318 protein-coding genes, 6 tRNA genes, 6 pseudogenes and 2 riboswitches are annotated in these 350,455 nt (G+C 73.5%); of the genes and pseudogenes, 104 read left to right on the forward strand and 226 right to left on the reverse strand.

The window, feature by feature from the left end; all coding sequences use genetic code 11:
* Window positions 1-150: 150 nt before the first annotated feature.
* The 3 genes from ACFVSN_RS19280 to ACFVSN_RS19290 form a co-directional block, all read right to left on the reverse strand.
* Entirely contained in the window at window positions 151-579 is a 429-nt protein-coding gene (locus ACFVSN_RS19280) for an ML domain-containing protein (RefSeq protein WP_387956268.1), read from the reverse strand.
* 111 nt (window positions 580-690) lie between these two features.
* Window positions 691-2,037 (reverse strand): diaminopimelate decarboxylase, encoded by a 1,347-nt coding sequence (gene lysA, locus ACFVSN_RS19285; RefSeq protein ID WP_387956269.1) that lies wholly within the window; start codon window positions 2,035-2,037, stop codon window positions 691-693.
* A gap of 33 nt (window positions 2,038-2,070) precedes the next feature.
* Window positions 2,071-2,244: a hypothetical protein gene (locus ACFVSN_RS19290; protein WP_380436530.1), complete on the reverse strand. Its 174-nt coding sequence runs from the start codon at window positions 2,242-2,244 to the stop codon at window positions 2,071-2,073.
* 354 nt (window positions 2,245-2,598) lie between these two features.
* On the opposite strand from ACFVSN_RS19290, the gene kdpB reads away from it, so the two are divergent.
* On the forward strand, window positions 2,599-4,761 hold the full coding sequence (gene kdpB, locus ACFVSN_RS19295) for a potassium-transporting ATPase subunit KdpB (RefSeq protein WP_387956270.1): 2,163 nt from the start codon (window positions 2,599-2,601) through the stop codon (window positions 4,759-4,761).
* 201 nt (window positions 4,762-4,962) lie between these two features.
* Complete coding sequence (locus ACFVSN_RS19300) at window positions 4,963-5,448, forward strand: universal stress protein (RefSeq protein WP_380436534.1); 486 nt, start codon at window positions 4,963-4,965, stop codon at window positions 5,446-5,448.
* A gap of 162 nt (window positions 5,449-5,610) precedes the next feature.
* Here ACFVSN_RS19300 and ACFVSN_RS19305 read toward each other — a convergent pair whose 3' ends face one another.
* On the reverse strand, window positions 5,611-6,822 hold the full coding sequence (locus tag ACFVSN_RS19305) for an alpha/beta hydrolase (RefSeq protein WP_387956271.1): 1,212 nt from the start codon (window positions 6,820-6,822) through the stop codon (window positions 5,611-5,613).
* 198 nt (window positions 6,823-7,020) lie between these two features.
* Window positions 7,021-7,207: riboswitch (M-box (ykoK) riboswitch) on the forward strand.
* A gap of 393 nt (window positions 7,208-7,600) precedes the next feature.
* Between ACFVSN_RS19305 and ACFVSN_RS19310 the strand changes: the two genes are divergently transcribed.
* Genes ACFVSN_RS19310 through ACFVSN_RS19325 form a run of 4 tightly spaced genes read left to right on the forward strand, consistent with a single transcriptional unit; the run spans window position 7,601 to window position 9,456 of the window.
* A complete protein-coding gene (locus tag ACFVSN_RS19310) occupies window positions 7,601-7,873 on the forward strand; it encodes a hypothetical protein (RefSeq protein ID WP_380500050.1) in 273 nt (90 codons plus the stop codon).
* A 60-nt stretch (window positions 7,874-7,933) separates the two neighbouring features.
* Window positions 7,934-8,437 carry a winged helix-turn-helix domain-containing protein gene (locus ACFVSN_RS19315; protein WP_380436540.1) on the forward strand — a complete coding sequence of 168 codons (504 nt, stop codon included), beginning with the start codon at window positions 7,934-7,936 and terminating at the stop codon, window positions 8,435-8,437.
* 46 nt (window positions 8,438-8,483) lie between these two features.
* A complete protein-coding gene (locus ACFVSN_RS19320) occupies window positions 8,484-8,981 on the forward strand; it encodes a hypothetical protein (RefSeq protein WP_387599143.1) in 498 nt (165 codons plus the stop codon).
* Window positions 8,982-9,036: 55 nt separating this feature from the next.
* The gene (locus ACFVSN_RS19325) at window positions 9,037-9,456 is read left to right on the forward strand and encodes a glyoxalase (protein ID WP_380500052.1); all 420 of its coding nucleotides are present in this window, start codon (window positions 9,037-9,039) and stop codon (window positions 9,454-9,456) included.
* Between the two features lie 55 nt (window positions 9,457-9,511).
* On the opposite strand, the gene ACFVSN_RS19330 is transcribed toward ACFVSN_RS19325, so the two are convergent.
* The 8 genes from ACFVSN_RS19330 to ACFVSN_RS19365 form a co-directional block, all read right to left on the reverse strand.
* Window positions 9,512-10,156 (reverse strand): hypothetical protein, encoded by a 645-nt coding sequence (locus ACFVSN_RS19330; protein WP_380498488.1) that lies wholly within the window; start codon window positions 10,154-10,156, stop codon window positions 9,512-9,514.
* Between the two features lie 215 nt (window positions 10,157-10,371).
* Entirely contained in the window at window positions 10,372-10,800 is a 429-nt protein-coding gene (locus ACFVSN_RS19335) for a cupredoxin domain-containing protein (RefSeq protein ID WP_380436548.1), read from the reverse strand.
* A complete protein-coding gene (locus ACFVSN_RS19340) occupies window positions 10,800-11,267 on the reverse strand; it encodes a hypothetical protein (protein ID WP_380436550.1) in 468 nt (155 codons plus the stop codon). Before ACFVSN_RS19340 ends, ACFVSN_RS19335 begins: the two co-directional genes overlap by 1 nt.
* Before the next feature lie 127 nt (window positions 11,268-11,394).
* Entirely contained in the window at window positions 11,395-12,768 is a 1,374-nt protein-coding gene (locus tag ACFVSN_RS19345; RefSeq protein WP_387599150.1) for a nitrate/nitrite transporter, read from the reverse strand.
* Window positions 12,765-13,133: a nitrite reductase small subunit NirD gene (gene nirD, locus ACFVSN_RS19350; protein ID WP_380436554.1), complete on the reverse strand. Its 369-nt coding sequence runs from the start codon at window positions 13,131-13,133 to the stop codon at window positions 12,765-12,767. Before nirD ends, ACFVSN_RS19345 begins: the two co-directional genes overlap by 4 nt.
* Window positions 13,130-15,715 (reverse strand): nitrite reductase large subunit NirB, encoded by a 2,586-nt coding sequence (gene nirB / locus ACFVSN_RS19355; protein WP_387599172.1) that lies wholly within the window; start codon window positions 15,713-15,715, stop codon window positions 13,130-13,132. Before nirB ends, nirD begins: the two co-directional genes overlap by 4 nt.
* 14 nt (window positions 15,716-15,729) lie before the next feature.
* Window positions 15,730-16,959, reverse strand: coding sequence for an NAD(P)/FAD-dependent oxidoreductase (locus ACFVSN_RS19360; protein ID WP_387956272.1), 1,230 nt, complete (start codon window positions 16,957-16,959; stop codon window positions 15,730-15,732).
* Window positions 16,956-19,250, reverse strand: a complete 2,295-nt coding sequence (locus ACFVSN_RS19365; RefSeq protein ID WP_387956273.1) for a molybdopterin oxidoreductase family protein — start codon at window positions 19,248-19,250, stop codon at window positions 16,956-16,958. The genes ACFVSN_RS19360 and ACFVSN_RS19365 overlap by 4 nt, the downstream gene beginning before the upstream one ends.
* 193 nt (window positions 19,251-19,443) lie before the next feature.
* Between ACFVSN_RS19365 and ACFVSN_RS19370 the strand changes: the two genes are divergently transcribed.
* On the forward strand, window positions 19,444-20,568 hold the full coding sequence (locus ACFVSN_RS19370; RefSeq protein WP_380436559.1) for a uroporphyrinogen-III synthase: 1,125 nt from the start codon (window positions 19,444-19,446) through the stop codon (window positions 20,566-20,568).
* Window positions 20,568-21,128: pseudogene (locus tag ACFVSN_RS19375) on the forward strand (sirohydrochlorin chelatase); the annotation flags it as partial. The gene ACFVSN_RS19370 and the pseudogene ACFVSN_RS19375, both read left to right, overlap by 1 nt.
* An 89-nt stretch (window positions 21,129-21,217) precedes the next feature.
* Here ACFVSN_RS19375 and ACFVSN_RS19380 read toward each other — a convergent pair.
* Window positions 21,218-21,340 (reverse strand): annotated as a pseudogene (locus ACFVSN_RS19380) (DUF397 domain-containing protein); the annotation flags it as partial.
* A gap of 111 nt (window positions 21,341-21,451) precedes the next feature.
* The gene (locus ACFVSN_RS19385; protein ID WP_387956365.1) at window positions 21,452-22,720 is read right to left on the reverse strand and encodes an MFS transporter; all 1,269 of its coding nucleotides are present in this window, start codon (window positions 22,718-22,720) and stop codon (window positions 21,452-21,454) included.
* An 87-nt stretch (window positions 22,721-22,807) separates the two neighbouring features.
* Between ACFVSN_RS19385 and ACFVSN_RS19390 the strand changes: the two genes are divergently transcribed.
* The 3 genes from ACFVSN_RS19390 (at window position 22,808) to ACFVSN_RS19400 (ending at window position 24,949) form a co-directional block, all read left to right on the forward strand.
* Window positions 22,808-23,785 (forward strand): DUF5937 family protein, encoded by a 978-nt coding sequence (locus tag ACFVSN_RS19390; RefSeq protein WP_387956274.1) that lies wholly within the window; start codon window positions 22,808-22,810, stop codon window positions 23,783-23,785.
* Between the two features lie 128 nt (window positions 23,786-23,913).
* Window positions 23,914-24,378 carry a helix-turn-helix domain-containing protein gene (locus tag ACFVSN_RS19395; protein WP_380436568.1) on the forward strand — a complete coding sequence of 155 codons (465 nt, stop codon included), beginning with the start codon at window positions 23,914-23,916 and terminating at the stop codon, window positions 24,376-24,378.
* Between the two features lies 1 nt (window position 24,379).
* Window positions 24,380-24,949, forward strand: coding sequence for a PIN domain-containing protein (locus ACFVSN_RS19400; protein ID WP_387956275.1), 570 nt, complete (start codon window positions 24,380-24,382; stop codon window positions 24,947-24,949).
* Between the two features lie 45 nt (window positions 24,950-24,994).
* Here ACFVSN_RS19400 and ACFVSN_RS19405 read toward each other — a convergent pair whose 3' ends face one another.
* Window positions 24,995-26,578 carry a purple acid phosphatase family protein gene (locus tag ACFVSN_RS19405; protein WP_387956276.1) on the reverse strand — a complete coding sequence of 528 codons (1,584 nt, stop codon included), beginning with the start codon at window positions 26,576-26,578 and terminating at the stop codon, window positions 24,995-24,997.
* A 157-nt stretch (window positions 26,579-26,735) separates the two neighbouring features.
* Here ACFVSN_RS19405 and ACFVSN_RS19410 point away from each other — a divergent pair, with 157 nt between their 5' ends.
* Window positions 26,736-27,074, forward strand: coding sequence for a hypothetical protein (locus ACFVSN_RS19410; protein ID WP_387956277.1), 339 nt, complete (start codon window positions 26,736-26,738; stop codon window positions 27,072-27,074).
* Between the two features lie 12 nt (window positions 27,075-27,086).
* Here the strand turns inward: ACFVSN_RS19410 and ACFVSN_RS19415 are convergent, their stop codons facing one another.
* Together ACFVSN_RS19415 and ACFVSN_RS19420 are read right to left on the reverse strand one after the other, a co-directional pair.
* Window positions 27,087-27,872: a DUF1963 domain-containing protein gene (locus ACFVSN_RS19415; RefSeq protein ID WP_380436574.1), complete on the reverse strand. Its 786-nt coding sequence runs from the start codon at window positions 27,870-27,872 to the stop codon at window positions 27,087-27,089.
* A 135-nt stretch (window positions 27,873-28,007) separates the two neighbouring features.
* Window positions 28,008-29,483 carry a PQQ-binding-like beta-propeller repeat protein gene (locus tag ACFVSN_RS19420; protein ID WP_387956278.1) on the reverse strand — a complete coding sequence of 492 codons (1,476 nt, stop codon included), beginning with the start codon at window positions 29,481-29,483 and terminating at the stop codon, window positions 28,008-28,010.
* Window positions 29,484-29,601: 118 nt separating this feature from the next.
* Here ACFVSN_RS19420 and ACFVSN_RS19425 point away from each other — a divergent pair, with 118 nt between their 5' ends.
* From ACFVSN_RS19425 to ACFVSN_RS19435, 3 genes are all read left to right on the forward strand, one after another.
* The gene (locus tag ACFVSN_RS19425; protein ID WP_387956279.1) at window positions 29,602-30,210 is read left to right on the forward strand and encodes an SMI1/KNR4 family protein; all 609 of its coding nucleotides are present in this window, start codon (window positions 29,602-29,604) and stop codon (window positions 30,208-30,210) included.
* Window positions 30,211-30,386: 176 nt separating this feature from the next.
* On the forward strand, window positions 30,387-31,418 hold the full coding sequence (locus ACFVSN_RS19430) for a hypothetical protein (protein WP_380436579.1): 1,032 nt from the start codon (window positions 30,387-30,389) through the stop codon (window positions 31,416-31,418).
* Window positions 31,419-31,520: 102 nt separating this feature from the next.
* The gene (locus ACFVSN_RS19435; RefSeq protein WP_380498477.1) at window positions 31,521-32,576 is read left to right on the forward strand and encodes an NAD-dependent epimerase/dehydratase family protein; all 1,056 of its coding nucleotides are present in this window, start codon (window positions 31,521-31,523) and stop codon (window positions 32,574-32,576) included.
* A gap of 27 nt (window positions 32,577-32,603) precedes the next feature.
* Here the strand turns inward: ACFVSN_RS19435 and ACFVSN_RS19440 are convergent, their stop codons facing one another.
* The 3 genes from ACFVSN_RS19440 to ACFVSN_RS19450 all read right to left on the reverse strand — a co-directional run bounded on the left by ACFVSN_RS19440 (window position 32,604) and on the right by ACFVSN_RS19450 (window position 34,775).
* Window positions 32,604-32,819, reverse strand: a complete 216-nt coding sequence (locus ACFVSN_RS19440) for a hypothetical protein (protein WP_387956280.1) — start codon at window positions 32,817-32,819, stop codon at window positions 32,604-32,606.
* A gap of 70 nt (window positions 32,820-32,889) precedes the next feature.
* Window positions 32,890-34,047 carry a sensor histidine kinase gene (locus tag ACFVSN_RS19445; RefSeq protein WP_380436584.1) on the reverse strand — a complete coding sequence of 386 codons (1,158 nt, stop codon included), beginning with the start codon at window positions 34,045-34,047 and terminating at the stop codon, window positions 32,890-32,892.
* The gene (locus tag ACFVSN_RS19450) at window positions 34,044-34,775 is read right to left on the reverse strand and encodes a response regulator transcription factor (protein ID WP_380436586.1); all 732 of its coding nucleotides are present in this window, start codon (window positions 34,773-34,775) and stop codon (window positions 34,044-34,046) included. Before ACFVSN_RS19450 ends, ACFVSN_RS19445 begins: the two co-directional genes overlap by 4 nt.
* A gap of 173 nt (window positions 34,776-34,948) precedes the next feature.
* Here ACFVSN_RS19450 and ACFVSN_RS19455 point away from each other — a divergent pair.
* From ACFVSN_RS19455 to ACFVSN_RS19465, 3 genes and pseudogenes are all read left to right on the forward strand, one after another.
* Window positions 34,949-35,668: pseudogene (locus tag ACFVSN_RS19455) on the forward strand (glycosyltransferase family 2 protein); the annotation flags it as partial.
* A 174-nt stretch (window positions 35,669-35,842) separates the two neighbouring features.
* Window positions 35,843-36,349 (forward strand): DUF2064 domain-containing protein, encoded by a 507-nt coding sequence (locus ACFVSN_RS19460; RefSeq protein ID WP_387956366.1) that lies wholly within the window; start codon window positions 35,843-35,845, stop codon window positions 36,347-36,349.
* Entirely contained in the window at window positions 36,346-37,005 is a 660-nt protein-coding gene (locus ACFVSN_RS19465) for an SAM-dependent methyltransferase (protein ID WP_387956281.1), read from the forward strand. Before ACFVSN_RS19460 ends, ACFVSN_RS19465 begins: the two co-directional genes overlap by 4 nt.
* A gap of 315 nt (window positions 37,006-37,320) precedes the next feature.
* Here ACFVSN_RS19465 and ACFVSN_RS19470 read toward each other — a convergent pair whose 3' ends face one another.
* On the reverse strand, window positions 37,321-38,649 hold the full coding sequence (locus tag ACFVSN_RS19470) for a glycosyltransferase 87 family protein (RefSeq protein ID WP_387956282.1): 1,329 nt from the start codon (window positions 38,647-38,649) through the stop codon (window positions 37,321-37,323).
* A 234-nt stretch (window positions 38,650-38,883) separates the two neighbouring features.
* Between ACFVSN_RS19470 and ACFVSN_RS19475 the strand changes: the two genes are divergently transcribed.
* Both ACFVSN_RS19475 and ACFVSN_RS19480 read left to right on the forward strand, forming a co-directional pair.
* On the forward strand, window positions 38,884-39,993 hold the full coding sequence (locus ACFVSN_RS19475; protein ID WP_387600026.1) for a molybdopterin-dependent oxidoreductase: 1,110 nt from the start codon (window positions 38,884-38,886) through the stop codon (window positions 39,991-39,993).
* Entirely contained in the window at window positions 39,993-40,424 is a 432-nt protein-coding gene (locus ACFVSN_RS19480; RefSeq protein ID WP_387600006.1) for a hypothetical protein, read from the forward strand. The genes ACFVSN_RS19475 and ACFVSN_RS19480 overlap by 1 nt, the downstream gene beginning before the upstream one ends.
* Here the strand turns inward: ACFVSN_RS19480 and ACFVSN_RS19485 are convergent.
* On the reverse strand, window positions 40,387-41,244 hold the full coding sequence (locus ACFVSN_RS19485; RefSeq protein ID WP_380500070.1) for an S-methyl-5'-thioadenosine phosphorylase: 858 nt from the start codon (window positions 41,242-41,244) through the stop codon (window positions 40,387-40,389). The genes ACFVSN_RS19480 and ACFVSN_RS19485 overlap by 38 nt on opposite strands.
* A gap of 267 nt (window positions 41,245-41,511) precedes the next feature.
* Between ACFVSN_RS19485 and ACFVSN_RS19490 the strand changes: the two genes are divergently transcribed.
* Window positions 41,512-42,150: a transglycosylase family protein gene (locus ACFVSN_RS19490; protein ID WP_387600002.1), complete on the forward strand. Its 639-nt coding sequence runs from the start codon at window positions 41,512-41,514 to the stop codon at window positions 42,148-42,150.
* Between the two features lie 58 nt (window positions 42,151-42,208).
* Here ACFVSN_RS19490 and ACFVSN_RS19495 read toward each other — a convergent pair whose 3' ends face one another.
* The 4 genes from ACFVSN_RS19495 to ACFVSN_RS19510 all read right to left on the reverse strand — a co-directional run bounded on the left by ACFVSN_RS19495 (window position 42,209) and on the right by ACFVSN_RS19510 (window position 47,329).
* A complete protein-coding gene (locus tag ACFVSN_RS19495; protein ID WP_387956283.1) occupies window positions 42,209-42,970 on the reverse strand; it encodes a class I SAM-dependent methyltransferase in 762 nt (253 codons plus the stop codon).
* A gap of 138 nt (window positions 42,971-43,108) precedes the next feature.
* A complete protein-coding gene (locus ACFVSN_RS19500) occupies window positions 43,109-45,007 on the reverse strand; it encodes an amino acid transporter (RefSeq protein ID WP_380500153.1) in 1,899 nt (632 codons plus the stop codon).
* 299 nt (window positions 45,008-45,306) lie between these two features.
* On the reverse strand, window positions 45,307-46,863 hold the full coding sequence (locus ACFVSN_RS19505) for a multicopper oxidase family protein (RefSeq protein ID WP_387956284.1): 1,557 nt from the start codon (window positions 46,861-46,863) through the stop codon (window positions 45,307-45,309).
* Between the two features lie 61 nt (window positions 46,864-46,924).
* Window positions 46,925-47,329 (reverse strand): DUF6153 family protein, encoded by a 405-nt coding sequence (locus ACFVSN_RS19510; RefSeq protein ID WP_380436603.1) that lies wholly within the window; start codon window positions 47,327-47,329, stop codon window positions 46,925-46,927.
* A gap of 183 nt (window positions 47,330-47,512) precedes the next feature.
* On the opposite strand from ACFVSN_RS19510, the gene ACFVSN_RS19515 reads away from it, so the two are divergent.
* Together ACFVSN_RS19515 and ACFVSN_RS19520 are read left to right on the forward strand one after the other, a co-directional pair.
* Entirely contained in the window at window positions 47,513-50,554 is a 3,042-nt protein-coding gene (locus ACFVSN_RS19515; protein WP_387956285.1) for a hypothetical protein, read from the forward strand.
* Between the two features lie 112 nt (window positions 50,555-50,666).
* Entirely contained in the window at window positions 50,667-51,068 is a 402-nt protein-coding gene (locus ACFVSN_RS19520) for a YccF domain-containing protein (RefSeq protein WP_380436608.1), read from the forward strand.
* A gap of 57 nt (window positions 51,069-51,125) precedes the next feature.
* Here the strand turns inward: ACFVSN_RS19520 and ACFVSN_RS19525 are convergent, their stop codons facing one another.
* The 8 genes from ACFVSN_RS19525 to ACFVSN_RS19560 form a co-directional block, all read right to left on the reverse strand.
* Window positions 51,126-52,757, reverse strand: coding sequence for an AMP-binding protein (locus tag ACFVSN_RS19525; protein WP_387956286.1), 1,632 nt, complete (start codon window positions 52,755-52,757; stop codon window positions 51,126-51,128).
* Between the two features lie 148 nt (window positions 52,758-52,905).
* Complete coding sequence (locus ACFVSN_RS19530) at window positions 52,906-53,145, reverse strand: chaplin (RefSeq protein ID WP_380436612.1); 240 nt, start codon at window positions 53,143-53,145, stop codon at window positions 52,906-52,908.
* 96 nt (window positions 53,146-53,241) lie between these two features.
* Window positions 53,242-53,859: a 2'-5' RNA ligase family protein gene (locus tag ACFVSN_RS19535; protein ID WP_387956287.1), complete on the reverse strand. Its 618-nt coding sequence runs from the start codon at window positions 53,857-53,859 to the stop codon at window positions 53,242-53,244.
* Window positions 53,860-53,868: 9 nt separating this feature from the next.
* Window positions 53,869-54,153: a hypothetical protein gene (locus ACFVSN_RS19540; protein ID WP_380498893.1), complete on the reverse strand. Its 285-nt coding sequence runs from the start codon at window positions 54,151-54,153 to the stop codon at window positions 53,869-53,871.
* Window positions 54,150-56,708 carry an Hsp70 family protein gene (locus ACFVSN_RS19545; RefSeq protein WP_380436618.1) on the reverse strand — a complete coding sequence of 853 codons (2,559 nt, stop codon included), beginning with the start codon at window positions 56,706-56,708 and terminating at the stop codon, window positions 54,150-54,152. Before ACFVSN_RS19545 ends, ACFVSN_RS19540 begins: the two co-directional genes overlap by 4 nt.
* Window positions 56,709-56,719: 11 nt before the next feature.
* Window positions 56,720-57,583 (reverse strand): nucleotide exchange factor GrpE, encoded by an 864-nt coding sequence (gene grpE, locus ACFVSN_RS19550; protein WP_387956288.1) that lies wholly within the window; start codon window positions 57,581-57,583, stop codon window positions 56,720-56,722.
* Entirely contained in the window at window positions 57,580-58,005 is a 426-nt protein-coding gene (locus ACFVSN_RS19555) for a hypothetical protein (RefSeq protein ID WP_387956289.1), read from the reverse strand. Before ACFVSN_RS19555 ends, grpE begins: the two co-directional genes overlap by 4 nt.
* Before the next feature lie 58 nt (window positions 58,006-58,063).
* The gene (locus ACFVSN_RS19560; protein ID WP_387956290.1) at window positions 58,064-62,782 is read right to left on the reverse strand and encodes a hypothetical protein; all 4,719 of its coding nucleotides are present in this window, start codon (window positions 62,780-62,782) and stop codon (window positions 58,064-58,066) included.
* Window positions 62,783-62,990: 208 nt separating this feature from the next.
* Between ACFVSN_RS19560 and ACFVSN_RS19565 the strand changes: the two genes are divergently transcribed.
* Window positions 62,991-64,763: a hypothetical protein gene (locus ACFVSN_RS19565; protein ID WP_387956291.1), complete on the forward strand. Its 1,773-nt coding sequence runs from the start codon at window positions 62,991-62,993 to the stop codon at window positions 64,761-64,763.
* On the opposite strand, the gene ACFVSN_RS19570 is transcribed toward ACFVSN_RS19565, so the two are convergent.
* The 5 genes from ACFVSN_RS19570 to ACFVSN_RS19590 all read right to left on the reverse strand — a co-directional run bounded on the left by ACFVSN_RS19570 (window position 64,727) and on the right by ACFVSN_RS19590 (window position 71,762).
* On the reverse strand, window positions 64,727-65,359 hold the full coding sequence (locus tag ACFVSN_RS19570; RefSeq protein WP_387956292.1) for a hypothetical protein: 633 nt from the start codon (window positions 65,357-65,359) through the stop codon (window positions 64,727-64,729). The two genes, ACFVSN_RS19565 and ACFVSN_RS19570, sit on opposite strands and share 37 nt — an antisense overlap.
* Window positions 65,360-65,460: 101 nt before the next feature.
* Window positions 65,461-66,477, reverse strand: a complete 1,017-nt coding sequence (locus ACFVSN_RS19575; RefSeq protein ID WP_380500084.1) for an ABC transporter ATP-binding protein — start codon at window positions 66,475-66,477, stop codon at window positions 65,461-65,463.
* Window positions 66,474-68,072 (reverse strand): ABC transporter permease, encoded by a 1,599-nt coding sequence (locus ACFVSN_RS19580; RefSeq protein ID WP_387956293.1) that lies wholly within the window; start codon window positions 68,070-68,072, stop codon window positions 66,474-66,476. Before ACFVSN_RS19580 ends, ACFVSN_RS19575 begins: the two co-directional genes overlap by 4 nt.
* Window positions 68,069-69,133, reverse strand: coding sequence for an extracellular solute-binding protein (locus ACFVSN_RS19585; protein ID WP_380500086.1), 1,065 nt, complete (start codon window positions 69,131-69,133; stop codon window positions 68,069-68,071). Before ACFVSN_RS19585 ends, ACFVSN_RS19580 begins: the two co-directional genes overlap by 4 nt.
* Window positions 69,134-69,515: 382 nt before the next feature.
* Entirely contained in the window at window positions 69,516-71,762 is a 2,247-nt protein-coding gene (locus ACFVSN_RS19590) for a heavy metal translocating P-type ATPase (RefSeq protein WP_387956294.1), read from the reverse strand.
* Window positions 71,763-72,012: 250 nt separating this feature from the next.
* Between ACFVSN_RS19590 and ACFVSN_RS19595 the strand changes: the two genes are divergently transcribed.
* A complete protein-coding gene (locus tag ACFVSN_RS19595; protein ID WP_380444127.1) occupies window positions 72,013-72,363 on the forward strand; it encodes a heavy-metal-associated domain-containing protein in 351 nt (116 codons plus the stop codon).
* A gap of 102 nt (window positions 72,364-72,465) precedes the next feature.
* Here the strand turns inward: ACFVSN_RS19595 and ACFVSN_RS19600 are convergent, their stop codons facing one another.
* A complete protein-coding gene (locus ACFVSN_RS19600) occupies window positions 72,466-73,137 on the reverse strand; it encodes a hypothetical protein (protein WP_380500089.1) in 672 nt (223 codons plus the stop codon).
* Between the two features lie 228 nt (window positions 73,138-73,365).
* On the opposite strand from ACFVSN_RS19600, the gene ACFVSN_RS19605 reads away from it, so the two are divergent.
* A complete protein-coding gene (locus tag ACFVSN_RS19605; protein WP_387956295.1) occupies window positions 73,366-73,815 on the forward strand; it encodes a hypothetical protein in 450 nt (149 codons plus the stop codon).
* Window positions 73,816-73,842: 27 nt separating this feature from the next.
* Here ACFVSN_RS19605 and ACFVSN_RS19610 read toward each other — a convergent pair whose 3' ends face one another.
* Window positions 73,843-74,454 carry a TetR/AcrR family transcriptional regulator gene (locus tag ACFVSN_RS19610; RefSeq protein ID WP_387956296.1) on the reverse strand — a complete coding sequence of 204 codons (612 nt, stop codon included), beginning with the start codon at window positions 74,452-74,454 and terminating at the stop codon, window positions 73,843-73,845.
* A 103-nt stretch (window positions 74,455-74,557) separates the two neighbouring features.
* Here ACFVSN_RS19610 and ACFVSN_RS19615 point away from each other — a divergent pair, with 103 nt between their 5' ends.
* Complete coding sequence (locus tag ACFVSN_RS19615) at window positions 74,558-76,102, forward strand: FAD-dependent monooxygenase (protein ID WP_387956297.1); 1,545 nt, start codon at window positions 74,558-74,560, stop codon at window positions 76,100-76,102.
* 77 nt (window positions 76,103-76,179) lie between these two features.
* On the opposite strand, the gene ACFVSN_RS19620 is transcribed toward ACFVSN_RS19615, so the two are convergent.
* The 7 genes from ACFVSN_RS19620 to ACFVSN_RS19650 all read right to left on the reverse strand — a co-directional run bounded on the left by ACFVSN_RS19620 (window position 76,180) and on the right by ACFVSN_RS19650 (window position 86,338).
* Window positions 76,180-77,130 (reverse strand): Gfo/Idh/MocA family protein, encoded by a 951-nt coding sequence (locus ACFVSN_RS19620; protein ID WP_387956298.1) that lies wholly within the window; start codon window positions 77,128-77,130, stop codon window positions 76,180-76,182.
* A gap of 52 nt (window positions 77,131-77,182) precedes the next feature.
* Window positions 77,183-79,819, reverse strand: a complete 2,637-nt coding sequence (locus ACFVSN_RS19625; protein WP_387956299.1) for a tetratricopeptide repeat protein — start codon at window positions 79,817-79,819, stop codon at window positions 77,183-77,185.
* A gap of 215 nt (window positions 79,820-80,034) precedes the next feature.
* Entirely contained in the window at window positions 80,035-81,219 is a 1,185-nt protein-coding gene (gene aroC, locus ACFVSN_RS19630; RefSeq protein ID WP_387956300.1) for a chorismate synthase, read from the reverse strand.
* Window positions 81,216-82,490 carry a 3-phosphoshikimate 1-carboxyvinyltransferase gene (aroA, locus tag ACFVSN_RS19635; protein WP_387956301.1) on the reverse strand — a complete coding sequence of 425 codons (1,275 nt, stop codon included), beginning with the start codon at window positions 82,488-82,490 and terminating at the stop codon, window positions 81,216-81,218. Before aroA ends, aroC (ACFVSN_RS19630) begins: the two co-directional genes overlap by 4 nt.
* Window positions 82,491-82,515: 25 nt before the next feature.
* Complete coding sequence (locus ACFVSN_RS19640; RefSeq protein WP_387956302.1) at window positions 82,516-84,408, reverse strand: anthranilate synthase family protein; 1,893 nt, start codon at window positions 84,406-84,408, stop codon at window positions 82,516-82,518.
* Window positions 84,409-84,437: 29 nt separating this feature from the next.
* Window positions 84,438-85,097: an isochorismatase family protein gene (locus ACFVSN_RS19645; protein ID WP_387956303.1), complete on the reverse strand. Its 660-nt coding sequence runs from the start codon at window positions 85,095-85,097 to the stop codon at window positions 84,438-84,440.
* 68 nt (window positions 85,098-85,165) lie between these two features.
* Entirely contained in the window at window positions 85,166-86,338 is a 1,173-nt protein-coding gene (locus tag ACFVSN_RS19650) for a 3-deoxy-7-phosphoheptulonate synthase (RefSeq protein ID WP_380444596.1), read from the reverse strand.
* A 247-nt stretch (window positions 86,339-86,585) separates the two neighbouring features.
* On the opposite strand from ACFVSN_RS19650, the gene ACFVSN_RS19655 reads away from it, so the two are divergent.
* From ACFVSN_RS19655 to ACFVSN_RS19685, 7 genes are all read left to right on the forward strand, one after another.
* Window positions 86,586-87,074, forward strand: coding sequence for a PhzA/PhzB family protein (locus tag ACFVSN_RS19655; RefSeq protein WP_380444597.1), 489 nt, complete (start codon window positions 86,586-86,588; stop codon window positions 87,072-87,074).
* A 33-nt stretch (window positions 87,075-87,107) separates the two neighbouring features.
* On the forward strand, window positions 87,108-87,443 hold the full coding sequence (locus ACFVSN_RS19660; RefSeq protein ID WP_387956304.1) for a hypothetical protein: 336 nt from the start codon (window positions 87,108-87,110) through the stop codon (window positions 87,441-87,443).
* A gap of 67 nt (window positions 87,444-87,510) precedes the next feature.
* Window positions 87,511-88,344, forward strand: a complete 834-nt coding sequence (locus tag ACFVSN_RS19665) for a PhzF family phenazine biosynthesis protein (protein ID WP_380444601.1) — start codon at window positions 87,511-87,513, stop codon at window positions 88,342-88,344.
* Between the two features lie 9 nt (window positions 88,345-88,353).
* On the forward strand, window positions 88,354-89,025 hold the full coding sequence (phzG, locus tag ACFVSN_RS19670; protein ID WP_380444603.1) for a phenazine biosynthesis FMN-dependent oxidase PhzG: 672 nt from the start codon (window positions 88,354-88,356) through the stop codon (window positions 89,023-89,025).
* Between the two features lie 35 nt (window positions 89,026-89,060).
* Entirely contained in the window at window positions 89,061-90,353 is a 1,293-nt protein-coding gene (locus ACFVSN_RS19675) for a flavin-dependent oxidoreductase (RefSeq protein WP_387956305.1), read from the forward strand.
* Entirely contained in the window at window positions 90,350-90,706 is a 357-nt protein-coding gene (locus ACFVSN_RS19680) for a nuclear transport factor 2 family protein (RefSeq protein ID WP_380444606.1), read from the forward strand. The genes ACFVSN_RS19675 and ACFVSN_RS19680 overlap by 4 nt, the downstream gene beginning before the upstream one ends.
* Before the next feature lie 278 nt (window positions 90,707-90,984).
* Window positions 90,985-92,166: an IS701 family transposase gene (locus tag ACFVSN_RS19685; protein ID WP_387603306.1), complete on the forward strand. Its 1,182-nt coding sequence runs from the start codon at window positions 90,985-90,987 to the stop codon at window positions 92,164-92,166.
* Between the two features lie 63 nt (window positions 92,167-92,229).
* On the opposite strand, the gene ACFVSN_RS19690 is transcribed toward ACFVSN_RS19685, so the two are convergent.
* Complete coding sequence (locus ACFVSN_RS19690) at window positions 92,230-94,170, reverse strand: helix-turn-helix domain-containing protein (RefSeq protein WP_380500100.1); 1,941 nt, start codon at window positions 94,168-94,170, stop codon at window positions 92,230-92,232.
* A gap of 344 nt (window positions 94,171-94,514) precedes the next feature.
* Between ACFVSN_RS19690 and ACFVSN_RS19695 the strand changes: the two genes are divergently transcribed.
* Together ACFVSN_RS19695 and pabB are read left to right on the forward strand one after the other, a co-directional pair.
* Window positions 94,515-95,132: a methyltransferase domain-containing protein gene (locus tag ACFVSN_RS19695; protein WP_387956367.1), complete on the forward strand. Its 618-nt coding sequence runs from the start codon at window positions 94,515-94,517 to the stop codon at window positions 95,130-95,132.
* Entirely contained in the window at window positions 95,129-97,243 is a 2,115-nt protein-coding gene (gene pabB, locus ACFVSN_RS19700; protein ID WP_387956306.1) for an aminodeoxychorismate synthase component I, read from the forward strand. The genes ACFVSN_RS19695 and pabB overlap by 4 nt, the downstream gene beginning before the upstream one ends.
* Before the next feature lie 104 nt (window positions 97,244-97,347).
* Here pabB and ACFVSN_RS19705 read toward each other — a convergent pair.
* Window positions 97,348-98,265 (reverse strand): annotated as a pseudogene (locus ACFVSN_RS19705) (helix-turn-helix transcriptional regulator); the annotation flags it as partial.
* Between the two features lie 24 nt (window positions 98,266-98,289).
* On the opposite strand from ACFVSN_RS19705, the gene ACFVSN_RS19710 reads away from it, so the two are divergent.
* Window positions 98,290-99,774: an MFS transporter gene (locus tag ACFVSN_RS19710; RefSeq protein ID WP_380444610.1), complete on the forward strand. Its 1,485-nt coding sequence runs from the start codon at window positions 98,290-98,292 to the stop codon at window positions 99,772-99,774.
* A 144-nt stretch (window positions 99,775-99,918) separates the two neighbouring features.
* Here the strand turns inward: ACFVSN_RS19710 and ACFVSN_RS19715 are convergent, their stop codons facing one another.
* On the reverse strand, window positions 99,919-100,878 hold the full coding sequence (locus tag ACFVSN_RS19715; protein ID WP_380444612.1) for a pirin family protein: 960 nt from the start codon (window positions 100,876-100,878) through the stop codon (window positions 99,919-99,921).
* 94 nt (window positions 100,879-100,972) lie between these two features.
* The gene (gene rpe, locus ACFVSN_RS19720; protein ID WP_380444613.1) at window positions 100,973-101,656 is read right to left on the reverse strand and encodes a ribulose-phosphate 3-epimerase; all 684 of its coding nucleotides are present in this window, start codon (window positions 101,654-101,656) and stop codon (window positions 100,973-100,975) included.
* A gap of 208 nt (window positions 101,657-101,864) precedes the next feature.
* Here rpe and ACFVSN_RS19725 point away from each other — a divergent pair, with 208 nt between their 5' ends.
* Window positions 101,865-102,719, forward strand: a complete 855-nt coding sequence (locus ACFVSN_RS19725; protein WP_387597834.1) for a hypothetical protein — start codon at window positions 101,865-101,867, stop codon at window positions 102,717-102,719.
* Here ACFVSN_RS19725 and ACFVSN_RS19730 read toward each other — a convergent pair.
* The 4 genes from ACFVSN_RS19730 to ACFVSN_RS19745 form a co-directional block, all read right to left on the reverse strand.
* Window positions 102,709-103,392 (reverse strand): C39 family peptidase, encoded by a 684-nt coding sequence (locus ACFVSN_RS19730; protein ID WP_387597831.1) that lies wholly within the window; start codon window positions 103,390-103,392, stop codon window positions 102,709-102,711. The two genes, ACFVSN_RS19725 and ACFVSN_RS19730, sit on opposite strands and share 11 nt — an antisense overlap.
* Before the next feature lie 102 nt (window positions 103,393-103,494).
* Window positions 103,495-104,481, reverse strand: coding sequence for an aldo/keto reductase (locus tag ACFVSN_RS19735; RefSeq protein WP_387597829.1), 987 nt, complete (start codon window positions 104,479-104,481; stop codon window positions 103,495-103,497).
* 100 nt (window positions 104,482-104,581) lie between these two features.
* On the reverse strand, window positions 104,582-105,400 hold the full coding sequence (locus ACFVSN_RS19740; protein ID WP_387956307.1) for an ABC transporter permease: 819 nt from the start codon (window positions 105,398-105,400) through the stop codon (window positions 104,582-104,584).
* Entirely contained in the window at window positions 105,400-106,380 is a 981-nt protein-coding gene (locus ACFVSN_RS19745; protein ID WP_380500108.1) for an ATP-binding cassette domain-containing protein, read from the reverse strand. The genes ACFVSN_RS19740 and ACFVSN_RS19745 overlap by 1 nt, the downstream gene beginning before the upstream one ends.
* A 106-nt stretch (window positions 106,381-106,486) precedes the next feature.
* Between ACFVSN_RS19745 and ACFVSN_RS19750 the strand changes: the two genes are divergently transcribed.
* The 4 genes from ACFVSN_RS19750 to ACFVSN_RS19765 all read left to right on the forward strand — a co-directional run bounded on the left by ACFVSN_RS19750 (window position 106,487) and on the right by ACFVSN_RS19765 (window position 110,845).
* Complete coding sequence (locus tag ACFVSN_RS19750) at window positions 106,487-107,236, forward strand: TetR/AcrR family transcriptional regulator (protein WP_380444624.1); 750 nt, start codon at window positions 106,487-106,489, stop codon at window positions 107,234-107,236.
* Window positions 107,237-107,471: 235 nt separating this feature from the next.
* Window positions 107,472-108,986 (forward strand): glycosyl hydrolase family 18 protein, encoded by a 1,515-nt coding sequence (locus ACFVSN_RS19755; protein WP_387956308.1) that lies wholly within the window; start codon window positions 107,472-107,474, stop codon window positions 108,984-108,986.
* A gap of 159 nt (window positions 108,987-109,145) precedes the next feature.
* On the forward strand, window positions 109,146-110,291 hold the full coding sequence (locus ACFVSN_RS19760; RefSeq protein ID WP_387956309.1) for a serine hydrolase domain-containing protein: 1,146 nt from the start codon (window positions 109,146-109,148) through the stop codon (window positions 110,289-110,291).
* Window positions 110,288-110,845 (forward strand): hypothetical protein, encoded by a 558-nt coding sequence (locus ACFVSN_RS19765; protein WP_387956310.1) that lies wholly within the window; start codon window positions 110,288-110,290, stop codon window positions 110,843-110,845. The genes ACFVSN_RS19760 and ACFVSN_RS19765 overlap by 4 nt, the downstream gene beginning before the upstream one ends.
* A gap of 87 nt (window positions 110,846-110,932) precedes the next feature.
* On the opposite strand, the gene ACFVSN_RS19770 is transcribed toward ACFVSN_RS19765, so the two are convergent.
* Window positions 110,933-112,315, reverse strand: coding sequence for an alpha/beta fold hydrolase (locus ACFVSN_RS19770; RefSeq protein WP_387956311.1), 1,383 nt, complete (start codon window positions 112,313-112,315; stop codon window positions 110,933-110,935).
* Window positions 112,316-112,524: 209 nt separating this feature from the next.
* Here ACFVSN_RS19770 and ACFVSN_RS19775 point away from each other — a divergent pair, with 209 nt between their 5' ends.
* On the forward strand, window positions 112,525-113,517 hold the full coding sequence (locus tag ACFVSN_RS19775) for an ArsR/SmtB family transcription factor (protein ID WP_380444630.1): 993 nt from the start codon (window positions 112,525-112,527) through the stop codon (window positions 113,515-113,517).
* A gap of 78 nt (window positions 113,518-113,595) precedes the next feature.
* Here the strand turns inward: ACFVSN_RS19775 and ACFVSN_RS19780 are convergent, their stop codons facing one another.
* Complete coding sequence (locus tag ACFVSN_RS19780) at window positions 113,596-114,405, reverse strand: alpha/beta fold hydrolase (RefSeq protein WP_387956312.1); 810 nt, start codon at window positions 114,403-114,405, stop codon at window positions 113,596-113,598.
* A gap of 263 nt (window positions 114,406-114,668) precedes the next feature.
* Here ACFVSN_RS19780 and ACFVSN_RS19785 point away from each other — a divergent pair, with 263 nt between their 5' ends.
* Window positions 114,669-115,439, forward strand: coding sequence for a hypothetical protein (locus ACFVSN_RS19785; RefSeq protein WP_387956313.1), 771 nt, complete (start codon window positions 114,669-114,671; stop codon window positions 115,437-115,439).
* A gap of 60 nt (window positions 115,440-115,499) precedes the next feature.
* Here ACFVSN_RS19785 and ACFVSN_RS19790 read toward each other — a convergent pair whose 3' ends face one another.
* Window positions 115,500-116,096, reverse strand: coding sequence for a DUF2867 domain-containing protein (locus ACFVSN_RS19790; RefSeq protein WP_380444634.1), 597 nt, complete (start codon window positions 116,094-116,096; stop codon window positions 115,500-115,502).
* A gap of 132 nt (window positions 116,097-116,228) precedes the next feature.
* On the opposite strand from ACFVSN_RS19790, the gene ACFVSN_RS19795 reads away from it, so the two are divergent.
* The 11 genes from ACFVSN_RS19795 to ACFVSN_RS19845 all read left to right on the forward strand — a co-directional run bounded on the left by ACFVSN_RS19795 (window position 116,229) and on the right by ACFVSN_RS19845 (window position 125,142).
* Complete coding sequence (locus tag ACFVSN_RS19795) at window positions 116,229-116,786, forward strand: TetR/AcrR family transcriptional regulator (RefSeq protein WP_380500115.1); 558 nt, start codon at window positions 116,229-116,231, stop codon at window positions 116,784-116,786.
* A 96-nt stretch (window positions 116,787-116,882) separates the two neighbouring features.
* Window positions 116,883-117,776 carry an aminoglycoside phosphotransferase family protein gene (locus tag ACFVSN_RS19800; RefSeq protein ID WP_387956314.1) on the forward strand — a complete coding sequence of 298 codons (894 nt, stop codon included), beginning with the start codon at window positions 116,883-116,885 and terminating at the stop codon, window positions 117,774-117,776.
* Window positions 117,777-117,926: 150 nt separating this feature from the next.
* Complete coding sequence (locus ACFVSN_RS19805) at window positions 117,927-118,295, forward strand: hypothetical protein (RefSeq protein ID WP_380500117.1); 369 nt, start codon at window positions 117,927-117,929, stop codon at window positions 118,293-118,295.
* 157 nt (window positions 118,296-118,452) lie between these two features.
* Entirely contained in the window at window positions 118,453-119,082 is a 630-nt protein-coding gene (locus ACFVSN_RS19810; RefSeq protein WP_387956315.1) for an alpha/beta hydrolase, read from the forward strand.
* A 164-nt stretch (window positions 119,083-119,246) separates the two neighbouring features.
* A complete protein-coding gene (locus tag ACFVSN_RS19815) occupies window positions 119,247-119,867 on the forward strand; it encodes a hypothetical protein (RefSeq protein ID WP_387956316.1) in 621 nt (206 codons plus the stop codon).
* Between the two features lie 76 nt (window positions 119,868-119,943).
* Window positions 119,944-120,300 (forward strand): DUF6204 family protein, encoded by a 357-nt coding sequence (locus tag ACFVSN_RS19820; protein WP_387956317.1) that lies wholly within the window; start codon window positions 119,944-119,946, stop codon window positions 120,298-120,300.
* Window positions 120,301-120,371: 71 nt separating this feature from the next.
* Window positions 120,372-120,872, forward strand: a complete 501-nt coding sequence (locus tag ACFVSN_RS19825) for a MarR family winged helix-turn-helix transcriptional regulator (protein ID WP_387956318.1) — start codon at window positions 120,372-120,374, stop codon at window positions 120,870-120,872.
* 83 nt (window positions 120,873-120,955) lie between these two features.
* Window positions 120,956-123,229 (forward strand): hypothetical protein, encoded by a 2,274-nt coding sequence (locus tag ACFVSN_RS19830; protein WP_387956319.1) that lies wholly within the window; start codon window positions 120,956-120,958, stop codon window positions 123,227-123,229.
* 231 nt (window positions 123,230-123,460) lie between these two features.
* The gene (locus tag ACFVSN_RS19835; RefSeq protein WP_387956320.1) at window positions 123,461-124,159 is read left to right on the forward strand and encodes a class I SAM-dependent methyltransferase; all 699 of its coding nucleotides are present in this window, start codon (window positions 123,461-123,463) and stop codon (window positions 124,157-124,159) included.
* A 78-nt stretch (window positions 124,160-124,237) separates the two neighbouring features.
* A complete protein-coding gene (locus tag ACFVSN_RS19840) occupies window positions 124,238-124,558 on the forward strand; it encodes a sulfurtransferase TusA family protein (protein ID WP_380444650.1) in 321 nt (106 codons plus the stop codon).
* Between the two features lie 98 nt (window positions 124,559-124,656).
* On the forward strand, window positions 124,657-125,142 hold the full coding sequence (locus ACFVSN_RS19845; RefSeq protein ID WP_380493052.1) for a hypothetical protein: 486 nt from the start codon (window positions 124,657-124,659) through the stop codon (window positions 125,140-125,142).
* Between the two features lie 162 nt (window positions 125,143-125,304).
* On the opposite strand, the gene ACFVSN_RS19850 is transcribed toward ACFVSN_RS19845, so the two are convergent.
* From ACFVSN_RS19850 to def, 3 genes are all read right to left on the reverse strand, one after another.
* Window positions 125,305-126,738, reverse strand: coding sequence for an RsmB/NOP family class I SAM-dependent RNA methyltransferase (locus tag ACFVSN_RS19850; RefSeq protein ID WP_380444654.1), 1,434 nt, complete (start codon window positions 126,736-126,738; stop codon window positions 125,305-125,307).
* Between the two features lie 106 nt (window positions 126,739-126,844).
* Window positions 126,845-127,783 (reverse strand): methionyl-tRNA formyltransferase, encoded by a 939-nt coding sequence (gene fmt / locus ACFVSN_RS19855; protein ID WP_380444656.1) that lies wholly within the window; start codon window positions 127,781-127,783, stop codon window positions 126,845-126,847.
* Window positions 127,784-127,825: 42 nt separating this feature from the next.
* Window positions 127,826-128,371 carry a peptide deformylase gene (gene def / locus ACFVSN_RS19860; RefSeq protein ID WP_380444658.1) on the reverse strand — a complete coding sequence of 182 codons (546 nt, stop codon included), beginning with the start codon at window positions 128,369-128,371 and terminating at the stop codon, window positions 127,826-127,828.
* 345 nt (window positions 128,372-128,716) lie between these two features.
* On the opposite strand from def, the pseudogene ACFVSN_RS19865 reads away from it, so the two are divergent.
* Window positions 128,717-129,187: pseudogene (locus ACFVSN_RS19865) on the forward strand (hypothetical protein); the annotation flags it as partial.
* A gap of 379 nt (window positions 129,188-129,566) precedes the next feature.
* Here the strand turns inward: ACFVSN_RS19865 and ACFVSN_RS19870 are convergent.
* The 14 genes from ACFVSN_RS19870 to pyrR form a co-directional block, all read right to left on the reverse strand.
* Entirely contained in the window at window positions 129,567-131,654 is a 2,088-nt protein-coding gene (locus tag ACFVSN_RS19870) for a primosomal protein N' (protein ID WP_380500126.1), read from the reverse strand.
* A gap of 96 nt (window positions 131,655-131,750) precedes the next feature.
* The gene (gene metK / locus ACFVSN_RS19875) at window positions 131,751-132,959 is read right to left on the reverse strand and encodes a methionine adenosyltransferase (RefSeq protein ID WP_380446313.1); all 1,209 of its coding nucleotides are present in this window, start codon (window positions 132,957-132,959) and stop codon (window positions 131,751-131,753) included.
* Between the two features lie 157 nt (window positions 132,960-133,116).
* On the reverse strand, window positions 133,117-134,376 hold the full coding sequence (coaBC, locus tag ACFVSN_RS19880) for a bifunctional phosphopantothenoylcysteine decarboxylase/phosphopantothenate--cysteine ligase CoaBC (protein WP_380446312.1): 1,260 nt from the start codon (window positions 134,374-134,376) through the stop codon (window positions 133,117-133,119).
* Between the two features lie 149 nt (window positions 134,377-134,525).
* The gene (rpoZ, locus tag ACFVSN_RS19885) at window positions 134,526-134,792 is read right to left on the reverse strand and encodes a DNA-directed RNA polymerase subunit omega (RefSeq protein ID WP_359967357.1); all 267 of its coding nucleotides are present in this window, start codon (window positions 134,790-134,792) and stop codon (window positions 134,526-134,528) included.
* A gap of 37 nt (window positions 134,793-134,829) precedes the next feature.
* Window positions 134,830-135,387: a guanylate kinase gene (gmk, locus tag ACFVSN_RS19890; protein ID WP_380446311.1), complete on the reverse strand. Its 558-nt coding sequence runs from the start codon at window positions 135,385-135,387 to the stop codon at window positions 134,830-134,832.
* Window positions 135,388-135,436: 49 nt separating this feature from the next.
* Window positions 135,437-135,763, reverse strand: coding sequence for an integration host factor, actinobacterial type (gene mihF / locus ACFVSN_RS19895; RefSeq protein ID WP_030056187.1), 327 nt, complete (start codon window positions 135,761-135,763; stop codon window positions 135,437-135,439).
* A 376-nt stretch (window positions 135,764-136,139) separates the two neighbouring features.
* Window positions 136,140-136,973, reverse strand: a complete 834-nt coding sequence (pyrF, locus tag ACFVSN_RS19900) for an orotidine-5'-phosphate decarboxylase (protein WP_380446310.1) — start codon at window positions 136,971-136,973, stop codon at window positions 136,140-136,142.
* 35 nt (window positions 136,974-137,008) lie between these two features.
* Complete coding sequence (locus tag ACFVSN_RS19905) at window positions 137,009-138,112, reverse strand: quinone-dependent dihydroorotate dehydrogenase (RefSeq protein ID WP_380500128.1); 1,104 nt, start codon at window positions 138,110-138,112, stop codon at window positions 137,009-137,011.
* 111 nt (window positions 138,113-138,223) lie between these two features.
* Window positions 138,224-141,532: a carbamoyl-phosphate synthase large subunit gene (carB, locus tag ACFVSN_RS19910; RefSeq protein WP_387956321.1), complete on the reverse strand. Its 3,309-nt coding sequence runs from the start codon at window positions 141,530-141,532 to the stop codon at window positions 138,224-138,226.
* The gene (carA, locus tag ACFVSN_RS19915; RefSeq protein ID WP_387601398.1) at window positions 141,525-142,682 is read right to left on the reverse strand and encodes a glutamine-hydrolyzing carbamoyl-phosphate synthase small subunit; all 1,158 of its coding nucleotides are present in this window, start codon (window positions 142,680-142,682) and stop codon (window positions 141,525-141,527) included. Before carA ends, carB begins: the two co-directional genes overlap by 8 nt.
* Window positions 142,679-143,272: a hypothetical protein gene (locus ACFVSN_RS19920; protein WP_380498448.1), complete on the reverse strand. Its 594-nt coding sequence runs from the start codon at window positions 143,270-143,272 to the stop codon at window positions 142,679-142,681. Before ACFVSN_RS19920 ends, carA begins: the two co-directional genes overlap by 4 nt.
* Window positions 143,269-144,573: a dihydroorotase gene (locus tag ACFVSN_RS19925; protein WP_380446305.1), complete on the reverse strand. Its 1,305-nt coding sequence runs from the start codon at window positions 144,571-144,573 to the stop codon at window positions 143,269-143,271. Before ACFVSN_RS19925 ends, ACFVSN_RS19920 begins: the two co-directional genes overlap by 4 nt.
* A complete protein-coding gene (locus ACFVSN_RS19930; protein WP_387956322.1) occupies window positions 144,570-145,559 on the reverse strand; it encodes an aspartate carbamoyltransferase catalytic subunit in 990 nt (329 codons plus the stop codon). The genes ACFVSN_RS19925 and ACFVSN_RS19930 overlap by 4 nt, the downstream gene beginning before the upstream one ends.
* Before the next feature lie 5 nt (window positions 145,560-145,564).
* A complete protein-coding gene (gene pyrR / locus ACFVSN_RS19935; RefSeq protein WP_380498450.1) occupies window positions 145,565-146,176 on the reverse strand; it encodes a bifunctional pyr operon transcriptional regulator/uracil phosphoribosyltransferase PyrR in 612 nt (203 codons plus the stop codon).
* 329 nt (window positions 146,177-146,505) lie between these two features.
* On the opposite strand from pyrR, the gene ACFVSN_RS19940 reads away from it, so the two are divergent.
* Window positions 146,506-147,009 carry a transcriptional regulator gene (locus ACFVSN_RS19940; protein ID WP_031072501.1) on the forward strand — a complete coding sequence of 168 codons (504 nt, stop codon included), beginning with the start codon at window positions 146,506-146,508 and terminating at the stop codon, window positions 147,007-147,009.
* Window positions 147,010-147,224: 215 nt separating this feature from the next.
* On the opposite strand, the gene ACFVSN_RS19945 is transcribed toward ACFVSN_RS19940, so the two are convergent.
* The 10 genes from ACFVSN_RS19945 to rpmB form a co-directional block, all read right to left on the reverse strand.
* Window positions 147,225-148,142 (reverse strand): hypothetical protein, encoded by a 918-nt coding sequence (locus tag ACFVSN_RS19945; protein WP_380446302.1) that lies wholly within the window; start codon window positions 148,140-148,142, stop codon window positions 147,225-147,227.
* Between the two features lie 222 nt (window positions 148,143-148,364).
* The gene (locus ACFVSN_RS19950; RefSeq protein WP_387956323.1) at window positions 148,365-149,192 is read right to left on the reverse strand and encodes a thioesterase family protein; all 828 of its coding nucleotides are present in this window, start codon (window positions 149,190-149,192) and stop codon (window positions 148,365-148,367) included.
* Window positions 149,193-149,371: 179 nt separating this feature from the next.
* Window positions 149,372-149,809, reverse strand: coding sequence for a transcription antitermination factor NusB (gene nusB / locus ACFVSN_RS19955; RefSeq protein ID WP_380446300.1), 438 nt, complete (start codon window positions 149,807-149,809; stop codon window positions 149,372-149,374).
* A 4-nt stretch (window positions 149,810-149,813) separates the two neighbouring features.
* Window positions 149,814-150,377: an elongation factor P gene (gene efp, locus ACFVSN_RS19960; protein ID WP_380446299.1), complete on the reverse strand. Its 564-nt coding sequence runs from the start codon at window positions 150,375-150,377 to the stop codon at window positions 149,814-149,816.
* A gap of 75 nt (window positions 150,378-150,452) precedes the next feature.
* On the reverse strand, window positions 150,453-151,559 hold the full coding sequence (locus tag ACFVSN_RS19965; protein ID WP_380446298.1) for a M24 family metallopeptidase: 1,107 nt from the start codon (window positions 151,557-151,559) through the stop codon (window positions 150,453-150,455).
* A 92-nt stretch (window positions 151,560-151,651) separates the two neighbouring features.
* A complete protein-coding gene (gene rpmF, locus ACFVSN_RS19970; protein WP_380446297.1) occupies window positions 151,652-151,825 on the reverse strand; it encodes a 50S ribosomal protein L32 in 174 nt (57 codons plus the stop codon).
* Window positions 151,826-151,834: 9 nt separating this feature from the next.
* Window positions 151,835-152,068, reverse strand: a complete 234-nt coding sequence (gene rpsR / locus ACFVSN_RS19975; protein WP_380446315.1) for a 30S ribosomal protein S18 — start codon at window positions 152,066-152,068, stop codon at window positions 151,835-151,837.
* A 5-nt stretch (window positions 152,069-152,073) separates the two neighbouring features.
* On the reverse strand, window positions 152,074-153,249 hold the full coding sequence (locus ACFVSN_RS19980; RefSeq protein WP_387956324.1) for a CobW family GTP-binding protein: 1,176 nt from the start codon (window positions 153,247-153,249) through the stop codon (window positions 152,074-152,076).
* Complete coding sequence (gene rpsN / locus ACFVSN_RS19985; RefSeq protein ID WP_380446296.1) at window positions 153,246-153,551, reverse strand: 30S ribosomal protein S14; 306 nt, start codon at window positions 153,549-153,551, stop codon at window positions 153,246-153,248. The genes ACFVSN_RS19980 and rpsN overlap by 4 nt, the downstream gene beginning before the upstream one ends.
* A complete protein-coding gene (rpmB, locus tag ACFVSN_RS19990; protein WP_380446295.1) occupies window positions 153,551-153,787 on the reverse strand; it encodes a 50S ribosomal protein L28 in 237 nt (78 codons plus the stop codon). Before rpmB ends, rpsN begins: the two co-directional genes overlap by 1 nt.
* A 134-nt stretch (window positions 153,788-153,921) precedes the next feature.
* Here rpmB and rpmG point away from each other — a divergent pair, with 134 nt between their 5' ends.
* The gene (gene rpmG / locus ACFVSN_RS19995) at window positions 153,922-154,086 is read left to right on the forward strand and encodes a 50S ribosomal protein L33 (protein WP_363648209.1); all 165 of its coding nucleotides are present in this window, start codon (window positions 153,922-153,924) and stop codon (window positions 154,084-154,086) included.
* 81 nt (window positions 154,087-154,167) lie between these two features.
* On the forward strand, window positions 154,168-154,419 hold the full coding sequence (locus ACFVSN_RS20000) for a type B 50S ribosomal protein L31 (protein ID WP_380446294.1): 252 nt from the start codon (window positions 154,168-154,170) through the stop codon (window positions 154,417-154,419).
* Window positions 154,420-154,537: 118 nt separating this feature from the next.
* On the opposite strand, the gene ACFVSN_RS20005 is transcribed toward ACFVSN_RS20000, so the two are convergent.
* On the reverse strand, window positions 154,538-155,647 hold the full coding sequence (locus tag ACFVSN_RS20005; protein ID WP_380446293.1) for a HoxN/HupN/NixA family nickel/cobalt transporter: 1,110 nt from the start codon (window positions 155,645-155,647) through the stop codon (window positions 154,538-154,540).
* Window positions 155,648-155,679: 32 nt separating this feature from the next.
* A riboswitch (cobalamin riboswitch) is annotated at window positions 155,680-155,872 on the reverse strand.
* 82 nt (window positions 155,873-155,954) lie between these two features.
* Here ACFVSN_RS20005 and ACFVSN_RS20010 point away from each other — a divergent pair.
* Window positions 155,955-156,338: an ArsR/SmtB family transcription factor gene (locus tag ACFVSN_RS20010; RefSeq protein WP_380446292.1), complete on the forward strand. Its 384-nt coding sequence runs from the start codon at window positions 155,955-155,957 to the stop codon at window positions 156,336-156,338.
* Between the two features lie 53 nt (window positions 156,339-156,391).
* Window positions 156,392-158,065 (forward strand): hypothetical protein, encoded by a 1,674-nt coding sequence (locus ACFVSN_RS20015; protein ID WP_387601410.1) that lies wholly within the window; start codon window positions 156,392-156,394, stop codon window positions 158,063-158,065.
* 23 nt (window positions 158,066-158,088) lie between these two features.
* Here ACFVSN_RS20015 and ACFVSN_RS20020 read toward each other — a convergent pair whose 3' ends face one another.
* From ACFVSN_RS20020 to ACFVSN_RS20085, 14 genes are all read right to left on the reverse strand, one after another.
* Window positions 158,089-160,083, reverse strand: coding sequence for an AAA family ATPase (locus ACFVSN_RS20020; protein WP_387601412.1), 1,995 nt, complete (start codon window positions 160,081-160,083; stop codon window positions 158,089-158,091).
* A gap of 67 nt (window positions 160,084-160,150) precedes the next feature.
* On the reverse strand, window positions 160,151-160,960 hold the full coding sequence (locus ACFVSN_RS20025) for an Fpg/Nei family DNA glycosylase (RefSeq protein WP_380498455.1): 810 nt from the start codon (window positions 160,958-160,960) through the stop codon (window positions 160,151-160,153).
* A gap of 96 nt (window positions 160,961-161,056) precedes the next feature.
* Window positions 161,057-161,902, reverse strand: a complete 846-nt coding sequence (locus ACFVSN_RS20030; protein ID WP_380448934.1) for an AAA family ATPase — start codon at window positions 161,900-161,902, stop codon at window positions 161,057-161,059.
* A gap of 127 nt (window positions 161,903-162,029) precedes the next feature.
* Window positions 162,030-162,458, reverse strand: coding sequence for a type II 3-dehydroquinate dehydratase (aroQ, locus tag ACFVSN_RS20035; RefSeq protein WP_380498466.1), 429 nt, complete (start codon window positions 162,456-162,458; stop codon window positions 162,030-162,032).
* Window positions 162,459-162,466: 8 nt separating this feature from the next.
* A complete protein-coding gene (gene aroB / locus ACFVSN_RS20040) occupies window positions 162,467-163,555 on the reverse strand; it encodes a 3-dehydroquinate synthase (protein WP_380448936.1) in 1,089 nt (362 codons plus the stop codon).
* Window positions 163,548-164,069, reverse strand: a complete 522-nt coding sequence (locus tag ACFVSN_RS20045; protein WP_387601416.1) for a shikimate kinase — start codon at window positions 164,067-164,069, stop codon at window positions 163,548-163,550. Before ACFVSN_RS20045 ends, aroB begins: the two co-directional genes overlap by 8 nt.
* Window positions 164,066-165,250: a chorismate synthase gene (aroC, locus tag ACFVSN_RS20050; RefSeq protein WP_387956325.1), complete on the reverse strand. Its 1,185-nt coding sequence runs from the start codon at window positions 165,248-165,250 to the stop codon at window positions 164,066-164,068. The genes ACFVSN_RS20045 and aroC (ACFVSN_RS20050) overlap by 4 nt, the downstream gene beginning before the upstream one ends.
* Before the next feature lie 210 nt (window positions 165,251-165,460).
* Entirely contained in the window at window positions 165,461-166,291 is an 831-nt protein-coding gene (locus ACFVSN_RS20055) for a shikimate dehydrogenase (RefSeq protein WP_387956326.1), read from the reverse strand.
* Window positions 166,292-166,325: 34 nt separating this feature from the next.
* Window positions 166,326-168,230 (reverse strand): endolytic transglycosylase MltG, encoded by a 1,905-nt coding sequence (gene mltG, locus ACFVSN_RS20060; RefSeq protein WP_380500139.1) that lies wholly within the window; start codon window positions 168,228-168,230, stop codon window positions 166,326-166,328.
* Window positions 168,231-168,380: 150 nt separating this feature from the next.
* The gene (gene mltG / locus ACFVSN_RS20065; RefSeq protein WP_387956327.1) at window positions 168,381-169,634 is read right to left on the reverse strand and encodes an endolytic transglycosylase MltG; all 1,254 of its coding nucleotides are present in this window, start codon (window positions 169,632-169,634) and stop codon (window positions 168,381-168,383) included.
* Window positions 169,635-169,728: 94 nt separating this feature from the next.
* A complete protein-coding gene (gene ruvX, locus ACFVSN_RS20070; RefSeq protein WP_359973184.1) occupies window positions 169,729-170,208 on the reverse strand; it encodes a Holliday junction resolvase RuvX in 480 nt (159 codons plus the stop codon).
* On the reverse strand, window positions 170,208-172,877 hold the full coding sequence (gene alaS / locus ACFVSN_RS20075; RefSeq protein WP_380437971.1) for an alanine--tRNA ligase: 2,670 nt from the start codon (window positions 172,875-172,877) through the stop codon (window positions 170,208-170,210). Before alaS ends, ruvX begins: the two co-directional genes overlap by 1 nt.
* A complete protein-coding gene (locus ACFVSN_RS20080) occupies window positions 172,877-173,302 on the reverse strand; it encodes a DUF6167 family protein (RefSeq protein ID WP_380437973.1) in 426 nt (141 codons plus the stop codon). The genes alaS and ACFVSN_RS20080 overlap by 1 nt, the downstream gene beginning before the upstream one ends.
* Window positions 173,303-173,306: 4 nt before the next feature.
* Window positions 173,307-173,786 (reverse strand): DUF948 domain-containing protein, encoded by a 480-nt coding sequence (locus tag ACFVSN_RS20085; RefSeq protein WP_387956328.1) that lies wholly within the window; start codon window positions 173,784-173,786, stop codon window positions 173,307-173,309.
* A 340-nt stretch (window positions 173,787-174,126) separates the two neighbouring features.
* On the opposite strand from ACFVSN_RS20085, the gene ACFVSN_RS20090 reads away from it, so the two are divergent.
* Window positions 174,127-176,355, forward strand: coding sequence for an ATP-binding protein (locus ACFVSN_RS20090; RefSeq protein ID WP_387956329.1), 2,229 nt, complete (start codon window positions 174,127-174,129; stop codon window positions 176,353-176,355).
* A 49-nt stretch (window positions 176,356-176,404) separates the two neighbouring features.
* Window positions 176,405-176,731, forward strand: coding sequence for a tetratricopeptide repeat protein (locus tag ACFVSN_RS20095; protein ID WP_387956330.1), 327 nt, complete (start codon window positions 176,405-176,407; stop codon window positions 176,729-176,731).
* Window positions 176,732-176,837: 106 nt separating this feature from the next.
* Here ACFVSN_RS20095 and rpsD read toward each other — a convergent pair whose 3' ends face one another.
* From rpsD to ppk2, 4 genes are all read right to left on the reverse strand, one after another.
* Window positions 176,838-177,452 carry a 30S ribosomal protein S4 gene (gene rpsD / locus ACFVSN_RS20100; RefSeq protein ID WP_030240707.1) on the reverse strand — a complete coding sequence of 205 codons (615 nt, stop codon included), beginning with the start codon at window positions 177,450-177,452 and terminating at the stop codon, window positions 176,838-176,840.
* 322 nt (window positions 177,453-177,774) lie between these two features.
* Window positions 177,775-179,124: a replication-associated recombination protein A gene (locus ACFVSN_RS20105; RefSeq protein ID WP_380437979.1), complete on the reverse strand. Its 1,350-nt coding sequence runs from the start codon at window positions 179,122-179,124 to the stop codon at window positions 177,775-177,777.
* Window positions 179,125-179,155: 31 nt separating this feature from the next.
* A complete protein-coding gene (locus ACFVSN_RS20110; RefSeq protein ID WP_380437981.1) occupies window positions 179,156-179,767 on the reverse strand; it encodes an antibiotic biosynthesis monooxygenase in 612 nt (203 codons plus the stop codon).
* Window positions 179,768-179,840: 73 nt separating this feature from the next.
* Window positions 179,841-180,641 carry a polyphosphate kinase 2 gene (gene ppk2, locus ACFVSN_RS20115; RefSeq protein WP_380437983.1) on the reverse strand — a complete coding sequence of 267 codons (801 nt, stop codon included), beginning with the start codon at window positions 180,639-180,641 and terminating at the stop codon, window positions 179,841-179,843.
* 206 nt (window positions 180,642-180,847) lie between these two features.
* Here ppk2 and ACFVSN_RS20120 point away from each other — a divergent pair, with 206 nt between their 5' ends.
* A complete protein-coding gene (locus ACFVSN_RS20120) occupies window positions 180,848-181,765 on the forward strand; it encodes a LysR family transcriptional regulator (RefSeq protein WP_380437986.1) in 918 nt (305 codons plus the stop codon).
* Here the strand turns inward: ACFVSN_RS20120 and ACFVSN_RS20125 are convergent.
* The 4 genes from ACFVSN_RS20125 to ACFVSN_RS20140 form a co-directional block, all read right to left on the reverse strand.
* Window positions 181,762-182,274 (reverse strand): GNAT family N-acetyltransferase, encoded by a 513-nt coding sequence (locus ACFVSN_RS20125; RefSeq protein WP_380498729.1) that lies wholly within the window; start codon window positions 182,272-182,274, stop codon window positions 181,762-181,764. The genes ACFVSN_RS20120 and ACFVSN_RS20125 overlap by 4 nt on opposite strands.
* 95 nt (window positions 182,275-182,369) lie before the next feature.
* Window positions 182,370-184,160 carry an aspartate--tRNA ligase gene (aspS, locus tag ACFVSN_RS20130; RefSeq protein WP_380500147.1) on the reverse strand — a complete coding sequence of 597 codons (1,791 nt, stop codon included), beginning with the start codon at window positions 184,158-184,160 and terminating at the stop codon, window positions 182,370-182,372.
* Window positions 184,157-185,419 carry a histidine--tRNA ligase gene (gene hisS / locus ACFVSN_RS20135; protein ID WP_380437992.1) on the reverse strand — a complete coding sequence of 421 codons (1,263 nt, stop codon included), beginning with the start codon at window positions 185,417-185,419 and terminating at the stop codon, window positions 184,157-184,159. The genes aspS and hisS overlap by 4 nt, the downstream gene beginning before the upstream one ends.
* An 11-nt stretch (window positions 185,420-185,430) precedes the next feature.
* Window positions 185,431-186,138 (reverse strand): MBL fold metallo-hydrolase, encoded by a 708-nt coding sequence (locus ACFVSN_RS20140; protein ID WP_380437994.1) that lies wholly within the window; start codon window positions 186,136-186,138, stop codon window positions 185,431-185,433.
* A gap of 278 nt (window positions 186,139-186,416) precedes the next feature.
* Here ACFVSN_RS20140 and ACFVSN_RS20145 point away from each other — a divergent pair, with 278 nt between their 5' ends.
* Together ACFVSN_RS20145 and ACFVSN_RS20150 are read left to right on the forward strand one after the other, a co-directional pair.
* Window positions 186,417-187,265 (forward strand): peptidylprolyl isomerase, encoded by an 849-nt coding sequence (locus tag ACFVSN_RS20145; RefSeq protein WP_380437996.1) that lies wholly within the window; start codon window positions 186,417-186,419, stop codon window positions 187,263-187,265.
* 268 nt (window positions 187,266-187,533) lie between these two features.
* A complete protein-coding gene (locus tag ACFVSN_RS20150; protein WP_380437997.1) occupies window positions 187,534-188,763 on the forward strand; it encodes a DUF349 domain-containing protein in 1,230 nt (409 codons plus the stop codon).
* Window positions 188,764-188,879: 116 nt separating this feature from the next.
* Here the strand turns inward: ACFVSN_RS20150 and ACFVSN_RS20155 are convergent, their stop codons facing one another.
* The 16 genes from ACFVSN_RS20155 to pgsA all read right to left on the reverse strand — a co-directional run bounded on the left by ACFVSN_RS20155 (window position 188,880) and on the right by pgsA (window position 204,794).
* On the reverse strand, window positions 188,880-191,387 hold the full coding sequence (locus ACFVSN_RS20155) for a RelA/SpoT family protein (RefSeq protein WP_380437999.1): 2,508 nt from the start codon (window positions 191,385-191,387) through the stop codon (window positions 188,880-188,882).
* Between the two features lie 105 nt (window positions 191,388-191,492).
* Window positions 191,493-192,044, reverse strand: coding sequence for an adenine phosphoribosyltransferase (locus tag ACFVSN_RS20160; protein WP_380498726.1), 552 nt, complete (start codon window positions 192,042-192,044; stop codon window positions 191,493-191,495).
* A gap of 25 nt (window positions 192,045-192,069) precedes the next feature.
* Window positions 192,070-193,173 carry a protein translocase subunit SecF gene (gene secF / locus ACFVSN_RS20165; RefSeq protein ID WP_380438003.1) on the reverse strand — a complete coding sequence of 368 codons (1,104 nt, stop codon included), beginning with the start codon at window positions 193,171-193,173 and terminating at the stop codon, window positions 192,070-192,072.
* Between the two features lie 4 nt (window positions 193,174-193,177).
* Window positions 193,178-195,055, reverse strand: a complete 1,878-nt coding sequence (secD, locus tag ACFVSN_RS20170) for a protein translocase subunit SecD (RefSeq protein WP_380498725.1) — start codon at window positions 195,053-195,055, stop codon at window positions 193,178-193,180.
* A gap of 147 nt (window positions 195,056-195,202) precedes the next feature.
* Window positions 195,203-195,610: a preprotein translocase subunit YajC gene (yajC, locus tag ACFVSN_RS20175; RefSeq protein WP_380498724.1), complete on the reverse strand. Its 408-nt coding sequence runs from the start codon at window positions 195,608-195,610 to the stop codon at window positions 195,203-195,205.
* Window positions 195,611-195,856: 246 nt separating this feature from the next.
* The gene (gene ruvB, locus ACFVSN_RS20180) at window positions 195,857-196,936 is read right to left on the reverse strand and encodes a Holliday junction branch migration DNA helicase RuvB (protein ID WP_380438009.1); all 1,080 of its coding nucleotides are present in this window, start codon (window positions 196,934-196,936) and stop codon (window positions 195,857-195,859) included.
* Between the two features lie 47 nt (window positions 196,937-196,983).
* On the reverse strand, window positions 196,984-197,595 hold the full coding sequence (gene ruvA / locus ACFVSN_RS20185; RefSeq protein ID WP_380498723.1) for a Holliday junction branch migration protein RuvA: 612 nt from the start codon (window positions 197,593-197,595) through the stop codon (window positions 196,984-196,986).
* The gene (gene ruvC, locus ACFVSN_RS20190) at window positions 197,592-198,131 is read right to left on the reverse strand and encodes a crossover junction endodeoxyribonuclease RuvC (RefSeq protein WP_329925093.1); all 540 of its coding nucleotides are present in this window, start codon (window positions 198,129-198,131) and stop codon (window positions 197,592-197,594) included. Before ruvC ends, ruvA begins: the two co-directional genes overlap by 4 nt.
* A gap of 140 nt (window positions 198,132-198,271) precedes the next feature.
* Window positions 198,272-199,030, reverse strand: a complete 759-nt coding sequence (locus ACFVSN_RS20195; RefSeq protein ID WP_196952243.1) for a YebC/PmpR family DNA-binding transcriptional regulator — start codon at window positions 199,028-199,030, stop codon at window positions 198,272-198,274.
* 99 nt (window positions 199,031-199,129) lie between these two features.
* A complete protein-coding gene (gene pdxT, locus ACFVSN_RS20200; RefSeq protein ID WP_380438013.1) occupies window positions 199,130-199,744 on the reverse strand; it encodes a pyridoxal 5'-phosphate synthase glutaminase subunit PdxT in 615 nt (204 codons plus the stop codon).
* Between the two features lie 97 nt (window positions 199,745-199,841).
* Complete coding sequence (gene pdxS / locus ACFVSN_RS20205; protein WP_360230125.1) at window positions 199,842-200,753, reverse strand: pyridoxal 5'-phosphate synthase lyase subunit PdxS; 912 nt, start codon at window positions 200,751-200,753, stop codon at window positions 199,842-199,844.
* A 124-nt stretch (window positions 200,754-200,877) separates the two neighbouring features.
* Window positions 200,878-201,423, reverse strand: coding sequence for a hypothetical protein (locus ACFVSN_RS20210; protein ID WP_380438016.1), 546 nt, complete (start codon window positions 201,421-201,423; stop codon window positions 200,878-200,880).
* A gap of 49 nt (window positions 201,424-201,472) precedes the next feature.
* Entirely contained in the window at window positions 201,473-201,835 is a 363-nt protein-coding gene (locus ACFVSN_RS20215; protein ID WP_380438018.1) for a 5-carboxymethyl-2-hydroxymuconate Delta-isomerase, read from the reverse strand.
* 60 nt (window positions 201,836-201,895) lie between these two features.
* Window positions 201,896-203,080, reverse strand: coding sequence for a glycosyltransferase family 4 protein (locus tag ACFVSN_RS20220; protein WP_363648673.1), 1,185 nt, complete (start codon window positions 203,078-203,080; stop codon window positions 201,896-201,898).
* 51 nt (window positions 203,081-203,131) lie between these two features.
* A complete protein-coding gene (locus tag ACFVSN_RS20225; RefSeq protein WP_387595274.1) occupies window positions 203,132-204,130 on the reverse strand; it encodes a phosphatidylinositol mannoside acyltransferase in 999 nt (332 codons plus the stop codon).
* A 16-nt stretch (window positions 204,131-204,146) separates the two neighbouring features.
* Window positions 204,147-204,794: a phosphatidylinositol phosphate synthase gene (gene pgsA / locus ACFVSN_RS20230; RefSeq protein ID WP_329925087.1), complete on the reverse strand. Its 648-nt coding sequence runs from the start codon at window positions 204,792-204,794 to the stop codon at window positions 204,147-204,149.
* 255 nt (window positions 204,795-205,049) lie between these two features.
* Between pgsA and ACFVSN_RS20235 the strand changes: the two genes are divergently transcribed.
* Complete coding sequence (locus tag ACFVSN_RS20235; protein ID WP_387956331.1) at window positions 205,050-207,098, forward strand: elongation factor G-like protein EF-G2; 2,049 nt, start codon at window positions 205,050-205,052, stop codon at window positions 207,096-207,098.
* Here the strand turns inward: ACFVSN_RS20235 and ACFVSN_RS20240 are convergent.
* Window positions 207,086-207,529: a thiol-disulfide oxidoreductase DCC family protein gene (locus ACFVSN_RS20240; RefSeq protein WP_380438113.1), complete on the reverse strand. Its 444-nt coding sequence runs from the start codon at window positions 207,527-207,529 to the stop codon at window positions 207,086-207,088. The two genes, ACFVSN_RS20235 and ACFVSN_RS20240, sit on opposite strands and share 13 nt — an antisense overlap.
* Window positions 207,530-207,740: 211 nt before the next feature.
* On the opposite strand from ACFVSN_RS20240, the gene ACFVSN_RS20245 reads away from it, so the two are divergent.
* Complete coding sequence (locus ACFVSN_RS20245; RefSeq protein WP_380438026.1) at window positions 207,741-209,390, forward strand: hypothetical protein; 1,650 nt, start codon at window positions 207,741-207,743, stop codon at window positions 209,388-209,390.
* Window positions 209,391-209,469: 79 nt separating this feature from the next.
* Here the strand turns inward: ACFVSN_RS20245 and ACFVSN_RS20250 are convergent, their stop codons facing one another.
* The 4 genes from ACFVSN_RS20250 to ACFVSN_RS20265 all read right to left on the reverse strand — a co-directional run bounded on the left by ACFVSN_RS20250 (window position 209,470) and on the right by ACFVSN_RS20265 (window position 213,943).
* Window positions 209,470-210,030, reverse strand: a complete 561-nt coding sequence (locus tag ACFVSN_RS20250) for an HIT family protein (protein WP_380438028.1) — start codon at window positions 210,028-210,030, stop codon at window positions 209,470-209,472.
* 83 nt (window positions 210,031-210,113) lie between these two features.
* Window positions 210,114-212,093, reverse strand: a complete 1,980-nt coding sequence (gene thrS, locus ACFVSN_RS20255) for a threonine--tRNA ligase (protein ID WP_380438030.1) — start codon at window positions 212,091-212,093, stop codon at window positions 210,114-210,116.
* A gap of 96 nt (window positions 212,094-212,189) precedes the next feature.
* On the reverse strand, window positions 212,190-213,356 hold the full coding sequence (locus ACFVSN_RS20260; protein ID WP_380438032.1) for a hypothetical protein: 1,167 nt from the start codon (window positions 213,354-213,356) through the stop codon (window positions 212,190-212,192).
* A gap of 32 nt (window positions 213,357-213,388) precedes the next feature.
* Window positions 213,389-213,943, reverse strand: a complete 555-nt coding sequence (locus ACFVSN_RS20265; protein ID WP_359973248.1) for a DUF4365 domain-containing protein — start codon at window positions 213,941-213,943, stop codon at window positions 213,389-213,391.
* A 140-nt stretch (window positions 213,944-214,083) separates the two neighbouring features.
* On the opposite strand from ACFVSN_RS20265, the gene ACFVSN_RS20270 reads away from it, so the two are divergent.
* Window positions 214,084-214,851, forward strand: a complete 768-nt coding sequence (locus ACFVSN_RS20270) for an exonuclease domain-containing protein (protein WP_387956332.1) — start codon at window positions 214,084-214,086, stop codon at window positions 214,849-214,851.
* Window positions 214,852-214,916: 65 nt separating this feature from the next.
* On the opposite strand, the gene ACFVSN_RS20275 is transcribed toward ACFVSN_RS20270, so the two are convergent.
* The 3 genes from ACFVSN_RS20275 to ACFVSN_RS20285 all read right to left on the reverse strand — a co-directional run bounded on the left by ACFVSN_RS20275 (window position 214,917) and on the right by ACFVSN_RS20285 (window position 215,821).
* Window positions 214,917-214,988, reverse strand: a tRNA-Val gene (locus ACFVSN_RS20275).
* Between the two features lie 212 nt (window positions 214,989-215,200).
* Window positions 215,201-215,272, reverse strand: a tRNA-Val gene (locus ACFVSN_RS20280).
* Window positions 215,273-215,350: 78 nt separating this feature from the next.
* Entirely contained in the window at window positions 215,351-215,821 is a 471-nt protein-coding gene (locus ACFVSN_RS20285; RefSeq protein ID WP_380438036.1) for a TIGR02611 family protein, read from the reverse strand.
* A 195-nt stretch (window positions 215,822-216,016) separates the two neighbouring features.
* On the opposite strand from ACFVSN_RS20285, the gene ACFVSN_RS20290 reads away from it, so the two are divergent.
* Both ACFVSN_RS20290 and ACFVSN_RS20295 read left to right on the forward strand, forming a co-directional pair.
* Window positions 216,017-216,430, forward strand: a complete 414-nt coding sequence (locus ACFVSN_RS20290; protein ID WP_030056266.1) for an SsgA family sporulation/cell division regulator — start codon at window positions 216,017-216,019, stop codon at window positions 216,428-216,430.
* A 412-nt stretch (window positions 216,431-216,842) separates the two neighbouring features.
* On the forward strand, window positions 216,843-217,412 hold the full coding sequence (locus ACFVSN_RS20295; protein ID WP_380443645.1) for a CGNR zinc finger domain-containing protein: 570 nt from the start codon (window positions 216,843-216,845) through the stop codon (window positions 217,410-217,412).
* Between the two features lie 29 nt (window positions 217,413-217,441).
* On the opposite strand, the gene ACFVSN_RS20300 is transcribed toward ACFVSN_RS20295, so the two are convergent.
* Window positions 217,442-217,990: a hypothetical protein gene (locus ACFVSN_RS20300; RefSeq protein ID WP_387956333.1), complete on the reverse strand. Its 549-nt coding sequence runs from the start codon at window positions 217,988-217,990 to the stop codon at window positions 217,442-217,444.
* A gap of 18 nt (window positions 217,991-218,008) precedes the next feature.
* On the opposite strand from ACFVSN_RS20300, the gene ACFVSN_RS20305 reads away from it, so the two are divergent.
* Window positions 218,009-218,509 carry a DsbA family protein gene (locus ACFVSN_RS20305; protein WP_387956334.1) on the forward strand — a complete coding sequence of 167 codons (501 nt, stop codon included), beginning with the start codon at window positions 218,009-218,011 and terminating at the stop codon, window positions 218,507-218,509.
* A gap of 12 nt (window positions 218,510-218,521) precedes the next feature.
* Here ACFVSN_RS20305 and ACFVSN_RS20310 read toward each other — a convergent pair whose 3' ends face one another.
* The 3 genes from ACFVSN_RS20310 to ACFVSN_RS20320 all read right to left on the reverse strand — a co-directional run bounded on the left by ACFVSN_RS20310 (window position 218,522) and on the right by ACFVSN_RS20320 (window position 221,494).
* Window positions 218,522-219,373, reverse strand: coding sequence for a GNAT family N-acetyltransferase (locus ACFVSN_RS20310; protein ID WP_387956335.1), 852 nt, complete (start codon window positions 219,371-219,373; stop codon window positions 218,522-218,524).
* A gap of 155 nt (window positions 219,374-219,528) precedes the next feature.
* The gene (locus ACFVSN_RS20315) at window positions 219,529-220,359 is read right to left on the reverse strand and encodes an aminotransferase class IV (protein WP_387956336.1); all 831 of its coding nucleotides are present in this window, start codon (window positions 220,357-220,359) and stop codon (window positions 219,529-219,531) included.
* 85 nt (window positions 220,360-220,444) lie between these two features.
* Window positions 220,445-221,494, reverse strand: a complete 1,050-nt coding sequence (locus ACFVSN_RS20320; RefSeq protein WP_380443634.1) for a chorismate-binding protein — start codon at window positions 221,492-221,494, stop codon at window positions 220,445-220,447.
* A 226-nt stretch (window positions 221,495-221,720) separates the two neighbouring features.
* On the opposite strand from ACFVSN_RS20320, the gene ACFVSN_RS20325 reads away from it, so the two are divergent.
* The 4 genes from ACFVSN_RS20325 (at window position 221,721) to ACFVSN_RS20340 (ending at window position 222,127) form a co-directional block, all read left to right on the forward strand.
* Window positions 221,721-221,793: transfer RNA gene (locus ACFVSN_RS20325), tRNA-Gly, on the forward strand.
* A gap of 40 nt (window positions 221,794-221,833) precedes the next feature.
* A tRNA-Cys gene (locus tag ACFVSN_RS20330) sits at window positions 221,834-221,907 on the forward strand.
* Between the two features lie 35 nt (window positions 221,908-221,942).
* Window positions 221,943-222,014: transfer RNA gene (locus ACFVSN_RS20335), tRNA-Val, on the forward strand.
* Window positions 222,015-222,055: 41 nt separating this feature from the next.
* Window positions 222,056-222,127 (forward strand) — tRNA-Val (locus ACFVSN_RS20340).
* Between the two features lie 257 nt (window positions 222,128-222,384).
* On the opposite strand, the gene ACFVSN_RS20345 is transcribed toward ACFVSN_RS20340, so the two are convergent.
* Entirely contained in the window at window positions 222,385-222,582 is a 198-nt protein-coding gene (locus ACFVSN_RS20345) for a hypothetical protein (RefSeq protein WP_380443632.1), read from the reverse strand.
* Between the two features lie 425 nt (window positions 222,583-223,007).
* Here ACFVSN_RS20345 and ACFVSN_RS20350 point away from each other — a divergent pair.
* Window positions 223,008-224,282, forward strand: a pseudogene (locus tag ACFVSN_RS20350) (protein kinase); the annotation flags it as partial.
* 1,036 nt (window positions 224,283-225,318) lie between these two features.
* Here the strand turns inward: ACFVSN_RS20350 and ACFVSN_RS20355 are convergent.
* Window positions 225,319-226,125 (reverse strand): TrmH family RNA methyltransferase, encoded by an 807-nt coding sequence (locus tag ACFVSN_RS20355; protein WP_380494274.1) that lies wholly within the window; start codon window positions 226,123-226,125, stop codon window positions 225,319-225,321.
* Window positions 226,126-226,225: 100 nt separating this feature from the next.
* Here ACFVSN_RS20355 and ACFVSN_RS20360 point away from each other — a divergent pair, with 100 nt between their 5' ends.
* Window positions 226,226-228,967 carry a SpoIIE family protein phosphatase gene (locus ACFVSN_RS20360; RefSeq protein WP_380443628.1) on the forward strand — a complete coding sequence of 914 codons (2,742 nt, stop codon included), beginning with the start codon at window positions 226,226-226,228 and terminating at the stop codon, window positions 228,965-228,967.
* Between the two features lie 84 nt (window positions 228,968-229,051).
* On the opposite strand, the gene cobA is transcribed toward ACFVSN_RS20360, so the two are convergent.
* The 17 genes from cobA to ACFVSN_RS20445 form a co-directional block, all read right to left on the reverse strand.
* Entirely contained in the window at window positions 229,052-230,299 is a 1,248-nt protein-coding gene (cobA, locus tag ACFVSN_RS20365) for a uroporphyrinogen-III C-methyltransferase (RefSeq protein WP_387595300.1), read from the reverse strand.
* Between the two features lie 102 nt (window positions 230,300-230,401).
* On the reverse strand, window positions 230,402-234,214 hold the full coding sequence (gene cobT / locus ACFVSN_RS20370; protein ID WP_387956337.1) for a nicotinate-nucleotide--dimethylbenzimidazole phosphoribosyltransferase: 3,813 nt from the start codon (window positions 234,212-234,214) through the stop codon (window positions 230,402-230,404).
* Between the two features lie 496 nt (window positions 234,215-234,710).
* Window positions 234,711-235,970 (reverse strand): precorrin-6y C5,15-methyltransferase (decarboxylating) subunit CbiE, encoded by a 1,260-nt coding sequence (gene cbiE, locus ACFVSN_RS20375; protein ID WP_380443624.1) that lies wholly within the window; start codon window positions 235,968-235,970, stop codon window positions 234,711-234,713.
* A gap of 194 nt (window positions 235,971-236,164) precedes the next feature.
* A complete protein-coding gene (locus tag ACFVSN_RS20380) occupies window positions 236,165-236,827 on the reverse strand; it encodes a GNAT family N-acetyltransferase (RefSeq protein ID WP_380443622.1) in 663 nt (220 codons plus the stop codon).
* 201 nt (window positions 236,828-237,028) lie between these two features.
* A complete protein-coding gene (locus tag ACFVSN_RS20385; RefSeq protein ID WP_380443620.1) occupies window positions 237,029-237,853 on the reverse strand; it encodes a MetQ/NlpA family ABC transporter substrate-binding protein in 825 nt (274 codons plus the stop codon).
* A 57-nt stretch (window positions 237,854-237,910) separates the two neighbouring features.
* Window positions 237,911-238,642 carry a methionine ABC transporter permease gene (locus ACFVSN_RS20390; protein ID WP_380443618.1) on the reverse strand — a complete coding sequence of 244 codons (732 nt, stop codon included), beginning with the start codon at window positions 238,640-238,642 and terminating at the stop codon, window positions 237,911-237,913.
* The gene (locus ACFVSN_RS20395; protein WP_380494282.1) at window positions 238,639-239,664 is read right to left on the reverse strand and encodes a methionine ABC transporter ATP-binding protein; all 1,026 of its coding nucleotides are present in this window, start codon (window positions 239,662-239,664) and stop codon (window positions 238,639-238,641) included. Before ACFVSN_RS20395 ends, ACFVSN_RS20390 begins: the two co-directional genes overlap by 4 nt.
* A 542-nt stretch (window positions 239,665-240,206) precedes the next feature.
* On the reverse strand, window positions 240,207-240,710 hold the full coding sequence (locus ACFVSN_RS20400; protein WP_380443614.1) for a GNAT family N-acetyltransferase: 504 nt from the start codon (window positions 240,708-240,710) through the stop codon (window positions 240,207-240,209).
* Window positions 240,711-241,051: 341 nt separating this feature from the next.
* Window positions 241,052-241,309: a hypothetical protein gene (locus ACFVSN_RS20405; protein WP_380443612.1), complete on the reverse strand. Its 258-nt coding sequence runs from the start codon at window positions 241,307-241,309 to the stop codon at window positions 241,052-241,054.
* Between the two features lie 109 nt (window positions 241,310-241,418).
* On the reverse strand, window positions 241,419-242,843 hold the full coding sequence (gene argH / locus ACFVSN_RS20410; RefSeq protein ID WP_387595310.1) for an argininosuccinate lyase: 1,425 nt from the start codon (window positions 242,841-242,843) through the stop codon (window positions 241,419-241,421).
* 51 nt (window positions 242,844-242,894) lie between these two features.
* Window positions 242,895-244,088, reverse strand: a complete 1,194-nt coding sequence (locus tag ACFVSN_RS20415; protein WP_380443608.1) for an argininosuccinate synthase — start codon at window positions 244,086-244,088, stop codon at window positions 242,895-242,897.
* A 157-nt stretch (window positions 244,089-244,245) separates the two neighbouring features.
* Window positions 244,246-244,794: an arginine repressor gene (locus ACFVSN_RS20420; RefSeq protein ID WP_329928713.1), complete on the reverse strand. Its 549-nt coding sequence runs from the start codon at window positions 244,792-244,794 to the stop codon at window positions 244,246-244,248.
* 17 nt (window positions 244,795-244,811) lie between these two features.
* Window positions 244,812-246,023, reverse strand: a complete 1,212-nt coding sequence (locus tag ACFVSN_RS20425) for an acetylornithine transaminase (RefSeq protein ID WP_387956338.1) — start codon at window positions 246,021-246,023, stop codon at window positions 244,812-244,814.
* Window positions 246,020-246,952, reverse strand: a complete 933-nt coding sequence (argB, locus tag ACFVSN_RS20430; protein ID WP_380443604.1) for an acetylglutamate kinase — start codon at window positions 246,950-246,952, stop codon at window positions 246,020-246,022. The genes ACFVSN_RS20425 and argB overlap by 4 nt, the downstream gene beginning before the upstream one ends.
* Before the next feature lie 114 nt (window positions 246,953-247,066).
* A complete protein-coding gene (gene argJ / locus ACFVSN_RS20435; protein ID WP_387956368.1) occupies window positions 247,067-248,227 on the reverse strand; it encodes a bifunctional glutamate N-acetyltransferase/amino-acid acetyltransferase ArgJ in 1,161 nt (386 codons plus the stop codon).
* A gap of 23 nt (window positions 248,228-248,250) precedes the next feature.
* Window positions 248,251-249,279 (reverse strand): N-acetyl-gamma-glutamyl-phosphate reductase, encoded by a 1,029-nt coding sequence (gene argC, locus ACFVSN_RS20440; protein WP_380443602.1) that lies wholly within the window; start codon window positions 249,277-249,279, stop codon window positions 248,251-248,253.
* A 104-nt stretch (window positions 249,280-249,383) separates the two neighbouring features.
* On the reverse strand, window positions 249,384-250,586 hold the full coding sequence (locus tag ACFVSN_RS20445) for a methyltransferase (protein WP_387956339.1): 1,203 nt from the start codon (window positions 250,584-250,586) through the stop codon (window positions 249,384-249,386).
* Window positions 250,587-250,670: 84 nt separating this feature from the next.
* On the opposite strand from ACFVSN_RS20445, the gene ACFVSN_RS20450 reads away from it, so the two are divergent.
* Both ACFVSN_RS20450 and ACFVSN_RS20455 read left to right on the forward strand, forming a co-directional pair.
* Window positions 250,671-251,084: a VOC family protein gene (locus ACFVSN_RS20450; protein ID WP_380443598.1), complete on the forward strand. Its 414-nt coding sequence runs from the start codon at window positions 250,671-250,673 to the stop codon at window positions 251,082-251,084.
* 23 nt (window positions 251,085-251,107) lie between these two features.
* Window positions 251,108-251,482, forward strand: coding sequence for an RNA-binding S4 domain-containing protein (locus tag ACFVSN_RS20455; protein WP_380507026.1), 375 nt, complete (start codon window positions 251,108-251,110; stop codon window positions 251,480-251,482).
* A 1-nt stretch (window position 251,483) separates the two neighbouring features.
* Here the strand turns inward: ACFVSN_RS20455 and ACFVSN_RS20460 are convergent, their stop codons facing one another.
* Both ACFVSN_RS20460 and ACFVSN_RS20465 read right to left on the reverse strand, forming a co-directional pair.
* Window positions 251,484-252,029, reverse strand: coding sequence for an HD domain-containing protein (locus ACFVSN_RS20460; protein ID WP_387956340.1), 546 nt, complete (start codon window positions 252,027-252,029; stop codon window positions 251,484-251,486).
* A 144-nt stretch (window positions 252,030-252,173) separates the two neighbouring features.
* Entirely contained in the window at window positions 252,174-253,055 is an 882-nt protein-coding gene (locus ACFVSN_RS20465) for an SAM-dependent methyltransferase (RefSeq protein ID WP_380443592.1), read from the reverse strand.
* Window positions 253,056-253,292: 237 nt separating this feature from the next.
* Between ACFVSN_RS20465 and ACFVSN_RS20470 the strand changes: the two genes are divergently transcribed.
* Both ACFVSN_RS20470 and ACFVSN_RS20475 read left to right on the forward strand, forming a co-directional pair.
* On the forward strand, window positions 253,293-254,204 hold the full coding sequence (locus ACFVSN_RS20470) for a polysaccharide deacetylase family protein (protein ID WP_387595323.1): 912 nt from the start codon (window positions 253,293-253,295) through the stop codon (window positions 254,202-254,204).
* Window positions 254,205-254,244: 40 nt separating this feature from the next.
* Entirely contained in the window at window positions 254,245-255,231 is a 987-nt protein-coding gene (locus ACFVSN_RS20475; protein ID WP_387956341.1) for a ketopantoate reductase family protein, read from the forward strand.
* 29 nt (window positions 255,232-255,260) lie between these two features.
* Here ACFVSN_RS20475 and ACFVSN_RS20480 read toward each other — a convergent pair whose 3' ends face one another.
* A complete protein-coding gene (locus ACFVSN_RS20480; protein WP_380443586.1) occupies window positions 255,261-256,079 on the reverse strand; it encodes an SDR family NAD(P)-dependent oxidoreductase in 819 nt (272 codons plus the stop codon).
* A gap of 307 nt (window positions 256,080-256,386) precedes the next feature.
* On the opposite strand from ACFVSN_RS20480, the gene ACFVSN_RS20485 reads away from it, so the two are divergent.
* Window positions 256,387-257,256 (forward strand): 3-hydroxybutyryl-CoA dehydrogenase, encoded by an 870-nt coding sequence (locus tag ACFVSN_RS20485; protein WP_380443584.1) that lies wholly within the window; start codon window positions 256,387-256,389, stop codon window positions 257,254-257,256.
* Window positions 257,257-257,333: 77 nt separating this feature from the next.
* Here ACFVSN_RS20485 and ACFVSN_RS20490 read toward each other — a convergent pair whose 3' ends face one another.
* From ACFVSN_RS20490 to infC, 12 genes are all read right to left on the reverse strand, one after another.
* A complete protein-coding gene (locus ACFVSN_RS20490) occupies window positions 257,334-258,425 on the reverse strand; it encodes a sugar ABC transporter substrate-binding protein (protein WP_387956342.1) in 1,092 nt (363 codons plus the stop codon).
* Window positions 258,426-258,675: 250 nt separating this feature from the next.
* Window positions 258,676-259,512, reverse strand: coding sequence for a chitosanase (locus tag ACFVSN_RS20495; protein WP_387603211.1), 837 nt, complete (start codon window positions 259,510-259,512; stop codon window positions 258,676-258,678).
* A 108-nt stretch (window positions 259,513-259,620) separates the two neighbouring features.
* On the reverse strand, window positions 259,621-260,601 hold the full coding sequence (locus ACFVSN_RS20500) for a hypothetical protein (RefSeq protein WP_380507009.1): 981 nt from the start codon (window positions 260,599-260,601) through the stop codon (window positions 259,621-259,623).
* A complete protein-coding gene (locus tag ACFVSN_RS20505) occupies window positions 260,598-261,527 on the reverse strand; it encodes an ATP-binding cassette domain-containing protein (protein WP_387956343.1) in 930 nt (309 codons plus the stop codon). The genes ACFVSN_RS20500 and ACFVSN_RS20505 overlap by 4 nt, the downstream gene beginning before the upstream one ends.
* Window positions 261,524-261,961, reverse strand: a complete 438-nt coding sequence (locus ACFVSN_RS20510) for a GntR family transcriptional regulator (RefSeq protein ID WP_380443575.1) — start codon at window positions 261,959-261,961, stop codon at window positions 261,524-261,526. The genes ACFVSN_RS20505 and ACFVSN_RS20510 overlap by 4 nt, the downstream gene beginning before the upstream one ends.
* A gap of 126 nt (window positions 261,962-262,087) precedes the next feature.
* Window positions 262,088-264,589 (reverse strand): phenylalanine--tRNA ligase subunit beta, encoded by a 2,502-nt coding sequence (gene pheT / locus ACFVSN_RS20515; protein WP_380443573.1) that lies wholly within the window; start codon window positions 264,587-264,589, stop codon window positions 262,088-262,090.
* Window positions 264,589-265,710, reverse strand: a complete 1,122-nt coding sequence (pheS, locus tag ACFVSN_RS20520; protein ID WP_329928694.1) for a phenylalanine--tRNA ligase subunit alpha — start codon at window positions 265,708-265,710, stop codon at window positions 264,589-264,591. The genes pheT and pheS overlap by 1 nt, the downstream gene beginning before the upstream one ends.
* Before the next feature lie 241 nt (window positions 265,711-265,951).
* A complete protein-coding gene (locus ACFVSN_RS20525) occupies window positions 265,952-267,055 on the reverse strand; it encodes an ATP-binding protein (RefSeq protein ID WP_380443571.1) in 1,104 nt (367 codons plus the stop codon).
* A gap of 108 nt (window positions 267,056-267,163) precedes the next feature.
* Window positions 267,164-268,030 (reverse strand): TrmH family RNA methyltransferase, encoded by an 867-nt coding sequence (locus tag ACFVSN_RS20530; RefSeq protein WP_380443569.1) that lies wholly within the window; start codon window positions 268,028-268,030, stop codon window positions 267,164-267,166.
* 157 nt (window positions 268,031-268,187) lie between these two features.
* On the reverse strand, window positions 268,188-268,583 hold the full coding sequence (gene rplT, locus ACFVSN_RS20535; protein WP_030055649.1) for a 50S ribosomal protein L20: 396 nt from the start codon (window positions 268,581-268,583) through the stop codon (window positions 268,188-268,190).
* Window positions 268,584-268,692: 109 nt separating this feature from the next.
* The gene (gene rpmI / locus ACFVSN_RS20540; RefSeq protein WP_030055648.1) at window positions 268,693-268,887 is read right to left on the reverse strand and encodes a 50S ribosomal protein L35; all 195 of its coding nucleotides are present in this window, start codon (window positions 268,885-268,887) and stop codon (window positions 268,693-268,695) included.
* 142 nt (window positions 268,888-269,029) lie between these two features.
* Complete coding sequence (gene infC / locus ACFVSN_RS20545) at window positions 269,030-269,767, reverse strand: translation initiation factor IF-3 (RefSeq protein WP_380443649.1); 738 nt, start codon at window positions 269,765-269,767, stop codon at window positions 269,030-269,032.
* Between the two features lie 526 nt (window positions 269,768-270,293).
* Here infC and ACFVSN_RS20550 point away from each other — a divergent pair.
* Complete coding sequence (locus ACFVSN_RS20550; protein WP_329928691.1) at window positions 270,294-270,671, forward strand: DUF1844 domain-containing protein; 378 nt, start codon at window positions 270,294-270,296, stop codon at window positions 270,669-270,671.
* A gap of 53 nt (window positions 270,672-270,724) precedes the next feature.
* Here the strand turns inward: ACFVSN_RS20550 and ACFVSN_RS20555 are convergent, their stop codons facing one another.
* Complete coding sequence (locus tag ACFVSN_RS20555; protein ID WP_380443567.1) at window positions 270,725-271,498, reverse strand: SseB family protein; 774 nt, start codon at window positions 271,496-271,498, stop codon at window positions 270,725-270,727.
* Between the two features lie 97 nt (window positions 271,499-271,595).
* Between ACFVSN_RS20555 and ACFVSN_RS20560 the strand changes: the two genes are divergently transcribed.
* The 3 genes from ACFVSN_RS20560 (at window position 271,596) to ACFVSN_RS20570 (ending at window position 274,442) form a co-directional block, all read left to right on the forward strand.
* Window positions 271,596-272,810: an alanine racemase gene (locus ACFVSN_RS20560; RefSeq protein WP_387956369.1), complete on the forward strand. Its 1,215-nt coding sequence runs from the start codon at window positions 271,596-271,598 to the stop codon at window positions 272,808-272,810.
* Between the two features lie 59 nt (window positions 272,811-272,869).
* Entirely contained in the window at window positions 272,870-273,277 is a 408-nt protein-coding gene (locus tag ACFVSN_RS20565; protein ID WP_380443565.1) for a hypothetical protein, read from the forward strand.
* A gap of 241 nt (window positions 273,278-273,518) precedes the next feature.
* Window positions 273,519-274,442: a lytic polysaccharide monooxygenase gene (locus ACFVSN_RS20570; protein ID WP_387956344.1), complete on the forward strand. Its 924-nt coding sequence runs from the start codon at window positions 273,519-273,521 to the stop codon at window positions 274,440-274,442.
* A gap of 131 nt (window positions 274,443-274,573) precedes the next feature.
* Here the strand turns inward: ACFVSN_RS20570 and ACFVSN_RS20575 are convergent, their stop codons facing one another.
* The 3 genes from ACFVSN_RS20575 to ACFVSN_RS20585 all read right to left on the reverse strand — a co-directional run bounded on the left by ACFVSN_RS20575 (window position 274,574) and on the right by ACFVSN_RS20585 (window position 278,138).
* On the reverse strand, window positions 274,574-275,797 hold the full coding sequence (locus tag ACFVSN_RS20575; protein ID WP_387956345.1) for a DUF2510 domain-containing protein: 1,224 nt from the start codon (window positions 275,795-275,797) through the stop codon (window positions 274,574-274,576).
* A 149-nt stretch (window positions 275,798-275,946) separates the two neighbouring features.
* Window positions 275,947-276,747: a 3-oxoacyl-ACP reductase gene (locus tag ACFVSN_RS20580; protein ID WP_387956346.1), complete on the reverse strand. Its 801-nt coding sequence runs from the start codon at window positions 276,745-276,747 to the stop codon at window positions 275,947-275,949.
* A gap of 5 nt (window positions 276,748-276,752) precedes the next feature.
* The gene (locus tag ACFVSN_RS20585; protein ID WP_380444319.1) at window positions 276,753-278,138 is read right to left on the reverse strand and encodes a glutamine synthetase family protein; all 1,386 of its coding nucleotides are present in this window, start codon (window positions 278,136-278,138) and stop codon (window positions 276,753-276,755) included.
* A 158-nt stretch (window positions 278,139-278,296) separates the two neighbouring features.
* Here ACFVSN_RS20585 and ACFVSN_RS20590 point away from each other — a divergent pair, with 158 nt between their 5' ends.
* Complete coding sequence (locus tag ACFVSN_RS20590; RefSeq protein WP_387599886.1) at window positions 278,297-279,025, forward strand: gamma-glutamyl-gamma-aminobutyrate hydrolase family protein; 729 nt, start codon at window positions 278,297-278,299, stop codon at window positions 279,023-279,025.
* Between the two features lie 74 nt (window positions 279,026-279,099).
* On the opposite strand, the gene ACFVSN_RS20595 is transcribed toward ACFVSN_RS20590, so the two are convergent.
* From ACFVSN_RS20595 to ACFVSN_RS20620, 6 genes are all read right to left on the reverse strand, one after another.
* Complete coding sequence (locus tag ACFVSN_RS20595; protein ID WP_380444323.1) at window positions 279,100-279,849, reverse strand: SGNH/GDSL hydrolase family protein; 750 nt, start codon at window positions 279,847-279,849, stop codon at window positions 279,100-279,102.
* Window positions 279,850-279,862: 13 nt separating this feature from the next.
* Window positions 279,863-281,086 carry a beta-ketoacyl-[acyl-carrier-protein] synthase family protein gene (locus ACFVSN_RS20600; RefSeq protein WP_380444325.1) on the reverse strand — a complete coding sequence of 408 codons (1,224 nt, stop codon included), beginning with the start codon at window positions 281,084-281,086 and terminating at the stop codon, window positions 279,863-279,865.
* The gene (locus ACFVSN_RS20605; protein WP_380444327.1) at window positions 281,083-281,325 is read right to left on the reverse strand and encodes an acyl carrier protein; all 243 of its coding nucleotides are present in this window, start codon (window positions 281,323-281,325) and stop codon (window positions 281,083-281,085) included. Before ACFVSN_RS20605 ends, ACFVSN_RS20600 begins: the two co-directional genes overlap by 4 nt.
* A gap of 14 nt (window positions 281,326-281,339) precedes the next feature.
* A complete protein-coding gene (locus tag ACFVSN_RS20610; RefSeq protein ID WP_387956347.1) occupies window positions 281,340-282,773 on the reverse strand; it encodes an MFS transporter in 1,434 nt (477 codons plus the stop codon).
* 7 nt (window positions 282,774-282,780) lie between these two features.
* The gene (locus tag ACFVSN_RS20615) at window positions 282,781-283,692 is read right to left on the reverse strand and encodes a class I SAM-dependent methyltransferase (RefSeq protein ID WP_380444331.1); all 912 of its coding nucleotides are present in this window, start codon (window positions 283,690-283,692) and stop codon (window positions 282,781-282,783) included.
* Window positions 283,693-283,764: 72 nt separating this feature from the next.
* Window positions 283,765-284,712, reverse strand: a complete 948-nt coding sequence (locus tag ACFVSN_RS20620) for an acyl-ACP desaturase (RefSeq protein WP_387956348.1) — start codon at window positions 284,710-284,712, stop codon at window positions 283,765-283,767.
* A 248-nt stretch (window positions 284,713-284,960) separates the two neighbouring features.
* Here ACFVSN_RS20620 and ACFVSN_RS20625 point away from each other — a divergent pair, with 248 nt between their 5' ends.
* Complete coding sequence (locus tag ACFVSN_RS20625) at window positions 284,961-286,025, forward strand: cation diffusion facilitator family transporter (RefSeq protein ID WP_387956349.1); 1,065 nt, start codon at window positions 284,961-284,963, stop codon at window positions 286,023-286,025.
* A gap of 76 nt (window positions 286,026-286,101) precedes the next feature.
* A complete protein-coding gene (locus ACFVSN_RS20630; RefSeq protein WP_380444398.1) occupies window positions 286,102-287,007 on the forward strand; it encodes a 5'-3' exonuclease H3TH domain-containing protein in 906 nt (301 codons plus the stop codon).
* A 77-nt stretch (window positions 287,008-287,084) separates the two neighbouring features.
* On the opposite strand, the gene ACFVSN_RS20635 is transcribed toward ACFVSN_RS20630, so the two are convergent.
* The gene (locus tag ACFVSN_RS20635; RefSeq protein ID WP_387956370.1) at window positions 287,085-289,940 is read right to left on the reverse strand and encodes a DEAD/DEAH box helicase; all 2,856 of its coding nucleotides are present in this window, start codon (window positions 289,938-289,940) and stop codon (window positions 287,085-287,087) included.
* 285 nt (window positions 289,941-290,225) lie between these two features.
* On the opposite strand from ACFVSN_RS20635, the gene ACFVSN_RS20640 reads away from it, so the two are divergent.
* On the forward strand, window positions 290,226-290,600 hold the full coding sequence (locus ACFVSN_RS20640; RefSeq protein ID WP_380444337.1) for a hypothetical protein: 375 nt from the start codon (window positions 290,226-290,228) through the stop codon (window positions 290,598-290,600).
* A 30-nt stretch (window positions 290,601-290,630) separates the two neighbouring features.
* Complete coding sequence (locus ACFVSN_RS20645; RefSeq protein WP_380444338.1) at window positions 290,631-290,963, forward strand: ArsR/SmtB family transcription factor; 333 nt, start codon at window positions 290,631-290,633, stop codon at window positions 290,961-290,963.
* 87 nt (window positions 290,964-291,050) lie between these two features.
* On the opposite strand, the gene ACFVSN_RS20650 is transcribed toward ACFVSN_RS20645, so the two are convergent.
* Window positions 291,051-292,223 (reverse strand): aminotransferase class V-fold PLP-dependent enzyme, encoded by a 1,173-nt coding sequence (locus ACFVSN_RS20650; protein ID WP_387956350.1) that lies wholly within the window; start codon window positions 292,221-292,223, stop codon window positions 291,051-291,053.
* A gap of 85 nt (window positions 292,224-292,308) precedes the next feature.
* Between ACFVSN_RS20650 and ACFVSN_RS20655 the strand changes: the two genes are divergently transcribed.
* The 3 genes from ACFVSN_RS20655 (at window position 292,309) to soxR (ending at window position 295,592) form a co-directional block, all read left to right on the forward strand.
* Entirely contained in the window at window positions 292,309-294,447 is a 2,139-nt protein-coding gene (locus tag ACFVSN_RS20655; RefSeq protein WP_387956351.1) for a prolyl oligopeptidase family serine peptidase, read from the forward strand.
* A gap of 126 nt (window positions 294,448-294,573) precedes the next feature.
* Window positions 294,574-294,951: a YrdB family protein gene (locus tag ACFVSN_RS20660; protein ID WP_387956352.1), complete on the forward strand. Its 378-nt coding sequence runs from the start codon at window positions 294,574-294,576 to the stop codon at window positions 294,949-294,951.
* A 185-nt stretch (window positions 294,952-295,136) separates the two neighbouring features.
* Window positions 295,137-295,592, forward strand: coding sequence for a redox-sensitive transcriptional activator SoxR (gene soxR, locus ACFVSN_RS20665; protein ID WP_380444345.1), 456 nt, complete (start codon window positions 295,137-295,139; stop codon window positions 295,590-295,592).
* Between the two features lie 83 nt (window positions 295,593-295,675).
* Here the strand turns inward: soxR and ACFVSN_RS20670 are convergent, their stop codons facing one another.
* The 5 genes from ACFVSN_RS20670 to ACFVSN_RS20690 are packed head-to-tail and all read right to left on the reverse strand — an operon-like array spanning window position 295,676 to window position 301,383.
* Window positions 295,676-296,665 (reverse strand): ABC transporter ATP-binding protein, encoded by a 990-nt coding sequence (locus ACFVSN_RS20670; protein WP_380494352.1) that lies wholly within the window; start codon window positions 296,663-296,665, stop codon window positions 295,676-295,678.
* Window positions 296,665-297,663: an ABC transporter ATP-binding protein gene (locus ACFVSN_RS20675; protein WP_387956353.1), complete on the reverse strand. Its 999-nt coding sequence runs from the start codon at window positions 297,661-297,663 to the stop codon at window positions 296,665-296,667. Before ACFVSN_RS20675 ends, ACFVSN_RS20670 begins: the two co-directional genes overlap by 1 nt.
* Window positions 297,663-298,649: an ABC transporter permease gene (locus ACFVSN_RS20680; protein WP_380444351.1), complete on the reverse strand. Its 987-nt coding sequence runs from the start codon at window positions 298,647-298,649 to the stop codon at window positions 297,663-297,665. The genes ACFVSN_RS20675 and ACFVSN_RS20680 overlap by 1 nt, the downstream gene beginning before the upstream one ends.
* Complete coding sequence (locus ACFVSN_RS20685; RefSeq protein ID WP_380444353.1) at window positions 298,646-299,620, reverse strand: ABC transporter permease; 975 nt, start codon at window positions 299,618-299,620, stop codon at window positions 298,646-298,648. The genes ACFVSN_RS20680 and ACFVSN_RS20685 overlap by 4 nt, the downstream gene beginning before the upstream one ends.
* Window positions 299,621-299,631: 11 nt before the next feature.
* The gene (locus ACFVSN_RS20690) at window positions 299,632-301,383 is read right to left on the reverse strand and encodes an ABC transporter substrate-binding protein (protein ID WP_380494360.1); all 1,752 of its coding nucleotides are present in this window, start codon (window positions 301,381-301,383) and stop codon (window positions 299,632-299,634) included.
* A 167-nt stretch (window positions 301,384-301,550) separates the two neighbouring features.
* On the opposite strand from ACFVSN_RS20690, the gene ACFVSN_RS20695 reads away from it, so the two are divergent.
* Window positions 301,551-302,999, forward strand: coding sequence for an aminopeptidase P family protein (locus tag ACFVSN_RS20695; protein WP_387956354.1), 1,449 nt, complete (start codon window positions 301,551-301,553; stop codon window positions 302,997-302,999).
* Window positions 303,000-303,019: 20 nt separating this feature from the next.
* Here ACFVSN_RS20695 and ACFVSN_RS20700 read toward each other — a convergent pair whose 3' ends face one another.
* From ACFVSN_RS20700 to ACFVSN_RS20720, 5 genes are all read right to left on the reverse strand, one after another.
* Window positions 303,020-303,349: a helix-turn-helix domain-containing protein gene (locus ACFVSN_RS20700; protein ID WP_387956355.1), complete on the reverse strand. Its 330-nt coding sequence runs from the start codon at window positions 303,347-303,349 to the stop codon at window positions 303,020-303,022.
* Complete coding sequence (locus tag ACFVSN_RS20705; protein WP_387956356.1) at window positions 303,346-303,717, reverse strand: type II toxin-antitoxin system RelE/ParE family toxin; 372 nt, start codon at window positions 303,715-303,717, stop codon at window positions 303,346-303,348. The genes ACFVSN_RS20700 and ACFVSN_RS20705 overlap by 4 nt, the downstream gene beginning before the upstream one ends.
* Window positions 303,718-303,817: 100 nt before the next feature.
* Window positions 303,818-304,840 (reverse strand): nitronate monooxygenase, encoded by a 1,023-nt coding sequence (locus ACFVSN_RS20710; RefSeq protein ID WP_387956357.1) that lies wholly within the window; start codon window positions 304,838-304,840, stop codon window positions 303,818-303,820.
* 45 nt (window positions 304,841-304,885) lie between these two features.
* Window positions 304,886-305,518, reverse strand: a complete 633-nt coding sequence (locus tag ACFVSN_RS20715; RefSeq protein WP_380444361.1) for a response regulator — start codon at window positions 305,516-305,518, stop codon at window positions 304,886-304,888.
* Window positions 305,515-306,762: a sensor histidine kinase gene (locus tag ACFVSN_RS20720; protein WP_380444363.1), complete on the reverse strand. Its 1,248-nt coding sequence runs from the start codon at window positions 306,760-306,762 to the stop codon at window positions 305,515-305,517. The genes ACFVSN_RS20715 and ACFVSN_RS20720 overlap by 4 nt, the downstream gene beginning before the upstream one ends.
* Before the next feature lie 162 nt (window positions 306,763-306,924).
* Between ACFVSN_RS20720 and ACFVSN_RS20725 the strand changes: the two genes are divergently transcribed.
* Both ACFVSN_RS20725 and ACFVSN_RS20730 read left to right on the forward strand, forming a co-directional pair.
* Complete coding sequence (locus ACFVSN_RS20725; protein WP_387956358.1) at window positions 306,925-308,001, forward strand: ABC transporter permease; 1,077 nt, start codon at window positions 306,925-306,927, stop codon at window positions 307,999-308,001.
* A complete protein-coding gene (locus ACFVSN_RS20730) occupies window positions 307,998-308,729 on the forward strand; it encodes an ABC transporter ATP-binding protein (RefSeq protein WP_380504702.1) in 732 nt (243 codons plus the stop codon). The genes ACFVSN_RS20725 and ACFVSN_RS20730 overlap by 4 nt, the downstream gene beginning before the upstream one ends.
* Here the strand turns inward: ACFVSN_RS20730 and ACFVSN_RS20735 are convergent.
* From ACFVSN_RS20735 to arc, 25 genes are all read right to left on the reverse strand, one after another.
* Window positions 308,659-309,255 carry a Uma2 family endonuclease gene (locus ACFVSN_RS20735; RefSeq protein WP_380504699.1) on the reverse strand — a complete coding sequence of 199 codons (597 nt, stop codon included), beginning with the start codon at window positions 309,253-309,255 and terminating at the stop codon, window positions 308,659-308,661. The two genes, ACFVSN_RS20730 and ACFVSN_RS20735, sit on opposite strands and share 71 nt — an antisense overlap.
* A gap of 100 nt (window positions 309,256-309,355) precedes the next feature.
* Window positions 309,356-310,066 (reverse strand): GntR family transcriptional regulator, encoded by a 711-nt coding sequence (locus tag ACFVSN_RS20740; protein WP_380444370.1) that lies wholly within the window; start codon window positions 310,064-310,066, stop codon window positions 309,356-309,358.
* A gap of 145 nt (window positions 310,067-310,211) precedes the next feature.
* On the reverse strand, window positions 310,212-311,159 hold the full coding sequence (locus ACFVSN_RS20745; protein ID WP_380494379.1) for an ornithine cyclodeaminase family protein: 948 nt from the start codon (window positions 311,157-311,159) through the stop codon (window positions 310,212-310,214).
* Window positions 311,156-312,184, reverse strand: coding sequence for a proline racemase family protein (locus ACFVSN_RS20750; RefSeq protein WP_380444374.1), 1,029 nt, complete (start codon window positions 312,182-312,184; stop codon window positions 311,156-311,158). The genes ACFVSN_RS20745 and ACFVSN_RS20750 overlap by 4 nt, the downstream gene beginning before the upstream one ends.
* Window positions 312,184-313,548 carry an aldehyde dehydrogenase family protein gene (locus tag ACFVSN_RS20755; protein ID WP_380444376.1) on the reverse strand — a complete coding sequence of 455 codons (1,365 nt, stop codon included), beginning with the start codon at window positions 313,546-313,548 and terminating at the stop codon, window positions 312,184-312,186. The genes ACFVSN_RS20750 and ACFVSN_RS20755 overlap by 1 nt, the downstream gene beginning before the upstream one ends.
* Window positions 313,549-313,588: 40 nt before the next feature.
* Window positions 313,589-314,593, reverse strand: coding sequence for a proline racemase family protein (locus ACFVSN_RS20760; RefSeq protein ID WP_380444378.1), 1,005 nt, complete (start codon window positions 314,591-314,593; stop codon window positions 313,589-313,591).
* Window positions 314,594-314,655: 62 nt separating this feature from the next.
* Window positions 314,656-315,519: a dihydrodipicolinate synthase family protein gene (locus ACFVSN_RS20765; protein ID WP_380444402.1), complete on the reverse strand. Its 864-nt coding sequence runs from the start codon at window positions 315,517-315,519 to the stop codon at window positions 314,656-314,658.
* A 136-nt stretch (window positions 315,520-315,655) separates the two neighbouring features.
* A complete protein-coding gene (locus tag ACFVSN_RS20770) occupies window positions 315,656-317,026 on the reverse strand; it encodes an NAD(P)/FAD-dependent oxidoreductase (RefSeq protein ID WP_387956359.1) in 1,371 nt (456 codons plus the stop codon).
* A gap of 94 nt (window positions 317,027-317,120) precedes the next feature.
* On the reverse strand, window positions 317,121-317,438 hold the full coding sequence (locus tag ACFVSN_RS20775) for a (2Fe-2S)-binding protein (RefSeq protein WP_380444381.1): 318 nt from the start codon (window positions 317,436-317,438) through the stop codon (window positions 317,121-317,123).
* A gap of 36 nt (window positions 317,439-317,474) precedes the next feature.
* Window positions 317,475-318,635, reverse strand: a complete 1,161-nt coding sequence (locus ACFVSN_RS20780; RefSeq protein WP_380444383.1) for an NAD(P)/FAD-dependent oxidoreductase — start codon at window positions 318,633-318,635, stop codon at window positions 317,475-317,477.
* Between the two features lie 139 nt (window positions 318,636-318,774).
* Window positions 318,775-319,665, reverse strand: a complete 891-nt coding sequence (gene tatC, locus ACFVSN_RS20785; RefSeq protein ID WP_380444404.1) for a twin-arginine translocase subunit TatC — start codon at window positions 319,663-319,665, stop codon at window positions 318,775-318,777.
* A gap of 127 nt (window positions 319,666-319,792) precedes the next feature.
* Entirely contained in the window at window positions 319,793-320,083 is a 291-nt protein-coding gene (gene tatA, locus ACFVSN_RS20790) for a Sec-independent protein translocase subunit TatA (RefSeq protein ID WP_380444385.1), read from the reverse strand.
* 192 nt (window positions 320,084-320,275) lie between these two features.
* Window positions 320,276-320,452, reverse strand: coding sequence for a hypothetical protein (locus ACFVSN_RS20795; RefSeq protein WP_359972417.1), 177 nt, complete (start codon window positions 320,450-320,452; stop codon window positions 320,276-320,278).
* A gap of 41 nt (window positions 320,453-320,493) precedes the next feature.
* Window positions 320,494-320,724: a hypothetical protein gene (locus ACFVSN_RS20800; RefSeq protein ID WP_380444387.1), complete on the reverse strand. Its 231-nt coding sequence runs from the start codon at window positions 320,722-320,724 to the stop codon at window positions 320,494-320,496.
* Between the two features lie 3 nt (window positions 320,725-320,727).
* On the reverse strand, window positions 320,728-321,684 hold the full coding sequence (locus ACFVSN_RS20805; RefSeq protein ID WP_359972411.1) for a WYL domain-containing protein: 957 nt from the start codon (window positions 321,682-321,684) through the stop codon (window positions 320,728-320,730).
* Window positions 321,685-321,757: 73 nt separating this feature from the next.
* Window positions 321,758-322,741, reverse strand: coding sequence for a helix-turn-helix transcriptional regulator (locus ACFVSN_RS20810; protein WP_380444391.1), 984 nt, complete (start codon window positions 322,739-322,741; stop codon window positions 321,758-321,760).
* A 164-nt stretch (window positions 322,742-322,905) separates the two neighbouring features.
* Window positions 322,906-323,316, reverse strand: coding sequence for an FKBP-type peptidyl-prolyl cis-trans isomerase (locus tag ACFVSN_RS20815; RefSeq protein ID WP_380444392.1), 411 nt, complete (start codon window positions 323,314-323,316; stop codon window positions 322,906-322,908).
* A 126-nt stretch (window positions 323,317-323,442) separates the two neighbouring features.
* Window positions 323,443-324,747 (reverse strand): FKBP-type peptidyl-prolyl cis-trans isomerase, encoded by a 1,305-nt coding sequence (locus ACFVSN_RS20820; protein WP_380444394.1) that lies wholly within the window; start codon window positions 324,745-324,747, stop codon window positions 323,443-323,445.
* A gap of 203 nt (window positions 324,748-324,950) precedes the next feature.
* Window positions 324,951-325,940 carry an FKBP-type peptidyl-prolyl cis-trans isomerase gene (locus ACFVSN_RS20825; protein ID WP_380444396.1) on the reverse strand — a complete coding sequence of 330 codons (990 nt, stop codon included), beginning with the start codon at window positions 325,938-325,940 and terminating at the stop codon, window positions 324,951-324,953.
* Between the two features lie 138 nt (window positions 325,941-326,078).
* Entirely contained in the window at window positions 326,079-327,440 is a 1,362-nt protein-coding gene (gene pafA, locus ACFVSN_RS20830; protein ID WP_387603344.1) for a Pup--protein ligase, read from the reverse strand.
* Between the two features lie 115 nt (window positions 327,441-327,555).
* The gene (prcA, locus tag ACFVSN_RS20835) at window positions 327,556-328,314 is read right to left on the reverse strand and encodes a proteasome subunit alpha (RefSeq protein ID WP_380448378.1); all 759 of its coding nucleotides are present in this window, start codon (window positions 328,312-328,314) and stop codon (window positions 327,556-327,558) included.
* A 32-nt stretch (window positions 328,315-328,346) separates the two neighbouring features.
* On the reverse strand, window positions 328,347-329,189 hold the full coding sequence (gene prcB / locus ACFVSN_RS20840; protein ID WP_387956360.1) for a proteasome subunit beta: 843 nt from the start codon (window positions 329,187-329,189) through the stop codon (window positions 328,347-328,349).
* 162 nt (window positions 329,190-329,351) lie between these two features.
* Entirely contained in the window at window positions 329,352-329,570 is a 219-nt protein-coding gene (locus ACFVSN_RS20845; protein ID WP_031069167.1) for a ubiquitin-like protein Pup, read from the reverse strand.
* Window positions 329,571-329,744: 174 nt separating this feature from the next.
* Window positions 329,745-331,256: a depupylase/deamidase Dop gene (dop, locus tag ACFVSN_RS20850; RefSeq protein ID WP_380448374.1), complete on the reverse strand. Its 1,512-nt coding sequence runs from the start codon at window positions 331,254-331,256 to the stop codon at window positions 329,745-329,747.
* A gap of 242 nt (window positions 331,257-331,498) precedes the next feature.
* A complete protein-coding gene (arc, locus tag ACFVSN_RS20855) occupies window positions 331,499-333,265 on the reverse strand; it encodes a proteasome ATPase (RefSeq protein WP_380448373.1) in 1,767 nt (588 codons plus the stop codon).
* Window positions 333,266-333,551: 286 nt separating this feature from the next.
* Between arc and ACFVSN_RS20860 the strand changes: the two genes are divergently transcribed.
* Window positions 333,552-333,857 (forward strand): ferredoxin, encoded by a 306-nt coding sequence (locus tag ACFVSN_RS20860; protein WP_380448371.1) that lies wholly within the window; start codon window positions 333,552-333,554, stop codon window positions 333,855-333,857.
* A 5-nt stretch (window positions 333,858-333,862) separates the two neighbouring features.
* On the opposite strand, the gene ACFVSN_RS20865 is transcribed toward ACFVSN_RS20860, so the two are convergent.
* From ACFVSN_RS20865 to ACFVSN_RS20875, 3 genes are all read right to left on the reverse strand, one after another.
* Window positions 333,863-334,468 (reverse strand): hypothetical protein, encoded by a 606-nt coding sequence (locus tag ACFVSN_RS20865; protein ID WP_380494406.1) that lies wholly within the window; start codon window positions 334,466-334,468, stop codon window positions 333,863-333,865.
* Between the two features lie 130 nt (window positions 334,469-334,598).
* On the reverse strand, window positions 334,599-335,558 hold the full coding sequence (locus ACFVSN_RS20870) for a tRNA (adenine-N1)-methyltransferase (protein ID WP_380448367.1): 960 nt from the start codon (window positions 335,556-335,558) through the stop codon (window positions 334,599-334,601).
* A gap of 59 nt (window positions 335,559-335,617) precedes the next feature.
* Window positions 335,618-336,844 carry a site-2 protease family protein gene (locus tag ACFVSN_RS20875; RefSeq protein ID WP_387956371.1) on the reverse strand — a complete coding sequence of 409 codons (1,227 nt, stop codon included), beginning with the start codon at window positions 336,842-336,844 and terminating at the stop codon, window positions 335,618-335,620.
* 172 nt (window positions 336,845-337,016) lie between these two features.
* Between ACFVSN_RS20875 and ACFVSN_RS20880 the strand changes: the two genes are divergently transcribed.
* Window positions 337,017-337,925: a RecB family exonuclease gene (locus tag ACFVSN_RS20880; protein ID WP_387956361.1), complete on the forward strand. Its 909-nt coding sequence runs from the start codon at window positions 337,017-337,019 to the stop codon at window positions 337,923-337,925.
* Window positions 337,925-338,596 carry a response regulator transcription factor gene (locus tag ACFVSN_RS20885; RefSeq protein WP_030299918.1) on the forward strand — a complete coding sequence of 224 codons (672 nt, stop codon included), beginning with the start codon at window positions 337,925-337,927 and terminating at the stop codon, window positions 338,594-338,596. Before ACFVSN_RS20880 ends, ACFVSN_RS20885 begins: the two co-directional genes overlap by 1 nt.
* 72 nt (window positions 338,597-338,668) lie before the next feature.
* Here the strand turns inward: ACFVSN_RS20885 and ACFVSN_RS20890 are convergent, their stop codons facing one another.
* From ACFVSN_RS20890 to metH, 3 genes are all read right to left on the reverse strand, one after another.
* Window positions 338,669-340,279 (reverse strand): ABC transporter substrate-binding protein, encoded by a 1,611-nt coding sequence (locus ACFVSN_RS20890; protein ID WP_380445468.1) that lies wholly within the window; start codon window positions 340,277-340,279, stop codon window positions 338,669-338,671.
* A 289-nt stretch (window positions 340,280-340,568) separates the two neighbouring features.
* Complete coding sequence (locus ACFVSN_RS20895; RefSeq protein WP_387603656.1) at window positions 340,569-341,273, reverse strand: HAD family hydrolase; 705 nt, start codon at window positions 341,271-341,273, stop codon at window positions 340,569-340,571.
* Window positions 341,274-341,410: 137 nt separating this feature from the next.
* Complete coding sequence (gene metH, locus ACFVSN_RS20900; RefSeq protein WP_380504690.1) at window positions 341,411-344,923, reverse strand: methionine synthase; 3,513 nt, start codon at window positions 344,921-344,923, stop codon at window positions 341,411-341,413.
* Window positions 344,924-345,066: 143 nt separating this feature from the next.
* Between metH and ACFVSN_RS20905 the strand changes: the two genes are divergently transcribed.
* Window positions 345,067-346,155, forward strand: coding sequence for a hypothetical protein (locus ACFVSN_RS20905; RefSeq protein ID WP_387956362.1), 1,089 nt, complete (start codon window positions 345,067-345,069; stop codon window positions 346,153-346,155).
* Between the two features lie 13 nt (window positions 346,156-346,168).
* Here ACFVSN_RS20905 and ACFVSN_RS20910 read toward each other — a convergent pair whose 3' ends face one another.
* The gene (locus tag ACFVSN_RS20910; protein ID WP_380445472.1) at window positions 346,169-346,684 is read right to left on the reverse strand and encodes an SRPBCC domain-containing protein; all 516 of its coding nucleotides are present in this window, start codon (window positions 346,682-346,684) and stop codon (window positions 346,169-346,171) included.
* Window positions 346,685-346,844: 160 nt separating this feature from the next.
* Here ACFVSN_RS20910 and ACFVSN_RS20915 point away from each other — a divergent pair, with 160 nt between their 5' ends.
* The gene (locus tag ACFVSN_RS20915; RefSeq protein WP_380445473.1) at window positions 346,845-347,642 is read left to right on the forward strand and encodes an SGNH/GDSL hydrolase family protein; all 798 of its coding nucleotides are present in this window, start codon (window positions 346,845-346,847) and stop codon (window positions 347,640-347,642) included.
* Between the two features lie 157 nt (window positions 347,643-347,799).
* Window positions 347,800-348,756: a PAC2 family protein gene (locus ACFVSN_RS20920; RefSeq protein ID WP_380445474.1), complete on the forward strand. Its 957-nt coding sequence runs from the start codon at window positions 347,800-347,802 to the stop codon at window positions 348,754-348,756.
* Window positions 348,757-348,837: 81 nt separating this feature from the next.
* On the opposite strand, the gene mshC is transcribed toward ACFVSN_RS20920, so the two are convergent.
* Window positions 348,838-350,067, reverse strand: a complete 1,230-nt coding sequence (mshC, locus tag ACFVSN_RS20925) for a cysteine--1-D-myo-inosityl 2-amino-2-deoxy-alpha-D-glucopyranoside ligase (protein ID WP_380445475.1) — start codon at window positions 350,065-350,067, stop codon at window positions 348,838-348,840.
* Between the last annotated feature and the right edge of the window lie 388 nt (window positions 350,068-350,455).

Genomic DNA, 350,455 nt, shown 5'->3' on the forward strand with positions numbered 1-350,455 from the left:
TTGTGTTTTTTTGGTGTCTTCTTATATTATCACAACAATTAACGGTATGAACACCGCCCTCGCTGTCGCCGAGTCCCACTTAGTCCGCGCCCCCGCCCCCCCCCCCCCGGGGGGGGGGGGGGGCCCCCACGACGACGTTCGCAGGTGCGGTTAGCGCGAGAGGTCGACGTCGAAGTCCACGGCTGCCAGATCGTCGTCATCGACCGTGTAGGCGCGGACCTGGAGCTTGAACTTCGCCCTCGGAACCTCCCTCGGGAGGCCGATGACCGCTGTCAGGACCATGTCCCCCTTCGGCATGGGGCGCTTTCCGTCGCTGGTGTCGCAGCTCAGCTCCAGGCCCTCGGCACCGCCGCCGCGAAGCTCCGCAAAGAGGTCGTACTTGCGCTCGATCAGCTTGATCAGCCCGAGCTTGACCACGAGGTCGAAATACGCGCCGTCCTCGATCGCCCTCGTCGCAGTCGCGTCGATCCGGAGTGTGACGGGGCTTCCCGGCTTCGGCGGATCCGGGGTGACGGTCATGGACTTGATCTGTAGCGCGTCCGTCGGCAAACCTCTGTCCACATAGCTCCAGCCGGCCATCTTGAACTCCCTCCGTCACGACGCACCGCCGTGGCACGTCGCGACAGTCTGGACTCCGGCAGGCGGCTCCTACGGGCGGAGACACGTCAAACCACTCGAACGGGTGCGCGCTCAGCGGCCGACTTCCCGAAGGCGGAAGTCCTCGACCGTCTCCCTCCGGATCAGCAGCCGCGCGCGACCATCCTTCACGGCGGCCACCGGCGGACGACCCACCATGTTGTAGCCGCTGGCCATCGACAGCTGGTACGCCCCCGCTGCCGGCACGGCCAGCAGGTCACCCGGCCGCAGGTCGGCCGGCAACAGCGCGTCGCGCACGAGCACGTCCCCCGCCTCGCAGTGCCGCCCGACCACGTCGACCCGCGCCGTCCCCGCGTCCGTACGGCGGCCCACCATCCGCACGGTGTACTCCGACCCGTACAGCACCGGCCGCGGGTTGTCGCTCATGCCGCCGTCCACCGCCGCGAACGTCCGCCCGTCCGCCGCGTGCTTCACGGACAGCACCCGGTACACCGCCACCGCCGCCGGGCCGGCGATCGCCCGGCCGGGTTCGACGATCAGGCGCGGCACCTCCAGGCCCGCCTCGGCGCAGCGCACCGCCAGCCGGTCCGTCACCCGCACCGCGAACTCGGCGACGTCCAACTCCTCGTCGCCCGGCAGGTACCGGATGCCGTGGCCACCGCCGAGGTCGAGCTCGGGCAGCTCGACGCCGTGCCGGTCGCGCACGTCGGCGAGCAGCCGTACGAGCGTGTCCACGGACTGGAGGAACGGCTCGACCTCGGTGATCTGCGAGCCCAAGTGGCAGTGCAGGCCGACGAGTTCCAGCCCCGGCTGGTCGAGCACCCGGGCAATGGCATCGGCCGCGTCGCCGCCCTCGATCGGGAAGCCGAACTTCTGGCCGCCCACCCCCGTCCGCACGGCCGCGTGGTGCCCGGCCGCGATCCCCGGGACGACCCGGACCAGCACCTTCTGCGGCGTGTCCGCCGCCACCAGCGCCGCGAGCCGGGCGATCTCCGCCGGCCCGTCGATGACGATCCGGCCGACGCGCAACCGCCGCGCCAGCCTCAGGTCCTCCGGGGACTTCGCGTTGCCGTGCAGCAGGATCCGCTGCGCCGGGAACCCGGCGGACGAGGCCAGCCACAGTTCGCCCGACGAACAGACGTCCAGGCCCAGGCCCTCCTCCGCGACCCAGTCCGCCATCGCGCTGCACAGGAACGCCTTGGCCGCGTACAGCACGTCCGCATGCGGCAGCGCCCGCCGGTACGCGCGGGCGCGCCCCCGCACCTCGGCCTCGTCGAGGACGTACAGCGGCGTGCCGAACCGTTCGGCGGCCTCCGCCAGCCCGACTCCGCCGACCAGCACCTCCCCGCCGGGCCCCGTCCGCGCCGACGCGGGCCAGGGGCCGCCGAGCGCGTCGGCGGAGGTGGAGGTCACGGAGGGAGGGGCGGTGAGCTGGGTCATTGCGGCTCCTACGGAACGTCGAGCGGGTGGCGGTCAGTCCTCGAAGTGCATCGCGTACCGGCAGTGCGCCGGGCGGGTACGGCTGCGGTCGACCTCGGAAGGGGCCGGGGCGGCGGGCGCGGGCTCGGGGCGCTCGGCGACGGGCACGAGGCGGATCGTGCGTTCAAGCGGCTCGTCGACGTCGATCAGGGCGGTGGCGGTGGTCATCGAAGACTCCCAGGGAAGGTCGTGGAGGGCCGTCGTCCGCGGCCCCCGGTTCCAGTGCAAACCCATCGCACACCGACCGCACCCGCCCTTGACGCGTGACCTACGCGAACGGGGCCCACCTTGACGACTTCCTGACATTCCCCCCGACCCCAGCCCCCCGAACGGGTGTTCGCGCAGGTCGGAGGCTGGGTCGATCATGGTGTCAGGGAACTGTCAAAGAAGGCCGTTCCGCCGCCAAGCCCGCGTCAAGACCGGCATGGCGCACGGGAATCCGGTGGTGGGCTGTCCGCCGTTCCCGTCGCCACCGAACCCGCCGCCCCACCGCAAGGGGCAGCCCGGAAGGTCCCCGAGACGATGCGCCGTACGGCCCTCACGGACACCACCGACCACCCGCAGCACGCGCCCCACCCGCAGCAACCGCCCCACCCCAGCCATCGGCCCAGCGGCCCCGCCAACGGACGCCGTCGCCTCATCACCCGGCAGCAGCTCGCCGAGGCCCTGCCCGCCGCCGTCCGCAAGCTGCACCCGCGCACGATGGTCCGCAACCCGGTCATGCTCGTCGTCGAGACCGGCTCGGCCCTCACCACGCTCACCGCCGTCGCCCGCCCCAGCGTGTTCGCGTGGCTCATCGGCTTCTGGCTCTGGCTCACCGTGCTGTTCGCCAACCTCGCCGAGGCCGTCGCCGAGGCGCGCGGCAAGGCGCAGGCCGACTCGCTGCGCCGCGCGCAGGCCGGCACCACCGCCCGACGGCTGCTGCACTGGCGGGTCGGCATCCCTGACCACCGTCACGAGGTCATCCCCGCCAACGAGTTGATGCTGCACGACATCGTGCTCGTGTCGGCCGGCGAGGTGATCCCGCAGGACGGCGAGGTGGTCGAGGGCGTCGCCAGCGTCGACGAGTCCGCGATCACCGGCGAGTCCGCCCCCGTCATCCGCGAGTCCGGCGGCGACCGCACCAGCGTCACCGGCGGCACCAGAGTGCTCTCGGACCACTTGGTCGTCCGGATCACCTCCCGGCCCGGGCAGAGCTTCATCGACCGGATGATCAGCCTGGTCGAGGGCGCCGACCGGCAGAAGACGCCGAACGAGATCGCGCTCAACATCCTGCTCGCGTCGCTCACCATCATCTTCATCCTCTCCGTCGTCTCCCTCCAGCCGATGGCCATCTACGCGCACGCCCCGCAGACCACCGTCGTGCTCTGCGCCCTGATGGTCGCGCTCATCCCGACGACCATCGGCGCGCTGCTCTCCGCGATCGGCATCGCCGGGATGGACCGGCTCGTCCAGCGCAACGTCGTCGCCCTCTCCGGCCGGGCCGTCGAGGCCGCCGGGGACGTCGACGTGCTGCTGCTCGACAAGACCGGCACCATCACCTACGGCAACCGGCGGGCCGTCGCCCTGCACCCGCTGCCCGGCGCGACGACCGAACAGCTCGCCGAGGCGGCACAGTTGGCGTCCGCCGCGGACGAGACGCCGGAGGGGCGCTCGCTCGTCGAACTGACGAACCGTCAGTACTGGGTGCCGCCAAGGGCGCCCGGCGAGCTCGGCGAACAGCGGCCCGTCCCGTTCACCGCGCACAGCCGGATGAGCGGCGTCGACCTGAGCTGGCCCGACGGGACCGCCTGCCTCATCCGCAAGGGCGCCGCGAACGCCGTCGCCCAGTGGGTCGTGCAGTCCGGCGGCCGGCTGCCGATGGCGGCCAAACCGCTCGTCGACCGGATCGCCGGGGACGGCGGCACCCCGCTGCTCGTCGCCGTGCACGACCGGCACGGCGCCCGCGCGCTCGGCGTCGTCGAGCTCAAGGACGTCGTCAAGGAGGGCATCGCCGAACGCTTCGCCGAGCTGCGGCGGATGGGCATCCGCACGGTCATGGTCACCGGCGACAACCCGCTCACCGCCAAGGCCATCGCCGAGGAGGCCGGGGTCGACGACTTCCTCGCCGAGGCCACGCCCGAGGACAAGCTCGCCTACCTGCGCCAGGAGCAGGCCGCCGGGAACATGGTCGCGATGACCGGCGACGGCACCAACGACGCCCCCGCCCTCGCCCAGGCCGACGTCGGCGTCGCCATGAACTCCGGCACCCCGGCGGCGAAGGAGGCGGGCAACATGGTCGACCTCGACTCCAACCCGGCCAAGCTCATCGACATCATCCGGGTCGGCAAGCAACTCCTCATCACCCGGGGCGCGTTGACCACCTTCTCGATCACCAACGACGTCGCCAAGTTCTTCGCGATCATCCCCGCGATGTTCGCGAACGCCTACCCCGGGCTGCACCACCTCAACATCATGGGGCTGCACAGCCCGCAGTCCGCGATCGCCTCCGCGATCATCTTCAACGCGCTGATCATCGTCGCGCTCATCCCGCTCGCCCTGCGCGGCGTCCGCTACCAGCCCGCCTCCGCGACCGACCTGCTCCGGCGCAACCTGCGGGTGTACGGGCTGGGCGGGCTGGTCCTGCCGTTCCTCGGCATCAAGGCGATCGACCTGCTGATCGAGTTCGTCCCGGGGCTGGGCTGACCGCCGCCGGTGCGAGTAGCGGTACCGGCACCGGTGCTACTAGTACGCACGGCTGTCAGGGGGCCGTCAAGATGCGGGCGACACGCGTCATGGCAGCGTCAGCGGCGACGCGGACGGGGTGGTTCCGGGGTTCACTGGACATGACGGAACCGAAGACACGCACCCACACGAAGACAAACTGGCACACGGAGGCGAACGGCCATGACCGGGACCACCCGAGTGATCGTCGGCCTGAGCGGATCACTGAGCAGTCTCGCCGCTCTCTACCACGCCGTCGGCGAAGCGGCGCGGCACGGAGCCACCCTCGTGCCGGTCGCCGCCTGGACCGCGCACGACCGGGACGGGCTGCGACCACTGTCCGAACTGGAGCACGCCGCCCGCCGGCGCCTCGACATCGCCTTCGAACAGGCCTACGGCGGGTACCCGTCCGGCCTGGTCGTCCACCCCGTGGTGGTCAACTCCGAACCGGGACCCGCCCTGGTCGGCGCCGTCACCGGCCCGGACGACATCCTCGTGATCGGCGCCGCCACCCGCCGCCGGCTCGACCGGCTGCGCCACGCGTCGGTCGCCCGCCACTGCCGCCACCGGGCCGGCTGCCGGGTCGTCGAGGTGTCCCCGTCCGATCTCCTGACCCGCCTCGAACTCCCCGCCCGCACGGGCGCCCCGCTCCCGCTCCTCGCCCGCTGACGCCACCGACCGCGGCACCGCATCATCGCGGCATCGCGGCATCACGCCACCGACCGCATCACCGCGGCACCACGACCAGGGCCGCCGGGGCCGGCCCGGCGAGCCCCCCTCCGCCGCCCCCGTCCGATCCGCCCGGACGGGGGCGGCGCCATGCCAACGTTCCTACGGAGATGGGGCGTTGAGGTGGTCGCTCAGCCATGTGAGCGAGGGCGGAAGCAGCCGCGTCCAGGTCGTGAAGTTGTGCCCGCCCGAGTCCACCGTGGCCTGCGCCACCGTGAGCGGCGGACGGGCCGCCGCCGCGAAGGCCGACGAGTCCGCGTACGTGCTCCCGTCCTCCTTGCTGTCCGCGAGCAGCGCCGACAGCGACGGCATCGGCAGGTGCGCGAGGCGCCACGTGAGGTCGGCCTCGTCGCGGCGCTGCGCGCTGCCGCCGAAGAGGTCCCCGGTCGTGATGTCGTCCGCCGCCTTGAAGTAGCCGGAGAGCGAGACCACGGCCGGGAAGGTCTGCGGGTGCACCATGCCGAGCTTGAGCGCGCAGTAGCCGCCCGTCGAGTCGCCGATCACGCCGAGGCTCCCGGTGCCGTCCAGGACCCGGTAGGAGGCGCGCAGGTCGGCCGGGACGTCCGTCGTGTAGTACGACTGCGCCTGCGGGCCGTTCGGGACGTCCTCGCACTCGCTGTCCCGGGGCATCGACGGCGACGGGCGCATCAGCACGAGCACGGCCGGCCGCATCGCGCCCTTCCGCAGCAGGTCGAGCTCGTACGCCGGGTAGCGCAGCTTGGTGACGAGGTTGGCGGCGTCGCCGGGGAAGCCGGTCATCACGAGCAGCGCGGGGAACTGCCGGTGCTCGCCGCCCGGCTGGAAGTACTGCGGCGGCAGGTAGACGTAACCGTCGGTGCTCAGACCGGTCGTCCCGCCGGGGATGCGGACCTTGTCGAGCCGCCCGATCTGCGCCGGGTCGCGGCTGCCCGCCGGGGCGCCGGTGATGTCCGCCGTGCCGAGCACCGGGATCCCGGCGGGCGAGCGGGCGGGCCCGGTGCCGGTCGTCCCGGCGCCGCTGGTCCCCGTACCGCTCGCCCCCGCACCGCTCGTCCCCGTAGCGCTCGGGGTGGCTCCGGCGCCCTGGATCACGGCCGCCCCGCGATCGTGCCCCAGCAGGTCGGACCAGCTGCTGTAGAAGACGAAGTAGTCGTTCACCGCGAGCCCCAGCGTGGCGACCAGCGCCAGCTGCGTGAGCACGATCGTGCCGAGCCGCAGGAACATCGCCGGCCAGCTCCGGACGGCCAACTTCGGCCACACCCACAGCGTGCCGAGCACCGTGGCCACGGTGAACAGCGCCGTCAGCGCGAGCAGCTTGTGACTGGTGAGTCCCATGGTCCGGCCTCCCCTACCACTGTGGACCACCGGTCCCGGATCCACAGCGCCTCCCACCCACCGTAATCGGATGGCACCCGAACGTCATGCGCTCCGGGGAGGGCGTTCGTACCGGGAGTTCGCCGGGAGTTCGTGTCAGAAGTTCGACAAAGGTGTCGAGGATCGCCCGGTTCCGGGCTATGCTTTCGGGTGTTTGAAAAGGCACCTCGTTCGGTGAGGCGTCTTCACGGACACAGGCCACTGACCCGACGACGTCGAGAGACGCCCAGGTTCAGGACAGATCTTCCCGACCTAAGGGTTGATCCCAAGTGGCTTCCCCGCAGTGCCCGTTGCGGCCGGGGATTACGCCGTGAAGTGCCAAAGCTCTGACGAGTTGGGGTGAGCCGGCGGCCCGGGGGGCAGGTTGGCGAGCTCCTGCCGAGTCGATGAACGCACCGCCCGCGGTGCGTCCGACCGGAAGGAGGCGATCGCATGGACAGCAGTAGTAGTAGTCCGGGCCACAGTCGGCCCCGTTCCCGCATGCCCGAGCACGCCTCCGGCAGACGCTGAACCCCCTTATCCCACCGTGCTTCTGACGTTTCGTCAGCGCATGCGCACACCATCGTGCCCGCGCGGCCCCGCATCGGACGGCCGCCCCGGGTCGCGGTGCCGTGCCCGCAGGGGGTCACCGTCGCACGCCGCGAGGCGGGCCCGCGCGTCAACCCGCCAACCCCACGCCACGCCCGGCCGGGGCATGCCCTCGCACGCCCGCCGACCGTTGAACCCGAGGTGAGTCGCCATGTCCGTCGCCGCTTTCTTCCACCCCACCACCACCCGGACCGTTCCGCCCCGCGGCCTGCGCGCCGCCCTCGCCGGCGTCCTCGGCCGGATCGCCGCGGGCCCCATCGCCGCGGGCTCGATCACCGCGGGCCCGATCGACGACACCGTGCTCCGGGCCATCGGTTCGCAGGCCCCGGCCGGGCCGCCGATGCGCCTGCGGGCCCGCTGGGAGGCCGTCACCGCCGCCGACGGGACGGCAGGGCTGTGCGCCCGCTGGCACGCCGAGAGCTGACCGCCCGTCCGCCCCTGCCACCCACTCCACCAGCAGAATCACGCCGAAGGAAGTCCCGTCATGGCCGTCCGCTACCCCCGGCTCGACGTCATCTTCTCCGACCACCGGGCCGCCCTCCGCGCCGTCACGACGGCGAGCGCCCCCGCGGCCAAGGCCGCCCCCGCCGTTCCCGCCGCCCCCGCCGAGCGCGTCCCCGCACAGGCCGGTTCCGTCCGGGCCGCCACCGTCCGGGCCATCCGCCCGCAGGCCGGGGACGACACCCCGCCGAACGGGCTGGCGATCGACCCCGAGCAGCGCGTCGCCACCGTGAACGGCCGCGAAGTCGACCTCACCTTCATGGAGTTCGAGCTGCTCGCCCACCTGGTCGCCAACCCCCTGCGGGTGCACAGCCGCCGCCAGCTGATGGAGAGCGTGTGGGGCCGCCCCGACAACGGCGACACCCGCACCATCTCCACCCACATCGCCCGGATACGCCGCAAGCTCGGCCCCGGGCACCGGCCCACCCTCGCGACCGTCCGCCAGGTCGGCTACAAGTACGACCCCCGGCTGGCCGCCGCGGCCTGACCCATTTCGCCAACTCACCGTCACCACGGCCACGATGAGGTTTCCGATGACTCCCGGCAAGCTGCTCCCGCGGCGCGGCGAGGCGGCGGGGCTGCTCGTCGTCCTGACGCTGCTCGTCCTCGAAGGCCTCGCGCTGAACGAGGCCTCGGACCCGGACCGGCCGGTGATCGGCGCCGCCCTCATCGGGTCCGCCGCCACCGGTCTGCTGCTCGTCGGCGTGCTGCTCGTCGGCCGCCGCCTGGCGGCCCGGCGGAGGCTCCCGCTGCCTCCGCCGGGCCCGGACGGCCCCGTCTACAGCACCCGCGCCCTGGAGGGCTTCCCGATGGAGGCCGTCCGCCCGCTGCTGCTCACCGAGGACGGGCCGCAGCTCAACCAGCTCTACGCGGCCTGGGTGCTCGCCCTCGGCGGTCACACCGCGCCGTGGATCGCCCGCCGACTGGACCTGCCCGTCCCGACCGTCCGGATCCTCGTGGACGCCGTCCGCGAGCGGCGCCGGGGACCGCATCGGCCCGGCGCCAACCCGCCTCCGTCCCAGCACCGTTGACGACCACACCCGCCAACTCCCGCCCCCTGCACCGCACCACGAGAGGAACCCTTCGGTGATCACCGCCCTGGACCACGTCCAACTCGCCGCCCCACCCGGCAGCGAGGCCATGCTGCGCGCCTTCTACGGCGACATCCTGCAGATGGCCGAGCTCCCCCGCCCGGCCTCGCTCGCCGCACGCGGCGGGTGCTGGTTCGCCGCCGACGGTGGCCGCGTCCGGCTCTACCTGGGCATCGAGGACGCCTTCCGGCCGACCGCCAAGGCCCACCCCGGCCTGGTCGTCGACGAGATCGACGCCTTCGCGAGCCGGCTGGAGAGCTCCGGCGCGCTGGTCGTGTGGGACACCTCGCTGCCGCCGAACCGCCGCTTCTACACCCAGGATCCGGTCGGCAACCTGCTGGAGTTCGTCGAACAGCAGCCCGCGCCCACCCCTGCACAGCCGACCGGATCATCCAAGGAGCCTTCGTACCGGTGAAGGCAACCAGGCGAAACCGCAGGCTCCTTGAGGTCTCCTTGCCCGTATCCGGCTTCTACACCCGCGACCCGGGCGCGGCGGTGGCCCCGCCGCGCCCGGCGTTCGCCTGGGCGACCAGGTACGGCACCATCCCGCGCTCCGCCAGCGCCGTCCGCCAGGCGTCCCGCGCGAGCGCCAACTCGCCCGGGGCCCCGGCGTCCCCGCCCTCGGCCGCCCGCGAGCGCGAGGCCGCGGCGGCCAGCCCGATCCCGCCCGCCAGCGCACTCACCAGCGCCACCCCGGCCGCGACCCACCCGGCACCGACCAGCGCCCCGCCCAGCACCTCCGAGTCGTCGGCCAGCCCGAGCGCGTAGCCGAGCAGCAGGAAGATCCCGGCCGCGGCCCCGGAGACGAGCGGCACGATCACCGCCAGCACCCCCAGCCACCCCGAGGCCCGCTCCGGCGCAGGCGCGTCCACCGGCAGCCGCGCCTCCGCGTCGGCGTCCGCCCGCAACCCCGCGTACCGCTCGTACTCGGGCGCGGCGGCGGCCAGCACGTACTCCGCGTTGTCCCGCGCACACCGCCGCAACCGCTCGACCCCGTGCGCCTGCTCCCCCCTCGCGCGCAGCGCGGCCTGCACCGCCGCCCCCGCGAGCGCCCTGCTGAGCACCGTCTCGAAGTCGGCCCGGTCCTGCTGAGGTAGCCGGAGCGGTCTGTCCATGGTTCAACCCCGTTCGCTGTTCGCGTCGCCCCCGCCTTGGCGCCTGCTTTACCAGCTCTTAGTTCTACAGCACTGTAGAGCATGGGGTGCAAAGGGAGCAGCAGTCGTGACCAGTGAACTTGCGGCTACGGAGCGGGATCGGCCATGGGCACACGCCGCGGTCCGGCCCGGCCGGATCCGTCGTCCCGTCGAACGGCGGGGACTCCACGACGGGCCTAACCCACCGTCAGGATGCCCCGCATGAAGTGGTGGAACGTGCACTGGTACGAGTACGCGCCGCGCTGCGCCGGTGCCTTGAAGGTGGCCGAGGCGCCCGGGGCGATGGGGGCCGTGTCGAACGTGCGGTCCTGGGCGGTGAGGGTGTGCTCGACCGTGTCGGCGTTCACCACCGTGACGGTGCCGCCGGGGCGGACGGTGAAGTTCGCGGGCTGGAACAGGAAGTTCCCGATCGTCACCGTCACCGCCGTCGGGCCGCTGGGGGCCGCCGTCGTGGGGAGCCGTGGCGCGGCGGGTGCGGTGGTGGGGCCGCTGTCCTCCGGCGCCGAGCCGATGTAGGCGCTGAGGCATCCGGTGAGGGATGCGCTCAGGCCGGCGGCGAGGAGGAGGGCGCCGCCGGCCCGGGCGAGCCGGGTCGGCGGGCGCATCAGCCGGTTGCGGCGGGGGTGGGGGTGGCGAGCCGGATCCGGCGGGCGTCGGCCGAGGCCGGCGGGGCGGAGCCGAGGTTGGAGACCGTGGCGGTCAGGACGGCGTCCACGTCGGGGATCCAGTTGGTGGTCTTGGACGACACGATGAGCTGGCGATGCTGCTCCGTCCCGTCGCACTGGATGTCCGTGTCGGCCGTGCGGGTGGAGCCGAAGGCCTTCGTGGCGGCGTCCTCCGGGTCCTGCTGCTCCACCGTGACGGTCAGCGACCTGGCCTCGGCGGCCACCCCGCACACGTATGTGACGTCGACCCGGACCTTGCCCGGGATCTTCTGGTCGATCCGCGCGCCGTCGATGGTGACCGACGTCGTCGGCTGATCGGGGCCCGCATCGGCCACTGCGGGCACTGCGGGTACTGCCAGGCCGCTGAGGGCCGTGGTGAGGACCGTCAGGATGATCCACCGCTGCACTGCCAACCTCCCGGGGGCTAGGACGAGCTGCGGCCGACGCTAATCGCCCGCCCCCGGCCCCGCGCGCCGGGCGGCCCGAACGGCTCACGCCCCCCGGCACGCGCCGCCCCGGCGCCCGTCACCGGCCTCAGGCCGCCTGCCGCACCAGCCCGGCCCGCGCGCCCGGCCGCAGCCAGACGACCCAGGTGAGCGCCGAGCACGCCAGGTAGGCCCCCAGGAAGCCCACGTAGGCGGCGTCCCCGTTGTGGCTGGCCTGGAAGGACTGCCGGAAGGCGAGGTTCACGATCACCCCGCCGAACGCCCCGATCGCACCCGCGAGCCCGATGAGCGCGGCCGAGCGCCGCCGTGCGTCGGTCTCCGCCGCCGCGGGGTCGGCGCCCGCGGCGACGGCGGCGCGGGCCCGGCCCTGGTAGTGCGCGGGGATCATCTTGTACGTCGAGCCGTTGCCGATCCCGCTGAGGACGAACAGCGCGACGAACCCGGCCAGGAACAGCGGCAGCGAGCCCGCCCGGGAGGCGGCGAGCACGACGGCCGTCCCGGCGCCCATGGCCGCGAACGTCGCGAGCGTGACGCGCGCGCCGCCCCAGCGGTCGGCGAGCCGTCCGCCGACGGGCCGCAGGAGCGAGCCGAGCAGCGGCCCGAGGAAGGTGAGCGCGGCGGCCTTGACCGGGGTGTCGAAGCGGTCGTGGAACTGCACCTGGAGCACCTGCCCGAAGGCGAAGCCGAACCCGATGAACGAGCCGAACGTGCCGATGTACAGCGCGGACACGGCCCAGCCGTACGGGTCCCGGGCCACCTCGCGCAGCGCCCGCCCCTCCTTGGCACCGGCGGACGACGCCGGCAGGTTGTCCATCCTCCACCAGGCCCCCGCCGCCGCGAGCACGATCAGCGGCAGGTAGATCAGCGGCAGCAGCCGCGGGTGGGCCGCGCCCGCCGTGGCGAGGACGAGCAGCCCGAGCAGCTGCACGGCCGGCACGCCGAGATTGCCGCCGCCCGCGTTGATGCCGAGCGCCCAGCCCTTGAGCCGGTGCGGGTAGAAGGCGTTGATGTTGGCCATGGACGAGGCGAAGTTGCCGCCGCCGACGCCGGCCACGCAGGCCACCGCGAGCAGCGTCCCGTACGAGACGCCGGGCTTCAGGACGAGGGCGGCGAGCACGGTCGGCACGAGCAGCAGCAGGGCGCTGATCACCGTCCAGTTCCGTCCGCCGAACCGCGCGACGGCGAAGGTGTACGGCAGGCGCAGCAGCGCGCCGAGCGCGGTCGGGAGCGCGGTGAGCGTGAACTTGCCCGCCGTGTCGATGTGGTACTGGGGCCCGAGGAAGAGCACGAGCACCGACCACAGGCTCCACACCGAGAAGCCGATGTGCTCGGAGAGGACGGAGAAGACGAGGTTGCGCCGGGCGATGCGGGCGCCGGCCCGCTGCCAGAACTCCTCGTCCTCCGGGTCCCAGCCGCGCAGTTCGGCGGGTCCGGCCGTACCGGCCTCGACGACTGTCGTCACTTCGCACCTCCGGAGACCCGGACGGGCCAGACCTTCAGGACGGCCGGGCGGCCGTCGGGGGCGGTGTCCTCGTCGAGGCAGCGGCCGTCGGTGAGGTCGAAGACCTGCTTGTACATCGGCGAGGCGAGGGTGGGGCGGTCGCCGCGGCTGCCGAGCAGGCCGCGGGAGAGCACCTGGGCGCCGCTGAACGGGTCGAGGTTGTCGACGGCGTACAGCTTCCCGGCGCGGTCGACGAACAGCGCGACCTGGTGCGCCTCGGAGAGCAGGACGGCCCTGCCGCGGCCGGGCTGCAGGTCGTCGAGGGTGCAGACGGCGTGCCAGCGGGTGCCGTCGTGGATCTGAACGTCGTGGATCTGAACGGTCACGGGGTGAGCACCTCCAGTCGGGCCCCGGCGATGAGGACCGGGGATTCGAGGGTGTGTCCGTCCTCGCCCGGGCGGGCGGGGCGGATCTGGCCGCGTTCGGGGACGAAGGTCACGGCCGGGTCGGGGGTTCCGGGGGCGTTGACGAAGGAGGAGAAGCGCCGCAGCCGGTCGGGGTCGGCCAGGGTCTCGGCCCATTCGTCCTGGTAGCCGCCTATGTGACGGGCCATCAGTTCGTCGAGCTCGGCGGCGATGCCGAGCGAGTCGTCGAGGACGACGGCCCGCAGGTGGTCGAGGCCGCCCTCCAGGCGCTCCAGCCAGACCGAGGTGCGTTCGAGGCGGTCGGCGGTGCGGATGTAGAACATCAGGAAGCGGTCGATGGTGCGGATGAGCGTCTCGCGGTCGAGGTCGGCGGCGAGCAGGTCGGCGTGCCGGGGCGTCATGCCGCCGTTGCCGCCGACGTAGAGGTTCCAGCCGGCCGAGGTGGCGATGATGCCGAAGTCCTTGCTCTGCGCCTCGGCGCACTCGCGGGCGCAGCCGGAGACGGCCGACTTGAGCTTGTGCGGGGAGCGCAACCCCCGGTAGCGGAGCTCCAGTTCGATGGCGAGCGTGGTGGAGTCCTGGACGCCGTAGCGGCACCAGGTCTCGCCGACGCAGGACTTCACGGTGCGCAGCGACTTGCCGTAGGCGTGGCCGGACTCGAAGCCGGCGTCGACCAGTTTGCGCCAGATCACCGGGAGTTGGTCGACGGTGGCGCCGAACATGTCGATCCGCTGGCCGCCGGTGAGCTTGGTGTAGAGGCCGTGGTCGCGGGCGATCTCGCCGATCGCGATGAGGCCCTCGGGGGTGATCTCGCCGCCGGGTACGCGCGGGACGACCGAGTAGGAGCCGTTGCGCTGGATGTTGGCGAGGAAGTGGTCGTTGGAGTCCTGGAGGGCGCCCTGTTCGCCGTCGAGGATGTGGCCGTTGCCGAGGCTGGCCAGGATGGAGGCGACGGTGGGCTTGCAGACCTCGCAGCCCTCGCCGCTGCCGTGCCGGTCGAGCAGGTCGGAGAAGCTCCCGATCCCCGTCACGCGGACGATCTCGTACAACTCGGCACGGGTGTGGGCGAAGTGCTCGCACAGGCCCTTGTCGGTGCTGACGCCGGCCGCCTCCAGCTCCTCGGTGACGACGGTGCCGAGCATCTTGACGCAGCTGCCGCAGCCGGTGCCGGCCCGGGTGCACTTCTTGACGGCGGCGACGCTGTCGCAGCCCTGGTCGCGGACGGCGGCGCGGACGGCGCCCTGGGTGACGTTGTGGCAGGAGCAGAGCACCGCGTCGTCGGGCAGGGCGACCGGTCCGGCGTTCGCGAACCCGGCGGGCAGCACGAGCTGTTCGGCCGGGACGGTGAGCGGCTTGCCGGCTACCGCGAGCGGGCGCAGCGTGCCGTAGGCGTCGGTGTCGCCGACCAGGACGCCGCCGAGCAGGGCGCCGTCCCGGCCGATGACGAGCTTGCGGTAGACGCCGCCGCGACTGTCGCTGTAGAGCACGTCGAGCGCGCCCTCGGCGGTGCCGTGCGGGTCGCCGAAGCTGGCGACGTCGACGCCGAGGAGCTTGAGCTTGGTGGAGGTGTCGGCGCCGGTGAAGCCCTCGCCGGGCAGGTCGGCCAGCGTCCGTGCCGCCGTCTCGGCCATCTGGTAGCCGGGCGCGACGAGGCCGTAGACGCGGCCGTCGGCGGCCTGGGCGCACTCGCCGATGGCGAGGACCGCCGGGTCGGCGGTGCGGCAGCGCTCGTCGACGACGACGCCGCCGCGGGCGCCGACCGGCAGGTCGCAGTCGCGGGCGAGCTGGTCGCGGGCGCGCACGCCGGCCGAGAACACCACGAGGTCGGCGGCGAGTTCGCGGCCGTCGGAGAGCGCGAGCCCGGTGACCCGGCCGTCCTCGCCGGTGACGACGCCGCTCGCGCCGGCGCCGGTGTGCACCGTCACGCCGAGGTCCTCGATCTTGCGGCGGAGCACGGCGCCGCCGCCGTCGTCGACCTGGACGGCCATCAGGCGGGGCGCGAACTCGACGACGTGGGTGGTCAGTCCGCCGGCCCGCAGTGCGCCGGCGGCCTCCAGGCCGAGCAGCCCGCCGCCGACGACGACGCCGGTGGCGGCCTTCTCCGCGTCCGAGCGGATGGCGTCGACGTCCTCGATGGTGCGGTAGACGTGGCAGCCGGGCGCGTCCTTGCCGGGCACCGGCGGGACGAACGGGACCGAGCCGGTGGCCAGCACGAGGGCGTCGTAGCGGACTTCGGCGCCCGATCGGGTGCGCACCAGGCGCGCCGCCCGGTCGATCGCGGTGGCCGGGTCGCCGAGGCGCAGGTCGATGCCGTGCTCGGCGGGGAAGCCGGGCGGGCACAGCGAGAGGTCCTCGGCGGTGCGGCCGTCGAACAGTGCGCTCAGGTGGACCCGGTCGTACGCGGGCCGGGGCTCCTCCGCGAGCACGGTGATCCGCCAGCCGCGGGCGGCGGGCAGCGCGGTGAAGGCCTCCAGGAAGCGCTGGCCGACCATGCCGTGGCCGACCAGGACGAGGTCACGGCTGCTGCGGTGGTCGGGCGTCATCCCATTGCTTATGGTCATCGCGGTTCTCCTCGGGTGAGCAGGTGCAGGGGGTGGCCGCCGAGCGGTCCGCCGCTCTCGAAGGCGCCGGCCAGCGCGTCCACGGTGGCCAGGTCGCCGAGCAGGATCGCGCCGACCAGGCGGTCGCCGCGCAGGACGAGCTTCTTGTAGCTGCCGCGGGTGGCGTCGGCGATCCGCAGGACGTCGAGACCGGGGTCGAGGGTCTCGTCCACGGCGCCGAAGGCCGCGTACTCCAGGTCGCCGGTGCTGAGCCGGGCGCGCGGGACGCTGCCGGTGTAGCGGGCGTCCGGGTCGGCGCCGGACAGCCGCCGGGCGAGCACGTCGGCCTGTTCCCAGGCGGGGCCGGCCAAGCCGTGGACGGTGCCGCGGTGCTCGGCGCAGTCGCCGATCGCGGACACGTTCCCGCCGGAGACGTCCCCGGCGACGGCCAGTCGGTCGTCGACCAGGATCCCGGTGCCGACCGGCAGCCCGGCGCCGTACGCCAGGGCGGTGCGGGGGCGGGTGCCGCAGGCGAGCACGACCAGGTCGCAGTCGAGCCGGTAGCCGTTGGCCAGTTCCACCGCGCCGACCCTCTCCCCGCCGTGGACGGCGCGGGCGCGGTTGCGGGCGTAGGTCTCGACGCCGAGCGCCAGCAGCCGCTCCCGCAGTACCTCGGCCGCCTCGTGGTCGAGCTGACGCTCGATCAGATGTGGTGCCTGGTGGACGATCTCGGTGCGGACGCCGAGCGCGGCCAGCGCCCGGGCGGCGCTCACCCCGAGCACCCCGCCGCCGATCACCACCGCACGTTTCGCGGTGACGGCCTCCTCGGCGAGCCGCCCGCAGTCCTCCAGCGTGCGCAGGGTGTGCACGCCCTCGGCGAGGCCCAGCCCGTCGGGGCGGCGCAGCCCGCGCACCGGCGGCAGCACCGGGTTGGAGCCGGTCGCGAGGACGAGCTCGTCCCACGGCTCGACGGTGCCGTCGGCCAGGGTCAGCGTGCGGGCGGCCGGGTCGAGGACGACGACCTCGCAGCCGGGCCTGGTTTCGGCCCCGCCGAGCGGCAGCGCGATCGACTCGGCGTCGTAGCGCCCGGTCAGGACGTCCGCGAGCAGCACCCGGTTGTACGGCGCGCGCGGCTCGGCGCCGTAGACGGTGACGGTGCCGGGCCCGCCGAGCGCGCCGTAGCGCTCGGCGAAGCGGGCGCCAGCCATGCCGCCGCCGACGACGGCGATCCTCGGTTCCCTGGTCACGGTGCCACCTCCTGTCCGGCGCGCGCGGCCTGCCCGGCCACCTCGCCACTCCGGTCGAACGGGCGCACGACCTGCCCGTCCGAACCGCCGTCCCGCCCGCCCGCTGCCTCGCCGTCCCCGGCAGCCCCGCCGCCGCTCGGCCCGCCCGCCGCCTCGCCGCCCCCGGCAGCCCCGCCGCCGCTCGGCCCGGCCGCCTTCTCCACCCGGACCGCGCACACCTTGAACTCCGGCATCCGGGACACCGGGTCGAGCGCCGGGTTGGTCAGGCTGTTGGCCCGGCCCGCCCCCGGCCAGTGGAAGGGCATGAACACGGTGTCCGCCCGGATCGCGTCGGTGATCCGCGCCGGGGCCACCGCCCGTCCGCGCCGGCTCGTCACCGCCACCGGCTCCCCGTCGGCCACCCCGAGCCGCTCGGCGAGCCGCGGGTGCAGCTCGACGAACGGGCCGGGCGCGGCCCTGGTGAGCCCGGCCACCCGCCGGGTCTGCGCGCCGCTCTGGTACTGGGCGAGCACCCGGCCGGTGGTCAGGTACAGCGGGTACTCCTCGTCTGGCTCCTCGCCGGCCGGGCGGTGGGTGACGGCCACGAAGCGGGCCCGTCCGTCCGGGGTCGCGTACCGGTCGAGGAAGAGCCGCCTGGTGCCCGGGTGGTCCTCGGCCGGGCAGGGCCAGAACACGCCGTCCTCCGCCACGATCCGCCGGTAGCTGATGCCCGCGTAGTCGGCGTCGCCGCCGGCCGAGGCGCGGCGCAGCTCGTCGAAGGCCTCCACGGCCGCCACCGGGAAGCCGGTCGCCACACCCAGGCGGGCGGCCAGTTCGCGCAGCACCCACAGCTCGCTGCGGACGCCCTCGGGCGGGTCGAAGGCGCGGCGGCGCAGGATGACCCGGCCCTCCAGGTTGGTGGTGGTGCCGTCCTCCTCCGCCCACTGCGTCACGGGCAGGACGACGTCCGCGAGGCGCGCCGTCTCGGACAGCACCAGGTCTGCGACGACCAGCAGATCCAGCGCGCGCAGCCGCTCGGTGACGTGCCCGGCGTTCGGCGCGGACACCGCCGGGTTGGAGCCTGCCAGCAGCAGCGCCCGGACGCCGCCCGGCCGGCCGAGGCCGTCCAGCAGCTCGTACGCCGACTTACCCGGGCCCGGGATGCTCTCGGGCGGCACGCCCCACACCGCGGCGACGTGCTCCCGGGCGGCCGGGTCCTCGATCGAGCGGTAGCCGGGCAGCTGGTCGGCCTTCTGGCCGTGCTCGCGCCCGCCCTGCCCGTTGCCCTGGCCGGTGAGGCAGCCGTAACCGGCGTACGGACGGCCGGAGTTGCCGGTCGCCAGGCACAGGTTGATCCACGCGCCGACGGTGTCGGTGCCCTTGCTCTGCTGCTCCGGGCCGCGCGCGGTGAGCACCATGCCGGTCTCGGCGGTGCCGAACAGCCGGGCCGCCTCGCGCAGTTGGTGGGCGGGCACGCCGGTGATCCGCTCGACGCGGTCCGGCCAGTGCGCCATCGCGGCCTCGCGGGCCGCCTCGAAGCCGGACGTCCTCCCGGCGATGAAGTCCTTGTCCACCAGGCCGTCGGCGATCACCAGGTGCAGCAGGCCCAGCGCGAGCGCCAGGTCGCCGCCGGGGCGGGGCTGCAGGTGCAGGTCGGCGAGTTCGGCGGTGCGGGTGCGGCGCGGGTCCACGACGATCAGGGTGCCGCCGTTCTCGCGCAGTTCGCGGAAGTAGCGCACGGCCGGCGGCATCGTGTCGGCCGGGTTGCCGCCGACCAGGATCAGGCAGCCGGTGTGCGGGATGTCCTCCAGCGGGAACGGCAGGCCGCGGTCCAGGCCGAAGGCCCTGCGGTGGGCGGCCGCCGCCGAGGACATGCAGAACCGGCCGTTGTAGTCGATGTTCGCGGTGCGCAGCACGACCCGGGCGAACTTGCCCAGCAGGTACGCCTTCTCGTTCGTCAGCCCGCCCCCGCCGAACACGCCCACCGCGTCCGGCCCGTGCTGCTCCCGCACCCGGGCGAGCCCGTCCGCCACGCGGTCCAGCGCCTCCGGCCAGCCCGCCGCCCGCAGCGGCCCGCCGGGCCGGTCGCGCAGCAGCGGGCCGGTCAGCCGGACGTCCCGGGCGAGCACGGCCGCCGCCGAACGGCCCTTGCCGCACAGCGCGCCCCGGTTCACCGGGAACTCCGGCCGCTCCAGCACCTCGGGCGCGCCGTCCGCGCCACCACCCAGCCGCATGCCGCACTGCAGCGAGCAGTACGGGCAGTGGGTGTCGGTGGTCGGCGTGGGGGCCGCCTTCGGGCTGGTCAGCGTCATGCCGAGGAATGTCGCCGTCCGCTGTTTCGCGACCGCGTCACCCGTGTTGCGGGCGCGGTACACCTCCCTCACGGCCGCCCGGCCCCAGGGTGCGCTCCAGGAACACCGGCCGTAACCGGAGCAGCCCTTTCGCTTACCTGGGGGTGACGGGCGGGCAACGCCCCCGTAACGTGCACGCCGCACGCTGACCGGCATGGCAACCCCCACCGCCCAGCCCGGGCCCCTCACCGGCTTCACCGTCGGGGTCACCGCGGCTCGCCGCCGCGAGGAACTCGTCGCCCTCCTCACCCGGCGCGGCGCCCAGGTGGTCGAGGCGCCCGTGCTGCGCATCCTGCCGCTCGCCGACGACCTCGCCCTGCGCGAGGCCACCGAGCGGTGCCTGGCCGCCCCGCTCGACTACGTGGTCGCCACCACGGGCGTCGGCTGGCGCGGCTGGATGAGCGCCGCCGAGGGGTGGGGCCGCGCAACCGCCCTCGCCGAGGCCTGCCGGGGCGCGGTCGTGCTCAGCCGGGGCCCCAAGGCCACCGGCGCGGTACGGGCCAGCGGCCTCGGCGAGGGCTTCTCCCCCAGCACCGAAGCCACCGACGAGCTCCTCACCTGGCTGCTCGCCCGCCCCCTCGACGGGTGCCGGATCGCCGTCCAGGAGCACGGCGTGCGGCTCGACGCCTTCGCGGCGGCCCTGCGCGAACGCGGCGCCGAGGTGATCTCCGTCCCCGTCTACCGCTGGGCCCCGCCGGACGACATGGCCCCGGTGCGGCGGCTGGTCGAGCAGACCGTCCGGCGCCAGGTGCACGCGCTCACCTTCACCAGCGCGCCCGCCGTCGCCGCCTTCCTCGCCACCGCGGAGGCCGAGGGCCTACGCGAACCCGTCCTCGACGCCCTGCGCGGGGACGTCCTGCCCGTGTGCGTCGGCGCCCTGTGCGCGCGCCCGTTCGCGGACCTCGGGCTGCCGACGGTGTACCCGGAACGCGGTCGGCTGGGCTCGCTCGTCCGGCTGCTGGCGGAGACGCTTCCCACCCTCGGCCGGCGCGAAATCCCGTTGTCCGATGCGGTGTTGACGCTCCAGGGCAACGCGGCACTGGTCGACGGCGAGAGCCACCTCCTCAGCCCTCGCGGCGCCGCCGTCCTCCGGGCCCTCGCCGAACGCCCGGGGCACGTGCTGAGCCGCGCCGAACTCCTGCGCGCCGCCTGGACGGACGCGAGCGCGGACGAACACGCGGTCGAGGCGGCCGTCGGGCGGCTGCGGGCGGCGCTGGGCGCGCATGCGGGGCTCATCCGGACGGTGCCCAAGCGGGGCTACCGGTTGGCGGCGGGCTGATGCTGCTGGCCGTGGCGCACGGGAGCCGGGACGCGGCGTCGTCCGCGACAATTCGAGCGCTACTTCACCGCGTTCGTCTTCTCCGACCCGAACTGCCGGTCCGCTGCTGCTTCCTGGACCTGAACCGGCCGTCGCTGGACCAGGCCCTCGCCCAACTTCAACACCAGAACCCCATCCTGGTCCCGCTCCTCCTGAGCACCGGCTACCACGTGCGCGTCGACATCCCGGCAGCGGTGGCCGCCGCCGGCCTGCCAACGTCCCAGGTCGCCCGCGCGCTGGGCCCTCACCCGCTGCTCGCCGAAGCCCTGGCCGATCGCCTTGCCGAGAGCGGCGCCACCCCGGAGGCCCCGGTGGTCCTGGCCGGCGCCGGCTCCTCCGACCCGACGGCCATCGCCGACACGACACGGATGGCAAGCCTCCTGGCCACCCACCTGGGCCGCCCGGTCACCCCGGCCCACCTGTCGGCGGCGAGCCCCACCCCCCACGAGGCCGTAGCCGCGCTGCACTCCGAGGGCCACCGAGAGGTAGCAGTAGCGACCTACCTCCTGGCCCCCGGCTTCTTCGCCCGCCGAGCCGCAACGACGGAGGCGAGGTGGACGAGCGCCCCCCTGGCAGCCCACGAGGCCGTCGCCCGCCTGATCCTCCACCGCTACGACGAGGTGAGCCGGTCGAATTCACCAGCCTTGACGCCGAGTGTGAAGGCACGCAGCGCGTCAGGCGTGTTGGCAAGGATGGTGCCAGGGGCGTCACACTCGCGAAGTCTGATGCTGCAGCCGGCGGTTGCAGAGACGTAGACGCAATTGGCTGCGTCTCCACTGAACGAGGACTTCTGCGCAGGAAGTCGACCCGCCCGACTTCCCGCGCAGAGGGTCCCGAGGCGGGATCAGACAACCGCCGGCACGGCCTCCTTCTCGGCGACGGGCAGGTCGCGCATGGTCCGCAGCGGCGAGCAGAGGATCGGCAGCACCGCGAGGAGCTCGCCCACGACACCGACCCACATGGCCTGCCGGACGCCGAGGCTCTGTCCGAGCACGCCGCCGATCAGTGCGCCGACCGGCATCAGCCCCCAGACGACGAACCGGAAGGACGCCGTCATCCGCCCCAGCAGCGGCTTCGGGCAGAGCCGCTGGCGATAGGCGACGCTCGAAACCCGGAAGGTCATGAAGCCGGCCCAGCCCAGGCCGTTCAGCGCGACGGCGATCGCGAACCGCCCATCCGCCTGGTACATCGGCAGGGCGAGCAGCCACAACACGCTGCTCAGGGTCATCGAGAGCCACATCGCCCGGCCCTGGCCCAACTTGGCGGTGATCCGCTCCACGCACAGTGCTCCGAGCAGGCCGCCCACCGCCTCCGCGCTGAACACCAGGCCGCAGAGGAACGCCGAGAGGTGAAGCCGACCAGCGAGCAGCGCCAGCAGCATCGACGCACTGATCGTGCCGCACATGTTGGAGAGCGCCGAGCTGATCGTGATCGCGCGGAGCAGCCGGTGGCCGAGGACGAAGCGCAGGCCCTCGGCGATCTCGGACCGCAGGTTCCCACCGCCGGCGCCGCTGCGCGGCCGCGGATCGGGCGTGCGGATGCGGGCCAGTGACAGGGCCGACAGCACGAAGGCGGCCGCGTTCACGACGATCGCCACCGGCGCGGTGAGCGCTCCCACCGCGATCCCTCCGACGCCCGGACCGCCCACTTGCGCGATGCTGCGCGTCGTCTCCAACTTGACGTTGCCCTCGACCAGTTGCTCGTCCGCTACCAGGTGCGGCAGGTGGCTCTGGAACGCCGTGTCGAAGAACGCGGTGCAGACGGACATCCCGAACGCCACCACGTACAGCTGGAGCAGGGTTAGCGTACCCAGGAGCGCGGCGACCGGTATCGACCCGAGCAGCACCGCACGGCAGAGGTCGCCGACCACCATCACGCGGCGCTGCCGCATCCGGTCCACCCAGGCGCCGGCCGGCAACCCGAGGACCAGCGCGGCCAGGTACTCGCACACGACGAGCAGGCTCATCTCGAACGGCGTGGCGTGCAGCGTTCCGATCGCCACCAGCGGGAGCGCGACCAGCGTCACGCTCCCGCCGAGCTGACTGACCGCGTCGGCGGCCCACAGCCGTCGGAAGTCCCGGTGGAGGAACAGGCTCGAACGATCTCTGATCATGGTCACGGTCGGCAACACCACCATCGGACGACCTGGCCGACCAGTGTTTTAGTCTGGGCGAAAACACCTGTGCGGGGAGGGAGCCCCATGACCGAGGTGCGGTTCGACGTCGATGACGTCGCCTCCGTCAGGTTCGCGGTCTCGCCGCTGTGGGAGACCATTTCCAGCCTCCGGGTGCTGCGCGAGCCCGGGCACCACCCGGTCCACCTGCCCTGGATCGGGCAGGCCCGGCAGCTGGTCCGGGACGAGGGCCTCGCCCGCCGGACCGCTCCGCTGAGAGCCATCGTGTGGTCGGGCAGTTGCCTGCCCGATTTCCTGACACCGCCACCGGGCTGCTCGCTCGGCGAGATCGAGGAGGAGCTGGCAGTCGTCCTGGCCACCCCGCCGGCCCGCGTCCGGGCCGAACTCGAAGCGGGCTTCCGGTACGCGCCGCCCTCGCCGTTCGCCCGGCTGCTGGCCGCCGACCCCGAGTCGGCGCTGCCTCGGCTGGTCGACGCCGTCCGCGGATGGTGGCAGGCGGCGATCCACCCGCACTGGCCGCGCATGCGGGCCGTACTGGAGGCGGACATCGCGTACCGCACCCGCCAGTTCTCCGGTGGCGGTGTGCAGTCCCTCTTCGGGAACCTCCACCCCGCGCTGTGCTGGGCCGGGGACCGCCTCCTCCTGGACGACCGGCTGGACACCGCCATCGACCTCCGTGGCCGGGGCCTCCCGCTGCTGCCGAGCGTCTTCACCGCCCACTCCGTGCTCGTGACCAGCGACCCGGCATCACCGCCGATCGCCATCTACCCCGCCCGGGCGGTCGGCACCCTGTGGGAGCGGCAGGAGGCCACCACGGGTGCGCTCGCCCGGCTACTGGGCCGCAGCCGGGCCCGGATCCTGGCCTACACCGGCTCGCCCAGCACCACGACCCAGCTGGCGACACGCACCGGTCTGAGCCCGGGGGCCGTCTCCCAGCACCTGGCCGTACTGCGCGAAGCCGGGCTGGTGACCGGCCACCGCTACCGCAACGAGGTGAACTACACCGTCACCGATCTGGGAGCCGCCCTTCTCGACCGGCCCTGACGCCCCGGGGCTGCAGCCTTCCCGTCCTCCGTCCGAGCAGGAGACCTGGGAGGGCATAGCACCCCGAAGCGCTGTTGCGAATGCTTCACTTATTGCGAATACTTCGATTAGGACAGCGGAGGGAAGCCATGGGAACCGTCACAGGCAGGAAGATCGAACCCGGCGCCGTCGATGCGGGCGATGCTCGGCGGGCCCTCAGCCGGATCAACGACTACCTCTCGCACACAGGTCGCAGCAACAAGGACATCCAGGTACACCTCGAAACAGGAGCGCAGGACGAGACTCTGGTGCTCCCAAGACCGGTGGCCGAGATGTTCGCCTCGATACTGGCCGCCCTCGCCAACGGACAGGGCGTCCAGATCATCCCGGTCGATGCGGAGCTCACCACTCAGCAGGCCGCCGACATGCTGAACGTGTCCCGCCCCTACCTCATCGGACTGCTGGAGTCCGAGAAGATCCCCTACCGGCTCGTAGGCCGCCACCGCCGCATTCGTGTCGACGCTCTTCGCCAGTACCTTCGCGAGGACGACGCGGCACGGAAGGACGCCGCCGACGAGCTGATGCAACTGGACCAGGAGCTGGGGCTGCTCTGACATGGCCTTCGTCGTCATCTATGACGCGTGCGTGCTGTACCCGAACACCCTGAGGGACCTCCTCATGCGTGTCTCGCTACGGGGGCTCGTGCGCGCGCAATGGACTGACACCATCCTTGACGAGGTCGATCGCAACCTCGTCAAGGACTTTCAGATCCCACCGGAGAAGCTCCAGCGACGTCGAGAGCTGATGGTTCAGGCGGTCCGGGACTGTCTCGTCACGGGGTTCGAGCCCCTGATCGAGGGGCTCAAGCTCCCGGATCCCGACGATCGACACGTGTTGGCCGCGGCGATCAGGGCGGGAGCCCAAGTCATCGTCACCAACAACCGAAAGGACTTTCCCGTCGACTACCTCGGTTCGTTCGACATCGAGCGGAAGAGTGCCGATGACTTCGTCATGGACCTCATCGGGCTGGATGAGCGCGTCGTCTACTCGTGCGTCCAGGAGATCGCTCTGAGCCGACGCAAGCCGCCACAGACGCTCGACGACGTGCTGAGCCAGCTTGAGAGGTCCGGCCCGAGCCAGTCATTGGCCGCCTTGCGCCTCGGGTGGGTTGCAGAAGAGGGTTAGGCCCGCCGCGCGGCGTGCGCGGCGGGCCCTCAAGGACGCTATGGGTTACCGGCGGCCGGCCGCGACTCTGGCATCGCTGTTCTCGTCGTCCCCCCAGCCGTCGCTGCGGTCGCGGTACAGGGTGAACTGGTCGTAGAGCACCGGCGTCGGCACCGGGTTGGCCGCCGTGGCCGGGGCCGAGTGGTAGTAGCTCACGGTGATGGTGGTGCGGCTGCCGGGCAGCACGCCCGGGTCGACGTCGAAGACCGCGACGCCGTAGGGGTGGTTGGTGTCCGGGTCGATCACCGCGGACCAGGTGGCCTTCTCCTTGGCGTCCGGGTCGGCCTTGAAGGTGAGCCGCTGGGTGCGGACGAAGGCCTCGCGGACGCCGTCGCCGTCGGCCGGCAGGTACTTGTCGTCGTGGCCGGCGGTGCCGCCGCCGCCCAGGATGAGGTGGACGGTGCCCTGCGAGGTGTCGATCTGCCGCAGGTCGTCGTCGGCGACGGACGGGGTGAGCAGGCCGCCGGACTCGGTGCCGCGCACGGGGTGGGTGCGCTCGTAGTCGTGGTCGTGGCCGGCGAGAACGAGGTCGACCGCGTACTGGTCGAACAGCGGCATCAGCTTCTCCCGGATGCCCATGTCGCCGCCGTGGCTGGCGGCGGACGAGGACATCGCGAACTGGTGCATGCTGACGACGATCCAGTCGACCGCGCTGCCGCCCCGGGCCCGCGACAACGTGCGCTCCAGCCAGCGCAGTTGGGCGCCGTCGCTGTAGTCGCTGATGTAGATGGACTGCCCGGTGGCGGGGTCGATGCTGGCGTCGTCCTCGACCGCGATCTCGTTGCCGTCGAGGCTCAGGAAGAGCACCGAACCGATCTGGAACGCGTACCAGTTGCCGCAGTAGTCGCGGGTGCCGTTGTCGGGGAGCTCGAAGCGGGTCAGGTAGGAGGCGTAGCCGAGGTCGCCACCGCCCGCCTCGACCTCGTGGTTGCCGGGCGCGGGCATCCAGGGCCGGCTGGCGGCCGACTTGGACAGGTTGTTCATGAACGCGTTCCAGCACTGCGGCTGGAGCTGCGGGTTGTTGTTGGCGTACGCGAGGTCGCCGTTGAGCAGGTGGAACAGCGGCGAGAACTGCTCGACCTGGCGGACGGCCGCCGCACCGTGGATCGAGGACTTCGCGAACACGTTGTCGCCGGTGCCGAGGTCGCCGAAGCTGGTGAAGCGGAACGCGGCACGGCCGCGCCCGGGGGCGGTGCGGAAGGTGCCGCGCACCGGCTGGGCACCGTCGTGCAGGACGTCGTAGACGTACGTGGTGTCGGGCTTCAGGCCGCGCAGCCGGACGTGGTGGGTGAAGGTCTCGACCTTGTTCAGCCCGTCGACGTACGTCCGCGTCTCGGCGTCGACGCTGCGCCCGCCGCCGCCGCGCGGCGTCCCGAGGCGCAGGCGCGGGCGGCTCACGCTCGCCGCCGTCGCCCAGGACACGGTCATCTCGGTGGACGGCTCGTCGCCCCACTGGAGGTGGACCTGCTCGGGGCCGGGCGTGCCGGCGACGGCGGGCTGCGTCCAGAGCAGGGTGGACGCCGGGATCGCCGCGAGGGCGCCGGCGGCCGTACCCGTCCGAAGGACCGTTCTGCGCGAGGGATGTGACACTGCCGCCTCCATGGGCTCCGAGAAACGCCCAGGAGACTCCCACGGCGGACGGTACCGGCGGACCACTTCGGACAGTGCGTCCGGCGAACGCCGGGTGAACGAACCGGTTACTGTGGCCCACGTCCGACGGCGCCAACGCGATCGAGAGGTCCCGCACGTGTCCTCAGCACCGGATTCCCCCGCAGCACCGGCCTGGTACACCGTCCGGTGCTTCTTCCGCTGGACCAACTGGAGCGACGCGCCCTACGAGGAACGGATCACCCTCTGGCGCGCCGGCTCCTTCGACGAGGCGATGGTGCTCGGCGAGCGCGAGGCGGCCGCGTACGCGGAGGACGGCGGCTTCGAACTGCTGCCGCTCACCCAGGTGTTCGTCCTCGACGCGGACGGCGGCCCGGCCCACGGCAGCGAGGTGTTCTCCCTGCTGCACCGCACGGACATGGCACCGGAGACGTACCTGGACCAGTTCGACCGCGACGGCAGCACCGAGCAGCCGTGAGCCGGCGGGCTCCTACGCGCCGTAACGATGGGCGAACGGGCGCCCGGGGCAGGTACGGCACTCGAACAGGCGCACGCTGTCCAGGTCGCCGAGACTCAGGTCCGCGCCCTCCCACCTGACGTCGCGGTCCTCGACCGGGGTCCACGCCTGCCGGTTGTCGTGCTCCTCGGTGCTGTCCACCGTGAGCAGGTGGTCCATCGGCGTCGAGCAGAGCGGGCAGACCGGCCACCGCGGCTCCTGCGACCAGCCGGGGTAGCCGCCCAGCTTGGTGCCCGGCGCGGTGGACAGGTGGTCCTGGTAGTGCCAGCCCGTCTCCGCCTCCACCTGTTCGAAGCGGGCGTCCAGGGCGTCCCAGAGCTCGTCCGGCAGGTCCCAACTCGGGTACTCCGTCACCGTCTCCGGGTGCACGACACAAGGACGCGGCACCCGCCCGTACCCGGCGTCCGCAGGCGCCGGCGGGGTCTGCCGCACCTCCCCCACCTCCGCCGCGGAGCGCCAGCGGACCAGCGGGACGACCCACTGGGTCGCATGGCGGCGCGGACACCACAGCACCTGGAGCAGGTCCCGCCCCTCCGGGAAGGGCACGGTGTCCGGCACGTCGGCGCGGAAGATCTGGACGACCGCGACCATCGGCGACCCCGGGTGCTCGGGGCACTCCGGCCACGGCTCCCGCGCCGGCCACAGCAGCGGCCCGCCGACCGAGCTGTCGCGGCACGTCGGCCGGCCCGAGCGCGGGTGCAGCCGCACGGTCTCCCGGCGGAAGGGCGCGAGCTCGGGAAACAGCGCTTCGACGTTCAAGGGGCGCGGTGGAGTTCGACGGGTCACCCGCGGACGGTACCGGGGGCCGGAGGCCGGGCGCACCGGAGATTCGGCCGGAGCCGCACAGGAAGTCGGCGGGCCCGACTTCTCGCGCGCGGCCTACGCCGACCGCACCTACCTCGGCACCGCCACGGCCCGTACCGGAGGCTCGGCGTCGGTGGTGCCGTCCTGGGCGACGACGGTGAAGCGGCTGGGGCCGTCCGGGGCCAGGTCCGACGGGTCGTCCGACTCGGTGCCGAGAACGGCGAGGCTCTCGTCCTCATGGCCGGTGGCGGTGTCGACGCCGGTCAGGGAGTTGCGGGTCATCGCCCAGACGCGGGTGCCGTCGACGGCCAGGCCGGTCACCTGGTCGTCCAGCCCGGCGGTCCACCGCTTGCCGCCGTCGGCGAGGGAATAGGCGACCAGGCGGCCCGTCGCGTGGCGGCTGTTGTGCTTCGCACCGCCGAAGGTGACATCGTCCGGCTTCTCGCCCGGCACGACGAGCAGGTCGCCCACGACCACCGCACCGTAGGCGGGGCGGGCCTCGAACTGGTGGACAGCGTGGGCGCCGCCCAGGGTGACGTCCAGGTCGTACTCGTCCCCGGAGACCGGGATGGTGCTGCGCACCTTGCCCGCGCGGTCGAAGGCGAGCACGGCGTGCGTGCCGCGGTCGCCCTGCTCGTCCACCCACACGGTGAGCGGGTCGGCGGAGAGGACGGCCGCGTCGTTCAGGCCGTTGGCGAGCGGCAGGACGGTGTGCGTCCGCTCCTGCCCGTCCTGCGGGGCCAGTGTCCGCAGCACGGGGCCGCCCTTGGTGCACTGGGCGACGGTGACGGCGGTGTCCGGGCCGCCGGCGACCCGCAGCGGTGCGCAGTCCGGGTCGACGGCGCTGCGCCAGGCGGCGCTGCCGTCGGTGAGGCTGACGGCGCGCCAGCCGCCCGTTTCCTGGAGGACGGCGCGATCGCCGGCGACGGCCAGCAGTCCGGGAGCGGCGGTGTCGCCCGTGCGGAGGGGAGCGTCGAGGTTCGCCGTCCAGCGCGGGGTGCCGGTCGCGAGGTCGAGCGCGATCGCGGTGGCGCACGGACGGCCGTGGGCTCCGTGGGCGAACAGCCCGATGCCGTGGCCGGTTTCGCGGCTCATGGCGCAGACGGAGTCCTCGGCGGGCGGGGTCCAGCTCCAGGCGGTGTCGCCGGTGGTGGCGCGGTAGGCCACCACCTTGTCGGGCCGGGCGCGGACGACGAGGTCCGCGGTGCTCCAGCTGCCGATGGCGCGGATGTCCGAGGGCCGGTCGGGCGGGGCCGTCCAGTCGTCCTTGACGCCGAGGCCGGCGAAGTGGACGAAGATCCCGAGGCCGATCAGCGTGCCGAGTGCGACGGACGGCAGGCCGAAGCGCGGATGGAAGAGCGCGTAGAGCAGACCGGCGCCGCAGACCATCAGCCCGAGGATGGCGATGAACCCCATGGAGGCGACGGCATCGCCGCCGTAGCCGTAGTGCCCGCCGAACAGCGCCCCCAGCCCGAGCACCAGGAACAGCGCGCCGAACACCCCGCCCGAGACCACCCCCAGGATCTCCTGGTCGACCTTGAGCCGGTCCTTGATGTTCCCCGCCATGCCGCTTCTCCCCCGAGACGTGTCGAATGATCATGACAGAGGCCGACAAGCGCAGGAAGTCGGATCCATCGACTTCCTGTGCACCACCCTTCGGCTATGCGAGAGGAGACTGTGGGCCATGGATGCGATCGCTCATGGTGTGCGGGAGTCGTCGTCGCGGATCGGGACGTGGCTCAGGGCCCACGTCCGGCCGGCGCCCGCCGTGCCGGCTGCGGACGCGGCGAGGCTCGATGCGGCGGCGCGGGAGCTCGGGCTGGTGCTGCCCGGGGACCTGCGGGCCTGGTGGGAATTGACGGGCGTCAGCGCCGGCTTCTGGCTCCCGGGGGAGTTCGCGCCGACGGGCCTGGAGGAGGCTCTGGAGACCCGGGAGATCTGGCTGTTGGTCGCCGAGGAGAGCGCGGGAGAGGGCGCGGGAGAGAGCGTGGATGAGGCAACGTTCCGGCCCGGGTTCATGCCGATCGCGTTGAGCCCCGGCGGCGACGGCCTGCTCGTCGATCTGCGCTCCGGCGAGTGGCAGGGCGCCGTCTTCCTCTGGGATCACGAACGCCAAGGCCTCGGCACGCCGCTCTGGGAGGGCGTGGGCTCGATGCTCGCCGACATCGCCGATGCTCTGGCGTCCGGCACCCCGGCGTTGACGTGGCACGAGGGTCTCGGCGGCCCCGAGAATCCGGTCGTCGCGACGGTGGACGAGTCCCGCGAACTGGGCTGGAAGCCCGCGTGGATCTGATCCGCACCGAGCGTGCGCAGGAAGTCGGCGGAACCGACTTCCTGCGCGCACGGGTCGAAGTAGCCCCTGGCAGCGGAATCGCGCGCATCGAACGACTGAGGTCTCCTGGAAGGGGTGGGTCCGTCGAGGCCGAGCTGACCGCTCGCCTCGCCCTTCACCGATGAATCGAGACCGCTGTGACAGGAATCGAAGATCTCAGAGCTGCCACCCGTCTCCTGCTCGACCTGAGCTTCAGCTGGGAGGCAAAGGCACCGGACAATGACGCACCGATCGTCGACAAGACGGGCAAGGCGAGCGTTCCCGCAGTTGCGTTCGACAAAGCGTCCGGCTCGCTGGATTTCGTCATGGATGCGCAGCGGTTGCAGATTCCGAGCCTGCAGAGTCCGCTTGCCGTTCAGATGACCGGAGTGAAGTTGGACGACTCGAGCATCAAGTGGGTCCCCTCGCTCCCGAACGGCCCGGTCGGCGTGAAGATCAAGGGCGCCGGAAGTGCCACCATCACGGGCGTCGGCGGACAGATCTCAGCGAAGCTCACTTCCCTGAATCCGGCGCTGAGCAAGTCCGGAGGGCCTCAGGACCTGCGCCCCTACGCATTCGACGTGCAGTTGGCGACGCTCGGTGCCGCCAACGGGCTGACAGCGGACTTCTCGGCCTCCATCGACGGCCGGCTCTACCTGAACAACCTGACCGTCAGCGGTCTCGCCGGGCAGCTCGAAGAACTTTCGCTGTCCATCGAGAGACTCCCGACCAGCGAGTGCGTGGAAGTCCCCGTCGCCGGCGGGACCTCCATTCTCAAGGCGGTCGTCACCGGTGTTCCTCGGGGAGCGACGCTGGCCTACTCCTGGAGCGCGGCCGGCGGCACCGTGATCGGCAGCACCACCGACAGTCTTCTGGAGGTGAGGCTGCCGGCGGCGATCGGCACGGTGGTCACCGTGGGCCTGACGGTGACGGTGACCGATGCCGGCGGCGCCACGTCGCTCGTCGCCACCCCGTTCCCCGTCCTGGGAGCCGATCCCCAGCTTGCCCAACGGATGGAGAAACTCTGCAAGATCATGGAAGAGGCTCCGAGCAACTGGTTCGTCAACCCGCTGTGGGACCCGCTCCGCGACCTGGTCGTTCACCCGAACGAGCCCGCGCTGCAAAGGACCGCAGACGTCCTGATCCGGCTTGGTGAAGCGGTGCGGAACCTGCATGACGGCACGGCGTAGGGCCGTCCCGCGGAGGAGCTCCCGGCCCGCACGGATTACCGAAGGCTGACGAACGGAGCCGAGCACCCCGAACAGCCGCCCCGCGCAGCTAAGTTCCACGGCATGGAGATTCTCGTGACCGGCGGCGCCGGCTTCATCGGCTCCGCCGTCGTCCGCACCCTCACGGCGGTGGGCCACGGCGTGCGGGTGCTGGACGCGCTGCTGCCCGCCGTCCATCCGTCCGCCCAGCCCCCCGAGCTGCCGGACGGCGTGCCCTTCCTGCACGGGGACGTCCGCGACCCGGCCGCCGTGGAGGAGGCGCTCGACGGGGTGGACGCCGTCTGCCACCAGGCCGCGATGGTCGGCCTCGGGCTGGACCTGAACGACGCACCCGCCTACGCCGGCTGCAACGACCTCGGCACCGCCGTCCTGCTCGCGGCGATGGCCCGCACCGGCGTCCGGCGTCTCGTCCTGGCGGGCTCGATGGTCGTCTACGGCGAGGGCCGCTACCGCTGCCCCGTGCACGGCGACGTCGCGCCGGGCCCGCGCCGACCGGCCGACCTGGACGCGGGCCGGTTCGAGCCGCCCTGCCCGGTCTGCGCCACCGCCCTCGCCCCCGGGCTGGTCACCGAGGACGCGCCCGCCGACCCGCGCAACGTGTACGCCGCCACCAAGCTCGCCCAGGAGCACCTCGCCTCCGCGTGGGCCCGCGCCTCCGGAGGCACCGTCCTGACGCTCCGCTACCACAACGTCTACGGTCCGGGGATGCCGCGCGACACCCCGTACGCGGGGGTCGCGTCGCTGTTCCGCTCGGCGCTGGCACGGGGCGAGGCGCCCCGGGTGTTCGAGGACGGCGGCCAGCGGCGCGACTTCGTCCACGTCGAGGACGTCGCGGCGGCCAACCTGGTGGCCCTGACCTCGATCGACGCCAGGCCGCCCGGCAGCGCCCGCGCCTACAACGTGGGCAGCGGCGAGCCCCGGACGGTCGGCGAGATGGCCTCGGCGCTCGCGGAGGCGTACGGCGGCCCGGCACCGGTGGTGACGGGCGAGTACCGCCTCGGCGACGTCCGGCACATCACCGCGGACTCCGCCCGCCTGCGCACCGAACTCGGGTGGCGCCCGCAAGTGCCGTTCCACACCGGGATGAAGGAGTTCGCCGCCGCACCCCTGCGGGCGTGACCGCGGCGGACGGAACCACCGTCACGCTCAACGCACGGCCTGTTCCCAGATCTCCAGCCCCGCGCGGAGGAGTTCGCGCACGGCCGCGGTCTCCTCGCCCGTCCAGGCTCCCTCCCCCGCGGCCGGTTCGAGGGCTTCGCCGCCGAAGACCTTCTCGTAGGCGCTGTCGTGAACCGGCCCCTGGGCGGGCAGGGGCGGGTCGGCCTTCAGGCTGCGGGAGAGGTCCTCGAAGAAGGCGGCCATGCCCATCTCCCTGATGCCGCGGTGGCACCTGCCACACGGCGAATCTAGGCGCGCGAGGCCACCCTCGACACTAGGCGTGCGAGGCCGCCCTCGGCGCCGGGAGGGCGATCTCGAAGCAGCAGCCCCCGTCGACGTTGCGCACGCCGGCCCGCCCGGCGTGGGCCTCGACGATGCCGCGCACGATGGCCAGCCCGAGCCCGCCGCCGCTGTCCCCGCTGTCGCCGCCCTCGCCCGGGTCGCGCCGGGGCGTGCGGGCGGCGCCGCCGCGCCAGCCGGTCTCGAAGACGCGCGGCAGGTCCTGTTCCGGGATGCCGCCGCAGCCGTCGGTGACGGACAGCACGACCTCGTCCGCCTCGCGCCGGGCGGCGACCGCGACCACGCCCTCCTCCGGGGTCGCCCGGATCGCGTTGACCAGCAGGTTCCCGAGTACCCTGGTGATCTCCCGGCTGTCCACCTCGACGGGCTCGGCCGCCACCTCCCGCCCCTCCAGCCGGACCCCGCGCCGCCGGGCCAGCGGGTAGGCGCCGGCGAGCGCGTCGTCCACCAGGTCGTAGACGGACACCCGGGCCACCGACAGCGACAGCGCCCCCGCCTGGATCCGGGACAGCTCGAACAGGTCGTCGACCATCCCGGTGAGCCGTTCGACCTCGGTGCGGATCCGGACGAGGTAGCGCTCCGGCTCGTCGGCGACGCCGTCCTCCAGCGCCTCGGCCATGGCCCGCAGGCCGGCGAGCGGGGTGCGCAGGTCGTGCGAGATCCAGGCGATCAGCTCCCGGCGCGAGCGCTCCAGAGCCTGTTCGCGCGCCCTGGACTCGGCGAGCCTGGCACTGGTGGCGGCCAACTCCTCGCTCAGAGCCGCCAGTTCGGTGCCGAGCGGCTGGTCCGGCGCGGTGAACCCGGCGTCGCTGCCGACCGTCCGGGCCGCCACGGCGAGCGCCCGGCTGCCGGCCACCACCTGGCGGCCGAGCAGGGCGGCGGTGAGCAGCGACACGACGGCGGCCATGCCGAGCACGGTGACGACCACGCCGAAGTCGTGGGTGGACAGGAACATCGCCTGCGCCACCGCGAAGGTGCCCGAGGTCACCGCGAGGACGGTCACCACGGCGACGGTGAACAGCGAGAGCGCGACGGAACGCCGGCGCAGCAGCCGGATCGCGGCCCAGCCGAGCAGTCCGGCGCCGCCGGCGCCGAGGGCGGCGAACAGGGCGATCAGTAGGACGTCCTTCACCGGTCACCACCGCCGGCCGGGTCGTAGCGGTAGCCGACGCCCCACACGGTGGTGATGAGCGCGGGCGCGGCAGGGTCGTCCTCGATCTTCTCGCGCAGCCGCCGGACGTGGACGGTGACGGTGGAGAGGTCGCCGAAGTCCCAGCCCCAGACGCGCTGCATCAGGTCCTGCCGGGAGAAGACCGTGCCGGGGTGCCGGAGCAGGAACGCGAGCAGGTCGAACTCCCGTAGGGTCAGGGAGAGTTCGCGCTCGCCACGCTGGGCCCGGCGGGCCTTCGGGTCGAGGGCGATGTCCCCCGAGCGCAGCGGGCCGCCGTCCGGAGCCGCCGAGCCCGCCGGGGCCGCGCCGGCCCGGGCGCGGCGCAGCACCGACTGCACCCGCAGCACCAGCTCGCGCGGGCTGAACGGCTTGGTGACGTAGTCGTCGGCGCCGAGCTCCAGGCCGAGGATCCGGTCGGCCTCGTCCCCCTTGGCGGTGAGCAGCACCACCGGCAGCCCGGCGCCCTCGGCGGAGGCGCGCAGGCGCCGCAGCACCTCCAGCCCGTCGAGGCCGGGGAGCATGAGGTCCAGCACCAGGAGGTCCGGGGGCGCGCTGCGGGCGAGGGCGAGCCCCTCGGCGCCGTCGGCGGCGCGGTCCACGAGGTGGCCGGCGCGGGTGAGGTAGCCGGCGACGACCTCGGCCACGGTCGGGTCGTCGTCGATCACCAGGATGCGGGAGACGTCGTTCACCTCGCCGAGGATAGGAGGTGGCGGCGCCGGGTGCGGACCGGACGGGACGGGCGTTCGCCTTCCGTAAGATCCCCGAGCCCTGCCGGACGAGATCACCCGGACGGGCCAGCCGACACGACGTCCGCGTTCCGTAAGGCGCCGGTGCCCCCGCACGCGGCCCGTCGGCGCCTAGCGTGGCCCGCGTGACCTCACCCACCCCCATTCCCCCTTCCGTCGACGTCGTCCTGCCGTGCCTGGACGAGGCCGCCGCGCTGCCCTGGGTGCTCGGCCGGATCCCGGCCGGCTGGCGGGCGATCGTCGTCGACAACGGCTCCACGGACGGCTCGGCCGAGCTGGCCCGTTCGCTCGGCGCGACGGTGGTGGCCGAGCCCCGGCGCGGTTTCGGCGCCGCCTGCCACGCCGGGCTGCTCGCGGCCACCGCCGAGCTGGTGTGCTTCCTGGACTGCGACGGCTCGCTCGATCCGGCCCAGCTGCCGCGCGTCACCGAGCCGGTGCTGGCGGGCGCGGCGGACCTCGTCCTCGGCCGGCGGCGCCCGTCGACGGCCGGGGCCTGGCCGGTGCACGCCCGGCTCGCCAACGCCGTCCTCGCCCGCCGCCTGCGCGCCCGCACGGGGGCGGCGCTGCACGACCTCGGCCCGATGCGGGCCGCCCGCCGGGAGCGGCTGCTGGCGCTCGGCCTGGGCGACCGGCGCTCCGGCTACCCGCTGGAGATGGTGCTCACGGCGGCGGCGGCCGGGATGCGGATCGCCGAGACGCCGGTCCACTACCTGCCGCGCGCGGGCCGCTCCAAGGTCACCGGGACCCTGCGCGGGACCCGGCAGGCCGTCCGCGATATGCGGGCGGTGCTGGCCGCGCCGCCGCCCACGTTGCTGGTGATCGCCAAGGCGCCCGTCCCGGGCCGGGTGAAGACGCGGCTCACGCCGCCGTTCACGCCTGAGCAGGCCGCCGGTCTGGCCGAGGCCGCGCTCGGCGACACCCTGCACACGCTGTCCACCGTCCCGGCCGGGCTGCGCCTGCTGGTGCTGGACGGCGAACCGGGCGACTGGCTGCCGCCGGGCTGGCAGGTCGTGCCGCAGTCGGGCGGCGGCCTGGACGAGCGGCTCGCGGCGGCCTTCGCCGACGCCGCCCGCCTCGCCCCGGGCGCGCCCGCGCTGTTGGTCGGCATGGACACCCCGCAGCTGAGCGCGGCGGCACTGGCCGAACCGCTGTCCGCCGCCCGGCGCGCGGGCGTCGACGCGTGGTACGGCCCGGCGGCGGACGGCGGCTTCTGGGCCCTCGGCCTGGCCCGGCCGACGTCCCCGCTCGCTGCCCGACTCCTGTGCGGCGTACCGATGTCCACGCCGCACACCGGAGCCCACCTCCTCGACCGTCTCGCGGCAACAGATCTGACGGTCAATCACCTTCCGGAACTCACCGACGTGGACACCGCCGAGGACGCCCGCCGCGTCGCCGCCGAAGCCCCGCACGGCCGCTTCGCCGCCCGCCTCGCCGGCTTCGAACTCAGCCACGGGGGCGGCGAGTTGACACCCACCACCGCTCTGCAGGTCGACTCTCCCACCGGGATGCCACGTTGACGATCACCGCCACCACCCCCTGGGTCGACGACCCGTTCGCCGAGGCCGTCCGCACCGGCCGCGGCCCGCTCTGGCTCCGCCGTGCCGACGGCCACCGCCTCCGGCTCGACGTCGAACGCTGGTGCGCCCCGGCCACCGGGGCCGACCACAGCCTGCTGCTGCGCTGCACCCGGCTCTCCGCCCCCGTGCTCGACCTCGGCTGCGGGCCCGGCCGCCTGGTCGCCGCGCTGCTCGAACTCGGCGTCCCGGCGCTCGGCGTGGACGTGACCGGCGCGGCCGTCGCCCGCACGCTCGGCCTCGGCGGCCCGGCCCTGTGCCGCTCGGTCTTCGACCGGCTGCCCGCCGAGGGCCGCTGGGGTGCCGCACTGCTGGCCGACGGCAACCTCGGGATCGGCGGCGACCCGCTCGCCCTGCTCCGCCGGGGCGCCGAACTCATCGCCCCGGACGGCCTGTTGCTCGTCGAGGTGGAGGCGGCGGAGACGGACGAGCGCGCCGTCGTCCGGGTCGAGGGCCCGGACGGCCGCCTCGGCCCGCCGTTCCCGTGGGCCCGCCTCGGCACCCTCGCCGCCCTGCGCCGCGCCCGCGCGGCCGGCCTCGCGGAGGCCGAGCGCTGGACCTCGCACGGCCGGCGCTTCCTCGCCCTGCGCAAGGCCTGAGCCGGACGCGGGCATGGATTTGGGCCGGGGTCCAGGGAGCCTTGCAGGACGCCGTTCGTGCGTCACGCGTGCGGCTGTCGCCCAACCGCCTCTCGGCCCCTCGGTCAGGGGTGCCCCGGCGGCACCCTTCGCGGCGTCGCGGCCGAGCCTGCCAGAAGCCCCGGGCGGGGACAAGACCCCCGAACCGACGCCTACCCGGCGTTCCCCACCCGCCACGGCGGGTGCCCGGACCTGCACGTCAACGGCACCCGTCCCGCGCCGTCCGCGCACCGGACCCACGGGACGGGCACCAGCCCCACGGGACGGGCACCCCCTTCACACCGCCCGCGCGAGCACCCGCCGAGCGGCCCGGCGGCCGCCCCACCGCCGCACCGCGCCGCCCGTCACGACGCACGCCAGCGCCACCCCGTACGCTGCCTGCTGCGCCTCGATCCCGCCCGTCAGGTAGAGCACCTGCCCCGCCGCCGGGACGGCCAGCCACTCCCACCGCCCGTCCAGCGCGACGAGCGCCACCACCAGCAGCCCGTACCACGGGTAGGACGGCGCCACGACGAGCAGTGCCGTCCCGGTGACGAGGAGCGCGCCCGACCACGGTCGCGCCGGGTCCCCGCGCCGCAGCACCCACAGCGCCACCCCGGCCAGCACGGCTCCCGCCGCCCACGGCAGCAGCGCGTCCGGCAGGACCAGCGCCGGCAGCCCGAACCGGTCGATGTGCCCCTGCTCGTAGCCCTCCTCCCGCAGGTAGCCCGGCAGGTACCCGAGCACCCCGGCGCCGGACGCGGCGACGTACGGGACGTACGAGAGCGCGAACGCGCCGACCGTCCACGCCAGCAGCACCGCGCTCTCCCGGACGGACCGGCGGGCGAGCACCCCCGGCAGCGCCAGCCCGGGCAGCAGCTTGACCGCGATGGCGGCTCCGGCCAACAGCCCCCCGGCCGCCGGGCGCCGTCGCACCACACACCCCAGCCCGGCCACGAGCAGCAGCGCGCCCAACGTGTCCACGTGCGCGTCGTTGACCGCCCACACCGTCACACCCGGGCACCACCCCCACAGCGCCGCCCGCCGGCTCCCCCGCCCGACCACGAGCAGCGCCCCCGTCGTCGCGACCGCGAGCAGCGCGCCGGCCGCCTGCGCCCCGCGCACCCCGCCGCCGAACGGGTGCACGACGAGGAACCACGCCTCCGCGACGGGCGGGTAAATCGTGTGCACGGCGGGCCGGTTGATGTGGGTGCAGTCCCCGGCCGCCGTCCGCCGCTCGTCCCAGCCGGCGCACTCCCCGCCCGTCGGCCAGAGCCCGGGATCGCGCAGCCGGGCGAGTGCGGGGTCGTCGGGGGTGTGCGCGTACGGGGAGATCCCGGCGGCCTGCACCCGGCCGTCCCAGACGTACCGGTAGGCGTCGTCGCTGGTGCGCGGCGGCGCGAGGAGGCCGACGGCGGCGACGGCGATGCTGCCCGCGAGCACCAGCGGCACGACCTGACGGTCCGTCATCTTCCGGAGCAGTACGAGCGCGAGCGCGAACAGCCCGGCGTCGACGGCGTACCAGACGAACAGGGGCGCGCGATGGTCGAGCGCGCCACCGCCCGTGACGGTCACGACGAGGGCTCCGACCAGGGCGGCGAGGGCGAGGAGGGCACGAGTGAGCACGGCGCCCACCCTGCCACCGCCGGGCCGGGGCGGGCCGCCGCGACGTGGCGCCGTTCGGATTCCGTAAGCACGTCGGAGCGCCGCCGCGGGGCCCCGGACGGGTTCCATGGGCACGTGAACCCGAAGACGCCCGAACCCCCCGGCCCGAGCTCCCCAAGCCCGAGCTCCCCCGGCCCGAGCTCCCCCCGGCCGTCCCGCCGTTACGACCTCCCGCTCCCGCCGCCGCCCGACGCCCTGCGCCGCGGACCGTTCCGCGACGGGAAGTTCCGCTCGGCGCTGCACGAGCCGCGCACCACCGTCGTGCTCGGCCGCTGGCTCGGCGCCGCGCTGCTGGTCTGCTTCCTCACCGGCCTGGTCAGCCACGCCCTCCAGGACCCGCCGACCTGGCTCGTCCCGTACCTCCAGAGCCGGCCGGTCGGCGGCTACCAGGTCACCCAGGGGCTGCACGTGATCAGCGGCCTGGCCGCGATCCCGCTGCTCGGGGCGAAGCTGTGGACGGTCTACCCGCGGCTCTTCGAGTGGCCGCCTGCCCGCAGCGTGCTGCACGCGCTGGAGCGGCTCGGCATCTTCGTCCTCGTCGCGGCGATGCTGCTGGAGGTGTTCACCGGGCTGTTCAACACGCTCCAGTGGTACCCGTGGCCGTTCCCGTTCCGCCAAACCCACTTCTGGCTGGCCTGGTTGGCCACCGGCGGGCTCCTCGTCCACATCGCCGCCAAGGGCACGCTCATCGCCCGGCACTGGCGCCGCCCGGCCGTCGGGCTCCCGCAGCGCCGCGCCTTCCTGACCGCCGTGACGGCCGCCGCGGGTGTCGTGACCCTCACCACCGCCGGGCAGACGGTGCCCTTCCTCAGCGGCCTGGACCTGCTCGCCCCGCGCCGCCCGGACATCGGCCCGCAGGGCCTGCCGGTCAACCGCACCGCCGCCCAGGCCGGCACCGTCACCGCCCCCGCGGACTGGCGGCTGCGCGTGGACGGCCCCCGCCCGTACACCCTCACCCTCGCAGAGCTCGCGCAACTACCGCAGCACGACGTGGAATTGCCGATCGCGTGCGTCGAGGGCTGGAGCGCGACGGCCCGCTGGAGCGGGGTCCGGATCGCCGACCTGATGGAGCGCGCCGGCGCCCCGGCCGGGTCCGCACTGCGCTTCACGTCCTTCGAGGCCAACGGGCCCTACCGGGTGATGGAGATGCCGTCCGAGTACGCCGTCGACCCGCTCTCACTGCTCGCCCTGCGCGTCAACGGCGAGGTACTGAAGGCCGACCACGGCTATCCGGCGAGGGTCATCGCCCCCAACCGGCCCGGCGTGCTGCAGACCAAGTGGATCGAACGGATCGAGGTCGTCTGATGCCCCGTTGGCTGCGCGCCGCCCTCCTGCTCGGCGGCCTCGCCCTGCTCGGCTTCGGCCTCTCCGGCCTGCTCGCCGACTCCTACATCACCGCCCCGTTCGACGTCCTGGTGTGGGCCGTCGGAGCGGTCGTCCTGCACGACGGCCTGTGGCTGCCGCTGCTCTGCCTGGTCGGCGCCCGCTACGCCCGCGGCCCGGTGCTGCGCGCGTGGCTGGTCGTCGCGGCGGCGGTGACGGCCGTCGGGCTGCCGGCCGTCCTGCGGGACGGCACGGACCACGGCAACTCCACGCTGCTGCCGCTGCCTTACGGCCGCAACCTGCTGCTGGTGCTGGCCGCCACCGCCGTCGTCGCGCTGCTGGTCGCGCTCGTCCGGCGGTGGCGCACCCAGGGCCTCAGGCCCCGGCGGCGACGCCCGGCAGACCCGTCGTGAGCCCGTCCAGCGCGTGCGAGCAGACGCAGTCCCGGTCGGCCGGCAGGCTCTCCAGCGCCTTGAACAGCACGGTGCGCAGCCGGTCGACGTTCCCCGCGAAGGCCTTCAGCACCTCGGCGTGGGTGACGCCCTCACCGGCCTCCACCCCGGCGTCCAGGTCGGTCACCAGCGCCAACGACGTGTAGCAGAGCCCGAGTTCGCGCGCCAGCACGGCCTCGGGGTGCCCGGTCATGCCGACCACCGACCAGCCGTTCGCGGAGAACCAGCGCGACTCGGCGCGGGTGGAGAAGCGCGGGCCCTCGATCACCACGAGCGTCCCGCCGTCCACCGGCTCCCAGGCCGCGTCGCGCGCCGCGTCCAGCGCCGCCCGGCGCCCGGCGGGGCAGTACGGGTCGGCCATCGACACGTGCACGACCTCGGGGAGCGAGCCGTCCGGCAGCGGCAGTCCGTCGTAGTAGGTCTGCACCCGGCCGGAGGTGCGGTCGACGAACTGGTCCGGCACCAGCAGCGTGCCGGGCCCGTACTCCGGCCGCAGCCCGCCCACCGCGCACGGCGCGAGCACCTGGCGCACACCGAGCGCGTGCAGGGCCCACAGGTTGGCCCGGTAATCGATCCGGTGCGGCGGCAGCCCGTGGCCGCGCCCGTGCCGCGGCACGAACGCCACCCGGCGGCCGGCCACCTCGCCGAGGAACAGGGCGTCGCTCGGCGGCCCGTACGGCGTGTCGACGCGCACCTCGGTCACGTCGTCCAGCAGCGCGTACAGCCCCGATCCGCCGATCACACCCAGTTCGGCGCGCGGGAGTCGCTGATCGTTCGTCATCGTTCGTGCCCTTCCTCGGAGACGTCCCGGCCACTGTAGGAGGCGGCGCCCCCGGCGGAAGCGGGACCTCGATTACGTCGGTCTTACGGCTCGCGGCGCCGCGGGCCGCTGCGGCCGAATGGCGGCGGGCCGCCGGGGTGGTCCCCGGCGGCCGGGCGGGTGACTTTCCGGACGCGTCGGCAACCGTCCGCCCCACCCGGCGTGCGTCGGTGGACATGCGCCGCCTCCGGACGGCGTACGCCCTGTCCCCGGACCTGAGAGCCGCCCATGCCTCCCACCGCCCGTCTCCGCAGCCTCGTCCCCACCGCCCTCTGCGCCCTGGCCGTCGCCCTCGCGGCCCCCGCGGCGCAGGCCGCACCCCCGGGCGGCGGCCACGGGGCCGACCCCGTCGGGAGGTACGACTGGGAGAACGTGGCGGACTGCGAGAGCAGCCACGACTGGCACATCAACTCCGGCAACGGCTACTTCGGCGGCCTCCAGTTCGACAACCCCACCTGGCGCGAGAACGGCGGCCTCGCCTACGCCCCGCGCGCCGACCTCGCCACCCGCGAGGAGCAGATCGCCGTCGCCACCGTGCTCGCCGAGCGCCGCGGCCTGAGCCCCTGGCCGGTCTGCGGCGCCCGCGCGACCCGCGACCACGACCGGACCCGGGACCACGACCGCGATCGGGAGCGGGACCGCGATCGGGAGCACGCCCGCGGCACCGCCCTGCCGCCGCCGGCCGCCCCGGCCACCGCGCTCGCCGGCGGTGAGCGGCGGGTCGGCCAGGACGACACCCTGTTCGGCCTCGCGGACACCCTCCGCCTCCCCGGCGGCTGGCCCGCCCTCTACGAGGCCAACCGTGACGTCGTGGGCGACGACCCCGACCTCATCCAGCCCGGCATGGTCCTGCGCCTGCCGTCCTGAGCCCGGCCGGACCCGCCGCCGCCCACGCCCCCGCCAGTGGGGAGCGTGGGCGGTGTCGTCACGCGGGCTCCGCCACGAGGACGTGCAGCCCCCGCGCCCCCACCTCGCTGTGCCGGACGGCCAGGCCCGCCGCCGCGCACTGCTCCTCGACCCACTCCGGTGAGAGCCGCAGCTTCGGGTAGCTGCTGACCTCCTGCGTCCACGTCCCGCCGCTGCGGGTGTGGACCAGGTCGTGCACCAGCGCGGTGTCCTCGTCCGGGTACTCCAGCACGCAGGTCATGATCCGGTCCTCGGTGGCCCGCACCGGGAGGAAGCGGTCGGTGCCGGTGAGCGGGCGGGTCAGGTCCCGGAAGGACAGCACGAGCCGCCCGCCCGGCGCGAGCGCGCGCGCCGCGTCCCCCAGCAGCGCGACGACGTCCTGCCGCGCCGGGAGGTGCGTGAGCGTGTCCCCCATGCACACCACCGCGGCCATCGTGCCCGGCGCGGTGTGTGCCGGCAGGGCGCCCCGCAGGTCCGCCAGGACCGGCCGGACGATGTCCGCGTGCCCGGCCTTCGCCGCCAGTTCCGTCAGTTCGTCGAGCAGCCGCGCGCTCGTGTCGACGGCGAGGACCGTCTCGTAGCCCAGCGCGGCGAGGGCGAGGCTCTGCGGCCCCGGCCCGGCCCCGAGGTCCACGGCGAGCCGGCCGGGGCCGTCCGCACTCACGCCGAGCCCGGCGAGCAGCTCGGCCTGGGCCGCGGCGAGGGCCGGGACGTCACCGCCGAGCATCCAGGTGTAGTGCGCGGCGAGGAGCCGGTCGTAATGCTCGGGTGCGGTGTTCATGGCGGTACCTTCCGTCCGAAGTTCCTGTCCCTGACGGCATGTTAGGAACTCCTGATCCCGGCGAACCGGGCGCCCCCGGGAAAGCGGTCGGCCCGCCCGGTCACCAGGACCGGACGGGCCGACGGACGGCGGGGCGCGTTACCCGACGTGGACGCGCGGGCGGCGCGTGCGGTCCGGCTCCGCCTCGCGCAGCACCTCGCGGGTGACCGGGGCCACCTCGCCCTGGCCGAACAGGAAGAACCGCAGGAACTGGGCGAACGGGTTGCCCTCGGTCCACTCGAAGTACAGGTGCGGCCGCTGGCCCGTGCGGTCCCGGACGGTGAGCGCCAGCGCGGCGATCGCGTTCGGGACGCTGGAGCTCTCCAGCGTCAGCACCCGGTAGCGCCCGTGCAGCACCTCGCCGCGGACGGTGAGCTCGGACTCGAAGTCCGAGGCGTCGCGGACCGTCACCTCGACGAAGACCAGGTCGTCCTCGCCCGGGATGTCGTTGTCGGCGCGGATCTGGCGGATCTTGTCGCGGTACTCGGCGACGTCCCGGTGGGTCGGCTCGTTGGCGATCAGGCGCAGCGGGCGGTGCGCGTAGTCGCGGATGAAGCGCTCGGCGACGTCGTCCAGGGTCACGTCGGTGACGCGCAGCTCGAAGGCCCGCTTGAGCCGGGAGAGCAGCGACACCAGGATGATGCCGGCGATGAAGCAGGCACCGATCTTGACGCCGTCCGGGCGCTCCATCGTGTTGATCACGGTGGTGTACAGGAACACGGCCGAGATGATCCCGAAGGCCGTGGTCCAGCCGCGCTGGCGCTTCTTGTAGGCGGCGATGGTCACGGCGATGGCCGCCGAGCTGATCAGCACGAGCACGCCGGTCGCGTAGGCGCCGCCCTGGGCGTCGACGTTGGCGTCGAACAGCCAGGTGATCAGGAAGCCGACGAGGGTGAGGACGATCACCATCGGACGGACGGCGCGCGCCCAGTGCGGGGCCATGCCGTAGCGCGGCAGGTAGCGGGGCAGCAGGTTCAGCATGCCCGCCATGGCGGAGGCGCCGGCGAACCACAGGATCGCGATCGTCGACAGGTCGTAGACGCTGCCGAAGGCGCCGCCCAGGTACTGGTGCGCGAGGAAGGCGAGGGCGCGGCCGTTGGCCTCGCCGCCGGCCTCGAACTCCTTGGCCGGGATGAGCAGCGTGCAGATGAAGCTGGTGGCGATCAGGAAGGTGCTCATGATCACGGCGGCGGTGGTCAGCAGCTTGCGGGTGCCGCGGATGCGGCCGGCCGGGTTCGCCTCGGTGTCGCCCGCGTCGCCCTCGATGTGCGGCATGACGGCGACGCCGGTCTCGAACCCGGACATGCCGAGCGCGAGCTTGGGGAACACGACCAGCGCGACGCCGATCATGACGAAGATGTTGCCGTGCTGGACGGTCAGCGCGTTGGACCAGTCGGTGACGACGTGCGGAGCCTGGATGATCTTCCAGATGCCGACCGCGACGACCACGACGTTGAGCGCCAGGTAGACCACGACCAGGCCGACGGCCAGGCCGATCGCCTCGCCGAAGCCCTTCAGGAACACCGCGCCGAGCAGCGCGACCAGGATCAGCGTGATCAGCATCTGCTTGCCGCCGAGGACGCTGTTCAGGTGCGGGTTCTCGACCAGGTGCGCGCTGGCGTCGGCGGCCGAGAGCGTGATCGTGATGATGAAGTCCGTCGCCGCGAAGCCGAGCAGGGCGAGCACGAAGAGCTTGCCCTTCCAGAACGACAGCAGCCGCTCCAGCATCGCGATCGAGCCCTCGCCGCGCGGGCTCTCCTGGGCCACCCGCCGGTAGACCGGCAGCGCGCCCAGCAGGGTCACGATCACCAGCACGATCGTGGCGATCGGCGACAGCAGGCCGGCCGCGAGGGCGGCGATGCCCGGCTGGTAGCCGAGCGTCGAGAAGTAGTCCAGGCCGGTCAGGCACATCACGCGCCACCAGCGCTGGCCCTGGTGGCCGCCGTGCGCTTCGCCGCCGTCCTGCCCGCTCTGGTCACCCTGCGTGTCCTTGGCCACGGACGCGTCGGCCAGCAGCCAACTGCGGAGGCGTATTCGCGCCGACGGCGCGGCCACCTCCGGGGACGCCGCCACCTGCGCCGTCCCCGTCTCCGTCGAACCCGACGAAACCACCTTGCACCTCTTGTTCAAGACCCCGTAAAAGCGCCGTCGGGCGACGGCAGTGCGCCAGGCTATGCGACCGGCGTTAAGGAGTCGTCATCGGCCCGCGTTAAGAAAACGTCATGGTGGTGGACGTCTTGGAGCCGTCGGGGGCGCGCCGGGCCGGGGGCGCGCCCCCGGCCCGGCACCGGCAGGCGTTACGCCTGGTAACCGAGGACCGTCATCATGCCCGTCTCGGCGTGGTAGACGTTGTGGCAGTGGACCATCCACAGGCCCGGATTGTCGGCGTCGAAGTCGACGGCGAGCGTCGTGCCGGGCAGCACGATCGCGGTGTCCTTGCGCGGGCCGCCGCCCGCCGCTCCGACGAGCGCGAAGGTGTGCCCGTGCAGGTGGACCGGGTGCCACATGTCCGTCGAGTTCCGGAACTCCAGCCGCACCCGCTCCCCCGCCGCCACCGGGTGGCGCTGCGAGGGGTCGTACCTGCGGCCGTCGAAGGCCCAGTCGGCCTTCGCCATGCCTCCGGTCAGCTCCAGCCGCACCGTCCGGTCCGGCGCCTTGGCGGGCAGCCGGACGCCCGCGGCCGCCGTGAGCTGCGCGGCGGTCACCAGCCGGCCGTCCAGCTCGGCCGGGCGCACCGAGGCGTCGGGCGCGGCGCCGCCGCCGGTGCGCAGCAGCGCGAGCGCGGAGGCGCCCTTGCCCTCGGCGAGGGCGGTGAGGGGGAAGACGCCGTCCTTGACGGTCACCAGGACGTCGTAGCGCTCGCCCATGCCGAGCAGGAGCGCCCGGGTGACGGCCGGCTCGACCGGGAAGCCGTCGGTGTGGGTGACGGTCAGCTCGTGGCCGCCGAGGGCGACACGGTAGGCGGTGTCGCCGCCCGCGTTGATCAGCCGGATCCGGACCCGATCGCCCGGCTTGGCGGTGAAGGTCTCGGGCGCGGTCGCGAGGCGGCCGTTGACCAGATGGAACGGGTACGCGACGTCGCCCGCGTCACCGCCGAGGAGGTCGCTGCGGGCTCCCATGAGCATGCGCGAGGGGCCGGCCGTGCCCGCCGCGTCGTGGCCCCCCATGCCGGCCATGTCGTGCCCGCCCATGCCCTTGGACAGTTCGCTCAGGACGGCTTCGGGGGTGCTCCCGTCCACCCCGTCCAGCCAGTCGTCCAGGACGACGACCCACTCCTTGTCGTAGGCCAGCGGCTCCTTCGGGTCGTCGACGATCAGCGGCGCGTACAGCCCGCGGTCCTGCTGGACGCCGGAGTGCGGGTGGAGCCAGTACGTGCCCGGGCGGGTGAGCGCGAAGCGGTAGTCGAACGCGGCCCCGGCCCGGACCGGATCCTGCGTCACCCCCGGGACGCCGTCCATGTCGTTGCGCAGCGCGAGGCCGTGCCAGTGCAGCGAGGTCGGCTGCGGCAGGTGGTTGGCGAGGGTGAGCGCGAGCGTCTCGCCGGCGGTGGCGCGGACCTCGCGGCCGGGCAGCGCGTCGCCGTACGCCCAGCTGCGGACGGTGCGCCCGCCGAGGTCGAGGGTGGTCTCGGTGGCGGTGAGCGCGACCTTGCGCTCCGCACCGGGGTTGCGCCGCGCCTCGGCGGCGGCGACCTCGGGACCGTTCGGACGGACGAAGCCGGCCGGCGCCGGAGCCTGCCCGCCGTGGTCCATGCCCTCCATGCCCTTCATGGAGTCCGAACAGGCGGCCAGGATCCCGGTCCCGGCAGCGGCGAGCGCCGCGCCGAGCACGGCGCGTCGAGAGGGTGTGCGCATGACGAAATGCACCTCGTGTGTAGGTGTGGGTCGGTGGACGTGCGAGGCAACCGCCACACGCCTACTGACGCAGCACCGACACCTCGGCGAGGACCGACCTCCCGCCCCTGGGCGGCGGAAGCGCCCGGACGGCGGCCAGCAGCAACGCCCGCACGGCAGCAGCGGCATCACCGGCCCGCCGCAACACGTACCCCCCGACGGCGAGCAGCACGAGTCCCCAACCGGCCGGCACGGCAAGGCAGACCGCCATCGGGTCCATCCCGCCGGGCATCCCGGGGTCGGCCGTGACGTCGTGCGACCGGTGCGCCTGGACGGCGGCATGCTCCCCGCCGTGCCGTCCTCCATGCCCACCGGTCGGATGCCCGAGCGTGTGCATGGTCAGCACCCCGAACAGCAGGGCGGCGAGCAGAACTCCACGCAGGACCCGCACCATGCCGTCCCGCACCGCCCACCTCCACTCCGCCATTTACCCCCACAGGGTATACCGCATCACCGTGTGACCCGTTGTTCGCACCCGTCCCGCCCCCGGTAGCATCCGGGCCGGGGGAGATCACGCACACCGACGCGCCCGACGGCGCGCAGGTCGGGCTGCCCCGCGGCGGCCCCGTCCGGAGCCACCGGTTCCCGCGACACCCTGGAGCTGCACCCGATGGCCCTGCCACGACACCCGGCGACCCTCCTGCGGCGCGCGGGCCGCAGACTCGGCGCCGCCGCCACCCTGCTCTCCCTGGCCGTGGCGACGGCCGGGCTCGGCGCGGCACCCTCGGCCGCGGCCGCCGCTTCCGCCCCCGTCACCGCCCCCGTCACCGCTCCCGTCCCAGCGAACCTCACCGCCGCCGGCCCGTTCAGGGACTCCTTCCAGCAGGACCCGGCCCTCGACACCGACCCGCTGTACGGCCTGAGCGTGGGCCTCGACCGACGGCAGAACGGCGTCCGGACCGCGTCGTGGACGCGCGTCTCCGGCCGCTGGGACACCACCGCGGCACCGCCGCCCTACTACGTGCAGACGAGCCACCCCGCCCAGCCGAACCGCATGGTGTTCTCGCTCGGCGTCTCGGCCGTCATGCTCGGCGCCCCGGCCGTGGCCGACCAGGACGGCCGGTTCACCGTGTCCACGGTCGTCGACCCCGTCGTCGGCGACACCGCGAGCGCCGACTGGGCCTCGATCGTGCTCAGCCGCAGCCACCGCGCCACCGGCTACGTGACCAATTCCGACGTCGACCTCGGCTTCATCGTCTCCTCCTCCGGCAAGCTCTCGCTCTTCCACGGCGGGGGCGGCGAAACCCCGTTCTGGACGGGCACGGTGCCGGCCGCCGACAAGTACGCCGTCTCGCTGACCGTCTCCAGCGGCGCCGACCGGGCGCTCGCCCTGACCGTCAACGGCACCGTCTTCCCGGTCACGGCACCGGCCGGCGTCAACCGCTGGCCGAGCAGCGCGTTCCTCTACCTCGGGGCGTACCTGTCCGACCGGAACTCGGTGACCACCTTCGGCGACGGCGCCGGCACCGGCGTGAACGTCAGCCGGATCGACGCGAGCGCCACGGCGGGCGCCAAACCGTTCGTCGACACCTTCGACGGCTCCCCCGCCGGCGGCGACCACGGCCTCAACGACGACCTGAGCGCCCGTCAGCCGACCGTCGTCAGCGCCAACTACACTGCGGTGTCCGGCGTTCAGGGCCTCGCCGCCTCTCCGCCGACGGGCTCGGTGCGGGTCAACGACCCCGTCGCCCCGAACGCGCTCTCCTTCCCGCAGGGCACGGCCGCCGTACGGCTCGACAAGCCCGCCACGGCCGACCTTTCGGGCACCTACACCGTCCACGCGCGCCTCACCCCGGCCGTCGGATCGACCGGCGGGACGGACGCGGCCTCGCTCCTCGTGAGCAACGGCTCGGGCAGCACCGGCGCCGTCGACGCCCGCGACGTGGCCCTGGGCCTCCAGGTCCAGGCCGGCGGCGCACTGACGCTCTACCAGGGCGGCCGGCAACTCCCGCTCACCGTCGGCTCGGTGACCCCGGCGTCGGACACCTACGACGTCTCGCTCGCGCTCGCAGCCGGAACGGCCGGGCAGGCGACCGTCACCGTCAACGGCACCACGGTGTTCGCCGGCCCCACCCCGGCCGTGCTCCCCCGCGACGGCTACGTGTACCTCGGCTCGCGGCGCACCACCCCCGGGGCCGTCGGCACGGCCGACGACCTGCGCGTCACCATGCTCGGCGGGCTCGACTACTACGGCTACTTCGACATCATGGACCCGCGCGACAACATCGACCACAGCCCCGAAGTGGCGCCGTGGACGAACATGAACAACTACATCGGCCAGGACCTCGCCAACCCCCGCTACTCGGGCTTCCTCGACTACTGCGCACCGGCCTCCTGCGTCCTCGACGTCTACAGCGTCGTCACGCTGAAGGACGCCCAGGGCAACATCACCGGGCCCGACCCGAACGCGGCGGCCAACCTCTCCGCGCTCCGCGGGCGGATCGGCTCCAACCTCGACAAGATCTCCATGATCTACCTGCTCGACGAGCCGTACTACCACGGCTTCACGCCCGACCAGGTACAGACCGAAGCCGACCAGGTCCGGACCGCCTTCCCCGACAAGCCGATCGCCTACACCACCGACGCCTACAACCTCACCCGGCCCGTCCCGCGCGCGGCCGACTTCGTCGGCTTCGACCACTACTGCGCCGGACGCGGCCGCCTCCAGCAGGAACTCGCCACCCTCCAGGGCGCCCTCGCCTCGCCCGACCAGCACCTCGTGCTCTTCCCCGAGTCCTTCATCACCGGCCTCGACCACCCGAACGGCTGCGAGAACTCCACCGACGCGGCCCTCGCCGCCGACAACGCCGACTACCGCGCGATGGCCGCCCAGAACCCGCGGATCGTCTACCTCCAGAACTTCCGCTGGCTCGACTCGAAGCAGCCCGGCACGATGCCGCTGACCACCGCGCGCCAGCAGGCCATCGGCAAGGCCGTCATCAACGCCACCCCGGCCGGCCCGGCGACCGGCGTCGGCGTCTACCGCACCGGTGACCGCACCGTCAGCGAGAACAGCCACAACGACACCCTCCTCGGCGTCGGCCCGGTGGCCGGCCTCGTCACCGGGCCCGACGACGTCGTGCTGACCGGCCACTGGAACGGCCCCGGCACCGACACGGTCGCCGTCTACCACCGCGACACCGCGACCTTCGTCCTCACCGACGACAACGCCACCCCGGCCGCCACCGTCCGCTTCGGCGTCACCGGCGACATCCCCCTGGTCGGCGACTGGAGCGGCCGGGGCCGCACCACCGTCGGCGTCTACCGCCCGAGCGACCAGAACTTCTACCTCAGCGACGACAACGCCACCCCCACGTACACCATCAAGTACGGCAACCCCGGCTGGACCCCGCTGGTCGGCAACTGGAGCGGCACCGGCACCACCACCATCGGCGCCTACGACCCCACCACCCAGATGTTCTACCTGCGCGACTCCAACACCCCCGGCGACGCCGACCACCGCTTCAAGTTCGGCAACCCCGGCGACACCCCCGTCAAGGGCGACTGGGACGGCACCGGGATCGACACCGTCGGCATCTACCGCTCCACCGACCGCTCCTTCTACGCCTCGGCCAACGAGGGCACCGTCATCCCCTACGCCGTCGTCTTCGGCAACCCCGGCGACATCCCCCTGACGGGCAACTGGGGCTGACCCCCCGACCCGGAACGGCCCCTGAGACACACCCCCTAAGGGCGTAGACACGGGAGCCGGCGGGCATCGCTGGTCGTAGGGTCCAACCGCCGCTCGTGAGAAGGTGCCAACCGTGAAGGTTATCGATCTCGTTCTCAATATCCTCTGGTTGATCTTCTGCGGCATCTGGATGGCGATCGGCTACGTCATCGCCGGAATCATCTGCTGCGTACTGATCATCACCATCCCGTTCGGCATTGCCTCGTTCCGCATCGCCGGCTACGTGCTGTGGCCGTTCGGGCGGACGGCGGTCGAGCGGCGGGACGCCGGGGCGGCGTCCTGTGTCGGGAACGTGATCTGGCTGGTGTTCGCCGGGTGGTGGCTGGCCCTCGGGCACCTGATCACCAGCATCCCGCTGTTCCTGTCGATCATCGGGATCCCCTTCGGGTGGGCCAACCTCAAGATGATCCCGATCTCCCTCACCCCGCTCGGGCGCGAGATCGTGTCGACGGACCAGCGCTTCGCCGGCTGGTAGGGGAACGGGCGCGCGACGGCCGACGAGGAGTGAAATCCTCGTCGGCCGTCGGCGTTCCTACAGGTCCAGGATGCCGATGGCCATGTCGCGCATCTCGACCTTGCGGATCTTGCCGGTGACGGTCATCGGGAACTCGTCGACGACGTGGACGTAGCGCGGGATCTTGAAGTGGGCGAGCCGGCCGGTGCAGTAGGCGCGGACGGCTTCGGGGGTGAGGGGTGCGGCGCCCTCGCGCATGCGGATCCAGGCCATCAGCTCCTCGCCGTACTTGGGGTCGGGGACGCCGATCACCTGGACGTCGAGGATGTCGGGGTGGGTGTAGAGGAACTCCTCGATCTCGCGCGGGTAGAGGTTCTCGCCGCCGCGGATGACCATGTCCTTGATGCGGCCGGTGATGGCGAGGTAGCCGTCCTCGTCCATGACGGCGAGGTCGCCGGTGTGCATCCAGCGCGCGGCGTCGACGGCCTCCGCGGTGCGCTCGGGCTCGCCCCAGTAGCCGAGCATGACGGAGTAGCCGCGCGTGCAGAGCTCGCCGGGTTCGCCGCGCGGGACGGTGCGGCCGGTGGCGGGGTCGATGACCTTGACCTCCAGGTGCGGGCCGACCCGGCCGACGGTGGAGACGCGGCGCTCGACGGAGTCGTCGGTGCGGGTCTGGGTGGAGACGGGCGAGGTCTCCGTCATGCCGTAGCAGATGGAGACCTCGGCCATGCCCATCCGGTCGATGACGTCCTTCATGACCTCGGTCGGGCAGGGGGCGCCGGCCATGATGCCGGTGCGCAGGCTGGAGAGGTCGTGGCGTTCGAAGTCCGGGTCGGCGAGCTCGGCGATGAACATCGTGGGCACCCCGTAGAGGGAGGTGCAGCGCTCGGCGGCGACGGCGGCGAGGGTGGCGCCGGGCTCGAAGGAGGGGGCCGGAATGACCGTGCAGGCGCCGTGGGAGGTGGCGGCGAGGTTGCCCATGACCATGCCGAAGCAGTGGTAGAAGGGCACCGGGATGCAGATCCGGTCCTGCTCGGTGTAGTCGAGCAACTCGCCCACGAAGTAACCGTTGTTGAGGATGTTGTGGTGCGACAGGGTCGCGCCCTTGGGGAAGCCGGTCGTGCCGGAGGTGTACTGGATGTTGATCGGGTCGTCCGGCGCCAGTTCGGCCCCGCGGACGGCGAGGGGCTCGGGGTCGGCCCGGCGGCCGACGGTCAGCAGGTCGTCCCAGGCCGCACTGCCGATCAGGACGACGCGCTCCAATTCCGGACAGCGCGGCCGGACTTCGTCGATCATCGCCGCGTAGTCCGAGGCCTTGAAGGACGGCGCCGCCACCAGCAGCCGGATCCCGGCCTGGTTGAGCACGTACTCCAACTCGTGCGAGCGGTAGGCCGGGTTGACCGTCACCAGGATCGCGCCGAGCTTGGCGGTGGCGTACTGGGTGAGCGTCCACTCGGCGCAGTTGGGGGCCCAGATGCCGACCCGGTCGCCCTTGGCGATGCCGAGGGCGAGCAGGCCGAGGGCCAGCGCGTCGACGTCGGCGGCGAGTTCGGCGTACGTCCAGCGGCGGGCGGTGGCGCGGTCCACCACGGCGTCGCGCCCGGGGAAGGCGCGGACCGCGCGATCGAGGTTCTCGCCGATCGTGTCGCCGAGCAGCGGCACGTCCGCGGTGCCGGATGAGTAGCTGCGACTGGTCGACGTGGTCCGCACGTGCTGCCTCCTGGCTGGGGATCGCGAGGGTCGGGGACCATGGTCCCGATCCCGCACCCCCGGCGCCACCCCCGAACGGGGGTACGGCCCCGGCCCGGACACGGCGAAGGGCCGCCCGCCGGAGTCGGCGGACGGCCCAGGGCCGTCGTCAGGCGTTGATGCAGGTGTTGCCGAACGCCGGGTTCAGGATCGAGACCACGCCGATCGAGTTGCCACAGACGTTGGCCTCGACGTTCACCGGGATCTGGATCTGGTTGCCGGACAGCACACCCGGCGAGCCGAACGCGACACCGTTGGCGGTGGCGTCGCCGGCCGCGGCGGTGCCGGCCCCGGCCAGGACGCACATCGCGGCGAGGGCGGTGGCGGCGAGGGTGGTGCGAATACGCATTGCGTCACTCCTTGTGAGGGTGGCGAAAAACCGTGTGACGATCACACTCGCCCCCGATCTCACTCGATCCGGTGCCCGAAATGCCGGTATTGCTCGCTACGACGGCGTGTCGTCCGACCACGTTACGTCACCGCTGCCCAGGGCCACGGAGGCGCGCGGGAGCATCGGCCCGTCGCCCCGCCGGGACAGCACCGTCAGCGTGCCGACCTGCGCGGACAGGCTGCCGAGCCGGGCCGCGCACTCGGCGGCGAGCTCCTTCGGGTGCTGCGTGCGGCCGAGCGACAGGTGCGGCGTGAAGCCGCCGGCGCGGCCGCGGCAGCGCGGGAAGCGCTCCAGGAGGTCCGCGTACAGCCGGACCCAGGGGGCAGGCCCGGCGGCGGCCGGATCGAGCCAGACGGTCGCGTACGCGCGGTGCCGGAAGCTGCGCACCCCGCTCAGGCGGACCGGGAACGGCGGGGTGCGCGCCACGGCGGCGGAGAGCAGCGGGACCGCGCGGGCGAATTCACTCTCCGGGACGAATCCGAAGAGCACGTTGACGTGCGGCGGCCAGCGCCGGACCTGCGGGTCGTGCACCAGCCGGATCGCCTGGACGGCCGGCCACAGCCCGGGCGGCGGCAGCCAGGCGACGGCCGTGCGCGGCGTCGGCGGGAGGTCCAGGACGGCAGGACGGACGACGGCCCGGCCCGCCGCCCCGTCGTCCGTCCTGCCGTCCATGGGGCCAGGCTACGGACCCAGCCGCGCCTCCACCGCGTCCAGCAGCTCCCGGGCCGGGTGCAGGCCCGGCTCGGCCCGCAAGGCCCGGCGCAGGAGCACGCGCGCCGTCGGGTCGTCGCCCCCGCGGACGGCGTCGAGCGCCTCGTTGTAGTCGATCCGGCCCGCGTAGCGCAGCCGGACCAGGGCGACCAGGTCCTCCCGGCAGGACGGGCAGCGCAGGCTCTCCGGATCCGCCGGGACGGCGCACTGCGGGCAGGGCACCTCGATCGGCGGGACGGCGTCGTCGGGGTTCATCGGGGACCGGCCTCCTCGGGGCGCACCGGGCCGAGCGACTCCGGCGTCGGGTCGTTGCCCAGCTCCCGCTGCGCCTGGGCGTACAGCACCAGGAGCGCGGAGTTGTGCCGGTTGGCGGCCTCCATGTTGGCGGACTCCACGGCCGCGTCCAGGCCGCGCAGCTCGGCGATGATCTGCTGGGCGAGGCCGGGCGAGACCAGGTTCTGGCTCACGTAGACGTTGCACATGGTGAGCATGCGGAAGGTGTGGCCGAGCGAGTCGCACAGCTCGTCGGCGCGCTGGGCGGCGCGCATCGCGCCCTCCCAGTCGGCCGCCTCGCGGCGCAGCCGCAGGTCGGCGGCGACCGAGCGCAGGCGGTCGAGGTCGCTCGGGTCGAGGTGCTTCTCGCAGTAGTGGATGAACAGGCTCAGGTACGCCTCCGAACCGCGCACCCAGCGCTGGGCCTTGAGCTGGCGCTGGGCCCGCTCCAGGGCCTCGTCGACCGACTGGCCGCGGGTCTGGCCGGCCGCGAGGTCGTCGAGGGTGTCCATGAGGCGCTGGGCCTCGCGGAGTTCGGCCTCGGTGAGCTCGCCGCCCCAGCGGTCGGTGAAGGTCTCGATCTGCCGCTGCTGCTCCTCCACCTGGACCTTCAACTCGGGGTCGAGGGTGACCCGTTCGAGTTTGACGGTCTTCTCGCCGCCGCCCTGGATGCGCACCGACAGGGTGATGGTGCGGTCCCGGTCGAGGCCGAAGGAGACCGCCACGGGGGTGCGGCCGCCGAGGCCGGCGGGCAGGCGCAGGGTGAGGTGGCCGATCAGCTCGTTCTGCTGGGCGATCTCGTGTTCGCCCTCGTAGACGGCGACTTCGAGGCGCTGGCGGCCGCTGCCGGAGACGACGAACTCCCGGCTGACCGGCGAACTGGTCGGGTAGCTGGTGTTCTTGGGGATGATGACGGCGAGCCGGCCGTCGTTGAGCTCGATGCCGAGGTTCTTCGGGGTGATGTCGAACGGGTTGGTGACCTGCATCAACTCGCCGCAGCCCGTGCAGACTTCGCTGCCGGGCCGGTTGACCACCCCGCAGGAGGCGCAGCGCAGGCCGACGTCCTCGGCGGCGCTGGAGGCGACCCTGGTCTGCCCGGGGGCGGCCGAGTTGAGCGGTTCGCCGCACAGTTCGCAGGCGGTGACGCCGGGGGCGGCCGGGGTGCCGCAGCGCGGGCAGTTGTCGCTGTGGGCGACGGTGGGCGCCTGGGACGGGGGCGTCACGGCGCCCGAACCGTCCAGCGCCTGGCTGCACTTGGGGCAGGCGGCGGCCTCGGCGTCGACCGGGACGTGACAGGTGGGGCAGGACACCCGGGGGCCGCCGAGCAGCGAGGTGGCGCAGTTGGCGCAGGCCGAGGCGGAGAGGTCGCCGGGCGCCCGACACTCGGGGCACTCGACCTCGCCGACCAGCGCGGACTGCACGGCCGCGCCGAGCGCGACGCACTGCATCGGGTTGACGCCGCGGCGGATCCGGCGCGGCCCGAAGACCTCGCCCAGGCGCCGCGCCACCAGCGGGATCGCGGTGGAGCCGCCGACCAGCACGACCTCGTCGATGTCCCCGACGGTGAGGTTGGCCTGCATGATGGCCTTGTGGGTCAGCTCGATGGTGCGCTCGATGTGGCCCTCGATGAGCTCCTCGAAGCGGGTGCGCTCGAACTCCGTCTCCAGCACCAGCTGGCCGGCGCCGAGGCCGGGGAGGATGACCTCGGAGGACTCCTGGTGGGAGAGCTCGATCTTGACCGTCTCGGCGGTGGAGGCGATCTTCGGGCGGTCGCGCAGGTCGGGCTGGTAGTCCGAGCCGTACTCCTCGCGGATGTCGTCGAGCAGCGCGGTGGTGATCGCCCGGTCGAAGTCGTCGCCGCCGAGCAGGTTGTCGCCCTCGATGCCGAGCACCGAGACCGAGCCTGGCACCAGCAGCAGGATCGAGATGTCGAAGGTGCCGCCGCCGAGGTCGTAGACCAGGACGGTGCGGCCCTCGTCGCCGGCCTCCGAGGTGATCCCGTAGGCGAGGGCGGCGGCGGTCGGCTCGTTGATGATCCGCAGCACGTGCAGGCCGGCCAGCCGGCCCGCCTCCTGGGTGGCCGCGACCTGCCGCTCGCCGAAGTACGCCGGGACGGTGATGACGGCCCGGTGGAACGGCTCGCCGAAGCGCTGCTCGGCGTCCTCCTTGAGGCGGTGCAGGATGATCGCGGAGATCTCGATCGGGGTGTAGGAACGGCCGTTGAACCAGACGTTGACGTCGCCGTCGGTGCCGGCCGTGACCTTGTAGTCGACCTCCTTGAGGGCCGCCTGGACCTGCGGGTCCTTGAACTTGCGGCCCATGAAGCGCTTGACCGAGCGGATCACGTTCGCGCCGTCGATCGCGGTGCGGCTGCGCGCGGTGGAGCCGACCAGCAGCTCGCCCTTGCGGCCGGTGCCGACGACGGAGGGCGTGGCCTCCTGGTTCTGCCGGTTGAAGACGATCTCCGGCTCGCCCCGGCGCAGGTGGGCCACCACCGAGTTGGTGGTGCCCAGGTCGATGCCGAGTGTGCGGTACATGGTGTCCCCCTCTAGTTCTTTTTCCGCTTGCGGCGCGTACCGGAGCCCGCACGGGCCCGCCGGGGCCTGGTGGGCGGCGTCTTCGGGCGGCCGGGGCCCGCCGACGCGGCGGGGCCGGGGCCGGGGTCGACGGGGTCGACGGCGTCCTCGGGCTCGACGACGCCCTCCGGCTCGACGGCCTCCTCGGGCTTCGGCTCCGGGGTGAGCACCGCCTCCACGTACCCGGCGCCGAGCACGTACACGGACTCCGGCTCCGGCTCGGACACCGGCGCCGCGACCACGACCTGGGCCCGGCGCAGCACCTCGTCCCCCCAGAAGAACCCGGTGACGACCGTCTGCACGACCGTCTCCGGCGCCACCCCCGGCCGCGGCTCGGTGCCGACGATCTCGGCCAGCACCGGGTCCGCGGTCAGCCCTTCGAGCCGCATCGGCCGCACCCCGGCCCTGGCCAGCCGTCCCAGCAGGCGCCGCCTGGTCGCCTCGATCCCGGCGCCCCGCCCGAGGTGGACGAGCTCCGGGTCGAGGCCGAGCGAGGCGAGCGCGTCGTCCACCTCGACGAGCGCGCCGAGCAGTTCCTGCTGCGCGGCCCGGGCGGCCTGCGCCTCCTCCTCGCGCTTGCGCGTCAGCATCGAGGCGCGGAACAGCAGTTGGGTGAAGCTCTGCCCGAGGTCGAGCGCCCGGGCGCGCTCGGGCACCGGCAGCGGCGCCGGCAGCCGCCCGGGCACGGAGGCCGGGACCGGCGCCGGCGCCGGGGCCGGGGCCGGGGCCGGGGCCGGGGCCTGGTCCGATGCCTGGTCCGATGCCTGGTCCGGTGCCTGGTCCGACGCCGGCAACGGGGCGGACGGTTCGGGGCTCGGGGCGTGGTGGGTGGTCATTCGGGGACCTCGATCTGCGGCAGCACGGACAGGTCGGCGGCGAAGCGGGCGGGGACGGGCGGTTCGGGGGCGGTGCCCGGCGGGGCGGGCTCGGCGAAGTCGGCGGCCAGCTCGTCCCGGTGGAGCGCCAGGAAGGAGGCGGCGGGCGGCGGCTGGGGCCGCTCGACGACGAGCAGCGGGTCGGCGAGGGCCGGCGCCAGCAGCCCGGCGGCGCGGTCGACCGGCTCCGGCGGGAGGGGCTGCTGGAGGTCCAGCTCCAGGCGCTTGTCCGGGTTGCGCAGCAGGGCGGCGGCCTCCTGGACCTGCTGGCGGGTGTGGCGACCGGACTTCGTCGCCGGGCCGACGGCGAGGAGGATCTCGCGCGCACTGGCGCTCGGCGGGACGCCCAGGATCTCGTACGGCGACGGTTCTTCCAGTGGCATGGCGCGGGTTGCTCTCCTTCGGCCGCGGCCCGGGACCGCGGTGTGGACGACGGCCGGGTCAGTACAGCGAGTTGATCTTGCGCTGGAGGGCGCGCAGTTCCGCGTCCTGCGGGTTGTGCTCGACGGCCTGCTTGATCAGCTGCCGGGCCTCCCGGTAGGCGCGGGCGTTGGCCCTGGCCACGGCGTGGGCACTGAGGACGATCCCGAGCTCGGTGTGCAGCTTCGCCGTGTCCTCCGCCGAGCCGGACAGCCCCAGCGCCTCCTCCAGCAGCCGGACGGCCCCGGGGTAGCGCCTCGCCTCGTACTGCTCGACGGCCTCGCTGCGCCACACGCTGACGGCCAGCTTGCGGACGTCGGCGGCCTGGCCGTCGTACTCCATCGCCTTGCGCAGCATCGCGGAGCGCTCGGCGAAGGGGCGGTCCTGGAGGTTGTCCAGCATGTGGTTGGCCAGCATGACGGCGACCCGGCGCGGGGCCTCCGTCTCGGCCCGGCCGGTGAACTCCGGGTCGGCGCGCAGGGCTTCGGTCATCCGGGACACCGCCACCGTGCTGCGGCCGGCCAGCGCCGCGGTGAGCGCGAGGCGGCGCAGCGCGAAGGCGAGGCCGAGCCGGTGGTCCGGGTCGGGGTTGAGGTCGATCAGCTCGCGCCACAGCTCCACGGCCTCTTCCAGCTGGCGGACCGGGGCGTCGGGCTGGGTGAGCTGGTTGGCCCGGTTGCCGAGCGCGGCGGCGAGGAACTGCCGGGCGGTCTGGTCGCCGGGGTTGAGGGTGAGGCTCTTGCGCAGCAGGGTGAGGGCGCGGGGGTAGTCCTTGGTCTCGTTGTTGATCTTCCGGGCCCACTGGGCGTAGGTGGCGCCGAGGTCGCTGCGCACGTCGGCGTGGTCGGGGGCCAGCGCCAGGGCGCGTTCGAGGAGTTCGGCCGCGCCCTGCTGGTCGTCGTCGCTGCTCTTGAGCAGGGCGCGGGCCGCGCGCAGACCGGACTCGGCGGCGATGCCGGGCGCGTCGGAGGGCAGTGCGGCCCCGGGGACGGCGTGGGCGCGGGTGAGGCAGTCGAGGGCCTCGCGCCAGTTCTGGTTGCGGTGGTGCCCGCGGGCCTCGTCGACCAGGGTCGCCACCAGCAGGCCGCGCCAGGCGTCGTCGCGCTGCGCCTCCGGTACGGCGTCCAGCGCCTCGACGGCGGCGGACTGGAAGCCCTGGATCAGGAGGTAGCGCTGCGGGCCGAGGGGTCCGAACAGGTCCAGGGCCTGGTCGAGCGGATGCGACTCAGGGCGGGACGCGCGCTTCCAGCCCTGTACGGCCCGGTCGAACTGCTCGCCCCACCAGGGGAGTTCCGGTGCCGAGCGGAGGAGTCCGGTCAGCGTCGGACCGTGCGCGAGGTGGCCGGCCGTGGCCCGTCCGGGCTGACGGACCGTCAGATCGGCCTGGAAGAAGGCCTCGGCGCAGTGCGACTCCATGGCGAGGCGGAGCGTCCAGCTCGCCGCGTCCTCGCCGGTGCGGCCCTCGGCCTCGTCGAGCGCGCGCAGGTCGACGCGCAACCGCTCGACGAGCGCGGCGCGCGCGGCGGCGACGCGCGCCGGTTCGGCCGGGCGGCCGGTGATCCGGGCGGACTCGGCCCACAGGGCGGGCAGGTGCAGGGCGGCGGCCAGGCAGCCGATCGTCCAGCGCCAGACCTGCGGATCGGCGGTCCCGCCCTCCGGACCGGGCGCGGTCGCCAGGCGGTACCCGGCGAGGCCGAGGGCGTGCAGCAGGCGGGCGTCGGTCGGGTCGGCGAGCAGCAGCGCGTGGTAGGCGTTCCAGGCCTCCCAGCGACGGCCCTCCAGGGCGTGCCGATGGGCCTCGTGCTCGGCCAGCATGCCGAGGGTGGCGGCGGCCTGCGGGTGGCCCGGCGACAGCCGCAGGACCTCGCGGAGGTCACCGGCGGCCGCACCGGGCTCGCCCGCGTCGAGGCGGCCCGCCGCGCGGCGGACCAGCACGGCGGCGCGCTCCCGGGCCGCCGCCTCCGGCAGCTCGGCCAACGCCTCGTCCAGCCGCCCGAGTTCGGCACGCAGCAGGGCGAGGTCGAGCCGGACGGGCGCGGCGGGGGCGCCGTCGCCGAACGCGTCGGCCCAGGCGGCGAGCACCGGCTCGGCCTGCTCGGGCACGCCGGCGCGGCGCGCGCAGTCCAGGACGGCCCGCAGGGCGGGGCCGGCACAGCGGACGCAGCGCGGGGAGGCGGCGTCGGCGGGCCGGTAGAGGTGCGCGTCGCACGCCTCCCGGCCGCAGCCGCCGCACGAGCCGGTGGCGGGGGCCTCGCAGACGGGGCAGTCGGCGGGCGGGGCGGGGACCGGTTCGGACGCAGGTGCAGGCACGGGGGCCGCCGGACCGCCCGCCACCAGGCCGGTGGCGTACGGGTTCGGCGGGCCACCCTGCGTGGGGCCGTCGGCACCGACCGGTCCGGTGACGTACGGGTTCACCGGCCCGCCGGCCACCGGGCCCGTGGCGTACGGGTTCGGCGCAGCACCCTGCGTCGGGCCGTCGGCCCCGACCGGCCCGGTGACGTACGGGTTCACCGGCCCGCCGGCCACCGGGCCCGTGGCGTGCACGGCCGGGACCACGCCCGGAGCGGCGCCCGGGCGCACAGCCGCCGTGGCGCCGTCCGCCGCCGCACCGGTGCACCCGACGCAGCGCGGCACGCCCGCCGTACCGCGCGCCTCGCCCGCCTCGCCCGCGCGGTCGAAGTGCGCGTCGCACGTCTCGCGCCCGCAGCCGCCGCACACACCGGACGCCCTACGCCCGCAGATCGCGCACCCGACGGACGGCACCGCAGGAACGGCACCGGGCGCGGCCGCCCCCGGAACCGCCCGCGGCGGCGGGACCGCACCCGAGGGGGCAGCGGCCGAAGCAGCCCGCGGCGGCGGGACCGCACCCGAACCGGCAGCGGGCACAACGACGCGCGGCGCAGGCGCCGACAGGAAGTGCCGGTGCCACTCCAGCGCCGTCCCCCAGTTCCCGGCGCGCTCCGCGAGGGCCGCGCGCAGGCGGGCGACGGCCGGGTCGCCCGCCGGGTCGGCGTCCAGCGGTGCGAGCAGGGCGACCGTCTGCACCGGGCGGCCGGCCAGGAGCGCCGCGGCGGCCAGGTGGTAGCGGTCGCGCGGGCCCGCGTGGGCGTCGATCAGGCCGGGCAGGGTCTCCGTCGTGCCCCCGGCCAGGGCGAGCGCGGCCCGCAGCCGTCCCTGCCGGGCACCGACCGCGCCCGGGAGGCCGTCCGCGAGGGCGAGTGCCTCGGCCGCGCGCGTCCGCGCCTCGGGGCGGTCGCGGCCCGTGACGAGCAGGTGGGCCGCCTCGCGCAGCGCGGCCTCGCGCAGGGCGGGCCGGTAGCCGGGCGCGTGCGGGTCGTCGTCGGCGGCCCGCTGCCACAGCTCGCGCGCCGCGGTGGGGTCGGTGGCCAGGCTCCGCCGGGCCAGCCGGTCGCGGACGACGGCCAGCCACGTGCGCAGGTCGTCGTCGCGCAGCCGCTCGAAGGCGGTCAGCGCGCTCGTCAGGTCGCCGGAGCGGACGCCGGCGAGGCCGTGGTGGAACGCGGCGATCCGCCCCCACCGGGAGTCGTCGCCCGCCTCGGCGCGCAGCAGCGGCTCGGCCTCGGCGGTCCGTCCGGCGGCGAGCAGGGCGGCGCCGAGCCGGACGCGGGCCGGGCGCCAGCCGGAATCCAGGTCGAGACCGGCGCGGTAGTCGGCGGCGGCCTCCGCGGCGCGGTCGGCCCGCTCGTGGACCAGGGCCAGGCCGAACCTGGCCGGGGCGAAGGCGGGTTGGGCGGCGAGCGCGGCGGTGAACTGCTCCTCGGCCTGGTCGTCGGCGCCGAGCAGCAGCGCGAGGCGGCCGAGCGCGTAGCGGGGGCGGGGGTCCCAGGAGGCCTCGCCGGCGGCGGCCTGGAAGTCGCCCCAGGCGGCCTCGGTCTCACCGAGCCGCTGCCGGGCCAGGCCGCGGAACAGCAGGCTCTCGGCGCGCAGGGCGGGTCCGCGGGACCACCGGTAGGCCTCGCCCGGCGCGCGCCGCAGCGCCTCGTCGAAGGCGGCGACGGCGGGGGCGTCCCGGTGCAGGGCGAAGAGCTGCGCGCCCCAGCGGAACCACAGTTCGCCGCCGCCGCCGCCCGGCGCGGCCGACGCGAGCAGGGCCTCGGCCTCCTCCGCGCGCTCGGTGCCGCGCAGGACGGCCGCCCGGGCCAGCACCGGCCAGTCCCGGCCCGGCAGGGCGGCGAGGGCCTCCGCGGTGGCGCCGTCGCGCTGCTCGGGCGGGCCGTCGTGGCACAGCCGCTGGAGCCAGTCCAGGGCCCGGGCCGCCGCCTGGGCCTCGGCGCCCGGCTCGGCGCCGCCGGCCGTCGCCCGCAGGAAGGCGAGCACCGGCGCGAGGGAGCCGGCCGCAGCCGACATCCGCTCCTCGGCGAGGCGTTGCAGGCTCCAGCGGGGCAATTGCCGGGCCGGGTCGGCGAGCAGCGGGAAGGCCTCGTGGTGCAGGGCCAGGGCGGCCTGCGGGTCACCGATGGCGACCGTGGCCTCGGCCTGGCCGAGCAGGGCGAGGCCGCGCTGCTCCGAGAGCGCCCCGGGCGCCCCGGCGAGCCGGCCGGCCAGCTTCGCGTAACGCCGCCTGGCCTGCTGCGCCTTGCCGGCCGCGAGCCGCTCGGCCGCCCCGGCCAGGGCCTTCGCCACCGCCTGCGGGTCGAGCGCCCGCCGGCGGCGGACCACCAGGACGCCCGCCACAGCGGCCAGTGCCACCACGATCAGCACCACCGCGAGCTGCGCCATGCACCGTCCCCCTGTGCTCCCCGACCGCCCCCATCATGATCAAATAGGCATGTTCGATCATGAGTTGACGCTATTTCATGATGTTGCTCGGCGAGCATCAGGATAGGCCCTCGGCGGGGCCGCCGAACAGGAACGAGCACTATCCTGGGCACCGCGAACAGCCGGGCCGCCGTCGGTGGCCCGGCGTCAGGCAGCAAACGGGGGTGGCGTGTCCGAGTCGCGTTGGGTGCCCGGGCTCCGGTTCGGACCGGAGTTCGACCCCGAGCAGTACGAGCTCCTCGAATTCCACCACCGGGGCGGGGAGGCCGAGGTGTGGCGGGCCGTTCGTACCGGCCACAACGGGCGCAAGGAGCTCGTCGCCGCCAAGATCATGCTCGAACGGGACCCGTCCGAGGTCCGCCGCTGGCTCGGCCGCTGGGACGACGTCTCGCACAACGCCCACCGCCTCGGCATCACCGACCTCGTCGTACCGAGCTTCCTGCTCGGCCCCTCCCCGCACCGGCCCGGCGCCGCGCCCACCAGCGGGCTGCTCGCCTACCAGATCTCCCCCTGGGTCGACGGCGTCCCGCTGCACACCTGGGCCGGTGCGAACCGCGCCGGGCCCTCGGCGGCGGCCGAGGTGCTCGCGCGGCTGTGCCGCATCGTCGACGAACTGCACCGCAAGCGCTGGGTGCACCGCGACATCTCCCCCGCCAACGTCCTCGTCGACGCGGCCGGCCAGGTCAAGCTCATCGACCTCACCTTCCTCGCCCCGCTCGACCACACCCTCACCGTCGCCGTGTTCACCCCGGGGCACGTGCCGCCCGAGGCCGAGCAGGTCGGCGGCTTCCCGACCACCGCCAAGGACCTGTTCGCCGTCGGCACCCTGGCCCGCGCCCTCCTGCTGCCCGACCACGGCCGCCTCGACCACCGGCTGGCCGTCGAACAGGCCCGCGCCGAACTCCTCGCCGCCGGCTACGGCGAGGAACTCGCCGACTGGGCCTGCGAACCGCTCGCCCGCGACCCCGACCGGCGCCCCGCCCCGCTCGGCCCCTGGGCCGCCCGCGGACGCGAACTGCTGCGCGCGCACCGGCCGCGGCCCCGCACGACCGGCCTGGCCGTGCTGCCGGGTTCGGGCGGCACCCCGCTGGTCGCCGCCGCGCGGGCGCACGGAGGCGTCCTGCTGGTGGGCGCACAAGGGCTTCCGCCCGGGCAGGGGCCGGAAGCCGTACGGGAGTTGGTGTGCGGACGGGCCGGGCTCCGCAGTGAACTCGTCCTGTGCGCCGAGGACGGCACCGGCACCCTGTGGGTCGGCACCACGACGGGCTGGTGGGAGGCCGCGCGCGGCGTCACCGGCCTCGCGGGCGGCGTCGACGCCACCGGCGAACTGACCGTCTGGACGGCCGCCGGCGGCGCACTGCAGTCCTTCCGCTGGGCCCCCGGGCGCACCCTCACCGGCCGCGAACTGCCCGACTGCCCCGCCGACCGGGTCCTCGCCGCCGTCGAGGAGCGGCCCGGCGCGTGGCTCGTCCTCGTCGAGCACCGGGACCGCGCCCTGTGGTGGCGCGCCGGCACCGGCACCGGCCCCACGCCGCTCGGCCCGCCCGGACCACTCCGCGCCGCCGCCCTCGCCCGCACGTCGGCGGGACCGCAGGCCGCCACGCTGCGCGCCGACGGCTCCGTCCAGCTGCACACCCTCGGCGCCGCCGGCCACGCCCCCGAGGTCGGCGACGGCGAGCCCGCCCACGCCCTCGCCCTGGCCGGCCACCGCGGCGGGCCGACGCTCGCCCTGGCCGGCGAGGGCGGCGTCCGCCTGCGCACGGCCACCCCGGCCCGCCACCCGCGCTGGTGGCGCCCCACCCTGCGCCCGGCGACCCGCGTCGCACTGGCCGTCGGGGACGACTGGCGGCTGTGCCTGGCGGCCGTGGTCGAGGGCGAGCTGCAGTGCTGGCAGGAGGACACGGCCTACCGCTGGCAGGCGGTGGCGCTGCCGCCCCAGTGACTCCTGCGGGCCGCCGACGGCGTGAATAACCCGGCCGTCCCGACGCCGTGGGCCGTCAGCTCCTCGACCACGACCCGGAGCACGGCTGCGGCCATCAGCGGCATGACGGCGTCCTTGCAGTTCAGGGAGAGTTCGAGCGAATCCGGCCGCAGCGTCACGCCGTTGGGCGTGTAGCAGTCGGGAGCCTGGCAGAACTCCCGGAACTCGGCTTCACCGAGCTCCCTCCCGTCCTCGGTGACCCGGTACAGGCGCTCCCGAGCGGCCGTGAGCGCGGCCAGCGTCCGGAGGCCGTCCCCGTACCGGACGGCGAGCCGCCACACCTGGTCGACCGGATACCCCTGCGACACGACGATCGGCAGGGTGTCGGGGTCGACCACGATCCCGTCCGACACGCTCAGCGACGCGACGGCCCGGCGCTGCCAGTCCGCCGCCCGTCCGTCGAACGCGTCGTTGAAGGCACCGGCCGCACGCCACAGGTACACCGGACCGCCCAGCCGGACGGCCAGTTCGAAGCACCGCTCCACCTCCCCGCCGTCACCGCCCCCGAGCGCCGCCCGCCCCGACGCGAACGCGGCCTCGGCCCCATTGACCGCCATGCCACAGGAGTACCACGCCCCACCGACAACCGGCCCGCGGCGAACGCCGCCACGACCCCTCGGTCCGTCAACTCCACTGCCGGAAGCGGCCGTCCGGCTCGTCAGGCCTGGTCCGGGAGGGCGTGGGCCGGGCCCTCGACGGTGACGTAGGCCTCGCCCTGGGGCCAGGGGTGGGGGGTGTAGGCGATCAACGTGGGCGGGAGGGTTTCGGATTCGGGGCGGAGTTCGATCCGGTGGTCGTGGCCGCGGAAGTCGGACGTCACCACGTGGGCGCGGACGGAGTCGGGGGAAGCCTCGGCGCTCAGGCGGAGTTGATGGGGGCGCACCAGGGCCAGCGTCCCAGAGGTGACGGAGGCGGGCTCCGCCAGGGCCAGGGCCCCGAACGGGGTGCGGGTGGCCGGCACCAGGTTGGCCTCGCCCAGCACGCGCGCCACGGCGGCGTCGGCCGGGCGGTGGTACAACACGTCCGGCGTGCCCGCCTGGGCGATGCGGCCCTCGCGCAGCACCGCGATGGTGTCGGCGAAGGCCAGGGCCTCGTCCTGGTCGTGGGTGACCAGGATCGCCGTCGTCCCGGCCTTCCGCAGGGTCGAGGCGACCTCGCGCCGCAGCTCCGCCCGCAGCGCCGCGTCGAGGGCGGCGAACGGTTCGTCCAGCAGCAGGAGTTGAGGACGAGGAGCCAGTGCCCGGGCAAGGGCGACGCGCTGCTGCTGCCCGCCGGAGAGCTGGTGCGGGCGGCGGTCGCCCAGGCCTGCGAGGCCGATCAGGTCGAGCAACTCGGCCACGCGGGAGCGGCGCTCCGCTCGCGGCAGGCCGAACCCGATGTTCCCGGCCACCGTGAGGTGTGGGAACAGCGCGCCGTCCTGCGGGACGAGGCCGATGTTGCGGCGCTCGGCGGCGACCCGGCTCCGCCCGTCGTCCAGCGTCCGCCCGTGCAGCACGACGCTGCCCGAGGCGGCCGGGTGGAAGCCGGCCACGACCCGCAGCAGGGTCGACTTGCCGCAGCCGGACGGCCCGAGGATGCAGGCGAGGGCGCCCTCCTCCACGCTCAGGTCGATGCCGGAGAGGACCGGGCTGCGCCCGTGGGTGGCGTGCAGATCGACGACGGACAGTCCGGTCATGAGTTCTTCCCTGGGCGGCCGAGGGTGCGGTGGGTCAGCAGGAGCACGGACGGGACGGACAGCGCGACCATGAGGGCCGCGTACGGCGCCGCGGCCCCGTACGCGAGTCCGCTGGTGTACACCCAGAACTGGGTGGCCAGGGTCTGGGTGCCGGTGGGGCGCAGCAGCAGGGTCGCGGTCAGCTCGGTGGAGGCGGTGAGGCCGACCATCGCGACGGCCGTTCCGAGTCCGGGCAGGACGAGCGGCAGGGTGACGCGTGCGAGCACGGCGAGCGGCCGGGTGCCGAGCGAGCGGGCGGCCTCCTCGACGCCGGGCGGCACCTGGGCGAGGGCGGCGCGGACGGCGGTGAGGGCGAGCGGGAAGAACAGCACGACGTACCCGGCGACGAGCATCGGCGGCTGCTGGTACAGGGGTTGGGCGTAGCGGACGGCGAAGAACACGACCGACAGGGCGACCGCGATGCCGGGCAGCGCCCGGGTGAGGTAGGCGGCGCGCTCCACGAGCAGCGCGGGCCTGCTGCCGCGCCGCCACGCGTACAGGGCGACGGGGACCGCCGCCGCGGTGGCGACGAGGGCGGCACCGAGCGCGTACCCGAGGGTGGCGAGGGTCGCGCCGACGACCGACGCGGAGGGCAGGGTCGTCGAACTGCCCTTCACCAGCCAGTACCCGAGCGCGTACACCGGCACGCCGAGCGCGACCCCGACGAGCGCCGTGAGGCCGGCCAGCGCCGGCGCCGTCCACCGGCCGAGGCGCACGGGCCGCGCGGTGCGGGCGACGGCGCCGTGCCGGGTGACGCGGGCGTTCCGTCCGGCCCAGGCCTCCAGGCCGACGAGCAGCAGCGCGAGCGCCACCAGGACGAGGGTGAGCAGGGAGGCGGAGGCGGCGTCGAAGCCGAGCTTGTACTGGGTGAAGACGGCGGTGGCGAAGGTGGTGTAGCGCAGCATCGCGAACGCGCCGTACTCGCCGAGCAGGTAGAGCGAGACGAGCAGGACGCCGCCGGCCAGGGCGGGCCGGGTGAGCGGGAGGGTGACGCGCCACAGGGTGGCGAGGCGGCCGCGGCCGAGCGAGCGGGAGACCTCCTCGGCGGCGGCGTCGCCGTGCCGCAGGGCCGCCGCCACGGGCAGGAACACGAGCGGGTAGAGCGAGCAGGTCATCACGAGCACCGCGCCCCAGTAGCCGTGCACGGAGCGGAACAGCGAGACCCAGGAGTAGCCGCGGACGAACTCCGGCACGGCGAGCGGCAGGGCGAGCGCGACGGTCCAGGCGCGGCGGCCGGGCAGGGTGGTGCGTTCGACCAGGTAGGCGGCGCCGAAGCCGAGGACGGCGGTGAGGAGGGTGACGGCGGCGGCCAGGGTGACGGTGTGCCACAGCAGGGTCGCGATCAGCGGGCGGCCGAGGAGGCGCCGGGCCTGGTCCCACCCGCCCTGCGCGGCCTGGGCGACGACGAAGCCGAGCGGCGAGGCGACGACGGCGACGACGGCCACCGCGACGGGCGCGAGCAGGCCGGCGGCCCGCCACTGCGCGGACGCGGACAGGCCGGTGGCCCGCCACCGCCGGAGCGGGGACGGGCCGTCGGCACGGACGGGTGCGGTCACTGGAGCAGACCGGCGTCCTGGAGCAGCGACAGCGCCTGCTTGCCGTCGCCGAGCTGGGCCGGGTCGGCGACGGTGCCGATGCCGTCCAGGGCGGGCAGGTCGGGCTTGCCCTGGACGCCGGTGACGAGCGGGTACTCGTAGCTCGCGGAGTTCGCGATGACGGTCTGGGCCGGGGCGCTCGCGAGGTAGGCGAGGAGGGCCTGGGCGGCGGCCTGGTGCTTGCCGCTCTTCAGCACGGCGGCGCCGGAGACGTCGACGAGGGAGCCCGGGTCGCCCTTGGGGAAGTAGTGCAGGGTGCTGTGGGTGCCGCCCGCGCCCTTCTCGTCGCGCATCCGGTAGAAGTAGTAGTGGTCGATGACGCCGCCCTCGACCTCGCCGCTGTTGATCGCGGCGGACAGGGTCTCGTTGCTGTCGTAGACCTTGGCGTTGTCCTTGAGGCCCTTGAGCCACTGCTTGGCGGCGTCCTCGCCCTTGGCCTTGAGGACCTGGGTGACGACGGGGGCGAAGTCGGTCTCGCTGGGGGCGATGCCGAGCCGGCCCTTCCACTCGGGCTTGGCGAGGTCCAGGACGGAGGCGGGCGGCGCGGTGTCGGCGCCCTTGCCGGTGGCGGTGAGGAAGGCGGAGGTGCGGGCCGAGATGCCGACCCAGTCGCCCTTCGGCGAGCTGTCCGTGGCCGGGACCGCCTTGAGGGTGTCGGCGGCGACCGGGGCGAGCAGGCCCTTGTCGTCGAGGACGGTCAGGGCGGGCGGGTTCTCGGCGTAGAAGACGTCGGCCGGGGAGGCGGTGCCCTCCTGGAGGATCTGGTTGGCGAGCTCGGCCTCGTCGCCGGAGCGCAGCTCGACCTTGATCCCGGTGCGCTTGGTGAAGTCGTCGGTCAGCGCCTTGACGGTCTGCTCGTGCTGACCGCTGTAGAGGGTGACGGTCTGGCCCGCGAGGGCCGTGCCGGAGGGAGCGGGAGAGCCGTCGGAGCCACTGGAGCCGGAGCTGCCGCACGCCGTGAGGGCGAGGGCGCAGGCGGCGACGAGGGACAGGGCTGCGAGGGGCCGGACGGTTCCGGGCATGGTGAGGGCTCCTCCGAGGTGGCGGGGGTTTCGGTCGGACGCACGCCTCCACGGCCCGGTTCGGGCCGTCGGGACGCTGGCTGCGGCGGCCTGACGGCACGAGAACCTAGGGCAGGGAAGGCTTGCCTAACAAGTTTCGGAGCGTCACATCTCGACCCGGTCTCGTCCCGGTCGCGCTTCGGTGGACAAACCGCCAAGGCCGGGCAAACCGGCCTTCAAGCGCAGGTCAGAGCGAGGGTGTACGACGGATCGTCAGCCGGGGGCTCCCGGAGGGTGGCTACCTTGCGTGACCGGCAGCCGGTCGTACCGGGACGGTCCGGCACTGCCAAAGGGCCCCGGAACCAGGAGGTTCCGGGGCCCTTGCCACAAGCGGTCGCGCGGATCAGCGGAAGCGGCGGAGCCGGAGGCTGTTGCCGACCACGAAGACCGAGGAGAAGGCCATCGCGGCGCCCGCGATCATCGGGTTGAGCATCCCGGCCGCCGCGAGCGGCAGGGCGGCGACGTTGTAGCCGAAGGCCCAGAACAGGTTGCCCTTGATCGTCGCCAGGGTCCGGCGGGAGAGCCGGATCGCGTCGGCGGCGGCCATCAGGTCCCCGCGGACCAGGGTCAGGTCGCCGGCCTCGATGGCGGCGTCGGTGCCGGTGCCCATCGCCAGGCCCAGGTCGGCCCGGGCCAGCGCGGCCGCGTCGTTGACGCCGTCGCCGACCATCGCGACGACCTTGCCCTCGGCCTGGAGGCGCTTGACGGTGTCCACCTTGTCCTGCGGCATGACCTCGGCGATCACGTGCTCCGGCGCGATCCCGACCTCGGCGGCGACGGCCTCGGCCACCGCCCGGTTGTCACCGGTGAGCAGCACCGGGGTCAGGCCCAGGCGGCGCAGTTCGGCGATGGCGGCCGCACTGGTCGGCTTGACCGCGTCGGCCACCTCCAGGACGGCCCGGGCCTCGCCGTCCCAGCCGACCGCGATCGCCGTCCGCCCGGCCGCCTCGGCGGTCCGCTTGGCCGCAGCGAGGCCCTCGGGCAGGTACTGGGCCCACTCGTTCAGCAGCGCCTCCCGGCCGGCGACCACCGCGTGGCCGTCGACGACGCCCTGGACGCCGAGGCCGGGGACGTTCTCGAAGCCCTCGACCGGCGGCAGGTCGCCCGCCTTCGCCGCGGCGGTGGCGATCGCCCGGGCGATCGGGTGCTCGGAGGCGTGCTCCAGGGCGCCGGCCAGGCGCAGGGCCTCGGCCTCGGTGACGCCCTCGGCGGTGTGGACGGCGAGCAGGGTCATCCGGCCGGTGGTGACGGTGCCGGTCTTGTCGAGGACGACGGTGTCGACCTTGCGGGTGGACTCCAGCACCTCCGGGCCCTTGATCAGCACGCCGAGCTGGGCGCCGCGGCCGGTGCCGACCAGCAGCGCGGTCGGGGTGGCCAGGCCCAGGGCGCACGGGCAGGCGATGATCAGCACGGCGACGGCGGCGGTGAAGGCGGCGGTCCAGCCCTCGCCGGTGCCGAGCCAGTAGCCGAGGGTCGCGATCGCGAGGGTGATCACGACCGGCACGAAGACCGCCGAGATCCGGTCGGCGAGGCGCTGGGCGGCGGCCTTCCCGTTCTGTGCGTCCTCCACCAGCTTGGCCATGCGGGAGAGCTGGGTGTCCGCGCCGACCCTGGTCGCCTCGACGACGAGCTGCCCGCCCGCGTTGACGGTGGCACCGGTGACGGCGTCGCCGGCGGCGACCTCGACCGGGACGGACTCGCCGGTGAGCATCGACGCGTCCACGGCGGACGCGCCCTCGACCACGACGCCGTCGGTGGCGATCTTCTCGCCGGGACGGACCACGAACCGGTCCCCCACCGCGAGTTCGGCGATCGGAACCCGCACCTCGCGGCCGGCCCGGAGCACCGCCACGTCCTTCGCCCCGAGCTCCAGCAGCGCCTTGAGCGCCGCCCCGGCGGTCCGCTTCGAGCGGGCCTCGAAGTAGCGGCCGGCCAGGATGAAGGCGGTGACGCCGGCCGCCGCCTCCAGGTAGATGTTGCCCGCGCCGTCGCTGCGGCCGATGGTCAGCTCGAACCCGTGCCGCATGCCCGGCATGCCGGCCGTGCCGAAGAACAGCGCCCACAGCGACCACAGGAACGCGGCGCCGGTGCCGAGCGAGACCAGGGTGTCCATCGTCGCGGCGCCGTGCCGGGCGTTGGTGAACGCGGCCCGGTGGAACGGCCAGGCGGCGTAGGTGACCACCGGGGCGGCGAGGGTCAGCGACAGCCACTGCCAATTGTCGAACTGCAGGGCCGGCACCATCGCCATCGCGATCACCGGGACGGCCAGCGCCACCGCGGTGATCAGCCGCTGGCGCAGCGGCGCCAGCTCTTCGGCTTCACCGGTGTCCTCGCCGGCGGCGGGGCCGACGACGGCCGGGGGCTTCGGAAGGGCGGCGGTGTAGCCGGTCGCCTCGACGGTGGCGATCAGGTCGGCGACCTCGACCGTGCCCTCGAAGCTGACCTTCGCCTTCTCGGTGGCGTAGTTGACGCTCGCCGAGACCCCGTCCATCCGGTTGAGCTTCTTCTCGATCCGCGCGGCGCACGATGCGCACGTCATGCCGCCGATCGAGAGTTCCACCTCCGTGGAGGCGGGTGCCTGCGTGCTCATCGTTGCTCCTCGCGTCCGTGGCGCTGCGGGATCGGTACCCGGGAGGGGTATCCGGTGACGCCGGGGCGGCGCCGGGTTCCTTTATACCCCTGGGGGGTACCTGCCGCAAGACGTCGCCGGATACCCCCCATGGGTATTTCTGAAGCACGGGAACGTCTTGACTCGATACCCCATGGGGGTATTAACTCGGCGGCGTCGAACAGACCGGCGCCGGCCCGGCGCCCATCCCGAGTCCCGAGGAGAGAGCGTCATGAACACCGCCCAGACCATGAGCAAGGCCACCGCCACCATCGACCCGTCAGCCGCCGGGGCGACCGCCTCCTCCTGCTGCGGCTCGTGCGGCACCGGCGCCGCGGCCGCCCCGGCCCCCGCCGTCGCCGTCGCGGGCCGCGCGGTCTTCCAGGTGCAGGGCATGACCTGCGGCCACTGCGTCTCGTCCGTGACCGCCGAGCTGAAGAAGATCGACGGCGTCACCGACGTCGCCGTGGACCTCGCCACCGGCCGCGTCACCGTCGAGGCCACCGCGCCGCTCGCCGACGAGGCCGTCGCCGCCGCGATCGACGAGGCCGGCTACGACCTCGCCGGCCGCCTCGACGGCTGACGATCGGCACCCGCACCACACCCGACCCGTCGGCCCGGACGGACGGCACCCCGTCCGCCCGGGCCGACGGGTTCCGCCCCCGGACCGCCGGATCGAGGCGACTCAGTGGGCGAGCTTCACCGCGCCCGCCGTCATGGCCAGCCAGGCGCCGGTGATCAGCGCGATCGCCACGGCGAGCGGCAGGTGGACGGCACCGAAGAACAGGTCGAACACCCACCCCGCGAAGAAGAACGGCACCAGGCCCACGCCCCCGAGCCACCGGACGTCCTCGTCGATCCCCGGCAGACCGGCCACCACCAGGCCGGTGCCCACGGCGATCAGCAGCGCGAGCAACGCCAGGAGACCGAAGCGGAATTGCGGGAACACCGACTTGTGGCCCCGGTACTCGACTTGGGCGACGTCGCCCCGCCAGACCTTCAGCTGCACGTACGTGCCGACGTCCGCGTCGTCGTAGAACGCCTCGCCGACGTCGTAGTCCTTGCCCCCGGGATCCGACTCGCGCGCCACCGTGAGGTTGTGGGTGGTCGAGTCCCCGCTGCGGCCCACCCACCGGTCCGTCACCCGGCCGCTCTCCAGCCGCACGCAGACCGACCCCGCCGGCGGGTTGCCGGTGCTGCAGACGGGGGCGCGGGTGTACGCGCCCACGTCCTGGTTCACGGCGACGGTCCGCTCGATGCCGAACCCGACCGCGCACAGGCCGATCACGAGGAGCACCCCGCGCGCCAGCACCACGAGGGCCGTCCGCCATGCGCGCCGCGGCCGTGCGTCCCTCACGTCCCCCACCGTCCTCGCCACCCCCTGCTCCCCCTCGGGATGATGCCAAACAACGGGCGACCCGGGGCCGGAACCCCGACATTCCCCGCCCTTTCCCCCAGGGGTCCCGCACCCTTCCGTACGACCACGGTGGGAGCCGGTCCGGCACCTGAGGTGCACGAACGCCGTCCGGCGCGCCGCCGAGGATGGAGAGGCCAACACCGGCCCCCACACCCAGGAGCGTGACCCATGGCCATCCGACGAAACGCGGTGATCGGCGGCACGGCGGCCGTGATCGGACTCGGCGCACTCGCCGCCTTCGCCGTCCCGACCCTGAACGGCCTGCGGGAGGGCCGGCACGTCGAGGAGTCCGCCTACGCCACCGGCGCCAAGGCGAAGGCCGACCGCACGTCGATGCCGGCCTGGCTCCCCGACAGCGCGACGACCGTCAACTACCGTATGTCCACCACGGGTTACGACCGTCTGCTGGCCGCCACCGTCCCCGACGGCCGACTGCCCGAGGGCTGCACCCCGGGCGAACCGCGCGGCGCCGTCAACCTGACGGCGGCCTGGTTCCCCGGCGACACGCGCGCCAAGGCGACGGCCCGCTGCGGCAGCTACGACGCGGCCCTGGTCGGCGACCGGCTGTACGCCTGGCAGGACCACGCCGTCGAACTCGCGGCCCTGCGGGCGGGTTGAGCCCTCCCCCGTTGAACTCCCCGCGCGCTACGGCGCCTTGAGTAGGGGCAGGACGACGTCGTCGAGGATCTCGTCGACGACCTGATCCGACGGCACGCCGCCGCCCAGGAGGAACGCGTCGCGCAGGAGGTCGAGCGGGAGGGAGGCCGTGCGCGGGTTGATGCGCGCGGCGTTGATCTGCCCGCGGTCGGCGGCGCGGCGCATCATCGCCTCCAGCGCGTCCACCGCCCCGAAGGCCGTCAGCCCGGCGCGGAACCGCGCGCGCAGCTCGGGGTCGCGCATCAGGTCGATGAGGAAGCCGTGAACGGCGTCCGTGGGCAGGTCGTCGAAGCGGTGCAGCAGGCTGAGCAGGAAGGCGGCCAGGTCGGCCCTCAACTCGCCGGTGTCCGGCGGTTCCTGGAAGTCGGGGGCGTTGCGGCCGAGCGCGGCGATGACGAGGGCGGGCCGATTGGGCCACCGGCGGTAGAGCACCGGCTTGCTGGTCCGGGCGCGCACGGCGACGCCGTCCATGGTGAGCCGGTCGTAGCCGTGCTCGGCCAGTTCCGCCCACACCGCGTCGAGGATCGCGCGCTCAAGCTCGTCGCCCCGCCGGCGTGACGCCCGGCCGGCTTCCGCCCCGCCCACCGCTGCTCTGCCCATCACCGGATCCCGTAGATACGTTGCGTTTCTTATGGGGGCCAGTCTACAGTCGGGAGCAAGAAACGCGCCGTATCTTATGGGCTCGTACCCGAGGGAGACCGCCATGCCTGGCTCCGAAACACAGCTCGAAACCACCGACGTCCTCGTCGTCGGCGCCGGACCGGTGGGCCTCGCGCTCGCCGTCGGCCTGGCCCGCGCGGGCGTCGACTGCCGGATCGTCGAACGCGACCCGGACTTCCGCGACCGCGGCGTGCGCGGCAAGGGGGTCAACCCGAGGACGCTGGAGGTGCTCGACGACCTCGGCGCCGCCGACGCGATCCTCGCCCGCAGCCTGCTGAACCCCAAGCTCCGCACGTACGAAGGCAGTCGGGTCGTCCACGAGGTCGACCCGGCCGCCGCCAACACCGCGACGCCCGACCGCCCGTACGCCGGCATGGTCCTGCTCGCGCAGCACCACACCGAGGCGGTGCTGCGCGACCGGCTCGCGGAGCACGGCGGGAAGGTCGAGCTCGGGACGGAACTCGTGGACTGCGCCCAGGACGGCGAAGGCGTGCTCGCGACACTCCGCCGTTCCGACGCCGGCACCTCCGCGATCCGCGCACGGTACGTCGTCGGCTGCGACGGCGGGCGCAGCACCGTCCGCAAGCTCACCGGCATCCCGTTCCTCGGCGAGACCTGGGAGGAGGAGCGGTTCATCATGGCGTCGATGCGCATCGACGGCCTCGCCCCCGACCGGATGCACATCTGGAACGACGCCCGGTTCGGCGCCGGCGCCCTCGCCATCGTGCCGCTGCGCCAGGACGACACGTGGGCCGTCCACGCCGCCGTCATCCCCGACGAGGACGGCGTGCTGCCCGCGCCCACCCTCGACACCTTCCGCCGCGTCTTCGCCGAGCGCGCCGGCCTACCCGGCGTCACCCTCCACGACCTCACCTGGGCGAGCACCTGGCGCCCCACCGTCCGCATGGTCGAGCGCTACCGCAGCGGCCGGATCCTGCTCGCCGGCGACGCCGCGCACTGCCACTCCGCGGCCGGCGGACAGGGCATGAACACCGGCATCCAGGACGCCCACAACCTGGCCTGGAAACTCGCCGCCACGCTGCGCGGCGCCCCGGACGCCCTCCTCGACAGCTACGAGGCCGAGCGCCTGCCCGTCGCCCGCGCCGTCCTCGCCGCCACCTCCGCCCAGCACCGCACGCTCTTCTCGGACGGCGGAGCCCGGGCCCTGGCCGACCAGTTCGCCGACCTGACGGCCACCGCGGGCGGCGACTTCACCGGCCTCTCCCTCGGCTACCGCGGCGGCCCGCTCGGCCGCGACCTCGACGACGCCACCGGCATCCGCGCCGGCGACCGCGCCCCCGACGCCCCCTGCCGCACCACCGACGGCCCCACCCGCCTGTTCGACCTGTTCCGCGGACCGCACTTCACCCTGCTGAGGTTCACCGACCGCCCCGGCCCGCCGCTCCTCCCCCCGCTCCCCGGCCTCCGCGAGGCCGCCGTCCAGGACCCGGACGGCCACGCGCACCGCGCCTACGGCCTCACCGGCGACGCCACCGTCCTCGTCCGCCCGGACGGCTACGTCACCCTGACGGCGGGCACCCCCGACGCCGAGCAACTCCGCGACCACCTACGCCAGTTCGCCATCTGACCGACGCTCTCCCCAAACGGGACCAACCAGTCCCCCCCCGGGGCCCACCCGGAGCCCCAGCGCCCGCCGGCACGCTCTCAGGCTCCCGGCACCGCGTGGTGGATCGCAGTAATCGTCGCCGCCGCGTCGAACCCCAGCACCGGATCGGGCCGCCCGGAGAGCAGGCTGGCGTAGAGCGGGCGGTAGTGGGCGACCTTCCGCGCGGTCCGGCCGTCGTTGCCGAAGGCGGCCAGCAACTCCCCCTGCCGTGCTGCGAATCCGGTCATGGCAGTGTGATCGATCCAGACTTCCACGCCGGAGCGGCCGAACACCAGGCTGCTCTCCTTGCTACTGGAACCGGTCAGCCAGCTGCTCCGCAGCCGGGCCGTGCCGGCCACGCCCCGGGAGCGGAACTCCACGGTGCACCATGCGCTCGCGCCGCCGTCCATCTGCCGGGAGGACGCGAGTCCGGTGAGGTCGACGAAGCGGGTGAGCATGCTGAGCTGGTTCACCCCGGAGTCCATCCAGCTGGAGACGTACGAGGCGAAGGCCTCCGCTCCGCGGAGCACGTACGGGTCGTAGAAGGCGGAGGTGATCGCCGTGATCGGCCCCCAGTCCGGATTCCCGGCGACCAGTTCCACCGCCCAGTCGACCTCGGGGGAGAACGCGAAGTGGTGGGCGGTGAACAACCGGCCCGCAACGTCGGCCTCCCGCTCCAGCTCACGCAGCCTCGCGAGGGAGGCGAGGTCGTGGACGAGAGGCTTCTCCACCAGCACCCTGGCCGAGGAACGGAGCAGAGCCAGTACCGCCAGATCGGCGTGCGTCTCCGTCGGGACCGCGAGGACCACCAGGTCCGGCCGGTGCGCGTCGAGAGCCTCGGCGAGGCTGCCGTAGTGCGGGGGCCTCGCGCCCCGGAAGTCCACCGGCGCGACCGGACGCGGGTCGGCCGTGAACTCCAGGAACACGTCGTCCCGCTCGGCCAGGACGGCGAGGTGGGTCTCGGCGATGATGCCGACCCCGACCAGGCCGACGCGCACCGGATCGGTCATGCGTTCACTTCCCTCCGGCCGGATCCGGCCTCATGCCCCGTACTCTCGTGCCTCATGGTCGCGCGGCCACCTCCGCCCACCGGCCCAGCGACACGGCGGCGCCGTCGACCCACTCGACCCGCGGATCGCGCTCCACGGCCTGTGGCACGCCATCGATCCAGCTGGTCACGATCGGCACCCAGTAGGTGTTGCCGCCCGACCTGCGGGTCCGCGCGTCGAGCTCGGCCCGCGTGCGGCGGACGCCCTCGTGGTCACCGCCGAGGACCCCGAGCAGGATCTGGGCCACGTCGGCCAGGTTGTGGCCGCCGCGGTACCCGATCCCGTCCGCCAGCCGACGAGTGTCCCCGACCGCCTCGGCGGCGGCCCCGGCATCGCCGGCCACCGCGTGCGCGACCGCCTCGGCGGAACGGATCTTGACGAGCTCGACCGGATTGGGCACCAGATCGAGCAGGTCCCTCGCGCGGGTCGCCACATCCGCCACCGCAGCGACGTCTCCGGACCAGCAAGCGGTCTGCGCCAGGTTGGCCAACGCCTTCGCCTCCGCGGCGGCGAGGCCCTCGCGCCGGGCCAGGCCGACCGCCTCCCCGTACACGGAACCCGCCTCGTCGAAACGGGCGTTCACCCGCCAGATGTGACCGATCAGCCGCAACCGTTCGCCCTCGTCCTCCGGCCCACGACTGCACTGCTCCCGGAGCGAACCCAGTGCCCTGCCGAACCGTCCGTTGAGGTAGTCGTAGTCGCAGAGCCAGTACCTGGCCACCCCGTCGAACTCGCCGCCCACCAGGCCCCGGTAGATCTCCGCCGCCTTGGCGTAGTCCCCGTGGTTGCGCAGCGCGTGGGCGAGGTGAATCCGCACCAGCTGCGCCGTCGGACCGCCCTGCGGCAGGCTCTCCCCCGCCGCGTCGAGCAGCCCGACCGCCTCTGCGGCACGGCCGGTCCGGCGCAGTTGGACACCCCGTATGGCAGCGAGGACCGCCCGGTACTCCGGCGTCCCGGTCCGTTCGACGGGGAGTCCGGTGCCCAGCTCCGACCACTGTCCGGCCTCGACGAGGCGCTGCGTGGCCCGGGCCATCCAGTCCGCGAAGACTCCGTGCTCCGCCGAGAGCTTGAGGCCGGACTCCAGGACCTGGGCGATGGTCACCCGCTCGGCGGACGGCCCCAGCCGGTCCCCCAACCAGGCGAGCAACCGGGCCGCGGCCTCGCTGCGGTCGCGGTCGGACCAGCCGTCCGGGAGGGTGCGGTCCGCCTCGCGGATGGCGTGGCGCAGCGCCGCGTGCAGCGCGTACGGCAGGGCGTAGGCGTCGTCGTGTGTCAGGAACGGCCGACGCAGGAACCTGGCCACGCTGCCGTCGGAGACGTGGGGCTGTCCGGCCCGCAGGAGATCGGCGCCGACGCGGTCGGTGAGCGCCGCGGTACGGACGAGGTCACGCTCGTCCCGGGGCAGGTCCCGGATCGACCGGGTGGCCACGGCCGTGAACGAGCCGCCGAAGTCGGCCGCCGACGGCTGCCCTCCGCGGGCGAGCAGCGCCGCGAAGTGGGACACCGACAGGTCCAGGTACAGGGGCAGGCCCTGCCCGCCCGCGATGATGCGCCGGCGGACCTCGGCGGGCATGGCGGGCTCGCCGTCCCGGGTGAGCGCTTCGCTGAGGTAGCTGTCGGCGTCGGAGTCCGAGAGGTAGCCGACGAGGTGCTGGCGGGGCTCGACCGTGTCGTTGCTGAAGTGCAGGTTCGGCCAGGATCCGGGGCCGGTGAAGTCCAGTTCGCCGCCCGCGCCCGTGTCGGCCCAGTCGATGCGGTTGCGGCCGGTGATCACGAACAGCACGTTGGGCATCAGGTAGACGCAGCGCTGGATCAGCCGCTCCACGGTGCGGTCGGCGCCGCCGTTGACCACCTCGAAGGTGTCGAGGAACACGCACACCGTGGGCCGCCGGTCCGAACGGCCGCGGTGGGAGAGGCGGTCCAGGTCCCAGGCGAGCAGGTACGGGAAGTACGAGAGCGTCTCGTAATCGGCGTCGGCCTCGATCAGCTCCGCGAACAGCTCGCAGTCCGCCAGCAGCCGGCCTTCGCGCACGCGGTCCCGGACCGCGCGGTAGGTGGCCAGGGCCGCGCGGTGCGCCAGCCCGGTCAGCCCGCCGAGCCCCGCGGGATCGATCTCCCGCACGGTGTCCGCGATCTGCTCGCCGAGACCGATGCTGCGGGAAGCCCGACGCAGGGCCGGTGAGGCGTCGAGGAAGTCCTGGAGCGCCTCACCGGGGTGAGCACGGGCCCAGTAGGAGGCGAGCGCCAGGTCGAAGGCGGGCCAGCGGCTGCCCAATTGCCCCAAGCCGGCCCGCAGACGCAGCAGCAGGCCTTCCAGGTCGGCGGCCCCGTCCTCGGAGACGTCGACCCGGACGGCCACGACGTCGCCCCGCCCCTGGGCTGCGGCATCTGCGAGCAGCCGACGCTCCAGCTCGTGGGAGAGCGTCGTCTTCCCTATGCCACCCACCCCGTAGAGCGTCAGGACGTTGCGGCGCCCCTGCGCCCGGTCCACGACCGGCGACACCTCGGCCTCGTCCAGCGTGCGGCACAGGCCGTCCACCGACCGTTCGAACGCGGCCACTTCGTCGACCCGGTTGGTGAAGACCTGTTGCGCAGTGACGGTGGACGACAGCCCGCTCATGAACGCGGCCCGCAGGTTCACCCGTGCCATCCCGCCTCCTTGTCCGCGCCACCCCGATGATGACCCGTCCGCACCGCCCGAGGAGTGACGTGATCTGAGATCCTGTCAGGTCTCTGCGGAGCGCGACAAGGATCGGCCGCTGCCGGGCGGGCCGACCAGCACAACCACGGGCGAATTACCCCCGGCCCTCGCTTCGCTCGGCCGGTGGCTTCGCCAAGGGGCCTCTTCTTCTGGTCGCTCGCTCATCATCGGATGATCAGGTGGTCGAGGTAGCCCTGCACGTTGCGGCGCGTCTCCGAGACGTGGTCGCCGCCGAACTTCTCGTTGACCGCGTCGGCCAGCACCAGCGCGACCATCGCCTCCGCGACGATGCCCGCGGCGGGCACCGCGCAGACGTCGGAGCGCTGGTGATGCGCCTTCGCCGGCTCACCCGTACGCACGTCCAGCGTCTGCAACGCCCGCGGCACCGTCGCGATCGGCTTCATCGCCGCACGCACCCGCAACAGCTCACCCGTCGACAACCCGCCCTCGGTGCCGCCCGAGCGGCCGGAGGTGCGCTTCACACCCTCCGCCGTCGGCACGATCTCGTCATGCGCCTTCGACCCCGGCACCCGCGCCAGCTCGAAACCGTCCCCGACCTCGACACCCTTGATCGCCTGGATCCCCATCAACGCAGCCGCCAGCCGCGCGTCCAGACGCCGGTCCCAGTGCACATGCGAACCCAGACCCACCGGCACCCCGTACGCCAGCACCTCGACCACACCACCGAGCGTGTCACCGTCCCGGTGCGCCTGGTCGATCTCCGCGACCATCGCCTTCGACGCATCCGCGTCCAGGCACCGCACCGGATCCGCGTCCAGCCGCGCCTCGTCCGACGGCACCGGCAGCACACCGACGGGCGCCTTCGCGGCGGCCAGCTCCACGACGTGGCTGACGATCTCGATCCCGCACGTCTCCCTCAAGTACGCACGGGCCACCGCGCCCAGCGCGACCCGCGCCGCCGTCTCACGGGCACTCGCCCGCTCCAGAATCGGACGGGCCTCCTCGATCGAGTACTTCTGCATGCCCGCCAGATCGGCGTGGCCCGGACGCGGACGCGTCAGCGCCTCGTTGCGGGCCAGACCCGCCAGCACCTCGGGATCGACCGGGTCGGCCGACATGACCTGCTCCCACTTCGGCCACTCCGTGTTGCCGACCATGACCGCCACCGGGCTGCCCATCGTCAGACCGTGCCGGACACCGCCGAGGAACGTCACCTCGTCCCGCTCGAACTTCATCCGCGCGCCACGACCGTAACCGAGCCGGCGACGCGCCAGCGCGTCGGCCACCACGGCCGTGGTGACCGGTACACCAGCGGGCAGGCCCTCCAGCGTCGCGACCAGTGCGGGGCCGTGCGACTCCCCCGCCGTCAGCCAGCGCAGCCCGGTCAACGTCGTTCTCCTTCCAGAGGTGCCGGGAACAGCCGGCGCAGTTCGGCGTGGAAGCCGGGAAAGGTCTTGGTCACGCACGAGGGGTCGTCGAGTTCGATCCCGGGCGCGCGCAGCCCGAGGACGGAGAACGCCATCGCGATCCGGTGGTCGCGGTGGCACCTGATCCGGGCCGGCCGGACCGGCCCCGGATGCACGGTGATCCGGTCCTGGGCCGTCTCGACCGTCACGCCGCAGGCGGCCAGGTTCCCGGCGACCGCCTCGATCCGGTCCGACTCCTTGAGGCGCGCGTGGGCGATGCCGCGGATCGTGATCGGCGCGTCGGCCAGCGGCGCGATCGCGGCCAGCGTCATGAAGGTGTCCGAGATCGCGCCCATGTCGACCTCGAAGCCGCCGCGCAGCCGCCCGCTGCCGGTGACCGTCGTCGCGTCCGCGCCGACCTCGACCCGGGCGCCCGCGGTGCGCAGCACCTCGACGAAGCCGAGGTCGCCCTGGAGGCTGTCGCGGCCCAGGCCCGGGACGGTGACCGCGCGCCCGGTGACCGCGGCGGCGGCGAAGACGTACGAGGCCGTCGAGGCGTCCGGTTCGATCGCCAGGTCGGTCGCGGTGTAGCCGCCGGTGCCGATCCCGATGACCCCGGGGGCCTCCTCGGTCACCCGAGCGCCGAAGCGGCGCATCAGCGCGACGGTCATGTCGATGTACGGCCGGCTGACCAGGTCCCGCACGGTCACGGTCAGCGGGGTGTCCAGCAGCGGCGCCGCCATCAGCAGACCGCTCAGGAACTGGCTGCTGTGCCGGCCGTCCACGGCGAGCTCACCGCCGCGCAGCCCGTCGGCGTCCACCAGCAGCGGCAGTCCGCCGCTTCCGGCGGCGCGGACGTCCGCGCCGAGGCGTCGCAGGGCGTCGGCCAGCGGGCGCAGCGGGCGGGCGCGCAACTGGTCGGAGCCGTCGAAGAGGTAGCGGCCCCGGCCGGTCGCGGCGAACGGGGGCAGGAACCGGGCGGCGGTCCCGGCGTCGGCGCACCGGATCGTGGCGCCGCCGGACGGGCCCCCGCCGATCCCGGTGACCCGCCATTCGCCGTCCTGCGGGCCGGTTGCGACGGGCACGCCCAGGTCGGTCAGCGCGGTCCGGAAGGCGAGCGTGTCGTCGCTGGTCAGCGGTGCCCGCAGCCGGCTGGTGCCGGTGGCGGCCGCGGCGAGCAGCAGGGCCCGGTTGGTGATGCTCTTGGAGCCCGGGATCCGGGCGGTGAGCGCGGGGCCGGCGGGAGCCGTCACCGGTGCACCCCCCGGGCCGGTCCGGTCAGCGGTCGCACGAGCGCACCACCTCGGTCAGCAGGCCGGCGACGATGCGCACGCCGTCCCGGGTGAGCACCGACTCGGCATGGAACTGCATCGACGCGAAGCCCCGGCCCCGCAGCGCGTGCACCTCGCCGGTGGCGGCGTCCCGGCTGAGCTCGACGACGCCGAACTCGGGGTGCGTGATCTTGTCCTCGTCGCTCCGCGCGGCGAACGTGTTGTAGAAGCCGACCCGCTCGCGCGCGCCGAACAGGTCGATCTCGGTCTGGACGCCCTGGTTGGGCACGTCCCGCCGGGCCAGTTCGAGGCCGAGCAGCGTGGACAGCACCTGGTGGCTGAGGCAGACCGCGAGGAACGGCCGCTGCTCCCGCAGGAGCCGGGAGACCGCGGCCCGCAGGTGGGCGATCTTGGGGTGGCCGGTGTCCCGCGGGTCGCCGGGGCCCGGGCCCATCACGACCAGGTCGTGGTCGTCGACGTCGTACGGCTCGTCGAACCGCCGGACCGTCACCTCCAGGCCCATGGAGGTTAGTTGATGGCCGATCATCGAGGTGAAGGTGTCCTCGGCGTCCACGATCAGCACGCTGCGGCCGGCCAGCTCCGCGACCCCGTCCGCCCCGTCCGCGCCCTCCCGCAGCCAGAAGTCGGCGATGCCGGCGTTGCGCTGCTCCAGCGCCTCGCGGACCCGGGGGTGATCGGCGAACCGGCCGGTGCCGCCGGCTTCGAGCGCGGCCAGCAGCCCGGCCGCCTTGGCCCGGGTCTCGGCGACCTCGCTCTGCGGGTCGGAGTGCCGCACCAGGGTCGCGCCGACCCCGATCCGCACCAGGCCGCCGCGGTCGATGTCGGCGGTGCGGATCAGGATGGCCGAGTCCATGGTGCGGGCGCCGTCCTCGTCGTGGCCGATCAGCGCCATCACGCCGCTGTAGTAGCCCCGTCCCTCGGGCTCGTACCGGCTGATCACCTTGCAGGCGCTCTCCAGCGGGCTGCCGGTGACGGTGGGGGCGAACATCGTCTCGCGCAGGATGTCCCGGACGTCATGGGAGGTCCTGCCCTCGATGAAGTACTCGGTGTGCGCGAGCCGGGCCATCTCCTTGAGGTGGGGGCCGACGACGCGGCCGCCCCGCTCGCAGATCCGGGCCATCATCTTCAGCTCTTCGTCCACCACCATGTAGAGCTCGTCGGCCTCCTTCCGGTCCGCGAGGAAGGCCATGACGCCCGCCAGGTCGGGGCCGGCCGCCGGATACCGGTAGGTGCCGCTGATCGGGTTCATCACGGCGGTGCCGTCGCGCAGGCTGACGTGCCGCTCCGGGCTGGCGCCGACGAAGGTGCGGTCGCCGGCCCGGACCAGGAAGGTCCAGTAGGCGCCGGACTCGCGCTCCACCAGGCGCCGGAAGAACGACAGGGCGCTGCGCGGCGTGTAGTCGGTGATCTCGGCGACGAACGAGCGCTTGATGACGAAGTTCGCGCCCTCGCCGTTGCCGATCTCCCGGTCGATGACCCGGCGCACGGTGGCCGCGTACGTCTCGTCGTCCACGTCGAAGCGGCCGCCGGCCAGGGTGATCGGGTCGTTCGGCAGCCTGCGCAGCACGTGGGCGAGCGGCAGGGCGGCCTGCTCGGCGACCGCGAGCGTGATCAGCGGCGCGCCGTCGTCGACGCCGGCGAAGCCGCGTTCGGTGATCTGCCGGTACGGGACGACGGCCAGCACCTCGTGCCGGGCACCCCCGTGCGCGGCGGCGGACCCCGGTGCGTCCGGCACGGGGATCCCGGCGAGCGTGTCCACCGCGGACGCCTCGCCGAGCAGCACCTCGATCACGTCCGGCCCGGCCGCCTCGGGGCGGTACAGCAGGGCGTAGGCACCGGGGGCCCCGGTGAGCACCCGGTCCAGCAGGTCCGCCCCCATCGGGCTCTCCTCCCGTTCTGCCGGCCGGCTCACCGGGCCGCCCCCACGGACGGGGCGAGCCCGGAGAGCACGGACTTGGTCGAGGTGACCACCGCGCAGCGCTCCGCCGCGTAGGTGAGCGCCAGCCGGTGGTAGGCCTCCGAGAAATCGGCCACCGCGTCGGCGACCAGGAAGGTCTGGATGTCGTTGGTGAAGGCCTCCACGGCCGTCATCAGCACTCCGACGTGGGCGTACACGCCGCAGACGACGAGCTGGTCCCGGCCGTGGGCGCGCATCCGCTCCAGCAGGTCCGACTTGTGGAACGCGCTGTAGCGCCACTTGGTGAACACCCAGTCGGACGGCCCGGGTCCGAGCGGGTCGACGACCTGCCGGTCCTCCGGCGACACCTCCATGCCGGGCCCCCAGAAGTCCTTGAGGAGGCCGCGCTGCTCGGCGGTCATGCCGCCCGGCTGCGCCGTGTAGGCGACCGGGGCGCCGAGCGCCGCGAACTCCTCGCGCAGCAGCGCGGTGTTCTGCACCAGGGGCCGCCCGGGGGATTCGCTCGCCGGGAACGGCCTCAGGAAGTAGCGCTGCATGTCGTGGATCAGCAGGACCGCCCGGTCGGGGTCGACCGTCCAGCGCGCGGTGTTGGCCGGCAGGTCGCTCTCGGAGGGCATCGGGTAGGGGTCGATGGACGGAAGGCCCGCCATGGTCGTCCTTTCACTGGGCAGCCCGCTGCTTGGGGAGGCTGCGTGGGGGCTTGGGGGGTGGCCGGGCGTCAGCCGAGCCAGGCGGACACGACCGAGACGGCCTGGCGCGGGTTCAGCCGCGGGTCGCAGAAGCTCGTGTACTTGCCGCCGACCTCGTGGAGCCGGTCCCGGTCGGCGACGCACTCGGTGACCTCGTCCGGCGTCGTCTCCAGGTGGATGCCGCCCGCCGTGCCGCCCGCGCACGTGACGGCCCGGTGGAAGTCCACGACCTCCTTGACGACCGTCGTCACCAGCCGCGTCTTGAGCCCCCCGGGGCCGCTGACGGTGTTGCCGTGCATCGGGTCGGTGAGCCAGACGACCGGGTGGCCGGCCAGGCGGACGGCCCTGACCAGGTCGGGGAGCCGCTCGCCCACCGTGTCCGCGCCCATCCGGGCGATCAGCGTGAGGCGGCCCGGGGTCCGCTCCGGGTCGAGCTTCGCGCACAGGGCCAGCAGCTCGTCGGCGGTCATGGTCGGACCGACCTTGCAGGCGACCGGGTTCGCCACGGCCGCGAGCATCGCGACGTGGGCGCCGTCCACCTGCCGGGTGCGCTCGCCGATCCACGGCCAGTGGGTGGAGCCGAGGAGCAGCCGGCCGTCCGGCTGGGTGCGCAGCATGGGGAGCTCGTAGTCGAGCAGCAGCGCCTCGTGGCTGGTCCACGCCGGGGTGTCCGGCCGGGTGCGCCGGTCCCGGCCGTTCCAGCCCAGCAGCCCGACGACCTCGCGCGCGGACTGGTAGCCGGTCAGCATCCGCTTCGGGTCCGGCCGCCGCAGTTCGGCGTCCGGTTCCGGCGAGTTGACCATGTGGCCCCGGTAGACCGGGAGTTCGACGTCGCCGACGGTCTCGGTCGGCTTCGAGCGCGGCTTGGCGTACTGGCCGGCCAGCCGGCCCACCCGCAGGACCGGCTTGTGCGAGGTCATCCTCATGACACCCGCCAGCACCTCCAACAGGCCCGCCTTGCGGGCGACATCGCCCGGCGTGGCCTCCGCCCAGTCCTCGGCGCAGTCGCCGGACTGGATGATCTGTATTCGGCCGACCGCGGCCTCGGCGAGCAGCGTCCGGAGGACGTCGGTGTCCTCGACGGTGACGAGCGGTGGCAGCGAGGCGAGTTCGGCCCTGACCGGACCGAGTTCCGGGTGGCCAGCCCAGTCCGGCTGCTGGACCACGGGCAACGAGCGGAGGAATTCGTCGACACTGGGCACCTGATACCTCCAAGGAGAGGGGAAACCGCTCGTTCGGCATCTCCGGAGCGGCTGCGCCCCGACTCTCCGGGAGACGACGGGCCGACCGGAAGCCGCGGACCCGGACTCCGTCACATGGCAACGGACTTCGTCCCGACTTGACGGAGTCCCGCGGCCGGCGTTGCGGACGGGGCACCGCCCGAACAGAGTCCACTGCGGCGGTCCCCGAACGGCCGCCGGAATTCCCCGATCCCCGTGGAGGTCACCGATGTCCGAGGCCGAGCAGCCGCCGGCGTTCCGCAACGACGACGAGATCCGCCGGCACAACCGGTCGATCGTCGAGCAGTACATGAACACCCGCGGCGAGGACCGCCTCAAGCGGCACCTGCTGTTCACCGAGGACGGCTGCGGCGGACTGTGGACCACCGACACCGGCGAGCCGATCGTCACCCACGGCCGGGACCGGCTGGGCGAGCACGCGGTGTGGTCGCTGCAGTGCTTCCCGGACTGGGTGTGGACCAACATCGAGATCTTCGAGACCCAGGACCCGAACCGCTTCTGGGTCGAGTGCGACGGCGAAGGGAAGATCCTGTTCCCCGGCTATCCGGAGGGCCACTACCGCAACCACTTCATCCACTCGTTCGAGTTCGAGAACGGGAAGATCAAGCGGGAGCGGGAGTTCATGAACCCGAACCAGCAGCTGCGCGCGCTCGGAATCCCGGTGCCGGCCGTCCGGCGCGAGGGAATCCCCACCTGAGCCGGCCGGGAACGCGCCGGAGGAAACGGACCCATGAAGGCCGACATCGCCTGGTGGGAGCTGGACGGCTCCCCGCAGACCATCGAGTCGCTCGCCGAGCACCTGCGGGACGGCGCCGTGCAACCGTGGGCCGACGTGCCCGGGCTGCGCGTGAAGTTCTGGATCGCCGACCGGGAGAACAACCGCTGGGGCGCGGTCATGGTCTGGGAGACGGACCGGCCCGCGGACCAGCCGCTGCCGCCGAACCGCGCGGCCGAGCTGATCGGCGGCCCACCCACCCACCGGATGCGGTTCGACGTCGAGGCCGTCGCCGAGGGCGTCCACTCCCTTCCGGTGCTGCACGGCCTCGGCACCGCCCTGACGCCCTGACGGGATCCGGCAACGATCCGTCAGGGATCCGTCAGGGATCCACTGCACCACCTCTCCAGGAGACCCCTTGCACGACTACATCGTTGTGGACGCCTTCTCCCGCAAGCCGCTGGAGGGCAATCCGGTGGCCGTCTTCTTCGACGCCGCGGACCTGCCGGCGGAGCGGATGCAGCAGATCGCGAAGGAGATGAACCTCTCCGAGTGCACCTTCGTGCTCCCGGCCGAGCAGGGCGGCGACGCACGCATCCGGATCTTCACCCCGGTCAACGAACTCCCGTTCGCCGGGCACCCCATGCTGGGCACCTCGGTCGCCCTCGGCCGGACGTGGAAGGCCGACCGGCTGCGGCTGGAGACCGCCATGGGCGTCATCCCGTTCGAGCTCGACCACGGCGAGGACTCCAGCTCCTCCCGGATGCAGCAGCCGATCCCCACCTGGGAGCCGTACGAGCACGCGGAGGAGCTGCTCGCGGCGCTCGGCGTGACGGATCCGGTCACCCCGGTGGTGGCGTACCGCAACGGCCCGCGCCACGTCTTCGTCGGCCTGGAGAGCGTCGAGGCGCTCTCGGCGCTGCGCCCGGACCACCGCGCGCTCACGCGGTTCCCCGACATGGCCGCCAACTGCTTCGCCGGCTCGGGCACCGCGTGGCGCACCCGCATGTTCTCGCCCGCCTACGGCGTGGTCGAGGACGCGGCGACCGGCTCGGCGGCCGGCCCGCTCGCCATCCACCTGGCCCGGTTCGGGCTGGCCGCGTACGGGCAGGAGCTGGAGATCCTCCAGGGGGTCGAGATGGGCCGCCCCTCGCTCATGCTCGCGCACGCCGAGGGCGACGGCGACCGGCCCCGCGTCGTCCACGTCGGCGGCCACGGCACCGTCGTCGCCCGCGGCACCATCTACGTCTAGGAGATTCCGGTGAGCACCACCGCCAACCACACCGCGACCGGCAACTCCAGCAGGTTCGAGTCGCTCAGCGGGGAGACCGACCTCCCCTTCCCCGAGTACGACGCCCCGCCGGCCGAGCCGATCGGGCTGCTGCAGTCCTGGCTGGCGCGGGCCGCCGAGCGCGGCGTCCGGGAGCCCCGGGCACTCGCCCTGGCCACCGCCGACGCCAAGGGCCGCCCCTCCACCCGGATCATCGCGATCAGCCGGGTGACCGAGCGGGGCCTGGTCTTCCTGAGCCACACCAGCAGCCAGAAGGGCCGGGAGATCGCCGAGACCGGCTGGGCGTCGGGCCTGCTGTACTGGCGGGAGACGGCGCAGCAGGTGTCCGTCTCCGGACCGGTCGAACGGCTCGACGACGCCGAGTCCGACGCGATGTGGTCGGCCCGGCCGGTGCCGATGCACGCGATGTCCACGGCCGCCCACCAGAGCGACCCGCTGGCCGACGTGGCCGCGTTGCGGGCCGAGGCCGAGCGGCTGGAGGCCACCGGCACCCCGCTGCCGCGGCCCGAGCGCTTCGTCGGCTACCTGCTGACGCCCGCCGCGATCGAGTTCTGGGCCGCCAGTTCCGACCGGCTGCACCGCCGGCTCCGCTACGACCGCCAGGACGACCTGAGCTGGACCACCACCAAGCTGCAGCCGTGAGCTGACGGAAGGCGCGAGAAGGAGAGGGCCGGGACATGGACGTGATCATCATCGGAGGCGGGATCGGTGGCCTGACCACCGCGCTCAGCCTCCACGCGGCGGGCATCCGCGCGACCGTGCTGGAGCGGACCCGGGAGATCCGTCCGCTCGGCGTGGGCATCAACGTGCAGCCGCACGCGGTGCGGGAGTTGACGGAGCTGGGACTCGGCGACGAACTCGCCGCGCTCGGCGTGCCCACCGCCGACATGGTCTGGGTCGACGGGAGCGGCGAGGCCCAGCACCGGGAGGACCGCGGACTCGCCCGGGGCTACCGGTGGCCGCAGTACTCGATCCACCGCGGCGAGCTCCAGCTGATGCTGCTCGACGCGGTCCGGGCACGGCTGGGCGCCGACGCGGTCCGGACCGGCACGACGTTCGAGGCCGTCGAGCAGACCCCGGACGGCGTGCGGGTCCGGGTGACCGACCGGACGACCGGGGAGCCCGGCCTGCTCGCCGCCGACCTGCTCGTCGGGGCGGACGGGCTGCACTCCGCCGTGCGGGCCCGGCTCCACCCCGGCGAAGGGCCGCTGCACTGGTCCGGCGTCATGATGTGGCGCGGCGTGACGCCGACCGAGCCGTTCCTCACCGGCCGGACGATGATCCACGCCGACGCCGGCCGCGGCGCCCGGCTGATCGCGTACCCGATCGGCCCGGCCGCCGCGGAGCAGGGCCGGTCGCTGACCAACTGGGTGTGCATGGTCTCGATGGCCGAACCGCAGCCGCTCGGCGGCGACGCGCGGTGGAACCGGGCGGGCGAACTGGAGGACTTCCTCCCGCACTTCGCCGACTGGGACCTCGGCTGGCTGGACGTGCCGGCCCTGCTGAGCGGCAGCACCGGCATCCTGGAGTACCCGATGGTCGACCGCGACCCGCTCGACCGGTGGGGCGAGGGACGGGTGACGCTGCTGGGCGACGCCGCGCACCCGATGTACCCCGTCGGCGCGAACGGCGCCTCACAGGCCATCGTCGACGCCCGCGTCCTCGCCTACCGGCTCGCGACGACCGAGGACCCCGTGGCCGCGCTGCGCGGCTACGAGGACGAGCGGCGCGAGGCCACGACCGCCGTCGTGCTCGCGAACCGGCGGATGGACCGGTCGAAGCCGAGGAACCCGGGCGACGCCGCGGGCGGCGCGCCCGCCAAGGGCGTCTACACCACCATCGCCAAGACGTACGGCCGGGCCACCGGCGACGACGCGGCCGAACTCAACACCCGGGCCTCGCTGAACCCGCCGGTGCGGGCATCCGCCGGCGGGGCCCGCACCGAAGGACGAGAGGAAGCGACGACATGAGCGTCAACCCCGTGGACGTGACCGCGACGTACTACGCGGCCTGGAAGGCCAAGGACTACGACACCCTGCGCTCGGTGCTGGCCGACGACATCGAGTTCACCGGCCCGTTCGGCAACGCCAGCGGCGGCGACGACCTCCGGGAGAAGATCGAGAAGGCGCCGGGCTCCTTCACCGACATCGTCATCCGGAAGGTCTTCAGCGACGGCCCCGACGTCGTCACGTGGTTCGAGATGCACACCAGCTTCGCGCCCCCGGTCCAGGTCGCCGCCTGGAGCCACGTCGTGGACGGGAAGATCACGCGCCACCAGGCCGCCCTGGACCCGCGGGCACTGCTCGGGCTCGGACAGGAGTAGTCCGGCCACACCACTGCGCGCGACCGCCGGGCGACGCGGTGGCCGGGTCCGCCCGCCACCCGGCCCGGCGGTCGCGCGCAGTGCCGGGACACCCGCCCGCCGGCGCTACGGGGTGGCCCCTGCACCTGGCCCGCACCACCCGCCCCGGGCCACCCTGGAGGGGCTTAAGCAAGCCTCAAGGGCAGTGCATAGAGGGGGATTCTGTGAACGCTGCTGGCAATATCAGGGCTGTCCGGCACCGACGTACCGCCCCGTTCCGACTCGGCTCGGTGCGACCGGTGTCCGACGGCGAGCTCCTCCTGAAGGACCTGAGCACCACCCTCTTCGCGTCGCTTCCGCGAAGGGACCAACGGCACAAGGGGGAACAGTACCTCCGTGGACTGCTGGCCGCGCAGGGCCGCAGGTCGATCAGGAACATCGCGGCCTGCCTCGGGGACCCGGCGCTCGACCAGAGCCTGCACCACTTCATCTGCAGTTCCACCTGGGACTGGATGCCGATGCGCGAGGCGCTCGCGGACTGGCTCGAACCGAACGTCCGGCCGCAGGCCTGGGTGGTGCGCCAGCTGTCGATCCCGAAGTCGGGACGGCACTCCGTGGGCGTGGGCCGGGGCTTCGACCACCACCTGGACCAGGAGTTCCACGGACAGCGGGCGTTCGGCCTGTGGGCCGCCTCGGAGCGGGCCAGCGCCCCGGTCAACTGGCGGCTGCTGTGCGCGGACCGGCCGACGGCGGACGGCGGCGGCCCGAGCCCGTCCGCGCAGCCCCGGCGGATCGGGGAACCGCGGTACGGGGAGACCACCGACGACTGCGCCACCGCCGTGGCACTGGACTTCGCCCGGCTCCACGACGCCGCCCGGCGTCCGGTCGTGCTCGACGTACCGGTCGAGGACCCGGCCGGCGTGATCCGGCGCTTCGACCGGGCCGGCGTGCGCGCGCTCGTCCGCGTCGCCGGCACCGAGCGGCTCTCCGTCGAGGACCCGACCCTGCCCGGCCACGGCCTCGGAGCGCTGGAAGCGCGACGGATCCTCGACTCGGCCGGGGGACTTCGCCGGCTCGTCGGCTGGCCCGACCCGACGGCGCCGTCCGGCGTGCGGCGGGCCTCGGCGGCCGCGGTGCGGGTGGGCCTGCCGGGCGCGGACCCCGGCCTGCCCGGCGGGCGCGACAGCGGGCTCGTCCTGGTCGGGGAGTGGGACGACCCGCGGCGCCGGCCCACCGGGCTGTGGCTCGGCAACCTGGCCGGGGCGCCCGCGAGCACGCTGCTGCGGCTGACGAAGCTGGCCGACCGGGTCGGGCGCGACCTGGCCGGCTTCGGGGACCGGGCCGGCCTGCGGGACTTCGAGGGGCGCTCGCTGCGGGGCTGGCACTGCCACAGCACGCTGGCGTCCGCGGCGCACGCCGTGGAGGTGCTGATGGCGGCCCACGGCGAGACCGAGGACCACGCTCCCAAGATCCCCGCCTGAAACGCCCGGCCGGCGGCCGGGAGGCCGGACGCCTCCCGACCGCCGGCCGGACCCCCGCCCCCGCTACGGCGCCAGCACGGTGTCCCGCTGCCGCCACAGGACCTCCCGGGCCCTCAGCAGGCGCAGCGCGAGCTGGACTTCGAGCGTGCGTCCGGGCTGCTGCCAGGCGGGGCCCAGGAGTTCGGTGATCCGGTCCAGGCGGCGGGCCACCGTGTTGGGGTGGACGTGCAGGTCCTCGGCCGCCCGGGTGGGACTGCCGCCCGAGGCGAAGTAGGCCTCCAGGGTGGCGATCAGACTGGTCGCGCGCTCGGTGTCGTGCTCCAGCAGCGGGCCGAGGAGCGAGGCCACGAACCCCTCGACGTCGTGGTCGTCGGAGAGCAGCAGCCCCAGGAAGCCGAGGTCGGCCATCGCCGCGGCGCTCCCCGTGCCGTCCAGCGCCGTCAGCGCGTCCAGGCAGCGCACCGCCTCCTGGTGCACCCTGGCGACCGACGCGAGCCCGGTGGCCGGACCGGCCGCGCCGACGGTGACGGGCTGCCGCAGCAGCGGGGAGAGCTCCTTGGAGACCGAACGGGCGGCAGCCGAGGCGTCCGTACCGGGCAGCAGCAGCACGACGCAGCCGTCGCGCACCGTCTTGAGCCCGGACCGCCGGTACGCGTACGACGCGGCCCACACCGCGGCCTTCCCGTGCTCGCCGCCCTCCGGCCGGGCCACCACGACGACATGCGGGCCCTCCGGGTCGATCCCGAACTGTCCTGCCTGATAGACGAGTTGACTCGAAGGCTGGAGGGGTGTCGCGAGCAGGACGTCGAAGAACTCGTCCCGTCCCGGCCCGGCCGTCGCGGGCACGCTGCGCTGCCCCACGAGTTGCAGCGCGACCGCCCGTCCGACGAAGGCGAGGAAGCTCTCCTCGTCGGGGCCGAGCGGTCGCGCGAACCGGGCCACCACCACCCCCAGGTCTTCGACGCCGGCACCGACCGGGGCCACCCAGACGTCCTGTGCCGGGCTCACCGGGGCCCTCGCCGCGTGCGCCTCCAGGGCCGCCCGGCCGGTCAGCACCTCCGCGAGGCCGGGTACCTCCCCGGTGGAGGAAAGCACCTGCCCGTGCGCGTCACCGACCGCGAGCGTGGCGCCCAGCGCCTCCCCGGCCGTCCTGGCGACCACGTGCAGGTCGCAGCCGTTCAGCACCTGGTCGGCCAGCCGGATCCGGGCGTCGGCCAGCTCACGGGTCCGCGCGATCGTGTCGCGCGCGCGGGCGCCCGCCGACTCCAGCTCCGCGATCTCCAGCCGCGTGCGGTCCAGCAGCCTGGCCCGCTCCAGCGCCACCGCCGCGAAGTCCGCCAGGGAGCGCATCAGGCTGATCTCGTCGGGCGTGAAGTGCCGCACGACGCGGTCGGCGCCGTAGAGGGCACCGATGGAGTCCGCCCCCACCTGGATCGGCACCGCGATCACCGCGCGCAGCCCTTCGGCGCGGACCACCTCGTCGATCTGCTCGCTGTGCGGGATCCGGTCGTCGTTCAGGTAGTCCGGCGACCAGAACGCGCCGCCCTGCCCCTGCGCCATCTGGCCGAGGCCGTGGTGCTCCTCGACCACCAGGCCCACGTTGAGCGTCGTGGTCTGGCCCTCCGAGCAGTGGACGTACGACCCGCCCCGGGGCAGCGGCAGGCTGATGTAGGCCATGTCGAAGCCCAGCAGCCGACGGGTCCGGCTGGTGATGACCTTCAGCAGGGTGTCCGGGTCGTACGGGGCGGTCATGTCGTGGATCATGTCCACCAGGGCCGCCGTGGCCGCCTCCCGCTGCCGGCGCTGGTCGAGCGAGGCGTGGATCCTCAGCCCCAGCCGGACGGCCCGTTCGAGCTCCGCGCGCCGGCCCGGTGGCATCCCTTCCCCGCCCGGCTCCGCGGCGCGGTACAGCAACTCGTGGAAGCGGCCCAGCGGCGCCTCCGCGGCGAGCAGTTCGAGAATCGCCAGGGCAGGCGCGTCCGCGAACCCGGAATCCAACGGCATGGTTCCCCCTCCACAGCCGGTGAAGATCATCTACACCGAGAGTAGGCGCCACGCAAGAGGGGGGTCAAGGCGCTGGCCTGCGATTTAACACGCCCGTAGTGACCGGGACACCGCACCGAACACGGCACGCTGTCACCCCGCCACCTTCCCGGAAGCGGCCGGCGGGGGAAACAATTCCAGGCGGGCACCGCGGGAGCGGTGCCCGCTCGCATGACAACGGGGGACATATGAATAGGCTCACGGACTACGGGCGTTCACTCGCCCGCAGCCGGGCCGCGCGGCTCCACGCCGACCGGCGCAACACCTTCACCCTGGCCGGGCGCGAATGGGACCTTTTGGACGAGGTGTTCGCGCCGCCTTTTTCGGTGTCGTCCGGGATCGCCCTGGAACTGCTCGGTCTGGGCGGGACGCCCGGAACATCCGGGACACCGGAAACGTCCGGACCCGGCTCGTTCCTGGAGGTCGGCTGCGGCACCGGCATCATCGCCGTGTCCGCCGCACTGGCGGGCTGCGAACGCGTGACGGCCCTGGACATCAGCGAACCGGCCGTCCGGAACACCGTGATGAACGCCGAACGGCACGGCGTGGCGGACCGGCTGACCGTCGTGCACAGCGACCTCTTCGAGAACGTTCCGGCCGGCCGGAGGTTCGACACCGTCTATTGGCACTCCAACCTCGTACTGGCCCCGCCGGAATACCGGCACAAAACGATCCACGAACGCGCCTACGTGGACCCCGGTTACCGGGACCACCGCAGATTCCTGGCCGACGCCCCGTCATTCCTGACCGAGAACGGGAGAATCCTGCTGCATTTCAGCAATCGCGGGAACACCGCCCGACTGAATGCGATCGCCGCCGAAAACGGCCGGGAAGTCCGTGAACTCCGCAGCCTCCGGGTGCACGAAGGGGACGACCTGGTCGAGCACGTTCTCCTGGAGATCTCCGTCGCCGAACCGTCATGAGAACTCTACTCGTCGACAATTACGACTCCTTCACCTTCAACCTCTACCACTGCCTGGCCCGGGTGAACGGCTCCGAGCCGGTGGTGATCCGCAACGACGACCCGTCCTGGCACCTGTCCCGGCTCTCCGGGTTCGACAACGTCGTGCTCTCCCCCGGACCGGGCGATCCGGCCCGGGCGGCCGACTTCGGAATCTGCCGCGACATCGTCGAGCAGGGCGACATCCCGCTGCTGGGCATCTGCCTCGGCCACCAGGGGGCGGCGCTGCTGCACGGCGGCACCGTCACCCGCGCCCCGGAACCACGGCACGGCCGCACCTCGCCCGTCCTGCACGACGGCCGCGGTCTGTTCCACGGACTCCCGTCCCCGTTCGAGGCGGTGCGTTATCACTCGCTGACCGTGTCCGAACTGCCGGACGAAATGGAGGCCGTCGCCCGGACGCCCGACGGCGTGCTGATGGGACACCGGCACCGGCACCGGCCGATCTGGGGACTGCAGTTCCACCCCGAGTCGGTCCTCACCCGGTTCGGCCATGAACTACTCGCCAACTTCACCCGGCTGAGCCGGGAGTGGCACGCGGCCCGGGGCACGGCGGTCCGCCCGTCGCCGCCTGCTCCCGCGCCGCGCCCGGCGGACCAGGCGGACCCGGCGGACCGGGGCGGCACCCGACGGCTCCGGGTCCTCGTGGACCGCCTCCGGACCGACTGGGTCGACGAGGTCGCGTTCCAGCGGCTCTTCGGCGCCGCCGACACCGCGTTCTGGCTGGACAGCAGCCGGCCGGACGGCGGCGCGGGCCGGTTCTCCGTCCTCGGGGACGCCTCCGGCCCGCTCGCGCGGATCGCCGAGGCCGACGTCCGGAGCCGGACCGTCACCGTGCGCTCCGCCGCCGGCTCACGGACCGTCACCGGCGACTTCCTCGACTGGATCGACCGGGACCTCCGCGGCATCCGTACCGAACTCCCCCGCCTGCCCTTCGAGTTCGCGCTCGGCTGGGTGGGATACCTCGGGTACGAGCTGAAGGCCCAGTGCGGTGCCGGGGCGGCCCACCGGGCCGAGGACGCCGACGCCACCATGGTGTTCGCCGATCGCGCGGTCGTCCTGGACCACCTCACCCGCACCACCTACCTGCTGGCGCTGGCGGAGGACGAGGACGAGGACGAGGCCCCGGCCAGGTCCTGGCTGGAGACCACCGCACGGGCCCTGGCCTCCGTGGCCGGCCGCCCGGCCGCGGACCCCGTCCCACCCGCTCCGCGGTCCGCCGTCCGGCTGCGCCACGACCGAGACGCCTACCTGCGGCTGATCGGCTCCTGCCACGAGGAGATCGCCGCCGGAGAGACGTACGAGGTCTGCCTGACCAACGTCGCCGAGGCCGGGGGCGACCTCGACCCGTGGGAGGGCTACCGCGTGCTGCGCCGCTTCAGCCCCGCCCCGTACGCGGCACTGCTCCGCTTCGGCCCGCTCGCGGTGCTCAGCACCTCGCCGGAGCGCTTCCTGCGCGTGGGGGCGGACGGCGTCGCGGAGTCCAAGCCGATCAAGGGCACCCGGCCGCGCGGCGCGACGCCCGAGGAGGACGCCGCGATCGTGGCGGGGCTGCGGGCCGACGAGAAGGACCGCGCGGAGAACCTGATGATCGTCGACCTGGTCCGCAACGACCTCGGGCGGCACGCCGAGATCGGCTCGGTCGAGGTCGCGGGCCTCTTCGACGTCGAGACCTACGCGACCGTCCACCAGTTGGTGAGCACGGTGCGGGCTCGGCTCCGGCGGGACCGCACCGCCGTGGACTGCGTGCGGGCCGCGTTCCCCGCCGGCTCGATGACCGGCGCCCCCAAGCTGCGGACCATGGAGGTCATCGACCGGCTGGAGGCCGGGCCGCGCGGCATCTACTCCGGCGCCATCGGCTACTTCTCGCTGTCCGGCGCGGCCGACCTGAGCGTCGCGATCCGCACGGCGGTCGTCACACCGGGGCGCGTGCGCTACGGGGTCGGCGGGGCGATCGTCGCGCTGTCGGACCCGGAGGCCGAGTTCGAGGAGACGGCGGTCAAGTCGGCCCCGCTGCTCCGGCTGACCGGATCCGCGTTCCCCGGCCGCCGGCCGCCCTCGCCGCACGGCTGAGCCGGCGCGCCCTCGGGGTCGGGCGCGCCGCGGCCGGTGCGCCGTCCGGCGGCCAGCAGCGCGGCGGGGCCCGCCTCCCGGTACCGGCCGACCAGGTCCTCCAGCAGCCGCCTGGTCTCCGGGCCGTCGGGCGTGTGGATCCACATCTTCGTGTCGGGCGCGGAGGCCGTCGTGAACGCGTTGGTGATCACGCCGAGCCGCTCGCCGTCCACGCTCCAGAACGACTTGCGCCGGGTGTTCGACGCGGCGACCTCGTGCCTGGCCCACAGCTCGGCGAAGCGCGGGCTGGCCTCCCCGAGCTGCCGCACGAAGTCGCCCCAGTGCGGGTCCTTGAGCCGGTGGCCGAACTCGGCCCGCAGCTGGGCCACCATGACGGCCGTCTCGTTCTCCCACTCCACGAGCGGCTGGAGCCGCCGCTCGACCGTGAACAGGTGCCACAGCACGTTCCGCTCCCCCGGCGGCAGCAGCACGATCGCCGGATCGAGCGCCCCGTACGCGTCGTTGAACGCGAGCACGTCGTAACGTGCGGTCACGATGCAGGCCGGCAACGGGTTCAGCGCGTCCAGGATGGCCTGGTTCTCGGCCGGGTCGGCGAGCCGCGCCGAGGCGTCCAGCGGCACGGCCGGCACGGCCGCGAGCCGGTAGAGGTGACCGCGCTCGGCCCGGTCGAGCCGCAGCGTGCGCGCGATCGCGTCGAGCACCTGGACGCTCGGGTTGATCCGCCGCCCCTGCTCCAGCCAGGTGTACCAGGCCGCACCGATCCCCGAGAGCTCCGCGACCTCCTCGCGGCGCAGGCCGGGCGTGCGCCGCCGCGGGCCGGGTGACAGTCCGACGTCCTCGGGCTTGGTGCGCTCGCGTCGGAGCCGCAGGAACGCGCCCAGCTCCGCGCGTCGCTGGGCCTCGGCGGTCGGAGGGGGGCCGTCGGTCGGTCGGGTCACCGGACGATTCTGCTGGACAACGGGCCGATCCGGGTAGCCGGGTACTCCCGGTTCCAGGATCACTGGATATCTGGTACCCCCCACGGGGCCGCCGGGATCATCGCTGCCATGACCGAGAAGACTCAGGAGCGGGCGGCAGCAGCCGCCCGGCCCACGCCCCCCGCAGAGCCGGAGACCGCGCTCCCGGCCCCCGACGCGGCCGCACAGACCCGCCGGAACAACCAGATGCTGGTGGTCCTGCTGGGTGCGGTCTTCATGGCCCTGCTCGACTCGACGATCGTCAACGTCGCCACCCCGACCATCCGGACCGACCTCGGCACCACGGGGTCCGCCCTCCAGCTGATCGTCTCCGGCTACACGATCGCGTACGCCACGTTGCTCGTCACCGGCGCCCGTCTCGGTGCCCGCAACGGCTTCCGGACGGTTTTCCTGGCCGGACTCGTCACGTTCACCGTGGCCTCGCTCGCCTGCGGACTGGCGCCCGACGAGGGCACCCTGATCGCTGCCCGGGTGGTCCAGGGCGTCGGCGCGGCGATGATGATGCCGCAGATCTACAGCCTGATCCAGCTGAAGTTCGAGGGCGCCGCCCGGGCCCGGGCGCTGAGCCTGTACGCGGCCACCATCGGCCTCGGCGTCGTGGTCGGCCAGGTCGCCGGCGGACTGCTGGTCAGCGCCGACCTGTTCGGTACGGGCTGGCGCCCGGTGTTCCTGATCAACGTGCCGGTCGGGGTGGTCCTGGTGGCCGCCGGGCTGCGCGTGCTGCCGAAGGGCCGGCCCGAGAACCCCAAGGGCCTCGACATCCCCGGGCTGATCACGCTGACCGCCGCGCTGCTGCTGCTGGTCATCCCGCTGGTGCTCGGCCACGAACAGCACTGGCCGGCCTGGATGGTGGTCTCCCTGGTCCTCTCCGTCCCGGTGTTCGCCGCGTTCGCGATCGTCGAGCGCTCGGTCGCGCGGCGTGGCGGTTCGCCGCTGATTCCCGGCCGGGTCCTGAAGACGCCCGGCCTGCTGCCCGGGGCGAGCGCCATGTTCCTCGCGATGGCCGGCTACGCGGGCTTCCTGTTCTCCTTCTCGCAGCACATGCAGTCGGGGCTCGGCGAGTCCGCCACCCGCACCGGCCTGACCTTCGCGCCGCTCGCGCTCGGCGTCGCCACCGGCAGCCTCACCTGGCAGAAGGTCCCGGCCCGGTGGCACCGCCGGATGATCGTCATCGCGTGCACCGTCACGGCCGTCGGCCACTTCGGCATCGGCTTCGCCGTGCGCTCGGGCGGGCACGGCGGCGTCGCGCTGCCGCTGCTGCAGCTGGTGGTGGGCCTCGGCATGGGCTACATCACCAGCCCGCTGCTGACCGTCTCGCTGGCCCGGGTCGTCCCCGCCGACGCGTCGGACGCCAGCGGCGTGATGACCACCTCGGCCCAGATCGCCCAGGTCCTCGGTATCGCGACCTACGGCAGCGTGTTCCTGGGCACCGCCGACGGCCAGGGGGCGAACCCGTCGGCCCACGCCATGTTCGTCACCGCGATGCTGGTGGCCGCGGGCGCCCTGCTCAGCGCCGTCGCGTCGATGAAGCTGCCCCGCCCCCGGAAATCCTGAACCCGGCGGTCCCCGGGGGTCGTTGCCGCGCGAGCGGCCGAGCCGGCCGGACCGCGGCGGGTTCGTGCGGAATGCTCGGCCGGGACTTCCCGTCCGAGCGTTTCGCATGCGCCCCCTGGGACGGGACGGAACGGCCGGCCCGGCTCACCGCTCGCGCCCCCTGGGCTTCAGCGGGGTGGCGGGCAGTTCCGGGGCGGGCAGGCGGTCGCCGGCGTAGCCGTGGACGGTGCCGAAGCGGTCGGTGGTCATCCAGTCGGCGCGGGCCCGGGCGATGTCCTCGGTGGAGCGGCCGATGAAGTTCCACCACATGACGATCTTCTCGTCGAAGGGCTCGCCGCCCAGCAGCAGGACGGCGGCGTCGGTGCGGGCGAGCAGCGGGAGTTCGGGGCGGCCGCAGCCCAGGTAGAGCATCGAGCCGGGTTCGACGCGGACGCCGTCGACGTCGACGCCGCCGGACATCGCGAGGACGGCGTACTCGAAGTCCGGGACCAGCGGAAGCCGGAGGTCCGCGCCGGCGGTGAGGGCGAGGTCGGCGCCGACGAGCGGGGTGTAGGTGGTGCCGGGCGAGGTCGCGGTGTCCAGGGTGCCGAGGACGACGGTGGCGTGCAGGCCCGGGGCCGTGACGACCGGCAGGTCGGGGTGGTGCTCGAAGGCCGGGGCGGTGTGCCGGTGGGCGTCGGGCAGGGCCACCCAGAGCTGCGCGCCGTGCAGGTGGCGGGCGTGCGGGCGGGGGGACTCCTCGGAGTGCGAGATGGCCCGGCCGGAGGTCATCAGGCCCAGTTCGTACGGGCGGACGGTCCGCAGACTGCCGAGGCTGTCGCGGTGCAGCACCTCGCCCTGGTGCAGCCAGCTGACCGTCTGCAGGCCCATGTGGGGGTGGGGCGGGACCTGCATGCCGGGCTCGTCGGCGATGTCGTCGGGGCCGTAGTGGTCGACGAAGCACCAGGCGCCGACCATCCGGCGGCCCAGGTTGGGGAGCAGGCGCCGCACCACGGTGCTCTCGCCGAGGGGGACGCGGCGCCCGGTGAGGAGTTCCTTCACCGGGCCGCCGCCGGCCTCCCGGCCGCAGGCGGTCGGGACGGGCTTGCGGTCGAGGTTGCTCATGTGCGGGTCCACCACCGTACGGAGAGGGGCGATGAGAGACGTTCGTCAGTGATCGTCCCTCAGCGCACCCGGTATCCGCGCCCGCGACGCGGACTCAGTGCGCGCAGGCCCACCAGGCGTCGGTGGTGGCGGCGGTCGCCAGGTCGCGCAGCTTGCGGACGGCCTCGGCCGGGTCCTGCGCGCCGTAGACGGCCGAGCCCGCGACGAAGACGTCCGCGCCGGCCTCGGCGCAGCGCTCGATGGTGCTCGCGGACACGCCGCCGTCGACCTGGAGCCACAGTTCGAGGCCGTGCTTGGCGATCAGCTCCCGGGTGCGGCGGATCTTCGGCAGCATGATGTCCAGGAAGGCCTGGCCGCCGAAGCCGGGCTCGACGGTCATGATCAGCAGCATGTCGAGCTCGGGCAGCAGGTCCTCGTAGGGCTCGATCGGGGTGGCGGGCTTGAGGGCCATGGAGGCGCGGGCGCCCTTGGCGCGGATCTCGCGGGCGAGGCGGACGGGCGCGGCGGCGGCCTCGGCGTGGAAGGTGACCGAGCCGGCGCCAGCCTCGACGTACTGCGGGGCCCAGCGGTCCGGGTCCTCGATCATGAGGTGGCAGTCGAGCGGGATGTCGGTGGCGCGCGCGAGCGACTCGACGACGGGGACGCCCAGGGTGAGGTTGGGCACGAAGTGGTTGTCCATGACGTCGACGTGCAGCCAGTCCGAGCCCCGGACGGCCTCGGCCTCCTCGCCGAGACGGGCGAAGTCCGCGGACAGGATGCTGGGGTTGATCTGCGCCATTACCAATACCTTCACACGAGGGCTCGGGCGCCACCGTGCCGGGCACCCCGCCCCATCATCTCGCGCGCCGGCACCGGCCCGCGCACCGCGCGGTCGCCCGCGTGACCGTCATCACACCCGGGGCGGGGTTACCGCGGCCGCCGCTGTGGTCATCAGCACTGGAGCGACGCCCCGACCCGTCCCACCCCCGTTCAAGGAGGGTCTCCCGATGGCCGATCTCGTCCACCCCGCCCGTTCTCTCTGGTGGCTCTTCGAACCGGTGCACTCCCTCACGTACTTCTCGCCCGAGGGCCAGGCGGCCTTCGAGGCGGCCGGACTGCGGGGCGGGTGGCGCGGCTACTTCGCCGGCCGGGCCGCGCCGCTGGGCGCGGTGGACGCGCCGCCCGTGATCGCCGCGTTCTTCAGCTTCGCGCCGGCGGTCGTCGAGCGCGCGGTGCCCGAGGTGTGGACGCACGCCGGCCCAGAGAAGGCCCTGGCCGCGCGGGCCGAGGGGTCGTCCGCGGCGCTGGCCCGGGTGCTGGAGCACGTCGACCCGGCCCAGGTCGAGCTGGCCGCCGACGCGCTGGAGCGGGCGGCGGCACGGCTGGACTGCGCCGGGCGCGTCCTGGCCGCCGCCAACGCCGCGCTCCCCCGGCCGGCCGACCGCTACGGGCGGCTGTGGCAGGCCGCGACCGTCATGCGCGAGCACCGCGGGGACGGCCACGTCGCCGCGCTGGTCACGGCCGGGCTGGACGGCTGCGAGGCGCTCGTCGTGCGCTGCGCGCTGGACGTGCGGCGCGAGGACCTCCAGCCGCGGCGCGGGTGGACGGACGAGGAGTGGGAGGCCGCCGCGGAGCGGCTGGTCGAGCGGGGCTGGCTGACGGCGGACGGCGCGGTCACCGAGCTCGGCCGGATCCGGCACCAGTCCCTGGAGGCCGCGACCGACCTGGCCGCCGCCCGGGTGTGGGAGGACTACCCGCGCCGGGAACTCGACCGGCTGGCGGCCGCGTTGAAGCCGATCTCGGCGCTGTGTCGCGGCGAACTGCCGGTCGACCTGCTCGGGCTGCCGAGCATCAGGCCCTGACGCCCTCGGACTCACCGGGCTCGCCGGGCGGGCCGGACTCACCGGACTCGCCCGGCGGGCCGAGGACGATCCCCCGTCCGGCGAAGAAGCGTCCGAAGTCCCGCCACGGCACGTGCGCGAAGGACTGCGACCCGCCCGGGAACCCGGACGGGTTGTGGATCACCAGCGCCGTGCTCGTGGCGCCCACCGCCAGCACCAGGTGCCCGCCCCGGCGGACCGGGTCCGGCCCCTCCGGCTCACGGATCGACGGGTGCACCGACAGCATCGGCAGCCGCCCGCCGGCCACCTCGGCCGCGATCTCCCCGGGCGCCAACTCCCGCGCCTCGGCGGCCAGTCCCCACCGTTCCCGGACGTGGGTGGCGAACGGTACGTGGATCAGCCCGCGCAGGCCGTCGCCCTCCCGGACGTACGCGCCCGCCGCCTCGCACTCCCGGGCGAGCACGAGCGCCGGGGGCGCAAGGCCCCACCAGAAGTCGAGCGCCATCCGCAGGCAGGCCACCCCGCACAGGCGCCACGACCACCAGCCGTACTCCTCCGGTGTGGCCGCCCCGGACTGCCCCCACCGCGGATCGTCGGCGGCGTCCAGTGCCCCGCCGACGATCTCCCGCACGAGCTCCGCCGACTCCCACTGCGCGTAGTACGGCACGTCGTGCACAACCGCCTCGTCACCCATCCCCCGACGCTCTCACGCCCCACCGCCCCACGCGAGCGCCACACGCGACGCCACACCGTCCCGCCCCGGCCGCCACGACCGGGGCGGGACCGCGCCGAGCACCTACCAGGCGTAGTCCTCCGGGGCCGGGCGGTGGCCCGGGAAGAGGTCGTCGAGGCGGTCGAGGGTCTTGCGGTCGAGTTCGACGTCCAGGGCCCGGATCGCCGAGTCGAGGTGCTCCGGGGTGCGCGGGCCGATGATCGGGGCGGTGACGGCCGGGCGGCCGAGGAGCCAGGCGAGGGCGAGCTCCGCGGGATCGACGCCGAGTTCGTCGGCGAGGTCCTCGTAGGCCTGGATGCGGTCGCGGTGGGTGGCCAGGAGGTCGTCGGCGTGCGCGAGCGCCGCCCGCACGCGGGTGCCCTCGCGCTCCTTGCGCAGCGCCCCGCCGAGCAGCCCGCTGCGCAGCGGGGACCACGGCAGGAGGCCGAGGCCGTAGTGCTGGAGGGCCGGCACGACCTCCAGTTCGACGGTGCGGTCGAGCAGGTTGTACAGGGACTGCTCGCTGACCAGGCCGAGGAAGTGGCGGTTGCGGGCGGCCTCCTGGGCCTGGGCGACGTGCCAGCCGGCGAAGTTGCTGGAGCCGACGTAGATGATCTTTCCCTGGGCGACCAGGACCTCCATCGCCTGCCAGATCTCCTCCCAGGGCGTGTCCCGGTCGATGTGGTGCATCTGGTAGAGGTCGATGTGGTCGGTGTTCAGGCGCCGCAGGCTCGCCTCGACGGCCCGCCGGACGGCGAGCGCGGAGAGCTTGCCCTCGTTGGGCCAGTCCCCCATCGCGGCGTAGGCCTTGGTGGCGAGGACGGTCCGCTCCCGGCGCCCGCCGCCCTGCGCGAACCAGCGGCCGATGATCTCCTCGGTGCGGCCCTTGAGGTTGCCCTCGGGGTCGCGGCCGTAGGCGTTGGCGGTGTCGAAGAAATTGATACCCCGGTCGTGGGCGGCGTCCATGATGCGGTGGGCGTCGGACTCCTCGGTGTGCGGGCCGAAGTTCATGGTGCCCAGGCAGAGGCGGGAGACGGTCAGGCCGGTGCGGCCGAGGTGGGTGTACTCCATGGCGTCCACCTTCGGCCGCACCGGCACGGGTGTCCAGCACCTTCACCGGACCGGCGGGTCAGCACCCGCTCGTGCTCACACTCTCGGCGCCCGCGCCGCCTCAGCGCCCGTGGGTGGCGAACTTCCGTACGGCCAGCGGCATGCAGAGCACGAGCAGAGCCGCGCTCCACAGCAGCGAGGCGAGCACGGCGTGCTGCATCGGCCAGGCGCCGCCGGGCGCCGAGGGGTTGCCAAACAGGCTCCGGCTCGCCTCGACCACCGCGCTGATCGGGTTCCAGTCGGCGACGGTCCGCAGCCAGCCCGGCATGCCGCCGGTGGGCACGTACGCGTTGGTGATCATCGCCAACGGGAAGACGGCGAGCGAGAGTTGACCGGCGGCCTCCTCCTTGCCGACGGCGAGTCCGAGGCACGTCCCCACCCACGTCATGACGAATCGGAAGAGCAGCAACAGCCCGAACGCCCCCGCCGAGTCCGCGAATCCGTGCCGGACGCGCCAGCCGGCGGCCAGTCCGACGGCCGCCAGCAGCGCGAGCACGACGGTGCTGACCAGCAGGTCGGCGAGGGTCTGGCCGAGCAGGAGGCCGGTGCGCGAGACGGGCATCGAGCGCAGCCGGTCGGTGACCCCGCGCCCGACGTCGCGGGCGGCGCCGACCATGGTGGGCATGATGCCGTTGGTGGCGACCATGGCGAACAGGCCGGGCATCAGGAACTCCCGGTAGTCGCCCCCGCCCGGCACCTGCATGGCGCTGCCGAAGACGTACCCGAAGACCACCACCATGATCACCGGCACGCCCAGCGAGGCGGCCAACAGGCCCGGCGAGTGGCGGTAGTTGAGCAGGATGCGGAGCATCGACGTCCCGGTGTCGGTGACGAGCCGGGACGGTCCGGCGGCGACCGGGCCCGCGTGCGTGGCGGCCATCAGGCGACCCTCCTCAGGTCGGCGGTGCGGGTGGCGGTGAGCGCGAGGAACACGTCGTCCAGCGAGGGCGCCCGGACCGCGACGTCCTCCGCGACGACGCCCTTCCCGTCCAACTCCCGCACCAGCGCCGGGAGCAGGACGTCGACGCCCGGCGGTGTCACCACCGTGACCAGGCGCTCGGCGACGTCCACCTGCGCGTCCCCGCCGGACAGCCGGGACAGCACGACGGCGGCGGAGCCGAGTTGGGAGGCGTCCGCGATGGTGACGGACACCCGGCTGCCGATCTGCGCCTTGAGCCGGGCCGGCGGGCCGGTGGCGATCGCGGCGCCGTGGTCGACGACGACGATGTCGTCGGCGAGCCGGTCGGCCTCCTCCAGGTACTGGGTGGTGAGCAGCACGGTGGTGCCGTCGTCGGCCAACTCCTTGACGGTGTCCCAGATCTCCTGGCGGCTGCGCGGGTCCAGCCCGGTGGTGGGCTCGTCGAGGAAGAGCACCGGCGGGCTGGTGACGAGGCTGGCGATCAGGTCGAGGCGCCGGCGCATGCCGCCGGAGTAGGTGCGCACGAGCCGGTCGCCGGCCTCGGCGAGGCCGAAGCGGTCGAGCAGTTCGTCGGCCCGGGCGCGCGCCCGGCGGCCGCCGAGGTGGTGCAGCCGGCCGAACAGGTGCAGGTTGTCGCGCCCGGTGATGCCCTCGTCGACGGCGGCGTGCTGCCCGGCCAGGCCGATCGCGCGCCGGACGGCCTCGGACTCGCGGGCGACGTCGAACCCGGCGACCCGGGCGGTGCCGCGGTCGGGGGCGACGAGGGTGGCGAGGACGCGGACGGCGGTGGTCTTGCCGGCGCCGTTGGGGCCGAGGAGGCCGCACACGGTGCCGGCCGGGACGGTGAGGTCGAGGCCGCGCAGGGCCTCGGTGGCGCCGAAGCGTTTCGCCACGCCCGCCATCTCGATGGCGGGCCCACGGTGGTCGGAGCGGTCGGACATGGCTGTCTCCACCCTTCTCTAGGTACAGCGTACGTAGAAGCGCGTGCGGGCTCATCGTACTACGTACGCCGTACGTATCTAAGATGGGTGAGCGAGGTGATCTTCAGTGCCGTCCAGCAACACCCCCGACAACCGCGACACCCCGGGCCGCGGCGAGCCCCCGACGCCCCCCGACGCGCCCGAACTGATCTGGCTGCGCCCCGAGCGCACCGGCCGCGGCCCCCGGCCCGCCCACAGCCGGGCGTCCATCGCCGCCGCCGCGATCGCCATCGCGGACGCCGAGGGCCTGGACGCCGCCTCGATGCGCCGCGTCGCCGCCGCCCTCGGCGCGGGCACGATGTCGCTCTACAACTACGTGCCGAAGAAGGAGCACCTCCTCGACCTGATGCTCGACGCGGCGGCCGGCGAGTACGACTTCGCCACCCTCGCCCCCACCGGCGACTGCCGCACCGACCTCGTCCGGCTCGGCCGCCGGCAGCTCGACCTGTGCCGCCGCCACCCCTGGCTGCCCGCCCTGGTCCTCGCCCGCCCCGGCATCGGCCCCAACGCGCTGCGCTACACCGACCACTACCTGGCCATCACCGCCCCGAGCGGCCGCAGCGGCGGCGACCGGATGGAGGCGATGGCCCTGTTCAACGGCTTCGTCTGCCAGTACGCCCAGTACGAGCGGACCGCGGCGGCCGGCGCCAAGTGGCAGGCGGAGCTGGCCGGTTACCTCACCCAGGCGGCGATGAGCGGCGAGTACCCGCACCTGGCACAGGCCTTCACCACCCCCGGCCCGCCCTCGGACCCGGCCACCGCCTTCGAGCGCTCACTGGATCGGGTGATCACCGCCATCCTGGCGCCGCCGTCGTAAGGCGTTCGTGGCCCCCGCAGCCGCCGTACCTGCCGCGCCCACCACGGCGACAACGGCCCCCGGGGCGCCCGCAAGGCCGGGTCGATCCGGGTACACAGTGTCGGCGACCCGTCAACCGGTTCGGCGGAAGTCCCTCGCCCCGCCCGGTTCCCCCATAGTCTGCACGGGTGCGGTCACGCCCGGCGCCGGTGCGGGCGTCCTCCGTGACGGCCGCCCCCCGGAGGGAGAACACGTCATGAGCGAGCTGGTGCACCCGTCCGACCCCGGTCTCGACGGACGGGCCGTCGGCGCCGCCGAGCGGACCTACGCGCGGAACGGATTCGACCCGGCGACGACCGACGGCCGGCTGTCCCACACCCCCTGCCGGGTGGCCAAACCGGTGTTCAACTCCTACCGCCGCAACGGCTCCCAGACCGTGTCCGGGTTCCTGGACACCTCGTGGGCCTACGACGCCCGCCTGACCGAAGCCCCCGACGACCCGGAAGGCCGTGCGGTCCAGGACGGCGGTCCGGGCGCCGACCTCGCCCGGCTCGACGCCGCACCCGGTGCGTTCGACGAGATCGTCCTCGGCCTCGTCGGGCTCGTCGGCGACCAGGGCGGCCTGGCCGCCGCCACCGCCCAGGCCGCCCAGGACTTCGGGATCCCCGAGGCCGAGCGCGGCGCGGTGGTCTTCGTCGACCCGTGGAGCGCGGTCGCCGCCTACCAGGGGTACGGCTTCGCGGGCTGGGTCTCCAACGACTACCGGGACCTCTTCGACGAGCGGAAGGCGCAGGGACTGCTGGGTGCCGCACGGCGCCTCAAGGACCGCGACCCGGCCCTCGCCGTCGGCCTGCACGTCGGCGGCTGGGAGCTGGGCGAGGCGTTCCGTCGCCTCACGCCCGACCCCGCCGCGCGGAAGCGGTTCGCCCGGTCCGTGGTCGAACTCCTGGAACAGTTCCCCATGTTCTCCACCCTCCACCTCGACTGGCGCTGGCCCGGCCTCGGCAAGGAGGCCACCGACTACGCCGCGCTCGTCGGCGAGACCAGGTCGGCCCTGTCCGCCGCCGGCCTGCCCGCGACGATCGCCGTCGCGGTGCCCGCCGCCGTCGCCCAGCTCAAGGCGATGAACGTCCCCGTCCTGGTCGAGGAGGGCGCCGAGCGCTTCGACGTGATGTCCTTCGACGCCTTCGGCAGCCCCTGGTCCCCCGGCCTCGGACACCACGCGGCCCTGCACCACGACCCGGCGGGCCCCCTGGCGGACAGCATCGACGGGGCCGTCACGTACCTCCTCGACGAGGCCCGCGTGCGGTCCGCCCGCATCCACCTCGGCTACGCCACCACCACGCGCAACGCCCGCCGGGCCCGGATCGACCGCGTCTCGCCCCTGAAGGGCCGGTACGACGCGGGCCCGGGCGAGGTCGTCGGGTCCTTCCGGCCCGGCGTGAGCCACTTCGCCGACGTGCTGCGCAACTTCCTGGACCTCGAACGCGGCCGGGGGCGCAACGGCTTCGAGCTGTACACGGACACCACCGCCGACGCCGACTACCTCCACAGCGCCGACAGCGGCGTCTACGTCTCCCTCGACACCCCGCGCTCCGTCCGCGCCAAGGCCGAGTACGCCCGCGCGCGCAACCTCGGCGGCCTGTTCGCCGAGCACGCCGAGGCCGACCCCGGCCTGCTCACCAACGCCGCCCACGAGGGGCTGGGGCACATCGCGACCTCGACCGTCATCGACATGAAACCGCTCTACGTCACCGGCCGCACCGCCTAGCACCGCACCGCCTGGCACCGCTGCCCAGCGGCGCCCGCCCCACGCAACGAGCCCCCCATCCGCCCCGCGCGCCCCACTCCCGACAAACCCGTCGCACCCGCACGCCGCCTCCCGTACGGTGGATCCGTAGACGATCTTGGCCGTACGACGAGGGGCACCATGCAGCAGTACGAGGGTTGGGCCGACGAACGCTTCGGCCCCGTCGCGGACGAGTTCGCCCGCAACTTCGCCGAGTTCCCCGAGCTCGGTGCCGCCGTCACGGTCTACTCGGGCGGGCGCAAGGTCGTCGAGCTGTGGGGCGGCACCGCCGACGAGCGCACCGGCCGGGCCTGGACGCGGGACACGGTCGTCCCGGTCTTCTCCGTCGCCAAGGGCGCCGTGAGCATCGCCGCGCACCTCCTCGCGCAGCGCGGCCGGCTCGACCTCGACGCCCCGATCGCCCGCTACTGGCCGGAGTTCGCGCGGAACGGCAAGCAGGACATCACCACCCGCATGGTCCTCGGCCACCGGGCCGGTGTGCCCGCGCTCGACGCCGTGCTCCCGTTCGAGGAGATCGCCGCGTGGGCGCCGGTCGTCCGGGCGATCGAGGAGCAGCCGCCGCTGTGGGAGCCGGGCACCACGTACGAGTACCACGGCCACGTGCTCGGCTTCGCGGTCGGCGAGGTGATCCGCCGGATCACCGGCCTCACCCCGGGCTCCTTCCTGCGCGAGGAGATCGCCGGGCCGCTCGGCGGCCTGCCGGTCTGGATCGGCCTGCCGCAGGAGCAACTCCCGCACCTGGCACGGCTGGTGGAGGCCGACGGCCGCCGCCCGATGCCCGGCCCGGAGCACCTGCTCACCCGGATCGTGACGATGAACGGCGCCCTCGTCTTCCCCGGCCTCGACGCACCACACGGCTGGAACGACCCGGCCCTGCACGCGATCGAGCTGCCGGGCGCGGGCGCCGTCGCCTCCGCGACCGGCCTCGCGGCCCTGTACGCGGCGGCCGTCACCGGCCTCGACGGCGGCGAGCGCCTGCTGTCGCACGACACCGTGACCGACGCGGTGCGCGAAGTCTCCTCCGGCGCGGGCTTCCTGGGCTTCGACATGGGCGCCCGCTGGGGCTCCGGCGTCCTGCTGGACTCCCCCGCGTTCCGCCCGCTGTACGGCCCGCGGAGCTTCGGCAACGACGGCGCCGGCGGCCAGTTCGCCTTCGGCGACGACGAGTTCGGCATCGGCTTCGGGTACGTGGCGAACCGGATGATCGGCCACGGCGACGCCCGCGCCACCCGGCTGATCCAGGCGGTCCGCGGGTGCCTGGGGTGACGGCGTTCCTCGCCGGCCTCACCGAGCTGGCCGCCACCGGCGGCCTCGGCCCGCTGCGCTACGACGCCCCGCTGCCCGAACTCGCCGCCCGCTACGGCGATCCGTACGACTGCGGGCGCGTCCACAAGGACACCCGCTGGCCGCACGCCTTCGGCTGGGGCGACGCGTGGACGGTGTTCTGCAGCTGCCGCCGGCTCCGCTCGCTCTCGCTCCCGGCCTGGCACGGCGAGCTCGAACTCCCGCTGCCTGATGGCGGGTTGCGCACGATCGACACGCACGTCACGGAATCCGCGCTGGTCGCCGCGCTCACCGCGGCCGGCTGCACGTGGGAGACGGTGACGTACGAGAACATCCCCGGCCAGCGCACCCTGGAGGTGGCGCCGGCCGAGGACGTCCGGGTCGCGTTCGTCCTCACGGAGGGCGGAGGCTCCGATCGCGCCGGCGAACCGCCGTCCGAGGACTGGCTGTTGAACAAGGTCGGCCTGTGGGGCTACGACCACCCCGACTGCCCCGGGCCCGACCGCACCACGCCGGACGACGGCTGGGGCGCGTAGGGCGCGTCTTTCGGCTCGGGGCCCGACGGCCGGCCCGGACCGTTCCGCCCCCGCGCGGAACGGTCCGGGATCCCCTGCCCCTGCGGCTCAGCCGCCGAGCAGGAAGTCGTACACCGCCTGCCGCCCGACGTCGCTGGCCGCCCGGGTCTGGACCCCGTGCGCCGCCCCGGGGACGACCACGACGCGCGCGTCGTGCGCCATCTCCGCCTCCCGGTACGTCCAGGCGAGCGGCGTGGACAGGTCGCGGTCGCCGCCGAGCAGCAGCACCGGCACGTTCGGCAGCCTGTGGTGCTCCGACGGCGTCGCCGGCACCTCCTCCTGCGGCCAGTCCAGGCAGGTGAGCAGGGTGCCCGTCCCGGTCGCGGTGGCCGGGTCGAACGGCCAGGTCTCCTCGGGGGTCAGCTCGTCCCTCGCCTCGGCCAGTGCCGCCGCCCGTCCCTCGACCGGGGTGTCCGAGGTGCCCCACGGGAAGTGCCCGTCGGCGCACAGGGTGCTCGCGTGCAGGCCCTGGCTCAGGAACTCGGCGGGCGCCGCGTTGCCCTGGTGCGCGCCGTCGATGTAGCGCTGGAGCATGGCGGGCCGCCCGGCGGCGGCCTCGTGCAGCGCCTCCGGGACCCCGTGGTAGTCCGGGTCGACGAACTCGAAGCTGGTGATCGCGTCGAGCACGTCGGGCCCGTCGTGGTAGCGGCGGACCGTCTCCGCGAGGTCGGCGGCCGGGTCGGTGGTGCACCCGGTGGCCGCGCAGGCGGCGGTGAGCACCCGGGCGGTGGCCTTCAGCGGGACGGGGTCGAGCGGGTCGTAGCCCTGCTGCGGCACCACGGAGTCCAGCACCAGCCGGGCGACGTGCGCGGGGTGCGCCATCGCGTACCGCTCGGCGGTGAAGGTGCCGTACGAGACGCCGTCCAGCGTGAGGCGCTTGTCGCCGAGGGCGCGGCGTAGCTGGTCGATGTCGGCGACGGTGTCGGCGGTGCCGTAGAACCGCCGGTCCGGGCCGAGCGCGGCCGCGCAGTCGGTGACGGCCTTCGGGGTGGGCGGGGCGAGGTCGGAGGCGCCCATCTGCTCCTGGAGCTCCGGGCACCGGAGGGCGTTGCCGCCGGTGCCGCGCTGGTCGAACATCACCAGGCGGTAGTCCTTGAGGACCGGTGCCAGCCGGCCCACGATCCGGTTGACCAGCGGGACGCCGGGCTGGCCGGGACCGCCGGTGAGGAACAGCAGGTCGCCCTTGGGCGCGTCGGTGTTGCCGCCGACGGCGACCCGGAGGTCGAGGGTGCCCGGGGTGTCGCCGCCGTGGTCGAGCGGGACGGTGAGCGTGCCGCAGGTGAAGCCGGGGCTGCCCGCACAGGGCGCCTGCCCGGTGAGCCCGCCGCCCGCACCGCCCGGGGCGGCGACCGCCGGGGAGCCCAGCGTCGTCCCGGCGACCACCGCGACGGCGCCCAGCAGGGCGGCGACGCGGCCGCGCGTTCTCGTCATGTTCGTTCGTCCTTCCCCGTACCGGTTGTCGAGGACGAGCTTGTGCCGCGGGGGCACCGCGGCGCGACGATTCCTGCAAGGATTCGAGCAGGTTCGAAACGTCGGCCCCCGGAAGCGGCCCCGGACGGCGGCGATTCGATCGAGGCCGACGCCGCCCGAGCCGCTGCCGCCCGGAGCCGGCGGAACCGTCCGACGGGGGAAGGACACCGATGATCACGCTCACCATCGACTCGACCGGCCTGGCCCGCTCGCGGTTCGTCGTCTCGCCGCTGCACGAGGCGGTCAACACGCTGATGTCCTCCGGGCTGACGTCCCGCACCGGCCCGTACGCCTGGGTGAGCCGCACCCGCCGGGTGCTGCGCCGGGAGCGGCTGGACCTGCTCGCCGGGCTGGCCCTGGACACGGACGGCGGCTACCTGCCCGACTTCCTGTCACCGCACCCGAGCGGCCCGGCGCCCGAGGTCGCGGAGCAGCTGGCGGCCGTCCGCGCCACGCCGCCGGAGCGCGTCCTCGGCGAGCTGCTCACCGTCCGGCACGGCCGCCCGGAGGCCGGTCTGACGGGCCGTCCGCTGCCGGAGGCCGTCGAGCGGGCGATCGATCGCGGCGCGAAGTACTTCGCGCACCGGGCGGCGGACGAACTGGGCCGCTACTGGGAGCTCGCGATCGCGCCGTACTGGCCGGACGCCCGCGCGGTCATCGACGCCGAGATCGACCGGCGGGGCCGCTTCCTCGCCCGGTACGGCACCGGGGCCCTGATCAACTCCCTGGCCCCGCAGCTCTCCTGGGCGCAGGGGCGGATCCGGCTGGAGAGCCGGCTCACGGTGGCGCTGCCGGCCCGGATGGTGCTGCTGATGCCGACGCTGGTGACCCGCGAGATCCACGTCATCCTGGATCCGATCGACGGCGTGCACCGCGCGCCGACGCTGATGTACCCGGTCGCGGACCGCCGGACGGCCCGCCTGGAGCCCAGCCCGGCCCTGGCCCAGCTGCTCGGCCCGACCCGGGCGGACCTGCTCGCCGCGCTGGTCGGCCCGGCCACGACGGCGGCGCTGGCGGACCGGCACTACCTGAGCCCGGGCACGGTCTCCTACCACCTGGGCGTGCTGCACCGGTCGGGGCTGGTGAGCCGGGTGCGCAGCGGCCGGGAGGTGCTGTACCGGCGCACGCCGCGCGGCGAGGAGCTGGCGGGGGCGCGCCCGTAGCACCTCGCCGTCCCCCGTGTCCCGTGTCCCGTCCCCCGTCCCCCGTCCCCCGTCCCCCGTCCCCCCGCAACAGGTGTGTCACAGCAGCGCCCGCGGGAGCACCACCCGCACCCACTCCTCCGGCTGCGACAGGTGCGGAGCGTGACCGGCGCCCTCGTACAGGTGGCGCTCCGCCTTCGACAGGGTGAGGTCGATCAGGTCCAGCACCTCGCCGAACATCGGCGCGCTGTCGTCGCTCTGCGTGAGCAGCGCCGGGTCGCCGTAGCGGGCGAGGCCGGTGAGGTCGAGGTCCAGGGCGTCCGGGTCGCGCAGCTCGTCCAGGTAGGTGGGCGCGTTGCGGATGTAGGTGTGCCGCACGGGCGCCGGCAGCTGCGACCACGCGCCGGGGCCGAAGGCGAGGGTGTCGACGTACAGTTCGGCCGCCGCGGCCGACTCGGCCTGCTCCAGCAGCTCGCGGACGGCGGCGATCCGGTCCGCGAAGGCCGTCCCGATCGGGCGCAGGTCCGGGTCGGCGAGCAGGATGCCGGTGCCGGGCGGCTCGTGGACGGCGATGCCCCGCAGGAGGTCGGGGCGGGCGGCGGCCAGCCGCAGGGTGACCAGCGCGCCGTAGGAGTCCCCGCCGACGAACGCCGGGGCGAGGCCGAGGCCCTGGATCAGGCCGGCCAGGTCGGCCGCGTCCTCGTGCACCGAGCCCTGGGTGAGCAGGTCCTCGCTGCGGCTGTGGCCCCGGCGGTCGTAGGTGACGACGGTGGTCGACCCGACCAGCCCGGGCACGACGTGCGCCCAGGTGTCGCCGTCGCTCCAGGAGCCGTGCACCAGGACGACGCCCGGCCCCTGGCCACGGGCCTCGTAGTGCAGCGAGACCCCGTTGACCCTGATCTCGGCCATCACGAGCCTCCCGGTTTCGGCGGTGCTCCCCCACCAGCCTGACACAACCGGCCTGCGGGGTCAGATCAGCGTTCCGGGACCGCTGCCGTCACCCGGTGTGACGACCGGCGGGCGGCCGCGGTCGTCGCGCTGGGTGACGACCGACGGTCCGGGGAACTTCCGGCGCCGCCGCCGTCACCGTCCGCGCCATGCGCTACCTTGATCGACTGTCAGTCGGCCGACTGACCACTCCCTGCACACGCGTATTCGGGGGAATACCTGCCATGCGTTCTCTGCGCATATCCGTCGTCGCCGGCGTCCTCGTCCCGCTCGCCCTGCTCACCGCCGCCTGCGGGCCCAACGACGACAAGCCCGGCGGCACCACCGCCACCACGGCGGCCGCGTCCGCCTCCGCCGCGTCGACCACCGCCGCGTCGACCGCGGCCGCCACCGGCACCAAGGCCCCGGCCGCCGGCAGGGCCCTGACGCAGGACCAGCTCGTCAAGGCCCTGCTCACCACCGCCGACCTCAAGGCCGACGCACAGCGCTCGTCCCTCGGCCCGACCCGGCCCGACCACCGGCTCACCGCCGGGAAGCCCGCCTGCCAGCCCCTGCTCGACCTCGTCGACGACGGCAGCGCGGCCACCCCGTCGCCGTCCGCCACCGGCGTGTACTACGCGACCAACGGCCGCGAGTTCACCTTCGTCCAGCTCACCCAGCTCGGCGCCGGCCAGGCCGCGAAGGCGCTGACCGCCGCCGACGGCGCGCTCGCCGGGTGCGCGTCCTTCACCGCGACCGGCGCGGGCGGGGCCCCGGTGAAGGTCACCTTCGCCAAGGCCACCGCCCCGGCGGTCGGCGACGCGGCGCTCGCCCTCAACGCCACGTTCACCGCCGACGACTGCGCCAAGGTGCTCTGCGAGGCGCGCGGCTACGTCGTCACGCACACCGGGGACGTGCTGACCCTGGTCTCCGACTCCGCGCTCGCCGACCCGGGCCTGCCGGAGCAGGCGCTGGTCAAGAAGCAGCTCGACAAGGTGCAGGCCGCCGCCAAGTAGCGCCCGTGCCGCGTGCTGCGCGGGAAGTCGGCCGGCCCGACGTCCTGCGCAGCACGCCCGCTACCGCCGCTGCCCCGCCGTCTCCTCCCACCTGCGCCCGATCGACCGCACGAGCGCCGGGTACACCCCGATGTACCGGAACGGCTTGATGCCCAGCATGTACGCGGCACCGAGCCGGCCGTTGGGCTTCACCAGCACGGCCATCTGCCCGCGGTACCCGCCCGCGCCGTCCGGGACCCAGCCGAGGTGCAGCACGGCGTGCACCGTCCGGTTCGCCAGTTCGGCCGCCCACTCGTCGTGCAGCAGGTAGACGGACCGGAACGGCAGCGAGTCCGAGTCCGGCCCGCGCGGCGCCGCGAGCAGGTCCTCGGGCAGCCGGTCGCGGAGCGACCGCACCCGGCCGCCCACGCCACCTTCGGCGTCGTCCAGGTGCAGCAGGCGCCCGAGCTGCCACCGGATCGCGAAGAGCGCGCGGTACACCCGCGAGGAGCCGGCCTTCCCGGGCTCCTCCCCCTCGGTGAACTGGCCCACCAGGTACGGGAGGTCGTCGGGCCCGCCCGGCGTGGGCAGCGCCCACACGTCCTCGACCCGGAAGTCCCCGGCGATCTCGTGGATCCGCCACGGGCGCGAGGTGTGCGCCGTGTTGGGGAGTCTCATGCGTCCGCCCCTTCGTCCGGGCGCCCGGTGCGGACGCCCTGTCTATACGATGCCGTATACAAGCAGGCTAGACCCGTTTATACGGCAACGTATAGACCGGGGTCGCGAGACGTCGCGTGATCGGAGACACCCGTGGCCAACCCCCGCACACCGCGCGAGGCGTGGATCGCCGAAGGCCTCCGGGCGCTCGCCGCGGGCGGACCCGACGCCGTGCGCGTCGAGGTCCTCGCCCAGTCGCTGGGCGTCACCAAGGGCGGGTTCTACGGCTACTTCCGCAACCGGGACGGCCTCCTCACCGAGATGCTCGACACCTGGGAGCACGCCGTCGCCGGTGACGTGATCGACGGGATCGAGCGCGACGGCGGCGACGCCCGCGCCAAGCTCACCCGCCTCCACGCGATCGCCTCCGCCCCCGGCGACCCGCTGACCGACATCTCCACCGAACTCGCCGTCCGCGACTGGGCCCGCCGCGACGACGCCGTCGCCGAACGCCTCCGCCGCATCGACAACCGGCGCATGGCCTACATGCGCACGCTCTACCGGGAGTTCTGCCCGGACGAGGCCGAGGTCGAGATGCGCTGCTTCATCACCCTCTCCCTCCGCATCGGCCGGCACTTCATCGCCGCCGACGAGGGCCCGCGCAGCCGCGAAGAGGTCTCCGCCCTGACCCGCGCGTGGCTCCTGAGCTGAGCGACGGCCCTACCACCTCGCCGCCACGCCCCGGGCACCCGGCGCCATACTGGACGATCACCGCACCCCCGCCCGACAGCGAAGCGAGGACGACCCGTGGACAGTCACCCCATCGAGGAGCCGCTGGTGCGCGCCCTCCTCCGCGCCCAGCACCCGGACCTCGCCGGCCTGCCGCTGCAGCGCGTCCCGGGCGGCTGGAGCAACCAAGTGTGGCACCTCGGGGAGCAGTTGGCCGTACGGATGCCGCGCACCCCGGACGCTCCCGCACTGCTGCGCAAGGAGTGGCGGTGGCTGCCCGCGCTGACCGACCGGCTGCCGCTGCCGGTGCCCCGCCCGGTGCGGGCCGGGGAACCCTCCGAACGCTTCCCGCACCCGTGGACGGTCGTCGAATGGGTCCCCGGCGAACCGCTCGACCGCGCCCCGATCGACCGCCCGGCCGACGCCGCCGCACGGCTGGCCGCGTTCCTCCGGGCGCTGCACCGGCCGGCGCCCGCCGACGCCCCGGCCAACCCGCTGCGGGGAGTCGATCTCGCCGTGGTGGAAGGGGAGTTCGAGGAGCGCTTCCGCGCCATTGCCCCGACCGGCCTGGCCACCGCCGAGGTCCGGGCCGCCTGGGAGGACGCCCTCGCGGCCCCGGCCTGGGCCGGCCCGGCAGTGTGGCTGCACGGCGACCTCCACCCGGCCAACGCGGTCACCGCCGACGGCACGCTCGCCGGGGTGATCGACTTCGGCGACCTGCGCGCGGGCGACCCGGCCACCGACCTCTCCGCCGCCTGGCTCCTCCTGCCCGACGGCGCCCTCCCCGACTTCCTCCGCGGTTACCCCGACACCGACCCGGCGACGCTCCGCCGGGCCCGCGGCTGGGCGCTCCTGCGCGGCCTCTCCCTCGTCGACATCGGCCGCGCCGGCGAACGCGGCCTCCCCGGCGGCAAGGCGACGTGGGGCCCGGCCGGGCGCGCCGCCCTCCGCCGCGTCCTCGCGACCGGCTGACCCAACTGCGGTACGACGCAAGCGGCTTGTCCGCCGCATGGCCGGACGCCACACCCCGGCCGTTCCGCCGACCGGGTGGGCGTCGCGCCGGATCAGTGTGCACGCGAAGGGTCTGCTCGTTCTGCTGTACATGCCCCCCTGCTTCTTCACGTGCTCCCCTCCGCCCGCACGCGCCGCCGCGCCGGGGCTCCCGTGGCCCTGATCGGCCGGGCCACGGCGGCCGTCCTCTCCCTGACGATCCTGCTCGTCCCCGCCGCCGTGACCGGCGGCCCGCACCCGCCCGAGGTCGGGAGCGGGTGGTGGGAGGTCTCCGCGAACGCCGCAAACGTACGGCTCGACCACTCCGGCGGCGACACCGTGCTGGGCCTCGCCCACCACGGGGACCGCGTCGAGGTCGTGGACACCTGGACGTCGCCGCTCGGCGCCCGCTGGGCCCAGGTGATGGTCGTGCGCACGCGGGTCACCGGCTGGGTGCTGTGGTCGCTGCTCACCCACCACGACCCCGCCGCGGAACCGTAGAATCCGCCGACAGGCACCAGGAGGGATGCGCGTGTTCCGTATGCAGCGGGGGCTTCGTTCCGCACAGTTGACGTCATGGCAGGGCGAGGGCTTCACCGGGTCCGTGCACGGGTCCGCGGCTTCCGCAGGCGGCGCCGGGGACGCGCCCGGAGACCCGGTGCGCGGGGTCGCGCTGCTGCTGCCGGGCGGGTTCGTCCGCGGGCACGGCGGTCCGCTGCGGATCGCCGAACTCGGCCTGCGCGACCTGGCGGCCGGACTCGCCGAGCGCGGACGCGCCCACGGCGTCGCCGTGCACCTGCTGCGCTACCGCCACAGCGGCTGGAACGGCGCGGACGCCGACACCGCCGTGGACACCCGCTGGGCGCTCGACGAGCTCGAACGCCGGTACGGGCCGGTCCCGGTGGTCCTGATCGGCAACTCGCTGGGCGGGCGCGCCGCGTTCTGGTGCGCCGGGCACCCGAACGTCACCGGCGTGGCCGGCATCGCGCCCTGGCTGCCCAGCGGGGACGGCGTCGCCCAGCTCGCCGGGCGGCGCGTGCTGATCGTCCACGGCACCCGCGACCACAGCGAGGCGAGTGCGGCCGGGTCCCTGGAGTACGCCCTGCGGGCCCGCGAGGTGGTGCCGGACCTCGCCCGCTACGAGGTCCCGGGCGGCAGCCACTACCTCGTCCGGCAGGCCGCCGACGTCGGCGCGCTGACCGCGGACTTCACACTGGCGGCGCTCGACGCCGAGCCGGCCGCGATCGCCACCGGCAGGGTCTGCACCCCGCTGCCCTCGCGGGCCTGAGGGACTGCCGGCCGCCTACTCCAACCCTGCCGACCGGCAGGGATGATGACGGATATTCGGGCCGAGGATGTGCCGATCGGCACATGTCCCGGAGGGGGTGCGGCGGCCAGGCTTGGGACATCGAAGCGGCGGCCGCCGGGGCCGCCGCAGGAGAGGAGCCCGCCATGTCCCGCACCCGCCTCCGCCCCCGCGTCCGCACCGCGATCGCCGCAGCCGCCGCGGCACTCGCCGTCACCACCGTGACCGCCGTGGTCCCCGCCCAGGGCGCCGACGCGGCCCCGCACGCCCGCCCGGCGAGCGTCAGCGGATCCGGCCGCATCGTGTTCGACTACTCGCCCGACGACGAGATCCGGTTCACCGTCGACGCCCGGGCCGTCCCGTTCAGCCGCCCGTTCCCCGACGTCCCCGCGCTGGCGCACGGGCTGCCCACCGACGCCCGGGGCACCGTCACGATCTCCCACCGGGTCGCCGCCACCGGCCAGGTCGGCCACGCCGAGGCAGCGGTGGACTGCCTGGTCACCGGCGGCCCCGTCGCCACCCTGACGGCGATCGTCACCAGGTCCGACGTCCGGCCCGTCGGCGAGCGGATCGGCCTGAGCGTCTTCGACAGCCACGGCAAGGGCAAGGACCGCCTCGGCTTCTCCTGGGGCGCGGTCAACACGGACCTGGATTCCGAGGGCCGCCCCCGACCCGGCATAACTGGCACGTGCATGGCCCCGGCCCCGTTCAACCCGGTCGTCGAGGGCGGCTACCACGTCCACCACACCGAGCTGCCGACCCCGTGACCGGCCCGGTGCGCCACGGGCGGCGGCCACCGGAATCCTGTGGCCGCCGACCGCCCGTCCTGCCTATCGTCGGAGGATGACCACTCGAACCTTTCGCATCATGGTGCGCGGCGTCTTCGACGGCCTGAGCTCCGAACAGCGCGCGGAGCTCCTCGCCGACGCCGCCCGGCACGACGTCCTGCACGCGGCCTTCACCCGCGAGGGCCACCTCGCCTACGACCTCACCGCACGGGCGGCCTTCACCTTCCGGTTCCTGGACTCCGGCGAGGAGGAGGCGGACATCCTCGCCGCGACCGAGCGCGCCGAGCAGGCCGCCGAGGCCTGGCTCAGCGAGCGCGGCTACGGCTTCAAGAACCTCCGTGCCCAGGCCGAGGACCTCTCCCAGGCCCCCCTCGGCAAGCGCCGGCGCCGCGCCGCCGCCACCACCAACTAGCCCCCCTCCCCCTCCGCCATCTCCTTGACCGCTCAGCACCGGTATATACTTGAGCGCTCAAGGAGGTGGCAATGACAACCCCGCAGTCCGACACGCCGCAGTCCGACACGCCGAACGCCGACGCCCAGCAGCCCGCCGCACCGACCGCCGACCCCCTGGACACGGCCCTGCGCCTGGTCCGCGCGCAGGCCACGCTGGTCAAGCGCTTCGACGCGAGCCTCAGCGGCCTGCACGGCGTGAGCCTCTCCGACTTCACGATGCTCCTGCGCCTCGGCGAGGCCCCCGGCGGCCGCATGCGCCGCGTCGACCTCGCCGAGGCCCTCGGCCTGACCGCCTCCGGCGTCACCCGCGGCCTCGCCCCGCTCGAACGCATCGGCCTGGTCACCCGCGAGCCCGCCCCACGCGACGCCCGCGTCGCCTACGCCGCCCTCACCCCGACCGGCCGCGAACGCCTCGCCGAGATGCGCACCACCGCCCGTCAGGTCGCCGCCGACGTCTTCGCCCAGTGGCCCGCGGGCGACCTCACCACCCTCGCCGCCCTCCTCGGCCCCCTCACGGGTTCCCTCCGCTAACGCCCGCACAGAACCAACAGAGGAACCACGCCCACGCGGAAACCCGAGTGCGCCGCCCGACGCGGCTCTGGGATCATGCCCGAATGGCGCAGCACCTCGAACCCCTCGTGGTCCGGCACACGCACCGGATCCCCGTCCCCACCGGCACCCCCGTCCCCGCCGAGGGCCAAGGGGCCGACGCGGCACGGCAGTTCGACGCCGCGCTGATGTCTGTGGGCTTCAAGCTGTCGGCGGGCCTGCTGGAGCACCTGTCCGAGCTGCCCGCGGCCACCGTCGTCGACACGGCCGCCCGCACGCTGGACACCGTCCGTGCGATGGTCGGCGACCACGTCACGCACAACGCCTACTTCATCGACTTCCCCGCCAACGTCCCGGACACCTTCGACTTCTGGACGCGGTGCATAGCCGAGGCGCTCGCCGACGACGCGACCCGCGAGAACACGATCGCCCAGCTGCGGACCGGCGTGGTCGACCTCCTGACCCTCCCCACCTACGGCAACTACCGCCACACCTACGCCGAGTTGCTCGCCGCCCACGACGAGCTGATCGCCGCCGCGGGCGACCGCCTCACCGTCCTGCACCCGGGCAACCCCCTGGCCGACGAGGTCACCGCCCTCTACCTGGCCCTGGCCGGCAGCACCACCCCGCTCGGCGAGGAGGCCCTGGCCGACCTGCGCACGCTCGCCGCACACTGCGTCAACGACCCCCAGCCCGAGGCGATCCCGGTCCGCGAGAACCGCGCCGTCGTCAACCTCGCCCGCCTCGACGCCGGCGCGGAGCTCCTCGTCGACACGGCCACCGACGTGCTGCGCCTCGCCTGCGCACTCTCCGACGGCGACGTGACGCTCGCCGAGCCCACCCGCTTCCGCTCGTTCTCCCGGCGCGTCCGCCGCACCCTGCTCACCGGCCTCGACGCGGTCATCGCCGGGAACCCGGCCAAGCTGGCCGACATCACCGCCCACCGCGAGCAGTTCAAGCGCCTCGGCGAGCGCCTCCATCCCCACGAGTACCCGCGACTCCCACACGCCGCCGACGCATTCGCCGTAGCCCGCGGCGAGCAGGAGGCCCGCTCCTTCGAGAGCCGCGTCGAGGAGCTCCTCCGCGCCGACGACGTGACGGGGGCCGTGCGAGTGCTCGCGTCCGCCCCCGGCAAGCTGTTCCGCGCCCTGGACCGGCTGCTGTGCGCGTGCCGCACCCAGGACGAGCTCGACACCGTCGTGTCCGCCGCCGAACGGGCCGCCCCGGACACCGCCGGCCGCGTCCTGCTCTCCGTCCGCGAGCACCTCCACAACCGCGCCGACGACGGCCGCACCGACGACGACCGCGCCGACCACAACCACACCGACCACAACCACGCCGACGACAACGCCCGCGGGAGCACCGACCCCACACCCCCCGCCCGCCGCGTCTTCGCCAACCGCCTGGGCCGGGCGTGGGTCACCGGCGACACCCGCCCGCCCCTGCCCGCCGCCGTGCGCAAGCACCTGATCGACGTCCTCGACGCCGAGCTGCGCCGCCGCCTGCCCACCCCCGGCCACCTGCTGATCGACCCGGCCGTCCTCGACGTCGCCCTGCCCCTCAGCGGCAAGGCGACCGCCTCCGGCCTCGGCGTGCTCCCGCGCGGCTCCCTCTCCCCCGTCGACGGCGAGCTCCTGCGCTTCTTCGTCCACTGGAAGCAGACCAGCCGCACCACCGACTTCGACCTCTCCGCGCTGCTCCTGGACGACGCCTTCCAGACGATCACCTGGCTCTCCTACACCCAGCTCCGCGAGATCGAGGGCGAGCACTCCGGCGACATCACGGACGCCCCCGACGGCGCCTCCGAGTTCATCAACCTGCGCCTGGGCGCGGTCCGCGGCAGCTACGTCGTGCCGCAAGTGAACGTCTACTCCGGCGAGGGCTTCGAGCAGGTCGAGGAGTCGTTCTTCGGCTACATGCTGCGCGAGGCCGAGCAGCATGGCCTCCCCTTCGAACCGCGCACCGTCCGCATGAAGTCCGACCTGCGCGGTCCCGGCAAGGTCGCCCTCCCCCTCGCCTTCCTGCGTACCCCGGACGGCCGCTGGCACGCCAAGTGGCTGCACCTGTACCTCCAGGGCGACCCGGACGCCAACCGGGTCGAGGGCAACCGGGTCTCCGTCGCGACCCTGCTGCGCGGCATCGTCGAGCGCGACCACCTCACCGTCCGCTACCTCGCCGACCTCATGGGCGCCCCCACCACGACCCTGTGGAACACCGCTTCCGGCGCGACGCCCCCGCCCGGCCCGGTCACCTACATCGGCCTGGAACGCCCCGAGGGCCTGCACCCGGACTCGGTCGTCATCACCCCGGAAAACCTGCGCGACCTGATCCCCGCCTGACTGCTACGGTGATCCCCGGCGAGGCCATGGACGGGCTTCCTTCTCACTTCCCTGACCCTAGCCCGTCCGCTTTCCTCGCTCTCGACCTCACCGATGCCGGGGTGCCCACCACAGCACCCCGGCATCGTCGTTCCCCCACTCCTCGCCGCACACCCCACCCCCCGGCCCTCCCCGCGCGACGACCTAGGCTGGACACGCACCACCGGCCCGGACCAGCGCGAGGGGCGCCCCATGACGCACGGCAGCGACGACGGCGAGGCGCTCGACCTCGCCGCCGCCCAACGCGAGCACTGGCAGCGGACGTACGGCACCCACCCGGGCATGTACGGCGAGCAGCCGTCCGACCCCGCGCGGCACGCCGCCCGTGTCTTCGCCGCCGCCGGGGCGCAGGAGGTACTGGAGCTCGGCGCGGGCCACGGACGGGACGCGCTGTTCTTCGCCCGCGAGGGCTTCACCGTCCTCGCCGCCGACTTCAGCCCGACCGGCCTGGAGCAGCTCCGGGCCACGGCCGCCGCACGGCAGCTCGCCGACCGCGTCACCACCGCCGTCCACGACGTCCGCCGCCCGCTGCCGTTCCCCGACGCCTCCGTCGACGCCGTGTTCGCCCACATGCTGCTCTGCATGGCGCTGTCCACCGAGGAGATCCACGCGCTCGTCGCGGAGGTCCGCCGCGTGCTGCGCCCGGGCGGGACGTTCGTCTACACCGTCCGCCACACCGGCGACGCCCACTACGGCGCGGGCACCGGCCACGGCGACGACATCTGGGAACACGGCAGCTTCGCCGTGCACTACTTCCCGCGCGCCCTCGTCGACGCCCTCGCCAAGGGCTGGCACCTCGCCGAGGTGCACCCGTTCGACGAGGGGGACCTGCCCCGCCGCCTCTGGCGCGTCACCCAGCACAGGGCCGCCACACCGAACACCCCCACCTGACCTCCCCACCTGACCACCCCGTCTGACCACCCCGCCAAAGCAGCCATCCCAAGCCCCCAACCCTCCGGAGACCACCCGATGACCACCGCCCAGCACCCCGCCCCCGACCTGAGCATCGACGGCACCGGCCTGCTCTGCGTACAGCTGCTGCTGCGCCTGCGCGGCCGGATCTCGGGCCACCCGGCCGGCACGGTGGTCCACATCCACACCACGGACCCGGCGGCCCCGCTCGACCTCCCGGCCTGGTGCCACCTGACCGGTCACGAGTACCTCGGCCCGGTCCCGCACCCGGCCACCGACCGCGAGGTGTACGCCATCCGCCTCACCGCCGCCGCCCTCCCCACGCGCCCCGACCGCCCCTGGCACCCCGCGCCCGCCGACAGCGGGACGACTGGCTGACGACCGACGGTCGCGGCCTGCCCGCCATGCCGCCGACCCGGCCGGTGTGCCACCATGGGGAAATCGAACGACCAAGCGCCATAGGGAGGTTGACCACCTTGGACGCGAATCCGGGCCCGATCCTCGACTGCCAGTGGCACGATCCTCAGGGCGACTGGCACCTGAGCGTCATCCGCAACGGGTCGGCGTGGGAGCTGTTCGCCGCCGCGCCCGTCCACTCGGAAACGATCCCCTTCGACGGCCCCGACGACGTCCGCCGCCTCGCCCAGGCACTGCTGGACCTTCCGGCCGAGCCCGAGCCGTACGAGTTCGAGTGGCACCTCTCGCGCACCGAGGACACCAGGCCCGGGGACGGGCACACCCTGTTCGCGACCTTCACGGTCGGGCTCGACCCGGCGGACGACCACCGCCCGTACCTCGCCTACCAGTCGTACTACCACCGGGGCCACTCGACCGCCCTCGGGCTGGAGGTGATCTGCGAGGACCCGCCGATCGACCGCCTCCGGGCCCAGGCGCACGCCCTCCTCACGAGCCTCCCGCAGCCGCAGCCGCTCCCGCCGCACCACACCCGCCGGACGCCCTGAGCCGACGGCCGCGAACAGGGCCCACCGGCCGGGAAAACGCGAGCGCCGCACGCCCGCCGAAGCGGTCGTGCGGCGCCGGAGGCTCGCGCGGGAGAGCGCGGGAGAGCGCGGGAGAGCGCGGGAGAGCGCGGGAGAGCGCGGGAGAGCGCGGGAAAGACGGAGTCAGGCCGTCCGCCGCAGCAGCGCCAGGTACATCGCGTCCGTCCCGTGCAGGTGCGGCCAGAGCTGCACGTCCGGGCCGTCCCCGAGCGCGGGCACGCCGGGCAGCAGCGGCCGGGCGTCGATCCACTCGACGCGGCCGCCCTCCGCGCGCAGCACGTCGTCGACGACGGCCCGCGTCTCGGCAAGGTGCGGCGAGCACGTCGCGTACCCGACGACGCCGCCCACCCGGGTGGCCTCGATGGCGGAGCGCAGCAGGTCCCGCTGGAGCGGCCCGAACGCGGCGACGTCCGCGGGGCGCCGCCGCCACCGCGCCTCCGGCCGGCGGCGCAGCGCGCCGAGCCCGGAGCAGGGCACGTCCACGAGGACGCGGTCGAAGCCGCCGGAGCGCCAGGCCGGCCGCGTCCCGTCCGCCGCGATCACGGTGTACGGGCCGGGGTTGCCCTCCAGCGCCCGCGCCACCAGCCGGGCCCGGTGCGGCTGCTTCTCGCTGGCGACGAGGGCCGCGCCGCGCTCGGCGGCGAGGGCGCCGAGCAGTGCGGCCTTGCCGCCGGGGCCGGCGCAGCCGTCGAGCCACAGCCGGTCGGGGCCGTCCAGCGGAGCGGCGGCGAGAGCGAGGGCGACCAGCTGGCTGCCCTCGTCCTGCACACCGGCCCGGTTCTCCCGGACGGCGTCCAGCGAGCCCGGGTCGCCGCCCTCGGCGAGCCGCAGCGCGAACGGGGACCAGCGGCCGGGCTCGGCCTCCGGCAGGGCGTCGGCGAGTTCGCCGACGGCGACCCGTCCGGGCCGGGCGACGAGCGTGACCTCGGGCCGCTCGTTGTCGGCGCGCAGCAGGTCCTCGATCGCGGCGCGCCCGGAGGCGTCCGGCTGCCAGCGGCCGAGGGAGTCCCAGAGCGCGGAGACGACCCAGCGCGGGTGCGAGTGGACGACGGCGAGGTGGTCCTCGGCGTCCTGGTCGTACGGCGGGGCGACCTGCTCGATCCAGGCGTCGAGGTCGCGGGCGCTGATCCGGCGCAGGACGGCGTTGACGAACTTCGCCTTGCCGTCGCCGAGCACGACGCGGGCGAGCTCGACGGTGGCCGAGACGGCCGCGTGGCTCGGGATGCGGGTGGCGAGCAGCTGGTGCGCGCCGAGCGAGAGGACGTCGAGCACCGGCGGGTCGACCTTGCTCAGCGGCCGGTCGATGCAGGCGGCGATGATCGCGTCGTAGGTGCCCTGGAGGCGCAGGGTGCCGTAGACGAGCTCGGTGGCGAGGGCGGCGTCGCGCCGCTCCATGCCCTTCTGCTCGGCCTCGCGGAGCAGCGACGGCAGGATCAGGTTGGCGTAGGCGTCGCGCTCGTCGACGGCGCGCAGGGCGCGGAAGGCGACGATCCGCGCCGGGTCCTTCTTGGGCCGGCGGTGCGGACGGGGGGCGCGGTTGGCGCTGGGGGTGCTCACAGGTGCCTCAAAGTGCTGCGGTGGTTATCAGCTGTGGTGGTTATCAGCTGCGGTGGTTGTCGGACGAACAGTCGAACAGTAACGCCAAACCGGGTGCCCCGGCCTCTCAGCCCCCGAAGCGCTCCCCGGCCTCCAGGCGCGCCCCGCGCGCCCAGTCCGCGGCCCGCATCTCCTTCTTGCCCTGCGGACGGACCTCGCCGAGCTCGATGTCGTGGCTGCCGGTGCCGACCCGGACGCTGTTCTTGCCCACCATGGCGACCTCGCCCGGCGCGAGCCCGGTCTCCCCGGGCAGCAGCTTGACCGGTCCGGTCACCTTGAGGCGCTCGCCGCGGAACTCCGTCCAGGCGCCGGGCGCCGGGGCGCAGCCGCGCACGACGCGGTCGATGCGCAGGGCGGGGTGGGTCCAGTCGATGCGGGCGTCCTCGACGGAGATCTTCGGGGCGAGCGTGACGCCCTCGGCCGGCTGCGGCACGGCGTGCAGGGAGCCGTCCGCGATGCCGTCCATGGTGGCGGCGAGCAGGCGCGCGCCGGACAGCGACAGCCGGGTCAGGAGCTCGCCGCTGGTGTCGGCCGGGCGGACCTCCTCGGTGATCACGCCGAAGACCGGGCCGGAGTCCAGGCCCTGCTCGATCAGGAAGGTGGACGCGCCGGTGACCTCGTCGCCGGCGAGCACCGCGTGCTGGACCGGGGCGGCGCCGCGCCACGCGGGCAGCAGCGAGAAGTGCAGGTTGACCCACCCGTGCTTGGGGATCTCCAGGGTGCCGGGGCGCAGCAGGGCGCCGTAGGCGACCACCGGGCAGCAGTCGGGGGCGAGTTCGGTGAGCCGGGCGACGAAGTCCGGGTCACTGGGCTTCGCCGGCTTGAGGACCTCGATCCCGGCCTCCTCGGCGCGCTGGGCGACGGGGCTGGCGACCAGCTTGCGGCCGCGCCCGGCGGGGGCGTCGGGGCGGGTGACCACCGCGACGACCTCGTGCCGGTCGGAGGCGAGCAGGGCGTCCAGGGCGGGAACGGCGACCTCGGGGGTGCCGGCGAAGACGAGACGCATCAAGTGCCTTTCTGAAAACAGGGATTCAGGCCAGTGGGGAGCTCAGCGCGCCGCGCCGAAGGTGCTGTGCGGGGAGACCTTGACGACCGGCGCCGGCCCGGTGCCCCACTCCGCCTCCCGGATCGCCCTGAGCGCGGCCTTGCGCTGCTCGGTGTCGAGCCGGTCGATGAAGATGATCCCGTCGAGGTGGTCGGTCTCGTGCTGGATGCAGCGGGCGAGCAGCTGGGTGCCCTCCAGGGTGACCGGGTCGCCGTACATGTTGAAGCCCTTGGCGACGACGCCGTACGCGCGCTTGGTGTCGTAGCGCAGGCCCGGCAGGGAGAGGCAGCCCTCGGGGCCGTCCTGCTCGTCCTCGCTCAGCGACAGGTCCGGGTTGATCAGGTGCCCGGTGACGCCGTCCACGTGGTAGGTGAACACCCGCAGGGAGACGCCGAGTTGGGGCGCGGCGAGGCCGGCCCCGGGGGCGTCGAGCATGGTGTCGGTGAGGTCCCCGACGAGCTTGCGCAGCTCCTTGTCGAAGGTGGTCACCGGCTGGGCGGTGGCGCGCAGGACGGGGTCTCCGAAGAGACGGATCGGCTGGATCGCCACGGGGCGCGGGCTCCTGTCCGTAGGGGCGCGGGGCTGGGACAACGGCTGGTTCACCGGCAAGTCTATGCAACCCCTCCGTGCGGCCCGGCCGGCCACCCGTCCCCCGTCCTCCGCCGTCCCGCCCCACGCACCCAGCAGGCCTCACGCACCTCATCAGGCGCTCCCGCACCGGCAGCCGGGCCCGTCCCGTGCCACCCACACCCGTGACTGGCATATCCCGAGTCCGCTCGGCGGCGTTACCCCGGCCCCCGCTTCGGCGTTGGTCAAGTGAGATTGACCGGGGCCGGGGCGCACGGGACACGGCGCTCCGGCCGAGCTGACCGTACGGAAGGTGGCACGTAGGCCATGGCCGAGCAGATCAACCACGACGCCCGGGCGCGGGCGAGCCTGCACCTGCTGGTGCGGGACATCGAGCGGGTGAGGCGCCAGGTCGACGCGCTGCGGACCCTCACCGCCCAGCTGGGCAACGTCTACCGCCCGCGCCGCCCCAGCACCTCGGCCGGGTTCGTGGTGTACGGCCGGGCGCCCGCGCCGACCGTGCGCCTGGCACAGGAGCTGCGGGAGAGCGTGGAGACGCTGGTGGCGGCGGCGGTCGAGTTCGACCGGGCACTGGGCTTCTCCTGGGACTCGGTCGGGTCGGCCCTCGGCGTCACCAAGCAGGCGGTGCACCGGCGGTACGGGATGCGCCGGCCGACCAGCGAACTGCTGGCCGCGAGCGGCGCCGTCCCGGGCCCGAGCCGCCCGGACCGCTCCGAGGAGCTGCCCGCACCCGCCGAGCGCAGTGGCCTGGCCGCGACCGTCCCGGCGGCCCGCCAGGGCGGCCTGGACCGCAGTGCACTGGAGCGCGCCGGCACGGACCGCCCCACCGTGGACCGCAGCGCCATCGACCGGACGCCCATGGACCGGACGTCGATCGATCGCGGCGTCCCCGACCGTTCCCCCGCCGAGCGTTCCCCGATCGACCGCACCGGCATCCCCCTGCGCGGCTGACCCCTCCCCTCCCGAGGGCCCCCGGGGCGGGGTGGCCCACTCACCCCGCCCCCGCACGAGACGGAGCCGGGCCGCCCCCCGGCGCCCGAGCAGCGAACCGCCGCCACCACCCGGCGCCCGAACGGAGCCGCCCCCCGGCACCCGAGCAGGCAACCGCCGCCACCACCACCCGGCGCCCGAACGGAGCACCACCGCTACCCGCCCGTCACCCGATGTCCAGCGGATCCACCCGCACCCGCACCGCCTCCGGTGTCCGCAGCGCGATCCGCGCGATCTGCGCCGCCTTCAGTGCCGCCGCCAGCGCCGCCCCCTGCCCGGGCGGCACGCGCAGCAGCGCGCGCTCCTGCTCCTCGCCGCGCAGCGCCGGCACGGGCACCGGCCCGAGGACGTCCGCGCCCTCCGGCAGCCGGATCAGCCCGAGCAGGTCGGCGACCGCCGCCGGGCTCCCCGCGACCGAGGCCATCCGGGAGACCGGCGGGAAGTGCAGCTGGGCCCGCTCGTCCCGCTCCAGCCCGGCGTGCCCGAGGGGGTCCCAGCGCACCAGGGCCTGCACCGGCCGCGCGGACGGCTCGGCGACGACGACGACCGTCCCGCCCTCCGTCGACGGCCGGACGAGCGCGGCGGCCGCCAGCCACAGCCGCAGCGTCTCCTCGCCGGCCCGCAGGTCGGGGCGGCTCAGCAGCGCCCAGCCGTCCAGCAGGAGCGCGGCGCCGTAGCCGGTGCCGCCCTCGACCACCGGTTCGGCGCCGGGCGTGGAGATCACCAGCGAGGCCTCGTCGGGCACGGTGGCGAGCACCGCGTCCCGCCCGGAGGTCCGCACCGGGATGCGCGGGAACGCCTTCCCGAGTTCCTCGGCCGTCCGCCGCGCGCCGACCACCTGGGCCCGCAGCCGGAAGGAGCCGCACTCGGTGCAGTGCCAGTCGTTCTCCGGCTCTCCGCACCACGCGCAGCACAGCGCGGCGTCCGCCGACGGCGCCTCCAGCGGCCCCTCGCACCGCCGGCAGCGCGCGGGCGTCCGGCAGCGTCCGCAGGCGAGCCGGGGCACGTAGCCGCGCCGGGGCACCTGGATGAGCACCGGGTGCCCGGCCGCGAGCGCCTCGCGCGCGGCCTCCCAGGCCACCGACGGCAGCCGGGCGGCCTGCGCGGCGGCGTCCCGGTGCTGGTCCTGGTCGGTGACGGTCCGCACGCGCGGCGCGACCTGCCGGACGGTCTCCCGGTCGGCGACCAGCGGCCGCGCCCACCCGGTGCTGACCAGCTGCGCGCCCTCGACCGTCACGGCGTGCCCGCCGAGCAGCACGGCCGCGCCCTCCTCGGCGGCCCGCAGCAGCGCGACCTCGCGGACGTGCGGGTGCGGGGCGCGCGGGTCGCTGTGGCTGCTGTCGCCGTCCGACCAGACCACGACCAGCCCGAGGTCGCGCACCGGCGCGAACATCGTGGCGCGGGTGCCGATGACGGCGTGCACCGAGCCGCGGCTCACCGCGAGCCAGCGCCGGTAGCGCTCTCGCGGACCGGCCTCCGCCTCCAGGGCGACGTGCATGCCCTCGCCGAGCAGCTCGGTGAGCGCCCGGTCCACCCGCGCCACCGAGCGGCCGTCCGGCAGGACGACCAGCGCACCGCGCCCGCCCGCCAGCGTCGCCGCGACGGCCCGGGCGATCTCGTACGGCCAGCCGGGCCCGGGCAGCGCCGACCAGACGGCCCGCGGCGCGCCGCCGCCGGCCAGCGCGGCGAGGAAGTCGGGCCCGGCAGGGTAGCGCTGCCAGCCGCCGGGGGCGGGCGCCGCCGGGCGCGGGCGCGGCGGCGGGGAGTCCTCCGCCTCGGCCTTGGCGTGCCGGGGCGGGATCGCCAGCTGGAGGACGTCCGCCAGCGTGCCCGCGTACCGGTCGGCGACGGTCCGGCACAGACGCAGGAGCTGCGGGGTGAGGACGGGCTCGGGCGAGAGCACCTGGGCGAGCGGCGCGAGCGGGCCGGGGAAGTCGCTCTTCTCCAGCCGCGCCACGATGAACCCGTCGTGCAGCTCCCCGCCCTCGCGCTGCCCCTTGACGACGCGCGCGCCGAACCGGACCCGCACCCGGACGCCGGGAAGGGCCTCCTCGGCCATCGCGGCCGGGACCTCGTAGTCGAAGAACTTGTCGATGGTCAGCACGCCCTTGTCGACCACGACCCGGGCCACCGGCAGGTGCTCGGCCCGCTTCGCGCCGCGCCACGTCCGCGGCTTGGCCTTGCGGACCGTCTCCCGGATGAACGCCAGCTGCTCCGGCTCGGCGCCCCCGTTCTCCCCTGTTGTGCTGCTCATCGCTCCCAAGTACTACCAGGTCACACCGACAGGACGCGCAGAAGCGGCGCCCACCCCCGTCGGGGAGTGGGCGCCGCTTCCGGGAATCCGGACGGATCAGCCGGCGATGGCGGCCTTCAGCTGGTCCACGCGGTCGGTGCGCTCCCAGGTGAAGTCCGGCAGCTCACGGCCGAAGTGGCCGTACGCGGCGGTCTGCGAGTAGATCGGGCGCAGCAGGTCGAGGTCGCGGATGATCGCGGCGGGGCGCAGGTCGAAGACCTCGCTGACGGCCTTCTGGATGTCGAGGACCGGGACGGTCTCGGTGCCGAAGGTCTCGACGAACAGGCCGACCGGCTCGGCCTTGCCGATCGCGTAGGCGACCTGGACCTCGGCACGGCGGGCGAGGCCGGCGGCGACGATGTTCTTGGCGACCCAGCGCATCGCGTACGCGGCCGAGCGGTCCACCTTGGACGGGTCCTTGCCCGAGAAGGCGCCGCCGCCGTGGCGGGCCATGCCGCCGTACGTGTCGATGATGATCTTGCGGCCGGTCAGGCCGGCGTCGCCCATCGGGCCGCCGATCTCGAAACGGCCGGTCGGGTTGACCAGCAGCCGGTAGCCGTCGGTCACGAGCTTGATGCCCTGCTCGGCGAGCGCCTTGAGCTCCGGCTCCACGACGAACTCGCGGATGTCCGGGGTGAGCAGCGACTCCAGGTCGATGTCCGAGGCGTGCTGCGTGGAGACGACCACGGTGTCGAGGCGGACGGCCTTGTCGCCGTCGTACTCGATGGTGACCTGGGTCTTGCCGTCGGGGCGCAGGTACGGGATGGTCCCGTTCTTGCGGACCTCGGTCAGGCGGCGCGACAGGCGGTGCGCCAGGGTGATCGGCAGCGGCATGAGCTCGGGGGTCTCGTCCGACGCGTAGCCGAACATCAGGCCCTGGTCGCCGGCACCCTGCTTGTCGAGGTCATCCTCATCGCCCTCGACCCGAGCCTCGTACGCGGTGTCGACGCCCTGCGCGATGTCGGGCGACTGAGCACCGATGGACACCGACACGCCGCAGGAGGCGCCGTCGAAGCCCTTCTTGGAGCTGTCGTAACCGATCTCCAGGATCTTGTCCCGGACGAGCTGGGCGATCGGCGCGTACGCCTTCGTCGTCACCTCGCCGGCCACGTGCACCTGGCCGGTGGTGATGAGCGTCTCCACGGCGACCCGGGAGGTCGGGTCCTCCCGCAGGAGAGCGTCGAGGATGGTGTCGCTGATCTGGTCAGCGATCTTGTCGGGGTGTCCCTCGGTCACGGACTCCGAGGTGAACAGGCGGCGAGACACAGCGCTCCCTGGGGTTGCAGCGGCTGCTGACTGAAGGCCCCCGGCGGACCGGGGACATCCGGAAAGACTTGATTCCTGGAGTCTAACGGTCAGGTTCCGTCGAACGTCACCCGCTTCCGGAAAACGAGACCGTTATCAAGTGGCTCTCCGACCGGACTCAAGCGCCTTCTGTCCGGTTGCCGACCGTTTCCAGCCGTTCCACGACCAAGTCCCAGACCACGTCCGCGAGCACCTCCTTGGGGCCCACCGGAACGGCCGTCTCACTGCCGTCGGAGCCCAGCACCACGGCCTCGTTGACGTCCGTCCCGAAGGCCTTGCCGTTGCCGACCTCGTTGACGACGAGCAGGTCGCAGCCCTTGCGGGCGAGCTTGGCGCGGCCGTACGCGAGCACGTCGTCGGTCTCCGCCGCGAAACCCACGACCAGTTGGCCCGAACGGGTCCGGTGGGCGGACAGCTCGGCCAGGACGTCCGGATTGCGGACCAGCGCGACGGGCGCCGGCTCGACCCCCTCGACCTTCTTGATCTTGCCGGTGACGTACTCGGCGGGCCGGAAGTCGGCCACCGCCGCGGCCATGACCACGGCGTCCGCGTCCTCCGCCGCCTTCAGTGCGGCCTCGCGCAGCTCCAAGGCGGTCGAGACGTGCACGACGTCCACCCCCGCCGGATCGGGCAGTTCCGCGTTGGCCGAGACCAGCGTCACCCGCGCCCCACGGGCCGCCGCCGTCACGGCCAGCGCGTAGCCCTGCTTGCCGGAGGAGCGGTTCCCGAGATAGCGCACCGGGTCCAGCGGCTCCCGGGTGCCGCCGGCCGAGACCACCACGTGGCGCCCGGCCAGGTCGGTCGGCACGGCGCCGCCGCGGCGCAGCACGGCCCGGCAGGCCTCGAAGACCGCGGCCGGCTCGGGCAGCCGCCCCTTGCCGGTGTCCTTGCCGGTGAGCCGCCCGACGGCGGGCTCCAGCACGATGACGCCGCGGCGGCGCAGCGTGGCGACGTTCTCCCGGGTGGCCGGGTGCTCCCACATCTCGGTGTGCATGGCGGGCGCGATCACGACCGGACAGCGCGCGGTGAGCAGGGTGTTGGTGAGGAGGTCGTCGGCGAGGCCGTGGGCGGCCTTGGCGATCAGGTCCGCGGTGGCGGGGGCGACGACGACGAGGTCGGCCTGCTGGCCGATCCGCACGTGCGGCACCTCGTGGACGTTCTCCCAGGTCTCGGTGGCGGCCGGGCGGCCGGACAGGGCGGCCCAGGTGGCCTCGCCGACGAAGTGCAGCGCGGCGGCGGTGGGCACCACGGTGACCAGGTGGCCGGACTCGGTGAACCGGCGGAGCAGCTCACAGGCCTTGTAGGCCGCGATGCCGCCGCTGACGCCGAGGACGACGCGCGGGGCGTCCGCGCCGGTCCGGTCCGAAGTCGCGCTCATGATCCCGCTCTCCTCCACTCCAGGGACGTGCACACCCTACGGCCCCGCGACGATCACCCGCACCGTGGCCCCGTCCGCTGCACAACGCCGAAGGGCCCGGCGGAAACGATTCCGCCAGGCCCTTCCGGAGAGTTACGAGGTCGACCGGATCAGGCGCCCTCGACCGCCTCGGCGGTCAGCATGCCGGCGTTGATCTCGCGGAGCGCGATCGACAGCGGCTTCTCGTGCACGTGGGTGTCGACCAGCGGGCCGACGTACTCCAGCAGGCCCTCGCCGAGCTGGGAGTAGTACGCGTTGATCTGGCGCGCCCGCTTGGCGGCGTAGATCACCAGGCTGTACTTGGAGTCGGTGGCCTCAAGCAGCTCGTCGATCGGCGGGTTGATGATGCCCTCGGGCGCGGTCATGGAAGAGGACACGCGAAAACCTTCCGAAAGGGTGGAAAAGACAGACAGGTCAGCCTACACCGAGCAAGGCTAGCAGTTCGGCCGCTACCTGCTCGACGGAGGTGTTGACAAGAGTCGTGTCGAACTCCGGCTCCGCCGCCAGCTCGACCTTGGCGGCCTCCAGCCGCTTCTCAATGACGTCCTGCGGCTCGGTGCCCCGGCCGGTCAGCCGGCGGACCAGCTCGTCCCAGCTCGGCGGAGCCAGGAACACCAGCTGGGCCTCCGGCATCGACTCGCGCACCTGGCGGGCGCCCTGCAGGTCGATCTCCAGCAGGACGGGCTCGCCGCGCTCCAGCTTCTCCTGCACCGCCGCGCGCGGGGTGCCGTAGCGGTTGCCGGCGAAGACGGCCCACTCCAGGAGCTCGCCGTTGGCGATCAGCTTGTCGAACTCGTCGTTGTCGACGAAGTGGTACTGGACCCCGTTCTGCTCGCCGGGCCTCGGGTGGCGGGTCGTCGCCGACACCGAGAGCCAGACCTCGGGGTGCTGCTTCCTCATATGAGCGACGACCGTGCTCTTGCCGACCCCCGAAGGGCCGGAGAGCACGGTCAGCCGCGGACGCTCACTCATGCACCGATTATCCCGGATCGCGGACGATCCCGGGACCACGGGGGCACGGTCAGGCGGCACCGCCGCCGAACTCCCGCTCCAGGGAGGCGATCTGGTTCGTGCCGAGACCGCGGACACGACGGCTCTCGCTGATGCCGAGGCGCTCCATGATCTGCTTGGCCCGGACCTTGCCGACGCCCGGGAGCGACTCCAGCAGGGCCGAGACCTTCATCTTGCCGATGACGTCGTTGTCGGCCTTGCCGGCCTTGATCACCTCGTGCAGGGAGGCGCCGGAGTGCTTGAGCCGGTTCTTGACCTCGGCGCGCTCCCGGCGAGCCTCGGCGGCCTTGGCGAGCGCGGCGGTGCGCTGTTCAGGGGTAAGGGGCGGAAGAGCCACGCCGTTCACCTCAGGGTGTGGAAGGAAGGGATTGAGCTATGACTGGTTTGGTTCTCCAGGACACCTCCGCAAGTGGAACCCCAGGGCCCTGACCTGCGGGAGCTACGAGAATCGCGGCTCTTCGATGACCTATCGCCGGACACTACCCGGATTGCGGCGCCGCGTCAGGAAAAGAACACGAAAAGTCCTGGTCAGCCAAGGCCGACCAGGACTTTCCGGGGCAAAATGACCGCGATTGCGAGACTTTGGCACCGCCGATGTGACGGCGCTCACGTCAAGCGGAGGCCCTGCGGAGCGGCACCGCCCGGTCCTGCGCACACTGCGCAGGGTCACCGGCCGGCTACCACCCGGCCCCCGGACGGCACTTCGCGCCGCGCTACTTCACGGCGTCCGCGTACTCCCCCACGAACCGCTCGGCCGCCTCGCGCAGCGCCGGCACCGACGGGCCGTGCTTGAGGACGTCCCGGCTGACGCTCGGCACGACGTTGCGCACCGAGGCGCCGAACACCCGCGGCAGGTCCGCCATCGTCGCGCCCTGGGCGCCGATGCCGGGGGCCAGCAGCGGGCCGTTGATCGCGAGGTCCACGCCCGCGTCGGCGAGCGTCGCGCCGACCACCGCGCCGAACGAGCCGAGCGGCTCGGCCCCGGCGTTCTCGGCCGCCAGCTGGCGCAGCACCGAGGCGGCGACCGGCTCGCCGCCGGCGCCGACGGCGCGCTGCACCTCGGCGCCCTCCGGGTTGGAGGTGAGCGCCAGCGCGAACGCCCCGCAGCCGTGCTCGCGCGCGAGGTCGAGCGCCGGGCGCAGCGAGCCGAAGCCGAGGTAGGGGCTGACGGTGAGGGCGTCGGAGAACAGCGGGCTGCCGGGCGCGAGGAAGGCCTCGGCGTAGGCGGCCATGGTGGAGCCGATGTCGCCGCGCTTGGCGTCCATCAGGACCAGCGCACCGGCCGCGCGGGCCTCCTCGACGGTCCTCTCCAGCACCGCGACGCCCTTGCTGCCGAAGCGCTCGAAGAAGGCGGCCTGCGGCTTGAGCACGGCGACCCGGTCGGCCAGCGCCTCGACGACGGTGCGGCTGAAGGTCTCCAGGCCGGCGACGTCGTCGCCGAGTCCCCAGGCGGCGAGCAGGGAGGCGTGCGGGTCGATGCCGACGCAGAGCTGGCCACGGGTGTCCATGGCCTGGCGCAGCCGGGCGCCGAACGGGGCGAGGGTCATGTCGTCTCCGGGGTTTCCAGTGGCGGTACGGGGGGTCACGAGGGGCGCACGGCGCTGCCGACCGCCGCGGCCAGGTTGCGGAAGCCCGCGTCCCGGACGCGGGCGGAGAGGCCCTTGTGGATGCGGCGGCACCAGAACGGGCCCTCGTAGATGAAGGCGCTGTAGCCCTGGACGAGGTCGGCGCCGTGGATGATCCGCTGCCAGGCGTCCTCGGCGCTCTCCACGCCGCCGACCGACACGAGCGTCAGCCGGCCGCCGGTGCGGGCGCGCAGCCGCTGGAGGACCTCCAGGGCGCGGGCCTTGAGCGGGGCGCCAGACAGGCCGCCCATGCCGATCTCCTCGACCCGCGCGGCGTCGGCCCGCAGGCCCTCGCGGCCGATCGTGGTGTTGGTGGCGATGATGCCGTCCAGGCCCAGCTCCAGGGCGAGGTCGGCGACGGCGTCGACGTCCTCGTCGGCGAGGTCCGGGGCGATCTTCACCAGCAGCGGCACGTGGTGCGCGGTGGTGCGGTCGGCGGCCTCGCGGACGGCGGAGAGCAGCGGGCGCAGGTGGTCGACGGCCTGCAGGTTGCGCAGTCCGGGGGTGTTCGGCGAGCTGACGTTGACGACCAGGTAGTCGGCGTAACGGGCCAGCCGCTCGGTCGACTTGACGTAGTCGGCGACGGCGTCGGCCTCCTCGACGACCTTGGTCTTGCCGATGTTGACGCCGATCACCGGGGTGGAGCTGGTGTGCGGGCGGGCGGCGAGGCGGGCGGCGACCCGGGCCGAGCCCTGGTTGTTGAAGCCCATCCGGTTGATCAGCGCGCGGTCCTCGACCAGGCGGAACAGCCGCGGCGCCGGGTTGCCGGGCTGGGCCTCGCCGGTGATGGTGCCGATCTCGACGTAGTCGAAGCCGAGCATCGCGAGGCCGTCGATGCCGACGCCGTTCTTGTCGAAGCCGGCCGCGAGCCCGAACGGGCCGGGCAGGTCGAGGCCGAGGGCGCGGGTGCGCAGCGCCCGGTCCTGCGGGGCGAGCAGCAGCCGGACGAGGGTGCGCAGGCCCGGCACGGAGGAGGCGAGGCGGATCCAGAAGAAGGCGAGGTGGTGGGCCTTCTCCGGGTCCATCTTCTTGAAGACGAGGTCGAACAGAAGCTTGTACAAGGGGGGTCAACTCCCGGAGCGAGCAGCGGTGTTCACAGCGCGGCAGGTCGAATCGCGGGCATGGAAGTGGGGGGCACCCGACTGGCTTCGGTGCCCCCCACTGCGGTGGTGCTACTTGCGGCCGGCGTTGATCAGCTCGGCGTGCTCCTGGAGCGACATCACCCCGACCTCGTCGCGCAGCAGCCGGTCGATGCCCTGGACGGCCGCGCCCATCGCCTGGACGGTGGTCAGGCAGGGCACGGCGCGGGCGACGGCCGCGGTGCGGATCTCGTAGCCGTCCAGGCGCCCGCCGGTGCCGTACGGCGTGTTGATGATGAGGTCGACCTCGCCGTCGTGGATCAGCTGGACGATGGTCTTCTCGCCGTTCGGGCCCTCGCCCTCGCTGTGCTTGCGCACCAGCGTGGACGGGATGCCGCCGCGCTGGAGCACCTCGGCGGTGCCGGCCGTGGCGAGCACCTCGAAGCCGAGGCTGACCAGGGCGCGCGCCGGGAAGACGAGGTTGCGCTTGTCGCGGTTGGCGACGGAGACGAAGACCTTGCCCTTGGTCGGCAGCGCGCCGTAGGCGCCGGCCTGGGCCTTGGCGTAGGCCGTGCCGAAGACCTTGTCGATGCCCATGACCTCACCGGTCGAGCGCATCTCCGGGCCGAGGACGGTGTCGACCCCGCGGCCGTGGACGTCGCGGAAGCGGCTCCACGGCATCACGGCCTCCTTGACCGCGATCGGCGCGTCGGCGGGCAGCGTGCCGCCGTCGCCCTCGGCCGGGAGCATGCCCTCGGCGCGCAGCTCGGCGATGGTGGCGCCGAGCGAGACCCGGGCGGCCGCCTTGGCCAGCGGCACCGCGGTGGCCTTGGAGGTGAACGGGACGGTCCGGGAGGCGCGCGGGTTGGCCTCCAGGACGTAGAGGATGTCGCCGGCCATCGCGAACTGGATGTTGATCAGGCCGCGGACGCCGACGCCGCGCGCGATGGCCTCGGTGGAGGTGCGCAGGCGCTTGATGTCGTAGCCGCCGAGGGTGATCGGGGGCAGCGCGCAGGCGGAGTCGCCGGAGTGGATGCCGGCCTCCTCGATGTGCTCCATGACGCCGCCGAGGTAGAGCTCGGTGCCGTCGTAGAGCGCGTCGACGTCGATCTCCACCGCGTCGTCGAGGAAGCGGTCGATGAGCACCGGGTGCTCGGAGATCAGGCCGGCGTGCCGCTCCAGGTAGGAGGCGAGGGAGGCCTCGTCGTAGACGATCTCCATGCCACGGCCGCCGAGCACGTAGGACGGGCGGGCGAGCACCGGGTAGCCGATCTCGTCGGCGATCGCCTTGGCCTCCTCGAAGGAGAAGGCGGTGCCGTGCTTGGGCGCCGGCAGGCCGGCGTCGCGCAGGACGCGGCCGAAGGCGCCGCGCTCCTCGGCGAGGTCGATCGCCTCGGGCTGGGTGCCGACGATCGGCACGCCGTTGTCCTTGAGCGCCTGGGCGAGGCCGAGCGGGGTCTGGCCGCCGAGCTGGACGATGACGCCCGCGAGCGGACCGGCCTGCTGCTCGGCGTGGACGATCTCCAGGACGTCCTCCAGGGTGAGCGGCTCGAAGTAGAGCCGGTCGGAGGTGTCGTAGTCGGTGGAGACGGTCTCCGGGTTGCAGTTGACCATGACGGTCTCGTACCCGGCCTCGGCCAGCGCGAAGGAGGCGTGGACGCAGGAGTAGTCGAACTCGATGCCCTGGCCGATGCGGTTCGGGCCGGAGCCGAGGATGATCACCGCGGGCTTGGTGCGCGGGGCGACCTCGTTCTCCTCGTCGTAGGACGAGTAGAAGTACGGGGTCTTGGCGGCGAACTCGGCGGCGCAGGTGTCGACGGTCTTGAACACCGGGCGGATGCCGAGCGCGTGGCGCACCTCGCGGACGACGTCCGGCTTCAGGCCGCGGATCTCGCCGATCTGCTGGTCGGAGAAGCCGTGCCGCTTGGCGTGGCGCAGCAGGTCCGGGGTGAGCTCGGCGGCGTCGGCGAGCTCGCCGGCGATCTCGTCGAGCAGGAAGAGCTGGTCGACGAACCACGGGTCGATCTTGGTGGCCTCGAACACCTCCTCCGCGGTGGCGCCGGCCCGGATGGCGTCCATCACGGTGTTGATCCGGCCGTCGGTCGGCACGACCGCCTTGGCCAGCAGCGCGGCCTTCTCGCCCACGGGGCCGGTCCAGCTGAACTGGGAGCCCTTCTTCTCCAGCGAGCGCAGCGCCTTCTGCAGCGCCTCGGGGAAGTTGCGGCCGAGGGCCATGGCCTCGCCGACGGACTTCATGGTCGTGGTGAGGGTGGCGTCGGCGCTCGGGAACTTCTCGAACGCGAAGCGCGGCACCTTGACGACGACGTAGTCGAGGGTCGGCTCGAAGGAGGCCGGGGTCTCCTCGGTGATGTCGTTGGGGATCTCGTCGAGCGTGTAGCCGACGGCCAGCTTGGCGGCGATCTTGGCGATCGGGAAGCCGGTGGCCTTGGAGGCGAGCGCCGAGGAGCGGGACACGCGCGGGTTCATCTCGATGACGATGACCCGGCCGTCCTCGGGGTTGACCGCGAACTGGATGTTGCAGCCGCCGGTGTCGACGCCGACCTCGCGGATGACGGCGATGCCGATGTCGCGCAGGATCTGGTACTCGCGGTCGGTGAGCGTCATCGACGGGGCCACGGTGATCGAGTCACCGGTGTGCACGCCCATCGGGTCGAAGTTCTCGATGGAGCAGACGACCACGACGTTGTCGTTCTTGTCGCGCATCAGCTCCAGCTCGTACTCCTTCCAGCCGAGGATGGACTCCTCCAGGAGCACCTCGGTGGTCGGCGAGAGGGTCAGGCCCTGGCCGGCGATGCGGCGCAGGTCCTCCTCGTTGTGGGCGAAGCCGGAGCCGGCGCCGCCCATGGTGAAGGAGGGGCGCACGACGACGGGGTAGCCGCCGAGGGTGTCGACGCCGGCCAGCACCTCGTCCATGGTGTGGCAGATGACCGAGCGGGCGGACTCGCCGTAACCGATCTTGGCGTTGACGGCCTCGACGACGCCCTTGAAGAGCTCGCGGTCCTCGCCCTTGTGGATCGACTCGACCTTGGCGCCGATCAGCTCGACGTTGTACTTGGCGAGCACGCCGTTGGCGTCCAGCGAGATCGCCGTGTTGAGCGCGGTCTGGCCGCCCAGGGTCGGCAGCAGCGCGTCGGGGCGCTCCTTGGCGATGATCTTCTCGACGAACTCCGGGGTGATCGGCTCGACGTAGGTGGCGTCGGCGATCTCCGGGTCGGTCATGATCGTGGCCGGGTTGGAGTTGACCAGCACGACCCGCAGGCCCTCGGCCTTGAGGACCCGGCAGGCCTGCGTGCCCGAGTAGTCGAACTCGGCGGCCTGGCCGATCACGATCGGGCCGGACCCGATCACCAGGACGGACTTGATGTCAGTGCGCTTAGGCACGCTGGCCCTCCATGAGCTTCACGAAGCGGTCGAACAGGTAGGCGGCGTCGTGCGGGCCGGCGGCCGCTTCGGGGTGGTACTGCACGCTGAAGGCGGGCACGTCGAGCGCCTGCAGGCCCTCGACCACGTCGTCGTTGAGGCAGACGTGGGAGACCTCGACCCGCCCGTAGGGGGTGTCGCTCACCTTGTCCAGAGGCGCGTTCACGGCGAAGCCGTGGTTGTGGGCGGTCACCTCGACCTTGCCGGTGGTGCGGTCCTGCACCGGCTGGTTGATGCCGCGGTGGCCGTACTTGAGCTTGTAGGTGCCGAAGCCGAGGGCGCGGCCCAGGATCTGGTTGCCGAAGCAGATCCCGAAGAACGGGGTCTTCCGCTCCAGCACGCCCTGCGCCACGGCGACCTGCTGGTCGGCGGTGGCCGGGTCGCCCGGGCCGTTGGAGAAGAAGACGCCGTCCGGGTTGACGGCGTAGACGTCCTCCAGGGAGGCGTTGGCCGGCAGCACGTGGACCTCGATGCCGCGCTCGGCCATCCGCTGCGGGGTCATCGCCTTGATGCCGAGGTCCAGCGCGGCGACGGTGAACCTCTTCTCACCGATGGCCGGGACGATGTACGGCTCGGTGGTGGCCACCTCGGCACACAGGTCGGCGCCCTTCATCTCGGGCGACTGCTGCACCCGGGCGAGCAGGGCCGCCGGGTCGGCGAGCGCCGGGCCGGAGAAGATGCCGCAGCGCATGGCGCCGCGGTCGCGCAGGTGCCGGGTGAGCGCGCGGGTGTCGATGCCGCTGATGCCGACGACGCCCTGGCGGACGAGCTCGTCGTCCAGCGAGCGGCGCGAGCGCCAGTTGGAGGCGACCCGGGCGGGGTCGCGCACGACGTACCCGGCGACCCAGATCCGCTTGGACTCGTCGTCCTCGTCGTTCCAGCCGGTGTTGCCGATCTGCGGGGCCGTCATCACGACCACCTGGCGGTGGTACGACGGGTCGGTGAGGGTCTCCTGGTAGCCGGACATGCCGGTGTTGAAGACCGCCTCGCCGAAGGTCTCGCCGACGGCGCCGTAGGCCTGGCCGCGGAAGGTCCGGCCGTCCTCCAGGACGAGCACGGCCGGGACGCGTTCCCGCCGTTGGCGCTGCGTGGTGGGGGCAGGTGCGGTCATTGCGCGGCCTCTTCCGTCTTCGTCTTCGTACGTGTTGCGAGGTGAGCGACCGCCTCGACCCAGGCGGCGTGCTCGTCGGGGTGGTCGGCCCGGAAGCCGGAGTCCAGCTCGGTGCCCTCGTGCGTCCAGGTGACGACGAGGATCCCGGCCGGGACGACCTTGCCGGCGATTCCGGAGTCCGTGCGGGCACCGGTCAGGTGCCCGGCCGGGATCCAGAGGTCGACGTCGCCGGGGCGGCGCACCAGCAGGCCGTCCTCGCCGAGGATGAGGTCGGCGCGGCTGCGGTTGCCCAGGCCGTGCGCGACGACCCGGTCGAGCCAGTTCCCGGCGGTGGTGGTGCCGTGGTACCGGCCGCTGGTCTCCAGGATGGTCCGGCCGGCGCCGGCCGGCACGGCGGGCAGCGGCGGGATGCCGGACTGCAGCGTGCGCCGCCAGTTCCAGCCCTGGCGCATCAGCCAGTAGACGAGCCCGATCACGATCAGCAGGCCGACGGCCCAGCCGATGTACCCGGGCCAGTCGTGGACCTTGGCCTGTTCCTGGGCCAGCGGGGTGAACGGGGCGAGCGGGGCGGGCGTGCGGTGGAAACTCACGCGTCGACGCCCTGCTCGACGAGCTCCCCGGCCAGGACGGTCGCCCGGCCGCGCAGGAAGGTGGCGTGCACCCGTCCGGGCAGGTCGAGGCCCTTGTAGGGGGTGTTGCGGCTGCGGGTGGCGAAGCTGTCCGGGTTCACGGCACCACGGTACGCGGGATCGAACAGCACCAGGTTGGCCGGCTCACCGACCGAGACGGGCCGGCCGTGCCCGGCGAGACGGCCGATCCGGGCCGGGCGGTGCGACATGCGGTCGGCGACGCCCGCCCAGTTCAGCAGGCCGGTGTCGACCATGGTCTGCTGCACGACCGACAGCGCGGTCTCCAGGCCGACCATGCCCATCGCGGCGACGGCCCACTCGCAGTCCTTGTCCTCGGCCGGGTGCGGCGCGTGGTCGGTGGCGACGGCGTCGATGGTGCCGTCGGCCAGCGCCTTGCGCAGCGCCTGGACGTCCGCGGCGGTGCGCAGCGGCGGGTTCACCTTGTAGACCGGGTCGTACGAGCGGACCAGCTCGTCGGTGAGCAGCAGGTGGTGCGGGGTGACCTCGGCGGTGACGTCCCAGCCCTTGGCCTTGGCCCAGCGGATGATCTCGACCGAGCCGGCCGTGGAGACGTGGCAGACGTGCAGCCGGGAGCCGACGTGCGCGGCGAGCAGCACGTCGCGGGCGATGATCGACTCCTCGGCGACGGCCGGCCAGCCGCCGAGCCCGAGCTCGCCGGAGACCTGGCCCTCGTTCATCTGCGCGCCCTCGGTGAGCCGCGGCTCCTGGGCGTGCTGGGCGACGACGCCGTCGAAGGCCTTGACGTACTCCAGCGCGCGGCGCATCAGCACGGCGTCGTCGACGCACTTGCCGTCGTCGGAGAAGACCCGGACGCCGGCGGCGGACTCGTGCATGGCGCCGAGCTCGGCGAGCTTCTTGCCCTCCAGGCCGACGGTGACGGCGCCGACCGGCTGCACGTCGCAGTAGCCGGCCTCCTGGCCGAGCCGCCAGACCTGCTCGACGACGCCGGCGGTGTCGGCCACCGGGGTGGTGTTGGCCATCGCGTGCACGGCGGTGAAGCCGCCCATCGCGGCGGCCTGGGTGCCGGTGAGGACGGTCTCGGCGTCCTCGCGGCCGGGCTCGCGCAGGTGGGTGTGCAGGTCGACCAGGCCGGGCAGCACGATCAGGCCGGTGGCGTCGATCTCGATGTCGGCCTCGACGGCCAGGCCGGTGCCGATCGCCTTGATCACGCCGTCGGCGAGGTGGAGGTCCTGCGGGGCGCCGCCGGCGATCTGGGCGTTGCGGATCAGGTAGGTGGTCACTTGGCGGTCTCCACGGATTCGGTGCGGGCGGCGTCGTTCGGGCCGTCGGCGAAGACGGCCCCGCCGAGGAGCAGGTACAGCACGGCCATGCGGACCGACACGCCGTTGGCGACCTGCTCGACCGCGGTGCAGCGCGGCGAGTCGGCGACCTCGGCGGTGATCTCCATGCCGCGGACCATCGGGCCGGGGTGCATGACGATCGCGTGCTCGGGCAGCTGGGTCATCCGCGGGCCGTTCATGCCGTAGCGGCGGCTGTACTCCCGCTCGGTCGGGAAGAACGCGGCGTTCATCCGCTCGCGCTGCACCCGGAGCATCATCAGCGCGTCCGTCTTGGGGAGCACGCTCTCCAGGTCGTAGCTGATCTCGCAGGGCCAGTTCTCGATGCCGATGGGCAGCAGCGTCGGCGGGGCGACGAAGGTGACCTGGGCGCCGAGGGTGGTCAGCAGGTGGACGTTGGAGCGGGCGACCCGGCTGTGCAGGACGTCGCCGACGATCGTCACCCGGCGCCCTGCGAGGTCCTTGCCACTGCCCGGGTTGAGGTGGCGGCGCATGGTGAAGGCGTCGAGCAGCGCCTGGGTGGGGTGCTCGTGGGTGCCGTCACCGGCGTTGATGACACTGCCGTGCAGCCAGTCGGACTGCGCCAGGCGGGCGGGCGCGCCGGAGGCGTGGTGGCGGATGACGACCGCGTCGGCACCCATGGCCTGCAGGGTCAGCGCGGTGTCCTTGAGGCTCTCGCCCTTGGAGACGGACGAGCCCTTGGCGGAGAAGTTGATGACGTCCGCCGAGAGGCGCTTCTCGGCGACCTCGAAGGAGGTCTTGGTGCGGGTCGAGTCCTCGAAGAAGAGGTTGACGACGGTCCGGCCGCGCAGCGTGGGCAGCTTCTTCACGGCCCGCCCGGAGAGCTGGGCCAGCTCCTCGGCGGTGTCCAGGACCAGCAGCGCGTCGTCGCGGGTGAGATCGGCGGCGGAGACGAGGTGGCGCATCACGCGGGCTACTCCGGAAGGTGCGGTTCGGTCAGGGCCTGCGACGAGCGCTGGTTGTGGTCGCGGTCGCCGACCAGGACGGCGTCCACGCCGTCGGTGTCGGCCAGGCGCACCTGCACGGCCTCGCGCAGCGAGGTGGGCAGGTTCTTGCCCACGTAGTCGGCGCGGATCGGCAGCTCGCGGTGGCCGCGGTCGACCAGGACGGCGAGCTGGACGGCGCGCGGGCGGCCGATGTCGCCGAGCGCGTCGAGCGCGGCGCGGATGGTGCGGCCGGAGAACAGCACGTCGTCGACGAGGATCACGAGCTTGCCGTCGATGCCGCCGGCCGGGATCTCGGTGTGCTCCAGGGCGCGGGCGGGCTTGAGCCGGAGGTCGTCCCGGTACATCGTGATGTCCAGGGTGCCGAGCGGGATCTCGCGGCCGGTGATCTGGGCCAGCCGGTCGCGCAGGCGGCGGGCGAGGTGGACGCCGCGGGTGTGGATGCCGAGCAGCACGACGTCCTCCGCGCCCTTGGCGCGCTCGACGATCTCGTGCGCTATCCGGGTGACGACCCGGGCGATGTCCGCGCCGTCCAGCACCTGGTGCGGTGCTCGGGGTGACGGATCCTGGTGTGTGGTCATGCCGAAGCGGACCTCCTTCCCCGCCTCACTGGACGGGCCTTAAAGGATGTCTGGGATGGCCCCCGCCGACCGGGCGCGGGCTTCGGGCAATCCTACCAGCGCGCAAGCGGGCAAACGGACCTGCACCATTCCGCTTCACCGGGTTAACGCGCCCGACGCACCCCGGACGCAGGCCATTCGCACGACTGCCCCATTCGGCTTGACGCAACACCTTACTCTACGTAACCTCACAGTGAGTTACGAGACGGACGTCGAACCCACCGGTAACGGCGTCGGCAATCGCCCGTGACCCACCACTGAACGCGAAGCAATCTCGTCCGGGGAGATCAATGTCCAGCGACTACGCGAAGCAGCTCGGAGGCAAACTCCGAGCGATCCGCACTCAGCAGGGTCTCTCCCTGCACGGTGTCGAGGAGAAGTCCCAGGGGCGCTGGAAGGCAGTCGTCGTCGGTTCGTACGAGCGCGGCGACCGTGCGGTCACCGTGCAGCGGCTGGCCGAGCTGGCGGAGTTCTACGGCGTCCCGGTCCAGGAGCTGCTGCCCGGCGGCACCCCGGGCGGCGCGGCCGAGCCGCCGCCGCGCCTGGTGCTCGACCTGGAGAGACTGACCCAGGTCCCGTCCGAGAAGGCCGGCCCGCTGCAGCGCTACGCGGCGACCATCCAGAGCCAGCGCGGCGACTACAACGGCAAGGTGCTGTCGATCCGCCAGGACGACCTGCGCACCCTGGCCGTCATCTACGACCAGTCGCCGTCGATCCTCACCGAGCAGCTGATCTCGTGGGGCGTGCTCAACCCCGACGCGCGCCGCGCGGTGCGCGAGGAGGAGGCGAGCTGACGCTCCCCGCACCGGCTCCCGCCAGCGGAAACGAGGCTCGTCCCGCCCTTTCGGGCAAGCAGAAACGTCACGGCGCGGCACCCCGGAACCCGGGGGCCGCGCCGTGGTGTTTCCAGCAGCGGTGGTTCCAGCAGCCGGGGCCGGCGCTTCTCCCGTGCCTTCCCGGTGCCTTCCCGGTGCCTTCCCCTGTGTCTCCCCGGCGCCTCGGCAGTGCCTCAGCAGACCGTGCCCAGGCTGTACCCGGGCTGCGCGGCCACCCCGTCCAGCCGCACCGGCCGGGCCGCCGGGGCCCAGTCCGGCCCGCCGCTCGACCAGGCCCACGCGGCCGGCCGGTACTCCCCGCAGGCCGCCGCCGACCCCTGCGAGCCGTGCAGCACGGCCACGCCCGGCAGTTCCAGGGCCAGCCCGGCGCACAGCACCGCGCAGACCAGCTCCAGGTCCTCGTCGTTGATCCGCACGACGCCGTCCTCCCACTGGAGGACGCGCGCCGCGGCGCTCAGCCTCCCGCCCGGCGCGTCCACCCGCACCCGCAGCTCGTACACCCCGGCGCCCGCGCCGACCAGCATCCGGCGCAGCACCTCGGAGCCGCGCTGGTGGGCGGTGCGCACCCAGCGGCCGTGGTCCTCGTCCGCCTCGCCGGTGGCGCCGTAGAGCCCGCCGTCGAGGATCAGGTCAGCGTGGCGGAGCGTCAGTCCGTTCTCCCGGGCGCGGACCAGGCGCGGCACGAAGTCCCCGGCGAGCTCCTCGCCCTGGTAGGCGAGCAGTTGGGTCTGCAGCGCGGGGTTGAGCAGGTAGCGGTCGCGGGCGGCCGGCTCGGCCGGGTCCAGCCCGTGCAGGACGCAGAACTCGGCGAAGTCCTGCGGGTGGAACATCCGCGCCCGGACGGTGTCGAAGCGCCGCAGCGCCTCGGCGAGCAGGTCGGCCGTGTCGGCCAGGTAGCGCTCGTAGTCGGGGGCGTCGGTCACCCGCCAGGCGCGGGCCCGTTCGAAGTCCGCGGCGCTGGTCAGCACACCGATGACGAAGGCCTGGTCGGCCCCCTCCCCGTCGCTCCGCCGGTGCGGGGCACGGGCGTTCGGGCGGAAGCCGCCGGCGGTGCAGTCGGAGATGCGGCGAGCGCGGCCTTTTCGACTCATGCTCCCACCTCGCTGCGCTCGGCAGGGGCATTCGCCCACACGCGCCTCCCAATGGCTCGCTCGCTACGCTCGCTCACGTGTGGCTCCCGGCTCAGTAGGGTCACGGTCGGCGGCGGGGCCCGCCGCTGACCGTGTTACTCCCCAGTCCCGAGCGCCGCACACGTACGGCGTGTCACAGGAATGTAACCACCGGTAATGCGCCGGTTCTCGCGCCGTCGGGCCTCACGCCGGACGCGGCACCCGGGCGAGCTGGCGGGACTGCGCGACCAGACGGCCGGCCTCGTCCCAGACCTCGGCGTCCTCCTCGAAGTAGCCGCCGGCCAGGTTGCGGGTCGCGTGGGTGACCCGCAGCCAGCCGGGCACCGGCCTGGCCCGCAGGTGGACGGTCAGCTCGACGGTCGGCGCCCAGCCCGGCATCCCCAGGTCGAAGGTGACCGGCGGCAGCGCGTCGGCGACCAGCAGGAGCAGCAGCGGGTCGGGCTCGCGGCCGTCGGCGAGCCGGAACCAGCCCTGGATCCGCCCGGTGCCGGACGGCTGTCCGAGCGCCCAGCCGATCGTGGCCGGGTCGAGCCGCAGGTCGAAGCGCTCCAGCAGGGCGGCCTGGGCGATGAGTTCCTTGGGCGCGTGTTCGACGCCGACACACTGGTCCGGCGGCGGCAGCTGCGGCGGCTGCGCGCTGGTGCGCACCTCGCCGACGGCCGTCGAGAGGTCCCCGTGGCTGGCGACGACGCGCAGCCGTTCGACGCCGTCCTGGCTGAGCGAGGCGGTGCCGGTGGACAGGCCGCGGCCGGAGCGCAGCACCTCGGTGCGGACGGTGGCCGGGCCCGGCACCGAGGCGGACAGGTAGTAACCGCTGATCGACACCGGGTCGGGGTGGTCGCCGTGCTCCAGCGACAGCGCGTGTCCGGCGACGGCGAGCAGCAGCCCGCCGTTGACGCCGCCGCCGATCTGCCAGCCCGCGCCGAGCTCGCCGTCGTAACGGCCGGGCTCGTCGGGGTGTCTGCTCAGCGCGATGCCCTGGTCGAACTCGCTGCGGATCGCCGTGGTCATGGGGGTGGCCTGCCCTTCACTGCGGACGTGCGTGGGGATACCTGGGGATCTCTCATGGTGCGACCGATAAGTTACCGGCCAGTAGGATCCCAACATACGCCACCCGGGTGAAACGCGCGACGGCCGCCGGACCCTCGTGCGGGTCCGGCGGCCGTTCGCGGGGCGGGGCCCGTCCGTGCCTAGCGGCGGATGCTCGGCTTCAGCTCCAGGAAGCGGGCGAGCAGGCCGTTGACGAAGGACGGGGAGTCGTCCGTGGAGAACTCCTTGGCGATCTCCACGGCCTCGTCCAGGACGACGGCGTCCGGGACGCCGTCCTCCCAGATCAGCTCGTAGGCGCCGAGCCGCAGGACGTTGCGGTCCACGATCGGCATCCGGTCGAGCGTCCAGCCCACCGAGTACTGGGAGATCAGGTCGTCGATCCGGCGCGCGTGCCGGACGTAACCCTCGATCAGCTCCATCGTGTACTCGGCGACCTGGGGGGTGCCCTCGTCGGGCTTGGGCTCGCGGGCGCGGGCCACCCAGTCGGCGAGGACCTGCTGCGGGTCGACCCCGCGGTGGTCGGCCTCGAAGAGGATCTGGAAGGCCCGGGTGCGGGCCTTGCTGCGTGCGGCCGACACGGACTTACTTCACCCGGCCGAGGTAGCTGCCGTCGCGGGTGTCGACCTTGACCTTCTCGCCGGTGACGACGAAGAGCGGGACCTGGATCTCGGCACCGGTCTCCAGCGTGGCCGGCTTGGTGCCACCGGTGGAGCGGTCGCCCTGGACGCCCGGCTCGGTGTGCGCGATGAGCAGCTCGACGGAGGTCGGGAGCTCGATGTAGAGCACCGCGCCCTCGTTGGTCGCGACGAGGGCCTCGAAGCCCTCCAGCAGGTAGTTGGCGGCGTCACCGACGACGGCCGGCTCGATGGTGAGCTGGTCGTAGGTGTCCATGTCCATGAACACGAAGTTCTCGCCGTCCTTGTACGAGAACTGCATGCCGCGCTTGTCGACGTTGGCGGTCTCGACCTTGGTGCCGGCGTTGAAGGTCTTGTCGACGACCTTGCCCGTCAGGACCTCCTTGAGCTTCGTACGCACGAAGGCCGGGCCCTTGCCGGGCTTGACGTGCTGGAACTCGACGACGGACCAGAGCTTGCCGCCCTCCAGCTTGAGGACCATGCCGTTCTTGAGATCGTTCGTGGAAGCCACGGGCGCACTTACTCCTGGATATAGCTGTCAAGGAACCAAGGGTCGCGTCCTGCCACCGGCGGCCCGGGGCCGCCGTCACAGGGCGAGGAGCTCCTTGGTGGTGATGGTGAGCAGCTCGGGCCCGCCCTCTTCGAGGGGGCGCACGACGAGCGTGTCCTCGATCCGGACCCCGCCCTTGCCCGGGATGTGTACCCCCGGACCGACGGTGACCGGTACGCGGCTGTCCAGTTTACCCATGTCCGCCGGACCGAGGCGCGGCGCCTCCCGCATCTCCAGCCCGATGCCGTGGCCCACCGGGTGCGGGGAGGCCTCGGAGTGGCCGGCCGCGTCCAGGATCTGCCGCGCCGCCCGGTCGGGTACGCACTGCTCCACGCCGGGTCCGAGCGCCTCCCGCCCGGCCCGCTGCGCCCGGAACACCAGCCGGTGCAGCTCCACCTGCCAGGGCGCGGGGGCGGCGCCGATCACGAAGGTCCGGGCGGTCGACACGCCGTACCCGCGGTACTGGGCACCGAGCACCACGGTCAGGAAGTCGCCCTCCTCGACCCGGCGGTCGGTCGGCTGGTGGGCGGGCTGGCCAGAGTGGCTGCCGGTGCCGACCGAGACCGGGAAGGCCGCCCGGTCGGCACCGTGGTCGATCATCCGGCGCTCCAGCTCCATCGCCAGGTGCCGCTCGGTGCGGCCGACCAGGATCGACTCCAGCAGCTCGCCGAGCGCCTGGTCGGCGATCTCGGCGGCGATCCGCAGGTCGGCGATCTCGTGCTCGTCCTTGATCACCCGCAGCCGTTCGACGACCTGCCCCAGCTCGGCCAGCCGGACCCCCTCGGCCAGGCTCGCCACCGCGCGGTGGCGCAGGACGGTGAGGTCGTGCTCCTCCACCGCCATGGCGTGCACCCGCAGCCGGGAGGCCTCGGCCGCGGCCGCCAGCGCGGTGTCCGCCCCGGCCGGCACCGGGACCTGGGTGACGTCGGCGGCGATCAGGTGCTCCCCGGTGTCGTCCGGCGGCAGGTCGTCCGGCAGCGTCAGCAGCACCCGTTCCCTGGTGAGCAGCAAGGTCGCGCCGCAGGGGGCGCAGCCGGTCAGGTACCGCACGTTGGCCGGCCGGGTGATCAGCGCCGCATCGGCCCCGGCCGCACTGCAGTGCTCCCGCAGCCGCTCCCGCCGACCCGCGTACGCATCAGACATGCGTCGAGCCTACGAAGCCCGCCCCCGATCCGCCCGCCGAGAACCCCCGACGGGGGCGCGACCTTTACCTACCCGCGCCCCCGGCGGCGCCGTCACCCCCCTTCCGGATCGATGAGCCCCCTCCGGTAGGCGGGCACGAGGTGCTGCGGGACGAGCAGTTCCCGCCCGTTCACCGTGATCGGGACGAGTTTCGGCGCGCTCGCCTTCCACTGGGCCCGGCGGTGCCGCGTGTTGCTGCGGGACGTCTTGCGCTTGGGTACGGCCATCGGGGTCTCCTATCGGGTGGTGTACGGGAGCAGGGCCATCTCGCGGGCGTTCTTGATCGCCCGGGCCATCGCCCGCTGCTGCCGGACGGTCAGCCGGCTGACCCGGCGGCTGCGGATCTTGCCGCGATCGGAGACGAACTTCCGCAGGAGATCGGTGTCCTTGTAGTCGATGTACTCGATACCGGCTGTGACCAGCGGGTTGGGCTTGGGCCTCGGCGGGTTGAGTCGTTTACGCACAGTGATGATCCTCAGGCGACGGGGTCGAGCAGGTCGTGGAAGGCGTCGGGCAGCGCCTTCCAGCCGGATTCGCCGGCGGCGAGTTCGGCGTCGGTGAGCAGGCAGGAGTCGAGGAGGTGGGTGATCCCGTCCGTGTCCAGGCCCTCGGCCGTGAAGCTGAGCTGCTGCACGCGGTCGCCGTGGGCCGGGTGCCAGTCGAGGGCGGCGGCGGCCCGGCGCGCGGGCGGGTAGAGGTCCCAGGCCGCGTCGGGCAGCGCGGAGAGCCACGGCCCGCACTCCTCCACCGCGAGGTTCGCCCCGGCCGCGTCCCACGCGAGCATCAGGTCGGGCCGGTTGGCCAGCCAGAAGCGGCCGCGGCTGCGCTGGGCCGCCGGGACGAGCAGTTCGAGCGCCTCGTGCAGTCGCTGCGGGTGCAGCGGCCTGCGGCGCTCCCACACCATCGTGGTGACCCCGCCCTCGTCGTGCTCCTGCGGCAGCAGCGCCAGCGCCGGGTTGACCCGGTCGCGGGCGGCCGCGACGTCGAAGCCGCCGAGCGCGGCCCGGGTGAGCGCACCGGTGGCGAGCCGCACGACGCGGGCGGTGGGGTGGAGCTGGCGGAGCATCGCGAGCCCCGGCGTGTGCGCGGTCGCGCGCGGGACGGCGAGGGTGGTCGCGTACTCGATCTGGTGGGCGAGGGCCTCCGCGCGGGTGCGGGGGTCCTCCGGTGCGGTGTGCTCGCCGTGCTCCACGAGGTCGTCGGAGACGGAGAGTTCGCTCGTGAGCCGGTCGGGGTCGACGGCGGCGACGACGCCCGCGAGCTCGACGGCCTCCGCCAGGGGCCGGCCGTCGACCTCGCCGCCGGCGATGACCTCGACGGCCGGGTGCGGATCGCTGCCGCCCCACAGTTCGACCACCGCGAGCCCGTGCCGTCCTTCGTCCGCGATGCGCAGCAGCCGGGGCAGCAGGTCCTCCCGCAGGGCGCAGCACGGGCAGTCGTTGAGCAGCGGTACGTCGGCCGGGTCGAACTCGCCGCCCGCGTCGCGCAGTCGGCGGTGGACGACGCCGCGGGAGGCGTCCCGCAGGTCGTGGTGGAGGACCACGGCGTCGACCGCGCCGCGCGCCAACTCCTCGACGGCACTGCGGCGGTGGTCGGCGTGCAGCCCGGCGACGACCACGACGGGCAGCCTGGTCCCGTCCGCGCCGCTCACCAGCTGGCCTTGCGGACGCCGGGCAGGTGGCCCGCGTGGGCGAGAGTGCGCAGATTGATCCGGGAGAGGCCGAAGGCGCCGACGTAACCGCGCGGGCGGCCGTCGACGGCGTCGCGGTTGCGGATCCGGGTGGCGCTGGCGTCGCGCGGCTGGCGGGCGAGTTCGGCCTGGGCGGCGGCGCGCTCGGCGGGGGCGGTGCCGGGGTGGGCGATGGTCCTCTTGAGCTCGGCGCGGCGCCCCGCGTAGCGGGCGACGGTCTCGCGCCGCCGTTCGTTCTTGGCGATCTTGCTCTGCTTCGCCATCAGACCTTCTCCCCCCGGGCCCGGATCCGGGCGACGGCGGCCTCGACCCCGATCGCGTCGATCGTGCGGATCCCCTTGGCGCTGAGCGTGAGCCGGACGTACCGGCCCTCGCCCGGCAGCCAGTAGCGCTTGCGCTGGATGTTGGGGTCGAAGCGCCGCGGGGTGCGGCGGTGCGAGTGCGAGATCGCGTTGCCGAAGCCCGGCCGGCGGCCGGTGAGCTGGCAGTGGGCGGACATGGGGGCTCCCAAAACGGTCCGGGAATGGGCGGGACGGAGGTCACGTTACCCCAGATGAAAATGACATCCATTTCGGTGTACGGTTCCAACCCGGCCCCGAACCGCCGCACCACCCGACCCCTCCGGAGGACCTCATGGCCCGCAGCGAACTGCGCCCCGTCATCAAGCTCCGCTCCACCGCCGGCACCGGCTACACGTACGTGACCCGCAAGAACCGCCGGAACGACCCGGACCGGATGGTGCTGCGCAAGTACGACCCGGTCGCGCGCGAGCACGTCGACTTCCGCGAAGAGCGCTGACCGAAGAGCGCCGGAACGAAGAACGTCGAAACGAAGAACGTCGAACGAAGAGCGCTGATCCCCCGCCGAGGAGGCACCCCCATGAAGCCCGGAATCCACCCCGCCTACCGGCCCGTCGTCTTCCGCGACAAGGTCGGCGGCCTCTCCTTCCTCACCCGCTCGACGGTCACCAGCGACCGCACGGTCGAGTGGGAGGACGGCAACACCTATCCCGTCATCGACGTCGAGATCTCCTCGGCGAGCCACCCCTTCTACACCGGCCAGTCCCGCGTGCTCGACACCGCGGGCCGCGTCGAGCGCTTCCGCCAGCGCTACGGCGACCGGCACAGCTGACCCGGCGCAGCCGGCCCGGAACGCGCGCGACGGCGCCTCCCCACCGTGGGGAGGCGCCGTCGCGGCAGGCGTGCGGCAGGCGTGCGGCAGGCGTGCGGCAGGCGTGCGGCAGCCGTGCTCAGGAGCGTTCGGCGCCCCAGCGCTTCTCGACCCCGGCCAGCTTCCAGTACGCGATCGCCGCGGCCCAGACGACGACGAACAGCCCGGCGATCGCGTAGCCGACGTTGTCGAGCGAGATGTCCGCGATCCAGCCGGTGACCGGATCGGTCAGGTCCAGCTTCTCGTGCAGCACGCCGACCAGCTCGATCGTGCCGATGATGAACGCCACCGCGATCGACAGACCGGTGATCGTCAGGTTGTAGTACACCTTGCGCACCGGGTTGGAGAACGCCCACTGGTACGCGAAGTTCATGAACGTCCCGTCCAGCGTGTCGAACAGGCTCATCCCCGCCGCGAACAGCAGCGGCAGGCAGACGATCGCGTACCAGGGCAGCCCGGCGGCCGCGCCCGAACCGGCCATCACCATCAGGGTCACCTCGGTCGCGGTGTCGAAGCCGAGGCCGAGCACCATGCCCACCGGGAACATCTGGCCGGGCCGGGTGATCGAGCGGGTCGCCCGGTTCAGCACCCGGGCCATGAAGCCGCGCGAGTTCAGGTGCTGCTCCAGCTCGGCCTCGTCGTACTGCCCCGCGCGCATCGCCCGGAACACCTTCAGGATGCCGAGCAGCGCCGCCAGGTTGAGCGCGCCGATCAGGTAGAGGAACGCGCCTGAGGCCGTCGTGCCGACCATGCCGAGCCACTGGTGGGTCGTCGACTCGTCGTCCATCAGCGTGTTCGCCAGCTGCGCGCCGCCCGCGACCAGGGCGGCCATGACGACCACCATCGACGAGTGCCCGAGGGCGAACCAGAAGCCCACCGAGACCGGCCGCTTGCCGTCGGCCATCAGCTTGCGGGTGGTGTTGTCGATCACCGCGATGTGGTCGGCGTCGAACGCGTGCCGCATGCCGAGCGTGTACGCCGTGATGCCGAGGCCCACCCCGAAGACCTGGGTGCCGACGGCGTAGTTGTGCGGCGCCACCAGGAAGACGAGGGTCCCGAACGCCACGACGTGCATGGCCAGGATCACCCCCATCAGCCCGGCGGTGCGGACGGTGTCCTCTCTCCTCCACCGGAAGGTGGGCAGCACGGCGGGCGCGGCCTCGGGGGCGGCGGTTTCGGGCAGGGTCATCTTCGGATCACGCTCCAGCACCTCGTGGAAAGACGTTCGTGAGATGCCGTGGCCGGTCTCCTGGCTGACGGGGCTCCCGTACCCGCCTTCCCAGGCGCGCGAAGCGCCCAGTGGCGTCTGGGTACGGGCGGACTCCCCCGATCACAGTGGCGAGGGCCGCTCCGGACTGGGACCCCTGAGGGTCCGTCACCGGTCTTCCCGAGCACCACGGCGGGGAACACCGTAGGGGTCCCGGGCCGACCCTTGCAAGGCTGCGCACCTACGCAGGTGTCCAGGATCACAGGTCGTGAGCTGCCAGAATGTCCGCATGCATCTCGTACCGGCCGACCGCGCGGGCCACCGCACCATCGACGGACACCGGGTCTGTGAGGCCATCGCCGCGATCGGCGACGCCGCGCACGTCCGCTCGTGGTCCGAGCGGTTCTCCCTGCTCGCCGACCCCGGGCGGCTCGCGATCCTGCTCGCCCTGCACCGCGCCGGACCGCTCGCCGTCACCGACCTCGCCGTCGCCACCGGCATGCGCGACCCGGCCGTCTCACAGGCCCTGCGGCTGCTGCGGACGGCCGGCGTGGTCACCGGGGACAAGGACGGACGCGTCGTGCGCTACCGGCTCGTCGACGAGAGCATGCGCCCCCTCCTCGACGAGTGCGCCGCGGCCGACCACGAGGAGCCCGCCGCCGCGGCGGGCTGACCTCCCGGGCCTGAATCACCGCGGGGAGCCGACCCGATGAGTACGATCATGGCGTGCCGACCCACCCCCACGCCTGGCCCGCCGACCGCTGGAACACCCGGCCGGTCAGGGCGCGCGTGCTGGCGGTCGCCCGCACCCTCACCTCCGCCACCCGGGTCCTCGACGTCCTCACCCTCCTGAACCGCGACGGCATCGAGCGCTACGCCACCGTCAACCCCGGCTCCGCCTTCGCCGACGGCCTCGACGACTACCTGCGCGGCCTGCCCGGCATCACCCTGCTGGACTGGGAGGACGCCGTCCGGCACCGCTTCGACCTGGCCGTCGCCTGCGCCGTCCACTCCTCGATGCACCGCCTCGACGCCCGGCTCGTCGTCCTCCCGCACGGCGCCGGCTACAACCGCCTGGTGACCGAGTCCACCGGCGACACCGTCAGCGCAGCCGGCCTCTCCCGCAACGAACTCACCCACCACGGCCGGGTCTTCGTCGACGTCCTCGGCCTCTCCCACCCGGAACAGCTCGACCGGCTGCGGGTCTCCTGCCCCGAGGCACTGGACGTCGCCCAGGTCGTCGGCGACCCGTGCTTCGACCGCATGCTCCGCAGCCTGCGCCTGCGCGACTCCTACCGGGCCGCCCTCGGCGCCGTCGACGGCCGGCGGCTCGTCGTCGTCAACTCCACCTGGAGCGAGCACTCGTTATTCGGCCGCCGCCCCGACCTGCCCCGGCGCCTCGTCCGCCGGCTCCCCGCCGACGAGTACGCGGTCGCCGTCGTCCTCCACCCCAACATCTGGAACCGGCACGACCCCGAGGCCCTGCTCGACGACGCCCGGCGGATGGGCCTGCGCCTCGTCCCGCCCCACCAGGGCTGGCAGGCCGCCCTCGTCGCCGCCGACTGCCTGATCGGCGACCATGGCTCGGTGTCCGTCTACGGCGCCGCCCTGGAACGCCCCACCCTGCTCGTCGCCACCGGCGCCGCCGAACTCGACCCGCACTCCCCCAGCCACGCCTTCGGCCAGGCCGCCCCGGCACTCGACCCGGACGGCGACCTCGCCGCTCAGCTCGAACAGGCCCTGCAGAAGCAGGACCCGGCCGCCCTGCGCCCGATCACCGACCGCTCCCTCGCCCGCCGCGGCCGCTCCGCCGAGGTGCTGCGCCCACTGCTCTACTCCTTCCTGGACGGACTGGACGAACCGGACGACGAACCGCTCCTGCCGCCCTACCCCAAGCCGGTCCCCCGCCCCGGCACCCCCGAAGGCCCGACGGCCTACGACGTCGAGGCCGCGAGCGAGGGCACCGAGGTCAGCCTGCGGCGCTACCCCTTCGACCCCGGCGACCACAGCCCGCGCGGCTTCCACGCCCTCACCGACGAACACCCGGGCGACGCCCTGCGCTACACCGCCGAGGTCCTCGCCCGGACCGAGACGCGCGCCGAAGTCCCCGCCGGACGCTGGCTCGCCGACACCGCCGCCGCGCTCCCCGGCCTCGCCGTCGCGGTGGCCGCCCTCGGCCCGGCCCGCCACCTCGTCCGGCTGCGCACCGGCCTGCTGCTGGAAGCCCGCGCCGAACGGACCTGGGGCAGCGCCGAACCCCGCCTCGACCCGCTGCTCCTCGGCTCCGCCGTGGCGCACTGGCTCACCGCCGGCGGCGACCCGGCCGGCCTCCCCGAGCACGGACTCACCATCCGCACCGGCGAACACCGCACCCGGGTCGCGTTCACCACCGGGCCGTAAGAGGACGTCCTAGTGCCACGGCACTAGCGTGCCTGCAGTTCCTGCAGCCGCTCCCGGCTACGCGCCGCGAGCGCCGCGTCCCCCTGCTCCTCCGCGAGCTCGACGAGCAGCGTGTGCGCCTGCGCCTCCTTCGCGTACTGGCTCAGCCCGGCCGCCCGCCGCGCGCACTCGGCGGCGTCCGCGACCGCGAGGTCCAGCCGCCCCAGCGCGCGGTGGGCCCGGGCGCGCACCAGCGGGAGCTTCATCAGCATGTCGGTGTCCTCGGTGTCGACGGCCCTCGCGCGGGCCTCGTCGAGGACGGCCAGCGCCTCCTCCGCCCGGCCGTCCGCGATCAGCGCCTGCGCGACGTTGTAGCTCTGCACGATCTCGCCGTGGTCGTCGCCCCGGTTCTCCTCCAGGGCCAGCGTGAACCGCTCCACCGCCCGCGCCGTCCGCCCGTCGGCCAGGCACAGCAGCCCGTCCGTCTCGTACAGCACGCCCGCGAGCCGCCGGTCGGTCACCAGCGGCACCTGCTCCGCGCCGAGCGCCAACTGCTCGGCCGCGAGCGGGAACTCCCGCCGCTCGTAGTAGGCGCGGGCGAGCTGGTTGCGCATCCGGACGACGGCGTCGGGCTGGTTGTCCCACTGCGCCGACTCGACGCCGAGCCGGTGGGTGGCGATCAGGTCCTCGTAGTGCTTGCGGCCGTGGTACAGCGGCCACAGCGACTCGCAGAGCCGCCACACCTCGCCGTGCCACCCCTGCCCGGCCGCCGCCTCCACCACCGCGCGCAGGTCGGCCCGTTCGGCCTGGAACCACTCCAGGGCCGCCGCGTACGAGCCGAAGCCCGGCAGGTCGTCGCCGCTCGGCTCCTGCACCCGCAGCCGCGACCCCATCGCCCGGTCCGCCACCGACGCCCGGCCCCTGAAGTAGGCGACGATCCCGGCCAGGAGCTCGGCCCGGCCGGGCAGTTCGCGCGCACGGGCGTGGGCGTGCGTCCGGACGACGTCGTGCGCCTGGAAGCGCTCCTCCGGGCCGTCGTCGACCACGACGTCCAGCAGGTGCGCGCCGCACAGCTCGTCCAGGGCCTCGTCCGCGTCCTCGACGCCCGTCGCCCCGGCCAGTTCGGCCGACACGAAGGGGCCGGGATGCACGCCGATCAGGTGGTAGAGCGCCCGGGCGGGCGCCGAGAGCCGCTCGTAGACCGGGTCGTAGGTCCGGCGGAGGTTCCCCTCGTCGTTGTTCAGAATGGCCAACTTGCCCTCCCAGTCCGCTAGTTCGGCCACCACCTGGCCCACCGAGAGGCGGCTCCGGCCCAGCAGCTGGCTCCCGACCGCGTTGAGGGCGAGCGGCAGCCCCGCGCACCGCTCCACGAGGGCCGCGACCTCACCGTCGGTGCCGCGCCCGGCGCTCAGCCAGCCGCGCACCAGGGCGGCGGCCGCCGTCTCGTCCAGCCGCTCCAGCCGCAGCACCTCGGCGCCGTCCATCCGCAGCGCGTCCAGGCGTTGCCGGCCCGCCGCCACCAGCAGCCCGCTCGTCGGCAGCAGAGCACGGACCTCGGCGGCGTGCTCGACGTTGTCGAGGAAGACCAGACAGCGCTGCCCGGCGGTGGCCGTCCGGAACTCCCCGAACCGCTCCGCCTCCACGTCCGGCACACGGACCCCGAGGGCCCGCAGGAAACCCTCCAGCACCCCGGCGAGGTCCACCGCGGCCCCGTGCCGGTAGGCCTTGAGGTCGGCGTACAGGACACCGCCCGGGAACTGCGCCGCCTGTTCGGTGGCGAACTTCGCCACCAGCTCCGTCTTGCCGACGCCGGCCAGACCGGTGAAGACGACGATCGCCGGCCCGTCCCGCCCGGCCCGGCCCAGCGCACCCGTGAGAGCGGCGAGTTCGCGCTCGCGGTTGACGAAGGTCCGGCGGGGCGGTCGCACCTGATGCGGGATCCGGCGCTGCGGCTCCAGGTGGACCGTGACGTTTCCGCCCTGGATCACGTTCCCGTGCACCGTGCCCGAAACCCTGTTGGACACCTCGAAGCCGTCCACCCGTCCGCTCCCTCCGCCGGCCCGGGCCCAGCCTACGGCGTGCCGGCCCCCGCCACCTGAATCCGGCTCAGGCCGCCTGGCAGGTCGGGCACCAGAACAGGTTGCGCGCCGCGTGCGACTCCGTCCGCACGTCCGTGCCGCAGACCAGGCAGGGCATCGCGGCGCGGCGGTAGACGTAGACCTCGCCGCCGTGGTCGTCCACGCGCGGCGGCCGGCCCATCGCCTCGGGGGTGTGCTCGGGCCGGACGGTGTCGATGCGGCCCGCGCCGACGCCCTCGCGCATCAGCCCGACGAGGTCCGCCCAGATCGCGTCCCACTCGGCCCGGGTGAGGTCCCGGCCGGCCCGGTGCGGGGCGATGCCGTGCCGGAAGAGCACCTCGGCGCGGTAGACGTTGCCCACCCCGGCCAGCACCTTCTGGTCCATCAGCAGGGCCGCGACCGTCGTCCGGCTGGCCGATATCCGGCGCCAGGCGGCGTCCGGGTCGGCGTCGGCGCGCAGCGGGTCCGGGCCGAGGCGCGCGGCGACGGCGGCCTTCTCCGCGCCGGTGACCAGCGCGCAGGTGTTGGGGCCGCGCAGGTCGGCGTGGGCGTCGTCGTTCTCCAGGCGCAGCCGGATCAGCCCGACCGGCTCCGGGGCGGGCCCGGCGCCGAAGGCGAAGCCGCCGTAGAGGCCGAGGTGCACGTGGACCCACGCGCCCTCCTCGAAGCCGAGGAAGAGGTGCTTGCCGACGGCCTCCGCCCCGACCAGGACCTGCCCGTCGATCAGCTTGGCGTCGTCGGCGAAGCGGCCCTGCGGGCTGGACACCCGGACGGGACGGCCGCCGAAGGCCGTGGTGTTCTCGGCCGCGAGGCGGTGGATGATGTGGCCTTCCGGCACGGGCTCGGCTCCCCTGGGACGGATCAACTCGACCCGTCCATCATCGCAGCCGCCCCCGACATCCCCGCGATCCCGCAGGTCGGCGGCCCGGCCGGCTCAGCGGACCGGCATCCCCGTGAGCCGGGCCAGGATCACCCGGTCCAGCTCGGCGGCCGTCGCGGCGACGTCCAGGTGCGAGTTGTCGATGATCGGCAGCCCGGAGTTGTACCAGCCGGCCATCCGCCCGTGGATGCGGGCGACCTCCTCGTCGCCCAGCCGCCGGTTGCCGCTGCGCCGGGCGTTGCGGCCGAGCACCGAGTCGAGGCTGGGCAGCAGCACGACGGGCAGCATGCCGGGGCCGATGTGCCGCTTCCAGCCGCCGAGGCCGATGGCCGGGCGGTCGGGGAAGACGGCGTCGTCGATGATGCAGGAGATGCCGTTGGCGAGGTAGTTGCGACAGGCGAAGCCGCAGGTGCGGCGAGCCAGCCGGTACTGGGCCTCGGAGGCGTTGTTCCAGCCGGACTGCGGGTTGGCGAAGCCGGACTGCACCCACTCCCGGACGTCGTCCAGGCTGATGTGCGCGGTCGGGGTGTGCCGCCGCTCGGCCCAGTACCGGGCGACGGTGGTCTTGCCGGCGCCGGCGGGTCCGATCAGCAGGACGGCGATCGGCCCGGCGGGCGCGTGCCGCTGCGGCGGGTGGGCCGGGAGCTGGACGGGCGCGCCGGAGGGCAGGACGAAGTGCCCGGTGGCCCCGGCCGGCATCGGCGCGGTGGGCGCGGGAGCCGGCGCCGGGGCCGGAGCCGCGGGCACCGGCGCGGGCGGAATCGGTGGCGGAACGCGCCCGCCGAACGGCACCGGTCCGGGGGACGAAACGGCCGTCACGGCCCCGGCGGCCGGCCGGACCGGCGGAGCGACGGGATGAGGGGGCACCTGCCCGCCCCCGGCGTACTGCGTCACGGTCACCTCCCGACTTCTCCCAGCGGGGACACTACACGGCGGCCCGGCGACGGGCACAGTCCGCCGCCGGGCCGCCGCCCGCCCTCGGGCCGGCCGGAACGCACGGCACCGGCCCGGCCCGTCCGACCGACCGTCAGCGCGTGGTGAGCTGCTCCGCCAGGGCGCGCAGGGCGAGTTCGTACGAGCCGAGCCCGAACCCGGCGATGGTGCCGGAGGCGACGGCGGCGATGACCGAGGTGTGCCGGAAGGTCTCGCGCGCGTACGGGTTGGAGATGTGCACCTCGATGAGCGGCGCGGTGCGCTGCGCGGCCGCGTCCCGCATGGCGTACGAGTAGTGCGTGAACGCGCCCGGGTTGATCACCACGGGCACCTTGCCGTCGGCCGCCTCGTGCAGCCACTCGACCATCCGCTGCTCGGAGTTGGTCTCGTGGACCTCGACCTCGAAGCCGAACTCCGCGCCGAGCGCCGTGCAGCGCTCGACCAGCCCGGCGTACGAGGTGGCACCGTAGACGTCCGGCTCACGGCTGCCGAGGCGTCCGAGGTTGGGGCCGTTGAGCACCATGACCCTGGTCACGCCGAGACCTCCGCGTAGGCGGCGACGAGCAGGGACGGGTCGGGGCCCTCCAGGACGGAGGTCTTGCCGAGGCCGTCCAGGACGATGAAGCGGATCAGGTCGCCGCGCGACTTCTTGTCGATCTTCATGGCGTCCAGCAGCTTCGGCCAGGCGTCCGCCCGGTAGGTCAGCGGCAGGCCGACGGAGGCCAGCACGGCGCGGTGCCGGTCGGCCGTCTCGTCGTCCAGCCGCCCGGCCAGGCGGCCGAGTTCGGCGGCGTAGACCATGCCGATGGAGATCGCGGCGCCGTGCCGCCACTTGTAGCGCTCGTTGCGCTCGATGGCGTGGCCGAGGGTGTGGCCGTAGTTGAGGATCTCCCGCTGACCGGACTCCTTGAGGTCGCCGGAGACCACGTCGGCCTTGACCTGGATGGCGCGCCGGATCAGCTCGACGGTGTGCGGTCCGGCCGGCGTCTTGGCGCCCTCCGGGTCGGCCTCGATCAGGTCGAGGATCGCCGGGTCGGCGATGAAGCCGCACTTGATGACCTCGGCGAGGCCGGAGACGTAGTCGTGCTTGGGCACGGTCTCCAGCGTGCCGAGGTCGGCCAGGACGCCCACCGGCGGGTGGAAGGCGCCGACCATGTTCTTGCCCTCGGCGATGTTGATGCCGGTCTTGCCGCCGACGGCCGCGTCGACCATGCCGAGCAGCGTGGTCGGCATCGACACCCAGCGCACGCCGCGCAGCCAGGTCGCGGCGACGAACCCGGCCAGGTCGGTGGTGGCACCGCCGCCGAGGCCGACGACGACGTCGCTGCGGGTGAACCCGGTCTGTCCGAGCACCGACCAGCAGTACGCGGCGACCTCGGCGCTCTTCGCCTCCTCGGCGTTGGGCACCTGGAGCGCGATCGCCTCGTAGCCCTCGGCGGCCAGGTCCTCGCGGACGGCGTCGGCGGTGGCGGCCAGCGCCTCGGGGTGGATGAGCGCGACCCGCTTGGCCCGGGGTCCGATCAGCGGCGCCAGCTCGCCGAGCAGCTGGTGCCCGATCAGCACGTCGTACGGGTCGTGGCCGGCGCTGCCGCCGACGTGAATCCTGACGATGTCAGTCATGGGTGGTCTTCAGCTCCAGTGCTTCCAGTACGGCGTCCGCGACTTGCTCGGGGGTGCGGCCCGCGGTGTCGACGACGGCGGTGGCCACCTCCAGGTAGAGGGGGCGGCGGGCGTCCATCAGCTCGCGCCAGCGGGCCCGCGGGTTGACGGCCAGCAGCGGCCGCGGGGCGTCCAGCCCGACCCGCTTGACGGCGTCGCCCAGCGGGACCTCCAGGAACACCACGGGCAGCTCGCGCAACAGCGCGCGGGTGGCCTCGGCCATCACCGCGCCGCCGCCGAGCGCGAGCACCCCGTCGTGGCCCTCGGCGGCCGCGCGCACCGCGCGGACCTCCAGCTCGCGGAAGTGCGGCTCGCCCTCGTCGATGAAGATCTCGGGGATCGGCTTGCCGGCCAGCACCTCGATGTCGGCGTCGGTGTCGCGGAAGCCGACGCCCAGGCGCTCGGCCAGGGCCCGCCCGACCGTGGACTTGCCGCTGCCGGGCGGGCCGACCAGAACGACGACAGGCCGGATCATCGGATGATCAGGTGGTCGAGGTAGCCCTGCACGTTGCGGCGCGTCTCCGAGACGTGGTCGCCGCCGAACTTCTCGTTGACCGCGTCGGCCAGCACCAGCGCGACCATCGCCTCCGCGACGATGCCCGCGGCGGGCACCGCGCAGACGTCGGAGCGCTGGTGATGCGCCTTCGCCGGCTCACCCGTACGCACGTCCAGCGTCTGCAACGCCCGCGGCACCGTCGCGATCGGCTTCATCGCCGCACGCACCCGCAACAGCTCACCCGTCGACAGACCGCCCTCGGTGCCGCCGGAGCGGCCGGAGGTGCGCTTCACACCCTCCGCCGTCGGGACGATCTCGTCGTGCGCCTTCGACCCCGGCACCCGCGCCAGCTCGAAACCGTCCCCGACCTCCACACCCTTGATCGCCTGGATCCCCATCAGCGCGGCCGCCAGCCGCGCATCCAGACGCCGGTCCCAGTGCACGTGCGAGCCCAGACCCACCGGCACCCCGTACGCCAGCACCTCGACCACACCACCGAGCGTGTCACCGTCCCGGTGCGCCTGGTCGATCTCCGCGACCATCGCCTTCGACGCATCCGCGTCCAGGCAGCGCACCGGATCCGCGTCCAGCCGCGCCTCGTCCGACGGCACCGGCAGCACACCCGCCGGCGCCTTCGCCGCGGCCAGCTCCACCACGTGGCTGACGATCTCGATCCCGCAGGTCTCCCTCAGGTACGCGCGGGCCACCGCGCCCAGCGCGACCCGGGCCGCCGTCTCACGGGCACTCGCCCGCTCCAGGATCGGACGGGCCTCCTCGATCGAGTACTTCTGCATGCCCGCCAGGTCGGCGTGGCCCGGACGCGGACGGGTCAGCGCCTCGTTGCGGGCCAGACCCGCCAGCACCTCGGGATCGACCGGGTCGGCCGACATGACCTGCTCCCACTTCGGCCACTCCGTGTTGCCGACCATGACCGCCACCGGGCTGCCCATGGTCAGGCCGTGCCGGACACCGCCGAGGAACGTCACCTCGTCCCGCTCGAACTTCATCCGCGCGCCACGACCGTAACCGAGCCGGCGACGCGCCAGCGCGTCGGCCACCACGGCGGTGGTGACCGGTACACCAGCGGGCAGGCCCTCCAGCGTCGCGACCAGTGCGGGGCCGTGCGACTCCCCCGCCGTCAGCCAGCGCAACGTACCCAACGGAGCTCCTTCATCAGCGGGCCGGCCCACGGGCCGCCCCGGGCGTGCCTTCTGACCGAATCCTTTCATGTCCCGAGGTCACCCGGGGGCGTGGTCCGCGTGACGGACGGCGACCGGCCGCCCAGCGGGACGGACGGGACCGACCGGGACGAGGGCGTGTCTTTCGGATCAGGCCGGGACAAGCCGGACGGCGGCCTCGTACCCGCCGCCTCAGCGCCCGGAGAGCGCCTTCTCCCCCGCCTCGCGCATCGCCGCGAGCGGCCCCGGCGTCCGCCCCGTGAAGGCCTCGCTCTGCAGCACCGCCTGGTGCACGAGCAGGTCGAGCCCGCCCAGGACGGTGGCCCCGCGCCCGGCGCACTCGGCCGCCAGCGCCGTCGGCCAGGGGTGGTAGAGCACGTCGAACAGCGCCCCGGGCTCGGCGGGCAGCGCCGCGACGAACCCGTCCGTCGAGCCGACCGGCGTCGTGGAGACGGTGAGCGGCTGCGCCAGCGCCTGCGCGCCGTGCTCCCAGTCGGCCGTCCGCACGACGACGCCGAGCCGCTCCCCGAGCTCGGCCATCTCCCGGGCCCGCTCGGCACTGCGCACGTAGACCGTCACCTCGCCGGTGCAGATCTGCGCCAGCGCGGCCAGCGCGGAGGACGCCGTGGCCCCCGCGCCCAGCACCGCCGCGCCGGGCACCTCGGTGATGCCGCGCTCGCGCAGCGCGTTCACCAGGCCGCGGACGTCGGTGTTGTCGCCGGTGCGCCGTCCGTCTGCGGTGAACACCACCGTGTTCACCGCGTCCACCGCGCGCGCCGTCGCGCTGACCTCGTCGAGCAGCGGGATGACCGCCCGCTTCAGCGGCATGGTCAGCGACAGGCCCGCCCACTGCGCCTCGTCCAGCCCGGCGACGAAGCCGGGCAGGGCGGCCTCGTCCAGCTCGAACCGGTCGTAGCGCCAGCCGTCCAGCCCGAGCGCCGCGAAGGCGGCCCGGTGCAGGTCCGGCGAGAGCGAGTGGGCGATCGGCGAGCCGAGGACGGCGGCCCGGTGTTTGGTGGTCAACGCAGCTTCTCCGTGGGCGGGTTACCGGTGCGGGCTACTTGGTGGTGCAGTGGCCGCGGGCCTCGTCGAAGTTCTGGCCGGCCGACTGGCAGTACTCCTTGACGTTGGCGTAGTGCTCCTTGGCCGTCTCGGCGAAGCGGGTCTCGGTCTGGGACATCGCGATGAAGTACAGCCACTTGCCGTCCGCCGGGTGCAGCACCGCATTGATCGCCTCGTCGCCGGGGTTGGAGATCGGCGTCGGCGGCAGGCCGGGGTTGAGGTAGGTGTTGTACTTGTTGGACGCGTTGTCCATGTCCTGCTTGTTGAGGTCCTTGCGGCCCAGCGAGTACTGCAGCGTGGTGTCCATGCCGAGGCGGTGGTGGGTCTCGGGCTCGTTGGCCAGGCGGTTCTGGATGGTCTTGGCCATCTTCGCGAAGTCCGCCGGGTTGTTGCCCTCGCGCTGCAGGATGCTCGCCTCGATGAGCACCTCGTAGCCGTTCTTCAGCCCCACCGAGGCGGCCTGGCCGTCCAGGTTGGCGTACTTGTCGGTGGCGGTCTTCACCATCTGCTTGAGCAGGTCCTCGGGCTTCATGCCGTCGGCGATGTTGTAGCGCGTCGGCCACAGGAAGCCCTCGACGTTGCCCTGCGCGTACGCGGGCAGCCCGAGGGTGTTGACCTGGGCCTTGGCCACGTTCGCCGTGGTGCCCGGCGCCAGCTTCAGCTTGGTGTCGATCATGGTGTAGATCTCGGAGGAGTTCTTGCCCTCCGGGAACACGATCGCCGCGCCGCCCGCCTGCGCGAGGAGTTCCTTGAGCGCGTCGGCGGCCGGCATCTCCTTCTTCAGCGTGTAGAAGCCCGGCTGCACGGTCGTGCACTTCGGCTCGGCGTCACAGGCCTTGCTGTACGCGTCGACGCTCTTGACCACGCCGGCGTTCTTGAGCGCGAGGCCGACCTGCGCGCCGACCGCGCCCGGCTTGACCTCGACCTGGACGGAGCCGGTGCCGTCGCCCGCGAAGTCCGGCGGCGGGCCGAAGTGGTCCTTGTAGAAGCCGTAGCCCCACCAGCCGGCCCCGGCCATGGCCCCGACCAGGACGAGGGCGACCACCAGGCAGGCACCGCTGTTGCGGCGGCCCGACTTCTTGCCCTTCTCCTTGCGCTTCTTCTGCGCCTCGCGGGAGACGTCCTCCTCGCCGAGGAAGCCGGCCTGCCCGATCTCGCCGTCCTCCTCGGGGTACGCGCCGTCCCCGTGGTGGCCGTCGTCGGAGTGGCCCTCCTCGAAGTGGTCGTCCCACTCCTCCCCGGCGGGCTCGTGCCCCGCCGCCGGAGCGGCACCGGCCTCCAGCGCGGCGGCCTCGGCCTCCCAGTCGATCCCGTCCGGCCCGGGCCCGGAGACGGGCTCGGCCTGCTGCGGTACGGGCTGCGCCGCCCGCTGCGGAGCCTGGGGCCGCATCTGCTGCGGGGGCGTCTGCTGCTGCACCGGGGCCTGCTGCATCGGGGCCTGCGGCATCTGCTGCTGGTACTGCCCCTGCTGCGGGTGCTGGCCCTGCTGGGGATACTGGCCCTGCTGCTGCGGATACTGCCCCTGTTGCGGGACGCCCTGCTGCGGAAAGCCCTGCTGACCCATCTGCTGCTGGTACTGCCCCTGCTGGGGGTACTGGCCCTGCTGGGGATACTGCCCCTGCTGCTGGTACTGCTCCTGGCCGCCCGGGTAGCCCTGGCCGTACCCCTGCTGCTGGAAGCCCTGCGGGTCCTGGAAACCCTGCTGGCCCATGCCCTGCTGACCCATGCCCTGCTGGGCCATCTGCTGCTGGTACTGCTCCTGCTGCGGGTAGCCCTGCTGGCCCATGTGCTGCTGGGCCGTCTGCTGCCACTGGCCGTCCTGCTGTCCGCCGTAGGCGGGATCACCGGGGTGCCACGGCTCGGCGCCCTGGGGGCCGTAGCCCCGACCCAGATCGGTCATTGATCCCCTTACCCGACGGAGACGACCGGCGGATCGGACCGGCCGCGCGGGACGGCGTCCCGGCTGATTCTCGAACCGGCGTGCTAGCGCAACGCCTGGGAGGAGACGTTACCGTACCGCAGACATACCGCCGTAAAGGCGAAACCTCCGTCAGTGCCCGCCCTGACCTGCCGGGGCTCCGCCCGGCTGGGAGGCCGTCGCCGGGGAGGGCGTGCCGGAGGCCGCGGCCGAGGCGCTCGACTGCGCCGCCCGGTAGGCGTTGAAGTCCGCCACGTTGTGCTGCTGGACGTCGAAACTGTCGGTGAAGCGGGTGTCGCCCGGCTTCACGGTGACGAAGTACAGCCAGTCGCCGGGTGCCGGGTCCAGCGCGGCCATGACGGCCTGGCGCCCGGGGTTGGAGATCGGCGACGGCGGCAGCCCGGCGTGCAGGTAGGTGTTGTAGGGCGAGTCCAGCCGGGTGTCGGTCACCGTGGTGTTCAGGGTGGAGCGGCCGAGCGCGTAGTTGATCGTCGAGTCGAGCTGGAGCGGCATGTTCCTGGCCAGCCGGTTGTAGATCACCCGCGCGACCTTGCTCATGTCCTCGGAGTTGTCGGCCTCGCCCTGGACCATGCTCGCCACCGTGACCAGGCCGTACAGGCTCTGGCCGAGGGTCTGGGCGACGACGTTGGCGTCGTCCCGGGAGTACTCCTTGCCGGCCCGGTCGACCATCTGCTTCAGCAGGTCGACGGCGGTGGTCCCGTCCGTGACGCTGTACGTCGCGGGGAAGAGGTAGCCCTCCGGGCTGCCGTTGGCGAAGTCCGGCAGGCCCAGCTCGGCGCCCTGCTCCTGCGCGGTGCGCTGGGTGGTGCCGGCCGGGAGGTTCAGCTTCTTGTCGATCGCCGTGAAGATCTGGTAGCCGCGCCAGCCCTCGGGAATGGTGAGGCCGTTGGCATTGGCCGGGTCGATCAGGATCGCCAGCGCCGCCGCGGCCGACATCTTCTGCTTCAGCGTGTACGTGCCCGGCTGGATCCGCCCGGCCGCCGCCGCGCTGCCCTTGGCCGCCCGGGTGAAGGCCAGCGAGCTGGCGACGACGCCGTTGCGCACCAGCGCCGACGCGATCTGCGACAGGCCCGCGCCCTCCGGTACCGAGACCTGGACGTCCCCGGCGCCCTGCCCCGCGTAGTCGGCGGCGGCCGGCGGCTTGCGCTGGCCCTGCACCCAGGTCCACCCGGCGAGCCCGGCCCCGCCGAAGACGGCCACCAGGGCGAGCGCGGTGAGCCCGCAGGCCAGTCCGTTACGCCATCGGTGGGGATCCGGTGCATCGGGGCGCGGACGGGGCGCGCCCGGCGGACGGCCCTCCGGTTCCAGCACCGGCGCACCGAGATGGCCGGGCGTCAGACCCGGGTGGAAGTCCTGGTCGGTCATGGCGCGCGCCCCCTCGTCGGTCCCGGAAGAAACGAGAGGGGTCCGTGCGGACGCGTCCGCACGGACCCCTTTCCGGGACGTTAGAGCAGGCCGGTCAGCCCGCCGCCTCGACGCTCTCACCGGGTGGGCGTCCGCTCACCCGTTCGGACTCAAGGGCGGACTGGAGGATCACCACCGCGGCGGCCTGGTCGACCACCGAGCGCCCCTTCTTCGCCTTGACGCCGGAGGCCCGCAGCCCGTGGGTCGCGGTGACGGTGGACATCCGCTCGTCGACCAGCCGGACCGGCACCGGGTAGACCCGGTTGGCCAGCCGCGCCGCGTACGCGCGGACCTTCTCCGCCGCCGGGCCCTCCTTGCCGCTGAGCGAGCGCGGCAGCCCGACGACCACCTCGATCGCGCCGTACTCGTCGACGATCGCGGCGATCCTGGCCTGCGACTTCACGCCGGCCGGGACGGTCTCCACCGGGGTGGCGAGCACCCCGTCGGGGTCGCAGGACGCGACCCCGATCCGGGCGTCACCGACGTCGACGGCGATCCGCCGCCCACGCCTGAAGGGCCTCTCCTCGAACTCCATCAGGAGGCGCGCTCCGCGACCAGGCCGCGCACCGCGGCGATGGCCTCGCCGACCGCGGCCGGGTTGGAGCCGCCGCCCTGGGCGACGTCGTCCTTGCCGCCACCGCCGCCGCCGAGGGTCTTGGCGGCGACGCGGACGAGCTCGCCGGCCTTGATGCCGCGGCCGCGGGCGTCCTCGTTGGTGGCGATCACGGTCAGCGGGCGGTCGTTCGCCACGGTGAAGGCGGCGACCACGGCCGGGCGCGAGCCCAGGCGGCCGCGCACGTCCAGGACCAGCTTGCGCAGCTCGTCCGCGCCGACCCCGTCGGCGACCCGGGCGGCCACCACGGAGATGCCGTGCACGTCCTCGGCCGAGTCGGCCAGGCCCGCCGCGGCGGCCAGCACCTTCTCGGCGCGGAAGCGCTCGATCTCCTTCTCGGCGTCCTTGAGCTTGGTGAGCATGCCCGAGATCTTCTCCGGCAGCTCCTCCGGGCGGCCCTTTACCAGCTCGGTGAGCTGGGAGACCACGGTGTGCTCGCGGGCCAGGAACTTGTACGCGTCGACGCCGACCAGCGCCTCGACGCGGCGCACGCCGGAGCCGATCGAGGACTCGCCGAGCAGCTTCACCAGGCCCAGCTGGGCGGTGTTGCCGACGTGGGTGCCACCGCACAGCTCCTTGGAGAAGTCGCCGATGGTGACGACCCGGACCTCGTCGCCGTACTTCTCGCCGAACATCGCGATGGCGCCGGCCTTGCGGGCCTGGTCCATCGTCATGACCTCGGCGGTGACCTCCAGCTCGCGGGTCAGCACGTCGTTGATCTTCTGCTCGACGTCGGTCAGCACGCTGCCCGGCACGGCGGCCGGCGAGCCGAAGTCGAAGCGGAAGCGGCCCGGGGCGTTCTCGGAGCCGGCCTGGGCGGCCGTCGGGCCGAGCGCGTCGCGCAGCGCCTGGTGGGTCAGGTGGGTGGCCGAGTGGGCGCGGGCGATCGCGCGGCGGCGGTCGGTGTCGATCGTGGCGTACGCGGACGCGCCGAGCACGACCTCGCCGAACAGCACCCCGCCGGAGTGGACGATCACGCCCGGGACGGGCTGCTGCACGTCGCGGATCTCGACGACCGCGCCGGACTCCAGCCGGATCCGGCCGTGGTCGGCGAGCTGGCCGCCGCCCTCGGCGTAGAACGGGGTCCGGTCGAGGATGATCTCGACCTCGTCGCCCTCGGAGGCGGCCGGCGACGGGACGCCGTCCACCAGCAGGCCGACCACGGTGGCCTCGCCCTCGGTGAGGGTGTAGCCGGTGAACAGGCTCGCGCCGGACTTGTCGGCGACCTCGCGGTACGCGGCGACGTCGGCGTGGCCCATCTTCTTGGCCTTGGCGTCCGCCTTGGCGCGGTCCCGCTGCTCCTGCATCAGGCGGCGGAAGCCGGCCTCGTCGACCTGGAGGCCCTGCTCCTCGGCCATCTCCAGGGTCAGGTCGATCGGGAAGCCGTAGGTGTCGTGCAGCTTGAAGGCCTGGTCGCCGGAGAGGACGGCGCCGCCGGCCTGCTTGGTCTCGGTGACCGCGGCGTCCAGCAGGCTGGTGCCGGCCTTCAGGGTCTGCAGGAACGCCGACTCCTCGCCGACGACGACCGTCTCGATGCGCTTGCGGTCGGCCTCCAGCTCCGGGTACTGCGGGGCCATCGCCTTGATCGCGATGTCGATCAGGTCCTTGGCGACCGGACCGGTGGCACCCAGCAGGCGCATGTTGCGGATGGCGCGGCGCAGGATGCGGCGCAGCACGTAGCCGCGGCCCTCGTTGCCGGGGGTGACGCCGTCGCCGACCAGCATCAGGCCGGTGCGGATGTGGTCGGTGACCACGCGCAGCGACACGTCCGACTTGCGGTCGGCGCCGTAGGTGTGGCCGGTGAGCTCGGCGGCGCGGTCGAGGATCATCCGGCTGGTGTCGATCTCGAAGAGGTTGTCGACGTCCTGCAGGATGGCGGCGAGGCGCTCCAGGCCGAGGCCGGTGTCGATGTTCTTGCTCGGCAGGTCGCCGAGGATCTCGAAGCCGTCCTTGCCGTCGCCGTGGCCGCGCTCGTACTGCATGAAGACCAGGTTCCAGATCTCCAGGTAGCGCTCGCCGTTGACGGCCGGGCCGCCCTCCTCGCCGTACGCGGGGCCGCGGTCGTAGTTGATCTCCGAGCACGGGCCGCACGGGCCGGGGACGCCCATCGACCAGAAGTTGTCCTTCATGCCCAGGCGCTGGATGCGCTCCGAGGGCACGCCGATGACGTCACGCCAGATCTGCTCGGCCTCGTCGTCGTCCTTGTAGACGGTGATCCAGAGCTTCTCCTTCTCCAGGCCGTAGCCGCCGTCCGCGACGGGGGTGGTGAGCAGGTCCCACGCGAACTTGATGGCTCCTTCCTTGAAGTAGTCGCCGAAGGAGAAGTTGCCGCACATCTGGAAGAAGGAGCCGTGCCGGGTGGTCTTCCCGACCTCCTCGATGTCCAGGGTGCGCACGCACTTCTGGACGCTGGTGGCGCGCGAGAACTGCGGCTTGACCTCGCCCAGGAAGTAGGGCTTGAACGGCACCATGCCGGCGTTGACCAGCAGCAGGGTGGGGTCGTCGGCGACCAGGGACGCCGACGGAACGACGGTGTGGCCGCGCTCCTCGAAGAAGCGCAGCCAGCGGCGGCGGATCTCAGCCGACTCCATTAGTGGTCCTTCCGGTTCGGGGTGCCACCCCGCGGCGGCAGGGCGCGGCGGGGCGTTTCTTCAATGGCTCTGGGGGTCTTGCGGGCACTGCTGGACGGAGGCAGGGCGGCGGCCGGACTGCCGGGCGCCGCCGAGATAGCTCGGTACTGCGGTTCGCCCCGCAGGGCCCGGCGCTCGCGCCGGGGCTCGACGACGGCGGTGCCGTGGAGTCCGAGGTCGTCGCGCAGCTGGTCCTCGCGCTCGGCCATGCCGGCCTTCACGTCCTGGGCGAACTGCTTGGCCAGGTCGCCCAGGTGCAGCGCGCCGCGCGCGGCGGTGCCGGAGAGGCTGTCCGGGGTGAGCCGGTGCACGGCCTCGTTGGCCTTGTTCATGGCCCAGACGGTGGCGCCGGCGCCGACCGCCATCCAGAAGATGCGTCGCACCACGGCGTCAGCCCCTCACCGCGCGCCGGACCCGGGACAGCAGGCCGCCGCGCGGGGCGGTCGCGGCGCGCACCTCGGCCCGGATCAGCCGGGCCAGCTCCTCGCGCTCGCCCGGCTGGACGGGCACGGACGGGTTGCCGCCCTGCTGCCTGGCGACCGCCTTGCGGACGCCGTAGCTGAAGGCCGCGACCTTCACCAGCGGCCCGCCCAGGGTGGCCGCGACGGTGGAGGAGAGCGCGTTGGCGTTGGCGGCGGCGTCCTGGACGTTCGCGGTGATCTCGTCGACCCGCTCCAGCTGCTCGTTGGCGCTGCGCACGGCGGCGCCCGCCTCGGTCAGCAGCGGCACGGCCTGCTCGGTGACGGCGGAGACCAGGACGGTGGCCTCCTTGAGCACCCGCGAGAGGCGGACCAGCACCACGGCGAGCAGGGTGACCAGGACCGCCCAGAACACGGCGACGAGCAACCCGGCCAGCTCTCCCACGGACACCTTTGCGCGCTCCCTCGCCTTGCTGTTCGCCTTGCTGTTCTCCAAAACGGAACCCTATCGCGCCCACGCCCGGTTTCCGGACCGGGTGGGCGGTGGCGCAGCGGGCCCGGGGGCCCGTATCCGGGCTCCCTCCCGCGTGCCGTCGCCGGGGGACGCGCCGCGCCCGCCCTCCGGGCGGACGACGGGAGTCCGAAGACGGGCCCGTGATCCGGTCGGGTGTGCGAACCGCCCGCGTAACCTACCGGCCGGTCACCTCGTTCTGCCAGGCGGGTCGTCGCCCGTACGGCCCGACGCACGTCCGGGCCGGTACGGTCCGGGCCCGGAGCACGGGGAGCAGCGCTTGGCCGGCGACTGGACAGCACAGCCTCGGGAGGCCGGCCCGCGCCGGCGCGCGGCGCAGCCCGGTCGGCTGCCGGCCGAGGTCACCGGCTTCGTCGGCCGTCGGCGGGAGCTGACCGAGCTGGCCGGGCTGCTGGCGAACGCCCGGCTAGTGACGGTCACCGGGCCGGGCGGGGTCGGCAAGAGCCGGCTGGCGCTGCGCGCGGCGGCGCGGGCGACGGGCGCGTTCCCGGACGGCACCTGGCTGGTCGACGTCGCCCCCGTGCAGGACCCGCTCCTGCTCGGCCACGCCGTCCTGGAGGCGCTGCGGCTGCCGCACGGCACCGCCCGGCCGCCGCTGGAGGTGCTGACCGAGCAGCTGGCCGGCCGCCGGCCGCTGCTCCTGGTGGACGGCTGCGAGCACCTGGTGGAGGCCTGCGCGGAGCTGGCGGACACCCTCCTGCGGGCGGTGCCCGGCCTGCGCGTGCTGGCCACCAGCCGGGCGCCGCTGCGGGCCGGCGGCGAGCACCTGTACACGGTGGCTCCGCTGCCGGTCGGCCCGGTGGCGGACGGGCGGCCGGGGCCCGGCACGCTGCCGGACGCGGTGCAGCTGTTCGCCGAGCGGGCGCGCGCCGTGCTGCCCTCCTTCACCGTGACGGAGGCGAACGCCGAGGCGGTGGGCCTGCTGTGCCGCCGGCTGGACGGCATCCCGCTCGCCGTCGAGCTGGCGGCCGGGCGGCTGCGCGCGCTGTCCGTCGAGCAGATCACGGCCCGGCTGGACGACCGCTTCCGGCTGCTGACCGGCGGTGCGAGAACGGCCCTGCCCAGGCACCAGACGATGCGCACGACGATCGGCTGGAGTCACGAGCTCTGCACGGTGCAGGAACGTTTACTCTGGGCCCGCCTCTCGGTCTTCGCCGGTGGCTTCGACCTGGAGGCCGCCGAGTACGTGTGCGCCGCCGAGGGCATCGACGCCGAGGACGTCCTCGACCTGCTCTCCGAACTCGTCGCCAAGTCCGTCGTCCTGCGCGAGGACACCGCCTACGGCGTCCGCTTCCGGCTGCTCGACACCCTGCGCGAGTACGGCGGCACCTGGCTGCGCGCCGCCGGCGACGAGCAGCGGCTGCTGCGCCGCCACCGGGACTGGTACCTGGGGGTAGCGACCTGGGGCGAGGTCGAGTGGTTCGGCCCCCGGCAGGCGGAGACCGCCGAACGCACCGGGCTCGCCCACACCAACCTCCGGGCCGCGCTGGAGTTCTGCCTCTCCGAGCCCGGCGAGGAGCAGCTCGCCCTGCTGATGGCCGGCACGCTCTGGTTCTACTGGGTCGGCAGCGGCCACCTCGGCGAGGGCCGGCACTGGCTGGACCGCGCCCTCGCCCTGGCCGGCGAGCCGACCGAGGCACGCGCCAAGGCGCTCTGGGTGACCGGCTACATGGCGACGCTCCAGGGCGACCTGCCCGCCGCCCGTCCGGCCCTGGAGGAGTGCCGCCGCCAGGCCCTGGCCACCGGCGACGACCGCGCGCTCGCCTACGCCGTCCACCGGCAGGGCTGCGCGGCCCTGATCGGCGACGAACCCGGCCGCGCCGCCGAGCTGTTCGAGGAGGCGCTGTGGCACTACCGGACGATCGGCGAGCTCAACAGCAACGTCCTGATGGCCATGCTCGAACTGGGCCTCGCCTACGTCTTCCAGGGCGACCGGGAGAGCGGCGAGCTGTGGTTCGGCCAGGCCCGCGAGGTGTGCGAGGAGCACGGCGAGCAGTGGGCGTACGCGTACGTGCTGTACGCGATGGCCTTCTCGCACTGGATGGACGGCGACGTCCGCCCGGCCCGGGTCCTCGCCCGGGAGAGCGTGCGGCTCAACCACCTGTTCCACGACCTGCTGGGCATCGTCCTCGGCATCGACCTGCTGGCCCTGCTGGAGACCGAGCCCGCCGGACCGGACGTCCCGGGCGACCTGCACGAGGCCCGGCTGCTCCAGGGCGCGGCGCACCGGATCTGGCGCACGGTCGGCACGCCCTTCCTCGGCTCGCGGTTCTTCTTCGGCCCGCACCGGCAGTGCGCCGAACGGGCCCGCGCCGGGCTCACCGAGCAGGAGTACGAGGACTGCTACGCGGCGGGCGCCCGGCTCGGCCTCGACGCGGCGGTGTCCCGGGCCCTCGGCACCGGCGGCTCCCCGGGCGGGCCCGGGCCGGGGCCGGGCCCGTACGCCGTCCCGCCGGCCCCGGCGCCCGCGCCGGTGCGGAATAGCTGAAGCTTGCGGATTGCTTGAGGAGGCAAGTACCAAGCCGGAAGGAGCCACCGTGGCCGTCCACACCGCCGCCGACGAGTACCGCCGGGCGAAGCTCTACTTCGAGTCCAAGGCGTACAGCGAGGCCGCCCACATCCTGGCAGGCGTGCTCGCCGAGGAGCCGGCCAACCTCTCGGTCCGCCTGCTGCTCGCCCGCAGCTACTACCACTCCGCCCAACTCCGCAACGCCGAGGCCGAGTTGATCCGGATCCTGGAGGCCGACCCGGCCGAGGACTACGCCCGGCTGATGCTCGGCCGCACCCTGGAGCGCCAGGGCCGCGCCGCAAAGGCCCGCCCGCACCTGCGGCTGGCCGCCGCGATGGCCGGCGAGAGCGCCTGAGCCGGGCAGCGGTTCCGGACGGGCGCCGAAAAGGGGCGAGCCCCCACCACCCCGAGGGGCGGTGGGGGCTCGCTGTGGTTCCGCGAAGTGCAGGACCAGCCGCGGGTCAGCGCGAGTAGTACTCGACGACCAGCTGCTCGTCACAGATCACCGGGACCTCCTTGCGCTGCGGCGCACGGTCCAGGCGGAAGGCCAGGGCCTTCAGGTTGACCTCGAGGTACTTCGGGGTCTGGCCCTCACCCGCGTAGCCACCCTCACGGGCGACCTGGAAGGGGACCTTCTCCTTGGAGCGCTCGCGGACGGTCACCACGAAGCCCGGCTTCATCTGGAACGACGGCTTGTTGACCTTGCCGCCGTTGACCTCGATGTGGCCGTGGACGACCATCTGGCGGGCCTGGTAGATGGTGCGGGCGATGCCCGAACGCAGGACCAGGGAGTCCAGACGGGTCTCCAGGTCGGCGACGAGCGCCTCACCGGTCTTGCCCTCGGCCTTCTTCGCGCGGTCGAACGCGCGCGCCATCTGCTTCTCGCTCAGGTCGTACTGGGCGCGCAGACGCTGCTTCTCGAGCAGACGGACCTTGTAGTCCGAGTTCTGCTTGCGACCACGGCCGTGCTGGCCGGGCGGGTACGGGCGGGCCTCGAAGTACTTGACGGACTTCGGGGTCAGCGGCACGCCGAGCGCACGCGCGATCTTGACCTTGGGGCGCTTCTGGTTCGCCATGAACCAAACCTTCCTTGCTTTCGAATACGGCTTCACCAGGTGTTGACGGAGGTCGCAAGTCGCGACCCGGAGAAAACCCCGCCGCCTGCGCGGTGGGATCAGCCGCTCTCCGGAGCCGGGCACGGATGTGCTTGTCGCACGGACGATCCAGTGGACTGGGCCGCCCGCGACACCGAGACGGTGCGCGACGCTCCTGGTGCGGACCCCTCGGAAGGGGCCTACGGCCGGCGTCCCGCTGGTGCGGCCGGTCGGTGGGGTCTCCCCCGCCGCCGTCCCGGGACGTGGCACTCCGATCGAGTATACCGGGGCGCGTGCATACCGTTCACTCGCCCCTGAGCCGGCCCCTCGTCCACTCCACGACGTCCGCGTAGCGGGCCTCGCCGCCGCGCCGGGTCGGCTGGTAGTAGTCCTTGCCGTGCACCGCGTCCGGCGCGTACTGCTGGGCCGCGATGCCCTCCGGCAGGTCGTGCGGGTACTGGTAGCCCTGGCCGTGGCCGAGCTTGCCCGCGCCGCCGTAGTGCGCGTCCCGCAGGTGCGGCGGCACCGCGCCCGCGAGGCCCTGCCGGACGTCCGCCAGCGCCGCGTCGATCGCCAGGTAGGCCGCGTTCGACTTGGGCGCCAGGGCCAGCGCGATCGCCGCCTGGGACAGGATGATCCGCGCCTCCGGGAAGCCGATCAGCGCCACCGCCTGGGCCGCCGCGACGGCCGTCGCCAGCGCCGTCGGGTCCGCCAGGCCGACGTCCTCGCTGGCCGAGATCATCAGCCGCCGGGCGATGAAGCGCGGGTCCTCCCCCGCCTCGATCATCCGGGCCAGGTAGTGCAGCGTGGCGTCCACGTCGCTGCCGCGGATCGACTTGATCAGCGCGCTCGCCACGTCGTAGTGCTGGTCGCCGTCCTTGTCGTAGCGCACCGCCGCCTGGTTGACGGCCGTCTCGGTGGTGGCCAGCGTGATGCTCGGCTCGCCCTTCTCCAGCGCCGCCCCGGCCGCCGCCTCCAGCGTCGTGAGCGCCCGCCGGGCGTCCCCGCCGGCGAGCCGCACGAGGTGGTCCTCGGCCTCCTCGGTCAGCTCCAGCGCACCCTCCAGGCCGCGCTCGTCGGCCACCGCTCGGCGCAGCAACGCGCGGACGTCGTCGTCGGTGAGCGACTCCAGGGTGAGCAGCAGCGAGCGCGACAGCAGTGGCGAGATCACCGAGAAGTACGGGTTCTCGGTGGTCGCCGCGATCAGGGTGACCCAGCGGTTCTCGACGGCCGGCAGCAGCGAGTCCTGCTGGGCCTTGGAGAAGCGGTGGATCTCGTCCAGGAAGAGCACCGTCTCGCGGCCGGACATGCCGACGGCCCGCCGGGCGCCGTCGATGACCGCGCGCACCTCCTTGACGCCGGCGGTGATCGCGGACAGCTCGACGAAGCGCCCCTCGACGGCCTGGCTGATGACGTGCGCGAGCGTGGTCTTGCCGGTGCCGGGCGGGCCCCAGAGGATCACCGAGCTGGTCGCGGCCGGCCCGCGCGAGCCGGACACCAGCCGGCGCAGCGGCGAGCCGGCCTTGAGCAGCCGGTGCTGCCCGGCGACCTCGTCCAGGGTGCGCGGGCGCATCCGCACGGCCAGTGGGGCCCGGCCGGGCTCCTTGGCCTGGCGTTCCTCGGCGGCGGCGGTGAAGAGGTCCGGTTCGTCCACACCGGAAGCCTATGCGAGGGTGCGGACAGGCCTACCGCTTCCGGCGGTCCAGCAGGACGACCTCGAACTCCTCCACCGACACGATGGTGGCGCCGACGGCGGCCGAGGCCTGCGCCCGGGCGTCGGCCTGCGGCCCGCGGGAGGCCTCCAGGCTCGCCCGGTCGGCGAAGATCGTGCCCACCACGGCCCGGCCGCGCGCCCGGTCGACGAGCATCGCGCCGGTGACGAAGCCGTCGGTCTTCTCCAGCAGGGGCAGCGCCCGCTCCCGGAAGACCTCCGCCAGCCGGTCCACCTTGGCCGGGTCGACCTCGGCCCGCACCAGCCGGAACCCGGCACCCGGCCCGGCGTCACCGGGCGGGGCCGCCGCGACGGCCTCCCACACGTCGGTGGCCACGGTGCCGGCCAGCGGCGCGAGCAGCTCGGCCCGGCGCTCGCCGAGCTCCCGGTCGCTGTCCCGCTCGGCCTGCGCGGTGTCCCACCACGAGCTCATGGTGATCTTGCCCAGCGCCCGGTCGGCGTACAGCCCGTAGCCGAGGTAGCCCGGCTGCGGGGCGAGCAGCCCGACGGCCTCGGTGCGGAGCCCGTCGAGGGTCCGGTCGATCCGATCGGGGTGCCCGGTGGCATAAACGGTACGGACGAACATGAGCACGCCTCCCGACGTCGCAGGGCGCCACGGGGGCCCGATCGCAGGAGTGCGGCGCCCGGAGAAGCCCCGTCTACTCCAGTCTGGCAGCGTGGTCCGGAACGTACTTCTGGAGATCGCGCGGGGGCCGCTGGTAGCCGCGCGGGGCCGGGCGCGGCGGCAGGGCGATCCTCGGCGCGGCCACCTCGTGGTACGACACGGTGGACAGCAGGTGGGCGATCATGTTGACCCGGGCCCGGCGCTTGTCGTCGCTCTCCACCACGTGCCACGGCGAGTCCGGGGTGTCGGTGTAGACGAACATCTCGTCCTTGGCCCGCGAGTAGTCCTCCCAGTGGGTGATCGACTCGACGTCCATCGGGGAGAGCTTCCAGCGCTTCATCGGGTCCTCCAGGCGGTCCCGGAAGCGCCGCTCCTGCTCGGTGTCGCTCACCGAGAACCAGTACTTGCGCAGCAGGATGCCGGCCTCGATCAGCATCCGCTCGAAGGTCGGGCACTGGTGCAGGAACTGCCAGTACTCCTCGTCGGTGCAGAAGCCCATCACCCGCTCGACCCCGGCCCGGTTGTACCAGCTGCGGTCGAACAGCACGATCTCCCCGGCCGCGGGCAGCTGCTCGACGTACCGCTGGAAGTACCACTGGCTCTTCTGCCGCTCGGTCGGGGTCGGCAGCGCCGCGACCCGGGCGATGCGGGGGTTCAGATACTCCGTCACCCGCTTGATCGCGCCGCCCTTGCCCGCCGCGTCGCGGCCCTCGAAGACGACGACCAGCCGGGCGCCCTCGACCCGCACCCACTCCTGGAGCTTCACCAGCTCCTGCTGGAGCCGCAGCAGTTCCCGCTCGTACGGCCGCTTCGCCAGTCGCTGCACCTTGGCCACCCGGGATCCTCCGTCCAACCGCTGATGATCCCTCACGGTAGGCGCCGAAGGCCGGATCCGCAGGTCGTGGGCGGACGTGGGCGGCAGCGGCGGCCCCCTGAACCGCCGCTGCCGCACTCCCCCGATCACCGGTCGCGAGACCGAACGATCAACCTTCGCCCAGACCTGCCGGACCGGTCCAATTTCCGGTTCCATAACCTTGGGGCATGGATATCGACACCCGCCTGCTGCGCAGCTTCGCCGCGGTCTGCGAGGAGGGACAGCTCACGGCCGCCGCGGCCCGGCTGTTCGTCTCCCAGCCGACGCTGACCAAGCAGATCCGCCAGCTGGAGACGCTGCTCGGGGTCGAACTCTTCGAGCGCTCGCGCCGGGGCATGACCCCCACCCCGGCCGGCCGCGCGCTCGCCCAGCACGCCGGCGCGATGCTGGCCGGCTGGGACGAGGCGCTGCGCGCCACCAGGGCGGCGGCCGCCGAGCAGGTGGCGACGCTGCGGGTGGGGTTCGAGGGCGGCATCATCAACCTGATGACCCGCAGCACGGTCGCCGACTTCTCCCGGCGGATGCCCGGCTGGCAGGTGGAGCTGCGGCAGAACAACTGGTTCGACCCGACCTCGGGCCTGGCCACCGGCGAGATCGACCTCACCCTCTGGCACGCGCCGCCCTACCTGGCCTCGCAGTACAACGTCGCCGTGCTGGGCGAGGAGCCGCGGGTGGTGGCGATGCCCGCCGGGCACCGGCTGGCATCGCTGGCGGAGGTACGGCTGGCGGACCTCCTGGACGAGCCGTTCGTCGCGATCCCGCACGAGGCCGGGCACTGGCGCGAGTACTGGCTCGCCGGCGAGGAGCGGCGCGGGCGTCCGGTGCGGATCGGCGCGGTGGCGCACAACACCGACGAGTGGCTGGCCGCGGTGGTGTGCGGCCAGGGCATCGGGATCGCACCGGAGACCATGAGCCGGCTGGCACCGCGCGAGGACGTCGCGTACCGGCCGGTGGCGGACCTGAGTCCGAGCCAGGTCGGGCTCTACTGGCCCAGGGACCGCCAACTCACCCCGGCGATGGCCGCGTTCGTGCACAGCTGCCGGGCCACGTTCGGCTCCGCGGGCCGGGACCAGGGCACGCCCTAAGCCGCGGCCTCGAACGGCTCGGGGTAGCGGCACAGCCCGCGCGGCGCGCCGTCGTACCCGGGCAGCGCGAGCGTCTGGAAGTACGCCTCCGGCACCTCGAACGGGCCGGTCACCTCGTGCAGCCGGGCCGGCGCGAAACCGAACCGGCGGTAGTAGGCCGGGTCGCCGAGGACGACCACGAGCTTCTCCCCCGCCTCCTCGGCCGCCGACAGCGCCGCGCGCACGACGAGTTCACCGACGCCCTTGCGCTGCCACTCCGGCGCGACCGCGACCGGCGCGAGCGCGAGGCCCTCGCCGTCCGCGCCGACCCGCAACCGGGTCAGCAGGGCGTGCCCGATCACCAGCCCGCCGTCGTCAACTGCCACCACCGAGAGCCCGGGCAGCCAGGCCGGGTCGCGCCGCAGCGCGTCCACGAGGTCCGCCTCGTCCGGGCCCGGGAACGCCGCCATGTGGACCCGCCGGGTGGCCGGCGCGTCGTCCGGACATTCGACTCTGGTTCTGACCTTCATGGGTGGTCAACCCTCCCTGTGTCACACGTCCTTGTGGACCGGCCCCGGACGGTGGGTGGACCGTCCGGGGCCGTTGCAGGTTAGCCGATGGTGCGTCAGCCCTTGGGCTGCGCCTCGGACTTGGCGTCCTCGCGGACCTTGGGCTGGGCGTCCACGCCGGCCTCGCGGCGCTGCGCCGGGGTGATCGGGGTCGGGGCGCCGGTCAGCGGGTCGCCGCCGGTGGACGTCTTCGGGAAGGCGATGACGTCCCGGATGGTGTCGTACCCGCCGAGGAGGGTGACGATCCGGTCCAGGCCGAAGGCGACGCCACCGTGCGGCGGCGGGCCGTAGTTGAAGGCGTCCAGCAGGAAGCCGAACTGCGAGGCCGCCTCCTCCTCGGACAGGCCGATCGCGTCGAACGCGCGCTTCTGGACGTCCCGCTGGTGGATACGGATCGAACCGCCGCCCAGCTCCGAGCCGTTGAGCACGAGGTCGTAGGCGTTGGACAGCGCCGAGCCCGGGTCGGTGTCGAAGGTGGCCAGCGACTCCGCGGTCGGGGCGGTGAACGGGTGGTGCACCGCGTGCCAGCCCTGGAACTCGCCCTTGTCGTCCTCGATCGGCTCGAACATCGGGAAGTCGACGACCCAGAGGAAGGCCCACTGCGACTCGTCGATCAGCTCGCAGCGGCGGCCGATCTCCAGACGGGCGGCACCGAGCAGCTCCTGCGAGGCGCGCTCCTTGCCGGCCGCGAAGAAGATCGCGTCGCCGTTCTTGGCGCCGGCGGCGGCGGCCAGGCCGGCCAGGTGCTCCTCGGAGAGGTTCTTGGCGACCGGGCCGCGCAGCTCGCCGGTCTCGGCGTCGATGACGACGTAGGCCAGGCCGCGGGCGCCGCGCGCCTTGGCCCAGTCCTGCCAGGCGTCGAGGGCCTTGCGGGGCTGCGAGGCGCCGCCCGGCATGACCACGGCGCCGACGTACGGGGCCTGGAAGACGCGGAACTCGGTGCCCTTGAAGTACGCGGTGAGGTCGGTGAGTTCCTGGCCGAAGCGGACGTCCGGCTTGTCGGAGCCGTAGCGGGACATGGCGTCCGCGTAGGTCATCCGCGGCAGCGGGTTCGGGACCTCGTAGCCGTGCACCTCGCGCCAGATCGAGCCGACGATCTTCTCGCCGAGGGCCAGGATGTCCTCCTGGTCGACGAACGAGGCCTCGATGTCCAGCTGGGTGAACTCCGGCTGCCGGTCGGCGCGGAAGTCCTCGTCGCGGAAGCAGCGGGCGATCTGGTAGTAGCGCTCCATGCCGGCCACCATCAGCAGCTGCTTGAACAGCTGGGGCGACTGCGGCAGGGCGTACCAGTGGCCGGGCTGCAGGCGGACCGGGACGAGGAAGTCGCGGGCGCCCTCGGGGGTGGAGCGGGTCAGGTACGGCGTCTCGATGTCGAGGAAGTCGTTCTCCTCCATCACCCGGCGGATGATGTTGTTGACCTTCGAGCGCAGCCGCAGGCCCTTGGCCGGGCCCTCGCGGCGCAGGTCCAGGTAGCGGTAGCGCAGCCGGACCTCCTCGTTGACCGTGCCCGGCTCGTACTCGGCGACCGGGAACGGCAGCGGCGCGGCCTCGGAGAGGACCTCGATGTCGCTGACGACGACCTCGACGGCGCCGGTCGGGATGTCGGGGTTCTCGTTGCCCTCGGGGCGCACCCGGACGTCGCCGACGACCTTGACGCAGTACTCGGCGCGAAGGCCGTGCACCGAGTCCAGGTCGCGGACCACGATCTGCACGGTGCCGGAGGCGTCGCGCAGGTCGATGAAGGCCACGCCGCCGTGGTCGCGGCGGCGGGCGACCCAGCCGGCCAGGGTGACGGTGGTGCCTGCGTGCTCCGGGCGGAGCGTGCCCGCGTCGTGCGTGCGGATCACAGCTGCTTCTCCTTCAGGGTGGTGACGAGTGCGTCGAGGGCGACGGGGGACTGCTCGCCGGTGCTCATGTCCTTGAGCTGGACGACGCCCTCGGCGAGGTCCCGGTCCCCGGCGATCAGGGCGAAGCGGGCGCCGGACCGGTCGGCGGACTTCATGGCGTTCTTGATGCTCTTGACGCCGAAGGCGAGGTCGGTGGCGACGCCGGCCCGGCGCAGCTCGACCACCTTGGCGAACAGCAGGTTCTTGGCCTCCTCGCCGAGCGCGACGGCGTAGACGGAGGTGGCGGCCGGCAGGTCGAGGACGACGCCCTCGGCCTCCAGCGCGAGGTAGGTGCGGTCCACGCCGAGGGCCCAGCCGACGGACGGCAGCGCCGGGCCGCCGATCATCTCGGACAGGCCGTCGTAGCGGCCGCCGCCGCCGATCGCGGACTGGGCGCCGAGGCCGTTGTGCACGAACTCGAAGGTGGTGCGGGTGTAGTAGTCCAGGCCGCGCACGAGCTTGGGGTCGTCGGTGAACGCGACGCCGTTGGCGGTGAGCAGCTCGCGGACCTTCTCGTCGTACGCCTTGCAGTCCTCGCACAGGAAGTCGCGCAGCATCGGCGCGCCGACGAGCTGCTCCTGGACGGACTCGCGCTTGTCGTCGAGGACGCGCAGCGGGTTGATCTCGGCGCGGCGGCGGGTCTCCTCGTCCAGGTCGAGGCCGGAGAGGAAGTCGATCAGGGCGGCGCGGTAGACCGGGCGGCACTGCTTGTCGCCGAGGCTGTTGAGCAGCAGCGTGTAGTTCGACAGGCCCAGCGAGCGGAACGCGTCGTCGGCGAGGATGATCAGCTCGGCGTCCAGGGCCGGGTCCTCGGCGCCGATGGCCTCGGCGCCGACCTGGGAGAACTGGCGGTAGCGGCCGGCCTGCGGGCGCTCGTAGCGGTAGTACGAGCCGGAGTACCAGAGCTTGACCGGCAGGTTGCCCAGCTTGTGCAGGTTGGCCTGGAGCGCGGCGCGCAGCACCGAGGCGGTGCCCTCGGGGCGCAGCGCGAGGTCCTCCTTGCCGCGCTTGGTGAGGGAGAACATCTCCTTGGTCACGATGTCGGTGGACTCGCCGACGCCGCGGGAGAACAGCTTCACGTCCTCGAAGACCGGGGTCTCGATGTAGCCGTAACCGGCCCGGCGGGCGGGCGCGGCGATGCGCTCGCGGATCGCCAGGAAGGTCGCGGAGCTGGGGGGCAGCAGGTCGTAGGTGCCCTTGGGGGCGGTGAAGGTGCTCAACTTCTCTTCCGTCACATTCCTCGTCGCGGGAAAGCCGGGGCGCCGGCCGCCCCCGCTGCCTGTCGGAGGTAGGGGTTGGTGGCGCGCTCGCGGCCGATGGTGGTCTGACCGCCGTGGCCGGAGAGGACCACGGTGGAATCGTCGAGGGGCAGGCACACCCGGGCCAGCGACCGCATGATCGCCTCGCTGTCCCCGCCCGGGAGGTCGGTGCGCCCGATGGAGCCGGCAAACAGCAGGTCGCCCGAGAAGAGCACCGGGGGGAGGTCCTCGGCTCCGGGCGTCCGGAAGGTCACCGACCCCCCGGTATGGCCCGGGGCGTGGTCCACGGTGAGCCGCAGGCCGGCCAGCTCCAGCACGCTGCCGTCGGTGAGCTCGCGGACGTCGTCGGGCTCGCCGACGGTGAGCTCGCCCATCAGCTGGGTGCCCAGGGAGCGGCCGAGCGCCTTCTCCGGGTCGGCCATCATGTACCGGTCCTCGGGGTGGATCCAGGCCGGGACGCCGCGGGCGCCGCAGACCGGGACCACCGAGGCGACGTGGTCGATGTGGCCGTGGGTGAGCAGCACGGCGACGGGCTTCAGCCGGTGCTCGCGGACCAGTTCCTCGACGCCGGCGGCGGCCTGGTGGCCGGGATCGACGATGACGCACTCCTCACCGGGCCCCGGCGCGACCAGGTAGCAGTTGGTGCCCCAGGCTCCAGCGGGGAATCCGGCGATGAACACGCGCGTCCTTCGGTGTGCGGCGACAGGCTGTGACGGCTGCCAGTACGGATGCTGCCAAGAGTGATTTAGGGGCAGCCTACCGGCGGTGCGGGTCCGGTTGCGAACCAGATTGGGGTGCCGGGCGCGGTTCGCCTGACAGGTTCACCGCCTTCTTACGGGCCGGGTCCCTACACTTGGCCGCCGATGGATGCGATGATCCGCTCCGGAATCCTTCACCATCCCTCCTCGCCCGCGATCGGGCGGGAGGCCCAGCGCACATCGTTCAGGAGACACGGCCGGTGGTCAGCAGCGAACAGCGGCGGCGGCAGCTCGCCCGCGAGAAGTACGAGCGCCAGATGGAGCGCCGCGTCGCGGCGGCGAGTGCCCGCAAGCGCCGCAACACGATCCTCGGCGCCTCGCTCGCCGTGGTGGTCCTGGCCGGCGGCGGCACCCTCTTCGCCACGGGCGCCTTCGGCTCGGACGACAAGGACAAGTCGAGCACCGCCCAGGCCGCGCCGACGCAGCCCGCGGCGACCGACGCCAGCGCGCCGCCCGCGCCGACCCGCAAGCCGGTCGAGGGCTGCACGGACCCGGCGCCGGGCAAGCCGAACGGCAAGCAGTGGCAGGCCGAGCCGGCCATGACGCTCGACGCCTCGGGCACCTACACGGCGACGCTGGACACCAACTGCGGCAAGGTGACGATCGCGCTGGACGCGGCCAAGGCCCCGCACGCGGCGAACTCCTTCGCCTTCCTGTCCGGCGAGCAGTACTTCGACCACACCAAGTGCCACCGCCTCACCACGGGCGGCATCTTCGTGCTCCAGTGCGGCGACCCGACCGCCAGCGCGACCGTGCCGGGTGGCATGGGCGGCCCCGGCTACAAGTTCGCCGACGAGAACCTGGCCGGCGCGACCTACCCGGCCGGCACCGTGGCGATGGCCAACTCCGGCCCGGGGACCAACGGGAGCCAGTTCTTCCTGGTCTACAAGGACACCCAGCTCGACCCGAAGTACACCCCCTTCGGCAAGATCACCGGGGGCCTGGACGTGCTGCAGAAGATCGCAGCCGCGGGCACCCTGGAGGGTCGCCCGGACGGCCACCCGATGGCCGACGTCACCCTCAACTCGGTGACCACGGCCAAGGGTTGACGAACCCCGGGGCCCGCCCCGGCGCGCTCCCGAGCGCGCTCCGGCGCGGCCCCGGCCCGAAATCGCCCGGCCCGGATGCGGACAGCACCGGGCCTGGTCGCCTATGTTGGCGTTGTGTAGGGTGCCCGGACCCGCCTTAGCCGTCACCCTCGGCGAGCAGGACACGGCGGACGGGGACGGCGGACTTCTTCGGTCCGCCGCACATCAACTGTGGACGACGGACGCGCGCCGCCCCGGCGCGGGCGCGACGTCATGTGGAGGACGCGCTATGAGCAGCGACCCGTGGGGCCGTGTCGACGAGCAGGGCACGGTCTACGTCAGGACGGCCGACGGCGAACGCGTCGTGGGTTCCTGGCAGGCCGGCTCGCCCGAGGAGGCCCTGGCCTACTTCGAGCGCAAGTACCAGGGCATCGAGGTGGAGATCGGCCTGCTGGAGAAGCGGGTGCGCACCACCGACCTGGCCGCCAAGGACGCCCAGACCGCGCTGGAGCACCTGCGCGCGCAGGTGACCGAGGGGCACGCGGTGGGCGACCTGGAGGCCCTGGCCAAGCGGCTGGACACGCTGGCCGGTGAGATCGAGACCCGGCGCGAGGAGCGCAAGGCCGCCCGGGCCAAGGCCCAGGACGAGACCCGCACCGCCAAGGAGGCGCTGGTCGCGGAGGCCGAGCAGCTCGCCGAGTCCACCCAGTGGCGGGAGGCCGGCGACCGGCTGCGCGCCCTGGTGGACACCTGGAAGGGCCTGCCCCGCCTGGACCGCAAGAGCGACGACGAGCTGTGGCACCGCTTCTCGCACGCCCGCTCGGTCTTCTCCAAGCACCGCAAGTCGCACTTCGCGGCGCTGGACAACGAGCGCGAGCAGGCCCGGCAGACCAAGGAGTCGCTGGTCACCGAGGCCGAGGCGCTGTCCTCGTCCACCGAGTGGGGCGACACCGCGGCCCGCTACCGCGACCTGATGGCGCGCTGGAAGGCCGCCGGGCGCGCCCAGCGGGACGTCGAGGACGAGCTGTGGGCGCGGTTCCGCGGCGCGCAGGACGTCTTCTTCCAGGCCCGTTCCGCGGTGTTCAGCGAGCGGGACGCCGAGCAGGTGGAGAACCAGAAGCTCAAGGAGGCGCTGGCGGTCGAGGCCGAGGCGATCCTGCCGATCACCGACCTCAAGGCCGCCAAGGCCGCGCTGCGCGAGGTCAACGAGCGCTGGGAGGCGATCGGGCACGTGCCGCGCGACGCCCGTCCGAAGCTGGACGGCCGGCTGAACGCGGTCGAGCGGGCGATCCGCGAGGCCGAGGACAGCGAGTGGAAGCGCTCCAACCCGGAGGCCAAGGCCCGCGCGGCCGGCATGGTCGGCCTCTTCCAGGCCAAGGCCGACAAGATCCAGGCCGACCTGGACAAGGCCCGCGCCGCCGGCAACGCCTCCAAGGTCACCAAGCTGGAGAAGGAGCTGGCCGGCGTCCAGGAACTTCTGGAGCAGGCCCACAAGAGCCAGGACGAGTTCAGCGGCTGATCCCCTCGGCCCGCTGAACGGCGAAGGCCCCCGGGGCTCTTGGATTCCAAGAGCCCCGGGGGCCTTCCTCATGCCCCGCGACGCCCGCGCTGCCTGCGGCGCGGGCGTCGCCTACGTCACTTGCGGGCCGAGGTGACGCGGTAGACGTCGTAGACGCCCTCGACGCCGCGGACGGCCTTGAGCACGTGGCCGAGGTGCTTCGGGTCGCCCATCTCGAAGGTGAAGCGGCTCATCGCGACCCGGTCGCGCGAGGTCTGCACCGCCGCCGACAGGATGTTGACGTGCTGGTCCGAGAGCACCCGGGTGACGTCCGAGAGCAGGCGCGAGCGGTCCAGCGCCTCGACCTGGATCGCGACCAGGAAGACCGAGGACTGGGTGGCGGCCCACTCGACGTCGATCATCCGCTCGGGCTGCTGGCTCAGCGCCTCGACGTTGACGCAGTCGGCGCGGTGCACCGAGACGCCGTTGCCGCGGGTCACGAAGCCGACGATCGGGTCGCCCGGCACCGGGGTGCAGCAGCGGGACAGCTTGACCCAGACGTCCTCGACGCCCTTGACGATCACGCCCGGGTCGCCCTTGGCCCGGCGGCGCACGGCCCGCCGGTCGTGCGTCGGGGTCGCGGTCTCGGCCAGGTCCTCGGTGGCACCCTCCTCGCCGCCGAGCGCCTGGACCAGCTTCTGGACGATGTTCTGCGCGGCGACGTGCCCCTCGCCGATCGCGGCGTAGAGCGAGGAGATGTCGGGGTAGCGCATCTCGTGGGCCAGCGTGACCAGCGAGTCGCCGGTCAGGATCCGCTGGATCGGCAGGCCCTGCTTGCGCATCGCCCGGACGATCGCCTCCTTGCCGTGCTCGATCGCCTCCTCGCGGCGCTCCTTGGAGAACCAGGCGCGGATCTTGTTGCGGGCGCGCGGCGACTTGACGAAGCCCAGCCAGTCCCGCGAGGGGCCGGCGTTCTCCGCCTTCGAGGTGAACACCTCGACGGCGTCGCCGTTCTCCAGGGTCGACTCCAGCGGCACCAGCCGGCCGTTCACCCGGGCGCCGATGGTCCGGTAACCGACCTCGGTGTGCACCGCGAAGGCGAAGTCGACCGGGGTCGCACCGGCCGGCAGGGCTATCACGTCGCCCTTGGGGGTGAAGACGAAGACCTCGTTGCTGGCCAGGTCGAAGCGCAGCGACTCCAGGAACTCGCCCGGGTCGGCGGTCTCCTTCTGCCAGTCCAGCAGCTGCCGCAGCCAGGCCATCTCGTTGACGGCGCCGGCCTTGTCGTCCTTGCGGACCTGGGTCGGCGTGTCGGTGCGGACCTTGGAGGCGCCGGCCACCGCGCGCTGCTTGTACTTCCAGTGCGCGGCGATGCCGTACTCGGCCCGCCGGTGCATGTCGAAGGTGCGGATCTGGAGCTCGACGGGCTTGCCGCCGGGCCCGATCACCGTCGTGTGCAGCGACTGGTACATGTTGAACTTGGGCATCGCGATGTAGTCCTTGAACCGCCCCGGCACCGGGTTCCACCGCGCGTGGATGGTGCCCAGCGCCGCGTAGCAGTCGCGGACGGTGTCGACCAGGACCCTGATGCCCACCAGGTCGTAGATCTCGGCGAAGTCCCGGCCCCGGACGATCATCTTCTGGTAGACCGAGTAGTAGTGCTTCGGCCGTCCGGTGACGGAGGCGGTGATCCGGGCGCCGCGCAGGTCGCCCTGGACCTGGTCGATGACGGTCGCCAGGTACTCGTCCCGCTTGGGGGCGCGCTCGGCGACCAGCCGGACGATCTCGTCGTACATCTTGGGGTAGAGGATCGCGAAGGCGAGGTCCTCCAGCTCCCACTTGATGGTGTTCATGCCCAGCCGGTGCGCCAGCGGGGCGTAGATCTCCAGCGTCTCGCGGGCCTTCTTCTCCTGCTTCTCCCGCTTGAGGTAGCGCATCGTGCGCATGTTGTGCAGGCGGTCGGCCAGCTTGATCACCAGGACACGCGGGTCCTTGGCCATCGCGACGACCATCTTGCGGACGGTCTCGGCCTGCGCGGCCTCGCCGAACTTGACCCGGTCGAGCTTGGTGACGCCGTCGACCAGCAGGGCCACCGAGTCGCCGAAGTCCTTGCGCAGGGTCTCCAGGCCGTAGTCGGTGTCCTCGACGGTGTCGTGCAGCAGCCCGGCCATCAGGGTCGGGGCGTCCATACCGAGCTCGGCCAGGATGGTCGCGACGGCCAGCGGGTGGGTGATGTACGGGTCGCCGCTCTTGCGCTTCTGGCCGCGGTGCCACTTCTCGGCCACCGCGTAGGCGCGCTCGATGTCGCGCAGCAGCACCGGGTCGGCCTTCGGGTCGTTCGCCCGGATCGAGCGGAACAGCGGCTCCAGGACGGGGTTGAGCACGCTGGAGCGCTGGCCGCCGAGGCGGGCCAGGCGGGCGCGCATGCCGCCGGTGGTGGAGCCCCGTCCGGTGGGCGGGAACGAACGCGAGGAGGTCGGCGCCGGGCGTGCCGGGGTGGCCCCCGAGGGCGTGGGACGGTCTTCGGGGGCGGCCGCTGCGGCCGTGGGCACAACCTCGTCGGGCAAGGACACTCCTCGGGGCACCGGGCCGGCCCCTCGCGGGCCGCGCCACCAGCGCACAACCGGGAGGGGATGAATCTTCATGGTACCGAGCCGGGCGCTCGGGTGTTCAGCCGCCCGGGTGGGGACACGCGAAGGCGGCGGTCGGATGATCCGACCGCCGCCTGTCACTCAGGTCCCGCAGGCCCCTCAGACCGTGACCAGGGTCTCCAGCGGAGCCCCGCCGAGGTGCCCGGCCAGCCGCTCACGGCCGTCCAGGAAACCCAGCTCCATCAGCACGACGACGCCCGCCGGCTCGGCGCCCGCCTCCTTCACCAGGTCCAGCGAGGCGCCGATGGTCCCACCGGTGGCCAGCACGTCGTCCACCACCAGCACCCGCTCACCGGGCGCGAAGGCGTCGCACTGCACCTCCAGCGTCGCCGAGCCGTACTCCAGCTCGTACGAGCGCCGGAACACCTCGCCGGGCAGCTTGCCGGCCTTGCGGATCGGCACGAAGCCCAGCCCGGCCGCGAAGGCCGCCGGAGCCGCCAGCACGAAGCCGCGCGCCTCCAGGCCGACCACCTTCGTCGCCCCGAGCTCCTGCGCCCGCTCCGCGAGCGCGCGGGTGAGGGCGCCGAAGGCCTCGGCGTCGGCGAGCAGCGGCGCGATGTCCTTGAACAGCACACCCGGCTTCGGGTAGTCCGGGACGTCCCGGATCCGGCTGTTCAGCAGCTCGGCCAGTGCGGTGTCGGCGGTGGTCACGGTGTCCTGTCCTTCGGGTCGGGGCTCAGCGCTTGGTGGACGGACGGCCCTTGGCACGCGAGGTGCCGGCCGACCGGCCGCGCTGACCGACCATACCGGCCGGCTCGTCCGCGGGCTCCTCGCCCTGCGCGTCCTCGACGCCCCCGGCCGCCTCGGCCTTGGCCGCCTGGCTGGCGCGGTGCTGCAGGACCCGCTTGCGCAGCGCCTTCATCTGCGGCTGCTCCTCCTTGAGCTGCGCCAGCAGCGGGGTGGCGACGCAGATCGAGGAGTACGCACCGGCCGCGAGGCCGATGAACAGCGCGAGCGAGATGTCGTTCAGCGTGCCGGCACCCAGGATGCCGCCACCGATGAACAGCAGCGCGGCGACCGGCAGCAGGGCGACCACGGTGGTGTTGAGCGAACGCACCAGGGTCTGGTTGAGGCCCGCGTTGGCCGCCTCGCTGTAGGTGAGCTTGTTCTGCTTGGTGAGCCCCTTGGTGTTCTCCTTCACGGTGTCGAAGACGACGACCGTGTCGTAGAGCGAGTACCCGAGGATCGTCAGGAAGCCGATCACCGTACCGGGGGTGACCTCGAAGCCCACCAGGGCGTACACGCCGATGGTGATCAGGAGGTCGTGGATGAGGGCGACCAGGGCGGCCACCGCCATCCGCCACTCGAACGCGATCGCCAGGTAGATCGTCACCAGGATCATGAAGACGATCAGACCGGTGAGCGCCTTCTGGGAGATCTGCTTGCCCCAGCTGGGGCCGATCACCTGGGCCTCGACGGTGTCCAGCGGCACGGAGAACTTCTGGGCGAGCTGCGAGCGGATCTCGTCCGAGCTCTTCGCCTCGTCGGTGCTGACCTGGATGCGGATCTTGTTGTTGTCCGTGGACTGCACCAGCGGGTGCGAGGACACGACCTCGTCGGCCGTGGTCTGCGCCTGCGAGACGCTCAGGCCCGGCTTGGTCACGGTGTAGACCGAGCCGCCCTTGAACTCGATGCCCAGGTGCAGGCCCATGGCCAGGCCGATCGCCGCGACCAGCACGATCACGCCGGAGATCGAGTACCAGACCTTGCGGCGGCCGACGAAATCGAAGCTGATCTCGCCCTGGTAGAGCCGGTGTCCCAGATTGGAGAAGCGTGACACGGTGTCAGGCCTCCTTCACGGCGGCAGAGGAGGGGCTACGGCGACGGCTGCTGCGCAGCGGCGGGCGGGCGCCCAGCCGCTTCGGGTCCAGGCCGGACCACGGGTGGCCGTCGGAGAAGAACTTCCGGCGGGCCAGCAGGGTGATCATCGGCTTGGTGAAGAGGAAGATCACGACGACGTCGAGCGCGGTGGTCAGACCCAGGGTGAAGGCGAAGCCCTGCACCTTGCCGACGGAGACGATGTAGAGCACCGCGGCGCAGAGGAACGACACGAAGTCCGACACCAGGATGGTGCGCCGGGCGCGCGGCCAGGCCCGCTGGACCGCCGGGCGCAGCGGGGCGCCCTCGCGGACCTCGTCGCGGATGCGCTCGAAGTACACGATGAACGAGTCGGCGGTGATGCCGATCGCGACGATCGCACCGCAGACCGCCGGCAGGTTCAGCGCGAAGCCGATCCCGCCGCCGAGCAGGCTCATGATCGAGTAGGTCAGGATCGCCGAGACGATCAGACCGGCGATCGAGACCAGGCCGAGGCCGCGGTAGTAGACCACCGAGTAGGCGACCACCAGCAGCATGCCGATCGCGCCGGCGATCAGACCGGCCTTGAGCTGGTCGGAGCCGAGCTGCGGGGAGACGGTGGTGACGTCACCCTGGTTGAACTCCAGCGGCAGGGCGCCGTAGCTGAGGACGTTGGACAGGTCCTGCGCCTCGGCCTGGCTGAAGGTGCCGGAGATGACGGCGGTGCCGCCGGGGATGGCACCGCGCACGAACGGGTGGGAGACGACCTCGTTGTCCAGCACGATGGCGAACTGGTTGCTCGGGTCCGGCAGCGCGGCCAGCTTGCCGGTGATGGCGGCGAAGTCGTCGGTGCCCTTGCCGTTGAACTGGAGCTGCACCTGCCAGCCGTTGCCCTGCTGGGTGTCCAGGCTGGGCTGGGCCTTGGAGACATCCGAGCCCTTCACGGCCACCGGGCCGAGGACGAGCTTGGAGTAGGCGCCGCCCTTCTCGGGCTTCTGGGAGCAGGCGACGACGGCCTTGTCCTCGGGCTGCGCCACGCCCAGCTGCTGGCGCTGGTCGGGCTTGGTGCAGTCGAGGGTGGCGAACGCGGCCTGGAGCTCCGGCGGCACGGTGCCCGTGGTCAGCCCGGCGGCGAGGTCGGCCGGGTTGGGGGCCGTGGCGGGGGCGCTCGGGGCGCCGGAGGCGGCCGCGGAGGGCGCGCCGGAGGCCGGGGCGCTCGCGGCACCACTGGCGGCGGCGGTCACGCCGGTGGCGGCGGTGGAGGGGCTCGCGTCGGCCGCGAGGGCCTCACCGACCGCGCGACCCTGCTTGGTGGCGCTCGCGCTCGCGCTGGGGGTGCCGGCGGCGGCCGCGGACGGCGTGCCGGAGGCAGCGGCGCTGGGAGCGGCCGAACCGGTGGCCGAGGGGGCCGCGGCCGGGGTGCCGGAGGCGCCGGCGGACGGGGTGGCGGTGGGCGCCGGGATCTGGAGACCGCTGGGCGCCACGGCCAGGACCGGGCGGAAGAAGAGCTTCGCGGTGGTGCCGACCTTGTCGGCCGCGTTCTCCTTGTCCCCGCCCTTGGGGATGTTCACGATGATCGTGTCCGAGCCCTGGGTCTGGACCTCCGCCTCGGAGACACCCATCCCGTTGACCCGGCGCTCGATGATCCCGGTGGCGATGTCCATGTTGGACTTGTTGATCGCCTTGGGGTCGGTCGACCTCGCGGTCAGCGTGATGCTGGTACCGCCGGCGAGGTCGATCCCGAGGCGGGGCTTGGTGTTGCCCGTCCCGAACATGAGGGCGACCAGTCCGACGGTGACGACCAGGATGAGGGCCAGCGCCCGCCCTGGGTAGCCGTCGCGCGGGCGCGACTTGGGTGTTGCCACCTTGCTCGTTTCTCCCTGTCCATGCCACTTCGCCGACCGGACCCCCGTCCGGCTCGTGGCGGAACGGGGGCATGGCGGATCTGCGGCCCTGAGGTCCTGTGGGCTCGCGGCACTGCGCCGCGCGGCCGGGCGGGTTGCCCGTCCGTACTACTTGCTCGCGGGAGCCCCGCCCTCGACATCGCCCTTCTCGGCGCTGTCCTTGGTGAGCGTCAGCGGCTTGTCCTCGACCGGCGCGGCGTCGGCGTCCGCGTCCTCCGGCTCGGACAGCTCGTCCTCGGCGGGGCGGCCGTTGATGATCGCGTCGTACTCCTGGGGGTCCAGGACGGCCGCGACCGCGCTCTTGGTGAAGTGGGCGAACACGCCGGGCGCGATCTCCAGCTCGACGGTCTCGTCGTGGACCGCCTTCACCTGGGCGTACAGACCGCCGATGGTGCGCACTCCCGCTCCGGGCTCCAGCGAGGTCTGCATGCTCTGCATCTGCTGCTGGCGCTTCTTCTGCGACCGGAACATGAGCACGATCGCGATGATCGGGAGGAGAAGGATGATGAAGTTCACTGCAGCCAGGGTCCTTTACGGGTCGCCGGTCGGCGGCCTGTGTGGTATTGGTCGGCCCGTCAGGTGAGAGGGGCGGTCCGGCGGAGTCTAGGCGACCCCGAACTGATCGGACAACGCCAAGCATCGCATCCTGTCGCCGAAAGTGGCGACCCTCCGCCTGCACAGTTTCCCCGGACTTCTCCCCCGGCATCTCCGCCCGGCCCGGTACCGGGGCCCTGCGGGAACCGGGGACCGCTCATCACCCGTTCAGCCCTCGTCCGGCGGGAAGAGTTCGGTCTGGGCCGGGACGGCACCCCGAGTGGTCTGGACCGGAGGGGTCATCCCGAGGTGCTGCCAGGCGGCGGCGGTGGCGATCCGGCCGCGCGGGGTGCGGGCGAGCAGGCCCTCGCGCACCAGGAACGGCTCGGCGACCTCCTCGACCGTCTCGGCCTCCTCACCGACCGCGACCGCCAGTGTCGACAAACCGACCGGTCCGCCGCCGAACAGCCGCAGCAGCGCGTCCAGCACCGCGCGGTCCAGCCGGTCCAGGCCGCGGGCGTCGACCTCGTAGACGTCCAGCGCCTGGGCCGCGATCCCGGCGTTGACCACGCCGTCGTGCCGGACCTGGGCGTAGTCGCGCACCCGGCGCAGCAGCCGGTTGGCGATGCGCGGGGTGCCGCGCGAGCGCCCGGCGATCTCGGCCGCGCCGGCCGGGTCGATCTCCACGTCCAGCAGCGCGGCCGAGCGGTGCACCACCCGCTTGAGCTCGGCGGGCGCGTAGAACTCCATGTGCCCGGTGAAGCCGAAGCGGTCCCGCAGCGGCGGCGGCAGCAGGCCGGCCCGGGTGGTGGCGCCGACCAGGGTGAAGGGCGGCAGCTCCAGCGGGATGGCGGTGGCCCCCGGGCCCTTGCCGACGATCACGTCGACCCGGAAGTCCTCCATCGCCATGTAGAGCATCTCCTCGGCCGGGCGGGACATCCGGTGGATCTCGTCGAGGAAGAGCACCTCCCCCTCGGTGAGCGAGGAGAGGATCGCCGCGAGGTCGCCCGCGTGCTGGATGGCCGGCCCGGAGGTGATCCGGATCGGCGCGCCCAGCTCGGCCGCGATGATCATCGACAGGGTCGTCTTGCCGAGCCCGGGCGGGCCGCTCAGCAGGACGTGGTCCGGCGCGGCGCCGCGCTTGCGGGCGGCCTGGAGCACCAGCGACAGCTGCTCGCGCACCCGCTCCTGGCCGATGAACTCCTCCAGCAGCTTGGGCCGCAGCGCCGCCTCGACCGCCTGGTCCTCGCCGTCGGCGGCGGCCGTGACCAGCCGGTCGGCCGCCGGGTCGGAGTCGTACGGGGTCATCAGCGGGGGCTCCAATGTCGACAAACGGACAGATCGTCAGGTGGGTTTCAGCGGGCCCGGTTCAGGGTGCGCAGCGCGGCCTTCAGCAGGGCACCGACGTCGGTGACAGCCTGCGCCTCCGCCTCCGGGGCGACCGCGGCGACCGCCTCGTCCGCCTCCCGCGGCGCGTACCCGAGGCCGACCAGCGCGGAGTGCAGCTGCTCGCTCCACGGCGCGGGCCCGGCGGCGAGCGGCTTCTGCGCCGGGACGCTGCCGTGCGGGGCGCCCAGCTTGTCCTTGTACTCCAGCAGCAGCTTGGCCGCCTTGGCCTTGCCGATGCCGGGCACCGCCACCAGCGCCTTCTCGTCCCCGCTCGCGACCGCCAGCCGGAGCGCGTCCGGGCTGTGCACGCCGAGGATCGCCTGCGCCAGCTTGGGCCCGACGCCCGGCGCGGCCTGCAGGATCTCGAACACGGCCCGCTCGTCGTCGTCGGCGAAGCCGAACAGCGTCAGCGAGTCCTCCCGGACGACCAGCGAGGTCGCGAGCCGGACCGGCTCGCCCAGCCGCAGCCCGGCCAGCGTGTTCGGCGTGCACTGCACGGCCATGCCGACCCCGCCGACCTCGACGACCGCGAGCCCGGTGGAGATGGCCGCCACGGGTCCTTGTACGAAGGCGATCACCGGATGCTTCCTCTCTGGGGGGTGGCGCGGGCCGCCTGGATCGCGGCCTCCAGCCGGTTCGTCGTCCGGCCGCGCCAGATGTGGCAGATGGCCAGCGCCAGCGCGTCGGCGGCGTCGGCCGGCTTCGGCGGGGCGTCCAGCCGCAGCAGGCGCTGCACCATGGCGGTGACCTGCGCCTTGTCGGCCCGGCCCGAGCCGGTGACGGCGGCCTTGACCTCGCTCGGGGTGTGCAGGGTGACCGGGATGCCGCGCCGGGTGGCGCACAGCATCGCGACCGCGCTGGCCTGGGCGGTGCCCATCACCGTCCGCACGTTGTGCTGGGCGAAGACCCGCTCGACGGCGACCAGGTCGGGCCGGTGCTCGTCGAGCCACGCCTCGATGCCCTGCTCGACCAGCAGCAGCCGCGGCCCGATCTCGGCGTCCGCGGGCGTGCGCACCACGCCGACCCCGACCATCCGCAGCGGCCGCCCCGGCGTGCCCTCGACCACGCCGACACCGCACCTGGTCAGCCCCGGGTCCACGCCCAGTACCCGCACGTCACGCCCCGCCTCTCGTCCTCGACCTGCGAAGGCTACCGTCCCGGTCGGACAACCCGACCGACGACACCGGCCCGGTGGTCCAGGGACCACCGGGCCGGGAAGTGAGAACGGTCACGCCGGACCGGTCACCGGGTGACTCACTCGGCGTCGAGCTGCGCACCGACCTCGTCGGAGATGTCGAAGTTCGCGAAGACGTTCTGCACGTCGTCGCTGTCCTCCAGCGCGTCGATCAGCTTGAGGATCTTGCGGGCGCCGTCGACGTCCAGCTCGACCTGCATGCTCGGGAGGAAGTTGGCCTCGGCCGAGTCGTAGTCGACGCCGGCGTCCACCAGCGCGGTGCGCACGGCGACCATCTTGGAGGCCTCGGAGACGATCTCGAACGAGTCGCCGAGGTCGTTGATCTCCTCGGGCTCCTGGTCGAGGACGACCTCGAAGAGCTTGTCCTCGTCCACGCCGTCGGCCTTGGGCACGATCACGACGCCCTTGCGGGTGAACAGGTAGGACACCGAGCCCGGGTCGGCCATCGAGCCGCCGTTGCGGGTCATGGCGACGCGCACGTCGGAGGCGGCGCGGTTGCGGTTGTCGGTGAGGCACTCGATCAGGACCGCGACGCCGTTCGGGCCGTAGCCCTCGTACATGATGGTCTGGTAGTCGGCGCCGCCGGCCTCCAGGCCGCCACCGCGCTTGACGGCGCGGTTGATGTTGTCGATCGGGACCGAGCTCTTCTTCGCCTTCTGGATGGCGTCGTAGAGGGTCGGGTTGCCCTGCGGGTCGGGACCGCCGGTACGCGCCGCCACCTCGATGTTCTTGATCATCTTGGCGAAGAGCTTGCCGCGCTTGGCGTCGATCACGGCCTTCTTGTGCTTGGTGGTAGCCCACTTAGAGTGGCCGGACATCGCCAGCTCCTTTACGTCGCCAAATGGAAATGAAACAGATGAGATCTTACCGGTGTCGTCACCGGTGAGGAGCACACGGTCAGCACACGGCCCCGCGGGCTACGCGGCGAGGTGCTCCTCGACCATCCGTACGAAGTAGGCGTGCACCCGGTGGTCGCCGGTGAGCTCCGGGTGGAACGACGTGGCCAGCAGGTTCCCCTGGCGCACCGCGACGATGCGGCTCTCCGGGCCGTCCGCGGCGGGGAGCTCGGCCAGCACCTGCACGCCGGCACCGACGGCCTCGACCCAGGGCGCGCGGATGAACACGCCGTGCACCGGCGCGTCGCCCAGGCCGTCGAAGGCGATCCCGGACTCGAAGGACTCGTTCTGGCGGCCGAAGGCGTTGCGCCGCACGGTCATGTCGATGCCGCCGACGGTCTCCTGGTCCTCACGGCCGTCGAGGATCTTGTCCGCCAGCATGATCATGCCCGCGCAGGTGCCGTACACCGGCATCCCGGCGGCGACCCGCTCGCGCAGCGGCTGCATCACGTCGAACAGCAGGGCCAGCTTGGACATGGTGGTGGACTCACCGCCGGGGATGACCAGCGCGTCGACCTCGGCCAGCTCCTCGGCGCGGCGCACCGGACGGGCGAGCGCGTCGGCCTCGGCCAGCGCCACCAGGTGCTCACGGACGTCGCCCTGCAGGGCGAGGACGCCGATGACGGGAGTGCTCACGGTCTTCAACCTCGTTCGATCTTCTGGGGGAGTGCGTGGCGCGGCCCGCCGCGCGCCGAGGCGCTGCGGCGGGCCGGCTCGGTGCGGGGGGAAGCGATTACCAGCCGCGGTTGGCGTAGCGCTCGGTCTCCGGCAGGGTGTCGCAGTTGATGCCGACCATGGCCTCGCCGAGGTTGCGCGAGGCGTCCGCGATGATCTTCGGGTCGTCGAAGAAGGTGGTGGCCTTCACGATGGCGGCGGCGCGCTTGGCCGGGTCGCCCGACTTGAAGATGCCGGAGCCGACGAAGACGCCCTCGGCGCCCAGCTGGCGCATCAGCGCGGCGTCGGCCGGGGTGGCCACGCCACCGGCGGAGAACAGCACGACCGGCAGCTTGCCGAGCTCGGCGACCTCCTTGACCAGCTCGTACGGGGCGCGCAGCTCCTTGGCGGCGGCGTACAGCTCGTTGTGGTCCAGGGCGCGCAGCTGGCCGATCTCGTTCTTGATCTGGCGCAGGTGGCGGACCGCCTCGACGACGTTGCCGGTGCCGGCCTCGCCCTTCGAGCGGATCATGGCCGCGCCCTCGGCGATGCGGCGCAGGGCCTCGCCCAGGTTGGTGGCGCCGCAGACGAAGGGGGTGGTGAAGGCCCACTTGTCCGAGTGGTTGACCTCGTCGGCCGGGGTCAGGACCTCGGACTCGTCGATGTAGTCGACACCGAGCGACTGCAGGACCTGGGCCTCGACGAAGTGGCCGATGCGGGACTTGGCCATGACCGGGATCGAGACCGCCTCGATGATCTCCTCGATCATGTTGGGGTCCGACATGCGGGCGACGCCGCCGTCCTTGCGGATGTCGGCCGGGACCCGCTCCAGCGCCATGACGGCGACAGCGCCGGCGTCCTCGGCGATCTTGGCCTGCTCGGCGTTGACCACGTCCATGATCACACCGCCCTTGAGCTGCTCGGCCATGCCGCGCTTCACCCGGGCGGTGCCGATCTGCGGCTGGTCTGCGGTGGTGGGGGTGGTGGACACGTGAGACCTCACTCGAAGATGAACCAGTGCTATCGCCCTATGGTAGGCGCATGAATTGACGCATCCATGCGCCACCAAGTCCAGCCCGCCCCACCGGATGCGACAAACAGGCCCTATCCGGGCGTCAGGCCGGAGCGCCCTCCGGGGTGAGCGCCGGAGGCGGCGCGTCGTCCATCTCGAAGGCCATCGGGAAGGGCGCCTTGCCCGCCAGCCGGAAGTACCGCACCAGCCGGTGCTGGCGCACAGCCCGGGCCGCCCGCACCGCGTCGTTGTGGAACCGGCGCGCCATCGGCACCCGCCGCACCGCCGCCGTGAGGTCCCTCACGGCCTCGTCGCCGCCCGGCTCCGCCACCAGCGCCGCCACCTGCTCCGGCTCGGCCAGCACCGCCCGCAGCGCCAGGCTCAGCTGGCTCTCCGCCACCTCGCGCTGCTCGTCGTCGGCCTGCCGGGCCGCGTGCGCCGCGTCCAGCAGCAGCAGCGACGCCGCCGGGTCCAGCAGCGACGAGGTCGCCAGCTCCATCGCCACCGACGCCCGGCGGACCAGCTGCGCGTCCAGCGCCGCCCGGGCCGCGTCGATCCGGGCGTGCAACCGGTCCAGCCGGCCGGCCGTCCAACTCAGGTACATGCCGAACAGCACCACGGCCACGCCGGCCCAGATCCACGTAGTCACGGGCCGCTACGTTACCGGGCCGGAGAAACGTGGAACGCAGGCCGCCCGGTCAGGCGGCGGTAGCGTTCCGGTAACTCCCCCGGTCGATGTCCTCGACGTTCACCGCGGTGAACAGCCGGGTGCCGGCCGGCGGCGTGACGTGCGCGGCCAGCAGCGCCAGGACGCCCTCGCTGAGCGCCGCCTTCGCCTCCGGCGTGCGGCCCGGGAAGATCTGGAACTGGACGTACACCTGGGCGTCGGCGCCCTCGCTCTCCCCCACCACGAACTCGTCGTTGGCCCGGAAGAGCGTCTTGCACGCCTCCGGCTTCGCGTCGATCGTGCTCACCGCGAGCCGGTTGATCGCCAGGCCCAGCGCCCGGCGGTCGAAGGCACCGGCCAGGCCGGCCGAGTAGTCGACGGAGATCTGCGGCATCGTTGCCCCCATGGGTCACGGCAGTACGGACGCCCGACCCTAACCCCGCTCACACCCGGATCAGTCCCTGGCCAGCCCGAACCGGCCCCGCCGCCCGCTGCGCACGTCCTCCTCGACGACCGCAGCCGCGCCCGCCGTCACCGTCTCGTACACCGCGAGGATGTCCGCGCCGACCGTCGACCAGTCGAAGCGCCGCACGTGCCGCGACGCCGCCTTCCGCAGCTCCTCCAGCCGCGCCGGGTCCCCCAGCAGCCGCAGCGCCGACTTCGCCAGCGCGTCCGCGTCCTCCACCGGGAACAGCTCGCCCGCGTCACCGCCGTCCAGCACCTGCTTGAACGCGTCCAGGTCGCTCGCCAGCACCGGCGCGCCCGCCGACATCGCCTCGACGAGGATGATCCCGAAGCTCTCGCCGCCGGTGTTCGGCGCCACGTACAGGTCCACGCTGCGCAGCAGCCGCGCCTTCTCGCGGTCGCTCACCATGCCCAGGAACTCGACCTGCGCCCGCACCTCGGGCGCGAGGCCCGCCACGGCCTCCTCCTCGTCGCCCTTGCCCGCCACCAGCAGCCGCACGCCCGGCCGCTCGGCCAGGATCCTCGGCAGCGCCGCCAGCAGCGTCGGCAGGCCCTTGCGCGGCTCGTTGATCCGCCCGATGAAGCCGATCGTGCCCGGCTCGCCGGCCGCCGCGCCGCCCGTCCAGCGCTCGTCCGGCTCGGCCTCCGCGAAGAAGCCGACGTCCACGCCGTTGGGGATCACCACCGCGTCCCCGCCCAGGTGCTCGACCAGCGTGCGCCGGGCGTACTCCGACACCGCGATCCGGGCCCGCATCTTCTCCAGGCCGGGCTGGAGGATCGGCGAGGCCGCGATCATCGCCCGCGAGCGCGGGTTCGACGTGTGGAACGTCCCCACCATCGGCCCGGACGCCGACCACGCGGCCAGCATCGACAGGCTCGGCGAGGCCGGCTCGTGCACGTGCAGGATGTCGAACCGCCCGTCGTGCAGCCACCGCCGCACCCGCGCCGCCGACAGGATCCCGAAGCTCAGCCGCGCCACCGAGCCGTTGTACGGCACCGCCACCGCCCGCCCGGCCGAGACCACGTACGGCGGCAGCGCCTCGTCGTCCTCCGCGGGCGCCAGCACCGACACCTCGTGTCCGAGGCCGATCAGGTGCTCGGCCAGGTCCCGGATGTGGAACTGCACCCCGCCGGGGACGTCCCAGTCGTACGGGCAGACGATGCCGATCTTCACGGGTTCCTCATGCTCCTTCGCGTGCTCCGGTACGGCAGCGGGCCCGGCGTCTCAGGACCCGGTCGCCTCCGCCGCGGGCTCGCCGGCCGGCTCCGGCGCGTCCCCGCGCACCGGCAGGACCCGCTCCCCCACCTGCTCCCCCGCTGTCCCCCCAACCGTCTCACGGACGGGAAGGTCGGCCAGCCAGAAGCGCTGCAGCATGTGCCAGTCCTCGGGGTGCTCGGCGATCCCCCGCTCCCACACGTCCGCCATCGCCTGCGTCATCGCCAGCGTCCGCTCCTTGCGGTCCCCCTCCGCCGGCACCGGCACCTCCGGGTGGATCAGCGCCCGCAGCAGCGGCCCGTCGTACCAGAGCGTCACCGGCAGCAGCGCCGCCCCCGTCCGCTGGCACAGCGCCGCGGGACCGGCCGGCATCCGCGTCGCCTCGCCGAAGAACGACACCTCGATGCCCGCCTCCGACAGGTCCCGGTCCCCCACCAGGCACACCAGCCGCCCCTCGCGCAGCCGCCGCGCCAGGGTGCCGATCACGTTCACCCCGCCGCCGGTCAGTGCCAGGACCTCCATGCCCTGGCCCTCCCGGAACTCCACGAACCGGTCGAACAGCCGCTCCGGCTTCAGCCGCTCGGCGACCGTCGTGAACGGATGGCCCTGCTGCGCGACCCAGGTGCCCGCGAGGTCCCAGTTGCCCATGTGCGGCAGCGCTATCACCGCGCCCCGGCCGACCTCCAGCGCCCCGCGCAGGTGCTCGAAACCCTCCACCTGCACGTCCCTGGCAATCCGCTCCCGGCTCCACACCGGCAGCCGGAACGACTCCATCCAGTACCGCAGGTACGAGCGCATCCCCGCCCGCGACAGCGCACGCAGCGCCACCTCGTCCAGCCCGGGACGGACCCGCCGCAGGTTCGCCTCCAGCTGCAGCACCCGCTTGCCGCGCTTGCGCCACGCGTAGTCCGCCAGCCGGTCGAACAGCGCCCGCGCCACCCGCTCGGGCAGGTGCTTCAGCACCGCCCAGCCCAGCGCGTACGCCCAGTACACCAGTCGGTCCGTCACCGCAGGACGCCCCCCATCAGCTCCCGGCCGCCACACGGTCGGCCTCGAACGCCTCGCGGCGCACGGTCAGCATCCGCTGCAGCACCGTGATCAGGCTGCCCACCGCGACCAGCCACAGCGCCACCGGCAGCAGCCACTCCACGTACGGCACCCCGAACTCGTGCAGACCCGCGACCCCGGCCGCCACCAGGCTGGCCACCAGCCGCTCGGCCCGCTCCACCAGCCCCGACACGTCGCACGGCAGGCCCTGGCTCTGCGCCCGCGCCTTCGTGTACGACACCACCAGACCGCTCGCCAGGCACACGATCGCCACCGCGCACAGCAGGTTGTTGTCGCCCTTGCCCGCGTACCACATCGCCAGACCGCCGAAGATCGCCGCGTCGGCGACCCGGTCCAGCGTCGAGTCCAGGAACGCGCCCCACTTGGTGCTCCGGCCCAGCTGGCGCGCCATGTTCCCGTCCACCAGGTCCGAGAAGATGAACAGCGTGATCGTGATGGTGCCCCAGAAGAACTCCCCGCGCGGGAAGAACACCAGCGCACCGGCCACCGAACCGGCGGTACCGATCAGCGTCACGGCGTCCGGGCTCACGCCCAGCCGGATCAGGAACGCGGCGAACGGGGTCAGGACACGTGTGAAGAAGGCACGCGCGTATTTGTTGAGCATGGCCTTCCCGACCGCTCCGATCTCCCTGGTACCCGCCTGGCGCAACACGCGCGGCAGACGGCCGGACGGATCAGCCCGCCCGGCGCACCCATCGTAGCCACGCCGACGACACGCTCCGGCGCACGCACCGCCCGACGGCGCACCGACCGACCCGCACACGCGCACCACGATCGGCCGCCCGCACGACACGCGCCCCGGCGAGACCCGACCCTAGACTTTCGAAAGACAGCCTCGGCGCCACGGGAGGAGACCCCGATGCCCGACCGCAGCACCGCACGAGCCGGCCAGGCCCCCAACGTCACCGGCCCCCGCGACCTGCGCAACGTCGTCCTCATCGGCTGCAGCGGTGTGGGCAAGACCACCCTCGCCGAAACCCTCGCCCTCACCGCCGGCGCCACCGGCCGGGCCGGCCGCGTCGCCGACGGCACCACCGTCTCCGACCACGAGGACATCGAGCACCAGCAGCAGCGCTCCGTCCAGCTCGCGCTGCTCCCCCTCGAATGGCGCGGCACCAAGATCAACCTGATCGACCCGCCCGGCCACCCCGACTTCGCCGCCGACCTGCGCGCCGCCCTGCACGCCGCCGACGCCGCCGTCTTCGTCGTCTCCGCCACCGACCCCGTCACCGCCCCCACCCGCGCCCTCTGGCGCGAGTGCGCCGCCGAAGGCATCCCCCGCGCCGTCGCCGTCGCCAAGCTCGACCTCGCCCGCACCGGCTTCGACGACATCCTCACCGCCTGCCACGACGCCTTCGAGCTCGGCCCCGACACCCTGCGCCCTCTGTTCCTGCCCGTCCACCACGACGGCCACCCCGACGGCAGCGTCGACCTGCTCACCGGACAGACCTACGGCGACGCCACCCCCCTGCCCGACACCGCATCCGCCCGCGAGAGCCTCGTCGAAGCCATCTCCGGCCAGGACGACGCCCTCATGGAGCGCTACCTCGCCGGCGACACCCTCGACACCGACGCCCTCGAAGCGGGCATGCGCCGCGAAGTCCTCGCCTGCACCCTCCACCCCGCCGTCCCCACCAGCGAGAACGGCCTCGGCGCCGCCGAACTCCTCGACCTCATCGCCCACGCCTTCCCCGACCCCACCGAACGCACCCGCCCCGGGCCCGCCTGCGACCCCGACGCCCCCCTCGCCGCCCAGGTCATCCGCGTCACCGGCGACGCCTACGTCGGCCGCATCAGCCTCCTGCGCGTCTTCGCCGGCACCCTGCGCCCCGACACCCGCATCCACCTCACCGGCCCCGCGCACCCCGCCGACCAGGACGGCGACGAACGCGTCACCGCCCTCAGCAGCCCCTTCGGCAAACTCCAGCGCCCCGTCCCGCACGCCGTCGCCGGCGACCTCGTCTGCGCCGCCAAACTCACCACCGCCCGCGCCGGCGACACCGTCCACGACCCCGGCCACCCCGTCGAACTCGACGGCTGGACCCTCCCCGAACCCCTGCTGCCCATCGCCGTCGAAGCCCACAGCAAGGCCGACGACGACAAGCTCTCCCAGGCCCTCACCCGGCTCACCGCCGAGGACCCGGCCCTGCGCCTCGAACAGAACCCCGACACCCACCAGCTGGTCCTCTGGTGCACCGGCGAGGCCCACGCCGACGTCGTCCTCGACCGCCTGCGCACCCGCCACGGCGTCCACGTCGACACCGTCGAACCCAAGGTCGCCCTGCGCGAGACCTTCGGCAGCGCCGCCGCCGGCCACGGCCGGCTCGTCAAGCAGTCCGGCGGCCACGGCCAGTACGCCATCTGCGACCTCGAAGTCGAACCCCTCCCCGCCGGCTCCGGCTTCGAGTTCCAGGAACACGTCGTCGGCGGCGCCGTGCCCAAGCACTTCATCCCGTCCGTCGAGAAGGGCGTCCGCGCCCAGCTCGCCAAGGGCGTCGCCACCGGACACCCGCTCGTCGACGTCCGCGTCACCCTCACCGACGGCAAGGCCCACTCCGTCGACTCCTCCGACGCGTCCTTCCAGACCGCCGCCGCCCTCGCCCTGCGCGACGCCGCCGAACACGCCGTCATCCGCCTGCTCGAACCCGTCGCCGCCGTCAGCGTCCTGCTCCCCGACGACTACCTCGGCGCCGTCCTCGGGGACCTCTCCGCACGCCGCGGCCGCGTCCTCGGCAGCGACAACGCCGGCCCCGGACTCACCCTCCTGCGCGCCGAGGTCCCCGAGCTCGAACTCACCCGCTACCCCCTCGACCTGCGCTCCCTCACCCACGGAACCGCCGAGTTCAGCCGCGCCTACCTGCGGCACGAACCCATGCCCGCCGCCGTCGCCGAACGCTACGACGACTGAACGGCCTGCCGGTTCGGCAGCGCGCACGCCGGCGTACCACCCGGCATCCGGTGCCGGTTCCTCGCCACCCAGCGGTACACCACGCCCACCACCGGCCGCACCGGAGCCAGCGTCAACAGCGCGCCCAGGTACGCCCACGCGCCGCCCGACCGCATCAGCAGCCGCGCCACCGCCTGCGCACCCCCGTACACCCGCCCCGCCGGAGTCACCCACAGCACCTCGCGCTCCGCACGCTCCCAGGTGACCTCGCCCGCGCCACCCGCCCGCGCGTCCAGCGCCGCCAGATCGGCGAACTGGAACGGCACCGCCTCCCAGCCCCCCGACGCCAGCGTCTGCCGCAGATACCGCTCCGCCCACCCCAGGCACGACGAGCAGAACGCGCAGTCCCCGTCGAAGACCAGCACCGGATCCTTCACGGCAACCCCTTCCATCGCAGTCACGATCATCCTGCACCCACGCCACCGGACCGGAACCACCGGGTATCGACACCGGCGAAGCTGGGCATCATGCCTCTCGAACCAACGCGGCAGCCAACGCGGCAACCAACGCGGCCCGATCGTGACGGTACTTCAGACGATCATCCGCGCAGCACCACCACGGCACGGTAACCTGCCGCTGACAAGGGGAGGAGGGGACACCACCGTGACCACACTCGACATGACCCCGGGTGCGCAGATACCCCGGACCGACGCCGGCCCGCAGACCGCCGTCACCCAGGCGCTCTCCTCCGCGGCCTACCGGGACGGCGAGATCGAACCCTTCGTCGAGAAGATCGGCGCCGCCACCTACAAGAAGCCACGCTTCCGGCTGTTCCGAGCCAATCTCGGCGAGGCCTTCAGCACCGCCGTCATCGCCCGCGCCCTCGGCGCGACCCGCAAGCCCATCGTGCCCTCCTTCGGCACCGACACCCGCCAGATCGTCGAACACTGCCTCGCCGCCCAGGAGTTCCGCGGCAACCGGGACCGCCAACTCACCACCATCACCGTGGTGTTCGGCCTCCTCGCCCTGCCCGGAAGCCTCATCTGGCTGGCCGCGTTCTACCTCCGCACCTGGCTCCTCAAGGACAAGTCCCGCCAGAACGAGGTCTACGGCGGCCTCGCCCTCCTCGCCGCCGGCGCCGTCGCCGTCCTCCTCGCCCTGCGCCCCCCGGCCGCCGGACTCCTCGGCCTCTACCTGCGCATCACCATGATCGCCCCGGTGATCGGCTGGTTCCTCGCCAAACGCATCGTCCTGCGCTCCACCCGCGAACTGCGCGCCCGCTGGCAGGCCCTCGTCGAGGGCAACGCCGTCGCCGCCACCGTCGCCAAGGCCGTCCCCCGCGACGACCTCGACAAGAAGGCCGTCGACCTGCGCGACAAGCTCGGCCGTCTCGAAGCCGAGCAGGAGACCAACGTCCAGCACTATGCCGGCCCCAAGGGCATCCTCGGCGTCGGCCGCCGCTGGGGCGAATGGCGACTCGTCGACGTGCTGCGGCCCGCCGAGGGCCACAGCGACTTCCGCGCCTTCCACCCCTGGGACCTCGTCCGCAAGATCGGCGCCCACCTCAAGGGGCTCTCGATCAGCGAGGTCGCCAACAGCGGCATGACCAACGTCTCGATCAAGCAGTGGGCGGTGCTCGAAGTCGGCGAGAACGCCGACGAGATCTCCCGCCCCGCGGGCGCCGACATGGACGGCGACCGGATGCGCGACTTCGCCGTCCAGACCATCGCCGACAAGCAGACCTTCTCCGGCGGCGGCGCCCGGCACTACCTCGCCACCCAGTTCATCACCTTCGACGGCAAGCTGATCATCACCTTCACCGTCACGGTCACCCTGCTCGCCAACACCCTCACCGTGACGGTCGCCGGCTACGCGCTCGGCCCGGTCGCCGGCGTCTTCGGGGACAAGCCCGCCCCCAAGGAGAAGACGATCCAGAAGACCGGCAAGTTCTGGGAGGAGCGGACCGTCCAGCTCCCCCTGATCGACAACGACGAAGTGGTGCGCCAGGCCCTGCGCGCACCCCTGGTCCGCATCCCCGGGCTGCTCGCCTGGCTCGGCGGCGGCATCGGCCTGCCCGAGCCCTTCGGCTTCCGGCACGCCTGGGCGAACCCGCCGTGGAGCAGCCGCTTCATGACGGACAACGCGCTCAACGCCTCCGTCCCGGTGCTCAGCGCGGTCCACGCCGCCACGCTGGAGTTCCTGGAGGAGCACGACCTCGACACCGAGCGCTTCTTCAAGAACCGCACCTCGATCATCAAGTCCGAGGCGCAGGGCACCCGGCCGTACAAGGTCGACCAGTTCGACGCGGGCTGAGCGATCGGCCGGCCGACACGACGGAGGGGCCCGTCACCGGTACTCCCGGTGACGGGCCCCTCCGCTCACGCGCGTCCGCTCAGTCCTGCGGCCAGACCTCGGCCAGCATCTTGCGGGTGTCCGCCAGCAGCTGCGGCAGCACCTTCGTGTGCCCCACCACCGGCATGAAGTTGGTGTCCCCACCCCAGCGCGGCACCACGTGCTGGTGCAGGTGCGCCGCGATCCCCGCCCCGGCCGCCGCGCCCTGGTTCATCCCGATGTTGAACCCGTGCGCGCCGGAGGCGGCCCGTAGCGCGGTCATCGCCTTCTTGGTGAACCCGGCCAGCTCGGCGGTCTCGGCCTCGTCCAGGTCGGTGTAGTCCGCGACGTGCCGGTACGGGACCACCATCAAGTGGCCGCCGTTGTACGGGTAGAGGTTCAGCACCGCGAAGACGGACGTGCCGCGCGCGACGACCAGCCCGTCCTCGTCGCTCAGCGACGGGATCGAGCAGAACGGGCAACCGTCGTCCGGAGCCGGGCCGGTGGGCTTGTTCTCACCCTGGATGTACGCCATCCGATGGGGGGTCCACAGGCGGCGGAAGCCGTCCGGCTCACCGACGCCCCGCTGCAGTTCCGGCTCAGTCGTCATGCTGATCAGCATATTCGCCCGAGGCCCCCTGCAAAGCCGCGCGGGGCAGACTCCTCAGGAGCCTGCCCCGCGTCGAGGTCAACCGGACTGCGACGTCACACCTGGATGCGGTTCTTCACCGCGTCCACGATCTCCGCGACGGCGTCCGCGACCAGCACGCCGTTCTTCTGCTCACCGTTGCGGTAGCGGAAGGAGACGGCCCCGGCCTCGATGTCGTCGTTGCCGGCGATCAGCATGAACGGAACCTTGCTCTTCTGAGCGTTCCTGATCTTCTTCTGCATGCGGTCGTCCGAGGTGTCGACCTCGACCCGGATCCCGTGCTTCTTCAGCTCGGCCGCGACCTCCAGCAGGTACGGGACGTGCTCGTCGGTGATCGGGATGCCGGTCACCGTGACCGGGGCCAGCCACGGCGGCATGGCGCCGGCGTAGTGCTCCAGCAGCACCGCGAAGAAGCGCTCGATCGAGCCGAACAGCGCGCGGTGGATCATGACCGGCCGCTGACGCGAGCCGTCCGCCGCGGTGTACTCCAGGTCGAAGCGCTCCGGCAGGTTGAAGTCCAGCTGGATGGTGCTCATCTGCCAGGTGCGGCCGATCGCGTCCTTCGCCTGGACCGAGATCTTCGGGCCGTAGAAGGCCGCGCCACCCGGGTCCGGCACCAGCGGAAGGCCCTGCTTCTCGGCCACGGCCGCGAGGACGCGGGTGGCCTCCTCCCAGGTCTCGTCGCTGCCGACGAACTTCTCCGGGTCCTTGGTCGACAGCTCCAGGTAGAAGTCGGTCAGACCGTAGTCGCGGAGCAGGTTGAGCACGAAGGTCAGCGTGGAGTCGAGCTCCTCCGCCATCTGCTCGCGGGTGCAGTAGATGTGCGCGTCGTCCTGCGTGAAGCCGCGGGCCCGGGTCAGGCCGTGCACGACGCCGGACTTCTCGTACCGGTACACGGTCCCGAACTCGAAGAGGCGCAGCGGCAGTTCACGGTACGAGCGGCCGCGCGCGTCGAAGATCAGGTTGTGCATCGGGCAGTTCATCGGCTTGAGGTAGTAGTCCACGCCCTCGTCGAGCTGCATGGGCGGGTACATGCCGTCCGCGTACCAGTCGAGGTGGCCGCTCTTCTCGAAGAGCTTCCCCTTGGTGGCGTGCGGGGTGTAGACGAACTCGTAGCCCTCTTCCTCGTGCCGCTTGCGCGAGTAGTCCTCCATGGCGCGGCGGATGATGCCGCCCTTGGGGTGGAAGACGGCGAGGCCGGAGCCGATCTCCTCGGGGATGGAGAAGAGGTCGAGCTCGTTGCCGAGCTTGCGGTGGTCGCGCTTCTCGGCCTCGATCAGGAAGTCGAGGTGGGCCTTCAGCTCGTCCTTGCTCGGCCAGGCGGTCCCGTAGATGCGCTGGAGCATGGGGTTCTTCTCGCTGCCGCGCCAGTAGGCGGCCGCGTTGCGCATCAGCTTGAACGCCGGGATGTGCCGGGTGCTGGGCAGGTGCGGGCCGCGGCAGAGGTCGCCCCAGCACTGGTCGCCGCTCTTGGCGTCCAGGTTGTCGTAGATGGTGAGCTCGCCGGCGCCGACCTCGACGTCGGCGCCCTCGCCGGCGGTGGCGGCGGAGCCCTTGAGGCCGATCAGCTCCAGCTTGTACGGCTCGGCGGCCAGCTCCTCACGGGCGGACTCGTCGGTGACCACGCGGCGGGAGAACTTCTGCCCGCGCTTGATGATCTCCTGCATCTTCTTCTCGATGGCCTTGAGGTCATCGGGGTGGAAGGGCTTCTCGACGTCGAAGTCGTAGTAGAAGCCGTCCTTGACCGGCGGGCCGATGCCGAGCTTGGCCTCGGGGAAGAGCTGCTGCACGGCCTGCGCCATGACGTGCGCGGTGGAGTGGCGCAGGATGTCCAGGCCGTCCTTGCTGCCGATCGCGACCGGCTCGACCTCGTCGCCGTCCTGGACGGCGTAGGCGAGGTCCTTGAGCTGGCCGCCGACGCGGGCGGCGATGATCGAACGGTCGTCGGCGAAGAGCTCGGCGGCCGTAGTGCCCGTGGTCACCACGCGCTCTTCCCGATCGGGTTCGCGGTTGATGATTACCCGGACGTCCGTCACCGGTCTCTCCTGACGTGCTGGATTAGAGGACGCAACACTGCGCTGCGCGTGACGATGGTACCGAGAGCGCCGCCCCCACCGTCCACCGACGGCGATCTAGCCGCCTTCTCCCCCGTCCGTCAGTCCCTTGAGCAGCCGCTCTCGGTCGCCCTCGTCCCATCCGCACAGCTCAAGGCCCTGCGGCCGGGTGAGCCGGCGGAAGCCGCCGCGGCTCTCCAGCCGGCCCGCGACCCGCACCGGGACGCCCGCGAGGTGGGCCTCGGCGGCGAGCCGGTAGTCGGGGTCGGGCAGCCGGACCTTGAGCTCGCGGACCTCGGCGCCGCCGAGGATCCGCAGGCGGACGGTGCCGGGGCCGGTCGGGTCGGCGCGCTTGAGGCGGACGACGACGCCGACGACGGTGACGGCGACGGCGGGCTCGATGCGCTCCAGGAGTTCGGCGGCCTCGGCGAGGGCGGGCAGGTCGCCGGGCGAGAAGTCGAGGACGACGCGGCGCTCGCCGAAGCCGCCCGGTGTGCCGGCGGCGGCCGACCAGGCGACCGCGAGCCGCGCGGCGGTCGCGCCGCGCACGAGTTCCTCGACGGACTGCACGAGCTCGCGGCTGACCCCGGCCTGGACGGCGTTCTCGAAGGCCTCGGGCCCGCCGCTGACCCGCCGGTAGTCGACGGCGTCGCGCAGTGCCTCCAGCGCGCGGACGAGGGTGGTGACGGCGGCGCGCCCCTCGGGGGCGGGGGTGTAGGCGGTGAGGCCGGCGCCCTGTTCGACGACCAGGACGCGGTCCAGGAAGTCGTCGGCCCAGGTGTCCAGCCGGGCGCCGAAGTAGGCGGCCCTGGTCCGTCCGGCCTTGGCCCCGGCGGCGAGCATGGCGCGGGCCGCCCGCCCGAGCCGTTCGGCGTCCTCCCAGGGCGCGGTGCCGGCCGGTCCGGGCACGTCGCGGTGCCAGCGCAGTTCGTCGCCGGGCACGGAGAGGGCGAGCAGGATCGAGCGGGCAGAGGGGCTGTGCGAGCGGGAGAGGGCGGTGACGGCGTCGGTGAGGAGGTCGACCGCGTCATCGAAGCCGTCGCCGGCGGGGACGAGCAGGCTGGTGCCGGGGTCGTCGTCCGGGGGCGTCCAGCGGCCGTACCGGGCGGCGGGGCCGCCGCGCCGCACCCAGCCGTGCCGGGCGAGCAGGGTGGCGAGCACCGCGGGGTCGACGGTGGCCGGGTCGGGCAGGCCGCCGCCGGGCAGGACTCCGTCGGGCTCGCCCGGTGCGTGGGGTGGTGTCATGGGTGCGGCTCCTCCCGGCCGGGGCCGGGCCGTCACGGGCTGCCGCCCGCGCCGACCCTGGCCATGATGTCGCACAGCGCGCGGTCGTCGAAGACCTTCGTGGTGGGCACCCGGACGTTGGTGCGGCGCTGCCCGGTGACGGGGTGGCCGGCCAGGTTGACCCAGTAGCAGCAGTGCCGCAGTTCGAGCGCGTCCGGCCGGGCCGCCAGCCAGTGGTCGACCCGGCGCGGCAGCAGCATGACGACGAGGATCCGGGGCACCGCGACGCGGGCCCGGGCGAGCTTGCGCAGGTGGTCGTTGTCCAGGGTGAAGCTGAAGAACGGCCCGGCCGGGTCGGGCGCGATCTGCTGGGTCGCCTTGAGCTGGATCTTGATGGTGACCTCGTCGTCGACCTCGTGCGCCCGGGAGCCGTGGCTGACCTGCCAGTCGATGCCGTTGTCCGGGAAGGGCTGGGAGAGCGAGCAGCCGGCCGCCGCGGCGACCGCGTGCAGGTAGCCGACCTGCAGCGTCTCCATGCAGGCCGTCACCGCGAGGTTCCCCCGCAGGACCGCCGCCGCCTCGTCGGGCTGCGGCTGTGTCAGCGCCATCGCCCCTAGCCTCCCCCCGGGCCCGCCACCCCCGGGAGCGGCCCAAGGCCAGGATCCCCGGCCCGGCCTGCGCCAAACGGTTGAGCGGGCGTCAGAACCGGGTATCACCGGGGTGCGGACCGCACGTCTGAGGGGCAGTCATGCAGCACTACTGGTACACCGGCCCACTCGCCTCCTTCGACACCGAGACCACCGGCGTGGACGTCGAGCACGACCGGATCGTCTCGGCCGCCCTGGTCGTCCAACTCGCCCCGGGCGCACCCGTGCAGACCGAGACCTGGCTGGCCGATCCGGGGGTCCCGATCCCGGACGGCGCCCGGGCGGTGCACGGCATCACCGACGACCACGTGCGCGCGCACGGCCGTCCGGCCCGCGCCGTCGTGGCGGAGATAACCCGGGCCCTGGCCGCGCAGGCCAGGGCCGGGCGGCCGGTGGTGGTGATGAACGCGCCCTACGACCTGACGCTGCTGGACCGGGAGTTGCGCCGCCATCACGGCCTCGCGCTGACGGGCGGGCTGGGCGCGGCCGGACTGGTGGTGCTGGATCCGCGGGTGCTGGACAAGCACGTGGACCGCTACCGCAAGGGCCGCCGGACGCTGACCGACCTGTGCGCGCACTACGGCGTCGAGCTGGCCGGCGCGCACGACGCGGCGGCGGACGCCTCGGCGGCGCTGGCGCTGACGCGGACGATCGGTGCCCGCTACCCGGCGGCGCTGGGCGGGCTCACGGCGGCCGAGCTGCACCTGCGTCAGGCGATCTGGCACGCGGCGCAGGCGCGGGGGCTGCAGAACTGGTTCGACCGGTCCGGGACGCCGGAGCGGGTGGACCTGTCCTGGCCGCTCCGGCCGGCCAGGTGCGGCTGCGGCAGGCGCTTGGAGCCGGAGCACGGCTGCGAGGCGGCGGCGTAGCGGCCGGCTCCGAACGCGCCGCAGGCCCTGACCGGTATCCCGATCAGGGCCTGCGTGCTGTCCGGTGGGCGATACTGGGATCGAACCAGTGACCCCTTCGGTGTGAACGAAGTGCTCTCCCGCTGAGCTAATCGCCCGGGCAACGAGAAGAACTGTAGCACCATTTGGAGCCGGTCGTACAACTCGCCCCTTCCGGGGCCGGCCTGGCCGAACCGCAGAACCGGTGCTCCGCGCGGAAGGTGACTGGGGCTCAGGTGCATTCGCGCGGGCACTTCCGGCGGGATTCCGGAAATACATGTGAGGCCCAGCCGATAATCGGCTGGGCCTCACATATCACAATGCATTCCGGTGGGCGATACTGGGATCGAACCAGTGACCCCTTCGGTGTGAACGAAGTGCTCTCCCGCTGAGCTAATCGCCCGGGTGCAGGGAAAACATTACCGCATCCCGGAGGGTGGTCCGAACACGCCGCCCGGCGGGGGCCGCTCCCCGGATCGGCTCAGCTCTCGTCCGCCGTCCAGGGGACGGTCAGGCCGTAGCGCGCGAAGTACCAGCCGCCGACCCCGACGAGCGCGGCCAGGCCGAGGGCGGTGAGCGTCAGGTTCCGCCGGCGGACCCGCGGGTCCAGGGCGCGCCGGGCGGCCTCGTTGACCTTGCGGCGGGTCCACCGCAGGGCCAGTTGGGCCCAGGCGAACTCGGTGGCCCACACCCCCATGCCCAGGAAGATCACCACCCAGCCGGGACCGGGCAGCGGCAGCATGACCACGCCGAGGACGACGACGGCGAGGCCGGCCAGGAAGATCACCGCCCGCCAGGCGAGGTGGAGCGGACGGGAACGGCGGATGAACGCGGGAGCCCGTGAGCCGGGCGCCCGGCCGCCTTCGGGGGCCGTCCCGCCGGCCGTGCCGTTCGACATGATCGATTCACCCGTTCCCGTGTTCCCGCCGGTCTTGTCGTTTCGCACAGTCATGCCAGGAAAGTAACCGAGAAGCGGCCCGGTAATGCCGGGCAGGGGCACTCGGGGAAGATTCCGCAATGCGCCGTAAGGGGTACGACTCGGCCCCGAATCGGGACAGAGGGGTTTACATCGGGCTTGGAGGTGGGATGGTCCGTTCGCCGACGTGCGATTCCCCGAGCGCACACTGAGCGAAAGGCCATGGCGCTTATGAACACCACGGTCAGCTGCGAGCTGCACCTGCGCCTCATCGTGTCCAGCGAGTCCTCACTGCCCGTCCCCGCGGGCCTGCGCTACGACACCGCCGACCCCTACGCCGTGCACGCCACGTTCCACACGGGCGCCGACGAGACCGTGGAGTGGGTGTTCGCCCGAGATCTCCTCGCGGAGGGGCTGCACCGACCCACCGGTACCGGCGACGTCCGGGTGTGGCCGTCGCGCAGCCACGGGCAAGGGGTGGTCTGCATCGCGCTGAGCTCTCCGGAAGGAGAAGCCCTGCTGGAGGCCCCTGCCCGGGCGCTTGAGTCGTTCCTCAAGCGGACGGACGCCGCGGTGCCCCCCGGCACCGAACACCGCCACTTCGACCTCGACCGGGAGCTGTCCCACATCCTCGCCGAAAGCTGATCCCGCCCGGAGGCGGTCACGCCCCGCCGACGGCGGGGCCGCACCCCCTGCCGTCATCGCAGCCGTCCTACTCGGGGGCACGGCAGCAGACTCAGCCGCGCACGACGCGGCCTCGGGGCCGGTGCCGGCCCGCTCCCACCAGGAGCGGGGCCGCAGCACTGCAGGCGCCCGGCATCGAGGCCGGCCATCCGTTCGGGTGGCCGGCCTCGATGCCGGGCGCCGCCGTTTTCGGGGTGGCGGACCGGTCTTCGGAGGGGTTATTCGATTGACCGCCGGCTGCTTTCCGTCACAGTGACGCAATCCGTACATACCTTCGAAAGAAGGCAGCGGCCTTCCGCCGCACGGCCCGGTATGGTCTGGGGTAACCGCCGACGCGGGGTAACGACGTCCCCCCTCCGCGAGGAGTCCCCACGTGCTGATCACCCACGACACCGAGTGCGCGCTGAACACGCTCGTCGAGCTGCTCAACACCGCGCCCGAGGTCTGCGGCACCGAGCTGCTGCCGGACGTGGCCGCGCTCGACGCCTTCGTGGTCCACCAGGGGATCAGCGAGATCGACTCCCTCACCGAGGGCGACCTGCGCAGCGTGCAGGACCTGCGGTCGCGGCTGCGCGAGGTGTTCGGGACGGAGTCCACCGCGGCGGCGTCCGAGCTGGTCAACTCGATCGTCGCGGCCGCCGGCACGACGCCCCGGCTGACCAACCACGACCACCACGGGTGGCACATCCACTACTTCGCCCCGCACGCCGCGCTCGGCGACCTCTTGGCCGCCGAGCTGGGCATGGCGCTGGCGTTCATCTTCATGGCGGGCGAGAGCGAGCGGCTGCGCCGCTGCGAGGCGCCGGACTGCGCGCGCGTCTTCGTGGACCTCTCGCGCAACCGCTCCCGCCGCTACTGCGACAGCCGCACCTGCGGGAACCGGCTGCACGTCGCCGCCTACCGGGCGCGGCAGCGCTCGGCCGAGGCCGTGCCCTCCGCCTGAGGCCGCCGGCCGCACGCCCCCGCGGCCGGTCAGATGCCGCGCTTGCGGAGGATCTCCTCGATGTCCGAGAAGTCGCCGAGGCCGTCGTCCTGCTTCTTCGCCGCGGCCTTCTTCGGCGCGGCTTTGGGCTGTGCCGCCTCGACTGCGGACCGCTCCGGCGTCCGGGCCGCCGCCGGGCGGGCCTCCGGCGCCTCGACCGCGCCGCGGCGGCTCACGAACCGCGTGGTGAGCAGCAGGGCGACGGAGATGCCGAGCAGCAGGATGCCGGTCCAGACGCGGGGGTCGAAGACCAGTTTGGTGGCCCACGTGCCGACCTCGTCGGCGATCGTGCGGGCGACCGGGAACAGGCCGGTCAGGTAGAGGCCCGCGGGCAGCAGGGCGACGGCGAACCAGCGGGTCGCGGAGAGGAAGCGGCGCCGGTAGGCGCGCAGGCCCGCGACGGCGACGCCGGCCGCCGTGAGTGCGAAGCTGACGGCCGCGCTCAGCACGGTGGCGTCCGGTCGGATCGGGTCGTCCTGGTCATGGGTGCCTCCTGTCGCCGGGCCCTCGGGCGCACCGCCGGGCGGCGCGGGGCCCACTAGTGGAACACTGGGGGGATGATCGATGGTTCCCTTCCCCGTCTCGAGTTCTGGTGCGACCTCCAGTGCCCGGATTGCCGTACCGCCCTGGACGACGTACGGGCGCTTCGTGCCCGGTACGGTGACGCGCTGACGGTGGAGGTGAGGCACTTCCCGCTGGAGAAGCACAAGTACGCCTACGCGGCCGCCGAGGCGGCCGAGGAGGCCTTCGCGCAGGGGTTGGGGTGGCCGTTCGTGGAGGCGCTGCTGGCCCGCGTCGAGGAGCTGGACGCGAAGGGGCAGCAGGTGCTGCTGGACGTCGCGCGCGAGGTCGGGGTGGACGCCGACGAGGTCGACACGGCGCTGATCGACGGGCGGCACATGCTGACCGTGGACGCCGACCAGGCCGAGGGCAAGGCGATCGGGGTGGAGGGCACGCCGACGTACGTGATCGCGGGGAAGCGGCTGGACGGCGGGCAGAGCCAGGACGGCCTGCGCGAGCGGATCGTCGCCATCATCGAGGAGAAGAAGGCCTCCTGACGCATCGTCGGGTCACAGCGGCTTGCCGTAGAGGCGGTTGGTGACCCGGTAGCCGAGCGAGGTGTAGAGCCGGATGGCGACCTCGTTGACGGTGAAGACGTTCAGGCCGAGGGTGCGGACACCGGCGGCCAGGCACTCGCGTTCGGCGAGCAGCATCAGCGTCCGGCCGTGTCCCCGGCCCCGGTGGGCCGGGGACACCTCGACGACCATGACCCAGGCGAGCGGTTCGCCGTCCGGCAGGTCGCGCAGGTGGAGGTCCACCCAGAGCGAGCCGAGCGGCTCGGTGCCGGCGTCGTCCCCGCCACCGTAGAGGCGGCGCAGCGCGACGCCGGGGCTGTCGGCGCCCTGCGGGAGCAGGCGCTGGTGGTCGACGCCGGATTTGGCGCGGGCCTGCTCCTCGGTGAGGCCCGACTCCCGCAGCGAGCGGACGTAGTCCTCGGCGGCCCGGTCGAGCCAGGCCGGGAACTCCCCGGCCCCGATCGCGCGGGCGGTGACGCCGGCCGGGAGATCGGGGGGTGCGGTCAGGTGCTTGGCCAGGTTCCGCATCCGCTCGGTGTACCCGAGGGCGAGGGCGAGGCCGCGGGCGACCTGCGCGGACTCGGGGACGTCGATGTCCACGCGGGTGCAGCCCCAGCCGCGCAGCACCTCCTCGGCGGCCAGCGCGCCGAACGTCCCGCGGCCCCGGCCGCGCCCTTCACTGATCTCCAACTCGGCGATCTCTCCGAAGAGTTGACTGCCGTGCGGGACGGCGGTGGTGCGCAGGGCACCGACCTGGCGGCCGTTGGCGCAGATCTGCCAGCGTCTGGTGCGGCCGCCGGCGGGGGTGGGTGTCTCGGGGCCCTCGGGCCGCAGCGTGGAGGTCATGTGGTGGTCCCTTCCCCGCCCCGGGAGGCTTATCCGCCGGAGGCGGCTGAGGGCACGAGTCCGCCGGAGGCGGCTGAGGACACGAGTCCGCCGGAGGCGGCTGAGGACACGAGTCCGCCGGAGGCGGCTAAGGACACGAGCCCGCCGGAGCGGGCTCACGGGTCGAGGTCGTCGCCGCTGCGCTCGGCGAAGACCGCCATGGCCTTGGCGGTGACCGGGCCGATCCCGGGCAGTTCGCGGTCGTCGACGCGGGTGACGGCCTGGACGTCGCGCAGGGTGGAGGTCAGGAAGACCTCCTCGGCGTCCCGGAGGGCCTCCAGCGGGAGGTCGGTCTCCTCGGCGCCGCACCACTCGACGACGAGGGCGCGGGTGATGCCGGCCAGGCAGCCGGAGGCGAGGGTGGGGGTGAGCAGGCGGCCGCCGATGACGACGAAGACGTTCGAGCCGGTGCCTTCGCAGAGCAGTCCGGCGGTGTTGGCGAACAGGGCCTCGGAGGCGCCGACACGGTGGGCGGCGGCGAGGGCGACGACGTTCTCGGCGTAGGAGGTGGTCTTGAGGCCGGCGACGGCGCTGTGCTCGTTGCGGCGCCAGGGGACGACGGCGACGGCGGTGGTGTCGGGGCGCCGGTTCACGGGACCGATGGCGGCGACGAGGGTGGCGCCGGAGTTACCGCGCTCGGAGCCGAGGGGGGCGACGCCGCCGGTGTAGGTGACGCGCAGTCGGCCGAGCGGCATCGGGTTGGCGGCGAGGACCTGGGCGCAGGCCTCGCGGACCCGGTCGTGGTCGGGATCGGGCAGACCGAGGCCACGGGCGGAGCGGGTGAGGCGGTCGAGGTGGCGGGTGAGGGCGAACGCCCGGCCGTCGGCGGCCTTCATGGTCTCGAAGACGCCGTCACCGGTGGTGAGTCCGTGGTCGAGGACGGAGACGGCGGCGTCGGCGGAATCGACGAGCGTGCCGTTGACCCAGCTCTTGGTGGGGGTGTGCATCGGGCGCTGCTCCTCGGGGGCGGTTCTTCGGCGGGGGGCTGGGGGCTCTGCGGTCCTGCGGGTGCTGCGCGGCGTTCGCGGGCCTTCAGAGGGTCTCGCTGCCCGACGCTATCGCGACCAGACGGGCGGCCTTCAGTTCGGTTTCGGCCCACTCGCGGTCGGGGTCGGAGCCCCAGGTGATGCCGGCGCCGGTGCCGAAGCGCAGCACGGGGACGGCGGGGTCGGTGCGGTCGATCCAGAAGGTCCGGATGCCGACGGCGAGTTCACCTTCGCCCCGGTCGGCGTCGACCCAGCCGACGGCCCCGCAGTAGGGGCCGCGCGGGGCGGTTTCGAGGGCTTCGATGATCCGCAGGGCGCTGGACTTGGGTGCGCCGGTGACGGATCCGGGCGGGAAGGTGGCGCCCAGGAGCTCGGGCCAGCCGACGCCGTCGCGCAGGGTGCCCTCGACGGTGGAGACGAGGTGGACGAGGCCGGGGTGCTTCTCGACGGCGCACAGGTCGGGGACGGTGACGCTGCCGGTCGCGCAGACGCGGCCGAGGTCGTTGCGGACCAGGTCGACGATCATCACGTTCTCGGCGTGGTCCTTGTCGAGGAGGTCGTCCTCGGTGCGGCCGGTGCCCTTGATCGGACCGGAGGAGACGGTGCGGCCGGAGCGGCGCAGGTAGAGCTCGGGCGACGCGGTGGCGATCTCGACGCCGTGGTCGGGCAGCCGGATCGTGCCCGCGTAGGGGGCGGGGTTGCCGTGGGCGAGGAGTCCGGTGAGGGCGTCGACGTCCGTGCGACCGGGATCGGGCAGCGGTGCGGAGAGCACGCGGCAGAGGTTGGCCTGGTAGACCTCGCCGGCGGCTATGTGCTCGCGGATGCGGCGGACGCCCGCGGTGTAGGCGTCGCGGTCCAGGGAGCTGTGCCAGTCGCCGGCGTCCGGTCCGTGCCAGCCGGCGCCGGAGGGCGGGGCGGGGGCGGGGCGGACGTCGTCGAAGCGGGCGCAGGTGAGGCGGCCCTCGAAGTCGTAGGCCACCGCCCAGTAGCCGGCGGAGTCCAGCGCGGCCGGGTCCGAGGTGACGTCGCGCAGGCCGGTGGCGAGGCGGCCGCCGAAGCGGGCGAGCGGGGTCTGGGGGGCGGTGCGGCCGGACACGGTTCTCCTGCGCGGTGGTGCTGGGCGGCGGTGCCTGAAGTGTAGGTCGGGGGCGCTCGACGAGGCCGGGGGCGTACGCCGGAACGACCGGGCGCGAGCGGCTTCCGGGTGTGCACCGAGTGCACGCTGCGGGAACGGATTTTTAGCTGGCCCGGGAATCCGCTAGAGTTCAACACGTCGCCAGGGAGCGCAGCCGAAGAAAAGCGGTGAAGGTCCCGGGAGACAGGCGGACGTGGCTCAGTTGGTAGAGCATCACCTTGCCAAGGTGAGGGTCGCGAGTTCGAATCTCGTCGTCCGCTCGATGGGGAACAGTGTAAGATCGTTCTCCGAGTGTTGCCTGGTGGAGTGGCCGAGAGGCGAGGCAACGGCCTGCAAAGCCGTGTACACGGGTTCAAATCCCGTCTCCACCTCCAAGAGGATCGCCCGGTTCCGCCGGGAGAACCTCCCCGCGCGATTAGCTCAGCGGGAGAGCACTACCTTGACACGGTAGGGGTCACTGGTTCAATCCCAGTATCGCGCACGTCGGACCCTCCGGGGTCTGCTGCAGGACCGCCACACCAGGCGCGATTAGCTCAGCGGGAGAGCACTACCTTGACACGGTAGGGGTCACTGGTTCAATCCCAGTATCGCGCACAGTAACGGCCGGGGCCGCGATCCGTCAGGGTCGCGGCCCCGGCCTTTTGCGTGGGCAGCGAGAAAAAAGAGAAGAGCCGCGTACGGTCGCCCTCACCGACGTCCGTACGCGGCGTCTCCGCCTGCCGGGGCGCTCTGCGCACCGCTCCTCGCCCGTCCGCGTCTCAACGCGGGCACGGCCTCCCCGGCGACACTGGCTCCCCGTCCCCAGGGGATCAGTGTCCGTTCCGCGGCCGGCCACGGGGGCCGGCCAAGTCTCAGTGGATGATCAGGTCCGCCACTGCCTGGACCTGGTTCGCCATCTGGTCCCACCCGCCGAACAGGGCCACCAGCAGCACCGCGCACGGCAGGGCGATGGCCAGCGCCACCGCGGGGTGCCGCGTCGGCTCGGCGGTGCGGGGCAAGGTGAAGGCCGGCCGACGGCGGCGGGGGGTTCCCGTGAGCTGCGGTGCCATGCCCTTACTCCTGATCCGGTCTCGGAGCCGTTCGCCCGGTCGAGTTGGCGCGGTGGACGGCTAACCTCGGGGGACGAGCTCCCCGTCCACCGCTGAGGACAACGCTATGGCTCGGGGGGCCGTTCGGGCGTCATGCCGTCGTACTGTTCCTCGGGCATCCCCGAGGATGACGGTCCGACTTAGGGACTACTACCGCAGGGGGAGACGGTCTCGACCGGGCCCCCGGGGGAACCCTGAGAGACGACCCCGAGAAACGTTTCGGCACCCTCATGACCAGCAGGTCAGTGCAAGATCGGACAATCGCACGGTGGCTTGAGGTGTTGCGTATCAGCACACCGCAGCGGGCAGTCCGTAAGCTGTGCCGGACAGGAACTGACGATGCCCCAACCGACGGGGCCTCACCCACGGGCTGACGGGGAACGGACATGGCGATGATGCGGCTGAGGCGTGAGGACCCCCGCATCGTCGGGCCGTACCGCCTCCACCGGCGACTGGGGGCCGGCGGCATGGGGGTCGTCTACCTCGGCTCCGACCGGCGCGGGCAGCGGGTCGCCCTCAAACTGATCCGCGCCGAACTCGCCGAGGACCAGGAGTTCCGCACCCGCTTCGCCCGCGAGATCGCCGCCGCCTCGCGCATCCGCGGCGGCTGCACGGCGCGCGTCGTCGGCTCCGACATCGAGGCCGACCGCCCCTGGCTCGCCACCGCCTACGTGCCCGGGCCCTCCCTCTATAAGCGCGTCGGCGACGAAGGACCGCTCGGCTGGCAGGAGGCCGCCCGGGTCGGCGCCGCGCTCGCCGACGGACTCGTGAAGGTCCACGAGGCCGGGGTCGTCCACCGCGACCTCAAGCCCTCCAACATCCTGCTCTCGCCGCGCGGCCCGCGGATCATCGACTTCGGCATCGCCTGGTCGCGCGGGGCCAGCACGCTCACCCACGTCGGCACCGCCGTCGGCTCGCCCGGCTTCCTCGCGCCCGAACAGGTCCGCGGGGTCGCCGTCACGCCCGCGACCGACGTGTTCGCCTTCGGCGCGACGCTCGCCTACGCGCTCACCGGGGACACGCCGTTCGGCTCCGGGGCCTCGTCGGAGGTCATGCTCTACCGGGTCGTCCACGAGGAGCCCGACCTCTCGGACGTGCCGCCGCAGCTCGCGCCGCTGATCCGGGCCTGCCTGGCGAAGGAGCCCGCCGAACGGCCCGGCGCGGCCGCCCTGCACGAGCGGCTCAGCGAGCTCGCGGCCCGCGGAGCGGCGGCGGCCGGCGGCGGGCGCGTCATGCGGCGCGCCTCGGCGACTCCCCCGCCCGCGCCCGAGGCGGACGCCCCGGGCGGCGTGCGGCACGGCGTGCCCGCGCCCGGACGCTCCCCGGACCCGGCGGCCGCGGCACGTGCCCGGGCCGTGGCGGGCAGCCGGCCCGGGGCCTCCGGGCCCGGCGCGGCGCAGCGGCGCCCGCAAGGGGCGGCCGGCCCGCACCCCAGACCCGAGGCGGCCTCGGGGGGACGCCCGGTGCGGGACCGTCAGCAGACGCCCGCGCCCGGCCAGCCCGGCGGCCGTGACCGCGGGCGGCCCCGCGACCGTCAGCACACCCCCGCCCCGGGGCGGCCGACCACCCCGCGGCAGCGGCTGCTGCGGCAGCGGCTCGTCGTCTTCGTCACGGTGACGATCGGGGTGGCGCTCGCCATCGCGGCGGCCCAGGGGTGCGAGAACCGCAGCAACCAGGGCATGCGGCCCTCGGGCCTGCCGACGATGGTCGTCCTCCCCACCGGGCTGTCGGTGGACGGCGCGGCAGTGCCGGGCACGGCCTCGGCGACGCCCTCGGCGACGGCGTCGGTGACGGCCTCGGCGACGCCCGTGGCGGCGGCGGCACGAGGCGGGACGGGAGCGGGCGCGGCGGCTTCGGGGACGGGCGCGGCGGCTTCGGGGACGGGCGCGGCGGCTTCGGGGACGGGTGCGACAGGTTCGGGGACGGGTGCGGCCGACCTGGGGCTGGCTCCTGCGCAGGCGCCGGGCCCGGCCGTGGACTGGCCCAACCGGACCTACCCCGACGGCGCGGGCGGCCCCGGGATCGCCCTGCGCGAGGGGCGCTCGGCCGCGGGCGGGCCGCAGGTGTCGCTCAGCTCGGTGCTGCCGACCCGGTACAAGGGCTCGCCGGCGACGGTGGTCGTGCTCCGCCGGGCCGAGGGCTCGGTACCGGTCGACCTCGTACAGCTGTACACCTTCTCCGGGGACAACCCGGTCGCCGCCGCCGCCCGCTCCTCGACCGCCGATCCGCAGGCCACGGCCTCCTGGCGGCTCGACGCCGGAGCGGTCGTCCGGGAGGAGCGCGTCGCCCAGACCGGGGCCGTCACCTCCACCCGCTACACCGTCCGCCCGGACGGCTCCCTCGACGAGTCCTGGCCCGGCGCAGGCGCCTCCGGCGGCACCGGCCTCACCGCCGCTCCCCCGGCCGCCGCGGCCCCGGCCCTGCCGACCACCGCAGCGGGCTGACGGCGGGCCGCGGGGGCGGAGCAGCGGAGAGTTCCGGCCATCGTCTTGCGCCCCCCTGACAACCCGGGGACCAGCACCACGCGAGACCGGACAGCGGGACGGCGAGCAGCCGCGGGCATCGGCCTTCCGGGCCGCGCAGTTCCCCGCGCCCCTTGATGAGCCGGGGACCAGAACCACACGAGACCGGACAGCAGGACGGCGAGCAGTTCCGGGCCGCGCAGTTCCCCGCGGGCGAGGGTGCGGCGGGCCGCTGCTACGGGGTCGTCACGGCGTAGAAGGCCACGGCGGCGGCCGCGCCGACGTTGAGGGAGTCGATGCCGTGGGCCATCGGGATGCGGACGGCGTGGTCGGCGGCCTCGATCGCCCCGGGGGTGAGGCCGTCGCCTTCGGCGCCGAGCATCAGGGCGGTCTTGGGCAGGCTCTGCGGGGCCAGGCTCGACAGGTCGACGGCGCTCTCGGCGGGGGTGAGCGCCAGGAGGGTGAATCCGGCGTCGCGGACCGTCGTCAGGGCGGCGGGCCAGGGGTCGAGGCGCGCGTAGGGGACGGCGAAGACGGCGCCCATGGAGACCTTGACGGCGCGCCGGTAGAGCGGGTCCGCGCAGTCGGGTGAGAGCAGGACGGCGTCCATGCCGAGGGCGGCGGCGCTGCGGAAGATCGCGCCGAGGTTGGTGTGGTCGACCAGGCCTTCGAGGACGGCGACCCGGCGGGCGCCCGCCAGCACGGCGGCGGCGTCCGGGAGGGGCTTGCGCTCCATCGAGGCGAGGGCGCCGCGGTGCACGTGGTAGCCGGTGACGGCCTCGGCGAGGGCCGGTTCGACGACGTGGACGGGGGCGTCGGCCTCAGCGATGACGTCGGCCATGACGTCCAGCCACTTGGAGGTCAGCAGCATCGACCGCATCCGGTAGCCGGCCGCGAGGGCGCGGCGGATGACCTTCTCCCCCTCCGCGATGAACAGGCCCTCGGCGGGCTCGCGCCGGCGGCGCAGTTCGACGTCGGTGAGGCCGGTGTAGTCGCCGAGGCGGGGGTCGGCCGGGTCGGTGATGGTGCTGGGTTCGGACACCCTGCGATCTTGCCAAGGCCGGGCGGTGAAGGCCAAACGGCGGAAAGAGTCGGACGGTTTGGCCTTGGCCCCGCGCCGATCGGAGTGCAAATATGACCGTATGGCCCGTTTTCCGGGTCGATCCTGGGCTCCGTCGGCCTCTGGTGCTTCTGGATCCGCCGGCTCCTCCGGTGGACGCCCTCATGGTCGGCAACAGCAGCAGAACGTCCGTCGCGCGTGGCCGGTGAACCTCCGGTCCGTGGCCGGTCAGGTGTTCGTGCTGCAGATCCTCGTGGTGCTGCTGCTCGTGGTGGCCGCCGGGGTGGCGCTCGTCGTGCAGTCCCGCAACGACGCGGACAACGAGGCCCGCAACCGGTCGGTCGCGGTCGCGCAGACCTTCGCCCACTCGCCGGGGATCGTCGAGGCGCTGCGCTCCCCCGATCCGACGGCGATCCTGCAGCCGCGGGCGCAGGCCGCGCGGGTGGCGTCGGGCGTCGACTTCATCGTCGTCCTGAACAACGACGGCATCCGCTACACCCACCCCAACCCGGCCCGGATCGGCCAGAAGTTCATCGGAACCTACGAACCGGCCCTGCAGGGCCACGTGGTGATCGAGCAGATCAGCGGGACGCTCGGCCCGCTGGTCCAGGCGGTCGTGCCGGTGTACGCGCCGGACGGCTCGGTGGTCGGGCTGGTGTCGGCCGGCGTGACGCTCGCGAACGTGAGCACCGCGAGCCAGCGGCAACTGCCGGTGGTGCTGGGCGCCGCCGCGGGCGCGGTCGTGCTGGCGACGCTCGGGACGGCGCTGATCAGCCGGCGGCTGCGGCGCCAGACGCACGGCCTCGGGCCGACCGAGATGACCCGGATGTACGAACACCACGCGGCCGTGCTGCACGCGGTGCGCGAGGGCGTGCTGATCGTCGGCGGGGACGGGCGCCTGCTGCTCTGCAACGACGAGGCGCACCGGCTGCTCGGCCTGCCGGCGGACGCCGAGGGGCGGCTGGTGACCGAGCTGGGGCTGGAGCGCGCCCCCGAGGAACTGCTGACCGCGAACCTGCCGGTCACCGACCAGGTGGTGATGGCCGGGGAGCGGCTGCTGGCCGTCAACATCCGGCTCACCGACCGGGACGGCGGCCCGCCCGGCTTCGTCGCGACGCTGCGCGACTCCACCGAGCTGCTGGCGCTGTCCGGCCGGGTCGAGGTGGCGCAGCGGCGGCTGCGGCTGCTGTACGACGCCGGGGTGACGGTGGGGAGCACGCTGGACGTGACGCGGACGGCGGAGGAGCTGGCGCACGTCGCGGTGCCGCGGTTCGCGGACTTCGTGACGGTGGACCTGGCCGAGCAGGTGCTGGCGGGCGAGGAGCCGCCGCCGGGTCCGTCGCTGGGGCGGATGCGCCGGGCCGCGGTGGCGGGCGTCCGGTCCGACGCGCCGTTCCACCCGGTGGGGACGGTGCTGGACGTGGTGCCGGCGACGCCGCTGGCGGGGGCGCTGCACAGCGGGGAGCCGGGCCTGGAGCCGCGGCTGGCCGAGGCGGTGGAGTGGCGGGAGCAGGATCCGGAGCGGTCGGCGCGGGTGCTGGCGTACGGGGTGCACTCGCTGCTGCGGGTGCCGTTGCGGGCGCGCGGGGTGCTGCTGGGGGTGGCGCGGTTCTGGCGGGCGGACCGGGCGGAGCCGTTCGAGACGGACGACCTGGCGCTGGCGGAGGAGCTGGTGGCCCACGCGGCGGTGTGCATCGACAACGCGCGGCGGTTCACCCGCGAGCACGCGATGGCGGTGACCCTCCAGCACAGTCTGCTGCCGCGCAGCCTGCCGGTGCAGAACGCGCTGGACGTCGCGCACCGCTACCTGCCGGCGCAGGAGGGCGTGGGCGGGGACTGGTTCGACGTGATCCCGCTGCCGGGTGCGCGGGTGGCGCTGGTGGTCGGGGACGTGGTGGGCCACGGGCTGCACGCGGCGGCGACGATGGGGCGGCTGCGCACGGCGATCCACAACTTCTCGACGCTGGACCTGCCGCCGGACGAGCTGCTGGGGCACCTGGACGACCTGGTGAACCGGATCGACCAGGATGAGGCGGCGAGCGGGGAGAGCTCCGAGCTGGCCGGGGCGACCTGCCTGTACGCGATCTACGATCCGGTGTCGCGCCGCTGCACGCTGGCGAGCGCCGGGCATCCGCCGCCGGCCGTGGTCGGCCCGGACGGGCGGGTGGAGTTCCCGGAGCTGCCGACCGGGCCGCCGCTGGGGCTGGCGGTGCTGCCGTTCGAGACGGCCGAGCTGGAGCTGGCCGAGGGCAGCCGGCTGGTGCTGTACACGAACGGGCTCGTGGAGGACCGCGACCGGGACATCGACGAGGGGCTGGAGCGGCTGCGGGCGGCGCTGACCGGGCCGCCGCGCACGCCCGAGCAGACCTGCGCGGACGTGCTGGGCGCCCTGCTGCCGGAGCGTCCACAGGACGACATCGCGCTGCTGGTGGCACGGACCCGGGTGCTGGCGGCGGAGCGGGTGGCGGAGTGGGAGGTGCCGTCCGACCCGGCCGCCGTGGGGCCGGTCCGCAGGGCGGTGGCGGACCGGCTGGAGTCGTGGGGGCTGGACGAGGCCGCGTTCGTCACCGAGCTGATCCTGAGCGAGCTGGTGACCAACGCGATCCGGTACGGCTCCGGGCCGATCCGGGTGCGGCTGCTGCGGGACCGCTCGCTGATCTGCGAGGTGTCGGACGGCAGCAGCACCTCGCCGCACCTGCGGTACGCGGCGACGACGGACGAGGGCGGGCGCGGGCTGTTCCTGGTCGCGCAGTTCGCGGACCGCTGGGGGACGCGCTACACGGCGACGGGGAAGGTGATCTGGACGGAGCAGCCCCTGGAGTAGCCGCCGGGGGACGCCGTCCTGGCGGAGTGGGACGTCGGACGGGCCGACTTCCCACTCCGCCGGGACTACTACCGTCCGCCGTGACTACTTCCGGAAGGCCGCCGCGAGGACGTTGACCACGTCGCCGATGACGATCACGGCCGGCGGCTTGATGCCCTCGGCCTCGACCACGGCACCGACGGTGGCCAGGGTCGCGTCCACCCGGCGCTGGGCCGCGGTGGTGCCCTCCTGGACGATCGCGACCGGGGTGTCCCCGGCGCGGCCGTGCGCGACGAGCTCCGCCGCGATCGCGGCGATCTTGTCGACCGCCATGAGCAGCACCAGGGTGCCGCTCATCTTCGCCGCGGCCTCCCAGTTGGTCAGCGAGCGCTCGTCGCCCGGGCCGACGTGGCCGGAGATCACCGTGAACTCGTGCGTCATGCCGCGGTGGGTGACCGGCACCCCGGCGGCCGCCGGGACGCTGATCGAGCTGGAGATGCCCGGCACGACGGTGACCGGCAGCCCGGCCTCGGCACAGGCCAGCAGCTCCTCGCCGCCGCGGCCGAAGACGTACGGGTCGCCGCCCTTGAGCCGGACCACGAACTTGCCCGCCTTGGCGTGCTCGATCAGCGTCCGGTTGATCGCCTCCTGGGCCATGAAGCGGCCGTAGGGGATCTTGGACGCGTCGATCACCTCGACGTGCTCGGGCAGCTCGGCCAGCAGCTCGCGCGGGGCGAGGCGGTCCGCGACGACGACGTCCGCGTCCGCGAGCAGGCGGCGGCCGCGCACGGTGATCAGGTCCGGGTCGCCCGGGCCGCCGCCGACCAGGGCGACGCCGGCGCCGTGCGCGCGGTACTGGCGGGCGGCCAGCGAGCCGTCCCGCAGGCCGTCCACGATGGCGTCGCGCAGGCCGGCGGAGTGGCGCGGGTCGCCGGTGAGGACGGCGACGGTGGCGCCCGCGTCCCGGCCGCTGGCCGGGGTCCAGGCGGTCGCGGCGGCGGCGTCGTCGCTGCGGGCGCAGAACACCCGCTCGCGCTCGGCCTCGGCGCTGACCCGCGCGTTCACCGCCGGGTCGTCGGTGGCGACCAGGGCGTACCAGGTGTCGGCCAGGTCCCCGTCCTGGTAGGGGCGGGCGTGCCAGGTGAGCTCGCCCGCGTCGGCCATCGCCTGGACGGCCGGGGTGGTGCTCGGCGATATCAGGTGCAGCTCCGCGCCGGTCGCGATCAGCGCGGGCAGCCGGCGCTGCGCGACCTGCCCGCCGCCGACCACGACCACGCGGCGGCCGGCGAGCAGCAGCCCGACCGGGTAGGGGGTACGGCCTTCGGTGCTGGGGTGCGGGGTGGGCGCGCTCATCGGCGGTGCTCCTGATCGGGAATGCGGGGTTGGGATGCGGACAGACGCCGCTCCGCGGACCGGCGCGCCCTCGGGCCGGTCCGCGGAGCGGTGACGGGAACGTCAGGCCTTCTCGGTGACCCCGGCGGAGTCGAAGGTGGCTACATCGTGCATCGCGCGGGCCGCACTCTGCACCAGCGGCAGGGCCAGCAGGGCACCGGTGCCCTCGCCGAGCCGCAGGTCCAGGTCGATCAGCGGACGCAGACCGAGCCGCTCCAGCGCGGCCTGGTGGCCGGGCTCGGCGGAGCGGTGACCGGCGATGCAGGCCGCCAGCACCTCGGGGGCGATCGCCTTGGCCACCAGGGCGGCCGAACCGGCGATCACGCCGTCCAGCACGACCGGGGTGCGCAGCGAGGCGGCGCCCAGCAGGAAGCCGGCGATCGCGGCGTGCTCCAGGCCGCCGATGGCGGCGAGGACGCCGATCGGGTCGGCCGGGTCGGGCCGGTGCAGGGCCAGCGCGGCGCGGATGACCTTGACCTTGCGGGCGTGCGTCTCGTCGTCGATGCCGGTGCCGCGGCCGGTGACCTCGGCCGGGTCGAGGCCGGTGAAGACCGAGATCAGGGCGGCCGAGGCGGTGGTGTTGGCGATCCCCATGTCGCCGGTGACCAGGGCCTTGTTGCCGGCCGCGACGAGGTCGCGGGCGGTCTCGATGCCGACCTCGATCGCCTGGACGGCCTCCTCGCGGCTCATCGCCGGGCCCTGGGTCATGTCGTCGGTGCCGGGCTTGACCTTGCGCGGCAGCAGACCGGTGGCCCGGCCCTGCTGGACGGCGTCGGGCAGCTCGGCGGCGACGCCGACGTCGACCACGCAGACCTCGGTGCCGATCTGCTTGGCGAAGGCGTTGACGACCGCTCCCCCGGCGAGGAAGTTGCCGACCATCTGGGCCGTCACCTCCTGCGGCCAGGGGCTGACGCCCTGGGCGTGCACGCCGTGGTCACCGGCGAAGATCGCGACGCAGGCGGGCTCCGGGACCGGCGGCGGGCACTTGCGGGACAGGCCGCACAGCTGGGCGGAGATGATCTCCAGCATGCCGAGCGAGCCGGCCGGCTTGGTCATCCGCTTCTGGCGGTCCCAGGCCTCCCCGAGCGCCTTGGCGTCCAGCGGGCGGATGCCGCGCAGGGTCTCGGCGAGCAGGCTCTGCGGCTCCTCGCCGGGCAGCGCGCGGTTGCCGTACTGCTCCTCGTGGACGACCCAGGACAGCGGGCGCTTCTTCGCCCAGCCCTGCTGCTCCAGCTCGGGCTCGTCCGGGAAGGAGTCGACGAAGCCGACGCACAGGTAGGCGACGACCTCCAGGTGCTCGGGCAGGCCGAGCTCGCGGACCAGCTCCTCGTCGTCGAAGAAGCTCACCCAGCCGACGCCCAGGCCCTCGGCGCGGGCGGCCAGCCAGAGGTTCTCGACGGCCAGGGCGGCCGAGTACGGGGCCATCTGGGGCTGGGTGTGGCGACCCAGGGTGTGCCGGCCGCCGCGGGTGCGGTCGGCGGTGACCACGATGTTGACCGGGGTTTCGAGGATCGCCTCGATCTTGATCTCGCGGAACTGCTTGGCGCGGCCCTTGGGCAGCGAGTCGGCGTACGCCTCGCGCTGGCGCTCGGCCAGGGCGTGCATGCGCCGGCGGGTCTTCGCGGAGCGGATCACCACGAAGTCCCACGGCTGGGAGTAGCCGACGCTGGGCGCGGTGTGGGCGGCCTCCAGGACGCGGATCAGCACCTCGTGCGGGATCGCGTCCGGGCGGAAGCCGTTGCGGATGTCGCGGCGCTCGCGGATCACCTGGTGGACGGCGTCGCGGCCGGCGTCGTCGTAGCCGGGGGCGGCGGGGCCGCGGGGCTCGGCGGGCTCCTGCTCGGCGTCCTGGGGCTCGGCCTGGGCGTCTTCCTGGGCGTCGGCGGGCTGCTCGGCGGTGTCCTGGGCGGGCTCGGCGGCGGGCTCGGCCTCGACGGCGGCGGGCTCGGCGGGGACGGGCTCGGCCACGGGCTGGGCGGCGGGCTGGGGCTCGGCCTCCGGGGTCTCGGCGACCGGGGCGTCCTGGACGGGCTCGGCCGCGGGCTCGACGACCTCGGGGACCTCGGCCACCTCGGCGGCGGACTGCGGCTGCTCGGCGTCGGGCACGACGGCCTCGACCGCCTCCACGACCTCGACCGCCACGGCCTCGACGGCTTCGCCGGCTTCGACGGCCACAGCCTCAACGGCTGGGGCCTCGACCGGAGCGGCCTCCTGCGGCTGCTCGGCCTCGACCGCGGGGACGGCCTGACCGGACGGCATCTCGCCGGTACCGGCGGCGGTCTCGGCGGCGGCCTGCGGCTCGGCGTGAGCGACCTCGACGGCCTCGACGACCTCGGGGGCGACGGCCTCGACCGCCGCCACGACCTCGACGGCCACGGCTTCGGCTGCTTCGACGACCACGGCCTCAACGGCCGGGGCCTCGACCGGCGCGGCCTCCTGCGGCTGCTCGGCCTCGACCGGCACCGCCTCGACAGCGACGGCCTCGACCATCTCGGCGGGCTGCACCGGCTCGGGCTCGACGACGGCCTCCGGCGTGCCCTCGGCGGGCGCTATGGGAGCGGGCTGCGGCGCGACGGCCTCCTCGGCCACCGGCGCCTGCTCGGTCGCCTCGACCTGCGGCAGGCCGTGCGGGGTCGGCGCGGCGAGGAAGGCGGAGATGCGGCGGGGCGGCTGCGCGGCCTGCGACTGCTCGTCGGCGACGGGCGCCTCGACGGCCTCCGTCAGGACCGGCTCGACGACGGGCTCGACGACGACCGGCTCGACAGCGACCGGCTCGACGACAACGGCCTGCGGCGCGGCCTCGACCACCGGCTCGGCGGCGGGCTCGGTCACGAACTCGGCGACGGCCTGCGGCGCGGCCTCGACCACGGCCTCGGCCACGGCTTCGGCGACGGCGGCCTCGACCACCTCGACGACCTCGATCGCCCCGGCCGTCGGCACGGCCACGCCGCCCGTGACCGGCTCCCCGAGCGGCACCTGCACGCCACCCGGGATCTCCTGGGCGGCCTGCTGCGGGAGGTGGACGTCCGCCACCGCGAGCGGGACCTCGGCGACCGGCACGGCGTCGACGGCCGGCGGCATCGGCGCGACCGGGACGGGCTGCGCCAGGGGCGCCGCCATCGGCGCCTGGGGCTCGGCCGGGCGGCCGACGACCGGGATGCCGTGCGCGGGGGTGGCGCCCAGGGACGGGCCGCGGTCGGCGAGCGAGCGGACCGGCACCTGGCCAGTCATCATCGACGGGTCCGGGATCGGCGGACCGGCGTGCAGCGGGCGGCGCGGCGGCTGAGCCTGCGTCACCGGCTCCTGGAACACCGGGGCCGCCGGGGCGACGGGGGCGGCCTGCACGGCCTGCTGGTACTGCTCGGCGCCCGCCACCGGCGGGTCGACCGGCGGCCAGGACGGCTCGACCGGCGTGCCGTCCTGGAGCGGCGCGACCATCATCTGATCGGCCGGCAGCTGCTCGGCGGGGACGGCCACGGCCGGCTCGCCCCACGAGCCCTGCGGGCCGGGCATCAGCAGGACGTCGTCCTCGTCGTCGAGCCCGTCCGCCTGGTCGGGCTGGTCGAGGAAGTGGAAGGCCGGGCGCGGGGCGCCCTGGTCGACCGCCCAGCCCTCGCCGGGCACGCCGTACGCGGGCACGCCCTGCGGGTGGCCCTGCGCCGGGATGACGCCGACGGCGGGCGGCACCGCGCCGTGGAGGCCGGGTCCGGGCACCGAGGGGTTCGGGATCGCTCCGCCGTCCGTCATGACACCCGGCACGGGTGCGACGCCCTGCACGGGTGCGGCGACGACCCCCTCCGGGCCGCCGAGCGGGTCGGGCCCGGTGTGCAGGTGCTCCGGCAGTCCCTCGCCCGGGACATGGCCGCCATCGGTCATCGTCAAAGCTCCTTCCAGGCCGCTGCCGCGCCCTCGGCGACACGATCACCGACCGCAGCGCCCATCCGCACGGGCCGGGCCTGCACCGACCCGCCCCTCAACCACGTACGGCCGCCGCGCCGAGGCGCTGCGGCCAAAGTCATTCCGGTGAGCTGCCGCGCCCCGGCCCACGCGCCTCCCCCTGTGGGGCGGCCCGCCATCTGAAACAACGACAACCCGGGGCGACCGGCACCACCGCACCGGACCCTACGGCATTCTCCAGGTCCGGCACGCGGCCCGTCGAATTGCCCACACTCCGAGCGCGGCCGGATTGCACCACGTCAAAAGGGTGACAAACCGACCGGATCGGGCAGGTCACCGACCACCGCCGCCGACCAGGACGCCACACTACCGGCCCGGCGCCGTCACCTCTCGAATCAGTGTCCGGATGCGACCTGGATCACCGCCGGCCCCCCTGCGGCATCCTCACCCGGAACACCGGCCGGGCCCGGGGCCTTCACACGATCTGCTCACCCCAGAGCAACAGCGCGCCCGCTCCGTCCGCCCCCAGTGCCACCCCTCCGCCGTCGGCGGCGAGCAGCGGGGCCGACTGCAGCAGGGCGCCGTCCGCCCGGTAGCCGGCCTCGGTGATCGCCCGGCGGAACTCCTCGGCCTCGGCGAAGGTGCGGGCCACGGTGACGAACCGTTCGGGTCTGCGGGCCAGCACCGCGCGGACGACCTGGAGGCCGCCCGCCTCGACCACGGCGACGTCCGGCTCCGGCAGTCCGCCGAGCACCTCGGGGCCCTGCCCGTGCACCGTCTCCACCTCGACGCCGTAGCGGCGCGCGTTGACGGTGATCCGGGCGCAGGCCGAGCGGGAGGCCTCGACGGCGACGACGGCCGCGCCGAAGCGGGCCGCCTCCACCGCGAGGGCGCCGCTGCCCGCGCCGACCGACCAGACCAGGTCCCCCGGACGAGCACCCAGACGGGCCAGCACCAGGGCGCGCGCGTGCGCGGGAAGCGCCTCCGATGCGCCGGGGTCGTCCGCCGCGCGCCCGGCGCCCGCGTAGGCGTCGCCGGGGAGCGCCCAGCCGCGGTCCGCGCCGGGGAAGCCGAGCGGGCGCCCGGCGAGCCAGCCGGCCGCCTCGTCCACCGGCACGGCCGGGGCGCCGCTGTTGCCGCCGATCACCAGGACGACGTTGGGATCGCGCCACGCGTGGTCGGCGATCCGGTCGGAGGTGAGGACGGTGACGTCCTCGTCCGGCGTGCCGAGGCCCTCGCAGACGACGAACGTCCGGTGGACCCCGCGCAGCATGAGGGCGAGTTCGCCCGGCCCGGCGCCGGGGGCGGTGAGCACCGCGACCTTGGGATGGGCCCGGCAGATGTTGGCCGCGCGGCGCAGCCGGCCGCCGTGGGCGCTGACCACCTGGGCGTCCTCCCACGGCATGCCGGCCCGGGCGAAGGCGGTGGCGACGGAGGAGACGGCGGGCAGGACCTCCAGTTCGAGGCCGTACTCGGGGCGGCGCAGGGTGCGGACGACGCCGAAGAAGCCCGGGTCGCCCTCGGCGACCACGACCGCGGCGCCGCGGTGCTCGGCGATCCGGCGGGCGGCCTGGCGGATGTTGCCGAGCACGATCCGCTCGGCGGCGGGCGGCACCGGGAGTGCGCCCAGTTGGTAGGGGGCGCCGGCGACGAGGGTCGCCGCGGCGAGGGCCGCGCCGGCGGCCTCGGTCAGCGGCGTGCCGTCCCACCCGATGACCGTGATCCGGTCAGCCATCTGCGGCCGTTCTCCCTCGACTCGGTGCGCGCCCCGGTGCGCACCTCGGTGCGCCGACAAACCGCGCCGCAGTACGGCGCCGGACAGAGGCTACCGGGTGTGTTCCCGCCCCGCGCCGGGGGCACCTCCCGGCCGCCGGGCCGGGGGAGTGCCGCACACGTGTGCGCGAAGCCCGGGGGCGGCCCGGTGGGGAGTCAGTCGCGCAGGACGTAGCGGTGGTCGCCGTGCCGGCCGGAGTGCTCGGGCTCGGGGGCCTCCATGTCCTCGGGCAGGAGGCTCCACAGGATGACGTCACTGCGGCTCTCTCCCCCGGCCTGGCGGCCGGGAGGTGCCCCCACCACCTCGCCGGACTCCCCCCGGACTATCCAGGCGCTGCGCAGCACGCCCTCGCTGATCCCGCCGATCTTCTGGGCGACCTGCTGGGCGGCGGTGTTCCCGGCGGCGGTGCGCATCTCCAGGCGCAGGAAGCCGCGGTCCTCGAAGAGCCACTGGGCGACGCCGAGGACGGCCTCCGGCGCGTAGCCCTCGCCGCGCGCCCAGGCGGCGGTGACGTAGGCGATCTCGGTGCTGCGCAGCCGCCAGTCGGTGGCGCGCAGCTCGACCAGGCCGACCAGGCGCTGGGTGAGGTGCTCGGTGACGGCGAAGACGATGCCGCGCCCGGCGGCCCGGTGGGAGGGGGCGAGGGTGCGGGCGAGGTCGGCCGCGTACTGCTCGGTGAAGGGGTGCGGCAGGTCCGTCCAGGCGAGGACGAGGTCGTCGGCCATCATCGTGGCGAGACCGGGCGCGTCGTCCTCCGAAAGCGGCCGCAGCAACAGCCGTTCGGTGCTGATGGCGGTCTCGGGGAAGCTCGCTGCCATGCCGTCTCTCCTCGCCGGGTCGTGAACACAACACCGTACGCCTCCGGCGCGCCCCGGGTACCACGTGGTGCGCCGCCCGCACGACGGTACGTCAGAACGCCCCCGGGCCGGGCGCCCCTGGTGCATACTGCCCGACCGGGCCCCCGCCGGAGTGCGGCGGGGGCCCGGTCGGGCGGCACGGGGTGCGGAGTTGTCCGACGATCAGAAGGCCGGGACGACCGAGCCCTTGAAGGTGTCGTCGATGTACTTCTTCACCTCGGGCGAGTGCAGCAGCTCGGCGAGCTTCTTGACCCGCGGGTCGTTCTCCTTGCCCTTCTTGACGGCGAGGATGTTGGCGTACGGGTTGCCCTCGGCCTTCTCCAGCACGAGCGCGTCGGTGGCCGGCTTCAGGCCGGAGTCCAGCGCGTAGTTGCCGTTGATGACGGCGGCGTCGAGGTCGGCGACGGAGCGGGGCAGCTGGGCGGCCTCCAGCTCCTTCCACTTGAGGTGCTTCGGGTTGCCGGTGACGTCGGCCGGGGTGGCGGCGGTGGTGACGCCGTCCTTCAGCGTGATGAGCTGGTTGTCGGCGAGCAGCTTGAGGGCGCGGCCCTCGTTGGTGGCGTCGTTCGGCAGGCCGACGGTGGCGCCGTCCGGCAGGTCGGCGATCGACTTGACCTTCTTGGAGTAGACGCCCAGCGGCTCCAGGTGCACCGGCTCGACCGAGACGATGTCGGTGCCGTGCTTCTTGTTGAAGTCCTCCAGGTACGGGACGTGCTGGAAGTAGTTGGCGTCGGCCGAGCCGTCCTGCACCGCGGTGTTGGGGGTCACGTAGTCGGTGACCTCCTTGATGTCGAGCTTCAGGCCCGCCTTGTCCGCGAGGTTGTCCTTGACGAACTTGAGGATCTGGCCGTGCGGGGTGGGGCTGGCGACGACGGTCAGCGGCGCGTTCGGGTCCGAGGACGACGAACCGGAGCTGCCGCAGGCGGCGAGCGAGAGGGCGATGCCCGCGGTGGCGAGGACGCTGGTGAACTTCAGGGCGTTGCGCACGAAAAGTGCCTTTCTGCGTGATGCGGGGAGCCGCGGCCGGAGTCGGGCGCGGGAGGTCTAGGGGGCGACGAGGTCCTCGTCGCGGGCCGCCGGGGTGCCGCGCAGCAGGCGGGTCCGGCCGCCGCCGGAGCGGCCGCGGTTCGCGAGGCGGCGGACGGCGAAGTCGCCGATCAGCTGGACGGCGGTGACGATGATCACCAGCTCGGCGACGATCACCCACATGAAGGCCGTCTCGAAGCGCTGGTAGCCGTAGTTGACGGCCAGGGTGCCGAGGCCGCCGCCGCCGACCGTGCCGGCCATCGCCGAGTAGCCGATCAGCGTGATGATCGTGGTGGTCACCGAGGCGGCCAGGCCCGGCAGCGCCTCCGGCAGCAGGGTCTTGCGCACGATCGTCCAGGTGCCGGCGCCCATCGACTGGACGGCCTCGACCAGGCCGCGGTCGACCTCGCGGACGGAGGTCTCGACCAGGCGGGCGAAGAACGGGATGGCGCCGATGGTGAGCGGCACGGTCGCCGCCTGCCAGCCGATGGAGGTGCCCACCAGCCAGCGGGTGAACGAGATCAGGGCGATCATCAGGATGATGAACGGCACCGAGCGGGCGATGTTCACGACGAAGGCGACGGCCTTGTTGACGGCCCGGTTGGCCAGCAGGCCGCCCTTGTCGGTCAGCACCAGCAGGACGCCCAGCGGCAGGCCGAGCAGCACCGTGAACAGCGCGGACAGGCCCACCATCTGGAAGGTCTCCTGCGTGGCCGGCCACATCAGGGCCTGCATCTGGTCCCAGGTCATGCCACCGCTCCGTCCGCCGCGCCCAGTACGTCCACCTGCAGGCCCTGCTCGCGCAGGTAGCCGATCGGCACCACGTTGTCCTGGTGGCCGCCGGACAGCTCGACCCGCATGCGGCCGACCATCCGGCCGGCGATGGTCTCCACCGCGGCGCCCAGGATGTTGATGTCGATCTGGTAGGTGCGGGCGAGCTGGGAGACGAACGGCTGGGCCGGGGCGTCGCCCTGGAAGGTGATCTCCAGCACGGTCGAACCGGGGTGGCCGGTGCCGAACTCGCTGAGCGGGAACAGCTCGCGGGCCAGCTCCGAACCGGGTTTGGCGAGCAGGTCGGTCAGCTCGCCCGCCTCGACCACCCGGCCGCCGCGCATCAGGGCGGCGGAGTCGCAGACGGACTTGATGACGTCCATCTCGTGGGTGATCAGCAGGACGGTCAGGCCGAGCTGCTGGTTGAGGTCGCGCAGCAGCTTGAGGATCGAGCGGGTGGTCTCCGGGTCGAGCGCCGAGGTGGCCTCGTCGGAGAGCAGCACCTTCGGGTCGCCGGCCAGGGCGCGGGCGATGCCGACGCGCTGCTTCTGGCCGCCGGAGAGCTGGTTGGGGTAGCTGCGGGCCTTGTCGCCGAGGCCGACCAGGTCGAGCAGTTCGGCGGCCTTGCGGCGGCGCCCGGTGCGGTCGAGGCCGATGATCTCCAGCGGGAGCTCGACGTTCTGCTGGACCGTCCGCGAGGCGAGCAGGTTGAAGTGCTGGAAGACCATGCCGATCCGGCGCCGCGCCTCGCGCAGCTCCTTGCCGGCCCGGTTCTCGCCTCCGGACAGCGCGGTCAGCTCGACCCCGTCCACGGTGACGGTGCCGGAGGTCGGGCGCTCCAGCATGTTCACGCAGCGGATGAGGGTGGACTTGCCGGCGCCGCTGGTGCCGACGACTCCGTAGACCTCGCCCGGACGGACGTGCAGGTCGACACCGGCGAGGGCGGTCACCTCGCGGCCTCGGGAGCGGTAGACCTTCGTGAGGTCCGTGGTGGTGATCACAGCAGCTTCCGTGGGTCGGGGGCGGGCGGCGCGTCGACCGCCCGACCGGGTTGCGGTCGGCGGCGTCTACGGCGCTTCGCCAGGGGGATCCGGACCTGCCACCCCTTGATCGTGGCCGCTGGGCGGCCGGGCCGCGCGACGGCGTGGCCCTTACGAGTCATCGGCAGCCGCGGGTGGGCGGGCATGCGGACGCAGGGGGGTGCGGCAGGCTGGGCGCGCTCACACGAACGGGAGCGGCGCCGGGGTCTCGCTTCGGGGCGCGAGGAGTGGGGACGGTGGCCCTCAGCAGTGACACATTCGACGGCACATGGCACGCTCACCTGCCGGCATGGTGCCGGTGGGGGTCCAATTCGTCGTCGCAGTCATGTGAGCCAGTAAATCAGATGGGCTGTTCGAGGCCCAATTATCTGGATGCGCTGTCCGCAATGCGGACACGAATCGCTTTGACCTGCAAAAACGCGAATCGGCGCCGCCTCGGGACAGGCCGCATCGTGGCTGTCCTGGTCGTAGCGGCGCCGAATCCGCGGGGCGGCGCGAAGGGTTCAGGCGGTCGCGGCGAACGGCGTCGCGACGGGCTTCTCCAGGTGCACGAAGCTCAGACTGCCGCTGACCTGCTCGACGCCCGTCTGCAGGTAGCCCTGGCGGGCGTACAGGCGAAGGTTCCCGAGGCTACGGTGGCCGGTGAACAGGCGGTAGGCGGTGACGTGGCCACCGTCCTCGGCCAGGCGGCGCTCCAGCGCCTCCAGGAGGCGGCCTCCGAGGCCGTGCCGCTGCATCCGGGGGTGGACGACCAGACGCCCTATCCGGCCGATGCCGTCGTCGTCGACCCGGCCGCGGACGGTGCCGACGACCTCGTCGCCGAGGCGGGCGACCAGGAAGTGCTGCTCGGACAGTTCGGCGCGCAGGCTCTCCAGAGTCTGCGTGAGGGGCTCGATCGCCCAGTCGCCGTACAGCTCGGCCTCGGCCTGGTAGCCGAGGTACTGGAGCTTGAGGATCTGCTCCGCGTCCTCGGCGTCCGCCGCCGAGATGATCACGCTCATGCCCATGTGCTGGGGCCTCCCCATCGTCGTGCCCGGCGCGCAGAGGGTGACGCGCTCACGCTCAGTATCCGAGTGATCGCGACACCGTCAAGAGCTGGGTTCGCCAGCGCTCTACCCGGGTGTCAGCTCCTCTCAACCTTTTGGCGGCCGGACGTGGCGAGGGTCACGCGAGTGGAGGGAGGGACGGCCGGGGGCTGGACGGCGGGGTTCGCGAAGCCCGCGCGGGGGCCGGAAGGGGGCCGGGAGGAGGCCGGGAGGAGGGGACGACAACCGGACGTGGCGAGGGTCACGCGAGTGGAGGCAGGGGCGGCCGGGAGCTGGACGGGGTGGGGCCGGCCCGGGGGGCGTCATGGGTAGCGCTCGGTGTGGAGGAGGGCGCGGAGGCAGGCGAGGCAGCGGGAGCGGGTCGGGCCGATGGAGCCGCGGGGCATGCCGAGGCGTGCGGAGAGTTCGCGGTACGTAGGCGGCGGGTCCTCGGCGAGGGCGGCGACCAGCTGGGGGCAGCGACCGGGCAGGGCGGCCACCGCGTCGCGGACGACGCGGCGGCGGCGCTCGGCGAGGAACTGGTCCTCGGCGGAGGGGACGGTCGGAAGGGTGGGACACACACCGTGCTTGACCTGTAAGGGCGGCGGCCGGTTACGCCCCGCCGGTCGCGCGTAACGGACGGGGGCGCGGCGGTCCGTCCGCCGCGCCCCTCCCCCACTGCACCAGGAGTCAGCCCTGGACCCACTCCTGCTGGACCGCCAGGTCCGCCTTCACCTCGCCGAGCTGCACGGCCACCGCGGACGGCGCCGTGCCGCCGCGCCCGTTGCGGGACGCGATCGCGCCGTGGACGCTGAGGACCGACCGGACCTCGGGCGTCAGGTGCGCGGAGATCGACGCGAACTGCTCGTCCGTCAGGTCCGACAGCTCGATGCCCTGCGCCTCGCACACCTTGACGCAGGCGCCGGCCACCTCGTGCGCGACCCGGAACGGCACGCCCTGCTTGACCAGCCACTCGGCGATGTCGGTGGCGAGCGAGAAGCCGGCCGGGGCCAGCTCCTCCAGCCGCTCCCGGTGCACGGTGAGGGTGGCCATCATCCCGGTGAACGCGGGCAGCAGCACCTCCAGCGTGTCGCAGGAGTCGAAGACCGGTTCCTTGTCCTCCTGGAGGTCCCGGTTGTAGGCGAGCGGCAGCGCCTTGAGGGTGGCCAGCAGGCCGGTCAGGTTGCCGATCAGGCGGCCGGACTTGCCGCGGGCGAGCTCGGCGATGTCCGGGTTCTTCTTCTGCGGCATGATCGAGGAACCGGTGGAGAAGGCGTCGTGCAGCGTGATGAAGCCGAACTCCTTGGTGTTCCAGATGATCACCTCCTCCGCGATGCGGGAGAGGTTGATGCCGATCATCGCGGTCACGAACGCGAACTCGGCGACGAAGTCGCGCGAGGCCGTGCCGTCGATGGAGTTGCCGACCGAGCCGCCCTCGAAACCGAGGTCGGCGGCGACGGCCTGCGGGTCGAGGCCGAGCGAGGAGCCGGCCAGCGCCCCGGAGCCGTACGGCGAGACGGCGGTGCGGGCGTCCCACTGGCGCAGCCGCTCGGCGTCCCGGCCGAGGGCCTGCACGTGCGCGAGGACGTGGTGGGCGAAGAGGACGGGCTGGGCGTGCTGGAGGTGGGTGCGGCCCGGCATCGCGGTGTCGGGGTGCGCCTCGGCCAGCCCGACCAGGGCGTGCTGGAGGTCCAGGAGCAGTCCGCCGATGGTCTTCGCGTGGTCCCGCAGGTACATCCGGAACAGCGTGGCGATCTGGTCGTTGCGGGAGCGCCCGGCCCGCAGCTTGCCGCCGAGCTCGGCGCCGAGCCGCTCCAGCAGCCCGCGCTCCAGGGCGGTGTGGACGTCCTCGTCGGCGACGGTGCCGGTGAAGGTACCGGCCCGGACGTCGGCGAGCAGCTGGTCGAGACCGGCCAGCATGCCAGCGAGTTCCTCGGCGCTGAGCAGGCCGGCCTTGTGCAGGACCCGGGCGTGGGCCTTGGAACCGGCGATGTCGTAGGGCGCGAGGCGCCAGTCGAAGTGGACCGAGGCGGAGAGCTTGGCCAGGGCCTCGGACGGGCCGTCGGCGAAGCGCGCGCCCCAGAGGCGGACGTCGGCGTTCTGGTCGGCGGTCATCGCGTGGGCTCCTTACGGGGTACGGGTGTTGGGGGACTCTAGCGGGGCGGGTCAGGCGAGGTCGCGGCGGGCGGCGAGCTTCGAGGACATCCCGAAGATCTCGATGAAGCCCTTGGACATCGACTGGTCGAAGGTGTCGCCGGTGTCGTACGTGGCGAGGTTGAAGTCGTACAGCGACTGGTCGGACTTGCGGCCGTTGACGACGGCCCGGCCGCCGTGCAGCACCATCCGGATGTCGCCGCAGACGTACCGGTTGGCCTCGTCGACGAAGCCGTCCAGCGCGCGCTTGAGCGGGGAGAACCAGAGGCCGTCGTAGACGAGTTCGGCCCAGCGCTGCTCCACCTGCCGCTTGTAGCGGGCGAGTTCGCGCTCGACGGTGACGTTCTCCAGGGCCTGGTGGGCGGTGATCAGGGCGATCGCGCCGGGGGCCTCGTAGATCTCCCGGGACTTGATGCCGACCAGCCGGTCCTCGACCAGGTCCAGCCGGCCGACGCCCTGGGCGCCCGCCCGCCGGTTGAGCTCCTCGACGGCCTCCAGGACGGTGACCTTGCGGCCGTCGATCGCGACCGGGACGCCGGCCTCGAAGGTGATGACGACCTCGTCGGCCTCGCGCGGGGCGGCCGGGTCCTGCGTGTACTCGTAGACGTCCTCGATCGGGGCGTTCCAGATGTCCTCCAGGAAGCCGGTCTCGACGGCCCGCCCGAAGACGTTCTGGTCGATCGAGTACGGCGACTTCTTGGTGGTGGCGATCGGCAGGCCCTTGGCCTCGGCGAAGGCGATGGCCTTGTCCCGGGTCATCGCGTAGTCGCGGACCGGGGCGATGCACCTGAGGCCGGGGGCCAGGGAGTTGATGCCGACCTCGAAGCGGACCTGGTCGTTGCCCTTGCCGGTGCAGCCGTGGGCGACGGTGGTGGCGCCGTGCTTCTTCGCGGCGGCGGCCAGGTGCTTGACGATGACCGGCCGGGAGAGCGCGGAGACCAGCGGGTACTGGCCCTGGTAGAGCGCGTTGGCCTTGATGGCGGGCAGGCAGTACTCGTCGGCGAACTCGTCCCGGGCGTCCGCGACCTCGGCCTCGACGGCGCCGCAGTCCAGCGCGCGCTGACGGATGACGTCGAGGTCCTCGCCGCCCTGGCCGACGTCGACGGCGACGGCGATGACCTCCGCGCCCGTCTCCTCGGCGATCCAGCCGATGCAGACGGACGTGTCCAGTCCGCCCGAGTAGGCGAGTATGACGCGCTCGGTCACGGCTTTCTCCTCTCAACTCCACGTTCGGGGCCGTACAGGTTTGCGGCGATTGGCATAAGTATGCACTACGCCGTATGAAACACAAAACCCCGGCCGGTGGAGTGCTCCACCGGCCGGGGCTGAGGGGTCCTGCGCGGGTCGTGCGGGGTCGGACGCGTTACTGCGCCTTCGCCTGGGCGAGTTGCATGAGGTGGTCGGCGAGCGCCTGCCCGCCGGACGGGTCCCGGCTGATCAGCAGGACGGTGTCGTCGCCCGCGATCGTGCCGATGATCTCGAACACCTCGGCCTGGTCGATCGCCGAGGCGAGGAACTGCGCGGCGCCCGGCGGCGTGCGCAGCACGACCAGGTTGCCGGAGGCGGTGGCGGAGACCATGAGCTCGCCGGCCAGCCGGGCCATCCGGCCCTCGCTGGCCGACTCCCCCATCGGGGCGCGCGGAGTGCGGTCCCCGCCCTCGGCCGGGACGGCGTAGATGAGCGCGCCGTCCCGGTTGCGGATCTTGACCGCGCCCAGCTCGTCCAGGTCCCGGGAGAGGGTGGCCTGGGTCACCACGAGTCCGTCGTCGGCGAGCAGCTTGGCGAGCTGGCTCTGCGAGCGCACGGGCTGGCGGGTGAGCAGGTCCACGATCCGGCGGTGGCGCGCGGTGCGGGTCTGCGGCACCTGCGGCGTCGGGCCGGCGGCGGACGGGCCGGGGTTGGAAGCGGTCATGTGATTATTCTCCCGGACTACCGTCGGCTCGCATCGGCCGGGGCGCCCTCGCGCACCGATCGGAGGATGCCGGGCAGCGCCGCGAGGAAGGCGTCCGCCTCCTGCTCGGTCAGCACGAGCGGCGGAACGAGCCGGACGGCGTCCGGGACGGCGGCGTTGACCAGGAACCCGGCCTCCTGCGCGACGGCCTGGACCTGCGCGGACACCGGCTCGGTGAGCACGATGCCGAGCAGCAGGCCGGCGCCGCGCACGTGCGAGACCAGCGGGTCGCCGAGCGCCTCGACGCCCTGGCGCAGCCGGTCGCCGATCTTGCGGACGTGCTCCAGCAGGCCCTCGGACTCGATCGTGTCGAGCACCGCGAGCCCGGCCGCCGCGGCCACCGGGTTGCCGCCGAACGTGGTGCCGTGCTGGCCCGGGGTGAGCAGCTCGGCGGCCGGCCCGAAGGCGAGCAACGCGCCCATCGGCAGGCCGCCGCCGAGCGCCTTGGCGAGGGTGACGACGTCCGGCTCGACACCCTCGACGGCCTGGTGGGCGAACCAGTGCCCGGTGCGGCCGACGCCGGTCTGGATCTCGTCCAGGACGAGCAGCGTGCCGGTGGCCCGGGTGATCTCGCGCGCGGCGAGCAGGTAGCCCTCGGGCAGCGGGATCGCGCCGTTCTCGCCCTGGATGGGCTCCAGGAAGACGGCGGCGGTCTCGGTGGTGACGGCCGCGCGCAGCGCCTCGACGTCGCCGAACGGGACGTGGGTGACGTCGCCGGGCAGCGGGCGGAACGGGTCCTGCTTGGCGGGCTGGCCGGTGAGCGCGAGCGCGCCCATCGTCCGGCCGTGGAAGCCGCCCTCCAGGGCGACCAGGTGGGTGCGGCCGGTGCGGCGGCTGATCTTGAACGCGGCCTCGTTGGCCTCGGCGCCGGAGTTGCAGAAGAACACCCGGCCGCCCTCCCGGCCGTCCAGCTCCAGCAGCCGCTCGGCGAGGGCGATGGTCGGCTCGGCCATGAAGAGGTTGGAGACGTGGCCGAGGGTGGCGATCTGCCGGCTCACGGCCTCGACGACGGCCGGGTGGGCGGTGCCGAGGGCGTTGACGGCGATGCCGCCGAGCAGGTCGGTGTACTGCTTGCCGTCCGCGTCCCACAGCTTGGCGCCCTCGCCGCGGACCAGCGGGATGCGCGGGGTGCCGTAGTTGTCGGTGAAGGCGTGCTGCCACCGCTCGGCGAGCTGCTCGTTGTGCGTCATGCCAGTCCCCCGGTCACGGTCGGTTCGTCGTCCGGCACGACCATCGTGCCGATGCCCTCGTCGGTGAAGATCTCCAGCAGGAGGCTGTGCGGCACCCGGCCGTCCAGCACCCTGGCGGTGCCCACGCCGGAGCGGACGGCGCGCAGGCAGCCCTCCATCTTGGGGAGCATGCCGCTGGCCAGGCCGGGCAGCAGCGCCTCCAGCTCGCTTGCGCCGAGCTGGCTGATCACGTCGTCGGAGTCGGGCCAGTCCTTGTACAGGCCCTCGACGTCGGTGAGGACGACCAGCATCTCGGCGCCGAGCGCGACCGCGAGGGCGGAGGCGGCGGTGTCGGCGTTGATGTTGTAGACGTGGCCGTCGGTGCCGCGCGCGATCGAGGAGATGACCGGGATGCGGCCGTCGGCGATGAGCGCCTTCACCGCGCCGGCCTCGATGTTGACGATGTCGCCGACCAGGCCGATGTCGACCTGCTCGCCGTCCACCACCGCGTAGCGCTTGACGGCCGTCATGGTGTGCGCGTCCTCGCCGGTCATGCCGACGGCGAACGGGCCGTGCTCGTTGAGCAGGCCGACCAGTTCGCGCTGCACCTGCCCGGCGAGCACCATCCGGACGACGTCCATGGTCTCGGGGGTGGTGACGCGCAGGCCGTTGGTGAAGCTGGACTCCAGGCCGAGCTTGTCCAGCTGGGCGCTGATCTGCGGGCCGCCGCCGTGCACGACGACGGGGTGCAGGCCGGCGTAGCGGAGGAAGACGACGTCCTGGGCGAAGGCCGCCTTGAGGCTGTCGTCGACCATCGCGTTGCCGCCGAACTTGATCACGACGGTCTTGCCGTGGAAGCGCTCCAGCCACGGCAGCGCCTCGATCAGCGTTATGGCCTTCGGCAACGCGGTGTTGTTGCGGGCCTGTTCGCCCTTGGGTGCGATCTGCACGGGTTTCCCTCGTCGATGGGGGTCCCCCCGGCCAGAGGCTGGGGAGGATGGCGCGGAACGGATGCCGCGGCTCGGGTTGCGCGGACCAGGATGGCGTGGGCGAAGTGACGCCGGTCAGGTCGAGTAGGCGCTGTTCTCGTGAACGTAGTCGGCCGTCAGGTCGTTGGTCCACAGCGAGGCGCTCGCCGTACCGGCGTTGAGGTTCGCGGTGATGACGACGTCCCGGCCGCTCATGTCCACGAGGTCGCGGTCCTCGCCGACGCCGCCGTCCTTGCAGACCCAGACGCCGTTGATGGCGACGTCCAGCGCGTCGGGGTCGAAGGCGGCGCTGGTGGTGCCGATCGCGGCCAGCACCCGGCCCCAGTTGGGGTCCTCGCCGTGGATGGCGCACTTGAGCAGGTTGTTGCGGCCGATCGTGCGGGCGACGTCGACGGCCTCGTCCTCGGTGGCGGCGCCGGTGACGTCGATCCGGATGTCCTTGCTCGCGCCCTCGGCGTCGGAGATCAGCTGGCGGGCGAGGTCGGCGCTGACGGTGCGGACGGCCTCGGCGAACTCGGCCGCGTCCGGGGTGACGCCGCAGGCGCCGGAGGCGAGCAGCAGCACGGTGTCGTTGGTCGACATGCAGCCGTCGGAGTCGATCCGGTCGAAGGTGGTGCGGGTGGCGCCGCGCAGGGCCGCGTCGAGGGCGGCGGCGTCGGCGACGGCGTCGGTGGTGAGCACGACCAGCATGGTGGCGAGGCTCGGGGCGAGCATGCCCGCGCCCTTGGCCATGCCGCCGACCGTCCAGCCGGCCGGGCTGGTGACCTGGGCGGTCTTGTGGACGGTGTCGGTGGTCTTGATGGCGATCGCGGCGGCCTCGCCGCCGGTCGCGCTGAGCTCCTGGGCGGCCAGGGCGACGCCGGGCAGCAGGATGTCCATCGGCAGGCGGACGCCGATCAGGCCGGTGGAGGCGACGGCGACCTCGGCCGCGTTGACCTTCAGCTCCTCGGCCGCCTTCTCGGCGGTGGCGTGGGTGTTCTGGAAGCCGAGCGGGCCGGTGCAGGCGTTGGCGCCACCGGAGTTGAGGACGACGGCGGAGACCAGGCCGCCCTTGAGGACCTGCTCGGACCACAGGACGGGCGCGGCCTTGACGCGGTTCGCGGTGAACACGCCGGCGGCGGCGAACGAGGGGCCGTCGTTGACGACGAGGGCGAGGTCAGGGGTGCCGGAGGCCTTGATGCCGGCGGTGACCCCGGCGGCGCGGAAGCCCTTGGCGGCCGTCACTCCGACGCCCACAGGACTGGTCACGGCGGGACTGGTCACGGTGCGACTCCGTTCAGGGGAAGGCCCAGGTCCTCGGGCAGGCCGAGGGCGATGTTCATGCTCTGCACCGCGCCGCCGGCGGTGCCCTTGACGAGGTTGTCGATCGCGCTGATCGCGATGATCCGCCCGGCGGCCGGGTCCAGGGCGACCTGGACGAGGGCGGTGTTGGCGCCGTACACGCTGCTGGTCTGCGGCCACTGGCCCTCGGGCAGCAGGTGGACGAACGGCTCGGTCCCGTACGCCTCGGCGTAGGCGGCGCGCAGTCCCTCGGCCGTCACGCCGGGGCGGGCCTTGGCGGAGCAGGTCGCGAGGATGCCGCGCGGCATCGGGACGAGCGTGGGCGTGAAGGAGACGGTGACCGGCTCGCCCGCGAGCGGGCTGAGGTTCTGCGCCATCTCGGGGGTGTGCCGGTGCACACCGCCGACGCCGTACGGGCTCACGTTGCCCATGACCTCGCTGCCGAGCAGGTGCGTCTTGGCCGCCTTGCCCGCGCCGGAGGTGCCGGAGGCGGCGACCACGACGGCCTCGGGCTCGGCGAGCCCGGCGGCGTAGGCCGGGAACAGCGCGAGCGAGACGGCCGTCGGGTAGCAGCCGGGCACGGCGATCCGGTTGCTGCCCTTCAACGCGGCCCGGTGGCCGGGAAGTTCGGGCAGGCCGTAGGGCCAGGTGCCGGCGTGCGCGGAGCCGTAGAACTGCTCCCAGTCGGCGGCGGCCTTGAGCCGGAAGTCGGCGCCGCAGTCGACGACCAGCACGTTCGGGCCGAGCGCCTCGGCGACCGCCGCGGACTGGCCGTGCGGCAGCGCGAGGAACACCACGTCGTGGTCGGCCAGCACCTCGGGGGTGGTGGGCTCCAGGACACGGTCGGCGAGGGGGATCAGGTGCGGCTGCAGCGCACCCAGCCTCGTACCGGCGTTCGAGCCGCCGGTCAGCGCCCCGATCTCCATCTCGGGGTGGCCGAGCAGCAGGCGCAGCACCTCGCCGCCCGCGTATCCGCTCGCGCCGGCGACGGCGACTCGCAATGCCATGGCGTTCCTCCTTGGTCGTGGCATGAATATACGCAGCACGGAACATTCATGCAAGGAGTATGTGCGGAGACCACCCGCCGGGACCGGCGGGCGGTCGGCCGGGCTCAGCGCTTGACGGCTCGCAGCACCACGAACTTGGGGTTCCCGGCCACGAGTTGGCAGTTGCCGAACAGGCGGCGCAGCTTGACGTGGTAGCCGAGGTGGCGGTTGCCGACCACCCAGAGCTCGCCGCCCGGGCGCAGGGCGCGGCGGGCGCCGGTGAACATCCGCCACGCGGTGGCGTCGGTGGTCGCCTGGTGCGAGTGGAACGGGGGGTTGTTCAGGACGAGGTCCACCGAGCCGGGGGCGATCACCCCGGGCGCGAGCGCGTCCGCCGTCAGGAACTCGGCCCTGGCCTCGGTGCCGAGGTTCGCCCGGAACGTCTCCTCGGCGGAGGCCACGGCCTGGTGGGACTCGTCGACGAAGAGCAGTTCGGCGCCCGGGCCCGCCAGGGCGGCGGCGGTGCCGACCACGCCGTTGCCGCAGCCCAGGTCGACCACGCGGTCGCCGGGGGCGGGGACCGGCAGGTGGCCGAGGAAGAAGCGGGTGCCGATGTCGAGGCGCTCGGCGCAGAAGGTGCCGGCGTGGTTGACGACCGTGCGCCCGGAGACCGGGCCGATGTCGGCGGGCAGGGCGTAGCGGTACGGCCACGGGTTGGGGCCGGGGTCGAGCGCCGGGTCGGGGGTGCAGAAGATCAGCCGGGCCTTGCGGACGGCCAGCGAGGTGCGGGTGGGGCCGAGGACCTTCTCGAAGAGTTCGAGCGTGGAGGTGTGGATCTCGGTGACCATGCCCGTGCCGATCACCACCGTGCCGGGGTGGACGGCGGGGGCGAGCCGGTGCAGCTGGTCCTCCAGCAGGGCGAGGCTCTTGGGGACGCGCACCAGCAGGACGTCGATCCGCTCCGGCGGGGTGTCCCGGGTGGTGAGCAGCCGCTCCGGGTCGGCGGGGGCGCCGGCGCGGGCGAGGTTGGCGCGGGTGGCCTCGCGGCCGAGGTGGGAGTCGCCGATCTGCACGGGCCGGTGCGCGGCCAGCGCGGTGGCCAGGGCGCCCCAGCGGTCGCCGAGGACGGCGACCCGGAGGCCGGCCAGCTCGGTGGCGGTGCCGCCGGCGCTGTCGGCCTCGCCGGCGAGGTGGCGCAGCAGGTACTCGTCGGCGGCGTCCCAGGCGCGCAGCCGCTCGCGCGGGTCCTCGGGGTACCTGGTGAGGTCGAAGGTGCCGAACGGGGTGGTGAACGGCGCTGTGGCGGCGGGCGTGCTCTGGGGATTCATCGTCTTCTCAGGCTAGCCGACGAGCCGACGGGGAACGGATTCGGACGGATACTGGAAGAGCCCCGACCGAGAGGGGTGAGGGCGATGGACTGGAAGCTCGAAGTGGTCGTGCTCCCGGTGGCGGACGTGGACCGCGCGAAGGTGTTCTACGAGGAGCAGGCCGGCTTCACCGTCGATCACGACACCCGGCTGCGCGACGGGGTCCGGGTGGTGCAGCTGACGCCACCGGGCTCCCGGTGCTCGATCGTCGTCGGCAAGGGCGTGATCGAGGCACCGCCCGGGTCCGTCAAGGGCCTGCAGCTGGTGGTGGCGGACATCGACAAGGCGCACGCCGAACTGGCGGCGCGCGGCGTGGAGGTCAGCCCGGTGCAGCACTTCGAGGCCGGGGTGCGGGTGAACGGGCACGGCGAGGCCTGGAACTCGTTCGTGTTCTTCAACGATCCGGACGGGAACGGCTGGGCCGTCCAGGAGGCGCCGGCGGCCGTACGCGCTGCATAGAGCCATGGTCCTAGACTTCCGGAATGGCTGAAGACGAGGGAAGCGTCCGCGTGGACAGCTGGATCTGGTCGGTCCGGCTCGTGAAGACGCGCGCGCTGGCGGCGGCCGCCTGCCGGGCGGGGCACGTCCGCGTGAACGGCGAGCGGGCCAAGCCGGCCCAGCCGCTGCGGGCGGGCGACGAGGTGCGGGTCCGCGAGGAGGGGTACGAGCGGGTCGTCGTGGTGCGCAAGCCGATCCGCAAGCGGGTCGGGGCGTCCGTGGCGGCCGAGTGCCTCACCGACCAGAGCCCGCCCCGCCCGCCGCGCGAGCTCGTCGCCCCGTTCTTCGAGCGCGACCGCGGCGCCGGCCGCCCCACCAAGCGCGAGCGCCGCGACCTCGACGAGCTGCGCGGGCGCTGAGCTACCGGACGGGGTACGCGGCCTGCACGGCGAGCCGGCGCGGGGCGTCGTCGCCGATCCGGGTGAGCAGGTCGTCGAGGTCGAGGAACACCTCCCAGGGCGCGCGGCCGGTGGCGGTCGCGAGGCGCTCGACCACGCGGTCCTCCAGGTCGCGGACCCGGCTGTTCTTCCACGCCTTGTCGGCCAGGCCGACCAGCAGCTCCTCGACGGTGACGCCCGGCTCGCCCCAGCTCGCGTGGCTGCGGGCGAAGCGGGCCAGCCGCTCGGGGACGCCGCGCTCGCGCAGCAGTGTGTGGCCGGCGGGCTCGTGGGCCGAGCCGGGGCCGGAGAGCTCCTCGGGGTGGACGGTCTTGCCGATGTCGTGGGTGGCGGCGCCGTACAGCAGCGCCTCGCGGTCGAGGTCCAGGCCGGTGGCGGCGCAGTGGTCGGCGATCGTCGCGGCGACTTCGTGGACGAGCGCGAGATGCGCGCGCAGCCGGGGCGGGGCGTCGAGGGCGTCCAGGAGGTCGACGACGGCCGGGGGCAGGGGCGGCAGTGCTGGGGTCACGCCGCAGGCTAACCCGTACGGGTGAGGCGTTGTCAGTGCTGCCGTCTAGTGTGCGGAGCAGTGAGTGCGGGAGGGTCCCGGCGCCGGGAGGGGGGTGCCGGGGCCCGCCCGCGATCCGACCTGCGGAGGTGCTCGGGGAGACGGCTATTTCTTGAACGCGACGCCCGCGTACGCGGACACGTCCTGCCAGCCTTCGGGGAGGTCGGTGGTGGAGACGTGGCCGGCGGTGGGGCGCCAGAGCGGGAGCTGGACGAGGCCCGGGCCGGCGAACTCGAAGTCGCCGAAGAACGGTTCGACGCTCGCGCGCGGGCGCAGCACCAGCGGGGCGCTCGCGCCCTTGTAGATGCGGGCGCCCTCGTCCACGCTCTGCCGCGAGGCGAAGTCGGGGCTGCCGTGGGAGAGGATCAGGGCGCTGCCGGGGGCGAGCGCGTCGCGCAGGGTGGCGACGATCTTCTGCGCGCCCTCCTCGTCGCGGACGAAGTGCAGGACGGCCACCAGCATCAGCGCGACCGGCTCGGCCAGGTCGACGGCGGCGCGCAGGGCCGGGTGGCCGAGGATCGCCTCGGGGTCGCGCAGGTCGGCCTCGATGACCGAGGTGTGCCCGGCGGGGTGGCCGGCCAGCAGCGCGCGGGCGTGGGTGGCGACGATCGGGTCGTTGTCGACGTACACGACGTGCGCGTCCGGGGCGACCTTCCGCGCGACCTCGCTGGTCGAGCCCGCGGCGGGGATGCCGGTGCCGATGTCGACGAACTGCCGGATGCCCCGGCCGGCCGCGAACTCGACCGCGCGGCCGAGGAATTCCCGGTTGGTGCGGGCCAGCAGCGGCAGCGCCGGGTAGGCGGCGATGGCGGCCTCGGCGGCCTTGCGGTCGGCCTCGAAGTTGTCCTTGCCGCCCAGGTAGTAGTCGTACATCCGGGCGGTGTGGGGTATCCCGGTGTCGAGCTCGGTCGGCGGCTGCCAGTCCTCCGCCCCGACCCAGTCCCAGTCCGAACCGCCGGTCGCCGTGTCCGCCGTGTCCTCGTGCATGTCGTTCCGCCCCCATTGCTCACTGCGCTTCCCGCGGCGGGAACGCCCCGCCGCGGTGGTGCCCCGCCCCCGTAGCACGCGGTGCGACCGGATCGTATCCGACGACACGCCGTGGAAACACGGCGAGTTCAGGTTTACGCAGCCCCCACCGAGAGGTGTGTGTGCACGTCAAACAGGGTGTCAACGCGCGTGTTCCCGGATCGCCGCCCCGGCGCGTCGTCTCTATGCTGGCTGCCGATGACTGCCGATCGCCGCGCCGTACTGCGCACCGCCGCCAAACTCGCCGCCCTCTCCGCCGCCGGCGGGGTCCTCACCGCGTGCGGGAGCGGCGCGCCCCGCCGCGCCGACCCGGGCTCGCTCGCCGTGCACCCGGGCAACGTCGACCCGCAGCAGCACGGCGATCCGCAGCACACCACGGACCCCGCGTGGAACGGCGGCGAGGGCCCGGCCTCCCCCGATCCGGCCGCGCCGCAGCCCACCGCCACCGCGGCCCCCGACGCCGCCACCGCGCCGCCCGCCCCGCCCGTGCTGCCGCCGCTCGCCCCCGGCACCCCGCTGGAGGTCGCGTACGGGCCGCGCACCGGCAAGAACGTGGCGCTGACGTTCCACGGCAGCGGCGACCCGAAGCTCGCCACCGCCCTGCTGGAGATCGCCGAGCAGCGCGGCGCCAAGCTGACCGTCATGGCCGTCGGCAGCTGGCTCGACCAGCAGCCGCAGATGGCCCGGCGCATCCTCGACGGCGGCCACGAGCTGGGCAACCACACCCAGAACCACCTCAACATCTCCGCGATGAGCCCCGACCAGGCCCGTGCCGAGATCGCCCAGTGCGCGGAGCGGCTGCAGCGCCTCACCGGCTCGATCGGCCGCTGGTTCCGCCCGTCCGCCGCCCAGTACGCGACGCCGATGGTGCGCGAGCAGGCGAAGGCCGTCGGCTACGAGCACGTGCTCTCCTTCGACGTGGACCCGCGCGACTACGCCGACCCGTCCGCCGCCGAGCTGCAGCGGCGGGTCCTCAACTCGGTGCGCGGCGGCTCGGTGGTCGCGCTGCACATGGGCCACCAGTGCACGGTGGACGCCCTGCCGGCCATCCTGGACGGCCTCGCCAAGGCCGGCCTCGGCCCGGTGACCGCCAGTCAGCTCTGCGCCTGACCCGGCCCCCGGCGCACCACCGGCGTGCCATGCTTCGCGCATGCGCTACATCATCATCGGGGCGGGCGCGGTCGGCGGCACGATCGGTGCCCGGCTGCACGAGAGCGGGCGCGACGTCGTGCTGGTCGCGCGGGGAGCGCACTTCGCGGCGCTGCGCGAGCACGGGCTGACCTTCGGCGCACCGGACGGCACCCGGACGCTGCCGGTCCCGGCCGTGTCCGGGCCGGAGGAGCTGGAGCTGCGCCCGGACGACGTCCTGGTGCTCGCCGTCAAGACGCAGGACACCGCCGGCGCGCTGGCCGCGTGGGCGCCGCGCCCGGTCGCCGGCGGCGGCACGGCGGGCGAGCGGCTGCCGGTGGTGTGCGCGCAGAACGGCGTGGAGAACGAGCGGCTCGCGCTGCGCCGCTTCCGCGAGGTGCTGGCGGTGTGCGTCTGGATGCCGTCCACCCACCTGGAGCCGGGGCGGGTCAGCGCCGGCGGCACGCCCGTCAGCGGGGTGCTGCGGATCGGCGCCTACCCGGCGGGCGCCGGCGGGCGGGCCGCCCGGATCGCCGCGGACCTGGAGCGGGCGAGCTTCAGCGCCCCGGTCGAGGCCGACGTGATGGGCTGGAAGTACACCAAGCTGCTCGGCAACCTCGGCAACGCCCTGAACGCCGTCGCCGGCCCGTACGAGGGCGAGCTGCGCCGCGGACTGTACCGGCGCCTGGCGGCGGAGGGCGCGGCCGTGCTGGCCGCCGCCGGGATCGCGCACCACGACCCGGAGGAGATGGTCCGGCTGGTCGACGCGACGCTGCGGATCGAGCCGGTCGAGGGGGCCCCGCGCGGCGGCAGCTCGACCTGGCAGAGCCTGGCGCGCGGGGCGGGCTCGATCGAGACGGACTACCTGAACGGCGAGATCGTGCTGCTCGGACGGCTGCACGGGGTGCCGACGCCGGCCAACGAGGCGTTCCAGCGGCTGGCCGAGGAGTTCGCCCGCACCGGCCGGGCGCCGGGCAGCCTGACCGACGAGGAGCTCGCCGCGGTCTGAGCCCGGCCCCGGGCGGGCCGCCGAAGGCCTCAGGCCATCGGGTCGTCGTCCTTGTACGGGCGCAGCCGCAGCGTCCTCGCGTCCGTCCCGCGGATCTCCTCCGCGCGGCGGACGAGCTCCGCCAGGTCGTCGCGCCCGGCGTGGATGAAGCGTCCGTGCAGCGCGTCGAACCGGCCCCGCGCCGCGTCGACGGTGACCGCGACCATGTACGGGATCGAGCCCCAGGCCTTCATGTCCCGGAACATCGGCATCCCGGCCGTCATGTCGGTGGCCACCGCACCGGGGCTGATGTCGAGCACGACGACGCCGTGCTCGGCGAGCGAGTCCGCCATGTTGTCGGAGAGCTTGAGCAGCGCGCCCTTGGACGTCGCGTACGCGGTGTAGTGGCCGTCCGGGCGCAGCGCGAAGCCGGAGTTGAGGTTGACGACGCGGCCGCGGCGGCGCTCGACCATGCCGGGCAGGACGCAGCGCAGGAGGTTGTAGGGGCCGCGCAGGTTGGTCTCGACGACCTGCCACCACTGGTTGGGGTCGGTCTCCCAGATCGGGGCCTCGGTGCGGTCCACCTGCCCGGCGTTGTTGACCAGCAGGTCGACCGGGCCGAGGTCGCGCTCGACGAGCCGGACGGCCTCGCGCACCGAGCCGGGGCGGGTGACGTCGGCCGTCACGGCGACGCCGCGCGAGCCGTGCCGGACGCACTCCTTGAGCGTGTCGGTGAGCGTCGCGTGGGTGCGGCCGACCAGGCCGACGGCCATGCCCTCGGCGGCGAGCCCGATGGCGATCTCGCGGCCGATCCCGCGGCCGGCTCCGGTGACCAGGGCGACCTGCCCCGTGAGCGATCCCGTCGGCACTGCGCGCTCCCTCGTCCGTCCCCGGCCCCCGTCTGCGGCATTCTGTCGGGCGCCGGGCGCCCGCGGGTCCGGGCGCACGGGCGGGCGGAGCGCCGTCACCCGTTCGGGTGTGTGGTGCCGGGCGCGGCACCGGGCCGGGGAGGGGGTGACCTACTGGCCGGTAGGGAGTAGTAACGTCGTCGGGACGGTGCACCGGTGCACCCATTCCGGCACACCGGCCCGTAGTCCAGCAGCACCGCTGGGCCGACCAGCGCCACGCTGGGCCACCTGTCGCTGGGCGACCCCCAGCACCACCGAAGGGCAACTAGTGAGTGACATCGCGCGCGTCGGAGTGATCGGCTGCGGCCTGATGGGGTCGGGCATCGCGGAGGTCTTCGCCCGGGCCGGGCTGGACGTCCTGGTGTCGGAGGCCAGCGGGGAGGCCCTGGAGTTCGGCCGCACCCGGCTGACCAACTCCCTGGAGACGGCGGTCAAGCGCGGCAAGCTGGCGCCCGAGCAGCGGGACGAGGCCCTGGCCCGGCTGTCCTTCACCACCGACCTGGCCGACTTCGCCGACCGCGACCTGGTCGTCGAGGCGGTCGCCGAGCGCGAGGACATCAAGGTCCAGATCTTCCAGACCCTGGACCAGGTGGTCCAGCGCCGCGACGCGATCCTCGCCTCCAACACCTCGTCGATCCCGATCGTCAAGCTGGCCGCCGCCACCTCGCGGCCCGAGCAGGTCATCGGTCTGCACTTCTTCAACCCGGCGCCGGTGCAGAAGCTGGTCGAGGTCATCCCGACCCTGACCACCTCGGGCGCCACCACCGAGCGGGTCGAGGCCTTCGCCACCGAGGTGCTCGGCAAGGAGCCGATCCGCGCCCGCGACCGGGCCGGCTTCGTCGTCAACGCCCTGCTGGTGCCGTACCTGCTGTCCGCGGTGCGGATGTTCGAGTCGGGCGTGGCCACCGCCTCCGACATCGACAAGGGCATGGAGGCCGGCTGCGCCCACCCGATGGGCCCGCTGCGGCTGTGCGACCTGATCGGCCTGGACACCATCGTGTCGATCGCCGAGTCGATGTACGACGAGTACAAGGAGCCGCTGTACGCCGCTCCCCCGCTGCTGTCCCGGATGGTCGACGCCGGTCTGCTCGGCCGCAAGTCCGGCCGCGGCTTCTACGACTACACCGCGAGCGTCTGAGCCGTCCGGCCGACGCACGAAGGGGCGCGCCCGCACCGGATCTCCGGTGCGGGCGCGCCCCTTTTCCGGCGCTCCGGCTACTGGACCCCGGCCGAGGCGCAGGCCGCCGCGAACTGCTGGGTGCAGATGTCGGCCGCCTTGTAGAGGCCGCCGCCGACCACCGTGGCCTCGACCTTCGCCTTGGTCACCACGATCGGGGTGAGCAGCAGCGAGGGGATCTGCAGCCCGTCGCTGGAGGTGAGGGTGGTCGCGGTCGTGCTGATGTCCATGCCCTCGGCGAGCTGGACGGCGATGCTGCCGGCCGCGTCCGTCTCCGGCTTGTACGGCTTGTAGATGGTGTAGGCCTGCTCGCCGGTGAGGATCCGGCGCACCGCGTCGATGGACGCGTCCTGGCCGCCCACGGGGACGTTCTTGATGCCCGCGGTCTTCAGCGCCTCGATGACGGCGCCGGCCATGCCGTCGTTCCCGGCGTAGACGGCCTGGATGCCGTCCTTCCCGAGGCTCTGGATGGCCTCGTTCATCTTCGCCGTGGCGACGTCGGTCTTCCACTCGCCGGACTGCTCGTAGGCGATCTTCTTGACCTTGCCGTCCAGCACCTGGTGCGCGCCCGCCTTGAACTGCGCGGCGTTGGGGTCGGACTCGGCGCCGTCGATCATCACGACGTTGGCCGAGGAGGCCTTGGAGCCGAGCGCGTCGAGCAGGGACTGGCCCTGGAGTTCGCCGGTGCGCTCGTTGTCGAAGGACACGTACGCGGCGACCTTGCCCTGCGCCAGCCGGTCGTAGGACACGACCTTGATGCCCTTGGCGTTGGCGGCGTCGACCCACGGTGCGGTGACCTTGGCGTCGACCGGGTCGAGCAGGATGACCTTCACGCCCTTGGCGACCAGGTCGTCGAACTGCTTCTTCTGGGTGATCGCCTCGCCGCCCGCGTTGGCGTAGTCGAGGGTGCACTGGGTGCAGAGGCCGGTCACCGTCTGCTGGATCAGCGGCTTGTCGAACGCGTCGTAACGCGTGGAGGAGGCGTTGTCGGGCAGGAGGAGACCGATGGCCTCGCCGCCTCCGCCGGAGGCCGGCTTCTGCGCCGCGCCGGTCTGCCCGCAGGCCGCGAGGGTGAGTGCGAGCGACACGGCGGCCGTGCCCGTGGCCGCGAGACGCATGGCTCTGTTCATGTTCGGTGGTGCCTCCTGTACTGCGCCGCGAACGGTGCGGCAGGGGAGGGAGTCAAGCCCCACCGGGCGAATGCGTCAATAAGGGGAGGAGACTTCGTTATCCCCATGCTCGATTCGTTATGGGATGAACAGGACTTTCACACTTTCGAAGATCGAATTCGGGGTGGATATTGATAATTCAGGGGACTTATTAATTGCGGACGAGGGTGCGGTGGGCCAGGGGGGGGATCCCCTCCGGCCCACCGGGGGCTCAGCTCGCTATCGAGTAGCTGTCGCCGTAGACCTTCCAGTGCAGCGGCGGGTTGAGGTCGAAGTTCCCCGCATTGAGGAAGACCGTCTGCTCGGTGTCGACCCTGCTGGTGTCGGAGTGGGCCTCCTCCTTCTTCATGACCACCTTGCGGGCCTCCAGGAAGGCCTTGAGGTAGGTGGCCTCGTCGCCGCCCTGGGCCGGGGTCCTGGCCTTCTTCATGGCCGCGGCGCGAATGCCGCCGAAACTGTCGGACCCGTCTCCGGGGCCGTGCATGACGATGGCGTCGTAGTAGGCGAACTGGCCGAGCGCGCGCAGCCCGTCCGCCTTGGCCCGGCCGACGGCGGGGTTGAAGTACACCCGGTCGCGCTCGTCGTTCTGGGCCTGCTGGAAGACCGGGTCCTTGGCGGCGGCGGCCCAGTCCTTGACGAACGGGGTGCCGAGACCGGCGTGCGACGCGCTGCCGTTGACCTTCTTCAGCGCCGACAGGTACTTGGCGAGGACGTTGCCGGGCTTGAGCGCGGTGTAGTGCTGGACGAGGTCGAGCATGTCGCCCGTGCCGGAGCAGAACCCGATGATGCCGGCGGTGTAGCCGCGCCCGTCACCGATGTCCTCGATGTACTTGTACTGGGCCTTCCAGTCCAGCGAGGAGTTCTCCGCACTCGACACCAACTGCATCGCGATGTCCTTCTTGTGCGGGTCGTCGAGTCCGACTCCCTTGAGCCGGACGGCCGCCGTCGGCGCGGCGCCGGCCGCACCGGCGGAGACGACCACGGCGGGTGCGGCCACCAGGACGGCGGCGAGGGCGATGCCGAGGGCGCGGCGGGGCTGAGGACGCATGTGCACGCTCCGTTTCCCGTGGGGGTTAGGAAACTTTCCTAACGAGAAATTAGCGCCCAACAGCCCCGCTGCCGCAAGGGTTTTGACACACCCTCCTCAACTTCTCCGTCAGACGGCCCGGCGGCGCACCCACCACACCGCCGCCGCGCAGGCCGCGATCCCCAGGGCCAGCATCCAGCCGGCCTCGATGAACTGGAACGGCCAGAAGCGGTCCGCCGGCTGGTACACCTGGTGCGCGGTGTAGCCGCCGTCGCGCACCATCGCCTGGAGGTGGGCGAAGTCGCCGCCGCGGTCGTAGAACTCGCCCGTGCCGATCCGGTTCCCGGCCGGGTCCGAGTACCAGACGTCCAGCACCCAGCGCCCGTCCAGCGAGAGCGGCGTCATCGTGTGCACGGCCTCCTCCAGGGGTGGCCGGTAGTGCGTCCGGAACGCCTGGGCGACGAAGGGCAGGGCCACGGAGCCCGCGAGCCCGACGCCCACCGCCACCACCGTGCGGCGCAGCACCGCGCCCGCGAGCACGGCCAGCCCGAAGGTCAGCAGCACCCGGCCGGCCATCACCGGCCAGGTCTGCATGAAGATGTCCGGGTTGAACTGCCCCGCCTCGCGGACCAGCGGCTCGCTCCACCACCGTTGCACCACCCCGAACAGCGCGGCCACGACCACGACGGCGCCGCCGACCACGGTCACCGCGCCGACCGTCCAGCGGGAGCGTCCGGCGCCCTGGGTCCACGCGAAGCGGACCGTGCCGTGCTCGAACTCCCTCGCCAGCAGCGGTCCCCCGGCGAAGGCGCCGAACCCGCCGCCGAGCACGTAGAGCACCCCGTCGAGGGTCTGCAACGGCATGCCGTACTGGTGGATGAACTGCTTGTACTTGGCCAGGCACGCGACGGTGTCCGGGTCGCAGGAGTCGGCCCCGAGGCGGTGCAGGCCGGCGTGGACGTACCAGCCGTGCAGCAGCATCGCGACGGACAGCGCCGCCATCACGCCGACCAGGGTCAGCACGGCCGTGCGGTGGCGGATGGCGGCGGCGCGCAGGACGGCGCTGCGGCGCGGCGAGGCGGTGGCCGCACCAAGGGCGATTGCGCTCACGACTGCAGGACCTTCTCGTTCGGACGGACGGCCCCGCGCGGGCCGGGGAGGGCGGAGGCGGCCGGCTCGCGCAGGTAGGCGATCACCATCTCCTCCAGGCCGACGCGCTGTTGGCGCCAGCCGTCGGAGACCGGGGCGTCCAGGCCGCCGGTGCGGACCAGCAGGTGGGACTGGACGCCGGCCCGGCGGTCGCGGACCACCGGCAGCCGCCCGGCCACCGCGTCCGCCTCGGCGGTCGGGCCGGTGAGCATCCGGTGGCCGGCCACCAGGTCGTCCACCTCCCCCGCCACCTGGACCCGGCCGCCGCCGAGCACCACCAGGTAGTCGCAGCTCTGCTCCAGCTCGTTGACGGCGTGCGAGGAGAAGACCACCGAGAGGCCGTCCTCGGCCACGGCGGTCAGCAGCACGGCCATGAAGTCGTGCCGGGCGAGCGGGTCGAGCGCGGCCAACGGCTCGTCCAGGAGCAGGAGTTCGGGCCGCTTGGCGAGCGCCAGGGCGAGCGAGACCTGGGCCTGCTGGCCGCCGGAGAGGCGCCCGTACTTGCGGTCCAGGGGGATGCCGAGGCCCTCCAGGTGGGTGCGCGCCCGGTCGGCGTCCCAGCGGCGGTTGAGGTGGCGGCCCATCGCGAGCAGGTCACGCACGCGCAGGCCCGGGTAGAGCGCGGCGTTCTGGGCCACGAAGCCGATCCGGTCCAACGCCTCCGGAGAGCCGGGGAGTTGGCCGCCGAGGACGGTCATCGCGCCCGCACTGGGCAGGGTCAGGCCGGCCGCCAGGCCGAGCAGCGTGGTCTTGCCGGCGCCGTTCGGGCCGACCAGGGCCACGACGCGCCCGGCCGGGACGGCGAGGTTGCAGTCCCGCAGCGCCCAGGAGCGGCGGTAGCGCTTGCCCAGCCCGCCGCAGTCGATCACCGTGTCGGCGGCCGTCACGCCACCACCCCGTCCCGGCCTTCACGCAGGTCGCGCAGCGCGTCCTCGAACACCGCGGCCATCCCCCCCTCGTCCAGCCCGGCGGCCCGCGCCGAGCGCATCCAGTCCAACAACCCCCGCCGCAGCGCCGCCCGTTCACGCAGCGGCACCACCCCGGCGGGCAGCCCGCGCACGAACGTGCCCTGCCCGCGGCGGCCCGCCGCGAGCCCCCGGTGCTCCAGCTCCCGGTACGCCTTCAGCACGGTGTTGGGGTTGATCGCCAGCCCCGCCACCACCTCCCGCACCCGGGGCAGCCGGTCCCCCTCCGTCAACCAGCCCATGCGCAGCGCCTGTTCGACCTGCTGCACGAGCTGGAGGTAGGTCGGGACGCCGGAGGCCGGGTCGAGGCGGAACTCGATCGGCGAGGGCTGGTCATCGGCTTTATCTACTTCCATAGGTAAAGAGATAAGCGACGGGGTGATCGATCGTCAAGTCGGGAGGCCGGGAGAACCGGGGAAACGCGAGAGGGCCCCGCCCCGGACCTCGCGGTCCAGGACGGGGCCCTCTCGGGCGCTGCGGGATCAGGCCCCGCGCAGCACCGCTCCCGTACGGGTGACGGCCTCGGCGACGGCGGCCTCGCGGGCGGCCGTGGCCTCGTCGGCGGTCAGGGTGCGGTCGGCGGCGCGGAAGCGCAGCGCGTAGGCCAGCGACTTCTTGCCCTCGCCGACCTGCTCGCCGGTGAAGACGTCGAACAGCCGGATGGCCTCCAGCAGTTCGCCCGCGCCGGTGCGCAGCGCGGCCTCCACGTCGGCGGCCGGGACGGCCGTGTCGACGATCAGCGCGACGTCCTGCGTCGCCACCGGGAAGCCGGAGACGGCCGGGCCGCTGACCTTCTCGGCGCCGTCGGCGGTGAGCAGGTCGACGTCGATCTCCATCGCGGCCGTGCGGGCCGGCAGGCCGAGCGCCTTGACGACGCGCGGGTGCAGCTCACCGGCGTGGCCGACGACCCGGTCGGTGCCCGCGACGACGAGCTCGGCGCAGCGGCCCGGGTGCCAGGGCGCCAGCTGGCCCTGGCGCACGGTCAGCTCGACGCCGGCCGCGCGGGCCACCGTGCGGGCCGCCTCGACGGCGTCCGCCCAGGAGGCCTGGGCACCGGCGCCCCACCAGCCGGAGGGCATCCGCTCGCCCGCGAGGGCGACGGCGACCCGGCGCGGCTGGTCCGGCAGCGCGGCGTCCAGCGCGGCCAGCTCCTCGTCGCTCGGGCGCCGGTCGACGGCCGGGCGCGGGGCCACGGCCGGCTCGTCCTTGGGCAGGAAGACCGTGCCGGTCTCGTAGACCGCCAGGTCGGTGTTGCCGCGGCCGACGTTGCGGCGCAGCGCCCCGAGCAGGCCCGGCAGCAGCGTGGTGCGCAGCGCCGGCTCCTCGTCGTTGAGCGGGTTGACCAGCTTGACGGTCCGGCGGCGGCGGTCGTCCGCCTCCAGGCCGAGCGCCTCGAAGGCGGGCTCGCCGAGGAAGGGGTAGTTGTTGACCTCGACGTAGCCGGCCCCGGCCAGCGCGACGCCGATCCGGCGGTGGACGCGCTGGGCCTCGGTCAGGCCCTTGCCCGGCGGCACGTCGGGCATCCGGGCGGGGACGTTGTCGTAGCCCTCCAGCCGGATGACCTCCTCCGCGAGGTCGTACGGGTCGGTGAGGTCGGGGCGCCAGGTCGGCGGGGTGACCTCCAGGACGTCGGCGCCCGCGACCGAGCAGCCGATCTCCTGCAGGCGCCGGGTGACGGTCTCGCGGCCGTACGCGGTGCCGGCGACCCGGTCGGGCAGGTCCGCGGCGATGGTGATGGTGCGCACCGGGTGCGGCGCGGCGATGTCGGTGACCCCGGCCTCGGCGGTGCCGCCGGCGATCAGGACCAGCAGGTCGACGGCGCGCTGCGCGGCGGCGCGGGCGGCCTCCGGGTCGACGCCGCGCTCGAAGCGCTTGGACGCCTCGGACGGCAGCTTGTGCCGCTTGGCGGAGCGGGCGATGGCGACCGGGTCGAAGTGCGCCGCCTCGATGATCACCTCGGTGGTGCCCGGACCGGCGGCCGGGTCGAGGATCTCGGTGGAGGCGCCGCCCATGACGCCGGCCAGGCCGATCGGGCCGCTGTTGTCGCAGATCAGCAGGTCCTCGGCGGCGAGCTTTCGCTTGACGCCGTCCAGGGTGGTGAGGATCTCGCCCTCGGCCGCCCGGCGGACCGTGATCGGGCCGTCCACGCGCTGCTTGTCGTAGGCGTGCAGCGGCTGGCCGACCTCCAGCATCACGTAGTTGGTGATGTCGACGGTCAGCGAGATCGGGCGGATGCCGGCCTTCTGGAGGCGGCGCTGCAGCCAGATCGGGGACTTGGCGTTCGGGTCCACGCCGACGACCGTGCGGGCCACGAAGCGGTCGCAGCCGGCCGGGTCGTTGACCTTGACCAGGTAGCCGAAGGAGTTCGCCGGCGGCACGTCGAGCAGCGCCGGGTCGGCCAGCGGCAGCCCGTACGCGGCGGCGGCCTCGCGGGCCACGCCGCGCATGGACAGGCAGTAGCCGCGGTCCGGGGTGACGGCGATGTCGAGCACCTCGTCGACGAGCTGGAGCAGCTCGATCGCGTCGGTGCCGGGCTCGAACTCCGGCGGGAGCACGATGATGCCCGCGTGGTCGTCGCCCATGCCGAGCTCGCGCGCGGAGCAGATCATGCCGGCCGAGGTGTGGCCGTAGGTCTGGCGGGCCGCGATCGGGAACGGGCCGGGCAGCACGGCGCCCGGGAGCACGACCACGACCTTGTCGCCGACCGCGAAGTTGGTCGCGCCGCAGACGATCTCCTGCGGCTCGCCGGTGCCGTTGGCGTCGCCGACGTTGACGAAGCAGTGCCGGATCGGCTTCTTGAAGCCGGACAGCTCCTCGATGGAGAGCACCTCGCCGACCACCAGCGGGCCCTTGAGGTCACCGCCGAGCTGCTCGACGGTCTCGACCTCCAGGCCGGCCCGGACCAGGCGCTCGGCGACGTCGCGACCGGTCTCGCCGGCCGGCAGGTCGACGTACTCGCGCAGCCAGGAAAGCGGGACGCGCATCAGATCTCCATCCCGAACGGGAGGGTGAAGCGCACGTCACCCTCGACCATGTCGCGCATGTCGGCGACGTTGTGACGATTCATCAGGATCCGCTCCAGGCCCAGGCCGAAGGCGAACCCGCTGTAGCGGTTCGGGTCGACGCCGCAGGCCACCAGCACGCGCGGGTTCACCACGCCGCAGCCGCCGAGCTCGATCCAGCCCTCGGAGGAGCAGGTGCGGCACGGGCGGTCCGGGTTGCCCACGCTCTCGCCGCGGCACACGAAGCACTGCAGGTCGATCTCGGCGCTCGGCTCGGTGAACGGGAAGTACGAGGGGCGCCAGCGCAGTTCCAGGCCGGTGCCGATCAGCTTCTCGACCAGCACCTCGATGGTGCCCTTGAGGTCGGCGAAGGTGATGCCCTCGTCCACCGCGAGGCCCTCGACCTGGCGGAAGACCGGGGTGTGGGTGGCGTCCAGCTCGTCCGTGCGGTAGACCCGGCCCGGGCACACGACGTAGACGGGGGGCTCGCGGTCGAGCATGGTGCGGGCCTGGACCGGGGAGGTCTGGGTGCGCAGCACCACGCCGGAGTCGGCGGAGCCGTCCGGGGCCTGGACGAAGAAGGTGTCCTGCATCGAGCGGGCCGGGTGGTCCGGGCCGAGGTTGAGGGCGTCGAAGTTGAGCCACTCGGCCTCGACCTCGGGGCCCTCGGCGACCTGGTAGCCCATCGCGACGAAGGTGTCCTCGATGCGCTCGGCCAGCGTGGTCAGCGGGTGGCGGGCGCCGCGCGGGGTGCGGTCGTAGGGCAGCGTGACGTCCACCGCCTCCTCGACCAGCACGCGGGCGTCGCGCTCCGCCTCCAGCTCGGCCTGCCGCTTGGCGAGGGCCTGGTTGACGGCGCCGCGGGCCTGGCCGATCAGCTTGCCTGCGGCGGCCTTGGCGTGCGGGGGCAGGGCGCCGATCTCGCGGTTGGCGAGGGAGAGCGCGGAGCGGTCGCCGGTGTGGGCGACCTTGGCCTGCTTCAGCTCGTCGAGCGTGGTGGCGGCGGCGAAGGCGGCGACGGCCTCGTCCCGCGCCTGCTCCACCACCTCGGGCTTGAGGGCCTCGACCTCGACCGGGTCGTACGACTTGTTGGGTGCCGACATCTCTATCTTCCCGTGCTCCTGCTCGTCCGTGCTCAGGTGATTGGGCTCGCCTTCGCGTCACGCCCGGCGTGGCCGGGGCACGGGCAGCCGATCTCCGTTCACGGGAAGGGATGTCCGCGGCACGGCCGCGCAGGGCGTTGCGCAACGCCAAAGGTCGAGTGTAGTCGCAGCGCGTTGCGCGGCTGCCGTCAAGCCCGTCCGGACCCGACCACAGCATGCTGTGTTCGTCGTTCATGCTCTTTCAGAGCATGAAGTCGGGCACCCCGGCGGGCAGGATAAATCGGAACCGGGCGCCGCCGCCGGGCGCGCGGTCGACGCGGATCGAGCCGCCGTGGGCCTCCACGATGCCCTTGACGATGTAGAGGCCGAGGCCGGTGCCGCCGCGCTTGGAGCCGCGCCAGAAGCGGGTGAAGACGCGCGGCATCGACTCCTCGGGGATGCCGCTGCCTTCGTCGCTCACGGTGACCGCTGTGCCTTCCACGATGCGGGGCGGGGTGCCGGAGCGCTCCCAGACGGGTGCCTCGACGACCTCCTTGGCCGGTGCCACCTCGATCGTGACAGTTCCCTCGCCGTGCCGCACCGCATTTTCCAGCAGGTTGGCGAGCACCTGGTCGACCTTGTCCGGGTCCGCCCACAGCACGGTCAGCGGCTCGGTGATCCGGACGTCGAAGCGCTCCTCGGGGATGCCGGTGGCGACCTTGCGCTCGACGTGCCGGCGCACCGCCGCGGCCACGTCCACGACCTGCTTGCGCAGTTCCAGCCGGCCCGCGTCGATCCGCGAGATGTCCAGCAGCTCGGCGATCAGCCGGGTGACCCGGTCCGCGTCGGCGTCGACGGTCTCCAGCATCAGCCGCTTCTGCCCGTCGGTGAACCGCTCCCACTTGGCCAGCAGCGTCGCGGTGAAGCCCTTGACGCTGGTCAGCGGCGAGCGCAGCTCGTGCGCGACGGTGGCGATCAGCTCGGCATGGCTGCGCTCGGTGCGCCGGCGGTCCTCGGTGCCGCGCAGGGCGATCACCAGGCGCTCCAGGGGCCCCAGCGGCACGGCCCGCACGTAGCGGGCGGAGACCAGCACCTCCCGGCCGCCGGGCAGCAGCAGGTTGCGCTCGGGCTGGCCGGTGCGGATCGCGAGGCCGCCGTACGGGTCGGTCAGCTGCCACCAGCGGCGCCCGTCGAGGTCCTCCAGCGGGAGGACGTCGTCCAGGGCGCTGCCCAGCGCGGCCTCCGGGGGCACGCCGGTGATCCGGGCCGCGGCCCGGTTGAAGCGGACCACCCGGCCGAGCGCGTCGGCGACCACCAGGCCGTCCGGCAGGTCGTCCGGGTCGAGCTCGGGCCCGTTGCCGACCATGGGTGTCCTCCCCGATTACCCACCGTGCCGTTCCCCCCACCGAGGCAGACCCTAGCGCCTCCATGCCCCCGGTAGTAGGGCCTGGCGGGTGGATCGTGCGGGGTGCCGTCAGCCGTTCGAGCGACAGCCGCCGGGCCCGCGCTGCGCCCGGGCCGAGGCGTAGAGGCAGACGGCCGCGGCGGTGGCCAGGTTGAGGCTCTCGGCGTGTCCGTGGATCGGCACGCGCACGACCTCGTCGGTGAGCGCGCGGGTCTCTTCCGGGAGCCCCCACGCCTCGTTGCCGAACACCCATGCGCCGGGTGCGCCCAGGGTGCCCTCGTCGAGCTCCTGGTCGAGGTCCCGCTCCCCCGCGCCGTCGGCGGCTAGCACCCGGATCCCGGCCGCGCGCAGCTGCCCGACGGCCTCCTCGACCGGCACGCCGACGGCGACCGGCAGGTGGAACAGGCTGCCGACGGAGGCCCGGACAGCCTTCGGGTTGTACAGGTCCACGGAGGCGTCGGTGAGCACCACGGCGTCCGCGCCGGCGGCGTCGGCGGTGCGCAGCACGGTGCCGGCGTTCCCGGGGTCGCGCACGTGGGCGAGGATCGCGACGAGCTTCGGGCGGGCCGCCAGGACGTCGGCGAACGGGGTGTCGATGAAGCGGCAGAGCGCGACGATGCCCTGCGGGGTCACCGTGTCGCAGATCCCGGCGATCACCTCGTCGGTCGCGGTCAGCACCGCGAGCCCCTCGTCCAGCGCGGACTCCACGATCCCGGCGTGCCGCTCGGCGGCCTCCGGGGTCACGTACACCTCGACCACCGCGTGCTCGCCCGAGCCCGGCAGCCGGCCGTACGCGACGGCCTCCCGGACGGCCTGCGGGCCCTCGGCCAGGAAGCGGCGCTCCTTGGTGCGCTGGTTCCGCTTGGCGAGCCGGCGGGCGGCGACGACGCGCGGCGAGCGCAGGGAGGTCAGCAGGGGGGTGTCGGTGCTCGGCATGGTCTCGTTCTCTGGGGCTCTGTGAAGGGGGCGCTGAGGGACGGGGGCGCTGAGGGACGTGCGCCGAGGGACGCGGCGCCGAAGGACGGGGAAAACGCAGAACCGGACCCGCAGGAGAGCCTGCGGGTCCGGTCGGAGCTCAACCGATCCTGGAGGATCAGGCGGCGTCGGCGGCGGCCTTCGGGGCGTTCACGTCGGCCGGCAGCGCCTTCTGGGCGACCTCGACCAGGGAGGCGAACGCACCCGGGTCGTTGACGGCCAGGTCGGCCAGCATCTTGCGGTCGATCTCGACGCTGGCGGCCTTCAGGCCCTGCACGAAGCGGTTGTAGGTGATGCCGTTGGCACGGGCCGCAGCGTTGATGCGCTGGATCCACAGCTGACGGAAGTCGCCCTTGCGCTTCTTGCGGTCGTTGAAGTTGTAGACCAGCGAGTGGGTGACCTGCTCCTTGGCCTTGCGGTACAGGCGCGAGCGCTGGCCACGGTAGCCGCTGGCGCGCTCCAGGATGACCCGGCGCTTCTTGTGGGCGTTGACTGCCCGCTTGACGCGTGCCACTTGATTACTCCTTGGGTTGGACCACGGACTACTTCACGCGGTCCGTCATTCGAATGGGTCGGGAAGGATCAGCTGCCCCGCACACGGCTCGCGCCGGGCGGGAGGGCGATCACTTGCCGAGAAGCTTCTTGATCTTCTTGGCGTCAGCGGGGGCCAGCTCGACGGTCCCGGCCAGCTTGCGGGTCAGCGTCGAGGGCTTGTGCTCCAGGAGGTGGCGGCGACCGGCGCGCTCGCGCAGCACCTTGCCAGAGCCACTGATCTTGAAGCGCTTGCTGGCGCCACTGTGCGTCTTCTGCTTCGGCATTTCGCCGTATCTCCTCGTCGGTCCCGTCCACGCCCGCGCGGTGTGCGCCACGCGGGCGTGAACTGGATGGATCTGCGGTGACCGGGCGGGGCGCCCCGTCACCGTGGTGGGCCGGTCTCCCGAGCGCCCTGGCCGTGAAGGCTCAGGCGTCCTGGGAGGCCTCGGCCGGCTGCTCGACCTCGGCAGCGGCCTCGACGTCGGCCTCGGCGGCCTCCGCTTCGGCGGCCTCCGCCTCGGCAGCGGCGTTCTCGGCCTCAAGCGCCGCGTCCTCGTCCTCGTCCGCGGCGGCGTCGGAGCCGGCGGTCCGGCCCAGTCGCTCGGCCTTGCGGGCGTCCGCGAGGGCGCGGGCCTCGGCCATCGCCTCGGTCTTCTTCTTGTGCGGGCCAAGAACCATGATCATGTTCCGGCCGTCCTGCTTCGGCGAGGACTCGACGAAGCCCAGGTCCTGGACGTCGTCGGCGAGCCGCTGCAGCAGACGGAAGCCCAGCTCGGGGCGGGACTGCTCACGACCGCGGAACATGATCGTGATCTTGACCTTGTCGCCCTGCTTGAGGAACCGGACGACGTGACCCTTCTTGGTGTCATAGTCGTGCGGGTCGATCTTCGGCCGGAGCTTCATCTCCTTGATGACCGTGTGCGCCTGGTTCTTGCGCGCCTCACGGGCCTTCATGGCCGACTCGTACTTGAACTTGCCGTAGTCCATGAGCTTGCACACCGGCGGCCGGGCGGTCGCCGCGACCTCGACCAGGTCGAGGTCGTACTCCTGCGCGAGCTCCAGCGCCTTGGCAAGCGGCACGATGCCGACCTGCTCGCCGCTGGGACCGACGAGTCGCACCTCCGGAACGCGAATCCGGTCGTTGATGCGGGGCTCGGTGCTGATGGGGCCTCCTCGGTTGCACCTTCTGCGATGCGGCCGTCGGACGGCGGTCGCACGTAGTGGACTCGACCACTGGGCGGGGCTTCATTCGTGCTGCGCTGCCCGGCACCTGCTCGGCACCATCTGCACCCGCGACACGAAAAAAGCCCCGCTCGGTACAAGCGGGGCTCCACACAATCCGGGGGCGGCACCCGGTGAGGGGCGCTGCGGCGACTCGGCGCCGTGGCGCCCGTCGCGGACCGGGACCCGTCGACCGCGAGGCCGACCAGGTGGGAGACTGTCGCGGTTGCCCTCTCGGGCCTCCTGGGTGGAGCCTCCACTTGCTGGCCGGGTGCCCATGCGGGATCCCGGCCGGTCAGTCTCGAAGCATACAGCGCCGGAAGGTCGAACGCCATTCCGCCCCGGCACACCCCGCGTTTCCGCGCTTTTCCGCGCCTTCCACGCGCGCGCACCGCACTTTTCGGCGCATTCCGGGGCCCTTGTACGCTCCAGGTGTACACGGACACCGGCACGACGGAACGAGCCCCCCTTGAGCAGCGAGCCCACCCAGAACCCCGGCGCGGACGACGACGCGATCGGCTTCGACGACCTGACCCGGGACATCGCCGAGGTCCCCGCCGTCGAGGTGATCACCACCGTCGCCGTGCACCTGATGAGCGCCGCGGCCGTCAAGTGCGGCCTCGCCGAGGGCGGCGACAAGGACAAGGACCTCGACGAGGCCCGCAAGCTGATCACCGCGCTCGCCGGACTGGTCACCGCCGGCGCCCCGGAGATCAGCAACTTCCACGCCGCCCCGCTGCGCGACGGCCTGCGCTCGCTGCAGCTGGCCTTCCGCGAGGCGTCCATCGTGCCGGACGCGCCGGGCGCCGGGCCGGGCGAGAAGTTCACGGGGCCGGTCTACTCCTGAGCGGTTCTCCCGGGGAGCACCTACCAACGTTGGTAGGTGCTCCCCGTTCGTTTCTACCGCCGGTACAGCGGCTCCCCCGGCAGCTGCGCGCTCGCCGGCAGCACCGCCAGGTCCAGGCCGCGGTCCAGCCGGACGCGGAGCACCGGGTCCGCCGCCACCGCGCGGCCGACCCGCCGGGCCGCCTCCTGCACGCCCGCCTGGTCGAGCTCCGGGTCGAACACCACCGCGAGCACCCCGTCCGAGCCGTCCCCGGGGCCCAGCAGGCCGGACACCACCTGCGGCTGGTCCGCCAGCAGCGCCCGCACCGCCTCGCGCACCTCGGGGTCGCGCAGCGGCGGCAGATACGGCCGGTTCTCGGCGAGCGCACGCAGGCGGGCGCCGGTCAGCTGGTACGGCACCGGGCCCGCCGGGTCGATCAGCAGGGTGTCGGCCTTCTCGGAGTACGCGACCATCGCCGCCTGCGGGGCCGCCACCGGCGCCGGGCGGGCGTCGGCGCGCCAGCGGGCCAGCGTCTCCAGCGACGTGAACGCCGGCAGCGCGCGGCGCCCGTCCGGGGCCTCCAGCACCGGCACCGCCATGTCGCTGGTCTTGTCGTGCTTGTGCCCGTGCTCGTCCACCTCGACCTCGCCGAGCAGGGCGACGATCGGGACCATCAGCCGGGTCGGGGTGAGCGCCGCCAGCACCTCGGGCTCGGCCGAGCGGTCCTGCGACCAGCGGGCGAGCGCCGCGGTCAGCGCCGCGTCCGCCGTGCCGTCGTCGTCGCCGAAGCCGGGGTTCGGGATGCTCTTGCCGACGAACGCCGGGTTGGAGAAGTCTTTGCGGTCCACCCGGCCGACCCTATGCCACCCCGTCCCGGGAGCCGCACAAATCCGCACGCGCCCCCTACCCACGGGTAGCCGGGTGTGGCAGCCTGCGCGCATGGTGATGCTCGAACCCGCTCCCAGCGCCACCCCGGTCTCCGACCGCGCCCGGTACGACCGGGCCACCGCACACCTGGACGGGCCGGTCGCCGTCGTCGACCTCGCCGCCTTCGACGCCAACGCCGCCGACCTCGTGCGCCGCGCGGGCGGCAAGCCGATCCGGGTCGCCAGCAAGTCGCTGCGCTGCCGCGCCCTGCTGGAACGCGCGCTCGCCACCGACGGCTTCGCCGGGGTGATGAGCTTCACCCTCGACGAGTCGCTCTGGCTCGCCCGCACCGGCCTGCGCGACGTCCTGCTCGCCTACCCCTCCGCCGACCGCGACGGCTTCGCCGCGCTGACCGCCGACCCGGAGCTCGCCCGCGAGGTCACCGTCGTCCTCGACGACCCCGCCCAGCTCGACCTGATCGACAAGGCCCGCGCCGGCGACGCCGAGGTCCGGGTCTGCCTGGAGCTCGACGCCGCGCTGCACCTGCTCGGCGGACGCGTCCGGATCGGCGCCCGCCGCTCGCCGCTGCGCACCCCCGAGGACCTCGGCGCCTTCGCCGAGGCCGTCCAGCGCCGCCCGGGCTTCCGGGTCGTAGGCCTGATGGCGTACGAGGGGCACGTCGCCGGGGTCGGCGACCGGGTGCCCGGACGGCCGGTGCGCTCACGGGTGATCCGGCTCATGCAGGCCAAGGCCCGCACCGAACTGGCCGAGCGGCGCGCGGCCGCGGTCCGGCGACTGCGGCAGGTCGCCGAGCTGGAGTTCGTCAACGGCGGCGGCACCGGCAGCGTGGAGAGCACGGTGGCCGAGCGCGCCGTCACCGAGGTCGCGGCCGGCTCCGGGCTCTACCTGCCCCGGCTGTTCGACAACTACCGCTCGTTCGACGGCCGTCCGGCCGCACTCTTCGGCCAGCCGGTCGTCCGGCGGCCCGGCGTCGGCGTGGTGACCGTCCTCGGCGGCGGCTACGCAGCCTCCGGACCGGCCGGCCCCGACCGCTCCCCGACCCCGTACCTGCCCGAGGGGCTGCGCTACGACCCGACGGAGGGCGCGGGAGAGGTCCAGACCCCGCTGCTCGGCGCCGCTGCGGACGACCTGCTGATCGGCGACCGGGTCTGGTTCCGGCACGCCAAGGCGGGCGAACTGTGCGAACGCTTCGCCGAGCTGCACCTGATCGAGGGCGACCGGGTCGTCCGGACCGTCCCGACGTACCGGGGCGAGGGGAAGACGTTCCTCTGACGCTTCGTCCGGTTCTGCCCTACGGTGGTGCCGAGATTGGGCGACGACAAGGGAGCGGCATGGACGCCGAGATCACTGAGATTGCGACGAGGGGCGCGACCGTCCTGGCCGGCCTCATGGTCACCTCGGCCTGGGACCGGGTCAAGCCGCGCGTTGCCGCGATGTTCGGCCGCAAGGCGGAGTCGGTCGCCGAGGAGCTGGACGAGACCCAGGCCGAGCTGGTCTCGGCGCAGGAGGGCGACAGCGAGTCCGCCGCCCGGAGCGCGCAGGGCGAGTGGGAGCCGAAGCTGCGCCGACTGCTGGCGAACGACCCGGCCATGGTCACTCAACTCGTCGCAATCCTCGACGAGTTCGCTCCGAGGCAGGACGACCAGGCAGCCAACGTGACGATCATCAACAACACGATCAAGGATGGGAACCACCAGAACGTGATCCAGGCCGGCTTCTACAACGACCGGACCCGCTGACCTTTCCGCAGCCTTAAACAGGCCCGATGGAACGCCTAACCCCGGTGTCCCGTCGGGCCTTTGTGCTGCTCGGGGCCATACAGTCCGTCAATAACCGCATGACGCAGAGCTATTGCCATCTGGTCCAGACCAATCCTACGCTCTGCCCGGGGGTCCGCGATCCGGGCCGCGGCTCCCGAACGGGCAGGCGTGTCCGCTCCCCCACACCCGCCCGGAACGACGGTCGAGGAGTCCCCACCCCATGTCCATCAAGCGAAGTGCCCTGTCCGTCGGCGCCGTCGGCGCCGCGGTCCTCGCGATGGCGGCGGCCACCGCCGGCACCGCCAGTGCCCACGGCACGATGACCGGGCCCGTCAGCCGGGTCGCGGCCTGCTACGCCGAGGGTCCCGAGCACCCCGTCTCCCAGGTCTGCAAGGACCTCGTCGCGGCGAGCGGCACCCAGCCGCTCTACGACTGGAACGAGGTCAACATCGCCAACGCCAACGGCAACCACCAGGCGCTGATCCCGGACGGCAAGCTCTGCTCGGCCAACCGCGACAAGTACCAGGCCCTGGACTGGCCGCGCACCGACTGGCCGGCCACCGCCGTCGCCGCGGGCGCCTTCACCTTCCAGTTCCGCACCACCGCGCCGCACGTCGGCACCCAGACCGTCTACATCACCAAGGAGGGCTACGACCCCACGAAGCCCCTCAAGTGGTCCGACCTCGACCCGACGCCGGTGGCCCAGGTGCAGGTCGACCGCACCGCCACCAACGGGTACTACACCTACCCGGGCACGCTGCCGCAGCGCACCGGCCGCCAGCTGCTGTACATGATCTGGCAGCGCAGCGACAGCCCGGAGGCGTTCTACAGCTGCTCGGACGTCGACTTCGGCCGGCCCACCGCGGCCGGCGGCGCCCCGGTGTCCGCGCTCGCGGCGCAGGCCCCGGCCGCGCCGAGCGACGCGCAGATCGCCGCGGACGCCCCGAAGTCCACGGTCGCCCACCACGGTCACGGCGGCGACCCCAACTCCCCGGCCGGTCTCGTGGTGCCGACCGCCTCCGCGGCCGTCGGCACGTCGGCCACCGGTCCGCTGCTGCTCGCCGGCGCGGCGGCGATCAGCGTCGGCTGGGCCGGCATGGTGCTCCGGCGCCGTCGTGTCGAGGCTGTTCGACGCGACTCCTGAGGGCCGGATGCGGGGCCGGACCGGCCCACCCCCGTCCGGTCCGGCTCCCCGCGTGCGAAGTGAGCGAACGACGGCGGCCCACCCGGAGGTTCCGGGTGGGCCGCCGCTGGTGCGTGAGGAGTCGCCGCCGCTCAGGTGGCGGTGGTGGTGGTGCCGCCCGTGCCCGGGTCGCCGGAGCCACCGGTGCTGCCCGAGCCGCCTGCGCCGCCCGCCCCACCGGTGCCGCCGCCGGGCAGCGGGATCGAGGGCAGCTTGCCCTTGTAGTCGCCGATGCCCTTGACGATGGTGTCCATCACCGCGGGGTCCGGCGCCTTGTCCGCGATGTCGAAGCCGAAGTGCACCGAGACCAGGCCGGTGCCGTCGGCGGACGGGAAGACCACGGTCTGCACGTAGCCGTTGTTGCCGGTCGGCGCGTCGACCTTCCAGCGGACGAGGTAGCCGCTCTTGCCGTTCACGGTGACGGCCTCGGACTTGAGCTCCTGGTGGCCGGTGATGTCGCCGTAGGCGTCCTTGGCGGCCTGGGTGATGTCGCTCTTCGCCGCTGCCTGGACGTCCGTGGCGCCGTCGATGTGGCCGGTGTTCACGCCGCCGAGGGTGCAGGTGCCGGTGCCGCCGCCCGCGCAGGTGTAGGTGCCGACGCTCATCGACGCGAAGCCGTCGCGGGTGCTGCCCGCGTCCCAGCCGGACGGGACGGGCAGGGTGATCCGGTTGACCAGGTCGATCGCGCCGCCGGAGCCGGGGCGGGTCTTGCCGTTGCCGCCGGAACCACCGGAACCGTTGCCGCCGCTGCCGCCCTTGCCGTTGCCGCCACCGTTGCCGCCACCGTTGCCGCCGGAGCCGCCGCCCCCGGGACCGCCGCTGCCGCCGCCCAGGCCGGGGAAGTCGTTCCACGGGCCGTTCTCCCAGGGCGCGGCCTGCGGCTTCGCCACGCGCTGCGTGCGGTCGCCGTGGCCGTCCATCGCGAGGTACGTCACCCCCGAGCCGACGCCCAGGCCGACCAGCGCCGCCACGACGGTCGCCACGACCAGCTTGGAGGGCTTGCGCCGGGCCTTGGCCGGCGGCGGCACCTCGGCACCGTACGCGGTGCCGAAGGGCGGCGGCTCCGGGTAGCGGACCGTCCCGCTCTCCAGCACCTCGCCCTCCAGGACCGTCGGCCCGCCGGCCGCCGCCGCGGGCTCCTCGGCCGTCCCCGGCCCCGGAGCGTCGGCGGCCGGGGGCTCCGGCGTCGGCGCGTCCGAGGGTGCGGGCCGGGTGCTGGCCGTCCAGCCCTTGCCGTCCCACCAGCGCTGCGGTCTCGGGTCGCTGCTGGTGTCCTTGGGGTCCGGGTACCACCCGGCGGGAATCTGCTCACTCACACCAAAGAATGTAAAGGCAGGCGGATAAGCGCGAAATCAGCACAAGCGTGAATTCCCGTGCTTCCGGATGAGATTACGGTGAGAAGCACCCTGGACGGCCCCCGGGCCGCTCCCGACGGGGCGGCGGGGCGGCGGCCCGGCGGGGCGGTCTACAGCGGCGTGACGTACGCCCCGGCGATGCCGCCGTCGACCAGGAACTCGCTCGCGGTGATGAACGACGAGTCGTCACTGGCGAGGAACGCCACCGCCGCCGCGATCTCCTCCGGGCGGGCGAACCGGCCCAGCGGGATGTGCACCAGGCGGCGCGCGGCCCGCTCCGGGTCCTTCGCGAACAGCTCCCGCAGCAGCGGGGTGTCCACCGGCCCCGGCGACAGCGCGTTCACCCGGATCCCTTCCCGCGCGAACTGCACGCCCAGCTCGCGGGACATCGCGAGCACCCCGCCCTTCGAGGCGGTGTAGGAGATCTGCGAGGTCGCCGCGCCCATCCGGGCCACGAAGCTCGCCGTGTTGATGATCGAGCCCCGCCCGTGCCGGCGCATGTACGGCAGCGCCGCCTTGCAGCACAGGTAGACGGAGGTCAGGTTGACCTCCTGGACCCGCCGCCACGCCTCCAGGCCGGTGGTCAGGATCGAGTCGTCCTCCGGGGGCGAGATGCCGGCGTTGTTGAAGGCCACGTCGACACTGCCGCACGTCTCGTAGGCCTCGTCGAACAGCGCCTCGACCATGTACGGGTCGGTGACGTCGGTGTGCACGAACAGGCCGCCGACCTCCTTCGCCGCCGCCCTGCCGCTCGCCTCGTCGAGGTCCGCGCACACCACCTTCGCGCCCTCGGCGGCCAGTCGGCGCGCCGCGGCCAGGCCGATGCCACTGCCCGCGCCGGTGATCACGGCGGTGCGGCCGACCAGGCGTCGGCAGACCCCGTCCTCGTGCGCGGAACCCTTCCCGGTCATCGGCCTCACATCCGTTCGAAGGAGCGGTAGCGCTCCCAGTCGGTCACGGCGCCGTCGTACGCGGACTGCTCGACCCGGGCCATGTTCAGGTAGTGCTCCACCACGTCGTCGCCGAAGGCCGTCCGGGCGAGCTCGCTGCCGGCCCACAGGTCGGCGGCCTCGCGCAGCGAGCCCGGCACCCGGGCGTACTCCTCGACGGCGTACGCGTTACCCAGGCACGGCGCGGGCAGATCCAGCTTCTGCTGGACGCCGTGCAGGCCGGCCGCGATCATCCCGGCCACCGCGAGGTACGGGTTGACGTCCCCGCCGGGCACCCGGTTCTCCATCCGCAGGCCGGGGCCGTGACCGACCACCCGGTAGGCGCAGGTGCGGTTGTCCCGGCCCCAGGCCACCGCCGTCGGCGCGAACGAGCCGGGGCGGTACCGCTTGTACGAGTTGATGTTCGGCGCGTACAGCAGGCCGAACTCGCGCAGCGCGACGAGCTGTCCGGCCAGGAAGTGCCGCATCGTGTCGGTCATCCGGCCGTCCCGGTCCGCGAACGCGGGCGCGCCGACGGCGTCCCGCAGCGACAGGTGGATGTGGCAGCTGTTGCCCTCGCGCTCGTCGTACTTGGCCATGAAGGTGAGCGCGCAGCCCAGCTGGGCGGCGATCTCCTTCGCGCCGGTCTTGTAGACGCTGTGCTGGTCGCACGTGGTGAGGGCGTCGGCGTAGCGGAAGGCGATCTCGTGCTGGCCGAGGTTGCACTCGCCCTTCGCCGACTCGACGGTCAGGCCCGCGCCCGCCATCTCGTTGCGGATGCGCGACAGCAGCGGCTCGACCCGGGCGGTGCCGAGCATCGAGTAGTCGACGTTGTACAGGTTCGCCGGGGTCAGGCCGCGGTAACCGCCCAGCCAGGCCTGCTCGTAGGTGTCCCGGAAGACCAGGAACTCCAGTTCCGTGCCGATGTCGGCGGCCAGCCCGTGCTCGGCCAGGCGCGCGATCTGGCGGCGCAGCAGCTGGCGCGGCGCCGCGTCCACCGGGTGGCCGCCGTGCCGGGCCAGGTCGGCGGTGACCTGGGCGGTGCCGGGCTGCCACGGGGTCAGGCGCAGCGTGGCGAGGTCGGGGCGCATCGCGAAGTCGCCGTAGCCGGTGGCCCAGGAGGAGAAGGCGTAGCCGTCGACGGTGTTGAGGTCGACGTCGACGGCCAGCAGGTAGTCGCAGGCCTCGGCGCCGTTCTCGACGACCTCGTCGAGGAAGAACCGGGCGGCGAACCGCTTGCCCTGCAGACGGCCCTGCATGTCGGTGAAGGCGAGGGCGACGGTGTGCACCTCGCCGGCGTCCACCAGGGTGCGCAGTTCGTCCAGCGTGAGCGGGGCCCGCGGCGGCCCGCCTGCGGCGGCGTTCTCGGACATGGCGACGGAACCCTTCTCCTCGATCACTCTTCGAGATCAGGCGGTCACAGCGAACCGTACGGCCTGCGGCTCGCGGGGCGGAAGAGGGCGGGCGGGTGTGGCGCGCCGGGATGCGTGGTTGACGTGGGAAGGGACGTGACGGGTGCAGAATGCGCGCCATGGATCGCAGGCCTTTCATCGGCGTCAGCACCTACGTGGTGGACGCGAGTTGGAGCGACTGGCGGGGCCGCCGGGTGGCACTCGTGCCCGAGCGGTACACCGCCTACGTCCAGGACTCCGGCGGCATCGCCGTCCTCCTCCCGCCGGACGCCCCGGAACGCGCGCCCGACGTCCTCGCGCGGCTCGACGCCCTCGTCATCGCCGGCGGGCCGGACCTCGATCCGGCGTACTACGGCGCGGCGGCCCACCCGCGCACCGAGGTCGACTCGCCGGAACGGGACGTGTGGGAGGTCGCGCTGCTGCGCGGCGCGCTCGCGGCGGGCATGCCGCTGCTGGGGATCTGCCGGGGGATGCAGGTGCTCAACGTCGTGTGCGGGGGGACGCTCGTCCAGCACCTGCCGGACGTCGTCGACGTGGACGTGCACAACGGCTCGCCGGGCAGGTACGGGACGCACCCGGTGCGGCCGGTGCCCGGGACGCTGCTGGGCGGGCTGCTGCCGGAGAGCGAACTGGAGGTGCCGACCTTCCACCACCAGGCGGTGGACCGGGTCGGGGCCGGCCTAAGGGTCTCGGCGCACGCGCCGGACGGCACGGTGGAGGCGGTGGAGGGGCCGGGGTTCACGCTGGGCGTGCAGTGGCACCCGGAGCAGGGGGACGACCTTCGGGTGATGCGGGCGCTCGTGCGGGCGGCGACGGCGGCGCAGTTGGACGCCGTCGTGCTGGCGTAGCGGCAACTCGCCTGCTGCGCCAGCACTTTGTCGCCCTCCCCGCGCCCCGGACGCGAGACGCGGGGACCCGTCGGTCAGCCGGCCGCGGGGACGGGGAGCCGGATCTGCGCCGCCGCCTCCAGGAGGGTGGGGAGCATCCGGGTGGCGTGGGCGGCGTAGCCCGCCGGGGACGGGTGGACGCCGTCGGGGCTCAGGAGGGTGTCGGCCCGGTCCCGGAACTCGGGGCCCGACGTGGGGGCCAGGTGGGCGCCGGTGCGGACGGCGGTGCGGGTGTGACGGCGGGCGAGGCGGCCGGAGCGGACGTGGCCGATCCAACGGGCCGGGCGGCGGAAGCCCGGAGCGTAACCGGGGTCGGGGCACGGCACGACGACCAGTTCCCAGCCGGCCTCCCGCAGCGCCTGCGCCAGGTGGGCGAAGCGGCGGGCGGCCCGGCCGAGCGGCGCGGGCAGCAGGACGTCGTTCCCGCCGACGATCAGCACCGCGATCCCCGGCCGCAGCCGCGCCGCCCGCAGCACCTGCCGGCCGACGGCGGCCGTGGTGGCGCCGGCCCGGGCGTGGACGCGCAGGAGGACCGGGCGGCCGGTGCCCTCGGCGAGGCCTTGGGCGAGCCGGGCGCCGAGGGTCTGCCCCGGACGCCGGGCGCCGACGCTCTGGGCGAGCGAGTCGCCGAGCACGAGCAGCGTCAGCGGCCGGTCGTCGCCGGGGGCGGCGGGTTCGGTGGACCCGGTGGGCTCGTACCGCCCGTCCGGCGCGGGGACCGACCAGTCGGCGGGCGGGCGGCGGAACACCAGGCGGGCGTAGAGCCGGGCGAGGGGGAGGAACATCGGGGCTCCGGGTTCAGGCGGCGGTGAGCACGACGGCGGCGTTCTGGCCGCCGAAGCCGCTGGAGACGGACAGGGCGGTGGGGACGGCCAGCGGGCGCGGCGCCTTGGTGACGACGTCGAGGTCGACGGCGTCGTCGAGCCGGTCGAGGTTGGCGGTGGGCGGGACGAGCCGGTGCTGGAGCGACAGGACGGCGACCGCCGCCTCGATCGCCCCGGCCGCGCCCATCGTGTGGCCGATGACGCTCTTGTTGGCGGTCACCGGCGGCGGCCGGTGGAACACCTGCCGCAGCGCGGCCGCCTCGGCCGGGTCGTTGAGCGGGGTACCGGTGCCGTGCGCGTTGACGTGCCCGATCTCGTACGGCGCCAGCCCGGCGTCGGCGAGGGCGGCCCGCACGGCGCGGGCGAGGCCGTCGCCGCCGGGGTGCGGGGCCGTGAAGTGGTGGGCGTCGCTGGAGGCGCCGTGCCCGGCGAGGAGGGCGCGCGGGCGCACCCCGCGGGCCCGGGCGTGGCCGAGGCGTTCGAGGACGAGGACGCCCGCGCCCTCGGCGAGCACGAAGCCGTCCCGGTCGGCGTCGAACGGGCGGGAGGCGCCGGCCGGGTCGTGGCGGCGGCGCGACAGCGCGCCGAGCCGGTCGAAGGCGGCGGCCGTCATCGCGGTGCGGGCGCTGTCGGTGCCGCCGGCGAGGACGAGGTCGCAGGTGCCGGAGCGGATGAGGTCGCAGGCGAGCGCGAGCGCGGTGGTGCCCGAGGCGCACGCGGTGCTGGTGACCAGGCTCGGGCCGAGCACGCCGAGGTCGAGGGCGACCTCCCCGGCGGCCATGTTGGGGATGCTGCGCGGCAGCATCAGCGGCGAGATCCGGTCGGCGCGGCCCTCGGCGAGGCGGGCGTACTCGACGGCGTACGTGTGCGAGCTGTTCGCGCTGACGCCGAGGACGGCGCCCACCCGCGTGCCGTCCCACTCCGCCGGGTCGAGCCCGGCGTCGGCCACCGCCTGCCGGGCGGCGACCACGGCCATCTGGCAGAAGCGGTCGAGCCGCCGGGCGAGCCGGCCGCCCAGCAGGGCCGGCGGGTCGAAGCCGTCCAGTCGGCAGGAGAAGTCGACGGCGAGGCCCGCGAGTTCGGGATCCGGCCGGGCGGTAGGACCGGCGTCCAGGAAGCGCTCCCAGACCGCCGCCGCGCCGCTGCCGGCCGGGGTGACCAGCCCGAGCCCGGTGACGGCCACCGCACGGGTGCTCAACTGACGCCCTCCGCGGCGAGGGTGGCGTCCGCGTGGGCGGCGAGCTCGCCGAGGGTGCGGTCGGGGGTGATGTCGGCGACGGTGACGCCGATCCGCTCCTCGACGAGCAGCGAGAGCTCGACCAGGGCGAGGCTGTCGAGGTCGAGCGAGGCCAGGGTGGCGTCGGGGGTGACGCGGGCGGGCACGACGTCGAACTCGTCGACGAGGCAGGAGCGGAGGGTCTCGTAGGTCGAGGACATGGGTGGACTTCCCTTCAGGACATGGTTGTCGAAGAATCGAGGTCGCGGACGGCGGGCCGGTCGAGCCCCGGCAGGCGGCGCCAGGCGAGGACGGCGGCGAGCAGGGCGACGGCACCGCCGACCACGGCCGCGGCGCCGAGGCCGTCGGTGAACGCCAGGGCGAAGGCGGCCGGATCCGCCGGGCGGGCCCGTTCGAGCGCGGTGGCCAGGACGGAGCCCAGCACGGCCACCCCGAGGGTCGAACCGACCTGCCGGGTGGCGTCGTTGAGGGCCGAGCCGACCCCGGCCGCGCCCTCCGGGACGGCGCTCATCACCAGCTCGGTCGCGACCGGCGCGAGCAGCCCTGCGCCGACGCCGGCGAGGCCCTCGAACAGCAGCACCGGGGCGTCCCCGGAGCCGACGGTCAGCCCGCCCAGCTGGACGAACCCGGCCGCGATCAGCGCCAGGCCGCCGGCGCACGGCACCCGGGCACCCGACCGCCGTGCCAGCACGGGCCCGAGGAGCGCACCGGTGGCGAGTCCGAGGGAGAGCGGGACCATCCGCACCCCGGCCTGCCACGCGGACAGACCGCGGACCTGCTGGAGGTGGAGCGTCAGCAGGAACATCGCGCCGAACATGGCGAAGGACATCAGCGCGAGCGACAGCGTGGCCGGCCAGACCGGCCCGCCGCGCAGCAGCCGGACCGGCACCATCGCTTCGGCGCACCGGAGTTGGCGCCGGACGAAGGCGGCGATCAGCAGCACCGCGACGGCGAACGCCGTCAGCACCCCGGCGCTGGTCCAGCCCCGGCCCGGGGCCTCGATCACGCCCCACACCAGCGCGAGCAGCCCGGCGCAGGACAGCAGCGCGCCGGGCCGGTCGAGCGGCCGCGCCTCGGGTGCGCGGGACTCGGGCAGGACGGCGAGCGCCGTCGCGCCGATCACGGCGATCACCGGGACGTTCAGCCAGAAGGCCGCCTGCCAGCCGTACCGCTGGACCAGCAGACCGCCCGCGACCGGGCCGAACACCGCGCCGACCCCGGCCACCGCCGCCCAGATGCCGATCGCCCGCCGCCGGGCGGCCGGTTCGGGCAGGACGTGCACGACGGTGGAGAGGGTGGCGGGCATGAACAGCGCCGCACCGAGCCCCATCCCGCACCGGGCGGCGACGAGTTGGGCCGCACCGTGACCGGTGGCGCCGGCCACCGAGGCCAGCCCGCAGAGCGCGAGCCCGGCGAGGAAGGCCCGCCGCCTGCCGTACCGGTCGCCGAGCGCCCCGGCGGCCAGGACGCAGCCGCCGAGCGCGAGCGCGTAGCCGTCGACGATCCACTGCGTCTCGGCGAGCGTCGGGCCGAGGTCGGCGCGCAGGCCGGGGATGGCGACGTTGAGCACGGTGAAGTCGAGGCCGAGCAGGAACAGCGCGGCGCAGACCACCGCGACCGCCGCCCAGGCCCTCCGTCCGGAAGCCACCCCGGCCTCAGACCGGGAGCCGCAGCGGCTCGTCACGCCGCCGGAGGCCGATCCGGTAGAGCGTGGCGGCGCCGCGCAGGAACGTCACTTCGCTGCCGCGCAGATAGCGCCGGTAGCGGCGGTACCCGTCCGCCCCGACCAGCCGCTCGGCCGCCTCGCGCGCCTTCAGCAGCCGGGCCGACCAGGCGGCCAGCGTGCGCGCGTAGTCCTCGGCGGAGGCGGCGAGGACCACGACCGAGAAGTACGGGTCGCAGGCGGCGGCGATCTCGCTCAGCCGGGGCAGCGTGCAGTTCGGGAAGATGTCGCTGCCGACGAACTCGCCCAGCGGTCCGGTGCCGTCCGCCACGCCGTCGTAGCCGATCGACTGCAGCGACATCCGGCCGCCGGGGCGCAGCCAGCGGTGGCCGGACTCGAAGTAGCGGGCGTACACGCCGAGCCGCTCGGCGCGCGTCATGCCGGCGGTGGCGAAGTGCTCGAAGGCGCCCATCGAGACGATCGCGTCGTACGGGCGCTCCGGTGCGTGGTCCTCCCAGCTCTCCAGCCGGGCTTCGACGCCGGGCAGGGCACGGGCGGCGAGGAACGCGTGCTGGGCCGGCGAGATGGTGAGGCCGACGGCCTCGCCGACCCGGTCGCCGCGGCTCGCGTGCGCCAGCATCGCGCCCCAGCCGCAGCCGACGTCGAGGATCCGCAGGCCGTCACCCGGCCCGGCGCCGACCAGGTCGAGGTGGTGGTCGAGCTTGGCCCGCTGGGCGCGGGGCAGCGCGGTGGCGTCGGGCTCGTCGCGCGGGATGCCGTCCCACTTGGCGGCGGTGTAGGCGAGGGTCTCGTCGAGCCAGAGGGCGTAGAAGTCGTTGCCGAGGTCGTAGTGGAAGGCGATGTCCTCGGCGCTGGTGCCTGCGGTCGTGATGGCGGTGGTCATGCGGGTCCTGTCTGGTCGGCCGGGCTGGGCGGTCGGGCTCGTGGAGCGGTGGGGCTCGTGGAGCGGTGGGGTTCAGGCGCCCTCGGCCCGGCGGGCGCGGACGGCCAGGGCCTGGGCGCGGCGCTCGACGAAGCGGGCGGCCCGGGCGTCGAGGCCTTCGAGGTGCTCGGCGATGCGCTCGCGGGCCTGCTCGCCGGCGGGGCCGAGCCCGCCCCGGTCGAGGACCTTGAGCGCGCGCAGCAGCGGGACGAGGACCTCGTCGTGGTGCACCCGCGGGTCGTACACGCCGGCGACGGCGATCTCGGCGGCCATCCGGCCGAAGCCCGGCATGCCCTGGCCGGGCATCGCGAAGCCGCGGATCGTCTCGTCGAGCGTGACGAGCACCCGGTCGGCGTCGAGTTCGGCGGCGGCGCGCAGGAGCTCGCGGTAGAAGACCATGTGCAGGTTCTCGTCCTGGGCGATGCGGGCGAGCAGCCGGTCGCACACCGGGTCGCCGCTGAGCCGGCCGGTGTTGCGGTGGCTCACCCGGGTGGCGAGCTCCTGGACGGCGGCGTACGCGATCAGGCCGAGCGCGCCCTCGGGCTCCGGGAGGGTGCCGGTGCGCAGGTGCGCCATCCGGGCGCGCTCCAGGGCGACCGGGTCGACGGCGCGGGTGGCGTGCAGGTAGGCGCGGAGGGCGGCGGCGTGGCGGTCCTCCTCGGCCGTCCACTGGTGCAGCCACGCGCCCCAGGCGCCGTCCCTGGTGGTCCGGTCGCCGATGATCCAGTGGTAGCCGGGCAGGTTGTCCTCGGTGAGGAGGTTGACGACGAGGGCCGAGCGCACGGCGGGGCCGATCGCGGACTGCTCGGGGCGCCAGGGCTCCCCGCCGAGCGGGCCGTCGAAGTCCCGGCCGAGGCTCCACGGGACGTACTGGTGCGGGAACCACTCGCGCGCCGAGGAGAGATGGCGATTCATCAATTCCTCTGCGGTTGCTTCGAGTTCGACGAGCCAGCGGACGGGCCCCGCGGTAGCGATCTTCACGGGGCATGATCGTCGCGGACCCGCGCGGCGGGGTGCAAGCCGCGTTCACTCGGCCGAGTGACATGCCCACTCGGATTGACCAAGGCCTATGCCACGGGCAATGCGAAGGCCGTTCGGGGGAGGGTCCAACGGGAACGACAACGGTCACCAGTACAGCCTTTGGATCTTTGTCGATTCTGCGGTTCACTTCCGGTGCGGGGCGATCGCGCCGCGCCCCCTTCCCACCCGTGCGTCCAGAGAGGACTTCGATGGCCGGGCACGAGCACCCCCACGATGATCATGCGCATGACCACGACCACGGCGGCCACGGCCACGGCGGGCACGCGCACGGCCACGGGCACGGTGGCCATTCGCACGGCGTCTCCGCCGACGCCGACCGCCGCTGGCTGGTCAGCGCCCTCGCCCTGATCGTCGTCTTCATGGCCGGCGAGGTCGTGGTCGGCTTCGCCGCGCAGTCGCTGGCCCTGATCTCCGACGCCGCGCACATGCTCACCGACGCCGCCTCGATCGTCCTCGCGCTGATCGCGATGCGGCTCGCCGCCCGCCCGGCCCGCGGCGGCTACACCTACGGGCTCAAGCGCGCCGAGATCCTCTCCGCGCAGGCCAACGGCGTCACCCTGCTGGTCCTGTCCGCGTGGCTGGGCTACGAGGCGGTCACCCGGCTGATCGAACCCCCGGCCGTCACCGGCTCACTGGTGCTGGTCACCGCGCTGATCGGCATCGTCGTCAACCTCGCGGCCGCCTGGTGCATGTCGAAGGCCAACCGCAGCTCGCTCAACGTCGAGGGCGCCTTCCAGCACGTCCTCACCGACCTGTACGCGTTCATCGCCACCGCCGTCGCCGGCCTCGTCGTCCTGACCACCGGCTTCGCCCGGGCCGACGCGATCGCCTCGCTGATCGTCGTCGTCCTGATGCTCAAGGCGGGCATCGGCCTGGTCCGGGACTCCGGACGGATCTTCCTGGAGGCCGCCCCGGCCGGCATCGACCCGGACGCCGTCGCCGACCGGCTGGTCACCGAGCCGCTGGTCGAGGAGATCCACGACCTGCACATCTGGGAGATCACCTCCGGCCAGCCCGCCCTGTCCGCGCACATCCTGGTCACCCCCGGCGGGGACTGCCACGCCGTGCGGCGCGAGCTCCAGCGCCGGCTCGCCGGCGAGTACGGGATCACCCACAGCACGCTCCAGGTCGACCACGTCGGCGAGGACGAGGCGGGCGCGCTGCTGCAGATCGCCACCCCGGGCGACCGGTCCGCCGAGCACTGCGCCGACGCGCACGGCCCGGTGCACCGCGCCGGACCGCACGAGCACTGACGACCGGCGGCCCGCCGGAACCGGCGGTCCGTCGGCCCCGTACGGCATGATCTGAGGCGTGACCGCACCGCGACTGATGCTGCTCGACTCCGCCAGCCTGTACTTCCGGGCCTACTTCGGCGTACCGGACACCCTGCGCTCGCCGCAGGGTGAGCCGGTCAACGCCGTCCGCGGCCTGCTGGACTTCATCGCCCGGCTGGTCCACGACCACCGCCCCGACCAGCTGGTCGCCTGCATGGACGCCGACTGGCGCCCGCAGTGGCGGGTGGACCTCGTGCCCTCGTACAAGACCCACCGCGTCGCCGAGGCCGCCGAGGACGGCGAGGAGGAGGTGCCCGACACCCTCGCCCCGCAGGTCCCGGTGATCGAGCAGGTGCTGGACGCGCTCGGCATCGCCCGCGTCGGCTCCCCCGGCTACGAGGCGGACGACGTCATCGGCACCCTCACCGCCCGGGCCACCGGCCCGGTGCAGATCGTCACCGGCGACCGCGACCTGTTCCAACTCGTCGACGACGCCCGCGAGATCACCGTCCTCTACCCCGTCAAGGGCATGGGCAACCTGCAGGTGACGAACGACGCCCTGCTCCTGGAGAAGTACGGCGTGCGCGGCGCCCAGTACGCCGACATGGCCGCCCTGCGCGGCGACCCGTCCGACGGCCTGCCGGGCGTCAAGGGCATCGGCGAGAAGACCGCCGCCCAGCTCATCAACGAGTACGGCGACCTCCCCGCCATCCGCGCCGCCGCCCTCGACGTCGCCTCCAGGCTCACCCCCGCCCGCCGCCGCAACATCGTCGAGGGCGCCGCCTACCTCGACGTCGCCCCGAAGGTCGTCCGCGTGGCCGACGACGCCCCCCTCCCCCTCTTCGACCCGGTCCGCCCCCACGAGCCCCTCGACCCCATGACCCTCGAAGAACTCTCCACCCGCTGGGGCCTCGGCACCTCCCTGGACCGCCTCCTGGAAGCCCTCGCCACCACCCGCTGAACCGCCGGGTCCCGGACATGGAAGAGCCGCACGGGCCGGAGCCCGTGCGGCTTTCCTGTTCGGCGCCTTGCGGGACCTCAGCCCACCGAGGAGTAGGCGATGATGCCGCGGCGGAGGCCGTCGACGGCCTTGCGGGCGGTCTTGCGCAGGTCGGCGTCCTCGCCGGCGGCGTCCTGGATCTGGCCGAGGACGTCGATCAGCTGCTTGGTCCAGCGGACGAAGTCGCCGGCCGGCATGTCGGCGTCGCGCAGCACCTGGTCGAGGTTGTGGCCGAGCGCCCAGCGGTAGGCGACCCAGGCGAAGCCCAGGTCGGGTTCGCGCTGGCCGACGCCCTCGGCGGTGTTGATCCGGTGCTGCTCCTCCAGGGCGTCGAGGTGGCCCCAGATGCGGACCATCTTGCCGAGCGCCTCCTTGGCCGCGCCCTCCGGCACCCGGGGGGCGCCGGCGTCGTCGGCCTGGCGCGACTCGTACACCAGCGCCGAGGCGCAGGCGGCGAGTTCGGCGGCGGCCAGGCCGCTCCAGACGCCCTCGCGGATGCACTCGGAGGCGAGCAGGTCGAGCTCGCCGTAGAGCCGGCCGAGCCGCTTGCCGTCGTCGGTGACGGTGTCGCCGCTCAGGTACCCGAGGTCGGTGAGCAGCGCGCAGACGCGGTCGAAGGTGCGGGCGATGGTGTGCGTGCGGGAGCGCATCTTGCGCTCCAGCAGCTCGGTGTCGCGGTGCAGCCGGTGGTAGCGCTCGGCCCAGCGGGCGTGGTCCTCGCGCTCGTCGCAGCCGTGGCAGGGGTGCTGGCGCAGGACGGTGCGCAGCCGGGTGATCTCGGGGTCGTCCGCGGCGGCGGCGCGCCCGCGCCGGAAGCGCTCGGGCTCCAGGTGGCCGGCCTTGGTGCGCAGCGCGGAGGCGAGGTCGCGGCGGGACTGCGGGCTGCGCGGGTTGAAGGACTTGGGGATGCGCACCCGCTCGATCGCGACGACCGGGTGCGGGAAGTCGATCATGGCGAGCCGCTTGACCTGCCGCTCGGCGGTGAGCACGACCGGGCGCGGCCCGTCCTGGAAGTCCGGGTGGCGCGACCCGCCGCGGCCGGAGCGGTCGACCGGCGGCAGGCCCGGGTCGAGGACCAGGGCGAGGCCGGCGAACTTGCCGGTGGGCACGTGGATGACGTCGCCCGGCTTGAGCTGCTCGATGGACTCGGCGGCGGCGGCGCGGCGCTGGCTGCTGCCCTCGCGGGCGAGCTCGTTCTCGCGGTCCTTGAGGCTGCGACGCAGCTCCATGTACTCGTCGAAGTCGCCGAGGTGGCAGGTCATCGACGCGCGGTAGCCGTCCAGCCCCTCCTCGTTGCGCTGCACCTGGCGGGCGATGCCGACGACCGAGCGGTCCGCCTGGAACTGCGCGAAGGACGTCTCCAGCAGCTCGCGCGAGCGGTGCCGGCCGAACTGGGAGACCAGGTTGACGGCCATGTTGTAGGACGGCCGGAACGAGGACTTGAGCGGGTAGGTGCGGGTGCCGGCCAGGCCGGCGAGCGCCTCCGGGTCGAGGCCGCGCTGCCAGAGCACGACGGCGTGGCCCTCGACGTCGATGCCGCGGCGCCCGGCGCGGCCGGTGAGCTGGGTGTACTCGCCGGGGGTGATGTCGGCGTGGGTCTCGCCGTTCCACTTGACGAGCTTCTCCATGACCACCGAGCGGGCGGGCATGTTGATGCCGAGCGCGAGGGTCTCGGTCGCGAAGACGGCCTTGACCAGGCCCTTCACGAACAGCTCCTCGACGACCTCCTTGAACCGGGGCAGCATCCCGGCGTGGTGGGCGGCGATGCCGCGCTCCAGCCCGTCCAGCCACTCGAAGTAGCCGAGGACGTGCAGGTCCTCGTCGGGGATGTCGGCGCAGCGCTCCTCGACGATGGATCGCACCAGGGCTCTGTCGGAGTCCTTGTTGAGCCGCAGCCCGGAGCTGAGGCACTGCTGGACGGCGGCCTCGCAGCCGGCCCGGCTGAAGATGAAGGTGATCGCGGGCAGCAGGCCCTCGGCGTCGAGCCGGTCGATGACGTCGACGCGGCCCGGCGTCCAGACCCGGCCGGGGCGGCCGTTGGGCATGGAGCGGCCCCGGCCGCGGCCGAAGCGGTCGCGCGGGTTGCGGTCGAGCTCCGAGCGGGCGAGCCGGACGAGCTCGGGGTTGACCGCCTTGCCGGGGTTCTTGAGGCTGTGCTTGGGGCGCCCGTCGCGGTCGGGGCTGGCGAACAGGTCGTACATCCGGTTGCCGGCCATCACGTGCTGCCACAGCGGGACCGGCCGGTGCTCGGAGACGATCACCCGGGTGCCGCCGCGGACGGTGTCCAGCCAGTCGCCGAACTCCTCGGCGTTGGAGACGGTCGCGGAGAGCGAGACGAGGGTGACCGACTCGGGGAGGTGGATGATGACCTCCTCCCAGACGGCGCCGCGGAAGCGGTCGGCGAGGTAGTGGACCTCGTCCATGACGACGTAGCCGAGGCCGTCGAGGGTGCTGGAGCCCGCGTAGAGCATGTTGCGCAGCACCTCGGTGGTCATGACCACCACGGGGGCGTCGCCGTTGACGCTGTTGTCGCCGGTGAGCAGGCCGACCTTGGCAGCGCCGTAGCGCTTGACCAGGTCGCCGTACTTCTGGTTGGAGAGCGCCTTGATCGGCGTCGTGTAGAAGCACTTGCGGCCGCCGGCCAGGGCCAGGTGCACGGCGAACTCGCCGACGATCGTCTTCCCGGAGCCCGTGGGGGCGGCGACGAGGACGCCCTCGCCCGCCTCCAGGGCCCGGCAGGCCTCGACCTGGAAGTCGTCCAGCGGGAAGTCGTACAGCTGCTGGAAGCCGTGGAGGGCCGTCGCCTGCTCCACGGCCCGGCGACGGCTGGCCGCGTACGCCTCGGCGGGGCTGAGCTCCCGGTCGTCGTGGGGCTCGGGCTCAGGGGTGTTCATCGCCGTCCGGGTGGGGTTGGTGTGATCTCGCATCTCAGCGAGAGGTTACCCGGGTGGACTGACATCGATAGCACCGTTTTTTCCGGGACCGGATCAGTTCTCCCTCAGATCCATAGTTGCAAATGTCTTCAAGTGATCTGATCCGGGCCAGCTTCGAACGACTCCGGTCAATCCCGGTGGAGAGCGGCCCGTCCTCCCTACCTTCGACCGCACCGAACACACGCACCGGACGCACGGCCGGATCCGCGGCCGGGGAGACGGCCGGACACACGGGAGGACACCGAGATGGCGAACCTGGAGACGTCCCTCAAGGACGCGATGTCGATCGACGGGGCGATCGGCGTGGCCCTCGTCGACTACGGCAGCGGCATGGCGCTCGGCAGCCTCGGCGACGGCGGCGAGCTGGACCTCAACGTCGCCGCCGCCGGGAACACCGACGTCGTCCGCGCCAAGATGCGGGCGATGGAGATGCTCAACCTGCACGACAACGAGATCGAGGACATCCTGATCAGCCTCACGAACCAGTACCACATGGTCCGGCCGATCACGACGCCCACCGGCCGCGGGCTGTTCCTCTTCCTCGCGCTCAACCGCAACCGCTCCAACCTCGCGATGGCCCGCCACCAGCTCAAGCGGATCGAACTCGCCCTGGAGATCTGAGCGCACCGACACCAGGGAAGGGGGGATCTCGTGCCGGTAGCCCTCTACCAGGCCAAGGCCGAGTTCTTCCGGATGCTCGGCCACCCCGTGCGGATCCGGGTCCTCGAACTCCTCCAGGCCGGACCGACGCCCGTGCGCGACCTGCTCGCGGCGCTGGAGGTCGAACCCTCCAGCCTGTCGCAGCAGCTCGCCGTGCTGCGCCGGTCCGGCATCGTCACCGCGACCCGGGAGGGCAGCACGGTGGTGTACGCGCTCGCCGGGGGCGACGTCGCCGACCTGCTCCGCTCGGCCCGGCGGATCCTCACCGGGCTGCTCGCCGACCAGAACCTGCTCCTCGCCGAGCTGCGCGCGAGCGCCGAATGACCGCTCCGGGCGTCGTGAGGCGGCTCTTGAGCAGCGTCAGCCCTTGAGCAGCGTCAGCCCTTGAGCAGCGTCAGCCCTTGAGCAGCGTCAGCCCTTGAGCAGCTCGGCCAGCCCGTCCGCCAGCCGCTCGTACTCGTGCGGCCGGTTGTACACCTGCGCGCTCACCCGCAGCACGCCGCCGCCGGCCCACGGGCGGACGGCGACCCGGGTCGCGAGGCGCTCCCGCACCGCCGCCATCACCGCCCGCGCGTCGGGTTCGGTCTCGGCCCACCCGGCGGGCAGCCGGACGGTGCGCATCCACGCCCAGGGCGGCGCGGGCAGCGGCGTCAGCCCGGCCCGCTCGGCGAGCACCCGCCGGCCGTACGCGGCGAGCCCGGCGTTGTGCGCGGCGACGCGCCCGGTGCCGAGTTCCCGCAGCACGTCGAACCCGGCCGGGGCGGCCAGCCAGGGCGTGTAGTCGCAGGTGCCGCGCCACTCGACGTTGGCCGGGAAGCCCCGGTCGTGCTCCCAGGAGAGGGCGAGCGGGCGCACCCGGTCCGTCCACTCCGGGCGGACGGACAGGACGGCGGTGGCGCGCGGGGCGAAGGCCCACTTGTGCAGGTTGCCGCACCAGAAGTCGGCGGCTCCGTCGACCGGCGCGGGCAGCATGCCGGGCGCGTGGGCGCCGTCCACGACGGTGGTCACGCCGCGCCGGCGCAGCTCGGCGAGCAGCTCGGGGCCGGCGACGACGCGGGCGGTGGGCGAGGTGACCAGGTCGAGGACGGCGAGGCGGGTGCGCCCGTCGACGGCCGCCAGCACCGCCTCCCGGACGGCGTGCTCGTCCGGGGCGTCGAGGGGCAGCTCGGCGGTGACGAGCTCGGCGCCGGCCTCGGCGGCCCGCCGGGCGGCCGCCCTGGTGACGGCGCCGTAGCCGTGGTCGGTGACGAGGACGCGGTCGCCGGGCGCGAGCGGGACGGTGTCCAGCGCGATCGCGACCGCCTCGGTGACGTTGGTGACCAGCGCGAGGCGGTCGGGGTCGGTGCCCAGCTCGGCGGCGATCCGGCGGCGGGCGGCGCCGATCCGGGCGGGCAGGTCGGCGAAGAAGTCGTCCGGGTCGAGCTCGTGCTCGGCGCGCAGCCGGTCCTGCACGCGCTGGACGGGCAGGGGCACCGCACCGTACGAGCCGTGGTTCAGGTGCGCGGCGTCGGTCGAGAGGCCGAACAGCCCGTCGGTCCCGTTCAGGGGCTCGGGGGGTTCGACGGTCGGCAGGTCCTCGGTCACGGCACTCTCCTCCTGCTGGTGTTGTGTGACATTTCACATGACGTACCCCTGGTCCGGCAAGGCGCCGTCCGGCCACCATCGGGCGATGACCATCACGGACCCCTTCCTCACCCTCAGCGCCCGAACCGGCCGGTTCACCTTCGGTGCCCCGCGTGCGACCACGCTCAGCGAGGACGGCACCCGGCTGCTGCTGCTCCGCTCGACCGGTCCGGACGACCCGGTCGAGCGCCTCCACCTGCTCGACACCGCACTCGACACCGGGTCCGGCACCGCGACCGGCGCCGCGACCGGCACCGCGACCGACACCCCGCTCGGCACCGAGCGCCTCGTCGCCGATCCCGCCGCCCTCGCCCCCGGCCGCACCGGCCACCGCGACGACCTGCCCGCCGTCGAGCGCCGGCTGCGCGAACGGACCAGGCTGGCCGCCCCCGGCATCGGCACGTACGCGGCCACCGCCGACCTCGCCGTCGCCGTGTTCACCCTCGACGGCCGGCTCTTCCGTGTCGACACCGCCACCGGCGTGGGCACCGAACTCCCCACCGCAGGGCCCGCGTTCGACCCCCGCCCGGACGCCACCGGCGAACGCGTCGCGTACGTCGCCGACGACGCCCTGTACGTCCACCCGGACCTCACTCCCCTCTCCCCCGCCGACGGCGCCCGCTGGGGCGTCGCCGAGTTCGCCGCCGCCGAGGAGCTCGGCCGCCACCGCGGCCACTGGTGGCGCCCGGACGGCGGCGCCCTGCTCGCCGCCCGGGTGGACGAATCCGCCCTGCCCCGGCGGTACTTCGCCGACCCCGCCCAACCGGGCCTGCCCGCCGAGGACTTCGCCTACCCACAGGCAGGCGGCCCGAACGCCGACGTCCAGCTGTGGGTCCTCGGCACCCGGGAGGCCGACCGCAGCCGCGTCCGGCTCCGCTGGGACGCCGCCGCGTTCCCGTACGTCTGCGACGCCTCCTGGGCCTCGGACGACGAGCTCCTGCTGACCGTCGCCGACCGGCTCCAGCAGAACGTCCTGCTGCTCACCGCCGACCCGGCCACCGGCGAGACCCGCGAACTCTCGCGCACCACCGACGAGTTCTGGGTCGACGACCTGCCCGGCACCCCGGCCCGGCTCCCCGGCGGCCGTCTCCTCACCGCCCACGACACCCCGGACGCCCGCGGCCTCGCCCTCGACGGCAAGCCGCTCGACACCACCGGCCTCCAGGTCCGCCGGGTGACCGGCACGCTGCACGGCCGGCTGCTCTGCGAGACCACCGACGGCGACCCGGCCGACCAGCACGTCCACCTCGTCGACCCCGACGGCGGCCCGCCCGAGCGGCTCAGCGACGGCCCCGGCGTCCACTCCGCCCTCGCCGCCGCCGGCACCCTGCTGCTCACCTCCGCCACCCCCGACGGCGTCCGCCGCACCCTGCGCCGGCCCGACGGCCGCGAGCTCCTGCTCGCCGACCTGAGCGCGGCCCTCCCGTTCCGCGTCCGCCCGCACTTCGCGCGCGTCACCGAACTCGCCCTGCCCACCGCCGTCGTGTACCCGCGCGACCACGTCCCCGGCCGCCGGCTGCCCGTCCTCCTCGACGTCTACGGCGGCCCCGGCTTCCAGGCCGTCGCGAGCGAGCCGCGCCGCTGGCAGCTCCGCCAGTGGTGGGCCGACCAGGGCTTCGCCGTCGTCACCACCGACAACCGGGGCACCCCGTTCGTCTCCCCCGCCTTCACCCGGGCGATCTTCCGCCGCTTCTCCCAGGTGGCGCTCGACGACCAGGTGGCCGCGCTGCACGCCCTCGCCGAGCGCCACCCCGACCTCGACCTCGGCCGGGTCGGCGTGCGCGGCTGGTCGTACGGCGGGTACTTCGCCGCACTCGCCGTCCTGCGCCGCCCCGACGTCTTCCACGCCGCCGCCGCGGGCGCCCCGCCCACCGACTTCCGGGAGTACGACACCGCGTACACCGAGCGCTACCTCGGCCTGCCGCAGGACAACCCGGAGGGCTACGCCGACGACTGCCTGATCGGCGACGCCCCCGCGCTGACCCGCCCGCTGCTGCTGGTCCACGGGCTGGCCGACGACAACGTCCACCCCTCGCACACCCTGCGGCTCTCCCGCGCGCTGACCAGGGCCGGCCGCGCGCACCGCGTCCTGCCGCTGCCGGGCGTCACGCACATGACGCCGGGCGGCGTGGGCGAGCAGGTCACCCAGGCCGAACTCGTCTTCCTCCGCGAGACCTTGGGGTGATCCGCGGCGTGATCCATTGAGCGTGATCCATTGAGTTGGCCCGGCCGTGCTGCCACACTCCGGCATGACCGGCACCCGGTTTGGGCGCCGGTCGTGCCGGACGGCGAAACGGGGAGAGTGGACGAGATGAAGATCCGGAGACCGGGCCCGGTCAACCAGCGCCAGTGGACGCCGCTGACCGCGGTCAACGGCGGAGTCGCCTTCGGGCTGGAGCTCGCGCTGCTCGCGGCGCTCTGCTACTGGGGCTTCAAGACCGGCGCCGCCCTGGGCACCAGGCTGCTCCTCGGGATCGGCGCGCCCGCCCTGGCGGCGACCTTCTGGGGCCTGTTCCTGGCCGCGGGCGGTCCGAAGTACCGGCTGCCGCTCGCCGCCGAGATCGTCCTCAAGCTGGTGGTCCTCGGCACCGGCGCGCTGGCCCTGTACGCCACCGGCCGGACCACGCTCGCGACGGTGTACGGCGTGCTCGCGGTGGTCACCACGGCCGTGGAGTACACCACCGGCTGACGGCTCGGGAAAGCCCGGGAAGCAGTTCACGCCGGCCCGCCGGGGGCCCGGACGGCAACCGTTCCGATGCGCAACCTCCCTGATCGGCAGGGGCCGCGGCACGCTGCCCCGCGACCGGTTCGATCACGTCCGGTACGCTGGATCTTCAAGAGGACTTGAAGTCAACGAGCACCCGGAGGGCCGCCGTGGACACCGGACCGGTCGATCTGCTGAGCGTCGGGGAGGTGGCCCGGCGGGCCGGGATCGCCACCTCGGCGGTGCGCTTCTACGAGGAGCAGGGCCTGATCTCCTCCGAACGCACCACCGGCAACCAGCGCCGCTACCGCCGGCACGTGCTGCGCCGGCTCTCCCTCGTCCTGGTCGCCAAGCGGCTGGGCATCCCGCTGGCCGAGGTGGCCGAGGTCTTCGCCGCGCTGCCCGAGGACCGGATGCCCGGCAAGCGCGACTGGGAACGCATCTCGGCCAGGTGGGCCGAGCACCTGCGCGCCCGGCGCGCCGAGCTGGAACGGCTGGAGTCGGAGCTGACCGGCTGCATCGGCTGCGGCTGCGTGTCGCTGCGCCGCTGCCGGGTGCTCAACCCCGGCGACGAACTGGCCGCCGAGGGGCCGGGCCCGCGCCGGCTGCCACCCCTGACCGAATGACCGGGTGAACGAACGGCTGGAACCCGGTCGGGCGCGGTCCTCGTGTGGTTCCCCACCGCGCCCGACCGGGGGTCTGGGGCCGGTCAGGCCTCCGGGAAGTGGCAGGCCGCCTCCCGGCCGCCCGGACCGGCGAGCTTCAGCAGCGGCCGCTCCGTCCGGCACACCTCCTGCGCCTTCGGGCAGCGCGGGTGGAACGTGCAGCCGGACGGCGGGTTCGCCGGGCTCGGCGGGTCGCCCGCCAGGACGATCCGCTCGCGCGCCCGCTCCGCGGCCGGATCGGGCAGCGGCACGGCCGACAGCAGCGCCTTCGTGTACGGGTGCGCCGGGTTGCCGTACACCTCGGCCTTGTCGCCGATCTCGACGATCCGGCCCAGGTACATCACCGCGACGCGGTCGCAGACCCGCTTGACCACCGAGAGGTCGTGCGCGATGAACACGTAGGCGAGGCCCAGCTCGCGCTGCAACTCCTCCATCAGGTTGACGACCTGCGCCTGGATCGACACGTCGAGCGCGGACACCGGCTCGTCGGCGATCACCAGCTTCGGCGAGGTGGCCAGCGACCGGGCGATGCCGATGCGCTGCGCCTGGCCGCCGGAGAACTCGTGCGGATAGCGGTCGAGGTGCTCGGGGATCAGCCCGACCAGCTCCATCAGCTCGCCGGCCCGCTTCCGTGCCTCGGCTGCGCCCGACCCCTGGACCAGCAGCGGCTCGGAGATGATCCGGGCCACCGTCTGCCGGGGGTTGAGCGAGGAGTACGGGTCCTGGAAGACCATCTGCAAGTGCCGCCGGTGCGGCCGCAGTCGGGACTGGGACAGGCCGCCGATCTCGGTGCCGTCGAAGGTGACGGTGCCGGCGGTCGGGTCGAGCAGCCGGACGATCATCCGCCCGGTGGTGGACTTGCCGCAGCCGGACTCGCCGACCAGGCCCAGGGTCTCGCCCCGGCCGACGTCGAAGGACACCCCGTCGACGGCCCGGATCGGCGCGCCCGGACGCCCGGTGCGGCTGCGGCGCCCCGGGAAGGTCTTCACCAGGTCCCGTACGGAGAGCAGGGTTTCACCCGTCGATCGAGCCATCACAGGACCCCTTCCGGCACCAGCGGCAGGTGGCAGGCGGCCTGGTGGCCGGGGCCGAGCGGGCCGAATTCGGGGCGCTCGGCCAGGCAGCGGGCGTGCTCCTCGGCGGTCGCGGCGGTGGTGCGGGCGCAGCGCGGTGCGAAGGAGCAGCCGGGGGCGGGGGTGATCAGCGACGGCGGGCTGCCGGGGATGGCCCGCAGCGGGGCGTCGTCGGTGTCGTCGAGGCGGGGCAGCGAGTCGAGCAGGCCGCGGGTGTAGGGGTGCGCGGGGGCGCCGAACAGCCGGTCCACCGGGGCCTGCTCGGCAGCCCGTCCGCCGTACATGACGAGCACCTCGTGGGCGACCCGGGCGACGACGCCGAGGTCGTGGGTGATCATGACGACGCCGAGGCCGCGCTCCTGCTGGATCCGGGCGATCAGGTCGAGGATCTGCGCCTGCACGGTGACGTCGAGGGCGGTGGTGGGCTCGTCGGCGATCAGCAGGTCGGGTTCGCAGGCGAGCGCCATGGCGATCATGACGCGCTGGCGCATGCCGCCGGAGAACTGGTGCGGGTACTCGTCGACGCGGCGGGCCGGTTCGGGGATGCCGACCTCGGCGAGCATCTCGACGGCGCGCTGCCGGCCGGCCCGGCGGCCCGCCCGGAAGTGCACCCGGTAGTGCTCGGCGATCTGCTCGCCGACGGTGTAGAAGGGGTGCAGGCTGGACAGCGGGTCCTGGAAGATCATCGCGATCCGCCGGCCCCGGACGGTGCCCAGCTCCCGTTCGCCGAGCCCGTTCAGCTCCCGTCCGTCCAGCCGGATCGAGCCGGTGACGGCGGCGCCGCGGTGCAGGCCCATGACGGCGAGCGAGGTGACGGACTTGCCGCTGCCGGACTCGCCGACCAGGCCGAGCGTGCGCCCGGCGTCGACGGTGAAGGAGATGCCGTCGACGGCCCGGACGGTGCCGCGCGGGGTGTCGAACGAGACCCCGAGGTCGTCGACTTCCAGAAGGGCGGCCATCAGTACCTCACTCTCGGGTCGACGAACGCGTAGAGCAGGTCGACCAGCAGGTTCGCCGCGACGATGAAGGAGGCCGCGAGCAGGGTGACGCCGAGGATGACCGGCTGGTCGGAGCGGACCAGCGCGTCGTAGAAGAGCCGTCCGACGCCGGGCAGTCCGAAGATGGACTCGGTGATGACGGCGCCGGCCAGCAGCCCGCCGAGGTCCATGCCGAAGATGGTCAGGATCGGCGTCATCCCGGAGCGCAGCCCGTGCTTGACGGTGACGGTGCGCCCCGGCAGCCCCTTGGCGCGGGCGGTGCGGATGTACGGTTCCGCCATCGCCTCGATCATCGAGTTGCGGCTCTGCCGGGCGTACATGGCCGCGTACAGCAGGGCGAGCGCGATCCACGGCAGGAGCAGGTTGGAGGCCCACGGCACCGGGCCGTCGGTGAACTTGTGGTACGCCGGGTAGGGCAGCAGCCCGGCCGTCCTGACGACACCCCAGATCAGCATGATCGAGGTGAAGTAGACCGGCAGCGACGCGGCGCCGACCGAGAACACCATCAGCGTGCGGTCGACGGCCGTGTCCTTGCGCAGCGCCGAGGTGACGCCCGTGCCGAGGCCGAGGGCCAGCCAGAGCACGGCCGCGCCGAGCGCCAGCGAGACGGAGACCGGCAGCCGGTCGGTGAGCAGGTCCCAGACCGGCAGCGAGTACTCGTAGGAGTAGCCGAGGCACGGGAAGCCGCAGTGCACGGCGCTGGGGCCGCTGCCGTAGTCGCGGCCGGCGAAGATGCCGGTCAGGTAGCCGGCGAACTGCTCCCAGACCGGCCGGTCCAGGCCCATCGCGGCCTTGACGTCGGCGAGCCGCTCGGGGCTGCAGGTCTTGCCGCAGGCCGCCGCGGCCGGGTCGCTGGGCAGCAGGTAGAAGATGGTGAAGGTGATGGCGGTGATGGCGAGCAGGATGCCGGCCGCGCCGAGCAGCCGGCGGCCGAGGTAGAGGATCACGACCGGCCTCCCCGGGGGTCCAGGATGTCGCGCAGCGCGTCGCCGAGCAGGGTGAAGGCGAGCACGGCGAGGAACAGGAAGGCCGTCGGGATCAGGAAGTACGTCGGGTCGGTCTCGTAGAAGTTGATGCTCTCGGCGATCATCTGGCCCCAGGAGGGGGTCGGCGGGCGCACGCCGACGCCGAGGTAGCTGAGCGCGGCCTCGGTCGCGATCATGCCGGGGACGAGCAGCGTCGTGTAGGCGATGACCGGGCCGGAGACGTTGGGCAGGATCTCGCGGGTGAGGATCCGCCAGGGGCGGGCGCCACCGACCTTGGCCGCCTCGACGTACTCGCGGTGCTTGAGCGAGAGCGTCTGGCCGCGGACCACCCGGGCGATGCCGGGCCAGGTGAACAGGCCGATGACCAGGGTGATCAGCAGGATCCGGTTGACGTCCTTGGCCACCGACATCATCGCGATCATGAAGATCAGGGACGGGAAGGACATCGTGAGGTCCATCAGCCGGGAGAGCAGCGAGTCCGTCCGGCCGCCGAAGTAGCCGGCGGCGATCCCGGCCAGGGTGCCGGTGGCCACGACCACGGCGGTGGCGGTGAAGGCGATCAGCAGCGAGACCTGGCCGCCGTGCAGGACCCGGGCGAACAGGTCGCGCCCGGTCGACGGTTCGACGCCCAGCCAGTGCCGGGTGCCGATCCCGCCGAAGTCCCCGATCGGCTGGCCGCCGAGGTACGGGTCGATCGCGCGCTTGTCGAACTCGTCGGGGGACCAGCCGCCGAGCGCGCTCAGCGGGCCGGCCAGTGCGGCGAGCAGCACCAGGACGGCGACGGTGACCAGGCCGAACCGGGCCGAACCGCGGGCCCACAGCCGGTCCCGGACGAGCCGCCAGGGCCCGCGCCCGGCGGCCTTCGCGGGGCCCGCCGCCCCCGCCCGCGCGGTGGCGGGCTCGGTGGCGGCGGGCTCAGTGGTGGCAGTCATCGGACGATCCCTCAGCCCTGGCTCTTGGCGGGGTCCTTGAGGCCGATCGTGGCGAAGTCCCACTGACCGGTCCACACCGGGTGCCCGAAGGCGCCGGCCACGTTCGTCCCGGCCAGCAGCGGGCGGCGCTGCCAGAGCATCGGCACGGTCGGCGCCTTCTTCATCAGGTCGTCGCCCAACTGGAGCCAGGCCTTGTTGGCCTCGGCGACGTCGGTCATCGCGCTGATCTGGTCGATCCGGTCCGAGGTGGCCTGGTCGCGGAACTGCTCGACGTTGCCCTGGTTGCCCTTCTCCTTGATGGTGCGGCCGTCGAAGACCATGGGCAGGAAGGTCGCGCCGGACGGGTAGTCCGGGCACCAGCCGAGGATGGCGAGGTCGGGCGCGTTCTTGGTGTCACCGATGGTGTCGTAGTAGACGGACGGGTCGGCGGTGGTGATGGTGACCTGGATCCCGGCCTTGGCCAGCGACTGCTGGAGCGCCTCGGCCCGGGTCTTGTCGCCGGAGGAGACGGTCAGCGAGACCTTGAGGTCGGTCTTGCCCGCGTCCTTGAGCAGCTGCTTGGCCTTCTCCGGGTCGCCGGTCGGGGCGATCTTCAGCGTGTCCACCTTGGTGCCGCCGGTCATCGCGGGCGGCAGGTAGGCGGTGGCCACGTCGCCCATCGCCGGGCCGCCGTTCGCGGTGACCTGGGCGTCCCGGTCCACCGCGTACATCAACGCCTCGCGCACCTTCGGGTCGTCGAACGGCGCCTTGGAGGTGTTGGGGTAGAGCATGTCGGTGCAGCCCTGCTGCTCGGCGATCAGCCGGGACTTCACGTCCGGCTTGGGCAGCACCTTCGCGACCGACTCCGGGCGCAGGTTCATCCACTCGACCGCCGAGGCGTCGGCACCCTCGCTCGCGATGATCCGGTCGTCGACCTGCCCGCCCTTGAGGCCCTGGACCACCACGATCTTGTCGGGGTAGGCCTTGCGGACCGGGTCGGTGGCCGGGTCCCAGCCGGTGTTGCGGACGAGCGTCAGCTGCTTGCCGCGGTCGTAGGTCTCGATCTTGTACGGGCCGGAGGAGAACGGGCGCAGGTCGTACTGCGTGCCCTTGTCCTGGGCCTGCGGCACGGGCGCGAACGTCGGCAGGGTCGCGGTGTAGGAGAACTCGGCCACCGGGCGCTTGAGGTGGAAGACGACGGTCCGGTCGTCCGGGGTCTCGATGCTCGCCAGGTGCTCGCCGTTCAGCGGGCCCTTGTAGTTCTCGCCGCCGGCCAGGTACTGCTGCGCGTAGTCGGGGCCGCCGGTGAGGTCCGGGGCGAAGGAGCGCTCGACGTTGTACTTGATGTCGGCGGACCTGATCGGCGTCCCGTCCTCGTACTTGACGCCCTCCTTGAGGGTGAAGCTCCAGGTCTTCCCGCCGTCCGAGGAGCGGCCGAGGTCGGTGGCGAGGTCGGGGACGATCTCGCTGCCGGCGGCGCCCGGCTCCGCCTTGAAGGTGACCAGGGTGCGGTAGAGCAGCCGGATGCCGAAGTCCATGTTCGGCATGGTCCAGTTGCGGGCCGGGTCGAGGTGGGCGAAGTCCTGGTTCGAGAGGACGGTCAGGGTGCCGCCCTTCACCGGGGTGCCGCCGACGATCGAGCCGGAGGCGGCGCCGGGGGCCCTGGTGCTCTCGGCCCGGCTGTCACCGCCGCTGTCGCTCTTGTCGTTCGTGCAGGCCCCGAGGCCGAGGGTGAGGGTCGCCGCGAGGGCTGCCGCGAGCGCGGCGTGGGTGCGCCTGGTCATGTTGCAACTCCGCTGTGGGGGCCGGGTCTGGCCGCTCCGCTGTGTGACCCGTAACATAGTAATGTGAAATTGCACTGCACAAGAGCTCGCGCCGCCCGTTACCGAGCTGTGTCCGGCGCCCTACCGCCCGGCGCCCTACCGCCCGTGCCACGTCGAGGAGTTCACCGGTGACCCTCCGTCAAGCCGACCTCAACACGGGGAGCCACGACCTCCCCGTCTCCCCCGCCCTCGACGCCTTCATGGCCACCCGGTGGGCCCCCAGCCCACTGCCCGCCGACCGGCGCGCGCCCGGCCACGACCGCCTCCCCGGACGGCACGCCCGGCTCTCCGCCGCGTTCCCCGGCGAGCGGCTGGTCGTCCCCGCCGGCCGGCTCAAGGTCCGCTGCAACGACCTCGACCACCGCTTCCGCCCGCACAGCGCCTACGCCTGGCTCACCGGCCTCACCGGCGAGGACCAGGCCGACCACGTCCTCGTCCTCGAACCGGCCGGCCCCACCGGACACGAACCCGTGCTCCACCTGCGGCCCCGCTCCCCGCGCGACGGCGCCGAGTTCTACCGCGACCGCCGCTACGGCGAGTTCTGGGTCGGCCGCCGCCCCGACCTCGCCGAGGCCGCCGCGCTCACCGGCCTGCGCACCGAACACCTCGACGACCTGGCCAAGCTGTTCACCGGACCGCAGCCGCCGACCCGCGTCCTGGCCGGCACCGACCCGTTCGTCGACTCCCCGCGGACCGGCGCCGACGCCCTCCGCGACCGCGAACTGGCCGCCGTCCTCTCGGAGTTGCGCCTGGTCAAGGACACCTGGGAGGTCGACCAGCTCCAACTCGCCGTCGACCACACCGTCCTGGGGTTCGAGGACGTCGTCCGCGCCCTGCCCGCCGCCCTGCGCCACCCGCGCGGCGAACGCTGGATCGAGGGCGTCTTCGACCTCCGCGCCCGCGCCGAGGGCAACGGCACCGCCTACACCACCATCGCCGCCTCCGGCGCCCACGCCTGCGTCCTGCACTGGATCCGCAACGACGGCGCCCTCGACCCCGACGCCCTGCTCCTCCTCGACGCCGGCGTCGAGACCGACACCCTGTACTCCGCCGACATCACCCGCACCCTGCCCCTGAGCGGCACCTTCACCCCCGTCCAGCGCCAGGCCTACGACCTCGTCCTCGCCGCCCAGAGCGCCGGCATCGCCGCCCTGCGCCCCGGCGCCCGCTTCCGCGACTTCCACCGCGCCGCGATGCGGGTCATCGCCGAAGGCCTCGCCGACTGGGGCGTCCTGCGCATCCCCGCCGACCAGGCCCTCGCCGAGGACAACGGCCTGTACCGCCGCTACACCCTCTGCGGCAGCGGCCACATGCTCGGCCTCGACTACCACGACTGCGCCCAGGCCCGCGCCGACCGCTACCTCGACGGCACCCTGGAGGAGGGCATGGTCCTCACTGTCGAACCCGGCCTCTACCTCCAACCCGACGACGAGACCCTCCCCCTGGAACTCCGCGGCCTGGGCATCCGTATCGAGGACGACCTCGTCATCACGCACGACGGCGCCCACCTGATGTCCAGCGCCCTCCCGAGGACACCGGAGGCCATCGAGTCCTGGATGGCCGACCTGCTGAGTTGACCGCGAGGACAGGCGGACGATCAGGCCACCTTGATCGTCCGCTCCCCCTGTCGGACGGTGACGTCGACCTCGCCACCAATCGCCGCGGCATACGCCCGCAGGTTGTCCAGGCTGTCCACCTGCCCGTGCTCGATCTGCGACACCCGCGCCTGGCTCACGCCCATCAGCCCAGCCACCTGCTTCTGGGTCAGCCCGGCCGCCTTCCGGAGCTCGGCCAGCTCGTAGCCGCGGATCCGCGCCAGCATCTCCTGCCTGATCCGCGCCCCCTCAGCCTCCGCCTCCGGCGACGCCAGCCACGGGTTGATGCGCTGCGCCTCGGCCCACACCTCGGTCCAGCTACGGCCTTTCATGCCTGTGCTCCCTTGTCCTTCTCATTGATGTACTGCTCATAGCGAGCTTCCGCCAGCGGGATGTTGATGTCGTACCACCGGGACCACTCTCCGTTCTTGTCCCCGGCGACCAGGACGATGGCCTCTCGCTCGGCATCGAAAACGAAGAGCATCCGAATCTCCGAGCGCCCAGCCGAGCCAGGTCGGAGTTCCTTCAGGTTGTGCAACTTGCTCCCTTGGATCCGGTCCACCATCGGGCGCCCGAGCAGCGGCCCCCTCCTGGCGAGCAGCTTGATCGCTTCAGCGATCTGGCGGGCGGTGCGCGGATCCTTGGCAGAGATGTCCAGGAACCAGGCGTTCACCGGACCAATAAGTGTGATCTCCCACATGGACCCAAAGTAAGTTGTCCCTTATACGTTACCGCGCACTTTCCCGCTCAATCCACCCCCGCGAGGGACGACACGCCCCGTCCGGCGCGCGCTGGGCGCACTACCCCCGCGCCGCCTGCCAGAGGTTCGCGACGAGCTGCTCCGCCGGGCCCGGGCGTGCCAGCCGGTGGGCGGTGCCTGCCCAGAGGTGCATGGACCGGGTGTCGGCGCGGAGGATGGCGGCGGCGCGGAGGGGGCTGGTGAGGTGGTGGACCTCGGGGTAGGCGGGCGGGGCGTAGGGGCCGTAACGGTCGATGAAGGCGTTGCGCAGGCCGCGGGCCGGGCGGCCGGTGAAGGCGCGGGTGACGACGGTCTCCGGCAGTCCGGTGAGCGCCGCCCGGTGGGCCCGGGACGCGCCGGACTCGTCCGCGCGCAGCAGCGCCGTCCCTAGCTGCACCGCCACCGCCCCCGCCCGCAGCGCCGCCGCGATGGACGGGCCGTCGCCGAGTCCGCCGGCGGCGATCAGCGGCAGGTCGGTCACCGTCCGTACGGTGCCCAGGAGTTCGAGCAGCGGCACCTCTCCCGGCTCGTCCGCGACACGGTGGGTGCCCCGGTGGCCGCCCGCCTCCGGGCCCTGCACGCAGAGCGCGTCCATGCCGACCGCCTCCGCCGCCCGCGCCTCCTCGGGCGTGGTGACGGTGCCCACCTGGAACGACCCCGCCGCGCGGACGGCCGCGGCCTCCGCCGCCGTGGGCAGCCCGAAGGTGTACGAGACGACGTCCACCGGATCGGCCAGCAGCACGTCGAGCTTGGCCTCCCAGTCGTCCCGGTCCGGCCCGGTCTCCTCGGGCAGCCGGACGTCCCACCTCTCGGCCTCCGGCCGCAGCCGCTCCCGGTAGGCCGCGACCGCCGCCGGATCGCCGGGCGCGGCCGGGACGAAGAGGTTCACGCCGAAGGCCCGGTCGGTCGACTTCCGTACGGCGGCGATCTGTTCGGCCGTCCCGGCCGCCGTCCGGTACCCCGCGGCCAGGAACCCCAGCCCGCCGGCCCGGTTCACCGCCGCCACCAGCTCGGGGGTGGACGCCCCGCCCGCCATCGGCGCGGCGATCACGGGAACGGCGAGTTCATCGAGAAGACGGGCCATCGGCGGGTTCCTCCACTCCGGAGAACGGTTCGAACCCGCCCCACCCTACGCCCGCCGGATCAGCCCCCGGCCGCGCGCCTCCCGCACCGCCGCCGTGCGCGAGTCGACCCCCAACTTCGTGTAGATGTGCACCAGATGCGACTTCACCGTGGCCTGGCTCAGGTGCAGCCGCTGGCTCACCTGCTGGTTGGTCAGCCCGTCCGCGACGAGTCCCAGCACCTCGATCTCCCGGTTGCTGAGCGACGCCGCGGGCGTCCGCATCCGCTCCAGCAGCCGGTCCGCGACGGTCGGCGCGAGCGCCGTCCGGCCCGCCGCCGCGGCCCGCACCGCCTGGGCGAGCTCCTCCGGCGGGGCGTCCTTCAGCAGGTACCCGGTGGCGCCGGCCTCCAGGGCGGGCAGGGTGTCCGCGTCCGTGTCGTACGTCGTGACGACGAGCACCCGCGGCGCCCCGGCGCGGGCGGTGATCTCGGCCGTCGCCTGGGCACCGTTCATCGCCGAGCCGGGCCCGAACTGGAGGTCCATGAGCACGACGTCGACCCCGCCCGCGGAGGCCAGCTCGACCGCCCGTTCGGCGGTCGCCGCCTCCCCGACGATCGTGAAGTCCGGTTCGCCCTCCAGGACGGCCCGCAGCCCGGCCCGCACCACCGGGTGGTCGTCCGCCAGCAGCAGCCTGATCACGCCCCCACCTCCGTCGCCGGGAACCCCGGCTGCACCGGCGGCACGGGCGGCACCGCCGGCACCGGCAGCAGCACGGCGAGCGCCGTGCCCTCCCCGGGCGCCGACTCCACCGTGAAGGTGCCGCCGAGCGCCCGGGCCCGGGCCCCCATCGACGGCAGCCCGAACCCGCCGTCGTCGCGCGCCGGGCGCCCCGGGAGCGCCGCCGGATCGAACCCGGCCCCGTCGTCGAACACGTCGAGTGCCACCTCGCCCTCCATGTAGCTGAGCGTCACCTCGGCGTGCGAGGCCCGCGCGTGCCGGACGGTGTTGCCGAGCGCCGACTGCGCGATCCGCAGCAGCGCGACCTCCTGCGGCACCGGCAGCCGCACCGCCTCCCCGGAGACGTGCAGGTGGACGGGCAGCCCGCTGTGCGCCGTCGTGGTGGCGCACAGCCGCTCCAGCGCGACGGGCAGCGGGTCGCCGTCGAGCGCGGGCGGGGTGAGCGCGCGGACGAAGCGCCGGGCCTCGTCGAGGTTGTCCTGGGCGGCCTGCCGGGCCTGCTCGACGTAGCCGGCCGCGGCGTCCGTGCGCTCCGGCAGGGCCCGCTGGGCGGCCCGGAGCAGCAGCTGGATGCTGCTGAGGCTCTGCGCGAGGGTGTCGTGGATCTCCCGGGCGAGGCGTTCGCGCTCGGCGAGCACCCCGGCGGCGTGGTGGGCGGTGGCGAGGTCGGCGCGGGCGGCGGTGAGCTCGTCGATCAGCCGGCGGCGCTCCTCGCTCTCCCGGTACAGCGCCTGGTAGCCGAGGACGGTCGCGGTGGCGACGGCGGCGCCGAGCGCGGGCCCGATCGACGCGGCCACGCTGAAGGTGTGCTGGTGCCAGGACCACGCGGCGATCGCGGCGGCGGCGGTCAGCCCGACGGCGGCGAGTCCGCCCCGGCGGCCGAGCAGGTGCAGTTCGAGGAAGTACAGCGGGAACGCCAGCCACACCCCGTCCTGCGTGGCCACGAGCACGCCCGCCCAGGTGACGCCGAGCAGCGCGAGCCACAGCGCGGCCGCCCGGCGCGAGCGGCGGATGACCGCGAGCCTCGGCCCGGCCGCGTAGGCGGCGCCCATGGCGGTGGCGGCGGCGGTCACGGACGCCGGGTCGCCGTCGCGGCCGGTGAAGGCGCGGGCGACGGCAAGAACGAGCAGGCCCGCCACGAGCAGGTGCAGGCAGACCTGGAGGACGCGGGCGACGGGGGTGGTGCGGAAACGTTCGGTCGCCATCCGTCCAGCCTAAGTTCCGCGTTGCGGGCCCGGCATCAATCAAAAGGTTGAACTCCGCTTCTGCCCTTCGATGCCGAGGATGCAATCCCCCGTGCGATGCCCGCGGGCCCCCTTCCCGGCGACGGTGTGGGCACACAGTCGTTTCGTGCAGAGAGGCCCGTCGTGTTCGTCGCCTGGAGGGACCTGGGGTTCGCCAAGGGGCGGTTCGCCCTGATGGGGACCGTCATCGTGCTGATCACCGTGCTGGTCGGCCTGTTGTCCGGGCTGACCGCCGGGCTCGGCCGGCAGAACGTCTCGGCGATCACCGGCCTGCCCGCCGACCACCTGGTGTTCGGACGGCCCTCCGACGGCCAGCAGCTGTCCTTCACCGACTCCCAGGTCACCCCGGAGCAGTGGCAGGCCTGGTCGCACGAGCCGGGCGTGACCTCCGCCCAGCCGCTCGGCATCACCACCACCAAGGCCGCCGCCGGGCAGCGCACCGCGGCACTCTCCGCGTTCGGCGTCCCGGACGGCTCCGGGCTGGCCCCGCAGGGCGCCCGCATCACCGCCGGCCAGGCGGTGCTGTCGAAGACCGCCGCCGCGAACCTCGGCGGGCTGACCGCCGGCGCCGGCTTCACGATGGCCGGCCACCCGCTCACCGTCGCCGCCGTCGACGGCGACGCCGCCTACAGCCACACCCCCGTGATCTGGACCAGCCTCGCCGACTGGCAGGCGTTCGCCCCCGGCGGCACCGGCCACGCGACGGTCATCGCTCTCACCGCCGCGAAGGGCGCCGACCTCGGCGCGGCCGACGCCCGCCTCGGCACCGAGACCCGCACCCGCGACGACGCGCTCGCCGCGATCGGCTCCTACACCTCCGAGAACGGCTCGCTGCAGCTGATGCGCGGCTTCCTGTTCGCCATCTCCGCCCTGGTCATCGGCGCGTTCTTCACGGTCTGGACGATCCAGCGCAGCGGCGACGTCGCCGTCCTCAAGGCCCTCGGCGCCTCCACCCGCTACCTGCTGCGGGACGCGCTCGGCCAGGCCGTCCTGCTGCTGGTGCTCGGCACCGCGGCGGGCACCGCGATCGCCCTGGGAGCGGGCTCGCTGATCGGCTCCGCCGTCCCGTTCGTCCTGGACGCCCCGACCCTGCTGCTGCCCGCCGCCGTGATGATCGCCCTCGGCGCCGTCGGCGCGGCCCTGTCCATCCGCCGGATCACCTCCGTCGACCCGCTGACCGCCCTCGGGAGCGCCCGATGACCCTCCACCTCGACCACGTCACCCTGACCTACCCGGACGGCGACGGCCGGCTCACCGCCCTCGACGACGTCTCCCTGACCGTCCCCGCGGGCACCATCACCGCCGTGGTCGGCCCGTCCGGCTCCGGCAAGTCCAGCCTGCTCGCCGTCGCCGCGACCCTCATCGCCCCCGACTCCGGCCGGGTCGTCGTGGACGGCACCGACACCACCGGCCTCACCCGCGCCGAACTCACCGCGCTGCGCCGCACCCGCATCGGCATCGTCTTCCAGCAGGCCAACCTGCTGCCGTCCCTCTCGGCGGTCGAGCAACTCCAGGTGATGGCCCACCTCGACGGCCGCTCCCCGCGCGCCGCCCTCCCCCGCGCCCTCGAACTCCTCGACGCCGTCGACCTGCGCGACCAGGCCCACCGCCGCCCGCACCAGCTCTCCGGCGGCCAGCGCCAACGCGTCAACATCGCAAGGGCGTTGATGAACGACCCGAAGGTCCTCCTGATCGACGAACCCACCAGCGCCCTCGACCACGAGCGCGGAGCGGCCGTCCTCGACCTGATTACCACCCTCACCCACCAGCGCGCGACGGCGACGATCCTGGTCACCCACGACCGCACCCACCTGACCGCCGTCGACGAGATCGCCGAGGTCCACGACGGCCGGCTGACTACTTCTTCGCAGCCAGTACGTCGTCCACCGCTAGCGTCACCGATGCCCCGATCGACTCCGGCAATGTGAACGACTGCCCGGGGTGATGGACGGCGTGTACCCGGTACTCGCCGTCCTTGGGGTCGGTGAGCACCATGACGCGCTGGTTCTTCCGGTCCACGATGACGTAGACGGGCACTTCAGCCTCGGCGTACGCAAAGGGCTTCTTCTTCAGGTCGTCACTGACGTTCGACGACGTGACCTCCAGCACGAGACGGAACGCCGCTGGGTCGTAACAGTTGTACTCGATCAGGTGATCATCAATGTCGGCATCGACGATCGACAGATCGGGCACCGCATAATCCGAGGGCCCGTCCGGCAACCAGATGCCCACGTTCTGCAGAACGTCGACCTCGTCCCCATCGAGGCCGGCCGCAAAAAGTACCCGCATGAGGCGACTCAGCGACTTACCGTGCGAAACATCCGGCGGCGGCGTCACGGTGATCTGGCTCCCGACGATCTCGACCCGATGCCCGGCGAACTGGTTCGAGATCAGCTCGGCGGCTTCGAGCAGCGTCAGCTGCCCCATCGGTTCTTCCACTGCTGCGGCGGACATGGAGTTCCTCCTGACTGCCGATGTCGAGAACATCATCGTAGGACGCAGACGCCTTCCGACGCCCGATCTTCACCCCTCACCCGAACGAGTGGTTTAGCCTCTACCGCGCCCGCAGCCGCAGCGCCGTGCGGGGCTCCTCCTGGGCCTCCTGGCCGTTCGCCCACAGGGACCGCACGTGGCTCAGGTGCCGCGTCATGCAGGCCTCCGCCGCCTCCGCGTCGCCCGACAGCATCAGGTCCAGCAGCTCCAGGTGCTCCTCCGCCGAGGACACCAGCTCGCCGCGCTCGTCGAGGCGGTTCAGCCCGTACAGCCGCGAGCGCTTGCGCAGGTCCCCCACCACGTCCACCAGCCGCGCGTTGCCCGCGAGGCCCAGCAGGTCGAGGTGGAACTGGCGGTCCGCCTCCAGGTAGCCGATCAGATCGTGCTTGCGCGCGGCGGCCACGATCGCCTCGGCCTGCGGGCGCAGCCGCTCCAGCTGCTCGGCGGTGGCCGTGCGGGTGACCCGGCCGACGGTCGGGACCTCGATGAGGGCGCGGATCTCGGTGTAGTCGTCGAGGTCCCGCTCGGTGAGTTCGGTGACCCGGAAGCCCTTGTTGCGGACGGCCTCCACCAGGCCCTCGCGGGCGAGGTCGAGCATGGCCTCGCGCACCGGCGTGGCGGAGACGCCGAAGTCGGCGGCGAGCGCGGGCGCGGAGTAGACGACGCCGGGGCGCAGCTCCCCGGAGATCAGGGCGGCGCGCAGTGCGTGGGCGACCTGGTCGCGGAGCCGCTCCTGCACGGAGATCAGGGTGCGGGACTTGAGCTCGGCCATGGTGTTCCTCCGGGTCGGTGCAGAACACCAGCGTACAATGTCACGTTACGGTGCGTGCGCAACGGTCCGCGATTCGAGCCGCAGCTCATCGTGGCAGCGGCCGCCGGCCGTGACAACGGCCGGCGGCCCACGGAACCCGCCGTCCTCAGCCGCCCGCGTGCACCTCCGCCGCCACGGCCAGGTCCTCCCAGGCCATGCCGACGCTCTTGAAGAACCGCGGCCGGTCCGCCGGCACGTGGACGTCGCCGCGCACCAGCTCGGCCAGGTTCCACACCTGGCGTCCGGAGACCCCCGCCATGATCAGGTCCCCGGCCTCGCGGGCCGCCACCGCCCGCGCCTCGACGTAGAGTTCGGCCCGCCCGACCAGCGCGGCGTCCACCTCCCGCGCGTCCGGCTCGTGCGAGCCGACCGCCGCGACGGCCGCGTGCGCGGGCACCAGCGCGCCGTCGAACAGCGGCGTGCGCGCGGTGGTGCAGCACACCACCACGTCCGCCGCCGCGACGGCCTCCGGCCCGCCGACCGAGGCCGCCAGCCCGAGCCCCCGCCCGTACGCGGCCAGCGCCTCGGCGGGCCCGGCGCTGCGCGCGACCACGGTGAGCCGGGTCAGCGGCCGGATCGCGAGCAGCGCGTCGAGGTGCCCGTACGCCTGCGGCCCGGCGCCGAACAGCACGAGGTGCGCGGCCTCCGGCGGGGCGAGCCGGCGCAGGGCGACGGCGGTGACGGCGGGCGTGCGCAGCGCGGTGAGCGCGGCGCCGTCGAGCAGCGCGACGGGCTGGAGGGTGGGCCCGTCGAGCAGGAGGTAGCTGCCGGTGATCCGGGGCAGGCCGCGCCCGGGGTTGGCGGGCGCGACACCGGCGATCTTGACGCCCGCGTACCGCCCGGCGGCGGCGGGCATCATCAGCAGTTCGCCGGCCGGGACGGGCACCCCGGTGCGGACGGGCGCGGCCTCGGGGTCGAACCCGTCGAGCAGCATCCGCTCGACCGCGCCGGCGGCCCGGGCGGGCGTGACGGACCCGGTGCCCGACACGGCGTACCGGAGCGGCTCGGTCGCCGTGCCGGGCGGTACGGAGTAATTCGCGTCAGAAGAAGTCACAGCAGGAATCCTGCCCCGAGCCCGTCCCCTTCTTCCAGCACGAATCCGTGTTCCCCGGTGCGGTGCGCCGTCCCCGTCACCTCCGTGACGACGCCGGAGCCCAGCGGGTCGCCGCCCGGCAGCACCCGCCCGTGGAACACCGTCCCGATGACCGACTCGTGCCGCAGCTCCTCGCCCGGCGCGAGCCGCCCCTCGGCCGCGAGCACCGCGAGCCGGGCGGAGGTGCCGGAGCCGCAGGGCGAGCGGTCGATCTGCCCGTCCGCGAAGACGGTGACGTTCCGCTGGCTCAACCCTTCGCCGTCCCAGGGGAGTTCGTCGTACAGCACGACCCCGTACACGCCCGAGAGCCGCGGGTCCGACGGATGCGCCACCGCCTCCGAACCCTCCAGCGCCCGCCTGATCTCCCGCCCTGCGGCGGTGAGTTCCGGCAGCCGGGCGGTGTCGACGGTCAGGCCCAGCGCCGCCGCCGACACCGAGGCGTAGCAGGCCCCGGCGTGCGCCACCGCGACCTCCACGGTGCCGCGCGAGGTCGCCACCGCCAGCTTCGGCGCGCTCACCCGCGACGGCACGTTGCGGAAGGTCACCCCGGTGGTGCGCCCGCCGGCCCGGTGGACGAGGGCCGTGACGCGCCCCGACGGCACGTCGATCCGCACCCGCGCCACGCCGTCCGCGGGGGCCGCGACCAGCCCGGAGTCGACCGCCCACGCGCCGAGCGCGATGGTGCCGTGCCCGCAGGCCGTCGAGTAGCCGTCCTTGTGCCAGAACAGGACGCCCAGGTGCGCCTCGTCGTCGTCCGGCGGCACCAGGAACCCGCCGTACATCCCGGCGTGCCCGCGCGGTTCGCGGCCGAGCAGCCGGCGGACGTCGTCCAGCGCACCCGGCCGGGGCGCGGTGGCACTGCCGCCCGCGCCGATCGCGATGGCCCGCCGCTCGGCGACGCTGTCCCCGGGGATCACCGGGGCGCCGTCCAGCACGATCCGGAACGGCTCGCCGGCCGTGTGGTAGTCGACGGTCCGGACGTACATCACACACCCCCGGCGGGCAGCACGCTGACCGTCCGCCCGACGGTGTAGAAGTCGAGCGCCGCCTGCCCCTGCTCGCGCTCCCCGTGGCTCGCGCCCTTGGCGCCGCCGAACGGCAGGTGGAAGTCGACGCCGCTGGACGGCGCGTTGATCCGGATCATGCCCGCGTCCAGCCGGTCGGCGGCCGCCAGGGCGACGTCCAGACTGCGGCTGTGCACCGAGGTGGCGAGGCCGTGCGGGGTGTCGTTGGCGAGCGCGATCGCCGCGTCGAGGTCGGGCGCGGCGTGCAGCACGGCGACCGGGCCGAAGAACTCCTCGCGCGCCAGCGGGTGTTCGGCGGGCACCCCGGTGAGCAGCGCCGGTTCGACGTACCAGCCGGCCCGCGCGGGCACCCGTCCGCCGGTGAGCAGTTCGGCCCCGGCGGCCACGGCCGACTCGACGGCCCCCGTCAGCCGGTCCCGGGCCGCGGCGTTGATGACGGGCCCGCAGACCGCGTCGTCCGCCGCCTCCAGCGCCTTGACCAGCGCGTCCCGCAGCGGCTCGTACGCCTCGCCGACCGCGATCACCCGGCTGGTGGCGGTGCACTTCTGCCCCGCGTACCCGGCGACGGCGGCGGCGATGTGCCCGGCGGCCTGCGCGATGTCGGCGTCCGGCAGCACCAGCGCCGCGTTCAGCCCGCCGAGTTCGGCCTGCACGGGCACGCCGCGCTCGGTGGCCGCCCGCACGACGGCCCGGCCGACCCCGGTGGAGCCGGTGAACGACACCACGTCCGCCGCGTCGACCAGCGCCGCGCCCTCCTCCGCGCCGCCCGGCAGCACCGTGAGCACGTCCGCCGGCAGCCCGGCGAGCGCCACCAGTTCGGCCAGCCGCAGCGCGCACGCGGTCGCCTCCGGGGCCGGCTTGAGCACCGCGGCGTTGCCGACCGCCAGCGCCGGCGCGGCCTTCCAGCTCGGGATCGCCAGCGGGAAGTTCCACGGCGCGATCAGCCCGGCCACCCCGTGCGGCCGCCGCCGGGTGAGCAGCAGCCCGGGCCCGCCGGCGGTCTCGTGCACGGCCCCGGAGGGCGCGTACGGCGCCTGCGCGTAGTACCGCCAGATCGCCGCCGTCCTGGCGACCTCGCCGCGCGCCTCGGCGAGCGGCTTGCCGACCTCGCGCACGACCAGCGAGGCCAGCTCCTCCGCGTGCGCCTCGACCGCGTCGGCGATCCGGCCGAGCGCGGCCGACCGGGCACCGGCGCCCGCGGCGAGCCACCGCGCCTGGGCGCCGCGGGCCCGCGCGACGGCGGCCCGGACGGCGTCGGCGCCGGGTTCGTCGACGGCGACGACGAGGTCCGCGGGGTCGGCGGGGTTGTACGAGGTGATGGTCACAGCCAGAAGCCCTTCGGGTGGAGCGTCACAGCAGGCTCCGTCACAGCAGGAAGCCGGCGGGGAACGGGTCGGTGGGGTCGAGGAAGTACTGGGCGGTGCCGGTCACCCAGGCCCGCCCGGTGACGGTCGGCACCACCGCGGGCCGCCCGGCCACCTCGGTCTCCTCGACCAGCCGCCCGGTGAAGGTGGTCCCGATGAAGGAGTCGTTGCGGAAGTCCCGCCCGAGCGGCAGTTCGCCGCGCGCGTGCAACTGCGCCATCCGCGCCGAGGTGCCGGTGCCGCACGGCGAACGGTCGAACCAGCCGGGGTGGATGGCCATCGCGTGCCGCGAGTGCTCGGCGGTCGAGCCGGGGGCGAGCAGTTGCACGTGGTGGCAGCTGTGGAAGGACGGGTTCTCCGGGTGCACCGGCCGCTCGGGGCCGGCGTTGATGGCGTCCATCAGGGCCAGCCCGGCGGTGAGGATGTCCTGCTTGCGCTCGCGCTCGAACGGCAGCCCGAACTCGGCGAGCGGCAGGATGGCGTAGAAGTTGCCGCCGTAGGCGAGGTCGTAGCTGACCGTCCCGTACCCGGGCACGTCGATCTTGCGGTCGAGCGCGACGGCGTACGAGGCCACGTTGCGGATGGTCACGGCCTTGGCCGCGCCGTCCTCGACCCGCACCTCGGCGACCACGAGCCCGGCGGGCGTGTCCAGCCGCACGGTCGTCACCGGCTCGACGACCGGCACCATCCCGGTCTCCACCAGCACGGTGGCGACACCGATCGTGCCGTGCCCGCACATCGGCAGCAGCCCGGAGACCTCGATGAACAGCACCCCGTAGTCGGCGTCCGGCCGGGTCGGCGGCTGCAGGATCGCGCCGCTCATCGCGGCGTGCCCGCGCGGCTCGTACATCAGCAGGGTGCGGAAGTGGTCCAGGTGCTGCTGGAAGTGCACCCGGCGCTCGGCCATGGTGGCACCCGGGACGACACCGAACCCGCCGGTGACGACCCGGGTCGGCATGCCCTCGGTGTGCGAGTCGACGGCGTGGAACACGTGACGGCTGCGCATGTGTCGGAACTCCCTCGGAGGATGGGCCGGCTGCCCCGTCAGCCGGCTCGTCGGCTACGGATTCAGGACAGGCCCTCGGCCAGCGCCTTCTCGGTGGCGGCCCGGACGGCCGCGTCGGCCTCGGCCCCCAGCGGCCGCCGCGGCGGCCGGACGGGCCCGCCGGGGCGCCCGGCGATGTCCATCGAGAGCTTGATGGCCTGGACGAACTCGGTCTTGGAGTCCCAGCGCAGCAGCGGGTGCAGCGCCCGGTAGAGCGGCAGCGCGGTCTCCAGGTCGTGCGCGACGGCGGCCTTGTAGAGCGCCGCCGAGGCCTCCGGCAGCGCGTTCGGGTAGCCGGCGATCCAGCCGACCGCGCCGGCCAGCGCGAGCTCCAGCAGCACGTCGTCCGCGCCGATCAGCAGGTCGAGCCCGGGCGCGAGTTCGGCGATCTCGTAGGCCCGGCGGACGTCGCCGCTGAACTCCTTGACCGCGACGATCGAGCCCTCGGCGTGCAGTTCGGCGAGCAGCGCGGGCACGAGGTCGACCTTGGTGTCGATCGGGTTGTTGTACGCGACGACCGGCACGCCCGCCCGGGCCACCTCGGCGTAGTGCGCGCGGACGGCGTCGTGGTCGGCCCGGTACGCGTTCGGCGGCAGCAGCAGGACGGAGCCGGCGCCCGCCTCCGCGGCCTGCTCGGCCCAGCGGCGGGACTCGGCGCTCCCGTACGCGGCGACGCCGGGCATGACGCGGGCGCCGTCGCCGGCCGCCTCGACGGCCACCCGGACGATGCGGGCGCGCTCGTCGTCGGTGAGCGTCTGGTACTCGCCGAGCGAGCCGTTGGGGACGACGCCGTCGCAGCCGTTGTCGATCAGCCAGCGGACGTGCTCGGCGTAGGCGTCGTAGTCGACGGAGAGGTCCTGGCGCAGCGGGATCGCGGTGGCGACCATGATGCCGCGCCAGGGCCGGGTGGTGTCGTGCGGGGTGTGGGACACGATGATGACTCCTTGGTGAGGTGTGACATTTTATTAGTGGGGACGGGCCGGAGACAAGAGTCCCCGGCCCCCGTGTTCGGTCGGGCCCGGCTCAGTCGCCGGCCGCCAACTGCGAGAGCGGCACCGGGCAGGCGAACGGCCGCCGGTCGGGCCCCGCTCCCCCGTGACCGGAGGCGCCGCCGGCGCCGGACAGGCAGGCCACCGCCGGACCGCACATCCGGCCCTGGCACCACCCCATCCCCGCGCGGGTCAGCAGCTTGACGGTCCGCGGGTCCCCCGCGCCCAGCTCGTCCACCGCCTCCCGGATCGCCGCCACCGGCACCTCCTCGCACCGGCACACGTCGGTGTCCGGGCGCAGCCAGTCCGTCCAGCCGGGGCCGGGCCGGTGGGCGGCGGCCATCAGGGCGGCGAAGGCCCGCCGCCGGGCCCGGCGGCGCAGTAGCGCCGGCTCCGGGGTGCGGCCGGCGACCGCGTGCGCGGCCAGCGCGCCCTCCGCGACCGCGAGGTCCGCGCCGCCCACGCCGTTGGTCTCCCCCGCCGACCACAGGCCGGGGACGCTGGTGCGCAGCCGGGCGTCCACCCGCAGCGCGACCGCGCCGTCCGGGCCGGTCACGGTGTCCGCGCCGAGCTCGGTCGCGAGCTCGATCTGCGGCAGCAGGCCGTGGCCGACGGCGAGCGCGTCGCAGGCGATCCGGCGGCCGGTGCCGGGCACCGGCCGCCAGTCGGCGTCCAGCCGGGCCACCGTGACGGCGGTGACCCGGTCGGTGCCGTGCGCCTCGACGACGGCGCTGCGCGGGCGCAGCCGCACCCGGTGGCGCAGCAGCGCGCCGCCGTGCCCGGCGCCCTCGACGAGCTTGGCGGGAACGGCCGCCAGCACGCCGGGGCGCCGCGCGTAGCCGAGGTAGTCGCCGGCCTCGACCACCGCGGGCACCTCGGCCCCGGCGGTGACCAGCGAGGACGCCGCCGCGAGCAGCAGCGGCCCGCTGCCGGCCACGACGATCCGCCGGCCGGGCAGCACCAGCCCGGCCTTGAGCATGGCCTGGGCGCCGCCCGCGGTGACGACCCCGGGCAGGGTCCAGCCGGGGAAGGGCAGCTGCCGCTCGTACGCGCCGGTGGCGAGCAGCACGGCGGCGGCCCGCACGGTGGTCCGGTCACCGGCCTCCGGCCCGAGGGTGACGTGCGCGGCGAGTCCGTCGCCGGTGCGTTCCAGCGCCCACACCTGGTGGCCGCCGAGGAAGCGCACCTGCCCGGTCCGCTCGTGCGCGGCGAGCCGGCCGGCCAGGTCGGCGTAGACGGACCAGCCGTGGTGCAGCCGGTCGGGCCGGGCGGCCCGGAGGCCGGGCGCGGGGTGGCGGTAGTACTGGCCGCCGGTCTGCCGGCCCCCGTCGAGCAGCGCGCAGCGCAGCCCGAGGTCGGCGGCGGTGACGGCGGCGGCGAGCCCGGCCGGGCCGGCCCCGATCACCGCGAGGTCGTACGGGAAGGGCTGCGCCGCTTCCGGCGGCTCGACCGGCCCTGACGGCGCTGACGGACCTGACGGCTCGAACGGCTCGAATGGTTCAGACGGCGAGGTCGGCACGGCCGTGGCCCTCCTGGGTGGTGACGGTGGTGCCGGGCTCGGCGGGGAGCAGGCAGGTGCGCTGGTTGGGGCGGCCGTCGACGGTGGCGAGGCAGTCGAAGCAGGCGCCGATCCCGCAGAACGCCCCGCGGGGCCGCCCGCCGGCCCGGGTGGTGCGCCAGGCGAGGACGCCGTCGGCCCAGAGCGCGGCGGCGATCGACTGGCCGGGCAGCGCGGGCACGGGCCGTCCGTCGAAGTCGATGTGGTGGGCGGGCCCGGGCTCGGCCCCGACCAGCTCGGCGGGTGTGCGGCGGCGCATCGAGGGCCTCTCCAATCCGGTCGGGGGAAGTGCGGGTCAGGCGGCCGGGAATCGGTCGGCCCGGAATGGCGTGAGGTCGAACTCCGGCTGCTTGCCGGTCAGTTGTTCGGCGATCAGCAGCCCGGTCGCCGGGGCGAGCCCGATCCCGGCGCCCTCGTGCCCGCACGCGTGGTAGAGCCCGGGCACGCGCGGGTCGGCGCCGACCGCCGGCAGGTGGTCCGGCAGGTAGGGGCGGAATCCCCGGTAGGCGCGCATCACGGCGACGTCCGCGAGCACCGGGAACAGTTCGGCCGCCTGCGCGGCGAGCCGCCGCAGCACCTCCCGGGAGAGCGTCCGGTCGAAGCCGACCCGCTCCCGGCTGGCGCCGATCAGCACCGGCCCGCCGGGCGTGCCCTCGACCACGGCCGAGGTCTCCAGCCCGGCCGACCCGCTGGCCACGTTGGCGACGTAGTCGGCGGCGTAGACCTTGTGCCGCACGATCCGCGGCAGCGGCTCGGTGACGAGGACGAACCCGCGCCTGGGCAGGACGGGCAGGTGCACCCCGGCCAGCGCGGCGAGCTCCCCGCCCCACGTCCCGGCGGCGTTGACGACGGCGGGCGCGTCCAGCCGCCGCCGGTCTGTCCCGACGCCGAGGACGGCGCCGTCCGCCCCCCGGCGGACGGTCCGGACGGTCTCGCCGGTGATCAGTTCCGCGCCCATCCGCCGGGCCGCACGCAGCAGGTGGGCGGCGGCGAGGGCGGGCTGCACCTGGGCGTCCTGCGGGTAGTGGAAGCCGCCGGCCATGCCCGGCGAGAGGTGCGGTTCCAGCTCCCGCAGCCGCTCGGCGGGCACCTCCTCGGCGACCACCCCGGCGGCCGCCTGGCGCGCGGCGAAGGCGCGCAGGGCTTCCTGCCCGGCCGCGGCCTGGGCGACGACCAGGCCCCCCTTGGCCTCGTACTCCACGGCGGCGCCGAGTTCCCCGGCGAGCTCGCGCCACAGCCGGGTGCTGAGCAGCGCGAGGTCGAGCTCGGGCCCGGGCTCCTTGTCGGAGACCAGCAGGTTGCCCTCGCCGGCGCCGGTGGTGCCGCCGGCCACCGGCCCGCGGTCGACGACGGCGACGGCGAGCCCGGCGCGGGCCGCGTAGTAGGCGCAGGCGGCGCCGACGACTCCGGCGCCGACCACGACGACGTCCAGGGGAGGTCTCCAGGTCTTGGGCACGGCAGTAATATGTCACATGCCATCAGCCCTGCCAAGAGTGCCGCGACGAAACGCGAACCGGACCCAAGCGACGCAAAAGCCCCGGCCCGCCGCACACGGGGTGCGACGGGCCGGGGCCGGCGATCAGCGGATCAACGGATCAGGTGATGTCGTCCATCTGCTCCCGGCGCGCGGCCGGCACCGGAGCACTCGCCGCCGGCGCCGACGAAGCCTCGATGGCCTCCGCTCCCGCGACCGTCTCGACCGAGAGGTCCACGTGCGAGGCCTCCTCGTCGTCCAGGTCCGCGTCCGGGTTGTTGCGGCGCTTGCGCCGGTCGTTGAACAGCGCGATGCCCACCGCGGCGAAGTACAGCGCCCAGATCGGCGCGGCCAGCACCAGCATGCTGACCGGGTCGGCGCTCGGGGTGGCGAACGCGGCGAACACCGTGATGCCCATGACCATCCCGCGCCACCAGCCGAGCAGCCGCTTGCCGGTGACCATGCCGACCATGTTCATCATGACCAGCAGCAGCGGGAACTCGAAGGCCGCGCCGAAGACCAGCACCATGCGGGTGGCGATGTCGAAGTAGTCGTTGGGCGGCAGGATCGGCGTGGTCTTGTCCGGGGTGAACGAGATCAGCACCTGGACCGTGGTCGGCAGCGTCAGGATGGCGCAGCCCACGCCGGCCAGGAACAGCGGCGCCCCGGCCGCCATGAAGATGACCGTGTACTTCTTCTCGTGCCGGTGCAGACCCGGCGCCACGAAGGCCCACACCTGCCACAGCCAGACCGGCACGGCGCCCACCACACCGGCCGTCAGTGCCACCTGGAGCATCCAGGTGAAACCGGAGGTCAGACCGATCGTCGAGACCTGAGCGCACTTCCCGTCGAACTGGTCGGCCGTGTCCGGGGTGCACTGCGGCAGCGGCTCCAGCAGGAAGTGTTCGATCGGCTTGTGGTAGATCGCCGCGACGATGGTGATCAGCACGATCGCGATGACCGACTTGACCACGCGATTGCGCAGTTCCCGCAGGTGATCGGCGAGGGCCATCCGCCCCTCAGGATCCTTGGACGCCTTCGGCGCCTTGGAGAGCTTGCTCAACCCCGGTCCTCAACTCGTGCGTCGAGGCCCGCCGGTCGACGGGCCTCCGTGGTCGCGTGCGTCACGTGCGCCGCGCTCAGTGCGGCCGGTCGCCGTCCGCGGCGGGCCGCTCGGCGGGCTCGGCCACCGGCCGGGCCGTGCCGGTGGCACCGGGCGCGGTCTGGATGGTCTTGGCCGCACCGCCGCTCACCGGCGGCGCCGGCGCGGGCTCCGCGGCCTCGCCGTCCGTGCGCATCGCCTTGGCCTCGCTCTTGAGGATCCGCATCGACTGGCCGAGCGAGCGCGCCAGATCGGGCAGCCGCTTGGCACCGAAAAGCACGATGGCGATTACCACGACCACGACGATCGCGGTCATCGAGATGCGCATGCTCGACCACCTTCAGTCAACGCGGCACCGGCGGACCGCCCGCGGCGGATGGTAACCGCTGCGGATGACACCCCGACGACGTCCGCCCGAACAAGGACAGCGGCCCCCGGTTCGCAGTTCAGGAGCCACATCAGAGCGTAACCCGCCCCTACACCCGGGATGCAGCCCCCGTACGACCTGGTGACGCAGTCCTCAGCGGGAGGGCACCGCCGCCGCCAGCTCCTCGGCCGCGTCGGCCAGCGCCCGCGAGGCCGTGCCGACGCCCTTGGCCAGCGCCCGGACGTCCAGCCACAGCCGGATCCCGAGGACGCCGAGGACCAGCAGGCCCGCGGTGGCGAGCAGGACGGCGGCGACGAGCATCCAGGACATGCCGCCCACCCTATACGGGCCGAGGTCCCGGGCCCGGACTGCTACCCCTCGGCCGGGACGAGCCGCATGGTGCGCACTCCCGCCCCGGTGAGCGCCGCCACGATCTTCTCCCCCGCGGCCTTGCGCACCGCCGCCCCGCACAGCGGACAGCCGAAGCTGTAGTGCGCCTGCTCCGGGGTGCGGCCGAGGGTCAGGCGGAACTCCTCGGCCGGCAGCTCCACCTTCTCCCGGCACTGCGAGCAGTAGACCTTGAATCTGGTACCGGGCTCCACGGCTCAGTCCCGCCCCTCCCCGTAGGCGGCCAGCGCCTCCCGGGCCGCCGCGCGCGCCTGCTCGGCGAGCTGCGGCGGCGACACGATCCGCCCGTCCCGGCCCAGCCGCAGCGCCAGCGGGCGCAGCTGGGAGGGGTCGGCGCTGCGCAGGGTGATCCGCAGGCCGCCGTCCGGCAGTTCCTCGGCCCGGTCGTGGGTGTAGTACTCGGCCACCCAGCGCCCGCCGGAGGACACCTCGACGACCACCTCCGGGTCGTCCGCCGCCGGGTTGACCAGCCCGCCGGACAGGTCCCGCGGCTCGCGCCGGGGCGGGTCGGCGGGCACGTCCAGGACCCGGATCTCGGCCACCCGGTCCAGCCGGAACATCCGGTGGTCCTCCGAGGTGCGGCACCAGGCTTCCAGGTAGGTGTGGCCCTCGGTGAGCAGGCGGATCGGGTCGACCTCGCGCTCGGTCATCCCGCCGCGCCCGTGCGAGTAGTAGCGCAGCCACAGCCGGCGGCCCTCGCTCAGCGCGCGGTCGATGTCGGCGAAGACGTGACTCTCGGCCTCGAACGTCACGCCGACCCGGGCGCTGCCCTCGGCGCTCTCCCCCGCCGCGTTCTCGATCTTGGCGACGGCCCGGGTGAGCGCCTCCCGGTCCCCGGCCCGCAGACCGGGCAGCCCGGCCACCGCGCGGGCGGCGACCAGCAGCGCGGTGGCCTCGTCTGCGGCCAGCCGCAGCGGCTGCGCCACGTCGTCGACGTTGTGCCACCAGATCCGCTCGCCGTCGGTGTCGATGTCGAGCAGGTCGCCGCCGCGGAAGCTGGTGCCGCACATCGGCAGCACGTTGAGGTCCCCGATCAGCTCGCGCTCGGTGATCCCGAACGCGCGGGCCACCTCGGCGACCTCGGCCCCGGGCCGCTCCCGCAGGTAGGTGACCAGCGACAGCATCCGTCGCGTCTGGTCGATCGCATTACTCATGCGTCCACCTCGCTGCGCTCGGCGGGCGCTTCGCACAATACGCACCTGCTCATCGTTCGCTCGCTTCGCTCGTTCACGCCCGCACACCCTCCACCACGTCCGGCCCGGCGACCGCCCGCAGCCGCTCGATCACGTCGGCCCGCAGCTCCTCCGGCCCGAGCACCACGACGTCCGGCCCGAACTCGGCCAGGTCGGCGCCCAGCCCGTTGCCGTACGGGATCTCCAGTTCGTCCCAGGCCTCGTCGACCCGGCCGGTGCTCAGCGCCTTGGTGCGCAGCGGGAAGCCCGCGCCCCGCCGGACCCGCACGGTCGCGGTGGCCGTGGCGCCCTCGCCGGCGAACTTGGCGACGGTCGCCCGCACGTCCACGTGCTCCGGCACGGTGCCGAGGAAGGCGCCGGTCTTCGCCCGCACCTTGCCGGTGATCCGGCTGAGCCGGAACACCCGGGCGTCGCCCCGGTCGCGGTCCCAGCCGGCCAGGTACCAGTGCCCGCGCCAGCACTCCAGCGCCCACGGCTCGACGCTGCGCTGCTCGACGGCGGCGGCACCGGCCTTGCGGTACTCGAAGGTGACCGGACGACGGTCCCGGGCGGCGGTGAGCAGCGGCTCGAACGCGGCCTCCCGGGCGGGGATGCGCGGTTCCAGGGCGGAGCGCGCCTCGGCCTCGGCGAACGGCACCCCGGCGGCCCGCAGCTTCTGCAGCGCGCCGCTGGCGGCGCCGGACATCTTGGCCTGCTGCCAGACCCGCGCGGCCAGCGTGAGGGCGGCCGCCTCCTCGGCGTCCAGCGCGATCTCGGGCAGCCGGTTGCGGTCGGCGCGGGCGAGGTAGCCGAGCTCGCCGTCCAGGGCGTTCTCGTCGACGTCGATCACCAGGCCGAGCTCGCGCAGGTCGTCCTTGTCCCGCTCGAACATCCGGTTGAAGGCGTCCTCGCTGCTGTTCTGCCAGGCCTCGCGGTACGCCTCGATGGATTCCCGCAGCTCCTTCTTGGAGAGCGGACGTCTGGTGTTCATCAGGCACAGGGCGAGATTCATCAGCCGCTCTGCCTTGGCGATCGCCATCGCTGACCCTTCCGGTGTGCCGCGCCGTGCGCGGGGTGCGCCGCCGGACGATCGTCACCCGGCGGGACCGACCGTACCGGTAGCGGTACGCACCGCAAAAGCCGCATCCGCAAACGCCCGTGGGCCGGGCCCCCGGAGGGGTCCGGCCCACGGCCGCGACGGGCTCAGACGCCCAGCAGGTCGACCACGAAGATCAGGGTCGAGTGCGCCGGGATGAGCGGCGACGGCGACTGCGCGCCGTAGGCCAGGTGCGACGGGATGACCAGCTCGCGGCGGCCGCCGACCTTCATGCCCTCGACACCCTGGTCCCAGCCCTTGATGACGCGGCCGGCGCCCAGCGGGAAACGGAACTCGTTGGGGCTCCGGTTCCAGCTAGCGTCGAACTCCTCGCCGGTCTCGAAGGTCACGCCGACGTAGCGGACGCTGACGACCTGGCCCTTCTTGGCCTCCGCGCCGTCACCGACGACGATGTCGCGGATCTGCAGCTCGGTCGGAGCGTCGCCGCCGGGGAAATCGATCTCAGGCTTCTCGTTGAGGCTCACAGTCCCTCTTCTCACGGTTTTCTCTGCTTCCATGACCAAGCGGCGGGCGCCCGCACCCGGTCCGTCCGGACCACGGTACGGGCGCCCGCCGCCCGTACGGGACCGGCCACGCGGCCGGTCCCGAAGGTCACACGCACACCATTGTCACCCGAAAGTGGATCAGCCCTGACCCGCGTCCAGGATGTCGACCACGAAGACCAGCGGCGCGTTGGCCGGGATCTCGCCCTGGCCCTTGTCGCCGTAGGCCAGCGCCGCCGGGATCACCAGCTCGACCCGGCTGCCGACGGTCTGGCCCGCCAGGCCCTGGTCCCAGCCCTGGATGACCTGGCCGCCGCCGACGGCGAAGCTGAACGCCTGGCCCTTGCCGAGCGAGGAGTCGAAGACCTTGCCGTCCTTGAACAGCGCGCCGGTGTACTGGACGACGACCTTCTCGCCCTTCTCCACCACCGGGCCGGTGCCCTTGATCAGGACGTGCGTCTTCAGCTCGGTCGGGTCGGCCGCGCCGGCCACCGGGGTGATCTCGGCCGGCTTCTTGCCGTTGTCCTTGACCTGCGGGAAGCCCGCCGGCGGCGGCGTGACCGTGCCGCTGACCGTCGCGTCGGGCGCGGTGCTGTTGCGGATGTCGATCACGAAGATCAGGTTGTCCTTGGCCCCGATCGACATGTCCGGCTTGCCCTGCGCGCCGAAGGCCGCGGCCGGCGGCGCCACCACGAGGACCCGGCTGCCGGCCTTCTTGCCGAGCACCGCCTGGTCCAGCGCCGGGATCAGCGCGTCCGTGCCGGCCTGGAAGATCTGCTGCTTCTGGCCCTGGTCGAAGGAGCTCGGGATGTCCTTGCCGGTGTTCCAGTTCTTCGCCGTGTAGTCGACGGTGGTCCAGGAGTTCTTGTCCACCTTCGCGCCGGTGCCCTCGGACAGCACCTTCACCACGAACGAGCCGTCGGGCTGGTCGGACGGCACCTGGATGTCGGCCTTCTTGCCGAAGTCTCCGGTGATCGTCGGCAGGACCTTGGCGTCGTCCTTGACCGGCGGCACCGGGTCGGCGGTCGGCGTGGCGGGCGCGCTCTTGGCGGCGTCCGGCTTGGCCTCCGACGAGCCGTTGTCCTTGTTGACCATGTAGAGCGTCACGCCGCTGCCGACCAGCAGCACCGCGAGCACCGTGCCCAGGATCACGCCGAGGCGGCCCACCGACGGCGGGTTCTCGTCGTACCCGGCCTCGGAGCTGTCGACCTTGCGCACGTTGGAGGCGAAGATCTGCGGTTCCTCGGTCTTCGTCCCGCCGGCCGGCCGCGGCCGGTCCTCCGGGCTCGCCCAGCCGGCCTGCTGCTTCAGGATCGACGGCGGCACGACGATCGACTCACCGTCGCCCGGCATCGGCCCGCCGGGACGCGACGCCGCCGGGTCACCCGAGGATCCGTCGTTCGCCGCGGTACCCGACCCGCCGGGGTTCGGCGCTTTCTCAGTCATGACTCCCCATCCATCTCGCCACCGGTCATTCGAGCTCTGCCACCGGCACGCTCAGTGCCGGTTTGCCGTCGCACCGTCCGCCCGGGCCCCGGGCGCCGGAGGCGCCTGCCACAGTGCGAGGGCAGTATGACAGTTCAGGATGAGGGCGGGCGCTTCCGTGTGCGAGCGCCCGCCCAAGCGTACGGAATCCTGCGGGAGTCTTCCTAGACCGCTTCCAGAATGTCGATCACGAACACCAGCGTGGAGTTCGCCGGCACCGAACCCTGCGCCTGGTCCTTGTACCCGAGCGCGGGCGGCACCACCAGCAGCACCCGGCTGCCGACGTTCTGGCCCACCAGGCCCTTGTCCCAGCCCTCGATCACGCTCCCGGTGCCGATCTGCACCGCCTGCGCGCCGCCGTGCGTCCAGGACGCGTCGAACTGCTGGCCGTTGCTCCAGAGCACCCCGGTGTACTGCACCACCAGCGTCTGCCCGCTCTTGACCTGCTTGCCCTCACCCTTGACCAGCACCGCCTGCTGGAGGTCGGCGGGCGCGGCCTGCCCGGCCGGGACGGTGATCGTCGCCGCGGCCTTGCCGTTGTCCTTGACCTGCGGCAGGTTCGCCGCCGCCTGGGTCATCGCGCCGGTCAGGGTCGAGTCCTGCGGCAGGCTCTCCATGACGTCGAACACGAACACCACCGTGTCGCCCTTGGCCACGCCCAGCTGGCTGCTGCCCTGGTCGCCGAAGGCCGCCGCCGGCGGGGCCACCACGAGCAGCCGACTGCCGACCTTCTTGCCGATCACGCTCTGGTCGAAGGCCGGCACCAGCTGGCCGCTGCCCGCCTGGTACAGCTGCGGCTTGCCACCCGCGTCGTACGAACTCGGCAGGTCCTTGCCGGTGGTCCAGTCCTTCGCCGTGTAGTTGACCGTGACCCAGTCGCCCTTGTTCACCGCGGGCCGGTCGCCCTCGCTGACGGTGTTCACCACGAACTGGCCGCTGGGCTGCTGCCCCTCGGGCAGGGTGATCGTCGCCTTGCTGCCGAAGCCGCCGCCCGAAAGGGTGGGCATCGGCGAGGCCTCGCCGACCGGAGTGGGCACGGTCGGGGCCGCGCTGGCCGTGGTCGGCGTCGCCGGGCCGGCCGCCTTGGTCGAACTGCTGCAGGCGACCGCCAGCAGCAGCGGAAGGGTGATCAGCAACCCGGCGGTGCGGCGCACGGTGGTCCTAACTGTCGTTCGAAGTCGGCTCTCCGGACTCGACGAACAGCGTATGCCCCGCACGGGTCCGGCCCCGGTAGACACCACCGGGGCCGGCTCCGCGGACTCGATCATGGCGCGTGGGCCACGACCGCTCGGTCACATCCCCGCGATCAGCTTCTCCACCCGCTCGTCCACCGAACGGAACGGGTCCTTGCACAGCACCGTGCGCTGCGCCTGGTCGTTCAGCTTCAGGTGCACCCAGTCCACCGTGAAGTCCCGGCGCTGCTCCTGCGCCCGGCGGATGAAGTCCCCGCGCAGCCGCGCCCGGGTGGTCTGCGGCGGGATGGACTTGGCCTCGAAGGTCTTGAGGTCCGTCGTCACCCGCTTCGCCTGTCCCTTGCCCTGGAGCAGGTAGAACAGGCCCCGGCGGCGGTGGATGTCGTGGTACGCGAGGTCGATCTGCGCCACCCGCGGGTTGGACATGCTCATCTGGTGCTTCTCGCGGTAGCGCTCGATGAGCTTGTACTTCATGATCCAGTCGATCTCGGTGGCCACCCCGTCCAGCCGCTCGGAGCGGACGGCCTCCAGGGTGCGGCCCCACAGGCCGAGGACCTGCGCGATGGTGCCGGTGTTGATGCCCTTGCGGTCGGCGAACTCCAGCGCCTTGGTGTAGTACTCCTCCTGGATGTCCAGCGCGCTGGCCTCCCGCCCGTTGGCGAGCCGCACCTGGTGGGTGCCGGTGAGGTCGTGGCTGACCTCGCGGATCGCCCGGATCGGGTTCTCCAGGGTGAGGTCGCGCATCACCACGCCGGCCTCGATCAGCCGCAGCACCAGGTCGGTGGCGCCGACCTTGAGCAGCGTCGTGGTCTCCGACATGTTGGAGTCGCCGACGATCACGTGCAGCCGGCGGTAGCGCTCGGCGTCCGCGTGCGGTTCGTCGCGGGTGTTGATGATCGGGCGGGAGCGGGTGGTGGCGGAGCTGACGCCCTCCCAGATGTGCTCGGCCCGCTGGCTCACGCAGTACACCGCGCCGCGCGGCGTCTGCAGCACCTTGCCCGCGCCGCAGATCAGTTGGCGGGTGACGAGGAACGGGATGAGCACGTCGGCCAGCCGGGAGAACTCGCCGTGCCGGGCCACCAGGTAGTTCTCGTGGCAGCCGTAGGAGTTGCCGGCCGAGTCGGTGTTGTTCTTGAAGAGGTAGACGTCCCCCGCGATGCCCTCCTCGTGCAGCCGCCGTTCGGCGTCCACCAGGAGCCCTTCGAGGATGCGCTCGCCCGCCTTGTCGTGCGTCACCAGCTCGACCACGTCGTCGCATTCGGGGGTGGCGTACTCGGGGTGGGAGCCGACGTCGAGGTACAGCCGGGCGCCGTTGCGCAGGAACACGTTGCTGCTGCGGCCCCAGGAGACGACGCGGCGGAACAGGTACCGCGCCACCTCGTCCGGCGACAGCCGCCGCTGCCCGCGGAACGTGCAGGTGACCCCGTACTCGTTCTCCAGCCCGAAGATCCGGCGGTCCATGAGCACTCCTTCTTCTTGTCGGAGCTGTCCGAAACCGCCTCCACGACGGGCGAACCGCCGCAGGGGCACCGGAGTCCCGTGCGGCGATCGCTCGCCGCACGGGACTCCGAAGGCACTACTCGTCCGACGGCGGGGTGGCCGCCGGACCGTCCTCGTCGTCCGCCGCGGACTGGTCCCCGTCGAGCAGCCGGCCGAGCTGGCCGCCCAGGATCCGCTTGAACTTCCGCTGCTGGAACCGCTGGCGGTCGAGGACGGCCACCTCCAACTGTTCCGGCGTCAGGCTGCGGGCGCTGCCGCCGTTGGGGTCCCGGGCCAGGGAGTCGACGGCGACCCGCACCGCCTCGCCCAGCGCCATGCCGGCGCGGTGGCGCTGGCCCAGGTAGTTGCCGATGGAGTCGGCGTTGCCGCCGACCACCACGTAGTTCTTCTCGTCGACGATCGAACCGTCCGGGGTGAGGCGGTAGATCTGGTCCTCCTCCGTCGTCCGGCCGACCTCGGCGACGATCAGCTCGACCTCGTACGGCTTCTCGCCGACCGAGGAGAAGATCGTGCCGAGCGTCTGGGCGTAGACGTTGGCGAGACCCCGGGCCGTGACGTCGGCCCGGTCGTAGGAGTAGCCGCGCAGGTCGGCGTAGCGCACGCCGCCGATCCGCAGGTTCTCGAACTCGTTGTAGCGGCCGACCGCCGCGAAGGCGATCTTGTCGTAGATCTCGGAGACCTTGTGCAGCGCCCGCGAGGTGTTCTCCGCGACGAAGACGATGCCGTCGGCGTAGGTGAGCACGACCACGCTGCGACCGCGCGCGATGCCCTTGCGGGCGTACTCCGCGCGGTCCGCCATGGCCTGCTGGGGCGAGACGTAGAACGGTGTCGACACCGGCGGTCGTCCCTTTCCTGTGAGGTGGGCGGCTAGAGCAGCGGGGCCTGCGGGCCGTCGGGGTGGGTGAGGCGCTGGTCGGTGATGGAGACGGCGATCCGCGCGACCTCCGGCTCGGTGAGCCGGTGGAAGCCGTCCGCGGTGATCAGCGAGACGATGGGGTAGATCTTGCGGGCGAGGTCGGGGCCGCCGGTGGCGGAGTCGTCGTCGGCCGCGTCGTAGAGCGCCTGGACGACCAGCGTGGCGGCCTGGTCGGCGGTCAGGCCCTCCCGGTAGAGCTTCTTCATCGAGCCGCGGGCGAACACCGAGCCGGAGCCGGTGGCCGCGAAGCCGCGCTCCTCGGAGCGCCCGCCGGTGACGTCGTAGCCGAAGATCCGGCCGCGTCCGAGGTCGAGGTCGTAGCCGGCGAACATCGGCACCACCGCGAGGCCCTGCATCGCCATGCCGAGGTTGCCGCGGATCATGCTGGTGAGCCGGTTGGCCTTGCCCTCCAGGGAGAGCGTGGCGCCCTCGATCTTCTCGTAGTGCTCCAGCTCCAGCTGGAACAGCCGGACCATCTCGACCGCGAGGCCGGCGGTGCCGGCGATGCCGACCGCGCTGTACTCGTCGGCCGGGAACACCTTCTCGATGTCCCGCTGGGCGATCACGTTGCCCATGGTGGCGCGACGGTCACCGGCGATGATCACACCGCCGTCGAACACCGCGGCCACGATCGTGGTCCCGTGCGGGGCCTCGACCACCGTGCCCTCGGGCAGCCCGCGCCGGCCGGGGATCAACTCCGGCTTGTGCTCGGCGAGGAAGTCGAGGAACGAGGAGGACCCCGGGGTCAGGAAGGCAGCCGGTAGACGCCCGGTGCCACGAATGTTGGCTTCCACACGATTCCTTCCAGGTAGCTTGAAGCGCGCGATCCCCGCACCCTACCCGCCGACGATCAACGTCCACGTGTGGAGGGCCGGAGCCGGGACGGGCGGGCGGCCGTGGCCGCCCGGCCGTCCCCGACGGTCACGACCGTGAATTCCGCAATGCCCCGCGGCGGACTATTGCCCACCCTTTTGGACAAATCCCCGCACGAAATCCTCGGCGTTCGACTCGAGCACTTCGTCGATTTCGTCCAGGACCGCGTCGACGTCGTCGCTGAGCTTTTCCTGGCGCTCCTTGAGGTCGTCGGAATTCTGGGTTTCCGCGGCCTGCTCCTCGACCTCCTCGGAGGAGCGGTTCGCCCGCTGCTGGCCGCCGCCGGTGTCCTTGCTCGCCATTTCCCTCACCCCGCTCGAATCGTCTGGCACGGTTGGGTCGCTGCTTGCTGCACCGACCCTATACACAAGGTGCGACTGCCGCTCCCGGTTTGCCGGTGGCGCTTCCTGTCCAACACCCGCTGCCACCCCGGATGATTCCCATTCGGCGGACGTTCACCCGTGGTGATCGAAAAGTTACCCGCCGGAGAGGACCCGGAGCAGGTCCTCGGCCGTCCGGCAGCGGTCCAGCAGTTCCTTGACGTGGTTGCGGGTGCCGCGCAGGGGCTCCAGGGTGGGCACCCGCTGCAGCGAGTCGCGGCCCGGCAGGTCGAAGATGACCGAATCCCAGGACGCCGCCGCCACGTGCTCCGCGTACTGGTCCAGGCAGCGCCCGCGGAAGTACGCCCTGGTGTCCTCCGGCGGCTTGGAGACGGCCCGCTCGACCTCCTCCTCGGTGACCAGCCGCTCGAACCTGCCACGGGCCACCAGGCGGTTGTAGAGGCCCTTCTCGGGCCGCACGTCGCTGTACTGGAGGTCCACCAGGTGCAGCCGCGGGTTGTCCCACTCCAGGGCGTCGCGGCTGCGGTAGCCCTCCAGGATCTCCCGCTTGGCGATCCAGTCCAGCTGGCGGGAGAGCGACATCGGGTCGCGCTCCAGCCGGCCGAGGACGTCCTCCCAGCGCGCCAGGACGTCCACGGTCTGCTCGTCCGCGTCGGTGCCGAAGCGGTCCTCGACGTACTTGCGCGCGAGCTCGAAGTACTCCAGCTGCAGCTGGACGGCGGTGAGCTTGCGCCCGTTGCGCAGGGTGATCAGGTGCTTGAGCGTGGGGTCGTGGGAGACCCGGTGCAGGGTGCGCACCGGCTGGTCGACGGCGAGGTCGGAGGCGATGAAGGAGTCCTCGATCATCGACAGGACCAGCGCGGTGGTGCCCAGCTTGAGGTAGGTGGAGATCTCGGAGAGGTTGGCGTCCCCGATGATCACGTGCAGCCGGCGGTACTTCTCGGCGTCGGCGTGCGGTTCGTCACGGGTGTTGATGATCGGCCGCTTGAGGGTGGTCTCCAGGCCGACCTCGACCTCGAAGTAGTCGGCCCGCTGGCTGATCTGGAAGCCGTGGGCGGAGCCGTCCTGGCCGATGCCGACCCGGCCGGCGCCGGTGACCACCTGGCGGGAGACGAAGAACGGGGTGAGGTGGCGGACGATGTCGGCGAACGGCGTCGCCCGCTTCATCAGGTAGTTCTCGTGGGTGCCGTAGGAGGCGCCCTTGTTGTCGGTGTTGTTCTTGTACAGGTGGATGGTCTGCCCGTTGGGCAGTTCCAGCGCGCGCTGCGCGGCGGCCGCCATGATCCGTTCGCCGGCCTTGTCCCAGAGCACGGCGTCGCGCGGGTTGGTGACCTCGGGCGAGCTGTACTCGGGGTGCGCGTGGTCCACGTAGAACCGGGCCCCGTTGGTGAGGATGACGTTGGCGAGGCCGATGTCCTCGTCGGTGAGCTGGCTGGCGTCCGCCACCTCGCGCGCGAGGTCGAAGCCCCGGGCGTCGCGCAGCGGGTTCTCCTCCTCGAAGTCCCAGCGGGCCCGCCTGGCCCGGTGCATCGCCGCCGCGTACGCGTTGACGATCTGGGACGAGGTGAGCATGGCGTTGGCGTTGGGGTGGCCGGGCACGGAGATCCCGTACTCGGTCTCGATGCCCATCACGCGCCGTACGGTCATGCGGCCCTCCTTGCCCCGGTGCGCCGCCCCCCTGGGCGGAACACGCTGACGTACCGCTGAACAACACCGGTGCCGGCGGTCTGCCCGCGAACGGTGCGTCGAGCCTAGAACGCGGGGCCGACGGCCGGGCCCCGAGACGCGCCGTCCGGCTGCGGGGCCGCGAGGCGCCACAGCCGGACGGGGTGCGTGCTGTTCCGGGGCCGGGTGCCGGCCTCGTCCTGCGGATCGAAAGAGTGGTGCGGTTACAGGTACTGCCCCGTGTTGGCGACGGTGTCGATGGAGCGGCCGGACTCGGCGCCCTGCTTGCCGGTGACCAGCGTGCGGATGAAGACGATCCGCTCGCCCTTCTTGCCGGAGATGCGGGCCCAGTCGTCCGGGTTGGTGGTGTTGGGCAGGTCCTCGTTCTCCTTGAACTCGTCCACGCAGGCGGCGAGCAGGTGGGAGACGCGCAGTCCGCGCTGACCGTGGTCGAGGAAGTCCTTGATGGCCATCTTCTTCGCGCGGTCGACGATGTTCTGGATCATCGCGCCGGAGTTGAAGTCCTTGAAGTACAGGACCTCCTTGTCCCCGTTGGCGTAGGTGACCTCCAGGAAGCGGTTGTCCTCGGTCTCCGAGTACATCCGCTCCACGACCGACTGGATCATCGCGGCCACGGTGGCCTCGATCGAGCCGTCGTGCTCCTTGAGGTCGTCGGGGTGGAAGGGCAGCGAGCCCTTCAGGTACTTGGAGAAGATGTCCTTCGCGGCCTCGGCGTCCGGGCGCTCGATCTTGATCTTGACGTCCAGGCGGCCGGGCCGCAGGATCGCCGGGTCGATCATGTCCTCGCGGTTGGAGGCGCCGATGACGATGACGTTCTCCAGGCCCTCCACGCCGTCGATCTCGGCCAGCAGCTGCGGGACGATGGTGTTCTCCACGTCCGAGCTGACACCCGAGCCGCGGGTGCGGAACAGCGACTCCATCTCGTCGAAGAAGACGATGACGGGGGTGCCCTCGCCCGCCTTCTCCCGGGCCCGCTGGAAGACCAGGCGGATCTGCCGCTCGGTCTCGCCCACGTACTTGTTGAGCAGCTCGGGGCCCTTGATGTTGAGGAAGTAGCTCTTGCCCTGGGGGCGGCCGGTGACCTCGGCGACCTTCTTGGCCAGCGAGTTGGCGACCGCCTTGGCGATCAGCGTCTTGCCGCAGCCGGGCGGGCCGTAGAGCAGGACGCCCTTGGGCGGGCGCAGCTCGTACTCCTTGAAGAGGTCGGCGTGCAGGTACGGCAGCTCGACCGCGTCGCGGATCAGCTCGATCTGGTTGCTGAGGCCGCCGATCTGGCGGTAGTCGATGTCCGGGACCTCTTCGAGGACGAGCTCCTCGACCTCGGACTTCGGCACGACCTCGTACACGTAGCCGGAGCGGGGCTCCAGCAGCAGGGCGTCCCCCGCCCGGATGGTGACCTCGCGCAGCGGTTCGGCGAGGCGCACCACGCGCTCCTCGTCGGTGTGGCCGATGACCAGGGCGCGCTCGCCGTCCTCGAGGATCTCCTTGAGGGTGACGATCTCGCCGATGCGCTCGAAGGCCATCGCGTCCACGATGTTGAGGGCCTCGTTGAGCATCACCTCCTGGCCGCGCCGCAGCACGTCGAGTTCGACGTTGGGGCTGACGTTGACGCGGAGCTTGCGACCGCCGGTGAAGATGTCGGCGGTGCCGTCCTCGTTCGCCTGCAGGAAGGTGCCGAAGCCGGCGGGCGGCTGGGCCAGCCGGTCCACCTCTTCCTTGAGGGCCACGATCTGGTCGCGGGCCTCGCGCAGCGTGGAGGCGAGTCGTTCGTTCTGGGCGGTCACGCCGGCCAGGTTGGTCTGGAGCTCGACGATCCGCTCTTCGAGGATTCTCGAATTGCGCGGCGAGTCGGCGAGCTTGCGGCGCAGCACGGCGATTTCCTGCTCAAGGTACGAGACCTGAGCGGCCTCGTCGGAACCACGAGCGGGCCTGCCGGTGCTGCGGTTGTAGTCGTCATCGTGGGCTGCCACGGTCCTCACCTCCTCCGGGGAGCTGGACGCTTCCAGACCCTACCTGGGACCAGGGGTCCGTAAACCCCTAGATCAAGAAAGATGGAACGGGCGTGTCCGATCTTCGCCCTGCGTGCTTCCCCTCTGCTAAGGGGATACCCACCGCGCACCGCCCAAAGCGGACCAGATGTATCGTCGAGCGAGTCGATATCCGATCGCGACCGGGAGGCCCGGTCCGATCGTTGTACGAATGGCGGGATTGCCCTCAGACGGGGGCGACCCGGGACAGAAACGGCGGAGAACAACGATGTCGGTGACCGAGCGGACGGCGGCGAACGAGGCCCTGGAGGTGTGGATCGACCAGGACCTGTGCACCGGCGACGGCATCTGCGCGCAGTACGCGCCCGAGGTCTTCGAACTCGACATCGACGGCCTGGCCTACGTGAAGGGGCCGGACGACGAACTGCGTCAGCAGCCCGGGGAGACGGCCCCCGTGCCGCTGACGCTGCTTCAGGACGTGGTGGACTCGGCGAAGGAGTGCCCCGGCGACTGCATCCACGTGCGCCGGGTCGCCGACCGGGTCGAGGTGTACGGGCCGGACGCCGACGAATAGGCGTCTCAGGTCTCGGTGTTCGGGGCGGCGGTCCGGGTGCGCACCCAGCCGCCGCCCTTGTGCGTCCAGGTGAGGTCGAGTGAGACGTCCGGGCTGAAGCGCGGAACGTCGTCGCTCGAATACCCCTGCGCGTGGCCGGTGATGGTGCCGTCCGAGCGCAGGGCGAGCCTGGTGACGGTGAGGTTCTCGCGCTCGGAGACGAGGGTCGCGAGGACGACGGGCCGCTCGGCGGTGCCGCCGAGGAGGTAGACGGCGTCCGGCGGGGTGCCGGTCTCGGCGGCGCAGTGCGCGGCGACGACGGTGCTGGGCCGGCCGTCGCCGAGGTCGGCGGCCAGGCTGACCGTCGGCTTGACCGGGAACGGGCCGCAGTCGAGCGGGAGTTGGGCCTTGGCCGGGTCGGGGGCGAGGGCCGCCGGGGCGGCCTTGGGACCGCTGCCGTGGAGGGGCACCGGCGTGCCGGTGGCGGGCGAGGCCGCGAGGGCGCTCGCCACGACGGCTCCGCAGCCGGCCAGGGCGAGGGCCCAGTGCCACGGGGCGGTTCGAACGTGGCCGGGCCGGGTGCGGCCCGCCGGGGTCTGCTGTCCAGCCGTCGTCCCGACCGCGGTCTCCACCAGGCGTCCCCTCCAGTGGTCTGTGTGAGCTGGCATCGTCCCACATCACGGTGGCACTCCGGTGACCGGGGCGGGAACGCCGGAGGGGTGGCACGGCCCGGCCGTGCCACCCCTCCTCGACGGTCGTGCGTCAGCCGAGGTCGGTGTCCTCGGCCACGGCGGCGCGGGCGGCGGCCCGGGCGGCTGCGCGCTCCTGCAGGGTCGGCTCGGGCGACCCGTTGTCGTAGTCCTCGCCGTACGCGCCCTTGGCCGGGCGGCGGCGGCGCAGCGGCGGCTCGACGCCGTCGGCGAGGCGGCGGGCGGTGAGCAGGAAGCCGGTGTGGCCGATCATCCGGTGGTCCGGGCGGACCGCCAGGCCCTCCAGGTGCCAGGTGCGGACCATGGTCTCCCAGGCCTGCGGCTCGGTGAAGGTGCCGTGGTCGCGCAGCGCCTCGACGGTCTTGGACATCTGCGTGGTGGTGGCCACGTAGCAGCAGATGAGGCCGCCGGGGACGAGCGCCTTGGAGGCGACGTCCAGGCACTCCCAGGGGGCGAGCATGTCGAGGATGATGCGGTCGACGTCGCTCTCGACCAGGTTGTCCTGGAGGTCGCCGACGGTGAGCTTCCACGCCGGGTGGGAGCCGCCGAAGTAGCGCTCGACGTTGCTCTTGGCGATGTCGGCGAAGTCCTGCCGACGCTCGTAGGAGGCCAGCATGCCCTGCTCGCCGACGGCGCGCAGCAGGTAGGTGCTGAGCGCGCCGGACCCCACGCCGGCCTCCACCACGCGGGCGCCCGCGAAGATGTCGGCCATCGCGAGGATCTGGCCCGCGTCCTTGGGGTAGATCACGGCGGCGCCGCGTGGCATGGAGAGGACGTAGTCGGGGAGCAGGGGGCGCAGCGCGAGGTACGGGACGTTCCCCGTGGTGCGCACGACCGTGCCTTCAGGAGCGCCGATCAGCTCGTCGTGCGGGAACGCACCCTTGTGGGTGTGGAACTGGTTCCCGGCCTGGAGCGTGAACGTGTAGTGGCGACCCTTGGGGTCGGTCAGCTGGACCTGGTCCCCGACCTGGAAGGGCCCGCGTCGGCGGGCGGCACCGGTCGGTTCGGACATGCGGCCAATCCTAAGGGAAGCGCGACCTCCCGCCCGCCGCGCCCCCGGCCGGTGCCGTCCTAGTGCCCCGCGACGGCGGCGGTGAGGCGCTGCTCGATGTCGGTGAGCGCGACGACGCCGTACACCCGGCCGTCGGACTCGACCACCAGGTACTCCCCGGCCGGGGTGGCGCGCACGGCGTGCAGGAGGTCCTCGCCGGTGAGGTCGGCGCTGAGCCGCAGGCCGGGTTCGAGGTCGCGGGCGAGCGGTCCGACGGCGACCCACGGGCGGCGGTGCTCGGGCACCGCGCGCACGGCGGACTCGCGGACGATCGCGATCGGCTCGCCCCGGCCGTCCACCACGACCACGGCCCCGGCCTGCGCCTCGCGGGCGCGGCGCAGCGCCTCGCCGAGCGGGGTGTCGGCGGTGACCTCGACGGTGCGGCGGGCGAGGTCGCGCAGCCGCAGGCCGGGCAGGGCCTCCTTGAGCCGGGCGTTGCGCACGCTGGCGCCGGCGCCGTTCCAGATGATCGCGGCCAGGACGGCGGCGATGACGGCGTCGACGAGGGTGTCGGTGCCGGTCCGCCCGACCCCGCGGGAGGCGCTGACCAGCGGCAGCCCGATGAGCACGGCGACGGCCAGCGCCCGCCCGACCCACGCGGCGGCGACGGTGCCGGTCATCGGCCTGCCGGTGACGGCCCAGACGACCGCGCGCAGCATCCGGCCGCCGTCCAGTGGCAGTCCGGGCAGCAGGTTGAAGGCGGCGACGACGAGGTTGGAGACCATCAGGCCGGTGAGCAGCACCCCGGGCACCGAGGAGAGCTCCACGGCCTGCATGGCGAGGTAGAAGACCCCGCCGAGCACGAGCGACAGCAGCGGGCCGACGAAGGCCAGCCAGAACTCCCGCCACGGCGTCTCGGCCTCGTTCTCGATCTCGGAGACGCCGCCGAAGAACTGCAGCTGGATGCGGCGCACGCCGAGGCGGTAGCGCAGCGCGACCAGCGTGTGGGCGAGCTCGTGCACCAGGACGGAGGCGTAGAAGGCGACGGCGAAGGAGAAGGCGACCAGGTAGCGCGAGCCGCCGAGGTCCGGCAGGACGTCGTTCAGCTGGCCCCCGAAGACCCAGGTGATCAGGGCCGCGATGACGAACCAGGAGGGGGTGACGTAGATGGGCACCCCGAACGGGCGGCCCATGAGGATGCCGCCGCCGCGCTCCTTCCGCGGCTCCGGCGGCCGGCCGGGCGGGCGATCACCGCCGTGCGGCGGCTGGTCGGAGGTCTGCTGCCCCCTGCTGTCGCTCACCGTGATCCCTTCGGTCGACTCCCCCGAGTTGCGCCGGTGTGCCCACGCTACGTGATCTCGGCGGCAGGGCGCCGCGCGCCCCTCTGTCTGGCTTCATACCCACTGGCGCGGGCCCTGCCCAGCCGCGTGACAGCACGGTGGCAGCGGTATGGCAGCGCGGGGCAATAGGGTCGTAGCCATGCAGCAGACCGACACCACCAGTGCCGCCGGGGCCCCGGCGCGCCCGGCGGCGCCCCCGACCGGCCTGTCCCCGTCCCGTGCGGGTGACTTCCTCACCTGCCCGCTGCTGTACCGGCTGCGGGTGATCGACCGGCTGCCGGAGCCGCCGAGCGCGGCGGCGACCCGGGGCACCCTGGTGCACGCGGTGCTGGAGCGGCTGTTCGACAGCGCGGCCGTCGAGCGGACGCCGGAGCGGGCGCTCGGCCTGCTGCGCCCGCAGTGGGAGCGGCTGCTGGGCGAGCGGCCGGAGCTCGGCGGGCTGTTCCCGGACGACCCGGACGGCGCGGCGCTCACCCGCTGGCTGGCGGACGCCGAGAAGCTGGTCGGCCAGTGGTTCCGACTGGAGGACCCGACCCGGCTGCACCCGGTGGAGCGGGAGCTGTACGTGGAGACGGCCCTGGAGTCGGGCCTGCTGCTGCGCGGCTACATCGACCGGGTCGACGTCGCCCCGACCGGCGAGGTCCGCCTCGTCGACTATAAGACCGGCCGGGCGCCCTCGCGGGACTTCGAGGGCAAGGCGATGTTCCAGATGAAGTTCTACGCGCTGGTGGTGTGGCGCTGGAAGGGCGTGATCCCCAAGCGGCTCCAGCTGGTGTACCTCGGCGGGGGCGGGGACGTCGTCTCCTACGACCCGGACGAGGCGGACCTGCTCGCCGTGGAGCGCAAGCTGCAGGCGCTCTGGGAGCGGATCACCCACGCGGTGGCCACCGGGGAGTTCCCGGCCACCCGCAACCGGCTCTGCGACTGGTGCGACCACCAGGCCAGCTGCCCGGAGTTCGGCGGGACGCCCCCGCCGTACCCGCTGCCGCTGGCCCGTACGTCTGAAGAGGACGATCCCACGGGGGATCCGAACGGCAAGGAGTCCTAGTGACGATCCGAGTGCTGCTGGTCGACGACCAGCCGCTGCTGCGCACCGGTTTCCGGATGATCCTGGAGGCCGAGTCCGACCTGGTGGTGGTCGGTGAGGCCGGCGACGGTCAGCAGGCGCTGGACCAGGTCCGGGCGCTGCAGCCCGACGTGGTGCTGATGGACATCCGGATGCCCAGGATGGACGGCGTCGAGGCGACCCGCCGGATCGCCGGCCCGGGGCGGGACGGCCCGGCCAAGGTGCTGGTGCTGACCACCTTCGACCTGGACGAGTACGTGGTGGAGGCGCTGCGCGCGGGCGCCAGCGGCTTCCTGCTGAAGGACGTGCCGGCCGAGGAGCTGGTGCAGGCGATCCGGGTGGTCGCGGACGGCGCGGCGATGCTGGCGCCGAGCATCACCCGGCGGCTGCTGGACATGTACGCCACCAAGCTGCCCTCGGGCGAGGAGGCGCCGCCGCAGGCGCTGAACGCGCTCACCGAGCGGGAGCTGGAGGTGCTCAAGCTGGTGGCGCGCGGGCTGTCGAACGCGGAGATCGCGGCCGAACTGTTCGTCAGCGAGACCACGGTGAAGACGCACGTGGGACACGTCCTGACGAAGCTCCAGCTACGGGACCGCGTGCAGGCGGCGGTGTACGCGTACGAGAGCGGTCTGGTGCGTCCGGGCGCGCTGTAGGACGCTGCACAGACGGCGACGGCCCGTCCGCCTCCCGCATTGGGGAAGCGGACGGGCCGTCGCCGTCGGGCGCTACTTGCTGCTGCGGCCGATCTCGCCGAAGCGGAAGACGCCGGTGGTGTCGACGGTGGACTCGACCCCGGTGATGTACGAGCGGGCCGCGTAGAACGCCTTGTCCTGGAACAGCGGGACGAGCGGAGCGTTGTCGGCGACGATCGACTGGATCTGGTTGTAGTTGCCGGCCGCCGCGCCGCGGTCGGTCATCTTGAGGCCGTCCGGCACCAGCTTCTGGCTGATCCGCGGGTCGTCCCAGCCGTCGTGGTAGACGCCGCCGTCGACGACCAGCGGGCTGATGTAGTTGTCGGCGTCCGGGTAGTCGGCGAACCAGCCGAGGATGTAGGCCTGGTACTTGCCGTCGGCGAAACCGGCCTTGTACTTGTCCCAGTCGGCCTCCTGCTGGACCGTCACCTGGAACAGGCCGCCGGTCTCCAGCTGCTTCTTCACCGTGTCGGCCTCGGCCGCGCCGGCCCGCGAGCGGGACCACGTGAGGGTGATCTTGACGGGCAGCTGCACCTTGGCGTCGGTGAGGAACTTCTTGGCCTTGCTGACGTCCTGGTCGCCGTACTTGTCGAAGAAGACGGTGTTGTGGCCGGTGACGCCGGCCGGGACCATCGAGTACAGCGGCTGGACGGTGCGGGCGAAGACGTCGCGGGCGAGCGCCTTGCGGTCGAGCAGCGCGGCGGCGGCCTGGCGGACGGCGACGTTGCCGACGACCGCGTCCTTGGTGTTGAAGACCAGCGAGCGGGTGTTGTTGCTGTCGCCCTCGACGACCTGGAGGTCGCCCTTGCCGCCCTGCTGGTCGGAGCGGATCTGGGCGGCGGTGTTCGGGTCCAGGCTGTCGTCGGTGAGGTCGACGTCGCCCTTGTCGAGCGCGGCCTTCAGGTCGGCGGCCTGGTCGTAGTAGCGGACGGTGAACTTGCTGTTCCGCAGCTTGACGTCGCCGTTGTACTTGTCGTTGGCCGACAGCGCGACCTTGCCGATGCTCTTGCCGCCGCCGCCCAGGGCCTCGACCGAGTCGAGCTTGTACGGGCCGGAGCCGACCAGCTTGTCGTTGGGCAGCAGCGAGTCGGCCGGGTACACCTGGTGGTCGACGATCGCGCCGACCGGGCTGGCGAGCTTGGCCGGGAGGGTCGCGTCGGGCGCGGTGAGCTGGAAGACCACCTCGTTGTCGCCCTTGGCCTCGACGGACTTGATCGAGGAGAGCAGCCCGGACGGGCCGTTCTTGTCGTTGATCTTCTTGGTGCGCTCGATCGAGAACACGACGTCGGCGGCGGTCAGCGGGTGGCCGTTGGAGAACTTGAGGCCGGGGCGCAGCACGCAGTGGTACTGGGTGGAGTCGCCGGTGGTGAACTCGCAGGACTGCGCAGCGTCCGGGGAGGGCGAGCTGGAGGCGGCGGGGAAGACCAGCAGCGACTGGAAGGTGTTGCGCAGGATCAGCCAGGAGCCGGAGTCGTAGGACCCGGCCGGGTCCAGCACGCTGGTGAGCTGGGCGGTGCCCATGGTGACCGAGCTGCTGCCGCCGCCGCCCTTGACCGCGTCGGTGACGGATCCGCAGCCGGCCACCGTCACGGCGACCAGGCCGGCGCAGCCGAGTACTGCCAGGCGTTCAGCGGAAGTCTTCACGGGGCGCGTCCTTCTGGGGTGCGCGTCGTGCGACCGGCGCCGGGACCGGGGGTACCCGTCGGCGGCGGTGGCAGGGCTGCGAGGGCGGGAACGAACTGGAGTAGCGTGCCATATCGAACACGCACGACCGATACCCGCGTGGATGACGTTTGGGACACGGTGATCCGGGGCAGCCCGGCTCCCTCGACGAGTTGTCGGCCAATGCCCGTTTTCTCCCCCGATGACCACCGGATCGGGCCGCCCGGGACCCCTTACCGGTCGGTAGGCCGTCGGGGCAATGAGACCACAATCACACGCGCGAGGCGACCAGCGAGCGCAGCAGTTCGAGGTCGACCTGCTCCAGCGAGGACAGCACCAGCCGCCCGGGGGCCGACTCGATCCGCGCGACCGAGGGCACCGCGATCACCGGGCAGCCGGCCGCCTCGGCCGCCTTCACCCCGGTCGGCGCGTCCTCGACCACCACGCAGCGGGCCGGTTCCGCGCCCAGCCGGCGGGCCGCCTCCAGGTACGGGTCCGGGTGCGGCTTGGTGCGCGGCACCTCGTCCCCGGCGACGGTGAAGGCGAAGTGCTCGGCGCCCAGCGAGCGCAGCACGATGTCGATGATGTGCCGGTGCGAGGCCGACACCAGGGCGGCCGGGATCCCGTGCGCGGCAAGGGTATTGAGGAGCCGCTCGGCGCCCGGCATGAGCGGCACGCCGCCGCCCAGCAGGTCGACGAAGCGCTGGTTGATGAGCACCGTCAGGTCGGCGGGGGAGAGGTCGACGCCGGTCCTGGCGAGCAGGTAGTCGATCACCCGGCTCATCGGGCCGCCCACCACCTGGGCGCGGTCCGCCTCGTCGAGCGCGTAGCCGAGCTCGGCGAACAGCGAGGCCTCGGCCTGCCACCAGAAGTCCTCGGTGTCGACCAGCGTCCCGTCCATGTCCAGCAGCACCGCCTGCAGCCCGCGGTCGTCCCCGTGGTCGAGCGCCGCGACGGCGGTGGAGATGCTGGTCATGGTGATCCTTCCGAGTGCCCCGCAGGTGCTCCGGGGATGGCACGGGCCGGCCCGCTGGTGAGCGGACCGGCCCGTTCAGGATCATCAAGGATACGCCCGGTTCGCCGGAAAAGAGCGAACGCGCGGGGGCGTCCTGGTTACCGGGCGTTGAAGTACTTCGCCTCCGGGTGGTGGATCACGATCGCGTCCGTGGACTGCTCCGGGTGGAGCTGGAACTCCTCGGAGAGCACCACGCCGATCCGCTCGGGCTTCAGCAGCTCGGCGATCTTGGCGCGGTCCTCCAGCTCCGGGCAGGCGCCGTAGCCGAGCGAGAAGCGGGCGCCGCGGTACTTGAGCGCGAACATGTCCTTGACGTCCTGCGGGTCCTCGCCGGAGAAGCCGAGCTCGTAGCGGACCCGGGCGTGCCAGAACTCGGCCAGCGCCTCGGCCAGCTGCACCGAGAGGCCGTGCAGCTCCAGGTAGTCGCGGTAGGAGTTCCCGGCGAACAGCTCGTTGGCCGCCTCCGAGATCCGGTTGCCCATGGTGACCACCTGCAGGCCGACGACGTCCCGCACGCCGGACTCCTCCGGGCGGAAGAAGTCGGCCAGGCAGAGCCGGCGCCCGCGCCGCTGGCGGGGGAAGGTGAAGCGGGTGCGCTCGGTGCCGTCCTCGTGGAAGACGATCAGGTCGTCGCCCTTGGAGTTGGCCGGGTAGTAGCCGTAGACCACGGCCGCCTCCAGCCAGCCCTCGGTCTGCAGCCGGTCCAGCCAGGCGCGCAGCCGCGGGCGGCCCTCGGTCTCCACCAGCTCCTCGTACGACGGCCCCTCGCCGGAGCGCGCCGCCTTCAGGCCCCACTGGCCCTTGAACAGCGCGTCCTCGTCCAGCCAGGACGCGTAGTCGGCGAACGGGATGCCCTTGACGATGCGGTCGCCCCAGAACGGCGGGACGGGCACGGCGTTGTCGACGGCGACGTCGGAGCGGATCTGGCCGAGGTTGACCTCCGGCTCCGGCTCCTCCACCTCGACCCGGGCGTGCCGGCGCTGCTTGAGCTCGGGCAGCACCGCGCCGGGCACGCCGCGCTTGACGGCGATCAGCGCGTCCATCAGCCGCAGGCCCTCGAACGCGTCGCGGGCGTACCGGACTTCGCCCTCGTAGATCTCGTGGAGGTCCTGCTCGACGTACGCCCGGGTGAGCGCGGCGCCGCCGAGGATCACCGGGTAGTCGGCCGCCAGCTTGCGCTGGTTGAGCTCCTCCAGGTTCTCCTTCATGATCACGGTCGACTTGACCAGCAGCCCGGACATCCCGATGACGTCGGCCCGGTGCTCCTGCGCGGCGTCCAGGATCGCCGAAACCGGCTGCTTGATGCCGAGGTTGACGACGTTGTAGCCGTTGTTGGACAGGATGATGTCGACCAGGTTCTTGCCGATGTCGTGGACGTCGCCCTTGACGGTGGCCAGCACGATCGTGCCCTTGCCCTCCGAGTCGGACTTCTCCATGTGCGGCTCCAGGTGCGCCACCGCGGTCTTCATGACCTCGGCGGACTGGAGCACGAACGGCAGCTGCATCTGGCCCGAGCCGAACAGCTCGCCGACCACCTTCATGCCGGACAGCAGGGTCTCGTTGATGATCTCCAGCGCGGGCCGCGCGGTGAGCGCCTCGTCCAGGTCGGCCTCCAGGCCGTTGCGCTCCCCGTCGATGATCCGGCGCTGGAGCCGCTCGTCCAGCGGGAGCGCGGCCAGCTCCTCCGCCTTGGACGCCTTCACCGAGGCCGAGGAGACGCCCTCGAACAGCTCCAGCAGGCGCTGCAGCGGGTCGTAGCCGTCCCGGCGGCGGTCGTAGACCAGGTCGAGGGCGGCCTCGCGCTGGTCCTCCGGGATCCGGGAGATCGGCAGGATCTTCGACGCGTGGACGATCGCCGAGTCCAGGCCGGCCTCGACGCACTCGTGCAGGAAGACCGAGTTGAGGACGACGCGGGCGGCCGGGTTGAGGCCGAAGGAGATGTTGGACAGGCCGAGGGTGGTCTGCACGTCCGGGCGGCGGCGCTTGAGCTCGCGGATCGCCCCGATCGTCTCGATGCCGTCCCGCCGGGACTCCTCCTGCCCGGTGGCCAGGGTGAAGGTGAGGCAGTCGACCAGGATCGAGCCCTCGTCGATGCCGTAGTCCGCGGTGAGCTCGGCGATCAGCCGCTCGGCGATCTCGACCTTCTTGTCCGCGGTGCGGGCCTGGCCCTCCTCGTCGATGGTCAGCGCGATCAGGCCGGCGCCGTGCTCGCGGGCCAGCGAGGCGATCCTGCCGAAGCGCGAGTCGGGGGCGTTGCCGTCCTCGTAGTTGACCGAGTTGAGCACCGCGCGCCCGCCGAGCGCCTCCAGGCCGGCCTGCAGCACGGGCGGCTCGGTGGAGTCCAGGACGATCGGCAGGGTCGAGGCGGTCGCCAGGCGGCCGGCGATCTCCTTCATGTCGGCGACGCCGTCGCGGCCGACGTAGTCGACGCACAGGTCCAGCAGGTGGGAGCCGTCCCGGATCTGGTCGCGGGCGATCTCCACGCAGGCCTGCCAGTCGCCGGCCAGCATCGACTCGCGGAACTTCTTCGAGCCGTTGGCGTTGGTGCGCTCGCCGATCGCGAGGTACGAGGTGTCCTGGCGGAACGGCACCGCCTGGTACAGCGACGCCGCCGACGGATCCGGCTGCGGCGTGCGCGGGGCGATCGCGCGGCCCTGGACGCGCTCGACCACCGCGCGCAGGTGCTCCGGCGTGGTGCCGCAGCAGCCGCCCACCAGCGACAGCCCGTACTCGCGGGTGAACACGTCGTGCGCCTCGGCCAGTTCGGCCGGGGACAGCGGGTAGTGGGCGCCGTCCTTGCCGAGCACCGGCAGGCCCGCGTTCGGCATGCAGGACAGGCCGATCCGGGCGTTCTTGGCCAGGTAGCGCAGGTGCTCGCTCATCTCGGCCGGGCCGGTGGCGCAGTTGAGACCGATGTAGTCGACGCCGAGCGGCTCCAGCGCGGTGAGCGCGGCGCCGATCTCCGAGCCGAGCAGCATCGTGCCGGTGGTCTCCACCGTCACCTGCACCAGCACCGGGAGGTCCAGGCCGGCCGCGGCGAGGGCGCGCTTGGAGCCGAGGATCGCGGCCTTGGTCTGCAGGAGGTCCTGGCTGGTCTCGACCAGCAGGGCGTCGGCGCCGCCGGCGATCAGGCCGGCCGCGTTCTCCTGGAAGCCGTCGCGCAGGGCCTCGTACGGGGCGTGGCCGAGGGTGGGCAGCTTGGTGCCGGGCCCGATCGAGCCGAGCACCCAGCGGGTGCGGCCGTCGGCGGCGGTGTGCGCGTCGGCGACCTCGCGGGCGATCCGGGCGCCGGCCTCGGACAGCTCGAAGATGCGCTCGGGGATGTCGTACTCGCCGAGCGCGGCGAAGTTGGCACCGAAGGTGTTGGTCTCGACGCAGTCCACGCCCACCGCGAAGTAGGCCTCGTGGACGGACCGGACGATGTCGGGGCGGGTGAGGTTCAGGACCTCGTTGCAGCCCTCCAGGTCCTGGAAGTCCTCCATGGTCGGGTCCTGGGCCTGGAGCATGGTGCCCATCGCCCCGTCGGCGACCACCACCCGGGTGGCGAGGGCCTCGCGCAACGCGTTCGCGCGGCTCTGCTGAGTGATGGACGGTTCGGCTGCAGTGGCCATGGGGCTTCTCCCTGGTGCGACGGCTGTCGGCTTTGCGCTCCCGCTTGGTCGGGCGCGCACGTGGCCAGGGTATCCGTCCCACGGCCCGGCGCGACTGTGCATTTCGTATCCTGAACGCTCGGCCGCAAGGGGGGAGCAATCGGTTGGGGCGCGCACGCACGTCCGCGGGACGGATGGGCCGGGCACTGACGGTGCCGTTCAGCGCATTCGGGGCCCGCTGGCGGGGCTGGTCGTGGTGGCGCAGGGCGCTGGTCGCGCTCGCCGTGGCCGCGGCCGTTCCGGTGGCCACGATCGGGGGACTGCTCGTCGCGCTGCGCCTGCACGACGTCGGCCGGCTCTCGCCCGACGCCCGCACCCGCGGCCGGGACGCCGTCTGGCTCGGCCACGCCTGGGTGGACGGCCGCAAGACCGACGCCGACGTCGCGGCGCTCGCCCGGCAGCTCGACGGCACCGGCATCCGCGACCTGTACGTCCACACCGGCCCGCTGGAGCACGACGGCTCGCTGCCGCCGACCGTCCACCCGCGCGCGCAGTGGTTCGTCGAGGCGGTGCACCGGGAACTGCCGAAGATCCGGGTGCAGGGCTGGCTGGGTGACGAGGTCAAGCCCGAGAAGGACGCCCTCGACCTGGAGGACGCGGCCACCCGGGACCGGGTCACCGCCTCCGCCCGGCAGGTGCTGGACCTCGGCTTCGACGGGGTGCACTTCGACATGGAGCCGATCCGCCCCGGCTCGGCCGGCTGGCTCGCCCTCCTCGACCAGGTCCGGGCGGTGACCGCCGGGCGCGGCGCCAAGCTCTCCGTCGCCGCCCCGCAGATCGACCCCCTGCCCGGCCTGCACACCGCGGGGATCGCCCTCAGCGGGCACGGCAAGTGGTGGGACCAGGCCTACTTCACCGCGACCGCCCGCCGGGTCGACCAGATCGCGGTGATGACGTACGACACCAGCATGCAGACCGAGCCGCTGTTCGGCGGCTACGTCGCCCTGCAGACCGAACTGGCCCTGGAGGCCACGCCGAAGGACGTCGACCTGCTGATGGGCCTGCCGTTCTACTGGGACGACACCTGGGCGCACCGGGGCGGCGCCGAGACGGTCGACGCGGCCGTGCGCGGCGTCCGGCTGGGCCTCGCCCGCGAGGACCTGCACCGCCCGGCCTTCGGCGTCGCGCTGTACGTGGACTTCGCGGCGACGCCCGAGGACTGGGCGCAGTACCGGCGGGGCTGGGTCGGGTAGCTGCGCCCCGGGCTCAGGCCATGCGATGGGCGAGGGCGCCGAGGTAGCGGTGGACGGTCACGTCCTCGCCGGTCACGTAGTGGGAGACCGCGCGGTACAGCGGCTTGCGGACCTCGCCGCGCTCGGTGACGGTCAGCAGGCAGCCCCGGCCCGCCGGCGTCAGGACGTACGTCCAGGTGCCGCCGTACGGCAGGTCCGGGTCGGCGATGCCGGTCACCAGGCGGTGCGGGGCCTCGCTGGCGACCACCTCGTACGTGGTGTGCCCGTGCCGGTCGTACTCGCGCCAGCGCTCCCGGCCGCCGGCCGCCGCGGGCAGCCGCTCGACGTGGGTCAGGTCGGGGCGCCAGGCGGGGTAGAGGTCGATGTCGGTCAGCACGTCCCAGACCGCGCCGGGCGGCTGGGAGAGTTCCAGTCCGCCCTCGGTGACGTGCTCCACCGGGAGCCGGCGGCCCGCGCGGTCCGCCGCCACCACCGCGGTGCCGGCGGCCACCGCCGCCACGCCCGCGCCGATCCACAGCCATCGGTTCATCGGTCCGGCTCCTCACGCCCGCCGCCCGGCCCCGTTGTCCATCATCGCGCCGCCCCGCCCGGCGGGCACGCCACGACGCCGGGTAGTCGATCGACTACGATCCGTGCCCGATGGGCCGAGGCGGACCGCGCCCGGCCCGCCCGGACCCCGGAGAACCGCCGTGCCGCTCCCCCGCCCGGTCGCCGCCCTGGCCGCCGTCCCCCTGCTCTGCGCCGCCCTCGCCGCCCCGGCCGCGGCCGACCCGGCCCCCAGGTACGCCGCGCTCGGCGACTCCTACGCGGCCGGGGTCGCGGCCGGCTCCTACGACCCCGCCAGCGGCGACTGCCACCGCAGCGGCCGCGGCTACCCCGCCCTGTGGGCCGCGGCGCACGGCGCCGCCCTCACCGACGCCGCGTGCAGCGCCGCCGGGGCCGACGACGTCCGCCGCGACCAGCTGCCGAAGGTCGCCGCGGACACCACGGTGGTCACCCTCACCGTGGGCGGCAACGACCTCGGCTTCACCTCGGCGGCCGTCGACTGCCTCCAGCCGCTCACCACCGACGCCCGCTGCGAGCGCACCCTCGACACCGCCGCGCACCACCTGGACGACGACCTGCCCGGCCGCCTCGACGCGCTCTACTCGGCGGTCCGCGCCGCCGCCCCGGCCGCCCGGGTCGTCGTCACCGGCTACCCCCGGCTGCTCCAGACCGGCACCACCTGCCTGCTCGCCACCGAGTCCAGGCGGCAGCGGTTCAACGCCCTCACCGACCGCCTGGACGAGCTGATCCGCCGTCAGTCCGAGGCCCACGGGTTCGCCTTCGCGGACGTCCGGCCGGCCTTCGACGGGCACGGCACGTGCGGCGGCGGCAAGGAGGAGTGGATCAACGGCATCGTGGTCTCCCACCTGTGGGAGTCCTTCCACCCCACCGCCGACGGCCAGGCCCGCGGCTACCTGCCCACCGTCGCCGCGCTCCTGTGACCGGACCTGCGGATAACCGCTGGATCATGGCGGCCCGGTCCCCCAGACTGTCCCGGTGCCCCGGCCGTGACGCGCATCAAAGCCCGTAGGCTGGGCAGGTAGGGACCGTGGAGCGAGGAGTTCCATGGGCGATGAGGAGTTCGGAGGGAGACGCCGGGTGATCGAGCTGGAAGATGTCCCCGAGTTGATCGACCCGGTGATGGTCTGCGCCTTCGAAGGCTGGAACGACGCGGGCGACGCCGCCTCCGCGGCCCTGGCGCACCTGGACGAGACCTGGGGCGGCAAGGTGTTCGCGGCCCTGGACGCGGAGGACTACTACGACTTCCAGGTCAACCGTCCCACGGTCTGGATGGACGGCGGCATCCGCCGGATCACCTGGCCCACCACCCGGCTCTCGGTGATCCGGGTGACGGAGCCCAAGACCCGGGACGTCGTCCTGGTGCGCGGCATCGAGCCGAGCATGCGCTGGCGCTCGTTCTGCAACGAGCTGCTGGGCTTCGCGCACGAGCTGGGCGTCGAGCTGGTGGTGATCCTGGGCGCGCTGCTCGGCGACACCCCGCACAGCCGCCCGGTGCCGGTCAGCGCCGTCACCTCCGACCCCGATCTGGCCCGTCGGCTGGACCTGGAGGAGAGCCGGTACGAGGGGCCGACCGGGATCGTCGGGGTGCTGCAGGAGGCCTGCACGCACGCCGGGGTGCCGGCCGTGACGCTGTGGGCGGCGGTGCCGCACTACGTCGCGCAGCCGCCCAACCCCAAGGCGACCCTGGCCCTGATCAACAAGCTGGAGGACCTGCTCGACCTGCGGATCCCGCCGGGCGAGCTCGGCGAGGACGCCCGGGCCTGGCAGCTGGGCGTCGACCAGCTGGCCGCCGAGGACAGCGAGGTGGCCGAGTACGTCCAGCAGCTGGAGGAGGCGCAGGACACCGCGGAGCTGCCGGAGGCCTCCGGCGACGCGATCGCCCGCGAGTTCGAGCGCTACCTGCGCCGCCGGGAGAACGTCGGTCCGACCGGCGAGAAGCCGGTGGCCGGGCACGCCACCGCGGAGCGGCCGGCCGAGCCGGAGGCGCCCGGGACCACCCGGGAGGCGCCGGAGGGCTCCGCGGACGACGAGTAGGACGGAACGGCCGAAGGGGCGTCAGGACGATCGGTCCTGGCGCCCCTTCGGCGTATGACGGTCCTACAGGACCCGACGGTGCTACAGCGCGACGCCGAGCAGGGCGTCGACGGTACGGGTGACCAGGCCGGGGGCGCCGATGTCGGTGCCGCCGTCGGTCTCCTGGAGCACCGCCCAGCGGTCGACGGCGGCCAGCGCGGCCGGCGCGTCGAGGTCGTCCGCGAGCGCGGCGCGGACCTCGGCGAGCAGCGCCTCGGCGGCCGGGCCGTCCGGCCGGGAGACCGCCGCGCGCCAGCGGGCGAGGCGCTCGACGGCCTCGTCCAGAACGGCCTTGGTCCACTCCCAGTCCTCGCGGTAGTGGTGCGAGAGCAGGGCCAGGCGGATCGCCGCCGGGTCGACGCCCTCGCGGCGCAGCGCCGAGACGAAGACCAGGTTGCCCCGGGACTTGGACATCTTCTTGCCGTCCAGCGCGACCATGCCGGCGTGCACGTACGCCTTCGCGTACGGGTGGGCGCCGGTGGCGACCTGGGCGTGCGAGGCGCCCATCTCGTGGTGCGGGAAGGACAGGTCGCTGCCGCCGCCCTGGACGTCGAAGGACATGCCGAGGTACTGCAGCGCGATCGCGACGCACTCGATGTGCCAGCCGGGGCGGCCGTGGCCGAGCTCGGTGTCCCAGGCGGGCTCGCCGGGGCGGGCGGCCAGCCAGAGCAGCGCGTCGAGCGGGTTGCGCTTGCCGGGGCGGTCCGGGTCGCCGCCGCGCTCGGCGAAGACCGGGCGCATGGCCTCGCGGGTCAGGCCGGAGACCTCGCCGAAGTGCGGGTCGGAGTCGACCGAGAAGTAGATGTCGCCGTCGACCTCGTAGGCGGCGCCACTGGCCAGCAGCTTCTGGACGATCGGCACGATCCACGGGATGGACTCGACGGCGCCGATGTAGTGGGCCGGCGGGAGCAGCCGCAGCGCGGTCATGTCCTCGCGGAACAGCGCCGTCTCGCGCTCGGCCAGGGCCGTCCAGTCCTGCCCGGTGGCGACGGCGCGCTCCAGCAGCGGGTCGTCGACGTCGGTGACGTTCTGGATGTACAGGACGTCGTGACCGGCGTCCTTCCACACCCGCTGCACCAGGTCGAAGGCGTTGTAGGTGGCGGCGTGGCCCATGTGGGTCGCGTCGTAGGGGGTGATGCCGCAGACGTAGATCCGGGCGGTGCCGTCCTGCGGCACGACCTCGCGGACCGTGCCCGCTGCAGTGTCGAAGATGTGGAGGGGGAGCCCCTGACCAGGCAGGGCGGGAACCTCGGAGGCGGGCCAGGCATGCATGGGAACGACTTTAACCTTGCGAACATTTGAAAGCCTAACCAATGCACGAGAATGCACAAGATCGACTGGATTCGCTTGGTGCCGTGGCCTGAGCACTCCTTGACCGGTGCGGTCCGGATTCCGGCGGTTTCCGTGTGCGACGGTCCGCCCACGCACCGACGACCGCACGGCTGGGCGCCCGGCCGGCCCTGCCGCCGACCGGGCGCCCGGCCCTCGGGTGCGCGCGGCCGGAGCCGGCGGGGCCTGTCTTCACACCCCCGTCGTCCGCCCGGAGGGCGGGCCGGGCGGCGTCTGGGTGCGTGCATCGCAAGGCGGAGGAGGGAGGCGATGCGGTGGGGGCACCTCCCGGCCGCCAGGCTGGGGGACATCGGGCGACCGACGACAACGC

It is taken from the genome of Kitasatospora sp. NPDC057904, from assembly GCF_042887925.1.
Classification (GTDB): Bacteria; Actinomycetota; Actinomycetes; order Streptomycetales; family Streptomycetaceae; genus Kitasatospora.

What these genes read in the sequence shown, in the direction of transcription:
- dop (WP_380448374.1), bottom strand. Translation starts at nt 331,256, where the DNA reads ATGACCGTACGGCGCGTGATGGGCATCGAGACCGAGTACGGGATCTCC.
- ACFVSN_RS20860 (WP_380448371.1), top strand. Translation starts at nt 333,552, where the DNA reads ATGTCGGTGACCGAGCGGACGGCGGCGAACGAGGCCCTGGAGGTGTGG.
- ACFVSN_RS19335 (WP_380436548.1), bottom strand. Translation starts at nt 10,800, where the DNA reads ATGCGCCCGCCGACCCGGCTCGCCCGGGCCGGCGGCGCCCTCCTCCTC.
- ACFVSN_RS19305 (WP_387956271.1), bottom strand. Translation starts at nt 6,822, where the DNA reads ATGGGACTCACCAGTCACAAGCTGCTCGCGCTGACGGCGCTGTTCACC.
- pheS (WP_329928694.1), bottom strand. Translation starts at nt 265,710, where the DNA reads ATGTCGGCACCCAACAAGTCGTACGACCCGGTCGAGGTCGAGGCCCTC.
- ACFVSN_RS19870 (WP_380500126.1), bottom strand. Translation starts at nt 131,654, where the DNA reads ATGAGCAGCACAACAGGGGAGAACGGGGGCGCCGAGCCGGAGCAGCTG.
- ACFVSN_RS20710 (WP_387956357.1), bottom strand. Translation starts at nt 304,840, where the DNA reads ATGGCCCGTCTTCTCGATGAACTCGCCGTTCCCGTGATCGCCGCGCCG.
- grpE (WP_387956288.1), bottom strand. Translation starts at nt 57,583, where the DNA reads ATGACCACCCACCACGCCCCGAGCCCCGAACCGTCCGCCCCGTTGCCG.
- ACFVSN_RS20660 (WP_387956352.1), top strand. Translation starts at nt 294,574, where the DNA reads ATGAAGATCCGGAGACCGGGCCCGGTCAACCAGCGCCAGTGGACGCCG.
- pyrR (WP_380498450.1), bottom strand. Translation starts at nt 146,176, where the DNA reads ATGACCACACACCAGGATCCGTCACCCCGAGCACCGCACCAGGTGCTG.
- ACFVSN_RS19770 (WP_387956311.1), bottom strand. Translation starts at nt 112,315, where the DNA reads ATGACGAGAACGCGCGGCCGCGTCGCCGCCCTGCTGGGCGCCGTCGCG.
- ACFVSN_RS20560 (WP_387956369.1), top strand. Translation starts at nt 271,596, where the DNA reads ATGCTCGAACCCGCTCCCAGCGCCACCCCGGTCTCCGACCGCGCCCGG.
- ACFVSN_RS20570 (WP_387956344.1), top strand. Translation starts at nt 273,519, where the DNA reads ATGTCCATCAAGCGAAGTGCCCTGTCCGTCGGCGCCGTCGGCGCCGCG.
- ACFVSN_RS20450 (WP_380443598.1), top strand. Translation starts at nt 250,671, where the DNA reads ATGGACTGGAAGCTCGAAGTGGTCGTGCTCCCGGTGGCGGACGTGGAC.
- ACFVSN_RS19560 (WP_387956290.1), bottom strand. Translation starts at nt 62,782, where the DNA reads ATGGCGCAGCTCGCGGTGGTGCTGATCGTGGTGGCACTGGCCGCTGTG.
- rpmI (WP_030055648.1), bottom strand. Translation starts at nt 268,887, where the DNA reads ATGCCGAAGCAGAAGACGCACAGTGGCGCCAGCAAGCGCTTCAAGATC.
- ACFVSN_RS19435 (WP_380498477.1), top strand. Translation starts at nt 31,521, where the DNA reads ATGGAGATTCTCGTGACCGGCGGCGCCGGCTTCATCGGCTCCGCCGTC.
- ACFVSN_RS19300 (WP_380436534.1), top strand. Translation starts at nt 4,963, where the DNA reads ATGACCGGGACCACCCGAGTGATCGTCGGCCTGAGCGGATCACTGAGC.
- ACFVSN_RS19945 (WP_380446302.1), bottom strand. Translation starts at nt 148,142, where the DNA reads ATGAGTCGAAAAGGCCGCGCTCGCCGCATCTCCGACTGCACCGCCGGC.
- ACFVSN_RS20380 (WP_380443622.1), bottom strand. Translation starts at nt 236,827, where the DNA reads ATGGCAGCGAGCTTCCCCGAGACCGCCATCAGCACCGAACGGCTGTTG.
- ACFVSN_RS19495 (WP_387956283.1), bottom strand. Translation starts at nt 42,970, where the DNA reads ATGAACACCGCACCCGAGCATTACGACCGGCTCCTCGCCGCGCACTAC.
- ACFVSN_RS20625 (WP_387956349.1), top strand. Translation starts at nt 284,961, where the DNA reads ATGGCCGGGCACGAGCACCCCCACGATGATCATGCGCATGACCACGAC.
- ACFVSN_RS19365 (WP_387956273.1), bottom strand. Translation starts at nt 19,250, where the DNA reads ATGACGCTGACCAGCCCGAAGGCGGCCCCCACGCCGACCACCGACACC.
- ACFVSN_RS20795 (WP_359972417.1), bottom strand. Translation starts at nt 320,452, where the DNA reads ATGTCCTGGATGCTCGTCGCCGCCGTCCTGCTCGCCACCGCGGGCCTG.
- ACFVSN_RS19480 (WP_387600006.1), top strand. Translation starts at nt 39,993, where the DNA reads ATGCCCCGTTGGCTGCGCGCCGCCCTCCTGCTCGGCGGCCTCGCCCTG.
- ACFVSN_RS19490 (WP_387600002.1), top strand. Translation starts at nt 41,512, where the DNA reads ATGCCTCCCACCGCCCGTCTCCGCAGCCTCGTCCCCACCGCCCTCTGC.
- ACFVSN_RS19815 (WP_387956316.1), top strand. Translation starts at nt 119,247, where the DNA reads ATGTCCCGCACCCGCCTCCGCCCCCGCGTCCGCACCGCGATCGCCGCA.
- ACFVSN_RS20675 (WP_387956353.1), bottom strand. Translation starts at nt 297,663, where the DNA reads ATGGCCGCCCTTCTGGAAGTCGACGACCTCGGGGTCTCGTTCGACACC.
- ACFVSN_RS20565 (WP_380443565.1), top strand. Translation starts at nt 272,870, where the DNA reads ATGGACGCCGAGATCACTGAGATTGCGACGAGGGGCGCGACCGTCCTG.
- cbiE (WP_380443624.1), bottom strand. Translation starts at nt 235,970, where the DNA reads ATGGCTGACCGGATCACGGTCATCGGGTGGGACGGCACGCCGCTGACC.
- ACFVSN_RS20760 (WP_380444378.1), bottom strand. Translation starts at nt 314,593, where the DNA reads ATGCGCAGCCGTCACGTGTTCCACGCCGTCGACTCGCACACCGAGGGC.
- ACFVSN_RS19385 (WP_387956365.1), bottom strand. Translation starts at nt 22,720, where the DNA reads ATGATCAGAGATCGTTCGAGCCTGTTCCTCCACCGGGACTTCCGACGG.
- pyrF (WP_380446310.1), bottom strand. Translation starts at nt 136,973, where the DNA reads ATGACCCTCGCCCCGTTCGGCGCCCGGCTGCGCCAGGCCATGGACACC.
- ACFVSN_RS20765 (WP_380444402.1), bottom strand. Translation starts at nt 315,519, where the DNA reads ATGGTCGCCACCGCGATCCCGCTGCGCCAGGACCTCTCCGTCGACTAC.
- ACFVSN_RS20010 (WP_380446292.1), top strand. Translation starts at nt 155,955, where the DNA reads ATGCATCTCGTACCGGCCGACCGCGCGGGCCACCGCACCATCGACGGA.
- ACFVSN_RS19370 (WP_380436559.1), top strand. Translation starts at nt 19,444, where the DNA reads ATGGCAACCCCCACCGCCCAGCCCGGGCCCCTCACCGGCTTCACCGTC.
- ACFVSN_RS19790 (WP_380444634.1), bottom strand. Translation starts at nt 116,096, where the DNA reads ATGAGACTCCCCAACACGGCGCACACCTCGCGCCCGTGGCGGATCCAC.
- ACFVSN_RS20510 (WP_380443575.1), bottom strand. Translation starts at nt 261,961, where the DNA reads ATGGAAGTAGATAAAGCCGATGACCAGCCCTCGCCGATCGAGTTCCGC.
- pgsA (WP_329925087.1), bottom strand. Translation starts at nt 204,794, where the DNA reads ATGCTCAACAAATACGCGCGTGCCTTCTTCACACGTGTCCTGACCCCG.
- alaS (WP_380437971.1), bottom strand. Translation starts at nt 172,877, where the DNA reads ATGGAGTCGGCTGAGATCCGCCGCCGCTGGCTGCGCTTCTTCGAGGAG.
- ACFVSN_RS19680 (WP_380444606.1), top strand. Translation starts at nt 90,350, where the DNA reads ATGAGCGTCAACCCCGTGGACGTGACCGCGACGTACTACGCGGCCTGG.
- argC (WP_380443602.1), bottom strand. Translation starts at nt 249,279, where the DNA reads ATGGCATTGCGAGTCGCCGTCGCCGGCGCGAGCGGATACGCGGGCGGC.
- ACFVSN_RS20750 (WP_380444374.1), bottom strand. Translation starts at nt 312,184, where the DNA reads ATGTACGTCCGGACCGTCGACTACCACACGGCCGGCGAGCCGTTCCGG.
- coaBC (WP_380446312.1), bottom strand. Translation starts at nt 134,376, where the DNA reads ATGAGCGCGACTTCGGACCGGACCGGCGCGGACGCCCCGCGCGTCGTC.
- ACFVSN_RS19690 (WP_380500100.1), bottom strand. Translation starts at nt 94,170, where the DNA reads ATGCCGTTGGATTCCGGGTTCGCGGACGCGCCTGCCCTGGCGATTCTC.
- argH (WP_387595310.1), bottom strand. Translation starts at nt 242,843, where the DNA reads ATGACCGCCGACCAGAACGCCGACGTCCGCCTCTGGGGCGCGCGCTTC.
- ACFVSN_RS20605 (WP_380444327.1), bottom strand. Translation starts at nt 281,325, where the DNA reads ATGTCCTCGACCTACGAGACCCTCCGCTCCTGCCTCGTCGACGAGTTC.
- ACFVSN_RS20525 (WP_380443571.1), bottom strand. Translation starts at nt 267,055, where the DNA reads ATGGTCGGCAACGGGCCCGAGCTCGACCCGGACGACCTGCCGGACGGC.
- ACFVSN_RS19590 (WP_387956294.1), bottom strand. Translation starts at nt 71,762, where the DNA reads ATGAGCACGCAGGCACCCGCCTCCACGGAGGTGGAACTCTCGATCGGC.
- ACFVSN_RS19555 (WP_387956289.1), bottom strand. Translation starts at nt 58,005, where the DNA reads ATGCCACTGGAAGAACCGTCGCCGTACGAGATCCTGGGCGTCCCGCCG.
- tatA (WP_380444385.1), bottom strand. Translation starts at nt 320,083, where the DNA reads ATGCGCATCTCGATGACCGCGATCGTCGTGGTCGTGGTAATCGCCATC.
- pafA (WP_387603344.1), bottom strand. Translation starts at nt 327,440, where the DNA reads ATGGACCGCCGGATCTTCGGGCTGGAGAACGAGTACGGGGTCACCTGC.
- ACFVSN_RS19625 (WP_387956299.1), bottom strand. Translation starts at nt 79,819, where the DNA reads ATGGCACGGGTGAACCTGCGGGCCGCGTTCATGAGCGGGCTGTCGTCC.
- ACFVSN_RS20045 (WP_387601416.1), bottom strand. Translation starts at nt 164,069, where the DNA reads ATGATCCGGCCTGTCGTCGTTCTGGTCGGCCCGCCCGGCAGCGGCAAG.
- ACFVSN_RS19755 (WP_387956308.1), top strand. Translation starts at nt 107,472, where the DNA reads ATGAGCGAGCTGGTGCACCCGTCCGACCCCGGTCTCGACGGACGGGCC.
- mltG (WP_380500139.1), bottom strand. Translation starts at nt 168,230, where the DNA reads ATGACCGATCTGGGTCGGGGCTACGGCCCCCAGGGCGCCGAGCCGTGG.
- ACFVSN_RS20260 (WP_380438032.1), bottom strand. Translation starts at nt 213,356, where the DNA reads ATGACACCACCCCACGCACCGGGCGAGCCCGACGGAGTCCTGCCCGGC.
- ACFVSN_RS20630 (WP_380444398.1), top strand. Translation starts at nt 286,102, where the DNA reads ATGCTGCTCGACTCCGCCAGCCTGTACTTCCGGGCCTACTTCGGCGTA.
- ACFVSN_RS19940 (WP_031072501.1), top strand. Translation starts at nt 146,506, where the DNA reads ATGTCCAGCGACTACGCGAAGCAGCTCGGAGGCAAACTCCGAGCGATC.
- ACFVSN_RS20240 (WP_380438113.1), bottom strand. Translation starts at nt 207,529, where the DNA reads ATGGAAGGGGTTGCCGTGAAGGATCCGGTGCTGGTCTTCGACGGGGAC.
- ACFVSN_RS20820 (WP_380444394.1), bottom strand. Translation starts at nt 324,747, where the DNA reads ATGACTGAGAAAGCGCCGAACCCCGGCGGGTCGGGTACCGCGGCGAAC.
- ACFVSN_RS20425 (WP_387956338.1), bottom strand. Translation starts at nt 246,023, where the DNA reads ATGACGCACAACGAGCAGCTCGCCGAGCGGTGGCAGCACGCCTTCACC.
- ACFVSN_RS20290 (WP_030056266.1), top strand. Translation starts at nt 216,017, where the DNA reads ATGAACACCACGGTCAGCTGCGAGCTGCACCTGCGCCTCATCGTGTCC.
- mshC (WP_380445475.1), bottom strand. Translation starts at nt 350,067, where the DNA reads ATGCATGCCTGGCCCGCCTCCGAGGTTCCCGCCCTGCCTGGTCAGGGG.
- ACFVSN_RS20420 (WP_329928713.1), bottom strand. Translation starts at nt 244,794, where the DNA reads ATGACCGCTTCCAACCCCGGCCCGTCCGCCGCCGGCCCGACGCCGCAG.
- ACFVSN_RS19420 (WP_387956278.1), bottom strand. Translation starts at nt 29,483, where the DNA reads ATGGCGGGGAACATCAAGGACCGGCTCAAGGTCGACCAGGAGATCCTG.
- aroQ (WP_380498466.1), bottom strand. Translation starts at nt 162,458, where the DNA reads ATGGTGCTCAACGGCCCCAACCTCGGACGCCTCGGCAGCCGTGAGCCG.
- ACFVSN_RS19505 (WP_387956284.1), bottom strand. Translation starts at nt 46,863, where the DNA reads ATGCGCACACCCTCTCGACGCGCCGTGCTCGGCGCGGCGCTCGCCGCT.
- ACFVSN_RS20720 (WP_380444363.1), bottom strand. Translation starts at nt 306,762, where the DNA reads ATGGCGACCGAACGTTTCCGCACCACCCCCGTCGCCCGCGTCCTCCAG.
- ACFVSN_RS20445 (WP_387956339.1), bottom strand. Translation starts at nt 250,586, where the DNA reads ATGAATCCCCAGAGCACGCCCGCCGCCACAGCGCCGTTCACCACCCCG.
- ACFVSN_RS20000 (WP_380446294.1), top strand. Translation starts at nt 154,168, where the DNA reads ATGAAGCCCGGAATCCACCCCGCCTACCGGCCCGTCGTCTTCCGCGAC.
- ACFVSN_RS20805 (WP_359972411.1), bottom strand. Translation starts at nt 321,684, where the DNA reads ATGAGTAATGCGATCGACCAGACGCGACGGATGCTGTCGCTGGTCACC.
- ACFVSN_RS19965 (WP_380446298.1), bottom strand. Translation starts at nt 151,559, where the DNA reads ATGTCTGATGCGTACGCGGGTCGGCGGGAGCGGCTGCGGGAGCACTGC.
- ACFVSN_RS20910 (WP_380445472.1), bottom strand. Translation starts at nt 346,684, where the DNA reads ATGAACCGATGGCTGTGGATCGGCGCGGGCGTGGCGGCGGTGGCCGCC.
- ACFVSN_RS20895 (WP_387603656.1), bottom strand. Translation starts at nt 341,273, where the DNA reads ATGACCAGCATCTCCACCGCCGTCGCGGCGCTCGACCACGGGGACGAC.
- ACFVSN_RS19735 (WP_387597829.1), bottom strand. Translation starts at nt 104,481, where the DNA reads ATGGAGTACACCCACCTCGGCCGCACCGGCCTGACCGTCTCCCGCCTC.
- ACFVSN_RS19395 (WP_380436568.1), top strand. Translation starts at nt 23,914, where the DNA reads ATGGGAACCGTCACAGGCAGGAAGATCGAACCCGGCGCCGTCGATGCG.
- ACFVSN_RS20125 (WP_380498729.1), bottom strand. Translation starts at nt 182,274, where the DNA reads ATGAAGGTCAGAACCAGAGTCGAATGTCCGGACGACGCGCCGGCCACC.
- ACFVSN_RS20235 (WP_387956331.1), top strand. Translation starts at nt 205,050, where the DNA reads ATGCCCGACCGCAGCACCGCACGAGCCGGCCAGGCCCCCAACGTCACC.
- ACFVSN_RS19540 (WP_380498893.1), bottom strand. Translation starts at nt 54,153, where the DNA reads ATGAACCCCGACGACGCCGTCCCGCCGATCGAGGTGCCCTGCCCGCAG.
- rpsD (WP_030240707.1), bottom strand. Translation starts at nt 177,452, where the DNA reads ATGGCGAACCAGAAGCGCCCCAAGGTCAAGATCGCGCGTGCGCTCGGC.
- ACFVSN_RS19575 (WP_380500084.1), bottom strand. Translation starts at nt 66,477, where the DNA reads ATGACCGGACTGTCCGTCGTCGATCTGCACGCCACCCACGGGCGCAGC.
- pabB (WP_387956306.1), top strand. Translation starts at nt 95,129, where the DNA reads ATGAGAACTCTACTCGTCGACAATTACGACTCCTTCACCTTCAACCTC.
- ACFVSN_RS20250 (WP_380438028.1), bottom strand. Translation starts at nt 210,030, where the DNA reads ATGCTGATCAGCATGACGACTGAGCCGGAACTGCAGCGGGGCGTCGGT.
- ACFVSN_RS20495 (WP_387603211.1), bottom strand. Translation starts at nt 259,512, where the DNA reads ATGCGTCCTCAGCCCCGCCGCGCCCTCGGCATCGCCCTCGCCGCCGTC.
- ACFVSN_RS19715 (WP_380444612.1), bottom strand. Translation starts at nt 100,878, where the DNA reads ATGAGCAACCTCGACCGCAAGCCCGTCCCGACCGCCTGCGGCCGGGAG.
- ACFVSN_RS19730 (WP_387597831.1), bottom strand. Translation starts at nt 103,392, where the DNA reads ATGGGTGACGAGGCGGTTGTGCACGACGTGCCGTACTACGCGCAGTGG.
- mltG (WP_387956327.1), bottom strand. Translation starts at nt 169,634, where the DNA reads ATGACCGACCAGGACTTCCACCCGGGTCTGACGCCCGGCCATCTCGGT.
- ACFVSN_RS20640 (WP_380444337.1), top strand. Translation starts at nt 290,226, where the DNA reads ATGGCGAACCTGGAGACGTCCCTCAAGGACGCGATGTCGATCGACGGG.
- rpmF (WP_380446297.1), bottom strand. Translation starts at nt 151,825, where the DNA reads ATGGCCGTACCCAAGCGCAAGACGTCCCGCAGCAACACGCGGCACCGC.
- ACFVSN_RS19605 (WP_387956295.1), top strand. Translation starts at nt 73,366, where the DNA reads ATGGCCATCCGACGAAACGCGGTGATCGGCGGCACGGCGGCCGTGATC.
- ACFVSN_RS19675 (WP_387956305.1), top strand. Translation starts at nt 89,061, where the DNA reads ATGGACGTGATCATCATCGGAGGCGGGATCGGTGGCCTGACCACCGCG.
- ACFVSN_RS19835 (WP_387956320.1), top strand. Translation starts at nt 123,461, where the DNA reads ATGACGCACGGCAGCGACGACGGCGAGGCGCTCGACCTCGCCGCCGCC.
- ACFVSN_RS20705 (WP_387956356.1), bottom strand. Translation starts at nt 303,717, where the DNA reads ATGTGGGAGATCACACTTATTGGTCCGGTGAACGCCTGGTTCCTGGAC.
- cobA (WP_387595300.1), bottom strand. Translation starts at nt 230,299, where the DNA reads ATGAGCGCGCCCACCCCGCACCCCAGCACCGAAGGCCGTACCCCCTAC.
- ACFVSN_RS20345 (WP_380443632.1), bottom strand. Translation starts at nt 222,582, where the DNA reads ATGGCACCGCAGCTCACGGGAACCCCCCGCCGCCGTCGGCCGGCCTTC.
- rpmG (WP_363648209.1), top strand. Translation starts at nt 153,922, where the DNA reads ATGGCCCGCAGCGAACTGCGCCCCGTCATCAAGCTCCGCTCCACCGCC.
- ruvX (WP_359973184.1), bottom strand. Translation starts at nt 170,208, where the DNA reads ATGGAGTTCGAGGAGAGGCCCTTCAGGCGTGGGCGGCGGATCGCCGTC.
- ACFVSN_RS20810 (WP_380444391.1), bottom strand. Translation starts at nt 322,741, where the DNA reads ATGGCGATCGCCAAGGCAGAGCGGCTGATGAATCTCGCCCTGTGCCTG.
- ACFVSN_RS20285 (WP_380438036.1), bottom strand. Translation starts at nt 215,821, where the DNA reads ATGACTGTGCGAAACGACAAGACCGGCGGGAACACGGGAACGGGTGAA.
- ACFVSN_RS20400 (WP_380443614.1), bottom strand. Translation starts at nt 240,710, where the DNA reads ATGGGCATGAGCGTGATCATCTCGGCGGCGGACGCCGAGGACGCGGAG.
- ACFVSN_RS19290 (WP_380436530.1), bottom strand. Translation starts at nt 2,244, where the DNA reads ATGACCACCGCCACCGCCCTGATCGACGTCGACGAGCCGCTTGAACGC.
- ruvB (WP_380438009.1), bottom strand. Translation starts at nt 196,936, where the DNA reads ATGACCCCGTACGACTCCGACCCGGCGGCCGACCGGCTGGTCACGGCC.
- lysA (WP_387956269.1), bottom strand. Translation starts at nt 2,037, where the DNA reads ATGACCCAGCTCACCGCCCCTCCCTCCGTGACCTCCACCTCCGCCGAC.
- ACFVSN_RS20310 (WP_387956335.1), bottom strand. Translation starts at nt 219,373, where the DNA reads ATGACCTCCACGCTGCGGCCCGAGGGCCCCGAGACACCCACCCCCGCC.
- ACFVSN_RS20655 (WP_387956351.1), top strand. Translation starts at nt 292,309, where the DNA reads ATGACCATCACGGACCCCTTCCTCACCCTCAGCGCCCGAACCGGCCGG.
- rpsN (WP_380446296.1), bottom strand. Translation starts at nt 153,551, where the DNA reads ATGGCGAAGCAGAGCAAGATCGCCAAGAACGAACGGCGGCGCGAGACC.
- ACFVSN_RS20305 (WP_387956334.1), top strand. Translation starts at nt 218,009, where the DNA reads ATGATCGATGGTTCCCTTCCCCGTCTCGAGTTCTGGTGCGACCTCCAG.
- ACFVSN_RS19820 (WP_387956317.1), top strand. Translation starts at nt 119,944, where the DNA reads ATGACCACTCGAACCTTTCGCATCATGGTGCGCGGCGTCTTCGACGGC.
- ACFVSN_RS19950 (WP_387956323.1), bottom strand. Translation starts at nt 149,192, where the DNA reads ATGACCACGGCGATCCGCAGCGAGTTCGACCAGGGCATCGCGCTGAGC.
- ACFVSN_RS20155 (WP_380437999.1), bottom strand. Translation starts at nt 191,387, where the DNA reads ATGAAGATTCATCCCCTCCCGGTTGTGCGCTGGTGGCGCGGCCCGCGA.
- ACFVSN_RS19740 (WP_387956307.1), bottom strand. Translation starts at nt 105,400, where the DNA reads ATGGCCGCCACGCACGCGGGCCCGGTCGCCGCCGGACCGTCCCGGCTC.
- carA (WP_387601398.1), bottom strand. Translation starts at nt 142,682, where the DNA reads ATGACCGCACCTGCCCCCACCACGCAGCGCCAACGGCGGGAACGCGTC.
- ACFVSN_RS20265 (WP_359973248.1), bottom strand. Translation starts at nt 213,943, where the DNA reads ATGGCGCTGACACAGCCGCAGCCCGACGAGGCGGCGGCGGTCCTGCGG.
- ACFVSN_RS19315 (WP_380436540.1), top strand. Translation starts at nt 7,934, where the DNA reads ATGGCCGTCCGCTACCCCCGGCTCGACGTCATCTTCTCCGACCACCGG.
- ACFVSN_RS19585 (WP_380500086.1), bottom strand. Translation starts at nt 69,133, where the DNA reads ATGCCCGGAACCGTCCGGCCCCTCGCAGCCCTGTCCCTCGTCGCCGCC.
- ACFVSN_RS19570 (WP_387956292.1), bottom strand. Translation starts at nt 65,359, where the DNA reads ATGGCGGTCAATGGGGCCGAGGCCGCGTTCGCGTCGGGGCGGGCGGCG.
- ACFVSN_RS20120 (WP_380437986.1), top strand. Translation starts at nt 180,848, where the DNA reads ATGGATATCGACACCCGCCTGCTGCGCAGCTTCGCCGCGGTCTGCGAG.
- ACFVSN_RS20685 (WP_380444353.1), bottom strand. Translation starts at nt 299,620, where the DNA reads ATGACTGCCACCACTGAGCCCGCCGCCACCGAGCCCGCCACCGCGCGG.
- ACFVSN_RS20880 (WP_387956361.1), top strand. Translation starts at nt 337,017, where the DNA reads ATGCAGCAGACCGACACCACCAGTGCCGCCGGGGCCCCGGCGCGCCCG.
- cobT (WP_387956337.1), bottom strand. Translation starts at nt 234,214, where the DNA reads ATGACCGATGGCGGCCATGTCCCGGGCGAGGGACTGCCGGAGCACCTG.
- ACFVSN_RS19640 (WP_387956302.1), bottom strand. Translation starts at nt 84,408, where the DNA reads ATGGGGGCGGACCTGCTGGACCGGGTGCTCACCGGGGCCCCCGGTGCC.
- ACFVSN_RS20315 (WP_387956336.1), bottom strand. Translation starts at nt 220,359, where the DNA reads ATGCACACCCCCACCAAGAGCTGGGTCAACGGCACGCTCGTCGATTCC.
- ACFVSN_RS19320 (WP_387599143.1), top strand. Translation starts at nt 8,484, where the DNA reads ATGACTCCCGGCAAGCTGCTCCCGCGGCGCGGCGAGGCGGCGGGGCTG.
- ACFVSN_RS20730 (WP_380504702.1), top strand. Translation starts at nt 307,998, where the DNA reads ATGACCCTCCACCTCGACCACGTCACCCTGACCTACCCGGACGGCGAC.
- ACFVSN_RS20845 (WP_031069167.1), bottom strand. Translation starts at nt 329,570, where the DNA reads ATGGCGAGCAAGGACACCGGCGGCGGCCAGCAGCGGGCGAACCGCTCC.
- ACFVSN_RS19825 (WP_387956318.1), top strand. Translation starts at nt 120,372, where the DNA reads ATGACAACCCCGCAGTCCGACACGCCGCAGTCCGACACGCCGAACGCC.
- ACFVSN_RS19545 (WP_380436618.1), bottom strand. Translation starts at nt 56,708, where the DNA reads ATGTACCGCACACTCGGCATCGACCTGGGCACCACCAACTCGGTGGTG.
- ACFVSN_RS19595 (WP_380444127.1), top strand. Translation starts at nt 72,013, where the DNA reads ATGAACACCGCCCAGACCATGAGCAAGGCCACCGCCACCATCGACCCG.
- ACFVSN_RS20580 (WP_387956346.1), bottom strand. Translation starts at nt 276,747, where the DNA reads ATGACCGGGAAGGGTTCCGCGCACGAGGACGGGGTCTGCCGACGCCTG.
- ACFVSN_RS19620 (WP_387956298.1), bottom strand. Translation starts at nt 77,130, where the DNA reads ATGACCGATCCGGTGCGCGTCGGCCTGGTCGGGGTCGGCATCATCGCC.
- fmt (WP_380444656.1), bottom strand. Translation starts at nt 127,783, where the DNA reads ATGCGTCTCGTCTTCGCCGGCACCCCCGAGGTCGCCGTTCCCGCCCTG.
- pheT (WP_380443573.1), bottom strand. Translation starts at nt 264,589, where the DNA reads ATGCGCGTCCCGCTTTCCTGGCTGCGCGAGTACGTCGACCTGCCGGCC.
- ACFVSN_RS20215 (WP_380438018.1), bottom strand. Translation starts at nt 201,835, where the DNA reads ATGCCGCAGATCTCCGTCGACTACTCGGCCGGCCTGGCCGGTGCCTTC.
- ACFVSN_RS20815 (WP_380444392.1), bottom strand. Translation starts at nt 323,316, where the DNA reads ATGGAAGCAGAGAAAACCGTGAGAAGAGGGACTGTGAGCCTCAACGAG.
- rpmB (WP_380446295.1), bottom strand. Translation starts at nt 153,787, where the DNA reads ATGTCCGCCCACTGCCAGCTCACCGGCCGCCGGCCGGGCTTCGGCAAC.
- rpe (WP_380444613.1), bottom strand. Translation starts at nt 101,656, where the DNA reads ATGGCGCAGATCAACCCCAGCATCCTGTCCGCGGACTTCGCCCGTCTC.
- ACFVSN_RS19400 (WP_387956275.1), top strand. Translation starts at nt 24,380, where the DNA reads ATGGCCTTCGTCGTCATCTATGACGCGTGCGTGCTGTACCCGAACACC.
- ACFVSN_RS20735 (WP_380504699.1), bottom strand. Translation starts at nt 309,255, where the DNA reads ATGTCCGCCGCAGCAGTGGAAGAACCGATGGGGCAGCTGACGCTGCTC.
- ACFVSN_RS20360 (WP_380443628.1), top strand. Translation starts at nt 226,226, where the DNA reads ATGGCCCGTTTTCCGGGTCGATCCTGGGCTCCGTCGGCCTCTGGTGCT.
- ACFVSN_RS19330 (WP_380498488.1), bottom strand. Translation starts at nt 10,156, where the DNA reads ATGGACAGACCGCTCCGGCTACCTCAGCAGGACCGGGCCGACTTCGAG.
- ACFVSN_RS20585 (WP_380444319.1), bottom strand. Translation starts at nt 278,138, where the DNA reads ATGTCCGAGAACGCCGCCGCAGGCGGGCCGCCGCGGGCCCCGCTCACG.
- ACFVSN_RS19310 (WP_380500050.1), top strand. Translation starts at nt 7,601, where the DNA reads ATGTCCGTCGCCGCTTTCTTCCACCCCACCACCACCCGGACCGTTCCG.
- ACFVSN_RS19610 (WP_387956296.1), bottom strand. Translation starts at nt 74,454, where the DNA reads ATGGGCAGAGCAGCGGTGGGCGGGGCGGAAGCCGGCCGGGCGTCACGC.
- aroB (WP_380448936.1), bottom strand. Translation starts at nt 163,555, where the DNA reads ATGACTGACATCGTCAGGATTCACGTCGGCGGCAGCGCCGGCCACGAC.
- ACFVSN_RS19280 (WP_387956268.1), bottom strand. Translation starts at nt 579, where the DNA reads ATGGCCGGCTGGAGCTATGTGGACAGAGGTTTGCCGACGGACGCGCTA.
- ACFVSN_RS20470 (WP_387595323.1), top strand. Translation starts at nt 253,293, where the DNA reads ATGACTGCCGATCGCCGCGCCGTACTGCGCACCGCCGCCAAACTCGCC.
- ACFVSN_RS20615 (WP_380444331.1), bottom strand. Translation starts at nt 283,692, where the DNA reads ATGACCACCGCCATCACGACCGCAGGCACCAGCGCCGAGGACATCGCC.
- ACFVSN_RS19780 (WP_387956312.1), bottom strand. Translation starts at nt 114,405, where the DNA reads ATGGCCGAGATCAGGGTCAACGGGGTCTCGCTGCACTACGAGGCCCGT.
- ACFVSN_RS19760 (WP_387956309.1), top strand. Translation starts at nt 109,146, where the DNA reads ATGCAGCAGTACGAGGGTTGGGCCGACGAACGCTTCGGCCCCGTCGCG.
- nirB (WP_387599172.1), bottom strand. Translation starts at nt 15,715, where the DNA reads ATGACGCCCGACCACCGCAGCAGCCGTGACCTCGTCCTGGTCGGCCAC.
- ACFVSN_RS19515 (WP_387956285.1), top strand. Translation starts at nt 47,513, where the DNA reads ATGGCCCTGCCACGACACCCGGCGACCCTCCTGCGGCGCGCGGGCCGC.
- ACFVSN_RS20455 (WP_380507026.1), top strand. Translation starts at nt 251,108, where the DNA reads ATGGCTGAAGACGAGGGAAGCGTCCGCGTGGACAGCTGGATCTGGTCG.
- ACFVSN_RS19510 (WP_380436603.1), bottom strand. Translation starts at nt 47,329, where the DNA reads ATGGCGGAGTGGAGGTGGGCGGTGCGGGACGGCATGGTGCGGGTCCTG.
- ACFVSN_RS19725 (WP_387597834.1), top strand. Translation starts at nt 101,865, where the DNA reads ATGGCCGATCTCGTCCACCCCGCCCGTTCTCTCTGGTGGCTCTTCGAA.
- gmk (WP_380446311.1), bottom strand. Translation starts at nt 135,387, where the DNA reads ATGAGTGAGCGTCCGCGGCTGACCGTGCTCTCCGGCCCTTCGGGGGTC.
- ACFVSN_RS19830 (WP_387956319.1), top strand. Translation starts at nt 120,956, where the DNA reads ATGGCGCAGCACCTCGAACCCCTCGTGGTCCGGCACACGCACCGGATC.
- ACFVSN_RS19660 (WP_387956304.1), top strand. Translation starts at nt 87,108, where the DNA reads ATGAAGGCCGACATCGCCTGGTGGGAGCTGGACGGCTCCCCGCAGACC.
- ACFVSN_RS20590 (WP_387599886.1), top strand. Translation starts at nt 278,297, where the DNA reads ATGGATCGCAGGCCTTTCATCGGCGTCAGCACCTACGTGGTGGACGCG.
- metH (WP_380504690.1), bottom strand. Translation starts at nt 344,923, where the DNA reads ATGGCCACTGCAGCCGAACCGTCCATCACTCAGCAGAGCCGCGCGAAC.
- ACFVSN_RS19840 (WP_380444650.1), top strand. Translation starts at nt 124,238, where the DNA reads ATGACCACCGCCCAGCACCCCGCCCCCGACCTGAGCATCGACGGCACC.
- ACFVSN_RS20740 (WP_380444370.1), bottom strand. Translation starts at nt 310,066, where the DNA reads ATGGCCGAGCTCAAGTCCCGCACCCTGATCTCCGTGCAGGAGCGGCTC.
- ACFVSN_RS19530 (WP_380436612.1), bottom strand. Translation starts at nt 53,145, where the DNA reads ATGCGTATTCGCACCACCCTCGCCGCCACCGCCCTCGCCGCGATGTGC.
- ACFVSN_RS19655 (WP_380444597.1), top strand. Translation starts at nt 86,586, where the DNA reads ATGTCCGAGGCCGAGCAGCCGCCGGCGTTCCGCAACGACGACGAGATC.
- ACFVSN_RS20150 (WP_380437997.1), top strand. Translation starts at nt 187,534, where the DNA reads ATGAGCAGCGACCCGTGGGGCCGTGTCGACGAGCAGGGCACGGTCTAC.
- ACFVSN_RS19785 (WP_387956313.1), top strand. Translation starts at nt 114,669, where the DNA reads ATGCGTTCTCTGCGCATATCCGTCGTCGCCGGCGTCCTCGTCCCGCTC.
- ACFVSN_RS19645 (WP_387956303.1), bottom strand. Translation starts at nt 85,097, where the DNA reads ATGGCGGGCCTTCCGTCCATCGACCCCTACCCGATGCCCTCCGAGAGC.
- ACFVSN_RS20110 (WP_380437981.1), bottom strand. Translation starts at nt 179,767, where the DNA reads ATGTTCGTCCGTACCGTTTATGCCACCGGGCACCCCGATCGGATCGAC.
- ACFVSN_RS20390 (WP_380443618.1), bottom strand. Translation starts at nt 238,642, where the DNA reads ATGACCTGGGACCAGATGCAGGCCCTGATGTGGCCGGCCACGCAGGAG.
- ACFVSN_RS19440 (WP_387956280.1), bottom strand. Translation starts at nt 32,819, where the DNA reads ATGGCCGCCTTCTTCGAGGACCTCTCCCGCAGCCTGAAGGCCGACCCG.
- ACFVSN_RS19535 (WP_387956287.1), bottom strand. Translation starts at nt 53,859, where the DNA reads ATGGACGGCAGGACGGACGACGGGGCGGCGGGCCGGGCCGTCGTCCGT.
- tatC (WP_380444404.1), bottom strand. Translation starts at nt 319,665, where the DNA reads ATGGCCCTCGCCGATCACCTGCGGGAACTGCGCAATCGCGTGGTCAAG.
- ACFVSN_RS19745 (WP_380500108.1), bottom strand. Translation starts at nt 106,380, where the DNA reads ATGTCCGACCGCTCCGACCACCGTGGGCCCGCCATCGAGATGGCGGGC.
- ACFVSN_RS20700 (WP_387956355.1), bottom strand. Translation starts at nt 303,349, where the DNA reads ATGAAAGGCCGTAGCTGGACCGAGGTGTGGGCCGAGGCGCAGCGCATC.
- ACFVSN_RS19390 (WP_387956274.1), top strand. Translation starts at nt 22,808, where the DNA reads ATGACCGAGGTGCGGTTCGACGTCGATGACGTCGCCTCCGTCAGGTTC.
- ACFVSN_RS20635 (WP_387956370.1), bottom strand. Translation starts at nt 289,940, where the DNA reads ATGAACACCCCTGAGCCCGAGCCCCACGACGACCGGGAGCTCAGCCCC.
- kdpB (WP_387956270.1), top strand. Translation starts at nt 2,599, where the DNA reads ATGCGCCGTACGGCCCTCACGGACACCACCGACCACCCGCAGCACGCG.
- ACFVSN_RS20775 (WP_380444381.1), bottom strand. Translation starts at nt 317,438, where the DNA reads ATGCGCCGCCGCACACCCGCCGAGCTGGTCGGGGCCGAGCCCGGGCCC.
- ACFVSN_RS19710 (WP_380444610.1), top strand. Translation starts at nt 98,290, where the DNA reads ATGACCGAGAAGACTCAGGAGCGGGCGGCAGCAGCCGCCCGGCCCACG.
- ACFVSN_RS19775 (WP_380444630.1), top strand. Translation starts at nt 112,525, where the DNA reads ATGATCACGCTCACCATCGACTCGACCGGCCTGGCCCGCTCGCGGTTC.
- ACFVSN_RS20870 (WP_380448367.1), bottom strand. Translation starts at nt 335,558, where the DNA reads ATGTCCGAACCGACCGGTGCCGCCCGCCGACGCGGGCCCTTCCAGGTC.
- ACFVSN_RS20475 (WP_387956341.1), top strand. Translation starts at nt 254,245, where the DNA reads ATGCGCTACATCATCATCGGGGCGGGCGCGGTCGGCGGCACGATCGGT.
- ACFVSN_RS20670 (WP_380494352.1), bottom strand. Translation starts at nt 296,665, where the DNA reads ATGGCTCGATCGACGGGTGAAACCCTGCTCTCCGTACGGGACCTGGTG.
- ACFVSN_RS20270 (WP_387956332.1), top strand. Translation starts at nt 214,084, where the DNA reads ATGCAGCACTACTGGTACACCGGCCCACTCGCCTCCTTCGACACCGAG.
- ACFVSN_RS20005 (WP_380446293.1), bottom strand. Translation starts at nt 155,647, where the DNA reads ATGACCCTGCCCGAAACCGCCGCCCCCGAGGCCGCGCCCGCCGTGCTG.
- ACFVSN_RS20690 (WP_380494360.1), bottom strand. Translation starts at nt 301,383, where the DNA reads ATGACCAGGCGCACCCACGCCGCGCTCGCGGCAGCCCTCGCGGCGACC.
- ACFVSN_RS20490 (WP_387956342.1), bottom strand. Translation starts at nt 258,425, where the DNA reads ATGAACAGAGCCATGCGTCTCGCGGCCACGGGCACGGCCGCCGTGTCG.
- ACFVSN_RS19425 (WP_387956279.1), top strand. Translation starts at nt 29,602, where the DNA reads ATGGATGCGATCGCTCATGGTGTGCGGGAGTCGTCGTCGCGGATCGGG.
- ACFVSN_RS19485 (WP_380500070.1), bottom strand. Translation starts at nt 41,244, where the DNA reads ATGACGAACGATCAGCGACTCCCGCGCGCCGAACTGGGTGTGATCGGC.
- ACFVSN_RS20465 (WP_380443592.1), bottom strand. Translation starts at nt 253,055, where the DNA reads ATGCACGAGGACACGGCGGACACGGCGACCGGCGGTTCGGACTGGGAC.
- ACFVSN_RS20530 (WP_380443569.1), bottom strand. Translation starts at nt 268,030, where the DNA reads ATGCCGAGCACCGACACCCCCCTGCTGACCTCCCTGCGCTCGCCGCGC.
- ACFVSN_RS19615 (WP_387956297.1), top strand. Translation starts at nt 74,558, where the DNA reads ATGCCTGGCTCCGAAACACAGCTCGAAACCACCGACGTCCTCGTCGTC.
- ACFVSN_RS20195 (WP_196952243.1), bottom strand. Translation starts at nt 199,030, where the DNA reads ATGTCCGGCCACTCTAAGTGGGCTACCACCAAGCACAAGAAGGCCGTG.
- ACFVSN_RS20595 (WP_380444323.1), bottom strand. Translation starts at nt 279,849, where the DNA reads ATGTTCCTCCCCCTCGCCCGGCTCTACGCCCGCCTGGTGTTCCGCCGC.